The organism is Peribacillus loiseleuriae, from assembly GCF_001183985.1.
Classification (GTDB): domain Bacteria; phylum Bacillota; class Bacilli; order Bacillales; family DSM-1321; genus Peribacillus; species Peribacillus loiseleuriae.
In genome coordinates this window covers 3,493,759-3,955,131 of record NZ_LFZW01000001.1, presented here as the reverse complement: position 1 = coordinate 3,955,131, position 461,373 = coordinate 3,493,759, and the positions used below count along the sequence as shown (strand labels likewise).

The window sequence follows — 461,373 nt, the reverse complement described above, 5'->3', positions numbered from 1 at the left end:
AGGCGAATTGTCTTTTAAGGTAGAGATGGAAGATATCCATCTTAATCTAGAAAGTATGCTCATTGCTGAAATTGGTCCAGTAGGTGGGAAGCTGCATACAGGTCGAAGCCGAAATGACCAAGTTGCTACAGATATGCATTTGTACTTGCGCAACCAAACCGAGGATGTTTTGGGCTTAATTTCAGCTTTGCAGACAGCTTTACTCGAACAGGCGGAGAGTCATGTTGAAACATTAATTCCTGGATATACCCATTTACAACGTGCACAGCCGATTTCATTTGCCCACCATGTTATGGCTTATTTTTGGATGTTGCAGCGTGACAAAGAGCGATTTACGGAAAGTTTGAAAAGAATTAACGTGTCCCCGCTTGGTGCAGGTGCATTAGCTGGGACAACCTTTCCAATCGATCGTGCATACAGTGCTGAGTTACTTGGATTTGACGCAATCTATGAAAATAGCTTGGACGCCGTGAGTGACCGGGATTTTGTGCTTGAATTTCTTAGTAACAGTAGCACATTAATGATGCATCTTTCTCGTTTTAGTGAAGAAATCATTCTTTGGTCAAGCCAGGAGTTTCAATTTATTGAGTTAGATGATGCTTTTTCAACGGGAAGCAGCATTATGCCTCAGAAAAAGAATCCAGATATGGCCGAGCTGATTCGCGGGAAAACAGGGCGTGTTTATGGCAATCTTACAGGTCTTTTAACCGTTTTGAAAGGACTGCCGCTTGCTTATAACAAAGATATGCAAGAAGATAAAGAAGGCATTTTTGATACGGTGAAAACGGTCATCGGCTCTTTGAAAATTTTCGAAGGTATGATCTCCACGATGAAAGTTAATGCCGATGTCATGGAGAAGGCAACGAAAAACGACTTTTCAAATGCAACGGAATTAGCAGACTACCTGGCTGCGAAAGGAATGCCTTTCAGAGAAGCGCATGAAGTGGTCGGTAAACTGGTGCTATCATGTGTGAATCAAGGTTGCTATCTTGCAGATTTGTCTTTGACGCAGTTCAAAGAAGCATCAGATTTGTTTAATGAAGATATCTATCAAGCTCTTAACCCGTATGAAGCAGTAAAGCGCCGTAACAGTGCAGGTGGAACAGGATTTGAGCAGGTTAAATTAGCGATTCAAAAAGGAAAAGAACTAGTGAAGTAAAAAAACAAAGGGTCAGCCCTCACGCTCTATACACCGTTTATTGTCTCATTTACGAGTTATATAAACGATATATAGTTGGTGTGTGGGTCTGACCCTTTAATTATTCTTCTTTATCCGTACGAACGATCAGTACATCACAATTAGCATTGCGGACGATGTTTTCAGAAACACTACCTATTAGGAAGCGTTCTACTGCATTCAGCCCAGTTGCCCCGCAGACGATGAGGTCGATATGATGTTTTATAGCAAGATCTTTAGGGATGACGACTTTGGGAGAGCCGTATCCAATGATCGTTGCCGCTTCTTTGACATCGGCTTTTTCTGCCATTTCTTTATAGCCACTTAATAGTTCAGATGCGTAGTCTTCAGAGTTGTCTCCGATCGTACTGTTAAAGGCTTCAGTTGCAGGGAAATTCCTTGCATCCACGATATGGGCAAGCAATAGTGATGCATCGTTACGAAGTGCGATTTCAATGCCTTTTTGCAAAGCCCATTCTGCTTCTTTCGATCCATCTACCGCAACTAGAATTTTTTTATACGTCATTGTCATATTAATCTCCTCCTTCATCAAATTGCCTAACGAACTTCACGATCAAACGATCACAAAAAAATCGACTGGAAAAGAAACTTTACTTGATGATTTGCAGCGTTTTCGGATATTTGGTTAACACTTCTGCCCCGGTTTCAGTTACATATATATCGTCTTCAATTCGAACACCAGCAACATTTGGCACGTAAATGCCAGGTTCAATTGTATAGACCATACCTGGTTTCAAAAGAAGCGGGTTTGTTTCAGTTAAGGAAGGAAATTCGTGTACACTGATTCCTAAGCCATGACCAAGGCGATGAGGGAAATATTCTCCATACCCTTTGTCACGAATGATGTTGCGAGCCGTTAAATCGATTTCGGCGCATGAAACACCAGGTTTACTTGCTGCAATCGCTGCTTCCTCTGCTTTTAGAACTGTTTCATAAATTTCCCGTTGCTTGTCTGAAATGTCTCCATATGCAACTGTTCGGGTAATGTCGGAGCAATAGCCTTCGTAGACAACACCTAAGTCAAACAGAACAAAATCACCGCGCTTAACTTTCGTAGATCCAGGTGTTCCATGTGGAGACGCTGCATTGGCACCCGTTAGTACCATGGTTGAAAATGACATATCCTGTACGCCTGCTTTTTTCATTTCATATTCAATCGCAGCAAGAATTTCCATTTCCGTTTTGCCTTCTTTAATCTCTGATACCCCAATTTCGATCGCGTAATCAGCAAGACGGCACGCTTCACGAATTTTTGCCATTTCATCTTCTGTTTTAACCATGCGAAGTTCCCGCAGCTTCTCCTCAGCCGCTACTAGTTCAGGAACGGAGAAAATCATTTGGACTTTTTCTAGTCGTTCCACATTTAAATGTTCTTTTTCAATGGCAAGCCTTTTTACATTTACCGAACGACGGTCTACTGCTTGTTTAATTTCTTCCCAAGGATCTTCAATATCCGTGTAGCCGATAATTTCCCCTGTCCAACCTGAACGCTTCGCATCTTCCGTTTCCATTTTAGGGCAAACAAGGATTGGTTCAGCTTTTGGGAAAACAGCCAATGCAAGCAGTCTTTCGTGTGGGTCGCTCAAGAAGCCGCTCAAATAAAACACATTATCTGGAGCTGTAATCAAAGCAGCATCCAGTCCACTTGTTTGTATCCATTGGGTTAATACAGTTAATTTTGTATTCATCTTTTATTGCCTCCAGTAGTAAAATCGTCAGTATCTGTATCAACCTTATCAATAATAAAAAGCAAAGTAAACTATTTTGGAATAGGAATAGTCGTTTGGAAAATAAGGTTTACGATCTTGAAAGAAGGGCAACTAATAAAGAAAAGTGATTAATAAAAGGAGAATGGGAACGAAGAGCGAATGTAGTTTAGTTGAGAAATATTGTTTGAAGGGAGCTCTTATTTTGAAAATATCTTTTCACGGACATTCCGTAGTGATGATTAATACGAAGGGGACGACGGTTTTGTTTGATCCATTCATTAATGGAAACGGACAGACCGATTTAAAAGTAGAGGATGTTCATCCTGATGTCATTATTTTAACACATGGGCATGGGGACCATCTTGGTGATACAGTGGAGCTAGCGAGAAAACACGATGCACTTGTGATTGGTTCCGCTGAGATGGCCCATTACCTTAGCACGCAAGGCGTCAAACGGACACATGGCATGAATATTGGCGGGGCATATGAGTTTGAATTTGGCAAAGTTAAGTTGACAACTGCCTTTCATAGCAATAGCTTTATCACAAATGAAGGACAGATTATATATCTGGGTATGCCTAGTGGCGTCTTGTTTACAGCAGAAGGAAAAACGGTCTATCATGCTGGAGATACTGCTTTATTTTCCGACATGAAATTGATTGGCGAACGCCATCCAATTGATCTTGCCTTTTTACCTATTGGGGATAATTTTACAATGGGGCCTGAAGATGCAGCACTGGCGGCCGAATACTTACAGGCGAAACAGGTTGTTCCGATTCATTATAATACGTTTCCGCCAATCAAGCAGGACCCGCAGAAATTTCTCGCTTTACTGAAAGCAGGGAATGGAAAAGTGCTTGAACGAGGAGATTTTATTGAGCTTTAATTCTTTCAAACAAAGTTTCACTTTATAATCTTTTGGACGAGATATTTGATTTAGGGGCTTCCCTTACGTCTTTTTCCAGTTTACTTTGCATACAATGTAGGCAAGGAACAGTGGGGGAGGGGATTGTCATGAAACAAAGATTATTACTTTGTTTGCTTCTATGCGGTGTTATGCTGTACTATGCGGTACCAAGACTTTCGCTGGCAACTGGCGGATTGGAGTCACTATTTTCTGTTACTTGGTTGTTATTTGCTTTGTTTGCAATCGCCGGGAATTTAACAGGCATTTTATATTCCCCGAAAAAAGGAAAAAAGCACAAGCAATCTATGAAAATAAAGAAAAGAATTCATTATTATCAATAGTTGCGTTTGAATAGCACGTACATTCACCTTATAATGAAAGTAGGAAGATTGGGAAAAGGGTGAAGAGCTTGGCAACGAAGCATGAGCAAATTTTAAAACATATAGATGGACTACCGGTCGGTAAAAAGATATCCGTACGTCAAATTGCGAAGGCTTTAAGTGTAAGTGAAGGAACAGCATACCGGGCCATTAAGGAAGCAGAGAACCAAGGATATGTCAGCTCAATCGAACGGGTTGGCACGATTCGGATTGAGAGAAAGAAGAAAGAGAATATTGAAAAGCTGACCTTTGCTGAAGTTGTCAATATTGTGGACGGACAAGTATTGGGCGGACGCGAAGGTCTTCATAAAACATTGAACAAATTCGTGATTGGTGCGATGAAGCTTGAGGCGATGATGCGATATACAGGACCAGGAGATTTGTTAATTGTCGGGAACCGGACTCAGGCACATGACCAAGCATTACGGGCAGGGGCAGCTGTATTGATCACCGGAGGATTTGATGCGGAAGATGATACGAAGAAGCTCGCCGACCAGCTACAGCGGCCGATTATCTCTACAAGCTATGATACATTTACAGTGGCTACGATGATTAACCGGGCCATTTATGACCAATTAATAAAAAAAGAAATCCTGCTTGTTGAAGATATCTTAATGCCCGTTCATGAAACGACTTTCTTAAAAATAGGCGACAAAATTAGCGATTGGCTCAAGCTTAATCGAGATACGAGGCACAGTAGATTTCCTGTTGTGGACACCAATATGAAGGTGCAAGGGATGATTACATCAAAGGATGTTCTGGCTCAGGAAGAAGAAGTGTCCATTGATAAAGTCATGACGAAGAATCCAATGACGGTCGGCATGAAAACAAGTGTTGCTTCATCCGCTCACATGATGGTTTGGGAAGGTATCGAACAACTCCCTGTCGTAAATGATTATCATGTGCTCCAAGGAATTGTCACTCGTCAAGACGTTCTGAAAGCATTGCAAATGAGCCAGAGACAGCCACAGGTCGGAGAAACGATTGATGATACGATTACAAGTCAGCTTGTGATGAATGGTAGCGGGGGCAAAGGTGAAGAAACCTATCAGTATGAAGTGACCCCGCAAATGACCAATTATTTAGGAACAATTTCAGCAGGCGTTTTTACGACACTTGTGACAGATTCCGCGAATCGAGCACTCAGAAGCTATAAACGGGGCGATTTGGTGGTAGAAAATATGACGATATACTTCATCAAACCGGTTCAAATGGATAGCGTGCTAGATATTCATCCGCGCGTTCTTGAAGTGGGTCGCAAATTCGGTAAAGTGGATGTAGAAGTATTCAACGAAGGGAAATTGGTCGGTAAAGCGATAATGACGTGCCAATTACTTGACAGATCATAAATGATAGGAAAAGTGTAGGCTACTTGCGCTAGTGATCAAAATCCATTGAAAAAAACGTATACTTTATCTAGATAAGAAGAAAATGTCCTAAAAAAGGGTCTGACCCCGCATTCTATACACAGTTCATAGTGGTATTTACGCTTCGTTTGAACTGTATATTATGAATGCGAGGTCTGACCTTTTCTTGATGGAACATCTTCTTATCTACCTTCAAGCGCTTGTGCTATTTTTATTGCTCTGCTTCTTCAATCGCTAACGGCAAAAAATGCTTGTATACTTTAAATCCACCCCAAATGCTTACTCCACCAATAACGATAAAGATTGCGCCAATAATAAAGGTCGTAGTCGTGTGAAACAGAATGAGCTGATTGATTCCGTAAGTGGCAACAAATGCTCCCAATGCTATGGACGATTTGCCTTTCAGCCATTTCTTCTCCATTGGCAAACGAGTTCGAAATGCTTTTATTTTATAAAACACATAAAAAGCAAGAGAAACCAAAATAATCGCTACAAGTGGTATCATAAGTCTTAATCCTCCATTTTCAAGCTTCTTCATAAAAGGTATTCATGCTAATAAAGTTTCCTTTATTGTAACGGTTTCAGTGATAGATATCCACCTTAATTTCCCTGTACTATATAATGAATGAAGGGATTTTGACTTGGTGGAGAGAATAAATTATAGAGTAGAATAACCATATAAGACAAGTAATAAAGGAGAATCTAATGACTGCAGAAATTTTAGAAGTAATAAGAGCATATGAGACTATTATTATCCACCGCCACGTTCGGCCAGATCCAGATGCATACGGATCACAAGGAGGACTAGCAGAAATCCTAAAAACTTCCTTTCCCGAGAAAAATATTTACACAGTCGGACAGGAAGAAGCATCGCTGAATTACTTAAGAAGATTAGATACGATAAATGATGATACATATAAAGGTGCGCTTGTCATTGTATGTGATACGGCCAATGTGGAACGAATTTGTGATGAACGTTATCGCCTAGGCGATAAAATGATCAAAATCGACCACCATCCGAATGATGACAGGTATGGAGATTTCCGTTGGGTGGATACGCATGCAAGTTCGACAAGTGAAATGATTTATGAGTTTTATTTGTTTGGAAAGGATAAAGGGTTGAAAATGAATGATGAAGCTGCCCGACTGCTGTTTGCAGGAATGGTAGGAGATACGGGGCGCTTTTTATATCCAAGCACGTCTGAAAAAACCTTCCTCTACGCCGGTGAGCTTATTCATTATGCCTTTAGTAGACCTGAGCTGTTTACAGCAATGTACGATGTGGAAGAAAAGATTGTGCGCCTGAACGGCTATGTGCTACAGCATTTTGAAATTCTCACAAGCGGCGTTGGGAAAATGGCGATCACGAAGGAAATTCTAAATCAATTTAAGGCAACACCTGCGGATGCTTCATTGCTCGTTAGTGCGCTAGGATCGGTTAAAGGGCTTAAAGCATGGGTGTTTTTCATTGAGGAAGAAAAAGAAATCCGGGTTCGACTGCGCTCTAAAGGTCCCGTCATTAATGGAGTTGCGAAGCGTTACAATGGTGGTGGACATCCAATGGCGGCTGGAGCTTCGATTTATTCCTGGAATGAAGCAGAAGATGTCATTCGCGACTTAGAAGAGGTGGTCCATTTGGGTCACTAAAATTGTGCATAATGGGAAAAGGGTCGATTAGAAGAGTCAGACCCTTTCCGTTCATTATTGTCGGTGCAGCTTCACTTCAATATTCATCGTCGTATAGAAGAAAATTTCAACGACTTCAAGGCGGTAGCGTTTCTTGTTTATTTCAATGGTTTTGTTTTCGATCGACTTTTTCAAAAGGGTTTTGCTTTTATAAACTGTTTCAACCTCTTTTGCTATCAAAGAGGTTAAATCGTCTTCAATGACTTCTTCCGCCTCAGCTACACTCAGTAAATCAAGATGATATTGTTTGCCGTTTAAAACCACTACTTTCACATCTTCAATCAGAAGCTTTTTTTCGGCTTCTTTATTCAATCGATTATAATCTTTTTCCCATATTTCCATTTTTTTCGACATATCATGGATGAGCAAACTTTGCTTATGAATTTTATTGATTTGTTTTTCTTGAAGCACTCCATGCATGTACAGAAAAACAAACCAGCTGATCAGCGATCCAATCACAACACCGACAAAAAAACGCTGCCATGTAGCCTTTTGATAAAGAGGAGGAATTCTCATGATGGTAGATCACCTTGAGTGAACCACATGATTAGTAATGATCCAGTCTTGGCACCACCCATTGCCGAAAGAATCAGGAGAAATTGCTTGAAAACATCTTTGGTTGCTCCATCCAGCATGCCACGCTCAAATGAATAAACTGTATCGAAGGTTCCACCAATGGCCGCGATAATCGCCCAAATCCGTAATGAATCCGCAAGATTTCTAATTATAGTCAAAGGTGCTTGTCCAGTGAAAAATGCTGCCAGCCCACCAATCAATGCTCCCCCAAGTAATACGCCGAGAGAAATAAAATAACTGTTAATAAATGCAGGGAAAAAAGCTTCCTTCATTTCCATCACCCTTATACGTTTAATTCTTCATTCTTATTTATATGGACAGAGTAAACCTGATATGATAAAGAAAAATTGAATTGAACAAACTCTATAGGTAGAATCGCATTGTACCGACAACTAATGTGTGGCAACGTAGCCTAATAGAAGTCGCTTCACTCATACATTGCGGGAATATTGGCGAAAATGCGTCAAATTTAGAATTTATGCGTCATCTGCACAAAATGAATACCTTTAAACGTAAAAAATGGGAACGTATTTTCCTTTTTGGAAGTTTCGCACTATACTATAAAGAAAAGATGCTAGATAAAGGTGGGAGAGAAACGTGTGTATTCACCTTCATATACAAAGTGCTTATAGCTTGCTAACTAGCACGGTTAAATTAAATGAGCTTGTGTCAAAAGCGAAGGCGAATGGATTTACGAGCCTAACATTGACTGATAGAAATGTTATGTACGGTGCACCTTATTTCTATAAAGAATGTAGAAAACAAGGGATTAAGCCCATCATAGGCTTGATTGCGGATATATTAGATGAACATGAAGCCTCCTATCCGCTCCTTTTACTTGCCAAAGATAACCAAGGTTATTCCAATCTGCTCAAAATAAGCTCAGCGATTAAAACAAAGTCACAGACAGGCTTGCCGATAAAATGGCTAAAGGCGTATTCAGCTGGCTTGCTTGCCATTTCCCCTGGCAATGAAGGAAAGATTGAATCTATGCTCGCGGAAGGAAGAATAGAGGAAGCAAAAGCAACAGTCGCCATGTATCAACGGTTATTTGGGATCGACTCTTTTTATCTGTCTTTACAACGCCTTTTGACAACAGGACAAGATGAAGAGAATAGCCGGATTCTCACGTTTGCTAAAGAAGTAAATATTGCCGTTGTCGCAACGAATCCAGTCTTTTACTTAGAAAAAAACGATGCGTTAGCCCAAGAAGTGCTGCTTGGAATAAAAAATGGCAATAAGCTTTCGGATGAAAATAGAATGACGCTGCCTTCACAGGAATACTATTTAAAAAGTGTCGAGCAAATGACAGAACTTTTTAGTGATGTACCAGATGTACTCGAAAATACATGGAAAATCGCAGAGAGATGCCAGGTAGAAATCCCGTTCAATCGTTCGTTATTGCCTAAATTCCCAGTGCCGAACGATGTAACGGCTGATGATATGCTGGAGCAAGTTTGCTTAGAAGGGCTGAAACAGAAAAGACCAGATATGCCTAGTGAATATATGGAACGTCTTCATTATGAGCTTCATGTCATTAAAACGATGAAGTTTAGTGATTATTTTCTCATCGTATGGGATTTTATGAAGTTTGCGAAAAAGCAAGGAATCCTGACAGGACCTGGAAGGGGATCGTCTGCAGGTTCAATGGTTGCGTATGTTTTATCGATAACCAATGTCGATCCGTTAGAGCACCAGCTACTGTTCGAACGTTTTTTAAATCCAGAGCGGGTAACAATGCCAGATATTGATATTGATTTTCCAGATAATCGCCGTGATGAAGTGATTGCCTATGTTGCAAAGAAATATGGAGAATTTCATGTTGCCCAAATTATTACCTTTGGGACACTTGCTGCAAAAGCTGCTCTCCGCGATACGGGAAGGGTATTTGGATTGAATTCGAAAGAGCAAGAAACATTGTCTAGGACGATACCTGTGAAACTTGGCATAACGTTAAAGCAGGCATATGCAGAGTCAAAAGGTTTTCGCGACTTTGTCGATTCGAGTGAGCTTAATCGAAGCTTGTATGATACGGCGATTAAGCTTGAAGGACTCCCGCGACATACATCCACTCATGCGGCCGGTGTTGTGATAAGTGATCAGCCACTAACAGAAAACATCGCGATCCAAGCAGGACATGATGGCATCCATCTGACTCAGTTTCCAATGGATGTGCTCGAGGAAATCGGTCTGTTGAAAATGGATTTTCTCGGACTGCGCAATTTAACGCTTATTGACAATATCACCAGTTCAATCAAGAAAGGGACAGGGCGCAAAATCGATATGGCTACCATTCCTCTTCAGGATGAGAAGACGTTTGCCCTTCTAAGTAAAGGTGAAACAACCGGAATTTTTCAGTTTGAATCAGAAGGAATTACGAAAGTACTGGTACGTTTGCAGCCGTCTCGATTTGAAGATATTGTTGCCGTAAATGCTTTGTATCGCCCGGGTCCTATGGATAATATTCCGCTTTTCATTGAACGAAAGCATGGTTTGGCACCTATTGACTATGCGCACGATGATTTACAAGAAATTTTGCAAGATACATATGGCGTTATCGTCTATCAAGAACAAATCATGCAAATTGCGTCTAAGCTTGCTGGGTTTTCGTTAGGCGAGGCAGACCTTTTACGCAGAGCTGTTTCAAAAAAGAAAAAGGAAATTCTGGATCAAGAGCGAAATCATTTTGTAAGCGGATCTGTAAAGCAAGGATACCGGGCAGAGATTGCACATGATATTTACGATATGATCGTCCGCTTTGCAAACTATGGCTTTCCAAGAAGCCATGCGGTTGCCTATAGTTTCATTGCCTACCAGCTTGCTTATTTGAAAGCCCATTTCCCGACGTACTTTATGTCCGCTTTGTTAACATCGGCTATTGGCAATGATGATAAAGTCGCTCAATATATCAGGGAAGCGAAGAAGAAAGAAATGGTAATCCTTCCTCCCTCTATCAATAAAAGTTTTTATTCATTTACATCGGAGGCGGATGGAATCCGCTATAGCCTTGCTGCAATCAAAAGCGTCGGTGGTGTGATACTAAAGGAAATTTTTGCAGCAAGGAAAGAAAAACCCTTTCAGGATATCTTTGATTTTTGCTTGCGTGTTTCCACGAGCGTTGTTAATCGTAAAGTCATTGAAATGCTGATACATGCTGGGGCATTTGACGAATTTGAGGTGGACCGGGCAACATTATTTGCAAGCCTTGATGTAGCCATTGATCATTCTGAGTTAGTCAATCCAAACGATGGTGATTTTGACTTATTCCTTAATAGTGAGTTCTCTCTCAAACCGAAATATGTTCAAGTTGATCCTATTCGATTAGAAGATAAACTTATTTTTGAGAAAAGGGCTCTTGGCTTGTACTTGTCCGATCATCCAGTCATAGGATATAAAGTTCTATTTCAATACTTTGGGGCTGTATCCATTGACGAAGCCGTTGTTAAAAAAGAGAATAAAGTGCTAATCGGGGTTTATATCTCTTCTGTGAAAACGATTCGCACGAAAAAAGGGGAAGTGATGGCGTTTTTAGGACTTAATGATGAGGCCGGTGAATTAGAAGCTATTGTGTTTCCAAATGTGTATAAAACGTGTGCAGTGAATCTAAAGAATGAGGGCATCATCATGGTCCAAGGCCGCATCGAAGTACGTGATGGAAAAACGCAAATGATCATGGATGAAGTGTACTCACTAGATGCCTTGCAAGAAATGAAAGCAGAATCGACCGCGCGTTTATTTATTAAAGTCCCGAAAGAAAAACAAACAAATGATACACTTAGGAAAATTAAGAAGGTGTTGGTTAAGCACAAAGGAATGACAAAAGTCATGCTGTATTATGAAAGCGAAAACCGTTATGTTCAACTTTCTTTATGGGATTGGATCGCTCCAAACGGGGCAATAATGATGCAACTAGAGGAAATAATCGGAAAAGAAAACGTCATTCTAAAACAAGAATAAATGTTTACATCAGTAATAGATATGTTATATTGTAAGAAGCCTAATGTGGTCAGACCACTTAATAAATAGAATGAAAAAATTGCCTAATTCTATCCGAACTAGTTCAAGGAGTGAATACATTGACATTAAGAGAAGAAGCGCTGCATATGCACCGGGTCCATAAGGGAAAGCTTGAAACGGTATCAAAGGTCCCAGTCCGAAATGCGGAAGATTTAAGTTTAGCTTATTCACCAGGTGTTGCTGAGCCATGCAAAGAAATCTATGATAAACCAGAAACTGTATATGATTATACAATGAAGGGAAACATGGTAGCTGTTGTTTCTGATGGGACAGCTGTGCTGGGTTTAGGAAATATTGGACCTGAAGCAGCTTTGCCGGTTATGGAAGGCAAGGCACTTCTTTTCAAGAGCTTTGCCGGTGTCGATGCATTCCCCATTTGTTTAAAAACTACGGATGTTGAAAAAATCATAGAAACAGTAAAACTTCTTGAACCTACGTTTGGCGGAGTAAATCTAGAGGATATTGCAGCTCCCAATTGTTTCGTTATTGAAGAAAGACTGAAGAAAGAAACGAATATTCCAGTTTTTCATGATGATCAACATGGAACAGCAATTGTAACAGTGGCGGGTCTTGTTAATGCTCTAAGAATCGTAGGTAAGTCTATGACAGAAATTAAAGTCGTGGCAAGTGGTGCTGGAGCTGCTGGAATTGCTATTATTAAACTTTTATATAATTATGGAGTTCGTGACATTATTATGTGTGATACTAAGGGCGCTATTTTTGAAGGACGCAAATATGGCATGAATGACGTGAAGGATCAAGTTGCACAAGTGACAAACCGCTTTAAAATAGAAGGGTCACTTAAAGATGTAATCAAAGGTGCCGATGTATTTATTGGCGTGTCGGTTGCAGGTGCGCTTAACTCAGACATGGTCGCTTCAATGAACACGGATCCGATCATTTTTGCGATGGCAAACCCTGATCCAGAAATCATGCCGGCACTTGCTAAAGCAGCTGGGGCAAAAGTCGTTGGAACAGGGCGCTCTGATTTTCCGAACCAAGTCAATAATGTCCTTGCATTTCCTGGAATATTCCGCGGTGCATTAGATGTCCGTGCGACACATATCAATGAAAAAATGAAAGTGGCAGCAGTTGAGGCAATCGCTGGTTTAATTAAGGAAGAGGAGCTTCATCCTGATTATGTGATTCCTGCTGCATTTGATGAAAGGGTAGCACCAGAAGTGGCAGCTGCTGTTGCGAAGGCTGCGATGGAAACAGGTGTTGCGAGAAGAAAAGTAGATCCAGAAGACGTAAAGAAGAAAACGAGAAGGCTTGCCATTATTGGAAAGAGTGAAAAATGAATGATTTGAAAAAATCAACACCTTCAACAAAGCTTTATCTAGAGATTGTGGAAAAGCTTAGGCAAATGATTGAATCAGATGGTCTAGTTTCTGGGGATAAGATCCCTTCTGAACGTGAATTATCAGAACGCCTCCATGTGGGTCGTTCTTCCATTCGTGAGGCTTTAAGGGCTTTGGAACTTCTCGGGTTAATTGAAACTCGCAGGGGAGAAGGCACATTCATTAGAGATTATCAGGATCACAATCTCATTCAGCTATTAGGTACCTTTTTTCTGCAAGATCCAAAGGTGAAACAGGATTTGGCTGAAACGAAGGAGTATTTGGAGACCAATTGTATCCAAATTGTAATTTCGTCTGCAACTGAACAAGAATTGCAGCATTTTCTAAACTGGGCGACTGAACAAGCATTTAGTGACGATGACTTTTTTACTAAATTGGTCGCATTAAATAGCAACTATTTAATGGCAAGAATATGGACAATCGTGAATAGCTATGCAAGAGCTGCGAATCAGGTAAACGAAGCAATTGAATATGATTCATACATTCGTTTTGTCCATTTAATGATAGAACGGAATACAAATCAAGCTATTTCTCATTATTTGAAGAATATCAGAAAAATATCAAATGATGAATGACAAGGTTTTACAAGATTTTCATTCATCCCCTGCTAAAGTGAGTGTTTAAAAAGGAGGATAAAAAGAGCCGAGAAGTTCGAGGAGCGATTGTCTCTAGACCTGCGCGTATACAGTAATACGTGAGGAACGGACTTGCACAGGATGTGCTGACTTCTGTGTTGCGCACAGGACGTGCGCGATCTTAACAGAAGGTCATTAATGAGCGCCGAAGAAATTCGTAAGCTTTTTTACCGGGCTTTTTGAACAACCATTTAAAGTAGAGGACATGCATAAGGGGCAGAGATTTGCCGGTAAGGGAGGATTCATCTTGCTTAAAGATCTTTTTACGAAAACTAAAAAGAAGAAATATGCCACGATTCCGTCTGATCGTGATCAACAAGATGTACCGGAAGGTTTAATGACTAAATGTTCCGGATGTAAAAAAATTATGTACACGAAAGAGCTTCAAAAAAATGATAAAGTCTGTATTCATTGCGGATATCATCACCAAATGACCGCATATGAACGAATCGACAGTTTATTTGAACCTGGCAGCTTTACTGAATTAGACCGCGGTATGCTGTCAGTTAACCCGCTTGATTTTCCAGATTATCTGGAGAAATTAGAAAAAGATAAACGAAAAGCAAATATCAATGAAGCAGTTGTCACAGGTACTGGGGAAATAGAAGGCTATGAAGTGGCAGTTGCCGTAATGGATTCACATTTCCGAATGGGCAGCATGGGCTCAGTTGTTGGAGAGAAAATAACAAGGGCGATTGAAAAAGCAGGAGAATTACACATTCCCTTCATTATTTTTACGGCATCAGGAGGCGCACGTATGCAAGAAGGCATCTTAAGTCTTATGCAAATGGCGAAAACAAGTGCTGCATTAAAAATGTTCAGTGAGGATGGCGGCCTAATTGTATCCATTATGACGCATCCGACAACTGGAGGAGTTTCTGCAAGCTTTGCCTCATTAGGTGACATAAATCTGGCAGAACCTGGAGCCTTGATTGGCTTTGCCGGACGACGGATTATTGAACAAACGATCCATGAAGAGCTACCGGAGGATTTTCAAACATCGGAGTTTCTGATGAAGCATGGTCAATTAGATGCCGTTATTTCTCGGACTGAAATGAAAGAAAAACTAGTGAATATATTGAAAATCCATGTTCCAGGTGGTGAATGGGTATGATAGGTGATTTAGAATTTGAGCGTCCAATAACGGATCTTCGGAAAAAAATTGATGAGCTAAAAGAGCTGACAAAAACGGCAGATGTTGACTTAACAGCTGAAATTCAAAAACTGGAGAAACGGTTGGAAAACCTACAAGACGACATTTACAAAAATATGAAGCCTTGGGACCGAGTTCAAGTAGCTAGACATCCCGGCCGTCCAACTACATTGGATTATATTCCGCGGCTTTTCAGCGACTTTCTGGAGCTGCATGGTGATCGTTATTATGGTGATGATGAAGCGATCGTTGGGGGTATAGCTACATTCGAAGGGATTCCAGTAACGGTTATTGGGCATCAACGCGGTAAGGATACGAAAGAGAATATCAGAAGGAATTTTGGTATGCCTCATCCTGAAGGCTATCGTAAGGCATTAAGGCTAATGAAACAGGCTGAGAAGTTTCGCCGTCCTGTCATTTGTTTTATTGACACAAAAGGCGCCTTTCCCGGAAAAGCAGCGGAAGAACGTGGGCAGAGCGAAGCGATTGCGAAAAATATTTTCGAAATGTCTGGCTTGAAAGTGCCAATTATTTGTATTGTTATAGGAGAAGGTGGAAGCGGCGGTGCGCTTGCACTTGGTGTAGGAGACAGACTTCTTATGCTTGAGAATTCAACGTATTCAGTCATCTCACCTGAAGGAGCAGCAGCTTTATTATGGAAAGATGCTTCACAGGCAAAGCGGGCGGCTGAAACGATGAAAATAACTGCACCGGATTTATTAAGCCTTGGGATTGTAGATGAGATTATCCCTGAAGCTAAGGGCGGTGCTCATAAAAATGATTTAAGCGTCCAAGCAGAAGCCATTAAGGTTAGCTTGAAACGATCATTAAATGAATTATTGCCGCTTTCAACAGGTGAAATCGTTGACCAAAGATACACGAAATATAAAAAAATTGGGAAATACGAAATAGAAGAAGAACGAAATCTTGATCAGATTAAGTCTAGATAAAGTGAAACTTCCATCAGTGGTTTTTTTCACTGATGGTTAGTTGAACCAATCGGGGATTTACAGGCCGTTTATCCCTATATAATTTATTGATTTTCTCACAAAAAATTGAGTTGGGGATATTACAGCCTGTTAAACCGGGATAAAGTGAAACTTCCATCAGTGGGATGCCTGTGGTTTTTTGCTCTAAACCGGGAGAAGTTCATAATTTTCTTGTATTCCTTTTTTCGATTGATGATGGATCGATTGAAAACTCGCCGAATAAAGTAGGCGAGTTTTCTTTTGCTGATTTCATAGAATATTTCCCTAGTAGTTCTTTGAAGTTAATGTAGAATATTATGAAGATTTTGTTCTTATTAATGTAATAGATGATGAAAATGCTTATTATTTTTAATTAATTAGGAAATAATGAAGAATGGTACAAAAATAGTTTACGAACGACGGTAACTATTCTAAAATGGATTGTTGAGGTATCTTTTACTTCAATTCATAAGCGAAATCATGTAGTCTTGAATTATTGAGCTACTATTAATGAATAGGTAACAAATCCTATTCAAATTAGTAAATGAGACATGTTAAAGAGGTGATAGAAATTGAAGAAAATTGGTGTACTTACGAGTGGTGGAGACGCTCCGGGAATGAATGCTGCAATTCGTGCAGTTGTCCGGAAAGCGATATATCATAATATTGAAGTGTATGGGATTTCTCGAGGCTATCAAGGGCTAATAGAAGGAGATATTCGCAAGATGGAAATTGGCTCCGTAGGCGATATCATCCATCGAGGAGGAACAATGCTTCGTACAGCCCGTTGTCTGGAATTTAAGACAGAAGAGGGTCAGTTAAAAGGGATTGAACAATTGAATAAGCATGGTATAGAAGGTCTTGTTGTCATTGGTGGAGATGGTTCGTACCAAGGCGCACAGGCTTTGACAAGACGAGGCTATCCTTGTGTTGGGGTTCCAGGAACCATTGATAATGATATTCCTGGCACAGACTTCACTATTGGTTTTGATACAGCGCTGAATACAGTCATTGATGCGATTGATAAAATTCGTGATACGGCAACATCCCATGAAAGAACGTATGTAGTTGAAGTAATGGGTAGAAACTGTGGAGATATTGCCCTATGGGCAGGTCTTGCAGGTGGTGCTGAAACCATTCTATGTCCAGAGAACGAGCATGAAATAAAAGACTTAACTGCAAAATTAAAGCGCGGACAAGAACGCGGTAAAAAACATAGTATCATCGTTGTCGCTGAAGGTGTAGGAAGTGCTGTTGATATTGGACGAGAAATTGAAGAGATGACGAAATTTGATACTCGGGTCACCGTATTAGGCCATGTTCAACGTGGAGGTTCACCAACAGCGAGTGACCGTGTGTTAGCCAGTAGATTAGGAGCGCTTGCTGTGGAACTTTTGATGGATGGTAAAGGCGGTCGAGCAGTAGGTATCGTTGCGAATCAATTGGTCGATTATGATATCAATGAAACACTAGTTAATAATCATACAATTGATCAAAAAATGTATAAACTTTCAGAAGAATTATCGATTTAATTTTTAGTTAAAAACAGGAGGGGTAGAATCAACATGCGTAAAACAAAAATAGTATGTACGATCGGTCCAGCAAGTGAAAGTGTAGAGAAATTAACCCAGTTGGTTGAGGCTGGAATGAATGTGGCTCGACTGAATTTTTCCCATGGAGATCACGAAGAACACGGTGCTCGTATTAAAAACATTCGTGAAGTTGTTGAAAAAACAGGGAAACCTGTAGCAATTTTATTAGATACAAAAGGTCCGGAAATTCGTACTCATAGTATGGAAAACGGCGCGCTTGAATTAAAAGCTGGTTCAAACATAATCGTATCCATGACCGAAGTTTTAGGTACGGAAGAAAAGTTCTCCATTTCATATGAAGGCTTAATTAACGATGTTGAGGTCGGTTCCAAAATTTTGTTAGATGATGGTTTAATTGGTCTTGAAGTAACAGAAATTGATCATTCTAATAATGAATTACATACAAAAATTTTGAATACAGGAACGCTGAAAAATAAAAAAGGCGTAAATGTACCAGGTGTATCCGTAAACCTTCCAGGAATGACTGCGAAAGATGAAAATGACATTCTTTTCGGAATTGAACAAGATGTTGATTTTATTGCGGCTTCATTTGTTCGCCGTGCATCAGATGTACTGGGAATTCGTGAATTGCTTCAAAAAAATAAAGACTGTTCGATTCAAATCATCCCGAAAATTGAAAACCAAGAGGGCGTCGATAATATTGATGAAATATTAGAGGTTTCCGATGGTTTAATGGTAGCAAGGGGAGACCTAGGCGTTGAAATCCCTGCTGAAGAAGTGCCACTTGTTCAAAAGCAATTGATAAAAAAATGTAATATGGTTGGAAAACCAGTTATTACAGCAACGCAAATGCTTGATTCTATGCAGCGCAATCCTCGTCCGACACGTGCAGAAGCAAGTGACGTAGCCAATGCGATTTTTGATGGCACAGATGCTATTATGCTTTCTGGTGAAACGGCAGCAGGTAATTATCCGGTTGAAGCGGTTCAAACAATGCATAACATTGCTTCACGTGCTGAATCTGCTCTTCACTATCAAGATATTTTATCGAAAAGAAGTAAAGACAGTAAGCGCACAGTTACAGATGCTATCAGTCAATCAGTAGCCCATACTGCACTAAATATGGATGCTGGAGCAATTATCGCACCAACAGAAAGCGGTCATACAGCACGAATGATTGCTAAATATCGTCCAAAAGCGCCGATTATTGCTGTTACATTTGATGAGCGTGTATCCCGTAAATTAGCACTTGTTTGGGGGGTTTCTCCACAACTTGGAAAGCAATGTGAAACAACGGATGATATGCTTGAAAATGCTATTGATACAAGCTTACATTCTGGACTTGTTCAACATGGTGATCTTGTTGTGATTACTGCTGGTGCAGTAGGCGAAAAAGGGACTACGAATTTGATGAAGGTTCATGTTTTGGGCGAAGTTCTTCTTAAAGCTCAAGGGATTGGCCGCAAAACTTCAAATGGGAACGTAGTAGTTGCAAAAACGGCTGCTGAAGCACTTGAAAAAGTGACTGAAGGCTCTATTCTTGTAACAATTGGATCTGACCGTGATATGATGCCGGCTATTGAAAAATGTTCAGCTCTTATTACAGAAGAAGGTGGATTGACTAGTCACGCAGCAGTAGTTGGTGTGAACCTAGGAATTCCTGTGATTGTTGGAGCGGATAAAGCAACATCAATCTTCAAGGATGGTCAACATATAACAGTTGATGCTAGCCGCGGCGTTGTTTATAAAGGTCACGCAAGCGTACTTTAATTCGTACTAAAGAAAAACATTAAAAGGGTCAGACCTCACACTCTACATACAGTAGCTGTGGGGGTCTGACCCTTTAGTTTTTCGCTTCTTTGAATGCTGAAACTGCTTGTAGACAAATTCCTTAATTTTGCCTACTGATGAACGTCTTCATGGTGATAAATGTGGTACTCAATTTTTAAAAAAGGGATGGAAAAAATCCACATGATATGATTGGCGACAAGGATGCCGTCTGTGGTTTCTTTAACATGAAATTGTTCTTCTATCGGCAGCTTTACTAGCCAGTGTTTGAAGGCTAAATAGATGCCAGAATCAGCATTTGGTGTATGAACTTTTTTACTTGATAACTGCAATTCGTTGCCTATTTGGTTCAGTTCAAGAATGCCAATCATAGATGACCATGGCAGGGGAAGGGAAATATTCATATAGGTTCTCCTGTCCTTTTCATGTGTGGAGTAAAGAGCAACGAAGACGACTTCTCCTTTGATTTTCCTTACCCAGGCTCTAGTATTAGCGCGTCCATCCTTGTCGTCATTAATCGCGAAGATTTCACCTGTCATTTCGATTTGCCGACTTGAGAGAGGCAAATCGATTTGCTTTACAAAACGACTTATAAGTCGATAGATGATGGCAACCGGCTTAAACCATGCTTGCCATTTAACTTTAGTAAAGAGCCTGTATTCATTCGTGTTTTCATAAAAATCAACGATTCTAGGTGCTAATGTTTGCCGGTCAATGTCTGGTTCATACAGACTCATATGATCAATCAATCCCTGATAATGATTATTTCCCCCAATTTCAACAAGGATGTTTTCCCCAATTACATGTTTTCCTGTAATCTTACTAATGGGAAACGTCCATTTTGCGGTTGTTGGCGGAATGGAAATAGACCAGCCAATGATACCTGTTAAAGCAAATCCAATTGCATTAACAATGCCGTGAAAACGGAGCATGAAGTCGATGCTAATAGAATGAGAGCCGAATAGATTCCCTGAAGCATACAATAAGGAAAATAATATCGTTATACCTAAAGCCGCAAATGACAAACAGACGAGCCACTTCTGTAATGTTCTTAAAAATGCTGCTTGGCAGGATAAATGAATCACTCCATAAATCCCAATCATATAGGCGATAACGGATAGAAGTTCAATCACTGTTGAAAAAGTAATGCCAACAGCAACAATCATAGGAGCAAGGAGAATGATACTTGTAATCAGGCTATATGACTGCGGTTTATAGACTCTCCCTAAAAAACCGACAAAAAACGGCAGTAAAAAGGCGGAATAATGAAAGTGAATCGCTGTTAGCCATGTTAGCATCGGCGTAAATCCAGTGTCGATGTTGGCTGTATAAGCAAAATACCAAATACCGCCCATTGCTAAATACATCATCGCCATATTAATCGAAAATTCCTCTATATGCGTAAAGCCAATCATTAAGAAACGATCTAAACCATATAAAGCAACAACAAAGGTAAATAATAAGTAAATTGCTGCAAACAGAACGTCCCATTCTGTATTTGTTGTGAGTTGGATTAGGGTAATGGAAAGATAAGCAGGGATTGAAATATAGGGATAAAATTTTGAAAACCAATCTCCTTTCGTCATTATTAGCTTTAAAGTAAGCGGTACATAGACAATTTGTGCTGCTGTTAATAATAATACATGCCATGGACCTTTACCGAAAAAAACGACAAGCAAGAATAGAGTAATCGGTAGTGAGGTTTTAAGGGCGTTCATTTGGTATAAATTCTCCTTCATATGCGAAAAGCAGGCCGATTAGCGGATTACGCACTTCCACTTTTATCGAAAAGACTTTCCGTTCTTCTATATATGTCTCTGTTACGGTTGCTAGCCCTTGTAGAAATTTAGGTACAGGGATTTCAATCGGTCCTAAAACGAGACGTTGATCTTTTGATTCGATTCGCACTTCACCATTTTGTGAAACATGAAACGAAAGGTCAGAGTAAAACAAGCTAGGTTCTCCTAAATAATCCTTAATAACAAGTCGTTCATGATCCAAACTCATGAGAGCATTGAAAAATCGCTTCTTCTCTTCAAAATAAAAAATGCGTTCCCAATGAATTTGTTCTTCACCATTTTTGCTAATTTGAGCCGTATTCACAATTGAAAAAGGAATACTTTGACCGTGCTCTGGGAATAATAGTTTCCATTTTACTCCCAGTAAGAAGAAAGGGTAAAGCCATTTTGGTCCACCTTTTATCGTTTTCATCACACCATATGCTTGAAACGGTTTTTTTGCAGAAATATCATACCTCTTTTGGAGCATAGGATGGAGTGCCTCAAATTCGTTTTTGAGTACTTTTTTATAAATTGACATGCTAATCACCTAATTTCTTACTCTCTGTCGCTTACAACTAGTAGCGGTAGGTATATCTTTGCTTAATAGAATTCCAATAATGGAAAGAGTGAATAAACTTAAATTAAAGGTGAGTGGATTAAAAGGGTGAATTAAATAATCTGGCTCAGCCAATATTGCTCCGAAAGTAAGCAGTGGAAAAATGATGATTTGTAGTCCAAAAAGCTGTCGTTTGTTTTGATAAAACAGCCAAATGAAACCAAAGAGTACTTCGGCAATTCCAATGAAGATGACTGACCATTCTGCTTGATCTGTAATGAACGGAAGTCCGTTTTTGATCATTGATAATTCCTCTGGATGTTTGAAGAGTAATTTCGGAATGAAGCCGTGATACGTCCAGACGATGAAGAAAAGAAAGGAGATCATCCAATTTGTAAAAAAACGAATATATTGAGTCGCAGGTGTTTCACCTTTTTCCAGCCATCTTTTCAGCACATCAAAGCTAAGCGCAGTCGCCCAGCCAATCAGTGGACGAAACAGTAAACAATCGAGGATATGACCGATACGACCAAAATTCACGTTATATGTATATTGAGTTAAGAAGGTAATGGAATCGTTTTTTTGCTTATATTGCCAATAGCCTTTGCCTTCTTTAATAATAGAAATGGAATCATCTGTTTCAAAGTGTAATGATGATGTTCTTGATCCATCCTTTCCAGAATGTGATCCTACAGTCGCGCCCCAGCCTTCGATACTCCATCCAGGCATGATCTTTGTTTGATAGGAAAACTTCTGAGGCTCGTTTTCTTCGCTAGGTAAATAGGTAATGGAAGAAAAACGAAGATCCCATTGCTCATGAAGGCTTGGTGTTTGTGTTGCTTCCCATAGCTTGTCCATCTCTGAATCGATATTAATTTCAACATAGATTGGCTTAGCATTCATTGATCTCACCTCTAATTACAGCTTACCATAAATGGGAAATTGGGGAACATAATAAACGAGTTTATTAGATAAATTGAAAAAGTCCTTTATTTGTAAATGAATCCTAATTAGTTGCAAATATATGATCGAAAAGTCTGGTAATTGGTTTTCTGAATAGTACTATTATAGTAGAAGTGAAAAGTATTATATGGGTGGAATCCATTGCATTTTCTTGTTTCTTCGTTATACTTGGCAAGCTCTCGAACAATTACTAAATCTATAACCAAATATAGGAGGAATCATGAATGGGGAAAATGTCCACGCCCGAAAGAAGCTGGGCCATGTATGATTGGGCAAATTCGGCTTATTCCATTGTCGTCGTCACAGCTATCTTACCCTTATATTTTTAGGCATCCGCAGAAGATGCAGGAATTACAAGCAGTGGCGTTTTCAGTCTGATTATCTTATTTGTAATTGGAGGCACTCTGTTGCTACAACAACGATTTCTAGTTAAATTATGAGCGAGACTGGCCTCTCGACTTGGCCAGTCTTATTTGTTTAATCTAACTAAATTTAAAAAATGAGTTTCAAGACAGAATGATAAACTTTGTGCCTTGTATAAAAAAGTGGGGATCAAAATAGGATGAACGAATCATTTTATATCAAATTCTAAATCAACAACAAGTTAGAAATTGTAAAAGCAAGATATGAAAGAGGCCTATACTATTTTACCGAATCATTTTGTGGAAAAAATTAGTAGATTTTTAACTTGGATGATTTATATGCAAAGATACAGAAAGTTTGCTAATATTTGAATATAGCTATTTTAGATTATAATACAGAATGGGTGATTACGATTCTTAGCATCCGGTCACGATTGAAAAAAATGAATACATTACGTAATCAGATATTAGCCGTTTTTTTGTTTGTAATGATGATAGTTCTATCGATTGTTTCGGGCATGGTGTACAACCAGCTAGGAGATTTGATGCAGGATAATGCGGAAAAACAGATCAAACAAACGGCAATTGAAGCAAACGGAAGAATGGAAGCGCTTTATAAACAAATTGATACGTTGTCAAATCAGTTGGTGACAAATGATACCGTACAACAGTTACTTCTTGGTTTAGTTAATGGAGAGAGCATGAATTTTGATAAATGGCAAACTTTAACCAAAATAGTTAATAACATCCATGCCTATTCAGATGGTATATCTTCCTTTGAACTATACACAACAGAAGGAAAAAGAATTTATCCTTTTGATGATAAAAGTATTTCAAATGTCATTAATGAAAGATGGGTCACCATGGCGGATAAGGAAAAAGGGAGATTAGTTTGGGTAGGAAAGGACCTAAACAATGAAAATTATTCATATGCAATAAGAAGAGTTAGTCTAATGGACCGTTCGTTTTCACACGGGGGCTATTTAGTGATACGGATATCTAATAGCTATTTTCAAGTAAAAGAAATTGTGGGGGGAAATGGGGATGAGGACTATATGATGCTACTAGATCGTGACTTAACCCCTATTACCCGTGATTATGGAATCGATATTCAGAATGTCCTATTAGAAAGATATAAAACCGTTACGATTAGTAAGAAAGAATACATGATTGTGAAAGAATCATCCAAATTGACAGGATGGACGATCGTTATCTTAAAGCCAATGAGTTTTTTCATGGAAAGCATCTCTACAGTGCGAACGGTTATCCTTTATTCAGGAACAATCGGCTTTGTCATATTTTTTATATCTGCTGTGTTGTTAGCAACGATGATTACCCGACCGATAAAAAAACTGACAAAAACAATGAAACACGCAAAAATGGATGAATTGAAGCTTAATCCAGAAAATTCATCTTCACTGGAAATTATTGAACTGAATAGGACCTACAACCAAATGGTAGAAAACACGAATCATTTGATACAAGTAGTATATGAAAAGGAGCTGCTTCGAAGTAGAACTGAGTTGAAGGCGTTGCAAGCCCAGATCAATCCGCATTTTATTTATAATACATTGAATGCGCTTTACTGGTCGTTGGAGGAAAGAGAAGAAGAAGATTTGGCAGGAATCGTTATCGCGATGTCAGAGCTTTTTCGCTATACGATAGGGAATTCGAAAAGTGATGAGTGGGTAACAATCCAAGATGAGTTGGAGCATATTGATCGTTATTTAAAGGTGATGAAAATGAGGTTGGGCGACCGTTTATTATGGAATATATCAGCGCCGGAAGAATATCTTAATGTGAAAATCCCGAAGCTGATGATCCAGCCATTGGTTGAGAATGCTATTTTACATGGAATAGAAAAAAAGAGAAAACAAGGGTATGTATTGATTAAAATAGAAAAAGTGGACAACTCTTCAAACCTTGAGATCACAGTAGAGGATAATGGTCTGGGAATTGAAAGCGAAACACTAAAAAATATTAACCAAGAAATTGAAAATAATGGTGTATCGTCCTTTAAGGGAATGGGGATGGCGCTTACGAATGTGAATAAAAGGTTACGACTTTATTATGACGGATGTAACCTAACAGAACTACACTTGATTAGTGAACATGGTAAAGGAACGAAAGTAGCATTTGAAATTCCAAGCATTGGGGGCATATGATGATGGGTACGAAGACAATATTAATTGTCGATGATGAGCAAACAACCAGACAAGGATTGAAAAAAACACTTGAAATATGGTCTGCTGGCAAATACGAAATTATGAGTGCAGCTGACGGGCCTGAAGCTTATGAATTATTCAGTAAAACCAAAATTCACTTGTTAATTACAGACATATGCATGCCTGAAATGGATGGTCTAAAGCTTTTACAAAATCTAAAGATTAAGGGATACAAGCCGGTTGTTATAATCGTTTCTGGACATCCTAATTTTGATTATGCTCAGGAAGCAATCCGTCTTGGAGTTATTAATTATTTGCTGAAGCCTATTAGTAAGCAGAAGATGATTGAAGCAGTAGAGCAGGCACTGGAGACTGAAGTGAGTATTGAAAGGGTAGACTTTATGGAAAAGGTAGTCGATCAAAAACTTATGAAAATTGATAGAAGGAATGATCATTCAAAATTCGCCATCAAAGAGGCTCTTACTTATGTTAATAATAATTTAAACAGACAGATCACCTTAAAGGAAGTAGCAGATTCTGTTTATTTAAACGCAAGTTACTTTAGTGTTTTGTTTAAAGAGCAGACAAGTTTGACCTTTAGTGAGTATATAACCAGAAAAAGGTTACAAATTGCGAAAACTTTATTGTTGACTACAGATTCGCAAATCGAAGAAATCGCGCTCGAGGTAGGCTATCAAACAAGTAAATATTTTATTAAGTTATTCAAGGATTACGAAGGAATCACACCAAGTAAGTACCGGAAGATGGTCAACGCTGAAGAAATACAAATCTAAAAATAGTGGAATTTCCCCCAATCGTGGTTACCTTACCACGATTTTTCATTGATGCTAGAATTTAAGTGTAAGAGAAACTAATTAATAGGGGGTTTTGATATGTTAAAGAAAACGCATACATTTTTTCTGGTACTTGTTTTACTTCTAATAGCTGCACTTACTGGTTGCAATGGATCAGATAAGGCAAGTAATGAAAGCGGTTCCCAAAAGACGATCAAATTTATGCATCTATGGCCTGCAGGTAGCTCAAAGCAGCAAAGCTTGATTGTTTCGGATATTATCAAGCAATTCGAAGCTGAAAATAAGGATGTAAAGATTGAGTTAGAAGTTCTTGAAAATGAACAATACAAGAACAAAATAAAAGTCCTCTCCTCTTCTAATGAGCTTCCAGATGTAGGATTTACTTGGGCTGCAGGATATATGACGCCATTTGTAGAGGGGAACCTTTATGCAGATCTTGATGACGTATTGAATGAAGGCTTGAAGGATTCTTTCGTTAGTGGAACAACCGAAGCTTATGCTTTAGACGGCAAAACGTATGGACTTCCACTAGAATTGAACATCGCACCCATTTATTACAATAAAGAAATATTCGAAAAATATAATCTTGAAGTTCCTAAAACATATAGTGAATTCCAAACTATCGTGAAAACGCTTTCTGATAAAGGTATTGCGCCAATCGCACTTGGAAACAAGGATCGCTGGACAGGTTCATTATGGTACATGTACATGGCTGACCGTATCGGTGGTTCAGATGTACTAAACAAAGCGATTGACCGTACTGGATCATTTGAAGATCCTGCTCTTGTATCAGCTGCTGATGAAATTCAAAAGCTTGTGAATGAAAACGCTTTTAATAAAGGGTTTAATGGTTTGTCCAATGACGAAGGAAAGTCAGAATTTCTAAATGGAAAGGCAGCTATGTACCTAATGGGTACTTGGGAGCTACCTAACTTCACAACCAATGAAGAGCTTCCAAAAGAGTTCCGTGACAATGTTGGATTCTTTAAGTTTCCTACAGTTGAAGGTGGGAAAGGCGATATCGATAGCTGGGTAGGTGGGCCTGGTGTTGGATTGTTCGTATCCGAAAATTCAAAGGTTAAAGCTGAATCGAAGGAATTTGTTAAGTTCTTTGTTGAAAAATGGGGAGAACAAGCTGTAGAAAAAGCAGGTGTTATTCCAGCAACAAAAGTAGATACGGCAAAAATAGAATTACCACAGCTTTATATTGATGTATTAAACGAATTAAGTAAAGCTAGTAACCTTACACTATTTGCTGACGTTCAAATGAGCGCATCTGTGGCTGAAACACACTTGAATCTTATTCAATCACTATTTGGTAATGAAGTAAAACCGAATGACTTTGCTAAGAAACACGAAGAAGCACTTAAGGCTGAAGAAAGAAAATAATGTGCGTAACTAAAGAAAAGGACATATCTCTTTAGCTGGTGTGTCCTTTTAATGGAGGGAGTTGAATCGAAATGAATAAAGTCATGTCCAATAAAAAAGTAATTGCTATGTACATAGCGCCGGCTCTTTTTCTTGTCCTTGCTTTGATTTACGTTCCAATTGTACAAACGGGGTATTTTGGCTTAATGAAATGGAATGGAATTGGGGATATGGAATTCATCGGTTTAAAGAATTATTCCCATCTTATAAATGATCCTCTATTTTGGAAAAGCGCCCTCCACTCCTTTTTACTAGCAGTATTTTCAGCACTTAGCTTGATTGGCTATTTATTTATCTCCATCATTCTTGCCGGTAAAATCAGGGGTGCTAATCTGCTTAGAAAAATTTATCTAATTCCAATGCTACTTGCTTCCGTTGCAATCGCACAGCTCTGGCTAAAAATTTACCACCCAACCAATGGGATTTTAAATACTGTCCTGATTTCACTAGGGGTAGATAATCCGCCAGCTTGGCTTGCAGAATCTAATCTAGCATTGTATGCAATTATCGTACCGATTATCTGGCAATATGCAGGCTTCTATATTCTGATTTATTATGCAGCACTAAAAAATATCCCAGAATCGCTCATTGAAGCTGCCAGAATTGATGGTGCGACACCCTTGCAAATTGCGCTTAAAATTAAGCTTCCATTAATTATGAATGTAATCAAGGTAACGATTGTTCTTGCGGTTGTTGGTTCGCTGAAATACTTTGATTTGATTTATGTTATGACGGATGGTGGTCCGAATGGTTCAAGTGAGGTTATGGCTTCTTATATGTACCACAAAGCGTTTAAAGGGTTTGACTTTGGATATGGAAGTGCAATTGGTTTCTTCCTATTAGTTATTTGTTTAGTCGTTACCTTTATCATTAGTAAGCTTACTAAAACAAAAAATGATACGTATTAAATGAGAGGGGGATTAAGGTGAATACGGTGAAAACGACTGGGTCTCAAGCAATTGTAAATGAAAAGAAAACGAACCTGGGCACAAATTCACTTTTTAGTCGAGCTGCCTATGGAATCATGTATTTATTCCTCATCATCGTAGCGATATTCCAAATATTTCCGATAATCTGGTTATTCCTTTTTTCATTGAAGAATAACCAAGAAGTTTTCAATATGTCTCCCTTTGCCTTACCAGAAAGTCCAAAATGGGAAAATTACTCGAAGGTATGGACAGAAGGAAACATTAGCCTGTACTTCTTCAATAGTGTGACCTATACCGTTGTTGCTGTGATATTGACGGTTGTATTGGCCAGCATGGTGACCTTTGCAATCACAAGAATGAATTGGAAAGGCAGCAAAATAGTCTTGGGATTATTCATGATTGGATTAATGATTCCTGTTCATTCAACGCTCATACCATTATTCAGTACCTTTACAAAATTAAACATGATTGATAATCCTTTATCGGTTATTTTGGCTTATACCGCCTTTAACCTGCCGATTACGATTATGATCCTGCTCGGATTTTATGAGGCATTGCCTCGAGAGGTCGAAGAAGCGGCAGTTATGGATGGAGCCTCCATCAATTATATTTTTTTCAAGATTACCTTACCGATGACATCACCGGTCATTGCAACAGCTGCGATCATTAATATGATTTACAACTGGAATGAATTTGTTTTTGTTAATACATTCATTAGTTCAGAAAAATTTAAAACACTGACTGTCGGTATCCAGAACTTTATTGGACAGTATACAACAGATTGGGGAGCAATTGGCGCGACGCTCGTTATTAGCATTCTGCCTATTCTATTAGCATTCTTTTTACTAAGTAATCGAATTGTCGAAGGGATCGCTTCAGGTTCAGTTAAAGGGTGATCCTTCTATACAATCGATAAAAATAGGATGGGTACCATCGAAGAAGATTCGTAAAAAGAGGGGAAAGATCATGCAAAAAACAATGGGAAAACTGTTCACGGTTTGTGAGTGGATCATGAGGCTTGCCTTCGTCAATCTATTATGGATTCTCTTTTCCATAGCTGGGTTGCTCGTTTTCGGAATCATGCCAGCTTCTGTAGCGCTATTTACGATCGTACGAAAATGGCAGATGAAAGAAACTGATATACCCGTTTTGAAGACATTTCTTACCGTCTATCGCCAGGAATTCAAAAGATCTAATGGATTAGGCTTCGGTCTCTCATTGGGTGGAGCCTTCCTTATTTTCGATTTCCTGTACTTGAGAACTGTACACGGAGCTCTTCAATTAGCTTTGTTAGTACCATTAATGATTATTGCTGCTTTTTATATCACCACTGCCTTGTATATCTTACCGGTTTATGTCCATTACGATTTGAAAATGATAACGAATCTAAAAAATGCTTTTTTCTTGGGTATTCTTAATTTTCATATGACGTTACTGATGCTTGTAACTCTAGCCGCAATCATTATCTTGATTTTGTACCAGCCAGGTCTAGTCCCGTTCTTTAGTGTTGTATCTATTGCTTGGATCCTGATGTTTGGTGGCATATACAGCTTTAATCGAATTGAAGCACGACAAAGCAAGGTAAGCGGTGGATGAGACTTACAGTGTAGCTTTTACCTTGAAGGGAGGTGCAACGATGAAAACATATGTGGAGAAAATCACTTTTTTACAAGAACCGGCGATAAAAGTAGGGAATGAACAGTTGGAGTTTATTATCGTTCCAGGCTGGGGATCAAACTTGATTTCATTAGTTGAGAAGGAATCAAATACCGAACTGTTAAGAGTCCCGACTTCTGTAGCTGAATTTTGGGACAAACCAGTTCTTTACGGTACCCCTATCTTGTTTCCGCCAAATCGAATTGATCAGGGGGCATTTACGTTTGGCAACCGAACCTATCAATTCGACGTGAATGAAGAGGATAAACAAAACCATATCCACGGTTTTGTTCATACAAGAAAGTGGGACATCACCAAAGCCGAAGCAAAAGAAAATAGTGTAACGGTTGTGACCGAGTTTGATTCTAGCAAACATGAAGACGTGATAAGTCAGTTTCCACACCATTTCAACATTCGTATGAGTTATAGTCTTAACGGAAATCTCTTAACAAAGCAAGCAGAAGTCATGAATAAAAGTGCAGAAACTTTGCCTTTGGGTTTTGGCTATCATACTAGCTTTTTATATCCAGAAGAGAGATCAGAGTTTGCTCTCTCTGCAGAAAAACGATGGAAGTTGAATGAAAGAAATTTACCGACAGGCGAGCTTGAAGACATAACGTACCGGGAAGAGTTGAATAATGGAATACGTGTAGTTGGTTTGGAGTTAGATGATGTTTTTCTTTCTTTTGCGGATTCCAGGGGACTGCACACAGCTCGACTTGTGAATGATTTAACTGGAATAGAAATTAGCTATACTGTTGACGAAAATTTCAAGCACTGGGTCGCATATAACAAGGATGGAAAAAGCGGCTTTCTCTGCCTTGAGCCGTATACTTGGGTAACTAATGCACCGAATCTGGACGTCCCGACTTCGTTATCTGGATTGCAAGGAATTGATCCTGGGGATTGTAAGAGTTTAAGTACTTGGATGGCTATATCTAATAAAAGTGGACAATGAAATGAATCGATACACTAAAAAATTTTATCTATTAGGAGGAAATTCGTATGACTTATTTTACTAATATCAACAAGATCAAATTTGAAGGTCCAAAATCAAAGAATGCCCTTTCTTTTAAATATTATGATCCACAAAGAATCGTAAATGGGCAAAAAATGGAGGATTTGCTTCGTTTTTCAGTTGCTTACTGGCATACATTTACAGCAGATGGTTCAGATCCATTTGGAGCAAGTACAATGGTACGTCCTTGGAATCACCTTCAAGGCATGGATCTTGCGAAAGCACGCGTTGAAGCAGCATTTGAATTATTCGAAAAATTAGATGTTCCATTCTTCTGCTTCCATGATGTAGACGTTGCACCAGAGGGAAGTACATTGAGAGAAACGTATCAAAATATCGACACCATTGTATCAATGATTAAGGATTACATGAAAACTAGCAAAACAAAATTACTATGGAACACTGCGAATATGTTTACTAATCCCCGTTATGTTCATGGTGCAGCTACTTCAAACAATGCTGATGTGTTTGCTTATTCTGCAGCAAAAGTAAAAAAAGGCTTAGATGTAGCAAAAGAACTTGGTGCAGAAAACTATGTATTCTGGGGTGGACGTGAAGGATACGAAACACTTCTAAATACTGATATGAAGCTTGAACAAGACAATTTGGCACTTTTCTTCCATATGGCTGTGGACTATGCAAAAGAGATAGGATTCAATGGACAATTCTTAATTGAACCAAAGCCGAAAGAGCCAACAAAACATCAATATGACTTTGACGTAGCAACGGGACTCGCGTTCCTTCAAAAATATCATTTGGAAAAATATTTTAAATTTAATATTGAAGCGAACCACGCAACCCTTGCAGGTCATACTTTTGAACACGAGCTTCGTGTTGCTCGGATTAATGGCATGCTAGGATCTGTCGATGCGAACCAAGGCGACAAATTAATTGGCTGGGATACAGATGAATTCCCTACAGATCTTTACTCTACTACTTTAGCCATGTATGAAATCTTGAAGAATGGTGGTTTAGGTAAAGGTGGTCTAAACTTTGATGCGAAAGTAAGAAGAGCAAGCTTTGATGTGGAAGACTTGTTCCATGCACATATTGCTGGAATGGATAGCTTTGCGATTGGATTAATGGTTGCTGATAAGCTGATTGAAGATAGGGTGTTTGATAACTTTATCGATGATCGCTATAAGAGCTATACATCAGGTATCGGTAAGGATATTATCGAAGGCAAGGCTAATTTCCATAGTCTAGAAGCGTATGCATTAACACTGGGAGAAATTCAAAACAAGTCTGGCCGTGAAGAACGCTTAAAGGGCTTGTTAAATCAATATTTATTGGAAACGATTTCTGAATTAGCAACTGTTTAAACACTCGTCATGGATTTTCCCTTATTAAAAAGTGCTGGAAAAGCGTATGTTTCCAGCATATTTTTCACATATCGACGAGCATTAAATACGTCATAAAGGATGATATAGATGAAATATGTAATCGGGGTCGACTTAGGTACGAGTGCGGTGAAAATTTTATTGGTGAATAAGACTGGAGAAGTCTGTCATGAGGTAACACATGCATACCCATTAATTCATGAAAAGTCAGGATACAGTGAGCAAAATCCAGAAGAATGGGTAGAAAAAACAATTGCTGGAATTGCGGAGCTTGTGAGTGTATTCCAAGGCGATGTTCATGATATTGAAGGAATTTCTTTTTCTGGACAAATGCATGGACTGGTCTTACTAGATAAAGAGAATAAGGTCCAAAGAAACGCGATTTTATGGAATGATACTAGAACTACTGCGCAATGTAAGGAAATCTATGCAAAAGTAGGAAATGGGCTTTTGCTTGAAATTACGAAAAATCCTGCTCTTGAAGGCTTTACCTTGCCAAAGTTATTGTGGGTAAAGGAAAACGAACCAGAAATTTTTAGCAATTCAGCAGTGTTCATGCTCCCAAAGGACTATCTTCGTTATCGATTTTCGGGAGAAATAAATAGTGAATATTCCGATGCGGCAGGTACCCTACTTCTAGATGTTAAAGAAAAGAAGTGGAGTGAGGAAATCTGTAGTAGGCTCGGCATTCCATATAACTTATGCCCACCCTTATTGGAATCATATGAATGTGTTGGCATGATTACAGAAGAAGTCTCGCAAAAGACAGGGCTAGGATTGAAAGTTAAAGTATTTGCTGGTGGTGCCGACAATGCTTGTGGTGCAATCGGCTCCGGGATTTTAGCAGAAGGAAAAACCTTATGTAGTATCGGAACTTCAGGAGTTGTACTTTCATTCGAAAAACAAGGTGATCAAGATTTTAATGGGAAGGTTCACTATTTTAATCATGGAAAAAAAGATGCTTTTTATTCTATGGGAGTTACGTTGTCAGCGGGGTATTCATTAAGCTGGTTCAAGGATACATTTGCGGAAAATGAGGATTTCGAACAACTATTAAAGGGTGTGGATTCCGTTCCAATTGGCTCTAACGGCTTGTTGTTCACTCCTTACTTAGCAGGTGAAAGAACACCACATGCGGATTCTTCAATTCGGGGAAGCTTTATTGGAATAGATGCGGCTCATAAACGGAATGAATTTGCTCGTGCGGTGATGGAAGGAATCACATTTTCATTGAATGAGTCAATCGAAATTTTCAGAAACAATAGGAAGAAGATTGATTCGATTATTTCCATTGGTGGAGGCTCGAAAAATCCAGTATGGCTTCAGATGCAGGCGGATATTTTCAATGCAACGATACTCAAGCTATCTAGTGAACAGGGTCCCGGAATGGGAGCTGCGATGCTAGCTGCATATGGATGTGGCTGGTTTTCATCATTAGAGGAATGTGCAACCGAATTTATCAAGCCTATCCAAGCCTATAACCCTATTAAAGAAAATGTAGAAAAGTATCAGACCCTATTTAGTATATATAAACAAGTCTATCAACAAACAAGAGACATAAATGTTCAGTTAATGGAATTTAGAAAATAGGTGATCCAAACACTTCCTGATTATACCGATTGGACACAAGAGAGGAGATTTCCGATTGAATTATCGAGAACTGGGAAACACCGGAATAATGGTAAGTGAAGTTAGCTTTGGAACATGGGCAATTGGGGGTGCGTGGGGGAAAACAAATGATAGTGAATCATTAAAGGCACTCGAGTTTGCCATCGATCAGGGCGTAAACTTTTTTGATACGGCTGATGTGTATGGGGACGGTCACAGTGAAGAATTATTGGCAAAAGCAACCAAAGGATTAGAGGATAAAGTTCATATTGGGACGAAATTTTGCCGAAAGGGAGATATTTTCGCTCCAGATAATTATTCGTATGAATCGGTTAGGTCCTATTGTGAAGATAGTCTCCGTCGACTGAACCGAGAAGTAATCGACTTGTATCAGGTCCATTGTCCGGCTACAGAGATAATTAGAGATGGGCAAGTGTTTGATGTTCTTGAACGCTTAAAACAAGAAGGAAAAATCCGTCATTATGGGATCAGCGTTGAAACGGTAGAAGAAGGACTCATTTGCTTAGAGAACACAAATGTAAAAAGCTTGCAGGTCATTTTTAATGTTTTTCGTCAAAAGCCATTAGAGATTCTTCTACCTGAAGCACACAGAAGAGGAGTAGGCATTATCGTCAGACTACCGCTCGCAAGCGGGCTCCTAACGGGAAAATATACTAATGATCATGTTTTTGAAGCAGATGATCATCGAAACTTTAATGAACATGGAGCGGCGTTTAACGTCGGAGAAACATTTGCAGGCCTTGGGTTCGAAAAAGGGTTGGAATTAGCCAATCAGCTAAAATGGATTGCTGAAGGAAGAAAATCTATGGCAAGTGCATCACTACGCTGGATTTTGGATCAAAAGGAAATCACCTGCGTTATTCCAGGCGTAAAGAACCAAAAGCAAGCAGCGGTTAATCTTGAAGCAATCCATACAAAACCGTTTTCCAAGGTGGAACAGGAGCAACTGCAAAACTTCTATCAAGCAAAAGTAAGCCATCAAATCAGAGGACCATATTAGCAAAAAAGGGTGGAAGAAATTGCTGTGAATGGTGAAATCAATAAGTAAGTACATGAATGAATAGGAGTGTAAAAATGGCAACGATTCATAATCCAATATTAACGGGATTCAATCCCGATCCGAGTATTTGTCGAGTGGGCGAAGATTATTACATTGCCGTATCCACATTTGAATGGTTTCCTGGGGTGGGTATTTATCATTCTAAAGATCTGAAAAACTGGCGTTTGGCAGCAAGACCACTTAACCGTTTAAGTCAGTTGAACATGATGGGGAATCCAGATTCAGGAGGAATTTGGGCTCCTGCACTTTCGTATAGTGATGGGCAGTTTTGGTTAATCTATACGGATGTAAAAGTTGTTGAGGGTCAATGGAAGGATTGCCACAATTACCTTGTTACTTGTGAAACGATTGATGGAGAGTGGTCAGAGGCGATTTATTTAAATAGTTCAGGCTTTGATCCATCTTTATTCCATGATGAGGATGGAAAAAAATATTTGGTCAATATGTTATGGGACCAGCGTGTTGCCAATCACAGTTTTGGTGGCATCGTGATTCAGGAATACAATGATGAAGAACAAAAGCTGGTTGGAAAAGCGGAAGTCATCTTTAAAGGAACAGATATTAAACTAACAGAAGCTCCTCACTTATATAAAATCGATGACTACTACTATCTATTAACAGCTGAAGGTGGCACGAAATATGATCACCAGGCTACCATTGCACGTTCTAAACAACTGAGGGGACCATATGAAATACATCCAGAAAACCCTTTGATCACTTCATCCCTAAATCCTAGAAATCCGCTCCAAAAAGCGGGTCATGCATCCATTGTACACACGCATACGGATGAGTGGTTTCTGGTTCATTTGACTGGTCGTCCTTTACCAAGAGAGGATCAGCCTTTATTAGATCCGCGAGGTTTTTGTCCACTTGGAAGGGAAACGGCTATCCAGAGATTGGAGTGGAAAAACGGATGGCCATATGTCGTTGGTGGCAACCAACCATCTCTTGAGATAGAAGGTCCAAGAATGGCGGAAGTGCAGTGGGAAAGGGAGTTTCCTGAGAAAGACGATTTTAATGCAGAATCTCTAAACCCCCATTTTCAGAATTTACGTATCCCATTAGGTGAGCATATTGTTTCACTAAAAGATAACCCTGGCCATTTACGACTGTACGGGAAAGAGTCACTAACGTCAAAATTCACTCAAGCTTTTATAGCAAGGCGCTGGCAACACTTTACTTTTACCGCGGAGACCAAGGTTTCATTTAATCCAAATAATTTCCAACAATCAGCAGGTTTGGTGAATTACTATAACACACAAAACTGGACATCATGTCAGATCACTTGGAATGAAAACAAGGGCAGGATCCTTGAACTCATAACGTGTGACAATTTTTACTTTGCCCAACCTCTTCAAGGTGGGGAAATAGTGATTCCAGATCACATCGAATATGTGTATCTTCGTGTTGAAGTGAAAACGGATGTGTATCAATATTCTTACTCATTTGACGGAGGGCACTGGACGGCTATTCCTGTTACGTTCCAATCTTATAAGTTGTCGGATGATTATATTCATGGCGGAGGCTTTTTTACAGGTGCGTTTGTTGGCATGCAATGTCAGGATACGTCAGGTCAAAATCAATTTGCTGATTTTGATTACTTTATCTATAGGGAGGAGCCTGAGAAGGTGGGAAAAGAATAAGCTTTGAAAACTTAACCAGTAATTTTGTGGTAATAAATAGTTAAGTTACTTTTTTCTAGTTAAATAACAAATGAGGCAGGCATTTAGTGTCTGTCTCATTTGTTTTAGGTAGTTATATTTAATATTTCATCTCATATGCAGTATAATAAACCTACAGACACCAAATTGGACTGTGCTGGAGGAATGTTGAATGAAGTATTTGATATCTAGTCTACTTGCACTTACCGTTATTGAAATAGTCGTCCTTTTATTGGTTGGAAAAATCATGGGTGTTGGCGGAACGTTGTTATTAGTGATCGGCACTGGAATTCTCGGTGTTTTCTTGCTGAAAAGACAAGGAATTAAAACATGGAAAAAGGCTCAGGAACAAATGAAATATGGTGAAGTTCCCGGTTCAGAAATTGTAGACAGAATATGTATTTTACTTGGTGGAATATTATTACTGTTTCCTGGTTTTGTTTCTGACTTGATCGGTCTTTTGTTAGTACTGCCATTTACACGTTCTCTTATCAAACCAGCTATTTTTAGATATATTAGAAACCGAATGCACCGAATGAATCGAGGAAAAGTGACGATTATCAGATAAAATCCTTAATATATGAAATAGTCGTATCTTTACATGGCCATAAGAATGGAAATCCATAGAGAATGAAGAGGCTGAGTCGGTATCAGCCTCTTTTTGTCGATTTCACCGAATTCTCGGTCCTTCTCTCCCAACGACGAAATTCCAAATCTCTTTAAATACATTGGCGCGATGGAGTGTGTTGATAATAACAAGAACAACAGGACCTGCAATCAATCCGAGAAAGCCAATTAATTTATAACCTACGAATAAAGCTAGGAGTGTGGCAATCGGATCAATGCCAATACTGGATGACAGAACTTTCGGCTCAACTAATTGACGTTGAACAACTACGATGACATACACGACGATAAGCCCGATTGCTAAGTGATAGTTTCCGATGATCACTTCATATGCAATCCATGGAATAAAGACGGTTCCTGTTCCCAAGTATGGAATGATATCAATTAAGCCGGAAACTAATGCAATCGTGATGCTATATTCCACTCTCAAAATAAGCAAACCAATTAATACGGTGACAGTCGTTAATGAAATAAGTGTGAACTGAGCTTTAATAAAACCCAATAATGCCCCTTTCAAATCTTTAATTACCTTGCCAGTCCCAAGTAAAATTCTAGGTGGAAGTACTTTGTTGCTGAAATTGGATAATTTTCTCCAGTCTTTACTGATAAAAAAGGTTGCCAAAAAAGAGAAAACTAAGACAGTGGCTGCATTGGGAAACCAGGCAATGAAAGCAGGGATGTTTAAGAGGAATTTTTGAATGAAACTACCTACTGATGTGGCTAGATTATCACCAAGGTTGCGAATGTTGGAAAGAATCGTATCTTGTTGTTGCCCATCGAGATTATTAAATAAGGTAGCGCTTTGATTGTATAAGGGAAGAAGCTGACCGGCGATAAATTCCTCGATAAATCGGATAACGGTTTCTAAATGGGCAGGTACCACTTTTGCCAGATAGTTTGCCCCTGAAACGATTTCAGCAATTAATAACGTAATTAAACCTGCAAAGCCGGAAAGAATGAGCAACAGGGAGAGAAAAACCGCGATACCTCTTGGTAATCTTGTCTTTAGTTCAAAGAAGTTTACAAGGGGATTCATAAAGAAGGCAAAAATCATCGCGATAATAAATGGGTATGTATATTTTGATAAATAGAACAGAACCAAACAGCCAATCATTGCCGCTCCTATTACAATACAGAAGCGGATAAACCGCTGTAGGTAAACTGGATTCAAAAGCCTCACCTTCCGTCAAAATGCTATTATTTCGGGTGAATGAGAAATGCAAATTTACTGCTGAAAGTGTTATATACTATAATTGTACATTTTGAAAGATAGAAAAGAAAGATAATTTTTATCAATTCAGAAAAATAAAAAATCTATTGATTTAAAAGGGAATCATCTTGTTTTTCGTTATGCTGAGATAATAAACGAGGAAACTTAAGGAGGACGAACATGAATGGACCTATCATATTTTTACTACTTTTATTAGGAATTGGCCTGCTTGCCAAAAACTCATCACTGATGATGGCGGCAGGTTTTTTACTGATATTGAAAATAACTGGATTGGATGCTAAGATATTTCCCTACCTTTCTGCAAAGGGGATAAACCTTGGCGTTACCGTAATTACGATTGCTGTATTAGTTCCGATTGCAAATGGCTCAATTGGGTTTAAGGAGTTACTGGATGCAATGAAATCTCCTTATGCATGGATTGCCCTTGCGTCAGGAATTGCGGTCGCTCTCATTGCTAAGAACGGTGTCGTTCTATTGGCAAATGATCCTCATATTACCGTTGCCCTTGTTTTCGGAACCATATTAGCAGTTGCTTTATTCAAAGGTGTAGCAGTAGGACCTCTGATTGGAGCGGGGATTGCCTACTTGTGCATGCAGCTTGTCCAATTTATTAAATAAGTAGGAAGAGACGTCACTCTTAATCGTATTTAGTCACTACTGCGTCTCTGCCCTTTCTTTGGGGCATCTTTTATGCATGTAGGATACGACTTTGGCAAAACTTGTATTTTTCTAATAAAATAATATTTTTTTCACAATTTTAGTGCTTTTCATTCCCAAAAATCTGAAAATTGTTTATAATGATAGTATAATTGCTCTCTGATATTCTAACTACAGTTTATGTTTGCAATTATTTGAGCTAGCGCTTAATTGGGGGCTTTGTCGTATTATTTTAGGGAATATTGAAAGTATTCAATCCATTGCTTTTTTAATCATGTCGTTATATGATGATATCTTTCACTTAATGGAAATTACTCTCTAAAATACATATTGGCTTGGATAAGCTGAACTTTTATTGGAAGCGCTATATTTTTATGCGATAAAAGGGGCACAGGGGATATTTAAGAAAAGGAGAGGTTTTGTATGACAGCAACAAAAGGTCTAGAGGGTATCGTAGCAACCACTTCAAAGATAAGCTCGATTATTGACGATACGTTAACGTATGCAGGATACGATATCGATGATCTAGCTAAAAATGCGACATTTGAGGAAGTTATTTACTTGCTTTGGCACGGTAGTCTTCCTACAACAAGCCAATTAGCAGAGCTTACAAAACAACTGGCAGATAACGCGGCTATCCCAGTTGAAGTTCTAAATCACTTTAAAACATATCCAATCGATAAAGTTCACCCTATGGGAGCGCTTCGTACTGCCATTTCTTTATTAGGTCTATATGATGATGAATCTGACGTGATGAGTGATGAAGCGAACTACCGTAAAGCTATCCGTATTCAAGCACAAATTCCAACTGTTGTAACTGCATTTTCTCGTGTACGCAAAGGCCTAGAACCAGTTGCACCACGTACCGATTTAAGCTTCGCTGCCAACTTCTTATACATGCTAAACGGAAAAGAACCTTCCTCAATTGAAGTGGAAGCATTCAATAAAGCACTTGTCCTTCATGCAGATCATGAATTGAACGCTTCTACCTTCACTGCCCGTGTATGCGTAGCTACTTTGTCTGACATATATTCTGGCGTAACTGCTGCAATCGGTGCACTTAAAGGACCACTTCATGGCGGAGCAAACGAGCAAGTTATGAAAATGCTGAGTGAAATCGGTTCTGTTGATCAAGCAGTGTCATATATCACAGCTAAATTAGATAATAAAGAGAAAATCATGGGCTTTGGCCACCGCGTATACCGTAAAGGTGATCCTCGTGCTAAGCATTTGCGCGAGATGTCTAAGAAATTAACAGAGATTACTGGACAGCCTGAGTATTATGAAATATCCATTAAAATTGAAGAACTCGTTACAACTCAAAAAAATCTTCCGCCAAACGTAGATTTCTACTCAGCATCTGTATATCATAGTCTGGGCATTGATCATGATTTATTTACACCAATTTTTGCAGTTAGCCGTACATCTGGTTGGATCGCTCATATACTTGAGCAATACTCTAACAACCGTCTAATCCGCCCTCGTGCAGAATATACCGGACCTGGCTTGCAAAAATATGTACCAATTGAAAAAAGATAAGATAGTATTTTTTTATAATTATGTGAATGTGTAGTAAATTAGTAGATGACAGGAATAAAGGTTAGGGGCTTTCAGTATGTACCTTTCTAACTTTTGATAATGAATCGGAGGTAATTAAACATGACACAAGGTGAAAAAATCGCAGTAACAAATGGAGTACTAAACGTACCAAACAACCCAATTGTACCGTTCATTGAAGGGGATGGAATTGGTCCTGATATTTGGGCAGCAGCATCTCGTGTTTTAGACGCAGCTGTAGAAAAAGCTTACAATGGTGAGAAGAAAATTGTTTGGAAAGAAGTATTAGCTGGACAGAAAGCATTTGACCAAACGGGAGAATGGCTTCCAGAAGAAACGCTTAATATCATTCGCGAGTATTTGATTGCGATTAAAGGACCGCTTACTACCCCAATTGGCGGTGGAATACGTTCATTAAACGTTGCATTGCGTCAAGAGCTTGATCTTTTCGTATGTCTTCGTCCAGTACGTTATTTCGAAGGTGTTCCTTCACCTGTAAAACGTCCAGAAGATACTGACATGGTCATTTTCCGTGAGAACACAGAAGACATCTATGCAGGTATCGAGTATGCAAAAGGATCCGATGAAGTAAAAAAACTTATTGACTTCCTTCAAAATGAAATGGGTGTAAACAAAATCCGTTTCCCTGAAACGTCAGGTATCGGTATTAAACCAGTTTCTGAAGAGGGAACGCAACGTCTTGTACGTGCGGCTCTAAACTACGCAATTAAAGAAGGCCGTTCTTCATTAACGTTAGTACATAAAGGGAATATTATGAAGTTCACAGAAGGCGCATTTAAAAACTGGGGCTATGAAATTGCTGAACAAGAATTTGGTGATAAAGTATTCACTTGGAATCAATATGATCGCATTAAAGAAGCTGAAGGAACAGATGCGGCAAACAAAGCGCAAGCTGCGGCTGAAGCGGAAGGTAAGATCATCGTAAAAGATTCGATCGCTGATATCTTCTTACAACAAATTCTAACTCGTCCGAAAGAATTTGATGTAGTGGCTACAATGAACCTTAACGGAGACTACATTTCTGATGCGCTTGCGGCTCAAGTTGGCGGAATCGGGATTGCTCCTGGAGCGAACATTAACTATGAAACTGGACATGCAATTTTTGAAGCGACTCATGGTACTGCTCCGAAATATGCAGGACTTGATAAAGTGAATCCTTCTTCTGTTCTTCTTTCAGGTGTGCTATTACTTGAACATCTTGGATGGACGGAAGCCGCGGCAAGCATTACGGCTTCAGTAGAAAAAACCATTGCTTCTAAAGTTGTAACATATGACTTTGCTCGCCTAATGGACGGCGCTACAGAAGTGAAATGTTCAGAGTTTGCTGACGAACTAATCAAAAACCTATAATTTTCATACAATGCTTCTTTGAGCAGGAGCCGGAATGTACCGGCTTCTTTTCGAAGAGGTTTATACGTGTAACAGGACTTAGAGGGGAAAAGGGACGAAAAGATAACTTTTATATGGGAAGGGGAAATTTTCATGCCAACACGTAAAAAAATCTCGGTAATCGGTGGCGGTTTTACAGGAGCAACAACGGCATTTTTTGCTGCACAAAAAGAATTGGGTGATGTTGTATTAGTGGATATCCCGCAAATGGAAAATCCGACTAAAGGGAAAGCGTTAGATATGCTAGAAGCAAGCCCTGTGTTTGGATTTGATGCAAACATTACAGGTACTTCTGATTACGCAGATACTGCAAATTCTGATATTGTCATCATTACTGCTGGTATTGCTCGTAAACCAGGTATGAGCCGTGATGATTTAGTACAGACTAACCAAAAAGTTATGATAGCTGTTACGAAAGAAATCGTAAAGTATTCTCCAAATTCAACATTAATTGTTCTAACAAACCCGGTAGATGCAATGACTTATACGGTATACAAAGAATCTGGTTTCCCGAAAGAACGCGTTATCGGTCAATCAGGCGTTCTTGATACTGCTCGTTTCCGTACATTCGTTGCCCAAGAGTTGAACTTGTCTGTTAAAGATGTGACTGGCTTCGTTCTAGGTGGGCATGGTGACGATATGGTTCCTCTTGTTCGCTACTCATATGCAGGCGGAATTCCGTTAGAAACGCTTATTCCACAAGATCGTCTAGATGCAATCGTTGCTCGTACACGTACAGGCGGCGGAGAAATCGTAAACCTTCTTGGAAACGGCAGTGCGTACTATGCACCTGCAGCATCTCTTGTAGAAATGGCAGAAGCTATTTTGAAAGATCAACGTCGTGTTCTTCCATCAATTGCATATCTTGAAGGAGAATATGGATTTGAAGGAATTTACCTTGGTGTTCCTACTGTCCTAGGTGCTGGCGGGATCGAGCAGATTATTGAACTTGAATTAACAGAAGATGAAAAAGCAGCACTTTCTAAATCTGTTGATTCTGTACGCAATGTTATGGCGATTCTCCAATAATCGCCAAATGTAAAAATTTATGTTATAAAAGCTGTCTAAGGAAGAGAAAAAGGTACGTCAATCGTCCTGCTCTCTTCTTGGACAGTTTTTTTCAAATCTGACGGAGGTCAAAATTATGTTGCTTAAGAATCGCAAGCTTGGAAGAAAAATTGAAGAAATCAAAGAAGGCGAAACGCTAACGCTCACTGAGAAAATGGAAGACAAAGATTTATTGTTGTATTTAGGATTAACGAATGATGCAAACCCCTTATATGTCCAGCATGATTATGCCTCACAAACTACTTATAAAAAACCGCTTGTTCCGAGTATCATGCTCATTGGTATGGTCACATCAGCTGTCTCCAAATATCTGCCAGGTCCAGGTAGCTATATTTTGTCCCATCATATTGAATTTCCGAATCCGGTCCATCACTATGAAACGATTAAGTTTCGATTTGAAGTAAAAGAAGTGAAGATAAAAGAAAATGAAGTGGTAATTGAAATTGTTGGAGAAAATGAAGATGGATCCCGTGTATTGAACGGTAGAATTAAAGTTTGCCCTCCTAGCCAAATTAAAGGAATGGGCGGCACTGTCTTAGAAAACTTTTAAAATAGATGATGAATAGGATGATGTCTCAGGAAGGTCAGCCTTAAGCTACTAACATATTGTATATCGTGTTAGTAGTGATCTGGTCAGAACCGTTGCCTATGGACATCTTTTTATATTACTCTTACTCTTTTCCTTAATATAAATTATAATGTAGATGGATGAGTCGGCTCATAGTGAGTCGCGGGGTAATATATTTTCGGGAGGAAGCTATGTCTAATAAAATTCTCGTAGTGGATGATGAAAAATCAATTGTTACATTACTACAATATAATTTAGAGCAATCGGGTTATTCCGTGATTACCGCTTTAGATGGAGAAGAAGGGTTAAACCGGGCAATTGCCGAAAAACCACAGTTAATTATCCTTGATTTAATGCTTCCAAAACTAGATGGAATCGAAGTTTGTAAGCAACTGCGCCAGCAAAAAATAATGGTGCCAATCTTAATGTTAACAGCGAAAGATGATGAGTTTGACAAAGTGTTAGGATTGGAACTTGGTGCCGATGATTATATGACAAAGCCGTTTAGTCCAAGAGAAGTGGTCGCAAGAATTAAAGCGATTCTTAGAAGATCACAAATCAGTCAGGAAGCTGGAGAATCAAATGGCGAACGAGAAGACGTACTGAAACTTAATGAATTAGAAATTTACCATGATCGTTATGAAGCTTTTTTTAAGGGAAGATTACTTGAGTTGACTCCAAAGGAATTTGAATTATTGCTGTATCTTGCACAGCACAAGGGAAGAGTTTTAACGAGAGACCAGCTTTTAAGTGCAGTCTGGAATTACGATTTTGCGGGAGATACTAGGATTGTTGATGTACATATTAGTCATCTTCGAGAAAAAATAGAAGAAGATACAAGAAAGCCAATTTATATTAAAACAATACGTGGGTTAGGGTATAAGCTTGAGGAGCCAAAAGCAGAATGACCAAATTCAAGACAAAGCTGCTAGCGGCGATTATCAGCTTGATTATTATAGTTCTTCTGGCAGAGGGGTTACTGCTTGGACAAGTTTTCAAAAACTACTATGTCAATACATTCAATGAAAAGATTGAAAGAGAAACCCTTTTTATCGCCAAATATATTCAGGAAAACGGGGGAATTTCTGAATTTATTCATCAAGGAAAAACAGAGGATTTGGCCAATCTATTTGATGCCAATTTCGCAATCATCAGGAATGATGGAACAATCCTTTATGACGATAATGTAAATCGTAATAACTATCCTAACCGTCACAAAGATATGTTGAAAAGTATTACTAATCGATTGGAAACGGATCATCAGAGTGGAGTTGTGGAAGGGCCTAAGAGTCTTCACTATTATTATCACACGATACAAAAAAACGGCAAAATTGAAGGTGCTGCCGTATTAAGTAATGAAATAGAAGCCATCAATCAGGTGAACGGTCAAATGTGGTGGATTTTGACGATAAGCCTTATCGCGTCGCTTTGTATTATTACCATGTTTGCTAGCAGAATCGCCTCTAGATATTCTCGACCAATTGAGGCAGCGGCGACAACCGCAATTGAGCTTGCGGATGGAAATTATCGTGCAAGAACTTACGAGCGGAGTTCTGATGAAATAGGTATGCTTAATAAAGCGTTGAATATATTGGCAAGAAATCTTCAAGAAATGCAAATTGCCAGAGATTTGCATCAGGATCGTCTGGAAACGCTTATTGAAAATATTGGTAGCGGTGTGTTGCAGATTGATCACAAGGGATATATTACGATGACGAATCTGGCGTATAAACAACAGTTTAATATGGAAGATACTGATTTATTGTACAAATTTTATTATGAAGTGATTCCATATGAAGAGATTATTGCGATTATTGAAGAAATTTTCATGACGGAAAAAAGCATCAAACGTCAAGTGTTAATTCCTCTTTCTATTGAAAGAAAGCATTTTGAAGTGTACGGAGCGCCGATCATAGTTAAAAATGATGAATGGAAGGGAATTATTATTGTTTTCCATGACATTACTGAATTAAAAAAGTTAGAACAAATGCGGAAAGATTTTGTTGCGAATGTGTCTCATGAGTTGAAAACGCCCATCACTTCTATCAAAGGGTTTTCGGAGACCTTACTGGACGGCGCATTAAAGGACGAACAAGCTCTATATGATTTTCTAAAGATCATTTTAAGTGAAAGTGATCGACTTCAAGAGCTTATTCAAGAATTGCTAGATTTATCAAAAATTGAGCAACAGGATTTTGTATTGCAAGTTGATTCCGTGAATGTAAGTACCATTCTTGAAGAATCCATCTCGATGCTTTGTGGCAAAGCAGAAGAAAAGAATATAACTTTGATCCTTGAAAGTGAGAGCCCTTCATTATGGGTTGAGGGAGAAGCGAACCGTATTAAACAAATTTTTATCAATCTTATTACAAATGCCTTAAACTATACAACTAGAGAAGGCGAAGTAAAGATTGAAGCTTCAGAAGATAGTGACAATGTTTGTGTAGCTGTCAAAGATAATGGCATAGGAATAGAAAGTAAAGAACTGCCTCGGATATTTGAGCGCTTTTACAGGGTGGATAAGGCAAGAAGTAGGGATTCCGGGGGAACGGGGCTTGGCTTAGCGATTGTAAAGCATATTCTCGAAGTTCATAAAGGGAAAATAACTGTTGAAAGTTGCCCTGGGAAAGGAACGACGTTTACAGTTCTCTTAAAGAAACATATTCGATGAAGGGTGAATAAGAATTTACATGATTTTAACAATTCTATTACATTCCTTTTATATAAGGGGTTTACAATGAACTAGAAAACCCCATCATCCAGGGAGCAGATGAGACGAGGACAACCCCATGTCCTCGTCTTTTTTTATATAAAAAGGCGTGTGAAACCACGGTTTCACACGAATGAGCCAAAACTTTTTTTAACAACAATATTATTTAACAGAGCCTATAAAATAATAGACAATCATGTAATTAGTAATAAAATTATCAAAACAATGAATCCTTTTCCTATATGTATCGTACATAAGAAGAGAGAGAATAAAGGAGGGGTTCCGTTGGTCAGTTTAAAAAAGATTTACATAACGACTGGATTGACGCTATTGATTATCGTTTTAGGAATTGTAGCGCTTACTACCTGGTATACCGTTGATGAATCCGATCAGGCCGTGATTTTAACATTCGGAAAAGTGGATGAAACGATTACTGAACCAGGATTACATGTGAAAATGCCTTGGCCGATTCAATCCGTTGAGAAAGTATCAAAGGAAACATTCAGCCTACAATTCGGATATTCCGATAAAGATGGTGTGGTGGAAGATTATCCGAAAGATACGAAAATGATTACGGGTGATGAAAACATTGTGCTTGCGGATTTAGTGGTGCAATGGAAAATAACCGATCCACAGAAATATTTATATAACGCAGATAACCCAAACGAACTACTATATGACTCAACATCGGCAGCACTTCGCAGTATTATCGGGAACTCGAGGATCGACGATGCATTAACGTCTGGAAAAGCTGAAATTGAAGCGAATGTTCGTGAACTACTTTCTCATCTGATTGAAAAATATGATATCGGGATTTCTGTCCTTGCTGTTAAGCTACAGGATGTTGAGCTTCCGAATGCAGAAGTTAGAAAAGCCTTCACAGCTGTTACCGATGCTCGTGAAACGATGAATACAAAAAACAATGAAGCAAAGAAGTATGAAAATCAGAGAATGAATGAAGCAGAAGGGGAAATTGCGGCGATTAATTCTGCGGCGGAAGGAGAAAAAGCGGCTAGAACAGAGCGTGCTCGTGGAGATGTAGCCGTTTTTGATAAGTTATATGCGGAATATAAAAACAATCCAGATATTACAAGAGAACGTTTAGTGATTGAAACGCTTGAGCAAGTCCTTCCACATGCAGAAATATATATTATGAATGATGATGGGAATACGATGAAATACTTCCCTATTCGCGGGCTTGAAAAAGAACAGCCAAAAGCACCAGCTGAAAGTGAGGGAGAGCAATGAGTGATAAAGTCATCGAAATGAGTAGTCGCAAAGATCTTGGACCGTGGAGAGGGTATGCGAAAGTCGGTATTTTCTTCGTGATATTACTTATAGTACTTTTTATCTTACTCAGCAATGTGTTTATTGTGAAGGAAGGGGAATATCGAGTAGTTCGTCAATTCGGAGAGGTTGTTCGGATTGAAAAGACTCCTGGTTTAAAGGTGAAGATCCCTTTTATTCAAAGTGTTACAACACTGCCGAAGTATCAAATGGGCTACGATGTCTCAGAAGCAGAGATTAATACAAGAGATAAAAAACGAATCATGATCGACAATTATGCGGTATGGCGAATTGAAGATCCAAAGAAAATGATTACCAATGCAAGAACAATCGAAAGTGCTGAAGCTAGAATGGAAGAATTCATTTATTCCGTAGTCCGTACCGAACTCGGTCAATTGAATTACGATGAAATCATCAATGACGAAAAGTCTACAAGAGGAAGCCTGAATGATCGAATGACGGACAAAGTAAACGAGCTTCTAGAAGACTCGAATTACGGAATTGTAGTTACAGATGTTCGAATAAAACGGACTGATTTGCCAGCGGAGAACGAAGCGTCTGTGTTCAAACGGATGATTTCAGAACGTGAATCAACCGCACAGCAATATCTTTCAAAAGGGGACGCAGATAAGAACCGAATCAAGGCAGATACAGACAGAAAAGTTACCGAGCTTATTGCAACGGCAAAGGCAGAAGCTGAAATCATTCGCGCTCTCGGTGAAGCCGAAGCAGCTAAAGTATATAATGCTTCTTTCTCCAAGGATGCCGAATTTTACCGTTTATACCGAACACTTGAATCGTATAAAAAAACGATTGGAGACGATACGGTTATTATCCTGCCAGTTAATTCTCCATATGCAAGTCTGTTGATGGGAAATACTAAATAATCGACTCCCCAATGTAACCCGTTCATTTCTCTTTCTATATCTACTCGTGGTAGAATATAGAGATGGGATGGACGGTTTTTTTAATAAAAAAACAAGATAATTTACTATAAAAGTGGTTTGTAAATCCAGTATGTTTATAAAAGGAGGATTCGAGTTTGAGTAATAAATTAGTACTTATTGATGGAAACAGCATTGCATATCGTGCTTTTTTTGCATTGCCGCTGTTGAATAATGATAAAGGAGTCCATACGAATGCAATCTATGGATTCACGATGATGTTAAATAAGATTTTGGAGGAAGAAAAGCCAACGCATGTTCTCGTGGCATTTGATGCCGGGAAAACGACTTTCCGCCACGAGTCTTATAAAGAATATAAAGGTGGACGCCAAAAAACGCCGCCAGAGCTGTCTGAGCAATTTCCGTTTATCCGGGAGCTTCTAGACGCTTACGGAATTTCTCGTTATGAGCTTGCGAATTACGAAGCGGACGATATTATCGGTACTTTATCACTTCATGCTGAAAAAGAAGACTTTGAAATTAAAATTATCTCTGGAGATAAAGATTTAACACAATTATCTTCGTCAAAAACAACGGTCGGCATCACGAAAAAGGGTATTACGGACATTGAAGAATACACCCCTTTGCATATTCAAGAAAAATACGGCATCACACCCGTTCAAATTATTGATATGAAGGGACTAATGGGAGATGCTTCTGATAATATTCCTGGAATTCCTGGTGTAGGAGAAAAAACGGCGCTTAAATTGCTTCATCAGTTTCAAACAGTGGAAAACCTGCTACAATCCATCGATCAAGTTAGTGGAAACAAACTGAAAGAAAAAATTGATGAACATAAAGAACTTGCCGTTTTAAGTAAGCAACTAGCTACCATTACGCGCGAAGCTCCGATTGAAATCCAACTAAATGATACAGTATACAATGGAATGGACCAAGAAAAAATCGCTCCTTTATATAAAGAACTCGGATTTAACACATTGCTTGAGAAATTAAATGTTGCTGATACTGCTGAAGATATTGTTCAAGAAGAGCTGAATGTAGAGTTGGTCACAGAGATTACTGAAGAAATGTTGACAGAGGAAACGGCTCTTTATATCGAAATTCTCGATGATAATTATCACCGTGGAGACATTATTGGGATTAGTTTTTCAAATGAAAATGGGGATTTTTGTATACGTGGTGATGCTGTCATCCACTCAGAGATTTTTAAAAGCTGGGCAGAAAATGAATCGTATAAGAAATTCGTCTATGATGCAAAACGCTCGATTGTTTCGTTAAGTAGAAGAGGGATTGAATTAAAAGGAATTGAATTTGATTTATATTTAGCGGGCTATTTACTTAATCCTGCAGAATCGGTTGTGGATGTTGCAGCCATTGCGAAAGCTCAAAAGCGTCCAATGCTTCAACCTGATGAAATTTTTTATGGGAAAGGTGCGAAGCGTTCGATTCCTGATCAAGATGCACTTTGTGATTTCTTAGGGAGAAAAGCAAGGGCTATTTTAACATTAAAAGATGAAATGATTGCAGAGCTTGAAGCAAACGAGCAGTATGCATTATTGACTGATTTAGAATTGCCGCTGTCGATCATTCTTGCCAATATGGAATTACAAGGCATAAAGGTTGATGTCCAGCGTCTAAAGGATATGGGACAAGAGCTGTCACAGCGTTTACAAGCTATTGAAGGAAAAATCTTTAGCTTGGCTGGTGAGGCTTTCAATATTAATTCGCCTAAACAACTAGGTGTTATCTTGTTTGAAAAGCTACAGCTACCGGTAATGAAGAAAACAAAAACGGGTTATTCAACTTCAGCGGATGTTTTGGAAAAATTGGAAAGTAAGCATGAAATTGTTCGTGAAATTTTACACTACCGTCAGCTTGCTAAGCTTCAATCTACCTACATTGAAGGCCTGTTGAAAGTAGTTAGTTTTTCGGAGATAGATAAGGTTCATACAAGATTTAATCAAGCATTAACTCAAACTGGGCGCTTAAGCTCAACAGATCCAAATTTGCAAAATATCCCGATCCGTTTAGAAGAGGGAAGGAAAATTAGACAGGCCTTCATTCCTTCAGAAAAAGACTGGCTTATTTTTGCCGCTGATTATTCGCAAATTGAATTGCGAGTACTTGCGCATATTGCCAATGATGAAGCCATGATTGAAGCGTTCCGCTCTAATATGGATATTCATACGAAAACAGCGATGGACGTGTTTCATGTTGAAAAAGACGAAGTGACTTCTAATATGCGACGTCAAGCAAAGGCGGTTAATTTTGGAATCGTCTATGGAATCAGTGACTATGGTTTATCTCAAAGTCTTGGTATATCCCGGAAAGAAGCGGGAGAATTTATTGAGAAATACTTAAAGAGCTTTCCAGGGGTGCAGGAATATATGCGTGAAAGCATATTTGAAGCGAATCAAAAAGGGTATGTTAATACGCTTTTAAACCGCCGTCGCTACATTCCAGAAATTACGAGTAAAAACTTCAACATACGAAGCTTTGCAGAACGGACAGCAATGAATACACCAATCCAAGGCAGTGCGGCTGATATCATTAAGCTTGCGATGATTAATATGACGGAGCGAATTCAACGGGAGAATTTAAAAACAAAAATGCTTCTTCAAGTACATGATGAACTAATCTTCGAAGCCCCGCCAGAAGAAATTGACATCCTAATGAAGATTGTACCTGAAGAAATGGAACGAGCGATTGAGCTAAATGTTCCGTTAAAAGTAGACTATTCCTATGGTCCGACATGGTTTGATGCGAAGTAATAAGAAAAGCGGAGGCGACTTGGTCAAGGATGAATCGGTTATATTTTTCATATTTTGTAATGGTCATTGATGTTAACCAAATAAGGAATTAAAAAAGGGGGAAAAGTGAATGCCAGAACTTCCTGAGGTTGAAACGGTTAGGCGCACATTAGAGGAACTTGTAATTGGCAAAAAAATCCATGATGTGTCAGTGTTTTGGCCGAAAATCATTAAAGCTCCAGAACAAGTTGAACAATTTAAAGATGCCTTGCAAGGACAAACGATTCATGAAATCCAGCGTCGTGGGAAATTTCTTATTTTCCAGCTTGACGATTATGCGATGGTGTCTCATTTAAGAATGGAAGGGAAATATGGCGTGTATGCTTCAGTGGAGTCATATGATAAACATACCCATGTTATTTTTTCCTTCACGGATGGCACTGAACTGCGATATCGGGATGTTCGGAAATTCGGCACGATGCATTTATTTGCAAAAGGCGAGGAAATGCATCAACTTCCACTTGCGCATTTAGGTCCAGAACCGTTATCTCGTGAATTCACGATTGACGATCTCACTGCAAAGCTAAGGAAAACAAATCGTAAAATTAAAATGGTTTTACTGGATCAAACAGTTGTAGTTGGAATCGGGAATATATACGTGGATGAGTCTCTATTCCGTGCAGGAATTCATCCGGAACGAATAGCCTCATCCTTGTCAGCAGAAGAAATAGCTCGCCTGCATCGTGAAATCATTGCTACTTTATCAGAAGCTGTTAACAAAGGTGGTAGTACGATTCGTTCGTACATCAATTCACAAGGCCAAATCGGCATGTTCCAACTTGATTTATTCGTGTATGACCGAAAAGGGGAAGCGTGCAAACGATGCAATGCAACTCTTGAGAAACTTAAAGTAGGTGGCAGAGGAACTCATATTTGTCCTACATGTCAGCCACTTCATTCAAATTAAATTTATATGGGTAAACACACATTGGATATGCCCCCTCCATATACTATCCTAGCAACTTGAATGGAAGGGGCATACGTTTCGATGTGGCTACAATTAATATTTCTTGCATTTGCGGTAAGTATGGATGGTTTTGGTGTTGGTATGACCTTTGGTATGAGAAAAATGAGAATTCCATTTAAATCAATTGCCGTTATCGCGTGTTGTTCGGCATTAAGCGTAGGTATGGCAATGGTAATTGGTGATTTTATCACGAGGTTTGTCTCTGTAGAAGCAGCAGCAAAAACGGGTGGTATCATCTTAATCCTACTTGGGAGCTGGATTTTATTTCAATATTATCGTTCGAAAAAGCGCGTTGGGGAAGAGCAAACGCATGATACTGAGAAAATTCTCTTTAATTTTGAAATCAAATCATTAGGCGTGGCGATTAATATTTTACAAAAACCGATGAATGCTGATTTTGATAAATCAGGTACAATTACCGGTGTAGAAGCAATTGTCTTAGGTTTTGCATTATCCCTTGATGCATTTGGGGCAGGTATTGGGGCAGCGATGCTTGGTATATCTCCGTTCATTCTCTCAATTAGTATCGCTTTAATGAGCTCATTGTTTTTGTGGAGCGGTTTGCAAAGTGGTAAATTACTTTCTTCAAATAAAATTGTACAGCATTTGTCCTACTTACCAGGTGTTTTATTAATCATTATTGGTCTTTGTAAATTATAATTATTGAAATAGGGGTTGGGTATGAGTCAGGTAATCGGAATTACAGGCGGTATTGCAAGTGGTAAAAGCAGTGTCAGCCAATTTATTCGAGAAGAACTTGGTTTTACGATCATTGATGCAGACATCGCTGCAAGAGAAGTGGTCGAACCTGGGCAAGAAGCCTATCAAGAAATCGTCGAGGTATTTGGCACAGATGTACTTCTAACGGATACTTCAATTGATCGCGCTAAACTTGGTGGCATTATTTTTTATGATGAAAAGAAAAGGCGCAAGCTTAACGGGATTGTTCATCCAGCTGTGAGGAAAAGAATGCTTCAGCAAAAAGAAACGGCTTTTGAGTTAGGGGAAAAGGTTCTATTCATGGATATCCCACTTTTGTTTGAAAGTAAATTAACGCATATGGTTGATAAAACGATCCTAATCTATGTGGATGAGCGGATTCAACTCGAACGTCTCATGAAACGTAATGGTTTAAGTGAGGTAGAGGCTAAAGCTAGAATCGATTCTCAAATGCCATTAGTTGAAAAGAAAGAATTAGCTGATGCAGTCATAAATAATAATGGATCACTTCTAGAATCACAGAAACAAGTAAAGCAAGTTTTGGCTGAGTGGGAAGTTATATAAGAAACGGAAAAAAGAGGCTTAAACATGGCTTCTTTTTTTTGATTATATATGTTGAATGAATAATCTGCGTCTTTATTTTCGTGTCGGATCGTATCGATAAAACCATTCCGCTCGCAAAACTGGATTCTGGGACGAAAAGAGTTTATTCCGGTGCGTAAAACTTGATTCCGGATTGTCTTCTTGATCTGCCGTATCGGGTGCTCACACTTTTTGTTGAGAAGGAGGTTCGTAATCTAAACTCCAAATGATACGTCAAAACAAGTTATTTTGATTAGTGGTGAAAACGAGAAAACTTATATGGTATAGCCTTTTGTGTGGAAATCATGATTTGTGATGACAAAAAAGCGAATGGTATAAAAATAGCATTTTATACAGAAATTATTAACACGTATACTTAAAATATGTTATACTAATTTTAATATTTCGATAAAAAGTATAACATTAATTAGAGGGGGTTCTGAATTATGAGCACGAAAATCGCGATTAACGGTTTTGGAAGAATTGGGAGAATGGTTTTTCGTCAGGCTATTTTAGATAATGATCTCATTGTAACTGCAATTAATGCAAACTATCCAGCTGAAACGTTAGCACATTTAATTAAATATGATACAATTCATGGGAAATTCGAAGGGGATGTATCAACGGAACAGGATGCCATTATTGTAAATGGTCACCGTGTTCAATTACTCAATAATCGCGATCCAAAGCAGCTCCCATGGAAAGAATTAAATGTTGATATCGTCATTGAAGCGACTGGGAAATTTAATGATCATGAGAAAGCAGCCCTTCATATCGAAGCGGGTGCAAAAAAAGTTGTCTTAACAGCTCCAGGAAAAAATGAAGATGTTACGATTGTTATGGGTGTTAATGAAGATGTACTTGATGTTAATCGTCATGTTATTATTTCGAATGCTTCATGTACAACCAATTGTCTTGCCCCAGTTGCAAAAATTCTGGATGAACAGTTCGGTATTGAAAATGGGTTGATGACAACTGTACACGCTTACACAAATGATCAAAAAAATCTCGATAATCCACATAAGGATTTAAGACGTGCTCGCGCTTGCGGACAAAGTATTATCCCAACAAGCACAGGTGCTGCAAAGGCACTGTCACTTGTGTTGCCGCAATTAACAGGGAAGATACATGGCATGGCGCTCCGTGTACCAACGCCTAATGTGTCACTCGTGGACCTTGTTGTAGACGTACTGTGTGATGTGACTGTGGAAGAAGTAAACGAGGCCTTCCGTAAAGCATCAGAAGGTAAACTTAAAGGAATTCTCGAAATTTCGATGGAACCGCTCGTGTCTATAGATTTTAATACAAGTCCACAGTCGGCAACGATTGACGGCCTATCGACGATGGTCATGGATAATAGAAAAATTAAAGTATTAGCCTGGTATGACAATGAGTGGGGGTATTCGAATCGTGTCGTGGACCTTGTGAAATTAGTAGGGACAAAAATGAAAAGCCTTTCAAAAGTGATGGTCGGTATGTAAGCTTGTTTATTTTGTACATAGCTAAAAAAGTGCCGAGTTATTGAAGGCGCTTTTTTACTGTTCTATTAGTTATGCCAAGAGTATCCCTTCTTCAAATTTTCATTAGAAAATTAAGTGGGGAACATACATGAAGTAATAGGTTGTTAGAAAGCATCGCGCTCAAGCTTACACAGAATTTAAAATTATGAATAAAATAAAAAAAACGCTGTTGCAAATTTTTTTAAAACGAAGTATACTAACAATCGTGAACTTCTTGAATAAGAGTCCATAATGGCTACTTAAAGGGTTAGGACCTCTTTGGACTAACTTTCCCCCGTGGTAGTTATTGGTAGAATCATATTCTACAGAATTCTTAATCATGTAAAAGGGGGAAAAGTAGATGGAAACAATGGGTAGACATGTAATTTCTGAGCTTTGGGGCTGTGACTTTGAAAAACTAAATGATATCGATTATATTGAAAGAGTATTTGTGGATGCTGCGTTGAAATCAGGTGCTGAAGTACGTGAAGTAGCATTTCATAAATTCGCACCGCAGGGAGTTAGCGGAGTCGTCATTATTTCTGAGTCACACTTAACTATTCATAGTTTTCCGGAACACGGTTATGCTAGCATTGATGTGTATACATGCGGCGATTTAAATCCGAATGTTGCTGCTAATTATATAGCAGACGCATTGAATGCAGAAATTCGCGAAAACATGGAGCTTCCGCGAGGTATGGGTCCTGTTTCAGTGAAAAAAAGCGAAGTAAGTGCTATATAATTTTGGCGAGTACAAGAGGTGCAAATGATGCATCTCTTTTTTGATTTTATAAGAGGTTTTTCAAAAAGTCCGGTTCTCACATATCACTGTATACACACAGGTCTAGAGACGATCGTTTCTCGAACTTCTCGGCTCTTTTTATCCTCCTTTATGAACACGCACTATAAGAGGTTCGTGTAATTCATTTGTTGTAGCGATGATGTTTGTGCTTTTCATATGATAAGGTACTAGTTTTTCCATGAGTTTTATTAGTGTATCGTGTATAATAAAAGGTAAAAAGAGATATGAGGATGATTTAGAGTATGGGTTGGTTGAAAACGTTTACGAATCGATATAGTCAGCAATGTGAATCAAATGAACATCATCATGATACAGAACTGAAAACTCGCTATTATAAAAGTAATTTTGAACAAACGATACGTGGTGTTGAAGAAGTATTTGGTAATAAACAACATTATGAGATTAAGTCAGTTTCTAAAGAGCATGGGGAGATTTTTGTCCATTCTAAACAGTCACCGGCTCTAGACATCATCATTACAATTATCACGGTCAGACCACTAGAAACGGCCGTTGACTTTACTGTATCAACAGAAAAATGGTCACCGATGGGAATTAATAAGGCACTTAAAAAACAAATCCTTGCGGCGTATGATGCTCTCGACCAAAAGCTTCCGTCCCTCCGTACCAAATAGTGGGGCAAGAGTTTGAACGAATACCCTTGTGCTGGTAGGAAGTTTTATATAAGATGGATATATCTAAAGTGAGAAACATCTAGTAGTGGGTGTCTTGCTGCCCATTAATGTGGGATAAAACGTAATTTTCTGAAATGACAGCTTTATCGGGAATACTACATAATACGGAGATGATTAACTGTGAAATGTCCGTCATGCCAATATAATGGAACTAGAGTGCTTGACTCACGACCAGTCGATGAAAGCCGTTCAATTCGTCGCAGGCGAGAATGTGAGAAATGTAGCTACCGTTTTACAACATTTGAAAAAGTGGAAGAAACTCCGCTCATCGTTGTAAAAAAAGATGGTACACGTGAAGAATTCAGTTCTGACAAAATTCTTCGTGGCTTAATTAGGGCTTGTGAGAAACGCCCCGTTCCTCTCAAAGAATTAGAAGATATTACGAGCTCTATTGAAAAGGAACTAAGAAACGAAAGCGCATCTGAAGTGAAGAGTGATTTAGTTGGCGAAATGGTCATGAATAAGCTTGCAACAGTTGATGAAGTCGCGTATGTCCGCTTTGCTTCTGTATATCGCCAATTCAAGGATATCAATGTATTTATTGATGAGTTAAAGGACTTAATAGATAAAGAGCGAAATCAGAGCTAAAGGGCTATTAACTTTGGCTCTTTTTTCACTACTGATTGAAGTTTCACTTTATAAGAAAGGGTCTGAAGGAAGATGTCTAACACTTGGCAGGAATTACTTCCTGTTGATCGATATACCGTTTCATCGACAGGGTTGCTTCACGATTATGATCGTAAAGTAATGACGTTGCTGTATCAACCGCTTATTGGTCCAATTTGTACTAGTTTATACATGACATTGTGGAGTGAGTTGGAAGAGAATCGACTTTGGTCCCAATCTTCCTTGCATTACAATTTAATGAACACAATGGACTTGAACTTAAATGAAATCTATAATGCAAGGAATAAATTAGAAGGAATCGGTCTTTTGAATGTGTACCGAAAAAAAACGGAAGAAGGAAAACGATTCATCTATGAGTTGAATCCACCATCAACACCAAAGCAATTTTTCAATGATGGGATGTTGAATATCTATTTGTTTAAAAAAATTGGCAAGGTTCATTTCAATCGTTTAAAGAATTTTTTTAGTGATGAAGAGATGCCAACCAATGAATATGAACAAGTAACGAAGAGTTTTACTGAGATTTTTGCATCTGATCAACAGACATCTTTATATGTGTCAGATGAAGGCGAAGAAGAATTAAATCTTGAACAAGAGAAACGTTTTATAGGTCGACAGGATGGTAAAGAACTTGAAGGGTTTAAGGAAGACTTTAATTTCGATTTATTGTATTCTGGGGTAAAACCATCTCAAATCAACCGTAAAGCTTTCACACCGAATGTCCAAGATACGATTGCTAAGCTTTCGTTTTTATATGGGATTAATGTACTGGAGATGCAAAAACTCGTAATAAGTGCTGCTGATATCAACGATGAAATTGATATCGAATCATTGCGGAAAGCTGCGCGAGATTGGTACCAAATTGAATCGCAAAATCAATTGCCGACTTTAATGGACCGCGTGCAACCGCAGCGTGATCGAACTCAGTCGAGTGAGCCAAAAACACAGGAAGAAGAATACATCAGACATCTTGAAACCATTTCACCGAGAGAACGACTCAAACAGCTTTCTGGGGGGGCTGAACCGACAAAGGCTGATTTGCAAATCATTGAGGGAATTCTTTTTAATCAAAAATTAAACCCTGGTGTTGTAAATGTGTTAATTGAATATGTAATGCTGAAGACCGATATGAAGCTAACGAAAGCCTATATGGAAAAAATCGCCTCCCATTGGACAAGAAAAAAAGTAATAACTGTTAAGGCGGCGATGGAGCTAGCCAAAAATGAGCATCGTCAATATCAAGAATGGGCCAAAGCGAAAAAAGAAGGAAAAACGACGACAGGAAAAGCGACTCGAACGGAAGTCGTTCCTGAGTGGTTGAATAAAGAGAAAGCTATCGAAAAAGAAGAGAAAACAGAAACAAAACTGAATGAGCAATCGGCGGAACGGCTACGCAAGATTGAAGAATCATTAGGAATTTTGAAAGACCGGGGGTGAGGTAGGCATGGAACGAATCAATAATGCCTTTAACAAGGTGACCAATACAAATAAATTTCGAATGCAATATGAAGACTTGAAAAAAGAAGTGCTTAGTGATGAGCAAATTCGTCTTTTTCTGAATGAAAACAGCTCGCAAATTTCAGAAGAAATGCTAGATAAGAGCTTGATGAAGCTGTATGAATTTACCTCCCAAAGTAAGCAGTGTCAAAATTGCCCTAGCTTAGGCGGGTGTGTGAATCTATTGCAAGGTTTTCACCCGAAGCTTGTTATTCGGAGAAATATGATTGATCTAAATTATGAGGATTGTCCACGTAAGGTCATGGATGATAAAAAACGAAAACTAGAGAAGTTGATTCAAAGTCTCTATGTTCCCAAAGACATTCTTTCAGCAACGATGGAAGATTTTTATCGCAGTGATGCATCTGAGAACAGAATTGATGCGGTGGAGAAAGTGGTGGCTTTTATTTCGAATTATAAGCCGGGAGAAAAGCGGAAAAGCTTGTATTTGTACGGGGAATTTGGAGTTGGAAAAACGTATCTTCTTGGCGCGATTGCAAATGAACTTGCCAAGAAGGAGATTTCTTCATTACTCGTTTATGTTCCAGATTTTTTAAGAGAATTGAAAGGATCATTTACGGACAATACGTTTAATGACAAAATTGATATGGCCAAAAAAGCGCCAGTCCTTATGTTTGATGATATTGGCTCAGAGTCCATGACAAGCTGGGGGAGAGATGAGGTAATCGGGCCTATTTTGCAATTCAGAATGCTTGAGAACTTGCCGACCTTTTTTACGTCAAATTTTAGCTTTACGGAAATGCAGACACATCTTACGTTCTCACAGCGAGGTGAGAAGGAGGAAGTCAAAGCAGCTAGAGTCATGGAACGAATTAAATATTTAGCAGAACCATTTTTATTAAAAGGAAAAAACAGAAGACATTGATTCTGTATGAAGAGGCTGTCCCATAACGAAAAAGTCAGACCTAATCTCCAATATATCGTTTATTTGACATGTAAATGACGCAATAAACGGGTATAGAGTTTTTAGGTCACTTTTTGGGGCAACCTCTTTTTTGTGTGAGGACATGGGAACGGGGCTTCGCGATTTACTAATCTAGACAATCTATTTGGCAGATATACGAACTTTATTAAGAAAGTACTTCCGCACCGCCACCATTGTGATTAGGTGAGTGTAGCGTGCTACAGGATTAATCTTTCATGGTAAATGGTGGCGTTTTAACGCCATTCGGGTTTTGTATGCAAAATCACTTGATTTTCCGTTAAGGTTCACTTCTAAAAATGGGCTTATCCCATATACATAGAAACAAAGCGTTTCGTATAGGGGGGGTATCGTTGGTACATATTTATTTTCCAGATGATATAGAGGCACGTAAATGGCTCCAATTCGTATCTGTCCACCCTTTAGGGGCAGAACTGCATTCATATATACAATTTGTTTCGGAAGAAGGAATCTTCATTACGGTAGAAGAGCGGCATTTGAACGATGTTCACCGGTTATTAAGTGATGTGTTTTACACGTTTTTAGTAGAAGAAAAGTTAAGGGATGGCCTTGAGCAAGCGATTCGTGAGAAATTTTTATTTGAGGAACAGGAAGAAGTGGAGGCAATTCTCGACATTGCCGCTTCCATTGTTGAAGGTGAGATGAAGTTGGGTTCAAGTAATGGGTTTGAGGAAGCGGAAGCCGCGATTGCCGAATCTATTCAGGTTGTACTAACTGAAGAGAAATCCTTTTCGTTTGAATCGATTGCGACGTTTCGCTTAAAGGGCTTTTTTGAATCTTTGGAGCATTATGCAGGCCTTGCGATTGATGAGTATAAACTTGAACAAGATTATCAAAATTTTATTGCTACATTACGTGACTTCCTTAATAAGCGCCAGACTCAATTACGAACGATCCATTTAGTGCATCAAGAAAGCTTTTCTTTTTTTGATGAATCTTTTCAGAAATTGGAAAAGGAAGACCTCACGAGAATGATGGATCGAAGACTATTGGGAGGGTATCCGATTTATATTGATTCAACAGCACTCGCACCGCTTATTTCGATTGCGCCAGAGCGATTATATGTATATACCGATGATGCGGAAGATGGACTTATTCAAACGATTCGTCGTGTATTTGAAGAGCGGACTATTATTCGGCCAATCCAGTCTTTCTCAAGAACGCTTATTTAAATTTAAGAAACTTCATGATTAATTTTTTGCAGTCCTTGATTTTCTTTGAATAACCCGATATAATTTCCTACATACTAACATTTATTATAATGAAAAGTAATGACGAGGACATGGGTATTCTTATATTTCGGTTATCAGAGAGGGAACGCAAAGCTGAGAGCTTCCCAGCACGAACAGAACACTTACCACCTCTAAACTTCAGTTAGGAACGCGTATAAACGCAACTATTAGCTGACGGGAAGCTGCCGTTACCAAGCAACGAGTGTCATTTTGCCGGAATAAGCAAAGTGAAACGAGGGTGGAACCGCGGGTTAAATAATAATTATTAAGCTCGTCCCTGTTTTATACAGGGGCGGGCTTTTTTGTGTTTTCCGCAAAATATCACACAATTAGAAGGAGTGAACGAGCATGTCAGAAGTAGTGAAAATAACTTTCCCAGACGGAGCCGTGAAGGAGTTTGCCAAAGGTACAACAACAGATGATATCGCAGCATCCATCAGTCCAGGGTTAAGAAAAAAGGCAATCGCAGGCAAATATAATGGTGAAATGTATGACTTAAAACGTCCAATTGAAGCAGATGGTTCGATTGCGATTATTACCCAAGACAGTGAGGAAGCGTTAGAAGTTCTTCGTCACAGTACAGCTCACTTAATGGCGCAGGCGATTAAACGTCTATACAAAAACGCTAAATTCGGTGTTGGTCCAGTTATCGAAGGTGGATTCTACTATGATGTTGATCTTGAAGAATCCTTAACACCAGAAGACCTGCCGTTAATTGAAAAAGAAATGAAGAAAATTGTCAATGAAAATCTTGAAGTCACTCGTGTTGAAGTGAGCCGTGATGAAGCTATTTCACGTTTTAAAGGAATTGGTGATGAGTATAAATTGGAGTTGATTGATGCTATTCCAGTTGATCAACAAGTAACCATTTATGAGCAAGGTGATTTCTTCGATCTATGCCGTGGAATTCATGTACCGTCAACAGGGAAGATTAAAGAATTCAAATTATTAAGTATTGCAGGCGCTTATTGGCGAGGAAACAGCGACAACAAAATGCTCCAACGTATTTACGGAACCGCCTTCTTCAAAAAAGAAGACTTGGCTGAACATCTACGTTTACTTGAAGAAGCAAAAGAACGTGACCACCGTAAGATAGGAAAAGAATTAAGCCTCTTCACAAGTAACCAATTGGTCGGACAGGGACTGCCGTTATGGCTTCCAAAAGGTGCTACGATTCGTCGAGTGATCGAACGATATATTGTCGATAAAGAACAACGTCTTGGCTATGATCATGTGTATACTCCAGTCATGGGAAGTGTCGATCTTTACAAAACGTCCGGACACTGGGAACACTACCAAGATGACATGTTCCCTGTCATGGATATGGATAATGAACAGCTTGTCTTACGTCCGATGAACTGTCCGCACCATATGATGATTTATAAAAATAGCATCCATAGCTATCGTGAACTTCCGATCCGAATTGCTGAGCTTGGTACACAGCACCGTTATGAAATGTCTGGAGCTCTATCAGGTCTACAGCGTGTTCGAGGAATGACATTAAATGATGCGCATATTTTCGTTCGTCCTGATCAAATTAAAGAAGAATTTAAACGTGTAGTCAACTTAATTCTTGAAGTGTACAAAGATTTTAATCTGAACGATTATTCCTTCCGTCTTTCATATCGTGATCCACAAGATACAGAGAAGTACTTTGATGACGATGCAATGTGGGAAAAAGCACAAAGTATGCTGAAGGAAGCGATGGATGATCTTGGTCTTGATTATTATGAAGCAGAAGGCGAAGCAGCATTCTACGGTCCTAAGCTTGATGTTCAAGTACGTACTGCGCTAGGTAAAGATGAAACATTGTCAACTGTTCAATTAGACTTCTTGTTACCTGAACGCTTTGATTTAAACTATGTTGGTGAAGATGGGAAACAACATCGCCCAGTTGTTATTCACCGTGGTGTAGTATCCACAATGGAACGCTTTGTTGCATTCTTAATTGAAGAATATAAAGGGGCTTTCCCAACATGGCTGTCGCCGGTTCAAGCACAGGTGATCCCAGTTTCTCCTGACGTACATCTTGATTATGCAAAAGAAATTCAGGATAAGCTAAAAGCAGAAGGAATCCGTGTCAACCTCGATACACGTGATGAGAAAATTGGCTACAAAATCCGTGAAGCACAAATGCAAAAAATTCCATATATGCTCGTGGTTGGTGATAATGAAGTTAAAGAAAACAGCGTAAATGTTCGTAAATATGGCGAACAAAAATCCGAAACGATATCATTCGAAGACTTCGTGAAAGCCATTAAAGCCGAAGTGAATCGCTAATTAAACCGGGATTAAGCAACTAGGTCAGATTTCGTCCTCATGAAAGAGGTACGGGTCTGACCTGTTTATGTTTCTTTTTTTTGATGCAAATTATTTGTGTAGCCGCCACTTATGGACTACTATGTAGGTTACGATAAGGTGTACAAGGAGTTGTTTGTGTGAATCAAAAGAAGAAATTCATCACTCTCTTTGGACCTGCATTCCTTGCAACGATTATTTTGTTACTGCTTCCGGATTATAGGCAGTGGGCCATTATTCCAGTTATGTTGTTTTGGGTTGTCTTTTTTGTGTGGGAATCGATAGATAAGAAAAAAGCCAAGAACATAAATGAATAAAATTAGCAGGAAATCCTTGGAATAGGTCCGCCAGTGGGGTTTGACCCTTTGTTTTAAGTGGCAACAATCTTTCAGTCTTAAAAAAAAATCAAAGAAATGTATTGCAAAATTATTGGGAATTTGATAAGATAATTTTTGTTGTTACAAAAACAATTTAAGCATTTGACAAATCATCAGTGTTTATGTTATATTTTCTAAGGTAATTTGAATACGTGTTTGAGTAAAAGAAGAAGCACCCGCTTCTCACCTGATTGACGCAGTATGCTGTCGATAGGTCATGATTTGATTATTTGGATTTATTCTACTTAGTCTATCAGTGTGGGTGTTATTGCATCCGCACTTTTTTGTTTGTTCAATAAAGCAAATACAAATCATGGGGTGAAAGGATCACCTAAAACGTGTGTATTCTTTCTTTTAGCCCAAACGATTGTATTCGCTAAATATCCTTGGAGGTGGCTAACTATTAGTAAAGACGCGATGGTAAACGAGGGCATCCGCGCCCGTGAAGTTCGACTTATCGACCAAAACGGAGAGCAGCTTGGAATTAAAACAAAATTCGAAGCGATGGAAATTGCCGCTCGTGTAAATCTTGATTTAGTTTTAGTTGCTGCGAATGCAAAGCCTCCTGTAGCCCGAATTATGGACTACGGAAAACACCGCTTCGAGCAACAAAAGAAAGAAAAAGAAGCTCGTAAAAATCAAAAGGTCATTAGCTTGAAAGAGGTTCGTCTGAGCCCAACAATTGATGAACATGATTTTAACACAAAGCTTCGAAATGCAATTAAATTCCTTGAAAAAGGCGATAAAGTAAAAGCCTCTATCCGTTTTAAAGGACGCGCAATTACCCATAAGGAAATTGGACAACGTGTATTGGATCGTTTCTCTGCAGCTTGCAAAGAAGTTGCTACCATTGAATCGCATCCAAAAATGGACGGACGAAGCATGTTCTTAGTTTTAGCACCAAAAATCGAAAAGTAACTGTAATGAGGAGGAATACCTTATGCCTAAAATGAAAACTCACCGCGGATCTGCAAAGCGTTTCAAGAAAACTGGATCCGGCAAGCTTAAGCGTTCACACGCTTACACAAGCCATTTATTTGCTAACAAATCTACTAAAGCTAAACGTAAACTACGTAAAGCTGGCCTTGTAAGTAAAGGTGACTTCAAACGTATTCGTCATATGCTAGACAATATTAAATAAGTTCGATTTATCGAGTTAAATAGGAGGGAAATAACATGCCACGTGTAAAAGGCGGTACTGTTACTCGCAAACGTCGTAAAAAGGTAATAAAATTAGCTAAAGGTTACTATGGCGCAAAACATATTTTGTTCAAAGTAGCTAATCAACAAGTTATGAAGTCAGGAAACTATGCTTTCCGTGACCGTCGTAACAAAAAACGTGATTTCCGTAGATTATGGATTACACGTATCAACGCTGCTGCTCGCATCAACGGTCTTTCTTACAGCCGTTTAATGCATGGTCTAAAGCTTGCTGGTATCGAAGTGAACCGCAAAATGCTTGCTGACTTAGCAGTTGCTGACGACAAAGCATTTGCTCAATTTGCAGACGCTGCAAAACAACATTTAAACAAATAAGATCAATTTGATCTAAAACAGCCATTCTCGGACTTCGAGAGTGGCTTTTGTTTTAGGTAGGGAGGAGACTGAAATGGGGATAACACTACTTACCATTTATTTGGTGGCAATCAATGTGGCAGCATATAATATAATGGGGAGTGACAAGAAAAAAGCTCGAAACCATGAGTATCGTATCAGCGAACGAACGTTGTGGTTGTTCGCTTTTTTTGGAGGCGCAACAGGTGGTTACATAGGGATGAAACATTTCCATCATAAAACGAAGCATGTTTCTTTTAAAAGGGGTTTTCCGACTTTAATGATTATTCAAGTGGCGATTCTAGCTTACTGGATTTTCAGATAAAATCTAATAGTGCGTGTTCAAAAAAGAGGATAAAAAGAGTCGAGAAGTTCGAGGAGCGATCGTCTCAGACCTTTAGTGTATACAGTAATACGTGAGGGCCGGACTTGTACAGGGCGTGCGCGATTTTAACAGAAGGTCATTCATGAGCTTTGATGCAATTCGCAAGCTTTTTACGGGACTTTTTGAACATCCCCTAATAAGAGGGCAATATGAATTGTCATATGTTGAGAAGGAAACGTATATGCTTGTAAGAGCAGGACGAAGCAGCAGAGAGGGGATTCCCATTATGAATCAAGAACTCGTTATGCTCGTGAGCATTATTCAGTCAGGGACGGTATTTGCGCCAGTGACCTTTATTCTATTTCATGTAGCAAGGCAGGTCTTATTTATTCCCGTTGCGGTCGTTTGTATGACGGGCGGGTTATTATTCGGTCCGCTTGCCGGGACGATTTATTCAATCATTGGTCTCACGTTATCTAGTCTTGTTTTTTACGGAATAAGCCGCAAAGTTCCGAAGTTGACGGAACGCTTGTTTAAAATGAAAAATAAACTGTTTGGTCACCGAAAACTCAATGTCAAACAAATCACTGTGCTTCGTCTTATCCCTTTTGTCCATTATCATATGCTTTCTCTTTGCTTAATGGAAGTGAAGAAAGGATGGAGAGCGTATGCATCTGCCTCCTTTACAACCAATATCCCACTCGCCTTTTTCTATACAGTGTTCGGTCATTATATACGTGCATTCAGTCCGACACTCATTGTCCTTATCCTATGTTCATTCACGTTATTGGTCTATTTAATGAGAGAAAAACAAACAGTGATTAAGTGGCATGAGTTTTTTCAAGTAGAAAACTAAAAATGCCAAGGCAAATTCTAATGGATATACTTATGGGATGAAAAACACTCGTTTCAGCAGAGATTAAATGGGGGAATAGTAATAATCGAAAATCGCAACAAAGAATGAGATTGGGGAAATCTCCACAGTGTTATATGTAAAATGATACCCTCTATTATAGAGGGTATCATTTTACATAAAAACACTATATTTTTCCACAAACGGGCCATTTAATGAAATAAAACTCTTGAACAAAAAATAGATAATTATGTTAATATTAGTGTGAAAATGTGAAGAAATGTACTTAAACTAAAGGAGCAGGTGTGCGGCCGAGCCTAGGTCGTATCATATAACGGGTGGGATTCCCGTCGAGTAAGAATTAGCCATTCGCTCGTAGCGAGTCTTGGAGGGCTAAAGGTAACTTTAGTCCTTAAGCGTAGACAGTTAGGTGGCGGGCCGAAAGCCAAAAGGTTGAAGGGATTGAGCTCCATAATGTTAGTGAATCGAGAGGGCTGATGCCTTACCTGCAGCAGAAAGCTACATTTTATCCTTTGTTAAAAGGCAAGAAGGATAAAACCTCTCTGGAGTCAGAGACCTTGGCACGTTACACATTGATATGATACGGCAACTCGGGAGACCCTACCGGTCTTTTCTTCCTTTTAGAAGAGTATGGTGTACAAGCGATAATAAGCAAGGAAACCAAATGCCGATGTAGGGAGTCGGATAGCAGCGTAGTACCAATGAAGTTGGGTAATGCCGATGGAGGAAAGGCTAGCTACCAGTTATCACCCTTATTAGGGACACATTTACTACACACAGAGGTAGGTATAATAAATGGAAACAAAACTACTAAGGATAGCAGAATTAGCAAAATCTGATCCTAAAATGAAATTTACATCTCTTGCACATCTTTTAAATAAGGAAGCATTAGTTCAATGTCATCATGAACTTCCCAATAAGAGGGCAACTGGGATCAACGGTACAACTAAAGAGCAATACGGTGAAAGTTTAGAAGAAAACATAGAGGATTTAATAAGTAGGCTTAAAAGCAAAAGTTACCGTCCTGTTCCAGTAAGGAGAATGTACATTCCAAAGCTCAATTCAAACAAGAAAAGACCATTGGGAATACCTGAACATGAAGATAAAATTGTTCAAAAAGGCATTACAAAGATACTTAATACCATTTATGAAAATGACTTTCTAGATTGTTCATTTGGATTCCGTTCAAATAGGAGTTGCCATGATGCTTTGAAAATACTGAACCACTATATTGAAAAGAGGTCAGTAAATTATGTAGTAGATGTAGATATTAAAGGATTCTTCGACAACGTTGACCACATATGGATAATGGAGTTCTTAAAACTGCGAATCTCTGACCCTAACTTACTAAGAATGATTGGTAGGTTTCTTAAAGGTGGATATATGGAGGAAGGTAAGAAACACAGAACAGATAATGGTACACCGCAAGGTGGAGTGATATCTCCGGTATTAGCCAATGTGTATCTTCATTATGTCCTCGACCTTTGGTTTGAGAAAAGGGTAAGAAAACAGTGCAAAGGACAAGCATACATAGTGAGATATGCAGATGATTTTGTCTGTTGTTTTCAATATAAGAGCGAAGCTCAGGAATTCTTCCAATCATTAAAACTTAGATTAAAGAAGTTTAAACTAGAGATAGCTGAGGATAAAACTAAAATTATTCCCTTCGGGAGGTTTGCGGAGAAAGATGCGAAACAAAAGGGAAATAGAAAACCAGCAACCTTTGATTTCCTAGGTTTTACACACTATTGTGGGAAGAGTAAACAGGGAAATTTTCGAGTGAAAAGGAAATCAAGCAGGAAGAAAGTCCAAGGCAAACTTAAGGAATCAAAAGAATGGTTGAAGAATAATAGAAATAAAGATATTCATATGATTATGGATAGATTTAAACGCTCACTAATAGGTTATTACAACTATTACTGCATCACAGATAACATCCAAAGTGTAAACAAATTCAAAGACAAAATCGGATACATACTGTATAAATGGCTCAACAGAAGAAGTCAAAGGAAATCCTTTACATGGGATAAATTCAGACTATTTCTTGATAAATATCCACTACCTTCACCAAGAGTTAAGGTCAATATATATGACTTAAGAAAAGAGATTAGCTACATTTTGTGAATGATAACTAGGAGGAGCCGTGTGCGTGAATAGCGCAAGCACGGTTCTGTGAGGGGGGAGGAACACAATCTACCGAAAGGTAGAAAGGTTCCCTTCTACTCGACTAGTTGAAGAGTGTTGTTTAACTTGTGTTCAACAATCGGGCCAAATAAGTTAAGAAGGTTGACTCATTATAATTAAAGGGGATATGCACTAATGAAAAATATTTTTAATCATATGCATACAGCAGAAGTTTTAAAGCGTATTGACAAATTGAGTCCAAATTCACAACCGAAATGGGGAAAAATGGATGTCGCTCAAATGCTAGCGCATTGTTCATCTTTCCAAGACATTGCAATGGGAAATTCTTTTCCACCAAGGAGTTGGTTAGGAATAATAGTAGGGAGGTTTGCAAAACAAATCATTTACAATGACAAGACGTTGCCCCATAATATGTCTACTATTCCAACCATTTTGATTGCAGATGATAGAGAATTTGACACAGAAAAAGAAAAGCTTAAACAAAAAATTATCACATTCCAAAATAACGGACCAGAGAAGTGCACAACTCATCCACATCCTTTTTTTGGGAAACTCACTTCTGAGCAATGGGGTAAAGGAATATACAAGCACCTTGACCATCATTTTAAACAGTTTGAAGTTTAAATATTGAAAAACAAAATGAAACGATGTGCATCGTTAGTTGAAGAAAGTATCTACCATGAAAATAAACTTCTGTAACTTAGGGGAAAAGGGCACACTAAAGAAGAAGCAGCTTATTCATTTTAAAAAAAGAGGAGAGCGCCTAAATAATTGGTTTTATTGAAGATAAACGGACTGGATTAAGATGCTTCAGGTTCTTTTAATGTAACTGTGTATCCTAAACTTTCAAGTCTTCGTAGGGAATGCCGAATAATTGATTGCTCTTTCTGCTTATCAAAGTAGTCTTCGCCTAAATCTACATACATTTCTTTCCGAGCTAAGAGATAATAGGAGATGCGTAAGATGGCATGAGCGACGACAATACCTGCTCGTTTCTTACCTTTTCGTGATGCTGTACGGTCTATACAGTGCCCCGAGATAGTTTTTAGATTCTCTTACAGAATGAGCTGCTTCTGTTAATGCGGATCTCAAATACTTGTTTCCTTTTTTTGTTTTAGCTGATTTCCTTTTTCCCGCACTTTCGTTATGCCCAGGAACTAGTCCTGCCCAAGAACACATATGAGCTGCACTTGGGAATTGTTTCTTAATATCAGTCCCGATTTCAGATGAGATTTGTTCAGCCATTCTTGTAGCTATGCCAGAAATAGAATCTAGTCGTTCGATATCTTCTTGATATTTACTCACTCTTTTTTCCACTTCTTCATCTAGCATCTCCATTTGTTCAGTCAAAAAATCAATGTGCTTTAAAATGGTTTTCAACATTAAACGTTGATGTGGATTGATAGATCCTTTTAGAGCTAGCGCAAGTTCATCTTTCTTTTTTTTCATTGTACGTCGAGCGAAGTTTGCTAGTTTTTCAGGATCTTCTTCACCTTCGGCAATAGCGTCAAGCATATTCCGAGCTGAAACGCCCATAATATCTGAAACAGCAGAGCCCAACTTAATATTCGCTCCTTCTAACACCTTTTGGATCCGAGTATGTTGTCTGGCACGCTCTTCAATGATACTTCGACGATAGCGAACAAGTTCACGTAATTCCCGTTGATTTCGGTCTGGAATGAAACTAGCTTTGAGTAGCCCATGACGAAGAAGTTTAGCAATCCATTCTGCATCCTTAACATCTGTTTTACGTCCTGGGACTGCCTTCATATGTTGGGCATTCACAACTAGGAACTCAATAACTTCAGTCTCTAGTAAATTTACAATAGGTTTCCAGTAAACACTCGTGCTCTCCATGGCAACGTGGGTACATCTATGTTGTTTAATCCAGTCAACCAACTGTATTAGAAAAACAGTTTCAGTTGAAAACGTTTGAATCACCTTTCCTTCTGGTGTCATAATACATGCAGTAATATTGTCCTTATGAACATCCATACCACATGCTCTTTCAATGACTACATCCATTGAAAACATCCTCTCCTCGGCTCTCATTATTATTGGAGGCTGGTGCAGCAATCAGAATAGAATTAATCTACCATGTGTGCTTCCCGTGAGGGAGCGACAGTCAGTGGTGCACCGTGATCGTTGGAGTCAGACTAACGGATGGGTTCTAACGCACCAAGGTTCATCGATCTTCCTCTCCAGCCGTAGAATCAGTATTGACGGTTTTCCACCATTTTCATTCTCTGTGGTGTAGCGCTGATTTTTGCGCTACATGGATGGCTAACGAGGGCTTTTCTTGAAGATCATTGAGTTGCATATGTAGCTCTTTTTTATTTATTGAACTAACCAAGCAGATTAGTTGAATAAGAATAAGTTGCGGTATGCATGAAGAAAATAATTTCTGTAACACCAATACTATAAATGAAAATAATTCTATATTTGTCATAGAAATAATTAGTGGTTTTCTTTTTAACGAACAACTTGACACAATATTATATTAAAGGATATTATAGATAGGTAAAGTCTATGAAGGAAGTGCTATTATGAAATTTACAAAAGCTACGAATTATGCTCTGCATACTATGCTCACACTTGTCACTGCTTCTCCAGCAAAACCTATTGGCGTTCAGCAATTAGCAGAATCCCAAGGTGTTTCTCCGACCTATCTTTCTAAAATTTTAACTAAGCTAGTGAAGGCTGAGATGATTGAATCAATTTCAGGAGCCCATGGAGGGTATCGTCTATCACAAAAAAAAGATGATATTACATTTTTAGATATTATTCATGCTATTGAAGGCACCGCCTCATTATTTGAATGTAATTTTGTCCACGGGGATGAATGTTCGATTCAAGCTGTTATGACGGAAGCGGAAGGGAAAATGCAGAGTCATCTTAGAAATACTAAATTGGCGGATTTGGTCCAAAAGCAACCATAAGATCTAATTAAGCCAATTAATGATGAAAGGAGGGGTTTGGACCGTTACATAGATAGTTTTTTTGCATTAATAATAGATATAAAGAGTCTTTAATATCTGTTAAGGAGATATGTACTTATTCAAGGTGTAATAAAGAGTACGGGAGAAAAAAGAAGGCAACTGATAAAATAGGTTTGTCTTAAACTCACGTTTTAGGAGAATTATTTTGTATTCAAAGGACGAATTTTACTACGTATAGGAGAATTTTTTTAGCCATATTAAAGATATTGAAAGTCTTTAATATCTACTTTAAAGGAGATGAGTGTCATGATTTACGATTGCGCTATTATTGGTGGGGGTCCCGCTGGATTGAATGCAGCACTTGTGCTTGGAAGGGCAAAAAGAAGTGTGGCTTTAATTGACAACAATCAGCCTAGAAATGCAGTTACGCATGCGTCTCATGGTTTTATTACAAGAGATGGTGTAACACCAGCCGAGTTCCGCCGTATTGCTTATGAAGAAGTATTAGGTTATCCATCTGTCGATCATCTGCAAATAAAGGCCGTTTCGATAAACAAAATTGATTCTGGTTTTGAAGTGTTTGATTCATTAGGACTGTGTGTTCAAGCACGAAAAGTAATCTTAGCGACAGGCGTAAAGGAGATATTCCCTGATATCGAAGGGTTTTATCCTCTATACGGTAAAAGTTTGTTTAATTGTCCTTATTGCGACGGGTGGGAGCTTAGGAATAAACCACTTGTTGTCGTTTCCGAATTACCTTCCGTTTTCCATGTCGCCAAACTGTTGCAAAATTGGAGTAAGGATTTGATAGTCTGTACAAACGGACAAAAGCCCCTTTCGGATGAACAAAAAAAACGTCTTCAATTGAATGGAATTATGGTGATAGAGAAACCTATTGCTGCTTTTATAGGACAAAATGGGAATCTTGAGTATGTTCGCTTTAAGGATGGTACTCAAATCGTAAGGTCAGGTGGCTTCGTAACTCCTAGATTTATCCAAAGTACACCATTTGGAGATAATTTAGGTTTCGAAAGGACGGAATTGGGCGGAATCAAGACGGATGCATCAGGGAGAACTTCAATACCTGGTCTTTATTCTTCTGGGGATGCTTCATACATTAATCCATCGCAAGTGGTCTTTGCTGCAGCTGACGGTAGTCGAACTGCTATGGGGGTAAATATGGATTTGACTGACGAAGATTTTAAATGATGTACTATTATACTTTTATTTGGCTGTATGACGGTTTATTGCCAACCAATTAAGTAAAAGGAGATGAGGTAATGAATCGAAATGCAATTTATTTATTAGCTTTAGGTGCTTTTGGTGTAGGGACAGCTGAATTTATTGTTTCGGGCATTTTGGAAGTGATTTCTAATGATTTGAATGTTCCGGTTTCATTGGCTGGACAATTAGTAACTGTATATGCCTTATCGCATGCATTTGGTGCACTGGTACTCGTTATGCTAACTACAAAGTTTGAAAGAAAAAGAGTTTTGTTATCTTCAATGCTGATTTTTATAGTCGGAAATATCGTCGCATTCTTTAGTTATAATTTTGGTATGCTAATGTTTTCACGTATTGTACTAGCAATGAGTGGTGGGCTATATTTCGTTATTGCAACCATTTACGCGGCTCAACTTGCTGAGCCTGCCAAACGAGGTAGCGCAATTGCAACTGTCATTACTGGATTTACAGTTTCTTTAGTATTGGGTGTACCAATTGGAACTTTCATTGCTTCATTTATGGATTGGCGTTATGTTTTCTTATTTATTGCATCCATTACACTGATTGATTTGATAGTACTAAATAAATATATTCCAAAATTAAAGGGAAATAAATCAATTTCTTTGAAGCAACAATTGTTAGTAATTCGAGATAAGCAAATAATCAGTGGTTTATTCACCACTTTATTTTGGATTCTTGGCTACACAATGGTCTTTACGTATATTGCTCCGCTTTTAAACAAGTTAGCTGATTTCTCTATAGAAAAAATTAGTACAGCACTATTAGTCTTAGGCGTCTTTGCCTTTATAGGCTCTCGTCTTGGCGGGTATGCAGCTGATAAATGGGGACCTGTTCGAACGGTTTATATTAGTTTAATCGTTCACTCAGTAGCATTGTTCTTTTTAACGGCAACATCAATTTCAACTATTGGTGTCTTCATAATTATTATGGTTTGGGGAACTGCCGCATGGACAACTACTCCTGCAAATCAATTTTATCTAATTTCCTTAAAACCACAATCATCAGAAATTGTTTTGAGTTTCAATACGGCAATTATGAATATTGGTATGACGTTAGGCGCAGGTATAGGGGGATTGGTGATTGAGTACGCATCTGTTTTGAATCTAGGTTGGATTGGTGGGATAACAGTATTAATGGCGCTAGTTACTGCATCTTTTTCGTTTACGATAAATAAAAGGAAAAAAGAAAGTGACTTTGGTTTAAGTAGATGAACAGAGGTTCATTATATTGAATAAAAGGAATCAAAAAAAGAGTGAGGAATAGATAGTGAATTACTGAAATCTAATAGGAGAATTTGAGTGTGAGGAGCTAAACGATTCAAATTTATCTATTGTTGTTTCTATAAAAATCATCTCACCTCTATAGATTTCTTAAAGGTTAGATGATTTTTATATCGGTTATTTATGTTTATATCACTATAAAGATTGTGAAGAAATGTACTTAAACTAACGGGGTGCTTGTGCGGCCGAGCCTAGGTAGTATCATATAGCGGGTGGGATTCCCGTCGAGTAGGAACTAGCCATTCGCTCGTAGCGAGTCTTGGAGGGCTAAAGGTAACTTTAGTCTTTAAGCGTAGACAGTTAGGTGTTTCTTGGCAACTTAATCTGCCAAGCTAAAATGTGAGAGAGAAGCATATATCTTTTTTAGTTGTACAGGTATTTATTGTTTTCTCGAGAATTTGCGTTCGTTACAAATAAGTTGTCAATCCCGCATTAACGGGCAGTACCCCCCACATCAAGGCTTTGAGGGATCGAAGAAGTATACCAATCGGGTTCGTCCTGTCAATCTTAGCGATAGTAGAACGGGACTAACAATCAGTGGGGATGAAGTAACCCCCACTGATGGAGGTTTCACTTTATTTTGATTTGTCCTCGAACGAACATCTCTTCTATTCCAAAAATTCCTTTATCGGGCTTTTCCAATCAATGATTGCCTGTGGATACCTTTTTTTTACCTCTGACTCAATAAACTGAAAATCTTTGCGCTCCATTCCGTGTAACGAGCTCGTATTTCTGGGCCAGATGAAAATTGAAATGACTTCAAAGGCTTGTGCAGTTGTCCCAAGATATTTTTCACCTTCAAATAGAACGCCTTTATATGTCACAACAAAGTTTTTTTGGATGTTGTTCGGATCATCGAGGAAGAAAAACTTACTATGTTCTTGCGCGAGTTCCAATTTCCGCTTTGGACTGACGATATATTTAATCACGGTATAGATGAGAAAAATAATCAAAGCGAACAAAAGCAGGCGAATGAACAATACCATGGAGATTCCTCCTCATACATTTTCCTATATTTACGTATGGACAAGAAAAAAGTTTCATTAATTTCGATAAAAGTTTTCTCGTTATATAAAGAGTGGACAGGGTATGAAAAGGATAGGAGAGCAACTAAATTGTTTGTGATTGAAAAATCTGTATGTTAGACTAGAAATGTACCGAGTGGTAGGTACATAATAACTGTGCATAAATAGAGAGGATGTTGAATATGAACTTTTATCAAACAGAAAGTTTGAAAAATTTGAATCATGTAAAAGAATTGGCACCTGAACAAATGCAAGCTTTTTCAGAATTCAACAAGACGGTTTTCCAAGAAGGGGCCCTTTCTAAGAAAGAAAAAGAAATGATCGCAGTGGCAATCGCACATGTAACAGAATGCCCGTATTGTATCGATAGTCATACTAAAAAAGCCAAAGCCGTTGGTGCAACTCTTGAAGAACTAGTTGAAGCTGTATTTGTAGTATCTGGTCTAGAAGCTGGAGGAGCAGTGACACATAGCACACATATGGAAAATGCTTTAGATTCAGAGGCTGCCGATTCATTATATAACAGGTCTAACCTTAAAAAACTCGGTCAATTGCAAAAGGGAGCTCCTGAAGGTTTTAAAGCGTACTCCAATTTTAGTGCAACTGCAATGAAAGAAGGCAAGCTAAGTGCCAAATTTAAAGAAATCATTGCTGTAGCTGTTGCACATGCGACACAATGTCCATATTGTATTGATGTTCATTCTAAAAACGCGGTAAAACTTGGTGCAACTAAAGAAGAATTATCAGAAGCAGTGCTCGTTACATCGGCTTTACTTGCAGGTGGAGCGTATGCACATATCGCTAATTTAATTCAAAGTTATGGGGAATAATCATTGAATTAAATAGTGAGCACAATCATCTAAGATTAAACAACGAAAAAGGTGTGAATATATGTCTAAAAAGCAAGAAATTATTACAATCACTAGAGGGATTATTCATTCTAAGGGATACCAAGCAACTTCAATTTCTGATATTCTCAAAGCAGCTTCTATTGGCAAAGGGCAATTTTATCATTATTTTTCATCGAAATATGATCTTGGATTAGCTGTTGTGGAAAACTTAGTTCAAGATTTAGATCAACAGTTGATAGACGAGATCTTCCATTCGAAGGAAGAAGCTAAGACAAGATTAAACAAAATGCTTGATTGGAATCTTGCCTCTTATATGGAAACGAAAAGTAAACTTGGCTGTGCTATTGGGAATTTAGCGATTGAGATGAGCGAGCACGACGAAACATTTCGAGTGAAAATTAAAGAATTTTTTGACAAGTGGATTTCTGAGGTAACAGATGCATTGACGGAAATGGTAAAACAAAATCAATTAGATCCGACAACAGATTGTAAAAAAAATGCCCAAGCTATCGTTGCCATGATTGAAGGCGGGATACTATTAATGAAGAATCAGCAAGATATTGAGATTTTGGTCCATGTGATGGATATCATTCGAAAACAATATGATCTCAGGTTAAACATATAAAAAAGACTTGTAAATGATAGTATTGATTCGTTTTTAGTGAACTATGGACGTTTTTGATACCTGATTTTACAGGTCTTACTTAAATAACCAATGTATTTGCGAGTCCTGTAAAATGCAGTTTTGGAAAGTGAAGAAGTCCTAATTCATTGCAAAATTAGGACTAAATATTCATGTAACGATCAATGAAGTTTTGCTCCTGCTTTTAGCAAAATTTGCTCAATTTCTTTGAAGCCTTTCTCTCGTGCATGTTGCAAAGGTGTCACATGATTATGATCAGGTATATTTACATCGGCCCCATAATCTATCAGTAATTGCACAGTTTGTTGCTGTGTTTCGCCGCCATCATTTAGAATAATCGCTTCTAATAATGCTGTCCAACCGAGGTTATTTATGTGATTAACATCAATATTAGTATGAGTAAGTAGTTCTTTGATTACATTCACGTATCCATGTTCGGAAGCAGGGATTAAAGCTGTTCCACCATACCTGTTGGTAATGGCGGGGTCCGCACCTGCATGGATCGTAAGTTTTAAGATATCAAGATATCCTTCCGCACCTGCATACAGAAATGGATTGTTTTTCATGTCATCTTGAATGTTGACATCTGCACCCGCATCGATTAAGACTTTTGCCGCCTCGACATCATTGCGATACGTTGCGATCATAGTAGCTGTTCGACTATTTGAGTCCTGTGCATTGATATTAGCCTCTTCCTTAATCAGCTTTCTTATAGTACCCGACTCTCCACGTTCTGTTGCAATTAGTAGTTGTTCATTCATTACTATCCCCTCCTTTTTCATTTTATCTTGTTCCTCCTTGTCATCTAAGGCACATCCTTGAAGTAAGTACGTGCAACCAAGATTACTGCTAGATACCTCCACATAAAATACACATCACGATCTTGTTTTTGCCATCACTTATTACTCATAATGGCATTTAACTGTTCATTTCTTTCCAAAGAGTAAAAGGATTCTTATTTTGGAGATTTTTATCCAATTTTTTTAACATAATACCTCGTTTGTCCTTTGGAAGTGTTATTTGATGATAAATGTAGTCTGTTCCTAAGCCAATTTCTTCTTCCTCTTCTGCAGTGTAGGCATAATACACCTCCTTTAATTTCGCCCAATAAATGGCGCTTAAACACATCGGGCAAGGTTCACCGCTTGTGTAAAGTTCACAGTCCGAAAGGTCAGATGTGCCAAGGATGCGGCAAGCTTTACGAATCGATTGAAGTTCAGCATGCGCAGTTGGGTCAGGTGTTTCAAGAACATCGTTTACTCCTTTTGCAATTATCCTGCCGTTTTTGACGATAAGGGCACCAAATGGCTTCCCTTTTTTGATTTTTGTATTTTCGTAGGCTAACTCGATCGCTCTCTTATAATTTCGTTGATTTCCAAAGTTGTTCTAGCACGATTACAATCATAGTACTGACAAGCAGGCCATTACTAAAGATATATTGTAAAATGGAAGGAAGACCCTGAAATATATTAGCAGGAAGAAACATTAACCCGATGCCGATTAACAATGTGATTCCTAATATGGTCAACCGGCGTTGGTCTAGTTCTTCTTTCAGAATAGACTGAAAGGCGATCCCTATCATTTGGACAAATGATGCTAACAGGGCAGCACTGGCAATAGGGCCTGGAAGTAGCGCTAAAAAATTAACGATCGCTGGAATGAGAGCTATCCCAGATAAAGCTAAACTTGCTATAAGGAATGGTCTTATCCTTTTTTGCTCGGTTAATCGAATAAAACCCGCAGATACTGGCAGTGGAACGATTCCAATTGTGGAAAAAAGAGCAGAAAGAAAATGTGAAATACCACCTGCCCAACTACCACGTTTAATCGTTTGTTTTTCGTATTTCTCGGATTTAGAAATTACTTCTTTGGCAGCAGAAACAGCTGCAATCGTATTTAAGACTAAAATAAACGTAAACAGAATAGATGTAATAACCATTCCAGCATTAAGTTTAGGGGCACCCCATACGAAAATTTCTGGTAATTGAACTAAGGGAACCGATCCGGAAAAAGTATTGGCAGTTTTGCCTACTGCCGCAAATAATACCCACCCTGACAAAATTCCGATCAATACGGCATAATTTTTAATCCAGCCTTTCCCTTTAATCGATAGCATAATGACAAGTAAAAATACACCGAATGAAATCGCTGTTGTTCCATAATCTGGGCGGAGTGGTTCTCCTTGTAATGCCATCATTCCTTTTAAAAAAACACCACTAAGTTGAAGTGCTAAAATCAAAAGAAAGGAACCAGTTACTAAAGGAGTGAATAAAAACAGGAGACGATTAACTAAACCGGTTATACCAAGAATGAAAAGCAAAAGTCCTGCAACGATTAATCCTCCTTCTAAGAGTTGTAAGGTTTCATATGTGTTTTGCCCCTCCTGAGTAGCCACACCCGCTAAAATAACAAACACACTAACCCATGAACCTGCTGGTCCGTCAGCAATGGGGTATCGATGTCCCAGCCAACCCTGTATAAAAGAACTAATTCCCACCACAAAAAATGTTCTCTGCATTAAGTCGGAAATTTCCTCGAGCGATAAGTGAAATACGCTACCGATTACGATAGGCAAGGCAATAGAATTGGCTAGTAGGAAAATAAACCATTGAAATGTGCTTAAACTGCCGTAAAAACGTTGGTTGACCATAATGTTTCACCTATATCTGTTTAGTATTTGGAGTAGATCTAGAAGAATTGATGTACCGTCATCTCGCCATTCTTAAAGTTATAGGAAAGGAGAATGGCTTCTATTTGATTTGTCCTAAACCTTTAAAAGGAGGAACATAAATTGAATGCCTTTTTTCCATCTATAGGATTATGATATCCTAGAGAGTAGTATATGGAAAATATAAAAAAAATTAGTTTTACTTAAGTTTTTCGTATACATAAAGGAGTGTTCTGCTCATGGATATAAGACAACTACGTTATTTTGTTGCAATTGTTGAAGAAAGAAAAATCTCTGCTGCTGCTTATAGACTACATATCTCACAACCTCCACTTAGCCAACAATTGAAAGCGATGGAACAGGAATTAGGAGCAAAATTAGTTGAGAGAACCGGGAAATATTTAGAAGTAACAGAAGCAGGTCAAACTTTATATAAATATGCGCAGAAAATGATCCATTTACTTGAAGAGGCTAAAATGGATGTAAAAGAAGTTGAAGATGGGGTAAAAGGAAGACTCACCATTGGCGTCAACACTTTATCGGTAGTCGGACTACCTGAATTGCTAAATCAATTTCATGAAAAATATCCTAGAGTCACATATAAAATTCAACAAAATGAATCGGCCCAGCTCCGTCAATTAGTGAAAGATCGGGTAATAGAACTAGCCATTATTCGATTGCCACTCAAGTTAGATGACTTTTCTGTAATTCATCTTAATACAGAACCCTTTTATTTTATTACTTCAAAAAAAAAGCAAATAGGTCATCATGAGATTACCTTTGCGGAAATTCAAAACTATCCAATAATCATACCGAGTACGGAAGGCTTAGGCGTATACCAAATGATTCTAGATGCATTTTCCGAATGCAAATTATCCCCAAACGTTATATCGGAGTGTTCGGACGTTTCCGTTTTATTAGATTTAGTCGCATCTGACTTTGGAACGTCCATTGTTCCAGAAACCGTACTTAAACGATATAAAAACGATCAAATCCAAGCTTTCAAGATTACGAAAACAAATCTCTCAGCTTCTACAAGTTTAATTTGGTTGAAAAACCATTATCTATCAACTACAGCTCAAAACTTTGTTGAACTATTAACAAATCACAATAATAAATTTTAAGTAGGATTATTTCGAAAAGTGGGAGTTTAAGTAAGTGGAGATTTACTATTATTGAAGTAGAATCCAAGCAATTTCCTGATATCTGTAATGGCACATATCTTCATTACAGCTTTATCCGGCATTAATGGGCAGTACCCCCCCCCACCTCAAGGCTTAGAAGAATCGAAGAACATAGGTGGGGGGAGGAGGGGGAAGAAAGCCCCACTGATTGAAGTTTCACTTTATTAGTTGTTTTATCTAATTCAAATGAGGCATGGATTCTTGATCAGAATGCACCTGTGGATCTTTCTTGTATTGATCTCAGGGTCAAGATCACAAAGGGAATATTACTCCCTTTTAATTGTAACATCTGAACCGTGTTACAGCGAAAGAGTCATCAATAACGAGATTTGAAAGTGGATCTTCCAAATGTTGTTTTCGTATATCGATTATATAGTCAATACTAAAAAAAGTGGATCCTATGTTTCAGCATAGGATCCACTTTTTTTAATAACCATATAGAACGCCACTCGTCCGTTCATAAAAAAATGGGTTTTAATTCAACAGCCGTAATAATTCAGATGTATCACCTTAATTATTACTTGTGTCTTTTGCAGAGCCCGTTTTATTGACACCTTTGCTACTATAAGGTTTGGCACTTTTGGCTTTGTTGGCACCAGCTTTCCAACGATTCCAGCCTTTCTTGTCTGTGCCTCTACCTGTTCCACCTTTACCTTTAGCTTTACTCATATAATCACTCCATATTGTTGTAGCCTTTAGTTAACGGTTATTGGCTAGTTTTGCCCATTTTGTTAGTAATCAAGCATTAACTATACAACACAATGACAGATAGATATACCCTTTTTTCCGCACGTTTAGAAAGTTCTTGAATGGAAAAGAATGCATCTTAAAAAAACAGGCGTACACAGAAGGCAAAAAACTTCATAGTTCATCCCTCTTCGCATATCTTTATATTGGTTTCATAATAATAAAAAGTATCTCATGAAGACTCGATCTTGTTCTTTTTAGGAAGAAGCATACGAAGAAACTAGTTATAATATACGACTACCTTTCCCATCAATCCCTATTGTTCGTGGAATATGCTATAGTAATCATAGACAAACCGCTTATGAAAGTAGGAACAAATCATGAATATCGCCAAACTATTTGACATGCAAAAATCACTTGATCAGCATATACAAGAAAAGCATCAACTACATGAAGAAGATCTGATTGAGAAAAAAATCCTCGCCTTATTCGTTGAGCTTGGTGAACTGGCCAATGAAACAAGATGCTTTAAATTTTGGAGCTTAAAGGGTCCATCGACAAGACAAACCATTTTAGCTGAGTATGTGGATGGCATTCACTTTATACTTTCGCTTGGAATCGGCTGTAAGTTGCAGGTAACGAGTGTTGATGAGAAAGTAGGGCAATCTAGTAAAGTACATGATGTAACGACTCAATTTCTGAGAATATACGCTTCGATTCAATCATTTAGCATGGAGCAATCTCAAAAAAACTATGAGAACATGTTTGCAGATTATCTCCTTCTCGGGAATATGCTTGGTTTTTCTGGAGAAGATGTGGAACAAGCTTATGTCGAGAAAAATCAAATCAATTATGAGCGGCAGCAACAAGGGTATTAATGCGTGAAAATGAATGGCAATGTACTATAATAAGAAAAGTATCCATACATAAGGAGGAAAAAGAATGCCCCATTTAGATGAAACATTAACGATGCTTAAAGGTTTAACGGATGCAAGAGGAATTGCTGGTAATGAAGGGGAAGTCCGTCAAATCATGAAAGAGTACATAACCCCTTTTGCCGATGAAGTGACTACAGATAATCTTGGTAGCTTAATCGCGAAGAAAACAGGTCAAGAAGGCGGTCCAGAAATTATTGTAACGGGTCACTTAGATGAAGTTGGCTTTATGATAACCCAAATTGATGCAAAAGGTTTCTTGCGTTTTCAAACAGTTGGCGGCTGGTGGTCACAGGTTATGCTCGCTCAGCGTGTAACAATCGTGACAAGAAAAGGCGATGTTACTGGAGTGATAGGTTCAAAGCCACCACATATTTTAAGTCCAGAAGCAAGAAAAAAACCTGTTGATATTAAAGATATGTTCATTGATATTGGAGCATCAAGCAAGGAAGAAGCGGAGGAATGGGGAGTAAGACCTGGAGATATGGTCGTTCCGTATTTCGAATTTACTGTGATGAATAATGAGAAAATGCTTCTTGCAAAAGCTTGGGATAACCGAATTGGCTGCGCGATTGCTATTGATGTTTTAAAGCAATTAAAAGACAGTGAACATCCAAACATTGTGTACGGGATTGGAGCGGTTCAAGAAGAAGTCGGACTGCGTGGTGCCAAAACATCGACGTTTAAAATTCAACCAGACATCGGGTTTGCGGTTGATGTCGGGATTGCTGGGGACACGCCAGGAGTTACTGCGAAAGAAGCACTAAGTAAAATGGGTGAAGGTCCGCAAATCGTCCTTTATGATGCAAGTATGGTCTCTCATAAAGGACTTCGTGATCTTGTAACAGATACCGCCGATGAAATGAAAATTCCTTATCAATACGAATCGATGCCTGGAGGCGGTACAGATGCGGGCTCCATCCATGTGACGGCAAATGGTGTTCCAGCGCTTGCGATTACCATTGCAACTCGCTATATTCATTCACATGCTGCGATGCTTCACCGTGATGATTATGAAAACGCGGTTAAATTGATTGTCGAAGTGATTAAAAAACTGGATCGTAAAACGGTTGATGCCATTACGTTTGGCTAAAATAATGACCTTCGAGTAAGTCGTTCTTACAGCATAAAACCATGTACAAAGCACTGCATTTCGGATAAGAAACTGCAGTGCTTTTTGCAATGGTAAAAGGGCCTGTGACCTAGCGCCCTAAATCAGCAGGTGGTGTTTCAAACATCTTATACTGAATAAGTTGGTGCGGGGTCTGACCCTTCAGAAGAGATGTGTAGTGTACAAGAATATTGAAATAGTTCGTTCATTATTATACATTATGTTTAGCAATAGAAATTTCTATGGAACTATTGCTATTCGGTCAATGCCTATTGGGATTTTTACTTTTTAATTAGTTAAAGGAGGAAATGATTTTGATTAAAGCGGTTATTTTCGACTTTGATGGTTTAATTTTAGACACAGAGACGGTTTGGTATGATGCTTACAGAGAAACGTTAGATTTATATAAGGTTAAGTTGCCGCTTGAACAATTTGTTACATGCATTGGTACAGATGATACTGAACTTTTTAGATATTGCCAAGAACAACTGGGGGAGAATTGTAATATTGAAGAGATTGAGGAAAAAGCAAAAAGTATACATAAGGATAAGATGAAAACACCCCTGGCGCGTGAAGGCGTAAAGGAGTATTTAGAGGAAGCAAGCAAGTTAAAATACAAAATCGCCCTCGCTTCTAGCTCTACTAAAGAATGGGTAACAAACTATTTAGACGAGCTTGGGCTGTTACACTATTTTGATTTCATTATCTCACGGGATGATGTCGAAAAAGTAAAACCAGCACCTGACTTGTACTTAAAAGCAATCGAAGTCTTAAAGATTGATCCAAAAGAAGCCGTAGCATTTGAAGATTCGTTAAATGGGCTTCAATCGGCTTTAACTGCTGGATTAAAATGTGTAATCGTACCAAACCCCGTGACTGAAGCTTTAGCTTTTGAAAACCATCATTTACGACTTCAATCTATGTCGGAAAAGAGCTTGATTGATGTTATAAAACTTATTGAGCGGTAGGGAGTTCCTAAAATAAGTCCGTCTTTTTGTTTATATTCTTTTTTCTGTTATTATTTCCTGGCCTATGCGTATTAGCTAGCTTTTGGCTCATGACTTATGTTTAAAGGATCACGTTCCGGGAATAGCTAAACTTAAGACGTGTACACGAAGGAGTGAAAATAATGGACAAGAAGAGAAGAGAAAAGGTGGTTGATTCAACGAATCGAGTGGAGGAAGAAAAGGAAAACATCCAATTGGATGAGGATGATAATCCAATAATAAATGATGAATATTTTCAGAATCGGATTAATACCGACCATTTATAAGCGAAAGAAAAGCAATAGCCAAATAACGGCTATTGCTTTTTTAAACCAGTTTCTAATGATTGTAACATTTCGGTTTTTTCTTGCTCTGATGCATGTTGCCAAATAATTTCAAACAACACACCGAGTCCAGGCAACATTTTTTCTTCGCCATTTTGAATGGCGTCGACAATCGTATCCTCTAACTGATCCTGTGTATTCCCTGATACGTTGTGAATAATTGCATTTCTTAAATTCAAGTTCATATTGAATCCTCCCATCACCATAATTGTCCACTTTTTTAGTATGGAACAAAATGAATTAAAATATGTAGCAAAATATAAGCCATACAAGACATAGGTGAAATACGTTATAATAAGAACTAGTGAAAAAATGAAGGAGCGTTTACCTTGAAATATATTGAGTCCGTCAAAAATCAAAAAGTAAAGCAATGGAAGAAATTATTAACGAAAAAAGAGCGTGAACTAACAGGTACATACCTGATTGAAGGGTTTCATCTTGTAGAAGAAGCACTAAAAGAAGGAGATATTGTCCGCGAAGTGATTGTCAGCATTGAAGCTGTCATTCCTGCAAAGTTTAAATTAGAAGGAACAGAAGTTACATATGTGACAAATGAAGTGATGAATGCAATTTCTGATACGGAAACACCACAAGGAATTGCTGCAATCTGTGATCAAAAAAAGATCCGTTTTGAAGATCTTTCATCAAAAAAGGTGTTGCTGATAGACGCAGTTCAAGATCCAGGTAATATCGGCACGATGATTCGAACGGCTGACGCGGCAGGAATGGATGCGGTTATTCTTGGAGAAGGTTGTGCAGATGCTTATAACCCTAAAGTGATTCGCTCTACTCAAGGAAGTATCTTTCATATGCCTGTCTTAAAAGGAAACTTAACAGAAATCATCGGTGCATTGAAGGTACAGAACATTCCGGTGTATGGCACCGCTTTAGAAAAAGCGGTTTCCTATGATCAAGTAGAAAAATCAGAAACATTTGCTCTGCTTGTAGGTAATGAGGGTCAAGGTGTTGACAAAAAACTGTTAGCACAAACGACGCAAAATCTCTACATTCCGATTTTCGGGAAAAGCGAATCGCTGAACGTGGGAATTGCAGCAGGGATTTTGATGTACCACTTACGGAAATAGGGCTCCGGCGCGACCCGAGGTGAAACCGGCGCGAATCAAGGTGGAATCGGTCGCGATCAGAGGCAAATCCCGCGCGCAAATTCGGATTCCGGCTCGAAAGCTGTAGAATAAATTTGAATTTGAATCTCGGGTTGTTTTATATTATAATTAAAGCTAAATTTCATAATGAAAAAGACTATGACAGAGAAGAGTAGCATCGTATCATTCATTCAGGAAGAAAATGCCTTAGACTGCAAGCATTTTTATGATTATGTTGATGTGAATTCACCTCTTGAGTCGGCATCGGGATACAGATAAACCTGTTGAAAGCTGCATCGGCAAAAAGCCGTTATCTGCAATGAAGTGAGTGCTTATTTTTATTGGCGCTAATAAGGGTGGTACCGCGATACATAAACCTCGTCCCTTTCTAGGGATGGGTTTTTTTTGTGTTTATTTATAAACAATAAAGGAGGATATATGATGCAGGAACGTTTACAAGAACTGCAAGCTGAAGCGTTGCAGAAGGTTGCCGAAGCTTCTGAATTAAAGGAATTGAATGACATTCGTGTCGCATATTTAGGGAAAAAAGGACCAATCACGGAAGTGTTACGCGGAATGGGCAAGCTTTCCGCTGAGGAACGCCCAAAAATGGGAGCGTTGGTGAATGTTGTCCGTGAAGAGATTGCCTCAAAAATCGAAGAAAAACAGCAGGTGCTTGAAGAGACAGCTGTCCATGCCAAACTAGCTGTTGAAAAAATTGATGTGACATTACCAGGACGTCCGGTTAATAAAGGGAATCATCATCCGTTGACGCGTGTCATTGAAGAAGTGGAAGACTTATTTATCGGAATGGGCTACACGGTTGCGGAAGGTCCGGAAGTTGAAACAGACTTCTACAACTTTGAAGCGTTGAATTTGCCAAAGAGCCATCCAGCACGTGATATGCAAGATTCCTTCTATATTACAGAAGAAACATTGATGCGAACTCATACGTCTCCAGTGCAAGCAAGAACGATGGAGAAGCATAAAGGGCAAGGGCCGGTTAAAATTATCTGTCCGGGTAAAGTATATCGTCGTGATAATGATGATGCGACTCACTCGCATCAATTCATGCAAATTGAAGGACTAGTGATTGACGAAAACATCTCAATGAGTGATTTAAAAGGAACGCTTGAAGTGTTTGCGAAGCAAGTATTCGGCAAAGAACGGGAAATTCGTCTGCGTCCAAGCTTCTTCCCATTTACAGAGCCATCGGTTGAAATCGATATTTCTTGTAAAATTTGCGGCGGAAAAGGTTGCAGCGTTTGTAAAGGGACAGGCTGGATCGAAGTACTCGGTGGTGGAATCGTTCATCCTAATGTTTTGGAAATGGCTGGATTTGATTCTAAGAAATACTCAGGTTTTGCGTTCGGAATCGGTGTAGAGCGTATTGCGATGTTGAAATACGGCGTAGACGATATTCGTCATTTCTACACAAATGATGTCCGTTTCCTAACTCAATTTAATCGCCACGAATCTTAATAATTTTTTTAAAGGAGGAGCAATCCATGTTTGTTTCATATAAATGGCTGCAGGATTATGTCGATCTTTCTGGCATGACAGCAACAACGCTTTCAGATAAGATTACCAAAAGCGGCATCGAGGTTGAAGGAGTAGAAAAGAAAAGTGAAGGTCTTAAAGGGGTAGTCATTGGCCACGTACTAGAACGTGAACAGCACCCAAATGCCGATAAACTAAATAAATGTTTAGTCGATGTTGGTGGTGAAAGCCCGGTTCAGATCATCTGCGGTGCGCCGAATGTTGATAAAGGACAAAAAGTGGCAGTCGCAACGGTTGGGGCTGTGCTTCCAGGCAATTTCAAAATTAAGAAAGCGAAATTACGCGGTGAAGAATCGAATGGCATGATTTGTTCACTTCAAGAGCTTGGCATTGAATCAAGATTGATTGCAAAAGATTATGCCACAGGAATTTTCGTCTTCCCGAATGATGTAGAAGTCGGCCAAGATGCGCTTAGTGTTTTAGGGCTTGACGATGAAGTACTTGAATTAGGCTTGACACCGAATCGTTCGGACTGTTTGAGCATGCTTGGTGTTGCTTATGAAGTAGGTGCGATTCTAGGTCGTGAAGTAAAATGGCCGGAAATCACCAAAGAAGAAAGCGCTGAAAAAGCAACAGATCTCATTCAAGTAAACGTTGAAGCATCTGAAGATAATCCATTATACGTTGCGAAAGTCATTAAGGATGTGAAAATTGCACCATCACCACTTTGGATGCAAACACGCTTGATGGCAGCGGGCATTCGTCCACATAACAATGTCGTCGATATCACGAATTATATTCTACTTGAATACGGACAACCACTCCATGCATTTGATTATGATCGTCTAGGTTCAAAAGAATTAGTCATTCGTAAAGCGCATGCTGCTGAAAAAATTACGACATTAGATGATGTAGAACGTGAACTTGCAAGCGATCATCTTGTCATTACAAACGGAACAGAGCCAGTTGCGATTGCTGGTGTAATGGGTGGAGCGAATTCTGAGGTGCAGGACGATACAACAACCGTCATCATTGAAGCGGCTTATTTTGCTGGAACCGTTGTCCGTAAAGCATCAAAAGACCATGCGTTACGCAGTGAATCAAGTGCTCGTTTCGAAAAAGGCGTCGACCCGAATCGCGTTCGAGAAGCGGGAGAACGTGCTGCACAGTTGATCAGCCAATATGCTGGTGGCACTGTGTTAGAAGGGTCTGTTGAAGTCGATACACTGACAATCGAACCAGCTGTCATTTCAATTACTCTTGAAAAAATTAATAAATTGCTCGGAACAAGCATGAGTGTTTCCGAAGTGGAATCAATTTTCACTCGTTTGCAATTCGGAGTTTCAGTAGACAATGAAACATTTACTGTAACCGTACCGACACGTCGCGGCGATATTACGATTGAAGCCGATTTAGTTGAGGAAGCAGCTCGTATGTACGGCTATGATAATATCCCAACAACACTACCTACTGGAACGGTAACACCTGGTCATTTGACAGATTATCAGCAGAAACGTCGCAAAGCACGCCGTACGCTTGAAGGTGCTGGTCTTTATCAAGCGATCACCTATTCATTAACTAGTAAGAACAAAGCGGTACAGTATGCATTAGATGCTCGTGAGTCTGTTGCATTGGCGATGCCGATGAGTGAGGAGCGTAGCCAGCTTCGCCTAAGCATCGTCCCTCAACTATTAGAAGTTGTGAAATACAACAATGCTCGTCAGCTTGATTCACTAGCTCTTTATGAAATAGGCTCTGTATTCTTGAAACAAGATGGTGAACAACTTCCTGAAGAGCGTGAGCATGTAGCTGGAGCGATGACAGGTCTATGGGAATCAAACCCATGGCAAGGAGAGAAAAAGCCGGTTGATTTTTACGTAGCAAAAGGCGTGCTTGAAGCATTATTCGATACACTAGGATTGATAGGGAAAATCGAATATCGTCAGTCTGAAAAAGAAGGCATGCACCCAGGACGTACTGCAGAAGTGTTGTTGAATGGTGATGTAATTGGCTTTGTCGGCCAAGTTCATCCAACTGTCCAAAAAGAACTAGATTTGAAAGAAACGTACGTTTTTGAACTATCTTTCAAAGCGATGGCAGAAGCGGCTGTTGCACCGATCCAATACAACGCGATTCCGCGTTTCCCATCGATTACACGTGATATTGCCCTTGTGGTAGATGCAACTACAGTTGCGGGCGATATCCAAAAAATTATCGCCGAAGCAGGCGGAAAACTTCTTAAAGAAGTAAGTGTCTTTGATTTATATGAAGGCGAACGCATGGAACCAGGTAAGAAATCTCTAGCGTACTCGTTGAAATATTTCGATCCAGAGCGCACGCTAACCGACGAAGATGTAACGAAAGCGCATGAAAAAGTACTAGCAGCGGTGAAAGAAAAAGCTGGCGCTGAATTACGAGGATAATTGTAAACAAAGCAGCCTTCCGAGTTTGGGAGGTTGCTTTGCTGTTTTAGGGGAAGCGGTTGTGCGTAATTAATTAACCAAAGTTGGTTAGTAAAAGTGGCGAGTAAAAGTAAAAAGTTGAATAGTAAAGAGTATGAATTGGTTAGTATTTCAAGTGTTGGTGAGTATGTCTAAAGTGTTGATCGTTAATCTCTTCATGATGGTGAGTAAAGTTATGAAAACAGGAGTGGCTATCGGTTGATGGGTGGAAAAGTCGAAAAAATGATTGGTTTAATTTCCTAATTTAAAGGCAAATCTCAAAAATAAAAGGGCCGACCCAAAAAAATCCTGGGGCAACCCTAATATCAACGACAAACCCTCTATTAATATTTCTTCCGATACAATGTTTTTGCTTTTTCCGTATTGGCAAAATGAACCTTCGTAAACTCATTCAAGGCGTCGATCCCTTTTTCGTGAATAAGGCGTGCCGCTGCCTCATCTACTGCGTGGCCTGCGCCTTTTGGAATTTTGAACCCAGCTTTTTCACTCAATTTGTCAAAATGCTTTACGAATGCATAGCGCGCTAAAATGGAAGCAGCCGCAACACTAAGGTGAATGCCTTCTGCTTTCGTGCTTAAATAAGTATGTTCCGCTTGAAACAGTTCTTGTCCCTTTAAATAGTTAAAAAACACATCGGGTTGAGCAAATTGGTCAATGAAAACCGCTTCTGCCTGTTCGGGTGAAATCTTATCAATGACATGCTTAATCGCTTGGTTGTGTAGCAGAGCTTTCATTTTACCTTGTGACATGCCACGAGCTTGAAGTGCATTGTACTTCGGATTGTCGCAGATGAGCAGGGAAAATGGAACAACATTTTTAATCTGCTTCGCAATGTCAATGATTTGCGGATCTTTTAGATTTTTAGAATCTTGCACGCCTAAATCTTTTAAAAGGGCTAGTTGCTCTTTTTTTGCATAAACAGCGACGACCGTCATTGGCCCGAAGTAATCGCCTGTCCCAACTTCATCAGAGCCGATGACAGACATGGAACCGATATGAGCAGGTGGTGAATAACGATGTTGGGTGACAGAAGTCTTTTTTTTAGTAGCAGGAGTCGCAGCTTTTGCTTCACTAGACCATTTTTTTGCTTCAACTTCTGCGGATGCACCTTGGAATAGGACTTTCCCCGACTTATAGGCAGTCACGGTACACTGTACCAGTTTAGCCATAAAAATACTTCCCGGTGGTGTTTTACCAGATAGGGAAGTTTGGTAATGTTCCTTCATTTTGTTCATTTGAGCTGTGGAAAGTGTTAATACAACATTTGACATAAGTAAAGACTCCAATTCTTTCTTTTTTTGGTAGCTCATTTTTTCCTAGTGATGTATAGCCCACGAGTTTCCTTTAGGTAACATATGTAAGTCAGGATAGTCCAAGCTACACTTGCTTTTCTATTTGTTCAGCTACAGCATCTAGCCCCTCAAGGTCATTAGCCAATCAAATTGTTGAGGAGAGGGCACTCTCCAGACGATTTACTCGTCTATTGCTTGTCGCCGATAATCGGGCACCTTCCGCCTTTCTTGCTTTCATGACAGAAAACTTCATGATATGATAGAAATTAGGATTTTTCAGATTGGAGGCATCGGCTTGTCAGATGAAAAGAAAAATAGGATAACAGTTGATATATATGGACAGCAATATACAATCGTGGGTGAGGAGAGCTCAGGCCATATTCGATTAGTTGCATCGATGGTGGATGATAAGATGCGTGAGATCAACTCCAAGAATCCTTATTTGGATACAGGCAAGCTTGCTGTATTGACAGCTGTGAATGCTATGAATGATTATATAAAAATAAAAGACGAAATAAACCAGTTAGAACTGGAATTAAAGAAAGTAAAGGACTGAGTACATGTTAGACTTGGCGATTTTGGCCATTCTCTTAATTGGATTTTTAGTTGGGTTGAGACGGGGGTTCATTTTACAGCTCATACATTTGACGGGCTTTTTTGTTGCTTTTGCCGCGGCTTATGCGTACTATGATAAACTCGCTCCGAAGCTAACCCTATGGATTCCGTTTCCTTCCCTAGGCGGTAATTCAGAAACAATGAATATGTTTATCGGCCAAACAGGTCTTGAAGAAGCTTATTACCGTGCGATTGCATTTGCCATCATTTTCTTCGCTGCTAAGTTAGTTTGGCAGCTATTTGGCTCGATGTTGGATTTTATTTCGAACCTACCAATCTTAAAGCAGTTGAATCGATGGGCTGGCGCGATTTTAGGCTTCGCTGAAGTATATCTTATCATGTTTATACTATTATACATAGCTGCTTTACTGCCAATGGCTAATGTTCAGGATGCGATGAATGGCTCGTTTATGGCAGATCTCATCGTGAAAAATACTCCCTATCTTTCGGAGAAAGTAACAGAGCTGTGGTTTCAATATGTAGCTGCATAAAGTGAAGCTTCCATCAGTGGGGTGAGTTCCCTGCTGATGGTTAGTTAAACCGGGATAATGGCTACAGGTTCTTTAGATGGCCTTGTGTCATCTTTTTTTAAGAATTCGCGTTGGAAAGGTGAGGAACCATGTCAATCAATAAAAAAGACATCATTAAATTATTAGAAAAAATAGCAATCTATATGGAGCTAAAGGGTGAAAATCCATTTAAGGTTTCAGCGTTTAGAAAAGCGGCAGCTGCACTTGAAACAGACAATCGAAGTTTATCATCCATGGGTGATTTCACGGAATTGAGCGGAATTGGCAAGGGAACTGCTGCTGTTATCGAGGAATATATTAATGAAGGGAAATCTACCGTATTAGAAGAACTGCAGGAGCAGGTACCTAAAGGATTGGTGCCACTGTTGCAGCTACCTGGACTTGGTGGTAAGAAAATTGCCAAGCTGCATAAAGAACTGCAAATTCGGGATATACAAGAGCTAAAGGCAGTATGCGAAGAAGGAAAAGTACGCGGACTTGCTGGGTTTGGCGCGAAGACAGAAGAAAAGATTCTTACTTCAATTGCTGAAGTGGGTTCACGACCTGACCGGCTCCCACTCGCTTTCATGATGCCAATTGCAACGGATATTGAAACGTCGCTTGAAAACATGACAGATATCATTCGCTTTTCAAGAGCAGGCAGCATCCGTCGCATGAGAGAGACGATTAAAGACCTTGATTTCATTATTTCATCGAACAACCCTGGGATGGTGAAGGATCAACTACTTTCCTTGTCTGCAATCAAACATGTCATTGCGGCGGGTGATACGAAAGTGTCCGTTACCCTTGATTACCAATATGATGTTTCGGTTGATTTTCGGATTGTAACGGATGCTGAATTTATTACGACGCTTCACCACTTTACCGGATCGAAAGACCATAACGTGAGAATGCGACAGCTGGCCAAAGACCGCGGCGAGAAAATTAGTGAGTATGGCGTTGAAAATACGGAGACAGGTGAGATTCTGACCTTTGATTCCGAAGAAGCCTTCTATGCTCATTTCGGTCTGCCGTTCATTCCACCTGAAATTCGTGAAGATGGAACAGAAGTGGAAGGGTACACGGATAAGGAACCACTTGTTTCACTTGAAGATATTAAAGGGGATCTCCATATGCATACAACTTGGAGTGATGGGGCCTATTCCATTGAAGAGATGGTTGAAGTGTGCCGGGCTAAAGGCTATACATATATGGCCATCACCGATCATTCTCAGTATTTAAAGGTTGCCAACGGATTAACAGCAGAACGATTACGAGAACAAAAAGAAATCATTCATGCTTTAAACGATAAATATGATGATTTTACCATTCTATCAGGAATCGAAATGGATATTTTACCTGATGGATCACTGGATTATGACGATGAACTGCTTGCCGAAATGGATCTCGTAATAGCGTCCATTCATTCTAGTTTTTCACAACCAAAAGAGAAAATTATGGAGCGTTTGAGAACCGCGATGGAAAATCCTCATGTGGATATTATTGCCCATCCAACAGGCCGCTTGATTGGCAAACGTTCTGGGTATGAAGTCGATATGGACCAATTAATCGAACTTGCAGCTAAAACAAACACCGCTTTAGAGCTGAATGCTAATCCGAATCGATTAGATCTTGCTCCGCCTTATTTAAGAAAAGCACAAGAAGCGGGCGTAATGATTGTGATTAATACGGACGCACATAATTTTGATATGCTTGAACATATGGCAGTAGGCGTCTCCTCAGCGAAAAAAGGCTGGGTGAAACTTTCTTCCGTCTTAAACGTAAAAGAACCAGACGAACTGCTTGCCTTTTTAAATAGAAATGACTAATTGACGCATAGAAAAAGGGAGGACTATAACTCCATGCATTCGAAAGTTTTGAAAACATTGGAATTTGATAAAATTAAAGAACAACTATTGAAATATGCTTCCTCTGCAATCGGTAAAGAAAAGGCGGCGGAGCTTGCCCCTTCTACAGACCTTACCGAAGTGGCAAACTGGCAGGAAGAAACAGATGAAGCAGCAAATGTACTTCGCCGGAAGGGAAATATCCCACTCGGTGGAATCTTTGATATTCGACCACATGCAAAACGGGCACAAATCGGCGGGATGCTCAGTCCTCATGAATTAATGGAAATCGCAAGTACGATTCGCGCAGGCAGAATCCTTGCCCGTTTTTTTGAAGAATTGCTTGAAAATGAATTTAGTTTGCCAAACTTAAATGGTCATATGGAATCATTGCTTCCTATGCCTGAATTGCAACAGCAAATTTCCTTTTGCATCGGGGAAAATGGTGAAGTGCTAGATTCAGCTAGTGATAAATTAAGAACAATACGAAATCAACTGCGGACAAACGAAAGCAGAGTACGTGAAAAATTAGAAAGCATGATCCGCTCGTCTAATGCTCAGAAAATGCTTTCTGATGCGATTATCACCATTCGAAATGACCGATTTGTTATTCCAGTGAAACAAGAATACCGCAGTAATTACGGCGGTATCATTCATGACCAGTCCTCTTCAGGTCAGACCTTATTCATAGAACCGCAAGTGGTTGTTGAGCTGAACAATGTACTTCAAGAAGCAAGATTGAAAGAACAGTTGGAAATTGAGCGCATCCTTGTGGAATTATCACAAGCGGTTGGCGAGCATACGCATGACTTACTCGTCAATGTAAAGGTACTCGCGCAAATCGATTTCATTTTTGCAAAAGCCCGTTATGCGAAGGCAATCAAAGGTTCAAAGCCTGCTTTGAATGATCGCGGCAGAGTCAAGCTCTTAAAAGCAAAACATCCGCTTATTCCTGCAGATGAAGTGGTAGCAAATGATATTTACTTAGGTGATGAATTTACAACGATTGTGATTACCGGACCGAATACCGGAGGAAAAACGGTAACGATTAAAACAATTGGTCTTTGTACATTAATGGCTCAAGCTGGCTTGCAAATCCCTGCTATGGATGGATCGGAAGTCGCTGTTTTCAAACATGTGTTTGCGGATATTGGTGATGAACAGTCCATCGAGCAAAGTTTAAGTACATTTTCTTCTCACATGGTCAATATTGTCGATATTTTAAAGTATGTCGATTATGAGAGTCTTGTCTTATTTGATGAACTTGGTTCTGGAACAGATCCACAGGAAGGTGCGGCGCTTGCCATCTCCATTCTTGATGAAGTCTACAAGCGAGGGGCAAGAGTCATTGCGACTTCCCATTATCCGGAATTAAAAGCATATGGTTATGATCATGAAGGGGTCATCAATGCAAGCGTTGAGTTTGATGTGGAATCACTAAGACCAACCTATAAGTTATTGATCGGCGTACCCGGACGCAGTAATGCATTCGAAATTTCAAAGCGGCTCGGATTGGATGATGCAGTGATTAATCATGCGCGCAGTCATATTGGCGCTGATACGAATAAAGTGGAGAGTATGATTGCCTCACTAGAAGAAAGCAGAAGACAAGCTGAAGAGGATGCAAGGGAAGCAGCAGATTATCTAAAGCAAACCGAAAAACTGCATAATGAGCTGCAAAAAGAAACGCTGGAGTATCATCAAGAAAAAGATTCGCTGATGGAGAAAGCGGCAGAAAAAGCAGCCGATTTAATTGAACAAGCGAAAAAAGAAGCGGAAGCAATTATTGCAGATTTACGAAAGATGCGACTTGAGAAAAGTGCCGATATTAAGGAACACGAATTGATTGAAGCGCGAAAACGTTTGGAGGAAGCAACACCAGTTATCAAGAAAACATCTAAACCACTCGTGAAAAAAGCGCCTAGAACGATTCAACCAGGTGATGAAGTAAAAGTGATCTCTTTTGGGCAAAAAGGGCACGTAATCGAGAAAGTTTCCGATACAGAATGGCAAGTACAAATTGGCATCATGAAAATGAAAGTAGACGAAGCAGATATTCAGCTGATTGGTGCGCCAAAGCCTGAGAAAATGGCGAAGCCACTATCAACTGTAAGAGGCAAGGATTATCATGTAAGTCTAGAACTCGATCTTCGCGGTGAACGCTACGAAAATGCCTTATCAAGGGTTGAAAAATATATTGATGATGCCCTGCTTGCCGGCTACCCTCGTGTATCCATCATTCATGGAAAAGGAACAGGTGCGCTAAGACAAGGGGTTCAAGAATATTTGAAAAACCATCGCTCGGTTAAACGGAGTCGCTTTGGTGAAGCAGGTGAAGGTGGAACGGGAGTTACAGTCGTCGAATTTAAATAAGGGCGAATCAGGAGAAGTTGAATGGAGAAAATCTGGGAAAACGAATACGTGTATACGACGGCTTATTATAGCGTTGTTATTTTATGTATTGTCTTATTTTTAGCCGTATTTGAGTTGGTAACCAAGTATAAAAACTGGGAAGAAATTAAAAATGGCAACATTTCTGTCGCGATGGCCACAGGCGGAAAAATATTTGGAATAGCTAACGTTTTTCGCCACTCCATTATGCACAACAATTCTTTATTGACGATGATTGGTTGGGGTGTTTACGGATTTGTTCTGCTTTTACTTGGCTATTTCATTTTCGAGTTTTTAACTCCAGGCTTTAAAATCGATGAAGAAATTGAAAATGACAATCGCGCAGTCGGGTTACTGGCGATGATTATTTCCATCGGCTTGTCCTTTGTCATTGGAGCAGGTATTTCATAAGCCTTAGGCAGAAGGGAAGAAGTTGAAATGTTGGAAAGACTTGCAAAAATCTTATTTATTTGTTGCGGAACCTTTCTTGTCATTGGAATTATTTATATGGTAGTGAGTGCAGGTTAACTTACATAAAGAAAGGGTCAGACCCCACATCTACTTTATACCGTTTAGAGAAGCGTAAATGACGTAATAAACGGTGTGAAGAGTGTGAGGTATGCCCCTTTTTTTTATAAATTTAATTTTACATTAATTTTGATATAAACATGGTGGCAATACCAAAGTAAATCAGTAACGATAGTATATCATTTAGTGTTGTAATTAATGGACCAGAAGCCACTGCAGGATCAATGTTAAATTTAAATAAGATGAGCGGAATAATGGTCCCAGCTAAAGTCCCAATAATAAGCGTCATCACCAATGAACTTCCAACCACTAATCCCAGAACTGGATTCCCTTGCCAAATAAAGGCGATAATCGAAATGAGTACTCCGCATGTAATGCCTATGATTAAACCAACGATCAGCTCTCTAAAAATAAGTTTGAAAACAACGCCTTTATCCGTATCAGTAGTAGCTAGACCTCTTACAACAACAGCTAAAGACTGGGTACCCGTATTTCCAGTCATGCCTGCAATCATCGGCATGAAGAAGGCTAGTGCAACTACTTTGGACAATGTTTCTTCAAAACTACTAATAATCGTTCCGGACACTAAACCGATAAATAAAAGCAAAATAAGCCAAGGGAGCCGGCGATACGCAGCAACATGTGCCTTCGTGTCAAAATCAATGGCTTTACCAGATGCCGAAAGTTTTTCAATATCTTCGTTTGCTTCCTTAATGACAACGTCAATAATATCATCGACGGTTACAATTCCTAATAACTCATGATTATTTTCTACAACAGGGATCGCTAAAAAATCGTAACGCTCTATAACACGAGCTACTTCTTCTTGATCAGCATCAGCTGAAACAGAGATCACTCGGCTGTACATAATATCTTGAATCTTTTCATATTCATCACTTATGATTAAATCTCGATAGGAGACAACCCCAACTAATTTTTTATCATGATCAATGACGTACAGATAATTAATTGTTTCCGAGAACTCTGCAAATATTTTAAGTTTATCAACTGATTCACGAACCGTATAGTGTTGCGGAATCCACACAAACCGGTTTGTCATGATTCGTCCCGCCGTTTCAGGAGGATAGTTCATGATATTTTGAACGATTTTCGATTCTTCTTGTTTCATACCGGAGAGAAGTTCTTCAATTTTATCAGGAGATAGGTTCTCTAACAATGAAGCTAAATCATCATTTTCCATTAAATCCATTACTTGACCTGATTTTTCAATGCCTAATTTAGTAAGAATTTTTAATTGATGTACTTTTTCAAGTTCTTGAATGAGTTCAGCGATTTGTTCCTTCGTTAGAAACAATAAGAATCGTGTATGATGTTTTTCTGGAAGACCCTCAAAAAATCGTGCAATATCATAAGGATGAAGTTCTTCTATTATTTCTTGAAATTCCCTCCTTTTTCCTTCTTTTAATACTTTTATGAATTGAAGCGTTAGTTGGTCTTCTGTCATGTCTTTTATCATCTTCGCCACTCCTTTTTTGAGGAGAAAAAATAGTCCCCCTAAAGCGTATAACAAAGGTAAGAAAAATGTTTTGAAATTCTTCTCTCATAATCTTTGTCTTTATTTGTTTTTTATGCTTTGAGTAAGGGTCTGAATCGCTATCCATTACTCCTCACCTCCCAATTAGCAAAGTGTAAGCACCTTGATCAGCAACGTTTGAGCTAGATACAACAACTTCGCTTAAGAAGTTTTGCTAATCCATAAATTAAAAACACCTTCATTACAAATGAAGGTGTTATACATGGCATATATGCGTAGATTGGCTGCATAATAAATACACTACAGACAATCTGTTCCTCCATTCGTAGAGCTTTAGCACTGTGTGGCATAGGGCAAAAGCCCAGCTACATTAAAAACCACCTTATGTCGATGGTTTCTGTTGACCCATTGGCGTCTTTCGACATTTTTGGGCAGTAGCATATCTCCAACACAGGAGCCTCACCTAACGAGGATATTTAGTTTGCAAATTCACTCTAAAGGAATATTTTTTAGAAGTCAATGTTTATATGAATAATACAATATATTACACCTAGTATCACGTCCTTATTTTTAGTCCTTATGAATAAAGATGTGGTTTAGCTTGTGAATGGAGTGGTGTACCTTTTATGTTGAATTGCCTGTTTTCTTCTTGATTATGAAAAACATCCACGCAATTTTCTAATCTACCTCATACGATGTACATTAGAAGAGTACTAGTATGTCCACCTTCTTTCGTATCATTATTTTATATTAGAAGGAATGGTCACCCATTGTCGGGTATATTATAATAAAAGACAATAATTTGAATTTTCTGTTTTTAGATAAAGGAGGAATTGGATGAATAATAAGCCTTGGCAAGATATGTATCCAGCTACTATTCCTACGTCGCTTGAATATACAGAAAAGCCACTGCACTCATTTTTACAGCAATCCGCAGAAGAATACTCCCATCAAACAGCGATTTCTTTTGAAGGAAAAGAGCTGACGTATAAGGAACTTTACGAATCGGCTCTTAAATTTGCCACTTATCTACGAGAGATTGGGCTCGAAAAGGGGGACCGGGTGGCCATTATGCTACCAAATAGCCCACAAGTTGTTATTGGTTTCTTTGGAACACTTATGGCTGGTGGAGTCGTTGTTCAAACGAACCCGCTTTATACGGAACGAGAGCTTGCCTATCAGCTGAACGATTCTGGAGCGACATTTATTTTAACACTAGACATTCTCTTTCCACGAGTTTCGAGCATTGCCCCAAAAACGGATCTTAAACACATCGTTGTAACCACCATCAAAGATTATTTGCCCTTCCCGAAAAATCTTATCTATCCATTTATTCAGAAAAAACAATACGGACTTGTTGTTAAAGTCGAGCATAGCGGCAACCATCATTTATTAAAAGAAATTATGAAAACAACGGTCCCAAAAGAATCGACCGTAGACATTGATTTTGACAATGACTTGGCACTTTTGCAATATACAGGAGGCACAACCGGTTTACCAAAGGGAGTCATGTTGACGCATAAAAATCTGCTTGCAAACACGGAAATGTGTAAAGCATGGATGTACAAAGGAAGACGAGGGAAAGAAAAGGTTCTCGGTATTATTCCTTTTTTTCATGTGTATGGGCTGACGACAGTCATGCTTTTGTCTGTTGTACAAGGCTATCAAATGATATTAATGCCCAATTTTAATGCTGAAAAAGCGCTTAAAACAATTCACAAAGAAAAGCCGACGGTGTTTCCAGGAGCACCAACCATTTATATCGGCTTATTGAACCATCCTGATATCGGAAAGTATGATTTATCTTCGATTGATGCATGTATTAGTGGATCAGCTGGTTTGCCAGTAGAAATCCAAGAGCAGTTCGAAAGGATTACAGGTGGAAAATTAGTAGAAGGCTATGGCTTATCAGAAACTTCTCCTGTCACACATGCCAATTTAATCTGGGATGAACCACGCGTTAAAGGTAGCATTGGACTGCCGTGGCCAGATACAGATGCTGCCATTCTTTCGTTGGAAACAGGAGAGCCTGTGCCAACAGGAGAAATCGGTGAAATTTCCATTAAAGGCCCTCAAGTGATGAAAGGCTATTGGAACCGTCCGGAAGAAACAGAAGCAACATTCAGAAATGGTTGGCTTCTTACAGGCGACCTTGGATATATGGATGAAAAGGGCTATTTTTATGTAGTCGACCGGAAAAAAGATGTCATCATTGCTGGTGGCTTTAATATTTATCCCCGGGAAATCGAAGAAGTATTATATGAGCATGAAGATATCCAAGAGCTTGTTGTGGCGGGTGTCCCTGATCCGTATCGTGGAGAAACCGTGAAGGCTTATATCGTCTTGAAAGAAGGAGCTTCAGTTACTGATGAGGAATTAGATGAATTCGCAAGAAAATATCTCGCGGCATACAAAGTGCCTCGCATATATGAAATCCGCAAAGAATTACCAAAAACAGCAGTAGGAAAAATTTTGCGCCGAGCCCTTATTGAGGAAGAAAAAAAGAAATGGAGTGAAGATGAACACAAGGAAGCCTAACGATTTGCTTCGGTTTAGCCAATGACACGTGTGCAAATATGAATGAAAAATCTAAGGGTCTAACCTCGCACTCAATAATCAGTGTCTCATGCGCTTATCTTGTTTGCGGGGTCTGACCTTTTCTGTGACTAAAATAAAAGCATGAGGCAGTGTTCAAATGAACATTTTTCCTTGACAGGTAGGGGCATTCACTCTAATATGAATGGTGATTCATTCATATGTTGAAAGGTAAGGAGAAGTTCAGTGAACCGAAATAGACCAAAGTACAAACAAATCATAGATGCTGCTGTTGTTGTAATTGCACAGAATGGCTATCATCAAGCACAAGTCTCAAAAATTGCTAAACAAGCGGGTGTAGCTGATGGTACAATCTACCTTTATTTTAAAAACAAAGAAGACATTTTAATTTCATTATTCTATGAAAAAATGGGCTATTTTGTGGAACAAATTGAAGACGAAATAAAGGAAACGATGAGTGCAGCGGAGAAGTTACTTGTAATGATTAGAAAACATTTTCAAATTCTTGCAAGTGATGCGAACTTGGCCATTGTCACCCAACTTGAATTACGGCAGTCCAATCTTGAACTCAGGGAGCGGATCAATGATGTGCTACGAGACTATTTAAAGATTGTTGACACAATCATCCTTGAAGGAAAAGAGAGTGGTGAGTTTCTTTCTAATTTGGATGTCAGACTAACAAGGCAGATGATTTTTGGAACGATTGATGAAACGGCAACAACTTGGATAATGAACAATCAAAAATATTCATTGCCAGAACTTGCGGAATCGGTCCATCAGCTGTTACTTGGCGGTTGTGGCTCTAAAATCTAGACGTTGGATAAGAGGAACGCGTATGAGACGTTTTAAAGAGTCCTCTTCTATATGTTTTTTACATAGTTAGTTATAATTTTTAAGGAGGGTGCGCTAATGGCGTTTTTAAACCATTCGATCGAAAATCATGTGGCACTTGTTACCATTCAAAGAGCTCCTGCTAACGCATTATCATCAAGTCTCATTAAGGAAATTTCTCAGCTGTTAGATGAGCTGGAAACGAATGAAGCAGTTCGTGTGGTGCTTCTACACGGAGAAGGAAGATTTTTCTCTGCGGGTGCTGATATAAAAGAGTTTACAACCGTAAGTAGCGGTGAAGCCTTCACGGAACTTTCCAGAAATGGCCAAGAAGTATTTGAGAAGATTGAACGATATCCCAAACCGGTTATTGCTGCCATTCACGGTGCAGCACTGGGTGGGGGGCTGGAGCTGGCGATGGCTTGCCATATTCGCTTAGTGACCGAAAATGCCAAGCTTGGCTTGCCAGAGCTACAGCTTGGACTCGTACCTGGCTTTGGTGGCACACAGCGTTTAACCCGTTATGTGGGAGTTGCAAAGGCTGCTGAAATGCTGTTCACTAGTGAAGCGATTACTGGTATAGAGGCTGTTCAATGCGGGTTGGCCAATCATGCTTATTCAGATGAAGAGCTTTTGTCTAAAGCAAAGGAATTGGCAGAGAAAGTTGCTGCGAAAAGCCCACTCGCCTTGAAAGCGGCGATTGATCTTTTAAACGATGCCAAGCCAGAGAGTTTTTATAAAGGCATTGAAAATGAAGCGAAAAGCTTTGGTACGATTTTTGTTTCTGAAGATGCTCAAGAAGGAATCAGCGCTTTTATTGAAAAAAGAGCGGCTGTTTTTAAAGGTAAGTAATGAATGTTTTCTAGTTACGTTTGTTCAAAAAGGCGGATAAAAGAGTCGCCGACTTTTTGAACAATGTCTAAAATAGTCTTAATTTTTAAAAAATAAAACTAGGAGGGATTCCCTTGAATATTTACGTATTACTGAAAAGAACGTTTGATACAGAAGAAAAAATTACATTAGTTAACGGAAAAATCAATGAAGACGGTGTTGAATTCATTATTAACCCGTATGATGAGTATGCGGTAGAAGAAGCAATCCAAGTACGTGATGCACAAGGTGGAGAAGTAACCGTTGTTACTGTTGCGAATGAATTCGCTGAAAAGCAGTTGCGTACAGCACTTGCCATGGGCGCTGATAAAGCGGTTTTAATCAATATTGAAGAGGATGTAGCATATGGCGATCCATTCACGACAGCAAAAATCATTAGTGAATATTTAAAAGATAAAGATGCGGATTTAATTATCGCTGGTAACGTAGCAATTGACGGCGGTTCAGGTCAAGTTGGACCGCGAGTTGCTGAGCTACTGAATATTCCTTATATTACAACCATTACTCAGCTTAAAATCGATGGTATAAATGTAAGCGTTACCCGTGATGTGGAAGGTGACGCAGAAATCATCGAAACGTCCTTACCATTATTAGTTACGGCTCAGCAAGGCTTGAATGAGCCGCGTTACCCATCTCTTCCTGGCATTATGAAAGCAAGGAAGAAACCGTTTGAAGAATTAGAATTGGATGATTTAGATATAGAAGAAGCCGATGTAGCAGCAAAAACCAAAACGATTGAAATCTTCCTTCCCTCTAAAAAAGAAGCAGGAAAAGTACTGAGCGGTGACATGAGTGAGCAAGTAAAAGAACTCGTACAACTACTACGCGCAGAAGCTAAAGTCATTTAGTTTTTTTAACAGCAATATCAAAATGTCCATCCCAATTCAAACAATCAATGGTTTACAGGAGGTTGATCATAATGGCTAGAAAGGTCCTTGTATTAGGTGAAGTGCGTGATGGTTTTTTAAGAAACGTATCATTCGAAGCAATCGGCGCAGCTATTTTGGCAGCAGATGGCGGTGAGGTAGTAGGCGTTATAGTAGGCGAAAGTATCCAATCATTCGGGGATGAATTGATTCAATATGGTGCGGACCGAGTTGTTACGGTCGAGGATGCAAAACTAGGTCAATATACATCTGATGGCTATGCACAAGCAATTCTTGCGGTTATTGATGCGGAAAAACCAGAAGGCATCATTTTTGGACATACAGCTCTTGGAAAAGACCTTGCGCCCAGAATTGCTGGGAAATTGAATTCCGGACTAATTTCTGATGTCACTTCTATTGAAGAAGCTGGCGGAAATCTAGTCTTCACTCGTCCAATCTATTCAGGCAAAGCGTTCGAGAAGAAAATTGTAACGGATGGAGTCATCTTTGCAACAATCCGTCCAAATAACATTGAACCGCTCAGAAAGGATGAAAGTCGTACTGGAGCTGTGTCATCGCTTCGTGTGGAGATTAAAGACCTTCGTGCCATTATTAAAGATGTGATAAGAAAGGCAACAGATGGCGTGGATCTTTCGGAAGCGAAAGTGGTCATTGCTGGTGGACGTGGAGTGAAAAGTGAAGAGGGCTTTAAGCCATTAAAGGAGCTTGCTCAGGTTCTTGGCGGGGCTGTTGGTGCTTCCCGAGGAGCATGTGATGCAAATTATTGCGAGTATTCCCTCCAAATTGGGCAAACAGGGAAAGTGGTCACACCTGACCTTTATATCGCATGCGGTATTTCAGGGGCGATCCAGCATTTAGCCGGAATGTCCAACTCTAAAGTGATTGTCGCGATCAACAAAGACCCTGAAGCAAACATCTTCAAGATTGCAGATTACGGCATTGTCGGCGATCTATTTGAAGTTGTGCCATTACTTATTGAAGAATGTAAGAAACTTAAAATAAACGCTTAAAGGGTCTGCTCCCCCTTATATTCAGTGTAAAAGCCCTTTACGAGTAATATAAACGATACATGATAGATGAGGGGTCTGCCCCCCACTCTTCGTTATAGACAGACATTTGCAATTGAAGCAGATGTCTTGATTTTTGCGATTAGATGATGCTATTTTAAGTATTAATACGAATCATATTGCGAAAAGATACGTAAGCTAAGGGTATCTTAGCAGTAAAGCAAAATAATAGTATGCACGCCATGATCAATGGTATACTGTTTTTTAGAAATATAGTATTTATTAGGAGGTATATATTATGGCAATTGTACACGCAACAGACCAAACATTTACGACTGATACAAACGAAGGCTTAGTTCTTGCAGATTTCTGGGCTCCATGGTGCGGACCTTGTAAAATGATCGCTCCTGTTCTAGAAGAGCTTGACGGCGAAATCGGTGACAAAGTGAAAATCGTAAAAGTGGACGTAGACGAAAACCAAGAGACGGCTGGTAAATTCGGCGTAATGAGCATCCCGACTTTAATCGTGTTAAAAGATGGAGAAGTCGTTGATAAAGTGGTTGGATTCCAACCGAAAGAAGCATTATCAGAACTTCTTGCAAAACACGTGTAATTCTTTTATATGTAAGAAACTTCAAGTCTTTGGCTTGGAGTTTTTTCTTTTAGTGCGTGTTCAAAAAGTAGGATAAATAGAGCCAAGAAGCGGACAGACAGAGCTTTCATGCCATTCGCAGGCTTTCTTACTGGACTTTTTGAACAACTTCTTTAATACATTATAAAATTTTTTTGACCCGGTTTGATGGGTTGGGAGGTTTGACATGCATCAGCGAATTAAGAACAAGCTTGCCCTTCTTCCTGATCAGCCCGGCTGTTACTTGATGAAGGACCGGCAAGGTACGATTATTTATGTTGGCAAAGCTAAGGTGCTGAAAAATCGGGTCCGTTCGTATTTTACCGGTACCCATGATGGAAAAACGCTTAGACTCGTCAATGAAATTGAAGACTTTGAATATATCGTTACATCATCAAATATTGAAGCACTCATCTTAGAATTAAACTTAATCAAGAAACATGATCCGAAATATAATATTATGCTGAAGGACGATAAAACGTATCCGTTCATCAAGCTGACGAATGAGCGTCATCCGCGCTTAATCATCACCAGAAAAGTGAAAAAAGATAATGGTAAGTATTTCGGTCCTTATCCGAATGTCATCGCGGCTAATGAAACGAAAAAGCTCCTTGACCGCATTTATCCGCTTAGAAAGTGTAATACATTGCCCGATCGCGTGTGCTTATACTATCATCTTGGTCAATGTCTCGCACCATGTGTGAAAGAAGTGCCACAGGAAAAATACAAAACGATGATGGGTGAAATTACGCGATTTTTAAATGGTGGCTATCAAGAAATTAAAAATGAGTTGTCTGATAAAATGCATGAGGCAGCTGAAGAACTTGATTTTGAACGGGCTAAGGAATATCGAGATCAAATCGCCCATATTGTCGTTACGATGGAAAAGCAAAAAATGATGTCCAATGATTATACAGATCGTGACGTATTTGGTTTTGCGTATGATAAAGGCTGGATGTGTGTACAAGTATTCTTTGTTCGTCAAGGTAAATTGATTGAACGTGACGTCTCGTTGTTTCCGATATACGATGAACCTGATCAAGAATTGCTAACATATCTGGGGCAATTTTATTCGAAGGTAAATCATTTCAAGCCAAAAGAAATTTTTCTACCTGAATCAGTAGATACACAATTAGCGGAGCAATTATTACAGGTTAAAATTCTTACTCCGAAAATTGGACAAAAGAAAGAATTACTCAATCTTGCTAGTAAAAATGCTAGCATTGCGCTGGGAGAAAAATTTGCTTTAATTGACCGGGATGAGGATCGCACGATTAAAGCAGTGGAGAGGCTTGGAGAACAGCTCGGCATTTATACACCGCACAGAATTGAAGCTTTCGATAATTCAAATATTCAAGGAACGAATCCTGTTTCTGCGCTCGTTGTCTTTATCGACGGAAAACCTGAAAAACGGGAATATCGTAAATACAAGATTAAAACGGTTAAAGGACCAGACGATTATGAGTCAATGCGTGAGGTGGTCCGTCGCCGCTACTCAAGAGTGTTGAAAGAAGGACTTCCGCTGCCAGATTTAATTATTATTGATGGTGGAAAAGGGCATGTTGAAGCAGTTCGAGATATTTTGGAAAATGAACTTGGTCTAGAAGTTCCACTCTCAGGCCTTGTAAAAGATGAAAAGCATCGTACATCTGAACTGATGATTGGCAATCCGCTTGAGATTATCCCACTTAACCGTAGTAGTCAGGAATTTTATCTGCTACAGCGGATTCAAGATGAGGTGCATCGTTTTGCCATTAGTTTTCACCGCCAGCTTCGAGGTAAAAATGCTTTTCAATCTTTGCTTGATGAGATTGAAGGCATCGGTGAGAAACGAAAAAAACAACTTCTGAAGCATTTTGGCTCAGTAAAGAAAATGCGTGAAGCAACGATAGAGGAAGTTCAGGCAGCGGGTATTCCACGACCAGTCGCCCAAGAGCTTGTAAAGAAATTGCAAGAATAATCTTGCTGTTCGAAATTGGGTGTGCTATACTACAACTAATTTTATACGACCTTTAACTTTTTAAAGTGTTGATAGAGGTGCGAGTTTCATTAGTAAAGACTTGGAGAAGGATGAGCTTCTGTGAAAAGTCTTGAAAGGGGAAGTCGCCGAAGCAATCAAGTCTCATAGCTTGATTTTGCTGGTCTGACATTGAATAAATGGCAGATTGTCAGAACAATTTTGTTCTGGAGGGCTATCTCACTGTGATTTTCGTATGTGTAGGATACGTTACCACAGCAATGAGATAATTCTCATTGCTTTTTTTGTTTTGAAAAAACAGCTGGAAAGGGTGTCACATAGTGGGATTAATTGTGCAGAAATTTGGCGGTACATCAGTAGGAAACATTGAAAAAATAAAACATATAGCAACTCGAGTAATAGAAGAAGCAGCTCAGGGGAATGAGGTTGTTGTCGTTGTGTCGGCAATGGGCAAAACGACTGATGAGCTCGTTAGGATGGCGAATGAAATCAGTAACACGCCAAGCAAACGGGAAATGGATATGCTTTTATCAACTGGAGAACAAGTAACCATTTCAATTCTTACGATGGCTTTACTTGAAAAAGGGTATGAAGCCGTTTCTTTTACAGGCTGGCAAGCTGGGATTCAAGCTGAATCGATTCATGGGAATGCAAGAATATTGGATATTGATACGAATCGGGTTTGTGAACAGCTTTCGGCAGGGAAAATTGTTGTTGTAGCGGGCTTCCAAGGAGTTGATACGAGCGGTGAAATTATGACATTAGGTCGCGGTGGTTCAGATACGACGGCTGTTGCATTAGCAGCTGCTTTAAAAGCAAAACGCTGTGATATCTATACAGATGTTACAGGTGTGTACACGACGGATCCTCGTTTTGTAAAGTCAGCAAGGAAATTACAATCGATTTCTTATGATGAAATGCTTGAATTAGCGAATCTTGGGGCAGGCGTCCTTCACCCACGAGCCGTAGAATTCGCGAAGAATTATGGAATACCGCTAGTCGTTCGATCAAGCATAGAACAGGAACAAGGAACAATCATTGAGGAGGAAGTCACGATGGAAGAGAATTTAATTGTTAGAGGGATTGCATTTGAAGATAGTATTACAAGAGTAAGCATTTTTGGACTGACTGGAAGGTTAACTTCATTATCTACCATTTTCACAACACTTGCTAGGCAGCACTTAAATGTAGACATCATTATCCAAAGCATAACAGATACTGGTACGACGAATTTAACATTCTCCATTAAAACGAAAGACGTAAGGGAAGTGTTAAATGTTTTAGAAAGCAATAAAAAAGAATTACAGTTTGAAAGAATTGAAACAGAAAGTGAATTAGCGAAAGTGAGCATCGTCGGTTCGGGAATGGTTTCTAATCCAGGAGTTGCGGCAGAAATGTTTGCGATTCTTGCAGATGCAGGCATCCAAGTGAAAATGGTCAGTACATCTGAAATCAAAGTTTCTACAGTTATCCCAGACAAAGATATGGTACAGGCTGTTGAAACCTTGCATGTGCAATTTCAGCTTGATGAAAGAATGGTAGTCAAAGCGTAAAAAATGAGTAGAGGATCGTTAAACCTATGCAAAGCATGGCCAAACGATCCTCTTTCTTATCCCGCATTAACGGAAAGTCAAGCCCCCTGATGGAAGTTTTACTTTATCTACTCAATCGGGTCTTTTAAATCTAATTTTACGAATAACATAACTCTACCAGCACGGCGTTTCGGTTCTTCGGCGCCTTCTGCTGCGAATTTTTTTTGCAAGCTGATTTGTTCAGCAAGAAATCCAGTCTCAAGTTGAAAGTGGCACTCTGTGTTCAAGTCAAACCGTCTTTCAACCATTATACCGGTTAATGCCATTTCAACTTCGTCTTTGGATTGCTTGACCAATGATAAGTTCCCCCAGCCGGCACTAGAGAAAAAGTTAATGATTTCATCTATGTTGTGAAGCGGAAATTTTCTTGCCAACTGTTTTCCAGCCCAGTATAGAACATGGGGAGAATCTTTGCCTAAAATATCATTTAAAAGTATTTCTCTAATTAACTCGTAGCCAAAAATCGGGATATGCATTTCGGTGTTGTCAGATAATTCTTGCAGAGCCTGAGCTTCTTTTTCCATTGTATTCCCCACTTTCTATACAACTATTATATACGTTTTGTGAGTTGAAGCATTAATTTTATAGGAAATTCTTAAATTAAATTGTTGGATAAATGACGATTTATGGGATTTTGCTTAGGTAAATAAGGAAAAAAAATTATTGAATGAGGAAATGTATTCCCTTTAAACTAGTACACTATTTCTATTTTAAAAAAGAAATCTTGTATCCGTTTTCTTGACGCAATTATTAGTCAGGGGTAAAATGGACATGTCAGATAATTGTTAATTTCTATACTAAATTTAGAAAATGCAGGGATAAGGGGGAAATGATTTTATCTTTGCGAGAGTTTTCACAAATTAAGGGGGGCACTTTGTGGCGCAAAATCGTGAGTTTGGGAATCGTAGGCTTCATTCACTTCTTGGGGTAGTTCCAATTGGACTGTTTTTAATCTTCCATTTAACAGTCAACTTTATGGCAACAAAAGGAGCAGAGACCTTCAATGCAGCGGTACATTTAATTGAATTTACGCCAATCAAGATTGTCGTTGAATTCGTGGTCATTTATTTACCGTTGATCTTCCATGCTGTTTATGGGATTTATATCGCTTTTACAGCAAAAAACAATCTAGGGAGATTTAGTTTTTTCCGTAATTGGATGTTCTTTTTACAAAGGATATCAGGAATTATAACGTTAATCTTTCTTATTTGGCATGTGTATACGACAAGAATTCAAGCGGCACTTGGCGCTGAGGTTAACTTTGACATGATGGCAACGATTTTTTCAAGCCCATTCATGATCGCTTTTTATATTGTAGGGCTTATTTCAACCGTTTTCCATTTCGCTAATGGACTTTGGTCATTTTCAGTAAGCTGGGGTTTGACTGTTTCACCTAAATCGCAAAAAATCATGACTTACATAACGTTAGTCGTATTCCTAGTCCTTAGCTATATTGGGGTACGTGCAATTTTTGCTTTCGTATAAGTGGTTAGAATAAATCAGAGCAAGCAAGCTTTGAACGGATATGAGGGAGTGAGCAATAATGGGTAAAGGTAAAATTATTGTCGTCGGTGGGGGTCTAGCAGGATTAATGGCTACGATTAAAGCGGCAGAGCATGGACAACAGGTAGATTTATTCTCTTTAGTTCCTGTTAAACGCTCTCACTCTGTTTGTGCTCAAGGTGGCATAAATGGAGCGGTAAATACAAAAGGTGAAGGGGACTCCCCATTGATTCACTTTGATGATACGGTTTATGGTGGAGATTTCTTAGCGAACCAGCCGCCGGTTAAAGCAATGTGTGAAGCGGCACCATCGATTATTCATATGTTCGACAGGATGGGTGTAATGTTCAACCGTACACCTGAAGGTTTACTAGATTTCCGTCGTTTCGGCGGAACACAGCATCACCGTACGGCATTTGCTGGGGCGACAACTGGCCAACAATTGCTTTACGCATTGGACGAACAAGTTCGTCGCTATGAGGTAGAAGGACTTGTTACGAAATATGAAGGCTGGGAATTCCTTGGGGCCGTCATTGATGAAGAACAAGTGGCGCGCGGGATTGTTGGGCAAGACTTAAAAACAATGGAAATCAAAGCGTTCCCAGGCGATGCAGTCATCATGGCAAGCGGTGGACCAGGTATCATCTTTGGTAAATCGACGAATTCGATGATTAATACGGGTTCAGCCGCCTCTATTGTTTATCAACAAGGCGCGATTTATTCAAATGGAGAATTCATTCAAATCCATCCAACTGCACTTCCTGGAGATGATAAACTTCGATTAATGTCAGAATCAGCTCGTGGAGAAGGCGGACGTGTATGGACGTATAAAGACGGGAAACCTTGGTATTTCTTAGAAGAGAAATATCCGGCATACGGAAATCTTGTTCCTCGTGATATTGCAACACGTGAGATTTTCGATGTGTGCGTAAATATGAAGCTCGGTATAAATGGCGAAAACATGGTTTACCTGGATCTTTCTCATAAAGATCCGAAAGAATTGGATATTAAACTTGGTGGCATCATTGAAATCTATGAAAAATTCATGGGTGAAGATCCACGTAAAGTTCCAATGAAAATCTTCCCTGCCGTTCACTATTCAATGGGCGGACTATGGGTAGATTATGATCAAATGACTAATATTAAAGGATTGTTTGCTGCCGGTGAGTGTGATTATTCACAGCATGGTGGTAACCGTCTAGGTGCGAACTCCCTTCTTTCTGCGATTTACGGTGGAATGGTAGCTGGACCTAATGCCGTTAAATATATTTCCGGTCTTGAGAAAACAAGTGAAACTCTACCATCTTCCTTGTTCGATGGCTACGTGAAGCAAGAGCAAGAAAAATGGGATGGCATTATGTCACTTGATGGAACAGAGAATGCATATGTTATCCACAAAGAACTTGGAGAATGGATGACGAACAACGTAACGGTTGTACGTCATAACGATCGATTACAAGCAACAGATGAGAAGATTGTCGAGTTAATGGAACGGTATAAAAACATCAATATCCTAGATACAGCAAAATGGAGCAACCAAGGGGCTTCTTTCACGAGACAACTACAAAACATGCTCCAGTTAGCTCGTGTTATTACGATAGGTGCTCTTAATCGTAACGAAAGCCGCGGCGCCCATTATAAACCGGACTTCCCGGAACGGAATGACGAAGAATTCATGAAAACGACAATGGCTAAGTTTACTGGCCCAGACTCAGCTCCTGAGTTCTATTACGAAGATATTGATGTTTCATTAATTGCGCCTCGTAAACGCGACTATACGACTACTCACTAAAAAGAGGGGGAGAAAAGCATGGCTGAGACAAAGACAAAAACAGTACGTTTTGAAATATCTAGACAAGATACTCCAGATTCAGCTCCATATACAGAGACCTTTGAATTAGACTATCGTCCAAATATGAACGTCATTTCTGCACTTATGGAAATCCGTCGTAACCCGGTAACTGTTGACGGAAAAACAACAACACCGATTGCTTGGGACATGAACTGTTTAGAAGAAGTTTGTGGCGCTTGTTCAATGGTGATCAATGGCAAGCCAAGACAGTCTTGTACAGCACTTATCGACCAATTAGAACAACCGATTCGCTTAAGCCCTATGCGCACATTCCCTGTAGTTCGCGACCTACAAGTGGATCGCAGCCGTATGTTTGATTCATTGAAAAAAGTAAAAGCATGGATCCCAATCGATGGAACGTACAATCTTGGACCAGGACCTCGTATGCCAGAAAAGAAACGTCAATGGGCATACGAACTTTCTAAATGTATGACTTGCGGTGTGTGTCTTGAAGCTTGCCCGAACGTAAACAGCTCTTCAAGCTTCATTGGGCCATCAGCACTTTCACAAGTACGTCTATTCAATGCGCATCCAACTGGCGAAATGAATCGTTCAGATCGTTTGAATGCGATTATGGGAGACGGGGGCCTTGCAAACTGTGGGAACTCACAAAACTGTGTACAATCTTGTCCGAAAGGTATCCCACTCACGACTTCAATCGCTGCCTTGAACCGTGACACAACTCTACAATCGTTCCGTAACTTCTTCGGAAGCGATCAAGTGTAATGAAGATTAGGCAAAAAGAACCCAATTTCGGGTTCTTTTTGCATTATAGTGAATGGAAAATGGCGAAGTCTGCCTTGAACCTTCATTTATGCGTCAAGCTTAGAAAATATGAATAAGGGTAAGTGGGAAATTTGGAATAATTTTAAATAAATATTAAAGCACCTAGCTCTTTTCAATAATATAGGTCAAATTCATTCCAAAGGGTTCTTTTTAAATAAAATGAATAAACATTCATAAAAAGGAGTGAGCGCAATGAGTAGAATACCTTATATTGATAATATGGAGGAGTGGGTTTCATCCTTTCATTTTAAACATCCTGTTAAAGTCCGTTTTTCGGAAACAGATATGTTTGGGCATTTAAACAATACCATTCCGTTTACGTATTTTGAAGAAGCAAGGATTGAATATTTTAAGAAGATTGGTTTTATGCAGATTTGGTTGCATGATGGAAGAGTTGAAATCCCTGTTGTCGCCGATCTACAATGTGATTTTCTCGAGCAATTGTTTTTTGATGATGAAATCGATGTTCACGTCAAGGTAGCACGAATCGGCAATTCATCCATAGATCTTCATTACATGGGGACGAAGGAAGGAGAGGTGTGCTTTACAGGTCGTGGCACGATCGTTCAAATTTCAAAGAAGACAGGTAAGTCAGTGGCATGGACGGAGGAAATGGAACAGAAGATGAGCGCGTTTTAGCAAGGGGCTTCAAGTCTAAATCATTTCTAACGAAAGGGTCAGACCCAGCATTCGCAATTTACAGTTCAAATTAAACATAAGTACTTCTACATACTATGTATAGAGTGCTAGGTAAGACCCTTATTTTTTTACATCAATCCGAATATTATCTAGATACATTTAAATTATGAATTGTTTTTCTGCCCTTTTTTGTTATGGGCATAAGAAACTTACTAAACTTTGTTTATACAGTTATTCATTAATTGGAGAAAGCACGATAGATTTTTCCATAAAGTAATTTGGAAAGACTTAAGAGATCCGTTTTAGGAAGCAATATCTTGTTTTGAGTATCTCGTTAATTTGTCGATAAAAGTTTTATTAAGCTAACTTTCTTTTCGCAGATTCTTTTTTCATCCATGGAATTACTTCACGATTGAACCAGTAAATGTCTCTAAGGTTCATTCCTCTTGGTGCTTGGGCAGATGCAGGATTAGTAAAGGTAGAAGTGGTGATAAATTCACTGAATACGCAACCATAATTACGTTTTGAACCATCTAATTCTCTAATTAAACTAACACTGATTTCCTTTTGTGAACGTATATAATGTTTAATCTGTACGGCTGTCTTTCCATCTTGAGGATGATAGTAGATCAAATCAATTCCTCCGTCTGCTCCCTGTTTTGTTAATTCAGGTTTATACCCTTTACTCTTATAATAAAGAAAACATAACCTTTCAACTTCACGCCATGACATTTCGTCAAGGCCCATTTTTAATATTTCATGATCCGTTCTTAATCGGTTGTGAGCGGCTTTTTTGTCTATTCTTTGGTTTTTTCTTGGTTGTTTCTGTTTTTTCTTTTTTATTGATACTGGTAATAATTGATCCATAATGATAGACGAAATCGTAGGGAGGATGAAAATAAGTATGTAATAATAAATGTCTGCTCTATTCAATAAAAGAATAGTTAAAGTAATAAATCCAACTATTAATCTAACGAGTTGAAGGATGCTGTTTCTCTGCTTCTTATTCATGAATTTCTCTCCTGTTCTAATTATCATTTCACAATAAACCATATGACTTTAGATATCTAGCTCTTCATCATTTAACTACACTCCGCTTCCTAAGATTAACTAATTTGAGAGAATGTGTTCGTGAAATTAAAGATTTTAAAGCAACTTTCAATTTTAGTCAATATAGGTAAACACAACCAAAAAAGCAAGTCCAGTATCATTACTCGTAATTTGCATTTGCAGACACCGATTCACTTCATAAAGAATAAGATACTTTGATTTCTTGAAACAACTATGAAGAATGAAGTTTTGGTGCCAACTGATTCAAAAGAGCCCAATATATCTGTTTTATTAGCCTCAGTAACGAAAGAGGTTTGTGGGTTCTAAAGTACAGATTTGGATCAACAAAAGACCCATGGTCAAGTCCATTTTAGACAGATTAAAAATCAATAATTAGGTCAAATAAAAAATACAAAAGAAAATCACTATTCATGCCTTGAAACAGTCACTCTCTTCCCTTTCTTGTCATACTATAACTTGACTAAATAGACACCCACCCCGGGTTTTTATGCTGGTGAAGGCAAGGAGGGTTACAACACTTGAAGGAGAACGAATTCACTCATAAGCCATTACTCACCAAAAGAGAAAAAGAAGTATTCGAATTATTAGTTCAAGATAAGACAACGAAAGAAATCGCAGGTGAATTGTTTATTAGCGAAAAAACAGTTCGAAACCACATCTCAAATGCGATGCAAAAGCTTGGAGTCAAAGGGCGTTCCCAAGCAGTCATTGAACTCCTTCGTATGGGAGAGTTGAAGCTCTAACACATTCTCGATTTCATACGGAGTTGATTGATAGAAGCTTAAAGATCACCATTTTTCAAATTGTTAGCAGCGATATTTCTAGCACAATAATGAATGATTACATTCAAGAAGGTGCTCGTTATTGCTGTTAATTTTTTGTGTGAAGGACATGGGGACGGGGCTTCGCAACTTACTAAAATAGACAATCTACTTTACAAAAATATTTACTTTATAAAAAAAGTATTTCAAAACCGGCTCCGCACCGCCACCATTGTGATTAGGCGAGTGTAGTGTGCTTAATAATAGGTTTTTACTGGTAAATGGTGGCGTTTTAACGCCATATTTGTTTTGTATGTAAAGAATGGTTCTTGAAATTTCCCGATATTTCATAGACAATAAAGATAATAATGTTTTTTATAAGTGGTTGGGAGTTGTGAGAAATGGATGAAGTAACGCATGTGGAGCATGTGGCGAAAATTGAAAAAGAGCTGCGTTATATTTCGGGTCTGATTAAGCAAAAGGGCCGGGAAATGTTACATAATTATAAAATTACGCCTCCACAATTTATTGCTCTTCAATGGCTGTCAGAAGAAGGCGATATGACAATAGGAGAGCTCTCTTCTAAGATGTATTTGGCTTTCAGCACAACGACAGATTTGATTGACCGCATGGAAAGAAACAAGCTTGTCCAACGTGTGAAGGATGAGAAAGATCGTCGAGTGGTAAGAATTCACCTATTAGAAGAAGGAAAAAGGATAATAGATGAGGTAATTAAGAAGCGTCAAGTGTATCTTCAAGACGTATTAGTGAATTTTTCAAGTGAAGAAATCATCACACTGAAAGAAAATTTAATAAAATTACATCAAGAAATGCGATAAGAATGAGGCGAGAGGTTTGAAACGACCAATAGGTATAATGGATTCAGGAGTCGGCGGCTTAACGGTAGCAAAAGAGGTTATGCGTCAGCTGCCTAATGAGAATATAGTATACATCGGGGATACGGCGAGATGCCCGTATGGTCCGCGCCCAATGGAAGATGTGAAAACCTTCACTTGGCAGATGACGCGTTATCTTTTGAAATACGATATGAAAATGCTGATTATTGCATGTAATACGGCTACAGCAGCTGCTCTTGAAGAAATTAGTTCAGAGCTACCGATTCCGGTACTCGGTGTTATCTACCCGGGTGCCCGTGCAGCATTAAAGGTTTCCTTGAATTTACATATCGGTATCATTGGGACAAATGGTACTGTTACGAGTAAGGCGTATGATCAAGCGCTTGCGATGATTAATAATCGAGTGAAAGTTGACAGCCTTGCTTGTCCGAAGTTCGTTCCAATCGTGGAGAGCGGAGCGTTTCATGGTCCAATTGTTAGAAAAGTAATTGCTGAAACGCTACAGCCCTTAAAAAAAACGAATATAGATACGCTCGTTCTAGGCTGTACCCATTATCCATTACTGGGGCCGGAAATTAGTCGGTTCATGGGAAGGAATATTAAAGTCATTTCATCTGGTGAAGAGACGGCGCGTGAAGCAAGCGTCATTCTACAACATGATAATCTATTGAATATAAGCAAAGAAGCACCCAAACACCAATTTTTCGTGACTGGCTCTAAGGAAATATTCCAAAGCATTGCCTATAATTGGATTGGTGAAAAGATAGGGACTGTTCAAACGGTGAAAATTGATTAATCGATGGCCCGAAAACGAAGGGTTACTTGGTAATGACAATGGTTCAGTTTTAAATATGATTGATTTTTAGGAGGTAGACTGTTAAGTAGTCGCCTTCTATTTTTTTTGAAAAAAATGGTCTATAAATTCCCATGGCTCGTATAAATAGTAGTACAAACTGTCCTGGGAGGGATGTCCATGTCTAACGTAACAAAAATATCAGTTGTCGCAACAGTTCTGGCTTCGTCGCTTTTTTTAGGTGGTTGCGGCCTGTTTGGTGAAAAAGAAAAAGTAAGTATTGATCCGCCAGAAGGAGTGACACTAGTAGATGATGAAGCGGGGTTAAAAGAAGTGAATGGTAAGGAAGCAACGAAAACTGACAGTAAAAAAGAAGCAACAAAAACAATCAAAACTGAATTGTATTTGATTGATAAAAGCGGGTTTGTCGTACCGCAAACGTTGGAACTTCCTTCTAATACAGCAGTTGCTCAGCAAGCGCTGACATATTTAGTCGCAAACGGACCAGTGTCTGAGATACTTCCAAACGGCTTCAGGGCGGTAATACCTGCAGATACACATGTAAGTGTTGATATTAAAGAAGGTGTAGCAACCGCTGATTTTTCCAAGGAATTTGCTACATATCAAAAAGAGGATGAACTAAAAATTCTCCAAGCCATCACTTACACATTAACCCAATTCGATACGGTTGATAAAGTAGTATTAAAATTGAATGGCACGGAAATGAAAGAAATGCCGGTTAACAAAACACCGATTGCAGACGGATTGAATCGTTCAGTAGGTATTAACTTCGATTTATCTAATGTTACGGATGTTTCTAATACGACGCCGCTTACTGTGTATTATATTGGCGGTGATGAGGGTAGCTACTATTATGTTCCTGTGACGAAAAGGGTCAATGAATCGAATACCGACACGATTACGGCAGCTGTCAATGAGCTTGTAAAAGGACCGGGATTTGCATCAAGCCTGCTTTCAGGTTTCATGAATGATGTTGCCTTAATTGATAAACCGAAAAACGAAGATGGAAAAGTTACCTTGAATTTCAATGAAAATATTCTAGGCAGTTTCAAAGAAAGAAAGATTTCGAAAGAGGCTCTTGATGCACTCGTTCTTTCATTAACAGAACAAAACGATATTAAAAGTGTGGAAGTGCTTGTACAAGGAAAAGGCGGCTTGATGGATGAAGAGGGTAAAGCAATAACTGAACCTGTAAGCCGTCCTGCAAAAGTAAACACGGGTAGTTTTTAATAGAAAGATATACAATGAAGGGCTGCTTATGGCAGACCTTTTTTTCATTTGTGATAAAATTTGTATCGCGATAGTCCATTAAATATTAGGGTTTTTGCGATAGTGGAAATTGTGTTAGACTTTAGTTAATAGCGAAAAAGAGGATTACTAAAGCCACGCTAGATGCAAAAGCCAACCGCGTTTTAAAAAATCTTACATGGACTCAGGAGTGATATAGTATGAAAACGGTCATTATTGCAACGAAAAATAAAGGAAAAGCAAAAGAATTTGAAAGTTTGTTTCATTCAAGAGGGTTTCAAGTTCAGACTCTGCTCGATTTCGAAGATGCACTAGATGTCGAGGAAACAGGGACAACCTTTGAAGAAAATGCTATTTTAAAAGCAGAAGCCATTAGTAAAATGCTTGGGAAGTTTGTGATAGGTGACGATTCCGGCCTCATCGTAGATGCACTTGATGGCAGGCCCGGCGTGTATTCAGCGCGCTACGCTGGTGAGGCAAAGAGCGATTCGGCTAATACAGAGAAGGTTCTTCAAGAATTAAAGGATGTTCCAGAAGAAAAGAGAACAGCAAGATTTTATTGTGCACTCGCACTTGCATCTCCGAATCAAGAAACAATCACAGTGTCTGGTTCTGTGGAAGGACGAATCACAAATGAACCAAAGGGTACGAATGGTTTTGGCTATGATCCTGTTTTTTATGTGGGGGAAAAAGGGAAAACAATGGCTGAGCTCAAAAGTAACGAGAAAAATGAAATCAGTCACCGCGCCAATGCCCTTCATGCACTAGAAGAAAAATTAGATGCTTTTCTTGAAAGGGAAGCGACTCAATTATGAAAGTAGGGATTATGAGCGATAGCCATGGTCTAACGTCAGAGGTTGAAAAAATAAAAGAACGTCACCAAGCAGAAGTCGATGTATTCATCCATTGTGGTGATTCTGAGTTAGAGAAAGCGGATTCAATTATGGAAGGGTTATTAGCGGTTAGAGGGAACTGTGATTATGACGCTGACTACCCAGATTATGTTGTAGAAACAATCGGTGACTCGCGCTTTTTGGTCACCCATGGTCATTTGTATAATGTGAAAATGACAGTCATGAATCTTTCCTATAAAGCAGAGGAAGAGCAAGCGGACATCATTTGCTTCGGTCACTCACACATCGCCGGTTCTGAAATGATTGACGGAAGACTATATATTAACCCAGGAAGCATACGTCTTCCAAGAAACCGTAAAGAAAAAACGTATGCCATCCTAGAGCTTCATCAAAAAGAAGCAACAATCCAATTCTATGATGACTGTGGGAATTTAGTAAAAAACTTAAGGAATACTTACACATTTAACTGAGACCAAGAATAATGAAGCTGTCTCAAAAGGGTCTGATCTTAACTCTATATACCGGATACTGTGTCATGTACATGTAATATAAACGTTATTTAGTAGTTGTTGGTCTAATCTTTTCGCTATGAGACAGCTTCATTCATATTGTGGTTGAAATAAATCAATAACAAGTGTTGACTATCTGACGCATACATACTATAATAAATCTTGTCATTACATATCATGTCCCAGTAGCTCAGCTGGATAGAGCAACGCCCTTCTAAGGCGTCGGTCGGGAGTTCGAATCTCTCCTGGGACGTTAATTGAAAAAAGGCTGTTATATTGAGGTTTTTAAGATTAGAAATAATCTTAAGTGACCGATGTATAGCAGTCTTTTTCTGTTTTACTTTTTGACATTTAAAAAAAGGGTATTGGCGAATAAATGGGTCTGTCAATTATAAGCTCTTCTATATTATTTTCAGAAGAAAAACACCTCAACCTTAGGGATGGTGAGAGTGTTGTTGAAGAAATCGACATGACCCATTAGAAGAAGTTTCTATATTTGATTCATTTGATAGACTGCGAAAACCCTATAGGGTCCGCTTCTTATTTCTTGTCATTTCAAAGATGTAACGGCAAACTCATCATTAGTATGATCGAAATAGAGTCAAGCTTACTTAGCGTTCAAGACCTATTAACCTAGAGTAGTTCCAGTCGTAGAACCGGGAATTATTTGGTTTCCAGTAACTTGGATTTGTTGAACTTGTAATACTTTTAATGTGAGGTCCATGACAATTTTTTCACGCAAAGTGCTAAACGCTTGTTCAGGTTCTACCATAGTTGGCGAGAAATCAAGTTCAAAGAAGTTGGCACGTACTAACTCGCCATAAGGTTGTTCATTATAGTTCACAAGGTTCTGGAAGAAATATTTATCCAAACGTGGAGCTACTTGATTTGCTTCATTTAGGAACATAGCTGAGTTAGCTGAAGAACCAGCAAGAATTGGGAATAAGATAAAGTCCGCTGCTGTAAGATCTGCGAACCCGGAAAACGGAACATCTGCAATTCGATCAAATAAGTTTCCGTTACATTCGGTTGAAGCATATTCAATATTTTTACGAATGAATCCAGAAACAAATAATTTAGCTCTTGTTACGTTGAAGAAGTTAGTACCGGCAATTGGAGCAAATTCAACAGGCACAAGTTTGACTTGACTTAGAAATGCATTCTTATGAACTCTTTTAATTTCCGTTGCTGCTGGCGAAAGTGAAATATCCGCCTCTACAACAATTTGTAATGTTCTTTCTGCTACTACAACCGGAATTTTAATAGTTGGAGTACTTGCTACACTAACGAGTGGTGTTGCTTGATCGCTTAATGGAATTTGTTCTGTCGAAGTTACTGGACAAGGTGGGTTAACTTGTTGTAAAGGTTGATTATTGAGGTTATCGCTCATAAAGTAATCTCTCCCTAATATTTGCTAATTTTTACTACCATACGAAATTACTATATTCAGCATTTTATTTTTAGCATGGGTAATGTGAGTAGGGACTTGGCCTTTTTTATTTGATGGCTTTGATTTTTTACAATGGGTAAAGATGTTCAGGCTTTAAATGCCGTTGGGCTTGGGTGAATATCTCCTTTTCGGGAGCTAACCATACGGCTATACGTTTCTTATAGGTAAGTAACTTTTTTTCCTTTATGTGTTATCGCATCTAACTCGAACACGTTGTTCTTGTAGCAAATGTACGAATGTAACTAATACTGTTTTCTGGGTTAATTGCTTTTCATTCGTTTCATTTTTTTCGTGTATGGAATTTACTTGAACAGACTCAATAGGAGTATTGTCGTAATTTTCATTAACCTTGTCTGATAAACTTGTATGTTCATGAATTTCAGAAAAAATTAAACGACAATATGGCTCCTCTGGATAATAAGTTACAGTGTTGAATAGTTTAGTGTTAATTTGAGGGACTTCTTTATTGTCTGGGTCAAAAAAGTCAAAGGTTTTTTGAGTAATCGCTCCAAACATCGGTGGATGGAGAAAATCATCAATTTCGACAATTGTGGAGAATGGTCTTTTTTTTGTCATTGAATAAACTTTTCCATCCTTATAAAATGGTTCTGTTTCAAGATCCTGGTTAGCGGCAGTATATTCAATGTTTTGGGAGATATATCCTTCTATAAATAAGTTTCCTTTTAAAGCTTTAGACATCCCGTTATCTAATGGTCCGGAAAAACGAGTGGGTACAAATTTACTATTTGATAGGACAACTTTATTGGAAATTGTGTTAATCTGCATAAATTTTTCTTTAAACAATACCGCTTCTTCTAAACAAATATCTACTTTGTATTCCCCAACTACAACCGGAACTCTAATATTTACAAAATCAAAAGAAGTGCTAGTTTGATTATCTTTCCCCTCCGTTTTATTAATGGGTGAATCATGTACGGGAACGACATGCGAATCCTCCTCGTACATATCTTCATCGATGCTCTTGCGGTTAAAAACTTTATATTTTTCACCTGCTTCGTTGGACTCAGAAGGATCGTTCGTATCCAAAGCAGAATCCATTGGAGAATAATTGCTACCATCGGTTTGGAAATTCTGCTGATCATTAGTGGGTTCGGTTATGTTCATAGCGCAATTCACTTCAGCTTCTGGTTCCATTTCAGAAGGCTGCTCAATACCTATACACGCAGGTGATTCGCATGGATTCTCGTTTATTTCTGTAAGAGATTTTCCGTTAACATCATCAGCTTCGTCTGAGATACAACGGCTAGAAATCAGATTGGATAGTCGACAATCAATTCTGATTTCTGTGAAATCTTTGTTTTTACTGCAGTAGGGGGAAGTAGAATTTATTTGAACTCTAGAAGAATTAACAATGTTTATTTGTTTGGATATAATTTCCTGCATCTTTGTCGAATTCACCCATGGAGTCTTCACTATACTCAACTCCTAAATGAAATTTTTTTCCCTGTTATTTATGTATGCTGTTTCTCCGCTATTGTTCCTATGTATCTGTATATATTCTGGCACCCACTGAAAGCAGTATGTTGAGGGAAAAGAACGCATATATGTGGGGAGTAGAAGATTTGATGCCATTCGACAGTTCAAGAGTCTTCATTCTAGAACAAGTCGTGTATGAAGAATTTAAGAAGAATGATAAAACGAATGGAAGGAAAGGGGTAAGGAAGTATAGCAAAACGAGACGAGTCTACCTTCAAAAACTGAAAGTAGACTCGTTTTTTTATGAAAAAATTTAATAGCTCATCAAAAGGCCTAAGTGTTTCAGCGGTCTTGATAAAAGGGAGTAATCTTTAAACAAATCAGAATGGGAAGGATTGGTTGGAAGCACCTTCTCTTATTGGAATTTTACTGTTCCGATATTTGATGGCATTAGGGCAAGTGAATAAAAAAGAATGCCCGATTGTCCAAACGCCTCAAATGCAATCCGAATAAATTGAAATAAAAGGAGTGAAAAGATGGGATATACTTATATTCACAAAAGTTATGGAAAACGTGAGTGGAATCGATCTAATTGTAAATGTGACCATAGGAATCGGTGTCGGTATTGTTGTGTTAAGAATGTACCTGGCCCACAAGGAATCCCCGGCCCACCAGGCCCACCAGGCACAGGAGGCGTCACTCCAAGTGTTGAAAGATACTTTCATATTGTAACCTTAGATATTGAGACTACTGAAACGATTTCTTCGAATCAATTTACAAACGATAATGGGGAACTAGCAACTGGATTTCTGACGGGACAAAATAGTTATGTGAATTTATTTCTTAATGGAATACTACAACCGGGTAATTCATACCTTATAAATGAAAAAGCTTTAACTATCATTCCTAATGGCGGCACTATTTACGAAGGCTCTTCAATTATTCTTGAAATAGTGATGTTTTATAATCAAGAAGACGGAAGATAAATGTGTGACTATATTAGGTTAATAGCTCTTCCCTTTTTCAATTATGCACATTAACTAGAGTATGAAAGAAAAGGGGAGGTGTATAGAAATGGCGATAGTCAAACCTTTTATAGCTGGTAGAAAATTTACGGCTACTGCTGGTTCAGGGACTGGTACAGGAGCTACATTTTTAATTGACGCAACTGAATTTACTAATGACGCTGGTGTTGCTGCTACAGCATTTCCGGCTTCATTTGCGTATTACACTCTTTATATAAACGCGATGATTCAGACTTCAGATACTTCATCTGTTACCACTGCAGCTATCACGATTCCTGGTGGCGATGTATTAGATCCAGATACTCCAATTGTTGTTGAGTTTATCGTAACGTAATCAATCTACAGGGATTTAAAATCGGACAAGATTATTAAAAAAGAAAATATTTAGCGGAAAATAGAAACGGGAAACTTTAAACATTTAAGGTTTCCCGTTTCGTAATTTTCATTTGACCTTTAAGATTAAAAGTAGATATTTTTGCAAAAAAATCATATAAAAATTCACGCAAAATAAAACTAATTTTTACATGGAATCGTCTAAGGTATAGAAAGAAAGGGTGAGATACGTGAAGGAGTTAGTTGCAGAAGCTCTCCGAAATGGCGAGGAGGACGCGCTGCTTGATGAAATTATGACGGTGTATGGACAAGATATCTTGCAGCTTGTTTATTCGTATGTGAAGAACCTTCCATTGGCAGAAGATTTAACTCAGGAAATCTTCGTGAAATGCTATCAAGCACTGCCGAGGTACAGGGGACAGGCGAAAATACGTACTTGGCTATGGCGGATCGCGATCAATCATTGTAAAGATTACTTGAAGAGCTGGTATTATCACCAAGTCGAATTAGACGCTGAAAATCATGCTGCTTTTCAAGCAGTAGATCATGTTGAACAAGATATCATTCAAAAGGATGAGGATCAGGTATTAGCAGATGCTGTCATGAATCTTCCGGTGAAGTACAGAGAAGTGATTTATTTGTATTATTTTCAAGAGCTTACGATTAAAGAATTGGCAGAAATGACAAGGAACAGTCAGAGCACGATTAAAACAAGAATGCGCAGGGCGAAACAAATATTAAAGAACAGTTTGGAGGGAACAGGATGGAAAATCGATTAAAACAGTTGAAAAAAGCGATGAAGACTACTGTTTTTTCAGGCGTGAATTTTTCAGAAAAACATCAGAAAAACATTCGTCAGGCCGTTGTAAATGAAGGAGCCGGTGAAGAGGAAGTCATTCTTGCGATTTTTAGAATGTTGAAAAGTGAAAAAAGCGGCTTTGAAATTATGGACGTTCTGACGAGTAAAGGGAATATAAAGTTCGCTGATCATGAAGGTTTGTTGTATGCATTACTACATGATTTAGAACAAAAAGAGTACATACAAGCATATTGGGGAACTTCCGAGCAAAAATTATACAAATTGAATGATAAAGGGCGGAAGCTGTTGAGCAAAGCGGAGACAAAAAAAGAATCGGCCTCATTTGTTCTTCAAACCGTAATGGGTGGATAATTCTATGAATAAAGAAAAGTTTTTGTCCGAAGTATCGCGTAGTATTCGTTCCACGGAAGCTAGGAAACTCGTTGAAGTAGAACTGAATAATCATTTGAAACAATCAATAGAAGCGCTAAAGAAACAAGGGTTAAATGATGAAGAAGCTGAACAAAAGGCCGTTTTAAGAATGGGGAGTCCAATCCTCCTTGGGCAAAAAATGGATCGTTTGCACCGCCCGAAAGTGGATTGGAAAATGATTGGCTTGTTTTTGTTTATCGTTGTTCTTGGAATGGTGCCAATATTTGTGTTCGAATCTGAACATACGGCGATGGCCTTTCTTCAGAAGTTCATTGTAACGTTTATTGGAATTGCTTTCGCCGCAGTTCTCATGTTTTTTGATTATCAAAAATTGCAAAAACTAGGTATTGGCTGGTTCATAATTGGTTGGGGAATAATTTCTTTTGCACTCATTTCAGGAAATATGGTACACGGAAGTGTTACTCTCGTGTTAGGACCATTTTCAACGGATATATCGATCACACTGCCACTCTTTTTATTAGGATGGGCAAGGATTTTTCGAAATGAAAAAATGAAAATGTATATGGTCGTGATTTTATATCTAGTTACAAGCTATTTAATTATATTAACCCCCAATCTTTTCGTTTTTGGCATGTTCACGATTATCACAGGTGTAATGTTGTGGGGAAGTCATTTTGAGAAAAGGAAAGTTATTTGGTCTTATATAATTTCATTGGTGATTGGTGCGTCGATACCGCTATATGTTTGGTTTACCTCTGGAATTAAGGAATATCAACTAACACGTTTACTGGCGTATCTACATTCTGAAAAATATGCAGATTCATCTGGATATCACTATGTAAAAATCAAAGAACTCCGAGATGGAACCGGATGGTTTTGGCAGTCGTTACCTGAATCAGGATTGATGTTACCAGAGAGTACAACGGATTTTGTTTTCATTTCTTTATCTTATACCCTAGGATGGACATTTGCGGTTGTGTTGGGAGGCACATTGTTGTTGCTAATCTGTCGCATGCTTATTGTTGTTAAAACGGTCCGTGATGGATACGGAAAGTTACTTGTAATCGGCGCCTTAAGTCTTTTCGCCTTTCAGGTGGTGTTTAATCTTGGGATGTCATTGGGGCTATTTCCGATCATGAGTGTATCACTCCCATTTATAAGTTACGGAAATATGCAGGTCCTGTTGAATGCGGGGCTCATCGGTCTTGTATTAAGTGTGTATCGAAAAAAAGATTTGATTCGATCTAAGACTCTATAAGTGAAAACGAGAATTTTCTTTAAAAAAGAAATTCTCGTTTTTTATGTTTCTTGAATTTTTTTAAAAGGTCAAAAGTTCTATTAATATAGAAAATAAGTCACAGCAATGATGTAAGCGGATTCAATTGAATCGATAAAATAGAATAGTCAAATAATTAGGAAAAAGGTATTGACGTGCTTTAAATATCAGCGTAATATTAGTTTCAAATACAACAGCTTTTACATTCTTCTAAAAATTATAAGAATTTAAATAGCTGACTACTACGCAAATTTTAGCGAGTAATATAATAATAAAATTCAACATGTTAAAGCATTGATGAGGATAAGTAATCTTTTGAGCAGACATTTACAGAGAGCCGGGTAGCTGGAAGCCGGTAATGTCCAAAAGGTGAACTCACCTCTGAGTTTCAGCCCGAAAGTGTACGAGTAAGGCTGAACGGGTGCCAACCAGCACCCGTTATCAAAATACAGTACAGAGTGAAATCTGTTTAGAGTGCGCACGTATTTTGTGCGAATTAGGGTGGTACCGTGGATAGGATATATAGCCTCTTCACCCCTTTAAGTAATGCAACAGCATGCTTAATGAGGTGAGGGGCTTTTTATATGTTTTTCGCCTTTATTGAGTAAAAGCATTACCACAATCAAACAAAAAATAAGCGAAGGAGGTCTTTTCAAATGACAGAAAAAGCAGTGGTAACAGCCAGAAAAGCGGAACATCAACTAAAAAGCGGGGCCGCTTTTCTGATTGATGCCCTGAAAAAGGAACAAGTTGAAGTCATTTTTGGATATCCGGGTGGAGCTGTTCTACCGATTTACGATGAAATTTACCGATCAGGCATGGTACACATCCTACCGCGTCATGAACAAGGTTCCATTCATGCGGCAGAAGGGTACGCCCGAATTACTGGAAAACCTGGGGTAGTTATTGCTACATCTGGCCCAGGGGCAACGAATATTGTGACTGGCCTTGCAGATGCGATGATTGATTCAATTCCTTTAGTTGTCTTCACTGGACAGGTTGCTACGTCCGTCATTGGCTCAGATGCCTTCCAGGAAGCAGATGTTATCGGAATTACAACGCCAATCACGAAGTATAACTATCAAGTAAGAAAACCGGAAGACCTCCCGCGCATAATCAAAGAAGCGTTCTATATTGCTTCAAGCGGTCGACCGGGACCTGTACTCATTGATATACCTAAAGATGTAGCAACGATAGACGGTAAGGTTGGCGAGGAACCGCAAATCGATTTACCAGGCTATCAGCCAACTACACAGCCGAATTATTTGCAAATCAGGAAAATGGTAGAAGCTGTGAGCAGTTCAAAAAAACCAGTCATTTTAGCTGGAGCTGGTATCCTGCATGCAAAAGCATCCGAAAAACTTTTGCAATACGCACAGCAACAAGGTATTCCTGTTGTGCATACACTTTTAGGACTCGGTGGATTCCCGGCTGACCATCCACTATTCATCGGAATGGGCGGAATGCATGGAATCTATGCAGCCAATATGGCGCTCTCAACATGTGATTTGCTCATTAATATCGGGGCGCGCTTCGATGACCGATTAACTGGAAATTTAGCGGAATTTGCGCCAAACGCCAAGGTTGCACATATTGATATTGATCCTGCTGAAATTGGGAAAAACGTACCGACGAAGATCCCGATTGTAGGGTGTGCCAAAGAAGCACTAGAGCAATTAGTTGCACAAGACGGCAAGAAGCCTGAGCTGACAGAGTGGATAAAAACGATCAAAGACTGGAAAGAAGAATTCCCATTTGTATACGACAAAGAGTCAGATACATTGAAGCCGCAAAAAGTGATTGAACTTTTACATGAAAAAACGGCTGGTGATGCGATTGTCGTAACAGATGTTGGTCAACATCAAATGTGGGCCGCTCAATATTTTACGTTTAATAAACCGAATGCTTGGGTAACTTCAGGTGGACTTGGAACGATGGGATTTTGTATACCAGCAGCAGTTGGTGCGCAAATTGCCGAACCTGACGCGACAGTATTTGCTGTAGTAGGTGATGGCGGATTCCAGATGACGAGTCAGGAATTAGCCGTAATGGCTGAATTAAATCTTCCTGTCAAAATTATCATCGTGAACAATCATGCGCTAGGGATGGTTAGACAATGGCAGTCAGAGTTTTATGAGGGACGCTTCTCTCATAGTAAATTTGATTATCAACCAGACTTTGTTAAATTAGCTAATGCGTACGGAATTCCGGCTTTTAAAGTCGATAATGAGACAGATGCTAGTGCCAAAATTGAAGAAGCACTTGCGATCAAAGGACCTGTACTCATTGACTTTGAAGTAGAAGCGGAAGAAAATGTCTATCCGATGGTGGCGCCGGGTAAAGGGCTGCATGAAATGGTAGGTGTGAAGCTATGAAGAAAGGCATTCTAACCCTAACTGTAAACAATCGCCCTGGCGTGTTAAACCGAATTACCAATTTGTTTACGAAACGAAATTATAATATTGAAAGCATATCTGTTGGACAGTCTGAACAAGAAAACATCTCAAGAATAACTGTAGTTGTTCATGTTGAAGATGAGAATGTCATTGAACAGATGACGAAACAGCTAAATAAACAAATTGATGTATTAAAAGTAACAGATATTAGCGATCAATCCATTGTAGCGAGAGAGTTAGCTCTTGTAAAAGTGCTTGCTTCAAGCCAAACCCGTACGGAGATTTATTCATTAATTGAACCATTCCGCGGCTCGGTCATTGATGTCAGCAAAGATAGCCTCACGATACAAATTACTGGAGAGTCCGATAAGGTAGAAGCGTTCATTGAATTGCTTAAGCCCTATGGAATAAAAGAACTTGCGCGAACCGGCACAGCTGCCTTTCCGCGCGGTACACAAAAACAGTCGGTTGTAAAAAGCTTTACGATTGTCTAATAAAGTGAAGCTTCCATCAGTGATGGATTTTCTAACTAATAGTTAATAGAACTATGCAAGGATTTACAGGCTGTTTATACTTGCATATTAAGGCGGTATTACAGCTTGATTAATCAGAAAAAAATGACTAATGAGAAAAAGGGAGATGTATTAAAATGACAAAAGTATATTATAACGGTGACGCAAACGAAACGTATTTAGCAAATAAAAAAGTAGCAGTAATCGGGTATGGTTCTCAAGGACACGCTCATTCACAAAACCTTCGCGATAGTGGTGTTGATGTAGTAATCGGTCTTAGAAAAGGAAATTCATGGGATAAAGCAGAAGAAGATGGTTTCCAAGTTTATTCTGTAAAAGAAGCAGCAGATCAAGCAGACGTAATCATGATCCTTCTTCCAGATGAAATGCAAACAAAAGTATATCAAGAAGAAATCCAACCCGTACTAAGAGCTGGTCAAGCATTGCTTTTCGCACACGGATTCAATATTCATTTTAATCAAATCGTTCCTCCAGCAGATGTAGATGTTCTATTAGTTGCTCCCAAAGGTCCTGGACATCTTGTAAGACGTACGTACGAACAAGGCGCAGGTGTACCAGCATTATTTGCTATCTATCAAAATGTGACTGGCGAAGCACAAGAATTAGCTCTTGCTTACGCTCAAGGAATCGGTTCATTACGTGCTGGTGGTTTGGAAACAACATTTAAGGAAGAAACAGAAACAGATTTATTTGGAGAACAAGCTGTACTTTGCGGCGGATTAACGTCATTGGTAAAAGCTGGATTCGAAACATTAACAGAAGCAGGCTATCAACCAGAAGTTGCATACTTTGAATGTTTACATGAATTGAAACTAATCATCGACTTAATGTACGAAGGCGGACTAGAAAACATGCGTTATAGCATTTCGGATACAGCTCAGTGGGGAGATTTCGTTTCAGGACCACGCGTTGTGACTGAAAACGTAAAAGCAGAAATGAAAAAAGTGTTGAAAGATATTCAAGATGGTGAATTTGCTAAAGGTTGGATTCTAGAAAACCAAGCAAATCGTCCAGTATTCACAGCAATCAATAACCGTGAAAATGAACACCAAATTGAAGTAGTTGGCCGTAAGCTTCGCGCAATGATGCCTTTTGTACAACAGCAACAAAAAGCTAAGAAAGAGGTGGTGACTGTTGCGAAAAATTAATATTTTCGATACTACACTTAGAGATGGTGAACAATCAGCAGGTGTGAACTTGAACTTCTCTGAGAAAGTAGAAATTGCTCTACAATTAGAACGATTGGGAGTAGATATTATCGAAGCAGGATTCCCTGCGGCATCAAAAGGCGATTTCGCATCTGTTCAAGAAATTGCTAAAAAAATTCGCACAAGCTCGGTTACCGGGCTTGCGCGAGCAGTGCAAAGTGATATCGATGCAGCATGGGAAGCATTAAAAGATGGTGCAGAGCCAAGATTGCATACGTTTATTGCCACTTCACCGATTCACCGTGAATATAAATTGAAGCTCTCAAAAGAACAAGTAGTGGAACGTGCGGTACAGACAGTAGCTTATGCTGCCAGCCGCTTTCCACTTGTTCAATGGTCGGCAGAGGACGCAAGTCGGACTGAGCTTGATTATTTAGCTGAAATCGTAGAAGCGGTAATTGGTGCTGGGGCGAGGATTATTAATATTCCAGATACGGTTGGCTATACAACACCAAAGGAATATGCAGAGATTTTTACGTATCTACGCGAACATGTTCCTTCTATTAATAAGGTGCAATTATCAACACACTGTCATGATGATATTGGAATGGCTACAGCTAACTCACTGGCTGCTATCGAAGCAGGCGCCACTCAGGTGGAAGGTACCATTAATGGGATCGGTGAACGAGCTGGGAATGCTGCACTGGAAGAAGTCGCAGTAGCGCTACATATCCGCAGTGACCATTATCAAGCAAATACAAGGCTGACTCTTAATGAAATTAAACGTACAAGCGATATGATCAGTAAATTGACCGGTATGATCATTCCGCCAAACAAAGCGATTATTGGTAGAAATGCATATGCACATGAATCTGGCATTCATCAGGATGGCTATTTAAAAGAAAAATCTACTTATGAAATTATCTCTCCTGAACTAGTCGGTGTGTCTACAGATGTGCTAGTGCTAGGAAAACATTCCGGACGACATGCTTTCAAAAACAGGCTGGATGAATTGAAATTGTACGTAACGGATGAAGAAATGAACCGTCTGTTTGTTCAATTCAAAGCATTAGCGGATAAGAAAAAAGAAATGACAGATGAGGATCTTGTAGCACTTGTTCTTGAAGAGAAAATTTCGAAGGATGATCGCTTCTTTGAATTAGATTCCTTACAGGTTACGTATGGAACGAACCAAATCCCGACGGCGACTGTTACATTGAAAAATGGAAATACAGACCTAATACAAGAAGCAGCTACAGGTGCTGGTAGCATCGAAGCCCTTTACAATACGCTAGAACGATGTCTGGACAATAAAGTGAATCTGCTTGATTACCGCATCCAATCCGTTGGAGCCGGCCGTGACGCCTTGGCTCAGGTGTTTGTGAAAATCCGTTATCGTGGGATGGAAACAAGTGGTCGAGGCCTACATCAGGATGTATTGGAAGCATCTGCAAGAGCGTATCTAAATGCAGTAAATCGCATCATCTATTTGAGTGAAAAAGATACCGTTCTACAATAACAGCGAGAAGTTATGTTCAAAAAAGAGGATAAAAACACACTTTATCTAATTTTTTGAACATCCTCTAAAAAGGAGAGAGAAAGATGAAAAGGAAAATTGCAGTGTTGCCTGGAGATGGTATCGGAAAAGAAGTGGCGGGAGGTGCAGTTGAAATACTCGAAGCCGTCGCAGAACGATTCGAGCATGAATTCACCTTTGAATATGGCCAAATCGGTGGGGCAGCCATTGATGCAACAGGACAACCACTTCCTGATGAAACCATTGAATTGTGTAAATCAAGTGATGCAATTCTTCTTGGTGCAGTTGGTGGGCCAAAGTGGGATAGTCAGCCCACTCATTTACGCCCGGAACGCGGGTTACTGAAAATCCGGAAAGATTTAAATCTTTATGCCAATCTGAGGCCAATTAGCTATTTTTCTAGTTTGTCGGAAGCCTCTCCGCTGAAACAAGAAATTATTGAAGACGTGGATTTTATCATTGTACGAGAATTAACTGGTGGCCTTTATTTCGGAAAACCAAGTGAACGTACGATTTTTGAAGGTAAGGAAGCTGTCGTTGATACGTTATTTTACCAAAAAGAAGAAATGAGACGAATCATTGAACTTTCTTTTGAAATCGCAAGCCAAAGACAGAAAAAAGTAACGTCTGTCGATAAAGCGAATGTGCTTGAATCAAGTAGACTATGGCGTGAAACGGCAGAGGAAGTGGCAAAGAATTATCCTGATGTAACATTAGAGCATATGCTTGTGGATAATGCCGCGATGCAATTGATTCGCAATCCTAGACAATTCGATGTTGTGGTCACAGAAAATATGTTTGGGGATATTTTAAGTGATGAAGCATCGGTGCTAACAGGATCACTTGGAATGCTTTCTTCTGCATCAATTTCAGTAGACGGACCTAGTTTATTCGAACCAATCCATGGTTCAGCGCCAGATATTGCTGGCAAAAACGTAGCGAATCCGCTTGCAACGATTCTTTCAGCAGCATATATGCTTAGATTGTCGTTTGGAATGGAGAAAGAAGCAGAAGCTGTTGAAAAGGCAGTTCACTCTGTACTCGATTCAGGATTCAGAACAATTGATATCGCTGGGAATAATACAGAGAGCTTGTCAACTGAAGAAATGATTGCTGAAGTCAAAGCTGCTCTTTTAAATGAAGTAGCAATCTAAAGCAAGATGGGTGTTAATGAGTAAATGTGATTCACAAAGAAGACGGCTCAAATAAGCCTTCTTTCAGCCATTATTGGTGAAGGAAGAGTCTTTTTTGAGCTATTTTAAAAAAGTCACATAAATGGTGCAATAATGGCATCGTTTTATGAAGGAAGAATGTATAAAAGTCATAAAACCAGCTCCAATTAAGTGATGGAGTGATTGTCACATTTTTAGGTTTTTACACATTGTCTAGCTTAACTTTAAAAGGTCATGTTAGTTAGCTGTTTAAGTTAAGCGCTGGTCCATCCTTATTCTTCATAAATTATAACAGCTAAACATTAAAAATTTTGTGAGGTGAGCAAGCGTGGGGAAATCAATTATTGAAAAAATTTGGGAGCAACATATCGTTCATCAAGAGGAAAATAAACCGGACTTATTATATATTGATCTGCATTATATTCATGAAGTCACTTCACCGCAAGCATTTGAGGGTTTAAGGCTAAAAGGTAGGAAAGTAAGACGACCTGACCGGACGTTTGCGACGATGGATCATAACGTTCCAACAATCAATCGTTATTTTATTGAAGATGAGATTGCTTTGAAACAGTTGACGGCTCTTGAAACGAATTGTCGTGATTTCGGAATTGAGCTTGCAGATTTGAACAGTCCAGATCAAGGGATTGTCCATGTCATCGGACCTGAAATGGGATTAACACAGCCGGGAATGACTATTGTTTGCGGAGATAGCCACACATCAACTCATGGCGCGTTTGGTTCGATTGCTTTTGGGATTGGAACAAGTGAAGTGGAGCATGTTTTTGCAACACAGACACTATGGCAAACAAAACCGAAGACGCTAAAACTTGAAGTGAACGGGAAATTAAGGTTTGGTGTAACGGCAAAAGACGTTATTTTATACGTAATTGCCAAGTATGGCGTGAATTTTGGGAATGGCTATATTGTTGAATATTGCGGAGAAGTCTTCCGAAATATGTCGATGGAAGAACGCATGACCGTTTGTAATATGTCGATTGAAGGCGGTGCGCGTGCTGGGTTAGTTAGCCCGGATGAAACAACATTCTCATATATAAAGGGCAGAAAGTTTGTGCCGACAGGCGAAGAGTTTGAACAAAGTGTGAATCAATGGAAACTTCTGGCTAGTGATGAGGATGCAGTCTATGACAGGGAAATCACAATTGATGCAGAGCAAATTTCGCCGATGGTTAGCTGGGGAACAAATCCTGGCATGGCAAGTGCTGTGGATGAGAACATCCCTGTTGGGTCAAGTGATACGATTGATGAAAAAGAATTGCAACGTGCTCTCGAATATATGGGGTTAACGGAAGGGATGCAGATTACCGATATTCCGGTTCAGCATGTATTCATTGGGTCTTGTACGAATTCACGTATTGAAGATTTGCGAAAAGCAGCCGATGTTATATCGGGGAAACAAGTGCATAAAGGAGTCCGGGCAATGGTTGTCCCTGGTTCGCAAAAGGTAAAGAAACAAGCCGAGGAAGAAGGGCTTGATGAAGTATTTAAGTCAGCGGGTTTTGAATGGCGGGACTCTGGCTGTAGCATGTGTTTAGGCATGAATCCAGATGCAGTTCCAGCAGGAGAGCACTGTGCCTCAACGTCCAATCGGAACTTCGAAGGTCGTCAAGGTGCAGGTGCACGAACGCATTTAGTCAGCCCGGAAATGGCGGCTGCGGCTGCGCTTTATGGGAAATTTATTGATATCAGAAATTTAGAAAACTCATCAGAAATGCATCAATTACATTAATTTAGGAGGTGCAATATGGAACCAATTACGGTATACCGAGGAAAACCGGCAGTTTTAGACCGGAACAATGTGGACACAGATCAGATTATTCCGAAGCAATTTTTAAAACGAATTGAACGGACAGGTTTTGGTGAGTTTTTATTCTACAACTGGCGATATAATGAAAATGGTGAGCTTCGCGAAGACTTTGAGTTAAACCAGCCTGAGGCCGCTGGTGCTTCCATTCTAGTGGCAGGTGAGAACTTCGGCTGCGGATCTTCAAGGGAGCATGCACCGTGGTCGTTGCAGGACTTTGGTTTTCAAATCGTCATTGCGCCTTCATTTGCCGATATTTTTAAGAATAACTGCCTGAAAAATGGGATTCTGCCAATTGCTCTTTCTGCAGATGAAGTTTCCTATTTAATGAAGGAAGCCAAAAATCCTGATGTTGAATTCACAGTCGATTTACCTAATCAAAAGGTTTACGGACCAGCTGATTTTGTTACGGAGTTTGACATTCACCCATATTGGAAAGAAATGCTAGTGAATGGGTGGGATGAGATCTCAATCACTCTGCAATATGATGATCAAATTGCTAAATATGAACAAACAATAGATGTTGTGTCTACGAAATAATTGCGTAGCATTTGTCCAAAAGGGTCAGACCTCACACTACTACCCAGATTAGAGTGTTACAAACACTTAATTTGAATGGGATATAGTTGTTGTGAAGCCTGATCCTTTTTGTATGAAGGACATGGGGACGAGGCTTCGAAAAATCAGCTCCGCACCGCCACCTTCATAAGGCGATGCAGTTTTTAGAACCTGAACCTTTTTCATCGTTTTAGTTTTAGAGCAGACGCTCATGGATGTTTCTTATGAGTCACCCTCTTTTGCTATTGAATTTTTAGTTAATTTTTGTATTGTGAAGAAAACAATGCTAAACTATTTGCTAGAAAATATATCGACAGGCGGAGTTATAAAATGGGCGGAAAAAAGAAACAAAAACCAGAAGGAAATGTTATTCCGTTTCCTAATTTGGGTAGTCGGCTTGTGGAAAAGGGCATGGAACATATTGAAAAAAGAGAGTTCAAACATGCGGTGGAATTGTATAGCCAAGCAAGAGAGCTTGATCCTGAGAATCCCGATGTAAATGTCGGTTTAATCGTTTCTTTTGTCGAGGTAGGTCGCTATATAGAAGCGCGGGATTTGTGTAAAGAGGTGCTTCATAAAGGAATTGGCGACTATTTTCAGATCGTAAGTATCTATTTAATGGTCTTACTCCAGCTTAATGAGCATGAAGAAATGGTTATGACAATCAAAGCGCTATTGGATGATAATCAAGTACCTCATGATAAAATCGACCACTTTGAAAAAATGCTTGCCTTTAGTACTAGAGTTTTAGAAGAGAATGAAGATATGTTTGTAGAAATCGAAGAAGAGAAACGAACGGAAGTAGGTTTTGATGCTGACGAATGGTTTGCTGGGAAATCCGACGAAGAAATATTTAGGAATATCAGTCGATTTTCAGATGCGAATATTCGAGCTTTTATACCATCTGTTCAGAAATTTCTGCTTGACGAAGCAGCTCATCCTTTTTTGAAGACGCTATTAATCCACATCCTTCAAGAACAGGAATACGATAAAAATGTACGGCTAACAAAGCTCTCACAAGAGATGGACATCATTCCAACAGAAATACTACCTATGAAGGATACGGATTTTTTCAAAACCGTTACAATCCTCGTAGAAAGACAATTAGAACAAGAAAATCCATCCTTATTAGCTATGGCCACATCTCTCATAGAAAGGCAGCAATTTGTGATGTATCCAATTGCACCTGAGGAGAGCACTTTTCCAGTTTGGGCTTGCGCCTATCATACTGTGGCAGAGAAGTATCAAACCGGTGATAATACTGCCAATAAAAGAGCCGCTCAATATGGAGTAAGTTCGGATTCCGTGCACGAAGTGATCCTCCAAATTAATATAATTGAAGAATTTTCTTATGGGAATATTTAATGTATTGCTGTTGAAACGAAGGGAACCTGTGTTATAATGTAGGGGTTGTAATGTCTCGTTTTATTATGAAACGAACAGAGCCCTAGATTAATTAGGGTATGGTGATGCTTGTTAGGAATAGCATAGCAGATTCATCCATTGCTTATTCATTTTAGTATATAGATTTTTGGAGGGAAACACATGTCTGTAAAATGGGAAAAACAAGAAGGTAATCAAGGCGTACTAACGATTGAAGTAGAAGCTGCTACTGTTAATGAAGGTCTAGACGCTGCGTTCAAAAAAGTTGTAAAACAAGTAAACGTACCAGGCTTCCGTAAAGGGAAAATGCCTCGTCAAATGTTTGAAAAAAGATTCGGCGTAGAATCTCTTTATCAAGATGCACTTGATATTATTCTTCCAGATGCGTATGCAAATGCTGTTGAAGAAGCAGGAATCAACCCAGTTGATCGTCCTGAAATTGACATTGAACAAATGGAAAAAGGCCAAAACCTTATTTTCAAAGCGAATGTAACAGTCGCTCCAGAAGTTAAATTAGGTGAATACAAAGGTCTTGAAGTAGAAGCATTCAACGCTGAAGTAACAGACGAAGATGTTGATAATGAAATCAAAACTCTTCAAGAACGTCAAGCTGAGCTAGTAGTAAAAGAAGAAGGACAAGCAGCTAATGGCGACACAGTTGTTATCGACTTCGAAGGATCTGTTGATGGCGAATTATTTGAAGGTGGAGCATCTGAAAACTACACATTAGAACTTGGTTCTAATAGCTTCATCCCTGGTTTCGAAGAACAATTAGTTGGTCTTGAAACAGGAGCTGAAAAAGATATCGAAGTTTCTTTCCCTGAAGAATACCATGCTGCTGAGCTTGCAGGTAAACCTGCTGTATTCAAAGTGAAATTACACGAAATCAAAACAAAAGAACTACCTCAATTAGATGACGAATTCGCAAAAGATGTCGACGATGAAGTTGAAACATTTGCTGAATTAAAAGAAAAAACTAAGAAAAACCTTGAGCATGACAAAAAACACCAAGCAGAAAACGCAATTCGTGATGCAGTTATCGAACAAGCGTCTGCAAATGTGGAAGTTGACATTCCAGAAATTATGGTAACGAACGAAGTAGATCGTATGATGAAAGACTTCGAACAACGTCTTCAATCTCAAGGCTTGAATATGGAGTTATACTTCCAATTCTCAGGACAAGATGAAGAAGCTCTTAAAGGCCAAATGGTAGAAGAAGCGAAAAACCAAGTTCGTGTAAGCCTAACTCTTGATGCAATCGTTAAAGCTGAAAACATCGAAGTAACAGAAGAAGATGTGAATGCTGAGATTGAAAAAATGGCTGAAATGTACAAAATGGATGTAGAAAACATCAAAAAAGCACTTGGTAGCCTAGAAGGTCTTAAAGGTGATCTTAAAATCAACAAAGCAATCGACTTCCTTGTTGCAAACAGCAAAACAGTCGCTGCTGCTGAATAATAAAGGCCAACGTACCTTAGGCTAAGTATTAAAATTTAGCCAAACAACATATTTTGTATTATAATTAGAGACATGCAAGGCACGAGCATTCGTGCCTTGTTTTATACATAATGCAATGGGCTAATATCGTATCGTTATATAACGTAATCGTACATAAAAAATGGAAACAGTGAAAAACGCTTGCTGTTACGACAATATGCCTACATAACCACTATGACTTTAGAAAGCTCAAATCATCATTTAAAAAAAATAATTATTTTGTTGGGAATTTCAGCATTGATTTTTTTGTGAATTCAGTGTAGATTAATTTTAATACCGCATATACATAGTTATACTTACACAATATCCCTACCTTGCTAGTAAGTGTCAAAAAAGAGGAAGGAAAGAGCCGAGAAATTGTGAAAATTTATTCCTATCCATGTTCAGTAAGTAAGAGACATTATTGTACCGGTTCCATGAAATCGCTTTGCGCAAAGAATTGAACAAACGATACAAACTTGCTTCCCCGTGAAGTTATAAAATGTTTTATTCAAATGGTTAGTAAGCGTTTTCAAAATTGGTCATATGATATACTCACTTTGCCGTTTGCTAATTCGGTGGAAGTGGTCTGGGGCATTGGACTCTATTGACACTTAACGTTTTTCAGGTTTGGGAAAGCCTATTACGGGCAACATACATATTATCGTTTAGAATAGTTAGTACTTATTGGACAACTTTTAGTTTTGAGCATTTTTATTACAAAAATACTTGAGACATGGTACAATGCGGTCTACATCAAAATTTTAATACCCAGTTTATGCGTTTATTTACGTCCAAAAATAATGCGCATGACTATGTATATAGGAAAATTTAATAAAGGAGTGAGTCCATGTTTAAATTTAATGATGAAAAAGGACAATTAAAATGTTCTTTTTGCGGAAAAACTCAAGAGCAAGTTCGTAAACTGGTAGCAGGACCAGGTGTATATATTTGTGATGAATGTATTGAGCTTTGCACAGAAATCGTAGAAGAAGAATTAGGTACGGAAGAAGAAATCGAATTTAAAGATGTTCCAAAACCAATGGAAATTCGTGAAATTCTAGATGAATATGTAATTGGGCAAGAGCAGGCTAAGAAATCTCTTGCAGTTGCGGTTTACAATCATTACAAGCGAATCAATTCAAACAGTAAAGTGGATGATGTAGAACTTGCAAAGAGTAATATCGCACTCATCGGTCCGACAGGTAGTGGGAAAACTTTACTTGCACAGACATTGGCACGACTTTTGAATGTACCGTTTGCGATTGCTGACGCTACATCATTAACTGAGGCTGGATATGTTGGGGAAGATGTTGAAAACATTTTGCTTAAATTAATCCAAGCTGCAGATTATGATGTTGAAAAGGCAGAAAAAGGGATCATTTATATTGATGAAATCGATAAAGTAGCACGTAAATCGGAAAACCCATCCATTACGCGTGATGTGTCTGGTGAGGGTGTTCAACAAGCATTGTTGAAAATACTTGAAGGTACTGTTGCGAGTGTTCCACCTCAAGGTGGCCGTAAACATCCACACCAAGAGTTTATTCAAATTGATACAACAAATATTCTCTTTATTTGTGGTGGTGCATTTGATGGAATCGAACCAATTATTAAACGCCGTCTAGGCCAAAAAGTAATTGGTTTTGGATCAGATGTGAAGAAAGATGATGTGGCAGAAAAAGAATTACTGTCTAAAGTGCTTCCAGAAGATTTATTGCGCTTCGGTTTAATTCCGGAATTCATTGGTCGTATTCCAGTAATTGCTACATTGGAGCAATTAGATGAAGCGGCATTGATTGATATTCTAACGAAGCCGAAAAATGCTCTAGTGAAGCAATTTGAAAAAATGCTGGAGCTTGACAATGTCATTCTCGAATTCGAGGAAGATGCTCTACTTGAAATTGCGAAGAAAGCAATTGAAAGAAAAACAGGTGCTCGTGGACTGCGTTCTATTATTGAGGGCATTATGCTTGAAGTAATGTTTGAATTGCCTTCACGTGATGACATTGACAAATGTATTATTACAGGGGCAGCAATAACAGAAAATGAGTCACCTAAACTAGTTCTTAAAGATGGAACAACGATTAACGTAGCTGATAAAACATCTGCATAATCTTAAACGGGTCTGATTTCGTACTCTACACACAGTAATGCGTGTTATTTTCACGTATTACTGCATGTCGTAGCGGCGAGGTCAGTCCTTTTTTTATGGAAATTAGGATAGGATTTCCTGTATGGGGCTATCGTATAGGATGAAGTGGGAGAGGAGATTGGATGAATTTTGTCGTGACTGTTCAGCGAGGGATGCTTTTTTTATCGAATGTGGTTCCGGCGCGCAAATCGGAAATCCTGCTCAAAAAGTGGAGGAACTGGCGTGCAAATTTGAAATCTCGCTCGTAAGACATGAAATCGACGAAAGTGCCCGCCTGAATATCGGTGTATCGGCTAGTCAACGCTCGCCCCGCATCATTAAGCGACGGGGTTTTATAAAAGCGTAATAATGGGGTTTGTTTTTATTACTGTTTCCCATCCTATAGCGAAAAAAAGTGGCTCCAGCGCGCAACTTCGAAATGCGGCTCCGCTATCTATGCCAGGAAAGGGAAGTGGAACCATGCACCAAAAGGCCGGGGGCGTTTCAGTATGCCTGCCTGCTAGCGTGGCGTTTTCCTTCATACACGTACCATCCAATCCTCATTCATGGTCCTTTTAAGGCAATTCTTCAAAAAGCATCCATGAGTGTTCCCTCCAAAACCAATGATGAAAAAGGTTCGGGTACTCAAATAGTATAAATTTATGCAGGTGGCGGTGCGGAGCTGATTTTGCGAAGCCCCGCCCCTTTTCCGAAGAAAATGAAGGATCTATGTTCTCCTTATCCGTAAAAAAAGATGGATGATTCATTAGGGCAAAGGAGATACTATCATTTACATACTTGGTGAATGCAGGAGGGAAAGGCAATGAATTGGACAGGAATCGCGTTATTAATTCAGCTGTTTTTTGGTATTGTGATTGGTATGTATTTTTTTAATTTACTTAAGGGACAAAGGACACAAAAGGTATCGATTGATCGTGACTCTAGAAAAGAAATGGATCAGCTTCGAAAAATGCGGTCTATTTCACTAACAGAACCACTATCAGAACGTGTAAGGCCGATTACATTTGCTGATATTGTTGGACAGGAAGATGGAATTAAGACGTTAAAGGCTGCGCTTTGCGGTCCAAATCCACAGCATGTTATCGTATATGGCCCACCAGGTGTCGGAAAAACAGCTGCCGCAAGGCTTGTTTTAGAGGAAGCAAAGGGCAATAAGAAATCGCCGTTTCAAAAATCGGCCGTATTTGTAGAATTGGATGCAACAACAGCCAGATTTGATGAACGAGGCATTGCAGATCCACTAATTGGCTCTGTTCATGATCCAATCTATCAAGGAGCTGGTGCCATGGGACAAGCGGGGATTCCGCAGCCAAAGCAAGGGGCAGTAAGTAACGCACATGGTGGCGTCCTGTTCATAGATGAAATTGGTGAGCTTCATCCTATTCAAATGAATAAACTGCTTAAAGTGCTAGAAGATCGTAAGGTATTTTTAGAAAGTGCGTATTATTCAGAGGAAAATACGAATATTCCAACTCATATCCATGATATTTTTAAAAATGGATTGCCAGCGGATTTTCGCTTGATTGGTGCAACAACAAGAACCCCGAATGAAATTCCTCCTGCTATCCGTTCGCGCTGTATTGAAGTTTTTTTTAGAGAACTTGATCCTGGAGAAATTATTTCGATTGCCAAAAAAGCGTCTGACAAGGTAGAGATGACAATCAGCGATAAAGGTCTTGAAACAATCGCCGAATATGCCCGAAATGGCAGGGAAGCTGTAAATATGGTTCAAACGCTAGCGGGTATTTCCATTACAGAAGATCGCGATTACATTAAGGAAGAAGATATAGCTTGGATGGCTCACAATAGTCAACTGACGCCAAGAATGGACCGGAAAATCGATGACAAGCCGAAAATTGGCCGGATTAATGGACTTGCTGTTTACGGTCCAAATAGCGGAGCACTACTTGAAATTGAAGTAACCGTCATGCCTGCGCTTGACAAAGGAAGCATTAATATTACCGGAATCGTGGAAGAAGAAAGCATTGGCGGAAACGGGAAATCTATCCGTAGAAAAAGTATGGCAAAAGGCTCAATCGAAAATGTTATTACTGTTCTTCGTTCAATGGGGGTTCCTGCTGACCAATTTGATATTCATGTCAACTTCCCAGGAGGTAGCCCTGTGGACGGACCATCTGCCGGAATTGCGATGGCGAGCGGAATCTACTCTGCTATATACAAAATTCCTGCAGAAAATACAGTGGCGATGACAGGAGAAATCAGTATCCATGGTCATGTTAAACCGATTGGTGGGGTTATTCCGAAAATTAAAGCAGCTAAGCTTGCGGGAGCAAAAAAGGTGATTATTCCTTACGAAAATATGCAGCCGTTACTGAATGAAATAGACGGAATTGAAATCATCCCAGTGAAAACAGTGAAAGAAGTCTTCGAAATAGCATTAAGGAAAGATATTATTCCTGAACAAATCCTGCCACAGCTCGATTTAACCAAAAGGGAAAGTGTATAAAGAGTCTTAAAAGGGTCTGATCTCGTACTCTATTCAAAGGATATAGTGTTAAGCGCACTGGATTCGTACTGAATAAAGGAATTGCGAGGTTTGCCCCTTTTTTTTAGTATACGTTTTTTCCGGTGGCTTTTGATGTCTAGCACAAGCAAGCCGATTGCTTTTGATTATCTACTGTTTGCGTGTCACCTAGGCAATTTTAGACGTGTAAAAATAACTAGTATTCTACAGGTGATAATTGGTAACGTTTTTTCTGCTAATAAACATCAAATATTTGGTTTCACGTGCGTATTGTTTTATTTTTGGAGATAATAAAAGAGGAATAAGCTTGCCAGATAGACACGTTCTTATAAATACGTTAGAATTGTTACACTGGTCAATCTAAAAAACTAGACGATATGATAAATTATTGGAGGTGTCAGGCATGGCTGATAAAGAAATCATCGTCCCCCTCCTGCCGCTAAGAGGCTTACTTGTATATCCTACAATGGTGCTACATTTAGATGTTGGGCGTGACAAATCGGTACAGGCTTTGGAAAAAGCAATGGTGGGGGACCATCTAATCTTTTTAACAACACAAAAAGATGTTTCCCTAGAAGAACCAGGTGAAGAAGATATCTATCAGATGGGAACCTTAACAAAAGTGAAGCAAATGCTTAAGCTCCCAAACGGTACAATCCGTGTATTGGTAGAGGGGCTGAACAGGGCGCAAATTATTGAATTCTATGATAATGAGACACAATTTTCAGCGAAAGTCGAAGTGTATGAAGACAGCGATGAGAAGGAAATTGAGCATCAGGCATTGATGCGCACACTGTTGGAATACTTTGAACAGTACATAAAGATGTCAAAGAAAATTACGCCTGAAACATTTGCCGTAACGGCAGACATTGAAGAACCTGGCAGGCTTGCGGATGTAGTAGCTTCCCATTTACCGTTAAAGCCAAAAGAAAAACAGGAAATCTTAGAAACCATTGATGTAAAAGAACGATTAAGCAAAATAATCGAAATCATCAATAATGAAAAAGAGGTATTAAACCTCGAGAAGAAAATTGGCCAGCGCGTGAAACGTTCAATGGAAAGAACGCAAAAAGAGTATTATTTGCGAGAACAAATGAAGGCAATTCAAAAAGAACTTGGCGATAAAGAAGGAAAAACTGGAGAAATAGCCGTCCTAACTGAGAAAATTAATGAAGTTGGGATGCCAGAGCACATTAAGGAAACGGCTATGAAGGAATTGGATCGATATGAGAAAGTCCCTTCATCCTCTGCAGAAAGCTCCGTCATCCGTAATTATATTGAATGGCTCATCACGCTTCCGTGGTCCAAGGCGACGAAGGATGACCTCAATATTCAAAAGGCTGAAAAAGTGCTGAATCGTGATCATCACGGTCTTGAAAAAGTGAAAGAACGTGTGCTTGAATATTTGGCTGTCCAGCAATTAACACAGTCGCTTAAAGGACCGATTCTTTGCCTTGTCGGGCCGCCTGGAGTAGGGAAAACCTCCCTCGCACGTTCGATTGCGACGTCGATGAATCGCAATTTCGTTCGGATTTCGCTTGGTGGAGTGCGTGACGAATCAGAAATTCGCGGGCACAGAAGAACGTATGTTGGTGCGATGCCAGGACGAATCATTCAAGGAATGAAAAAAGCAGGAACGATTAATCCGGTGTTTTTATTAGATGAAATCGATAAAATGTCCAATGATTTTAGAGGTGATCCTTCCGCTGCGATGCTTGAGGTGTTGGACCCGGAACAAAACAATCATTTCAGTGATCATTATATTGAAGAAACCTATGATCTCTCAAAAGTGATGTTCATTGCGACAGCTAATAACTTGGCGACGATACCAGGACCGTTACGGGATCGGATGGAGATCATCTCCATTGCAGGGTATACGGAGATTGAGAAACTTCATATCGCAAAAGATCATTTACTTATTCGTCAAATGGAGAATCACGGTTTGCAAAAGACCCAGCTTCAAGTTCGTGAAGATGCACTAATCAATATTATTCGCTATTACACAAGAGAAGCGGGTGTCAGAAGCCTGGAACGTCAATTAGCTAGTATTTGCCGTAAAACCGCGAAAATTATCGTATCCGGTGAGAAAAAGCGAGTAGTAATTAGTGAGAAAAACGTAGAAGACTTCCTAGGAAAAACCATTTTCCATTACGGTCAAGCAGAAACTGAGGATCAAGTAGGTGTTGCAACCGGTCTTGCTTATACAACAGTAGGCGGAGATACGCTACAAATCGAAGTGTCTCTTTCACCAGGAAAAGGGAAGCTTGTTTTGACAGGACAATTAGGCGATGTTATGAAGGAATCTGCCCAGGCAGCCTTTAGTTTTGTTCGTACGAAAACGGAGCAACTCGGAATTGACGCAAATTTCCACGAAAAGCAAGATATTCATATCCACGTACCAGAAGGAGCCGTTCCAAAAGATGGACCTTCAGCAGGGATTACTCTTGCAACAGCGTTAATATCTGCTTTAACAGGTCGACCGATTCATCGAGAAGTAGGGATGACAGGCGAAATTACTTTGCGTGGACGCGTGCTTCCGATAGGCGGTTTAAAAGAGAAATCATTAGCTGCGCACCGGGCAGGTTTGACGAAAATCATTATCCCGAAAAATAATGAAAAAGACATTGACGACATACCGGAAAGTGTCCGAAAAGAATTAGAATTTGTTCTCGTTTCTCATGTTGATGAAGTGTTGGAACATGCATTGGTAGGTGAAACAGAATGAAAGTAACAAGTGCCGATATCGTCATCAGTGCGGTGAAGCCGGAACAGTACCCGAATGAACCGTTTCCGGAGTTCGCCCTTGCAGGAAGATCAAACGTCGGCAAATCCAGCTTTATCAATAAGATGATTAATCGCAAAAATCTTGCACGGACATCTTCAAAGCCAGGAAAGACGCAAACGTTAAATTTTTACATCATTAACGACATGCTGCACTTTGTTGACGTACCTGGATACGGCTACGCAAAAGTTTCTAAAACGGAGCGGGCAGCATGGGGGAAAATGATTGAAACGTATTTTACCAATCGTGACCAGCTTAAGGCAGCATTGTTAATCGTTGACCTGCGCCATCCACCGACGAAAGATGATATTATGATGTATGGCTTCTTTAAGCATTATGATTTACCTGTCATTGTCGTTGCGACGAAAGCGGACAAAATCCCAAAAGGGAAATGGCAAAAGCATTTGAAAGTGACACGTGAGACATTGGGTATGGAAAAAGAAGACGAAACCATCGTTTTCTCTGGTGAAACGGGCCAAGGGAAAGACGAAGCTTGGGGATTGTTGAAGAAGTATATGTAAGAATAGGGTCAGACCTCACACTACACATTGTTTATCGTGACATGTACACGCCACGTAAACGGATATGAGAGATGTGGGGTCTGACCCTTTCGTTATAAGAGGACGCTCAAAAAGTCCGGTAAAAAAAGCTTGCGAATTGTGTCATCACTCATTAATGATCTTCTGTTAAAATCACAAACGTCTTGTCCTCACGTATTACTGTAGACGCGAAAGATTACTTTTTTTTAATAAAAAGAATATAGATGCCAAGCCCCATAACAAGGAACGGCCAATAGGAAGCTGAGTTTGCGAGTGTTGTTTCGCTCAGTCCGAATAGGCTGATTAACTGGTCATAATAGACAGTTATGATGGCAATAATAAGGAGCAGGACTCCTTGAGATAGGCTTGATTTCGTTTTACTTGCCTGCAAAAGAAACCCAATGGCAACAATGAGTAGGAGAACACCAATGTGATTGGGCCAAAAAGCAAGACTGCCCACTAGATGAAAGTGCAGGCCGGTTCCAAAAAGGATAACACCTGGAAGGATGGCGTGAGCCTGTTTTCCACCATAAGCTTCTCCTAAAAAAGCAGCTCCGATGATACAAAGAACAGTTGGCCAATTGAAAAAGCCTTCAAATAGAATGAGATGATACTGTTGAAGCAAGAAATAAAGACCGAAGCCGAGTAAAATAATTCCGGGAAACATACGCTGAGTTTTCATTAGGACCTCCTAGTTTGATTACTTGAAGTTCGTTTCGATTTTTGTTATGGTTCTTTTATATAGATTAATTGTCGAATCCACTTATGTAAAATGAAGATTAGGTAACAATTCTATGTTAGCATATCGTTTTCATGAACTGTTCATAATTTTGACGTTTTAAGTAAAATATAAATGATATAATATAGTTTGTTGAGTATTGAATTTACTGGGGGGTGCAAACGAAAAGATGCATATAGTAGCGGTAGGCTTGAATTACAAATCTGCCCCTGTCGAAATTCGAGAGAAATTATCATTCAATGAAGCGGAACTTGCTTTAGCAATGAAAGCGTTAAAAAATAAAAAAAGTATTCTCGAAAATGTGATTATTTCGACATGTAACCGTACCGAAATTTATGCGGTAGCAGATCAATTACACACAAGTAGATATTATATAAAAGAGTTTCTTTCTGAATGGTTCAATATTGAGAGGGAAGCGTTTTCTTCCTATCTGACAATCTATGAAGGCGAGGGTGCGATTGAGCATCTATTTAAAGTGGCCTGTGGATTAGATTCGATGGTTCTTGGTGAAACGCAAATACTTGGACAAGTACGTTCAAGCTATATGGAAGCCCAAAAAGAATCAACAATCGGCACCGTGTTCAATCATCTTTTTAAGCAATCATTAACTTTAGCAAAAAAAGCTCATTCCGAAACAGAAATCAATACAAATGCAGTATCTGTTAGTTATGCAGCAGTTGAGTTAGCTAAGAAGATATTTGGCGGATTAACGGGAAAGAATACCTTGATTCTAGGTGCAGGTAAAATGGGTGAACTCGCCATTCAAAATCTCCACAGCAATGGAGCAGATGATATCACAGTCATTAACCGCACACATGAGAAAGCCATTGCTTTAGCTGACCGCTTTTCTGGGAAAGCGAAGCAGTTGCAAGAGTTGCAATGTGCGCTTGTGGAAGCAGATATTCTCATTAGTTCAACTGGTGCGAAGGATTTCGTCATTAATAAAGAAATGATGACCTTTGTGAATAAGATGCGTAAAGGCCGCCCCATCCTGATGGTTGATATTGCTGTTCCACGTGACTTAGATCCTGCGATAGCGGAACATGAAAATATTTTCTTATATGACATTGATGATCTTGAAGGAATCGTAGAAGCGAACATGCAGGAACGAAAAAAAGCAGCCGAGAGTATTTACATGATGATTGAATCCGAGATTGTTGAATTTAATCAGTGGGTAAGCGTCTTAGGTGTTGTGCCAGTGATTTCAGCACTTAGGGAGAAGGCTTTATCGATCCAATCCGAAACAATGGTAAGTCTTGAGCGTAAGCTTCCCCATTTAAGTGAACGTGATCGAAAGCTAATCAGTAAGCATACGAAGAGCATCATTAACCAAATGCTGAAAGACCCAATTCTCTATGCGAAAGAAATAGCGGTCGAACCAAATGCAAAAGAAGCTTTGGATCGTTTTGTGAAGATTTTTCATTTGGAAGATTTAGTTGAAGATTCCAGCATGCCTGTACAACAAGAAAAAAGAAAAGTGGCACAGGTTAAACCAGTCCCTGTTCAAGTGTAATTGGAGTACGATATGGAATTGATTATGACAAGATTGCATGAAGTGACCGTATTAATTTATGCAGCAAGTGTGCTCTTATATTTTATTGATTTTCTTCATAATAACCAGAAGGCAAACAAAGGAGCTTTCTGGTTACTTGCTATTGTTTGGGTTCTGCAAACGATCTTTCTACTTTTATACGTACTGCAAACGGGACGATTTCCCGTGCTGACCATTTTTGAAGGACTTTATTTTTACGCTTGGGTGCTGATCACGTTATCCTTGATCATGAATAAATTGCTTCCTGTTGATTTTACCGTGTTTTTTACGAATGTATTAGGGTTCATCGTGATGGCAATTCACACGTTTGCACCGGTTCATATTGAGTCAAAGGTACTTGCACAACAGCTCGTTTCAGAACTTTTGCTCATACATATCACACTGGCAATCCTATCATACGGGGCTCTATCGCTTTCCTTTGTATTTTCGTTATTGTATTTAATTCAATACGATTTATTAAAAAGGAAAAAATGGGGCAAGCGTCTGTTACGGCTTGGTGATTTAACCAAGCTTGAGCATATGTCTTATGTGCTCGCGGTAATTGGCGTTCCGATGTTAATCCTATCACTTATTCTAGGGTTGCAGTGGGCCTATATCAAAGTGCCAGATGTCGTATGGTTTGATCCAAAAATCCTTGGATCATTTTTAGTGCTCATTGTATACAGTGTCTATTTATATTTAAAGGTCCGAAAGCAAATGTATGGAAAAACATTAGCCTATCTCAATTTGGCTTCATTTTTGACGGTCCTGATTAACTTTTTCCTTTTCGGAAGTCTTTCCACATTTCATTTATGGACTACATAGGAGGATATCATGAGAAAAATAATTGTCGGTTCAAGACGAAGCAGGCTTGCTATTACACAGACTAACTGGGTGATTAATCAATTAAAGGAGCTTGGTGTTCCTTATGAATTTGAAGTAAAAGAAATTGTGACAAAAGGAGATCAAATCCTTGATGTGACCTTATCTAAAGTTGGCGGAAAAGGCCTATTTGTTAAAGAAATCGAGCAAGCACTTTTAAATAAGGACATTGATATGGCTGTTCATAGTATGAAAGATATGCCTGCTGTACTGCCGGACGGCTTAACAATTGGCTGCATTCCACCAAGAGAGGATCACCGCGATGCCTTGATTTCTAAGGACCATATTAAACTTGCTGATTTAAAGCCTGGTGCAATCGTTGGAACGAGCAGTTTGCGTCGCAGTGCACAATTGTTGGCTGAACGTCCTGACCTTGAAATTAAATGGATTCGAGGCAATATCGATACTCGTCTTGAAAAACTAAAGAACGAAGATTATGACGCTATCATCCTTGCAGCTGCGGGACTCGCGAGAATGGGCTGGAAATCAGATGTCGTAACAGAATTCCTTGAACCTGAGCTTTGCCTGCCTGCTGTTGGGCAAGGGGCACTTGCTATCGAATGTAGGGAATCAGATGCTGAACTGTTAGAACAATTGGAAAAACTGACGTCTAACGAAACGAAGGCAACAGTTGAAGCAGAGCGGGCATTTCTTGATAAAATGGAGGGCGGCTGCCAAGTTCCAATTGCAGGATTCGCTATTGCAAAAGATGCGGGAAGTATTGAATTAACGGCGCTCGTGGCATCTCCTGATGGGAAAACGATTTTCAAAGAAGTGGTTACAGGGGAAAATCCTCAAGAAATCGGCATTGAAGCGGCCCGGATCTTAACGGAAAAAGGCGCGAAGGAATTAATTGATTCTGTAAAAGAGGAGCTCAATCAGTAATGAATGAGTCCGGCCCTCTAAAAGGTTCTCATGTTCTCATTACGAGAGGGAAAAGTCAGGCAGCGAGCTTAGTAGAAAAAGTGGAGAGTTATGGCGGCGACGCTGTCGTCGTGCCACTCATTGATTTTATCCTGCCTGATAACGTCGAACAGCTCAACCATTATATTCGTCATATTCATGAATATGACTGGTTAATTCTTACGAGCCAAAACGGAGTCGACTACTTTTTCCGTCTCCTAGAAGAACAGGCACCAGTAAAATTGCCACGGATTGCTGTAATCGGCAGTAAAACAGAAGAGTACCTTATGAGTCGCGGCTATAGCCCGGATTTTGTCCCCTTACATTTTGTAGCGGAAGCCTTTGTAGAGGAATTTAATCCTATGTTAAAGCGTGGCTCGCGTGTCCTCATTGCGAAAGGAAATTTGGCTCGTACGGTTATTGCCGAAAAAATTCGTGAGGCAGGGGCACAATGCCAGGAAATGATTATTTATCAAACGGTATTGCCTGAAGAAAGCGAGCAACAGCTTTTAGACTTGCTTTCTTTAGAACGATTGAATATTGTTACGTTCACCAGTTCGTCAACGGTCCATCACTTTATGAAAATCGTAAAAAAACACAATTTGCAAGCGAATTTAGATAAACTTATTTTTGCCTGTATCGGTCCAATCGCTTTGAAAACAGCCGAATCATATGGCTTATCCGTAGCTGTTTGTCCAGAAGTATACACAGCAGAAGCTATGATTGATTGCTTGGTGGAATACATAACAAGAAAACATACAAAATAAGTAAGGCGTTTCTAACGCCACCATATGCTATGAAGGACAAATCGTGAATCACGCTAAACGCACCTCATCCTAAAGATGGTGGTGTGAAGCTGCTTTGAGTACACTTGTTTTAGTATGAAGAAATTTGATATCTTAGTAGATTGCCGATATTTTAAAATCGCGAAAGACGTCCCCTTGTCCTTCGTGCAAACCATTCTTAGGGAGGAATTCATATGAAAGACATTCAATTTACAAGACACCGTCGTCTTCGTGCAAGTGCTGGAATGCGCTCACTTGTTCGAGAAACACATTTACATAAGGAAGATTTTATTTACCCGATCTTCGTCATTGATGGTGAGAATATAAAAAATGAAATCGCTTCTATGCCAGGGGTTTTTCAGCTTTCCATGGATAACCTCTTGACTGAAGTAGATGAAGTGACAAGTCTTGGCATTAAATCGGTCATCTTATTCGGTGTACCATATGAGCATGATAAAGATGAAGAAGGTACGGGCGCATTTAGCCATAACGGACTTGTACAAGTAGCTACACGCTTGATTAAGGAAAAATATCCTGAACTGATCGTTGTTGCTGATACTTGTCTTTGTGAGTATACAAGCCATGGTCATTGCGGCGTTGTAGAAGGCGGGAAAATTTTAAATGATGCTTCCCTCAACTTACTTGCCAAAACTGCAATTAGTCAAGCAGAAGCTGGAGCCGATATTATCGCTCCTTCCAATATGATGGATGGTTTCGTTGCAGCGATACGCGCTGGGCTTGATGAAGCAGGTTTTGAAGACGTGCCAATCATGTCGTATGCGGTTAAATATGCTTCATCCTATTACGGTCCTTTCCGCGATGCAGCAAATGGCGCTCCACAGTTTGGAGACAGAAAGACCTACCAAATGGACCCTGCTAACCGGATGGAAGCGTTCCGTGAAGCGGAATCGGATATAGATGAAGGGGCAGATTTCCTTATCGTCAAGCCAGCACTTTCTTATCAAGATATTATTCGCGACGTGAAAAATTATACGACTCTGCCAGTTGTTGCTTATAATGTAAGTGGTGAATACTCAATGGTAAAAGCAGCTGCAGTAAACGGCTGGGTAGATGAAAAGTCGATTGTCTTAGAAATGCTAACAGGAATGAAACGTGCCGGAGCGGATTTAATCATTACATACTTTGCGAAAGACGCTGCACGCTATCTTGATGATATAAAGTAAGAAACTATTTCTAAAATAAACGATGAAATGGGGAGTATCATGCGTTCATATGAAAAATCAAAACAAGCTTTTGTTGAAGCTCAGAACTTAATGCCTGGCGGTGTCAATAGTCCGGTTCGCGCATTCAAATCGGTGGATATGGATCCTATTTTTATGGAACGGGGAAAAGGCTCGAAAATTTATGATATCGATGGTAATGAATATATCGATTATGTGTTATCATGGGGTCCGCTTATTTTAGGACATACGAATGAGCGCGTCGTGGAGGCTTTAAAAAAAGTAGCAGAAACAGGTACAAGCTTTGGAGCATCTACACTCATTGAAAATGAATTGGCGAAGCTAGTCATCGAAAGAGTCCCTTCGATTGAAATGATCCGAATGGTTTCATCTGGAACAGAAGCGACATTGAGTGCTTTACGACTTGCTCGCGGATATACAGGTCGCGATAAAATTTTGAAATTTGAAGGCTGCTACCATGGCCATAGCGATTCATTATTAATTAAAGCAGGTTCCGGTGTCGCGACACTTGGATTGCCGGACAGCCCTGGTGTTCCTGAGGGCATCGCTAAAAATACGATTACAGTTCCGTACAATGATTTGGCAAGTGTGAAGTACGCATTTGAACAATTTGGTGAAGACATTGCGGCCATTATTGTTGAACCAGTTGCCGGCAATATGGGAGTTGTCCCACCTCAACCAGGATTTCTTGAAGGCTTACGAGCTATTACGGAGGAATACGGTTCACTATTAATTTTTGATGAAGTGATGACAGGATTCCGTGTCGGCTACAACTGTGCCCAAGGATATTATGGCGTAACACCTGATATTACATGTCTTGGGAAAGTAATCGGCGGCGGTTTACCAGTCGGCGCATTCGGTGGTAAACGAGAGATACTTGAACGCGTTGCCCCAAGCGGAACGATTTATCAGGCAGGTACGCTCTCAGGTAATCCGCTCGCGATGACAGCTGGACTGGAAACATTGAGTCAATTAACACCTGAAGTGTATCAAGAATTTACCCGTAAAGGGGATATGTTGGAGAGTGGCATTGGTCAAGTTGCCAAGATATATGACATCCCACATACGTTTAATCGTGCGGGTTCTATGATTGGCTTATTCTTTACAAACGAAGATGTCATCAATTACGAAACAGCTAAACAATCTGACTTAAATTTCTTTGGTACCTATTTCCGTGAAATGGCTGAACAAGGCGTATACTTACCGCCATCACAATTCGAAGGGATATTCCTATCAACCGCCCATAGTGATGAAGACATCGAAAAAACAATCGCAGCTGCTGAACAAGCATTTGCTAAGTTGAAAAAATAAAAGTAAAAAGCAGATTTACCTTTTGGGAATCTGCTTTTTTTACTGTAATGAAAATATACGTCAAATCCCAAAAGAAGCGGCAAAATGTAATACTGCAAATTTTCCATCTGTCTTCTTCACAAGTGACAACCCACCTCGAAATAAAGTAACTTACTTCGGTCCCCCCTCATTTTCACGTCATATTATCTCAGCACTATTCATAGATTGTTAATGGCATCGTTATTTGTTTTCTGAGTTTGGAAGGAGGAGTTTGTTTGTCAACCGAAAATCAATCGTTTTTACGATTTTCCTTAGAGGAATCAGTCTGGTTTCAGAAAGGACAGGAGATAGAAGAGCTTTATTCACTATCGCTTGAACCAAACGTGACCATTCAAGAGAGTGATCAATATGTAGTGATTAGGGGTTCATTGGATTTGAGTGGTGAGTATAAGGAAGCTGGAGAAGAAGAGGGGGCTTCAGATCTTGGATATTCACAGCCTTATTATCCAAAGACGATTCATAGTGTGGATCAAAGAGAAGACGGATTGAGCGAATTTATTCACCGAATACCTGTTGATATTACAATTCCAAACAATCGCATACAGTCCCTAGATCATATTGATGTGAATATCCATGCTTTTGATTATTTTATGCCTGAAAAAAATTGCTTGAAGCTTGAGGCGGAGCTTTTAATTAGTGGAATTGAAGATTCGCGACAGGAAAGTAAATCTGAAGAACGAGCAGCGCATTCAAAATCAGATGAATATGAAATGGTAGAAGATGCGCGGGATGAAGCAGATTCAACATGGGAAGAAACGGTGGAAGTAGAAATCGAGGATGAGAGTTATTCATCGTCTGAGAATGTGGAAATCGAACCAGAACCGGTCTCCCTATACCGTGAACTAGAAGAAGTGGCCAATGAAGCTGAAGAAATCGATGATTCATCAGAGGAAATCGAAACAGAGCCAATCTCTTTATACCGTGAACTAGAAGAAGCGACCAAAGAAGCTGAAGAAATCGATCCAGAGCCAGTCTCCCTATATCGTGGACTAGAAGAAGTGGCCAATGAGGCTGAAGGAATTGATTATTTATCAGAGAAAATAGAAACAGAGCTAGTCCCTTTATCCCGAGAAATAAAAGTGGAAAACGAAGAGGAGGACGAGTTATTCACTCCATTTGTTGTAGAGGCTAGGAAATTGCCAGACATTGAAGATGCAGAAGAATCACGGCCAATCTATGCAAATAAAACGAAAAAAACACAAGAGATACATGCTGTTGAACCTCCTAAAATGGAGCAGATCTTAGAAGTACCCCGAGCTTTAGAAATTGTCACAGAGGATGTTTCCGAGAATGCACAGTTAGAAAAAGAATACGGTCCATTACTCGATTTTGTCCGCCGGAAAGAAGAAAAATCAATTAAGAAAGAACCAACTGAACGTGAAAAAACTCCTGAACGAGAAGGGGCAGAAAAAGAGGCCACAAGGGAAGATCATCTCTCGTTAACGTCTTTTTTAGGTAGAAAGAAAGAGGAAGAGTTAATTGGTATTAAAGTATGTATTGTTCAGCAAGGAGAAACATTAGATAGCTTGGCTGAACGCTATGAAGTCAGTGTACAGTCACTCCTCAATAGTAATGAACTAGAACCAAGCCAAGATATTTATGAAGGTCAAGTATTATACGTTCCTAAGGTGAGAGTTACTAAAAATTAAAAGCGGAGGCAGAATGGGCTAGACCCTCGTTCTGCCTCCTTATAGAGGATGTTCAAAAAAGCTTGCGAATCCGCATCCAAGCTCATGAATGACCTTCTGTTAAAACCGCGCACGTCCTGACGAGCAACACAGAAGTTAGCACATCCTGTGCAAGTCCGGTCCCAAACGTTCTGCATACGCGAAAGGTTCTTGAGATGCGCTCTCAGAACTTCTTGGCTCTTTTTCTTCTTCTTTTTGAACACGCACTTATACAGAAATTAATTGCTGGAAGTGAATTCCATGACGGATAATGAAAGCAGTAAGATGGAAACCGAAGCGGTTCTTCGTAACTATTCGTTAAAAACGTACTATATTGAATATATGGGTAAAATCACAAAGCTATATAGTGATAAAGGAGTTTTTGCCCTCAAATCGATTGATCCTCATATTGGGATTGATTTTATTCGAAATATTCAGCGATTATATCAGCGTGGGTATAATCGAATTGTTCCCATCTATCAAACGATGGACGGCCGTTATGCGGTACTTCACAATAGTCGATTGTATTATTTGATGCCTTGGCTTTCTGATCAGGAAGATGGAGAACGCTCTGAACGGAATAAGCAAATGTTTCGTGAGCTTGCCCGTATGCATGCTTTGTCTGTAAGAGAAATTACCGTTAATGAAGAGGAACGTGAAGAACATTATCAAGCGACCATTGAAGAGTGGAAGAAACAGCTGGAATTTCTCCGTGAATTTGCTGAAAGCTGTGAAAAGAAATGGTATATGTCCCCATTTGAGCTGATGTATTGTACGTACTATACCGACCTTTCACAGGCGCTAGAATATTCAACGAAAAAACTAGAAGACTGGTATGAGAAAACAAAAGATCATGAAAAGATACGGACAGTTGTGACACATGGCAAGGTTTCATTGAAGCACTATGTATACGATGATCGCGGCTATGGCTACTTTATTAACTTTGAAAATTCAAGAACAGCACCGCCACATTTTGATTTACTCCCGTACTTAGTGGAGGCTGCAAGAACCTATCCGTTTCCGTGCGATGACTGTGTCGATCTTCTCTACAACTATATGCGCTATTTCCCTCTGAAGCCAGAGGAAGTGCTGTTATTTCAAAGCTATCTCGCTTACCCAGAGTCATCGATTGCTGTGGTAAAAGGATATTTTGAAAAAAAAGGAAGTCGGAGTGAACTGCAATACGTCAGTTATTTTCAACGGCAATATTGGTTATTGAAAAATATTGAGTATATGGTGATGAAAATCGAAGAAAACGAAAGAGCAAAGAAAGCAGCTGTAGAAGCACAGCAACAACAAGAGCAAGAACAGAATGCAGAATAATCCGAAGTGAATGCTAAAAGGTGACATATCGCTTCGGATTATTTTTTGCTTCTTTATAACCAATTTTGCCGAAAAGAAACCAATAGTACGACCATAATCGAAAGCAGTAAGATGTCTAAAAATGTCGGAAATAAAAGAGTACGAAATGCCTGGAAAATACATATCGGTAACATAAACTGACTGCAAACATTACGAATACCTTTCAGCCAAGGTGGCAGCGTATAGGGAGTATAACGTTGTCTCAAATTGCCCAACTCCTCACTTTTAAGTGATACGATATTATATGGTTAAAAGTGGAATCACGTGAATAGATGATCACATTTCCGGAAATGCTGAATATTATAGTAAAAAAACAGAGAAGATGATTGACGTTAGGTACATTTCTTTTGTAAAATGAATCTTAATGAATAATTACATATAAACCGCTATGATTGGAAGTAGTATGATGAAAGATCGCTTCAAGAGAGGGAGCCGTTTGCTGAAAGGTTTCTAAGTGTGTCCCATCAGAAGTCGTCCATGAGCAGTTTCCGTGAACAATAAAAGTAGCGGAAACCGGCGAAAAGCCGTTATCTAATCTTTAAGAGCCGAGAAAAGGATTGAACTCTTTTTTCGGAAAAAAGGTGGCACCGCGAACAACTTTCTTCGTCCTTTTGTGATGAAGAAAGTTTTTTTGTTGTCTAGCAACATGTTCACTGCTTTTCTAAGTTGTCTTTAAAACATTTTTAAGGGGGAAATGAAGATGGAAGAATTAACGATGCCGACAAAGTATGATCCGCAGTCCATTGAAAAGGGCCGCTATAAATGGTGGTTAGATGGACAGTATTTCAAAGCAGAAAGTGACGAAAAGAAAGAGCCGTACACGATTGTAATCCCACCACCAAACGTAACGGGTAAATTGCATCTAGGCCATGCATGGGATACGACGCTTCAAGATATTATTACGAGAATGAAACGGATGCAGGGCTATGATGTTTTATGGCTTCCGGGGATGGATCATGCTGGAATCGCAACACAGGCAAAGGTTGAGCAAAAGCTTCGTGCTGACGGAATTAGCCGTTATGACCTTGGACGTGAGAAATTTGTTGAAGAGACTTGGAGCTGGAAGGAAGAATATGCAGGCCATATCCGCGATCAATGGGCAAAGCTTGGTTTAGGTCTTGATTATAGTAGAGAGCGGTTTACTTTAGATGAAGGGCTTTCTAAAGCAGTGCGCGAAGTGTTCGTCAAACTATATAATAAAGGTTTGATTTATCGCGGGGAATACATTATTAACTGGGACCCTTCGACTAAAACGGCGCTTTCTGATATTGAGGTCATTCATCAGGATATTCAAGGTGCATTTTATCATATGAACTATCCATTAGCGGATGGATCAGGGTCTATTGAAGTAGCGACAACTCGTCCTGAGACGATGCTAGGCGATACGGCAGTGGCTGTTCACCCTGAAGATGACCGCTACAAGCATTTAATTGGCAAGCATGTTATTTTGCCGATTATTGGCCGCGAAATTCTAATTGTTGCGGATGATTATGTCGATAAAGATTTCGGTTCAGGTGCGGTGAAGATTACGCCAGCTCATGATCCAAACGATTTTGAACTTGGCAACCGCCACAATCTAGAGCGCATTCTTGTCATGAACGAAGATGGCTCAATGAATGACAAGGCCGGTATTTACAAAGGAATGGACCGTTTCGAATGCCGTAAACAAATTGTAAAAGACTTACAAGAACAAGGCGTTCTTTTCAAAATTGAAGAACATATGCATTCTGTCGGTCACTCTGAGCGAAGTGGCGCTGTCGTTGAACCGTATTTGTCTACGCAATGGTTCGTCAAAATGCAGCCATTAGCAGATGAAGCGATTAAACTTCAACAAGGATCAGATGAAGAAAAAGTTCACTTCGTACCGGATCGTTTTGAGAAAACATATTTACGCTGGATGGAGAATATCCGTGATTGGTGTATTTCTCGTCAGCTTTGGTGGGGCCACCGTATCCCGGCTTGGTATCATAAAGAAACAGGAGAAATATATGTCGGTCAAGAAGAACCTGCTGACAGTGAAAATTGGGAACAGGATACGGATGTTCTTGACACATGGTTCAGTTCAGCACTATGGCCGTTTTCAACAATGGGCTGGCCGGATCGTGAAAGCGCCGATTTCAAACGCTACTACCCAACTGGTTCACTTGTTACAGGCTATGACATTATCTTCTTCTGGGTGTCTCGAATGATTTTCCAAGCGATTGAATTCACTGGCGAGCGTCCATTTAAAGATGTACTCATTCATGGGCTCGTACGTGATGAACAAGGTCGCAAAATGAGTAAATCCCTTGGTAATGGAGTAGATCCAATGGACGTCATCGATCAATATGGTGCGGATTCATTACGTTACTTCTTATCAACAGGAAGCTCACCAGGCCAAGATCTTCGCTACAGCACAGAAAAGGTTGAAGCAGTATGGAATTTCGCCAATAAAATTTGGAATGCATCCCGTTTTGCCTTGATGAATATGGATGGAATGAAATATGAAGAAATTGATTTGACAGGTGAAAAATCCGTTGCAGACAAATGGATCTTAACTCGTCTGAACGAAACGATTGAAACAGTTACGCGTCTTGCTGATAAATATGAATTCGGTGAAGTAGGCCGCGCTCTTTATAACTTCATTTGGGATGACTTCTGTGACTGGTATATTGAAATGGCGAAGCTACCATTATACGGTGAAGATGAAGTAGCGAAGAAAACGACTCGTTCCATTCTCGCCTATGTTCTTGATAACACGATGCGTTTATTGCACCCATTCATGCCGTTTATTACCGAGGAAATATGGCAGAACTTGCCGCATAATGGCGAATCTATCACAGTTACTGCATGGCCGGAAGTACGTACTGATCTTTCTGACAGTATCGCCGCTGAGGAAATGAAGCTGCTTGTTGAAATTATCCGTTCTGTACGTAATATTCGCAGTGAAGTAAATACACCGCTTAGCAAAAAAATCAAGCTGATTCTGAAAGCGAAAGATGAAAACATTGTCACAACCCTGCAAAATAACCGTGCCTATATTGAACGATTCTGTAATCCAGAGGAATTGACAATTGGTACAAAAGTAGATGAGCCAGGCCAAGCAATGACAGCTGTCGTTACAGGAGTGGAGCTGATTCTACCTCTTCAAGGCTTAATCAATATCGAAGACGAAATCAAACGCCTCGATAAAGAACTTGAGAAACTAAACAAAGAAGTGGAACGTGTGCAAAAGAAACTAGGCAATGAAGGCTTCGTGAAAAAAGCTCCTGCACAAGTAATTGAGGAAGAAAAAGCGAAAGAAAAAGACTATGTTGAAAAACGTGACGCTGTTAATCAACGTATTATTGAATTGAAACAGCTGTAAACAAAAAGCAACCTTGAGCGTCTGCTCTTAACCCTACGAGGAAAAAGGTTCAGGATCTTAAAACTGTATCACCTAATGAAGGTGGCGGAACCCCGCCCCTTATCCACGAAAAAAGGATGACTCAAACAGGTACCAGATGACTCTATGGGTCATCCTTTTTTATTAGTTGCCGGCTGAAGCAAAAGTTGGTTAGAAAACTTCCGTACTTTGTGAGGAAATCTTCATGTGGTTGGTAAACTCCAATACATGATCAGCTGTGCATGAAAAAAATCCTTTTGTCTATTTTTTAGGAATTTGTTATGGTTAAATGTGATCCTTTATTAAATCGAGAAATAGAACAGTTTTAGGGAGTGGTCGGTTTGTTTCAGTCAATGGAAGAAGTCATGGATTATTTATATAGTAGAGAATCGAAGCTTGGGATGGATTTCGGGCTTGCGCGGATGGAGAATCTTTTAAAGGAGCTTAGGAATCCAGAAAAGAGCTTTCAATCGATCCATATTGCTGGATCAAATGGCAAAGGCTCGACTTTGAATGCTTTGAAGGAAATCTTAATGGCCCAAGGACTTAAAGTGGGTAGTTTTACTTCACCGCATTTGGAAAAAGTGAACGAAAGAATGATGATTAATGAAACGATGATCTCAGATGAAGAAATGATCGAACATATGAATACCATTTATCCTTTTTTAGAAGAAGGGAAGGTGGGGTATCGAGCGACTTTTTTTGAAATTATTACGGTTATTTCTTTTCTCTATTTCCAAAAAAACGAGATGGACATTGCGATCGTCGAAACAGGTTTAGGAGGAAGGTTGGACTGCACAAATGTCATAACGCCTTTACTTTCTATAATCACATCGATTTCTTTAGAGCATACGAATATACTTGGCAATACACTGGCTGAAATCGCATCTGAAAAGGCTGGAATTATTAAACGCGGTGTGCCTGTTATTAGCGGCGTAACGGAAGAGGAACCTGCTACGGCTATAATGGAATATGCCAAAGTACAGGGCGCAAACCATTATTGCCTAAATAAAGAAATCCTCGTGAGTGAGCCTAGTCAAGTTCAAGACGGTCAATGTTTTTCTTTTAAAATGAGAAATACAACGCTTGAACAAATCGATCTTAAAATGCTCGGCCGTCACCAAGTGAATAATGCGGCTTTAGCGATTGCTGCAGTAAAGCTGTTAGTTGAAGAGTATCAGCTAGAAATCTCTGAAAAAAGTATTCGGGCTGGTTTGGCAAAGGCACATTGGGCTGGAAGATTTGAAGTGTTACCTGGTCAGATCATTTTAGACGGCGCTCATAACCCTGCTGGCATGACCGTTTTACTTGAAACATTACAAACTAGATATCCAGATGTCCATTATCATTTTGTTTTTACAGCCTTAAAAGATAAAGATTATCGACAAGTGTTAAGAATGGTAGATGAACATGCGACATCGATTACCTTTACGGAAATTGACTTTAAGCGAGCAGCATCTGCTCAGGAATTGTTAGAAACGAGTAAGTTGGAGCGGAAAAAGGCGATGATCAATTGGCAGGAAGCAATCGATTATGCACGAAATTTACAGAATCCCAATGATTTAGTCATTGTCACAGGATCGCTCTATTTTCTGGCATTGGCCCGCCCTTATATTAGAAAAACAAGCTGAACGAAATGGGAATATTCGCGCCGGAATGAACGCCTTTACGAATTTCGGGCGTAAAATGGCCTCCGGCGCGCCAATCGTGAATCTCGCTCGTAAAGATTGAAGAGGGGATTGTGGCTTTGAAATAAAGTCACGATGTTTGTAAAAAAGATGCGATGTTTAAAATAGAGCCGCGACGTTTATAAAAATGTTGCGGTGCTTTTTTTCCTTAACTTGTCTTAGGGTATTTTTGGCACCATATTTTAGAACATAAAAAGATTGATAAAACCCTGTATGAATATAGGGGGGCTTTTGACCCTTAAACTCCAGCTGTATTGTTCAATTATGGTTTGTTGATGAGGAACTGAAAGTAAAAGGGGTAGCAGAAGCTACCCCTTGAAATAAAAAAATATAAGGGTGCCAGGCACCGTCCACCTATCTTTGTTATAGTACTGAGCGGTTCCTGACGCTCTAGATTGAACTTACTTATTATTTAAAAGGTAAACCACTTTTGCTGCTTGAGCACGTGTTGCATTATCGGCAGGCTTGAACTCTTTTCCATATCCTTGGATTAATTCAAGCTCAAATGCTTTTTGAATGGCAGCTTTTGTTTCCGTGGTTAAAGTTTCAATATCTGTGAATTGCGTTTGTTTTCCATTCGTTACTTTACCATTTTTCACTTCATATGCTCGGATTAGCATTGTTACCATTTGTGAGCGTGAAATCGGTTTATTAGGGTCGAATGTAGTTGAAGTAGTGCCTGATGTTATGCCCGCTTCAAATGCTGCTGCAACTTCTTTTGCTAGTTCACCAGAAACATCTTTGAACGGTGCACCCGCTTTAGCTGTTAAGCCTAAAGTGCGAACGAGTAGACTCGCGAATTGTCCACGAGTGACGTTGCCATTTGGGTCAAATGTTGTTGGCGTTTTGCCTTTTATGATTCCTTGTTTTGCAAGACTATTGATGTATTCGCCAGCCCAATGGTTTACTTGTACATCAATGAATGATCCTGATGCTGTCGGTTTACTAAGATCCACTTTGAAGATACCAAAGCCTTTTTCATCTGTTTTGCCTGTATAGGTGATATTTTCCGTTGATTTGGCTAGTTCATCAGCTTTTGGATTTGATAGGAATGTAACAACTGCATTAACTGGAGTAAATGTCCAATTGTTATTTACTGCAGCATCGATTTTTTTATTTTCCACTACATAGTCCATCATTGCTTGACGATTTGAATCTGGAGCTTTTAGGATTGTGTTTACTCCGCCCGGATTCATTAGTTTGCTTCCTGAGGCACGATAATCATTTGTTGCGACAATGAATTCCATATCAGCAGTTACTGGTTTACCATTGAATGTCAGATTTTTAATCCGATTGGCATTAGCGTTAATTACATTTTGCCCTTTGTCATACTTCGGCAAAGATGTTACATCAATCTCATAGGTTACACCATCAATAACATCAAAGTTATATGTTGGGAAATCATTATTAATTAGCATTTGATCTTCCGTTTTTGATGGGTCAATTGTATTATATTGTCCAGCAGACCACTCTAACCATTCTTTAAGAGTCGAACCCGTTACTTTGACAGCATTCACTACATTACTGTCAAATTGGTATAAATCAGCAATATTCTTCAAAACAATCGTTCCAGATTCTACATTAGTGAAATCCTCCACACCACCTCGACCTGCTTTAAAAGGTGCAGCTGCAGAGATGACTGGTATATTCTCATATTGGGTACCTTTTAAGGCTTTTTCAACATACCAAGCTTGAGCTCTATTTAATATTTCCATTGCAGCGTTATCTTTCACCAAAGCGAAATAGGTATTCAAATCGCCTACCAATTCTCCAACGGGGCTTTCCATATACTTGATGGTTGCTTCGTGTTCCGTTTTAACGGCATCGACAATGGCCTGATCCGGCTTAACGGTTTGCTCTCCAGCTGTAATAGGCTTTAATTTAGCTTGTCCAGCTGTAACATCCCATTTACCGTCAACCTTTTCAATGGTTAAATCGATTAATCCGATGTTATTCCCCCACGACCCAGGCATTAACATAGGAACTCCATTAATTGTTCCTTTCGTGTTATCAATTCCATTTTCATCTTTGAAGGAAGGTTTAGCTGCATTTGGGAACATTAAATGCTGGTGTCCCGTTAAAATGGCATCAATGCTTTCTACTTTACTCAAATAATAAGAAGCATTTTCCATGCCATCTTCATAATCTTTCATTTTGCCATTTTGATCATATTCAGCAATGCCAGAGTGAGACAAAACAACCACGATATCTGCGCCTGCTGCTTTCATTTCAGGAACTACCTTTTTAGCTGATTTTACAATGTCCTCGACGACAAGCTTGCCAGAAACATGTTTTGCATCCCAGTTCAAGATTCCTTGTGGGACAAAGCCAGTCACACCTATTTTTAGCTTGTGTGTTTCTCCATCCGTATCTTTAACTTCACGTTCTAGTATTTCAAATGGAGTAAAATAGTTATTCCCTTTAGTGTCGTAAACGTTTGCATTCACGTACGGAAAATCAGCACCCTTTAGTGCAGTATCTAAATAAGTTAAACCATAGTTAAATTCATGGTTACCGACTGTTGCAGCATCATAACCTAATTGATTCATAGCTTTATAGACCGGATGAACGTAGCCATTCTTCATTAGATCATTATTATGTACATAGTCTCCTAGTGGGCTACCTTGAATTAAATCTCCATTATCAAACAATAAGCTATTATCTGCTTCTGCACGTACTTGCTTGATTAAATTAGCTGCTTTTGTTAACCCATATTCATTTGTAGAAGACCCTTGATAGTAATCATAATTCATAACGTTGGAATGAATATCTGTCGTCTCGACAATTCGTAGATTTACGATATCATGATTCATAACTTCAGCATATGTAAGTGTCGGTCCAACTTGTGGAATAATTAATCCTAATGCTAATGCCGCACTAGCAATTGTTTTTTTACCAATCATTTTCTTCATCATTATTGCCCCCTATAATTGCGTTTCCAAACAATTGAATTCTAGCATTTTATTGCTATTAAATCTAGGGAGTTTATTAAATATACGAAAAATAAATATTGTTAAAATTTGTAAGTTAATAAAAAAAGAAGGCTATGAATTTAGTATTTTTCCTTTTATAAAAATATATTTTGATACATTCATCTAGGGTATGCATCATCCTAGATGAATGTGTATTGACAATAATGTGTTAGGTTTCTGGATTTAAATAAGTTGAGACTTATAAAAATAACTTTGTTATTATTGGCAGTATACTGTTTGGTGCTGGTTTACTATCGGCTATATTTACTTACTATAAATATGTGCTTTCCGTAAAGTGGAAAACAAAAATATAGCCTAATTGTTCTTCAATAAAAGGGCGTGATTGTGGAGCAATACAGGTAGGAGATGATCAAACTTTATTTCAAAGCAACAGGGATATCTTCAGGTACTAAGTTCAGAGTTTCCAGCGATATTCTCTAGGAACGTATCATAAAGCTACGGGACTTATGTTCTGAATTTGAGATTTACGCACCAAAACCTGAGTCATACATGCCAAAATTAGTTTTCATACTCTTTTTTTTATTTTTTAATATTCATAGGTTTATGATATGTTTAATATGAGGTGAAGCATTTTGATGGTCCTATATACAACTATGATTGCAGTCATTCTGCTAGCATTCCTTCTATACACGCTTCCTCTACGAATATCGCGATCCAAAAGAACAGCTATTTTTATAGCTAGTGTTTGTATCGCATCAGTACAGATCATTGCGAATGATCGTTTTTCCATTTGGGAACTATTTGGCCTGCAGTTTCTATTAGCCATTCTCGTGACGTATTTCATAATGAATTGGCTACAATCGAATGAAAATGAAACGAAAGCAGCTGTTTTAACCGAAATGAATCCTTTGTTTTCTTTTGCTGAGTTACAAAAACGAGCGAAGATGAGTGAAACAGTCGATGAGTATTATCGTTCTTCGGTAGAGCGTGTTTCTTTAGAATCTGGCCAATTGTTTGAGACTGATCCAATGGTCATTCAAGAGGATGTAAGCTTAGAAGCCGCATCTTTACTTGACAGAACAGCAGACTCGGTTCATCATACGTTCGATTTTGAAGTGGATTCATCGGAGTTTATTGACTTTACCAATCGGAAAATATTCGACTTACATGAGACTTCGTCTAAATTAGGGGCAGTCCGTATAAGTGATGAGGAGCAGGTCTTAGAAGCGAGGAAGAAGATCTTTGAAAATCTTGAATCTCAAGTTGCAGCTACCGTCGAGCCTAAGCAAGATGATAATAAAGAAGTGGACGTGGCACTAAACGAACGTCTGAGTCATGCATTTGATGATTTGGAAGAGATATACTTGAAAAAAAAGCAAGAGGGGGAACAGTAAATGGAGAAACGTTCTCCTTCCTATCTACGGATTTTAACCATTGTGATTCTTTCAACGGCTTTTATCATGTCTTGTTCACAATTAGGCGCTTTTGCGTACGGAAAAATCTCGCAGACCGATCAGCCATTTGCTGCAAATACTTCTATTGGCACTGTATTGGTTAGTGGTGAATCGAAAAAACAAGCAACCGAAAATCTTCTTCATTCTATCAATGAACGGCAAACAAAAAGCGGCCTTTCATTAACATTTGCGGATCGGAAAATGACACTTCCTGTTCATGCTATTCAATTCTCTCTAGAAGAATCTGTTCGAGATGCAAAAAATGGGATCGACAATCCATTAGTTGCAACGATAACGGAAAGTAATGTAAGACAACTGTTAAAGGAAATAGCCGATGAAAAGCTTATTGAAACGGTTAAAGTTTCTGAATTACGAGCAGAAATTCAGAAACAAGCTGGTTTACTCGATATGAATGAGCAAGTGATAAGTCTAACGGATTTCTTTGACGATTCGGTGTCTGTAAGTGTGATTGCTCATGCTAAAAAGGAAAACATAGATGTCAAATCATTATCATCATGGGTTGAAAGCACGCCTCCAATTAAGATTCCAGCTTTCGGCGAGTTTTCTTTTATGAACGATTTGAGTGTGAATGCTGGCAATTGGTCGGATGAATTCTTAACACAAGCAGCCTCCCTAGTGTATGAAGCAGGCCTATCAACAAATCTCCAAATTCTTGAAAGAAATACAAGCAAAGAGCTACCTGAAGGAGTTAAGCTGGGCTTTGAAGCAAAAGTAAATCGCAACGGAATGGACTTGAAATTAGCCAATCCCAATGACTTCGAAATGACGATTGCATTCAAGGTTACTCAACCAGATGTGCTCATCGTTGAAATTAGTGGATATCCGACAGGACGACAATATAACGTCGTAGTAAAAGATTCAAAGACCATTCCATACCGGAAAATCGTCCAATACACAGCTTTATTGCCGAACGGAAAAGATATTAAAGTAAAAGGAAAACCAGGATATTCCGTATCTGTTTACCGGGAAACGCAAGATCCATTGAAGAAAAAATTGGAATCCGTTCAAATGTCGAATGACTTTTACTTGCCTGTGAATGAAGTGGTTTTGAGAGAAATGCCTGTGGAGTCTGAAACTGAAATAGAGGAAGGTGCTCGATTAGACGGAGAAGTGAACGAGCAACAAGCGGTTGAAAAAGATGAAATAATACTACGACCGGAGATTAGTGGAGAAAAAGATAACTCTCTAGAATAAATTTGAGAAATGGGTCTGACCCTTTTGTTATGGGACAGCCCCATTCTAGTTATTTTACTAATCATATATTCCTTCATTTTTAGTGAATGATAAACCCAACCTTCTTTTGTTCAATCATTTGTATTTGTTAATCAACCTTACTTAGTGTCTGAAGTGGAAAATCTTTAGGATCCCTTATATACTGTTCAATACCCTTGAATGTAACAGTAGTTCCCCCACTCGTCACATAAAAACCATCTCTAGCCATTACTACACCTTCAAATGATTCACCACTAAAAGTTACCTTGCCATTTGGGGCAAATAACACTCCTGTCATTTTTAAGCCCCCGCTAGTTATATTAATATCTCCCTGACTAACAATGATTGCGTTAGTAAAAGTATTTACATATTTTCCTAAACCACTATCATAATAGCTTTGAACATTTATGCTATTCCCATATAATTTCATATTATCAGGTTTTATCGTTTGGGTATATCCGTGATCCTTGTACCACTGAGAATCTTTTAATGGTGGAATATCCGTATAACTCTTAGTTAACTTTGGAACATCAGCTTTAAGAATCACTTTGTCCAGAATAGATTGATGATAATTATTAGGATATTTTAAAGTACCTTTATAATAAATTCTTGCATTTCCTTCTATCGTAGGTGTCCAATCCAATTCAACATTCCCTTGAACGTAAACATTTCCATGAATGATAGCATCTTTGAGCTTAAGATTTCCATTAACATATACATCTCCATATATATGACGTGTTCCACCCCACAAGGTTACATCTCCATTCACATATATCGTTCCTGGAGATGTACGTGAACCCAAACCTGCACTACCTCCATCTATATTTACGGACCCATTTATATTAATATTAGAAACATTACTAAATGAACCACCGTTTAATTGACTGCCAAGCAAATTTCCTCTAACAATAATTGCGGCATTAGGTCCGTTTACTTGATTACCTTGAAATTCAAACTGTGAACCATACACAAAAACATCATTCTTTACTAGATACGTATAAAAATCTTCCACTGTACTAGGAGTAGAAGGCTTCATGATCTCACCTGCAATGGGCTGATTCATTGTCCCCGGTAATACCGTTTCCAAGTTGTATTCGTTTTGATAGTGATCTATCATAGTAAAAGCTACTTTGAAAGTTGATGTAGACAACAGCTGTATGCTTTGCTCTGAAACGACTTTAGTCCCATTGATTAGTACCTCTGCAAAAAGATAATTTGTTTCTGTTGCTAATGGATTTTTCTTTTCTTTATCTGTGTATAACATGCCAGAGCTATACCAAATGCTATCTCCATTCTCATGCATCGATCGCAACTGGGTCATGACAATATTTGCTTCTTGCCTCAATTCGTTATGCGACTGTGTCTTCTCCTTAACGTGTAGTGTTTGAAAAAACACAGCATACACAACAATCCCGATAATCCCTGTAATTGCTACAGCGGCTAGCACTTCTATTAAAGTGATGCCAGATTCCTTGTTTACCTGTTTCATGAAATTCACCACTTTTTAATAAAATTGATCCATTCCCTATTATAGTTTGTTATATAATGAATAAAAAGACATTAGGTGGTAGCAAGTCGTGAATAATCTAAAAAATAATCAAGCCTTCACTCTTATCGAAGTTCTAACTTCCATCACAATTCTAGGTATTGTGTTAACGATATTTTTATCCTTCTTCTACAATGCAATCACATTTTCTACAAAAACAGAAGATAAATTAACAGCAATTAATCTAGCTGAACAAGAACTTTATGAGGTAACAAATAGCTTGGAAACATATTGCAAAACAAACGATTGCCAAACTATCCCGGTAGATAAGTATATTCGCCCGTCCATTCCATTAAATCACAAAAACTATCTTTCAACCGTGACACCTTTATCACAAAGTCGACAAGAAAGCTCACTGGGCTTACTTCCTATCTCTATAAGAATAGATTCCGAAGACCATAAAGAACTAACCATTGCATATGGATATGTTGATGTAAACCTCAACAATTAGGAGAATAAAAGATGAAACAAAAAAATGAAGCAGGCTATACATTAGTGCTTGTATTATTAACGATTACATTAATTCTTATTTTTTCGGTAACTTTAATTGGTAATGTTTTAAACGGTGCTTTGCAGAATCAAAAATCAGAGAAAAATATACAGTTAGATCAATCATCACGAATGGGCGTAATGTATGTTGAGAAGGAGATAAACTCAGCAAATGAAGAAGCAAAAAAAGCAGTCATACAATGGCTCAATGATTTCCTTACTACTGACTTTATTCCTACAAATGCTGAAATTGCTGCTAAATATGAAGAGAAATTTAGGACTAAATTAGTAGATCAAGAAATTATATCATCTGATAATACATATCGATTTAAAATAGATTATATTAGTATAACAAGAGCAGATAATACTCTTACGGTCACGTATACCGTTATTCCTTCATTGAATAACGTGTATGCTCAAGCAGATCTGGAACGAGAAAAAACCATTAATATCAAGATCCAAGAACAAAATCGCTAAAGCCATCTTTCTCCCGTCTCAAGTGTAGATTTCCTCACTTGGGATCCTTTCTCGCTTGTCGCATCGTTCCATGACAAAAAGGGCAGACTGCTTCAACTTCATCTCCCTTTCTCAAATTATAACTAAATTCGTATACAACAATGTTAGGTACCTCATCTGTTTTCCCTTAATTCATGCAAACAGAAGGGGCAAGTTCTTCTTTTTCTTCTAAATCAAATGGAAAAATATTTCTATATCGTTATTCATATAGTACTACTAAAATTGGGTAATTCGCTCTATAATTTAAGCAGATTTCATGTTATTTTGAATGATAGCAGACGATGATTAAAGGATGCCAGATAGGGGTGATAGAATGAAAAGTGAAAGAAAGCGGTTAGGTGATTTACTTGTTGAAGCAGGTATGATCACGAAAGAGAATCTCCAGGATACATTAAAGAACAAAAAAGCAGGGCAAAAGATGGGCGATGCGTTGTTAGAACGACGGTTGATCAATGAACAACAGTTAATTGAGGTACTTGAGTTTCAACTAGGTATTCCTCATACTAACTTGTATCAATGTCCAATTGATACGAGCGTACTCAGCCTCATTTCTAAAGATTTCGCCTTTCGAAATTTGCTTATTCCGATCCAACGAGAAGGAAATCAACTCACTGTTGCGATGCATGACCCGATGGATTATATCGCATTAGATGATATGGGACTATCGACTGGTTTGGTGATTGCACCTGTCATAGCGAAAAAGGAAGAAATCATTGCGTCGCTCTATAAATATTATAGTCGAAGAGAGACATTTGAAGAGTTAGACATGAACAGGATCGCGACGGAAAATCTAGCTGGTGAAGATGCACCAGCTGTTAAGCTTGTCAATCAACTTCTTGAAGCAGGCCTACAGATGAAGGCAAGTGATATCCATATTGATCCACAGGAATCAACCATCCTTATTCGCTATCGCGTCGATGGGATTTTACGTACAGAACGTATCCTTTCGAAAAATATTTATAGTCTGTTAATTGCTAGAATTAAAATTTTGGCTAATTTGAACATTACGGAAACGAGGCTGCCACAGGATGGAAGAATAAAACTGGATGTGAATGCTACGCCTGTTGATTTGCGAATTTCCTTACTGCCAACTGTATTTGGTGAAAAAATTGTTATTCGTATTTTAGATTTATCCAATGTGATGATTCAGCTTTCACAGTTAGGTTTTAATAAAGTGAATGGACAAGCGTTTGGAGCGATGATTGAACGGCCGTCTGGGATGATTCTAATTACGGGTCCAACGGGTTCTGGGAAAACATCTACTTTATACGCGGCTTTGAATCAATTGAATACAGAACAGGTTAATATTATTACCGTGGAAGATCCTGTGGAATATCAAATGAAGGGCATTAATCAAGTGCAGGTCAATCCATCGATAGGTCTAACATTTGCTAGTGGTTTGCGCTCCATTTTAAGACAAGATCCAAACATTGTCATGATTGGCGAAATTCGTGATCGAGAGACAGCAGAAATAGCCGTCCGGGCATCTTTGACGGGGCATCTTGTGTTGAGTACTTTGCATACAAATAGTGCGCTTTCAACGATTCCGAGACTATTAGATATGGATGTCGAACCGTATTTGGTCGTTTCCTCCTTAATTGGCGTCATTGCTCAGAGATTGATTCGCAAAGTTTGTCCGGATTGTAAAGTAGCATATACACCGTCTGAAATGGAAAGAAACTTGTTTCAAAAACGCGGCATACCTGTGCAAGCATTACATCGTGGTAAAGGATGTCCCAGCTGTCAAAACAGCGGTTATCATGGCAGGATTGCCATTCACGAAGTATTGAATATCGATGATGAGATTCAATCGATGATGATGAACAACAAGCCGCTTAGTGAAATCAAACAATATACGGTTCGGAACGGGATGATTTTCCTCATTGACGACGGATTACTGAAAGCTAAACAAGGATTGACGACTGTGGAGGAAGTCCTACGAGTAGCGCTACAGGATTAGGGGGCTAAATGATGAAAGAGAAATTGGATTATATTTTAAAAGCCGCTTTTGATTTAGGGACGTCTGATATTCATTTAACTGTAGGTGTACCGCCGATTATGAGACTTCATGGAGACTTGAAACAGTATGGGAAAGACATCCTTAAGCCAGCGGATACTGAATTGATGGCGAAAGTGATGATTCCTGAATCGATGTGGCAGAAGTTTAAGGAAACAGGTGAGCTGGATCTTTCGTACGGAATTCCAGGGGTTTCACGATTCCGGGTCAATGCTTATCATCAACGTTCTTGTATCAGCCTTGCGATTCGGGTCGTTCCAACCGAAGTGCCAACATTAGAACAATTGAATCTGCCATCTGTATTAAAAGCAATCTCCGAAAAAACGCAAGGGCTCGTTTTAGTGACCGGACCGACCGGAAGCGGGAAGTCAACGACGCTTGCTGCGATGATTGATTACATCAATAAAACGATGAAGAAACATATTATTACACTTGAAGATCCAATCGAGTATCTACATAAACATCATTTGAGTATTATTGATCAACGGGAAGTCGGTTTTGATACGCAAAATTTCTCAAACGGACTACGCGCTTGCCTGCGACAGGATCCTGATATTATTTTAGTAGGAGAAATGCGAGATTTAGAAACGATTTCCACGGCCGTTACGGCAGCGGAAACAGGCCACTTAGTGCTTGGCACCTTACATACAACGGATGCACCCGCAACAATTGACCGAATCATTGATGTGTTCCCGCCCAATCAGCAACCACAAGTCCGTGTTCAGCTTGCATCTGTTTTATCTGCGATTATCTCTCAGCGATTATTTCCGTCAAAAGGTCGGAAGGGGAGGGTGGCGGCTGTCGAGATTCTGGTGAATAATTCAGCTGTGAAAAATTTAATTCGTAATGAAAAAATCCATCAAATTGATAGTGTCATGCAGACGAGTAAATCGGCTGGCATGCAAACGATTGAAATGTCGATTAAACAATTAGTTGAAGAAGGCAAAATTGATAGTTTCGCAGTCCTCCCTTATTTAGAAGAAGGAATCATGTAATGCCAGTCTTTCACTATAAGGGTAGAGATCGGACAGGAAGAAAGAAACAAGGGAAAATGACGGCGGACACACGAAAAGAAGCAGTAGCCAGATTAAGAGAAACAGGAATAGCGGTGACGAGTATTGATGAACTAAAGGGAATTTTATATAAAGAAATCTCCTTTGGTAGAAATAAAGTGAAAAATCGCGATTTTATTATGTATCTACACCAGTTTTCAACGTTGATTAAAGCGGGCATCAGTGTTGTGGAAGCGACAAAGATTTTGGCGGAACAAACATCAAGTAAAGTGTTAAGAAAAACGCTAGAAAATATCGTCCAAAGTTTAGAAGAAGGAAACCCTTATTCGGAAGGGGCAGAAAAACAACGAAATGTGTTCCCGCCTCTCTTCACCAATATGATGCGAGCGGGTGAAGCTGGAGGGAATCTAGAAGAGGTTCTGGAACGAATGGCAGTTTATTTTGAGAAGCAGTACCAAACAAGGCAAAAGGTGCAAACGGCGCTAATGTATCCGGCGACTGTTGGGGGGGTAAGCGTAGTGATTATTATTTTTATGCTAACGACCATCGTCCCTACTTTTGCAAATATGTTTGCTTCATTTGGTAGTGAACTCCCTTTTTTTACTAAGCTGGTCCTCAATCTTGGCGGTTTTTTTGAAAGGTTTTGGTGGGTATTTCTCTTATTAGCGGTTGGCTTATATGCTCTTATTCGCTATCTAAGATCCAATAGCGAGACGAAATACTATCTGGATTATTGGCTGTTACGAATGCCAATCTTCGGGCAACTGATTCAAAAGGCGGAAATTGCCAGAATGACGAGAACGCTAAGCTCGCTTTTCAAAAGTACTGTGCCCATTTTACAATCTTTAACAATGGTTGAAAAGATTTTAGGAAATCAAGTGTTGACCAAAGTTATTAAACAATCAAGAAATTCAATTGAAAAAGGGGAGTCCATGGCGATGCCGATGGAAAAACACTGGGCATTTCCACCTATGGTCACGCAGATGATTACGGTTGGAGAAAAATCGGGTACATTGGATGTCATGCTAGAGCATGTGGCTGATTTTTACGAAATGGAAGTAGATAACGCTACGAATCAAATGAAAGCACTCATTGAACCCTTTCTCATTATCTTTCTAGCTGTCGTCGTCGGAGGTATCGTAGCAGCCATTGCCATCCCGATGTTCACTATATTTAACAAGATTCAATAAATATGTTCAATATAGTAGAAATAGTAGTTGTCAACTAGTCCCTTCGTCTTATACACTAGTAATATATGAATAGATTGGAAACTGTGATTGATCATTTTTATTTGGGCACTTAAATGATCAGGAGTGAGTAGTGCAACCCGCCAATTTATATTTAATTCAAAATTATTTTTGAACTAAATATAAACGTGGCGGTTTTTTGTATGAAGGACATGGGAACGGGGCTTCGCGACTTATTCATATAGCTAATCTACTTAGCGAGTTTACTTATATGATCGAGAAAGCATCCGAAAATCCGGCTCCGCACCGCCACTATTGTGATTAGGCGAGTGTAGCGTGCTTCATGATCTATCCACTATAGTAACTGGTGGCGTGTTAACGCCCTTCAGGTTTTGTATGAAGTTTCAAGCTGTTTTATTACACCGTGTCAGACTACATAAAAAATGAAATGAGGAGTGAATGTACATGATTAAACGAGTAAAAGGATTGATTAATAACCAAAAAGGGTTAACGCTAGTGGAACTGTTGGCTGTCATCGTAATCTTAGGGATCATTGCGGCGATTGCGGTGCCGAGTATTGGGAAGATTATTGATAATAGTAAGAAGGATGCGCATTTAGCGAATGCGCAGCAAATGATATCGGCCGCTAAATTGGCCGTGGCGGCGAATGAGGAAGATGCAAAAACTCCACTTGGGGAAACTAAGAACATATCATTAGAAAAATTACAGCTGGCTGGTTACCTCGATGAGTTTACTGATCCTGATTCATCGGCACCTTATTCAAAAGATAAAAGTTTTGTTGAAATTACAAATAATAATGGTAAGTATACGTATACAGTTACGTTAGTAGGTTCAAAAAGAACTATCAATAATAAAAAAGCATCCGAATTAAATAGAGATAGTATTGGAAATACTTCTTCTACATCGCCAACAGCTGTTACACCATAAAAATAAAATTTATTATTTCCCACTCCTTCCCAAAAGGAGTGTTTTTTTATCCAATAATAATCATCCTGCTTGATCAATCTATGAAATCTTCATCAAATAATCATATTCAATTAAATCCACCTTCCTGTATAATAAAAGAAACAACATGACGTTAAAACTCCACATCCAGTATGAGGGAAGGCTTATTGAAAACAGGGAAACCAAAACTCCAATAAAAAGGGAGAAATCCATGACAGTATTCATTTACAGCTACTTATGTATATTAGGTCTAGTTCTCGGATCATTTTACAATGTCGTCGGTCTTCGGATTCCAGAAAAACAATCAATTGTAAGACCAAGATCACATTGCCCATCTTGCAAACGAACCTTAACGACAACTGATTTAATCCCTGTGTTCTCCTACTTGTTCTTAAAAGGAAAATGCCGGAACTGTCATTCAAAAATATCACCGCTTTATCCCTTTATGGAGCTATCAACGGGTTTATTGTTTATGCTTGCATTCTATGAATTTGGATGGACAGGTGAACTAGTAATAGCTCTCACCTTTATCTCGTTGTTAGTGATTATCTTTGTTTCTGACATTGTGTATATGATTATTCCGAATAAAGTGCTGGTATTTTTTGCGCCCCTTCTCTTAGTTGAACGTTTCATCGTTCCATTAGATCCGTGGTGGGATATGTTTGTCGGGGCGGTTGTTGGCTTTGGTCTGCTCTTTTTCATTGCTGTCATTAGTAAAGGCGGCATGGGCGGGGGAGATATTAAACTATTTTTCGTGTTGGGTTTGGCACTCGGACTCAAGCTGACCCTCCTTACGTTTGCCTTGGCAAGCTTCTTTGGTGCATTATATGGGGTAGCTGGTATGATACGCGGGAATTACAAGAAACGCCAGCCGATTCCTTTTGGTCCATTTATTGCAATAGGTGCATTGCTTTCCTATTTTTATGGAGCTGAAATTTTAAACTATTACTTTACTATGTTTTATTAAAGCGGGTGATGAAGAGAGTGAGTTTACTTAACAGGCAACATCGAGTTCATCTATCCATTAAAGATCGCTATATTCGATTTGTGGAATCTGGAAAAAAGCGAAAACTACTAGCCTATGGGCAAAAGAGCCTTCCAGATGGTGTGGTGGTCGAAGGTCAAATTAAAGATCGTGAAACGCTTGAACTGATTATGGAAGAAATGGTCGGACAATGGAAGCTGAAAGGGAAAAAAGTTTCTTTCTGTGTACCTGATTCGACAGTCGTTGTTAGGAAAATTCAGGTTACGAATGAAATTCCCGATCATGAATTGAAAGGGTATTTATATATGGAATTGGGTCAAAGTATCCATCTGCCTTTTGAAGACCCTATTTTGGAAGCAATACCTTTAGGAGAGGCAACTGGAAATCGAGAAGTGCTGTTATTTGCTTCGAGAGAGACGGTGCTGAATGAATTTACAGAATTGTTAAAGGGTGCATCTCTTAAACCTGATATAGCAGATCTATCAGTGCTATCGCTATATAGAATGTATTATCATCTAGGTCTTGCCAAGCAGGATGAGCATGTTTTATTGGTGCAAATCGGCTTAGATGCGCTATTATTATCTGTTTTTAACGAACATAAACCCGTTTTTTCACGTCACTATCCGTTGGAATTTCATCAAGAGCACTTCGAACTTTCTAAAAGCCGCAGTGGCTCTGATTTTTATTCTTGGATGGGTGCACAGAACGAATTAAAAAGTCAATCTCAGGATATTACTATGGAAATCGAACGTTTTCTATCCTATTACCATTTCAATCTCACAAAAGGAAATCATAGTATATCAAAGCTCGTTTTGTCAGGAGACCATCCTTGTATGGAAACTTTTTATACGGACATACATACTGCGATTGAAGTATCGGTTCAGCCGTTGCTTGAACCGCTATTTCAAACGAAAAAAGGAAGGAACATCCCTCCTGTATATGCTGAATGTATTGGACTAGCGTTAAAGTAGGTGTCAACATGTTTGTAGATATTAACTTATTACCTAAAAAAGAAAAAAAACGACGTACCGTTATCCTATTGATCTTGTTGGTGGGGCTCGTTTTATCGGTCACTGGATTCTTCTTCATGACTAACTATCAAGCTCAGAAGGTCCGATTGGTACAACTAGAGCAAGAGTTAACGTTGACTAAAGAATTAAAAGTCGCGAAGGAAAAAGAGCGAACTCAGAGTGTTGAGTCCAAATCTGTTCGTGAATTGACAACGGCTGTTCAATGGGTTGAAGAACATCAAAGTTCAACATTTTTCATCATGAGAACTGTATCTTCATTATTACCTGAACGAGGGTTTATCGTAGATTTTTCCTATAAAGAAGAAGGGACTGTGCAGCTGACTGTTCAATTCGATTCTTCCCGGGAAGCAGCTTATTACCTAAAAAGTATTTCAAGTTCATCGATTATTTCGGCAGCTAAGCTACTGACACTTTCAACAGAGAAGCTTAAGGACGGTGTTACAGCGGAGCCTATCCTTCCTCGTTATAACGCACAATATGAATTAATGGTGGACAAGGCAGTCATTCAAGCATCTGTAAAAGGGGAGGTGGGACCATAATGCTTTCCCGAAAAGTAGTGTCCTTGATTCTCACACTTTTGTTACTTTTTTTTATCATAGGTGTGGGTGGAGTGTATTTTTTTGAATATAAGCCATTACAAGACAAAGTTGCTAGTCTTAAACGTTCGATTACGAAAGAACAAGATGAACTAGAAAAATTAGATCATAAAGAGCAGAAAAGTATCTCCGTTAATACGACGGCTCTACAACGGAAGCTTCCAGTAAGTGAACTTGTTGATCAATTTGTTTTATTGCTTGAAGAAGTGGAAGTGGCATCTGGTAGTCTTATTACGAATCTAGCATTTACAGATTATCAACAAGCAGGAGATTCAGTAGAGGAAAACATAGCTGGAAAACTAGATACAACAGAAGAAGCGTTAAATACAAATTCGCTCCCTGAAGGGGTAAAGAAATTAACAGCGGTCATTACGGTTGAATCACCAACATATCTTGAACTGGAATCATTTGTGAAAGGGCTCGAGAAATTGGAGCGCCTTACAAAAGTAGAGAGCCTTCAATATACCGGACTCAAAGAAAGTAGTCGTTTAATGAACACGGCAGATAGTCTTACATTCAGTTTGACAGTTGCTACTTATTATTATCCTAAACTAGAAGAACTTAAAAATCAGCTTCCAAAATATCAGGAACCGAAACCAGCCAATAAAATAAATCCATTATTTGAGGCGAAACTTCCTAATCTAGTGGAGAAAAAGTCGAGTGAACCAGCTGAGAAAAATAACGGTACTGACGGGAAAATAGTTAAACGGAATCAAATCACATACAAAGTGTACACATATAAAGTGCAACCAGGAGATACTTTTTTTCAGCTTGCAGTTTTGTATTATAATAGCCGAAACGGTGAAAAGATAATTAAGGATTGGAATCATCTGAAACAACTTGAAGCGAATACGACGATTGAAATTCCTGTTCCTACCGATGGCGAAAATTGACGAAAGCTATTGATAACAAGACGACAAAAGTCTTGTTATTTTTTTTTGTTCCTATGATAGGATGGAAAAAAATGTGCGTAGGGGGCGAATAAAATGGACAACCCAGAAAATAAAAAAGGAATCACCATAAAAATTAATGGCGAGGAAAAGCCCTTGGTTGAAGATAATGGTCGCGATAGCGTTAAAGTAGCTAAAAATCAAACTTCTGCAGCAATCGAACCAGAGGATGAAAGCTTTGAATGGGTATTTCCTAAGGATGAGGATGTATTCTACCAACCACCCGCTTCTATGAAAAAGAAAAATCCAACAATCCTTGCATTTGGCGGTAAACGGAAAAATCCAGAAAATAAATCGGGAACCTCTCTTAAATTTCCGTTTTTTGCTATTTTATTTGCGGTGATTATAGGTTCAAGCCTAGGTGTAATCGTGTTAAAAACGATTACGGCTGATAAAGAGGTAGCAGCAGTCCCTGTTGAACCTGTGATACCTAGTGAGCGTGTGAAAGGTGACAAGAAAACAGCGGCTGCATCCACTATCCAACCATTAACGGTTTACCTTGTTCAAGGTGGAATGTTCAGTAATGAAGAGGCTGCCAAACAAATTCAGGAACAAGTTACGGCTAAAGGTGTGCCTACCAAGATCTTGAAACAAGGTGAAAGTTATTATTTGTTTTTAGGTTCAGCTACAAGTCTTGATGAAAGTAAGCAACTTGCTATGTTTTTAAAAAGCTATGATGTAGAAGTGTTTTGGAAAGAGCTTACCCTTAAGCCTGGAAGTGTGGCAAGCGGTAACGAAGCAATTATGAATAAAATGATTACAGTCTATCAGAACCTAACAAAGGCATCGTCAGAACAGCTATTAAATCCGACAGCAACGACCGATCTGAAACCATTCCAGACAGAACTTGAAGAACTTAAAGCCAATGTAAAAGACGATGCACCAGCAGGGCTAAAAGCCGCTTATTCTGACTTGAGCGTTGCCGCCGATTTAATCAAGCAATATCAAAGTACTAAAGAAACCTCTCAGTTGCTAAAAGCCCAACAAAAACTACTACAGTTCTTGAATTCCTATCAAATCTGACATAATACGACTATTTCTCGGGAAATAATGAAGGACTAGACCTACTTTCATGCTTTACTGCGTGAAACGGGGTCTGCCCCCGGTTTGCACGTTACTGTAATAAAGTATAAATTTTTCCATGAAAGTGGATTGTTAGTTGAGTGATTATTTGGTACGATTAAGTGGGTCTCCCGGCCTGAAATGATATTTTTTATAGTAAGGATTGTGATTTAGTATGCATCCATTGATTTTAGCTTCTTCGTCACCTCGCCGTAAGGAATTGCTGCAAGTGCTTCAAATTCCTTTTCAATCTGTAGACGCGAATGTTGACGAAAGCATCGAACCGAATACGGAGCCATCTGTTGCCGTAAAAGAGCTGGCCCATAGAAAAGCAAATGCAGTTGCTGTGAATCATCCTAACTCTTGTGTGATTGGCTCTGATACGGTTGTTGCTTTAGACGGTAAGATATTAGGCAAGCCGGTTGACCGTGCAGACGCAAGAAGAATGCTGCAACTGTTAGCTGGAAACACGCACTTTGTTTATACAGGTGTCGCGCTTGTTCGAGGAAAGAAGAGCCAAGTATTTTTCGAAGAAACAGAAGTGACGTTTTGGGATCTGTCAGATACAGAGATTGAAGGGTATCTTGATAGTGGAGAACCGTTTGACAAAGCAGGAAGCTATGGAATCCAAGGCTATGGTTCGCTTTTTGTCAAAAAAATTCATGGTGATTATTTTTCTGTAGTGGGTCTCCCGGTTTCAAGATTGTCTCGTGAACTTCTGGCGTTTCAAGCGGAAAACGAGTAATCCGTTTAAGCTCTCTGATAGGAATCCATCTAAATGAAATGAAGAAAGGATGGTTATTTTGTCAGAAAAAATGTTAATTCGCGATGTTCCGAAAGATGAGAGGCCGCGCGAAAGATTTATCCAAAACGGCCCTCAAAGTCTCTCCAATCAAGAATTGCTCGCAATATTACTCAGAACTGGAACGAAAGACGAATCTGTTCTTCAGCTAGCCAATCGTTTAATCGGTACGTTTGAGGGGCTACGCATGTTAAAAGATGCGTCCATCGATGAAATTACCGCCATTAAAGGCATTGGTGAAGCAAAGGCGATTCAAATTCTAGCCTCAGTTGAACTGGGCAAAAGAATCACCCAGTTGAACTATCAAGACCGCTACGTAATCCGCTCCCCCGAAGATGGCGCGAACTACTGCATGGAAGAAATGCGCTTTCTCTCACAAGAACATTTCATTACCCTCTATTTAAACACCAAAAACCAAGTTCTCCACAAACAAACGATTTTTATCGGAAGCTTAAATGCCTCGATCGTGCACCCACGCGAGGTGTACAAAGAAGCTTTCAGAAGGTCTGCCGCCTCGATTATTTGTCTACATAATCATCCCTCCGGAGACCCCTCACCAAGTAGAGAAGATATCGAAGTCACGAAGAGATTAGTCGAATGTGGTAAAATAATTGGTATAGAACTTTTGGATCATATTATTATTGGTGAACATAAATTTGTGAGTTTGAAGGAAAAAGGGTATTTGTGACACTATCAAAATTCTTGATGATGCGGTATAATAATGTTTATGATTTTTTAAGGGGAACATTATAAAACTTTGCATTATTGAATATTGACCATTTAAAATCTTACTATAAAAAGTATTTTGTGTATGAAAGGGAGAAACCAATATGTTTGGAATTGGCACAAAAGATTTGGGAATCGATTTAGGAACGGCAAACACGCTTGTTTATGTTAAAGGAAAAGGGATTGTCGTCCGTGAGCCGTCTGTCGTTGCGTTGCAAACAGATACGAAACAAATTGTCGCAGTCGGAAATGATGCGAAAAATATGATTGGGCGTACGCCAGGTAATGTAGTGGCATTAAGGCCTATGAAAGATGGCGTAATTGCCGATTATGAAACAACAGCTACTATGATGAAATATTATATGAAGGAAGCACAGAAAAAAGGTGTTTTCGGGAGTAAGCCATATGTGATGATTTGTGTACCATCTGGAATTACGGCGGTTGAGCAACGTGCCGTTATTGACGCGACTAGACAAGCAGGTGCACGTGATGCGTATCCAATTGAAGAACCTTTTGCGGCAGCAATCGGTGCGAATCTTCCTGTTTGGGAACCGACAGGAAGCATGATTGTTGATATCGGTGGCGGTACGACAGAGGTTGCAATCATTTCACTTGGCGGAATTGTAACAAGTAAGTCGATTCGAATTGCTGGCGATGAAATGGATGATGCGATTGTCAGCTATATCCGTAAAAATTATAACTTAATGATTGGGGAACGTACCTCAGAAAGCATTAAGATGGAAATCGGTTCAGCAGGGGATACAGAAGGCATTGAAAATATGGATATTCGCGGCCGTGATCTATTGACGGGCTTGCCGAAAACGATTGAAATATCTGCTAAGGAAATTTCAGTTGCACTTCGCGATACAGTCGACGCAATTGTCGATTCTGTGAAGAATACGTTAGAGAAAACACCTCCTGAGCTTGCGGCAGATATTATGGATCGCGGAATTGTCCTAACTGGAGGCGGGGCTTTACTGCGCAATCTCGACAAAGTAATTAGTGAAGAAACGAAAATGCCAGTTCTTATTGCTGAAAATCCACTTGATTGTGTAGCGATTGGAACAGGTAAAGCATTGGATCATATCGATAATTTTAAAAATAAGACAAAAGATTTACGATAAAAGCTTGAAGCAAGCCTCATTAAAAACTTCTTGTAATAATAGGAACTCACTTCGGGTGAAGTAAAGTGAAACTTCAATTAGTGGGGGGCTTTATCCCTCACTGATTATTAGTCCCGTTCTACTGTCGCTAAGATCGAAGCACACTACGAACCCGATGGGATCAACTTATACCTTTTGAAAACCACAAAGGTAAGTTTCGCTGTATCTCACCAATCGGGCTTTTACGGGTAGTTTATCCCCCACCTACGCTTTTTTGATTCCTCTAAGCCTTGATGTGGGGGGCTTATTGCCCGTTAATGCGGGATAAATACGGAGTGCATTCAATTTACGGTATAAACTTCTTTCATCTTGGCTAAAAACTGCCTATAATGGGGATTGAACACATTGGGCCACTTGTAGTAAAGCCCAAGTGGACAATCCCTGTTTGTTTGAAAAAATATCGAGGCTGAGCAGTCGTCCGATATTTGAAGTAAATTCCTGATTGGTGAGATACAGTATAACTTACCGAAAGTTAAGCAGAGGTAATGTTTGAGGCCCAAAGGATGTAGGCCACACAGACGAAAGACTAAAGGACGCCGCGCACTTAGTCTGTGTACGTTGAACTTTAGTTCCTAATGTCGCTGTGTCTAAGGGAGGCTTGCGATTTAGCGACACTAGAATGGGACTAACGAGCAGTGGGGGATGAAAAGAATCCTTGCTGATGGAAGTTTCACTTTATGTAATCGTACGTTATAAATGAATTTTAGTGTTCAGCGCCAGGTGCCATTGGATTGATAAGCAAAAGTAGTGTTTCCTAGGCCGCGCCGCTCATGCTTGTAGTTGATATGCGGGTGCCTGTCGCTATTCCAGATAGAGGTGTAGATAAATCATGCCACAGTTTTTTAACAAAAAATTAATCTTGTTATTAGCAGGAATTATTGTTCTTGTGGCGTTAATCGGGTTTTCAATGAGAGAACGCGAAACATTGTCATGGCCGGAACAATTTTTAAAAGATACAACAGGTTGGTTTGCGAATGCCTTTGATAAACCAGTTACAGCTGTTACCGGGCTTTTTGAAAATCTGAGCGACTTGCAAAACACATATGATGAAAATGCCAAGCTTAAAGCTCGTCTAGGTGAATATGTGCAGATAAAAACAGAAGTCCAAGCATTGAAAGAGGAAAATGTAGAGTTACGGAAAATTCTTGATAAAAAAGATGACTTGAGTAAGTATTCGCCGATTCAAGCGACTGTAATTGGCCGGAATCCAGATCGTTGGAATGAGCTAATTACGATTAATAAAGGCGAGATGAATGGGATAGAAACAAATATGGCAGTCATTACAGCTGATGGGTTAATTGGAAAGGTAAAGAGTACGACTCCTACCACTGCAACTGTACAGCTGGTCAGTTCCGCAGACCCGAACAATAAAATTTCAGCCTCTATTGTACAACAAGATGCAGCCAACGGAATTATTGAAGGGTATGATGATAAGCAAGGCTATTTGTTAATGAAGCGAATTCCATTTGATAAAGAAATAAAGATTGGTTCGATTGTAGAGACATCAGGACTTGGCGGCATTTTTCCATCACGTTTAATTGTTGGGAAAGTTGTCGAAGTTAAAATTGATCAAAATGGCTTGAATCAGACGGCGTATCTCAAACCAGCATCAGATTTTTATGACATAAAAAATGTCATGGTCGTCAAACGTGAAGTTGTAGGTGAAGAAGAAGCGAGGGGTGAGGGTCAAGAATGAAGCGGTTAATACTTCCCCTCACTGCATTTCTCTTTTTTATCATAGAAGGTTCATTCGCAAACTTACTTGCTGGCAATATATTTGGCGGTGACAAAATTATTGTCCCGCGATTCATTATGATTTTAGTAGCGTTCATTACAATATATGGAACGCGAAGAAACGGCATGGTATACGGTTTCGTACTGGGTATAATGTATGATGTCGTGTATACAGAAATTTTGGGCATTTACATGTTCATGCTTCCATTTTTTGCTTACCTTATTGCAAAAATCATGAGAATCCTTCAGTCCAACTTGATAGTGACCATTCTGACTTCGCTCTTATTTATTACGCTTTTAGAAATGATTGTCTATCAAATTAATATCCTGATTGGGTTTGCTCATATAGAGTTTAATACGTTTCTGACAATTAGGCTTGTGCCAACTCTCTTGTTAAACCTTGCTTTCCTCGTTGTTTTTTCTTATCCGCTAAAGCGTATGATTGAGAAACAGGAACTTGAATCAGACGGAGAGTAGAAAGAACTTAGTTTCTTACTATACAGGTAAAAAGCGGTTTCTTGATGCTTAGGAAGCTCTCCAAAATGATTTAAGTGGATCACTTAATGATCTGTCCGCAACAAGCGAAAAGCAGCTACCTTAAAGGTCCAAGCTAATCATTCAGGTGGGGCAATCCACTTTTTATAGAGCTTGTTCGACATTCATGTCGAATTGACCTTGTCTAACCTTACACCAGCCATGCGTGACTTTCCTTGGCTTTAAGTGAATAGCCAAGAAGCGGTGACGGTTTTTCTACTTTCATGCGCGTAGAAAAAGGAAATATCTCTAGTCATGTCGAATTATACTTTCATTGAGGTGAAACATGCGTCATGAATAAAAGAATTCAGCAAAATGTTATGATAAAAGGCACGAAGGATGGACTCACGCTTCATCTTGATGATTCATGTTCTTTTTCTGAGCTTTTGAAAGAACTTGAATCAAAGCTCTCTGCAAATTATCAATTCCAAGAAAATGATTCGGGCATTGCCGTTAAAGTACATACAGGAAATCGTTATCTGCTTGAAAATCAGAAAAACGGTATCCGAGAATTGATTAGTCAGAAAAAAAAACTGGTCGTTGATGAAATCATCTCCAATGTGGTGACGAAGGAAGAAGCAAAGCAATGGAAGGATGAACATCAAATGACGACCATTGCTAAAGTTATTAGATCAGGTCAAATTTTAGAAGTTGTTGGCGATTTACTGTTGATTGGTGATGTGAACCCTGGTGGGACAATTATAGCTAGTGGAAATATTTTCGTGATGGGTGCACTTAGAGGAATTGCGCAAGCAGGGTATAACGGCAACCGCGAAAGCTTTATTAGTGCTTCCGTCATGAAACCATCACATATCAGAATCGCTGATGAGATCATGAAAGGACCTGACAAATATATAGAGGATGGCCATGCGATGGAGTGTGCTTTCATCGATGAAAATGGCCAAATCGTTGTAGAGAAGACTCAAGCTTTTAAGAACCATAGACCGAATTTTAATAGATTAGAAGGGGGACTCTAATCGTGGGAGAGGCAATAGTTATTACATCTGGAAAGGGTGGGGTGGGAAAGACCACAACATCCGCTAATTTAGGTACATCGTTAGCTCTTCTTGGCAAAAAAGTATGTTTGATTGATACAGATATTGGTCTTAGAAATTTAGATGTCGTCATGGGATTAGAAAATCGGATTATTTATGATTTAGTTGATGTTGTAGAAGGACGCTGTAAAATACATCAAGCTTTAGTGAAAGATAAGCGCTTTGAAGACAGGCTTTATCTTCTTCCAGCTGCTCAAACGACGGACAAAACATCAATTGTTCCTGAACAAATGCATAAACTGGTTCACGAATTAAAACAAGATTACGATTATATCATTATTGACTGTCCGGCTGGAATTGAGCAAGGATTTAAAAATGCGATAGCTGGTGCAGATAAAGCAATTGTCGTAACCACACCAGAAAAATCTGCAGTTCGTGATGCGGATCGGATTATTGGATTGCTTGAAAAAGAAGAAAATATTGAACCGCCAAAACTCATCATTAATCGAATACGTAGCCATATGTTGAAGAATGGGGAAATGATGGATATTGATGAAGTCACGACACATCTCTCTATTGATTTAATCGGTATCGTTCTCGATGATGAACAGGTGATTAAAGCATCTAACCTAGGTGAGCCAATTGCCCTGGATCCTAATAATCGCGCATCCATTGCCTATCGCAATATTGCGAGAAGAATTTTAGGTGAATCGGTTCCGCTTTCATCAATAGAAGACGAACGAAAAGGCTTAATGGCAAGAATAAAAAAAATACTTGCAGGTTCTTAACCAAAAGAAGTTGTTTAAAGAAAGGGTCAGACCTCACACTCTATACACCGTTTATTGTGTCATTTACACGACTTTAAACGATATATAGTAGGTGTGAGATCTGACCCTTTTGGTATGGGACAAGAGAGAGTTTATGCGTCAAATTTAAGATTAATGCGTCGAAATCAGAAAGTATGCGTAAAATTTGGCTCCGGCTCGCAAATTGCAAATCCCGCTCGCAAAGTACAAGTTCCGGTGCGCAAATTTGATTTCTGGCTCGTAATGTTTGAAAAGAAAAGTTGATACCACGCGCTAAGCCTGATCTCGCCTTTGCCCCCTCCTTGTATCAGTCATAGTTCGGACAAGTACATCATACACTTGTACAAAGTAATTAGATGGGGAGGACCAAAGTATGGATGATCGAAGAAAGAGAATTCAGGATCGGATTGCGAAGCGGAGAAGGCAGGCTGAACAAAACCAACAAGGGGCATGGGCGAATTTGATTCAGGATGAATCGGATGGGTATCGTCCCGATTTGTCGTATGAAAGCTCATCGCCTGGAAATGATTATCCCCTATTTAAAAAAGAGTGGTTTCTATTTAAAATTCTTGCAGCGGCTTGTTTGTTTTTACTAGTGGCCATTGCCTTTAAACATCCGTCCACACAGCTTGATAAAGTGCGAGTTGTAGTGAAAGATACGATGAATCAAGAGTTCCAGTTTGCGACAGTAGCATCGTGGTATGAAGATACATTCGGAAAGCCGATTGCGTTTTATCCTGATAAAAAGAAAACCGAATTGGGAACAGTTGCAGAAAATCCGGATCAACAATCTGCTCTTCCAGTGAGTGGCAAGATTACGGAAAGCTTCGAGGTGAATGGTGAAGGTGTGTTGATCGAGACATCCCAACCTAAAAAGGTAGAGGCACTTGATAAAGGTATGGTCAAGTTTGCTGGAGTAAAGGATGGTCTCGGAAAAACGGTTGTAATTCAGCATGCCGACAAAAGTGAAACATGGTATGGAAAGCTTGAGTCAATTGACGTAAATCTTTATGATCCTGTTACAAAGGGTACTGAACTAGGCAAGGTATCAGCAAGCGAAAACGGTTCAAAAGGGACATTTTATTTGGCGATTAAAAAAAGTGGTCAGTTTATTGATCCGACACAGGTGATTTCCTTTGAATGAATTATTAAAACTACTGTGGAAAATCAAAATTCATCCTACGTTATGGCTCGTGATTGGGATATCTGTACTGACTTCACATTTCACGCAAATACTCATGTTTTTTGTCATTATTTTTGTTCATGAAATGGGTCATGCTGTTGCCGCCCACTTCTTTAAATGGCGGATTAAATCGATTCAGCTGCTTCCATTTGGTGGCGCATTGGAAACGGACGAGTATGGAAACAAATCACTTAAGGAAGATTTGATTGTGATTTTAGCAGGACCTATTCAGCATGTGTGGCTTGTTGGACTTGCTTATTTGTTCTACTCGTTTTCTATTATGCCATATGAAATGTATCAGCAATTCTTTTACAGCAATGCAGCTGTGATGCTGTTCAACTTGCTTCCTGTTTGGCCTTTGGATGGCGGCAAACTATTGTTTCTTGGTTTATCAAAACACAAATCCTATCTGGATGCGCACTCGTTCACTCTCCTTATCTCATCTTTTCTGGCAGCAGCAGGTTTCGGTCTATCGGTCCTACTGATTTCTTTTAATTTAAACGTATGGATTATTGCCTGCTTCATCGGGATTTCGCTTGCAATGGAATGGCGTCAGCGCTATTATGCATTCATTCGTTTTCTGCTTGATCGCCATTATGGCAGAAGCGAAGATCTAACAAGACTTGAACCGATTCAAGTCGATGAGAATGAGATGATTTACAAAGTACTGGAAAAATTCCAGCGTGGTTGTAAACACCCAGTAATTGTTATGAAAAATGGTCAGGAAAGCGGTTCGTTAGATGAAAATGAGCTTCTTCACGCCTATTTCACAAATAAAATGACCAATGGGAAAATTGGTGAATTGTTATATGCGTATTAAATGTGATATTCTTGCTTCACATATTGTTTGAAGGGATTTTAAAATGAAGAAGCTAATTGCCAATCTATCTACACGAGAAAAAAGATACGCATGTTTAGAAAATGGGCGTATCAGTAAATTAGAAGTTGTGCCGCCAAATCATGCCAGTAGCGTCGGTAACATTTACCTTGGTAAAGTGACGAAGGTTCTGCCAGGCATGGAGGCGGCGTTTGTTGATTATGGGGAAAAAAAGAGTGGATTTCTATATCGTGATGAGCTCCCATCTTATCAAGAAGCGAAACGATCAGGCGCACGGAAAAGCTCGGTCAATCAGTACATACGTGAAGGGGAAAAACTGCTTGTTCAGGTGACCCGTGATGAAACGGGTACAAAAGGAGCGAAATTGACAGGATTGATTGAGCTTTCGAGCAATCATGTTGTTTATATACACGGAATTGATTATATCGGGGTATCGAAAAAATTCAAAAGCCATCAAAGTCAGAATCAATGGCGAAATATCGCTCATACGCATAAAAAGGAAGATGAAGGGCTCATTATCCGAACAGCTATGGAAGAGAAAAGTGAGGCTATATTTCTTAAACAGCTACATGCCCAGAGAGGGAAATTTGCTCAACTGCTCAAAATGGCTGCCTCATTAAAAGCGCCTAGTCTTTTGTGGCAACGAGATTCTTTCCTTGAAAGTATTTTGACAGAAATGTCCGAAGTTCCAGATGGGGAGCTTCATGTTGATGATTTCACTTATTTTCAGGAATTGAAAAAATGGCAGGAAGCTCATGAAAGTGACTGGGCGATTTTTTATGAAGCAGGACCAGTAAATATTTTCTCTCACCTAGGCATCGAAAGTGATGCAGAGCAGGCATTGAAGAAGATTGTTTGGTTAAAAAACGGCAGCTACCTTATTTTTGAAGAAACGGAAGCCTTCACAGTTGTTGATGTGAATACGGGGAAATTTACCGGCAAGGCTCAAAAGGAACAGACGCTATTTGAAACGAATATGCAAGCGGCAAAAGAGATTGCTCATCAACTAAGACTCCGAAATATCGGTGGCATTATCTTGATTGATTTCATCAATATGGAACAAGTTCAGCATCGCCACGCGATTTTTGATACGCTGAAAACAGAAACGAAACAGGATGAAATGCGTGTTCAATTGATTGGTTTTACAGAGCTTGGGATTTTCCAATTGACGAGAAAACGGACATCCGCTTCACTTAGCGAAAAATTAACGACAGCGTGCCCTACGTGTCACGGCACGGGCAAGGTGGATAGCGCAGAAACGGTTGCCTTCAGGCTCGAGCGTGAACTGATGGAACATCGTAAGCTTGAAGAGGAAGCCGTTTTGATTGAGGCGGACGAGGCAGTCGCAGCTATCTTATTTGGAGAAAATAATTCTTACAAGCCGGTTCTTGAAGAGATGCTTCGTAAAGAAATTCTTGTCACAATTTTGAAAGGGAATGATCATCGATATGAAATCAAACGATTTGGAACAAAGAACGAACTGATGAAAGTGCGTGAAAATCTATTGACATAATTCATGAATATATGATAATATTTTACTGTTATGTTTGTAGCACCCGTGCTACAACCGCTCATAGTAGGTTCACAAGCTTTTGCTTTTTGCAAAACGCCTATGATTGGCGAGTCTGAGACATTTAAGGAGGTGCAGGTATGTACGCAATTATTGAAACTGGCGGTAAACAAATTAAAGTAGCAGCTGGCGAAGCAGTTTACATTGAAAAATTAAATGTAGAAGCAGGCGAAACTGTTACATTTGACAAAGTTTTATTCGTAGGTGGCGAAAACGTGAAAGTTGGTGCTCCACTAGTTGACGGCGCTACTGTAACAGGTAAAGTCGAAAAACAAGGGAAACAAAAGAAAATCACGGTTTTCAAATACAAATCGAAGAAGAACTACCACAAAAAACAAGGTCATCGTCAACCTTACACTAAAGTTGTTATCGAAGCAATCAACGCGTAAGGCTGATTATTATGATCACAGTAACATTTGATGCTCCACAAAATGTAATCAAATCGTTTACAATGAGTGGACATGCTGATTTTGCTAATAAAGGTTCTGATATCGTCTGTGCAGGTGCATCAGCGGTTTCCTTCGGGGCGGTTAATGCGATTATGTCTTTAACGGATGTAAAGCCTGAGATTGAGCAAGGGCAAGACGGTGGATATCTTCGCTGTATCATTCCGGATTCCATTTCGGATGACTCACAGGAGAAGGTGCAATTGCTCTTAAACAGTATGCTTATATCGCTTCAGACGATCGAACGTGATTACGGAAAATACATGAAAATTATCCTCAAGTAATAGGAGGTGGAACATATGTTAAGATTAGACTTACAGTTCTTTGCTTCCAAAAAGGGAGTAGGTTCTACAAGAAACGGTCGTGACTCACAATCAAAGCGTTTAGGCGCTAAACGTGCGGATGGTCAATTCGTATCTGGTGGTTCTATTTTATATCGCCAACGCGGAACGAAAATCTACCCGGGTGAAAACGTTGGACGTGGCGGAGATGATACTCTATTCGCGAAAGTGGACGGAGTTGTTAAATTCGAACGTTTCGGACGTGACCGTAAAAAAGTAAGTGTGTATCCAGCTGCACAAGAAGCATAAACCTTGCATCTTTGAATAAGAAGGCTTTGCTTTAAAGGGTCTGATTCCTTCTATAAACACAATATATCGCGACATTTGCATGAATGGTTTGCTGTATATCGTGAAGAAGGGGTCTGACCCTTTTTTATAATTGAAAAATGGTTGAACATGCTCTGCCATCGTCCAAAGAACTTATATGTATGTGTTCAAAAAAGCAGGCTGACTTTTTGAGCAACCTTAATATGCAAAAAGAGTTTTTTGGAAGATGGTTCATGTAAGGATAATAATCAATCTCCTACTATCCGCACTTCACGAATATTTGATATAATGAAAAGAAAACTTCGAACCGATGGCGGCTGAAGCTAGCGATTCATCAAATTACGTAAGAAGTGAAGCTATTATCCATTTAGAAATACATGACAGAGCCTAAGACGAAATAGTAGGAGTAATCATTTATGGAAAAAGAATGGACAACCGTTGAAATTTTACGCCATTCACGACATGACTGGCTGAATAAAATTCAATTAATAAAAGGCAACTTGGAACTAAGCAAACCCGACCGTGTGAAGGCAATTATTGAAGACATCATTATAGTGGCACAACATGAGGCAAGAATATCTAGTATAGCCATGCCTAAATTTAGCGAACTATTACTGACGGCTAATTGGACATATAGTGTGTTTCAGAGTGAATTCGAAGTGATTGATCTGGTACAAGGTACGAGCGTGTTGGACCAAATGATGTATGATTGGACAAAGAGCTTTTTTCAGATTCTTGAAGAACAGCTAGATACTTATAGCGAAAATAGATTATCAATCAGCATTGATAAAAATGAAAGTACCGAGTTAATCCGATTTTCCTTTGATTTACAGGGAAAGATAAAAGATGTATCATCAGTTGCTGAGTTTTTGCAGAATTCATCAGTAGATACTCAGACGATAGATCTTGAAGAAGTAACGGAGCAAATTGTCTATTTTACGATGGATATTAATATGAAACAGAAGACATCTTAGGATTACATACAGAGATAAGGAAGTGATAGCATGTTTATCGATCAAACCAAAGTATTTGTAAAAGGTGGAGACGGTGGGAACGGAATCGTTGCTTACCGAAGAGAAAAATATGTACCAATGGGCGGACCAGCTGGAGGAGATGGCGGGCACGGTGCGAATGTTGTGTTTGAAGTAGAAGAAGGATTACGGACACTGATGGATTTCCGCTATCAGCGTCATTTCAAAGCACCACGTGGCGAGCACGGCATGTCAAAAAATATGCACGGCAAAAACGCGAGCGACATGATCGTTAAAGTTCCACCTGGTACAGTTGTTATGGACGAAGATACGAAAGAGGTCATTGCCGATCTAGTCGAACACGGTCAGCGCGCCATCATTGCCAAAGGAGGACGCGGTGGTCGTGGGAACTCCCGCTTTGCAAGTCCATCTAACCCGGCTCCGGAAATTGCGGAAAATGGCGAACCGGGGCAAGAACGGAATATTATTCTTGAGCTTAAATTACTTGCTGATGTAGGGTTAGTTGGATTCCCAAGTGTTGGTAAATCAACCTTGCTTTCGGTTGTTTCTGCTGCACGTCCAAAAATTGCTGAATATCATTTCACTACGATTGTACCGAATCTTGGTATGGTTGAAACAGAAGATAGCCGTAGCTTTGTTATGGCGGATTTGCCTGGATTAATTGAAGGAGCTTCTGAGGGTGTTGGACTCGGACATCAATTTTTACGTCATATCGAAAGAACGCGCGTAATCATACATGTTATCGATATGTCTGGACTTGAAGGCCGAGACCCATACGAAGATTATCTAACAATTAATAAAGAACTTCAGGAATACAATCTGCGTCTCACTGAGCGTCCGCAAGTCATTGTGGCAAGCAAGATGGATATGCCTGATTCAGAAGAAAATCTGCAAAATTTCAAAGATAAATTGACGGATGACTATCCGATCTTCCCGATTTCAGCTGTTACACGTGAAGGAATTCGCGAACTTCTATATGCTGTTGCAGATAAAATTGAAGAAACGCCAGAGTTCCCGCTTGAGCATGAAGAGGAAGAGACAGGCGTTCATCGTGTTATGTACAAGCATGAATCCGCACAAGATGAGTTTGAAATTACACGTGATTCAGATGGAAGCTTCAATGTTTCCGGCTTCAAAATTGAACGCTTATTCAAAATGACAGATTTCACTCGCGAAGAATCGATTCGCCGTTTTGCAAGACAGCTACGTACTTTCGGTGTAGATGAAGCATTACGCTCACGTGGAGCAACTAATGGAGTGACCGTTCGAATTCTGGAATATGAATTTGAGTTTGTGGAATAAGAAAAAATGTAGACAGTTTGTAACAATCAAGTTGATTGAATGCTAAAGAAAAGGATTTCCTAAAATATGGAGTCATAGAGTTGGGGGTGCGAGCATGGCGAACAAAGTCGATAAACGATTCTTCTTGGTTAGAGAAGATGTATTGCCGGAAGCGATGAAGAAAACGCTGGATGCGAAGGAAATGATTGAAAGAGGCAAAGCTGAATCAGTCTGGGAAGCTGTCCAACGGGTAGATTTGAGTAGAAGTGCTTATTATAAATACCGCGATACCGTTTTTCCATTTCATACGATTGTTAAGGAAAAATTGATTACGCTATTCTTTTATTTAGAAGATCGCTCCGGAACTTTATCAGAGTTGTTGCGTGTCGTCGCATCATCCGGCTGTAATGTGTTAACCATTCACCAAACGATCCCTCTTCAAGGCAGAGCCAATGTGACGTTATCACTCGACGCAAGCGCGATGAAGGTTGGAGTGGATGAAATGATGACAAATTTCAGGAAAATGGAGTTTGTCGAAAAGGTAGAAGTACTAGGCTCTGGCACGTGATTGCCTGCCCCCATGCATTTTATGTGCGTGGGGGTTTTTCTATAGATTGACGCAAATTTTATGAACCCGGCGCGTAAATCTCAGATCGGATGCAAAATTCAGTTCCGGCGCGTAAATCGGAAATCTCGCTCGAAAAGTAAAGGAACTGGCGCGATTGCCTCCCCATTTGGCGCGTAAATTTGAAGTTTGGCTCGTAAGACATGAAATCGATGGAAGGCCGGCCCGAATATCGGTGTTTCCGCTAGTCGATGCTGATCCCGGCTCATTAAGCGACGGGGTTTTTATAAAAAGCGTAATAGATGTTTTGGTTTTTATTACAGTTTCCCATCGAAAGACGGGAAACATCGCTCCGGCGCGCAAATCTCAATTTTGGGGATTCGACGCATATTTTCATTTTCATGCAATCAATCTTTCATTTTTTCACCTTTTGTTGCAAAACTATTGTAAAATATCAGAATATAGCATAATATAGACATTATTTTCGTGAAAAAGGAGTTCGTTTACATGACATATGAAATTGCTTTCTTGGGCCCAAAGGCAACGTTTACGGATTTAGCGGTTTCTCGCCTATTTCCTGATGCAAAGAAAATACCGATGCCGACGATTCTCGACTGTCTAGATGCAGTTGAAAAAGGAGAGGTGAAACTCGCTCTCGTTCCAATTGAAAATGCGTTGGAAGGTTCGGTCAACATCACGATTGATTATTTAACCCATGAAGCACAGTTGCCGATACGAGGAGAAATTATAATCCCGATTCAGCAGCATTATATGGTTCATCCTAATCATAATGACCCTGAATTTAAACCGGATATCGTCTATTCCCATTCTCATGCGATTGCGCAATGCCATAAATTTTTGCATCGCGAGCTGAAAGGGATTCCTTATGAATATACAACATCAACGGCAGCGGCAGCAAAAATGGTAAAAGAGAATCCAGAGCGGAAAATTGCGGCGATTGCTAATGAGATAGCAGCAGAGGAATATGGACTAGTCATCACGAATCGTAATATTCATGATTATTCCCATAATCATACGAAGTTCGTTGTTATTTCTCATGAAGAAGTGGAGTATCATGGTCATTTGGCGGCGGAAGGTGGAAGGAAAACGACGCTTATGGTCATGCTGCCAGCGGATTATACCGGAGCGCTACATCAGGTGTTGTCTGCATTTGCTTGGAGGAAGTTGAATCTTTCTAAAATCGAGTCTCGGCCAATGAAAACGGGTCTTGGCGATTATCTCTTTATTATTGATGTGGAAATGGCGATGGACGAAGTGTTGATACCAGGAACAATTGCAGAGCTAGAGGCTTTGGGCTGTAAAGTGTCTGTTCTGGGCTCCTATCCTAGCTTCTCCGTTAAAAATAGCGTCATGCAGGGGTGAATGGTAAAAGAAAGAAAAAGGGTGCGACAACTAAAAACACGATACACAGATAAAACCATTCTATCTCAAAGGGTCTGACCTTGCACTCTATATCAGTATGTAGTGTCTCATACATGTATCTTATACTGTATTTAGTTATACGGTGTCTGTCCCTTTGCTTTTGGTGTCAACCCCTTATGAGACATCCTTTAATCAATAAGGATGTCTGCTTGCTTTAATGCTGCCTCTGCTTCATTGAGGAGTTCCTCAGACGAGGCGGCGATCGTATGTAAATGAATGCCGTTCGTCAATTCGGATAGGAAGGCTGCTTTTGTTTGCGAAACTTTCTCTAAGAATTGCTGAACTTCCTTGCGGTTGGTCACCATAATGGAAGCCGTCAAATCGCCGTACACAGGATGTTCGACTTTCACATCCTTTACCAAAATACCGAGGTCAACAAGCAAATTTAATTCTGTTTCGGCAAGAGATGGGTCATGATTGCATGCGACAGTCCGTTCATGCAAGATTGGCTTTTTTGTTTGCAAATATATATAGCCTTGACTCGTGGCAACGATGGGTTCATTCCTAGCTTTGAGCAAGGTAATATCGCCCACAATGACTTGCCGGCTTACCTTCGTCATTTTCGAGAGTGCGCTTCCTGTAATCGGCTGATCGGATGTTTGTAATAAACTCAGCAGTTTTTCCCGTCTTTCTTCCCCTAACAATTTCTTTCTATCTGTCATTGTACCGCTCCTTAACGAAATTATTGATATCCTCAGTTTATCATAAGAGACTGTAAACCGTAATCTTGTTATGAAACCGTAATAATGTCAATGATACAACGACACAGTTTTTTAACATCTTCCTCCGTTGTCCTTTTACCAAATGAAATCCGAATGAGCTGATGCGCTTCTTCTTCTGATTTTCCGCGGGCAATCATCGTTCTTGAAGGGTCTTGTTTGCCGATTTGACAAGCACTTCCTGTTGATATCGCAAATCCCATTCGATTTAATTCCAGCATGATATATTGGCCTTGGAATCCTCTACAAGTAAGCGCAAGAATGTATGGGGATTGAAAGGACGATTCAATAGCTTGGACATCCATGTCATGTTCGGATAGCTGGTTCAAGCAAAGATCGCGTAATGCTTTCATTCGAATGAACTCTTGACTTTGCTGGTCTACGAGAGCATTCGCTGCCGTAATAAAGGCGGCAATGCCAGGAACATTGACCGTGCCTGCGCGAAAACCCCCTTCATGCGTCATGTTTGGAATGGGTGGGGTAAGCTCGCTGATTTTAGGGAAAATCACAGCACCAACTCCCTTTGGCCCATACACTTTGTGGCTTGAAACACTTACGCTATCGCAAAGGGCACATATCGATTGAAGCGAAAATTTAGCAAAGGATTGAACACAATCGACATGTAAAAAAGCGCCACACTCTTGAGCCAATTGTCCAATTTCGGCTATCGGCTGAATGACGCCTGTTTCAGAGTTGACATGCTGAACAATGACCATGCATGTCCGTTCATGCAAACTTTCACATAGATGCTCAACATCAATTCTTCCATCTTCCAAATGCCGTAAATATGTAACTTCATAGCCTGATGCTGCAAGTTTTTTCACGTAGTTTGCAAGAGATGCGTGTTCTGTCTGACTGATCATGATATGATTTCGCGTCGGGTTTCGCGATGTTAAAAATGTCTCCAAGGCAAGGATATTGCTTTCGGTCCCTCCGCTTGTAAAAACAACACTCTCTTTTTTTACCCCAAGAATTTGGGCAAGTTGTTGCCGTGACACATCGAGTAGTCTAGAAGCATCCGTTCCGGTGTCGTGAAGGCTGCTACTATTGCCAAAGTAACATTGTGAAGCCTCGATCCAAATCTTCATTGCATCCGGATCCATTGGGGTTGTTGCTGCATAGTCAAAATATTTCAATATGTCCACATCCATTTATTTAGTTGAATAGACGGCTAGAAAAAAACTCTTGTAAATCATTTAATAGTATGTAAAGATATGTGTCAAGACATCTGTTTTTACAGGAGGCGGAAAAATGGACCCGGTGGATGTACTGATTATTGGTAGTGGTATTGCCGCTATGCAAACAGCGCTTACAGCTAGCAAGACTAAACATGTGATACTCATCACAAAATCAGAGCTAAGAGAAAGTAATTCTTACTTAGCTCAAGGTGGCATTGCTTGTGCGATCGCCAATGATGATAAACCTGAGCTACATAAAATAGATACAGTTTGTGCGGGTCGCCATTACAATAATCGACTTGCCGTTGACAAGCTTGTGAACGAAGGTCCTGTCGTAATGCAAGAACTCATGCATACAGGGATGGAGTTTGATTGTAACGAACATGGCGTGCCATTGTTAGGACTGGAAGGAGCGCATAGTCAAAGAAGGATTCTCCATCGTCAAGGTGATGCAACAGGAAAGCATCTGATGGAACATTATCTAAAGCGCTTAGCAAAATCCTCCGTACACGTGATGGAGCATACAGCAGCTATTGAATTAATTCTCGGAGAAGACGACTCATGTATGGGCGCCAAAACGATGAGCAAACAAGGGAAAATAAGCTCCATTTATGCAAATGCGGTTGTATTGGCAACAGGGGGCTGTGGATCGCTGTTTCGTTTCACTTCCAATTCACCGACTGTGAGCGGTGATGGCATTGCATTAGCCTTTAAAGCGGGAGCGAGAATTCGAGATATGGAATTCATTCAATTTCATCCGACCTTGCTTTATATTAAGGGCAAAACAGTAGGACTAGTGTCAGAAGCTGTTCGGGGGGAAGGGGCAGAGCTGGTTACCGAGTCAGGGAAGCGAATTATGAATGATGTGCATCGGCAAAAGGAGCTTGCTCCCCGTCATATAGTCGCGCAAACGATTTATTCTTATTTGAAAAATGGTGAACAAGTGTATCTAGATATCTCGATGATCTCTGATTTCAAAAAAAAGTTTCCGACCATTGCTGCGCTTTGTGAAAACAATGGGCTGGATTTAACAAAGGCGAGAATTCCGATTGCTCCGGGAAATCATTTTTTAATGGGTGGCATTGAAGTAGATGAATGGGGGAAAACGTCCGTTCAAGGTCTATATGCAGTAGGAGAAGTCGCTTGTACGGGTGTTCATGGTGCCAACCGCCTTGCGAGCAATTCACTTCTTGAAGGACTCGTTTTTGGCAAGTCGTTAGGCAAGCATCTTATAGAAGCACCTAAACGTGTTTGGCCTGCTGAAAAAAAGCAAACAAAACGAGTGGTGACACAACTAGCTTTACCTAATCTAACAGAGCTACAAGCAAATATAATGAATGATGCAGGAATCGTCCGTAATCAAGCGAATCTTTCCAGGTTGCTATCATGGCTGGAATCATTTGATCTGGAAGCACTATTGGATGTAGATGTGACAAAGCTTTCTTTACGTGAACTTGATAAAATCCACGCGATAATCGTGTCGTGGTTAATTGCCTATTCTGCATTAGAGAGAACTGAAAGTAGAGGTGGTCATTTTCGGACAGACTATCCGCTTGAAAATAATGAGAATTGGCGTGAAGAATCTGTTGTACTTGACCATCATTTAGCCATCCATCAATTGAAAGGTCGGGAACTGTATGAACCTATTGAAGCTTAAGCAATTATTGGAAGTGTTTTTCATCGAAGACATCGGTGAACGAGATGTGACGAGTGATACATTGTTTGTTGAAGATGAGCGTGGCACATTAACTTTTTTAGCGAAGGAAAAAGGTATTTTTTCAGGAAGTGATGTGGTTAAGACTGGCTTTTCATTACTTGATGAGGATGTATTTATCGAGTTCTTCGTGGAAGATGGTGAAGAATTTGAGGCAGGCTGTACACTTGTCTCCATCACTGGCAACATGGCGGCACTGTTGAAGGGTGAGCGAGTCGTTCTTAATTTAGTGCAGAGAATGTCTAGTATTGCAACGGCATCTAGGCAAGCTTGTACCATATTGGAAGGAACGAAGACGAAAGCTTGTGATACACGAAAAACAACGCCAGGCTTAAGAATGCTAGAAAAATATGCCGTTCGGTCTGGCGGGGCATTTAACCATCGCTACGGGTTATATGATGCTGTCATGATTAAGGATAATCATATTTCTTTCGCTGGTTCGATTACGAAAGCGGTTGAAATCGCTAAATCCAAGCTTGGTCATACCGTTAAGATCGAAGTGGAAACAGAATCAGCAGAACAAGTGAGAGAAGCGGTTGCAGCCGGCGCTGATATCATTATGTTTGATAATAGAACGCCAGAAGAAATTGCTGAGCTTGTCAAACTCGTGCCTGCTCCTATTGTAACGGAAGCTTCAGGGGGGATCACGCTAAATACTTTGGCCTTGTATCGCGAGACAAATGTTAATTTTATTTCGCTAGGCTGTCTGACACACAGCGTTCGGGCATTGGATATTAGCGCAAAAGTAATGGAATGTGAGGAGGTTACAACAGCTTAAAAAACCTATGAAAACCTATCAAATTATATATAGAAAAATTTAAAGAACATCACAGTTGGAAACTGTGGAATGTGGTGCATAAAACCGTAAGGATCAAAAACCAGGAATTACAACTGAAGGAGGTGTAATCCTGGTGCTAAAATCTTGGCGATAAGAATGGTTTGTCGCCACCCCGCTGGCTCTAACAGAGCACCGCAGGTCGTTTTGAACAATAGGTTCATGACAAGGGTGAGATTCCCTTCCTGATGGAATGACGTGAGAATCGTCACAGTATGTCCCTTTTTCTTGGTTCAGGGGGCGAAATGTAGTTTTTGATAGATTTTAGTAACCAGGTTCTGCAATGAGTATTTTGGATATGGTTAAAGCTACAACAAGTGTTTTACCTGAAACGTATAAAACGATGTCAAACGAACAAATGGAAGCCCGTGTTTGGGAAATTAAAAAAGAACTTGGCGGACGTTTGTTTATTCCGGGTCATCATTATCAGCGTGAGGAAGTGATTCAGTTTGCCGATGTAACGGGCGATTCCTTACAATTGGCACAGCTTTCCGCACAAAACCGTGAGGCGGAATCGATTGTGTTTTGCGGCGTTCACTTTATGGCGGAGACGGCTGATATTTTGACAACACGTGAGCAAACAGTCATTTTGCCAGATATGAGAGCAGGCTGTTCGATGGCGGATATGGCCGATATTGAGCAAACGGAACGAGCGTGGTCAAAGCTTTCGGCGATGTACGGTGACACGATTTTGCCACTTACGTATGTAAATTCAACAGCTGCCATTAAAGCTTTTGTCGGCAAAAATGGTGGAGCGACTGTCACCTCATCGAACGCCAAAGAAATGGTATCGTGGGCGTTTTCCGAAAAGCAACGAATTTTATTTTTACCTGATCAGCATTTAGGGAGAAATACCGCTTATGATCTGGGTATCCCTTTAGATAAAATGGCTGTCTGGGATCCGTATAAGGATGAACTAATTTATGATGGAAACGTCGAGGATGTTCTCGTGTTATTGTGGAAGGGACATTGTTCTGTTCATGAAAATTTCACAATAAAGAATATTGAAGCATTACGAGTGGAGCGTCCTGAGATGAATATCATTGTTCACCCAGAATGTCGCAGAGAAGTTGTCGAGAAGTCCGACTATGCCGGTTCGACTTCATATATTATCGATAAAATTGAAAATGCAAGTCCTGGAAGTGAGTGGGCAATCGGCACAGAAATGAATCTAGTCAAACGGTTGATCAACAAGTACCCAGATAAAAATATCATTTCCTTGAATCCCAATATGTGTCCGTGCTTGACGATGAACCGTATCGATTTACCTCATTTACTGTGGTCCTTGGAATCGATTGTAAAGGGCATTCGGTTTAATCCAATCGAAGTGCCACAAGAAATAGCAAGTGATGCCATTCTTGCCTTAAATCGCATGCTTGAACGGGCATAAGCAACAACATGGTGTTTAGTCGCCATGACTCGTTACTGCTTCTTAACTTAGCCACAGCTCACTTTAGAATGTCTTAATGGCATTCTTTTTTTATGTTCTAAAAGAGCTTTTTCCTAAGCGGTAAGCAGGGTTGCGCTCATAAAAACGTCATCTCCCGCATAAGTTTTCATGATAATGATAGCAATTTGCCTAACGCTTCATAGTATATATGGACTTATGCATAGGAGGGGTTTGCAGCGTGAAAATTCATATAGTCCAAAAAGGTGATACCCTTTGGAAACTTTCCAAGAAATATGGGGTAAGTTTTGAAGAGCTTAAAAAAGTTAATACACAGCTTAGCAATCCAGATATGATGATGCCAGGTATGAAAATAAAGATTCCTGGAGCAAGTGGGCATGTTGCGAAAGAAGGGCACCATCATGCGAAAATCAATTATGGTACGAAGGCTGGGGCTGTGGAGCAACACCCCATCATGAAAGAACAACATGTTGTGAAGGAATATCCGATCGTGAAAGAGCATCATGTAGTAAAGGAACATCCCATTGCGAAAGAGCAACATGTAGTAAAAGAACACCCGGTTGTGAAAGAGCATAAAGAACACAAAGAGCACAAAAAAGAGCATCACAAAGTAAAAGAACACCCGATCGTGAAAGAAAAAATAATCGTGAAGGAACAACCGATAATAAAGGAAGTGCCAATTCCTCAACCGGTTATTCCAGAAATTGATATTAATAACTATTATATGGTGAATATGGCAAATATGAATGTGCAAAAGCCTGTTGTACAGCCACAAATGCCTGTGATACCTGAACAGCCAAAACATGTGCTACCAAGTTATGAAGTAGAAGAAAGTGTTGAATCCATGGAAGTTGAATGTGTGCAGGAGGAAATTCTCGTAGAGGAGTGTATGCCTATTACACCTATAATGCCAGGTACTGGTTTTTGTTATCCGCCACCGCCTAATCCTTGGGCCTATGCACAAATGCCTGGTATGGTAGCGGGCGCACAAAGCATGCCGAGTCCAATCGGTTACGGATATCCTGATCAGCCGGTTTACGGTACAGGATATCCGATGCCACAGGTTGCATCTCATCAGCATCATATGGATGAATCTTCATCGTCTTCTGATGAAGTGCATCACCACCATCATCAATATGGAAATGAAAATATACATGGAGTCATGAATCAACAGCCTTATCAGCAATATCCGGATTATCAAGTTCCATATGTTCAACAGGAGTCCTCCGTTGAGTCTGGTGAAGTAATGGGTTCTCAATACAATCCGTATGCACAGCCACAATACGCACCATCAAGTGTTCCACCTTTAGCAAATCAAGAACAAGATTGTGGCTGTGGACCTAAACATGTAGCACAACCATATAATCCGTATCAGCCGGGCTATGCAATGGGCTCTGGGCATCATCATCAAGCTATGAATCCACAAGTAAATCCCAATATGGAAGGGTACCACCATACAGAATCATCCGATGATTCAGATCACCACATTCCGGTTGCACATTCAGGTTACGGAGGCCAGCCGGGCTATGCAATGAACCCTGGACATCACGAACAAGCTATGAATCCACAAGTAAATCCTAATATGGAAGGGTACCACCATACAGAATCATCCGATGATCCAGATCACCACATTCCGGTTGCACAACCAGGCTACGGAGGTCAACCAGGCTACGGAGGTCAACCAGGCTACGGAGGTCAACCAGGTTACGGAGGTCAACCAGGCTACGGAGGTCAACCAGGTTACGGAGGTCAACCAGGCTACGGAGGTCAACCGGGTTACGGAGGTCAACCGGGTTACGGAGGTCAACCAGGTTACGGGGGTCAACCAGGTTACGGAGGTCAGCCAGGCTACGGAAGTCAGCCGAGTTACGGAGGTCAACCAGGGTTCGGAGGTCAACCAGGTTTTGGTGGTCAACCCGGACCGGGTGGCCAGCCAGGGTTCGGAGGTCAACCAGGTTTTGGTGGTCAACCCGGATCAGGTGGCCAGCCAGGGTTCGGAGGTCAACCAGGTTTTGGTGGTCAACCCGGACCGGGTGGCCAGCCAGGGTTCGGAGGTCAACCAGGTTTTGGTGGTCAACCCGGACCAGGTGGCCAGCCAGGGTTCGGAGGTCAACCAGGTTTTGGTGGTCAATCCGGACCGGGTGGCCAGCCAGGGTTCGGAAGTCAACCAGGTTTTGGTGGTCAACCCGGACCGGGTGGCCAGCCAGGGTTCGGAGGTCAACCAGGTTTTGGTGGTCAACCCGGACCGGGTGGCCAACTAGGATTTGGAGGTTATCCAGGCTACGGAGGCCAACCAGATATTATGCCAGGAAGGGTGAATGCACCACAAACGTTTGGACGACCAACATTTGCTGACGAAAGTGATGGATATTAAGGCAATGGGAGACAGTGTATTTTACACCTGTCTCCTCTCTCATTTGCAGAACCATATGATACATCCATCGAAAATAGAACATTTACGTAGCTCTGTTTATCTCATCCATTGTAACAACCGACTTTTTATCATAAAAGGGTTTGATTCGAATCAAACATTGAACAATCAAAAAGAATTGACTCAACGATTAAAAAAGAACGGGTTTATCCATACGTATTCATTTATAGAAGATCTACCTACGTTTGAATATGACGGTCAAGTATTTGGAGCAATCGAGTACATTCAACCATCATCGGACCGTTTTCATTTCGGTAGTGAAAAAAATCGTATCGAAGGATTGACTGTACTTCATACATTTCATAACAGCACCGGCTTAAATTTAACGAATAACCTCTCTCATTTTAATCAAATTGTTAAATGGGAAGAACGATTGAGGATATTTTGTAAATATCAGCCGATAATCGGTGAGTATGTTGCTGAATCGATTTTATCAAGTTGGATAAATTGGGCCAAGTGGGCATTGGTAGGCATGAAACAGCATGAAACAGAGCTGATGGCTGAGAAGAAAGTAATCATTCACGGCGATTGCGCTCACCACAATTTTTTAAGAAAGCAGGATGGAGAACTTGCCTTACTTGATTTTGACTTAATTGCTTACGCACCGCCGTTTATCGACTATTTGCAGTATTGCAGTCGAATCTTGCCCTATTTAGTTGACCCGGCAAAAGAGCTATGGTTCTATCCAGAAATAGCAACATATAAAGAGAATAAAGCGTTCTTATATGCACTTACGTATCCAACCGATATATTGCGCGAGTGGAATCGTCTGTGCAAAAATCATCTTTCCCATCATTCAGCACAGCTGCATAGAATATGGAAGATGACCATCGAACAATTTGCGAAACGGATGAAATTCAATGAAGAGATTGCGGGTATGATCGAATCGCTCTGACAAGAATCCTCTCGCCTGGACGCAACTGACAGTGTAAAAACCTCAACTGAAATGGAAACTAATGTAGAGCATAAGCTCATTCCATTTTAGGAGGTTTTTTTAATTGGTGCAGAAAAAAATACACGTTCTCCTATGTGTCGTTTTGCTTGCCGGGCTCATTGGTTGCTCGGCTAATAATCAGGCTGGGGGAAAGAATCAAGAGGATGTCCTAAATACGGGCGGTCATTATACGAATGAAAAGGATAGCTTGGTCCGGCAAATAACGTATCAAGCACCAATTGGACAAGTAGTGCACGATTATAGCGAAGCCAATCGGATTCAAGAAAATCTACAGAAAAATGGCGAAAACCCTACCATACCGAGATCAGAATACGGCAATGGATTACTATTTCAAGAACGAATTTCCAGCCCAAAAGATCGTAATTACCATGGCCACATCACCCAACTAAGGACGAAATCGTCTTATTACAATGCGTATGAAGGAACGCTTGTCGACGCCATCATGAAACAGGCAAACAAAGTCGACCATGTGAAAGAATCATGCGCGATTGTCAGAGATAAAGAGCTCATTGTTACATTATTGCTTGATGATTATTCGAGGGACGCAGCAATTGCTGCCAAACAAGAGGTAACAAGTAGGGTCCAACCAATGGCTGGCAATCGTACCTTGTACGTCCTGACTGATCAAGGAGTTTATTATCGCACAACAGTGCTTGACAATAAGCTTCGTGGTGGCGGACCAAAAGAGCAAGTCATCTTGAACGTGGAAAATATGATGGAAACTTTAGGGGTACATGAGCACCATTTGGAATAAATTTCAGAGGGTCTGACCTCACACTCTATACACCGTTTATGATGTTTTTGATACGTCATATAAACGGTATATAAACGATGTGGGGTCTGATCTTTTTTTATGAGTAAAATCGCTCTTACTGGCCAAACTATGAAATAAAGTGAAACTTTCATCAGTGTTTTTTTATCCTCACTGATGGTTAGTTAACTCAGGATACATGATTCCACTTCGGCAGAAGAGGTGATAGTAGTGAAATTGAAATTAGTCTTTCTTTCTATTCTTTTAACAGGAATAGCTTGGATTGGCTCTGTTTCATCGGCATCAGAGCAAACATCTGTGATTCCGGCAGTTCCGGAAAGAAAGGTCGTATTACAGCGGGTGTATTTGGACGGCGAGATGAGTGAAGAGACGCGTACAGAGTCTATTTTAGCGATGAAGGATTTCTGGGCGGAATATGCAGGCTGGCAGCTCGTTGACCAAAATAATGAAAAAATCACTTTGAAGAAAAACGAGTCTGATATTTCTCCATTACTAAAATCAAATGGCTTTTTCGGAGTAAGTGAAGATGGAACATTCTCTATTTTCAACGGCAAACCTGAGGAACAAAGAATCATTCAATCCTTTTTTCATATTGATATTGAGCAGTTAGAAGTGAAAAAACAAGAAGAGCTCGTCCAAGGAATTCCCATTCTGAATAAGAATCAGTATGAAAAGGTGCTGGAAGCGTACAAGTCATATTCTCTTCCAAATGATGAAAAGTGAATGAATCCATTCAATAAAAAATAGGCATGTTTCGTTTAAGGAAAGGTGACGAACATGTCTGTTTGTGTTGTTTTTTTAAAAAACACATATTGCCATCTTGATAGCAATCATTTCTCTGTCTTGTCCGTGTTTTTATGGTAAAATGAGAGGTAAAGCAAATTCAGGGAGCGAAGAGATTTGTATAATTATATAAAAGGAACCATTGATTATATTGGACCGGAATACATAGTGGTGGAAAATGGGGAGATTGGCTATCAGATTATGACGCCCAATCCTTTTGTTTTTTCTTCAAAGGTGAATGAAAAGGTGCAGATCTTTGTCTACCACCATGTACGCGAGGATAGCGCCGCGTTTTATGGCTTTGAAACGCGTGAGCAAAAAGCATTGTTCACAAAATTGTTGAATGTAACCGGAATTGGTCCAAAGGGAGCGCTTGCGATTTTGGCTTCCGGCCAAGTTGAGCAAGTAGTGCAGGCAATCGAGAATGAAGATGAAAGCTTCCTTGTGAAATTTCCGGGCGTCGGCAAAAAAACGGCCCGTCAAATTGTTCTTGATTTAAAAGGGAAGCTTGAGAATATCATTCCAGATGCTTTTCCGAATCTTTTCAATGATGGCCACGCTAAAGCTGTGAGAGCTGCTGGATACAGTGAAGCGTTGGAAGAGGCGACACTTGCGTTAAAAGCACTTGGGTATTCCGAGAAAGAAGTTCAGCGGGTAGCGAAGAAGCTTTTGGATGAGGAAATGACGACAGAACAATATATTAAAAAAGCATTGCAAATGATGTTAAGATAAGGGGTGGCGAACATGGAGGAGAGACTGCTCAACCAGGAAGCGGAATTGAACGAACAATCCTTTGAACAAAGCCTACGACCTCAATATTTAAAACAATATATTGGCCAAGAAAAAGTAAAGGCGAATTTAAGTGTTTATATAGAAGCTGCGAAAATGCGTGAAGAAACATTGGATCATGTTCTTTTATATGGACCACCTGGGCTTGGGAAAACAACCCTTGCCGTGATTATTGCGAATGAAATGGGTGTGAATGTCCGGACAACATCAGGTCCTGCGATTGAAAGGCCTGGTGATTTAGCGGCGATTCTTAGTGCGCTTGAGCCAGGTGATGTTCTGTTTATCGATGAAATCCACCGTCTGCCGCGCACTGTTGAAGAAGTACTATATCCAGCAATGGAAGATTTCTGTTTAGATATCGTCATTGGAAAAGGACCGACTGCCCGTTCTGTAAGAATTGACTTGCCGCCCTTTACGCTTGTCGGAGCAACGACTCGGGCCGGTTCCTTGTCTGCGCCATTGCGGGATCGTTTTGGCGTATTAAGCAGGCTTGAATATTACACGGAACCACAGCTTGCCGATATTATCGTTCGGACTGCTGTGATTATGGAAACAGAAATGGATCAACACGCAGCAGGGGAATTAGCGCGACGCTCTCGAGGCACGCCTCGGATTGCCAATCGATTGCTACGAAGAGTTCGTGATTTTGCCCAAGTACGTGGAGATGGTACAATTACACGGGACATGGCGGATTATGCGCTTGAATTAATGCAAGTAGACCGTTTAGGCTTAGATCATATTGACCATAAATTACTTAAAGGTATTATTGAAAAATTCCGTGGTGGCCCTGTTGGTTTAGAAACGATTGCAGCGACAATCGGCGAAGAATCCCATACGATTGAGGATGTCTACGAACCATATCTTCTGCAAATCGGTTTTATCCAGCGAACGCCAAGAGGTCGGATTGTGACAGAGCTTGTCTACAGGCATTTTCAGATTGACCCTCTAAATGAATAAAGTGTAACTTCCAAAAGTAGGTTTTTTTATCCCCCACTGATGGTTAGTTGAACCGGGATAATTACGTAGTCGAAAAACTCATTGGACGACCCGGTATATGTTTTGGCATCAAGAGAATGATTTAATGATTTAGGAAGTGAAAAAGTTGAAGGTAGATTTATTTGATTTTCATTTACCAGAAGAATTGATTGCACAAGTTCCGCTTTTAGACCGTGAATCAAGCCGATTAATGGTGTTGAATAAAGAGACTGGTGAGATAGCGCATGAAACATTTAAGCAAATAACGAACTATCTGAAGCCGGGGGATTGCCTCGTATTGAATGATACGAAGGTTCTTCCGGCAAGATTATTCGGTAATAAAGATGGTACAGGGGCGAAGATAGAAGTTCTTCTTTTGAAGCAGCAAGAAACGGATTCGTGGGAAACGCTCGTCAAACCAGCAAAACGGATTAAAGAAGGGTCTGTCATTGTATTCGGAGATGGCAAGCTTAAAGCCGTCTGTACGGGAGTGCTTGAGCATGGCGGCAGAATCCTTGACTTTAGCTATGAAGGGATTTTTTACGAAGTGCTGGACGAGCTAGGTACGATGCCGCTGCCACCTTATATTAAAGAACAACTGGATGATCAGGATCGCTATCAAACTGTTTTTGCCAGAGAGCGGGGATCAGCAGCAGCTCCAACAGCGGGGTTGCATTTTACCGACCAACTTTTGGAGAAAATAAAAGAGATGGGCGTTCATATCGCCTTTATCACATTGCATGTTGGCCTAGGCACCTTCCGTCCTGTGAGTGTCGATGATATCGACAACCATGATATGCATTCGGAATTTTATCAAATGACGGCAGATACAGCACAGATTTTGAATCAAGTTCGTTCAGCTGGTGGAAGGATTATTACAGTCGGCACGACGTCAACACGAACACTGGAAACAATCGCAACGCGTCATGATGGTGTTTTTCAAGAAGAAAGTGGCTGGACGAGTATCTTCATTCATCCTGGTTATGAGTTTAAGGGGATCGATGGCATGATTACCAATTTCCATTTGCCAAAATCCACCTTGATCATGTTAGTCAGTGCTCTGTCTAACAGAGAACATGTGCTACATGCTTATGAAACAGCCGTTTTAGAAAAATACCGCTTTTTCAGTTTCGGCGATGCGATGCTGATTATCTAAAAAAATTTAAAAAATAAAGGAGTTACTACTTTTGACTGCAATACGTTACGAACATATTAAAACTTGTAAACAAAGTGGTGCGAGACTAGGAATTGTTCATACACCACACGGTTCTTATGAAACGCCGGCATTTATGCCAGTAGGAACGATGGCAACTGTAAAAACAATGTCACCAGAGGATCTAAAACAAATGGGTGCCAATATTATTTTAAGTAATACGTATCATCTATGGCTTCGTCCGGGTCATGATATTATTAAGGAAGCCGGCGGTCTGCATAAGTTTATGAACTGGGACCGTGCTATTTTAACCGACTCTGGCGGCTTCCAAGTATTTAGCTTAAGTGATTTCCGGAAAATTGAAGAAGAAGGCGTTCATTTCCGAAATCATTTGAATGGGGACAAGCTTTTCTTAAGTCCAGAAAAAGCGATGGAAATTCAAAATGCACTCGGCTCTGATATTATGATGGCGTTTGATGAATGCCCGCCATTCCCAGCAACTGAAGAGTATATGAGAAAATCGGTTGAACGTACGTCGCGTTGGGCTGAACGTTGTTTAAACGCTCACGAGCGTCCACAAGATCAAGGGTTATTCGGGATTGTCCAAGGTGGCGAATTCGAACATTTACGTAAACAAAGTGCCAAAGATCTTGTTTCACTAGATTTCCCTGGTTATGCAATTGGTGGTTTATCTGTTGGTGAACCGAAAGACATTATGAACCGCGTGCTCGAATTTACAACGCCACTATTGCCAAGTGATAAGCCGCGTTACTTAATGGGGGTAGGCTCACCGGATTCCTTAATTGATGGTGCGATTCGCGGGGTAGATATGTTTGATTGTGTCCTGCCAACAAGGATTGCCCGTAATGGAACATTAATGACAAGCAACGGTCGATTAGTTGTGAAAAATGCGAAGTATGCGCGTGATTTCGGACCAATCGATGAAAACTGTGATTGCCATGTTTGTAAAAATTACAGTCGTGCGTATATTCGACACTTAATTAAATGTGAAGAAACGTTCGGAATTCGATTAACTACTTACCATAACCTTCATTTTCTGTTAAACTTAATGGAACAAGTCAGACAAGCGATACGTGAAGATCGTCTGTTAGACTTTAGAGAAGAATTTTTTGAGCAATACGGTTTTAATAAGCCAAATGCTAGGAATTTCTAACTCAAAAAAATAGATATTATTCAGAAAGGAGAGATATTATGCCACAAGGACTAGGTGGAATTCTACCATTAGTATTAATGTTTGTTCTGTTTTACTTTTTATTGATTCGTCCAAATCAAAAGCGACAAAAAGCGGTTAATTTGATGCAATCAAGCTTAAAAAGAGGGGACAAAGTCGTGACAATCGGCGGCCTCCACGGGACGATTGACAGTATTGAAGATGCAACAGCTATCATTAAAGCGACAGACGGAAGTAAACTGAAATTCGAGCGTTCTGCAATCCGCGAAGTAAAGGAAAGTGCTCCGGAAAAAGAACTCGTATAATCAGAATGAAAAAGATATCACAAAAGGGTCTGATCTCGCACTCTAAATCAGTATGTAGTGTTTCGTACACGTATCTTATACTGTATTTAGTTGCTGCGGGGTCTGACCCTTTGCTTTTTTTGTTACGTTTGTGATGAGCTCATATTCACCCCAAGAACGCCGCCCATCATCGCGGTCACGATGAAGCAGCCTTGATGAATCCATTGCTTCAGTGAGAATAGTGAGTCGTGACCAAGATATTGGAACATCAGGATAATCAGTACATAAAGCACCCCTGTACCACTTCCTAACAGCAACCCTTGTTTTTTTCCCTTGCCACCTGAAACAAAACCCCCAATAAACAATGTCATAAAAGAAAGCGCCATAATAATATAAGTGAGTGAATGTTCCGTAACACTCGTAAATCGCAGAATCATTGAAAAAATAAAGCTGAAAAGAATGATTAATATAAAAATGACGCCCACTCCATACAAAACTGCAGTCCCCATTTTTCTCGTTTCGATTGTATTCCTCCCCCTTCAAAATGACTCAAGTCTTAAAATGGCCTAGATGTCTTTGTACAAGCATATTCTATAGACCTGGGTTTTAGACCAGATGATGGGAATGAAAAATGTAACAACCCATTCTACTCAATCGACATAAATAATTTTTAGACTTCAGGCTATCCTAAAAGAGATTGCAATGATTGGGGGTCTAGTTCATGAACGATTATTTAACGGTAGGTTTACGAACCGTTATCATTTATTTGCTCATTCTTTTGGTTTTTAGATTAATGGGGAAACGAGAAGTAGGAGAATTGAGTGTGTTGGATTTAGTGATTTTTATCATGATTGGTGAAATGGCGGCTCTGGCGATTGAGAATTTTGATAAACCGATTATGCATACCGTTTTGCCGATGTTGATTCTAATGGTTATCCAAATTATTTTAGCTCTTGCATCATTAAAAAGCACAAAGGTCAGAAAAATCATTGATGGCTCACCGACAGTCATTGTGAATAAAGGGAAAATAGATGAAGCAGCCATGAAGAGTCAGCGCTATAATTTCGATGATTTGCTTATGCAGCTGCGAGCACAAAATATTCTGAGTGTTAGTGATGTTGAATATGCGATATTAGAAACGTCTGGTGAGCTTTCTGTAATCGAAAAAAAGCAAGTGAGAAAGTCGGATAAAACAGGTCCTTTTCCGCTCATTCTTGATGGGGAATTACTAACATCCAATTTAAAATACATTAACAAATCTCCCGAATGGTTGATGAAGCAGATCGAGCAAAAAGGCTATACGGATATCAATCTCATCTCGTTTTGTAGCTATATTGACGGTCAATTGTTTATTGATGAAAAATAAAGCCTCGCGCATTTTTTCAGCGCCAGGCAAATCTTGCAAGCATATGGCCAATAACCGGAATCCGCTGGAGTTCGGTTTTCTTTATTTCCCCAAGGAGCAGTAGAAGAATGCCGAATGTGAAGACCATATTTATGCATGAAATCAATAGTCGGGGTAATAAAGGTTGAGAAGCGAACAAGGTAAAATAAGAATAATGTCCACAAAATCCTGAGAGCAGTGTAATCAATACGGTCGATGCATATAAACGAAGATGGACCGTAACCGGGATGATTTTTAAAAGAGTCGTGAAATGTAGGAACGTGACTAATACAGTGCCCACGGCAATTCCAATTGCGGCACCCATGATGCCGAAGCTCTCTTTAGAAGCGAGAAACCAAATGGCGGCAATTTTGATAATCGAACCAATTAAGCTGTTTACCATCGCAGCCTTTGCTAAATTCAGTGCCTGAAGCATCGACTGCAACGGCGTTTGAAAATAAAATAAAATGAAAAACGGCGCTAAAAATTTGATGAAAACGGCTGCATTGTCAGAGCCATACATGATTTGTAAGATTGGTTCTGCTAGGACGAATAAAACGACAACCGCTAAGGCACCCGTAATCAACGTAATTCGGATTGATTGTTGAAGGCGTCGCTCAATTAATTTTGTATCACCAACCGATTGGGCTTCGCTAATGGAAGGGATGAGTGATGTTGCGAGCGACGCGGTCACGAAAGATGGCAGCATTAATAAAGGCAGGGCATATCCTGTTAGTTCCCCATATTGCTTTGTCGCAACGGATGCGGTTAATCCGGCAATAGCAAGGCTTTGGGCAACGACAATTGGCTCAAGAAACCAAGCAACATTGCCAATGAAACGGCTACCAGTATTCGGTAAGGCAATCCCCATTAATTCCTTAAACGTACTTTTTCCAGATGAAAAAACGGAAAAGAAATTTTTACGCATTTTAAAATGCTTTTTAATTTTAAACATCGTAAGTAAATAAACGAGTGAAACAAGTTCACCGATAATGGAAGCAAACATCGCACCAGCTGCTGCGTATTCAATCCCATACGGTAGAAACGCTTTCGTCAAAACGGCAATAAAGGTAATCCTGGCCATTTGTTCAATGACTTGCGAAAACGCAAATGGCTTCATATTTTGCTTGCCTTGGAAATAGCCGCGAATCACCGATGAAATGGCGATAATCGGCACAATTGGCGCAATCGCCATTAACGGCCACACTGTGCGCTCATCTGTGAAAAGATGCTGAGACAGCCAAGGGGCTAGCAAAATCATAGCTGGTGTGAAAATCAGTGATAACGTGAGTGTGCAGGTAATCGAAACAACAAGGATTTTCTTTACTTTTCGTTCATCACCCTTAGCATTCGCTTCTGCGACATACTTCGAAATTGCAACGGGTAAGCCAAGTTGTGTAATATTGACAACAAGGAACAGGGTGGGAAGCGCCATCATGTATAGACCAACGCCCTCTTCACCGATGAAACGGGCAATGACGATTCGATTAATAAAGCCTAGAATCCTCGTAATTAAGCTCGCAGCAAGCAAAATGAGGGTTCCTTTTAAAAATTTCGACATGCGATTCATCCCTGCCTTCTCAAAAAAGCTAATATCATTTACAATTATCTATATGAAAATGTGGACAAAGCATGACCTAGACTTCTAAAAAATGCTTAGGAAATTAGAAAAAGCACTGTGCTAGACAGTTAAATTCGTGAAAATAAAATCAAGTCTAAGTAGCAAAAATGATCCCCATGGAGGTGTCTTTAATGGAAAAACAACATCCTTATCAGCGCTATTTTATAAAAGTGAAGCCTGTATTACGAAACAAAGTGGAAGAATTACGGCTGCTCGGTCTTGGTGACGTGAACGAAAATGAAGTATGGGAATGCTTGGTGACGAAAAAGTGGAAGAAGCCGGATGTGGATATACATATTCATGAAATCGTCCAAGACATATTGACTCTTTCCAATAGTCAATACATGACATATAAAACGATAGAAGCTTATAAAGCGCCCAATTTATTCAAGGAATTATCAAGTGAAGATCTAAATCAACTACTCAAAGATTAATGTTTTGTAAAAGGGATAAACTTAAATTGACAGTAGTTTGTAATTGTTTCATAATAATGATGTTGCAATTATATAGAAATTTCATTGGGGAAATATGGCTATAAGCCTATTTCTGATTAGGTATGTTATACGCTTTTCATCAAATACGAACAGGGTGAAACTTGTTCGATAGAACCCGTTTCTTTTGTGAGGATGCCGATAATACCGATCACTGAAACTTTTGGGTAAGGCGTGTAAAAGAAAGGGGTCCACAAATCAATGGTAAAAAGAAGTAGAATCGTTGCGTTTTTTCTCATCTTACTATTCATTATCGCGACGATGGGCACAACTTCAAAAGGAATCTTAAGCAATATTAAGCTCGGTCTTGACCTGCAAGGTGGCTTCGAGGTTCTGTATGAAGTAATACCAGGTGAAAATCAAAAAGTTACTTCAGATGTACTAAACAGTACTGTAGAGTCGTTGAACAGACGAGTGAACGTCCTCGGCGTTAGTGAACCAGTTATTTCGATTGAAGGGAATAACAGGATTCGTGTGCAAATACCTGGTGTTGAAGACCAGAGTAAAGCTCGAGAAATTCTATCGACTCAAGCGAAATTATCATTCCGCGATTACAATGATAAATTGATGCTAACTGGTTCTGATTTAAAAGAGGGCGGAGCAAAGCCTACTTTTGATGAAAATAATACACCAGCAGTATCTGTCACGTTAAAAGATAAAAATAAATTCAAAGAAGTAACCCAAAAAATCTCAGCCATGCCTCAAGGTACGAATCTTTTAGCAATCTGGCTTGATTTTGAAGAAGGAAAAGATTCACTCAAAGGAAATCAGGAGAATATGATCTCCGCACCTGCTGTTTCCCAAGTATTTAATACAGATACGGTTCAGATTACCGGGAACTTCACAGTAAAAGAAGCAAAAGAACTAGCTGATTTGCTAAATGCAGGTTCATTGCCAGTCGAATTAAAAGAAGTGTATTCGACATCTGTTGGCGCACAGTTCGGTGAGCAGGCATTAAATGAAACCATTTTTGCTGGAATCATCGGGATTCTCCTTATTTTCGTATTTATGTTAGGCTATTACCGTTTCCCAGGCTTCATTGCGGTCGTTACGCTTGGCGTTTATATTTTCTTAACTTTACTTGTGTTCGATTGGATGAACGCTGTCTTGACATTGCCGGGTATCGCTGCCTTGATTCTCGGGGTCGGCATGGCTGTGGATGCGAATATCATTACCTATGAACGAATCAAGGATGAAATCAAGCTTGGCCGCTCGGTGAAAGCAGCTGTAGCAGAAGGTACGAAAAACTCACTTAGCACGATTTTCGATGCGAACTTAACGACGCTAATTGCTGCGGGCGTATTGTTCTTTTACGGGACAAGCTCTGTTAAAGGATTCGCAACAACGCTGATCATCAGTATTTTAATGAGCTTTATCACAGCGGTTTATGGAACACGTTTCTTCATGAACCTGTGGGTGAACAGTAATCTCTTTAACAAACGCCCAGGCTGGTTTGGTGTGAACAAGAAAAACATTCATGATCTGTCTGAAAAAATTGAGCTCTATCACTTGCCTACCCGTTTTGATAAACTTGATTTTGTCAAAACAAGAAAAATATTTTACGGGCTTTCAATTGGTGTAACAATTATAGGAATCATCTTCCTGTTTGTTTTCGGCTTGAACCTTGGCATTGACTTTAGCAGTGGTACGCGTATTGAAGTGACTTCACCACAACCGCTAACAAAAGAAGAGATCAAAGGTGAATTTGATTCTCTCAAACTGAAGACAGAAGACATTGTCCTTGCTGGTGCAAAGAATCAAACAGGTGTTGTCCGATTAAAAGGGGTTCTCAACAAACAAGAAATTGCTGACTTAAAGAGCCATTTCGTTAAGAAATACAAAGCTGAGCCGAATGTGAGCACCGTTTCGCCAACAGTCGGTAAAGAACTTGCGAAAAACGCTATGAAAGCGATCCTGATTGCATCGCTTGGTATCATCTTGTATGTTTCTGTCCGTTTTGAATGGAGAATGGGTGTACCAACGGTTATCGCGCTCCTTCATGATGCATTTTTCATCATAACCATATTCAGCTTACTGCAAATTGAAGTCGATCTAACCTTTATCGCAGCGGTACTGACCATCATCGGCTACTCGATCAATGATACAATCGTGACCTTTGACCGGATTCGGGAAAACCTGCGTCATAAAAAGAAAATTAAGACAGTGGAAGAACTTGAAGAGATTACAAACATCAGTATCCGCCAAACATTAACACGCTCCATCAACACCGTATTAACCGTACTTGTTGCTGTTATCGCATTGTTAATCTTCGGTAGTGATGCTATACGAAACTTCGCACTTGCACTCCTAATCGGTATGCTTTGCGGCGTATATTCTTCACTCTTCATCGCTTCACAATTCTGGCTTGACCTAAAAGCAAAAGAATTGAAGAAAAAAGGAACACTCAACACAGAAAAATCAAAAAAAGAAAACTTAGAAGGACAAGTATAAAAAACAGGGATTAGCACAAGAATCGTGCTGGTCCCTGTTTTTTGTGTACTCCCAATTGGCGACCTGGTGCACGCACTGGGTGCAGTATTTTCACCCATGAATGGCGGTTCCGGCGTGAAAAGGGGAAAAACTGGCGCGTAAAACATGAAATCGATGGAAGGTGTGCCCCGCCCGAATATCGGTGTTCCGCTAGTTAATGCCGGCTCCGGCTCATTAAGCGACGGGGTTTTTATAAAAGTTGTAATAAAGGGATTTAACGAATGAATAGGGAGAGGGATCTGGATGTATTTTGTCGTGAATGTTCATCAGGGGGGGAGGCTTTATTCATCAAATGCGGCTTCGGCGCGCAAATCGGAAATCTCGCTCGAAAAGTGAAGGAACTGGCTCGATTGTCTCTCCTTTTGGCGCGTAAGGCATGCAAAGGAAGAGTGATGTCTGTTTTCTATCGCAGCGTGACCGGATGGAAACGAAATAAGTTTGAAACCCCTCGTCCTCTTTTGTATACTTATAGGATTGAGGGGTGAATGTATTGTTAAAGCCAAGAACTCGTTGGAACTTACAATCTGCCGATGAGCAGATTACGGATGTGCTAGCAAAGGAACTTCATATAACACCTCTAGTTGCATCATTATTGGTCAACCGGGGCTTCCAAACAGTTGAAGAAGCTCGGTCTTTTCTTTTTATAAAAAAACAAGCCTTCCACGATCCATTTTTATTAAAAGATATGGATCTTGCTGTTGAACGTATAAAAGCTGCCATAAATCATGGGGAAAAAATTCGCATTTTCGGAGATTATGATGCAGACGGGGTTAGTTCGACGACCGTAATGATGGATACGTTGAATAAGCTTGGTGCGAATGCTGATTTTTACATTCCTAATCGTTTTACTGAAGGGTATGGACCGAATGAAATGGCTTTCCGATTAGCTGCACAAGAAGGCGTAAAGCTATTAATTACAGTAGATACGGGGATTTCAGCTATTAACGAGGCGAAGATCGCGAAAGAATTAGGCATCGATTACATTGTCACCGATCACCATGAACCAGGAGCGGAATTGCCGGAAGCGCTAGCAATTATCCATCCTAAAATTGACGGAAGTACTTATCCATTCAAGGACTTGGCTGGTGTTGGCGTTGCTTTCAAGCTTGCACATGCGCTAATTGGAGAAGTGCCAGAGGATTTGCTTGAGATTGCAGCGATTGGAACGATTGCCGATCTTGTCCCGCTTCATGGGGAAAATCGTTTACTTGCGGCGAAGGGAATTGAACAGCTTCGTCAGACAAGACGTCCAGGCCTCCTTGCACTTATGAAAAAAGCAAGCATTCAGCAGGACGCATTGAATGAAGAATCGATTGGGTTCGGTATGGCACCGCGGATTAATGCCGCTGGTCGACTTGGAGCCGCTGATCCTGCCGTTGATTTACTCATGGCCGAAGATATGGAAACAGCCACTGATCTTGCCGAAGAAATTGATGCGCTGAATAAAGAGCGGCAAGCGATCGTGGCTGAAATTGTTGAAGAAGCGATTCGTGAGGTGGAGGAAAACTACCCACTAGCCGATAATGGTGTCCTTATTATTGGCAAAGAAGGTTGGAATTCTGGCATCGTCGGCATTGTTGCGTCTAAGCTAGTTGAGAAATTTTACCGACCAACCATCGTGTTAAGTTATAACACCGAAACAGGACTTGCGAAAGGTTCAGCGCGAAGTATTGAAGGCTTTGATTTGTTTAAAAATCTGACACAATGCAGCGATATTCTGCCTCATTTCGGTGGCCATCCAATGGCTGCAGGCATGACGTTGAAGCTCGATGATGTAACAGATTTAAGAAACAGGCTGAACAAGCTAGCTGCTGACCAACTAACAGAAGAGGATTTCACACCCATAACAAAGCTTGATGCAAGAACGGTTCTGTCAGAGGTCAGCATTCAAACGATTGAAGAAATGAGCCTGCTTGCACCGTTTGGGATGAGTAATCCGAAACCTCGTGTTTTAATAGAAGGTGTCGGTGTGACTGGCATTCGGAAAATAGGGTCAAACCAAAATCATCTTAAACTGCAACTTGATAATGGAACGGTCAAACTAGATGGAATCGGGTTTGGGATCGGCCATCTCGCCGATCATATTTCATCAAATGCGAAAATCTCGGTAATAGGGGAACTAGGGATTAATGAATGGAATAATATGAAGAAACCGCAAGTTTTTCTTCAAGATATTTCCGTTGCAAATTGGCAGCTTTTCGATTACCGCGGACTAAATAAGGTGGAAAAATGGTTCGAAGATGTGCCAAAGCAAAATCGTAAAATCATTATTTTCTCAGAAACGACGCTTAGTCGTTACCCATTTTTACAACAGGAACAAGGTTTTTTGCATATTCATAATGAAGAAGAGGCAGCGCAAATTGATGTGAATGATTGTTCATTAATCTTAATGGATATGCCGCCATTCAAGTCTATTTTGGAAAAATTAATCGAAAACAAAGAACCTGCTCGGATTTATGTTCATCTGTATCATCAGCAAGAGAATTTTTTCAGCACGATGCCAACGCGCGAACATTTCAAATGGTTTTATGCTTTTTTAGCAAAAAAAGGCCCGCTTGATTTGAAACGACATGGTGATGATTTAGCGAAATATCGCGGTTGGTCACGAGATACCATTGATTTTATCTCACAGGTGTTTTTTGAACTAGATTTTGTTACAATAGAGAACGGGTTAATTATGCTCACAAACAATGCGAATAAACGCGACTTGAGCGAATCGGAATCATATGCACGTAAGAAAGAGCAATTTGAGCTTGAAAGAGAGCTTGTTTATTCTTCCTATCAGCAGTTATTCGATTGGTTCAATCATTTAGTTCATAAGGCGACACGCCTTGAGGAGGAAACAAAGCAATGGATTTAAAGCAGTTTATCACGATTGTACCTGACTGGCCGAGACCAGGTATCTCATTTAAAGATATCTCAAGTCTTATGGAAAACGGCGAAGCGTATCGATACGCAACAGATCAAATCGTTGAATATGCGCAAGATAAACAAATCGACATCGTTGTAGGTCCAGAAGCACGCGGCTTCATTATCGGCTGCCCGGTTGCCTACTCACTTGGAGTCGGTTTTGCACCTGTTCGTAAAGAAGGGAAGCTTCCACGCGAAACGATTAAAGTCGAATACGGCTTAGAGTATGGCAAAGACGTATTAACGATGCATAAAGATGTTATCAAACCAGGGCAGCGTGTGCTGATTACAGACGACTTGCTTGCAACGGGTGGAACGATTGAAGCGACGATCAAGCTTGTTGAAGAGCTTGGCGGCGTTGTTGCAGGGATTGCGTTTTTAATCGATTTAACTTACTTAGAAGGAAGAAGTAAATTAGAAGGCTATGATGTTCTAACTTTAATGACCTACTAAAACTAGATAGCTTCCAAAGAGTCAGACCTCACTGAAAATGTGAAGTCTGACCCTTTTTATTATGTATAAATTGTAAAGAAACGGTGAATATTGTCGTTACCAATTAAAAACACCTCGAATTATGCAGAAAATACTGTCTTAGCTCTTTACATATGGCTTCTTTTTCTTGATAATAGATACAATACTAATTTTCTGTTTTTTGGACAAGAGGTGTCAAAGGGAAAGACCTTATGCGACATTCTCGAATAGCGGAAGAACTTGTCTTCCAATTGCAATACATGTCACTTTTTGCTGAATACCTGTACCTTCCATTTTGTCTTGTAGAAAGATGAAGCATCAGCGGCAGCACTAAATGTGGCTATTTTTTATTAACCTTATTCGGAAAACCTTTTGATAGGCGAATCTGCTGGGTAAAGTGGGGTAAAGGTGATACGATGGCAAATGATCAAATTTTAACAGCTGAGCAGGTTGTTGAACGGGCAAGTAACTATCTTCAACAGGATGAGACAGACTTTATTTATCGTGCCTATAAATTTGCGGAGCACGCTCACAGAGAGCAGTTTCGTAAATCTGGCGAGCCATATATTATTCATCCCATTCAAGTTGCAGGCATTTTAACAGACCTTGAGATGGATCCATCGACAATTGCAGGCGGATTTTTGCACGATGTCGTTGAGGATACCGAAGTGACGTTACATGATATCGAAACGCAATTTGGTGAAGAAGTGGCGATGCTTGTTGATGGTGTGACCAAGCTTGGTAAAATTAAATATAAATCACAAGAAGAGCAGCAAGCCGAGAATCACAGAAAGATGTTCGTGGCAATGGCCCAGGATATTCGTGTAATTCTGATTAAACTAGCTGACCGTCTTCATAATATGAGAACGTTAAAGCATCTTCCTCAAGAAAAACAACGTCGAATTTCGAATGAGACACTGGAAATATTTGCACCACTCGCTCACCGTCTTGGCATCAGTACGATTAAATGGGAGCTTGAGGATACCGCTCTTCGTTATCTGAATCCTCAGCAATATTACCGAATCGTGAATTTAATGAAGAAAAAGCGTGCCGAGCGTGAAGAGTATTTGGACGAAGTCATCAAGGAAGTTCGCAAAGAAGTAAATGAAGTGAACATCAAGGCCGATATTTCTGGCCGACCTAAACATATTTACAGCATTTACCGAAAGATGGCGATGCAAAACAAGCAATTCAGCGAAATTTATGATTTGCTTGCGGTGCGGATTGTTGTGAACAGTATCAAGGATTGCTATGCAGTACTTGGTATTATCCATACTTGTTGGAAACCGATGCCAGGCCGTTTCAAGGATTATATTGCGATGCCGAAACAGAATATGTATCAATCGTTGCATACGACGGTGATCGGTCCAAAAGGCGACCCGCTTGAAGTGCAAATACGTACGACTGAAATGCATCGAATTGCAGAATACGGGATTGCCGCACACTGGGCTTATAAAGAAGGCAAAGAAATTGATGAGCAATCTTCTTTGGAAGAGAAACTTACCTTTTTTCGAGAAATTCTTGAATTCCAGGATGACGCAACAAATGCTGAAGAATTTATCGAATCGTTGAAGATTGATTTATTCTCAGATATGGTGTTTATATTTACCCCAAAAGGCGATGTAATTGAGCTGCCGTCTGGTTCGAATCCAATTGACTTTGCCTACCGAATTCATTCTGAAATTGGGAACAAGACCATTGGTTCGAAGGTAAACGGTAAGATGGTGCCGCTTGATTACAAACTGAAAACAGGCGACATCATTGAAATCCTAACGTCTAAGCATTCGTACGGACCTAGCCAAGATTGGCTGAAGCTAACGCAAACCTCTCAGGCGAAAAATAAGATTCGACAATTTTTCAAAAAACAACGTCGTGAGGAAAATATCGATAAAGGCCGCGAGATGGTGGAAAAAGAAATTAAAGCACTCGATTTTGAGTTAAAAGAAATTCTGACTCAAGAAAATATCAAACGCGTTGCTGAAAAGTTTAATTTCTCTAATGAAGAAGATATGTATGCTGCAGTTGGCTATAATGGCATTACGGCCGCGCAGATTTCCACCCGCCTTACCGAGAAATTACGGAAACAAAAAGAATTAGAACAAGGACCGACGATTACAGAAGCTGTAACGGAGCTTAAATCGATTCATAAATCGAAAAAACGGGAATCTGGTGTCCGGGTTTCTGGTATTGATAATTTATTAATTCGTTTATCAAAATGCTGTAGTCCGGTTCCAGGTGATGAAATTGTCGGTTTCATTACGAAAGGCCGTGGCGTCTCTGTCCATCGTAGAGATTGTACAAATCTAAATACTTGTGAAGCTGAAAATCGACTAATTCCGGTTGAGTGGGAAGGGAATCTAAATGATCTTAAAGAATACAATGTCGATATTGAAATCAGCGGCTTTGACCGTCGCGGTTTATTGAACGAGGTGCTTCAAACCGTCTATGAAACGAAAACGGACATTACGGCTGTATCTGGCAAGTCGGACCGTAACAAAGTAGCGACGATTAATATGTCGATTGCCATTCAAAATATTAGTCATCTGCAAAAGGTGGTCGACCGGGTTAAACAAATTCCGGATATTTATTCAGTAAGAAGAATCATGAACTAAGGAGTTATCACCATGCGTGTTGTTGTGCAACGTTCTAAAGTAGCAAGAGTACTTGTGAATCATGAAACAATTGGCTCAATCGACCACGGTCTCGTTTTATTGGTCGGTGTTACACATGGAGACACAGCGGAAGACGCCGCTTACCTCGCTGAAAAAATTGCAAACCTGCGTATTTTTGAAGATGAAAACGAGAAAATGAATCATTCCCTACTCGACGTAGGTGGTTCCGTTCTCTCGATTTCACAATTTACCCTTTACGGAGATTGCAAGAAAGGCCGCCGTCCGAACTTCATGGATGCCGCCCGTCCTGATGAAGCGAACGCCATATACGAACTTTTCAACGAAGAATTCCGCAAAAGAAACATTCATCTCGAAACCGGCCAGTTCGGAGCTAATATGCAAGTCGAACTCACCAATGACGGCCCTGTCACATTGATTGTCGAGAGTAAATAGGAAAGTAGACCTTTAGATGGTTTGCTTTCTTTTTTTGTGGGAAAAATGGACCGGTTCCGACGATTATTATCGGAACCTCCTGCCTTATTGCGTGAAAAAAACCTCTTTCGAGCGGGAATTCAAATTATCGAGCTAGAATCGTCTACTTTCGCGCTGAAAATCAAATCTACGAGCCGGAGTCCAATATACTAGCTCCGTTACACCAAACAACGTGCCCGGAGTAGGCACGTTTAGCTTTCATCTTATTTAAAAAACGTCATCAACCCATCATAGATAGCAGTTGTAACCATTTCTTGATATTCATTTGAAGTAATTTTGAGTTCTTCAGCGGGATTACTTAAATAGCCGAGTTCAAGCAGGGTGGCGCTTTGATTATTTTCTCGTAAAACGTGATAGTCACCGAACCGATAGCCGCGATTATTGATTTGCAGGGCTGTGCTTAGAGCGTCGTCAAGAACTTTGGCAAGTTGTTGTTGATATGTATGGTAGTAGTACGTCGTAATGCCATTGATTCTTGTATCTTCGGTCGCGTCGTAATGGATGCTGATGTAGGCATCCGCGATGTTCAGTTGTGAAATCCCGACCCGAGCTGGCAGAGTGATGTACGAATCAAGATTGCGAGTTAATAGGACGTCTGCTCCTACTTTTTCTAGCTTTGCCTGAAGCAAACGAGCTGTTCGTAACGTTAAATCTTTTTCCATCGTTCCGCCTACGCCGAGTGTACCTGGATCGTGACCGCCGTGACCTGGGTCAAGGACAATTACTTTACCGTTAAGATTATTTTCAATGCCTGATTGTTTACTTTGCGTTGCTTGTCCATCAGTTGAAACGAGCCACCCTGCCACATAAGCCGTCTGTTCTGCGAGCTGGATTTTGTACCAGTCATTTTCCACACCGAGAACTGTAAACGTCTCACCCTTATTAGCACGAGCGAGTAATGTAGTATTTGTATCTGAACCGCTTCGCAAACTAGTACCATCACGTAGGATGACGATCGTGGAACTAGTAGGCTTGTCTGCTACTGTAGGCTCGGTTTGAACCAATTTGGACGGCTGTTGCAAATAGCGAGTCGCAACCCAGCCAGTTTTTTCGCTTTCATATTGGATTTTTGCCATATTATTTCTTTCTTGTAAAATGGTGAAGGAATCCCCTTTATGAACAGTCGCAAGAATTTCGCCATCGGTCGTAGCTGATTTACGGACAACTAATTCAGACGCAGTGACAGTGGCTTTTTCTTCACCATCGATTGCGATGAATGATGTGTTAACCCAACCACTTTCGCCATGAAAGGTAATTTTCCCCCATTCCCCTTGAATGTCTTCAAATGAGAGAGTCGCATCTTTTTTTAGCTTGCCAATCACTCTCCCATCCTTAGAAGCAGATGCACGGACATTGAGATTGTTCGTTAATGCCATTCCTGTTGCTTTGACGGTTTGTACGTTGGTCTCATTATTTTCTACTACGCCAGTTTGGATAAAATCAGCGGATATCCATCCAGAAAGCGTATCGTTTTGAAAATGGATCCAATTATTTTCTCGATCGAGGATGCTAATTTCAGTACCGTTATTTATATAACCTGTTTCTTCAAAAGACGTGCCAGGTCCTTTGCGGATACGCACATGATCAGACGTTACGGTTGCTTTTTCCGCACTCTTTGCACGTTCCATATCACCGGCAACAAGATAGCCTGCAATCCAGCCTGATTTGTTTTCACCAAGTTTAATTTCTATCCAATCATTTTCCTCTGAAACGACATGATAGGTATTTCCGCGATACACTTTTTCTACAATAGGGAAGCTTAAGGCTGGACCTTCCCGAACGTTGATTACTTCCGTGTTGACAGTGATGTCTGATTTAGTTTGACCATATACATGTTGTACCGAAAATCCAGTTGACGTAAGAAGAGCTGCTGTCAGAATCCCGGCGAAATATGTTTTAGTTTTCATGTCTTCCTCCTCGTTGAAAAATCGTCTAGCAACTAGTAATTCTCCCTTGTCATAAAATTTCCTGTTTATTTATGAAGAAAACTTCGAGAATTGGGTAAAACTAAGGAAAAAGCAGGAGGGATGAATGATGAAATTTAGTGAAAAAGGGCAATTAAGCCTAGACCCGGCCAATCAACTTTCCGGTGTCGATTTCCGAGATCATTTACAAAAAGAACAAGATTCAACAATGTTTGAACTTGCATCAGAATTTGGCCTAAATCAGCGAGAGGTACAAAAGTTGAAAAAAAAGCTTAGTGGGCGCTGATATTTCGCGCTTTTCTGCTAGAAACTGACATGGTGGTATTGACAAGACTAGGTGGAGTCCTTATTATTAATGAAGTATATAAGTAAAATTATTAGATTTTTTATACATAGAAACAACCAATGATGAAGAAAAGTAATTAAGAATCACATGTAAAGAGAAGAAATGCCTTAGGCTGAAAGCATTTCTACATGATGCCTTAATGAAAGAACACTTCTGAGGCTTCGCTCTGAAAAAAATTTTAGTAAGAGATGAACGTAGGCAGGCGTTAACTGCTTGTAAAGTGGAAGCATATGCATATATGCTTCAATTAGGGTGGCACCACGGGAATTCCAACTCTCGTCCCTTGTAACAGCAATGTTACGAGGGATGGGAGTTTTTTGTTTTTACAAACATAAAATTAATGTTTTTTTCAATAAAGGAGGAAGCTTTATGAGCATTCAAATTCCAAGAGGTACGCAGGATTTGCTTCCGGGTACAACGGAGATTTGGCAATATATCGAGAAGACAGCGCGTGATTTATGTAGTCGTTATCAATATAAAGAAATACGAACACCGATTTTTGAGCACACCGAATTGTTTTTACGTGGTGTCGGTGATACGACTGATATCGTTCAGAAGGAAATGTATACATTTAAAGACCGCGGTGATCGTGACTTGACGTTACGTCCAGAAGGAACGGCTGCTGTTGTTCGTTCGTATATCGAAAATAAAATGTTCGGTCTTCCGAATCAGCCGGTGAAATTGTATTATATCGGGCCGATGTTCCGTTATGAGCGTCCACAGGCTGGTCGTTTCCGTCAATTCGTGCAATTTGGCATTGAAGCGTTAGGAAGTAAGGACCCGGCGATTGATGCAGAAGTTCTGGCACTTGCTATGGGGTTGTATAAAGAGCTCGGTTTGAAAAAATTGAAGCTTGTGATTAATAGTCTAGGTGACAAAGAAAGTCGAACCGCGCACCGAAATGCTTTGGTCGACCACTTTAAACCTCGGATTGGCGAGTTTTGTAGTGATTGCCAAAATCGTCTAGAGAAAAATCCATTGCGTATTCTGGATTGTAAAAAAGACCGTGATCATGAATTGATGAAAACGGCACCGTCGATTCTCGAATATTTAAATGAAGAATCACGCACGTATTTTGAAAAAGTGCAAAAATATTTGACGGATATTGGGATTGAATTTGTCGTCGATCCTACACTAGTTCGCGGTTTGGATTATTACAATCATACGGCGTTTGAAATTATGAGTGAAGCGGAAGGATTCGGTGCGATCACAACGCTTTGTGGCGGTGGACGTTACAATGGTCTAGCTGAAGAAATTGGCGGTCCTGAAACGCCTGGAATCGGCTTCGCACTAAGCATTGAGCGATTAATTGCGGCACTTCAAGCGGAAAATGTGGAACTGCCAATCGAGCAAGGCATCGATTGCTACCTTGTTTCACTGGGCGATGCTGCAAAAGATTATTCGGTGAAACTTGCGTATGATTTACGCAATGCAGGCTTTACGGTTGAAAAAGATTATAACGATCGTAAAGTGAAGGCGCAATTTAAATCAGCCGATCGACTAGAAGCAAAATTCGTGGCTGTTCTTGGTGATGATGAGCTTGCGAATGGAAAAATTAATGTGAAAAATATGGCATCTGGTGAACAAGTTGAATATGAACTAACTTCATTTGTTGCTGAATTTAAGAAGCTCTACGCTTAAGGAGGAAAAAGCATGTTTGGGAGAAGTTATTTTTGTGGTGAAGTAACAGAAACAGCAGTTGGCGAACAAGTTACATTAAAAGGGTGGGTCCAAAAACGACGCGATCTAGGCGGTTTAATTTTTATTGACCTTAGAGATAGAACGGGGATTGTCCAAGTTGTCTTTAATCCTGACGTATCAAAAGAAGCATTAGCAATTGCCGATAAAATTCGTACAGAATATGTTGTCGATATTCAAGGTAAAGTGGTCATCCGTGACGAAAGCAATGTAAACAATAATATTGCAACAGGGAAAATTGAAATTTTGGCAGACTCTGTAACGATTATTAATGAAGCAAAAACAACACCGTTTGCGATTGCTGATAAAACGGAAGTGTCTGAAGACCTTCGTTTGAAATACCGTTACTTGGATTTGCGTCGTCCGGTTATGTTTGAAACATTGAAAATGCGTCACCAAACGACGAAATCCGTTCGTGAGTACTTAGACGGTGCTGGTTTCCTTGATATTGAAACACCGATTTTAACAAAAAGCACGCCAGAAGGAGCTCGAGACTATTTAGTTCCAAGTCGTGTTCATGACGGAGAATTCTATGCATTGCCACAATCGCCTCAGCTTTTCAAACAAATGCTGATGGTATCTGGTGTTGAGCGTTATTATCAAATCGCTCGTTGTTTCCGTGATGAAGATCTTCGTGCAGACAGACAGCCTGAATTTACACAAATCGATATTGAAACAAGCTTTATGAGCCAAGAAGACATTATGAACATGGCAGAAGAAATGATGACTAAAGTCATGAAAGATGTGAAAGGAATCGACATCACATTACCACTGCCACGCATGAAATATGAAGAAGCGATGAGCCGTTACGGATCAGACAAACCAGATACTCGTTTTACCATGGAATTAATTGACGTATCTGAGCTTGTGAAAGATAGCGGATTTAAAGTATTTGCTGGAGCCATTGCAAATGGTGGACAAGTGAAAGCCTTGAATGTGAAAGCTGGTGCTGCTGACTATTCTCGTAAAGACATTGATGCGCTTGGCGAATTTGCTGCTGTATACGGAGCGAAAGGACTTGCTTGGCTGAAAGTGGAAGCGGATGGCTTAAAAGGCCCAATTGCAAAATTCTTCACAGAAGAAGACCAGAAGCAATTGAGCTCAGTCGTTGAAGCAGAAACAGGCGATCTTCTCCTATTCGTTGCCGATAAGAAAAGTGTTGTCGCGGATGCGCTTGGAGCACTACGGATTAAGCTCGGAAAAGAAAGAGGCTTAATCGACAATAGCCAATTCAATTTCCTTTGGGTGACAGACTGGCCATTACTTGAGTATGATGAAGAAGCGGGTCGTTATTTCGCAGCACACCATCCATTCACAATGCCTTTCCGTGAAGACCTAGAATTGCTTGAATCAGACCCAGCAAGTGTTCGTGCCCAAGCGTATGACCTTGTGTTAAACGGCTATGAACTTGGCGGTGGTTCCCTGCGTATTTTCGAACGCAATGTTCAAGAAAAAATGTTCAAAGTTCTCGGCTTTAGTGAAGAGGAAGCAAACGAACAATTCGGCTTCTTAATGGAAGCATTTGAATATGGTACACCTCCACATGGTGGAATCGCATTAGGGTTAGACCGTCTTGTGATGCTATTGGCAGGCCGTACAAACTTACGTGACACCATTGCCTTCCCGAAAACGGCAAGTGCGTCAGACATGCTTACACAAGCTCCTGGCGTAGTAAGCAAGGCGCAATTAGACGAATTACATTTGTCACTAGTTGGGAAAAAACAAGAATAATTTTCTATAAAAATGTTCTTGTAAGTGAATATTCAGTATGTTATGATGATTCCAATAAGTAGGAGTCCTGAAGTGTACGTTCTTTAACCTATAAGTTTTGACCGAACACTTATAGTTTCGGGAGCACAGGTTTCTGCTCTACGCAAATGCCTCCTTGAAGAGGACTTGCAAACGACCAGAACAGCGCACCCACCTGCTGCGAGCGGGTTCAAAACAAAGGCGTAAACGGCACAAACGGGGCTCTTACCTAATAATTAATGATAAACCCTACTCTTAGGAGTGGGGTTTTTTGTGTGAAATCGGTGATGGGACTACCCGTATTGGATCGACAAACTGGACTCCGGCGCGTAAATCGGAAATCTCGCTCGAAAAGTGGAGGAACTGGCGCGGTTGTTTCTTATTTTGGCGCGCAAAATTGAAATCTGGCTCGTAAGACATGAAATCGCTGGAAGGGCTCGCCCGAATATCGGTGTATAGGCTAGTCGATGCTGGCCCCGTCACATTAAGCGCCAGGGTTTTCCCCATCGATCCGGCGCGTAATGGTGGAAAGGAGGGGTGAAGTACGCACCTAATTACAGGGGTTGGGATTTTAGATGTAAAACAAACAAATCCGCGAAAAATGGGACGACATATCTAGACAATTTCCTTGCGCAATCATATATATATAGAAAGGAACATTCCGAATATTGAATGAAATATGAAATATTAGATTGACGAAGTGTAAATAGTCGATTAAAATTATGTCAATTTGGTAAACAAAGCGTGCCAGGTTTAATCTAGGAGGGATTTGCGCAAGGTTTTGAATGTATTACGCTTCTCGTTATGAATGATGAGAGATCGTTAAGCGTATGATGAAGACAGGACCTTTTGTAGCGGATGTTCCAATTTAAATAGAACAACTTTTTCTTGCATATGAGTATAGCAGGACAAGAGTTACAAACAAAGGGATGACTTTGAAATGAAATTGATGAGTTGCGGTTTAGACGAAAAACAGGAGGAAATGCTTCAGTTTATTGAACAATTGGTGAATATAGATAGTGGTTCCTATGTAAAAGACGGGATCGATACGATTGGGTTAATTTTGAAAGAACATTATGAAAAATTGGGATTTTTGGTGGAAACAATACCGCAAGAGAAGAACGGAAATCATTTGGTCATACAGCACCAAGATGCGGTCGATCCAAAGATTATTATCGTTGCCCATATGGATACCGTTTTTCCGAAAGGCACTGTGGAAAAGCGTCCGTTCCGAATTGAAGGAGACCGTGCCTATGGTCCGGGCGTCGTAGACATGAAATCAAGCTTAGTCGAGCTATTGTATGCGATTAAGTATATGAAAGAAGAGAGTTTCGAAGGCTACAAAAATGTGCAAATCATCTTGAATAGTGATGAAGAAATCGGCTCACCGACGTCTCGCTCGCTCATCATGGAAAAAGCGCAAGGGAAAGAATTTGCGTTGATTATGGAGCCGGCAAGGAAGGACGGATCTCTCGTTTCGGCAAGAAGAGGCGGTGGCCACTACACCTTGATTGTAAAAGGAAAAGCGGCACATGCAGGCATTGAGCCGGAAAAAGGGAGAAGCGCGATTGAGGAACTTGCCCATAAAGTAATTCAGCTCCATCACTTAACCGATCACCAAAAAGGCATTAGCGTCAATGTCGGGATGATTGAAGGCGGGTCTGCCTATAACACGGTTTCCTCAAAAGCCGTGGCCCATATTGATATTCGCATCGCTCAAATGGATCAAGCTCAAACTTTGCTTGAGAAAATGAAAGAAATTTGTTCATTTACATCTGTTCCAGGCACAAAAATCAAGTTGACCGGTGAAATTGGCCGGCCGCCGATGGAAAAAACGGAACAGACGAAGAGCCTTCTGAAAATCATCCGCAAAGTGGGAGAAGAAATCGGTATTAAAGTGTCTGACACGTCAACGGGTGGCGGATCAGACGCATCATTCACAGCGGCAACCGGTGTTGCAACCGTAGACGGACTGGGTCCCGTCGGTGGAAACGCGCATAGTGATGAAGAATATCTCGAAATCCCGACCTTAACGGAACGAACCCTACTATTGGCAAAAACGATTCAAAAACTATCTGAATAAATGTGGGTTAGACCTCACACGCTATACACCGTTTATTCCATATAAACGATCTATAGTAGTGTGGGGTCTGTTCTTTTCGAAATGCCAATAATTATCCCAATCGACCTACTTATCCTTTATCCCGTAAAAGCCCGATTGGTGAGATACAGTGAAACGTACCGATGCGCTCTTCAGAGGTATTAGCGACACTAGAACGGGACTAACCATCAGCGGAAAAAACCCCACTGATGGAAGTTTCACTTTATAAAAGTTTATGTTATAGTCTGTTTTGGGAATTGTATTTATTAAGATTGTAAAGATGGAGTTGAAACATATGTTACATCAGTTTTCACGTAATGAGTTGGCGTTTGGCCAAGAGGGTTTAGATTTGCTAAAAAATTCAACGGTTGCCGTGCTTGGGGTTGGCGGAGTTGGGTCTTTCGCGTCTGAAGCATTAGCACGTTCAGGTGTAGGTCGTTTGATTCTTGTAGATAAGGACGATGTCGATATTACGAATGTGAATAGACAGTTACATGCGCTGCTTTCGACGGTTGGTCAGCAGAAAGTTGAGTTAATGCGTGACCGGATTCGAGATATTAATCCGAATTGCGAAGTGATAGCGATGAAAATGTTCTATACTGAAGAAACGTACGAAGACTTTTTCAGTCATGGCATTGATTATGTCATTGATGCTTCCGATACGATTATCTATAAAATCCATCTTATGAAAGAGTGTCTGAAGCGAGATATTAAGATCATTTCGTGCATGGGCGCAGCTAATAAAATGGATCCAACGAGATTCAAAATTGTCGACATTTCCAAAACACACACAGATCCATTAGCAAAAGTGATCCGTACGCGTTTACGTAAAGAAGGCATCTACAAAGGAATTCCGGTTGTATTTTCCGATGAAACGCCAATTGTCACAAGGGAAGAGGTCAATAAAGTAGTCGGTAAACCAGACGCGACAATTCGCAAAGCGAAAATGCCGCCATCATCGAATGCGTTCTGCCCATCCGTTGCAGGGTTGATTTGCGCAAGCTGGGTCGTAGGTGAAATTACGAAAGACGTGAAAGTATATCGTGTTGGCGACGTAATGAAATAAGATCGGGGGGAAATGCTGATTTCGATCGGCATTTTTTTATGTCGGTTTAACAAGCTGTACTACCTCAACATCAATTTTTATATGAATAGGTGGAGGTAACAGCTTGTAAATCCCCGATTAGTGAGATACAGTGAAACGTACCGAGAGTTAAGCAGAGGGAAAGTTTGAGGCCCGCCAAAATACTTTTCGCTAAATTTTTTGCAAGGGAAAATATCGTGAAATAAAAATAATGTCCTAGCACACGATGTTTTTTGAAAAAACACCTATATTACAATAAAATTATGCAATGGCTCCCCATACATAGACCTATTACTAAATCACTCTCTCCTATAAAACCATCTAGACGAATGAATCAGAATCAGTTACACTGTTGTCAAAATATTTATTTAATTTTGAATATTTTATTTTCGTGTAAAGTTTTGATTTCCAAATGTTTTAACATTATGAAAATCAGGGGGTACAAGCATGAAAAAGAAAAAGCTAGCGGGAATTCTCATGACGCTATCACTAGTAGCGGGTGTATTAGCCGGCTGTAATTCAGACAGTGCTGGGAGCAAAGCAAGCGAAGAAGTATTGATTGGGGCGAACTTAGAATTGACCGGCGGAGTTGCTTCATACGGTCAATCGATTTATGAAGGGGCAAACCTGGCGCTTAAAGAAATTAACAAAAAAGGAATCAACGGTAAACAACTGAAGTTAGTTAAATATGATAACAAGTCTGAAGCACAAGAAGCGATGAACGGGGCTTTGAAACTGATCAACCAAGACAAGGTTGTTGCCATCATTGGCTCGGCAACAAGCACGAACACACTTGCTCAAGTAGAGCTGGCGAATAAATACAAAACACCGATTATTACAGCAACAGGAACAAGTCCAGAAGTGACGGTGACGAATGGGAAATTGAATGACTATGTATTCCGAACATGCTTTATCGACCCATTCCAAGGAACCGTTGCCGCAAACTTTTCTACGAAAAATCTAGGTGCCAAAACGGCAGCGATTTATATTGACAATTCAAGCGATTATTCAAAAGGGCTTGCGGCTTCTTTTAAAGAATCATTCGAAAAAAATGGCGGGTCCGTTGTAGCCCGAGAAGCCTATTTACAAAAAGATACCGATTTTCGTGCCACTTTGACACGCATTAAATCGGCAAAACCTGATTTCATTTACATTCCTGGCTATTACGAAGAAGTTGGCTTGATTGTCAAACAAGCACGTGAATCAGGAATTGATGTGCCAATTATGGGTGCTGATGGCTGGGATTCTCCGAAACTATTAGAAATCGCAGGGAAGGATGCTCTAGCAAACACATTCATTACCAATCACTATTCATCGGGTGATCCTGACGTGAAAATCCAAAGCTTTGTCGAAGCCTTCCGAAAAGAATATAAAGGCAAAAAACCAGATGCTTTCAGTGCGCTAGGATATGACACGGCATACTTCCTGGCAGAAGCGATTAAAAACGCTGGCGAAGAAGTAACGGGCGAGAATATTCAAAAAGCGCTTGCGGAAACGAAAAATCTGCAATTAGTATCAGGCACATTTACAATCGATGAAAACCATAACCCAATCAAATCGGCGACCATTTTACGATACGAAAAGGGTGAGCAAGTTTTCGAAACAAAAGTGAATCCTTAAAAACATGAGACTGTCCGATAATGAAAGGGTCAAACCTCACAACTCCTATCTATTGTTTATAGACGTGTCAATCACACAATAAACGGTGTCTAGAGTGTGAGGTCAGACCCTTTTTTGAGATACTCTTATTTCCGGCTCCCAATCTTCCCATCAGTAACTTGGGGGCTATTTATAAAAAAATTTCGTGTCTAGCGAAAGCAGCCCAGCCCGTCTGAGGTCAAATGCTTCTCCATCCAAAAAGTCAAAGAGCGACTTTCCGGTTGAAGGAGCATTTGCTTGTCGGAGACCCACGCGATGTGGGTCAGAGCGGCGAAAATATAAGGATGTGGCGAACTTAGCCGTTCTTGCTTAATGGGCGCTTACGCTTTTCTGATAAGGGGAGTCGAGCAATGGAAATCATCCAGCAACTAGTAAATGGAATTTCTCTTGGTAGTATTTATGCACTGATTGCTCTCGGCTATACGATGGTTTATGGCATTGTCAAACTAATCAATTTCGCCCATGGAGACGTATTTATGGTTGGTTCGTTTGTTGGCTTTTATTCGATCACCTTTTTACACTTATCTTTCTTTCCTACTTTAATTTTATCAATGGTCGCATGTGCATTGTTCGGTGTTCTGATTGAACGGATTGCCTACAAGCCATTGCGGAATGCGACGAGAATTGCTGCGTTAATTACTGCGATTGGTGTGTCATTACTCATTGAAAACGGCATGATCTTTTTTAGAGGCGCTCAACTTGAAGCGTATCCCAATGATATCTTACCTACGAATAAAATCGATGTACTTGGCGTTACAGTGGAAAGTAAATCACTGCTCATCCTCTGTGTTTCTGTTGCCCTCATGATTATTTTACAATTTGTTGTTCATAAAACAAAAATCGGCAAAGCAATGCGGGCAGTTTCCCATGACGCAGAAGCCGCAAAATTAATGGGCATTAACGTTGATAACACGATTTCGGCCACATTTGCCATTGGTTCATCGCTAGCTGGGGCGGCGGGTGTTATTTTCGGAACATATTATTATAAAATCGAGCCACTGATGGGGGTAATCCCCGGCTTAAAGGCGTTCGTTGCCGCTGTGCTTGGTGGAATCGGCATTATTCCGGGTGCGATGGTCGGCGGATTGTTGCTCGGTGTGATTGAATCCTTGGTGAGTGCAGCCGGAGGATCGCTTTGGCGGGATGGAGTCGCCTTTATTATCTTAATTCTCATCTTGATTTTTATGCCTCAAGGAATTTTTGGAAAAAACAAACGAGAAAAAGTGTAAGGGAGACAAAGCGATGATCAAACTGAAACAGACAAAAGGTTTTTGGTTCTCCATTCTATTCGCGTTCGTCTTGTTTACGATCGTCCAAATCGTCATCGCAAATGCCGTGATTAATTTTTATTTCGTCAACATGATTCTGACGATGGGCATCTATATTATTCTTGCAGTAAGCTTGCATCTGATTATTGGCATTACCGGTCAATTTTCCATTGGCCATGCGGGCTTCCTTGCAGTCGGTGCTTATACGTCCGCCGTATTTACGATGAAACTCGGTCAGCCATTATGGATTGGCCTGATAGCTGGCGGACTTGCTGCGGCAATAGCTGGGATGCTGATCGGGATTCCGAGTCTTCGATTAAAAGGAGATTATCTGGCCATAGCAACACTTGGTTTTGGTGAAATTGTTCGGATTACCTTTTTTAATATTGACTATATCGGCGGACCGAGTGGCATGATGGTGTCACAATTAACAACGTGGCCATGGGTATTTGGCTGCATGTTACTCACCATTTTAGTCATTCGGAATTTCACGAATTCTACTCACGGTCGGGCTTGTATTTCGGTTCGGGAAGATGAAATCGCCGCGGACGCCATGGGCATCAACACGACCTATTATAAAGTAGTCGCTTTTTTAATCGGCTCTTTCTTTGCTGGGGTCGGTGGCGCGCTTTGGGCTCATAATTTTTACATTATTCAACCGAGCCAATTCGGATTTTTAAAGTCCTTTGATATATTAATTTTTGTTGTTCTCGGCGGACTAGGTAGTATGAGCGGTGCTGTGATTGCCGCGATTTTACTCACACTCGTTTCCATGCTGTTAACGGAATACCCGGAAACGAGGATGATTATTTATAGCCTGATCTTGATCTTCACGATGCTGTATCGTCCTCGGGGATTGCTTGGCACGAAGGAAGTCACATCTTTGTTTACGAACCGAAGAAATAAAAAAGGAGGTCCTAAAGATGGAAACACACACACCGTTGCTTAAAGTCGAACAAGTAGGAATCCGCTTTGGGGGCTTAAAGGCAGTGGCAAACGTGAATATGAAATTATATCCTGGAGAACTCGTCGGCTTAATTGGTCCGAATGGTGCCGGCAAGACAACGTTTTTCAACATGCTGACAGGTGTATACGTGCCGACCGATGGGAGCATCTTTTTTAAAGGGGAAAACTTACGAAAACAACCTCCTTATAAAATAACGAAAAAAGGAATCAGCCGTACGTTTCAAAATATCCGTTTATTCGAAGAGTTATCTGTCATTGATAATGTAAAAGTTGCCTATCATTCGCTCGCCAAACATACGATTCTAAGCAGTATTTTACGGTTACCGAATTATTTTTCCGGTGAAAAAGAAATGGATGAAAGGGCGTTGGAATTTCTAAAACTATTTAACTTAGATCAATATCGGGACGATAAAGCGAAAAACTTGCCATACGGACAACAGCGGCGGCTTGAAATTGCCCGGGCGCTTGCTACAAATCCAGAATTGTTGTTGCTTGATGAACCGGCAGCTGGAATGAACCCGAAGGAAACGGAACAGCTGATGGATCTAATTGCCTTCATTCGTGAGAAATTCAATTTGACCGTCCTGTTAATTGAGCATGATATGTCGCTCGTCATGGGTGTTTGTGAACGAATCTATGTGCTCGATCACGGACAGCTCATTGCCCATGGAACCCCTGAAGAAATCCGCAATCATCCGAAAGTCATCGAGGCGTATCTCGGCGAGGAGGTTTCCTAATGCTAAAGGTTGAAGATATCCATGTGTATTATGGCAATATCCATGCTTTGAAAGGTGTTTCGCTCGAAATCAACGAAGGAGAAATTGTCACACTAATTGGAGCAAATGGAGCAGGAAAAAGTACGTTGCTTAAAACGATTTCCGGCTTGCTGAAACCAAAGCAAGGACAAATCGTCTTTGAAGGGAAAGCCATTAGCGCTAAAGCAGCCCAAACAATCGTGAAGCAAGGAATCTCTCATGTTCCGGAAGGTCGCCGCGTCTTCGCCAATATGACAGTAGGAGAAAACCTTGAACTCGGGGCCTTTTTACGAAAAGACAAAAAGGGCATCAAACAAGATATGGAGATGGTGTACGATTTATTTCCGAGGCTATTGGAACGATTGAAACAACAAGCAGGTACTTTATCGGGTGGTGAACAACAAATGCTTGCTATGGGCAGGGCCTTAATGGCAAAACCGCGCTTGCTTTTGCTTGACGAACCATCGATGGGCTTAGCACCATTACTCGTAAAAACCATCTTTCGCATTATTGAAGAAATTAACGTAACTGGCACAACAGTCTTACTAGTCGAACAAAATGCGAATCTAGCACTCTCAATCGCCGACCGTGCCTATGTCATGGAAACCGGCCGTATCGTTCTCTCAGGCAATGCCGAAGAACTCACCTCCAGCGAGAAAGTAAAAATGGCCTATCTTGGAGGTAGCTAAAGGGAAGGGATGTCCATAAAGAAGGGTCAGACCCCACATTTTATATATGGTTTATATAATGTGTAGAAGTAGAAGACACACTAAACCGTATATAGAGTGTGAGGTCTGAAGGACATGGGGAGGGGCTTCGCAACTTTATAATAGAGCCAATCTACTTAGCAAGTATACTTATTTTATAGAGAGTGCATATAAAATTCCGGCTTCGCACCGCCGCCATTGTGATTAGGTGAGTGTAGCGTGATACTTGATTGATCCTTCATACTAAGTGGTGGAGTTTTAACGCTATTTTAGTTTTGGATAATAACGAAAGAAAAAGCATTGGCTCCACCTACGCCAATACCACGATAGCCACGCATGCTATCCACCTGTGTTTTAGTATAGGGATATATTGTTAATTCCATATAATGCTTGTTTAAAGAAATGTAAAAAGGTGGTGATGATTATTACGAATAATTAATGAATGAAAATTTCATGCCTGGACAATCTAGGGTTGAACTACCCCTTCTTAACGTCCTTACGGTTGTTTGAAGAAGGGGATTCCTAAGAACACCAACCTACCGGTCAGTTATGGATTAGGCGATCTCCGTAGTCCCTACGGTTAGAAGTCTTATCGCTTCATTTTTAAGATTGATTCCTGCGTTAATATCCCTATGGTGATGCGTTCTACAGGATGGGCAATCCCATTCACGTAAACCGAGATATTTAACGTCTTTATTTTTATAGCCACAACACGAACACAATTGACTACTGGCAAAGTTTTTGGCAACCGTGACCACTTGTTTTCCGTACCGTTTTGCTTTGTATGCCATCATATTTTTGAATGTTGACCAAGATACTTCATGAATGGCTTTGGCTACATTGTGATCTTGCACCAAATTTTTCACCGACAAGTCTTCCATCCCAATTATGTCGTGGTTTTTGACAATTTTGGTTGAAATCTTATCGAGATAATCTTTTCGTGCATGTGTAATTTGTTCATGGATTCGAGCCACTTTAATACGCTGTTTATTCCAATTTGAGCCACCTATCGTCCGTCTAGTAAGAATACGTTGTGCCTTTGCTAACTTCTCTTCTAATGTGCGAAAAAATTTGGGATTGGAATAGACCGTTCCATCCGAGAAAATTGCGAAGTCTTTGATCCCGACATCGATTCCTATGGCCGACCCCGTTTTCGGTATGTCTAACACGTCCGTTTCAGTTGCTAGAGAGACAAAATATTTTCCAGACGGAGTACGTCTAATCGTTGCACTTAAAATCCGCCCTTCCACTTCACGACTTTTTGCATAACGAACAAGACCGAGTTTAGGCAATTTCATATGCTTATCTAATACAGCAATATTTCCGTTCGTTCGTTTTGTCGTGTAGGACTGTAGCGGGTTCTTTTTTGTCTTAAAACGAGGTTGCTTGTTCTGTTTTATATAATAACGATCATAAGCATCACTAAGATTTTCAACAGATTTTTGCAGAGCGATGCTGTCTACTTCTTTTAAGAAAGGGTAATGTTTCTTTAATTCAGGAAGTGATTTAACGGTTTCGTATTTATTTAAACGGTTACCTTTCCAGTTATTGGCCGGGAGCTGACCGTTCTGCCTCATTTCTTCTGTGATAGACCAATACGCATCTTTTTCTCTTTGTTTGGCAAGGAAAAAATTGAATACGAAACGCGAACAACCGATTGTTTGATGAATGAGATTAATCTGTTTCTGGTTGGGGTAGATACGGAATTTATAAGATTTATTCACTAGCATACGATTCCAACTCCTCTTTTACCTATCTGAATTTTACCATTAATCATCCATGAATACAAACGTTTGTTCTACTTAACGAAACTGTCTATGGATTATTTTTGCGCAGAGATAGAAAAAGAGAGCTAGAACTCGTTTGATGATTATTTTTAAATGACGGAAGAAGCACTCGAACAGTCGGACAATCAAGATGGCAAGTAAGCCATCCCTTGTCCGAAGGCGATTCATTCCCTCCCTCCTCATTGGGTTTCACCCTTCGCATTCCTTGAGGAAGGGGTATTCTCGCCTAATTTCAATAAAGGAGTGTCGAAATGAAAAAACCAAACCATACTGGGGAACCGACAATCGCTGAAGGAATCAACACAGAAGATCAATTAGAAAAAAACGCATCTTCAGAAGAAATCGCAAAAGGCGAATACACGAAAGTCGTCACATTATCATTAGACGAAAACGACCCAAGCTAGCAAAATCACCGTTTAGAGACGGTGATTTTGGTTTTTTAACTTAATTATGAAATTTACGATCCGGAATCGAGATTTAAGTGCGGAATCCAAATTTTAGGATACGAGATTAGAAACAGACTGCACCATAACCACGATTTCACTAAAATTCATTGAGAAGCCTACCAAATTCCCTCGATCCAACCCCATAATGACAAGTTTTATAAAAACCCCGAAGCTAAATGATACGTGGTTGGTGAGTATTGGGGAAAATGCGGGTTTTAAAGCGTGAATCAACCGACCTTATCAAGCAATTCGATCCGGAAATTAAATTTTCGTGCCGGATTGTTCTTGTTACGCGCCAGAACTTGCACATTTCGAGCGAGATTTGCGATTTGTGAGCCGGATCCAAATATTGGGATGTATCGTGGTCAAAGGGGGGCTTCGCAAAATCAGCTCCGCACCAAATTGCCCTCTTCATCAATTTGACATCAGAACGATGAATTTACGTCTGTTTTTAATAGATTAGGCTCTCATTGATTTCCATTTCCTCTTTTGATATTCCTAAAATAATGGCATCCTGCATAATCTCTAGCCACTCAGCATCCAGAGTTTTATTGTTAACTTGTTCATCCAGTAAGGAATCTACAGTTACACTAAGAACCGTTGCGATTTTTTCAAGAACCCAAATAGTAGGGTTTGTCTGAAGATTTCTTTCCAGTGAGCTTATATATGATTTTGCTATATTAGCCCTTTCTGCCAGTTGGCTAATCGACATTTTATTTTCTTCCCTAACCTTTTTAACACGATTGCCTATCATTCTGACCGCAGCCAACAATTAATATGTATTTTTGATATAATATGTAATTTAGTCTAGAATCCTTTCTAATCGTTCATTCTAAAGGAACGGTTCCAACTTGCACAGTGTATCATATGAACGGTTTTCTGAGAATGAAACCCTTTACATAAATATGATAAATCAGTAGCAAAGTAAAGAGAAACCTGTTAGTTGAATGCATGTTGGAACACTATACATTTTTCAATGTATTGGCTAACCTAATGGCTTTTTTCCACGAACCAAAACGTCTAAAAATAGTCATATAGTGAGGATGGTTGGATAACTTTGTATATTCTGCTATAGTTATGTAGTCCGTTTTGTTTAAGTCTATGCAACGTTTTAATTCTTCTAATAACTCTTGATTAGTGAAATTTACATAAGTAGGTTTAATTCCTGCTATTCTCAAAGCATTCATCCAACTCCCAAAACGTCTTTGGATGGATAGGGGTTTAGGCTGTATACCATCTTTTATATAATCAAGGGACGTGAATCTTCCCTTCCTTTTTGCATAGTCTTTGAGAATTCTAATCATTTCTTCATCCGAATACATACCACTGTTTACCCTCAAACCTGCTTTTCTAATCGCTTCATTCCATGAGCCAAAACAAGCAACAAACGTTTCAAGGGCTGGTTGTTTCCCTTGTTTTTTGTATTCTTCGACAGTTAAGGCTTGACCATTATTTACGATGGATTGAAGGATACAAATTAAATCTTCTTCTGTATACCACCTCTTCACATCGCGGTTGGTCTTCACACCAGCTTCCATTAAAGCATGATTCCAAGAACCGAATTTTTTTCTTATCGTAGTTTCGCTAGGTTTATATTTTTTTTCAACATACAATGTTAACGTTAATGTGCCTTCATTTTCTTTAGCATACTTCTGTAGTGCCAGGATGATCTCTTCCTTGGAATATCGCTTGGAGGGCTGTTCATATGTTTTCAAACCAGCAGCTTCAAGAGCTTTTGTCCAGGAACCAAAATAGTTGGCAATTGTTTGAGGGGAAGGGGTGTATTTCAAATCACGAAATGCTTTAAAACTAATCTTTCCGCCATTTTCCTCTGCGGCACTATGTAGGATACTTATATATTTTTTTCTAGACATACATTCCTCCAGTTTTTCAGTACATGTTCATATTTTCCAAATAGTTCATTTTAATGATTTTTTTGTTCTTTTTAACGAATTGTATCAACAAAATGAAAAAAAGTTTATGAATTCTTATCAATTAAATATGACAAATTTCGACTACCAGCACCCTGCATATTCGTTTTAACCATTGTCTTACATGAATGGTTTAGGGGATTCATTTCCTTATCGAATAACCCATAATCTATTAAAAATGAAAGCGGCATTTCCTTTTTTCCTGTCATTCAAAACAATTGAAACTTTCTTCTCTCCAAAAATACAAAAGCAGCCGCCTGAAATTCAGGCGGCTAGTTCCTTCATGGTAGAAATCGGTTTACCCTTAGAATGGATGAATGAAGCGTAATGATCGACATAATAAGTGGCACCGGGGATTACTCGCCTAAATTGAGTAAGATAAAAGTCTTAGGCCTGTTTAAGACTGTAAATGTGAGATGAAAACCATGGACGGTTAACAAATAGCCAGTTAGTAAATAAAATCTATTGCTATATAGATGAAGTGTCTACATAAGGAAGGGAATCAATCGGCAAGGAGTGTGATGCAAGTGGAATAAGAACTTTGTCATAAAGTGTCGAAAAAATTGCATTCAAGTGGAGAACTTGCCTATCAAACCTAGCACCAAGTAAAATCAACCCTAGGACAATTACGGAGTTTATAGCAAGTTGTACTTCCGGAGCCATAAGAAAAGCGACTGGAATACATGAACTTACGGGAATCTATTTGTGCGCCACAGTTGTTGGGAGGGTGACGGAAAAAATCATCAGGAACGATTTAGCTAATCCATACAAGATGAGTTAAGCCCTATATACTCTGCTCTTTACATGAATGGCATGAATAAGGACTCAGCCATGGACATGAATCTCTCAATTCACCGACTTTAGCAAGTTGCCTGCTGTTTTCTATAAGAAAGACATCGGACTAATGACAAACTACAAAAAAATCCACCTTGTTTTCATGAAAAATAAGAATCACAGTAAAATTACGTGCGAATGATAATCAAAAAATAAAATTACTCGCCTTTAGAATCAGACAGCAAAAAAAAGAAGGCCAAATGCCTTCATAATTTGTTTAGCTATGAGATTTTTTTACGGCTCCTGTTGCCGAATTTCACGTATGTATGACCGTCTTCTGATTTGAAAAATTTAATTCGAAAGAGCTTTAAGGGTGTCCAGACTTCTCTCATTTTGTATAAGGCCATCTAATCATCATCCTTTTAGCGGTAGCACAGCCGTCCTAGCATCATGGCCTTAGACCTGTAACTTTGCGTCCTTATTTTTCAATAAGTTTGCCTTTCACAAAATTATCCATCTTCTTAGAAAAAGTATACCAATAAAAAGGATAAAAGGTTAATACTTCTTATCAGGGAAATTCGACATTACTCTCGTATAGCGATTCATTCACTTATGGGACAGCCAAGAATCCCGAATAAGCTCGCTTTATTCTCTCTTCATTATACACAAGTTTAGACACACATGTCCCCCCCCTTAAAAATAGAAGCACCCATTATAAGAATATAGGCTACCCCATAATGAAAGGGTCAGATACTACATCTCCGGTCTATTGTTTAGAGACGCGCAAATGACACACTAGACAGTAGATAGAGTGTGAGGTCTGACCCATTTGTTTCTTATGGCTTGGCAATTAAATAATCGATTACATAGCTACTCCATATATGATATCCCGCTTCGTTCGGTGCACTCAGCTCCTCAATTAAATAAACCTTCAATTGTTTAGAATGATCATCTGGCCAAGCTTGCCAATGATTCAAATAAGGCAATTTCTTATCCTCGGCGTATGTCTGCAAGGCATCGATTTGACGAGGATAGAACTTCGCGTTAAATAATGGATAAGGCGGCTGCAAGATAAATGTTGTTGACGGTTTACTTGCACAAACATGGGTGACGATCGTTGTAATGTTGACTAATGAATTCTCTGTGCTCACTTCGCCGTTATCGTTCAGTGTGAATGGCTCGAGAATGATCATGTCAGCATTCGCTGCAAGTAAGTCCTGTTGTTTCTCTTGTTGAACAAAGATTGTTGAAGTGAGAGCATAATGAAGAACAGCAACCTGAATCATCTCTCCATAGGTTTCTTTCAACGATGAAATGACCGCTTCTGTCCAATCCTCCCCGGTTTTGCTTTCCGCTCCGACGAGGAGAATCCGATAAGGCTCACCAGCTTGTTCTTTTCTTTTAAATTCAGCGACGCTTTCCTTTGGCCAATTTTTTGTAAAAGAAAGGAAGCTGAAGCGGATGTCACAGAATTGTCATCCTTTTCAGCACTCGTTAGGTGTACTTGTTGATTATGCTTCGAAATTTGCTCATTCCAATGCTTGTTGCTGAAAATGAGCACGGCTGCTACACAAATTAGTAAGAATAAGGTCAAAAAAACTTGCATATGAACCCCAAAAGATGATTTTTCATATTGCAACTATATTATTCAAGTAAATTCTACCAGATTTGAAATTACTCTACCAAATTCATAAAAAAAGGTATAGTATTACAAATGGGGCATCGGAACTACCAAATTTGACATTTTCCCTTACCTTATGACAATTATTCCTTTTTTACAACAAAATGTATGCTATAATACTTACTAATTTTAAGCAACCATCTAGGAGGAACACATGGAAGAGACAATTAGTTTAAAAGAACTATTTTTAACATTGAAAAAACGATTGGGATTAATCAGCATCATCACAGCATTAGCTGTCTTAGTGAGCGGAATCATCAGTTATTTTTTCTTAACCCCTATTTATCAAGCTTCGACGCAAATACTGGTCAATCAAGCGAAAAATGACCAATCTGCCTATAACGTTGGTGAAGTCCAAACGAATCTACAGTTGATCAATACATATAACGTGATTATTAAGAGCCCGGCGATCCTAGACATTGTCAATGATGAATTGGAACTAGGAATGAGTGCCCATGACTTGAACCAGAAAATTACCGTTCAAAGCGAACAGAACTCACAAGTTGTCAATATCCTTGTACAAGATGAGAATCCTGCACAAGCCGTATTAATTGCCAATAAAATCGCCGCAGTCTTTCAAAAGGAAATTGTCGATATTATGAGTGTGGACAATGTAAAAATCCTTGCCAAAGCAAACGTGGCGGAAAACCCAGCCCCGATTAAACCGCAGCCGCTTTTAAACATTGCGATTGCGCTGGTTGTAGGACTTATGGCAGGTGTTGGTCTGGCCTTTCTTCTAGAATACTTAGATAACACGATTAAGACAGAACAAGATATTGAAAAGCAATTAGGACTGACCGTTCTCGGAACGATTACAACGATTGACGATCAAGTGAATAGCCAAAGAAGAAGTGAACGTACTAGCAGAGGAGGAGTGAGAGCAAATGGCCTTGAAAAATAAAAAGAAACCAGTAAGTGATAGCAAAAGAAAACTGATTGCGAAATTCAATCCGAAGTCTGCCATTTCTGAACAATACCGGACAATCCGGACAAATATCCAATTTTCCTCGGTCGATAAAGACATTCGCTCCATCGTTGTCACTTCTTCATCACCAAGTGAAGGAAAATCAACAACGGTAGCCAACTTAGCGGTCGTCTTTGCCCAACAAGGAAAAAACGTCCTATTAATTGATGGAGATATGAGAAAGCCAACTGTCCATTACACATTCAATGATGCCAATACAATTGGCTTAACCAATGTATTAACGAAACAAAAAGAATTAGTGGACGCGATTATTACAACCGATGAAAAAAATCTCTTTGTCTTAACAAGCGGTCCTGTGCCACCTAACCCTGCTGAACTACTAGCATCAAATGCGATGAAGGACTTAATGGAAACAGCGAAAGAACAATTTGATATTGTGCTATTCGACAGCCCACCTGTACTTGCCGTAACAGATGCGCAAATTCTCGCAAATTTCTGTGATGGAACGATACTAGTGGTTTCAAGCGGAAAAACAGAATCAGAAGCAGCTCTGAAATCGAAGGAATTATTACTCGCAGCCAATGCGAATCTATTAGGAGCCGTCTTAAACAATAAGAAGAGCAATGCGGGAGATTACTATTATTACTATGGGTCTAAAGACTGATGAATTGACAAGTCTATTAGACTGGTTTAAAGTAAAAAACTGTTAAGTGATTTGCGGAATATTGGATGAAATGGAAATCAATTAACAAAGTGTATCCCGGATTAACAGGCTGTAATATCCTTCATACATAATTTCGAAAGTAAAATAAATGGGTAGTAGGGATAAACAGCCAGAAAACCCCGATTGGTTCAACTAACCATCAGTGGGGAATTACACCCCACTGATGGAAGTTTCACTTTATCCAAGGAGATGTTTTTTATGATAGATATTCATTGTCACATATTGCCTGGAATCGATGATGGAGCAAAGCATGTCCCGGATAGCCTTGCCATGGCAAAACAAGCTGTGTCACAAGGGATCCACTCCATCATCGCCACACCTCATCACAAAAATGGAAAATATGAAAATACGAAACAAGAAATCCTTAATAGAGTAGCAGAGTTGAATGAAGTATTAGTAGAAGAGCAAATCCCACTTAAGATTTTCCCAGGTCAGGAAAATCGCATCTATGGCGAGCTCGTAGAGGACTATCAATCAGGAGAAATTTTAACAGTCAATGATGCTGGTACATATGTCTTGATCGAACTACCATCCGGACATGTTCCACGATACACAGAACAGCTCCTTTATGATATGCAAATGCAAGGCGTAACACCCATCATTGTCCATCCAGAACGAAACCAAGAACTGATCACGAACCCAAACATGCTCTATCAATTCGTCAAAAAAGGCGCCTTGACTCAAACGACAGCAGCAAGTGTTGCAGGAGGATTCGGCAAGAAAATCAAGAAATTCTCGCTACAACTGATCGAAGCGAACTTAACTCATTTTATTGCCTCTGATGCTCATAATATAACAAGTCGGGGCTTCATGATGAACGAAGCATATGACTTGATTGAAGATAAGTATGGGGTCGATATGGTGTATTTGTTTATGGATAATGCTGAACTTTTATTGCAAGGACAAACGGTATTTAAAGAAGTTCCGCAAAAAATTACACAGAAGAAATTCTTGGGGATTTTTTAAACGAAAACGACTATTTTCACTATATAAAAGGTGATGCCTCCTTCCCGTTATCGATGGAGGTACTCGGTCATGCTGTGGGATGAATATCCTTAGACGCATTATGTCGTCAATAGTGTGATGTGAGGGTGGGTTAGATGCCTGTTTATTTTTTTGCTTATATTTCAATTTATTTGTAAATATACCATAAAAACCTTCTATTTAAATGTATCGGCTGGGTAGCAAGAAGGTTTACTACCTTTTTTAAATAGTTAATAAGAGGGCATGTACCAAACGTGACTTATCATTAGCTATTTAATTGTAAGACTACATACCTATATAAAATAGTAATCAAATAAAATTAGAGGAGGAATTCAGTGTGAAAAAAGTGCGTAAGGCGATTATCCCAGCTGCAGGACTAGGAACACGTTTCTTACCAGCTACAAAAGCGATGCCGAAAGAAATGCTCCCAATCGTTGATAAACCAACCATTCAATACATAGTAGAAGAAGCACTTGAATCCGGCATTGAAGATATCATCATTGTCACTGGTAAAGGCAAGCGGGCAATCGAAGATCATTTTGATAATGCCTTTGAACTGGAAACCAAATTAATGGAAAAACAAAAATTTGAATTACTTGAAAAAGTCTAAGCTCCGTCGAAAGTAGATATCCATTATATTCGTCAAAAAGAACCTAAAGGACTAGGACATGCGGTTTGGTGTGCACGTAAATTTATTGGCAATGAACCATTTGCCGTTCTACTAGGAGACGATATTGTCCAAGCGGAAACCCCTTGTTTAAAACAATTCATTCATTAATTAATTAATTAATTAATTAATGAATATGACCAAACATTATCGTCTGTCATTGGTGTACAAACGGTGCCTGAAAATGAAACCAATCGCTATGGGATCATTGACCCAACGGAACAAAACGGCCGACGATATCAAGTTAGTCAATTCGTAGAAAAACCAGTACTCGGAACCACACCATCCAACCTAGCCATTATGGGCCGTTATATCCTAACACCGGAAATCTTCATGTTCCTAGAACAGCAAGAAAAAGGGGAAGGCGGCGAAATTCAGTTGACGGATGCGATCCAAAAGTTGAATGAGATTCAACGTGTCTTTGCTTATAATTTTGAAGGGAAACGGTATGATGTTGGCGAGAAGTTTGGCTTTGTCAAGACAACGGTGGAGTTCGCCTTGCAAAATAAAGAAATCAAAGATGAATTATTAGCGTTCTTAGAGCAAATCGTTCAAGATGCTTCTTCTAAAAAAATTAAAGCGTAACAACGAAGATCCATGATCAACAGTGAAACAGAAATGTTTAATAAAAGGGGGGGGGTTGCTAGTGAGTTATAAAAAACGGGTTCCGTTATTAGTTCTAATGGATTCTTTTATTGTTTTATCGGCCATATTTCTTGGCTATTTTATTTTGCATCCCTCTTTGCATGTTTACACAATACTTGTGCTTTGGATTAGTGCGATTACATTATTAATAAGTCATCATTTATTTGCTTCTATTTATCGCCTCTACCAAAAAGCATGGGAATATGCAAGTGTTGGAGAGTTAATTGCGATTGTCAAGGCTGTTACTTTTTCTATCGCAGTGACAGCAATGATCCAATTTATCTTGACTCAGGATGTATATTTTCGGGTTTTAGGCATCACGTGGATGATACATATGCTTTTAATTGGCGGTTCCCGATTTTCATGGCGGGTTCTACGAGACCGATTTATTTCACCAAATCCTAATAAGAAACGTACGTTAATTGTTGGCGCTGGTTCAGCTGGAACGATGGTTGCCAGGCAGCTTTTGAAAAACTCAGATACCGATCTCTATCCGATTACCTTTGTCGATGATGATCCTAATAAGTATAAACTGCAAATCTATGGAATTGAAGTGCGAGGGAATATTCAAGATATCCCTCAATTGGTAGAAGAATTAAACATTGAAAACATCGTCATTGCGATTCCTTCCTTACAAAAACAAGAGATTAAAAGAATCTATGAAGAATGTGCAAAAACGAAAGCGAAGACAAAGATTATGCCATTGATCGAAGACCTTGTGACCGGCAGAGTATCCGTGAATCAAATTCGCGATGTGCAAGTAGAAGACTTACTTGGCCGTGATCCTGTTGAATTAGATATGAGTACGATTTCGGAAAAACTAACCGGAAAAACGGTCCTTGTCACAGGTGCTGGTGGATCGATTGGGTCGGAAATATGTCGACAAATTGCCCAATTCCAGCCGCAAACATTGCTGCTTTTAGGTCATGGTGAAAATAGCATTTATTTGATCGATATGGAATTAAGGAAAAAGTATACTGAAGAATTTGAAATTATTCCTATTATTGCAGATGTTCAAGATCGGACCCGGATCTTTGATATTATGTTTGAATACAAACCGGATGTTGTGTATCATGCTGCGGCCCATAAGCATGTTCCGTTAATGGAATATAATCCAATGGAAGCTGTGAAAAATAATATCTTTGGTACTCGAAACGTGGCTGAAGCGGCTGATGCCTTTGGGGTTAGAAACTTCGTTCTTGTATCTACTGATAAAGCTGTGAATCCTCCTAATGTGATGGGTGCGACGAAACGGTTTGCAGAAATGATTATCCAAAACTTAGCAAAAGAGAGTAAAACAAAATTCGTTGCTGTTCGTTTTGGAAATGTGCTTGGAAGTCGTGGTAGTGTCATTCCATTATTTAAAAAGCAAATACTAGCTGGTGGTCCAGTCACAGTTACCGATCCCGAAATGACACGCTACTTTATGACCATCCCTGAAGCTTCACGACTCGTTATCCAAGCTGGTGCTTTGGCACGTGGCGGCGAAGTATTTGTTCTTGATATGGGTGAACCTGTTAAAATTGTCGACCTTGCGAAAAACCTCATCACTCTTTCAGGCTATACAATAGAAGAAATCGGCATCCAATTCTCAGGCATCAGACCTGGGGAGAAGTTGTTTGAAGAGTTATTGAATGAGAATGAAGTTCAAACAAAGCAGGTGTTTCCGAAGATTCATATTGGCAAGGCGGAGCCGATGGAGAAGGAAGAGCTTTATTCTACGATTGTTAACTTGTTAGATCAAGACCCAGTGGAGTTAAAAGAGACTTTGGTTGGGATTGCGAATACGAAATTTAGTGAGAAAACTTTGGTAGTGACGAATATGTGATTTGAAAGAGAGTTGATTAAGTCGTTAGTAGGTTAAGATCTTATTCCTAATCGCCTATGACCTAATCAACTTTCCAATTTTAAAGATTGAAGTGAGACTGAGACATAGGTGTATGTGGGTTAGTAGTTGGTTGGATAAAAAAGGTTAAAACTCCAATGAAGCACTAAGCAACTAAAAAATTTACATATAAACAGACTTATTCGAGAAAGGAAGTTTTAGACAATGGGAGATAGAATATTTCTTTCATCACCACATATGAGTGATGAAGGTTATGAAATCCAATACATAAAAGAAGCTTTTGATACGAATTGGATTGCACCTTTAGGTGAAAACGTGAATGAATTTGAAAATGAACTAGCAGCTAAAGTCGGTTCCAAAGCTGCAGCAGCACTTTCATCTGGAACAGCTGCCATTCATTTGGCTCTTAGGGCAGCAGGAGTAGGCGAAGGGGATATTGTTTTTTGTCCAACACTCACATTCTCAGCTACAGCTAATCCGATCATTTATCAAAACGCGATTCCTGTTTTTATAGATAGTGATTATGAAACGTGGAATATGTGCCCTAAAGCATTGGAAGAAGCTTTTGAAAAGTATCCAGAAGTGAAAGCTGTTATCGTTGTCCATCTTTACGGTCTTTCTGCGAATATGGATAAGATCATGGAAATTTGCAAGAAACATAATGTTGCGGTTATAGAAGATGCTGCTGAGAGCTTAGGTACTTATTATAAAGGACAGCATACAGGAACATTTGGCGATTACGGCATTTTTTCATTTAATGGAAACAAGATTATTACTACTTCAGGTGGTGGCATGCTCGTTTCTAATAATGAAGAGAAAATTGCAAAGGCGAGATTTTGGGCTACTCAATCTCGTGACCAAGCGAGACATTATCAGCATAGCGAACTAGGATTTAATTACCGCATGAGCAATGTCGTAGCTGGAATCGGTAGAGGGCAGCTGAAGGTGTTAGATAAGAGAGTGGAGAAGAAGAACTATATTCTTGAGTTTTATAAGCGAGAACTTGGTGAACTTGAAGGTGTGGAGTTCATGCCTAGCAATGAATGGGATGAGCCGAACTATTGGTTAAGCAGTATGACATTAAGTGGAAAGGTTAGACCAATTGATGTTATGGAAGCTTTAGAGAAAGAGAACATTGAATCAAGACCCGTTTGGAAGCCGATGCATATGCAGCCGTTCTTTGAGAAGTATGATTTTGTTGGGACTAATGTATCTGAGAAGTTGTTTGAAAATGGGGTTTGTTTGCCTTCTGATACGAAGATGACGGATGCGGATTTAGAAAGAGTTGTAAAGATTGTTAAAGGGTTGTGGTTGAAGTAATGAATAATTCCAAAGGTGGAATTTATAGAGAATTTATAAAAAGGCCGATGGATTTTATCCTGTCTTTGCTCGCTATTATTGTTCTTAGTCCTGTATTTTTAGTTGTTGCTATCCTTGTAAGAACGAAACTAGGTAGTCCTGTATTGTTTAAACAAAAAAGACCAGGGATGAATGAGAAGATTTTTATGATGTATAAATTTAGGACGATGACGGATGAACGAGATGAGAATGGGGAGTTGCTTCCCGATAGTGTTAGGTTGACGAAGTTTGGAAAATTATTACGTTCTACTTCTCTTGATGAACTACCGGAACTTTTTAATATTTTGAAGGGAGATATGTCCATTATTGGGCCTAGGCCACTATTGGTACAGTATTTACGATTGTATAATAATCATCAAAAACGACGTCATGAAGTAAGACCAGGACTATCTGGCTTGGCGCAGATTAGTGGTAGAAATGCAATCAGTTGGGAAGATAAATTTAATCTAGATGTTCAATATGTGGACAGTGTAAGTTTCATCGGAGATTGGAAAATAATTTTGTTAACAATAAAAAAGGTTTTCGTTAGAGAAGGTATCAATTCAGAAACTGCAGCTACGATAGAGCCTTTTAAGGGAGCAAAAAAGGAAAGAATTGAGCTATGAAAAACAAACTTCTTATTATAGGTGCTAGTGGCCATGGCAAAGTTGTTGCTGATATTGCATTGAGAATGAATAAATGGGAAAGTATTGCTTTTTTAGATGATGACGAAAGCATTAAGTTATCGATGGGTATAGAAGTCATTGGGACTTCAAGTGATGTTTTTACACATATAGATGAGTACGAAATATTTGTGGGTATTGGTAATAATAGTACGAGACAAAGGATTCATGAAATGCTGGAAACAGTAGGTGCTAGCATTCCCGTGCTAATTCACCCGAATGCAGTAATTGGGAATCAAGTGGATGTAGGGTGTGGAACAGCTGTAATGGCAGGATCCATTGTTAACTGCTGTACTAAAATAGGGAAGAGCTGCATTATTAATACCGGCTCTTCAATAGACCATGATAATTGTATTGAAGATTTTGTTCATATATCACCAGGAGCTCATCTAGCAGGTACAGTCAAAGTTGGACAAGGGTCTTGGTTAGGCATTGGAAGTGTAGTTAGTAATGATATAAACATCGCTAGCGGATGCAAAGTAGGTGCTGGTTCTGTTGTGGTTAAGGATATAAAAGAGACTGGAACTTATTTAGGTGTTCCGGCTAGGAGAGTATAAGGTATGAAGAAGAATATTTGGATATGGAATCATTATGCTACAAACATGTATAAAGACCAAGCAGGTAGACATTTTTGGTTTGCAGAAAATCTAATTAAACAAGGATATAACCCTACTATTTTTTGCGCTTCTACAGTGCACAATTCAAATGAAAATATAAATACTAGAAATCAAAAGTTTATTTTAAATCAAACAAATTGTATACCTTTTGTCTTTGTAAAAACACCTGAATACAACGGGAACGGACAACAGCGGATTAAAAATATGTTTGCTTTCTATAAAAATCTCTTTCCTGTAGCGAAAGAATATTCAGAACAATATGGTAAACCGGATGTGATTATTGCTTCAAGTGTTCATCCTCTTACTTTAGTTGCAGGAATAAAGATAGCGAAAAAATTCGGGATACCTTGCATTTGTGAAGTGAGAGATCTATGGCCTGAAAGTATTGTGGCGTACGGTGCATTAAAAAGAAACAGTGTTATTGCAAAAGTGTTATATCAAGGAGAAAAATGGATATACAAAAAAGCCCACTCTATCATTATGACATGGGAGGGCGGCAGGGAATATATTATGGATCAAAAATGGGATAATCAAATTGATTTAGAAAAAGTCAAGCATATTAGTAATGGTGTAGTTATCGATACATTTGATAAAAACAGTGATGAATACAAGATAATTGACTCAGATTTAGATAATAAAGATTATAAAAATATTGTGTATGCTGGTTCTATTAGGAAAGTGAATAACCTCGGAATGTTGTTGGATGCTGCAAAAATAATTCAAAATCAAGGAAAGGTAGACATTAGATTTTTGATATATGGTTCTGGTGATGAAAGTGAGATGCTTAAAAAGCGATGTGAAGAGGAAAAAATTCATAATGTAATATTTAAAGGACGTGTTGAAAAGAAGTATGTGCCTTCTATACTTAAAAAGTCTTATATAAATATACTTCACAATTCAAGTACTTCACTTGATAAGTATGGTCAAAGCCAGAATAAGTTTTTTGAATATTTAGCAGCTGGAAAATGTATCGTTCAAACATATTCTACTGGTTATAGTATTTTTGAAAGAGCTAATTGTGGAATTAGTGCTCCTGTACAAATTGCAGAAGAGATTGCTAAAGCCGTAATTACGGCGTGTAGTGATGAGAAGAGAAATCGTTTAATGGGGCAAAATGCTCGTGAAGCTGCCTATGAATTTGATTTTAGTAGATTAACGGAGAAATTGATTAATATTATTGAAGGTGTAAATGAAAGAGAGGAAGCATCAAATGAGTTTATACGAAAAAGTAGTTAATAAAGAAGAAAAAATTTCGGTAGTTGGATTGGGTTATGTAGGTATGCCTATAGCAGTTGCTTTTGCTAAGAAGGTTGATGTTATTGGTTTCGATTTAAATACTCATAAAATTGAGCAATACAAGAATGGAATCGATCCTACAAACGAAGTTGGCGATGAAGCTATTAAACAAACCATGGTGGAGTTTACTTCAGACGAAACTAAGCTACAAGAGGCAAAGTTTCACATCGTTGCAGTTCCGACACCAGTAAATGCGGATAAGACACCTGACTTAAGTCCTATAGAAGGAGTAAGTGTAACTATTGGAAGAAATCTCACTAAAGGATCAATTGTAGTGTATGAGTCCACGGTTTATCCTGGAGTTACTGAGGATATCTGTATTCCTATTCTTGAAAAGGAGTCAGGTCTAAAATGTGGAGTGGATTTTAAAGTAGGATACTCTCCAGAACGTATTAACCCTGGTGATAAAGTACATCGATTAGAGAATATTACAAAGATTGTTTCAGGTATGGATAAAGAATCGTTAGAAGAAATTGCTAAAGTTTATGAACTTGTTGTTGAAGTTGGAGTTCATCGTGCTAGTTCTATTAAAGTAGCTGAAGCTGCTAAGGTGGTTGAGAACAGCCAACGTGATATTAACATTGCATTTATGAATGAGCTTGCTATGGTTTTTGATCGTATGGGTATTGATACACAAGAAGTTGTTGAAGCTATGAATACCAAGTGGAATGCACTTAAGTTTTATCCTGGATTGGTTGGAGGTCACTGTATTGGTGTTGATCCATACTACTTTATATATGAAGCAGAGAAACTTGGTTATCATTCACAAATCATTTTGTCAGGAAGAAAAATTAATGATGGAATGGGTGCATTTGTTGCAGATGCGGTTATTAAGAAATTGATCCATGCTAACAAGGTGATTAAGAAGGCGAAGGTTGTCATTTTAGGAATAACATTCAAGGAGAATTGTCCTGACACACGTAATTCAAAAGTAGAAGATATTATTAAACGTCTTAATGAATATGAAATAGAGCCGGTTGTAGTTGACCCCTACGCAGGTGCAATGGATGCAAAACATGAGTATGGTGTTGATTTGGTTCCTCTTGATATGATAAATGATGCAGATTGTCTTATATTTGCTGTTGCCCATGATTTATTTAAGGATATGACGATGGAGAAGATAGACGGACTATTTGGAGAATTTTCAAACCAAGAAAAAGTAATAGTTGATGTAAAGGGTATCTTTGACAAAGATGTGATTGCGAAATATGGATTTAGTTACTGGCGATTGTAAAAAAAAATATAAAACATTGTCAAGATGAATAATAATATATGCTTATAAACTTAGATTTAGGAAAGGATTCAGTAATAATCAGAACTTCTTTAGCTTTTGATTTGGTGGAAATATAAATACCAGTGAATTCGTGTGACTATTAAGAAATCAGGTAATTATTTGATATTGTTGAATTGAAAGATAAGTTGTTACGAATCACTTCTAGTTTTATATATTTTCTTAAGATACTTTATTCACAGGTTATTTCAAGTGACTAAAGAGGAGTATTATTTTGGGTGTTACAAGGGATGTTAATAGTTACTGCTAAAATAAATTTAAAGTGAGGATAATATATGCTTGATAAGCAGAATTTTGATTTTATTTTTGTAGTACTAACTTACAGAAATACTACTGACTTAAAAAATCTGTTAAATAGTATCAAAGATAAGGTTAAAGATACTTATAAAATAGTTGTTGTAAATAGTTATTATAATGAAACAAGCTACAATGAATTATATAAAATAGCTACAGAAAATAATTGTGACTTCTTAAATGTAGAAAATAAGGGATATGGGTACGGGAATAATCGAGGCATAGAGTATGTAAAGAGTAAATATCAATTTAAATATTTAATAGTTAGTAATCCTGATATAGAAATAACATATTTATCTTTGAAAGAATTAAAGGGTTTAGAAGAATATATAATTGCACCAACAATAAAAACATTATCAGGAAAGAATCAAAATCCGTATTATTATTCAAAAATAGATTTAGTGGAGTGGTTGATGTATCGGTCTATGCTATCTGAAAAACCTGCCTATTTTTATATGGGAGTAGTTATAAATAAGCTATATAGAGAGATTTCTTTGTTTATTGATAAATGTTTATCAATAAACAAAAGGAAAATTTATGCTGCTCATGGTAGTTTTATAATATTTGGTTTCAATGCACTTAGTAGATTAGATACATTGTATGATGAAAAAATGTTTCTGTTTTGTGAAGAAAACCATCTTGCTCAGCTTGCTCTTGAAAAATCTATTAAAACATATATGGTTCCTGAAATTAAGGTACTGCATAAAGAAGATGGTAGCGTAAGCTATGAGAATAAAAATATATTAAAATATAGGAAAGAATCATTTATTGTTTATTACGAAAATTGGAATAAGAAGTAAAGGATATATCTGTTGTGAGAATCTATATTTATAGAACTTAACCTTTTCTCTATTCTCTTAAAATAGAATAGAAGTTGATAAACTCTTGTGTTTCTCATATAGTAGTCTCCAAATTTGTTACTGTTGGAACTAAATGAGAAAGGTTCAATGAAACACTGATCCTTAATCAATTTTCACTAAAGTCAATTTTGTAAATGATTCTCTCATACTATAAAATTTTTCTTGAAAAAATACTACAAAGAATATAAGTGGTTAAGGTGCTGAAAAAATAAATAAGATTTAGTATTTTAATTGTAGTCAATGCTTAATTTAGAACTAAAATAATCTTAACCAATTAAATGTGCAAATATTTTCATTAATAATGAGCTACCCCAAATAAAAAAACGTTATAAAAGTCATTATCTGTCTTATTGATATTGTATATTATGTAAATAAGTTGTGTTTTATTATCTTAAAGCTTTATCAATGTTTTTACTAACTAAGAGATATATTGAATTAATATAGATTACTGTGAAATTGTAATAAATATAATAGTACTATGGAGCGATAAAATGAAATTAGTAAAAGATGAAAAGTTATACGTTGAACATAAGCCAGAAAAATCCAATATATGTGCAGTAATAGTTACGTTTAATCCAGATTTAAACATACCAGACCGAGTGAATGCAATAAAAGAACAAGTTATGGAAGTAGTTATTGTTGATAATGGATCTGAAAATCTGGAATGGATAGAGGAAATTACAAAGGATAGCAGTGTGAAGGTTATTTGTAATAAACAGAATCTTGGAATTGCAACTGCTTTAAATCAAGGTGCCTATTACGCAAATGAAAATAGATATAAATGGTTACTTACTCTGGATCAAGACACTTTTGTTAATTCATATTTAGTTGAAAACCATATACAGACATTTATTAAACATACTACTCAAAAGGATTTGGCTTTATTAGGAACTAACTATCAGGATAAAAATATTAATAAGCAATCAATTTATCAAATAGATAGTAAATTAAATTGGATAGAGATTGATGAAGTAATTTGCTCAGGCAGTTTAATGTATATCCCTATATTTTTAAATCTTGGTTGTTTTAGAGAAGAACTTTTTATTGATCAAGTTGATAACGAATACTGCATTAGATTAAAAAGTAAAGGTTATAAAATAGCTATGTCAAGTTATATTGGAATGGTGCATAGCATGGGAGAAATTACGTCTCGAAATTTCTTTAACAAAACTATTTACGTTTATAACCAATCATCTCTTAGGAGTTATTATCGGACTAGAAACTGTTTGATCTTATTTCGAGAAAATATTCTAAAAAATCCTAAATGGGCACTAAAAAAATTGATATCAGTAATTAAGGATTATACAAAGGTTATTTTATTTGAAGATAATAAATTTTCGAAAGTAAAATTTATGATTTTAGGGTTTTATCATGCATTAACTAAAACAACGGGGAAATTATGAAAAAATAAAGGAAGAAATTTATGATATTATTAATTACTTTATGTGTAGTTATTATTCTTTTTGTTATTTTTTTGAAAATAACAATTAGTATTTCCAAAAAAATTTATGGTGTGAGTTTAAATCCATTATCAATTTTTACATTCATCTGGTTGTTTATAGTAGGAATATATATTTTACCATTAAACATATTTTACCCGTTAACAGGATACGGATTGACTGCTATTGGATTAGGATACCTATCATTTTTTGGTGGCTGTCTTCAAGTAGGACTTTTGAAAACAAAGGTAACTAAATCAAGTGGTAGTACAGATTATTTATTTCCACAATATATGAATGAGCCTATACTAAGGAAGTTTTTATATTTTGCATTATTGTGTAGAATAGGTCAAATTGTAATTAGTTTAAATACTATGTTGAAAATTGCGGGATCCTTTTCAGTATTAATTAATAATTCCACATATGTAAGAAATATATATTTATCAAGAAGCGATATACCTGATTTTTCTTTAATCGGCAGGGTATTTCCGGTTCTATTGAATTTAGTTGCAGGTGTCGGTATTATTGTAGCTGCTATTTACTTATTTGTGAAAGGCCGTAAAATACTATTACCAATAATGCTTTTGCTATCTAGTCCATTACTAAGTTTAATATTGATGTCAAAACAAGCGGCTATTATAGATGGACTACTTTTCTTTTGGACATTTGTTATTTGCTTTGTAGCTTATAAATATAAAATTAGTAAAGTAAAGGAAAGTATAAAATTAAATATAAATATAAATGTAACAAAAAGAAAAAGTATCTTTAAATTAATTCTAGGTTTATTAATTTTACTAGTATTATTACTTAATCTGATTGCATTGCAGAGAGGGTATTCAGAACAAGAATCACCAATACCTATGTTACCAAAAACTGTAGCTCAGGCAATAATTTATGGATTAGGACCATTGGAAGGCCTTAACGTATTAGTTTCTAATTATGAAAATGAAATGTCACATGGTGCTAGGACTTTTAGACCGCTAGTAAAATGGCTGATTTCTTTTAATATTCTAGATGCATCAATCCTTCCTCCCTTTTTTGATTCTATGATTCAGGGAAAGATTGGATCAATAAATGTATATACATGGTTAGGGATGTTCTATAAAGATTTTGGATATGCCGGAATTATTATACTTCCTTATTTCATGGGATTGTTTTCATCTTTTGCATTTAAAAAAGCATTATTTAAACCTACAATATTTTGGATTGGTTCAGCTGCACTATTAGGTACAATTATCTTATTCTCATTTTACAATTGGTTGGCTCAGGAAACATATTATTTGATTCTACCTTTTATTCTTCTCCTGTTAGAAATTTTCCTAATGCAAATAATGAAAGGTTCTAAAAGTAAGTCATTGAAATAAAGATACTGTTTTGATTCTTTTAAAGATGGGATTATTTAAACCGGATTTTTAGAACTTAAAATTGATTTATTGGCGACAGGAGAGACCAGACTAAATGCAATTCAAGAAAGATTTATTAAAGGTATTTAACTCGAATTTAATTAACTTATTAGTTGGAATTATTACTGGTTTTATAGTACCTGCGTTTTTATCATTAGATGAGTATGCTTCATTAAAAACTTTTACTTTATATTTAAGTTATATTGGAATATTACATTTTGGGTTTATAGATGGAATATACATTAAATATGGGGGGAAGCTTGAAACAGAAATAGACAAAAATAGATTAAAAGGAGAGCACAAGTTTTTGCTCTTATTTCAAATAATTGTGACTCTCCTTTCTCTAGTAATAGGAATAATTTTGCAAGATGGAATTCTAGTTGCTTTTTCAATTGCAATATTACCAATTAATATACAAACTCTATTTAAATTTTTATATCAAGCTTTGGGGAAATTTGATATTTATTCTAAAATAATGATTCTTACACCAAACTTATTATTATTATTAAATTTATTAATAATTTTTGTATTGAAAATCAATAATTTTTGGCCCTTTATTCTTGTAAATATAATAACTTATTACATTGTATACATAGGTCTTGAAATATATTTTTTGATTAAATACAAAAATGTTACAGCATTAATAGACTTTAAAGATATATGGAATCATTTTAAAATAGGTAGTTTTATTATGATTGGAAATTTGGCATCAATGTTTTTCTATGCCTCCGATAGATGGTTTGTGAAATTTTTCTTAACTAACAAAGATTTTGCATTTTATTCCTTTGCTATTTCAATGATGGTAGTTATTAATACTTTAATTAGTTCTGTTACTATGACCTTCTATCCATATTTAGCAAGGGGAAAAGATGAAGAAAAAATAAATCTTATTAAAAAATATTTACTAATAATTGGAGCGTTATCAAGTGGTGGATACTTTGCTTTTGAATTTATTGTTAATATGTATTTGAAAAAGTATATTCCCTCATTAGAAATAATAGTGATTTTATTTGCTGGATTTCCAGCGATTATAATAATAAATGCTTTATATATAAATTTATATAAGGTTAAAAAACAAGAAAAGAAATATGTTTGTATGGTATTAAAAATGTGTTTAGTTTCTGTTGTTATAAATATTCTGGCAATATTAATCTATAATAGTACATTTTCAATAGCACTATCTACCACGATATCTTTTTATATATGGTATTTCTATTCTGCTAAAGACTTTTCAAATTTAAAACCAAATATTAAGGAATTAGTATATTTAGTATTGTTTTTCTTTACTTACTTCACTTGTACTTTGTATTTGAACTGGTTATTTAGTTTTCTTATTTATTTTCTTGTGATTTTTTTCTTTACTTACATATTTTTTGAAAAAGAGTCTATTATTCTTATCAGAAATATCGTAAAGAAAAAAATTACTAATTAATAATGTCTACTTGAGTACCAAGTTTTTTATAAATTTTATCACTGAATATTTGAGGAATTATTGTCAAGGTAGATATAAATTTGATTGTTATAGATACATGTTTAGTTTAGTTATATTTCGCAGCAACATACAGATATAAAACTCTATATTTATTAGAATTTTTTGAAAACTAAGTAGTGAATATTTTCGGAGGTGCATCCAATGAAAGGGATTATTTTAGCAGGCGGAAGCGGTACAAGACTTTACCCTATTACAAAATCAATATCAAAACAGTTGATTCCAGTTTATGACAAACCGATGATTTACTATCCTTTATCTGTATTAATGCTTAGTGGTATTCGTGAGATTTTAATTATTTCAACACCAGAGGATACACCAAGGTTTGAGCAACTTCTTGGTGATGGAAAGGATCTAGGTATAAAGTTAAGATATGCTGTACAACCTTCACCAGATGGATTAGCTCAAGCTTTCCTTATCGGAGAAGAATTCATCGGAGAAGATTCAGTAGCGCTTGTTTTAGGAGATAATATTTTCTATGGTCATGGATTTACGAAAATTTTAGAACGTGCGGCAAGCCTTTCAGAAGGTGCGACAGTTTTTGGATATAACGTGAAAGACCCAGAACGTTTTGGTGTAGTGGAATTTGATGAAAGTGGAACAGCTATTTCTATTGAAGAAAAGCCACAAAAACCTAAATCAACTTATGCCGTTACAGGTTTATACTTTTATGATAATGATGTAGTTGAAATCGCTAAATCAATAAAACCTTCTAATCGTGGTGAATTAGAGATCACTGCAGTAAATGAGGAGTATTTAAAACGAGGTAAACTCCAGGTTGAATTGTTAGGACGTGGATTTGCTTGGTTAGATACAGGAACCCATGAATCCTTATTAGAAGCTTCAACTTTTATTGAGACAGTTGAGAGACGCCAAAGTTTAAAAGTTGCTTGTTTAGAAGAAATTGCTTATCGGAAGGGATATATTTCTAAAGGGCAACTAATTGAACTTGCTGAGCCGTTAAAGAAAAATGAATATGGTCAATATTTATTACGTTTAGCTAAACAAGTGTTAGTAGACGATAAAATAGTAGGTGAAAAATAATGATTATTACAAAAACGAAATTAAAAGAAGTCGTAATTGTAGAACCGAAAGTATTCGGAGACCACCGGGGCTGGTTTAGTGAAACATATAGTAAATCTATTTTTGCTGATCATGATATTAATATAGAATTTGTTCAAGACAATCAATCGTTTTCTGCAACAAAAGGTACTTTACGAGGATTGCACTATCAATTAGATCCGAAAGCACAAACTAAACTTGTTAGATGTACTAAAGGTTCTATTTTTGATGTAGCTGTGGATATTCGTAAAGGGAGTCCAACTTATGGAGAATGGTTTGGAATTGAATTAAGTGCCGAAAACAAAAAGCAATTGCTAGTACCAAAGGGCTTTGCTCACGGGTTTATGACTTTAACGAATGACGTTGAAGTTCAGTATAAAGTAGATGAAGTGTACTCCCCAGAACATGATCGAGGTATTTTATGGAATGATCCAGCTATCGGGGTAGAGTGGCCCATGGATGTTAAACCTGTATTGTCTGCTAAGGATGAGAGTGCTCCACTGTTAAAGGATGCCGATAATAATTTTGTGAGTGGTGAATAATCGAATGAAAGTATTAGTAACAGGTTATGGAGGTCAACTTGGCTATGATGTAGTCAGGGAAGGTACCATGCGTGGACTAGAAATGATTGGGACCACCTCTCATGATTTAAATATCACAGATAAAAGAGAAATTTCTGGATATATCAATAAATTAAATCCGGATGCCATTATTCACTGTGCTGCTTATACAGCAGTGGATAAAGCTGAAGATGACCAAGAAAACTGCTATGATGTGAATGTAAATGGAACTAAGTATTTAGTAGAAGCAGCTAAAGCAACTAACGCAAAATTTGTTTACATTAGTACGGATTATGTTTTTGATGGAGAAGGGGAAATTCCTTTTTCAGAGAATTCTACTCCGAATCCAATTGGATACTACGGTGAAACCAAGTATCAAGGTGAGCAAATTGTTCAATCATTGCTAGATGAATGGTTTATCGTACGTATTTCATGGGTGTTCGGAATAAATGGAAATAACTTCATAAAAACTATGCTCAGACTATCTGAAACGAGAGATGAATTAAGCGTAGTTGGTGACCAATACGGTTCTCCTACGTATACATATGATTTGTCACGCTTATTAATTGATATGGTGCAAACGAATCGCTACGGAGTTTATAACGCTTCGAATGAAGGTTTTTGTACATGGGCCGAGTTTGCTGAAGAAATATTTAAGTTGTCTAATCGAGAAGTAAAGGTTCAGGCAATTTCTACTGAAGAGTATCCAACGCGAGCTGTTAGACCGAGAAATTCTCGAATGTATAAAGATAAATTAGTTTCAAATGGGTTTATGCTGTTACCAGAGTGGCGAGATGCCCTATCACGTTATTTGTCTGAGTTAAGTCAAGGGGTGAAATAAGATGAAAAAGAAAATTTTAGTTACAGGTGGAGCAGGTTTCATAGGTGGAAACTTTGTTCGATTTATGGTGAATAAACATTCAGATTATGAAATATATAATTTAGATTTATTAACATATGCGGGAGACTTGACGAAACATCGCGATATTGAAAGCGAATCTAATTATCATTTTGTAAAAGCAGATATTTCCGATAGGGAGAGTATTTCAGCTCTTTTTGAGAAGGAACAGTTTGATTATGTTGTTCACTTTGCAGCGGAAAGTCATGTTGATCGTTCTATTACAAATCCTGAAATTTTTGTTGTAACTAATGTTCTTGGAACACAAGTATTACTCGATGCAGCAAAAACGAATAATATTACGAAATTTGTTCATGTTTCTACAGATGAGGTATATGGTGAATTAGACTTCGATCCTAGCACTTTCTTTACAGAAGAAACACCATTACAACCGAACAGTCCTTATAGCGCTAGCAAAGCATCTTCTGATTTATTAGTTCGTGCCTATGCTGAAACGTTCAATTTACCGGTAAATATCACCAGATGTTCCAATAACTATGGTCCGTATCATTTTCCAGAGAAATTAATACCTCTTACTATTTCTAGAGTAGTGAATGATCAAAAGGTACCAGTATATGGTGACGGTGAGAATATTAGAGATTGGTTACATGTGTTAGATCATTGTGCTGCCATTGATTTAGTGTTGCACGAAGGAATTAACGGGGAAGTTTATAATGTAGGTGGGCACAATGAACGAACTAATTTAGAAGTGGTTAAGACAATCATTAATACTCTAGACAAATCAGAGAATTTAATTGAATTTGTTGAAGATCGTCTTGGACATGATAAAAGGTATGCAATTGACCCAACTAAGCTAGAACAGTTAGGTTGGAAACCTATTTACACTTTTGAAACGGGCATTGCCCAAACGATTCAATGGTATTTGGATAATAAAGAATGGTGGGAACGAATTATCAGTGGTGAGTATCAAGAGTACTTTGAAAAATAATATATTACTAAGTAATTATTTTTAGCCTGACCTGATAAAGGGCAGGCTTATTACGTGCGAGGACCAGCCGCGCCTAGCGTTACCTCACACTAGATGAGCTATTAAGGGTAGGGGACAATAGAATTTGTATAAACGGCTTCCGTCTGAAGGAGATGCAGATTGTATTTGAGATCCTTGGCGGGATATGTAGACCCAAATTCAAGAATAGTTAAAAATAAGTATAATTTCACCATAATAAATATTGAAAAAGGAGAACATGGTTTCAATAGATACAATTCCCTTTTTTTTTTACATTTATACTTATCTGTGTAACTTTTTCCGTTTTTCTTTTTTAACCATGGTGACTGTTCCAAACGACGGCTCTGCTTTCGATTTCTTCTTTCTTTTAAACGTAATTCTTTCTTAAAGGAACTAACGGATTGATTGAGATACGTTTGTAAAACCTGAAAGAATTGCAGGGTGTCTTTTGTGACTTGGTTATAGTTTAACAAGAAATTCCTGGTGTCTGCCCCCCACACCTTTAAAGCGAGAAAGTAATTGGTAGAAACTTTGCGTGCACTGTCGCCGCTCGAAATTTATCGAAAGATTCATAGATTTGAGGAAAGGAGAGTGTAACATGGTAGCTAACTCTCCTTTCTTATTGTTTTCTAAAAAGCTGGAATATATGCCATTTAACTCACATTTCGCACTTCGTAATCGAACACACCGAATTTTAAGAAGAGGATTTTATGATAACGGTCTATTTGTGGAGTTCCTCCTATAAATACTGCCCCCAGCCCCTTTAGTAGTGTATGAAAAAGAAGGTAAATAATAAATTAGAGGTGATTAATAGATGGAATGGGCGCTTCTTATTACTTCAGTAATATCGATTTTAGGTATTTCAGTATTATATTTTCAAATTTTGTTATTAAAAAAGGATACACCACAGAAAATAATGAATGATATCATACAAATCCAAGAAATAAATACAAAAAAAATAAAGGAACTTATAAATGGAAATAATCAGTTTTTTGAAGAAGAAATATCAAAATTTAGTGAAGAACTTGAACAACATACAAAACAACTGTTTACTGATAATATTATTTCGCAGAAGAGTAGTTTTAATGATCTATTAGTAAAATATCAAAGTGAATTTAAATCAATTGAAAGAAATATTATGCAGAATATAGTTGAAAGGTTAGATGAAACTCAAGAAGAAATAACATCAAAATTAGATTTTTACATAAATGAAGAATTAAACGAGATTGATAAATGGATTCATGCTATAAAAAAATATAAAAATAGTCCAGCGAAATGTGTTGCAATGCTCGAATCTGCTTTAAATAAATATCCAAGTAGCAAACACTTAATGAATCTCTATAAAGAAAATATTCTTTTCTTAATAGATTCAAAAAGTCCGGTCATTAAAAGACAAGCAATTGAACGGTATAATCGCACAACTAGGGTGTACTTAGATAATTGTAGAGTGGAGGACTGGGAGTTCGCAGAGGAAATTAAAAATCACTCTCTCAAACTCGGTAATCAATATATGAATGATATAGAAAGTAAACGCTTATCCAAAATTAAAGAAACGATTGAAGAACTTCAAATAAAAGTAAGTAAATTAACTTATAGAAAAAACTTAACAGATGAGGAAATTAATGAGATAGAACAACTGGATAATCAGGTAGATAAAGCATTTATTGCAAATTATCCTGATTTAAATGACAGATATAATGAAGTATCCAAGATGTTAATTCAATATTTCTCTACTGTTGAGAATGATGAGAGTAGAATAAAAGAGTACAATTTAAATGCTATTGATTCTATTCAAATTGCATATAATGATTTTCAGAATAATGATAAATCTTACAAGAAAGGCGAAAATATACATAAGCTTGTTTCGAAGTTAGGTGGATGGGATTCGAAATATTTATATTCTTCGACACAAATCTACTTCCAGTCAGCTTACTCCGAAATTTTCTCTAAACTAGATCTGAATGTAAAACCAACCTTCACAGAAAAGATGGTAAATGAACAAATAAAGGGGATTGGTTGATGTGAGCATTAAGACACGTAAACTGCCTAATAATGATTGTTTTCATTCTTCTAAACGGTATGGGGAAGGAATCGCATTAAGTTATATTTCAACTAGTTGGATGGTTGATGAATTTATTTCTGAACCAAGGGAGTTAGAATTTTTAGAGTATAAGGAAAATGCTACTGCACAATTTCAAGCTTTAAAAGAAAGCTTTGCCAATAATAGTATCACAAGTATTCATACAGCTAGGAGTTTAGGCGTTCAACGAGAGTGGGCAGAATATAAGTTTTTTGCCCATGATGAAATTAATGCACCTGAAAATGTATTAGTCTATGTTAATGACAAGGGGGAAGTTGTTCCTTTCTCAGAAGAGGAAAGGAACCTGATTTTAGAATGGCAATCGGGTGAAAAATATCCAATTTCGGGTATTCAAGGCCATCATATGAAACTTGTCAAAAATAATCCCGATAATATCGATCTAGCTGCAAATCCTGATAATATACTGTTTGCGACAGAGGAAGGTCATAGAGAATTTTTACATGGTGGGAATACACAAAATGCTACAGATCCGGAATATTTTAAATATTCATTGACAATGGATGAGAAGTTCGAATTAACCGTTAATTATAATGAAGATTTGATTACATTGGGATTGATAAAAAAAGGTGCACTTTCAGTGGGGAGTTCAATGGCTTTATATTCTTCTATTAGAATGTTAATCGAATGGTATCGGTTAAAAAATGATCCGAGACCGTGGCACAGAAAGAGAGAAGAATTGGTTAAAACAGGAATTGCAACGGCTTTATTCGGAGGTGGCTTATCAGCAGTTGGTTATCTGACACGAATATCTATGGATGGATTTTTTGCTGATTTTACACCAAGTATGCTAGATCACTTCTTTACAGAAATGGTGGCTATTAACGGGTCCTTTTTTATAATCACAGTAACTGGGAGTTTATTACGATATATATGGGAAGTTAGAAAAGGGAAGTCTCAAGAAGAGGCAAAGAAAGATTTACAAACAATGCTGATGGTAGCTACCGCAGAGTTACTCGCGTTTTCAGCGCTAGGGTTAGGTTTAGATATATTGGTCGATTTTGCAACGGATACTATAATGGATGCTTTAATTCCAGATCCAACCGGAATATTAATTGCTGCAAGGGTTGGTTACGGGATCGCTAAACTTGGGAAAAAGGTTTGGGATGGTAAGCAAAATAAAGAAGCATTAATTCAGTGTATTGCTATAAGAATGAATTATTTTTATGAATTAGCCCGAAATAAGTTTAGACCAGATGATTTTGATTTTAGATTAACCTGAAAATTATTTAGGAAATAGTACCATGTTATATCCAAGCCTTTTCTTAATTGGAGTGCTTGTTAGAAGCAAGGGGACGGTTCTTATAGGGGACAATCGGAAGTTGTGCCTTAGTTCTGATTCTGCCAGAAACTATACCGCAAAATTTTTGATTGCCAGAGAAGAATGAAGTCGCGGACTTGGCCTATGGGGGTTCAATTAATTTTGGGTGCCTGTCACCACCCGAATTTTCTTGTTTCACAACAACGCTTCACAGAGTGTTTTCCTGTGTTTGCCAACAAATCTTATGGGAATATTTGTAATTAGAATTGTGCTGTGCAGCAACAAATGAGTTCTTACTAAATTTTGATCCTAATTGGTCGTTGTCTTATTTTATTATCTGTATATTGATGAAAATCTTTATAACTTTTAAAAAGAATTACTTTTTCAGCAGCCACTGATTAGGTCGATTGTCTTTTGTGTTTGAAAATCCAGTGCCTGTACCGCGCCCTTTAAAGCGCGAAAGTGATTAATGATGAAATAGTCTTGCAGTGAATTTTTTCTGCAAGATTTTTGTTATTTATTGTGAGAAGAACATTTTTTTCGTGCCATCACAGGGTATATGTTGAAGTTTGTCAAAATTGCTTCCTATTTAAAGCTATGAATGCTTTTTGGAGGGCTTAAGACAAATTTTTATCATATTTTATAGGGAACAGTTTAGTTGCCCAAATCGGGATATTTCGAAATCTACATAAAGAGGCAGTTCCATCTGTAGGAGGAGATTATTATTTGAACATTTTTAATAAATTACTAAAGTCGATAAAGAAAACGGTGAGATATATTAAGCAAAATGTGCATTCTATTGATAAATCAGAGGAAATACAGAAAGTTCTTAATGCACATATAAATAAGAGCAAACAATTATTGCAAGAACAAAACAAGGGATAAAGTAAATCGCTCTTTCTTTATAATCTACAACATTGAGTAAACGCACTACTTGTAGTTGGAATATTTCGATATTTAACAGAAAAAAGCTGTTTGGTTTCCCAAACAACTCTTCATGTTTAATTTAGTTTTGATCTTAGAATCATTGCTTTTTGCTCATGATGGTTTGCTATGGATTTTAACTTTGATTTCAGACTGCTACTAAGTGCATCATCCACAAGAGCTTCATTATACTTTTGTAAGAATACATGAATATAGTATTTCATTTTTAAATAATTTTTCACCATAGTATTTCCTCCTCTTTTCTTCATAAACCGTAGGAGGTCCGTATTCGGAAGCTGGCTGACATAGTTATTATCTATAACTTTAGTCCCTAAAGCTTTGCGTCATCATTTTTCAATGATTTTGCCGTTTCGTACGATTTATGCTGTCCATTAACTAAGATAGCGGAAATGAGAGAATTGATTAAGGGTCTAAATACCTATATTGATGAAAATAATGATAATTTTAGGGGGAAATGTAACGTTGATGAAAATTCTAATTGTGATTATGGTCCTAGATTGTTTTTATAGGTCAAAACAGCTCTTAGAATAATAATTGGATAAGGATTTTCATCCAGCCGAAGAATGATAACCATAAAGGAATACTGAATGCTATTGCCCACATTACCCCTTTAAGGAAATTTCCGGTTTCATCATAGTTTATTTATAACACCTCCACCTTTATTTTATAGGCTCTGTTACGAAATTATTTCCTTATTTCTTGTGTAATAGACATGAATCATGAACATCTTTACTTTCTTCGTAAATTCAACAGTAGAGTGGATGGATACATCATATGGTGAAATAGTAGGGGGAGTGTCAGGATGTAATATAAGAACAAACAAGCCATTTGCGATAGGTTTTTTATATCATTTTAGTATGTATGGAATGAATGAGTGTATCTGGCGATTAATTGATGTATGTTTCGGCAATATGTTTAGTAATCATTTTGAATCATTACTCAGTGAGGAATTGTATACACACAAATATTTATACATATTTGTAAAGCTGTACTTATTGCACGAACGGGCAGGATCGTTGTGCGAAATGTTTTTCTAGCTTAAGAATGGATATATTACTCTGATAAAGGCTAGACAGTTCTTATAGGAACTGAAAAATTATATCGAAGAATGAAGGGAATTCATAAACCTTTACTGAATTTGTATAACAGTAATATATTTACTTAAAAAAAGGAGTTATCAAAAGATGAAAAAAGTGTTCTTAGGAATTTTCCTTGCATTGATTCTAATCATTACATCGTCACCTACTTATGCAGCAGCTATTCAAATAAAAATTGACGGTGTTGCTATTGCATCCGATGTGAATCCCGAAATTAAGAATAATCGTACAATGGTTCCTTTGCGTGTTATCAGTGAAAATTTGGGAGCTAAGGTCAATTGGTCGGATTCCCAAGTTACTATTACTAAAAGCAATATGCAGGTAATATTAAAACTAAATAGCAATACAGTAGTAAAAAACGGTCAAACTGCGCTTTTTGATGTAAGACCATATATAAAGAATAATCGTACGTTTGTTCCGATTCGTTTTCTTGCAGAAACATTTGGCTGTAATGTCAATTACAAAAACTCCACAGTAACGGTTGATACAAAGCCATTAGTTATAGATGGTGTACAAGTAAAAGCATTGCAATCCGAATATCATATGACTATGGGCGGTGTAGTACAGCAAATCAAAGGAAATGGTTATAACGAAGCTATTTATAATATTTTTGTAGAAAACAAAGGTAGTAAGGTCAAAACTCCTGCTAATTACTCGTGGCAGATTCACTACGTTTCACCAGGGGACTATTATAAAAATGGACAATATGATTTTTTAGACCAAGAAGGGAACAGTATAAAACGCTTTGATATCTATTCTTTAGTTCAATCTTATTCAGTCGAAACTTTGCCTGGACACCCCGAGGTTTTAATTTATGACGCCACTGAAGATCAATGGTATTTGTTTAGTGATACCGCAAGCCAATCCATTTATCAATTAATTGATACCGCCTCGAAGAACGGTTTTCTGACGGTTATCAGTAATACAGTTCCATAAGGTAGACAAAAGTGTTTTTCTTATTGTGTTAACGGGTAGATTTAACACAATAAGGAATAAAATTAAAGAGCCTAAAATATGCAAGGTTTTATGCGCTTCTTGTATATTTAGGCTCTTTTTCCATTCATAAAACATACTGCCATAAACAGCATTTTTTGAATGCCGAATACAATTAGTAGTTATAAGACGATGAAATGACATTATTTAATAGAGGAGTTTATACTTATGAAACCAATGAATCTAACAAATGAAGATTTTTTTTAACTACTAACAGATGCGTTTGAAAAAGGGGAGAAAGAATCCAATCTAACTGCAGATGAACTTGTTAAAGAACTGTCCGCTCAATTCATGCACATCATGCAAGAATCATAGGGTATATGAACATAGTTGATAACTTCCAAGAATAATTGGCGAATACCCCGACATTTAGAGGTGGGGATTAGTGTTTATGGCATTTGAGGGATTAAGGAGATGTTGGCAGTGGCCGAGATTAATTATATTAGACATATAAAGAGTAAGGAGCGTTTTTCTTGCTTCTAAATTTGGTGCTTGCCCCCCGGCCGTTTGAACCGATCTGTGCATCAATATCCATCAATAATTTCACTGGCTGTGTCGTCACTCGGAATTTTCGAAAAATTAGTAGTGACATAGAGTCACTGAATTGGTTCCCTGTCTTTTTGCGCAGCTACAATGTGGCCAGCCAGAGATATACTATTGCAGCATAAACAAAAAAGGTTCAGTCCAACGGAAGAACTATTTAAGGGGAATCAATGATGTTTGGTATTCGGAAATTATCACCTTTATTTTCCTTGGTATAGGTGAAGTAAAAGAGCACTCATATAAAATAAAAAAACGAAATAAGGATGAATGTCATGAAAAAAGTGATCGGTTTATTCCTATGTATGGTGTTCGTTATTATTGTTTTTTACCAACAGAATCATGCTGTTACTGACCAAAAAGAGAAGATATACGTGGAAGATTTTAAAGGGGCCAATGATTCTGTTAAGATTCAAGCTGCTATCGATAAATCGAGGGCCAATAAAATAAAAACCGTTATGCTGGATGATAAAAAGTACAGAGTTACATCACCAATCATTGTTAGGCAAGGTGTTAAGTTACTATCCGGATATGGAACAGAGTTTATTGTTGAGGGAAACTTCAGGGTATTTGAACTTGAGAAAAATGCTTCAATTGAAGGCGCTTATATAGCCATTAATGATGCAGATTTTAATTCAGAAGTTATTTACTTAGATGGTAAGTATAAATATTATAACACCTGGTATAAAACACATGTAAAAGATATAAATATCGTTAATTGGTCTGAAAGTAACCAGGGGACAGGAATCTCCTTATACGCTGGCGGAAAAAAACACGAGATTTCTTTCGTTAACTTCGAAAACGTGAAGGTTTCTGGAATGGAGACGGGTGTAAAGTTAATAGCTGAAAAACCAGCTTCTGGATATGCCTGGATCAACGCTAATCGGTTTATGAATGTATCCTTAGAGGATTGTGTAAACATGATATACATGGATAGTCATTCAACTATACCGAATGAGACTAGTGGTAATCAATTTACAAACTTACAGATCCAACCATCAAGCAAAACTAAGAGTATTTTGAAGGTAAGCGGGGAGTACAATGAGTTTGATGGGATGGCTTGGGATTTGGACAAAATCACTCATCAAAACGCTGTTATTGAATTTACAGAACATAGCAAGGATACGACCATTGACATTCCTTCTATACCTATGAACAGAATTTCCGACAACGGACAAGCAAATAAAGTGAATCAGTAAATTGCAACAGCCCTTCTCAATGGATGAGAGGGGCTTCATTCATTTATAATGATAAACCGAAGGATGGTAAGTGTGACTCTTTTACATATTTATCATAGAGGCTTTTTCATAGATAGCAAAATGAGACTAGTGAACACACTGTTTTTATTGGATTAAGAAAAATTAGTATGTGAATATCCTTTTCTTTTTAATCGGTATTGAAGAAAACTTTTCTGAATTAAATCAGAGTTTTACTAACTTCATAGTTTTGTCGTAATAATTTGTCCTTGATCATTAATACTTACTCTCCATCTTCCTCCATTAGGAGAAACGAGCGTAACAGCTTTGCCTGTTTGTAATTCTAAATCGCCATATAATGTCCCACCTGTAGTTGGCAACCAAGAGGCTCCTTGCTGTAAGGAAGATCGTGCAAAGATCCGATTAATCCGAAAACGTTTGTGCTCTTGTGTATATCCACTTAACGTAAGTCTAACTTTATATAATGTTGCTGCTCGTACTTCTGAAATAATCGTGTTTCCGACATTATATGGTACATTTTTAGCTACTGTCCAAGGTCCATTTAAACTTTGTTGGTATTCAATCAAAACCCGACCTGGGGTTTCATTCCAACCAAAATAGATACCAAGGCAATTCAGCATTTGAATGGGTTGCTTAGAAAAATCTAACTCGATGATAACCGGCTGAGAACTAGGCACATCCAGATAATTTACACTTTGCTCATCCAATAAGTTAAAACAATTACTAAGGGTTCCTCCATAGGGTGCTTTTCCAGAAAGTTGACGTACGGCGTACCTGATATGTGCATTAACTAAGATATCATCTTGATTGCCAACCAGATGTGATTTTCCTAGTGCAAGGGGGGAGGATACTGGAAGGGATTCTTCATGAGGTGATGTACAACGGTTGTATAGGCCAAGATCAAGAATTGATGTAGATAATTGGTTCGAAAACAGGTAGTTGTGATGAGAAATGGAAGAGAATTCGATGACGAGTGGAGGGGCAGTCATACGGTAGATGTCCCAAATCACTCCTTCAAACATATTATAAGCACCCGAACATCGGATTACCTTTTTAGTTTGTGCCCTGCATTGAACTTGGATTCCAGTAAACGTATTTCCAGAAATTTCATAAGGTAGATCACTATTGCCGACTATTTCAATTCCATACTGACAACCATCTATGAAAATAGAATCAAAGGAGTTTGCATTAATCCAGCATGGGGTGCTAATATCCTGAAGCTGTTCAGTTTTTAAATAGATAGCTGTTTGAAAGTTTGTAATTTGGATGGCGTGGATTTTAAGGAAACTTATGAAATCCCATGCTTTTTTACAAGCTAAATGAATGGCGATCCCTTGGTAGGTATTTGTACGATTCATAATATTAATATTAGATATAGAGGTATGATTATGAATTTCAATTTGTTGGGCGCCGGAGAGAAAAATTACGGATGAATTAAAACTATTATCCACAATCTCAATCGTACCCCCTGTGATTGAAGCATCCTTTTGAAGCTCGAATACTTGGAAGTTTCCTTTGACTATTAATGTTACGGTGGAATCTATTTCAAGATGTACATTAGACTTAATGACAATGGGAGAGGCTAATGTATATTGCTTCTTCCCAGTTATGACAACTTTAGAGTGATGATTAGCTACACAATAATCAATGGCTTCTTGAATCGCCGGCGAATTATTTAGTAAATCTGGACTAGCGCCAAAACAATCAATATTTACAATATCTCTATTCTGGCAATCTTCAGAAAAATTAAGGGCATCTGTCAATGTATAACACTCCTTATCTAGTGGTGTGTTATAGAATATGCATGTCCAAAAAGAATGCATAGGTAAAAAAATAAAAAACAAACGATGAACGTTTGTTTTTTAACTTTGATACGTCTCAAGTGTAGAATGAATCATACTTGCGAGGGAAAAGGATTTTTCTACTTTTTGTCTTCCTGTGACTCTCAAGTGTTGTCTTAAATTTTCGTTATCGTGGAGTAATTTAATTTTCTTGGCAAATTCTTTTTCAGAATGGTGGGAAATAAGAATCCCTGTTTCATGATCTACAACCGCTTCTTTAATGCCGCCTACATCTACAGAAACCATTGGTGTTCCAGTAGATAATGCTTCAAGGACAACCATAGGGAACACTTCTCTTAAGGATGTTAGAAGTAATATGTCCATATTGCAAATAAATTCATATGGATTGGTTGTATTACCTAGAAGCTTTACCTTATGATTTAAATGTAAATCACTAATGATTCTTTCAACAGAATCCCGCTCTGGCCCTTCTCCAGCCATAAAAAACATGACTTTAGGTTCATCTTTTAATTCATTAACAATTTTTAAAAAAAGTTCATGATTTTTCTCTTTGGATAACCGCGCTAAAATCCCGACATTGAATGTTTCTTTAGGTTTTTGTTGGTGAAAAGAAAAATGATCTATATCGACTCCATTATAAATAGTTCGAGTGATTTCATTCTTTACACCCAACTGAAGTAGGTTTTCTTTTTCGAAATTACTCACCGCAATAATTTGATCAACATGCTGATTTAACACTTTTTTAAATAATGAGGGCATCTTTTTTTCTAGTATCGTCACGTTATGTTTGGTATACACTAGCTTCATTTGTCTTCTTGTGATCTTCTTTATTGTGATGGAATAGAGTAACATTCTTAAACTATTTGCATGTATGACCGTAATGTTTTTTTGGGTAACCTCTTTACTTAATGTATAAAGATTAGCCATATGATTTTTTAAGCTTAAGGGAATAAAGTGATGCTTATTTTGAATTTGATTGTACAACTCACCAGTGGCAGCAGCTGAATAAAAGGCCATTTTTTCATCCTTGAGATGATTTTCTAATTTGCAAAAATACATCTCAGCTCCCCCAGTTATGAGTTTATCTGTTAGTAGCAGAACATTGTTCATTTTCCTTGTTTACCTTCACTTGGTATAGAGGTAGGCCGCTTCCCTCTGTTTTTATTGTATGCATGATAGGCATATTTACTAAAATAAAAGTTGGTTTTAATAAGATTTAACTTTTCCTGGCTTCGTAAAAGTTTCCAATATCGGTAGGCAGCTTTTAATTTATTTCTTGAAGTAGAGTTCCTCACAATCCGATACTTGGATAAAACCTTTTGTAAGCCATAGGCTTGATACCCTTGCCTTAACAACAACAACCATAAGGCGGTATCCTCCGGCTGAATAACCGGCATTTCAATTTGCTTAATTTGCCGTCTATCTAACATTACCGTTAAACAGCCAATCGTTGTATTTCCAATCAGATACTGATAATCTACGGTTTCTGGTGCGGTTACTTCAATATCCATAGGATTTCCTTTTTCGTCCATTAAAGAATAGGAAGTAAAAGAAAAAGCAAGATTTCCTTTTTGCATAAACGTGACTTGGTCTTCTAATTTAGTAGGGAACCATAAATCATCACTATCAAGAAACGCGATATACTCTCCTTTTGCCTCATTAATAGCCACATTTCTTGCTCTAGCAGCACCACCATTTTGGGTTAAAGGAATCAGTTTAATCCGTGGTTCGGTTTTTATATATTCATGAATAATATGGACCGAGTCATCCTTGGACTTATCGTCAACGATGATCATTTCCCAATGGGGATATGATTGAGCCTGAACGGATTCAATGGTCTCTTTTATAAATGCTGAGCTATTATACGATGGGGTAATAATAGAGACCAATGGTCCGCTATCCTTTATGGTGTATATCATAAAAATCAGCCTCTTTTCGTTCATATATAGAAATATATTTGAAAGCAAGTGCTAAAAAGAAGAAAAATGCTTCATTAATCATGAGAGAAAGGGATACCATCTGTAATAGAAACGCGAAAAGTGTAAGAACCATATATGGTTTTTCTTTATGCAACTTTGTCTTGATGAAGGTGATAATGAGCATTAATAAAAAAGAAAAGTAAAGAAGGAAACCTATAATTCCTGACTCTACTAATACCTCAAGAAACGTATTATGAACAAATAGTTTTTCATTATATTCAAATTCGTAGTAATCGGAAAAGTTAAAGGCACCAATTCCTAAAAGGGGACGTGACATAAAATAGTGAATGGCCTGAGCCCATAACTCAAATCGGCCACTTCCTCCATCAGTAGAAAAGTCGGTAATTCGGCTGAGAATGATCTGATTAAAATCGACTTGCATGAAAGAGCCCGCAGCCAAAAGCACAACTAGGCATAATAGGAAAACAGTCATCATCTTTATTTTTTTTGAAACACTTGCTAAAATTGCGTATAAAAGCACTACCAGTAATAGGGCAACAATCCCACCTCTTGAAAAAGTAAGGAGGGAGGTAATCACACATAAGATGAATCCAATCGAATGCTTCCATCCCTTTAAATACGTTAAATAATAGGAAAAAAACAATGTATTATAGAAAATGAAGATGTTTGGATCGTCTAGTAATCCAATTAATCTTGGATAATCTCTATCTAATAATAATCCAAACGAGGTAATCTCAACGCCTTCTGGTGATCCATCTGTCAATCGTAAACCGATTACATATAATAGCAGACTAATGCTATTGAAAATAATCCCAACATTTGCAATAGAAGTTTCAATGGCGCGAATCGATGCTTGTTCCACGACATATCTCATGATAAAAAAACAGCCAAGGGTGAGAATTACGCCTAGAATGACTCGAATGCTTGCTTCAGGATACTGTGAAAAAGCGCCACTTAGGCAATAGATAAAATAAAAGAAAAGCAATAAAATTTCATAATGATAAAGTGGACGGAAGTAAAAATCTTGAAAATAGGTAAAGAATAAAATGGCAAGAAAAATCATGTAAATTTTCAATGAAAAACCAATCGACAAATGATATTTACTAAGTGTAATAAAAAGCAACAAGTAGAAGACAGGCCACATAGAGGTATTCTTGTTAATTTGCAATATTTCCATCCTCTTTTTGTCTCCCATCTGTTAATTGTTTGGTATCTGGTTGTTTTTTCTTTTTAATAAAATTTACGATGAAGGCCTGGATTGTCTTATCAAATAGGAAAATCATCGCAGACACGAAGATGATTGTCGATAATATGGCTATAAACGGGTACTTAAATAATAAATAGTGTACTAGGATAAAACTTATAGAAAAGTAGGACCCATACGGAATGATGACAGTGGTTAATACCGTTTTTCTTTTTGGGTGGGCCAAGATATATCCGATGAATGATACGATTTCCATAATTAGAACGGCAAAAGCTGCACCCTCCACTCCATAGGTAATGCTCAGATAATAGAAGGACACTAAACCAATAGAAATGGTAATAAACTGAGTAATCGTACGTCGGTTCTGTAATCCTCTTGTCGTAAGGCCGTCAGCGATGGCAATGTTAAAACCTTGTAAGACAATAATTGCGGCCAATATTTTTAAAGGTTGGACTGCAGAATGCCATTCATCCCCGAATAAAATCGCGACTAAGTATCCAGCCAAATAGAATAACGATATGGTCATACACATCCCAATAAAGGACATCATCTTCATTTGCAGGATATTTAATCGCGTATGTACCTCCAACTCCCCGCGGTTGTAGTGCTTAAATAGCAGAGGGAAAAATGCACCCGCAATCACCCCTGGTACTTGGTATAGAGCAGAAGGGATCCGGTAAGCTACTGCAAAGAGACCAACAAGCGTTAATGGCAGTGTTCTTTCTAACACTAATGGACCTAATTGGGGCGTTAACATAATAAATAAACCACTGATTAAGAACGGACTAAGATTCGTTAATAACTGTTTTTGAAAAGAAGACTTCCATTTTACTTCCGCTTTTTTGTAAAGTAAATACAAGCTATATATACCGCCCCCTACATAAGAGAAACCGTATAAAAAGGCCGCCAAATGGACTTCCACTTTGAAAATCATGCACAAAGTGGTTGAAATGATTAAGACAATCGCTGAGAATATTTTAATGGATGCGATAAACTGCATCCTTTCAATTAATTGAAAATAGGTGATTCCAATACTTTGCATGGTCAGGCCGATAACCATGGGGATCAGTAAGCTATACATCATAAAAAGGATCTGTAGTTCTTGATAAAAGACATGAATGCCAATAGAAAATACAATAAATGCTAAAAGCAAACAGACAACCCGGATCTTTATGTAAGAAGATAAAGTAGTGCTTAAATCTTCCTTCTTCGATCCTTCGCGAAGAAATGTGTTACTTACTCCAAGGTCTGTAAAAAAGTGCATGATCATGGCAAGCGCAAGAGCCACACTAAAGATTCCATAGTTCTCTGAGTTAAAATAATTAGCCAATAGGATGAGCGTAGTTGCATTTAAGGCATTGGCTAGAATCGCACTGTAAAATAAATGAAGTATATTTTTAATAATTGAACTCTTCTTTTTATTCACTGGTTTTTCTCCCAATTTATAACGGTAAATTTGTAGGATTGAGTATGGTTTCAACTGTAGTTGAATTAATCTGATTTTTCCTAAAATAATATTCATATGTTTTCGAAAGACCCTTTGTCAGCGAATATTCGGGCAGCCACCCTAACTTTTGGATACTCTGTTTATTACAGAGCAAACTTTCTTTGATATCTCCATTTTTAGCTGATTTATAAATAGGAGAGAGCTCATGTTGACTAAATGATTGAATAATAGGGTATAGTTCATTAATACTTGTACTAGTTGTTGATGAAATATTAAAGATGCCACTTCCATCGAATTTTAAGGCTTGAAGATTGGCACTCGCAACATCTGCTACATAGATAAAGTCCCTCGTTTGTAAACCATCACCATAAATAACCGGCTGCTCTTTGTTGATCACTTGATTCGTGAAGATCGAAATGACACCACCTTCACCATTTGCTGTTTGCCTTGGTCCATACACATTACTATAACGGAGGATTGCATAGTCTAAATCGTATAATTCTTGTGCTAATAGTAAATACTCCTCAGCTGTTTTTTTCGAAGCACCATAAGGAGATAATGGTTGAGTAGGTTGTGTAACTGAAATAGGCATCACATTAGAATGTCCATATACAGCCGCAGAAGAGGAGAAAACGACCTTTTTTACTGCAAACTTATGAGAAAGTTTAATAATATTTATTGTTCCCATAATATTAATCAGTGCATCATTCGTAATATCGGAAATAGAGTTTTGTACACTAACTTGCGCAGCTTCGTGAACCACATAGTCAGGCCGGAACGTCTCCATCGCCCTTTCTAGTGATCCCTCATCTTCTATACTTCCTATGAAAACCATGACTTTCGAATGGATGTTACTTATAGATCCAGTGGATAGATTATCATACAAGGCCACTTTATAATTATTACGAATCAATGTATCTACAATATGGGATCCAATAAATCCAAAGCCACCTGTTACTAGTACTCTCTCCATATCCTAATCTCCCCATCCATAAATTATCTAGCTCCATTTCCAGTAAAGATAATGACCAATGTTAGTAGCAAAATCTTGAAATCCAAAGCAAGTGATCGATGTTGAATATAGTATAAGTCAAGAGTCAACTTTTCTTCAGGGGTTACATCATACCCCCCATTCACTTGTGCCCACCCAGTTAATCCTGGTTTTACAAGTAAGCGGCTTTTAAAATGAGGAAGAAACTTTTCAAACTCATCATAGAAATATTCCCTTTCTGGTCTTGGACCAATGAGTGACATATCTCCTTTTAAAACATTAAAAAGCTGAGGAATTTCATCAATGCGGGTTCTTCGTATGAAAGAACCTACTTTTGTAACTCTAGGGTCTTTTTTACTTGCCCATTGCGGTCCATTTTTTTCAGCGTTTACAATCATGGAACGTAATTTTATTACGTTAAATTTTTTTCCATTTAGGCCCAGACGTGGTTGACAAAAGAAAGGGGACCCAATTGAATTTATTGGAATAATTATACAAAATAAAAGTAAAATGGGTGATAAAATAAGTAACAAAGTAAACGAAATGGTAAAATCTATTGATCGCTTAAAAGTGAAATTTGTGGAAGTCCATTGTGGTTTTATTAGAATTTCTTCCTGCCTTTCAACTTTAGCTTTTGAAACCAATGATTCCCCCCCTTTATTTATGAAATAATCATGGTACCGGTTATTTCATGTTTTGCACGTTCAAATTGTTCTTTTACATTCACAATCTTTTCTAACTTGTCCTGTCCTTCCTTTATCGTTAAAACAATACCATCACAATATTTTGCCACGATTTGTGCATCAGGCTTGTTTAGACTATTGGATGTGTGAAATAGAATGATATCAAAATGCTGTTTCCATACCTCAATTTGGTTAGGAAAGGTTTTTAATGTTAGCAATGTTGCTGGTTCAAAGTGGATTTCTCCTGTAGGTAAACAGAATAGATAATCGGTTATCTGGATCGGATCCCTTTGTTTGTGTTGCTCTCCTAAGAGTAAGGTTGATAGACCAAATGAGTGATCCATATTATACAAAGTATGGAGTGAAGGTTCGCGGAAATTAGCATCTACAATCAACACTCGTTTATGTTGTTCCGAAAAAGTAAGGGCTAAATAAGCTGTAGCATTGACAATATCTTGTGTTTGATCTAGTGAAGTGACCATTAACAATATTGAATCCTCCTTTGTAAGCCGAGATTCAATATTGTTAGATATCGTATAAAATTGTTCTTTAATTTTGATATCATATGGATTAAAGGGATGATTTTTTTTAAACTTTATAGTCAAAGTCTTCACCTCGTTTCGCTGAGGATAAGGTTTTATAATCTGTTTTTTGTTTTTTCTTTTTACGTTTCGTGTTTAAGTTCACTCGTCCTAACAATGGAAGACCAAGACGGTCAAGTTCACAATCGCTGTAGGTTGCATCATCAAGATGTTCTCGCATAAGCGCCAAAGCTATTCCAGAAAAGAAACCTATCACGATTGAAATGGCAATAACGAATTTAGGTTTTGGAAAAAGCAGTTCTGCATCATCAAGTACATTGGAATCATTCAGAATATTAATCTGGTTTACGTTTGCAAAATTTTTAAATCTATTTATGGACTGCTTTGCGACAGACTGTGCAATGGCATTAGCTAACTCTGGATTAGAATCTTTGACGGAAATCGTTATAATTTGTGAATTATCTCGATTGGTAACGGAAACTTGCTTGAGTAACTCATAATTTGAACGAGTTAGATGTAATTCTTCTTTTACGGCTATCATGATAGTAGGACTTTTAATGGTGTCCATATACGAAAGGGCGAGCTGTCTGTTTTCTTGTACTTTATTTATTGAAGTATCCTTTGAATCCATACTTAAAGATCCTGCCAGAATTTGAGTCGAGTATTGATAAGTAGGTTTCATTATGTACATGGACGAAATAAAAATTACTCCAATAATACAAAGTGTAGTAAGGATAATAATTAAGAATCGTTTTTTTAAGATTTGGATCAAATCTTTAATTTTTACTTTTTCGTTCATCTTATTCACCACTTTTCTATGATAATCAACTATTCGATTGAATATTCCGAATATTTAGCGCGTATTTAATTCTTATTTACCTTTCATTTAGCAAAAAAAGTGAAAGTTTATTACATGGGGATACGATCTATCTAATTTTTCCTTTTTGTATGGGATACTCGATTGTATCTGTTACATTTACAATGATTTTTCCATATCTAGTTAGATACCGTCCAAGATTTATACATGGTTTCTCCACAAAAAGATAAGCCAAAAAGGATAGTAAGAAAGAAAAGAAAAAAGAAAGAATTAGAATGAAGATGGTAGGTAATTTATCATAAAATAGATACATGAATGAGAATAAAGAAATAAGATGATACAAATAAAGACTAAAAGAAATTTTCCCAAGGAATGTAAGTGCTTTCGATCTTAAAAATGTAGAAAGTGTTAAGGATGCTAGGCTCAGAATCATTAAGATACAAACCCCACCGGAGACGACATAGTCTCTAAATATATAATTGTTTAAAAAGTCTATTTCACCAACGATTCCTTCGTACATAAAACAAGTAATTGCTATCGCTAGCAATAGGATTTTTATTGTTTTTTTCATTTTAAGAGTACAGTTAATTAATACATGGCGATATTTCGCTAATAAAGAACCCATTAAAAAAATAGTTATGTAGTGGAAACTTAAAAGATTGCTAGTTATTTTCACACTAGAACCAAATAAATATAATAAAATAGTCGAACAAACACTTAAGATAATAAAACATACTAAGGAATATCTGAACTTTTTCCGTATAAAGAGAAAAATCAGTAATGGAAATAGGATTGATATTCTCATTTCGTGCACTAAAGACCAGATAACATTGTTATAGGAGTCTGTATTATACTGCCCGATAAAAAAAAGATGTTGTAATAATAAGGTTGGAGTTTCTGAAGTGGTCCAGGATTTACTAAACCAGTTACTAATAAACGGCATGTTATTATGACTTAAAAGCACTTTAGCTAAAATAGAAATGATGATGGCTACAAGATAAGGGATATAAATTCTGCAAATTCGTTTTATAATATATGTAGAATAATGGAACTTAGTATTATTAATAGATAGATACAAAACGAAACCACTCAATAGAAAAAAAAGAATAACAGATTCATTGCCGCTACTGAGGAACAGACGAAGAGGGGTTTCCTTAATCATATATACTATGAAAGGACTATTTAATTCATAGTTGTAACTTTCATAAGCAGGAAATACCATCATATAATGCCCAATTAATACAATAAGAGCTGCTAATCCTCTTAATGAGTCGAATTCCTCATATCTTTTAGTCATATTTTCCCTCCATAAGAGCTGCTTGTGTAGATAATATAGCATTAATTCATTATAAAGTACATTTAGTTCTTTAAAACAGACAAAAATATACAGAAAACGAATCATAATACCCGTAAACTGTAGCTGAATGATTGGTGGGAATTGTGCTATCTATGGTATGGTAAGTTGAAAACTTCCCCATGATGACAAATCACCCCTTCCATTAGAACCCAATATTTCTTTATGTTTAGACTTGCCTATTGGCAGTGTTTATAACAATATTTTAAGTCCCTAAGCATTGAATGAAGAAGTAGAGGTAAGTCAGAATCAAGCGTAACTGTAAATGAATGAGTAGAAGAACTGTCGGCTAAATTAATGGATATTATGCAAAAGTCATAGACTATGTAAGACCGAAGTTGTTAAGCAAACAATTATAATGTGGGCTCTGGTATTTTCTTTATTTCCTTACCGTTATACAGTGAGTCAGATGTAACATTGTATTTAACCGTTTACTTAACGCTAAAGCCATTGTAATAGGGTTAAGATTCTTCCTGATAATCGGCTTACTTATGCAGGCAGTGGGATAAGCATGACCAATCTAGTTTTGTGTGCCTGTCAGAGTGACGGAGCCTAGGTTGCTATAGTGGGCGGAATTCCCACCGAGAAGGAACTAGCTATTCACTCGTAGCGAGTCTTGAAGGGCAAGGGAAACTTATGTCTTTAAGCATAGACAGTTTGAAGAAATATTAACGTTAAAAGATTAGTTGTTATATGTAAGACCTTGATTGGCTAAATACCTTTCAAGGTCTTTTAGTAGGAGCGAGTGCTGAATAAACATCTCTTTATGTATAACAACATCACCCATTCACATACACTCTATCTCAGTTTTTTTAAATTTTCTATCAAACGGGCATCCAAGAACGGTTTCTTGTTAACATCTTTCAGCTAATTCATTAAAGTATAAAGCGATTAGGTGAATTCTAGTATGCCGCTTCATTGTGCAAATTTTGAATCGCTTTTTTTATGGCGATACTTTTTTGGAAAGCCATACCTGTTGCGAAAAAGTCTTTAAAAGGTGGTTCCTCTCGGCATATGGTTGCTATTACTTTAAAGTAACGATCGCTTATCGGGAAAATACGTTGTCTAGTGTGAATAGAAAGTGAGTATTCGAAAATTTCAAGTTCTATCTCATCACCATATGTATTTACCCATTGTTTCACTTCGCGGGAGATATAGTTTTCCATTCGTTTTTTGTCCTCCTTTGTCCGTTGTTGTATCTAATATTTTATGCGATATGGACTTGTAAGCATACTTCAAGTTTTGTAAAAATAGGAGACTGTGTTTTGCGTGCCAGTCTTCACCCGAATAATCGTGATTTTACAACTATCATAAATTCATAATTTTTCGGATAGTACATAAACTAAAATGGTCTAGCGAAAAATCATTCATTGTAAGGGTAGGATATAGTTTCTGCACTGTTTACTGTAGAAAACCTTCGCGGAAAAGATTGATCTCTTTTCCTAATTCACAGAGGTACTGCCTACTAGCAGTAACCTCTCTTTGTCTCGCTTAAAAGGCGATGGGCTGAGTAGTTACAAATAAATCTTTATATCCATTTATAACATTGTAGTAATACTCTCCTTCAAATATACGCATAGCAGTGGGACCATTATTAATAGTTCATTCCCAATGATGCGTTTGGAATGGTTTATTACTTTTCACCTCATAAAAATAGCCCAGTCCTCGTAAGGAACATAGGCCTGATCACTAAAATCAATATATTTTATGCAATAATGGCTGTCAATATACCTAACATTAAACCAATTTCTAAAATCCAACTATATCTTAGTACTTTACCAAGATAAGTGAGTTTCCTCCATTTACCAGAGTTAATGGTTCAAGTGAGAAATAATTCCTGATGTTTTTGTTCTGAGGCAATCTACCTAGCTCGTATAACGGAGTAAGGAGGTTGATTGTATGGACATCTTAGAATTAGCAACTATACCAATAAAGGATATTCATCTAGTTACTAAGAATGAAGTGCATTTACCTTCAAAAAATTCCTTAAGGGAACTGAAGTACCTAGTTTCTGTTCCTCCATTACTCTTAACATTATTTCTGTGGGACGAAGAGCTATATTATGTAAATAATTTTTTATGAGATTGCATTGCAAAAATCACAATGTGGAGGGATATGTGTCAAGGCTCAAATCATAGACGTAAATTCAAAGGATGAAATTGTGCATCTAACATTACGAAATTCTTTCACAAACAAGGTCGGTATTCAAAAACTGAATCAATTTCGATTTGAATTGATTCTCCAACTAACTGAATCTAATATAGAGGAGATAATAAATAGAGCGGGTCTCACTAAAAAGCAGATTTATGGATCTTCCTTTCATGAAGAGATGTCACGAAAAGGTAAACGGTATGCGGAGAAAGAGCGAGATCTTGCAATGATGAATAAGATTTGGAGTTCACACATCATTTGTTTAAAATGCCCATATATACGCCAATATCTCGAAACAATGAGAATGGATGGTAAATGAACTTCGAGTCAATACCATTTCATAGAAAAATACGTACGGTCAGTATCCATTCAACCTTTTAACAAAAAGAAAAAAGTTTATGGATCCCAAATATATATGCTTTTGTCTGAAAAAGAACCCCGTGAGCAAATTTTATTTAAAGAGGTGAAAACGAAAGGGGTTTCTGGAAAATCTTCATTTACAACATGATTTCAGTCACAGTGGTGCCCTGAAAGTTGTTGCAGATTGATAGATGTATTTGATAATTTAAAATTGAGCCACTTTTAAGCGGTTCGATTAAAAAATGGGCGACATGATTTCCACTTTAATTAACTACTCTTATGATTGAAAGTGACGAAACGATCAATTAGAAGAGAGGAGAAATGATAATCAATATGACTCAATTTTATATTGGTAAAAAAAACGTATTAGTTGTAAAATTACATTTGTAATTACAACATATTACTTCTGTAATTTCTATTGTTGGATTAATGAATTTTGTTGAGAATTTTTGAGGGTATAATCTTACATAAATTTACTTTTGTGAATAATCCTGGTATTATTAGTTAAGCATTAGTGCACAGTCGGTCGAAACTGTACAGCAACATAAAAAAGCCGAGATCTATCTTAAAAATAGTGCCCGTCACTTCCAGAATAACCCTCTAGCTCAATTAGTGTTCATATGAGATAAGGAAGTACATTCAGCTTGTCTCTCAAACTAGGAGCTAGAGTTAATTCTAAAAATTTTATTGACAATGTTCCGAAAATATATTTTAATAAGAATAACTTACTTAAACGTTTAAGTAAAGGAGGTATGATGAAATGTTTCTAGGTATTGATATTGGATCAGGTGGCACAAAAGTCATCTTACTTAATAAAGAAGGAAAAATGATAGAGTCTTGTGAAGTTTCCTATTCATTTGATGTTCCGAAAGAAGGTTGGACGGAGCATGATCCTGAAGAATGGTGGCTTGCGGTAAAAAAGGCTTTAAAGACTTTATTTATACATAATGACCCCTCATTTGTAGAGGCAATTGGCGTCACTGGTCAAATGCATAGCAGTGTTTTATTAGATGCTAATGGCCAGGTCATACGAAAGGCCATTCTTTGGAATGATCAAAGAACCGAAAAAGAATGTAAAGAAGTTTTAGAGACAATTGGTGAAGAGAGGTTTCGCTCTTTAACCATGAATACTCTTTTCCCTGGTTTTACTCTTCCTAAAATGATTTGGTTAAAAAGAAATGAGCCAGAAGCTTACAAACGAATCGCTACGATTATGATGCCTAAAGATTTTATCAATTATAAATTGACAGGTGTTAAGGCAACAGACGTTACAGATGCGAGTGGTACAGGAATTTTTAATGTTTATAACAGAAAGTGGAATAAGGATCTTATCCATGAACTTGAACTTAATCCTGAGTGGTTTCCACCGGTCTATGAAAGCATAGACGTGATTGGAAAGCTTGGTAGTACGGCCGCAAGAGCCATCGGGTTAAAGGAAGGGACTCCTGTTGTAGCTGGGGCTGCGGATAATGCTGCGGCGGCAATTGGAAACGGTGTCTTTAATGAAAATAAAGGGCTTATTAGTGTAGGTACTTCGGGAGTTGTATTGGTGCCAATTAATAAAAGGCCTGATAAAGAGTTGCTGACAAAAACAAATTCTTCGTTGCACATATTTTGCCATGCTTTACCGAATACATGGTATGCAATGGGAGTTACGTTAACTGCGGGAGAGTCGTTAAAGTGGTTTAGGAAAGCTTTTGAATTGGCGGAAGACTATGAAGACTTAATAGTAAAAGCAAGAGATGTAAAAGCGGGTGCAAACGGACTAATTTTCACGCCATATTTATCAGGTGAACGGACACCACATAATGATTCGACGGCCAGAGGCGGTTTTAACGGAATGAATTTGACTCATCGTAAAGGTGATTTTGTACGAGCTGTGTTGGAAGGGGTTTCATATAGTTTGAAAGACTGTCATGAACTGATAAAAAATATAGCTTCCCCTGAATCATTTGTGATTACGGGTGGTGCAATAAAAAGTGAGATTTGGAGTCAAATATTATCAGATGTCATAGGTGTTAAGCTAAAAAAATCCGCGCGATTTGAAGGACCGGCTATTGGTGCTGCAATCTTAGCTGGAATGGGAATTGGTCATTGGAGAGAACCTGATGAAGTAACGAATGGAGCAGATGATGTTATAATAACCCCTAACACAGATCATTATTTTCTATATAAAGAGAGCTTTCATAAGTATCAGAACTTATATAAGCAGTTATCCAGTAAATAATGTAATCGGATAGTAGAGGGAGATAGTATATGGTACAAAAAAAGCGGCCTACGCTATATGATGTAGCAAAACAGGCGAATGTTTCAATAGCAACGGTCTCGAATGTATTAAACAATAAGGATGAAGCAAGCGAAGAAACAATCAAAAGGGTCAATGAGGTGATCAAACAAATCGGCTATTCGAGAAATGAATCAGCGAGAAGCTTAAAGAGAGGCGAAAGTAAGCTAATTGGATTAATTGTACCTGATAACAACCCTTTCTTTACCGAAATATTAGACGGGATTCAACAAGAATGTGAATATTATGACTGGCAGGTTGTAGTCGCTAATTCCGAGGAAAGTGAAAAAAGGCAAAATCAGTTAATTGAATTGCTTTCAGCACAACAAGTAAGTGGGATTATACTTGCTCCTGTATCGGAAACATTAAGCACTACTAAAATAAAAGAAAATGCACCGATTGTTTTAATTGACCGTGAAGTAGAAAATGTTAAATTGCCTGTCATAAAGGCAGATAATATTGACGGATGTTACAAGGCTACAAAGAAGTTGCTGAAAAATGGCCATAAAAGAATTGGGTTAATCTTGGCTTCACCAGGTATTAGTACGACGGTCCAAAGAAAACAAGGATATGTCGAAGCTTTAAGTAGTCAAAACATACAAATTGATGAAGAGTTAATTCAATTTGGGGGAAACTATACAGGGACGAAGGCACAAATTAATGGGGGCTATCAGGCTGTCATGAGAATGATGAACTTGCCTTCACCACCAACAGCTATTTTTGCGACGAATCACCTGCTCATGATAGGGGCACTTAAAGCCATAAAAGAACAAAATCTTAGTATTCCAAAAGATATTAGTTTTATTGGTTTTGACGATCATCCGTGGCAAGAAATAAGTTCTCCCAAGTTGACGATTGTCTCGCAACCCGCTTTTGAAATGGGAAGGCAGGCAATTCATGCCTTGCATAAATTGAAAACTAAAGATGAGGTTATCACGGCCTCATTGCCATTGAAGTTAATTATTCGTGAATCATGTGGAACAGTTTAATGTTCCACTACAATTTCCCTTTAACTTAAACGTTTAAGAAGGAGGCTCCCAATGTACGATCAACAGTTATTAGTAGAAATGAAAGGGATTTCAAAAGTGTTTAATGGTGTTAAGGCCCTTCGCAATGTGAGTCTAAAGATTCGTAAAGGAACCGTTCATGCACTCATGGGTGAAAATGGAGCAGGGAAATCAACAGCAATGAAGATTTTATCTGGTATCCATAAACCAACCGAAGGGTCCATTTTAGTAGAAGGAAACGAAATTTTTCTAGATAATCCTAAAATGGCTTTAGACAATGGGATTGCGATGATTCATCAAGAATTAAGCCCCATTTTTGAAATGACTGTCGCTGAAAATATTTTTTTAGGAAGAGAGCCCGTTTATCCTAAAATTCATTTAGTGAACTATCCGAAAATGTATAAAGATACGAAAAAGATGTTTGAAAGCCTTGGTTTATCGATTGATCCTAAACAGAGAATGAAAGAATTAAGTGTTTCTGAGATTCAAATGGTCGAGATTGTAAAAGCTGTTTCATATGATTCGAAAGTAATCATTATGGATGAACCTACTTCTTCTCTTGCAGATAAAGAAGTAGAACAACTGTTTAGTATTATTAATCGATTAAAAAACGAAGGAAAAGGCATTATTTATATTTCACATAAGATGGATGAAATTTTCCAAATTGCGGATGATATTACGATATTTCGTGATGGAGAATATATTTCTACGAACTTAGCAAAAACGCTTGATCATGATTCATTAATTAAGCAAATGGTAGGGAGAGAGCTAACGGATATTTTTCCTGAAAGAAGTAAGTCAGTAAAAGATCAAATCGCTCTTAGTGTAGAAGGGATTTCTGCTAAAGGATACTTTCAAAATGTTAGTTTTCAATTAAAAGAAGGCGAAATTTTGGGGTTGACTGGATTGATGGGAGCGGGCCGAACAGAAATTGCCAAAGCAATCTTTGGTATGATCCCTATCGAGAGTGGAATCATCAAACTAAAAAATAAAGAAGTAAAAATAAAAGGACCAAAAGATGCGATTAAACATGGAATTGCTTTTGTAACAGAAGATAGGAAAGAAGAAGGGCTCGTCTTGCCTATGTCTGTGAAGCAAAATATAACGATCTCATCACTCCATAAATTCACGTCAGGACCCATGATGAAACGGGATTTAGAAACCCAAGTAGTCGATGACATGATTAAGAAACTTAAAATTAAAACATATAGTCGAAATCAACTTGTAGAAACACTAAGTGGTGGGAACCAGCAGAAAATTGTCTTAGCAAAATGGCTGTTAACCGATCCGAAGGTTTTAATATTAGATGAACCGACTAGGGGAATTGATATCGGAGCTAAAACAGAGATTTATAAGTTAATGGATCAACTTACGAAAGAAGGATACTCCATTATTATGATTTCATCGGAAATGCCTGAAGTTTTAGGAATGAGTGATCGAATCATTGTACTGAGTGAAGGGAAAGTAACAGGAACACTTCGTCCAAAAGAGGCGACTCAAGAGAAAATATTAAGTTTGGCTACAGCCAATAAAATGGGGGTTTAAAATGAATAGCCATGTGTCTACAAACAACACACAACCAATCAAAAAGAGAAGTCCAAAGTTTGGCCACTTATTATCAGAATATGGCATATTACTTGCTCTAAGTGCTTTGGTGATTGTCATCACGATATTAAGTCCCAACTTTTTAACTACTTCTAATATGTTGAATCTTTTTAAGCAGGTATCGATTAATGCCATTCTAGCTATTGGCATGACCTTTGTTGTTTTAACAAAAGGAATTGATTTATCTGTAGGTTCCATCTTAGCTTTTTCAGGGATTGTTACCGCTTCATTAGTTACCGGAAGTGATACCAATTTATTTCTTGGAATAGCTGCTGGTTTAGGGACTGGACTGATTCTTGGCCTCGTTAATGGACTTGTTGTTTCAAAATGGAAAGTAGCGCCTTTTATTGTCACACTTGGTGTCATGTCCATTGCAAGAGGACTTACGTATATTTATAGTAATGGTCGGCCGATTTCTGGTTTGTCAAATTCGTTTTTGGTTATTGGAACAGGTGGATTTTTAGGGATACCCATTTCCGTTTGGATCGTATTAATTGTTTTTGTTTTTTGTAGTGTATTACTCTATCGTACTAAATTAGGCCGACATATTTATGCTGTTGGGGGAAATGAAAACGCTGCAAAAACATCTGGACTGAATGTTGATAGAACATTAATGTCTGTCTATTGTATTAGTGGATTACTTGCAGGCCTTGCTGGTGTCTTGCTTACGTCTCGTGTTTCTTCAGGTTTACCACAAGCTGGAATGTCTTATGAATTGGATGCGATCGCGGCAGTTGTTATTGGTGGAACGAGCTTAGCTGGTGGACGAGGCCGTTTATGGGGGACGTTAGTAGGAGCACTGATTATTGGCGTTTTGAATAATGGATTAGATTTATTAGCTGTTTCTTCTTATTGGCAGCAAGTGATTAAAGGAATCATTATTATTATTGCTGTTTTAGTAGATCGTAAGAGAGTGTAAATAGGGTAAGAGAAGGGATCACCTTTTTTTAATAAAATTTAAATGACAAAGGGGAATTTTTGATGAAAAAAATTAAAGGGTCACTATTACTGCTCGTTCTATTAATCATGACCACAATGGTCGCTGCTTGTAGTTCCAATCTTGAAACAAGTTCAGGTAGTGGAGATAGTAAACAAAAGAAAGATTCTGATTCTATTAAAATTGGATTTCAGGTTTATGGCCTTCGAGGAGAATTTGCAACGAATCTAACTGAAGCAATGAAAGCGCATGCGAAAGAAATAGGAGTAGACCTTATAGTAATGGATGGAAACTATGATGTTAGCACAGCTATTTCACAATTAAAAAACTTAGAAAGTCAAAAAGTAGATGCCATTATTGTGAACCCCATTGATGAAGAAGCGTTAAATGCAACTGTGGATGAAATTATTAATGCAGGCACACCGGTATTAGGTGTTAATGCGTTCTTGACATCTGAAAAATTGAACTCTTATATTGGTTCTCCAGATGTTGTTGCGGGTGAAACAGAAACACAACAAATTGTAGATTCATTAGGTGGAAAAGGGAATGTTGTTCTATTAGAAGGTCCAATTGGACAAACTGGCCAAACAAAAAGACGTGAAGGAATAGACAATATTTTGGAAAAGAATAAAGACATTAAATTAATCGCAGAGCAAACAGCGAACTGGTCAAGAGCTGAGGCTATGAGCATTATGGAAAACTGGATTCAAACACACGGTGATAAAATTAATGCCGTTATTGCTCAAAATGATGAAATGGCAATTGGAGCAATCAATGCGCTACGTGCCAAAGGCATGACGGATGTACCTGTTGTAGGTGTTGATGGGGTCCATGATGCCCTTCAAGCAGTCAAAAAAGGGGAAATGATTGCAACAGTATACCAAAATGCACTAGAACAAGGCAAAACGGTAGTTGATATGGCAGTGAAAGCAGCCAAAGGGGAAACCATTGAGAAACGATATGAAATTCCTTTTGAGCTAGTAACAGATGAAAATGTTGATGAATATCTAAAATAATTTTGATAGAGGAGTGGTCTACGTGATAATTGAAAAGATGGAATTAGATGATTCTAAACATATAAAAAGTACGATGGATGCAGCAGTCCTAACCGAAGTAAAAAATATTGAAATACAGAAACGGGAAATTCCAACACCAGAAGCTGACGAGGTTTTAATTCGAATCAAAACGGTAGGGTTATGTGGATCAGATGTTCATTATTATGAGCATGGGAAAATTGGTGATTATATTGTAGAAAATCCCATTATTCTAGGACATGAGGCATCAGGAGAGATTGTCAAAGTGGGTGAAAAGGTTACGGAACTTAAGGTGGGGCAGCGTGTATCCATCGAACCTGGAGCGACTTGTGGAAAATGTGATCATTGTAAAGAGGGACGCTATAATCTATGCCCACATGTAGAGTTTCTTGCTACACCACCCTATGATGGGGCTTTCTGTGAATACATTGCCATGAGAGCTGATCTAGTTTTCCCTATTCCAGACAGCATGAGCTATGAAACGGCAGCACTAATTGAACCATTTTCAGTAGGGATCCATGCTATTAGCCGAGGAAAACTTCAATCTGGAGAAACGGTTGTGATTATGGGAATGGGACCTATTGGCTTAGTAACTGCAGCAGCGGCAAAAATGGCTGGAGCAAAAACGATCATCGGGGTCGATTTGGAGCAAAGTCGTTTGGATGTAGCGAAAGAAATGGGAGCAACTCATACAATCAATTTACGTGAAGACAATCTTGATGACAAAGTCATGGAATATACGAATGGTGTTGGAGTCGACCTTGCCATTGAAACAGCCGGTAATCCGAAAGCTGTACAAGGAACGATTACATCGGTCAGAAGAGGCGGAAGAGTCGTCATAGTTGGAATGTCCCCACAAGATGAAGTACCTGTCAGTATTAGCAAGATTGTTGATAAAGAAATTGATCTAATGGGCGTCTTTCGTTACCATCATACCTACCCGAAAGCCATTGAAATGCTTGCTAGTAAAGAAATTGATATCGAGAAAATGATTACAAATCAATATCAACTCTCTGACGCGAAAGAAGCGTTTGAAAAGGCTATCCATGATAAAACGAATACATTGAAAATGATGATTTACCCTTAATCTAGGGTACCTGTTTTTTGTACCTGTCACTCCCCGAATCATCTTGTTCAATAGGAAAATAGAAAAGGAGAGCGATTACCTTTTGGGTAATCCGCTCTCCTTTTTTGCTAGATTATTCTTTGTAAATATCTCCATGAGTGTCTATTACAATCATGATCAACATCATTATGTATTTTCTCGAAGCAGATTCTTGGGAGGCAATATCTTATAATACTGAAGATGGATTACCTTTTTTATACAATATAAAGTAACGCCCCCAATCCGGCGCGTAAATCGGAAATCTCGCTCGAAAAGTGGCGGAACTGGCGCGATTACCCCTCTTTTTGGCGCGAAAAGAGGCGAAATTCGCTCGCAAAGGTTGAAAAGTAGGGTTTGAGCACGAGTCCATTTAGCTTTCCTATGGATGAAAAGACACGAGACTATCAGATTGGTTAAAATATAATATGAATGAACCATTATTAAGCACCACTCTTATGAAAGGTGAGCCATTTCGAGAGGCATATTCAGGTAGTGGTGGCTATAGTTCTCAAGATGGGGAAGGGTATGTAAACTTTATGAAACGCATAATGTACAGTTAGTTCCCACTTGGACATTATCTAGTAAATGGTAAAGGAGTTTTGGGGAATTGCCAAGCTATTTTATTAAGCTAATTGTACCGTTAATTAGCATTCGACTTCCCTACCTTTGAAAGATATTTATATGATTGTAATGTGTTTTGTGAAAAAATGTAATTTTAAAGAGCGGTGCTAGTCACTACACATATTAATTTTTCATGCCTGTCGCCGCCTAAATAAAGTAACCTCGTATTCTATCCGTTTCTTGCAGTAAAACGTAAAGTAAAGAATATTGAGGAATACTAACTGACAGGGGGGAAATAGATGAGTAAAGTTGCTATAAAAATAGAAACAAAAAGAGGTCTGAATAAATATGTAGTTCTTATAAGGAAGTAAACAGAATAATCGAAAATCGGAAAATGAAAACAGTATTTCCTCGATGTAATATAATGATGTAAAATAAGGAAAGTTTATAAAGTTCCGACACTACTGTTGTATGATTTGAATATTTATCATATGTGTAAGTGAGCAAAATAAAGGGAGGGGAGAACAATTTGTCAGATTTAGAATCATATATTCCAATGATAAAATTTTTCGCGCGATTTCTAGGGACTGATGCGGAAGTGATCGTGTATGATACGAATAAAGAAGAGGTAGTGTTGATTGAAAATCCATTCAACCCTGAGATGGGGGTAGGAAGCGAAATTCCAGATTTAGAAAAAAAGTTTTTGAAACAAGAATTATATAAAGAGGAAGAATCCATTGTGAACTACCGTGCTTTTTCATCAGAAAGGAAAAAATTAAGATCTGCCACTCATTTTATCAAAAATGCAAATAGAGAATTAATCGGTATGTTAACAATCAACTATAAAGTCGATGAGTTAATCGAGCTAAGGAGTGTGTTGAATCGGATAATAAGTGGTTCAGAGCCGATTCAATACAAAGGGGAAAATTTTTATGAAAGTTTTAATCTATCATTTGAAGATTTAATGAACAATACGATTCAAGAGGCTTTGACAAATTTTCATGTGCCTCCAGAACGATTAAGCCATGATGAGAAAATGGAGCTCATTCGAATGTTAGATGAAAAAGGTACATTTTTGCTAAAGGGATCTATAGCCGAGTTAGCAAAAATCCTACATACATCAGAAACATCTATTTATCGATATATTAGTAAACTTTAGGCTGACTTAAGAACCAAAGAGGTGTCTCAAAAGGGTTAGACCTCACACTCTATCCATCGTTTATACGACATATAACGATGGATAGTAGATGTGGGATCTGGCCTTTTCGTTGTGGGACAACCTTTTTTGCTGTATCCTCAACTATTTTCCAATAAATTAAAATTAATTTTCAGAATGTTGTTGTAAATATAAATATTTGTTGTTAAAATATTTACAAGGTGATAAAAAAATCACATTCCAGAAAGGATGATCTGTATATGCGTTTTATGACAGCTGAACCATTTCGAATCAAAATGGTAGAAAGACTGAAGAAAACCACAAAAGAAGAACGTCAAAAATGGCTGAAAGATGCTGGTTATAATGCTTTTAAAATCAAAGCGGAGAACGTGTATATCGATTGCATAACGGATAGTGGCACATCTGCAATGAGTAGCGAACAATGGTCTGCTTTAATGCTAGGTGATGAATCATATGCTGGTTCAAAAAGCTTTTATAAGTTGGAAGAATCTGTCCAAGATATTTTCGGCATGCCTTATGTCCAACCAACACATCAAGGTCGAGCAGCTGATTTTATCATGGCAAAATTATACGCAAAAGAAGGAAAATACGCGATTGGAAACATGCACTTTGATACATTTCGAGGAAATGCTGAAGTATTGGGAGCATTAGCTGTTGATTATGTGGTCGATAACGGAAAAGACACAGCAAGTCCATCTCACCCATTTAAAGGGAATATTGATCTAAGCAAAATGGAGAAGTTAATAGAAGAAAACGGATCAGATCAAATTTCAGTTGTGATTATTACAGTAACCTGTAATAACAATGGCGGGCAGCCAGTTTCCATGCAAAACATAAGAGAAGTGAGCAATTTAGCTAAATCGTATAACATACCAGTTGTAATTGATGCGGCTCGACTATCTGAAAACGCTTACTTTATTCAACAAAGGGAAGATGGATATCACAATAAATCCATTAAAGAAATTACCAGAGAAATGTTTTCTTATTGTGAAACAGCTACAATGAGTTCAAAAAAAGACGGATTGGTTAATATCGGCGGTCTGTTTGTCACAAGGAATGAAGATATTTTAAAACAAGCGCAGCAATTAGCCATTGTGCATGAAGGTTTTATCACATATGGTGGTTTAGCTGGACGTGATTTGGAAGCGCTTGCGGTGGGGTTGCAAGAAGGGGTTGACGAACAATACTTGGAGTATCGGATCAACCAGGCTAAATATTTAGGTGACCGATTGCTGGAACAGGGAATTCCTATTATTGAACCAACAGGAGGTCACGGTGTATATGTGGATGGAAGGAGATTTTTCCCTCATATTCCGCAGAATGAGTTCCCGTCTCAAAGACTTGTTGTTGCCCTGTATGAAGAAGCGGGAGTACGTGCAGTAGAAATCGGTGCTTGTGCATTTGGTTCTAAAGACCCGATTACAGGTGAAGACATTTTGCCAGACGTCGAAACGATGAGAATCGCACTTTCGAGAAGAGTATATACAAATAGTCATATGGATGTGATTGCGAATGCTCTTGGTGAAATATACAAAAATCGTAATCTATATAAAGGGATGAAGCTTGTCTATGAGGGACCCATTATTTCATTGCGACACTTCACAGCTGGATTTGAGCTTTTATAAAATAAGAGAAAACTGCTAGATACACAATTAGGAGGAATAATTATTATGAAAAAGTATATTAAAATTGCTGCTGGTTTAGCACATGTGGACTATGGGCATATCGCTGATATTGTGAAGGAAGCGTCCGATGCTGGTGCGGACTACATACACTCAGACGCCGCTGATATGTATGATTTAAGAAACATGCAACTAATGGGAGGACATCAGATCATTGAAGGGATTCGTCCGGTCACTGACAAGCCAATCGAATGCCATATCTACACACGTGAATGCGACCGTCTGTTTATTGAAAAAATAGCTGCAGCGGGTGCCAATATGTTAATCATCCCGGCAGAGCAATTCCTTGGTGCGCCACTCGCTTATATTATCAACTATTGCCGGGAATTTGGCATGAAAGTCGGATTAACGATTGGTTGTTACACGCCATTATCATTTGTTGAGGAAGCGGTTTATGACATTGATCGCCTGCATATTGTCGTTCATGGTGTTGATGAGACCGATGGAAAAGATAATTGGGGATGGAGAAGATCATCCATTGATTTGGTAAAACGAGCAAGAGCACTTATTAATGAGAAAAATCCTTCATGTGAATTAGCCGTTGATGGCGGCTTAAGAGCAGACAATTTATCAGAGATGATCGCTGCAGAACCGGATGTTGTTATCTTATCCTCGGGAATCTTTAAGTATCCAGAAGGTATTACTGCTGGAGTGAAGGCTTGTCGTGAAGCAATCGATTCTGCGAGTATCCAATACTTTGGTGAATAAATATAAGGGGGAGAGGGAATGAATTTTTCATTTTATTCACCTGCAAGGATTCATTTCGGTTGCGGTGTAAGGAAAGAAATTGGAGAGCGATCTAAATTTTTAGGAGAGAAGTGTTTGATCGTTCGAACACCTGTTAAGAATAACGATCGTGAGAAATATTTTCAAGATGTAATTGCTAGTTTAACGGATAATGGAATTCAGTATGTGATTTTTGATGGAGTAAAACCAAATCCAACAATAGATATTGTAGATCATGGGAAAATGGTAGCAATAAATGAACGAGTAGATTTTATTCTCGCATATGGTGGAGGTTCCGCCATGGACACCGCTAAAGCGATTGCTTTAATGGCTTTTAACAATGATTTCACCTGGGAATCTAGCTTTAGGGAATTCTCTGATCCCTTCCATGATCATGACCAATCGGTAAAAGCATTACCAATCGTAACGATCACAACAACATCGGGAACTGGATCTCAAGTCACACAGGCGGCTGTTGTAACGGATACTGAAAGGAAAGAAAAATTAACACTTTTTCATTCATGTCTTTTCCCGAGAGTGTCTATCGTTGACCCAGAATTAATGATAACCGTTCCGGAAAAATCAACGGCAACAACTGGGTTTGATGCCATGTGTCATGCGATCGAAAGCTATTTTAACCCGAGAGCAACAAAACTCACAGAAACGCTTTCGTTACAAGCGATTTCTATTATTGTAGAAGCTTTGCCCCTTGTAATGAAAGATTTAGAAAATGTGAGTTTAAGAGAAAAACTTGCATATGCCGACACATTGGCAGGCATTTGCTTATCGAATGCAGGAGCTGAAGCACCACACCCGATTGCAGAGACGATTAATGGCTACTTCCCAGATTTAGCACATGGGGAAACGTTATCTTTTGTGTATCCTAATTACTTGAAACATGTTAGTACAATCATACCCGAAAAGGTTGAAACATTACTTTCTATTTTAAAGGACTATAATCCATCTACAAAACAAAGCACATTAGCAGAAAAAGCATCTCTGACAATGGTGAATTTCTTACAAATGATTGGTCTTTCTGAGCGTTTTCCATACCAAGAAGATAAGGAAGCGCTCATTCGTGAAATGAAAGCAAAACTTTTTTTCAATCTGCCATTAACCAATTCGAAACTGATGCAAGAAATTCTTGAGGAAAGCTTATAAGTATAATGTAGAAATCAGGAATCCAAAGTATACGTAAAGAAGAAATTGACCGGGTTGCCTTTGAAGCGATCCGGTCAGACATGGAATCAATAGATGCAACCTTCTATTTGGTGTCATAGTAGGAGAGCTAGATGGGCCACTTGCATTTCGTGAAAGCACATCCAGTTATGAAGGCAATCGAAAATCTCTTCTTATTTGTAAGATCTTGGTTGTATAATTAACTGAAAATTCTGTGTTTAAAATAAGTAAGATAGTAAAAATAATGAGAGCGGGAGGTAAAGTAAATGAAATACCTCTTTGATTCAGCTAATTAGCATGAAATCGACCATTCACTAAAGTGGGGTATAGAAAATGTAACGACTAATCCATCACTCTATATAAAGGAAAATATAGATTCTTATGAATTGTTAAGACGAAATAGTGACAAAAATATTTTGTTACTAGCAGAAGTCACCTGTGAAGATTACGGTGATATGACTCGCCAAAGGGAAAAAATATTAGAGCTTAGATTCATAGAAGAAAGCTTTCATTATTTGTTAACACCCTTCAGGTACAAATCAATTTGAGGTTGATATGAAGCAGGTCAGGGATGTTAGGGAGGTGGTAAAGTCTTGAACAATCTCATCAAATTTTATTATGAAAAACTTCAATTATATGAAGAACAGCTAATGGAAGATTTAGCAGAATTAGTGTCAATCCGTTCTGTACGTGATGAAAAAACGATCACCGATCATGCGCCATTTGGAAGAACTATTCGTGATGCATTTGATCAAATGAAAAATTTTGCAGAGCGAGATTTGTTTTTACATGAGGATTTCGACGGATATGCCTGTCACATTGAGCATGGCAATGGTGAAGAAATTATCGGAATATTGGCTCATTTAGACATTGTTCCAGAGGGAGATAAAGAGGAGTGGACATTTGATCCTTTTACATTAACAGAATATGATGGCTATTTGTATGGAAGAGGTGTAAATGATGATAAGGCTCCTCTTTTAGCAGCCTATTATGCGATGAAAATTTTAAGAGACTTAAAAGTTCCGTTTAAAAGAAAAGTCCGTCTAATTGTAGGAGGAGCCGAAGAAACAACTTGGGAATGTATGGAGCATTATTTCCAGTATAATCGACAGCCTGTGATGGCTTTTTCCCCAGACGGAGATTTTCCAATTGTCAATGGCGAAAAAGGCGTCATCCAAGGTTCTTTCACCTTGAATAATGAACTTCCTTCGATAAATAATTCTCCTCACAAGTTACTCGAAATTCAGAGTGAGAAACAGAGAGGGTTTATTTGTGAAAAATGTATCGTGATATTTGAGAGTTCCGACCCTGAGTCTTTAAAGAATCTGCTTCTTGAAGCGGATAAAGTAATTATGTCTAATCAAAAAATCTGCGCATTTTATCAAGGAGAAAAAACGTTATCTCGCAATCCTCATAAAGGAAAGAGTGCATTCTTTAAATTCGCCAAAGATCTGGTCGGGATTAAGGAGGGGATTAGAAATGCGGAAGAATTTACTCGATTACTAGATTCCTATTTTAAAGAAGATGTCTACGGTGAAAAAATAGGATTATTCCATGAAGATCAAGAAATGGGCATTTCAACGATGGGAATCCCTTATGTTGTCTATGATGGCAGTCATTTTGAAATTGCCTTTGATTACCGGTTTCCAAAAGGACAGACATTAGATATGACAATTGAAACATTACAGGCGTTTAGCGATCAAAATCATTTAGACTTACTCATTCATAAAACATATGACTTACTTTATGTAGAACCGGATGCCAAGTTAATCAGGACATTGCAACAGGCATATACAACGGTCATCGGAGAAAACGCAGAATGCCTTACCAAAGGCGGAATATCGTATGCAAGGGCACTGGAAAATGGTGTTGCATTCGGGCCAACATTTACTGGTGATGATCCAAATACACACAAACCAAATGAACGCATTCGTATTGATACATTGTACAAAGCGATCATCATTTATTGCGAAACACTTCGATTATTGGCCTCTTAGATAAGAACAACATGAACCTTTTTTAGTCAAAGTTGATGTAGAAACGATCCTTAACAAGGGGTGTGGGATGAATGAAAGGTAAAATTCAAGTGTTTGCTGGGTCAATGATGATACCGGTAATCCTTCTAGTTGTTGCTGGGATATTTATTGGGGTTGGAGCTGCTTTTGCTAACCTAGATAATGTAAATGCCCTTCATTTAGGGTGGCTTATTCAAGAGGGGAATTTCGCTCATAGTTTCTTTAAAGTTATTAACGATTTAGGTTTTATGGTAATGAGATTTTTACCAGTATTTTTTGCAGTAGGTATTGCTTTTGGTTTGGCAAAGAAAGAAAAAGGATGGTCAGCATTAGGAGGAGTGGTTCTTTTTCTTGGGCTTAATACAGTGATTAATACTATGTTAACCATCAATAATTTAACACCTGACACAACTTCAATCGAAGCTTTAGTTGGAGCAGGTTACTCTGAACTTGATGCGAAAAATTACAATTCTCTATTTGGATATAATCTTAGTATTTTCAGCTACAATATGGGGATTTTTTCAGGGCTGATTGCCGGTGTTGTTGCAAGTATCATTCATAATCGTTATTGCGAGAAAGAATTACCCAATGCTCTTTCGTTCTTTTCAGGTCCTAGATTTGCCCAGATCCTCAATTTTATCGTAGTCATACCTATCGGGATCTTGCTTTATTATGTGTGGCCATATATCGGGCTCGGTCTTGCTGGACTTAGTAACTTTATTACAGCAAGTGGTCTCATTGGTACATTTGTATTTGGTGCACTAGATCGTGCATTACTACCAATCGGGATACACCATTTGATTGCTTTCCCTATTGAGTATACATCAGTAGGTGGGACGATGGCAGTCGATGGGACATTATTTGAAGGTGTTCGTAATATTATGCTTGCGCAGATGGGGTCATCAACTGAAACCGAATACATTGTCAGAAACTTTACAACAGGACGAATCTTATTTCACTTCGGTGGCTTACCTGGTGCTGCTCTTGCGATTTATTTAACAGCTAAGAAAGAAAACCGTAAAAAAGTAGCGAGCTTATTAATTCCAGCAGTTTCAACAGCTGTTTTGATTGGGGTTACAGAACCAATTGAATATACGTTCTTATTTGTTCAACCATTACTTTATTTCTTGATTCATGTGCCACTGTCTGGATTATCGTATGTGTTTACAGAGATGCTTCATGTATCCATTGTAGGTACTGCCGTTCGTGATGTGTTCCCGAACCTTTTGCAACCGGATAAAGTTCATGCACTTTCTTTACTATTTTTAATCCCAGCATATTTTGCTGCCTATTACTTCAGCTTCCGCTGGGCAATTTTGAAATTCAACATTAAAACTCCAGGTCGTGACGACGGTATGAGTGGTATCAAACTTTACTCGAAAAATGATTATCAATCACAGAAAGAATCCGCAGTCTCTGAGGAATTTGCTTTAGACAATACGTCGGCAAAGTCTGATCAAATTTCTGGTATCATTAAGGCGTTAGGTGGAAAAGACAACGTTGTCCACATTACCAATTGTGCAACAAGACTACGTGTTGAAGTCAAAGACGAAACAAAAGTTGATACAGATGAAAAATGGGTCAATGAACTTGATGCAAAAGGGGTCATAAGAAGCGGTAAATCCCTACAAATCATTTACGGAGCGCATGTGATTATCTTGGCGTCTCATGTGAAAGATGAGTTAGACATGGAGTGAATGTACTACCCATAATAAAATACCTTCGATAAATGTTCCCTTAGCACAAGTACATTTATCGGAGGTGTTTTTTTCGTTGGGAAATATGAATTTTCGGTACTTGTTACCACTTGGATTTTGTCGAAAGATTAATAGTGACAGCGAGTCATTGAGTGGCGGTTGTTCAATGAATGTAAGTGTAATGATTGAATATGGTTCAGTCCGATTTATGTTTTGAATCGTAAAGTTCGTTTCAGCGCGCAAATTTACTTTCTGGTTCCGATTGTCCCCTATAAGAACCGCCCCCTTGCTTCGAATAAAAATTAGAAAATTCAAATAATAATATTGACTTATATCAACTATACCAACTATATCAATTAAATTAAATGTATACCAAGTTTACTTAAACCAAGGAGAGCGAAGGTGATGGGGATTTGATTATTCCGGAATGCTTATCGTAAGAAGTGAATGTAGGGAGAGGAACTTTAATTCTTTTATAAATTGAAAGCGTTCGCTGGGATGGTTTTATTATATTAGAGATTGGGAGAGGTTTTCATGAAAATAAAGAAGTATAAAAAGATTGCTGCCTTTTCAGTTATTGTGACCAGTATTTTGTTTAGTTCCGCTTGTTCAAGTGAAAATGCTTCCTCAGATAGTACGAAGGAAGGGGAAAAAGAAGAAATTAGCATCACTTACCGTTCTGGTGGAGGAAGTAATAAAGGATTGACGGATTGGCTAAAGAAGGATGTCATTCCTGAATTTTAAAAAAATCATCCGGATGCGCAGATCAAGCTCTCCCCTCTTAATGTGTCAGAAGGGGACTATTTTGCAAAGGTTGCTTTGATGCTCAAATCCAAAAATACCGCTCCGGATCTTGTGACCGAGGATACGTTTATGGTTAATTCTGATGCAAGTGCAGGTTATTTAGAGCCATTGGACGAACAGGTAGAGAACTGGGATGACTGGGCTAATTTCACAGAGAATGTGAAAAAAGGTGTTAGTGCAGAGGATGGCAAGGTGTATGGGGTACCATATAATACGGACTCACGCGGGATATGGTATAACAAGGATTTATTTGCTAAAGCAGGTCTTCCTGTTCCATGGGAACCAAGAACTTGGGATGATATTTTGCATGCTGCCAGAACCATTAAAGAAAAATCTCCAGCTGGCGTGATTCCCCTTTGGATGAATTCCGGAAAAGCCACAGGGGTAGCAACGTCGATGCAAACATTTGAAATGCTGCTATATGGTACAAAAACGCCTCTATATGATATTGGGGAAAAAAGTGGATTGTCAAAAGAGAGGGTCTTGTTAATAGCTTCAAGTTTATTGATTCGGTGTATAATGAAGAAGTAGATTTTAGTCAGTGAAATGACATGGATGAATAGAGGCGTTTGTTCATTTGAAATCAACGAAAATATCAAACGAGGATTTTTTTCAACTTCTAAGAATTGCGTTTGAAAAGGACGAGAAGGACTCAAGCGTACCTGTAAATGAGAACTGTCGGCTAAGTTAGTGGACATAATGCAAAAGTCATAAAGTAAGATCAGAGTTGCTATGGCAATTATACTATGTGCTCTGCATTTTCTTGATTTCCGAACCGCCATACAGTAAGCCAGATGTAATTTCGTATTGAGCGGTCTTCTTAACGGTTTCATTGTAATCGGGAAAGGCAGCGTACTATTGCTTTTTTTGTCTTTCGTTTTTTGTTACTCCAGAGGGTTTACCAATTGAACTGTATGAAGCGTAAGGATATATATTTGAAAGTTGTTTCGTTCAAGACTATCATTAAAGCCAAAGGTATCTATTATATACGGTGGCCTAACACCTCTTTTTAGGAGGATTCATTTTAATGAATAAAAAACGCATCTTATTCGTCATTCTTCTACTTTGGGCTTCTATTATATTTTACTTCTCATCCCAACCATATGAAGAACAGAATCTCAAACCGGTTTTAGGGAAGTATCTAGAAGGTCATACGAATTTGGAGAATATGTTCTCTTGGATTGTCTTTAGTTATGCTGGGCATGAGGTAAGTGTTCAAAGTCAGGGACTTGCTGGGTTTCTTGAATTTTTCATTCGTAAAGCGGCTCATTTATCTGTATTTTTCGTATTTGGATTTTTGACTGTCGCTGTACTGCGGTATTTCTCTAAGCATCGTGTTTTTTCTTTTGGTGTACCACTAGCGTGTGTGTTTCTCTATGCATGCTTTGATGAGATCCATCAACATTTCACCGGAGGCCGGACTCCTTTATGGCAGGATGTCGTCATCGATACAGTTGGTGGTTTACTCGGGATATTAGTTTTTAAATGGATAGTGTGGAAAAAACGAAAGGCAAGGTAACACGATTGAAGCAAGGGGACAGTTCTCCTGCTTTTTTCCGTTCACGTACTTAGTGTTGCATGCCTGTCCAGAGTGGTTTTTGTGTGTTGAAATACAAAAGCTCTTGTTAAAGAGAATTAGAAAGTATTGAACTTTTCGGAAATTTTGATCCTGACTTTTTCGATATGAAAGAGGTAAATCGTAAATTAGCCAAATTGAGATGATGAATTTGGATTCCTTCCCCACTTGGAAGGGTAGTTTTTTTGCCTAAGATAAAACTAAGGCACAACTAGCTAATTTTCGCTAGCTGTGCCTTTTTGCGCGCAAAACTTCCGCCTGGCAAGTGCGCCCCGTATTTAGGAAGAATGGTATTCCTTGTATACTCATCCACTTGATAAAGTGTATCGACTATATTCAGCACGTCCAAAGCCTCAACAATTTGATTGATTTTGAAAAAAGACCTTAAAAAGGATACGGCTCTGCCTATCATTGGTTAAGGTCTTTTTTGTTACATCATTTATCCTATTTCAAATTATTCATTTCACTTTTATGATTTTTCTATAAACTGGCACCTAGGTTTTACGCTAAATTGACACTTTTAAACATATCAATCCTTTGCTAAGGTTATCAGTAAATAAACGGATTTAAGGGGATGGATGCTATCATTGGTAGCCGCTTGTACAAGTTTGGACTGAGCTTGCCGATCATGTCCTAATGCTCGATAGCGGTATCTATGGTGAAGGTATATATACTTAGAATATTTCGTCCTGATTTATAGAAGGAACCCGTTGTAGTAGTTGCTTATCATAAAGGTGCCCCTGTTGAAGACGTACGTGATTTAGATTTCAAAGGAAACGGCAACCTTAAGCTACTAATCCTTGATTCCGATAAAGAAAAGATAAGGAAGGTTTATGACTATGCAAAAAACAACAAGTTATTCAAACTCACGCACTTTCGATTTAATTCTAACATCCATGTTAATTGCACTGGTATTCGTTGCCACGGTTTTGTTAAATATCAAACTACCAATCACGGCAAATGGAGGTTTAGTTCATCTTGGAACAGCGATGCTCTTTATCGCATCCATCTTATTTGGACCTAAAAAAGGCGCCATCGCTGGTGCCGTTGGGATGGGGGTATTTGACTTAATCTCTGGGTGGACAATGTGGGCACCGTTCACCATTTTAACTCGCGGCTTGCAAGGATATATAGTTGGGAAAATCGCCTGGTCGAAAGGCCGCAATGGAAGTAGTTTTGGTTTCAATCTATTCGCTACTATCATCTCGGTTCCTTTTATGTTAGCTGGTTATTACCTTTGTGAAAGGGTTCTATTCAGTAGTTGGATTGTACCGGCGGCCTCTATTCCCGGAAACATCCTTCAAAATGTTGTAGGGATCTGTGTAGCCATTCCAGTTTGTGCTGTACTGAAAAAAATTCCACTTTTTAAATAATTATTAAAAAGATGCGCAATAACATAAATAGTTTCTGATAAACAATATTTTATATTACATGAAGAAGGGAGAACGTCTTGTATATCAAGCATTCACCTTCTTTTGTTTTTCATTAAACTTCAGATTTAATTTTGATACGGTTCACCCTAACGCATCTAAAAGCATGTTCATTCAAGTAAAAATATACAATAAAGAAATGATAGTGTTACAATCAAATAGTCTAAAATTTTCTAACAAGAGAGGAACTAAGGGGTATGGAACGTAATAAAGATTGTATGTATTGCATGGAGGATGAAGGTCGTGACAACTTAATGATTGAAATTTGTCAGTTGGATGTTTCTACTGTCTTTCTATTTAAAGAGCAGACGTATACTGGCAGATGTAATGTCGTGTATAAAGATCATGTAAAAGAACTTTTTCAACTTGATCAAGATGCATTGGCGGCATATATGAATGATGTAAAAAAAGTAGGAGAGGCTTTAGACAAGGCTTTCCAACCAAATAAGCTTAATTATGGGGCTTACGGTGATAAAATGCATCATCTGCATATGCATCTCGTCCCTAAATATGAAGATAAAGAAGAGTGGGGTTCCACCTTTGAAATGAACCCAGGTAAAACATACTTAAAAGAAGAAGAATATAAGGAAATGATCGCAAGTATTAAAAAATATCTCTAACAACAAATGTTGAAAAGAAATTTGTAAAACAAGAGGTGCACCAAATGGTGGTACCTCTTGTTTTTTTATTTACGTACAACTATCACCTGTTGTCCTCCGTTGCTATTGTAAAAATCACTGCAATGAACCCAGGTAAAACCTAGCAACCAAATATTTTACGAATGAAATTAGGATAGAATTCCAAGGAAAGTATGGTGTTTCAGTTGTTTAACTTATAAAAGCGTGGTCTACCTCCACCGTCTCTAGATGATATATGCTTTTAGCCTTGCTTTTGGTGTTCATACTTGTGATGAAGTGAAATGTATGGACGGTTGTAAAAAGAGTAGTCATGCAATCTATGACATAGAGTACTATTGTTATTTGGGTAACAAAATATCGAAATAAAATGTTGAAGGGAGCCATAGTGATACGAGTTAGGGAATTAGTAAGGTAAGGATGTGAAGCAAGAGGGATTACGATTCTGCAAGGAAGGGTTGGAAAAGAGCATATTCACTTGCTTCTTTCATGTCATCCTAGTTTGACACCGAGTAAAATTATGCAATATCTAAAGGGAAGGTCATCTAGCTCACTACAAGAAGACTTTCCTGAATTAAAGAAAAGATATTGGGGACAGCACTTATGAGCTAGAGAATATTTCTGTTGATTTAACGGCTGCTAAGGAAAGATTTATAGAATATTAATGAAAGAAAAAATAATGAACAATATCTAGATGATAGAGTGAAGAAAAGAAGATTAACAGATGAAGAGGCAAGGACAGAAGTCAAGAAGTTGCTTGGTGCTATTGAGATTGCACAAGAAAAGAGTTTGCCTAAGTTAAAAAGAAATCAAGCGATACGAAAAGTAAAAGTAATCGAAGGGCTGTTATAACGCCAAGCTTTTGGGGACACCATCCTTGTTAATGGCAAAGTATGGCCCTATTTAAAAGTGGACCCACGAAAATACCGATTCCGGCTGTTAAATGGATCTAATACCCGTTTTTATAAGATCAAGCTTAATTCAGGACAACTCATTTATCAAATCGGGACGGATAGCGGATTAATGGAATATCCAATAGGGATTAAAGAAATCATATTTGCTTCAGCAGAAAGAGCAGATATCATCATTGATTTTACCAAACTTGCGGGAAAGAACATTATCGTGACAAATGACGCCCCTGCTCCTTTTCCAGATGGGGATCCCGCAAATGCGGTAGGTATAGTGATGGAATTTAGAATCTCTCTTCCTCTTACAAGTATTGATACGAGTGTTATTCCGGCTTATATGGTGCCTCTTCCAAGAATAAATGAACAATTAGCTTCAAAGATACGATCCTTTACATTAAATAATAAGATGGATAAGTACGGTCGTGAATTCATGTTATTGGATAATAAACAGTAGGATGCCCCCATAACAGAAAATCCAAAATTGGTATCAACCGAAATATGGTATCTAATTGACTTAACTATCGATACACACTCCATTCACGTTCTCTTAATTGATTTCCAGGTGATAGACCGAAGACCTTTTGATGTCGATCAATATAATAAGGAAGGGGTCATCTATTATACTGACCCGGCAATTCCCCCCGAACCACAAGAACGAGGAGGAAAAGATACAGTAAGAGCTAATCCGAAACAGGTAACGCGAATCATCATGAATTTTGGTCCTTATACAGGCAGGTATGTATGGAATTATCATATCTTGGAACATGAGGATTATGAAATGATGAGGCCGTATATAGTCCGTGACATTTAGATCCATGCGCGTATATCATGTGAGGTCACTAAACTTTTTTTGTAGTACAAACAAAAAGGCACCCATCGTCAAGCGACGATGGGTTTTATCCTTTCATATTCCACCAATTGACCCACAACGATCTTCAATACTTGAACGATATATATTAATTCTCTTAACAAGTTTTTTCAAAGATTTTGCATCATGCTGGTCAGCACCGACATGGATATGAATGCTGCAAGATTCATTTACACCCGCGCCAGCTTCACGCAACGTCCGAATAATTTCTTGTTAAGAAACTTAGATATAGCAAGTTTGCCCCCTTAGAAAATTCCCAAAAACAAGACTCTCTATAATAATAAATTATTTCTATACAGACCGGACCCTTGTCCATTCATTATTTTCATATCAACATATTTTATAGTATGTGAGTGAAAAGGAGGGAATTTGAATGTGGGATAGAGGACGTTTTGATCGTTGTGATCGATTTGAACGATTCGATTGTTGTGATCGATTTGAACGATGCGATCGTTGTAATCGATTTGAGCGATGCGATCGTTGTGAGCGTAGAAGAAGATGTTTTTGGTGGTTTTAATTATGGTGCCTGACCCCTCTCCTTTAAAGCGTGAAAGTAATAAATAATGAAATGGCCATGCAGAGAGTTTTTGCTGCACGGTTTTTGTTATTTGTTATGTACTGCCATCCCTGACCCCCGATATTTGTTAGAAATAAATGATGCTATAGTCGCATAATCGTCAATTGATAAAAGAAGTAACGCCATCATCTTGTTTTGCGTAAATCTCATTTGAGGATCATTTTTGTGTAAGTTGGAACTACTAAAATCATCACACACACTTGATCGGACTTACTGATTCAACGAAAGAGGGGAAGACGCAATCCTATGAACGTTTTCCCCTTCCAACTTTTCGCTATTTTATTTATCAAACCCCTTTTTTCTTCACCTGCTTAATCTTAGCAATCTCCTGTAACATGTCCGCAAACCTAGCATTCTGTACTTCTTCCGATTCCGGTCCACAAATCGGACAACAGGAAATCATGATGGATGAAACGCTAATCGCACTGATAATGTGTGTACCATTACAAATTTGACACATGTTTTGCACCCGCCAAACTATAATTTATTTGCCTACGATCTCCTGTAATGACGACTGTAAAGTCCTGTCACATTTGATAAATTCTCGTACTGAGAGCATCGTCCACGATTTCATCTACGGGTAACTCGGGTGGAACGAGGAGTGGCTTTCGGTTCTTCTTTCGATAAGAAAAAGCACTTCATTTCTTTTATAAGCCCATTTACACAAAAAGTAGCATGCCAATAAAAATTTTTTTCAAGGACTCATATATGGAATAGAATTCTACTTTATGGCTACGATACTCTTTTTTTAATATCAAAAAATGGACAAGTCGATTCACAAGTTTAGGAGGGGGAATATGGGTTTCTTAAACGGACTATTAGGGAACGCATCGATAGTTCCATAAAGAAGAACACAGTTATTAGTGCCGAATGAAGAAAATGGCTGAGTATGATTGTAAAACAAGGAGTAACAGAAAAAAATCGAGTATCATATGATTCCAAACAAATTGATTTCTCATTTTAGCGTTGAAACAGTAGGCCGATGTGTATGTAAATGGATGAAGTGAGGGGGCTGACCGTTCGCTGAATTAGCTAACATTATTAGGGAGTGTAATTGTAGGTTTGGAGTTGGGTATGATTACGAGGAGAATCCAGACATTCAAGTTGACTCATACTACCTCCCAATCAGTCTTTCTCAAGGAGAGATTGTTGAGTATTTAGGGGAACCAAATGATGAAGGCATCAATGAAGTTGATTCTGGGTATTATCTCTATTATGACTTAGGAGAGTACGAGTTTTTTGTAGAGAGAACCGCTGATGAAGCTTCTGCTCCTTTTGATTCCATTTGACAGCTTATCAATTCGACATAGAGGATGCATGGAGAAGTGTTCGTAGCACTTTTCATCTTACTATATTCTCATGGTACATAAAATAATCTTTAGAATAAGGATTTTCTAGAAAGCAGGACCAGTCTACATCTTATTTCTCTTGTAAAATTTGTGTGATTTTTCTGTTGAAATAGAGGAAGTTGAGTCTCCTATACGAAATATATATAGTATGAATATTTTAACAAGGTGGTTTGTTTACTATGGGAAGTCAAACGTATGTCCAAAGTGGGGAAAAAGAGTTCGTTAATGGGGTAACTAGAGCTATAATGGAATGTGATGTATCTAACAATCATTACCTTTTGAATAATGCTGGAGTCCTTATGTATATTGTTTCCTCTAGAAACCAAAGGGTTGGACTTCAAGTTAATAGTAAAACAAAAGTTCTTTGTGTGTTCTCAAAAGGCCTTATTGAAGACTTTCATGATAAAGCAAGAGGTACTGATGATCTGGCTAAACAGTGGATTAAACGAGCAATTAGAGATGTAATTGATCATGGTAAAGATGTACCTAGAATCGTTTACCGTGTATTTTAGAGCAACCGAGATAGTTTGTTACATAGATTTGACGTGAAATGTCGCCACTCACAAAGGATCAGATCCCGCAAAACTAAATACAGGATGAGATAACATACTGATTTAGAGTGCGAGGTCTGATCCTTATGATTTAATCGATTGAATGCGCTTACATAACTATTTGTTAAATAAGGTCTTTACTCCTTGATATATTAAAGCCAATGAAAACACGATAACTGCTAAAACGCCGATGATTGTAGTGAATGGTTCCAAACTTGATAAAAATGTTCCGGCTAAGGACACTTTTATCAGTGAAAACCCAGCTAAAAGACTTGCTAAAAACACTAGGATCATTCTATCCATCATTTTAACCCCCTTTATTTAATAATATATGTGTATTTTGGGGGAATGAGTGGTTGTTTACCTATGTTGTACATAAAATGAATTTTATTTTTAAATGAGTAGCTTCTGTAATCTGAAAATGAGAATTTTAACGGGATCTTATAAAAAAATCCGACGAATAGCCTGAATGCATATATGTAATTCCTACTAATGTCATATATGACCAAATTTTACCTATCGATATAATAAAAGTATAAAATATACGACAGGTGGAGGATGTCCTTTATAATGAAAGTATTAGAAGTAGGTTCGCTGCATTCTGGCATTGATGAGATCCTTGATAAAATAGGTACCCAAAAAGAGCAGATGAACCAAATCAAGGAGGCTGTTACAAATCTCATTGCACTTGAGAATTCGCTTAAAGGAGCAGGCGGGAATGCCATCCGTGGATTAAACGAGGAATGTTATAAGCCGTTTTTATTGTTTTATGAAAACTTTCTTGTCGAATACGAACAAACCTTGAATACAATCAAAAGTTCATTAACGGGACTCAAACCATCGAACAATGGGTTCATTCGTCAGAGCTTTTTGGAACATGAGCTTAACAATGGTTTGAATCAGACGAAAAGCGTTACGATGGAACTGACCGATGAAGCAAATCGTGTGATGGAAAGTGTGTCAGATATCGTCAGTCTACCGCATCTACAGGACCAGTCCTTTCTGGAATCAGCAGAAGAAGCCAAAAAGGAAAAAGGCCGAACGATCGAACGGCTCCTAGAATTTGACCTTCAGCAAACGAAAAACCTGGATACAGTAGAGCAGGATATCGAATCGATGAACCAGTATATTACACATATCGCAAGTCTATTCCAAAGCGGAGACTTGCAGGTAGGAGAGTACAAAACCGGACAGCTTGTAGAAAACTTAGGCTGCTTTAATACAACTGGAATATTTAATATAGAATTGAAAGAAGAATCATAAGGGGCGATTCAATGAAGAAAATGATAGTGTTAGTTGTATCAGTTCTATTTATTGTCGTTTTCGTATTTAACAACAAACTTTTCTTTCCTCCACTTCCAATTGAAAATGTTAGCAAAAAAGAAGCGATTGAAAAGCTAAATGATTCAAATGAAGCAATCGTTAAATTATCAAGAGAAAATGGATATGAGTGGTATATCACATATAGTGATCAAAGCATAGCTGACGACAATATCAAGGAAATGCTAAGTCAAAATAGCTGGATGTTCAAGCAAAAGGACGGTAGCGGACTTTTCTTTGAAAAACAAGGAGAACATTTGATTGCCACGACGCAGATGTGGACTGGAGATTATGTCTTGGTTAAAATTCCTGTCACTCTTAATGATTAGTAAAACAAATAAAATAGACTTGTTCGCAAGTGTAGAGCTAAATTCACATAAAATTTACTATTGAAGATTTAGTATAGCCCACTAAACAGTATACTAAAGAAAAGGAGAGATTCTAACGATGTACGAACTAAAAACAAAAGAAACTGACAGTAATGTTATTGAGTTTATTGAAAATGTCGAAAGTCCTAAAAAACGTGAAGACGCATTTAAATTATTAGATATTTTTACAGAAACGACAGGTTATCAAGCGAAGATGTGGGGACCGAGTATTATTGGATTTGGTTCATATCATTATACATATGCATCCGGTCACGAAGGCGATGCACCACTAGTCGGCTTTTCACCTCGAAAAGCTAAAATCAGTTTGTATTTTGCAACGGGTGACACGAAACGAGAGGAATTGTTAAAGGACTTTGGTAAACATACTACAGGGAAAGCGTGTGTGTACATAAATAAAGTAGCAGATATTGATGCTGATGTATTAAAAGCGTTAATTAATCAATCTGTACGGTTTTTGAAAGAAACCTATCCAAATCAGTAAAGCGTCTAAAGAAAGCTCATGACTTAAATTTTTAATTAGTTTGAATCTAACTATTGTTAGAAGACACCAGGCCTACATTACGAAGCAGGATGTTGTCCATTTAATAGAATTTCTAGAAAACTAAAAGATCAATCAATAACTGTTTTTGTTATTAACTAAACGAGTTACGTTGATGGAGAGAGATGGCTAACGGCTTTGAATCGTTAGTCTATTTCAAGTTATTGTTTGAAATATCAGAATAATCACGATGCAATTAATGCATTAAATCACATATAAGATTCAATATCACACTTATGATTTGTAGGGGGTGCACATATGTCCGTTAAATCTGCAGAGCGGGTTCTTCGCGTATTTGAATTATTAAGCCGAAAGCCACATGGTTTAACGATTAAAGAAATAAGTGAAACATTATTTATGGTATGCTAAAATTTGTAATTTTTAAATAGTAAAAGTAGTATGTCCAATTAACTGAGGTCATATGGGGAAATCACTTTAATAAAAGTTCTATAAAAAATATTCTTATTTTATAGAAAACAGCTATTAAATAAGAGGAGGAGATTCATAATGATAAGAAAGCCATTTATTACTCTACTAATTCTAGTGTTTATTGCACTAGCAACTGCTCCAATGGTGCGAGCTCAATCCGTAAACCATTCCGATGTGGCGAAGATGTATTTAGTGAAACATGAATTGAAAATGAAGAAAAATGCTTCAACAGCAGTGTTTGACGGGAAAACAATTTCAGTTGATCCTTACCTGCTTCGAAATGAGCGAACCTATGTACCGATCAAATTAGTTCGCGACTTACAGATAGGTTCCGTTCAATGGGATGGGAAAACGCAATCTGCCGATATACAGTTAAAAGAAGAATATCTTAATAGAAAGATTGGTTTCAAAGTTGGCAAGCCTTATTTGTATGCCCCCGATGGTTCGTTTAATTCTGATATTAAAATACCAGCACCTTTTATTCATAAAGGTAGAGTGTATTTACCTGTAAGCGCCATGCCTAACTTAGGAATCAATGTTGGCTATGAAAAAGGCATCCTAAAGTGGCAATGGAGTGAGAAAATGATTGAGATTCTAAAGCCGCAAATACATACTGAAAATCCAGAGGTAACATTCACTTTGCTTTATCAAAAGGATCTCTATACGCCTCAATACTTGTTAAGTAGCGGGTTTGGTGGCTGGCTTGGATATACTGGAAAAATCGTTGACAAAGATTTAAAAATTGATAATCGAATCTATCATCGGATTGAATTTAGAGCAACCGTTAAGCCTGGCATGAATCCAATCATGCTTACAGCTGTTTCAATGGGGAACAAACCATTTGAAGTGATTTGGAAACCAGAAGGGAATGTACCTGTAAACATTGAAAATGACCGCTATCTTCAAATCGATAAACCGGCTAACGGTTTTTTGCAAATAGAAAAAGGAAAAGCATTTACATTAGCAGGTGCGATAAAAGAAAATTCACCACAGTTTACCGGATTTTCTGTTCATATTGGTAAATATAGCAATCACAATTTTGAACTTGTCAAAACTGAACAGATACCTATGAAAAACTTACAATTTTCAAACGAAATTAAACTAGATGAACCCGGATATTATTATATCCAAGTAAGAATTGAAGAAGATCCAAAACTGAATTTTCACCTAAGAATTAACACTTGGGCGGACTTTATCGTAGAAGTGAAATAGGGTAAACGTAAAAAACTCTCCACTGCACTTAACAGCAGCGGGGAGTTTTTTTGTGTAGAAATAGTGGCTTTGGCGCGCAAATCTCAAATCTCGCTTAAAGTATCGATTCCGGTGCGCAAATTTGAAATGCGGCTCGTAAAGTATGAAATGGCAGATTTATCTGATACGTCTGGGTATAGAAATTTTCAAATTTCCCTAAAAATTGCACTTCGTTTTGGGGTGGTTGGCTCATTTCGTAAAAATACGATCAGTAAAAGAAACTTTTACATCAAAAAAATAACGAAATTACTCTTTACGCTTTCGCTTTTGTAACTTATAATAAAAAACACTAAATAAACTAATAATTCTAAAAATTAAGAAAGTGTGAGATGATGTGATTACTAGCAAAAGGCATGAGTTGTTACTCCAGTTTATTGAAAAAAATAAGATGGTTAGTATTCATGATATTGTTGATCTCTTTACCATTTCATCTGTCACAGCAAGAAGGGATGTGGAGTTTTTAGAAAAAAACACAGGAAATGTAAAAAAAATAAGAGCGGGTGCAGTGTGGCAGGACTCAACATCCTCTAATGAAGGAAGAGAGAATGCCTCTACGAAATACTTAAACAACCGTTTTATCGAACAAAGCGGGAAACAGTCACATGAGAAAGGAATGATTGCTAAAAAGGCAGCCACTCTTATACAGAATAATGAAAGTATCATGATGGATGCTGGGTCGACCATATTTCAGTTAGCAAAATGTCTATCGCCACAACTATCTGCGACTGTTTTTATTACGGCGATGAATATTGCAGAGGAACTTGAACATTATGAAAAAATCACAAAAATTGTTTTAGGTGGCGTTTTTCGATCAAAGGCAACAACGATGGTAAGTTCGATGATGGAACAGCTAATTTCAAGCGTGTATGTTGATAAACTCTTTATCGCTTCAACTGGACTTTCCTTTTCACATGGATTTACTTGTAATGATATTTTGGAAGCAGATGTGAAGAAACAGCTGCTTAAGTCAGCAAAAGAGGTGTTCTGGTTAGTTGATTCTTCGAAAATTGGCTCGATTAGTTCATTTCAAATTTCTGATTTTGACCCAACACATACGATTGTTATCGATGACCGAATTCACCATGAGGATTTAGAAAAATTGAAATCGAGGATGAAAGTTATCATTGCGAAAGAACAAGAATAGGCAGGTGGCAAATGAATATTCTCGTTGCACAATCAGGTGGGCCAACCCCAGTCATTAACGCGTCATTATACGGTGTAGTAGTACAAGCATTATCCGAAAAGAAGATTACAAAAGTACTTGCCTCTGTTAATGGAATGGAAGGACTCTTACATAATCGGATCATCGAATTAACAGATAAAGTAGCACTTATTAAAAGAGCAAAAGAACAGCCTGGTGCGATCATCGGTTCTTCACGCTATGCGTTGACGGAATTTGATTATGAAAGAATCGTTGATCAATTAATCGAACTTTCGATTGAAATCTTTTGTTATATCGGTGGGAACGGCTCAGCTGTTTCGCTTCATCAGATTCACGAAGTTTGTAAAGCGCGAAAGCTAGATATTAAGTGTATTTTCATTCCTAAAACAATTGATAATGATGTATGCGGAACGGATCATACGCCGGGTTATCTCAGTGCTGTTCATTTTTTAACAAAAACGATCCGCTATTTAGAAGCGGATATGAGATCGATTTCCTCTCAGCCGCAAATCGAAATCATGGAAGTTATGGGTGGAAATGTTGGTTGGCTTATGGCAGCAAGTACTTGTAGAAAATCGGCAAGAAACGACTTCCCGCAATTAGCTTATTTACCAGAGCAAGAAGTATCGATCAGTGAACTATTAGGAGATATTGAGCGATCGTTAAAAGGCAGTTCAAATATTCTTTTAATGGTGTCAGACCATATGAAAATAAATGAGCTAAACTCTGATATCACGATTCACAATCCGCGGAAAAACTATAATGGTGGCATCAGTTATCGATTAGCACAGGAAATTCAAATCCAGATGAACATAAAAACCAGGATTACTATCCCAAACAGTTTATATAGAAGTTCCATGGAATTTGTGTCAAAACAAGATGTACTTGAAGCAGAAGCAACAGGAAGGGAGGCGATTAAGGCTGGTTTAAGGGGAGAAACTGGGAAAATGATTGGCATTGAAAGGACAGAGAATTACCCCTATATGTACCAATTCGTTTGTGTTGATTTATCTGAAATTTCAGGAAAGGAGAGGAGTCTACCCGCTAACTTTTGGGATGGGAAACAGCATAAGGCAACCCAATCATTCCATGACTATTTATTGCCATTAATCAATTTGGAAGCGTTACCAAATGTCGTGACGTTAGAAAATTTATTGTAGAAAAGGGGAATAAACATGAGGAATTGTAAGATGATCGCATTAATAAGTGTACTCATTCTTTTGCTGACAGCTTGTGGTCCACCATCCACTGGGAATAAGGTAAATAATGACGTAAATCAAAACAACACACCAGGAAAGAACGGAAAAGTACAAATTCATTGGTTACAACATTGGGTCAATGAACAAGGACCAGATAAAATTAATAAAGTGAAAGCAGCATTCGAAGCGGAAAATCCAGATATTGAATTGATTATCGATGATCTACCATTTGCTCAAGAACATGATAAAATTTTATCTTTAGATTTAGCAGGCACTCCCCCAGATATCATTACAACATCAGGAGCTTGGTTAACGGAATTTGCCGAAGCAGGCATTATTGATCCGATTGATGACTATGTAGCTCAACTTCCAGAAGACTATCAAAACGCGATTGAAGGCCCGATGATGCAGCCTTATAAAGGGCATTTGTATGGCATGCCGATTACGAACGGGAATATGGCGTTGTTTTACAATAAAAAACTGCTAAAAGATGCCGGTGTAGATGTACCTGAAACATGGGATGAGTTTTTAGAGGCATCGATTAAACTAACGGATAAGAGTAAAAACCAATATGCACTAACTGGGAATCTTGCTGCAGAACCACCAACTGTTATTAGTTATGAAGTATTTCCGTTTATTTTGCAAGCTGGAGGCAAAATTCTTGAGAATAATAGAGCGGTATTCAATTCACCAGAAGGTGTAAAAGCGTTAAATTACTTAAAAGATTTAATCAAAACAGAAAAAGTCACAACGCCTGGCGAACTTAGTGCAGGTGAAAAAGAGAAACGAGCTAATTTCTCAGCTGGAAATGTAGCCTTTATGTTTGAAGGTCCTTGGGGAGTAGCAATCCAAAAGAAATTGAATCCAGATTTGGATTTTGGCGTCGCTCCATTACCGAAAGGCGAACAAACTGGAACGATTGCCCAAGGTTCGGTATTATCCCTTAGTGCGAAAGGAAAAAATAAAGAAGCATCTTGGGAATTTATTGAATTTATGGGCAGCGAAGAAGGGCAATTACTATGGGATCAAGCGACCAACTTCTTCCCATATAACAAAGAAACGATGAATAATGATTTCTTCAAGAAAGATCCGTATTTAAGCGTGTTTGTAAACGAATTTGAAACATTTGATCGTGTGGAAGTTATTGATCATTACTTACCAAACGCTGTTGATTTAAGAAAACGCTTTACGGTTGAAATTCAAAACTTTATCAATGGTAAAAAATCGGCACAAGAGGCACTAGATGACGCAGCAAATTATTGGAATAAAGCATTTGAAGAAAACGAATAAGAGATGAATAAATTGATACAAAGAGGTTGTTAGAAAAGGTCAGACCCCACATTCTACATACAGTTTACCATGTCATGATGGGCAGTAAGTGAGGTCTGACCCTTCCTCTTTGTTAAGCCTGGGGGAGGAACATGGATAATAAAAATGTTGCGAATCAATTAACCGAATACTTTAAGAAGATTTCCTTTATTTTACCAGCACTAATTTTACTACTTCTACTAACTGCCTATCCTTTATATCAAGTAATTCTCATGAGTTTTTATGATTATACAGACAAGTCGAATCCCGTATTTTCAGGTCTGACGAATTATATGGACTTTATTGTCGATCCACTATTTTGGAATGCGCTAAAAAACACATTGATATTTACCATTGTTAGTGTCGTGATGGGGTTAGTGATAGGGCTAACCTTTGCATTATTACTGAACCAACCGATTAATACGAAGTTTAGAGCGGTGTTTCGGGCGTTGTTGATGTTTCCGTGGTTAACGTCTACGACGGTCATTGCCGCTATCTTTATGTTAATGCTCAATCCATTCGGTCTCGTCAATAAAATTTTAGGCGGACTCGGATTTATGGAACTATCTCAAATGGCATGGTTAGGAAATGAAAAAACCGCCTTGATGGGTGTCATCATCGCAAATATTTGGCGTGGTTTTCCTTTTATGATGTTAATGCTACTAGCCGGTTTACAAACCATTTCCCATGATTTGTATGAAGCAGCCGAAATTGACGGAGCTGGTTTTTTCACAAAATTAGTTTATATTACGATTCCACAATTAAAAAATATTATCATGACATTAGTCGTCTTAGAGTTCATTTGGAATTTCAGAGCCTTTGATTTGGTCTTCCTCATGACGGGTGGGGGACCGATGGATAGTACCGAAATTTTATCCACCTATATTTATCAAAGTGCGTTTAGAACGTTAGATTTTGGCTATGCATCAGCTACGTCATTATTCATGCTATTTGTTATGTTGATCATTTCGTTATTTTATATTAAATCATCGATTAGTAAGGAGGGGGAATAAAACATGAATAAGAAACATAAATATACGGTTTATTTATCCTTGCTCGTTCTTGGGAGTATCGTGATGATTCCAATTTTTTGGATGATTAGTATAGCATTCCGAACGAATCCAACTGTATTCTCAAACCCGCTGAAGCTATTACCTCCTACCTTTACGCTGGATGCATTTAGTACGGTGTTTAAAAACAAAGATTTAATCCAATTGTTTGTCAATAGTTATATTATTGCTTTGTCCGTTACTTTCATTTGTATAATCGCTGCAGCCATGGCTGGGTATGGGTTTTCACGGTTTCAATTTAAAGGAAAAAAAACCGCTTTAATCTACATTTTAATCACGCAGATGTTTCCCATGGTGCTTCTCGTCATTCCTTACTTTTTATTTATTACGAATGTAGGGCTGTATAACACCTACTATGCTTTAATTCTAGCCTATACGTCTTTTGCCTTACCTTTTTCAATTATGATGATGAGGGATTTTATTAGTACGATTCCCAAAGAATTAGATGAAGCGGCCAAAATCGATGGATGTGGTCCGCTGAAAACTTTTTTCTATATTATTTTACCACCAAGTTTACCAGGGTTAATTGCGACAGGCGTTTATACATTTATTCTCGCCTGGAATGAATTTTTGTTTGCGGTCGTACTAACCAACTCGATTTCCGTCAGACCGCTTACGATCGGAATCGGGATGCTCATTGGAGAATTTACTACGGAATGGAATGCTCTAATGGCGTTATCCTTTATGGCCAGTGCACCATTAATCATCGTGTTCTTATTTGTTCAGAAGTATTTTCTGCAAGGGCTTACTGCGGGGAGTGTCAAATAAGTAGTTGGAAGGTTAGGGGATGATTGTTTTTCCTATCCTTTTTTTGTGGGTTGAAGTCTCCACAGCTACACGAGACGTGATTAACCTATAACTGTCTACCTAAATATTAATGAACAAAATATCAAATTCATTAAAAATGGGAAAATTTAAATAAGTAAGAAAAATTTGTTGAAAAATAAAAATGATGAGCTATAATTAGGGAAAGCGCTTACTTAAAAACTTTACTTACAATAAATAGAAAGCTAAAGGTGGGAGTTTATGACTAAGATACATTGGGGAGTCATGAGTGCGGCAAATATAGCCTATGATGAAGTAGTTCCAGCTTTACGTCGTTCAGATCGTACAGTAGTTGCTGCAGTTGCATCGAGGAGCAAGAGGAAAGCTGAACGCTTTCATACACCTGTCATTTATGAAAGTTATGAAGAGTTATTAGACGACTCAGCTATTGATGCCGTTTACATTCCGCTTCCAAACTCGCTTCATGCCAAATGGGCAGTAAAGGCCATGGAAAAAGGGAAACATGTACTTCTTGAAAAGCCGGCTGCGTTAACAGCACAAGAAATGGAAGCTATAAAAAAAGCAGCGGATGATAATCATGTAGTCTTTATGGAAGCATTTATGTATCAATTTCATTGTCAACATAAACGCGTGAAGGAACTGCTTGAATCGGGGATAATTGGCGAATACCGACATGTGAAAGCCCACTTTTCCTGGATGCTTGATGAGGTAGGGGATATCCGTTTAAATCGAGAATTAGGTGGAGGTGCCATGCGTGATGTCGGGTGTTATGGTTTGCATGCGGTAACACAAATTATTGGCTTTATCCCTACCCGTGTTTCAATGAGCGGGAAAATGAGTCCAGATCATGGAGTTGATACAACGTCTACTTGCGTATTAGTTGATAATCAAAACCGAATAGCTGAGGTATCGGCCTCAATGGAACTTCCGTTTATAAATCGGTATGAAATTATTGGTCCTAAGGGTTCAATTATTGTTGATTCCGCTTTTCGGCCAGATGTATCAGATGATCAACATGGGAAAATCACTGTAAAGGATGACAATGACAATGTGATTTTATTTGAGAAGTTTAAAGATGATCAATATTTAAATCAGGTTGAGCATTTTCATGATTGTATTCTAGAAGGAAAACAGCCTGATTACAACACGAACCATTCGCTTCAGATGGCCGGTTATCTTGAGAAAAGTTACCAGTCATTGCATAACCATTCTGTAATGATGGATATGAGTGAAAAAGGAGAACAAAAATAATGACAACAAAAATTCGCACGGCTGTATTTGGACTTGGAAGACTTGGATATTGGCATGCAGTAAATGTAGCAACAAGAATTCGCAACGCAGAGCTGGTGGCGGTATGCGATATGAACATTGAGACGGCCGAGCGGGTCGCAAAAGAATTAGAAGTGCCGACTTATACGACTAATCCCGATGAGATTTTTCAAGATGATACGATTCAGGCAGTAATTATTGCTTCACCAACAAGCACTCATTTTGATTTATTGAAAAAAGCGTCAGAATCAGGTAAAGCCATTTTTGTTGAAAAGCCACTGACGATTGATTTAAATGAAGCCAATGAAATTAAAGGGATAATCGAAAAGAATCATACAATCTGTCAGGTTGGTTTTATGCGTCGATTTGACCCTGCGTACGATGCAGCGAAAAAACGAATAGAAGCTGGTGATATCGGTGATCCGATATACTTCCGCGGTATTTCTCGTGATCCTCATGCACCACACGAAGCGTTTATCGAGCATAGTGGCGGGATGTTTGTTGATGTGTCCATCCATGATTTTGATATTGCCCGTTACTTAATGGAGTCTGAAGTAACCTCAGTTAGCGCTCATGGCCGTGTTTTAAAGTATCCGTTCATGGAAAAATACGGGGATGTAGATCAATCTCTTACGTATATAGAATTTGCTTCAGGTGCAGCTGGAGACGCCGAGGCCAGTCGTAACGCTTATTATGGCTATGATATTCGGGCAGAGGTCATTGGTACAGAAGGCTCCATTTTTATTGGAAATCTAAGAGAGCATGATATTCAGATTTTAACGAAAGCGGGAAGCACACATGATATAGTACCAGATTTCCCAACCCGTTTTACAGATGCTTACAATTTGGAACTCTCAGACTTTTTCCGAGTGGTGTCTGAGAAAGGAACACCACGTGTTACAGTAGATGACGGTGTAAAAGCTCTAAAAATCGCTCTTGCAGCACGGGAATCCTATCAAACTGGACAAAGAGTTAGCTTATCTCCATTACCAGTGCGTTAATTCGAGAGAATCATGTTTTTAAAAACTATCATATGTTTGAAAAATAAAAATAGAGTCTTTTTATACTAGTTTAGGAAAGCGCTTACTCAGAAATAAGGAATAATAGAAAGGGGTCTGTACATGGTTACTCATGCAGGAAGCCTCCTAGAAATGAAAGGAATTAAAAAAAGCTTTGGTCAAAACCATGTTTTAAAAGGGATTGATCTAGATGTAAAAGCTGGAGAAGTTCATGTTTTGCTTGGTGAAAATGGTGCAGGAAAGTCCACTCTTATTAAAATTTTAACAGGTGCCTACGAAAAAGATGCTGGTGAGATTTATTGGGAAGGTCAAAAAATTCAACTTAATACGCCAGTTGAGGCTATGAGTCTTGGCATTGCGACCATTTATCAAGAACTGAATGTCATTCCAGAATTAAAGGTCTATGAAAATATTTTTCTTGGAAGAGAATTAAAGCGCCGAGGAAAGCTGTCCCTTCTTAACCAAAAAGAAATGCGCAAGGAGGCTGAACGCTGTTTGATGATGCTCGGCCAGAGCCCGGCGCTTGCAGATAAGCAACTTGGAGAGTTGGGAATTGGGCAGCAGCAACTTGTCGAAATTGCGAAGGCGCTCGCCCTCGATGCGAAATTGATTATTATGGATGAGCCGACATCTAGTCTTAGTGGAACAGAAGTAGAACAGTTATATAGCTGTGTTGAACAATTAACGGAAAAAGGCATTGCAATTGTCTTCATTTCCCACCGGCTTGAAGAAATTAGACGGATGGGCGATCGGATCACTATTCTTCGCGACGGATTTAAAATAGATACGTTGCCAGTTCAGACAACTGAAACGGATTACTGGATTGAATTGATGGTTGGCAGGACGCTGGATGAAAAGTACCCGAAGCAATCGTTTACGCTTGGAGAAGAAGGATTTAGAGTTGAGAACATAGAGGTATCGGGAACGAAAGAACCCGTTGGATTTTCGGTTCGATACGGTGAAATTGTTGGCATTTCTGGGCTCGTTGGTGCAGGACGAACAGAATTAGCAAGAGCCATTTTCAGTGCAGATGTACGTGGCGGTGGAAAAGTCTTTATAGATGGAAAGGAAATCCGCATTAAATCACCTCGAGATGCAATTGATTCAGGCATTGCTTTTATTACGGAGGATAGGAAAAGTGAAGGTCTTCTACTTGATCAACCGCTCGACTTCAACATTGCCATGGCAAATATGCGGAAATTCACAAAGAAATCTAGATTGGTTGATTTAAAAGGTATCAGGGAAGAAGCAATCAATTATATAAAAGAATTGAAGGTGCGACCTAATAACATTGATCTTCACGCACGACACCTAAGTGGAGGGAATCAACAAAAGGTAGTTATCGCCAAATGGTTATGCACACAAGCAAAGGTATATATCTTTGATGAACCAACAAGAGGTATTGACGTTGGTGCAAAAGTTGAAGTGTACCGATTAATGAATCAGTTAATTGAAAGTGGTGCCATCGTGTTGATGATTTCTTCAGACCTGCCTGAAATTCTTGGTATGTGTGATCGGGTCCTAGTAATGAGTGAAGGGAAAATAACCGCTGACCTTGAGATAGAAGAAGCTACTCAAGAGAGAATCATGAAAGCGGCAACAGGAGGATGAAATGATGAGTGAAGTAGTCATTCAAAAACCAAAGAACGAAGAAACTAAACCAAAGAAAACAGTAAAGAGTTATGTAAGTAAGTTTGCACCACTAATCGGTCTCGTACTCTTAACTACAATCCTTACATTTTTATCGGACAAGTTTTTAACTATGAATAATGTCATGAACATTGCCCGTCAGTCTTCTATTAATGCCATACTGGCCATTGGAATGCTTCTTCCAATATTAACAGCTGGTATTGACTTGTCTGTAGGTTCAATACTTGCTGTCTCCATTATGGTGATGGGAATTGTTTCTATTAATATGGGCTTGAGTCCCATTCTAGGTATTCTTGTTTGTCTTGCCGTCGGTGCTGCATTTGGTTTAATAAACGGTTTGTTATTAACAAAATTACGTTTACCACATCCGTTTATTTCTACACTTGGTACGATGAACATTGCCCGTGGTATTGCGCTGATTATTACTGCAGCAGCTCCGATTGCTGGATTCCCATATTTGATCCAATTTCTAGGACGTGAATTTGTAGGTCCGATCCCAGTTAGTTTCCTACTAGTTATAGCCGTCTATATCATTTTCCATATTTTCTTAACGAGAACACAGACGGGTCGATATATTTACGCAATTGGTGGGAATAAGGAAGCAGCTCGATTATCAGGAATTAATGTGGATCGTGTGTTAATTATTGTGTATGTAATTAGTGGTTTAATGGCAGGACTGGCGGGTCTTGTGATGGTTGGCCGTGTGAATTCTGCTTTCCCTCTAGCTGGTCTTTCCTATGAGCTGGATGCAATTGCAGCCGTTATTATTGGTGGTGCTAGCTTCATGGGCGGCGTTGGTACGGTTTGGGGTACTTTAATCGGTGCGATGATTATAGCCGTTCTTCGTAATGGTCTAAACCTATTAAACGTTCCTGCAGATTTCCAAATGGCGGTCATTGGTTTCGTTATTATCGCTGCTGTATATGTTGACGTCCTTCGTCAACGAAAAGGTAAAAAAGGATAATGAGTTTTAAAAGCACGTATAGGACATAGAAAAATGGGGGTAATGAGATGAATAGGAAGTTTAAATGGATCACAGCTATAGTAGCAGTAAGTTGTATCGCGTTAGTTGCAGGATGCAGTAGCGCAGATAAAAAAGCAAGCGGTGGCGGAAAAGAAAGTGTTGCGGTTGTTTTAAAAACTTTATCTAGTCCTTATTGGAAATATGTTGAGGCAGGAGCAAAAGCTGCAGGAAAAGAATTCGGTGTAGATGTAGTCGTGGTTGGACCATCTGCCGAGTCAGAAGTGATCCAACAAGTAAATATGCTTGAAGATCAAATCAGTCAATCGCCAGATGCGATCGTTGTCGCTCCCACTCAACCGGAGACAGTTGTTCCCGTTTTAGAAACAGCAGCTCAATCTGATTTGCCAATTCTCCTGATTGATTCAGATGTCGATTTTGCTGGGAAAACAAGCTTTATCGGTACAGAGAATCACACAGCAGGTATGGAAGGTGGCAATTTACTTGCTTCTATGCTGCAAAAGGGAGATAAAGTGGTATTAATTTCAGGAGCACTTGGCAATCCAGCTACAGATGAACGAATTAAAGGGGCAAAAGAAGCACTTAAAAAAGCAGGTCTAGAAGTTGTCGCGGAACAACCTGGAGATAGTGATAAAACAAAAGCGATGACTGTTATGGAAAATATCCTGCAGAAAAATGGGGAGGTAAAAGGAGTTTTCGCAGCCAATGACGATATGGCACTAGGTGTAGTGCGTGCTGTTGAATCAAAAGGACTTGATATAAAAGTAATCGGTACAGATGGCACAAAAGAAGCGGTTGAATCTATTTTAGATGGCAAGCTTTCAGGTACTATTGCTCAAAGTCCTTATAATATGGGCTATCAAGGCGTCGAAAATGCATTAAAAGCAATAAAAGGGGAAAAGATCGATAAGCGAATAAACAGTGGAATTGACATCATCACAAAAGAAAATGCCCAAGAAAAATTAGAATTCTTAAAGAGTATTGCAAAATAGGACGATCGATCTCACTAGCAAATTTCCTTCATGCTAAAATAAGGTAAAGAACAATTTGAGGGAGTTTTGAAAACAGATGAAGCCGACCATTTATGATGTAGCAGAAAAGGCGGGGGTCTCCATCGCCACTGTGTCGAAGGTAATCAATAATACAGGGCGCATTAGCGAAAAAACAAAAAATAGAGTAGTGGATATTATGCAAGAACTCGAATACCAACCAAGCAGTGTAGCGACAGCGCTCACAGGGAAGAAGACATTTACAATTGGAGTGCTCGTTCCTGATATTGCCAATCCATTTTTTGCTGAAGTTGCCCGGGCGTTGGAAAATAATGCTCGGGAAACCGGCTATGCCATCATCATTTGCAGTACAGATTATCAGCGAGAACGTGAGCAGGACTATCTGGAACTTCTTTTAAAAAAGCAAGTGGATGGCATTATTATCGCAACAGATCCAAAAGATTGGAAGGTTTTCAAGAAACTTCAGAGCAGGAATATCCCACTGTTAATGTTTTCAGTGGATCATCCATCCTTTACGTCTCACGTTGTAACGACAGATGACGTACGTGGTGGATATCTTGCTGGACGCTACTTATTGGATAAAGGACATCGACATGTGGCTGTCATTGCTGAATTAAATCGTGCCAGTGGAAGCCTGCGTGTAGAAGGTTTGAAACAGTCATTTGCTGATGAGGGAATTAAGTTTAATGACAACTTGGTTATTTACTCTAAGTCCAAAATTGGAGAAGCGAGAGAAGCTGCCAAGGAAATTTTGAAATTAGAGAATAAACCCACTGCGGTATTTGCGGCAACGGATTTAATCGCTGCTATTTTTATGAATGAAGCACGGAAGGAACATGTAGTTATTCCTAATGACATATCGGTGATTGGCTTTGATAATACCATACATGCCGAGATAGCGGACCCAGGCTTAACGACAATCGCGCAACCTATTGAGGAATTGGCGCGTTTAGCCATTCATCAGCTTTTGCAGTCGATTGAAAAACCTACTATGTCTGGACACAGAATTATGCTTACACCAGAGCTTATAGAACGAAACTCAGTAAGAGATTTAATGAATCATACAAATAAAGAGTAAAGAGTCAGCCGGTATATTCGGATAGTTTCTAATTCAAAGATTAAGCGCTGAATTAAACGTAAAAAATCTAAAAAATAGGCAAGACGACCTTGCGAATAATAGTGAATATCATAATGCGAACACTTGAAACATTAACAATACTTTTATTGGGGGATTGGCCATGACATTGACTGTTGGAATTATAGGAGCGGGACGTATTGGAAAATTACATGTGGATAATTTGAGAGTAATTCCACAAATCCGAATTAAGAGTGTTTCGGATGTTGCGACGGATCATCTAGAACCATGGGCAAAAGAGAAACAAATTGACGTATTAACAACGGATTACCATGAATTACTTAATGATCCGGAAATCCAAGCCGTCTTTATATGCTCACCGACAAATACACACGCAACGATAATTAAGGAAGCAGCACAAGCTGGGAAACATATTTTCTGTGAAAAACCAGTTAGCTTCTCTGTGGCTGAAACAGAAGAAGCACTTACTGTCGTTGAAAATGCTGGTGTAAAGCTTCAAGTCGGTTTTAATCGTCGCTTTGATCCAAATTTCCGAAAAATCCGCACGCTCGTAAAAGAAGGTGAAATCGGAACACCTCATATTTTACGAATCACTTCACGGGATCCACAACCACCAAGTCTTGCTTATATTAAATCATCAGGCGGGTTGTTCATGGATATGACCATTCACGACTTTGATATGGCACGCTACGTTATGGGCAGTGAAGTTGTGGAGGTTTCCGCATATGGGGCAGTTCTAGTGGATCCAGCAATAGGCGAGGCTGGTGATATTGATACGGCAATCATCACGTTGAAATTTGCAAACGGTGCACTTGGTGTCATCGATAATAGCAGAAGTGCAGCCTACGGATATGATCAACGACTTGAAATATTTGGTGATAAAGGAGCTGCGCAAGTCGATAACAACCGAGCTACAACTGTTGAAGTATCAACGAATGACCATGTGAAAAAAGAGAAACCTCTTTACTTTTTCCTTGAAAGATACACCCAAGCCTATATCGAAGAAGTAACAGAGTTTGCATCTGCATGCCTTGGAAACCAAGAAGTGAGTTGTAGTGGCTTTGATGGTTTACAAGCTGAACGTATTGCAAAAGCAGCGCAACAATCTCTCGAAACAGGGGCCCCAGTTCAGTTGACGCAGGCTGCCGCTACGGTTGTAAATTAAATAGAGGGAAAGAAAGAGAATATATGCCCGTGTCGTATTTTTCCAGCAATAAAGATTCATTCTATGGCTCTACTTGAAAATGGCACAGCTGGCGTTGAACGTTAGATACTTGTTACGTGAAAAGGGAGTGGTAGGACAGAGATGGTCTGTGCCTCTTCCCTTTTTTCATTTTGAATGGAACGAGGGGGAACGAATTGAAATTTTCGATATGCAGTTGGATTTTTGGCAGTCTACCAATAGAAAAGGTTATGCAATTTGTGTCTCAAACAGGTTATGATGCAATCGAAATTCGAGCAGCTGTGAATGACTATAACTGGAAAGATATTTTACAGCTTTCGAAGGCGTTGTCTTTGGAAATTGGCGGTTTGACAGGAGATACAGGATGGCCAAATGAAGAACAAGACTTAGCGAATGCCAGCCCAACAAACCGTCAAAAAGCGATCGAGTATTTTAACAGACAAATAGAGGCTGTTAAAGAAGTAGAAGGAACGTACCTCGTTGTTTGTCCTTCGGCAGTTGGAAAGACCGCGCCGATGGGACAAAATGGAGAGGATTGGAAATGGGCCGTGGATTCTGTGCAAAAGCTAACAGAAAAAGCCAGTGAATTAGATATTACACTTGTGATTGAACCTTTAAATCGGTATGAGAGTTGTATTGTCAACAGCGGTCAAGATGGTGTACGATTTGTTCGAGAAGTAGGACATCCGAAGGTAAGAATGCTGCTGGATTCATACCATATGAATATGGAAGACGAAGATATGGAAACCCCATTTCTACTGGCTAAAGATCATTTAGAAATCCTACATGTAGCAGACAGTAATCGACGTGCACTTGGCAGAGGACATATTGATTTTGGACAATTTGTATCGGGGATGAAGAAATCTGATTTTACTGGTTATATTGTCGTGGAGTGTATGGCACCTGGTGTCAATCCTTTTCAACCTGATAAAGGACAGCCGGAAATGGATTTGATATATACGTACGCGGAAGAATCTTTGGGATATTTAAGGAAACTAAACACTTTAATGTGAAAATGTATTACATACACTAGCGACAAAGAAAGGGGAAAACGATTTGACAAGAAAATATACGATAGGAATCGATTTTGGAACGGAATCAGGAAGGGTACTATTGGTTGACGTGGACACTGGTGAGGAAATCGCCACGCATGTAACCGCTTATAAAAATGGCGTATTAGATGAGATGCTGCCGAATGGACAATCACTTCAACCAGATTGGGCTCTACAACATCCTGGAGATTATTTAGATGTGCTTTTTCACTCCGTTCCTGAAGTGATGCGTTTGGCTCAAATCGATAAGAAAGATGTAATTGGGGTAGGGATCGACTTTACATCTTCCACTATTTTACCTTTAGATCAACAAGGAAATCCATTATGTTTGGATCTGAAATGGGAAAACCATCCACATAGTTGGGTGAAATTATGGAAACATCATGCAGCACATAAAGAAGCAGATGAAATAACAAGACTTGCCAAAGAAAGAAATGAGGAATTTTTACATCGTTATGGTGGCAAAATCTCTTCGGAATGGATGTTTCCCAAGATCCTACAAATTATCAAAGAGGCACCGGAGGTTTTTGAAGAAGCAGACTTATTCATCGAAGCTTGTGACTGGGTAACGTATCGATTAACCAACAATCTGATTCGCAGTAGTAATACATGTGGTTATAAAGCATTTTGGAATAAAGAAGCTGGGTATCCAGAGGCTTCATTTTTTCAAGCACTTCATCCACGACTGGAAAATATATTAGAAACAAAAATGCGTGGTGAGGTTCGGTCGATTGGCGAGAAGGCAGGAGAACTGACAGAAGAGATGGCTCACAAATTAGGGCTCTTACCGGGGATTGCTGTTGCTGTTGGAATTATTGATGCTCATGCTGGAGTACCAGCTGTTGGAGCGGTACACCCAGGACAGTTCGTATTGGCGATGGGGACGTCTACATGTCACATGCTGATATCGGATAAAGAAGAAGCGATCGAAGGGATTTGTGGAATTGTAGAAGATGGAATTATTCCTGGTTACTACAGTTATGAGACTGGTCAAGTTGCGGTAGGAGATTCCTTTGCTTGGTATGTAGAGCAAGCAGTACCAAGCTATGTCGTACAAGAAGCAGAAGAAGCAGGAAAAAGTGTGCATCAAGTATTGGAGGAAAAGGCATCCACGTATAAACCTGGACAATCTGGCCTTATCACTTTGGATTGGTGGAATGGCAATCGCTCTGTTTTAGTTGATGCCAATTTATCTGGGACGATTATCGGGCTGACATTAGCTACGAAACCGGAAGAAATCTATCGTTCTTTATTAGAATCGACAGCATTTGGGACTAGAAAAATTATTGAAAATTTTACAGAAGCAGGGGTAGAGGTTCGCGAACTTTTTGCATGTGGTGGTCTTCCACAACGAAATAAATTGCTTATGCAAATATACGCTGATATTACCAATCGTGAAATAAAAATACCTGCTTCGAATCAAACAACGGCTTTAGGTGCTGCTATGTATGCTTCTGTTGCTGCAGGGGGATATAATGGTGGCTACGACACGATTTTTGAAGCAGCTGAGAAGATGGCTAAAGTTAAAGAGGAAGTCTTCGTTCCAATCGTAGAAAATGTGAAAATTTATGATGAACTTTATAAATATTATCTAGATCTTCATGATTATTTTGGTCGGGAGAAGTATGAAATCATGCACGGTTTGAAAAAAATGAGAATGATAGACGATGTAGAACCAGGACAGAATGACAGGAAATTAGAAGTGCAAATGTAACAGAAAGTGCCCATTGTGTGCAATAAACCACCAATGGACACTTTGTTTTACTAGGCAGTGGAGTTGGATGAATTCATGTCAACTACTACTCCGGATATTTGAACTGTTTTTAAAATACTTCGAAGGAGGAGCTTTTTCAAATCCCTGCTCCTGAAATGGCTCCGGCGCGTAAATAGGCAAATCCGGCTTGTAATTGGATTTCCGGCTCGTAATGTTGGAAAAGGAGGAGGATACATCAAACAGAGCTAGATTGAGCACTTTAATGTAAAAATGTAAGCGTTATTATATTTTTTAGTATTTTAGAATCTCGTAAACTTTTTAGTAAGATCTATAGGCTTTCCAGCAATTCATTTAAATTGAGGGATTAATTATGAAAAGGTTGCCTTCCTTACACTAAAAGTTAATTTCATTTTATTCGATATTTACAAAAGTTATATAAATAATAATGATAATTTCAACTAACCTCATTAAATTAATATTTTCTACTGACAAACAAAAAAAACTTTATTGTAAAAAGTTAGTAAATATGTAAATATTACAAATAAAGAATTTATTTGTAATGTCAGAATATTATTGAAAATGGGGTTATTACTTGATAAAGAGAATAGGAATTATTACGCTGCTCCTTTCATTTGTTTTAGGTTCTACGATTTATGCCCATTCTGGAAGGACGGATAGCAGTGGGGGACATAATTGTAGCGCAAAATCTCAAGCAAAAGGATTATGCTCTGGCTACCATTATCATAACGGGGGAACAGCGGAATCTTCGCATAAGAGTAATTCCACTTTTACAACTCCCACTCAATCAAGCGATAAGGATTGTTCCGATTTTTCTAGTTATGAGGAAGTAGTAGAATACTGGAATTCAAAAGGGTATACAAAAGAGAATGATCCAGAAAGACTGGATGGTTGGGGAAACACGGTCGATGATGGTATACCATGTGAAGCGCCAAGTGGTTATGACACTAGTAAAATAAATCATAGCCCAGCCCAAATTGCCAAGATAACTGCAGAAAATGATAAAGCAACTGGTGAAAAAGAAGGATATTCTGTAGGGTATACAGCTGGTTATTCCGATACAACAAAGAATACTAGTGCAAATGGATCTGATGACTATATTCAAGGGTATCAGTCGGGATATGAAAAGGGTTATTTAGAAGGAAACAATAAATTACATGCTGATAAAGAAAAGGCTAAGCAGACAGGCTATGAATTTGGAGCTAAACAGGATCAACTTGTGATTCCTGATACATTTAAGGCAAATACCAGTTTACAAGAATCGTTTACTATAGGGTTTAATGAAGCGGTAAGTGAAAGAGATGAAAAGAAGAAAGCGGAGTATGCTGCTCTTGGTTATCAAGATGGAAAAGATGAAAACGATGGAAGACCTCCTAAAAATATTAAAGATTTATACATAGCTTCATACAATGAGGGTTTTGAAAAAGGGCAAAGTGAATTGAAAGTAGAGTACAAAAAACAAGGGTATGAAGCAGCTTTCACCATGCTGATTTATAAGAAGCCGCAACTTGAGACCGATAAATATGTAGGTTGGTATAAAGAAGGATTTGAGTCTAATAAAGAAATAAAAGAGATTCAAGATGACGCATATAATCTGGGTTTGCAGGGAGAAGCTTTTCAAATTCCTGATAAATATCAAAAAGCTAAAGTTATATTTGATGAATATTATCATCTCGGTAAGAAAGAACATGCTACCAAGCAAGAAGAAAAGCGTACTACAGCAACTGCTTCAACGGTAGCTGGAATGGGCATTATAGGTTGGTTCGCTCGCCGCTTTTATGTAGCACGTAAAATGGCAAGTTAAAGGAGGAGAATAGATGGGATTATATAGATCCATTTGCTATAGTGTAGAGGATGCTTTCGTTAAAATGATGACCAGAAAAAAAGACCCTTCAATGGTGAGGGAAAAGGTTATGACATATCGAAGTGAAAAAGAAAATAAGAAGTATGTGAAGAAATCTAAAAATAAGATAGGATCATAGTTTGTATCCCACTGTCACCACTCCGAATTTATTCGAAAATTTAAAAAGACAAAGAGCCCATGATTGATCAATTTGGCTCTCTGTCTTTTTTTTACCCATAAAATCATAGCGTTTTCAGTCATTCAGTAGTATCTGCCGCAAAGGTTTCGGGAGCTTTGTCTCCTCTTAAAGGTGTGAAAATTCTGTAGAATAATGTAGAGTTTTGCGGTATACTACATAAAAACAACAAACATTCTAAAAATATTATTATATCAAAAGAATACAAATAAGTGGATTAGAAGTACTTTTAGTTCTAGTTTATTGATTTTTTTGATAAATTTGAGATTTTTCATGTATACAATTATAGGAATGCGTTGTATGAAAATACAAATTCTAGAATGTTAATTCAAATGAGATGCCGGGAGATGTTATGGGAAGGAGCTTTCATATGAAAGGTGAGTCTGTTTTAGAAGTGAAAAATCTGCGTACTTCCTTTTTTACGGATGATGGAGAAGTGGCGGCAGTAGATGATATCGATTTTTATATTAACAAAGGAGAAATACTTGGGGTTGTTGGGGAATCGGGCTGTGGGAAATCGGTGACTTCGTTATCGATTATGGGCTTAGTTCCCAGTCCTCCCGGTAAGATTGTTGGCGGAGAAATTTTGTATAAAGGCGAGGATTTGACGAAGGCATCGGAAAAACGGATGCGACAAATTCGAGGCAATGATATTACGATGATCTTCCAAGAACCGATGACGTCTTTAAATCCGTTGTTTACGATTGGGAATCAGATTATGGAAACGATTCGCTTACACAACAAGTGGAATAAGCAGCAAGTGAAGGAACGAGCGATTGAAATTTTGCAAATGGTTGGCTTACCTCGCGCGGAAGAATTGCTAAATGAATACCCTCACCAGTTATCTGGCGGCATGCGTCAACGAGTGATGATTGCGATGGCTATGGTCTGTAATCCACAATTGTTAATCGCTGATGAACCGACAACTGCTCTAGATGTCACCATCCAAGCACAGATTCTAAAGCTTATGAAAAAGTTAAACCAAGATTATCAAACGGCGATAATGATGATTACCCATGACCTTGGCGTTGTTGCGGAAGTTTGTCAGCGCATTGTTGTGATGTATGCGGGAAAGGTCGTCGAAGAAGGCGATATTGCGACGATTTACAGAAATCCAAAGCATCCTTATACCATTGGGTTAATTAAATCTGTTCCTGATATGCGAAAAAAGGTCGATCGGCTTTATTCAATTCCAGGAAATGTTCCGAAGCCAGGAAGTATTAAAGATGGCTGTCGTTTTGCCGCACGCTGTGAGCATGCCTTCGACCGATGCTTTAGGGAAACGCCTGAACTGTATCAAACAGGAGAAGGGCAAAAAGTAAGATGCTTTCTGCATGAACAACAAGGGGGTGTTTCTGAATGACGAAGCCGATCTTACAGGTGGAACATGTCAAAAAATACTTCCCGATTACGGGCGGGATTCTAGGGAAGAAAATCGGCGATATGAAGGCTGTGGATGGTGTTTCTTTCCATGTCAATGAAGGCGAAACATTAGGGATTGTTGGCGAAAGTGGCTGTGGTAAGTCGACAACAGGCAGGATGCTGCTTCGGTTAATTGAACCGACAGAAGGAACCATTCTATTCGATAATCAAGATCTTCGGGCTTTACCGAAAAAAGAAATGAGAAAAGTACGGCGTAATATTCAGATGATCTTTCAAGATCCATATGCATCGCTTAATCCGAGACATACAGTGGAGAAGATATTAGAGGAACCGCTGATTGTCCATGGAATTGGCAATGCAGCTGAACGAAAGAAAAAGGTAAGCGACATGTTAGAGGTAGTAGGGCTAACTAGTTATCACGCGAGACGCTATCCCCATCAATTTAGTGGTGGACAGCGGCAACGTATTGGCATTGCCCGGGCGTTAATGACCCATCCAAAACTGATCATTGCTGATGAACCTGTTTCGGCGTTGGATGTGTCAATTCAATCACAGGTTCTTAATCTATTGAAAGACTTGCAAAAGGAATTTCAATTAACCTATATCTTTATCGCCCACGATCTTGGCGTTGTCCGTCATATTAGTGATCGAGTTGGGGTTATGTATAAAGGCCGGATGGTGGAGTTAGCTGCCGCTGAGAAAATTTATCAGAATCCGCTTCATCCATATACCCAACAATTGTTAGCGGCAGTTCCGATACCTGATCCGGAATATTACCAAGAGGGTGCAGAAGCTGCGATCCAATTTGGCACACTGCCAAGTCCGTATGTCATCGATGATTCTTGGATGAATATTGACTCAGAACGTGATGATTTAGTGGAAGTGGAGCCAGGCCATTTTGTGGCTTGTCGTCTGAAATAAATTTCGAAAAAACATTGTAAAATGAAAGGGGAGGGGTTCTTGTGTTAACGTACACAATTCGCCGTCTATTGATGCTTATACCCGTCCTGTTTGGTATGACAATTGTTGTGTTTTTCATCATTCGAGCCATCCCAGGTGATCCGGCCCAAGTGATCTTAGGACAGCAAGCAACAAAGGAAGCGATGGCGCAATTAACCGAAAAACTTGGCTTAAACGATCCATGGTATGTGCAATTTTTTCACTATGTAAAAGGGCTCCTGTCAGGAGATTTAGGGGAATCATTACGCAGCTCAGCGCCGATTAAGGATGAAATTTGGCCATATCTTGCAGCGACGCTGGAATTATCCTTGGTTGCAATGCTCATTGCGATTTTCATTGGCGTAAATGCAGGGATTATCAGTGCCTGGTTTCAAAATTCATGGTTTGATTATACCGCGATGATCCTGGCGTTAATTGGGATTTCGATTCCGGTTTTCTGGCTCGGTTTAATGGAGCAATGGGCTTTTTCTTTAGAATTAGGTTGGCTACCTTCAACAGGGCGAGAAAATGTTCGTGATCCAGTTGAAGTGGTAACGAATCTCTATTTAATCGATACATTGATCGCTGGTAGATTTGATCAATTCGGTGAAGTCATCCGCCATCTAATCTTGCCAAGTTTAGCACTTGCAACGATACCAATGGCGATTATTGCCCGCATTACTCGTTCTAGTATGTTAGAAGTCATGCGTTCCGATTATATTAGAACGGCACGTGCAAAAGGGATGAGAATGTTCTTTGTTGTGTACAAGCATTCGTTAAAAAATGCGGTCATCCCGGTGTTAACTGTAATCGGACTTCAAGTGGGACTATTACTTGGTGGAGCGATCTTAACGGAAACGATTTTCGGCTGGCCTGGAATTGGCCGTTATATTTATGAAGCGATTGGGTTTCGTGATTATCCAGTGATTCAGTCTGGTATTCTCATCATTGCCACCATCTTCATACTGATTAATCTAGTTGTGGACCTTCTGTATGTTGCTATCGATCCACGCATTAAATACAACTAAAGAGAAGGGGGATTTTTGTGCCGGTTTTAGCAAAACGTGAAAATGAGATAGACCAGCTTCAACAGGAAGAAGCGAGTTCCCCATGGCGGGAAGGATGGAAAAGCTTTAAGAAAAATAAAGTCGCATTGATTGGTGCTGGTATTGTGCTATTTTTTGTGATCATTGCGATCTTTGCACCGCTACTGGCTCCATATGGCGTCAATGACCAAGAACTTTCCATCCGAAATACCCCACCTTCTTTTGAGCATTGGTTTGGAACCGATGACTTTGGTCGGGATATTTTTTCCCGGGTACTATACGGAGCTCGAATTTCATTATGGGTCGGCCTCGTATCGGTAGCGGGATCTGTTATCCTTGGCTGCTTCCTTGGCATTATCGCCGGATATTACGGAAGATGGATTGATACACTGATTTCGAGAATTTTTGATATTATGCTCGCTTTTCCTAGTATTCTATTAGCAATTGCGGTCGTAGCCGTGTTAGGGCCATCCTTACAAAATGCCTTAATTGCGATTGCGATTATCAATATTCCGAATTTCGGCAGACTCATTCGTTCGAAAGTACTTAGTGTGAAACAGGAAGAATATATTATGGCGGCTCGAGCAGTGGGGATGAGTGATGGTCGTATTTTATTCCATCATGTGTTGCCAAATAGTTCAGCACCGATTATTGTACAAGCGACATTGGCGATTGCAACAGCGATCATCGAAGCAGCAGCGCTCGGCTTCTTAGGGATGGGAGCCCAACCTCCGCAAGCGGAATGGGGGAAAATGCTTGCTGATTCAAGGCAATATATTATTCAGGCACCATGGACCGTTTTATTCCCAGGGTTAGCCATCATGTTGACGGTCCTTGGCTTTAACTTAATGGGTGATGGACTCAGAGATGCCTTAGATCCAAAAATGAAAAACTAAGAATTGGTAGATTGCGGGACGAACACTTCGTACCGCTTTCCATATAGAAAATAGGGGGAACGATGATGAAACGGAAAACTTCATTTTTTGTCAGTCTTTTAATTGTACTAACAGTAGTACTTGCGGCTTGTTCTGGTGGCAACAAAGAAAAAGCCGGAGACAAGAGCGAAACAACAGAGCCGAAAGCCGGTGGTACATTAATCTATGGCCGTGGCGCTGATTCGATTGGCTTAGACCCAATCAATATTACCGATGGTGAGTCGATTCGTGTGACGCATAATATTTTTGAAACATTGTTTGTCTATGATGATAAGCTCAAATTGCAACCAAAACTAGCGGAATCTTCTCAAGTTTCTGAAGATGGCTTAACATGGACACTTACGCTTAAAAAAGGTGTGAAATTCCAAGATGGCACCGATTTTAACGCAGATGCTGTTGTATTCAACTTTGAACGTTGGATGGATCCAGCAAATCCATACCATAAGGGAGATTTCCCATACTATCCATTCTTATATGGTGGATTTAAAGGCGATCCAAATCACAAAATTGCCTCTGTAAAAGCAGTGGATGAATCAACTGTAGAAATTACATTAACTGAAAGAACGGCGCCATTTCTTAGCTATCTAGCGATTCCGATGTTCGGAATTGCCAGTCCTGATGCGATTAAAAAATATGGAGACAAGTTCTATGAAAACCCAGTTGGTACTGGACCATTCAAGTTTGAGAGCTGGAGTCGTAATGATAAAGTGGTCTTAAAGAAAAATGAAAATTATTATGTCAATGGACAACCATACTTAGATGAAATGATATTCCGCGTGATTCCGGATAATTCATCCCGTCTAACAGCTCTTCAAAGTGGTGAAGTAGATATCATTGATGGACTAAATCCAGATGATGCCGATACAATTAAAGCAAATTCACAATTAAGCCTGATTAAGCGTCCAAGTTTTAACACAGGATTTATGGTTTTCAATACCCAAATGGCACCATTTGACAATGTAAAAGTTCGTCAAGCCATTAATATGGCGATTAACAAAAAAGAGTTAATTGATGCATTCTATAATGGCTATGCAGAAGTAGCGAAAAACCCATTCCCATCTTCACTTTGGGGCTATAATGATAAGATTGAAGATTACCAATACGATGTAGAAGCAGCGAAGAAGTTACTTGCAGAAGCAGGTTTCCCGAATGGCTTCAAAACGGAATTATGGACGATGAGTAATCCAAGACCATATTTACCACAACCATTAAAGATAGCAGAAGCGATGCAAGCGAACTTGAAAGCGATTGGCATTGACGCAGAAATCAAAACGTATGAGTGGGCAACCTATTTACAAAAGACGGGTGAAGGGGAACATCCAATGGCCTTATACGGTTGGACGGGCGTTATGGCAGATCCAGATAATTTCTTATTCCCGAACTTAAGCAATACGAATATCGAAAAACCAGCCAGCAACCGTGCTTTTTATAATAATGAAGAGTTTACCATGCTATTACAACAAGCTCGTACAACATTTGATCAAGACGAGCGCATCAAGTTGTACCAACAAGCACAGGAAATTTTCCATCAAGATGCACCATGGGTAACAATTGGTCACACAACGCCACCTATGGGACTTGCGGGCTATGTAAAAGGATTTAAAGCACATCCAATGGAAAATGACAATTTTGCTGAAGTGTACTTGACGAATTAAGGAAAAACTCACACGCAAGAAAACTTATAGCGTCATTTATGCGAAAGGGTCTGACCTCACACACCATATACCGTTTAAAAAGTCATTTACGACCTATAAAAACGAGATAATGTTGTGGGGTCTGACCCTAATTTTATACAAGGAGGAACAACAATGTTTGAACTCTTAAAAAGCCTAAGCAATATCGTTGGACCAAGCGGTTTCGAACAAGATGTGCAACGGTTTATTTTACATGAAGTGAAAGACTATGTAGACGAATATCATGTCGACGCAGTTGGCAATTTACTAGTAAAAATAAATGGGAATGATGAAAAATTCCCATCCTTAGTAATTGCGGCGCATACGGATGAAATCGGCTTTATTGTTAAAAAAATTGAGGAAAACGGCCTGATTCGATTTGAAAAATTAGGTGGGTTTGATGACCGAATCTTGCTTTCTTTACCTGTCCTTATTAAGTCGGATCGTGGCGTTGTACATGGGGTAATCAGTACTCTATCGGTTCACTATGTAAAATGGGATGACCCAAATCGAGTGGCTAACCATCGCGAGCTTTACATAGATGTCGGTGCTCGCTCAAAAGAAGAAGTCTCAGAAATGGGGATTCGCGTCGGGCAACCGATATCTTATGGAACGGAGTGTAAGAAAATTGGCAACAATCGTGTCGTCGGCAAAGCATTCGACGACCGAGTGGGATGTGCGCTACTGATCCGCTTCCTGCAAAACATTCGTGAAACAGGTGCTAAACATGGCGATATTTACGGGGCATTTACTGTTCAAGAGGAAGTAGGATTAAGAGGGGCATCCGTTGTATCAGCAGCTGTTGAACCAGATTATGCTTTAATCCTAGATACCACGCCATCAAGTGATACACATGACGCCTTGATGACAGGCACACGGGTCTTAGGGGCTGGCCCTTGTATTAAAATTGTCGACAAATCATTGATCGCCCACCCACTTGTTACACAACATTTAAAGAAGATAGCACAAGACAGTCATATCCCTTACCAGCTTGAAGTATTTATGGGCATTGGCACAGACGCAGGGGCCATTCATATGACACATAAAGGCGTATCAACCGGCGTTATTTCCATCCCATCGCGCTATACCCACACACCGATTGAGGTAGTAGACTTAGAAGATATGGAAAACTCGTATAAACTTCTCTATGAATTTGTTGTTACGTTGAATGAATTAAAGGGGAAGACGTTTTTGGATACGTGAGAATGAATGTGAAAAAAGGCAGTGATATTGACAAATCACTGCCTTTTTTGCTAGAAATCTATTTTATTTAAGTGCTTTTCAAGTTTATATGCATAATTAAATTCTTTTCTCCCTTTTTAAAAGTGGTATCCTAAATGATTTCATGAAACTTTAGATATTTCAAAGAGTATTGAATGCTTTTTGCAGTACTATTATCAATCATTGGAAGTCTGTTGCTTGCATCAATTTGGTTTAAATTTGTTATAAAGTCAATGTCATATAATTCTCATTTTTCATTTTGGAAGCATTTTTCTGCATACTGAATGATATCTTTCCTTCGAACTTGATACATTCGTTTTCCATATTTTTTGCGGCCAAATAGTCCTTCTTTTTCTCCATTTAGTAATTTATAATAATGGGATTTATCATTTTGGTTTACGATTCCTAACATACGTAAAACAATTTTATTGGCATCAGGCACTGTTTCATAACCTGAGTCTAGATGATATTTTTTGTCATGACAAACCTTCAGTTTTTATTATTCACTTATTATGTTTTATGATTTTTAAAAATTTATATGCCTATAGGTATAGGGATTTATACATGTACAAACTAATCGGTTATGCCTTAGCATGCTCATAGTTACGGTTGTTGAAAGTTGAAAAAGCAAGTGATATAACAGATGAACAGATTGAGCAAATGTCTGACATAGCCATTCACCAAGTTCCTTACTCATAGCACTATCATCAAAAATTGTTATCCATTTTTTGATTTTAACTATTATAATATAGTTAAAAACATCTCATATCGAATATTCTCTAAAGGCAGTTAAATAAAAAGCTATCTAAAAATCTTATACTAATTATTTTCTGAATTATTAAATTTAAGAGGAGGATGTATATGGCACCCCTTTTACGAATAGTGCCCGTACTATGTATTCTAGGGTTATCTGCCTGCAATCAAGCTACCCAGACAAACATTCAACAAGAAAAAGTCAGCCTTGAATTTTTTACACCGAAGGATGAAACGGAGACTATTTTTGAGGAACTGATTAATGAGTTCGAAGCACAAAATCCTGAAGTCGAAATTAACCAAGTCATTGTGCCGAATGGAATGAACGTGTTAAAAACACGAATTGCAAGGGGAGATACTCCAGATTTATTTGTAACATATCCTATTGAGCAGGATTATGTAATAAGAGCGAAAAATGGATATTTATTGGACTTATCTGATGAGAAATTTATTCGAAATATTGAACCAAGCATACAGGACCGTTATCTTGTAAATGGTCGAATGTTTGGAATCGCTTTAACTCAAAATGCCGTTGGGGTGCTTTATAATAAAAATCATTTTAAAGAATTAAATTTGACTGTTCCAGAAACATGGGATTCATTTATTGAAACGATGGAAAAATTAAAAGCGGCAGGAAAAACACCGATGCTCATGCCGAATAGTGAGGCCGATCAAACCAGTATATTTAACTTAAATCTAGTTGCCAATCAATTTGATAATAATTACTGGGAGCAAGGAGAGATTACTATAAAAGATAGTCGGGAATGGAAAGATATTTCAAAAAAAATATTGACTGTCCTTTCCTATGTTCAACCTAACTCCTTTAGCGATGATTTTTTTGAGGCGAATCAGAAGTTTGCACAAGAAGAAGGTACGATGTACATTATGGGGACTTGGGCTCTTCCAGAGATTGAAAAAATTAATCCCGATTTAAACTATGGAATTTTTCCTTTTCCAGCAACGAATCAAGCAGACGATAATATTGTTTTAGGCGGGGTAGATATAGGATTAGCTATATCTTCAGATACTCCATATCCAGAGGAAGCAAAAAAGTTTTTAGAGTTTTTAACGCAGGCGGTAAATGCTCAAAGACTCTCAGACTATGAAGGGTCTATCAGTACAGTCAGAGGCGTAGAAAACAAACGTGAGGAGGTCAGTAAGTTATTTGAAAAAATAAAAGAAGGGAAATCGAAAAATTGGCCTAACCACTATTGGCGAGGAGGTACAGCTTCAGAATCTGATTTTCGAAAATATTCCTTGCAATTCTTTTATGATAAGAATGTCAGTGAGTATCTTGGAAATCTTGATAAAATGTTTCAGCAGTATAATTCCCATCCGTAAAATGAAATAGGTGCAGATATGATGACTTTTCAAAAAAAAATAATTGTAGCGTTTCTGCTATTCGTTATCTTACCCATTGTTATCTTGGGCTTTTTTTCTTATAGAATTTCTTCTCAAACTTTACAGCAAAAAATTAGCAATCAAACGGTTCAAACACTGAAAGCTTTAGATCGTAATTTACTGACTTCTATTTCAGAGATGAACACTTTTTCTGATTATGTTATCTCATCAGGTGAAATACAATCTTTTCTGAAGTCTAAAAAAACCACTTCGATCTTTGAATTTTACAATAAACGACAAGCTATTGCTGGAATCATGCATGGAAATACTCAATTGAATGATTTTATTCTTTATCAAGATAATGGAGATGTTGTCCATATGAAGAATACATCGATCCCCACCTTTGAAACATTCAATTCGAGTTCTTTTTATCAGCTCATGATGCAGGAGAGAGGAAGACCCGTTTGGTTATTGCCATCTGAGAACGCTTCACTCTTTCAAGGGGACGGATTATGGTTAACGCAAGGTCGAGTTGTAAAAGAGATTAATAGCTTAAATAACATAGGGTACTTGATTTTACAGATCAAGATAGATTTGTTTGATGAAATTTTTGACGATATTCATGAAGGACAGTCCGATGAAATGCTCCTAAACGAAGAAGGGGAAATTCTCTATTCATTAAATCGTGATCTTATTGGAAGTAAATTGAGTGTTAAGCAATTATCAGACATTCAAACCTTGGATAAAGGGTATCTAATTGATGAATGGAACAATGAAAAAAGCTTACTGACATTCATGCCATCAAGTTTTAAAACGGGATCAGGCTCAAATTTGCTGTTGATTTCCGTCACACCTTGGGAAATAATCGCAAATGATATTGTACATATCCGAAACACGACATTGTTGATTGTATGCATGACGGTCATCATTGCCATTCTCTTTAACCTATTGTATTTAAAACGGATTTCTCTATTTATACAAGCGCTATTGATACATATGAAGCAAGTAGAACAAGGTCAATTAAGTAATCGAATGGGCAAGTTTAAACAAAAAGAATTTGGGCAGATTTCGAACGCTTTTAATAGCATGATTAAACGAATTCAACAGTTACTCATTGAAGTGAAGAACGAGCAGGAACAAAAACGACAAGCGGAGTTCCGAGTTTTGCAGCAACAAATAAATCCTCATTTTTTATATAACACTCTTGAGTCGATCAATGCACTTGCTTCTTTAAACGGGCAAAAGCAAATTAGTAAAATGACGATTAATCTAGGGAAATTATTACGAATTAGTATAAACGGTGATTTTGAGGTGAAGGTGAAGGAAGAATTGCAACATGTGATCAGTTACTTAGAAATACAGAAAATACGATATGATCATCGATTTTCATATGAAGTGGAAATTGAGGAGGAATTGAAACATCATCTCGTTTTAAAGCTTATTCTTCAGCCGCTAGTAGAAAACATTTTAAATCATGCCTTTTCTCAGAACCACGCAGGGATTATTAAAATAAGAGGTTCGTTTACGAACGGGCAAGGGAATCTTTGGATTGAAGATAATGGATCAGGAATTGAAGAGACAGTGTTATGGAAATTAAATGGCTGGGCAACGGAAGACAACGATAAGAAACGTTTAGGGCATGGAATTCGTAATGTGCAAGAGAGGTTACGTCTTTATTATGGTGAAGAGTATGGACTGATGATTTGTTCGAAAGAAGGCAAAGGTACAATGATGAAAATTACATTTCCAATTAAAGGTGATAAAAGTGACCTATAAAGTATTAATAGCAGATGATGAACCGCTGATTGTAAAAAATCTTTCATATATCATTGATTGGGATCTTCTAGGTTGTGAAGTCGTTGGGACTGCACAAAATGGACATGAGGCAATCGAGTTTTTAGAAAAAGAACGAATTGATATTTTATTGACGGATATTTCAATGCCAGGCATGACTGGCATTGAGTTACTTAAACGGGTACATAAGATGTCAAATAAACCAATTATTATTTTAATAAGCGGATACGATGAATTTGAATATGCTAGAGAGGGACTGAAATATGATGCATTAGATTATATACTAAAACCGATTGATTATGATGAATTACATGAATGTATTTTAAGAGCCATAGAGAAATTAAGTAAGCAAGTAATCGGTGATTATGAGCGAAGAAAGCACGTAATTTATGAGTTGATGACGTTCGGGCCTCATGAATCTAATGTAGCGAATTCTTTCAACCCTTATGTTGCTTTGATCATCAAATCAAAAGAAAAAGACATTGATCATATGATCAAGAAATCGAATGATCTTTTTCTGAAGATGACTGATGCGTTATATTTATACAAAATATCAGAGCAGGAAGCAATAGCCATAATAGAATTTGCCAGTCAAATGTCCGATCAGACCGCAAGGAATGCGGAACTTTTTGCTCGACAAATACAAGAGGTTTCTAAACAAAGTGTAGTAGCAATTGGCAGAACCGTTGATTACCTATTTGATATAAAAACTTCGTTGGATCATGCAAGGGAGTTGATAAAAATTGATTCACTTGTAAATGAGAACATAATCACATCACAGCTTTTAAATGGGGAATACAAATCCAGACAATCATCACAAGCCATGATACACGAGGCAATCACCTATATAAAAGATTACTTCCAAAATGATCTAGGCATTGAAAATGTAGCTGAACATGTTGGATTAAGTGTGAGTTACTTTAGTCTATTATTTAAGCAAGTAACAGAAGTTACCTTTCTAGAATTTTTAACGAATGTAAGAGTAGAATACGCTTGTTTATTATTGCAAAAAACAGATATGAAAACCTATGAAATCTCAGAAAAAGTTGGTTATAGCGATCAGCGATACTTTAGCCAAGTATTTAAAAAGAAAATGAAGAAAACGCCAAGTACCTATCGAAAAGAGTGTAATGAAAAGAAGAAATAAGATAAATTTAAACATTTATAAGAAGATCACCTCGTTTTGAAAGCGTTTTTATTACTCTATTATAAGAGTATGAAAACGCTTTTTATTTTACTGTAAACGAGGAGGAAAGCCGATGAAAAAGGCACTAACATTGGGTATGGCTTTTGTATTATTAATTGGAATTTTGAGTGCTTGTAGTAATGATAAGAGTGCTTCTGGAGATGGAGATGGGCCAGTTAAATTAACGTTATGGCATCCTGAAGGAGATACGACAGAAGCGTATAAAGAGATCATTAAAGAGTTCAACAAAGAAAATAAAGGGAAAATAGAAGCTGAAATTACCTTTATTCCAAGAGGAAATAAATATGCTTATGAAGATAAAATCTCAGCAGCTGCAACAAGTAACACGTTGCCTGATTTATTGTCACTCGACGGACCAAATGTTGCAAACTATGCAGATGCTGGAATTATCCAACCAATTGACGGTCTCATTAAAGACCAGGATGATTTCGTACCTTCCATTATTACGCAAGGTACATATGATAAAAAATTGTATACGGTGGGGGCCACAGAATCGACAGTTGCTTTATTTTATAATGTGAAAATGTTAGAAGATGCCGGAATTAAACCACCAACAACATTAGAAGAGGCGTGGACATGGGATGAATTTTATCAAGCTGCGAAAAAATTAACAGACAAAGAAAAAGGGGTATATGGAGTAAACTGGACCCTAGATTATGGAGAGTGGATCATCTACTTTACTGGACCTACTGTCTGGAGTAATGGTGGTCGTTTCATAAGTGAAGACGGTGAAAAAACGGAAGGGTATGTAAACGGACCAAAAACTATTGAAGCACTTGAATACCTTCAGAAATTTACAAAAGAAGGGTTAGTGAATTTACAGCCAACTCCTACTGAATTCGAGGATGGAAAAGCTGCAATGATGTTAATGGGATCATGGGAATGGACGAAATTGCAGGACTATAAAGATACACAGTGGGGCATTACATATTACCCTCGGAGTCCAGAGGGAGAGCAAGTATCACCATCTGGTGACTGGAACTGGGGTATGTCAACAAGTACGAAGCATAAAGAAGAAACAGCTACATTACTTAATTATTTAATGACGAAAGATCATGTTGTGAAATTAGCGGAAGTTTCCAATAAACCTGCAGCACGACTGTCATCTTTTGAGGAAATGAAAGAGTGGAATGAAGCTCCATTAAACGTTTTAAAAAATCAAGTTTTGAAAACTGCTCATCCTAGACCGTCTACAACCTCTTATCCTGTTTTATCAACCAAATATGGGCAAGCCGTTCAAAATATTTTTCTTGGTGGAGATGTTAAAAAGGAATTAGATAAAGTGGCTAAAGAAACTGATACAGATATTGCTCGGAAAAAATAACAATAGGAGAGGCTGTCCCAGAACGAAAAGGTCAGACCCACATTTTCTATAAATTGTTTATTTTACTTTGTAAATGACACAATAAACCGGAGTTTAGAATGTGGATACTGGCCCTTTTGGGACTACCTTTTTCCTTAAAAGGTGGTGGACGTTGTGGAAACTTCTTTAGTAAAAGGGAAAAGCCAAATAAAAGGACAAAGCCAAATGACCTATCAACGTCAAAGAAAATGGCTTGGTGCGATCTTTTCTTTACCAGCATTAGCTCTTTTATTTACGTTTTTGGTTTTGCCTGTTATCTTAGCTTTTATTTATAGTTTTATGAATTACAATATGCTAAATCCCGATGGTAAAACATTTACGGGCCTAGAAAACTATAAAAGGCTATTTCAGGATGAGGTGTTTTTTACAGCACTAAAAAACACCTTATATTTTACAGTACTTGTTGTACCGCTTCAATGCAGTGTTGCTTTATTGCTGGCAATACTCGTAAATAAAAAGGTTAAAGTAGCTTCGTTAGGGCGTGTGTTTTTCTTTAGCCCTGTCGTAACGTCAATGGTAGTTGTAGCGATACTCTGGACATTCTTATATAACGTAGATAATGGGATTATCAACAATACATTGAATTTTCTTGGCATAAACAGCCAACCCTTTTTGCTAAGTCCAAATCAGGCCATGAATTCGATCATTTTTATGTCAATATGGCAAGCGGCTGGCTTTCAAATGATGATTTTTCTAGCGGGTTTAAAAGAAGTGCCTGACACGTTATATGAGGCAGCAGAAATTGATGGAGCAAATGCATTTCAGAAATTTTTGCATGTAACCTTGCCATCTATTCAGCATGTGACAGGTTTTGTCCTTATCATTACAACGATTCAAGCATTCCGGCTTTTTATTCAGCCATATGTGATGACAAATGGGGGGCCAAGTGATTCAACGAAAACATTAGTTTTTATGCTATATGAAAATGGCTTTCAATTTCGTGATGTAGGTTATTCATCTGCCATTGCTGTCGTCTTTTTTTTAGTAGTCATACTTGTATCTTTAATTCTCAAGAAAGTGTTAAAACAATAAAGGGGTGGATAAACTATGACACACCGTACAAAAAAAAGAATAGGTAAAATTGGTGTAACCATCGCCATTCTTGTGCTAGGATTTTTGTTTATTTCCCCGCTTTTATGGATGATTATAGCATCACTTAAACCTGAAACATTAATTTTTAAAGATATGGGATTAGCAGCATTTATCCCAAAAGAAATGACATTTAGTAACTATTCAAAAATCCTATTTGCAGAAAACATTAACTTTTTCCATTATATGTGGAATAGCTTATTTTCAGTAGGGATGATCGTTCTATTTGGAACCATTGTAAATTCTCTTTGTGCATATGCACTTGTTAGGTTGAAATTTCCTGGCAGTGATTTTATCTTAGTGGTTATCATTGCTTTGTATGTTGTACCATTTGAAAGTGTGTTAATTCCGCTTTACATTGTTGTGAATAAATTTGGTTGGATTAATGAATTTCCTGCTTTGGTTGTGCCGTTTGTTGCCTCGGCTTTTAACATTTTTTTATTTAGACAATTCTTTATGGGCATTCCAAGAGAATTGGAAGAAGCGGCTCAAATTGATGGAGCATCCCCACTGCAGGTGTTTTGGAAAATCATTGTACCAAATTCGAAGCCAGTGTTTGCTACAGCTGCTATCTTAACATTTGTCACTCATTGGAGTGATTTTATGTGGCCACTCATAGTTGCGACGGATGATTCCATTCGAACAGTTCAAGTTGGCATTCAGTATCTATTTACGGATAATAACATTCAATATGGTCAAATCATGGCCGCATTAACATTAACCACGATTCCGGTTATCTTGATTTTCTTATTTTTCCAAAGATACTATGTCCAAGGAATCACATCAAGCGGGGTAAAGGGATAAAAAGGAGAAATATGCTATGTATGATGTTGTTTCATTAGGAGAACTATTAATAGATTTGATCCCGAATGAAGATTATACACCGAATCATTTTTGCTATGAGGCTAAAATAGGTGGTGCCCCTGTTAATGTTTTATCAGGATTGGCCAAATGGGGGCATTCTACAGCCTATATGGCAAAAGTGGGCAACGATTCTTTCGGGCGCTATATTAAGCAAAAGCTAGAAAATGGAAAGATTCATAGTGAAAATGTAGTCATTGATAGGACAGCACCGACTACGATCGCTGTTGTTTCCTTGGATCAAAATAGAGAAAGAACCTTTGATTTTATTAGAAATCCTGGTGCTGATCAACTGTTAACAAATAAAGAAGTAAATTATGAATTAATCAAACAAGCCAAAATTTTTCACTTTGGTTCTCTTTCATTGACTCACAATCCTTCTAGAGAAGCGACGCTCGAAGCATTGAAATTTTCAAAAAAGCATAACAAAATCATTAGTTTTGATCCAAATTATCGCCCGCTTTTATGGTCAAGTAAAGAAGAAGCTTACGAGCTGATGGCTGAAGCATTAAAATGGGCTGATATAGTGAAGATTGCAGCTGAAGAGTTACAGTTTATGACGAATGAGAGCAATCTATTAAAAGCTGTAGACAGATTGATAGATACATATGATATTCCGTTAGTATTTGTGACGAAAGGAAAAGACGGAGCATTTGTAAAATGCAAGGAGTATCTGCTAGAAGAGCAAGGATATAAGGTGAACGCGATAGATACTACTGGTGCTGGAGATGCATTTATGGCTTCTATTCTTCATCAGTACTTACTGAGGGGAAAATCAATACACCAGTTAAATAGAGAAGATCTACTTGACATGTTAACGTTTGCGAATGATATGGCTTCGAAGTCAACGACTCAAAAGGGTGGGTTCGGAATTGTGCCTGCTTTAGTTTAGAAAAATACTGAAGAACAGAGGTGGAAAGATGTACGATGAGCAATTTCGGCCGCAGCTACATTTTAGTCCAAAGGAGAAGTGGATGAATGACCCAAACGGAATGGTGTATTATAAGGGTGAATATCATCTGTTTTATCAATATTATCCACATGATACTGTTTGGGGGCCTATGCATTGGGGACATGCAATAAGTAAAGACCTGATCCATTGGGAGGAGCTTCCGGTGGCACTTTATCCGGATGAATTAGGGCAAATTTTCTCAGGAAGTGCTGTCATTGATCAGCAAAACACAAGTGGCTTAAAAACAACAGATGAAGATGTAATGGTTGCGATTTTTACGCATCATGGAGAAGATCATGAAAAACAAAGTATTGCTTATTCAAATGATAAAGGAAGGACATGGACTAAATACAAAGGCAATCCAGTCATTGATAATCCTGGATTAAAAGATTTTCGTGATCCTAAAGTTTTTTGGCATGAAGATTCACAAAAATGGATAATGTCATTGGCATGTGGGGATCATATCCAGTTCTATGCATCACCAAATCTACTTGAATGGGATTATTTATCAGAATTTGGTCGTGATTATGGAAATCATGGAGGAGTTTGGGAATGTCCAGATTTAATCCAATTAGCTGTAGAAGGCACAAATGAAACAAAGTGGGTATTAATTGTAAGTGTTAATCCGGGTGGACCTAACGGAGGTTCGGCGGTACAATATTTTGTCGGTGATTTTAATGGCACAACTTTTACATGTCTCGACGATATGAATCGAGTTAAATGGGCAGATTATGGTCGTGACTTTTATGCGGCAGTTTCTTGGAGTCATTCAACGGAACCGATTTGGATTGGCTGGATGAATAATTGGCAATATGCAAATACTGTTCCAACTCATCCGGGCAGGGGGGCCATGTCAATCCCTAGAAAATTATATTTACGTAAAAAAAATGAGAATTTAGTTCTCGTACAAGTACCGATAGATTTAAAATCTTTACAAAAAAATACACACCTAGCTACAGCAACTTTGCCTATTAAACCTGACCAACCATTTCAGATGCAACTTCATGATTCTCAGGTAATGATTGAGGCTAAATTAGAAAAAATAGCTGGTTCTTCTTTCGCATTTACTCTTAAAGGTGAACATGAACGCATCGAGATGGTATTTGACCGAGAAAAAAGGGAGTTTTCGATTGATCGAACTAATAGTGGTCAGCTATCATTTTCAGAACACTTTTCTACTGTGGATATAATGCCTATCGAAACTGTAGAAGATTTTATGATTATATTGGATAGAACCTCGATCGAAGTCTTTTTCAATCAGGGTGAGCATGTTATGACAGAATTAATCTTTCCAACAGAACGAGCTTTCACTTTAGAGTTAGAGGCAATAAATGGCGAAGTTCATTTATCTGATATGTTAATATGCAGTCTTGAATCAATTTGGAAATAAGAAGGGATTATTTAAATGAATCTTTGGGAAGGAAAAACTGCAGCGTTTTTAAAAACGGGTAGCAATATCATTTTATTGAATCTTCTTTGGTTGACTTGTTCAATCCCGATTATCACGATAGGGCCTTCGACTGTAGCTTTGACGGGAGTCATAAGAAGATGGCATTTGAACAAAGAGGAAAGTGTGGTCCGTTGCTTTTTTTATGAATATCAAAAATATCTGAAACAAGGGTTTTTGGTTGGGACGACATGGATTTTTTTAGGGGTTATTTTGCTAATAGATGTAATCTTTTTTTTACAAATCCAAAGTGAATCTAAAGTGATCTTCATTGCAATAACAGCAATCGTCATTATTCTTTATTTGATGATCAGTACACTCTTATTTCCTATTCTCGTTCATTATGAATCAAAAGGGTTAGCATCTATTAAACAAGCATTTATTTTTTCCTTATGGGATGTGAAAACAGCCATTGCAATTATCCTTATGTGGATTGCAGCGGGACTTATAATCTTTTATGCCCCAATCGGAATATTAGTCATATTTGTTCCACTAACGATGGTAACATTCAGGTTTGCCACACATGTTTTTCTAAAAGTAGAATCGATAATAGAGTATAAATCTGCTTCTTGTTGATAGATTAATAAAAGTTAGTTAAGTAAAATGTTAACAATCGTTATTCGCAAATAATAAAAAAGTAACTTTCCATTAGACTTAAGCTATGGGAAAGTTACTTTTTTGTATTTGCTGATAATCAAAACGGGTTTGCTACTCACACTAGGGGAGCGGCTTAATTAGATGTGCAATCTCTGGGTTACCACCCGAAAATTTAGAGACAGATATAGGCTATTTGTATTTTTGTGTTTCTATTCGCTTGGATGTGCAAATCTGAAAATTTTCCCATAATTCTGGATGGTGCCTGGTGTCTTGAGTTATTTATATAGGGGAAATTGCACGGAAAAGGAATTTAACGGAATACTCACAATATAATTAAGTCAAGGAAGGGAATATCTAAGAAAGTAGGTGTCGTGTTGGATAGTAAACAAACAAAGGCGATTGTTATTGCAGGTTTATTTGGTATTTTCTTAATAATAGCTATTCTTTGTGTTTATCTATCTTCACCAAAAGAAAAAGAAAAGCCTGTTGCACATGTTGACGTACTTGAAAAAGTTCATACAGGTGGAACAACGATGCCGGCGTCTGAGGATTTATTGACAGAGGAACAGGTAGAAAATGTCGAGGCTTATATTTCTGAGGTTGTGGCAACGAAAAAAGAATAGGAATAAGAAGACTGATCAGAGGTGTAGTTACTGGTCAGTTCTTTTTTTGAATATGGGATGGAAGTAACGGCTTGGGTTATATAGAAGAAATCATAAGGCTCTTTTGCATCGTAATATTCTGGATGGATAAAATTTGTTTTGGTCGTAATGTTCCGGTTCTCGTTCGTATATCTCGATTCCGGCTCCAATCTTGATCAGAGCGGTACCAATGGCTCGAACTTTATCTAATTTTGTTCTGATATTTTTTCCATATTATTCATGGTTATGATGGGGGCTGTAGGGGTACATGACTATTAAAGTAGAGGTTTCTTGTTATATCACCCGAATCTTGTCGAAAAATTTTAAAGTGAGTGCTTAGGCAATTATGATAAAATGGTAAAATAACTGAATCATAGGATTTGATTGTTAATTGTTTTCTTCTAGTTTTTGGAACGAGTATTATATGTAGGGAATTGGGCTGGCGAACGTGTAAGAACAATATTCCAGTTTCTTATGAAATGAGAAGAGGGCGCCCCAAACGACTATATACCTGTTTATATTAAGTGAAAGTAAACGGTGTATCGAGAGTCAGATCCTTCTGGGACATCTTTTTCGTACATATACGAGGGAGAATAAATCATGAATGCAAGTATAGCAAAGGAAGATTTTTATCACATTCTCAAAGAAGCTTTTGAAAAAGGAGAATCGGAGGGGAATCTAACAGTCAGTGAGTTAATAGAAGAGTTGTCTTTAAAACTCCAGGAAATTATTATAGAGGTGTAAGGGAAATCTATATTTTCACCACTAGCAGATGAATCATGGAGAACGAGTCAGCTTGATGTAGGAATAGGCACAATTGAGGGATATAACTACTTGAAAAGGGGTTAGATTATGTTTTTTTGTAATTTGACCTCTTTATTGGAAGTGATTCAATCCTTTTACGAAGCTAGAGCGGTTGGGCTATTTTGTAAGGTCGGTGGATTTTTTGGGATAAAAAATTAACTAGGCCTTACGTTAGCTAGCTACAGTCGTTTTAAGTGTGCTAGTCAGAAATGGAATTATTTGCAAGTTTATCTAAAGCGGATTTGTCATTCACCCGAAAAGTTAACTTGTTCAAGCGAAAAAATTCAAAATGGTGTAAAATAGTAATAAGAACTAGAAAGGGAGGTTGTCATATGCGATTAGAAGGAAAGAAAGTTATTAGTTTGGTTCATCATGAATGTGAAGATTTAGAGCTTTGGTATCCGATTCTTAGACTTCGAGAAGAGGGAGCGATTGTCCATCTGGCTGGTGAAGTGGCGAATGAGACATATATTGGAAAATACGGTGTGCCAGCAGAATCTGATTTGGCATATGGTGACGTCAATCCAGAAGATTATGATGCCATTCTTGTACCAGGAGGCTGGGCACCAGATAAAATCAGAAGGTTCCCTGAAGTGATTTCATTAATCCAAGAAATGGATGCCAATGAAAAACCGATTGGCCAAATCTGTCATGCAGGCTGGGTATTGATCTCTGCTAAAATTTTGCAAGGCAAAAATGTAACAAGTACACCGGGTATTAAAGACGATATGGAAAATGCGGGTGCCAATTGGTATGACGAACCGGTTATTACAGACGGACATCTCATCTCAAGTCGCCGTCCACCAGATCTGCCGGATTATTTACGAGAGTTTATTAACGTATTGGAAGGAAAGTAAAATCCGATCATTGCTTTTATATGATGTTTATTCAAAAAAACCTATGCACACAGCTGCATAGGTTTTTTCTTGTATTTCCTCGATATCCGCTCAGAACGTTAATCAACTACCCAAAGTTTGCTCTTCACAAAACAAGGTGCAATTTGGCGAACGTGATATAGAAAGATGCTCAAATTTATTTGTGGGTGAACGAGAGAGTTAGAATAAATTCCATTTTCACATTCGTCAAATTCTTTCAGATGGCCGTAGGAAGGATGGTTATTCTTTGATGAATAGCAGTCATACGGTATAAGCCAAGTCCTTTGCATTCTATCTTTATTAAATCATAAATTGAAAATTTTCTGGGAATATGAAATACCTTTCATTCCTTAGATATTCACTTAACACCGTCCTATTACTTGTGATCCGATGGTTCTGATGAAGCGAAGTATAGTCCAAATTTATTGGACTTTAGGAGTTTCCAATTTGCATCATTGCATTGTATTTGTATTAAAAGTGAATTTTACACTATCACCTAACCATATTGTTTCTGAATATTCTAATGGATTTTGATCAATTAAGTAGGAAATACTCTTTAGAAAAGTTGCAGGGACAGTGTATTGAACATTTAATAGCTTCATGTCTGCTGCATTTGGAATGATGGACTGTATAGAATTTTCAATATTTACAGGTGTTAGATTATAGTTTATTGAAAGAGTTGTACTTAGGTGGTTACCTATTAACGGTTTATCTAGTATTTTAGGAACCATTGAGTCAGCTAACCACGATCTATTAAGTCCAATAGGTTTGTTATTGAATACAAATAGGCGTTTAATATAAATTAAATTTTCCTCTTCAGATATTTTTAAACATTCATTCACATGAGGAATAGGTCCACACATAGAAGATGTTAATAGTACTGGAATAATATTATTCCCACTCTGTTCTAGCTTAGCATTTAATGCAGTTGGTAAACTGAAATCATGAACGAAAGGTTTCGGGTTATATTTAACAAAAACGCCTTTACCTTGAATTTTATTAATAATTCCTTCTCTTTTCAATTCCTCTAAAGCCTGTCTTAATGTAACACGACTAATGTCATATTCCTCTGTTAGTTTTGCTTCTGAAGGTATCTTTTCATATTCTTTCCATTCATTCTTCATAATACGTTCTCTTATATTAGTTGCAACCTGATGATAAATTGGTACAGGCGAATCTTTGTCGATAGATATTCGATTAGTGTACACCACATAATCCCCTTTTTCATATAGTTGTATGGTTATATATACAATTGATTGTAAATGATTATGAAATAAATTCAAAGTTTACTGATCAATTTGAAAAAATAAAATATTTGGATTGATAATTATTGTATGGTTGTGTTAATGTTAATACAAGTTAAAAATATGTGAATGGAGGGTGACTTATGCGAGATTATGATAATGCAATGAGAAACCAAGTGTTTAGTTTACCTAAATTATTAAAAGAACAATATGAGGATTTAGAGCCTAAAACAAGAAAGCTATTAACCACTCCTGAAATCTTTGCCATTCAAAAGATTGTGATTACAGGATGTGGAGATTCTTTCGCGGCAGGATTAGCGACAAAACACATCTTTGAACTATTAACAGGTATCCCAACTGAAGTCGTAACATCCATTGATTTAAGTAGATTGTATGCGGAAAATCAATTAGGAAATTCCCCAAATAACCCATTTATTTTTGCAGTCAGCCATTCTGGTACAGTAGCAAGAGTAGGTGAATCAGTAGAACGTGCGAATAAATATGGTGCCTATACAATTGGAATAACATCTAATAAAGACTCTTATCTTGGAAAAACTGCGAAAAAGACATTAGATTTAGATATTCCAAAATTCGAATCAAGCCCGGGGGTCCGCAGTTATTTAGTGTCAGTCCTATCACTGCTTTTAATAGCCATTAGAATTGGTGAGGTTAGAGGGAAATACACGATGGATGTTGCTATGGATTATAGAAAAGACATTTTAACACAAGCGGATCTACTAGAAGAATCACTTACTTCCATGGATAGTAAAACATTAGCACTCGCTTTGGAATGGTCCGAAATGGAAGCGTTTGATTTTGTAGGTTCAGGTTTTGATTATGCCACAGCATGGTATGGACACGCAAAGATATTTGAAGCTGTAGGGAAGTATGCGATGCACATTAACACGGAAGAGTGGTTACATCTGAATTTCTTTATGAGAAACTTTTCGAAAATTGGAACAGTAATGATAGCCAATTCTACAAATCCCAGTTTGTCTCGAGCAATAGAAACCATCAACTATTCGCTTGAACTCGGCCGTCCAACATTAGTTATTTCAGATCTAAAGGAAAAAGCATTTGCAGAAGGTTGCACGGTAATAGGAACACCGATATCAAAGTACCCTATTTCGATTCCTTTAACACAATTCGTTCCATTAGCCTTGCTGAGTGGCTATATTGCGAACATGATCGGTGAAGAAGATGGTAGGGGATGTAAAGATAATTGGTCATTTGCTCAACATGGAAATGCCGTTAAAAATAGTGAAATCATTGTAAAATAAGAAATGAAAAGAGGATTTACTAATGCTGAAAAATTTTACGTTGCGAACTAAAGAACATGATGTAATCAAACTAAACGATGAGATTGTTGAATTTGTTAAAAATAGTGGTGTAGAAAGTGGGACATGCGTCATTTATACGCCACATACAACGGCGGGCTTAACCATTACTTCATATTGGGACCCAAGGGGATTAGAAGATTTACAAGATGAAATACGAAGAATCGTTCCAACGAGAATTGACTTTAAGCATCAACATGATACTCCACAAGATGCAGCGGGTCATGTTAAATCTTCATTAATAGGTGTTTCAATGAGCTTAATCATAGCGAATAGTGACTTATTACTTGGACATTCTCAAGGAATCTATTTTCTAGAATTCGATGGACCTAGAAATAGAGAATATTTCGTGAAGGTTCAATCAGACAGATAAAATGGAGGTAGACCAATGAAAAAGAAATTAGTTGGCTTAGTTACAATATTCTTGGTGATGGTAATATTCGCTGGGTGTTCAAACGATAGTAAAACAACAGCAGATGGAAAAGAAATCATAACTATGTGGTTCTGGGGAGCGCCTCCTGAACATCAAGAAACCCTAAAGAAAGTATTAATTGATAAATACAATAAATCGCAAAATGAATATGAATTAAAGATTGAATATAGAAATTCAGTTGATAAAGATATTTCAGTAGCCCTTTCTTCAGGTAAGGGTCCAGATATTGTATACGGTTCAGGTCCATCATTTGTCATTCCGTTAGCAGAGGCTGGGAGAATTGAAAATTTAGACAAGTATGCTGAAAAATATGGTTGGAAAGATAGAATCTTAGATCCTATCTATGAATCTGGTACTGTGAATGGTAGTCTTTATAGCTTAGGAAATTCTTTGAACACGGTTGGTATTTTTTATAATAAAAAGGTTTTAAAAGATAATAATTGGCCTGAACCAAAAACTGTCGAAGAATTAGAAAGAATTATGGATGAGGCAATCGAAAAAGGGATGTATGCCTCTGTAACAGGAAACAAGGGATGGAAGCCAGTTAACGAAAATTATTCATCACTGTTTCTTACCCATTTTGCTGGTGGTGAAAAAGTTTATGAAGCCTTGACTGGAACGACTAAATGGACAGACCCTGCAATTATTGCCGCGTTAGATACTTCAGCGAAATGGTATAAAAAAGGCTATTTAGCAGGAAAAGATTATACAAACCTTACATTTAATGAATCAACCCAGTTATTAGCTGATGAAAAGGCTCCATTTTTCTTTGGCCCCTCTTTAGTATACCAATTTGCCGCTCAATCCTTTTCAGGAGACAAGGCGAAAGATTTAGGATTTATGGCTTTTCCAACTAAAGATCATCAAACAAATGATCCTTATTATACATTAGGTGTCACAGCAACGTTATCCATTAATGCACAATCAAAACACAAAGATGAAGCAGCAAAGATTCTAGATACTATGATGACTAATGAGTTTATGAATGAAATGACGAAAACATGGCCTGGTTATTGGGGGATTCCTTTAAAAGATCTGCAAATTGATACTAGCGACATGCCAGAATTGTCAAAAGCATACGCTGAAACAATAAAAAATATGGTGGATGGTGTAAATAAAGGTCACTTTGGTTATTATACAGGTGTATTCTTACCACCAGCAACACAACAAATTTTCCTAGATATTGAATCGATTTGGAATGAACAAATGACTAGTACAGAGTTAATGAAGAAAGTGCAAGTAGAGTTTGATAAAGAAAAAGAAAAAGGCTTAGTACCACCGATACCAAAACCTTCTGAGTAACAATAGAAAATGGGACACTCGAATTTATTTGAAATCGTCCCATTTTTATCCTAATGGAAGTAGAGAGGGGTCATTGCTGATGAGAAATACAGTCAATTATTTTCTAATATCCCCAGCATTACTAATTAGTATATTAATAGTATTTATCCCTGGATTATTAACGGTAATCGTTGCTTTTACCGACTGGAATGGAGTTTCAACAACGCCAAATTTTGTCGGTATTCAAAATTTTAATGAATTATTTGTAGATGGCATATTTTGGAAGGCGTTGTTAAATAATGCAAAGTGGACATTAATGTTCGTAACAGTTCCGATTGTAATAGGACTACTAACGGCAATGATGTTACTAAAAAGAAAAAAAAGTAAGAGTGCCTATCAATTAATCTTCCTCTTTCCTTATATATTAGCACCAACTACAAATGCAATTTTATGGCTGAATATTATCTTCAATCCGGTTTCAGGAGTAATTGGATACCTAAAAGAAATTGGAATTCCAATTGAATCTCCGTTATCATCGGTCAATACAGCGTTATATGCAGTAGCGTCAGTGGACATTTGGCATTATTGGGGTTTCCTAACGGTCATTTATTTAGCTGCACTTCGGCAAACTCCTGCTGAACAAATTGAAGCCGCTTACTTAGAAGGTTGCAATGGTTGGCAAATTTTTAGATATGTGTATTTTCCTAGTATTAGGCCTACGTTCAATATAATGTTTGTGATGATTATTATCTTCTCTTTCCTTACCTTTGATTATGTTTACTTATTAACTGGTGGAGGTCCATCACATTCTACTGAAATGTTAAGTACCTATGCCTATACATTTGCTTTTTCGGCATTTCAAGTAGGAAAAGCCGCTGCCATTGCTTTATTTATGAGTTTCTTTGGATTGTTAGCTTCATGTCTATATATTTGGATGAGTAGAAATGATTTGAAAAATTAAGAGGCTGGAGGAAATATTATGAAAAGTAGTTCATTGGCAAAGAAGAAACGAACGTCTGTCTTATCACATGTGATCCTACTATTATTTTCCATTTCCGCTTTAGCTCCATTGTCACTTGTGTTATTAAATAGTTTTAAAAACCAAACTGAAATTATCAGAAATCCTCTGTCTTGGCCAAAAGCATTAAATATTTCAAATTATGTTGATGCTTGGCATGCAGCGAATTTTAGTACAGGATTTATCAACAGTATTTTGCTTACTGGAACGACAATCGTGATTGTATTAATTGCGTCAGGTCTTGCTGGGTATGTATTAGCAGGAAAAAAGATAAAAGCAACTCAAGCAGTCACGATCTATTTCATGGTCGCAATGACGATTCCGATTCAGTTATTTCTCTTTCCTTTATATTTTGTATTAGCAAAATTTAATTTAATAGGAAATATCTATGCTGTTAGTTTTATTTTAGCTGCTGTAAATATGCCGCTTGCCACTTTCTTAATGCGGACATTTTTTATGAATATACCAACAGAATTAGAGGAATCAGCAAGAATAGATGGCGCTTCAACATTTAATTTGATTACAAAAATAATGTTTCCTTTGGTGAGACCAGGATTGATTACAGTTAGTATTATTGTTGGAATTTCTGTATGGAATGAATTTTTGATTACATCTACATTTCTACAGGGGCAAGAAAACTTCACAGCAACTTTAGGATTTTTATCATTGAATAATACGTACAATACAAATCAAGGATTAATGATGGCTGCTTCTGTCTTAATGATTGCCCCCTTAATTGTTTTCTTCTTAGTCGTTCAAAAGTACTTCATTGAGGGATTAGTAAGCGGGTCTGTTAAAGGATAAAAAAGAAAAGGGTGATAGTGAAAATGAGTATCTCCAAATATGAATCTCAGATTTATTCGGGAGTTTTAGGGAAAATTATAGGTGTATATTTAGGGAGACCTATTGAAGGCTGGACATATGAATCTATCTTTGAATCGTTTAAAGACGTTAATCATTTCGTGCATCGACAAGTAGGAGTCCCATTGATTGTACCAGATGATGATATCTCAGGAACATTCGTATTCTTTAGAGCATTGGAAGATTATCAATTTAATAAAGATTTGTCTGCGGCACAAATCGGTGATACTTGGCTCAATTATATTATTGAAAATCAAACGGTATTGTGGTGGGGGGGATTATCAAGATCAACAGAACATACCGCTTTTCTAAGACTGAAAAATGGAATAAACGCCCCCATAAGTGGTTCAAGTGAGTTGAATGGAAAAAGTATGTCGGAACAAATTGGTGCTCAAATATTTATCGATAGTTGGGCAATGGCATGTCCGAATAACCCTGAATTAGCAGTCGATTTTGCTAGAAAAGCTGCAAGTGTGAGTCATGATGGGATAGCTGTTGATGCAGCGTGTCTATTGGCGCATATGGAAGCTAGTGCGTTTGAAGAAAAAAATGTTGATAGATTACTAACGAATGCCCTGTCTGTTGTGAACAATGTTGAACTTACTACAGTCGTTACAGATTTAGTTCAAGAATGTCGAAATGCTACGGATTGGCGAGAAGTTAGGGAATGGATTTCAATGAACCATGGCTATGATAAATATCCTGGAAGTTGTCCGATGGTGACTAATCATTTGGTGGTTATTATGGCTTTATTCATGGCTGGAGACGACTTTCAAAAATCAATTATGATTGCAGCATCAGCAGGTTGGGATACTGATTGTAATGCAGGTAATGTAGGGTGTCTTAATGGCATACGTTTAGGGCTTGAGGGACTAAGTAAAGGACCAGACTATCGAAAATCTGTTTCTGATCGAATGTATGTTGTCTCAGCAGATGGTGGTAGCTGTGTGACGGATGCTGTCATTGAAACAAGAAAAATAGTGAAAGCAGCTTATGCACTTAATGGGGAAGAGATACCTCCCAAAATGAAACGTTACTCTTTTGAATACCCTGGTTCAACACAAGGATTTACACAATATGAAGACTTCCTTGAAGAATTGGCAACTACGAAAATATATAATTACAATACAATTTCAAAAGAAAATGGATTGGTTATTGAGTACGATCATTTAGCAAAAGGAAACCATTCTACTGTTTCATTGGATACTTTTGTTGAATTGGAATCAAGAGGAAAAGAAGGAACTAGCTACTTTGAAGTATTAGCTTCCCCTAGCTTGTATTCTACACAGGAAATAGAAGTGGAAGTTCTATCAATGAATGAACTACAACCAATATTAACATTTTTTATTGATATATATGATCAAGAAGATGAAATTCAAACTTTATATAGTGATTCCTATATTCTGGAGAAGGGAAACAATCGATTGCAATGGTCTCTTCCCCATACACAAGGACATGCTATTTATAGATTAGGCATCCGATTAACAAGTAATGAAAGAATCGATGGCCGTGTAGTCATAAAATCGATAGATTGGAACGAGGCACCCAAGTCTTTTGAATTAAAAAAAGCGATAGAGTTAACGCCAAGTTTAACACCTTGGACGACAAATACAACATGGATTAAATCATTTATGAGCTCTGCGGATCATTTTAATCCTGATTATGCTGAAACTTTTTCTATTTCTCATTCAACGAATAACGGAGTTGTAACAATAGGGTCAAAGGAATGGAAAGATTATTGCGTGTCATCAGAAATTATTTTTACAAATCAAGAATCAGCTGGACTTGTAGCAAGATCTAGCGGTCATAGAAGGTACTATTCTGTGCTTTTTTACAAAGATAAAATGGTGATCGGAAAACAAAAGGATCACGAGTATGTAAATTTAGCTCAAAAAGAATTCGATATGAAGCTGGATGCGCGTTACAATGTATCGTTTTCTGTAAGAGGCAATGTGTTAGAAGTAATGGTAGACGGTGAAAAAAGACTTCATGCAATAGATGATGAGTACTGTAACGGCAGCGCAGGTTTCGTAGTGAACTCAGGTGCAATCTTAGCTAATGGATTTAAAGTGGTGTCTAGCTAAATTTGGAGGTGTTCTTTATGGAAAATCATAATTATGCTGAATTAACATACGCAGGAGTATTAGGGAAGCTAATCGGTGTTTATCTTGGAAGGCCAGTGGAAGGATGGGCATATGAGAAAATCCAAAGCGAATTTAATGAAATAAATTACTATGTTCATGAAGAGTGTAAAGTACCATTAATTGTTGCCGATGATGATATATCAGGTACATTTGGATTTTTTAAAGCATTAAAAGATTACAATTATCAAGACTTAACGGCCGAAAAATTTGGAGATACGTGGTTAAACTATATTATTGAAGATAAAACCGTTCTTTGGTGGGGGGGGTTGGGACGTTCAACCGAGCATACGGCATTTTTACGATTAAAAAATGGTGTAAAAGCGCCGATGAGTGGATCGATTGAGATGAATGGTCAGACATTAGCCGAACAAATTGGCGCACAAATATTTATTGACGCTATTGCAATGAGCTGTCCGAACAATCCTGATCGAGCAGTGGAATTGATAAAGGCTTCAGCAAGTGTAAGTCATGATGGTATGGCAGTTGAGGCAGCATGTTTTCTAGGTGCTATGCAAGCCATGGCATTTGAAGAGAAAGAGATTAACACTTTATTAGATCGGGGGCTTAAGTATATAAGTAATCCCTTCTTAAAACAGGCGATTCAAGAAACGAGAGAAGTTTGTAAAGAAGAAAAAGATTGGAGAAAAGTACGAGCGTTTTTAGACAGTAAATATGGTTACAAACAGTTTCCTGGATGTTGTCATATTATTCCTAATCATTTAATGGTTTTAGTAGCATTTATTTTAGGGGAAGACGATTTCCAAAAGTCCATCATGATTGCAGCATCAGCAGGTTGGGATACGGATTGTAATGCAGGGAATGTAGGTTGTTTAAATGGCATACGTTTAGGGTTAGACGGAATAGGGAGTGGGCCCGATTTTAGAAATCCAGTGAGAGATATGATGTATGTAGTTTCATCGGATGGTGGTTCAGTAGTCACGGACGCTGTAAAAGAAACACATAAAATTGTCGAAGCTAGTAAGAGATTAATAGGCGAAAATTATGAGAGAGAAGAAAAAGCTTATACATTTGATTTTAAAGGATCTACACAAGGATTTGATTTATGTCCATATTCAACAAATCACACGAGCCATTCAAAAATCTACAATGCCAATGAGGTATCTGATGAAAATGGTTTGCTTATTGAGTGTAATGGAGTAGCAAAAGGGCTGAGTGTTCATGTATCAACACCAGTATTTATTGATTTTGATCAATTAGCAGTAAACTTTTCGACTACGGCGTCCCCGACGTTATACGCGTCTCAAAAAGTAACGTCAACCATTCATTATCATGATTCTAAAGAAGTGCAGATTAAGCATTATGTACTGTATTATGACATCAATAATGAAGTTCGGCGGTTTGAAAGTGAGCCTACTTCATTACAACAAGGTGAAAATAAAGTTGAATGGGTTGTCCCTGATACAGAAGGTATGGCTATTTTTAGAATGGGATATGAAATTCTTTGCGAAGAGAGATTTGACGGTAGTTTAGTAATAAAGGACATCGATTGGAATGAAGCACCAAGTCACTTTTATCAAAAAGGGATGATGATGACATCCATTTGGAGTACTACTCCATTTTGGTTGTATTCTTGGTCAAGTTCAGCCAAACATTTTGCTGCGGATTTTAAATACACATATTGTATTTCACATCATGAGAAGAATGGCGTCGTAACGATAGGGACACAGGACTGGAAAAACTATTCAGTAGAGTCTGCACTAGAATTCAGTTTACATGAGTCAGCTGGATTAATAGTAAGAAGTAATGGTCATCGTAGATATTATGCAGCTAAGTTTGTAAATGGCAAACAAATCGTTATTGTTTGTAGGAAAGATAATGAAGAACGAATCCTTGGTTCAGTAGATTTTGAATATGAACATGACAAATTGTACAAGATAGAATTTTCAGCAAATGAGAACATGTTATCTGTATCAGTTAATGGCCAAAAGTTAATCGAATTAATTGATAGAATCAATACGTATGATCGTGGTGCAGCAGGCTTTATCATCGATAATGGATCGATGGTTGCAGATGGATTCTCTGTTAAAAATATAATGTAGTGTAAGTATATGAGGTGATGATGGGTGTCTAAATATTTAATCGTATCCACAGCTGTGACAGATGAAACGCATAAAAAAAATAGTTCAGAGGTTAAATATGCTCTCGGTGGAGCAGGCATTTATGCGTTGGCTGGTGCGAAAATTTGGTCTGACGACATATCGATTCTGACAGGTGTAGGAGAAGACTTTCCAAATCTTCATTTTGAGTGGTTCCAAAATAACGAACTACCTACACAGAATTTGATAATTAAGGATGCGAATACACCAAGAACCATCATTCAATATGAAGATGAAGAGAATCGAACAGAAACACCTTTTTACGGAGCTAAGCATTATCAAAAAATGAATGCTTCAGTGAGAGAAATTGAGGAAGCTGTTTCATGTGATACGGAAGGTATTTATATATTTAAAGGTCACGACGAACAATTTTGGAAAGAATTTTTCATCCTAAATGAGCAAAAAAAATTCAAAATTTTGTGGGAGCTTAATGCAGATTCTGCACACTTTGATTTTAATGAACAAGTTAAAAGGATTGTTGAGAAAATTGATGTATTTTCGTTAAATGAAAAGGAAGCAAAATCCTTATTTGCTGAAAGTGATTTAGATGTTGTTATTGAAAGATTGAGAGAATGGAACATTAACACTATATTCTTAAGAGTCGGATCAAAGGGAGCTTATATGCTAACGAAGAATGATTTGGTCAAAATAAACAGCGTAAAGAACATACATGTTGTTGATGTAACTGGTGGTGGAAATAGTTCGTCTGCAGGGGTATTAATTGGATTCTGCGAAAATCGTTCTTTAGAAGAGATGGGATTAATGGGGAGTATAAGTGCAGCTATTTGTATTGCACAAGAAGGTGTGCCGAGCAAGATTGATAAGAAAACAAAAGAAACAGCAAAAGAAATCTTACAAAAAATGATGGCCAAGAAAGGTGAATGAACATGACAGAATTGAAAAAAGTATTAATTGATTGTGATCCAGGAATGGATGATTCTTTAGCCATAATCGTAGCATGTAAATCGGAGGCTCTTGATGTAAAAGCCATTACGACTGTTTCAGGAAATTATCATGTTGATGTAACACAGGTAAATGCGAGAAAAACACTTGAATTATTGAATAGGACAGACATACCAGTAGCTAGGGGGATGGCTAAACCAATTGTACGAGATTTAGCAAGTGATCCTTTTACACATGGTGAAGACGGTCAAGCTGATGCAAACCTTCCAGATCCTACAATGGAACTTGCGGATCAACATGCTGTAGACTTAATTATAGATACAGTAAAAAAATATCCAAATGAGTTATATATAGCAGCACTAGCGCCATTAACAAATATAGCGATGGCCTTCTTAAAGAGTCCGGAAATCATTCCAATGATTAAAGGTATATATGCTATTGCAGGAGCATTTGGATTGAATAAATATTCTTCAGCAAATGCAACTGGTGACAATCCTCAAAGTGAATGGAATGTGTATGTTGACCCGGAAGCAGCTGACATCGTATTTAAATCAGGGGTTCCTTTGACTGCGATTGGATTAGATGTAGCAACACATTTTGATGTTAATTTTTCAGAGCAGCATCTACTTACATTAGAGTCAGCAAAAACAAAAGAGGCAGATTTCTTATTAAACATGATTAATTTTGTTAACAATAGAGGGTTTGAATCGTATTGTGTGCTCATTGATTCTATGGCAATCGGAGCAATTATCGATGAATCTATTATTAAAACATTGAAAGGGAAGGTAGGCATTGAGACTAAAGGTGAAATTACACTGGGGATGACAGTTTTAGACACGAGACATCACCATACATGGAACGATCTACCCGAAGTTAATATCGCATATGAAGCTAATTATGAGAAATTCCTGGGAATTGTAATAGATGCTGTTTTAAAATAAACAAGCTGGTGGTGAATAAATGATTACTGTGGTTGGCAGTATAAATATGGACTTAGTTGTAGAGAGTGATAAAAAGCCGATTCAAGGAGAAACAAGATTAGGTAATTCTTTTTCAACTTTTCCTGGTGGTAAAGGTTCCAATCAAGCCGTTGCTGCTGCAAGATTAGGTGGTAAAGTGAATTTTGTAGGGAATGTGGGTAGAGATATTTTTGGGAAAGAACTTCAAGAGAATCTATCGAATGAAGGAATTAACATTGATTTTATCAGTATAGACAAAAATAAACGAACGGGTGTAGCTACTATCATTGTATCTGAAGGGGATAATAGTATTATTGTCGTCCCAGGTGCCAATTACAATTTAACTCCTTCAAATGTCCAACATGTCAAAGCACTTTTAGCGAGCAGTGATATTGTCATTGTTCAATTGGAAATTTTATCAGAGACGGTAGAAGAAGTACTTAACATTTGTCATGAACAAAACGTCCCAGTTCTATTAAATCCAGCACCAGCGTCTTCGTGTACAAAGAAAATGATTGATATGGCAACCTATATAACACCTAATGAGACGGAATGTATTGAATTATTTGGAGAATATTCGGAGGAGATTTTGAAGGAATTTCCCAATAAATTAATTGTTACACAAGGGGAAGCGGGAGCAACCTATTACAATGGTTCAGAGGTTGTTCAAGTTGATGGATATAAGACAACAGTTACCGATACAACGGGTGCTGGTGATACTTTTAATGGTTCATTTGGTTTTGCAATAAGTAAAGGCTTCGCATTTAAAGAGGCCATCCAATTTGCAAATGCTTCAGCATCACTTTCTGTGGAGAGACTAGGAGCTCAGCGAGGAATGCCATCATTACATGAAGTTAAAAAGCGATTAGAAGGCTTGGAAAATGATTAATATTGAAAAGTTATTGATACGCTCACCTTATCTATCGGTTTTTGAAATAACTTCATAACTAACTAGTGTCATTTTTAGTCTTGACTTCCTAAATTTAGATTAATGATTTAATGAATTACCACGCCTAAAGTTAATATTAAGCGCCAGTCATGAAAACATTGCCTCAGCTTCATGTCGGTCCCGACCTAACAATAAGCCTATGCACACATCACGCATGCATAGGCTTATTCATGTATTTATTCCGCTCCGTAACTAATCAAGTTTGTCAAAATCCGATATCCGCCTGGCACTTGGCTTTGGATTTGGCGGTAGAGGACAAGATTGGTGTAGAGATAGGTCCCTTTGCCGTATTGTGCCATCAGGATGCCACTATCAAATGGTTCTTCATTTGGATCGGCCATGGAAATGAATGTTTCAAAGTGTGGATCCCACTTCATTGGGAAGTATAATCCTCTTTCTTGCACCCAATTGTCCCAATCTTTTGTTGTGATTTTGTTCGGGTAGTTGAAAAGCGCTGATTCTGGTTTTAGGACGTTGACTGCAGCCTTTTCATCGGTCACTCTCCATTTAATCGATGGATTGCCAATTGTAAGTGGATAGGGAGCCGTCGTTTTTTCATCCCATCCATCTCCAGGTTTGTGATATTGCACAACAAGATGTCCGCCATTTTCTACATATTGCAGTAAGCGAGCATTATTTGCTTTTAAATCTTCGCGTGACAAGTAAGCGCGAATGCCGGTCACAATCGTATCGTATTGACTTAAGTCACCGGATGCTAAATCTGTTGCTGTCAGTTTCGTAATAGTAAGACCTGCGTTACTTAAGTAATCGGCTACTTTGTCGAATCCGCTTTCAATATAGCCAACTTTTAATGAGGCTGGCTTTAATAGCTCAAATGCAACGGTGTTGATTGCAGCTGGATATTGATAATAGAACGTTCCGATGTGGTCATAGGAAATTTCTTGAATTGTCGAATTGAATGTTTTTCCATTGACCGTAGCTTGAGCTGTTAGCGTATACTTCCCATCTTGAATCGTTTTCGGTGGTGTAACAGTGAACTTCACTTGCTTTTCTTCTGATTTTTTCGTAAATGAAACGGTTGATTTGCTAGGAGAAACTTTCCAATCCTTTGGTGTGTGTAAAGCAATGTTAGCGGATGTTTTTCCATCTCGATAATTTTTCACCGTGACGGTCACTGGTATTTCTTTTTGCCTGTCTGCGGTGTTGACGACGATGTCTTCAGGAGAAAGGGTGAGACTGACATCTGGTAGAACAGCGACGGTGCCTTCTAATTCCTCGATTACTGTTGTTTTAGTATTCCCGAATTCATAAGAAATGATTGTTGTAAGTGCTGGTTCATGATAGGCGTGATAATAGTCTGCATCTTTTGGCACGTCAATCTCGTAGGTAATGGTCGTTGATTGATTGGGCGCTAGATTGATTGCTTTCGATTTTGTTTTTGCTTTCCAGCCTTTTGGCGTATCCAATGAAGCTGTGACTTTTTTCAACGTTTGCTCACCTGTATTCTTCACGGTAACGGTTGCGCTTGTTTTTTGCTCTTTTGTAAGGATGGTAGAAGCTGCTTTTGCTTGAACGTCTAAGCCTGAAGAGACATAACTGACAGTTTGTAACTGTTCTTCTTTTAAGGAAAGCTTGTGGAGTAAATCATTTTCCAACTCATTGCCAAGCCTTGCCTTCTTTATTTGTGCTGTAAGTGACCTTACATCAGACAGTGCGGTTTGTGATGTTGTGAAGACATGATGTTCATTTGGATAGGCGGCAACAACCGCGTTCAAATTTCGCTGCACATTTATGAATTCAGTCCTTAATTTTGACGCTGAGCTTGGCAGTTTAGCAGACCACTCGGTAAAATTATAAGGAACTCCGGCAAATAGGTCTGACTTGCCTTTTGTGTCAACAGCAGTTTGTTTCAATTCTAAATGAACTTGGCGAGGTGCTGCTGGGATATCAGAGCCCATTCCTTGGCTTTTGTGCATATAACGTGATTGTTCGCCTAGTTGTGGATAGGTCATGCCATATATGGGGTCAAAGGCACCAATTTCGATAGATGTAGTCGCTTGCTCTTTAGTGGAAACAGGTAGGTATAACTTTTTCACTTGCCATACCGATAGTCCTTGTTTCAATTGTTGTGGGAAAATTTTTGGATCTGCTGCATCTTTAAAAGCTCGTTCACTTAAAATCGTCATGGTACGATGATGGCCATGCTGGGTATCATCATCTTGAAAGGATGGCATCAAAATATCGGGCTGATATGTACGGATAAAGCGAATCACCCGTTCATACGTTAAATCTTCGCCCCATTTTGCTAATGTTTCTGCAGATGTTTTCGAAAAGCCGAAATCATAAATCGGATCAGAGGTTGTTTCACTAAGATGATAAGCTTTTACTCCGGTAATTTTGGCTGCTTCAATCATTTCTCTAGAGCGGATAATTCCGAGAGCATTATCCAGTTCATTGCCGATTTCATTTTGTCCGCCTTCCCCGCGGTTGGCGATCAGACTTGATGTTTTTACACCTAATCCCCTCGATAAAAAGGCGAGAAAATCGCTGCGTTCATCATCAGGATGAGCGCCACTGTTTAAGAATGTAACGGTCGTTTCAAGCGGTTTGACTGCATTCCACAACGCCACATCTGGTTTGTTCGGTTCGTTTGCACTACCTGTGATCGGTACGAGTGAAAATACGATCACGAGAGAAAGCCAAGTGATTAAAACCTTTTTCATACTTGTAACCCCTTTCGATTTTAGTTAAGCTTCTTTGAAGTCTATGCCTAGTAGGTTAGTAATATTACCTAACGAACTGGATAAAAAAAGCTTATCTAAATAAATAGCACGCTTGGTTATAATTGTAAATGATACTTAATAACTATTAAAAACCGAATATTTAAAATAATTAAAAAATAACTTGTTCATATTATCCTAATAAGGTATATTTTAGTTAATTAGGTAGATTGACTAACTAAACAGGTAAGGCCGTGATGTGATGAGTTTTAAACGAACACCCAGTCATCTAAAATTCGTTAATAAAAAAAGAATTATTCAATGTATAAAAGATTGTTCGCCGATCTCAAGAGCTGAGATAGCGGTTAAGCTTGGTCTCAGCAAACCGACTGTTTCTCAACTTGTAGATGAACTCATCTATGAAAAATGGGTCGTCGAGAAAGGAAGCGGTGAATCCTCTTCCCAAGGTGGGAGGCGACCGATTCAGCTATTCTTTAATGAACGAAAAGCTTTTATCATCGGAGCAGATATTGGTGGGACGAATGTAAAAATCGTGCTATGTGACTTAAATGGCAACATTCTTGCTGAAACGAGTTTTTCAACAACTACGTATTTGCAATCCGGCCTCCTTAAGCAAATGGCGCTTGAAACGGATCGATTGATTACCAAGAATCAGATTGCGAAAGAGCGGATTTTAGGAATGGGCGTAGGTATTCCCGGGATCACTCAAACGAAAAGCGGCTTAGTGATTGAGGCTCCGAGCTTAGGATGGATTCAATATCCGTTTATAGCAGAAGCAAGACGCTACTTTGATTTTCCGATTTATGTCGACAATGATGTGAATGCGGCTGCACTTGGTGAACAGTGGTTGGGGAACGCAAAGAATAAACGAAATGTGCTGTTTATTGCGGTTGGCACAGGAATTGGCAGCGGTATCATCTTGAATAACCAATTATATAGAGGGGCATCAAGTGCAGCTGGAGAAATTGGCTATATGGTGACGAACAAAGACGAGATGAAACGTGAATTTAAGCCGATTTTCCACAGATATGGCTATTTGGAAAGTGTCGCTGGAGGGAAGTCGATTGGCGCACATTTTACCAGAGCTGTCCAAAATGACCCTGAGCATGCATTATATGAACAGGCGAAGTCCTCTGAATTAGTAGGCGAAGAAGCTTTTTGGTTTGCAAAAAAAGGAGACATTCTAGCGACTGCGGTTATTGATGAAGCGCTTGAACATTTGGCGTACGCAATTGTCAATGCTACAAGTTTACTAAATCCAGAGATTGTTATTTTAGGAGGTGGTGTATTACATTCAGCTGCATACATTTTACCTAGAATTCAAGAGATTGTAGAACCTTATCTGCCAAGTCTAGTAGAAATAACAACTTCAAGGCTTGGAGAAAACGCAGGCGTCTTAGGAGCGGTATCACTATTTTTGAGAGAACATGAGAGCATTTTGAATGTTCATGATGAGGGGGATTTTTTATGAAAAATAAGAAAAAGTCAATTGTTTCCGTGTTGACATTATCTGCAGCGTTATTGATTTCTGGATGTAGTAATACAAATACGAAGACAAATTCGAATGCAGACGGTGCAAAGGAAGAAAAAAATGCGTTGGAAGATAAGATTGTCGTGTATTCACCACATGGAAAAGACATATTATCCAAGTTTGAGAAGCAATTTGAAGAAAAATATAACATTGATGTAGAGTGGCTGGATATGGGCTCTCAGGAAATTCTTGACCGTGTGCGATCAGAGAAGAATAATCCACAGGCCGATGTTTGGTGGGGAGCCCCTTCCACGAACTTTAACCAAGCAAAGGACGATGGTCTGTTAGCTGCCTATCAACCTACTTATTCTACTAGTCTTGATGAAGGATTCCGTGATCCAGATTGGTATTGGACAGGTACGAGCCAGACGCCTGAAGTCATCATGTATAACAGCAAAAAGCTTTCAAAAGACGAAGTTCCGAAAGATTGGGATGAGTTGCTTGATCCGAAGTGGAAAGATGAAATTATCATCCGCTATCCGCTTGCATCAGGAACGATGAGAACGATTTTTTCTTCGATGATTTATCGTACGTATAAAGACACGAATGATCCAAAAGCAGGCTATGATTGGTTGACGAAGCTCGACCAAAACACGAAAGAATATTCAGCTAACCCAGAAATGATGTATAACAAAGTGGCCAAAGGAGAAGGTTCACTGTCTGTTTGGGCGATGCCAGATGTCGTGATGTTGAAGGAAAATAAAAATTATCCGTTTGAGTTTGTCATCCCTGAAAGTGGGACACCGGTGTTGACTGAAGGAATTGCGATTGTTGAAGGAGCCAAGCATCCAAAAGCAGCAGAGGCCTTTTATGAGTTTGTCAATACACCAGAAGCTGCGAAAATCTTAGCAGAGGAATTTTATCGAATTCCGACAAGAAGTGATGTGACGGACTTACCTGACTGGATCACGAATACAGAAATTAAAGCGATGGATATTGACTGGAACGTTTTCCAAGAAAAAGGCGATGAATGGATGAAATATTGGGATGAAAATATTAAAAGCGGAAATAAAGAAATTAAAGAATAAGGAAGTGCGTTTTGATGGCGTCGATACAAATAGAGAATGTCCAAAAAGCCTTCGGCAAAACGATAGCTGTCAATCACTTGAATCTAGATATTAAAGACGGCGAGTTCTTCACCTTTTTAGGACCAAGTGGTTGTGGGAAAACGACAACCCTTCGAATGATCGCTGGGTTTTATTATCCAACAAAAGGTGTCGTCCGCTTTGGCGAAAGAGATATGACGCGAGTACCTCCTGAGAAACGGAATACGGGCATGGTTTTTCAAAACTATGCTCTTTTTCCTCACATGACGGTGTTTGAAAATGTAGCATTTGGCTTGCGTGTGCGAAAGGTTTCAGCTGCTGATGTAAAAGGCAAGGTACTGGAAGTGCTACGTAAAGTGAGACTAGAGAATTATTCGAATCGACAAGTGAGCCAGTTGAGTGGCGGACAACAGCAGCGGGTAGCTTTGGCCAGAGCACTCGTTATCGAACCGGAAATCCTCTTGTTGGATGAGCCGTTAAGTAATTTAGATGCTAAGCTTCGCGATGAAATGAGAGCAGAGATTTTACGGCTGCAGCGGGATTATAAGATTACGACCATTTATGTGACACATGATCAGGCAGAGGCGTTATCGATGAGTGATCGGATAGCTGTTTTCAATTATGGGGTATGTCATCAAGTTGGGACACCTGCAGAAATTTATAACCAGCCTGCCAATGATTTCGTAGCAAGTTTTATCGGAGAAATTAATCTATTGCCTGTTCAAGTCAATCGTGTCGAACAAGAGAATATAGCGGTTACGTTAAAAAATGATGGCGAACCAGTAAAACTTATTGTCCATAATCACGCGAATGAAGGCGAGTTAAATAAAGGGGATTTGGCTGTTTCCATTCGTCCTGAAGCCATTCGAATTCTCGATACTGCTGAAGATCAAACGAATGTTTTAAAGGGGAAAATAGAAGCTGTGCAATTTTTTGGATCGATTGTTAATGTGCTGGTACAAGTTGGACATGTAACATTACGGGTGGATGTGTTGAATACCCATGAATTCGGCTATTTTTATCAAGGGAAGGACGTGTATGTAGAACTTCCTGAAAAACAACTCCGCCTGATTCCTGTCATAAGTGGTGATGCCAATGATTAAAAACCGTGATACGAGATTAACGATTTGGCTTCTAATCCCAGTCGTATTCGTGCTCGTCGCCTATGTTCTTTATCCGTCTTTACGAACCTTTTTTGAAAGCTTACAAAAAGACGGGGCGATTTCATTCGGAAATTATCAGGACTTTTTCGTGCAGGAATCGAAAACCAACTTAGAAGCTTTATGGAACTCGGTGTATATTTCGATTTTGAGTGTATTCGTTAGTGCCTTAATCGGGATTCCACTGGCGATTATTTTTAACCGTTACGATTTTCCGGGTCGAAGTTTCTTTTCAACGGCCGCAATTTTGCCAATCGTTCTACCATCACTAGTCGGTGTAATGGCATTTATGTTTTTGTATGGGGAATCTGGAATGATTCCGAACGCGATGAAAGATTTGTTTGGTCTGGAAAAAGTCCCTTTTAAAATTGGCGGCGTTTCCGGAATTTTGATTGTGCATGCCTATACGATGTATGTGTATTTCTATATGACGGTATCAGCCGCGATTAATAAAATCGACCCTTCTTTAGAAGAGGCGGCTTACAATTTAGGGGCAAATAAGTTCAAAGTGTTTTGGAAGGTGACATTGCCATTATTAACACCTGCCATCGTTGCTGCGTCATTGCTTGTATTTATGATCTCAATGGCTTCATTCAGTGCTCCGTTTCTATTAGCGGGTGGATATCGGGTTTTGAGTCTACAAATTTATTTCTCGAAAATTAATGGCGATATGGAAATTGCTGCGACACAATCGGTCATACTCTCGATTGTTTCAATTTCCTTTCTATTATTTATGCGTTGGTATCAAAATCGGAAAGATTATCGAATGGCTACAAAAGGAATTGGTGCACACAGGAGTGAAGTGAAAAATCCACTGCTGAAGTGGGTGATGGTTGGCTTTGGTATGATTGGCGTATTGGTTTTACTTTTGCCGCATTTTACGATCTTGTTGCTTTCACTTGTACCAGATGGGACATGGACGTGGCAAACGTACCCGTCGGTATTTAATGTTGAGAATTATCGGCTTTTGTTTGCGGACCCAAATATATTCAAGCCGTTAAAAAACAGCTTAATCATGGCTGTAATTGCTACGGTAGGAAACTTGGTTTTTGGTGTAATCGCTTCTTATGTGTTGGTAAAACGAAAATTTGTTGGCAAAAGCTTCGTTGATATTCTCGTCATGATTCCGTGGGCATTGCCGGCGACTGTTATTGGGATGAATTTAGTTTTCGCTTTTAATGAGCCGAGCGTTTTTTCTTTCGGTCAAATATTAGTTGGCACATATTGGATTTTGCCGCTTGCCTATTTCATCCGGCATATTCCGCTCGTTGTCCGCTCGACGAACGCAGTGTTAGAACAGTTGGATGATTCCATTGAGGAGGCAGCGAGAAATTTAGGAGCCAAGTGGTTTTATACGTTTAGAAAAGTGATTTTGCCAATTATTATGCCTGGTGTTTTATCAGGGACATTATTAGCGTTTATTGAATCGGTTGGCGAATTTCCAACGTCTGTCTTATTGTATACGATTTCAAACCGACCCATATCGATTGAAATTATGAACCAGCTTCGCATGTTCAATATGGGGCAGGCTGCTGCTTACGGGATGATTCAGATTACGTTGATTGTGATAGTCCTCTTTATTTCGAACAAATTTTTTGGAATTAAAGCTGAAAAAGCCTTATAAATGGTGGTGTAAAAATGAGCAAGTTGGATGAATTTATCAAAAATGAAGGCCGTGTATTTCCGGGGAAAACCTATGTTGAAGAGTTGTTAAAGCCGGTTTTTAATGATCAACGAGATTACTTATTTCATGTCATGTTTGATATTCATCGGGCCCATGTGATTATGCTTTGTGAACAGAAAATCATTAAAGTGGAGGAAGCCAATACGATGTTGGCTGGCATTCGGAAGGTGGCACAAACAGATCTGACTTTAGTATCCTACCAGCCGCAATTTGAAGATTTATTTTTCATGATGGAAGCAAAGATTGGTGAAGAAATTGGAGATGAGTTGGCAGGCAAGATTCATATCGGTCGTAGCCGGAATGATATGGGCGTTGCGATGTATCGGCTCGTTTTGCGGGGCCATCTTCTGCAATTCATCGGCTATGCCAATCAATTGAGCGAATCATTATTGGTGCAGGCAGAAAAGCATACTGAAACGTATATCACTGGGTATACGCATACACAACCAGCACAGCCGACAACATTAGGTCATTATTTTCTAGCGATTTATGATGTGTTGCAAAGAGATGTCGGCCGGTTCTGGGCTGCCTATAAAACGGTGAACCAATCTCCGCTAGGAGCGGCTGCTTTGACGACAACGGGTTTTCCCATTAGTCGCAATCGTACCGCTGAACTGCTCGGTTTTGATGAGATTGTTGAAAACTCTTATGATTCGATTGCCGGAGCGGATTATTTAATCGAAACAGCAACAGCACTGATGACGTGCATGGTGAATACCGGCAGATGGATACAAGATTTCTTGCAACATGTGACAAGAGAGTTTGGCACCTTTTATGTGGCCGATCCGTATGTACAAGTGAGCAGCATCATGCCGCAAAAAAGAAATCCTGTTTCGATTGAACATTCCCGCTCAATTGCCAGTAGTAGTTATGGGGACGCGCTTAGTGCGATTCAGATGATTCATAATACGCCATTTGGCGACATCGTCGATACAGAAGATGACCTACAGCCACATTTATATCGCGCCTTTACAAACGCAAGTCGCGTGATGAAACTAATGTATGCCGTCATTGCTACGTTAAAAGTAAATGAAGAGCATGCAAAGAAAATGGCTGCCAAATCAAGTATCACAGTAACAGAATTAGCCGATACGCTTTCTCGTGATTATGGAATCCCGTTTAGAAAAGCTCATTCCATAGCTAGTCACATCGCCAAACAATCGATTTGTGAACGGAAGGAGTTATATGACTGGGACACACAAGACATCAACAAGATCATTGCTGAATTTGTTTCGGTGCAAATTACCGAAGCAGAATGGCAGAAAATCATCTCACCTGAATATTTTGTGGGAATTAGAAAGATTCAAGGTGGCCCGAATCCGAAAGAAGTAATGCGGATGATTGGGAATAGAAAGAATCAGCTGAAGCAACAGTTAGCGGAATATGAGAAAATCGTTAGAGAATTGAACGAAAAGAGGCAGGCTTTATTGGCCTATTAATATGACGTCTAACAATGATGGGAAGAAAGCTATTGATGGAGCTTTCTTTTTTTCGTTGGCTGTAATAAACAAGTTTGTTGTCAAAAAAACACTATGAAATGCATGGAATCTCCATAGTGGAATAGAATCAGCTGCTTTAGAAAGAATAAAAGAACGGAGTGGCCATCTACAAGAATGATGGGCTAAATAAAGGAAATGGTGATAATGAAAGCTGGAAAAGAAAAATTATGGACGAGGCAATACATAACAATTGTCCTATCGACACTGATTCTATTTATCGGCTTTTATATGCTGACAGCCGGGTTTTCGATACATATTACAGAGATTAGTAAAAATCCAGCTTTAGCTGGGTCGATGACGACGGCTTTTATGATAGCGTCTCTTGTCACCCGCTTTGCGTCAGGAATTCTTATTCAAAAACTGAATATGAAAGTGCTGTTGCTAATTTCGCTTGTGTACTTCATGGGAACGATCGGTTTAAGCTTTCTAAATGATTCTATCGGATATTTGCTTTTCATTCGTGTCCTTCAAGGGGTTGGCTTTTCGATTACCACGGTGTTACTTTTTACATTATCGAGCAGTCTTGTACCAAGTTCACGTTTAGGGGAAGGGCTTGTATTTTTTGCCATGGCAACGAGCATTGGCTTGACAGTGGGAAACATGCTGGCGATATTCCTTCTCGGTCGTTTTTCCTTTAACATGTTGCTACTTGTTATATTTACTCTTGTACTTCTTTCATTTGTTGGTAGCTTATTTATCAAAAAAATCAAAAAAGAGAAGCCTGTTAAAAAGAAAACGTCTAGTGAGCCATTCTACAAATATATGTTTGATCGTCGCGTATTTCTTCCAAGTATCATTGTCTCCTTAAACTATATGGCGATCGCAGGAACCGTGAACTTTATGGGAGCACTAGGGAAGGAGACTCATATTGGCGGCAGTATTTCTCAGTTTTTCACTGTACAAGCGATTACGATGATTATCGTCAGAATCTTTTCAGGGAAAATCTTCGACCGGTTCGGTCATAAAATTTTAATGATACCAGCGACTATATCGGGTGCGATTGGCTTAATCTTGTTAGGGATATCCCATCATATTGGCTTGGTTTTGGTTAGTGGTTTCTTTTTTGGAGTCGCTTATGCAGTCATTCAGCCAACCATTCAAGCTTTGGCCTTAAGCCTCGTCCCACAGGAAAAAAATGCGACAGCTAATTCCATGCTGTTAATTTTTATGGATCTTGGAATGGCAGTTGGCTCTATTGGGCTAGGAAGCATCGTTGGCTTTGTCGGCTACGGGATGACTTTCAGTTACTCTGCCATTTTCATGATTCTCATTTTGATCATCTATCTTATTGGCAATCGAAAATGGGGGGCGTCAAACATTAAATGATCGGCAAAGAGGCCCGAGGCTATCCTAATGAAGGAACAGCTTCGGGCCTCTTTTGATTAATGTACTGCATATTCATCTATATGACGTTCAACAACTCTTGCCCCTTTCGCATTAATGAATGATCCAGACGCTGTTGTGAAAACATTACTCGCGATCATTTCATCCATAGCCGTTTTCACTTTTCCCACATCCACCGGTTCAATAGGGTCGGTAATGGAAAGAGTCGCTGATTTACCGCCTTCGGTTAGAAACAATAATTCTAATGTTTTGGCCATTATCTTCACCCCTTTCTTCATTTAAAAAATTAATGGGATAGAACGGTTGTCTCAATTTGAGCGACTTTTGATAGGGGATACAATTGTAACCCTGCGATCGTCGCTGACGCTTGCAAAATTTCATCTGACGTAGCATCCGTTTTTACATTGGAAAATGATTTACGCTTCACGATCGGCATGCCTTTTTCATCCAAGCCTGTTTCAAACTCTAAGCGAATCGTTACAGCTTCAAGAATTTCGTTTGCCAAGTTACTCACCTCCTTTCACTCTCTTTATAATCGCTAAAATGGAAAAAGTAGTATGGGAAGAAAAGTTTTTAAAAAGGCATTGAAACTGAATGACGGAATTCTCGTTTTTTCTAAGATTTTAAAGCTTACTAAATGAAAAATGGGAGCAACATGTAGAGGAATCGAAAGCAAATAGCAAATTCCGAACCTGCCTGGTGCTAAAAGTAAGCCTAATAAACGCAAATCGAGCGAGATTCAGAATTACGCGCCGGATTGAGTAGTTTACGAGCCAGATTTTGAATTTACGAGCCCAATTGGGCACTTTACCAGCGAGAGCCGTGATTTTCGAGCCGTATTTCGAATTTACGCGCCGGAACCCATACTTTTCGAGCGAGATTGGCAATTTTGGCGCCAGTCTCGAGCAGTTGGTTAGACGAGTGTCATGCCCACGTAATCAATTTATTTGAAATTACAAAATATTTACAATCTCTTAACGCTAGAACAAGAAAAGAATGGACTTTCTTTAATAAAATAAAGAAGAATAAACTTTATTTACGAGGGGGGATTGGATGAATATTACCATTGCTGGAACTGGTTATGTCGGGCTGGTTACGGGTGTTTGTTTAGCTGAATTGGGTCATCAGGTGATATGCTCAGACATTCAAGAAGAGAAGATTGCCATGTTACAATCCGGCCGTTCGCCGATTTATGAACCGGGGGTAGAAGATCTACTTGAAAAAAATGTGGCGTGTGGCAGATTGCATTTTACAACCAACTCACAATATGCCTATGGAAATGCTGAGATTATTTTTATTGCGGTAGGGACGCCAGAGCAACAAGATGGCACGGCGAATTTAGCATACGTGCGTGAGGTCGCCCATTCGATTGCCCAGTTCATGAAGAATGATGTCATTGTTTGTACAAAGAGCACCGTACCTGTTGGAACAAACGATCAAATAAGCGAGATTATTCATCGTCATAAACCTGCAAATCTCCATGCAGAAGTGGTCGCCAATCCTGAGTTTCTTAGAGAAGGATCTGCAGTGGTCGATTTTTTTTACGGAGATCGTATTGTAATTGGTACGGATTGTTCAAAAGCAGCAGCTATTATTGAACAAATCTATCTTCCGCTAGACATTCCGATAATAAAAACAGATCTAAAAAGTGCAGAAATGATTAAATATGCCGCCAATGCTTTTCTGGCAACAAAAATTAGTTTTATCAATGAAATTGCCATGATTTGTGAGAAGGTTGGTGCAAATATAGAAGAAGTAACAAATGGGATTGGCAAAGATCAACGAATTGGTCCTTATTTTCTTCAAGCGGGCATTGGCTATGGAGGGTCTTGTTTTCCAAAAGATACGAAAGCACTTGTTCAGCTCGCTGGAAATAATCAACACTCATTTGATCTTTTAAAGGCTGTTATTGAAGTGAACAATCGTCAAGCATCACTCCCAGTTTCAAAGGCAAAGGAAGTAATCGGATCACTAAAGAGCAAGAAGGTAACGCTGCTCGGCCTGTCGTTTAAGCCGAATACAGATGATGTTCGGCAAGCAGCTTCTTTGAGCATTATCAAGGAATTATTGAAAGAGGGGGCAATCATTACAGCATTTGACCCGATTGCGATGTCAAATGCGCTACAAGTTTTAGGAAACACAATCGAGTATACCCAGGACATTCGGCATGCGCTACTCCATGCGGACGTAGCCATCATTGCGACAGAGTGGGAAGAAATTAAGCAAATTCCATTAGATTTTTTCGAGTTATATATGAAGAAACCAATTGTCATCGATGGGCGAAATTGTTATTCTCTCAAAGAAATTCGCAAACACCGAATTACCTATATTTCGATAGGTAGACCGATTGTTACAAATGATTATAAGAAAAGCGAGACCTATTAATGGAGGCAGACCATGGAAAGAATGTTACTTACCTTTTATGACTTCGAATGTCGATTATTACAGAAAGTAAATCGCCACTTTAACAACAAACATTTAAATTTATTTTTCAGAAATATTACACATTTAGGCGGAGCTACATGTACAATCGCGACTGTGCTGATTCTGATCATCATCCAGACAGGTCCGTCGAGAATGACGGCTATTTCCAGCGCACTAGCTTTAGCAGTAAGTCATATACCGGTTCATATTGTCAAGAAGATTTTCCCAAGAAAAAGACCGTATTTAATCATAGAAAAAACAAATTTTCATGCGAATCCGTTACAAGACCATTCGTTTCCTTCCGGTCATACAACGTCGATTTTTTCAGTTATTATTCCTAATGTCCTTTTTATACCAGTAATTGCATTCATCTTACTTCCTTTAGGCATGCTTGTAGGCTTATCACGGATCTACTTAGGCCTTCATTATCCTTCAGATGTTTTGGCTGGTGTCGTACTTGGGTCATGCATTGGAAGTCTTTGCTATTACTTACTAAGTGTGTAATGCGGTGCCGAGAGGGAAGAAACATACGTAATTATCCTTGTCTTGAATCGGTTCTTATGCTTTTCTAATGAGGAGGAATCTCATGAAGATTGCCATTTTCACAGATACCTTTGATCCAGATATAAATGGCGTGGCCCGTACGCTGAAACGATTTACGGATTATTTAGGGAAACAGAATATTTCTTTTAAAATCTTTGCGCCTAAATCACAATCGGATGAGTATGTAACTAGTCATATACACCGTTTTAAAAGTCTGTCTTTTTTCTTATATCCTGAATGTCGTTTGGCTTTTCCCAATCTAAGTCAAGTCAAATCAGAATTACAGGATTTCTCTCCAGATTTGATTCATGTCGCAACTCCATTTAATATTGGGCTTTGTGGTGCATATTATGCAAAAAAATTAAACATTCCATTAGTCGGCTCCTATCATACCGATTTTGATCATTACTTACAATTTTATAACATGGAATTTCTCTCTAAACTGCTTTGGCGATATATGAATTGGTTTCATCGACCGTTTAAAAAAATCTTTGTGCCATCAAATGATACGCTAGAACACTTAAAACGTCATGGGTTCAAGAATTTGGAGCTTTGGGGTAGAGGTGTCGATTGCAATCTTTATCACCCTTATTATGAAAAAAAAGCGGTACGCAAGCAATATGGCATTCAAAAAAAATACTTGCTTACGTATGTAGGCAGATTAGCTCCTGAGAAAGATGTAAAAACCCTCCTTGCCATCGCAAAATCAATTCCAGCTTACATAAATGAGTACATTCAATGGGTAATCATAGGAGATGGTCCGATGCGTGAAGAGCTTGAAAATGAAGCTCCCGAAAACATGATGTTTACTGGCTATTTAAGAGATGAAAAATTAGCGGAGATTTATGCTGCATCAGATGTATTTGTTTTTCCTTCTTCAACCGAAACATTTGGCAATGTGGTTCTTGAAGCTCTTGCAAGCGGCACTCCCGTCATTTGCGCGAATGCAGGCGGGGTAAAACATATTATTCAAGAAGGGATAACTGGATATTTATGCCAGTCAGGGAATGCGCAGGCATTTACCGATTCGATTTTGCACCTTATTCATCATGTTCAAGTACGGGATCAGATGGGGATAGAAGGAAGAAAGTATGCGGTCTCGCAAAAATGGGATACGATATTTGAACAATTACTTTGGCAATATATGAATGTAATCGAAGAACCGAAGCAACAAAAATTCGCTTAAGTGAGGAAGCAGCTACTTCTAAGAAGGAATCAAGATGTAAAAAGAGAACTATAAGTTTAAGAAAGAGAGGAGCGTAGGTTATGCAATTTCTTACAAAAAGAAAGGGATTAACAATAATATTTGGTGGCCTTTTGTTAATAATACTTTCCATCCCCTTTGTTATCAGATATCTCCTTAATAATGGTAACCCTTATGACAAATATCTCGTCAATAAGTATATCCCACTTTACTTAGAAAAATGGGTTATTCAGAAGATGATATTATGAAACAATCGTATATACAGCCCAAACATAGCATCAATTATGATGTCTATCAAGGTCACATAAGGTGTTTTTAAAGACGAACCTCAGTTTGAATATCTTTATGGTGTAACAAAAAGAGGGAAGGAAGTTATCCAATTTTGTGAAAAAGAATCCTTAATTGCAGAGAACCATTATGGAGATATGATTACGACGAAAACGAATCATAGTGAAATCGGGTATTTGGACAATAGAGATTAATCGCAAATGTCTAAGTTCCAGCTGCGACACAGAAGTTCTATTGGCTTTTCGGCATGAAAAATTAAATGAATTTTAGTAGAGCATCTATATTCAGCTAACTTGGGCGATCTTCAATAAAGAAGGTCGCCCTTTATTTATTGCGATAACGACCAAAGAAATAAATATGAACTGTTTAAGGAGTAAAGGATAAGTGATTAGTAAAACTTTATCGGAAGATTACTCCGATTTTCATTTAGTTGAAAGGAATTTCAGTGAATTTTACTAAAGTTAAATGAGTGCCTTTCGAATGAAGTTATATTAATACGGAAAAAATGTCCATTTTTCATAAAAAATAGATAGAATTTTCTAAAAAAAGTATTGAAAGCGTTTTAAATTATTGGTATTATTTACGTAACAAGTAAATATTCAGTAAAAGATAGTGATAATATTAGTTTGATGTTTACTGAATGAAGTGAAGGAGTCTGAAATGGCAACAATCAAAGATATTGCAGTTCGTGCAAATGTGTCAAGTGCAACTGTATCTAGAGTTTTAAATAATGACCCTACACTTTTAGTCACTGATGAAACGAGAAACCGGATCGTAGAAGTTTCAAAGGAACTGGACTATACGACTGTGAGAAAGCGGAGAAATGTAAAAAGGCTTGAGAGTGTAAGAAGTCCTAGGGTTGGCATCATTTTAACATGTTCATTGGAAGAGGAAGAAGATGGTGTGGATGACCCTTACTTTACTTCTATTAGGCAAGGTGTAGAGAGTGAGTGTTTAAATCAGGGGATTTACACGAACAAGATTATTCGGTCTTCTGATTCAAGTCAAGAGCAAATCATGGAAGATATAGATGGTTTGATTGTGATCGGCGGGATGAACCTTAATCTATTAAATCGAGTAAAAGCTACTATAGATCATATCGTATTTATTAATTACTCACCAGATGAGGATCATTATGATTCGGTCGTTGTAGATTTTAGAAAAGCAACAACGAGTGCCATGGAACACTTATTGAATCAAGGGTTTAAGGAGATTGGTTATATCGGCGGAAGAGAGAGAGCGAAATCTTTAGATAACAATTTAGTAATTGGGGATATGCGCTTAACAGTATTTGAAGAAATTATGAAAGCAAAAGGGATGTATCGGGGCGATCAAGTGTTTATTGGCGAATATTCAATGACGCAAGGATATATGTTGATGAAAGAAGCAATTCTTAAGGGGAATCTACCTGAAGCCTTTTTTATCGCGAGTGATTCGATGGCGATAGGGGCTCTGCGCGCAATTCAAGAGGCACATTTAAAGGTGCCAGAAGATGTGGCCATTGTTAGCTTCAATGATATCCAAGTGGCGAAATTTGCAAGTGTACCATTAACGTCAGTCAAGGTTTATACAGAGCAATTGGGAAGAGAAGGTGTGAAGTTGTTGTTAGACAGAATTAATGGGAGGGAAATTCCTCTGAAAGTGACTGTCCCTACTAAATTAGTGATTCGTGAAAGCTGCGGAGGAAAAATAAACTAGATTCGAAAAGGTTTCATTGTTTCAGACCTAATATGCTTTTATTAAATGCTTCACTATTAAGGAGGTGAGGAACTGGCAGTTTGTGAGTATAAAAAAAGAGATGAAAAGCCATAGAAAGAGATAAACATCCATTTGGCAGAATAGATGTTTATCAACGATCTTTCAGTTAACTTTTCCATCTCTACTATTCTCAATAAGAGAAAAGAACTAGATCTCTATTATATGTTAACTTCATCCGTTTTAGCAAAAAATAATGTGTTACTAGTTACCGAAAGAACCATTTATTTTACTAAGAAAATAGGGGAGAAATACGATGAAAAAGTATCTGAATATGTTCTTGCTTATAGTAGCTTTCAGTTTAATTGTTTCGGGATGCTCAAGAAGTTCATCAAATAAGACTGGTGGAGCGGACGGTACAATCACATTATCTCTTTTCTCATCGATGAATAATGAAGGGGAAAAAAAGGCATTTGCAAGTGTTGTTGCCAAGTTCGAAGAGGCAAATCCTAAAATAAAGATTGAAGTGAATTCGCCTGGAGATTATGAAGATATGCTTCGTGTCAAGATGGCTGCGAATGATATGCCAGATTTATTTGATACACATGGCTGGTCACAGCTTCGATATGGTGAATATGTCACCGATTTAAAGGATATGGATTGGGTCGCGAATCTTGATCCAGCGCTAAATCAAATTATTAAGGATGAACAAGGAAAAGTGTATGCGTTTCCATTAAATCAAGCAAAAGATGGGATTAGCTATAATGTTGATGTGTTAGACGAGTATGGCATTGAACCACCGGCAACGTTAGATGAGTTTATGGAAGCTTTAGAAACAGTTAAAGAAAAAAGCGATGGAGAAGTTACACCATTATGGATTCCTGGTAGTGACAAATCTAATATTGCTCAAATTTTTGACGAGTTTGCGACACCATTACTGATTACCGATCAGAAGAATAGCTATGGCGATCAATTAGTAGATGGAACATTTGACTGGAATAATTACACGCTGCTCGCTGAAAAAATGAAAGAAATGCAAGACAAAGGGTTGTTAAATGAAGATGTTTTAACAGCTCAATTGCAACAAGCAACGGAGTTAATTGCCCAAAATAAGATTGCTTTCACGTTTGTTGCAGGCTCACTTGGTCCTGATGCAACCGAATTAAACCCAGATGTAAAAATAGGGACGATGCCAATACCTGCGATTCATGAAGGAGATCAGCCAAGTTGGATTGGCGGTGAGCGTCATACTTTAGCGATATTTAAAAACACAAAGCATGCGGATGAGGCAAGACGTTTTCTTGATTTTATCGCTCAACCAGAAAATATTAAAACGATTGCTGAAGGTACATCAGCACCAGATGCTTTAACGACTGTTGATGCGGAAAACTATTTCTCTAAATACTATAAAGAATTTGAGGATATTGATGTACAACCTTACTTTGATCGTGTGTATTTACCAAGTGGCATGTGGGATGTTATGGGGACGACGGGTCAAGAATTGCTTTCAGGTAGCTTAACGCCTGAAAAGTTATCGAAAAAAATGGGCGAAGAATATAATCGTTTAAGAAAACAGTAGCTACGTGTATGAATAAGGGAGTTATTGAAGGATGGCGACTCCCTTATCCACCATAACGCTTTAGCGCGTCTAAATAAGGAGTTGATATGATGAGCGAACTAGTAGCGAGAAGAAAGGTAGCCGTTGCCAAGAAAGCACCGAAGCGAAAAGAGAAAAAGCCATCTTCTCTTTGGTGGATGTACACACCAAGCTTGGTCATCGTTTTTCTGTTTATTTTATATCCATTTTTAAATGGGATTCAGTTATCGTTTACGAATTGGAACGGTTTTTCGCAAAGTTATGATTGGGTAGGTTTTGACCAATACAAACGAATGTTTACAGATCCTACAACGTGGCTCGTTGTCAAAAATACCTTACTTTACGGAATGGGTAGTACCATTTTGCAAAATATTATTGGCTTATTATATGCGTTATTGCTAAATCAAAGCATTCGAATGAAAGCCATTACCCGAACGGTGATTTATCTTCCGGTTATTATTAGTCCGTTAATCATGGGATATATTTGGTACTTTTTCTTTGCTTATCAAGGTGGAGCACTGAATGACGTCTTGCTTTTCTTAGGCTTAGAAAAAATCAATGCATTAGCAAATCCGGAGTGGAATACGTGGATCATCGTATTTGTCAATACATATCAATATGTGGGCGTTGCTATGATTATTTATTTAGCGGGGTTACAAAGCATCTCAAAAGATTATTATGAAGCAGCGCAAATTGATGGTGCCTCTGCCCTTCAGCAATTTAAAAATATTACCCTCCCTTTGTTAATGCCATCCATCACGATTAATATGGTGCTCAATATTATCGGTGGTTTGAAATTATTTGATGTAATTATTGCCTTAACGGGTGGAGGACCAGGAAATGCCTCGCAATCGATGTCAACGTTTATGTATGATCTGTATTTTAAAAGACAGGATGCTGGTTATGCAGCCACGCAAGGTGTTTTTATGGCTGTGATCATCCTTATTTTAAGCTTAGCTGCTCTCGTTTACTTTAGACGAAAAGAGGTCGAAGCATAATGACATACACAGACAAGAAAAAGAAACGATTGTTTGCTGGGTTAGCCATTTTCATTACGCTCGTTCATATCATTCCTTTCTATATTTTAATTACGACTTCTTTAAAAGCGAAAGGTGATTTTAGTTCAAAATGGGCTTTTCCTGAGCAAATAAGTTTCGAAAACTTTTCCGAGGCGTGGGAACTTACCAACTTAGGGAATTCGTTTATCAATTCGGCCATTATCACACTGTTTTCGGCCGTATTATTGATCGTGTTAGGATCAATGGCCGCCTATCCACTGGCACGTCGGCAAACAAAATTAAATAAGTTTTTTTACTTCTTATTTATCGCCATTATGATTATCCCACCATTGACTGCGTTAGTACCTTTGTACAATTTGGTTGTCGATTTTGGCATGATGAATACGTATGAAGTGGCGATTTTCAATAATGTTGCCGCGTTTATGCCATTAACGATCTTTTTATATGCAGGCTTCATTCGGTCAACGATACCAAAGGAATTAGAAGAAGCTGCAAAGATTGATGGGGCTAGTACGTTAGGGATTTTCTTTAGAATCGTGTTTCCGTTGTTAAAACCAATAACCGCATCGATTCTGATTATATCTTGTGTATACATTTGGAATGATTACCAGTTTGCGATCTTCTTCTTACAAGATAGTGCTATGCATACATTAACCGTTTCTTTAGCTAATTTCTTTGGTTCCAATCAAAATAAACTAAACTTAGTAGCAGCAGCAGCCTTAATGTCGATGTTACCAATGACCATTTTATTTTTATTCTTACAAAAATACTTCATTAAAGGGTTAGCAGCGGGTTCAGTAAAAGGTTAATCATAAAAACAGGGATAAGGAAGGAAGATGAAATATGTCTAAAATTACATTTATTGGAGCAGGAAGTACCATTTTTGCTAAAAACGTTCTAGGAGATTGTTTGTTTGTACCAGCATTAGCTGGGTTTGAGTTTGCCCTTTTCGATATCGATGAGCAACGTCTAAAAGACTCTGAAAATATGTTGAATAATTTAAAGCAAAACTACAATAGCAATGTAACGATTCAATCATACTCTGATCGAAAAGAAGCGCTAAATGGAGCGAAATATGTGATAAATGCGATCCAGGTTGGTGGCTACAAACCTAGTACTGTAATCGACTTTGAAATACCTAAAAAATACGGTTTACAGCAAACGATTGCTGATACGACGGGGATTGGCGGGATTTTCCGAGCACTACGAACCATTCCAGTGATGTTGGATTTTGCAAAGGATATTGAAGAGGTTTGTCCGGATGCCCTTTTCTTAAATTACACAAATCCGATGGCAAGTTTAACCGGTGCGATGCTGCGCTACACAAACGTGAAAACGATTGGATTATGCCATAGTGTTCAAGTTTGTACTGAGCATTTGTTCAGAGACTTGGAAATGGACCATGAAGGAATTGAAGAACGGATCGCTGGTATTAACCATATGGCATGGCTATTAGAGGTCAAACGAGATGGCAAGGATTTATATCCAGAAATCAAACGTCGGGCGAAGGAAAAACAAAAACACAAGCATGATGATATGGTTCGCTACGAATTAATGGATAAGTTTGGCTACTATATTACGGAATCTTCTGAGCATAATGCAGAGTATCACCCATATTTTATCAAGAGTAACTATCCTGAGCTGATTGAAAGATTCAATATTCCGCTTGATGAATATCCGCGTCGTTGTGTTTCTCAACTTGAGAGCTGGGAATCGATGCGCGAAGATATGGTGAACAACAGTCAGCTAACACATACTCGTTCACAGGAGTATGGCTCAAGAATTATTGAGGCAATGGAGACAAATGTTCCGTTCAAATTTGGTGGAAATGTATTAAATACAGGTCGTTTGATTAGTAATCTTCCGGAAAATGCAGTTGTTGAGGTACCGTGTGTTGTCGATCGCAATGGCATTATGCCGACCTACATCGGTGATCTACCCGAGCAACTAGCTGCACTTAACAGGACAAATATTAATACACAACTCCTCACTATCGAGGCAGCGATTACTGGAAAACGAGAGCATGTGTACCAAGCGGCTATGCTTGATCCACACACAAGCTCAGAACTATCAATGGACGACATTATCTCCATGTGTGATGAAATGATTGAAGCACATGGTGATTGGTTGCCACAGTTTACGAAAAAAGAATCTAAGGCTTATATGAAATAAGAATTTTCGAGTGGTTTAGAGGTTGTCTTAAAAAGGGTCAGACCACGCACTACATATACCGTTCATAGTGATACTTATGCTTAAGTTGAACGGTATAAATAGTTGCGGGGTCTGACCCTTTCGCTCTAAATACTAAAATCTTAAATAGAAGTTCTCTAGGTAAACCATCCATTTCACAAAGTCTTTACAATTCAAAGCCCATTTTCATTAATATTTTTCTAGACGGAAGATTATTAGGGGCAATTATTGCTGTTATTCTTTTCAAATTAATAACCTTGGTTCTTTCTAGCAAAATTTTTGCGATGTTACTGTCAAATCCTTTTCCAACATGTTTTGGCAGTAACGTATAACCTAATTCAGCCCCGTCTTTATTTTCTTCATTCATAGTTAAATTACCTGAATCTAAAAATCATTTATTTCATTGTCATAAACTTTTTAAATTTTAAAGAAATCAATGTTTTTTATGTGTAGCCCTACTTTAAAGAGGAAGTTTTCTTAGACATAAAGCAGTGAAAGAAATTACAAGTTTGTTTCTTTTGTTAAGAACAGATAACAATTCGATTACAAATAGAAAATATTGAATGAATCGACAAAATTTTAAAAATAGCTTGTTTATAATGGCTTTAGTTTTAAAAGAAGGGAGTTGAAAATCCCCGTAATTAAATATTTGTGATGATAACTTTGAATGAGGAGCAAAATGGTATTTAAAGCATATTGGAAACTATCAGCTCTTGCCCTTTGCGTGATGCTTACCGCCGCCTGTAGCAAGATATGAAAGAAGATAAGAATCCCTAAGAAGAGCCTGCAAATGTTGAGAGGAATCCAGAAGAACCTACTAACTAATGATTTTGGCTTCATGTAATAGGATCCAGTTAAAAACGAATCGTGTAATAAAAACTAGTTGGGATTATATTTTACCCACTATTTGAATAAACTAGTTGGCTTTAGAAAATAGCTTGATTCTAGCTGACTATCAGAAAAAGGAAACTTTCATCTTTTTACCAATCATTTACCGACGATTATGTTGATTATTCAGTTCTTTTAGTAGCGAGCAAGCCAAGTTTCTAGGTCATCAAGTGTCAATATATCGTGTACAAAATGTTGATAGAATTCCCTAGCTCACAACAACTCGATCTCTTGCGTTACGATTCGTCACGGCAAGAAAAGGAGAACAAGGTAAGCTAAGAAGGAGTCGCGATGGAAATTTTACTCTATTTAAGTATATATCTTTCGGGTGCACTTTCTGTTCTATGGCTAATCACTATCGTTTTTGACTTATTTCTGGAGTAATAGGCTAAGAATAAGAGAAACATCCGTTTTTTTGTGGAAAAGGGTAGGGCTTCGCAAAATCAGCACCGCAACGCCACCTTCATAAGGTCATACAATTTAAGAGCCTGAACCTTTTTCATCGCTTTAGTTTTAGAGCAGACGTTCATGGATGATATGTTCCATTTATTAAGAACTTACTAGATTAGTTTGAAACGGTTGATTGGAAGGAGAACAGGAAATGCGTAATGATACTAAGCTTCTAGAAGAAAAGGAAAGAAAATTAGCCCGATTTATGGAAACGCAATCAACGGAAGAAGTGTTTAAAGAAGTTCAGGAATACGTGCCATCCCTTCGTTCTAGCTCAGATGTTCTTCGTAAGCTGAGTGAAATGAAGCTGCCACCCCCTGTCATAAAAACTCTCATTTATTACGTACTTGCTACTGACAAACAAAAGTTCGTGACTGATAAACTACTAGCGTTAGCTAATCTATGCAGAAAATTGAACATACAGGATGCCCAGGAAGCTATTACCTTTTTTAAACAATACTATTCATTTCACACTCAAATCAGTCAAGAAGGTATCTCATAAGAATTCGACCCTTTGCTTAGAAATTCTTTAAAACAAAAAAAGAAGGAAACGGTATGTGAATTCGTTTCCTTCTTTTGTGGAAAAAGCGGTGGGGCTTCGCAAAATCAACACCGCACTGTCCCCTTCATAAGGAGATACAAATCTTAGAACCTGAACCTTTTTCATTGTCTTAGTTGGGATTAGATGCTCATGGATATTTTTTTAAAGTTTTAAGTTCGAGAAGATTTATTAGATCTGTTTCTTTTGCCAAAAATCGAGTCATAGGTAAAAATAATCCAGTTTATCATTCCAGGCAAGAAAATTCCCACTTCAATTTTGTGAAGCGCAATGCCCAAAAGTAAGTGGTGGGTAGTTCAAAAGTGAGTCGAATAATCTTGATAATTTCACAATCGTATAAGAAACGACAACTGTGACCATTAAACTGCCTACTACGTCAAACGGATAATGAAGTCCCGCCCAGATGCGAGAAAAACCGGCTAATAGAGCTAAAATAAATATGGGGATCCCGATGCTTTTATAATGTGAAACCACCCATTTGATGGTCCTTTCAATATACTTAAAAATCAAATTTTCAATCAACTCAACGTTTACTTTGGAGATTCATTATTAGTTAATTCTTTTGTATTTGTCAATTTTATATCTCTTTGCTTTCGTTTATAAACGAACTTAGATAGAAAAACGCTTATTTCATAGATAAGAATTAATGGGATAGCTACCGAAATATGAGAAATAAATTCAGGTGGAGAGATCATAGAAGCAATAACCACCAAAATAAAATAGGCATATTTTCTTAATTTAGCGATCGTATAAGGATTTACAATTCCAAGTGTCGTTAAAAACATCATGATGAGTGGTAGTTCAAATGCGATACCAAATGGTAAAGTAATATTGATTAAAAAGCTGAAGTATTTATCTGCCGTGAAAGATGTTGTCATTAAGTCGCTACTTAAATTGAGAAGAAAACGTAAGATGTTTGGAAATATGAAGTAGTAGCCAAATGCTAATCCGCAAATAAATAGAATAAATAGCCCCGGTATATAGGCTAAAACTGCTTTTCTTTCATGTGGCTTTAAAGCAGGACGTACAAACAACCAAATTTGCCAGGCTGCAACTGGAATCGTTCCTGCAATAGCTACAATGGACGCAATGTGAAAATAAATCCACATAATATCACTAGGTCCCAAGATCAGCAATTTGTAATCAAGATTTCCCATGAAAAAGAAGTAAATCTTTTTTACAAATATAAAACCAATTATTAGAAATACGAAGAAAGCTAAAGCAGAAATGATCAGTCTTTTACGTAACTCATCTAGATGCTCGATTACATCAAAATTTTTTTCAGTCAAAGTAATCCGCCATGCCTTTCTGTTAAAAATTAATTGACTTATCCTTCTTGAATAATAGCCTACTTATTTTGTTCCTTCAATTCTTATTTTATCGTAATCTATTGCTTCCCATGTTGTTTTTATACGATAAGAGGGACTATGCTGTCGTAGATTACAAGTATTTTGTCCTATTTGCACGCTTTTTGCACAATTTTGTAATGAAAATGTAAACAAAGGTATATATGTCTGTCACGTTATGATGATAAAATCAAAGAAAAAGAGATTTTATCGGAGGAAATATAGTACATGAAAAAGATTATTGCATCATTTGCATTGACTGGCTTATTGCTTTCAAATCCAATCGTTAGTCATGCTGCATTGGGTGATCAAACATTAAAAAGTGGAATGACTCATATAGAAGTTCAACAATTACAAGAGGTTTTAAAGTCGAAAGGCTACTTCACCAATCAAAAAACGACAACATACTTTGGTACAGCTACTGAAAGTGCAGTAAAAAAGTTTCAAGCAAGCAAGGGATTGAAAGCGGATGGTGTTGTCGGTGCAAATACATATAAATTATTGGGAGTAACAAAAGCAGCTCAAGTGAATAATAGTTCGTCGAATCAATCGAGCGAATTGGTTAAAGTAGCGAAGAAACAATTAAATGTCCGGTATGTATGGGGAGGAACTACGCCTAAAGGTTTTGATTGCAGCGGCTTCCTTTCGTATGTGTATAAAGAAAGTGAAAATGTCAGTTTACCAAGAACGGTCTCTGGTATTTATAAAAAGGGCGTAAAAGTATCCAAGCCACAAGTCGGCGATGTAGTCTTTTTTGAAACATATCAGTCTGGTGCTTCACATGCAGGGATTTATATCGGGGGTAATCAATTCATACATAGCTCCTCATCAAATGGCGTGAGCATTAGTTCTTTGAATAACAGTTATTGGTCTGCAAGATATATAGGAGCAAAACGAATATAATGATAGACATGGAAGCCAGTCTTTTTAAAGACTGGCTCTGTTTTTAATATGGTGCCTGCCCCCCGATACGCTAAAGCTTTAGCATATCGGGGGGCAGGCACCTCTTTACATATTGGACAAACAGGATAGTTTACCTAAAATTCTAAATATTCCGCTTTACAAACTGACCCAGGTCATGTAAAGTGTGTGTTGTATCTTAGCGATATAATTTATAATGCGAGGGATTTATATGACCGTTCTTACAAAACAAACTTCAAAGGTCAAGCTATGGAGTCGTTCTTTTATTTTTGTTATGTTGGCTAATGCATTATTATTTGGGGCTTTTGAGATGTTGCTTCCGACCTTACCTCTATTTGTTTCAGATATTGGAGGAGATGCTACACAGATTGGATTAGTGACAGGAATATTTGTATTTTCAGCTATTCTCATTCGACCATTTGCAGGTGTTCTTGCTACAAAAATGGATAAGAAATATTTATTAATAATCGGTATTGCTATATGTGCCCTTTCTACAGGCGCATACTACCTATCGTCAGGTATATCGATCATGCTTCTTGTAAGAGTCATTCATGGTTTTGGTTTTGGCTTGGCCACAACCTATTTTACAACCATCGCAGCTGAAAGCATTCCAGAGGAACGCCGTGGAGAAGGAATTGGGTATTTCGGTGTTGGAGAGACGATAGCCATGTCTGTTGGGCCACTTATAGGGGTTAGTATCTTACAAACCTATCATTTCCAGAGTTTATTTATGAGCTGTATGGCTATCACATTATTAGCCTTATTAATCGCCGTATTCATTTCTAGAAAGCCTAAGTCAGCAAATAACTTAGGAAACGAAAATACTCCAACCACTATTTTCAAATTAATAGAAAAACGAGTTTTATTTCCGGCCATTCTCATTTTTCTGGCGGGAATAAGCGCAGGTGGAATCATATCCTTTTCTGCTTTATACGCAATCGATAAAGGTTTTGAAAATGTTGCATGGTTTTTCTTCATGGTAGCTGCTGCTGGTTTTCTAGTGAGGTTGGTTTCTGGAAAAATGTTTGACAACCTAGGACCTGCATCCGTTTTAATACCTGCTGGAATGATTACCATTGCTGGTTTTATTGTACTAATAGTTGCTCAAAATGAGTTTCAGTTTCTCATTGCAGGGTTCCTGTATGGATTTGGGTTTGGAGCTATTTTCCCTGCCCTTCAAACAGTATGTTTGAATCTAGTTGAAGAACAAGATCACGAAAATGCGATAGGTACATTTTTCAATTTCTTTGATTTAGGGATTGGTGGAGGCTCTCTTCTACTTGGAGTTGTTGCAGAGTCCTTTTCCTATCAGGCTATATTTTATGTTTCAATCGGGTCTTATGTATTGTATCTACTTGTATATGTAACTTATACTTCTTTCAACATACAAATTAGAAAGAAGAGAAAAATAGTATAGAGAAAGAGGCTCCAATTTTATTTTTACTAAGGGAGGTCAAGATGAGTAAAGAAAAGATAAAAAAAATAGCAATTAAACATTTTAATCAATATGGATACGAGGGAACGAAAATGGCCCAGATTGCGGAAGATGCAGGAATGAGAAAGCAGTCTCTTTCTTATCACTATTCGACCAAAAAGGATTTATTTTTTGAATTATACAAAGAAGTCATAGAAGAAGAGCAAGCGTTTATCAATCATTATTTTGAGGTTCATGTAGAGGAACTTTTAGAAGTACAGCTGTATAATTTATTAACGGAGCATAAAAATCGTTTTCTAACAAACCCTAACGTAACGTTTCTGTATATGTTTTCCTTTTTTTCTCCACTAGAAGCTTATGAATTTATATCCTCTCAATACGGTATTTATCTTGGAACGCTGAAAGAAGCTATTAACGCTTGTTTTGCTAAACATACATTTCGACGAAGCTCTGAAGAATGTACCATTGCCTTTGTAACTCTATTAGATGGGCTTGATATTCAGTTAGTTTATGTACCTAATCACATGTATGAAAAAGTACAACAGATTACTTGGGATATTTTTTGGAATGGCATTCAGATGAAATAAGTTTATTTATCTTCGTATTTGTACTATAAAGAATGAATAGAACTGCCTATAGTAAAATGACAATAAAGTTATTTAATCTTAAAAACTTAAACAAGCATAACCCCGTTCTAAATTTAGGACGGGGTTAAAAATATAGTTGTTTAACTTTTGATGTAAGATACTTCACTATACTAAAAAATATAACAATAAGTCGTTTAAAAATCTAAGTTTTATTAAACAATTGCGCCCGATTGTTAAAGATCCTTGCAAAACTTTATTCAAGATAAGCACCATTTGTTGAATAAGAAGGAATATCCTATAAAATCCTAATTAGCTCACGAATACTACCTATACCACTACCTATACCACTACCTAGAGCACTGCCAATAAAGTAGTATGAGTCATATACAATATTGCAAAATTCTGCAAGTATTGATTAACACTATAAAAAGATGATTTCTGTTTGGAGTCATTTTTTTTATTTGCAGCTGTTCGGGCTTCGACATTCACGGATTGAAAAGTTGATTTCTTTCAAAAATGTTCCATAATTGTTGTGCCATAAATTGAGGAGAATGTGGCATATCATTTTTAATCCACCACTCAACTGTTCCGACAAAAGCAGATGCCATAAATTGAATGTCAACATCTTTGTTATATTCTTGATTAATCTTTCCCGTATTAATTAGCTCGTTAATTCCATTTATGCTCATTCGTATCATCTTATCATGAAAACAAGATATACCTTTATTAGATAGCATAGAGGAGTAAAGTAAATAATTTTCTTCAAAATATTTAAACATAGGCAGTAGGGAATGAAAGATATTTAATCTTTCTTCCCCTGTTTTTGTTGAAGTACAGAAATTTAACATATTACCTAAATGTTCATCGATGCATTTGTCTAACAAATCAAATTTGTCCGTATAGTGAAGATAAATTGTTCCTCGATTAATATTGGCTCTCTCCGAGATATCATTGATAGTAATTTTGTTGAAATCCCGTTCAGACATCAATTGAATAAAGGCATTATTGATTGCCTCCTTGGTCTTCATTATTCTTCTATCCACTTTCGGCATTCCGTATGACCACCTTCTTTATGATAATTAACAAATTCACAACTTTTGTTTATTAATGAACAAAAATTAAAATTTTAACGATTGAGTTTTTTCTTGTGCTCTTTATAATATTAACCAACAGCTGTTAATTATTCAACAACTGTTGATTAAAGTGAGTGATTAGTAAATTGAGCTTCAAAAACATGGGAAACATAAATTTTCTGGGAAAACACAAAATAGAGAGAAAATTTAGGTGAGGAGAATAGGATTTTTAAGCAAGTTATTTAGAAATAAAAATCAAAATACAACTACAGAGGAGAATAGAACAATGTCAAAAGTATTATTTATCCAAGTCAATGATCGACCTGCAGAACAAGCAGTAAGCACTAAAATGTATGAAACATTTTTAAAGACATACAAAGAAGCAAATCGTACAGATGAAATTATTGAGTTAGATTTATTTAAGGAAGAGTTGCCTTACTATGGTAATACTGCAATGACTGGAGTTTATAAACGTAACCAAGGGTTGGAGCTTACAACTGAAGAAGAAAAAGCAGCTAATTTAGTTGATAAATATTTAGATCAATTCCTTTCAGTGGATAAAGTGGTGTTTGCTTTTCCTTTATGGAATTCAACTGTACCTGCACCACTTATCACGTACCTTTCTTATCTGGCACAGGCTGGTAAAATGTTTAATTACACAGCTGAAGGTCCAATTGGGTATGCTGGTGATAAAAAAGTAATGTTATTAAACGCTCGTGGTTCAGACTTTGCTTTAGAAGGAATGGCTGCAGCTGAAATGGCTATAAACTTAGTGAAAAATATTATAAGTTTATGGGGTATTACAAATCCTGAAACAGTGGTAATTGAAGGTCATAACCAGTATCCTGACCGGTCACAAGAAATTATTGCAGACGGTTTAGAAAATGTTGAAAAAGCTGCTGTAAAATTCTAATTTGAAACGGTTAAATAAAATACCAGCATGGTAATTCATTCTAGTTTCTAGACTATCTCAAAAAGTTACCTTTATAGTTTCAAAGAATCTTTCCTTCAGGAAATTGGCAATCGTTCTTCTGCTCATCTAAGCGCCTTGGGGAAAGTGATATTGGCTATTTAAATCCAAATGAACAAAAAGATCTTTTTTCCCGTCTTTCTTTTACGCAAGCGACTGATCATACATTTGTAGATCAAGAGTTTTTTTCTATAATTTAGATATCGCTAAAAAACAAGAGTTTGCGATAGATGATAAAAAGAGATTTTTATGGGTTCGTTGTATAGCAGCTCCTGTGTTTCGTGACAATCAAATCATAGCAGCAGTCGCAATCGCTGGTCCTAGTGAAAAAATAAAGAGGAGCCATATGCGAAGCTTAACGAGGAAAGTAATCGAAGGCAGTAAAGAAATCACAAATGAAATAGATAGGTTTTTGATTTGAAAGGCTCTTAGGAATACACGGTTCAACCCGTTTTCAAAATAAAGAATGAAAAGAGGAATGAAAGATGAAGAAGCAAACACAATTAGGAAAAACAGGTATATACGTTAACCCGATTGGGCTTGGGACGAATGCTGTTGGAGGACACAATATTTATCCTAATTTAGATGATAAAGCAGGAAAAGAGTTAGTGCGAAAAGCCATTAATCACGGTGTCAATTTTATAGATACAGCTTTTATTTATGGACCAGGCCGTTCTGAAGAATTAGTCGGGGAAGTGATTAAAGAAACAGGAAAGCGTAGTGATATTATTCTTGCAACAAAAGGAGCGCATAAATTTGTTGGACAAGATGTTGTGATCGATAATTCTCCGCACTTTTTAAAACAAACCGTTGAGGAGAGCTTAAATCGTCTGCAAACGGACTACATCGATTTATTTTACATTCATGAACCAGATGAAAATACACCAAAGTATGAAGCGGTTGGTACTTTAAAACAATTAAAAGATGAGGGGAAAATTAGAGCAATCGGGGTATCTAATTTCTCTATTGAGCAGTTGAAAGAAGCCAATAAAGACGGTTATGTCGATGTGTATCAAGGTGAATATAACCTATTACAACGATCTGCTGAAAAAGAATTATTCCCATATACAACAAAAAACAATATTTCATTTATTCCTTACTTCCCACTTGCAGCTGGTATATTAGCAGGTAAATACAATAAAGACATGGTATTTAACGATTTTCGTTCCAATATGCCGTATTTACAAGGAGAAGCATTCGCACAAAACTTAGAAAATGTAGAAAAGATTCGTGAGATTGCTCATGCGAAACAAACAGATGTAGCTCATGTTGTCTTAGCTTGGTATTTAACACGTGATTCCATTGATGTTGTGATTCCAGGTGCAAAGAGAGCAGAACAAGTACTCGATAACTTAAAAACATTAGATGTTGTATTAACAGCAGAAGAAATTCAAGAAATCGATCGCACATTCCAATAATAACAAACTTAGGAAAGTAAGAATCCTACCATTATTCAAATGAAATATTTAAACTGCAAATAATTGATTCTAAAATTGATTATTTGCAGTTTTTTATGTAAAAAATTATATGTGCAATAAAAGAATGTTAGATATATTTGATTTGAAAGGATTGAATGGCCAAAAAGGTGTAGCTTTATATGTATAGCCTATATTAAAGAATACGTTTTTCTTAGAGCATCGCCAAATATCTAATGAAAACAAAGTAGAAGGATTTATTGTTAAATACGTAGTTTCAGCTAAATTAAAAACACCTCTTATTAAGGTGTTTTTTCTGTGACTTATTTAACCTAAATATCCAATTTATTTTTTGAGTGTTATTCAAGAATATGGACCGATTGTTGAATAGAATGACTCACATTTTTTTAAACAACTTTATTATTTTTTAAACGACTTTATTGTAAATTAAACAACTTTTTTATCACTTAACATCTATAGTATTGCTGTTTTATGATTACCGTTATTTCGTAATATCAATCTATAGAGGTTCTTTGCTTATTCAAGAATTGGGAGCTTTTATGAAGATTCCATAAGGGCAGGTTTTTCCTCAGAAAATGCACGTTCAATTAAAAGAAAAATGATTATTTTTAATATTTTCAGAAAATTACCTTTGACAAACTATTGTTTATGATGGTATTGTTATTGTTATATTCAAAACATTATAAAAAAATAAAAACTCTTATGAAGAGAGGCGGAGGGACTGGCCCTATGAAGCCCGGCAACCATTCAACAGCTTTGTTGAAAAGGTGCTAAATCCTGCAAAGCGTAATGCTTTGACAAATAAGAGGGGATTCCATAAATGATGAAAGCCTCTCTACTATAAAATAGGGGGGCTTTTTGTCTTCAGGAAAGCGTAGGTTAAGAGATTCTTTGTTATTAAAAAATTTCATATAAAATGCATCAGGTGCTGGGTAAATGAATTCCCAGCTCAAAAGGGAAGTCCGGTGAAATTCCGGCGCGGTCCCGCCACTGTGATGGGGAGCGACTTATCAAATTGCCACTATTTCATATCGAAATGGGAAGGGATAAGAAGCGATGAACCTAAGTCAGGAGACCTGCCTGTTGTATTCGCTTGTACTCTACGGGTGTATAGGGAGGAGTGAGGAATACGTGTTGGGAAAATTAGAATGTCTCAACTCTAGTTAAGTGTGCGTATGAATCTCTCTTTTCCATTTGAAAAGGGGGATTTTTTAGAAAAGAACGTATACCTTTTTGAACAAAGTGTTGGGGTCTAGTCAGTTAAGAATGGACGGAGGAGAAGAACACCTTCTATTCTTGAGCATCTTATTGCCCAAGGTTGAATATGGCGCCCTGTGCTTTTGTTAGTTGAGGATAAAAATTCAAACATACAAGGAGTGTAAAAAACAATGAGTAAAGTTAAAAGCTCGAATTTAGGTTATCCAAGAATTGGCGAAAAACGTGAATGGAAAAAAGCACTTGAACAGTTTTGGACAGGTAAACTAGAAAAAGCGGAATTTTTAGATCAAATTGAGGAGATTCGTCTAAAGCATCTTCAGAAACAAAATGATCAAGGAATTGACTTGATCCCAGTCGGCGACTTTAGTTTGTATGACCATGTACTTGATACAGCGGTAATGTTCGGTATTGTACCGAAGCGTTTTGAATACGCTGGTGGTAAAGTATCGCTTGAAACATATTTTGATATTGCACGGGGCACTACAGGTGCGGTTGCATCTGAAATGACGAAATGGTTTAACACAAACTATCACTATATTGTTCCAGAGTTGGACGGAGCAGTACCGACTCTTGTCGAAAACCGTCCACTTCAATTTTATAAAGAGGCAAAACAAAAACTTGGTATTAATGGAAAGCCTGTTATCTTAGGGCCTGTAACATTTGTAAAGCTGTCAAAAGGCTATAAAGAAAATGATTTCAAAGCAGTTGTTGATCAATTTGTACCGCTTTATGCCAACATTTTACGTGAATTGCAAGAAGAAGGCGTAGAGTGGGTACAAATCGATGAACCGATTTTATCTACAACTCTATTAAAAGAAGAGATTTCATTATTTAATGATGTTTACCAAACATTAAATGAAGCAGCACCAAACGTAAAAGTAATTTTACAAACTTATTTTGACAGCATTGAACATTACGAAGATGTCATCTCACTTCCTGTACAAGGTATTGGACTAGACTTTGCACATGATCGCGGTCAGAACCTTGCTGCATTGAAAAAACATGGTTTCCCAGAAGATAAGGTGCTTGCTGCTGGAGTCATTGACGGACGTAACATCTGGCGTGCGAATCTTGATGAAAAGTATGCAATTCTTGCAGAGATTTCGGAGATTGTTTCCAAAAATCAACTTATTGTCCAGCCTTCATCAAGCTTATTGCATGTACCTGTAACAGTAAAAAGCGAAGAAACACTCGATGGGGTTCTGAAGGGTGCATTATCATTTGCTGATGAAAAATTACATGAACTTGTTATACTTACAAAAGGCTTGCAAGATGGGAAAGAAGCGATCGAGAAAGAAATTGAAGTAAGTACAAATGCGATTCAAACATTAAATGAATCTTCAATTCGAAACAATACGCAAGTTCAGGAAGCCATTCAAAACTTGCATACGTATAAAGCAGAACGTGAAGCTATATTTAACGTTCGACAAGGGATTCAAGAGGAGGCTTTCCAATTGCCACTTCTTCCAACGACAACAATTGGAAGCTTCCCACAAACCCAAGAAGTACGAAAACAGCGTTTAAAATGGCGTAAAGGCGAGATAACTGATGCAGCATATGAAGAATATATAAAAGCGGAAATTAAAAAGTGGATTGAAATTCAAGAAGAAATCGGCCTTGATGTGTTTGTACATGGAGAATTTGAACGTACAGACATGGTTGAATTTTTTGGTGAAAAATTAGCAGGCTTTCAATTTACGAAATTTGGTTGGGTACAATCATATGGTTCCCGATGCGTGAAGCCACCGCTTATTTATGGGGACGTATCATATAAAAAATCGATGACAGTTGAAGAAACCGTATATGCCCAATCGTTAACAGACAAACCTGTAAAGGGAATGCTTACAGGCCCAATTACCATTTTAAATTGGTCGTTTGTACGTGATGACATTTCACGCAATGATGTAACAAATCAAATTGCTCTTGCGCTTAGAAAAGAAGTTGAGGCGCTTGAGGAAAATGGAATTCGTATGATTCAAGTGGACGAGCCGGCCATTCGTGAAGGGCTACCGTTAAAGCATGAAAACCGGGAAAGCTATCTGAATGCTGCGGTTTACGCGTTTAAACTTGCAACAACGTCCGTGCAAAACGATACACAAATTCATACCCATATGTGTTATTCAGACTTTAAGAATATTATCGATGCTATTAAAGCGCTCGATGCTGATGTTATTTCAATTGAAACATCAAGAAGTCATGGTGAATTAATTTACGCATTTGAAGAAAATACGTATGATCAAGGCATCGGTCTTGGAGTATACGACATCCATAGTCCACGTGTACCAAAAATTGAAGAACTGACAAGAAACATTGATCGTGCCCTTCAAGTGCTTGATCCAAAACTGTTCTGGATCAATCCAGACTGCGGATTAAAAACACGTGGCATTAATGAAACAGTAGCAGCACTTAAAGTCATGATTGAAGCGGCAGAACAAACGAGAGAAAAACTTAATGCAGAGCAGACGGTAAATATATAAGAAAAGTAAAGCAGTAACGTGAACTGTAACAAGTTCCGTTGCTGCTTTGTGTGTTCTTGGGATTAGGCCAGAGCGTTTTAGACTTTACGCAACTATCTGATTTCATTCATGAATTATCAGAACGTTTAGATCAAAAAAATGCAAAGATTGAAGTAAGTTTCCCTTGGTTTTACGAACAGAAAGCACCTGCTTCTTCTCTTACAGGTTTGAACCATGCGGATGCAAGAATTTTGTTATCTGATGATTATGATGATTCTGTCCGACTGGAAAGTTGTACTTTTACATGCTGCCCAATCAAATGCCAGTGCCATGATACATCCAATACTAAAACGCCCAAATGAAAAAATAAAGAAGGACGGCCATGATGGCCGCCCTATTTGTTACGTTTTAGCAGAAGCCTCCACCGAATCCACAACCACCATCAACAAAACCTGACATTTACAAACAACTCCTTTTTTAAAGGAGGCACTTACATAGGCTAAGATATAGTGTGTTTAAAATCATGAAGTGACACACCTATACGCATATTTATCTGACGATAGGCACAGTCATCTAGACCAAATCATACACTACGATAAAGGTTTTTTTCTGTTTGATCCCATAAAAGAGGTGCTTTTTGATGGAAAACCGAATTAGTAAACAAGTGGACAGAAATGTGCCACAGCCAATTAGAAGTGATGGTGCTGGAGGAATTGATTCTGGACCACGTAATATAATGCGGGATCTTCAAAATCCGAATATGCTTGTCCCACCTATTACAGATGCAGGCTTGGTTCCTAATTTGAAATTCTCATTCTCAGACACTTCTATGACATTGAATCACGGAGGATGGTCCCGGGAGATCACCGCCAGGGAACTACCTATTGCGACCACGCTTGCTGGAGTAAATATGAGCTTAACTGCCGGTGGGGTACGTGAACTCCATTGGCATAAACAAGCAGAATGGTCTTATATGCTGTTAGGACGGGCACGTATAACGGTGGTTGACCAGCAAGGTCGAAATTTCATTGCCGACGTTGGCCCAGGAGATCTTTGGTACTTCCCACCAGGTATCCCACATTCGATTCAAGGGTTGGAACATTGCGAATTTCTGCTCGTCTTCGATGACGGAAATTTTTCCGATCTTTCCACCTTATCCATCTCTGATTGGTTTGCACATACCCCAAAAGATGTTCTGTCGGCCAATTTCGGAGTACCAGAGAGTACTTTTAATACCATACCTTCTAAACAGGTATATATCTATCAGGGCGAGGTACCCGGTTCACTGGAAAGTCAAGAAGTCCAATCACCCTATGGAGAAGTTCCTTTAACCTTCAAGCACGAGCTGGTGAAACAAACACCAATTAAAACGCCCGGTGGTAGTGTACGAATTGTGGACTCTTCTAACTTTCCAATTTCAAAAACAATCGCAGCAGCACTCGTTGAGATTGAACCGGGTGCAATGAGGGAACTTCATTGGCATCCCAATAACGACGAGTGGCAGTATTACCTCACCGGACAAGGGCGAATGACTGTATTTACTGGAAACGGCGCAGCTCGTACATTTGATTATAGAGCAGGGGATGTTGGATATGTACCCTTTGCTACTGGACACTATATTCAAAATACCGGTACCGAAACGTTATGGTTTTTAGAGATGTTCAAAAGCAACCGCTTTGAAGACGTATCGCTGAATCAATGGATGGCACTGACTCCCAAAGAATTAGTTCAAAGCAACTTACATGTTGGATCAGAATTGCTCGATTTGCTACGCAAAGAGAAATGGCCTGTTGTGAGATATCCCGGGTTTTCTGACTATCCAAAAAACAAATAGATATATGGTAATGATGCCTGACCCCCGATATGTTAAAGCTTTAACACATCGGGGTCAGGCACCACTTTAATCGATTCTCACTCCCACATCATAAACATATGGATTTTTTGGTTTAGGAATTTTTTTTACTTGTTTGATTTTGATGATTGGAATGGAAGCGCTGTTGTATATCGTTTGCTCGATTGTGCCTGTTACTTGTACCCACTCGTCGTTAGGTAAACTTGCGACATTGCCTTGTGCCATGATGCCGTATACGGAGGCATCGGCAACACAGCAAGTGATTCCAAATCTGGCGACGATGATTTGATCTTGCATGGATTTTTTTTCCCGATACACAAACCCTTTCGTCGTAATCGATTTACCAATCATACTAGATTGGTGATCTTGGATAATATTCATCATAGGTACGTAAAGATCATCATCGATAATCATTTTTTTTTCCAGGAGTAATTTCTTTTCTAAGGCGGAATATTCCGTTTCTGAAATGGGGTCTGGTTTTTCAGCAGACAGATCGGCATTAGGGTCATTACTACTAGGATTAGAAGAAGTCGCATTTGATTGTGATAATGCATTCGTATTTTTTGAAAAGGAGTCTTGTGAATAGGCGCCGAGTTTGATCGTTCGGTTCATGACTACAGAGCTACCAAGTACATGATCGGAAAATAAGAATCCTGTTGCAATAGGGATGATAAACAATGAATAAAGAAATAAGCTTTTAAAGAATGTTTGGGGATAGGAATGGTGATCGGCGCACTCACAGTCATACCTATATTTCTCATTAGACGTTCCTTTTAAAACTAATACAACCCCTAAAATAAGTAAAATAAAAAGGGTGAAGTAAATAAAATGGACCATCTTCGGCGCAATCAAGAGGGAGATGTTGTTGGTCAGGATTAATTTAAAGAGTAGGAGCATAAAACCAATTAAGATAATTCCTCTTATCAGATGATGGGATTTTTGATCTTGATTACGATTCATAACACACCTCTTCTTTAAAAATTGGTTATGTCTGATGGCGAATTTGTTTAGTAAAGCTTAAAAGTGAAAGATCAGATGAAAAAGATAGACGGTCAAATAGACACATATAAAAGTAACGATCGCTAGCAAACAGACAAATCTTTTTCTAAAATAAGCGAATAGCATTAAGGTGTTCTTGATGTCAATCATTGGACCGAAAACGAGAAAAGCAAGTAATGCCCCTTTTGAAAAGGTCGATCCAAATGATGCAGCAACAAAAGCATCGGCATTCGAGCAGACGGACAATATATACGCAAAACCCATCATGACACCTGGTGCTAGTGTTGAGCTTGTCCCGATTGATAATAAAAGATTACGGTCCAAAAACGTCTGAAAAAGACTCGCGCAAAAAGCGCCGATGAATAAATATTTACCTGTATCGAATAATTCATCACTAGCATGATATAACGTGTCTGCAAGTTTATTTCCTCGTGTATGGTGGTGGTGATGTCTTTCTTTTCTTTCTTTTAAGATCGTGTCCCACTTAAATAATTGGTACATCACCAAGCCAATGACCATGGCACTAATAAAACTAACAACCATTCTGGCGTTCGCCATATAGGGTGTACTTTGAAAGGCGAAATAAGTAGACGCATAGACGACAGGATTAATGATCGGGGCGCTGAGCATAAAAACAACACCAACATGTGCGGGCAGTCCTTTCTTGATAAGCCTCCGAACGACTGGAATAATGGCGCATTCACAAATGGGAAAAATAAGACCTAGCAAAGCTGCAGGTATAACGGCTAGATAAACATTACGTGGCAATAATCTATGTATCATATTTTCTGATACAAACGTTTGAATAAGGGCGGATACAAAAACGCCTAATAAAATAAAAGGGATGGCTTCTAAAATAATACTAAGGAAGATCGTATTCACGTTAAAAAAAGAGCTAGGAATATGATCAAAAATTGTATTGGTATTAACCATTTCTGCAAATAGAAAAAGAAAGACAAATGAACAAAATAGTAGGAAGCTTACACTGTCTTTTAGTCGCTTCGATAAATTGGTCACAACAAAATGTACCTCCTTATATCTAGTAGTCCTATCAAAAAGATATGCAAGTCTAGCGAGTTGAGTACTAAAAAGAGAGTGATGGAAGGAAATATTATAAGATATAATTCGTAATTGTTACGTTTTATAAAATCTGATAATACGTATAGTTATGCTATATGTATCTTACTAATTCCAATATGTAAAAAATTTAATGAAGGGAAGCTAGATTTTTTTTGCATATAGAGCAAAAAAAGTTTCGAAAATACAATTGTATTTTTCAGATTTACAGTTAATATTTGATATGGTAGTATAGTATATCAATATATATTCGGAATTATCAAATTAAAGATTTTTTTGTGAATATTCTTTTTGATTATAATACTTTGTATATTCTTTTTTTAGGGGATGAATGATCATGAGTATCAAAAAATTTTCAAATTCATTAAAATCAGCTGAAATAGTAGAGCAAACAGTTGGAATCTATGAAGAAGCCGTGAGATTAAGAAGAAAGATCCATGAAAATCCTGAGCTTGGATTTGAAGAGCATAAAACGGCTGAAATGATCGCAAATCATTTACAAGATCTCGGAATTGAAGTGATTACGGGAGTAGCGAAGACAGGTGTTATTGGTATTCTTCGTGGAGAGAAAGAAGGGCCTGTGCTGGCTTTACGAGCTGATATAGATGCTTTACCGATTCAGGAGAAAACAGATGTAAGCTACAAATCTAAAAATCCAGGAATTATGCATGCCTGTGGACATGATATGCATACCGCAATGTTACTATCTGCCGCTAATATTTTATCTCAAAATAAGCAACATATTTCGGGTACGATAAAATTTATTTTTCAACCTGCTGAAGAGATGAAGGGCGGAGGAATCATGATGGTTGATGAAGGTGTATTAAGTAATCCTACCGTTGACCATGCTTTTGCATTTCATGTTTGGCCTGAGTTACCGACCGGAGTATATGGTTTTAGAAACGGTCCGATGATGGCGAGCATGGATACTTTTGATATTGTTTTAAAAGGTAAACAAGGTCATGGGGCAGCGCCTCATCAAGGAGTAGATGCAATTGTGGGTGCTGCTCATGTTGTAACAGCTCTACAAACCATTGTTAGTAGAGAAACGGATCCAGTAGATTCTGTCGTTATAACAATCGGAACCATTGAAGCGGGGGATGGCTATAATATCATTCCTGAAAAAGCTAGTTTCAAAGGAACTGTACGAACACTTAATGAGAACACTCGTAAGGAAGTAGCGGAAAGTATTCGACGAATTATCGAAGGAGTAGCTTCTGCTCTTAAATTAGAAGTTGAAATAAACTATAACTTTACAGTAGGGTATCCTGTTGCAATGAATGATCCAACATTTAATGAACATGCTTGTGCGATTGCTACTGATTTATTTGGAGAAGGTTCAGTGCAGTGGTTAAGTAGACCAAGTATGGCAAGTGAAGATTTTGCTTTCTATTTAGAGAAAGTCCCTGGCACATTTGTCTTCTTAGGAGTAGGAGAAAATCCAGAGAATCCTATGAAGCTACATAGTGACGTATTTTTACCAGATGAAAAGGCGATGATCCAAGGGATTTCCCTTATCGTTGGACTAGCCATAAATACTACTGAAAAAATTCAATAAGTTAAAAAATATCCATGAGTATCTGATCCCCAAAAGGTTCAGGTTCTCAAATTGCATCACCTTATGAAGGTGGCGGTGCGAAGCCGGATTTTCGGATGCTTTCTCGATCATATAAGTATACCTGCTAAGTAGATTAACTATATGAGTAAGTCGCGAAGCCTCGCCCCCATGTCCTTCATACAAAATAATAATCGTTCTGTTTTTCTTTTTTAGAATCAGCACAATTTATAGAAAAGGAGTGCAAATAAATGCAAGAAAATTCTTTGCGTAATTGGAAAATTCATTTATTCGTTTTGGTATTAGTATGCATGACAGAATTTATCGGCGTAAAAACGTTTAACATAGGAATTGGAGCCATTGCATTATTTCCAATGTTGTATGCATTAATTATCGGAGCCATTATTAGTTTACCGTCTTTAAAAATTTTAAAAATGAAAGAAATGAATGTAGCAGCCAATATTTTAGGAATTTCATTCATGCTATTTGTAGCCAAATTAGGCATGTTAATGGGACCCTCATTACCGAAGATCTTTGAGGCGGGACTTTCTTTAGGATTACAAGAAGTAGGCCATTTTGCAGGGACCATCCTATTAGGTTTACCGATCGCTTTACTACTTGGGATGAAAAGAGAAGCAATTGGAGCCACTTTTTCAATTGATCGAGAACCTAACTTGGCCATTATTGCTGAAAAATACGGTTCTGATTCACCAGAAGGACGGGGAGCACTAGGCGTATATGTTTGTGGTACTTTGTTTGGGGCTTTATATCTGTCGGTGTTAGCGAGTTTTATGGCTCAAACTGGTTGGTTTCATCCCATTTCACTAGCCATGGGTGCTGGAGTAGGTTCAGGTAGTATGATGGCTGCTATGTCTGGTGCATTAGCCGTTATTTTCCCGGAATCTGCAAAGGATATCGCGGTTTTTGCTGGTGCCGCTAACTTAATTACAACCATTTTAGGAACATATATTTGTGTATTCTTTTCACTCCCATTTACAAATTATTTATACAAAAAACTTGAACCTATTTTGGGGAGAAAATCAAAACAGATCAAATGAAAAATATTAGAGCGCAGGACATAAAAGAGGAGATTTTATATGAAAGATAAAATATTGACGTTTGTAATGATTGGAATAATAGCTCTTATGGGAAATTGGATTGGCTACAATGTTTCCCCTATTGATGCATTACCAGGTATGATGATCATTGTTGCTGTTACGATATTAGGGTTCTTTTTCACTAAAATATTCCCTATTAAGCTACCAATCGTTATTTGGGTGTCTATGTTAGCATTATTGATTACAACGCCCATATTCCCTGGAAATGGATCAATCATTAAAGTAACAGAACAAGTGAATTTTATGGCCTTGGCAACACCTATTTTGGCGTATGCCGGCCTCTCTTTCGGGAAAGATTTGAAAGAGTTTAAAAAACTAGGATGGCGTATTGTTGTAATCTCACTAGTTGTATATACAGGAACATTTCTATTATCCACTCTGGTAGCAGAAATTGGTTTTCGATTAACTGGTAAATTTCATTAATTTTTTGTGATCGTGTTATTCTATTACAGAAAGTGGGTTCTTATACTGGTAGAAATCGTGATACCTGATGATTCGGGTGATGAAAAAGCGAGTGAAATAGATGACTATTTCACTCGCTTTTTGTGATGTTATGGCAAGAAAAGCTGGTTTTATCTTAGACTGCGAGAGAGTTCCGTAAAAATAATTCCTAGAGCAGTGGCTCCAGCATCCGGATAACCCAGGCTTCTTTCGCCAACCGTACCAGCGCGGCCCATTCGAGCAACGATTTCCTTTGTATATTCGGCTCCTGCGACAGCCGCCGCTGCCCCTTTTTCAAAAGCGGTCTTAAAGTCCTCACTAGCTGCTGCACTTTCTGACCAAGAATTTGCACAAGGCACAAGCGCATCCACAAGGGTTTTATCGCCTACTTCTGCTCCTCTTCCGAAAGATCGCTCACCAATGAACTGTATCCCTTTGACTGAAGCATGCAACATTTCAGCAAACTCTCCGACTGTTAATTCCATTTTTTCATGACTAGCTTTACCGGCAGCTCGGAATGCCGCGCCCCAAATTGGACCAGAAGCACCGCCACAATGTTCCATAATGATTATGGAGCATGCATCTAGAAAGGTCCCGATCGTTAAACGGTCTTGATTCAAAATCGTGCTCCATTCTCGTTTTAATTGCTTGAATCCTTTCGAGACACTCATTCCAAAATCGCCATCGCCAGCATGTGTATCCAATTCGCAGAACGGTCCTTCGTTCTTGATAATGACTTCGCTCATTTTATCGACAAGATAAATGATAGTATGTAACGTGAGTACGTCATCCTTGATAATAGCGTGTTCTTCTGCCGTTTCCGTCTCAAAGAAAACAGGCTTTGTTTCTACGTGAGCCTCAATGTCAACGTACTCAACAGGAGAAGTGGGTCCATCGACTCTAAACGCAGGTGTATGACATTCTCTAGATAGTAATGTTTTTAGCTCATCGTCTAGTTTCATCACGGTCAGGGAAATACCGGCCATATCAATGCTCGTCATGTAATTACCGACAAACGTTCGATAAATGCGTCTATTTCTGTTGTTCAACTCTCGGGTAACCGCATGGTTAAAAAGGTAGAGCTCTTGTAACGGTGTGCCACCAAAGCCATTTACTAGAAGAGCAATTTCTGCAGGGTCATCATCATCTAGTCCTAAATCAGCCAAAAGGTCTGTGGTCATACGTAGGGCCAACTGATCTGCGGTCATCACTTTTTCCCGTTTGATGCCTGGTTCACCATGAATGCCGACGCCATATTCCATCTCATCCTCACCTAGTTGGAATGTGGGTGATCCATTAGCGGGAACCGTACAGGAAGTTAGTGCTAGACCGATGGTTCGAACATTTTTCGCAGCTTTTTCCGCTACGGCCTTGACCTCCATTAATTCTCTACCATCTTCTGCTGCTGCTCCAGCTATTTTATGTACCAACACGACTCCGGCAACGCCACGGCGTCCTACTGTATAGAGACTGTCTTCTACGGCAATATCATCCTCTACCTTGATATATTCTACTTGAATACCATCCTCAGTAGCTAAATAGGCTCCATTTTTAAAGTTCATAATATCGCCACTGTAATTTTTAATAATGAGTAGAGTACCTTGTTTGTTAGCGGTTGCTTTAATTGCTTGATATACTTGTATTTGTGAAGGGGAGGCAAACACATCTCCACATACGGCGGCATCTAACATCCCTTTTCCTACCAACCCCGCATGTGCCGGTTCATGGCCACTTCCGCCACCGCTAATCAAAGTTACCTTATTTTCGTTCATTTCTTTTTTCTTTATAATCTTATACTTCTGGATGAACTCGAGTTCCGGATGCGCCATGACCATCCCGTTGCACATCTCTGCGACGAGAGTTTCTGGTTTATTCATAATTTTTTTCACTTGTACTCCTCCTTATTTTAGCTTTTGTTCAGGTTTATTTTACCTTTTCACAAATGTAGAGAGAGCTACTTTCTACTGAAGGTATACGATACTATTTCGACAAATTTTTTGGCATTCCTTCTTCATCTGACCTGTCCTGATTGTGCAATACATCTTAAAGTGCCTAGTGATTGGATGACACCCATGTCATATAGTGAATCGTCCTGTTTTTTGTGTGGAAAAGGGGTGGGGCTTCTAAAAAATCTGCTCCGTACAATTTTTTTATAAAGTTATACAATTTTAAAAAAACTAAACCTTTTTCATTGTTTTAGTTTTAGAGCAAATACTCATGGATGTTATTAATTTTAAAAAAACACTTGCAAATAGGAATTATTACGTTTTATAATGATTAAGCAAATGTAAACGCAAATGAGGTTTTCCTTAGGTCTATCAAAACGCTATTCATTTTATTGAGATATAAAACGTAATAATTTTGATTTGTGAGTTGGAATAACCTAAGGAGATTTCGCGTGAGGGAGTGAACATGTTGGGTAATCAAAAGATTCCAGTTGCCGTACTGAGCGGGTATCTTGGTTCAGGAAAAACGACTTTGCTCAATCATATTTTAGCGAACCGTGAGCAATTGAAAGTAGCTGTTATCGTCAATGATATGAGTGAAGTAAACATAGATGCTGCATTAGTTAAACAAGGTGGCTTCCAGAAAACGGACGAGAAATTGGTGGAAATGCAAAATGGTTGTATTTGCTGCACGCTCAGAGAAGATCTACTAATTGAAGTAGAGAAGTTGGCAAAGCTAGGTGACATCGATTATATCGTCATTGAATCAAGTGGGATTAGTGAACCCATTCCAGTAGCTCAAACATTTACATATGTGGATGAAAGTTTAGGAATCGACTTGTCTAAATACTGCAAGCTGGATACGATGGTGACGGTTCTCGATGCGAACCGCTTTTGGCATGATTATGCTTCTGGAGAAAGTCTGCTTGATCGTAAACAGGCCGTTGATGAAACGGATACAAGGGAAGTAGCCGATTTATTAATGGATCAAATTGAATTTGCAAACGTGATTGTGCTGAATAAAGTAGATGTAGTAGCCCATTCCAATATTCAGGAATTAAAAGCCGTTTTGCAAAAGTTTAATCCAGAAGCGCGGATTATCGAGAGTGAATATTCTAAGGTCCCACTTGATCAATTATTAAACACGGGTCTGTTTGATTTTGAAACGTCTAGTCAAGGAGCGGGTTGGCTAAAAGAATTAAACGAAGAGCATGTTCCAGAAACAGAGGAGTATGGCATATCTTCGTTCGTGTATCGTCGTCAGAAGCCGTTCCATCCTGAGAGGCTTTTGTCTTGGTTGGAAGAATGGCCCGTTGAGATCGTTCGAGCAAAGGGATTTATTTGGTTAGCGACTAGAAATGATATGTCTGGACTATTATCGCAAGCCGGACCATCTTTGGCCATTCAAGGAGCAGGCAATTGGATAGCAGCTTATCCGGAAGCGGAACGAAAACAACTATTGGCAGAAGAACCTGACCTTCTCAATCGCTGGGACGATACATATGGTGACCGTATAACAGAATTAGTCATGATCGGCATCAGTATGGATCAAAAGCAAATCGAGCAGACATTGGATGCATGCTTGCTTACAGAAGAAGAAATGGTACAGGATTGGACGAAATTTATCGATCCCCTGCCTTCATTTGTATGAAGGACATGGGGACGGGTCTTCGCGGCTACCTAATATAGCCAATCTATTTATCAGGTATACTGATTTTATCGAGAAAGCATCCAAAATCCGGCTTCGCGTAGCCGCCATTGTGATTAGGTGAGTGTAGCGTGATACAGGATGGATCCTTCATAGTAAATGATGGCGTTTTAACGCCATATTTGTTTCATATATAAAACCTAGATAAGTCCATGAGGAGGAAACATAATGAGAGTGAATATTACATTAGCATGTACAGAAACAGGAGATCGGAATTACATGACAACGAAGAATAAACGGAATAATCCCGATCGTATTGAGCTTATGAAATATTGTCCAAAATTGAAAAAACGTACTTTGCACAGAGAAACAAAATAAGTAGAACACCAATTATTAAGAGTCAGGCTTTAATTTATAAAACGTAATGATTTTGTTTTATCTCCCTTTCGTAGTGTCGCTTTATCTTTGCTATGTGGAGATAGTAGCGACACTAGAACGGGATTAACGATCAGTGGGGGGATGAAGAAAACCCCTATTGATTGAAGTTTCATTTATCTAAAGTACGTAAAGGAGAATCGGAAAATGGCGAAAAAGTCTAAAGTTGTAAAAGAGAAAAAGAGACAAGAAACGGTGATGAAATATGCAGCTATCCGTCAGGAGCTTAAAGAAAAAGGGGATTATGTGGCTCTAAGTAAACTGCCGCGAGATTCTTCACCGACGCGTTTGAAAAATAGATGTGAAGTAACCGGAAGACCAAGAGGATTTTTAAGAAAGTTCAAAATGTCTCGGATTGCTTTTAGGGACTATGCACATAAAGGACAAATTCCTGGCGTGAAGAAAGCAAGTTGGTAATAAAACAGGCTGGCTGATCTATAAAAGGGTCTGACCTCGCACTCTAATCACCATATATAGTAGTAAAATACTAAGTATGATCGATCTAAAGTAGTTGCTGAGGTCTGACCCTTTCGCTGAAGAAAGCACGATAAAGGCGATCTTCCTTGAATTTTCACTGCGAATTTCTGTCGTAAGCAGAACGAGTAGTGCAATTGAATGAAATGAATGGATTGCACAAATAGAATGAGAGAAAACATCGACCAAACGATTCACTGGTCTTTTTTTCTTTTTAAAATGACGGAGACAGAGAGCATGAGAGGGCACTGAAAAAGTCCGCTTAAAGAAAAAAGAAGCTAACGACCTACTACATATGGGTTGTTAGCTTCTTTTATTATTTGTATATTGATGGAAATTTTCGATACTTTCAAAAAGCGTTACTTTTTCAGTGGCCTCAGAACATGATATTCTCTGTCTTCTTTTGTATGTTAAATGAATTTTTTCTTTCAATTTGAAATTTAATATTAATATTTATAAAATTTATTGTAATTTTATTTCAGAGATGATATTCTTTCTTTAGAAAGCGTTAACAATAAATGAAAACGACTAATATAAGAGGATGATAGGAATGTTAGAACATTTAACAACTGAAGGTCGTAATGAGAAAACCATGCGTTTGGATGAAATGGAGACGCTTGAATTTCTGGAGGTGATGAACGCAGAGAATATCAAAGTTACCGATGCTGTGCAGAAGGAGCTACCCAAAATTGCAATGGCTGTGGAATTGATTGTTGCAGCTATGAAAAATGGAGGAAGGTTAATTTACATGGGAGCGGGAACAAGTGGTCGAATTGGTTTGTTGGACGCTGTTGAATGCCCACCAACTTTTAATACTTCTCCAAATGAGGTAGTGGGTCTGATTGCCGGGGGGGAAAATGCCTTTATCAAAGCGGTAGAAGGTGCAGAAGACAACATTGAATTAGCTCCTAAAGATTTAACCGGCATTCAATTTACAAGCAAAGATGTTCTAGTTGGAATCGCCGCCAGTGGACGTACACCGTATGTTGTTTCAGGTTTGCAATTCGCAAAGCAACTTGGTGCCAAAACGATTGCAATCAGTTGTAATCGACATTCGGAAATTGGCAAGGTTTCAGATATAGCCATTGAGGTAGTGAGTGGAGCAGAAGTATTGACAGGATCAACCCGATTAAAAGCAGGTACTGCTCAAAAGCTAGTATGTAATATGCTTTCAACTGCTTCGATGATTGGAATTGGCAAGGTATATGGTAACTTAATGGTCGATCTACAACTTACAAATGAGAAACTTGTCGAACGAGCGAAACGAATGATTATGGATGCCACAAATTGTAAGTATGAAATGGCTGAAGACTATTTAGAAAAAGCGAATAAAAAACCAAAAATTGCCATTGTTATGATTGTAGCAAACATTTCATGTGAAGAGGCTATACAAAGATTAGAGGCCGCAAATGGCTTTGTAAGGAATGCAATTTAAAGCATAATTATGAGGAGGAAATGAAATGAAAGTATTGTTTGTATGTTCTGGTGGAATGTCAAGTGCGATTGTTGTGAACGCTTTAAAAAAGGAAGGGGAGAAAAAAGGAGTAGAATTAGACGTGTTAGCTGTTGGGACACAGGAATTCGATTCGGAAGTAAGAAACGGATGGGATATAGCCATGGTAGCACCTCAAGTAAAGCACCGTTTTGATAGTTTCAAAGAATCTGCTGATACTGCGGGTGTTCCTTGTCAGATTATCCCCCCTCGAGCATACAGCCCACTTGGCGGCCCTACTTTATTAAAATTAGTAATGGAGCAAGTGAAATAGTTCAGGAGATTGAGATAACTAAAAAGGAGAAGTAGAATATGAACAAATTTGTAGATTTTCTAGAAAATAATCTTTCCACTCCTATGGCTAAATTATCAGAGCAAAAACACTTGCGAGCAATTCGTGATGGGGTAGTTTCGGCATTGCCATTTATAATTTTCGGAAGTATTTTTCTACTTATAGCCTTTCCACCAGTTAGCGCAGAATCGGCAATTGGAATATGGTCTGCTAATCACATTGCTGAAATCCTTATACCTTATCGATTGACAATGTTTATTATGACTTTGTATATAACATTTGGAATAGGATTTAGTTTGTCTCAAAGCTATAAGCTGGATCCATTATCTGGAGCGTTACTATCCACAGCCGCATTCTTATTTACAATCGGTGTTCAAGTGATGGATAATGTTGGTTTTGTCTTACCAATGGCTAATCTTGGTGGGCATGGGCTCTTTGTTGGCATGCTTGTATCGATATTCTCTGTAGAAGTATTACGTTTTTGCAAAGCAAAGAAAATAACGATTAAAATGCCAAGTTCTGTTCCTACTTCAGTAGCGCGTTCCTTTGAAGCGTTAATTCCAGTGGTTCTTGTTTTAACGATTATGACATTCATTACTATAGTGTTTGGAATTGATTTGCATTCGCTTATCGATAAAGCGGTTGCACCACTTGTTAAGGCTGGGGACACTTACATTGGCGTGATGATTCCGGTATTCTTAATTACGTTTTTCTGGTCTTTCGGGATTCATGGCGTGTCAGTGGTTGGTGCAGTCGCACGTCCTGTTTGGGAAGTGTATTTAGCAAATAACTCTGCAGCAGTTGCTGCCGGAAATGCGATGCCACATATTGCTCCAGAAACATTTTTTCAATGGTTTATTTGGATTGGCGGATCTGGGGCAACATTAGGTTTGGTTATTGCCATGTTAATATCGGCGAAATCTCAATACAGTAAAGCAATGGCAAAGACGACCATCATTCCAAGCCTTTTTAATATTAACGAGCCAGTTATTTTCGGAATGCCGATTGTATTAAATCCAATCTTAATTATCCCATTTATCATTACACCATTAATAGGTACGACCATTGCTTATATTGCAACATCGATAGGATTGGTAAATCCTACTTATATTATGGTGCCGTGGACCTTGCCAGCACCAATTGGAGCTTATCTGTCAACAGGTGGGGATTGGCGTGCAGTTGTCCTCGTATTTATCAATATTACTGTGTCAGTTTTGATGTATTTACCATTCTTTAAGATGTACGATAAAAAATTGGTCACACAAGAAGTGGAAGAAAACACGACAATACACAGTGAAAGTGTTATGAGCCGTTAATGTTTTCTAGCATGAGGTAAAAGGGAGTTTGGGACAAGATGCTCCGAGCTCCCTTCTCTATTTACTAGAGATAGGGGGAATGAAAGTGAATACATCACCTAAGCTTCACTTTTTTAGCTATAAGGGTGCCTTTTTATTTTTCAGCTTTGTTCTTATTTTTAATCTTCTCTTTACTCCTCTTTTACAAATTATTGGAGTAGATAAGTATATGGCACTATATATAGGGAATACATTTGTGATTAGTGTTGGACTAACAGCAGTTCTTGTGTTCATTGAAGGAAAGTGTAAAGGAATAAAGCAAATCCTTACCTTATTTTTTTCTTTATTGATCTTTTGTGCAATGGTTTGCTATTTGATTGTCTATAGATAATGTAAAAAGGTTGACGTTATCAACTATTAAAGGGGGACACATTGGATGACAACTCAAGAGGGAATCAAGATTGTAACCATTGGGGGAGGATCAAGCTATACACCGGAGCTAGTTGAAGGGTTTATTAACCGTTATGATGAGCTGCCAGTTAGGGAACTATGGTTAGTCGATATCGAAGCAGGTAGAGAAAAACTTGAAATCGTTGGCAATATGGCCAAAAGAATGGTGAAAAAGGCTGGAGTCCCAATGGAAATCCATCTAACACTAAATCGAAGTATGGCTTTGCAGAATGCTGACTTTGTTACAACGCAAATGCGTGTTGGCTTACTCGATGCTCGAGTTAAGGATGAACGTATCCCATTACAGCATGGCTTAATAGGCCAGGAAACAAATGGGGCAGGTGGGTTATTAAAAGGATTGCGTACGATCCCTGTTTTACTAGAAATTGCAGAAGAAATGCAAGAGCTTTGCCCAGATGCTTGGCTGATTAACTTTACTAATCCCGCGGGAATGGTGACAGAGGCACTATTGCGTTACAGTAAACATGATAAAGTAATTGGTGTGTGTAATGTCCCTTTTAATATGCATATGACGATTTCGAAACTATTACATGCTGATATGAAAAGGGTACATATCAATTTTGCTGGTCTTAACCACATGCTATACGGAACGAATGTCTACTTAGATGGGGAGGAGGTTACGGGAAGAGTGCTTGAATTATTGGGTAATCCTGATAGTCAAATGACGATGAAAAACATTGCACCCCTTCCTTGGAATCCAAGATTTTTGAAAGCACTCGGCGTAGTACCATGCCCATATCACCGCTATTTTTATAAAACAAAAGAAATCTTGGAAGAAGAACTCGAAGCATTTAAAGATGGACAGACTCGTGCCGAAATCGTAAAAGAATTAGAAGATTCATTATTTGCCTTATATAAGGATGAGACCTTAGATATCAAACCACCACAATTAGAAAAACGTGGCGGGGCCTACTATAGCGATGCAGCTTGTAATGTCATTTCGTCTATTTATAATGATAAAAAAGACATCCAAGTACTAAATGTGAAAAATAATGGATCCATTACTGGAATAGATGACGATTCTGCGGTTGAAGTAAGCTGCGTAGTTACAAAGCAAGGTCCAGTTCCACTGACAATCGGAGAATTACCCGTTCAAGTTCAAGGATTGGTTCAGCAAATTAAATCATTTGAAAGAGTAGGCGCCGAGGCAGCTGTAACGGGTTCATACGATAAAGCACTTCTTGCATTAACGATTAATCCACTTGTTTCTAGTGATGATTTGGCTGAAGTAGTCCTGCAAGAATTACTTGAAGCCCATAAAGAATATTTACCATCATTCTTTCAAAAGTCGACTATATAATGAACGATTGAGGTGGAACCATTGGCATATGTTGTAGGATTAATGTCTGGGACGTCACTAGACGGTGTAGACGCTGCATTAGTGAAAATAGAAGATTGCGGTTTGAAATCAAAGGTTGAACTGATCGACTTTATTTCGATCCCCTTTGCAAATGAAATCAAACAAGAAATCCATGATGCTCTTTCTATTGAAACTTCTTCAAGTCAACAGATTTGTTCTTTAAATTTTCAATTAGGTGAAATCTTTGCAGATGCCGTTATAGCTATTTGTCAGAAAGCTCGTTTCCCTTTGGATCAGCTAGATTATATTGGTTCACATGGACAAACCATTTACCATCAACCAATTAAAGCAGGGAAATTCATCCCATCGACGTTGCAAATTGGCGAAGCAGCCGTCATTGCTTATCGGACAAAAACGATAGTTGTTTCTAACTTCCGAACAATGGATATGGCTGCTAGCGGTCAAGGAGCACCACTTGTACCATATACCGAACTTATTCTCTATGGAAGCTGCGAAAAGTCGAGACTTCTGCAAAATATTGGCGGAATCGGCAACGTAACGGTTCTTCCAAAAGATGCTACGTTAGATGATGTACGTGCCTTTGATACCGGTCCTGGAAATATGATGATTGACCATATTTGTCAGAAGTTTTATGGAATGCCCTATGACAAGAGTGGAGCAATTGGCAAAAGCGGTCAAGTTAATGAAACACTGCTTCAGCAATGTATGCGGATGCCATATATCCTTACACCACCTCCTAAATCAACGGGAAGGGAATTGTTCGGAGCAAAACTTGTTGATCGGCTAATTACCGATTATTCACATCTCTCAAAGGAAGATTTTGTAGCCACGATGACGATGTTTACCGCAAAATCCATCGCTGAAAACTATAAGAAATTCATCTTTCCAACTACTACAATTGATGAAGTGATTGTTGGCGGCGGTGGTAGCTATAATGATACGCTCATGAATATGCTGCAAGCAGAATTGGCAGGACATTGCAGTGTTTTCAAACAAGAGGATTTTGGCTATTCGTCTGAAGCGAAGGAGGCCATCGCATTTGCAATATTAGCCAACGAAACGATGAATCACTTACCAAACAATGTACCGAGTGCCACCGGTGCAAAGCAGTCTGTGATTCTAGGTAATATTACACCAGTCCCATACTAAAAATTTAAAGGAGTGTTCAACATGAAATCTGAATCAACTAATAATGAGATTGAAATCTTTGAAATTATAGCACATGGCGGCAATGCAAGAGGACTTGCCTATGAAGCACTAACGGCTGCTGAGGACTTTGATTTTGACAAGGCGGAGGAACTTATTAAACAAGCAGCTGATGAATTAACGCTTGCTCATAATACACAAACGAAATTAATTCAAAATGAACTGAACGGTGTTCCAAATGAAAAATCACTCTTGATGATTCACGCGCAAGATCACTTAATGACAGCGATAAGTGAGCAAAAATTAATCGAACATATGATACGTATTGTAAAAAAACTTGCACCAAAACAGAATTAAATGGGAGGCACTTTTTTATGAGGAAATTAGGGATTTCGATATACCCCGAGCATTCAACCCTAGAAAAAGATAAAGCGTATATTGCATTAGCCCATAAATATGGCTTCAAGAAAGTCTTCACATGCCTGCTTTCCGTTGATGGAAATCAAGACGAAATCATGAGTACGTTTAAAGAAACGATTACTTTTGCCAATGAATTGGACATGGAGGTTATGGTCGATATAGCTCCACGGGTGTTTGGCGCATTAGGAATTTCTTATCATGATTTGTCGTTCTTCGCCAATTTAGGAGCGTATGGAATTCGCCTTGATTTGGGCTTTACAGGAAATGAAGAAGCGATCATGACCCATAATCCGTATGGTCTGAAAATCGAAATCAATATGAGTAACGCGACTCAATATTTAGATAACATCATGGCATATAAGCCAAATACAGAAAATCTAGTAGGCTCACATAATTTTTATCCTCATCGCTATGCTGGGTTAAGCTATTCCCACTTTGTTACGTGCTGTGAGCTTTTTAAACGCCATAATATTCGGACGTCTGCTTTTGTCAATTCACATGAAGCGACATTCGGACCCTGGCCTGTTACAGAAGGGTTATGTACACTAGAAATGCACAGAGAGTTGCCAATTGTCACGCAAGCGAAGCATTTACTGGCAACAGGTCTAATCGATGATATCCTCATCGCAAATGCCTATGCTTCAGAAGCCGAAATGCAGGCATTAAGTGGGCTTAATCCTCAAATGCTAACGTTTAACACCGAGCTTTTTGATACCATTACAGAGTTAGAGAAAAAAATTGTGCTTGATGAATTTCATTTTTACCGTGGTGATGTGTCTGACTATCTGATTAGATCGACGCAATCACGTGTGAAATACAAGCAAGAAGAATTTAAACCGACCTTTACGCCAAACATTCGCCGTGGTGATATCCTGATCGAAAATGAGCTTTACGGTCAATATAAGGGAGAATTGCAAATCGCGTTAAAGGGTATGGAGAATTCAGGGAAAACAAATGTGGTAGGACGGATTGCTGAAACAGAAATTTTCCTTCTCGATTTTCTAGAACCATGGGGTAAGTTTCAATTCGCGTTAAAATAGATAGCAGAGATTAATTTAATAGGTTGGGCTCCCTTGTTTTACGATTGATGATTTTCTATACTATTGGGCTTGGGGGCCGGCCTTTTTGTGATAAAATCGTTAAAGAGGGGAAATACATATGAAATATCTCATCGGTGTTGATGGTGGAGGTACGAAAACAGAAGCGGCAGCCTATGATCTGAATGGGAATCTGATAAGTACCGGTATGTCTGGATATGGGAATCTACTCATCAACGAAGACCAGGCCATTTTTCATATTATAGATGCCATTACGCAATGTCTTCTTCCATTAAAAAAAAGGGATTGCTGTTATCTCTATTTAGGATTGGCTGGCTATGGTGGGGTAACCGACACGCGTACGATCGAAGAGTCGATACGTCGTTCGTTTAACATCCCCTTCACGATTGAGAATGACGGCATCATCGCTCATGCGGCCTTGCTTAAAGGGAAAGAGGGGATCTTGACCATTGCTGGTACAGGGTCTGTTAGTATGGCTGTTCATAATCGGGTTTATAAAATGGCAGGAGGATGGGGACATCTTCTCGGTGATCAAGGCAGCGGTTACTGGATTGCTTTAGAAGCATTTAAAAGAATGACGTATGAAGAGGATAATCAACAAGCTTATAGTCCTTTAACGGGACAAATATTGACAAAGCTTGGTTATAAAAGCGTTGCGGACATAAAGAAGTTTATTTACTCATCGTCTAAGGGCGAGATTGCTTCGATTGTACCCTTAATAGTTGATCAGGCGAAAGCCGGTGATGACATAGCTCAAACAATCCTTATGGAAGCGGGCTGTCATTTAGCCAATACTACACTTGCTGTTTATCATAAACTTCCTTTTCCAGCGCAAGTAACAGTAGCCATTAAAGGTGGCATCTTGACAAATATACCTATCGTACAGGAAGCTTTTATTGATAAATTAAAGGCAATGCTTCCAGAAACTCAATTTGTACTCGATGAGGTGTCCTCTACATTGGGCTGTTACTACTTAGCGATGGAGAAAATGAAAGATTAGAAGGGGGAGAATGACTACGAATTCTGTAAATATCTTATTAAGAATCGAAAGTGTACTTGAGGAATTACCAAAATCCGAAAGGAAAATAGCTCAATATATTTTAGAACACGCAAATGAAATCGTACGAATGACGGTACATGAGCTAGCAGCCAATGCCAATGCCAGCAGTGCCGCAGTCATACGGCTTTGTCGCTCCATTGAAGTGGCTGGATTTTCAGAATTGAAAGTTTCATTGTCGTCCCAAATCTCTCGTCCGCTTAAGAGCGGCTTTTATGATATTGAGCCGAATGAAACGATCCAGTCCATTAAAGAAAAAATCGTTTCAAATTCAGTTCAAGTAATTCAAGAAACAGCTATGGAATTGAAGGAAGAGATGATTGATAAAACAGTAGAAAGTATCAGAAATGCAGAGATCATCTATATCTTTGGTCTAGGAGCATCATGGCTCGTCGCGGAAAATATGATGCAAAAATGGTCTCGATTAGGGAAAGTTGTAATTGCTTACCAAGATGCTCATATTTATGCAGCAGCACTTGCGGCATCTAACCAAAAATCTGTCTTCTTCGGAATATCGAATAGCGGTGAAACGCCAGAGCTTCTGCGTTTAGTCAATATCGCTAAAGAATCCGGCTGTCAAACAATTGGACTCTCTCGATTCGGTAGTAATTCATTATCCAACAGTGTTGATATATCCTTACATCATGTTCGGGCACCCGAAGCACAATTCCGCAGTGCAGCATCAAGCTCCTTATTCGCTCAATTTTTAACGATCGACCTCATATTCTATGCATATGTCTCAAAATACTATGACGACAGCATTCAAAAAATTGTCCGATCGCGAAATTCTGTTTTAAAATATCAGTAGTGTTGCTTAGTTATGCATGTAAATCATCACTCGGAATTTCTCAATAGAGACAAGGTGCCTTTCATTTTGTTCTTTGACTTGTAAAAATTGTTCTAACCAATCGAATAGAAATTTCGCCGTTAAGAATGAAGAAGATATAAGAGCAGCTGACTTTGGTCGGCTGTTTTGTTTTAACTAGTTAAGTCAAATGGATATTATTACGATTCGGAAGTACTTTTTACATGCACTTACCTCGTCGATTTCGTGTAGCGTAGCACCAAAAAACAGTAGAATGTTATCGATTTTTTCTTACTATGACGGTGATTTATTTAATTGTGGCCCTTGTTGCAGGACTAACCTATATCGAAGCAAATTTGAGTAACGGAACGAACTATCTTGTTTTTTCCTTAATTCAAGATTACAGGAAGTTTACAAGTAATATTTTCGCCATTCACTTTCGTTAGAGGGGTTATGCTACTCTCAGTTATTGGCTGTTCAATGTGTGTAGGTACATTTATAAGAGAGTTTACTATAATGAAGAATAATGAAAAGAAACCGATTGAATAAATAAAAGTATTTTCTTAGATTGCTCCCATGAAAATTAAAAAGCTCAAAATTTATTAAAAGCAAGAAAGTCCAACAGATTGGGAAAAACAAACATTGCTGTGGAAATAGAAGGGAAATCAATGATTGATTTTTGTTAATGATCAAATTACGCTTAAAATATGAAACGAGTGCAAGAGTTGTAACGGTAGGTTAGTTCGACCATAAATTGGGTATTAAACCGGATTTAAATAGGACTAATGATAAGATGTTAAAAAAATCTTACACAGGGAGAAAAATATGAATTTATAGAGGAGTACAAAAACGGAGTCTTGGAACGGAGGAAGTAAGAATAAATGAAAAAAGCAGTAATTAGATTGGCTATGACTATTGGATTAATCATGGTGTGCTCTTTTATCTATATCAAACTAAATTAACCATTAGTTGATGGAACTGTAGCCTTTGACAAAGAAAAATATATCGTACTAGTTGGGGGGCCGAAATAAAGGTTTTCAAGAGATAAAAATTACAAGTGTCCTTATTAATAACAATGAACAGCCCAAAAAGTTAAAGGTACAAGTAAGTAATTCATTAAAAGGTTTTGCTTTAACAGACTCATTTGAGGCTGTGGCAGGAGAATATGACATTAAAAATTTAGAATCTGTGACGATACAACCGAAAACATCGCCGCAGATGCAATATGAAAAAATGGATAAAGGGACTGCTACTGAAAAAGATGTCAGTTACGGAATAAGTATTGTATCTGATCGACCAATAGAAACGGTGATTATAAAGTATCAATATTATGGTCTTCCATTCGTAAAAAATCTAGATTCATTAAGAGATTCCATCTTCAACGAACGGGTGCTATTTTGGTATAAAATAAGATGTGCGATGTATTTGACGTACCATCCCCATTTTAAATACATATAGAATGTAAAGAAGATGCCTTTCCTGTAGAATACAGAAATCATCTTCTTTTTGTGGCCAAACCTTTTTTATGTCTTTGAAAAGGGTGCGATTTATGTGCTGGTAGGGTTTACTTAGTGCTAGTATATTCTTTTAGGACACGAATAAGTTTAAGTCCTTACAATGATTTTTGAGAGGATATGTCCGTCTTGGAACGTAAGAATACAGGTGAAAAATATCCTATTTTTGTCTTTTCATCCATTGTGTTGCAACCCACTTTTCTCCAGTAATAACGGGCGCTCCACCATGTAAAGTTAGTTCGTTTACGCTTTTATCGTTATAGAAATATTCGAAATATACCGCCATTCCTTTTTGGGGGGAGACTGAAAAATTTAGTTTAGGAAAAAAGGTTTCTCCGCCATGCTCCAGATCATTTAAGTACATGACCATTGTGCTAATTCTATTATTATTTGTTGCTTTATTTGTAGAAGTAAAAAAATCAAAATGAGCTTTATATTCTTGACCAGGAGTATATTTAAGAATTTGAATCCCTTCCCCATGTTCAATGGGTATATTCATAATCGATGCTATTCTTTTTTCAATGTTGGTAATGGTGTCATTTTCATTTTCTTGAAAAAACATACTACTGCTTGTTCTTATCTCATTGACATCGTGGGTAGCGCCAATTTTGGAACGATGCATTTTGTCTTTTGACAATCTAATTAGTTCGTCACATTCTTCGTCACTCAAAACATTTCCTAAAATTACGATGAGTGGTTCTTCTAATCTAGCAATGATATTAATCTCTCTATCTTCTGTTTTGATTTTATTGCCAATGTGATTAAAAATTGTTTGTTCTTTACTAGCGATTGTCAACTTTCATCGACTCCTCAGAATATTTAATATTCAGAACTATTAACTCATTTTGTTTATGTAAGCGATTTTGTATGATAATTATATCATGAACCACACGTTTATAACGGTTTCTTATTCAGCTACTAGAGAAAATATTTTTTTCAGGAAACTTACATACATGGTCTCAATCCGATTGGCTTCCGTATTATGGATTTCGAGGCTACCTTTCAAGCAATGCTTGAAAGGCGTGTGAAACCAGAGTTTCACACGAATGAGCCAAAAATCTTGTTTAACATAGCCTTTTATAAAAATAAATAAAAGTTGAATCGTTTTGTTGTTCCTTTTTCTCTAATAGGGGAGAAGAGAAAAGGAGGTTGCATAATTGAAAATAAAATCAAAAATAGTAAAGCGCGCCAAACAAGGCGATGCGGAAGCCTTTCAAACATTGATTCATGAAGAGAAAGAAAAATTGTACAAACTGGCCTATGTGTATATGCGAAATGAAGACGATGCGCTTGAAGTGTTTCAAGAAAGCATCTATAAAGCATTTGCATCAATCGCTACACTAAAAAACAACGATTATTTCTCTACTTGGGTGACGCGGATTTTAATAAACACGGCAATTGCAACATTGAAAAAGAAACAAAAAATCGTTTTGAACAGTCATGAAATGCTAGAAAATATGAGCGAGATGGAGCCTTTAGATCTTGAGGATCAACTCGATTTATTTCAGGCAATGGATGAAATCGAGGAGAAGTACAAAACCGTCCTACTGCTGCGTTTTTATGAAGATTATACAGTGAAGCAAATTGCCACGATTCTCAACTGCCCCGAAGGTACGGTAAAGACGAATATTCGTCGTGGGTTAGCGATGTTGAAGAAAAAAATGAAAGGGGCTTATTTCGATGACAGACAAAATTCGATCGTTTAAAGAAGAAATTGATAATATTCACGTGCCGGTTGATAAGTTGGATGCCATTATTTTGAACACGATTCGAGGAAGTGCGCCAAAAAGAAAAAATTCCTTTCGAAACAAAATGTTGTATAGCGTAGGGGTTGCTGTGGTTATGTTCGGTTTGTTACTCAGTTCGGCAATCATCTCACCTGCTATGGCTACTATCGTTTCACACATTCCGATTATAGGAACGATATTTAGTACGTCCGGAGATCGCGGTTTGGAGCAGGTCAGTAAGCAAGGTTTAACAGATAAAGTAGACATGACGAAAATGGTAGAAGGCACTTCCATTACACTTCATGAAGTTTTCTATGATGAAACGCGATTTACGATTGGATTTTCAATTGAATCAGAGCAGCCGATAGAAGAATTCTATTTGTCCTCAGGGCCAACGTTCACGGTGGATGGGAAAAGCTTTTCACACGCTGGCGACTATAAAGAAACCGAAATATCTCTGACCCATCGAACTGGCATTGCTAGTATTGATGCATTTGAAAAATTGCCTGAAGCTTTTACGCTAGGCTTAACGTTTAAAGGAAAGGATGGCAAGCTGTGGGACTTCTCGATTCCGGTTAGCACTCAAGCAAATGTTCAGTCTGTTGCGATTCATCATACTCAGAAAGCTTATGGCATAGATCTCACAGTTACGGATTTAAAAGTAAGTCCAGCCGGATTGCTCCTTACCTTTAGTGCGGAGTCAGAAAAAACAGGCTATTTATCTGGTATGCTAGACTTCAAAGTAAGTGACGTGAAAGGCCATGAACTTGTTTCTCATTCTGGTGGAAGCAAATTAGAAAACATTGCTAGAAAGCAACATTTAACTGGCACTCGTCTAATCGACCCAATCGTTGACAATGTGAAAGAGTTGATAATTACGCCTTATCTTGTTCAATCGATAAAGGGAAGCAGTGTGAGAATTGACGCGCAAGGAAATGAAACGCTAACTGAACTCAAGCCTTTCAAAGGGGCTAATATCGAATTTGAAAGTTTTACAGTGACACTACCTTAAAAAACTGCCGTATTGCGCGAGTCCAACTAGCGGTTCCTTTCGTTTCTTACTGATGTAAAGAGCTTGTTTACTGCAAGCTTTTTCTTATTCCATTAAATGATTAGTAGAAAATAAAATGGTATAATTTAGAATGTATTTGACATACGGAGGTGAGTTGATGTTTGAACTTATTTTGGTGTTCCTGTTTTTGGCGATTTTAATCATATTTCTGTTTGATTTTGCAAGATTTAGGCAGCAAAATCAAATAATCATTGAACAGAATGATAAGGTTATTTTTCTATTAGAAGAAATTAAAAATAAATAATCACTTTTATCCGGGGGAACAGGCTGTACTACCCCCACCTTAATTTTTGTGAATAAATAGGTGGGGGATGAACAAAACACGAATGGAGCTTTTACGAATTTTTCGTTATGATTCATACAATGTCTCAATAGTAGGGAGTAACTTTCTTATTTTTCCATCCTAGTAACGAAATCAATAGGACCAAACAAAGCACCATCATTAATACAAAGACTTGTTTATCATATGCAATATAATCTCTTAATAATCCAGCGATAATCGGAATAATTCCACCAATCATATAGCCAACCCCTTGCATCATGGAAGTCCAAGAACTTGCTTCACTTGACGAAGAAACAGCGTTTAATGGAAGAGCCAAGGCGAGCGGGAATAATCCTCCAAGGCCAATTCCAATCAGAATGGTTGCAAGCCAAGGATTCGCTAGATCAAAGACGATGCAAAACAAACCAAGTAAAACAAATAATGTACTTCCCATTAACCATGCCTTTTCGTTTTTATAGACATCTGCTAATGAGGGAATGGAAAAGCTAAAAATCATTTGAATAATTGTAAATAAGGTAATAATTGTCCCCGATTGCTCTCCACTAAAACCCATGGATTGTGCGATGGGGGCTAACCAGGTGCTAATACAATAAAATATACCAGCTTGTAGACCAAATATGAGAGTAAACAACCATGCTTTTTTATTTTTAAATGGGAATGGAATCTTTTTCGTTGTTGAATGCTTCACAAACTCACTTTTTTTCAGCATTGGATACCAACATAATAATCCGATCACTGCAAAGATGCTCCAACTTGCTAATGCAAGCTGCCATGAATCATTGAGTTGTTTTTGCAAGGGAATCATCAATCCAGCGCTTAATGAAGCACCAATTCCCATTCCTACAGAGTAAACACCAATCATCATCCCAATTCGATTCGGAAATTTTTTTTTAATATATCCCGAAATTAGGGGTCCTGCAATAGCTATACCTATCCCAATCAGAAAAGCTGTCAGAAGCAGTGCCAGTACTGAATTTGTAAAAGCACGAAAAGCAGTTGCTAATCCAATTAAGAGTAAACAATAAGCAATGGTTTTCTCTAATCCGAATCGAGTACTTATGCTTGTTGCGAAAAATGCAAAAAAGCCCATACAAATGACCGGAATCGATGTAAGTAAACTGACCATGCCATTAGTTAATGCTAAATCATGTTTAATGCTCTCCAATACAGGGGATACCGAAGCAATGCTCATTCGTAAATTTAAGGAAACAAGAAATAGTGCTACGATGATAAATAGGATCTGTTTTTTCATCTTTAAACTCCCTTGAACATTTTAAAACATCATATCATCAGACGTTTGATTTTGTAAAGGAGCTTATTGCTCCAGATTTTGGTTCACAGAATGAATGGCTTTTTCTTCATCTTGCGCTAAGATGGCTTGATATAAATCCTCATGAATCTCTGAGTTATCGTTATAATTGGTTACATGTACAATAAGGCTACTCAAGATTTTCCGTAGAACAGGAATGAAGGATTGATATAGATTATATAGGACCTGATTCCCGCTTGCTTTGGCAATGGCTAAATGGAAATCAATATCTGCTTCTACATATGTCGCATAATTTCCTTGCTGTAACGCTTTATAACGTTGATCCAAACAGGTTTTTATCTGCAATAAATCTTCATCTGTTCTTCGCCTTGCAGCTAATCTTGCGACTTCTTGATCTAACATCGCGCGTGCTTCATATACATCATTCTGATCAGCTTGGTTGAGCAGTTGATTAAAAGAAGTTTCATTCGTCCATTCCAAAGACAAAATGTGTGTGCCTTTTCCTTGTTTTACTTCGAGAATTCTTGCGTGAACAAGTACTTTTATGGCTTCGCGAAGGGTGGAACGACCTACCGCAAATTCTTCCATAAGCTGAGGTTCAGGAGGAAGACGATCCCCCACTTTATACTCACCTGAGAAAATTTTATTCTTTAATTGCTCAATGATTTCATCTGTTAATTTTCTACCTATTACTTTTGAAAATGAAGATGAATGATTTGTCATATCCTTTCACTCCTATCCCTTAACAATAATCCTATTATACCGTGAAAGATGATAAAGATATAAAATTCATCGCCAAGATCGTGTGAATGATGAAAATGATTGAGGATTCAATATCTTAGTATTTATTAAACTAACGAAGTATATGGTGTGGTTTCGTCCATTCCGTTATTTGTAACCTTGCTTATTGCGTCATTCGCCTAATTCCTCTCCCGCAAGGCGTCGAGATTTTCAAAGAATTAAATTAGTATACTTGATAAAAATACTCAATGAAGGGTTTTTGTGTAACGAGCATTTTAAAAAAATACATAAAATACGAGCCTGTTATGATCCGAATTTTTTCATAACGGGCTCTTTATATTTGCTATGTAACAGATTATGGGTTGCAAACTAGATACACAGTTGGAACAGAAGGTGGAGTGGTTGAAAGGGTTACCTTTTGGTCGTACCGTCTCGATCTCTATTAAGGTATGAGCGGTGAAAATGATCTTGATATCCTAGCAATGCCATTTCGTATACTCCAAGATTCTGCTCTATACGAGCGATTGTTCATTTTTCTTTAAAAAGTATAAATAAATAATCATTGAAATAAAAATAGAAAGAGCAGATGTTAAATAGATGATTCGATAGCCGAATAGGTAGCCGATTTGACCGAATGTGATGGCGCCAATTCCTACGCCAAGATCGAAGAAGGAGAAGAAGGTCGCGTTGGCCATTCCTTTTCGATTTCGTTCCGCCTTTTCAATGGACCACGCTTGGAGTGCTGGTTGGACTGTTCCGAAGCCGAGACCATAGAATATGGCTGCTGTGTAGAGCACGATGTTATTCGGCAGCCATGCGAGTAGCAGCATGGCGATGAAAATGCACATCGCTGATGGAATGTAAATGAATTTGTGTCCATTTGTATCGTATAGCCTTCCTGCATAAAGACGGGTAAATAAAAGGGCCATGGCATAAATGAGGAAATACCATTGAATGCCTGTGACTCCTTGTTTTATTGAATAAAGTGGGAGGAATGTTGCAATCCCACCAAATGTTACAGTGATGAAAAATAATAAAATCGACGGCTGTAGTGCCGTTTTTTCATAAATATCCAATTTACGGGTTGTGGTTTTTACAGCGGATTTTTCGCCTTTTTTGTAGTGGATGAATGAAGCTAGGAAAACAGCTCCTAGTCCTAATGTCCCGCATAAGAGGAATAGTGTTTGAAATGATAGTTTTCCTGCAAGTACGAGACCGAGAGAGGGGCCGATTGCCAGTGCTAGATTGCCAGACAAGCCGTAAAAGCCCATACCTTCACCACGCCGGCTTGCAGGAATGATATCTGTAGCAATGGTTCCAGAAGCAGTAGTAGAAAACCCCCAGCCTATTCCCTGGGCAACTCGTAAAGCGAACAACATAAAGATGCTGACCATGAAGCCAAATGCTCCAACTGTTACAACAAATAAAGAAAGACCGATTAAAAATACAAACTTTCTTCCTTTTGTTTCAAGAATTTGTCCTGCAAAAGGGCGCACAATCAAGGCGGAAAATGTAAAAATCCCAACGACGATGCCGATTAATTGATCATTGCCCCCTAAGTATTCAACAAAAAGCGGAATGGTTGGTAATGTCATTTGAAAACCGAGAAAAATAAAGAAGTTTGCGATACAAATTATAACAAAGTCACGGGTCCATATTTTATCCGAACCTTGAGGACGTTGTGTTACTATAGCTTTGTCCATCTATAAGTCCTCCTTCAATCCCCTTTATATGTATATATGTTACTAAAATTTGGATGATTAAGCTATTGTTTAGGATTGGGATTTTTCGTGTTACTAAGTATATTTATATTCCCCACCTATTATGACATATCTGTTTCATGGTCAGACATACATATGAAGAAGAGTATGTTTTTAGGAATGGTAGGTGGGGTTTATGCGGAAAAAAAGAAGTAGAGGGCTGCTTTTAGCGTTGGTTGTCTCGGCCATCGTCATCGGAATCATCCTTTTTATTATGTTTAAACTCCCAAGTGGCCCTGAAAAAGTGGTTCGCGACTTTTATACGTATGAAGCAGAGGGAAGTTTTGATCAGTCATGGTTATTGTTTCATCCTGATATGAAGGTTCGGTTTCCAAAAGCAAAGTATATCGAAACACGTTCACATGTTTTTATGCAGCATATGAACGTTGAGACATTTTACTTTGAAATTGGTAAAGCGAAGAAAAAGAAAGAATGGAGAATGAATAAAGCGAGTGAAGTGTTCGCTTGGGCTTATGAAGTACCAGTTGATGTTACTTTTCATTCTCAATTTGGTATTTTTACGATGCATCAAAACTGTTATGTTGTGAAGGAAAAAGGAGAGTGGCTTATACTTTGGGATTACCGATTTTAGGTGAAAAATAAAGCTGGAATATCGTGTTCTTCTCCTTTTTCATTCAAAATATGATAAGAGGTTTTACATAGATTTCTTTGCACGATTGCTAATCGCTTGAAGGATGAACATTTTATCTTGTGAGGTGAGCATAATCCAACTACCGGCTTTAATTTTCATAGCGATCGACTCCTATTATTAATTTTTTAGAAGGAAAAGTATTTTCTCCTTAATCAAAAGTATACCGCGAATTACGCCGATATAAACAAGATAAATTCCTACAAATTTTTTGCATAGGCTCGTATTTTGTCAAATAATCGTCAAGTAAAGGGTCAGACCCAGCAACAATTTCTGGGTCTGACCCATTTAGACAACATTTCTTATTTTAACTCTAAATGTACTTTTAGTTCGTCATGAATTCTTTGTTTTTCTTCGTTACTGACAATGCCATAGTAGATTCCGTCAATTTTTTTGCCAGTACTCTTAATTTCTATTTGTTCAACATTCTTCGCTGCAGCTCGATAGTTTTTCTGGATGTCATTCATTTGTGAGAATGTAAGATTTGTTTCAATATTTTTGCTTAATGTATCAAAAATAGTAGAGTAGTTTGTTAATGTTGCAAAGCTTGCCCCTTTGTTAATAATTCCTTGAATGATTTCACGCTGTCTGTATTGACGTCCGAAATCACCGCGTGGGTCTTCATATCTCATGCGAGAGAAGTTTAAAGCTTCTGCTCCATTTAATTTGATCTTTCCAATTGGAAAATGATCTCCCTCAGAACTAAAGTCTAAGTCATTGTTTACTTCTACGCCACCTATTGAATCTACGATATCCTTAAACCCTTCCATATTGATTTTGACGTAATAATCTAATGGGATATCAATGAAGTTCTCGACAGTATCCATCGACATTTTCACGCCGCCAAATGCGTAGGCATGGTTAATCTTATCTACTTTATTTTTGCCAATAATATCGGTTCTGGTGTCACGTGGGATACTTAACATTTTCACGGAATTTGTTTCTGGGTTCACGGTTAAAGCGATGATTGTATCAGACCGCCCACTATCTCCTTCGCGTTCATCAACCCCTAGTAAAAGGACGGAAAATGGTTCTTGGTTCGTATAGGCGATTTCGTTCTGTCGTTTATCAGAAATGGGACGATTTTCAATCGGCGTGTGCATCGTTTCAACTGCTTTTGTTAGAGAATGATAGATGGAGTATGCATAGGCACCACCAGCTACTAAAAAAATAAGAAGGGTAATGACGATAATCTTCAGCCAGTTCTTTTTCTTCTTCGTTTTATCTTGACGTTTCATCTAGTACTTCCTTCCGGTTTGTGAAAATGGATTTAAAAGTCATTATATAGAGATTTACTAGAATTGGATAGTATTTGTTAGTGGGCTATTGTCTAATGGTGGTGAATTTTAACAAATTTTAATGTGACTTATTAGTCATATAATGTTAAAATTTATAAGTATTTCCTTTGATATGTGATGTCTGATGAAGAGGAGAGTGTTTGATTTGGTAGTTATCTCGCTAAATAACGTCTCGAAGAAAATTGGTAGTAAGACGATTATTGATAATCTCAGTTTTGAAGTGTTTGCTGGGGAAGTATTCGGTTTTCTAGGTCCGAACGGGGCTGGGAAAACAACGACGATTCGGATGCTTGTTGGATTGATGAAGATTACGTCTGGTGATATTTTCATAGATGGGCATAGTGTGAAAAGTAATTATGAAGAAGCGATCAGTAAAGTGGGCGCCATTGTAGAGAACCCAGAAATGTATAAATTTCTGTCTGGCTATGATAATTTGAAGCATTATGCAAGAATGACAAAAGGCGTAACGATAGAGCGGATTGATGAGGTTGCAGAGCTTGTTGGGTTGCAGAATCGAATGAAAGAGAAAGTGAAGACTTATTCATTAGGGATGCGTCAGCGACTTGGTATCGCACAGGCTTTGCTTCATCGACCGAAAGTATTGATTTTGGATGAACCGACGAATGGACTCGATCCAGCCGGTATCAGGGAAATTCGTGATTACTTGAAACGATTAGCCCGTGAGGAAGATATGGCTGTGATTGTATCGAGTCACTTGCTGTCTGAAATGGAATTGATGTGTGACCGGATTGGCATTATTCAAAATGGGCGTCTGGTTGATGTACAAAATGTGACTGACATGGTGAATAGCGGGAAAGTTTCTTATGTGATTTCAGCAAAACCGATTGATCAAGCGTTCCAATTGTTACAAAATGCTTTTGACGGTATAGCGGTGAAAATGACGAAGCAACACCTCCATGTGGAAGGCGCGTCTGTTGATGTTCCTAAACTAGTAAAACGACTCGTAGAAAACAATATTGATATTTATGAAGTGAAACAAATGAATCAATCTCTTGAAGAGAAATTCCTTGAAATCACAAGTGAAAAAGGAGGGATAGCTTAATGGGATTGCTCACAAACGAATGGATCAAGATTTTTAAACGAAAATCAAGTTACATCATGATTGGTATCCTTGCGATCATAGTAGTAATTGCGGCGATTGGAATCACGTTTATAAATGATCAGGACACTGAAACTGGTGATAATGGAAACTGGAAGACGGCACTGGAGACAGAAAATAAAAACTTAAAGGAAGAGCTCAAATCAACATCAGATCCTTATAAAAAGGATATTGAAAGAATAATCGCTGAGAATGAGTACCGCATCACTCATGATATGCCAAAAGTGACGTCTTATAACGTTTGGACGTTTATGAATGGGATGATGGGAGTAGTCGATTTTGTGGCATTGTTTACTATCATTATAGCGGCGGGAATCGTAGCTAGTGAATTCAGCTCAGGAACGATCAAACTATTGCTCATTCGTCCGATAAATAGAGCGAAAATTCTGTTGAGCAAATACATAACGGTTCTGTTATATGCTCTATTTATGCTGGGCATATTATTTGTTCTAAGCTTTATTTTAGGCGCTGTATTCTTTGGGTTTGAACAGAACCAGCCACATTTAGCCTATTTAGATGGCCAAATTATAGAACGTGCGCAAATTCCCTTTTTACTGACCCAATATTTATTAAGTTCGGTCGGCTTGCTGATTTTTACGACGATGGCGTTCATGATTTCGGCTGCTTTTCGTAACAGTTCCCTTGCGATCGGACTATCCATCTTCCTATTATTAGTGGGGAGTATCGTAACATCGATTATTGCGGGATTCTTTGATTGGGCAAAATATTTACTGTTTGCCAATACGAATTTGCTTCCATACTTTGGCACAGGGTTACCGATGGTTGAAGGCATGACCTTATCCTTCTCACTTATTGTTTTACTAGTGTATTTTGTCATCTTCCATGTCGTTGCATTCTGGACTTTTGTAAAACGTGATGTAACAGCTTAATTTATGAACCCTCGGATAAATCTGATTCGGGGGTTTTTGGTGCGGGTCGCATTAGCCTTGAAATACGTTTTAGGGTATTGATGAATTTTATTGGTGTCTTAGTTTAGTGCTCAGTTCATTATCCCTCTCGCTCGCAAAGTGCAGAATCCGGCGCGCAAATTAGATATCCCCGTAAAGAGTGAAAAGTAGGAGTAGCACCAAAAAAACACCAAGCCTTTATTTCCGTGTAGGGTTAGGCTTGGAGTTTTTCTCAATTTTATCATAGATAGCAGCAAGAGCTTGTTCGAATTTACCGCTCGTTTTAGGCTGGTAATATTTTTTGCTAGCGAGTTTATTTGGCAAATATTGCTGCTTCACCCATCCGCTTTCATAGTTATGTGGATATAGATATTCAACGCCGCGTCCGAGTTCTTTTGCTCCCTGGTAGTGTGCATCTTTCACATGGTCCGGTATGTCACCAGTGTTTCCGGCACGAATGTCAGCGAGTGCTGCGTCAATCGCGATCATGGCTGTGTTTGATTTAGGTGATAAGCATAGCTCGATGACTGAATTAGCTAGCGGAATGCGCGCTTCGGGAAAGCCGAGACGTTCGGCGGCTTCGACGGCTGCTAATGCACGTGGTCCTGCTTGTGGATTAGCGAGACCGATATCTTCATAGGCAATGACGACGAGTCTGCGAGCAATGCTAACTAAATCACCTGCTTCAATTAAACGGCCTAAATAATGAAGGGCGGCGTTTGCATCACTGCCGCGAATGGATTTTTGAAAGGCGGAAATGACGTCATAATGGGCATCACCATCTTTGTCGTGAGAAAAGCTTTTTTTCTGAATGCATTCCTCTGCGATTTCCACCGTGATTGTAATCATTCCATCGTTGTCAGGCTCCGTTGAAATGACCGCGAGTTCCAGGGCGTTCAATGCGCTTCTTACGTCACCGTTTGAAGCGGTGGCCAAATGAAGGAGGGCTTGCTGGCTCACTTCTGTCGTATATTTCCCAAGCCCACGCTCATCATCATCGAGAGCACGTTTCAATGCCGTGACAATATCATCGGGTTCAAGTGCTTTTAATTCGAAAATTTGACATCGGCTCCGAATGGCTGGATTGATGGCATGATACGGGTTACTTGTTGTCGCACCAATTAATGTGATCATGCCATTTTCAAGGTACGGTAACAGGAAATCTTGTTTTGCTTTGTCGAGCCGATGAACTTCATCTAATAACAAAATGACTTTTCCTGACATTTTTGCCTCTGCGGCTACAATTTCCATATCTTTTTTATTGTTGGTCACCGCGTTCAATGTCCGAAAAGCGAATTGGGTACTACCAGCAATGGCACTAGCAATCGATGTTTTTCCAACTCCAGGCGGGCCGTATAAGATCATGGAAGAAAGTTGTTTTGCCTTGACCATTCGATAGATAATTTTTCCTTCATTAATGAGATGCTCTTGCCCCATCACTTCCTCGATCGAACGGGGGCGCATCCTAAATGCAAGCGGTTTTATGGACATCGTCATCGCTCCTATAGCTATTATGTAAGATAAAGGTATCATATTTTTCACGAAAAAGAACGTAATTAGGCTGTTATGCATTTTACCTACGAATATGCTATAATTTTTAAAGCATATTAATCCGATCATGAAAAAAAGATATAGGTTATAATTTGAAGGAAAACATAAAGGTGGGTAAACGATGAGAATCTCGACAAAAGGCCGCTATGGCTTAACGATTATGATAGAGCTGGCAAAGCAGTATGGTGAGGGGAAGAGCCCGACATCGCTTAAGTCGATTGCACAGACACATAATTTATCAGAGCATTATTTAGAGCAGCTAATCGCACCGCTTAGAAATGCTGGCTTAGTGCGCAGTATTCGTGGTGCATATGGCGGATATATTTTAACGAAAGAACCGAAAGAAATTACGTCTGGTGACATCATCCGCGTACTGGAAGGTCCGATTACCCCGGTTGAGGGCATTGAGGACGAAGAGCCAATTAAACGCCAACTATGGGTTCGGATTCGTGATGCAGTGAAGGATGTCCTAGACAGTACGACACTTGAGGATCTATCGAATTATAAAGATGATAGCGAACATGATTCGTATATGTTCTATATTTAATCCGTTTATAACGGTTAGGAATAAGAGGGTCTAACTCCCTAGACTATACTACGTAGAAGCTGTTTATGTAAAGATCTTCTAAAATTGTAGTCTTTTTGAGTTTGACTCCTTTTTTCTTTGTTTTGCATAGTACCAAATAAAATTATAGAATATGACCATGTGTGAAAATTTTAGAATAAATCGCCAAGAAAATTTATTCTCTTTTATATAACGGAGGAAATAACGTGAATAAAGTGTATTTAGATCATGCGGCCACGTCACCGATGCACCCGCGTGTGATGGACCGGATGATGACTGTCATGAAGGAAGAGTTTGGAAATCCTTCAAGTATCCACTCGTTTGGCCGCGCATCACGTCTCGTGTTGGATGAATCCCGTATGATTATGGCAAAGAGCATTGGTGCTTTGCTGAATGAAATCATTTTTACAAGTGGTGGTACGGAAAGTGATAACACGGCGTTAATTGGAATTGCGAACGCGTATCAAAATCAAGGTAAGCATATTATTACGACAGAAATTGAACATCATGCAGTCTTGCATACATGCCAGTTTTTAGAGAAATCTGGTTTTGATGTAACCTATTTGCCTGTTAATGAAGAAGGGCTTGTTTCGGTTGATGAGGTGCGATCTGCCCTTCGTGATGATACAATCCTCGTTTCCGTCATGTTTGGTAATAATGAGGTCGGAACGATACAACCGATTCAGCAAATCGGCGAACTCCTTCAACATCATCAAGCATTTTTCCATACGGATGCAGTACAAGCGTACGGCTTGGTAAAAATCGATGTGAATGAATTTTATGTTGATTTACTTTCTGTTAGTGCTCATAAAATTAATGGTCCTAAAGGTATCGGTTTTCTCTATATCCGAGACGGCATTAAGCATCAGCCGTATTTGTACGGTGGCGAGCAAGAACGGAAGCGTCGTGCTGGAACGGAAAGCGTCCCAGCGATTGCCGGCTTTGCAGAAGCTGTTCAAATTGCTCAAAGCACATTGGTGGAGAAAAGTGAGTTGTATGCAAGTTATAAAAAAGTGATTTTAGATATTTTTAACGATGCTGGTGTGGACTATATCGTGAATGGGTCTCGTGAATCATCATTGCCACATGTGTTAAATATTAGTTTTCCTGGAACAAATGTGGAGTCCATGCTTGTGAATTTGGATTTAGCGGGAATTGCTGTTTCAAGCGGATCTGCTTGTACAGCAGGGTCTATCGATCCTTCCCATGTCCTCGTTTCGATGTTTGGCAAAGGTTCAGAACGGACGAAGAATTCGATACGCTTTAGTTTTGGCTTGAACAATTCTGAGCAAGATGTGAGACAAGCGGCACAGGAAACGGTTAAGATAATCAACAGATTGCTGAAATAAAGGAAAGAGGTAAGAGGTGAAACATAATGAATAAAGCACCTAAAGACACGCGTGTCGTTGTGGGGATGTCGGGTGGCGTTGATTCATCTGTTGCTGCCCTACTATTGAAAAGACAAGGCTATGATGTAGTCGGGATTTTCATGAAGAATTGGGATGATACAGATGAAAACGGCGTTTGTACCGCGACAGATGATTATAATGATGTAATTGCAGTATGTAATCAAATTGGCATTCCTTATTATGCTGTAAACTTTGAAAAGCAATATTGGGACAAAGTGTTTACGTACTTTTTAGATGAATATCGAGCAGGTCGGACACCCAATCCGGACGTTATGTGTAATAAGGAAATTAAATTCAAAGCATTCCTTGAACATGCAGTCAGCCTAGGTGCGGATTATTTAGCAACCGGTCACTATGCACAAGTTGCTTTCCGTGATGGTGAATACAAAATGCTTCGTGGAATAGATGAGAATAAAGATCAAACGTATTTCCTGAATCAGTTGACGCAAAGCCAGTTGGAAAAGGTCATGTTCCCACTCGGTCACATTGATAAAAAAGAAGTGCGGGAAATTGCCAAAGAAGCTGGACTTGCAACAGCAACGAAGAAAGATTCAACGGGAATCTGTTTCATCGGTGAACGTAATTTTAAAGACTTCCTAAGCAACTATTTACCAGCACAGCCTGGTAATATGGAAACTCTGGATGGAAAAGTGATGGGTAAGCATGAAGGTCTCATGTATCATACAATTGGTCAACGCCACGGACTTGGTATTGGTGGCAGTGGTGAGCCTTGGTTTGCAGTCGGTAAAGACTTGAAAAGGAATACTTTGTATGTTGAACAAGGCTTTGAGAATGACGTGCTATATTCTGACTCACTTAAGGCGGTTAATATGAGCTGGGTCGCACAACATGCACCTGCTACGGAATTTAGCTGTACTGCTAAATTCCGTTACCGTCAAGCGGATAGTCAAGTGGATGTAAAAGTGCTTGGAAATGGTGATGTTGAAGTCATCTTTGCTGAGCCAGTCCGCGCGATCACACCTGGACAAGCCGTTGTTTTCTATGATGGCGATGTGTGTCTTGGTGGCGGTACGATTGATGAAGTGTTTAAAAATAATGAAAAACTGACCTATGTCGGATAAACTTGATCCCCAGCCGTTGTTCGGCTGGGATTTTTTTATTTTTTACATGTGCCAACCTACTGCGTAGAGGATGAATCCGTTCTCTGCCTTGAATCGTCCGGCACGCAAATCTTGAAAAGGGAAGTTTACGCACGCAACAGGACCCGAGTTACCCCTATATTCCCCCGAACGTATCATTGAAGCGACGAGGTTTTTATAAAATCAGTAATAAAGGGGTTGTTTCTAATGAATATGGATGATAGCGTGAAAATGGCTCCGGCACGCAAATCGCAAATCTGACTCTAAAATTGTAGGATGAAATGAATCGCGCAGATCTCACGAATCTCAAATCATCCATTCAACTTGCCGCGCAATCCTGCCACACGATTAATGATGAGCTAGCGGCTTTATGGTATACTTCAAAGGAATGAAACCTAATGGCAGCTGTACGTAAGCTACCTTTTCTATCGATTAAATGGAGAGTGAACATAATGGATAAAAACCAACAAGGAATTCAATATATGCAAGAGGGCAAGTATGAGGAAGCGGTGAAGATTTTTTCAGAGGCGATTGAGGAAAACCCGAATGAGCCTGTAGCATACATAAATTTTGGCAATGTTTTAACTGCGGTCGGAGAAACAGCGAAGGCAGAGAGTTTTTATAAAAAAGCACTTGAACTTGATGAAGAGGCTGGGGCTGCTTATTATTCACTTGGTAATCTGTATTTTGAAATGGATAAGCTGATCGAAGCAAAGGATATGTTTGAAAAGGCTCTTCGTACTGGGCTAGATACGAGTGATGCGTATTTTATGCTGGGCATGACTTTGATGCAGCTTGATCAAGGCAAGCTTGCGATGCCGTACTTGCAACGTGCAGTTGAATTGAATCCGGAAGATGTCGATGCTCGTTTTCAATATGCGCTGTGCCTAGCTAATGCAGAATTATATGATGAGCTAATTAAAGAATTGGAAATTGTGATTGAACAAAATCCAGAGCACGCGGATGCCTACTACAATCTTGGCGTGGCATTTGGCGGCTATAAAGAAGACGCAGCGAAAGCTATAGAATATTTCGATAAAGCATTGGCGGCACAGCCTGACCATATGCTTGCAGCTCATGGAAAAAAATTGATGGAAACGTTGAACGAAGAATAAAATCGTTTTGGGGGAGGGAAACCGTATGGGCCAGCAGGATGCCTTGGATCTTTTTTCAGAAGAGAAGAAATTTATGAAAGGTCGGCACTTAGTGACAATTTTTCATAATGAGTCAAATTTGTATTCTGTCGTGCGGATTCGCCTCGATGAAACGAATTTGGATTACGATGAGCAAGAAGCTGTTGTAACAGGATATTTCCCAAAGATTCATGAGCAGGAAACGTATATTTTTTATGGAACGATGAAGGATCATCCGCGATTTGGCATGCAGTTTCATGTCGAGCATTTCAGAAAGGATATGCCTCAGTCGAAAGAAGGAATCGTCGCTTATTTATCAAGTGATTTGTTCAAAGGGATTGGGAAAAGAACGGCGGAAAGCATAGTGGATAAGCTTGGTGAGAATGCCATTTCGAAAATACTCGCCAACCCCTCAATCTTGGATACAGTTCCGAAATTATCGTCTGAAAAAGCGAAAAGCTTCTACGATTCTTTGATTGAACATCAAGGTCTGGAACAAGTCATGATTGGGTTAAATCAATATGGATTTGGACCACAGCTTTCAATGAAAATTTATCAAATGTACCAACACGATACGCTATCGATATTACAAAAAAATCCTTATCAGCTCGTGGAGGATGTTGAAGGAATCGGCTTTGGGCGAGCAGATGAACTCGGGTTTCAGCTTGGTATTTCAGGGGGGCATCCTGATCGAATTAAAGCAGCCTGCTTGTATACGCTTGATGCCCAATGTCTTCAAGACGGCCATGTGTATATGGAAGCTGAAGACTTACTTGAAACAGTTAAGCGCATGCTTGAAGAAAATAAGCGGGATGCGATTGAGTTTACGGCGATTTCCTCGGAAATTGTGAAGCTTGAGGATGAGGGGAAAATCAAAGTCGAGGAGCGTCGGATTTATCCACCATCCTTATATTTCTCGGAAAAAGGGATTGTCACGAATATTAAGCGAATTTTATCGCAAACCGAATATGAAGATCAATTTCCTGAATCTGAATTTTTACTGGCACTTGGTGAATTAGAGGAGCGGCTTGGCGTTGATTATGCCCCTGCACAGAAGGAAGCGATTCAGACAGCGCTTCAGTCGCCGATGTTGATTTTGACAGGTGGGCCGGGTACGGGGAAAACGACGGTTATTAAAGGAATCGTTGAGCTTTACGCTGAACTTCACGGTGTGTCGATGGAAATTGGAGATTATAAAAAAGAGACAGAACCGTTTCCATTTGTTTTGGCAGCACCGACTGGACGTGCGGCAAAGCGAATGGCCGAATCTACGGGATTACCGGCAGTAACGATTCATCGGCTTCTCGGCTGGAACGGGAGTGAAGGCTTTTCCCATGATGAAGAGAACCCTATCGAAGGGCGGATTGTGATCATTGATGAAATGTCAATGGTAGACACATGGCTTGCCCACCAGTTGTTAAAAGCTTTACCTGAACACGTACAGCTTGTTCTCGTTGGCGATGAAGACCAGCTACCATCCGTTGGTCCAGGTCAAGTATTAAAGGATTTACTAGCATCACAATCCGTCCCGATGGTGGGTCTTGAGCAAATTTACCGCCAGGCAGATGGTTCTTCTATTATTGAACTTGCTCATGAAATTAAGCGAGGAAGATTGCCGGAGAGTTTCAGTCATCAGCAAAGTGATCGTTCCTTCATCCGCTGTGGCACAGGACAAATTGCCCAAGTTGTTGAAAAAGTGGTGGCGAATGCTCGTAAAAAAGGTTTTACATCAAGGGATATTCAAGTACTTGCCCCGATGTACCGCGGGCCTGCTGGGATTGATAATTTAAACAAAATGCTTCAAGAAGTGTTCAATGGCAATGCTGAAGAAAAAAAACGAGAGTTGAAATTCGGCGATGTTGTTTACCGAAGTGGCGACAAAGTATTGCAACTCGTCAATCAGCCTGAAGAAGGCGTCTATAACGGCGACATGGGCGAAATTGTATCTGTACTTTTTGCGAAGGAAAATACGGATAACGTTGATAAGCTTGTCATTTCATTTGATGGAATTGAAGTGATGTATAATCGCCAGGATTTGAATCAAATTACCCATGCTTATTGTTGCTCGATTCATAAATCACAAGGAAGCGAATTTCCGATCGTTATTTTACCTGTCGTCAAAAGCTATTATCGAATGCTGCGGCGAAATCTGTTATACACCGCAATTACAAGAAGTAAAAACTTTTTGATTTTGTGCGGGGAAGAAGATGCCTTTCGTCAGGGAATTGAACGCAATAATGAAATGAAGCGCAAAACGACGTTAATGCAAAAACTGCAAGCAGCCGATTTGGGAGAATCTGAATTGGAAACGGAGACTGAAGTGGCAATCGATCCTTTCGAAATCCTCATGAAGGTCGACCCAATGATCGGGATGGAACACGTTACACCATATGATTTTATGTAACCAAACATGGAAAACCTTTCAGCTCATCTTTGTTTGTCCTAGACAAATACTAAAGATGTTCGGAAAGGTTTTCTTTGCTTAGAGGGTATGTTTTATGGGAAAAATGGGCACAATCATAGCGAATGAAATGTTGAAATATCATTTCGGTCTATGAAGAGGTAGGTGTCCATTTTGGAAATTAAATGCCCGAATTGTAACAGTAAAGATGTAGGTAAAATCGGTGTCAACCAGTTCTATTGTTGGAATTGTTTTATTGAAATGAGCGTAATGAAAGGGATCATTAACACCCATCAAGTCGAGGAGGACGGAAGTTTAAGCTCGTTGGACGACTTGTTTGAAGAAGATGATCGCCGTTTGAGTATGTAAACTCAGAAAAGAGGTGCAGCAATGAGGAGACGTTCAAAAAACTTCCTTGGTAACAGTACCGGTCTGATGAAGAAATACACGAAGAAGATGCGGAAAAAATTAAAATCAATGCTTTAAAACGAAACCCCGACGTTTTTAGAATCGATTTCGTTTTAAAATCAGAAAACACACAGTCTTGACTGTGTGTTTTTTTAGGTTTAAAGGTAAATAGGCCAATTGTGGGGATAATATCAAGAGTATTATCTGAAACTTTGTAGAAACATAAAACAACCCTGAAAGGATGAAATGAATGAAAGAACTTACAGTTTCAACAGTAGAAGAGCTTGTAAATGCAGTGGGCAATCAAGCGGTTGAATTAATCCGGATACAAGGGAAAATAAAAGAGAGTCCTTCCATACATTTGTCACCAGGACAACAATTAGTCGGTGAAGCTGATTCGATTATTGAATTTAAAGGTGGTGTTGATGGGGTCGAGGTAAGTCAGGGCAATAGTATTGATAGAATAACCTGTATTGTTGAACCTAGCCGTCGGGCAATACTAAACCGTTCAGATGTAGAATCACTCGGAACTTTGGAACTTAAGAATGTAAAAACAATTGGGCAAATTCAACTTATTGCTACTGGATCTGTACGATCCGGGCATGTCGTTGCTCAGAATGTGGAAGTAATCGAAGCAGATACGAGAGGATCGGCAGGAGCGACCGAATGGGTTTGGCGTGTATGTCTTGCAGGGAGCCTTCACATTATGGAATCAACAAACTGACTCAAACGTGACCATCTCCGCTCATCTTGTAGGTTTGAAAGCTGGTAGTGACAAAAAACCGGTACAAGGAAGTGGCATATTTATTAGTGGGGCTGGTGATGTAGGTGGGAGGCTCGATGTGGATATGTTGGAAACAGGTGAGATACACTCAAATGGTGGAATTAAACAAGGTACGCCCGATCTTATTACAGGTGGTGTTTTTGTCGTATACGGTGCTCATGTGAAAAAGGTTGTGAATCGCGGTCCAGTGACGACATATGGTGTAAATGATATGGTGTTAGATAACTGGGGGATCGTGAACGAATGGGTGGCAGAAGATCGAATCACGTCCCATGGACCAAGTGGGATTGGTTTTGTAAACTTTAACGAAATCGGGACGCTGCGTATTCTGAGTAATATCGAGACGTGGGGGATTGGTGCTCGGGGATTTAATTTATATGATGGTAGTCTAAAACAGGCAGAATTTAAACGGATTGTTACCCATGCAAATGCTTCAGTAGGGATTCAAGTCAGTCGACCTTTAGGATCGCTAGTCGTGCATGAAGATATTGAAACCTTTGGTGGGGAAGGGGAATCCTTGGTAAAGGGAGTTATCACGCAACTAGCTGCCGATGGATTAAGTGTCAAAGAAGGCGGTGAAATTGATCAAGTTGAAATTGGTGGAAGAATCGTTACAAATGGGTCTAACGTTCGGAGTCTTCACGTACAAGGTGAAATAAATCAACTTACTGTCAAGGGTGGAATATTCGCAAATGGATCTGGATCGAAGGCAGTTTTGATTGAAAATGGTAGCGTTCCATTAAACGGTATAGAAATATATGAAGCAACAAAATAAAGGAGATGTATGAATAATTATGAATGTCTAACAAGTAAGCTGTTAACGCTTGGTGAGTGTGCGTCAAGCCCCAAATAAATCCTCCATACATATTTCCCCCCCGCCTCACGAAAACTAAATCTTGAGGTGAGGTGGATGGACATTCGAATGAAATGGTTTTATCGACTGGGATTTCTGTTGCTATTATTTATTGTTTTATATATTTTTATGAAGCTGAAACCGATGTGGGCGCCGATTGTAAGAGTTGGCATGAAGGTGCTCATTCCCTTTTTAATTGCGGCATTTATTAGTTATCTGTTGCATCCGGTCGTTGAGCTTTTGCATCGGAAGGGGATGAAGCGAGGGCTTTCCATTGTCATTATCTACTTATTGTTCTTTGGTGGATTTGGTTTTGCAGTGTACAAAGGGATTCCAATCATGACCGAACAAATCCGAGAGCTGTCTGAGAATGCACCAGCAGCAGCGGAGCAATATCGGAACTGGACAGACTGGATTGGGCGTAAGACGGAAGATTGGCCATTTGGTATTCATGAGCGATTAGACGCTACCATCCTAAAGATTGAAGGTAAACTGGAATCGTTGATGGATACAATCATGAACTATTCGATGAAGCTATTTGATTTTGTTTTATTAATTGCCCTGATCCCATTTATTGCGTTTTATATTGTGAAAGATTATGATGCATTGAAAAAAATGACGCGATATTTAACACCGCGAAAATGGCGCAATCAAGGGATTGCTTTTTTAAAAGATATCGACGTTTCGCTAGGTGGCTATATTCGTGGGCAAATCATCGTGTGCGCGGCAATCGGTGGTATATCTTCGCTACTGTTCTGGATTGTCGGGATGAAATATCCCTTACTGCTAGGCGCGCTTATTGGGATTACCAATATTATTCCGTACTTCGGTCCGCTTTTCGGTGCGATTCCAGCGGCGCTGATTGCGGCCTCTATTTCCGTGAAGATGATCATTATCGTTGTTGTGATTGTCTTGGTACTGCAATTTTTAGAGGGAAATATCCTTTCACCGCTTATTATTGGAAAAAGCTTGCACATGCACCCAATCTTTATTATGTTCGCGTTATTGGTTGGTGGAGAGGTTGCAGGTGTGATTGGGTTAATCATTGCCGTTCCCATTCTCGCTGTCGTTAAAGTATCTGTCATTCATGCACGGATTCATTTTAAAAATAACCCATCCATCGATTAAAAATGGCGGTATCGACAGGTATCCATTGACAAATGAAAATCTTGTGAATATAATCCAATACATATGATTTATTTTCACATGAAAACTCGTTGAAGGATCAAGTACACTGCAGCCCTTTTTACAGAGAGGCAATCCCCACGGCTGAAAGGGATGCTAGAATGAAGAACAGTGGAAAGCTAGTCCGGAGTGCAGTTAATTCCTGCCGTATGCCGCGTTAAGGCGTTGATTGAGGTGATGAGTGGGTATTTGCACTCATAATCAGGGTGGTACCGCGAGCAAACTCTCGTCCCTGTCAGGGATTAGGGTTTTTTTTGTGTCTAAAAATGGGTATGACAAGGTGTTTCCATAGTACGAAATAACTAATATTTAGGGTGTCCAACTTAAGGGTCAGACCCTGATAAGGCGCTTTTTAAAAATAAGGAGGAAATAGCTATGAAGAACTTAACTGGCGCTCAAATCCGTCAAATGTATTTAGATTTCTTTAAAGAAAAAGGCCATTCTGTTGAACCAAGTGCATCTCTTGTGCCGCATGAAGATCCAACATTACTATGGATTAATTCAGGGGTAGCCACGTTGAAAAAATATTTTGATGGTCGTGTGATTCCAGAAAATCCACGGATTACGAATGCACAAAAAGCTATTCGGACGAATGATATTGAAAATGTTGGAAAAACAGCGCGTCACCATACTTTTTTTGAAATGCTTGGGAACTTCTCAATTGGCGAATATTTCAAGGAAGAAGCTATCACATGGGCATGGGAATTTTTGACGGATGAGAAATGGATTGGTTTTAATCCGGAAAAGTTAGCTGTGACGATCCATCCTGAAGATGATGAAGCGTTTGAACTTTGGAATAAAAAAATTGGCATTCCAGCTGAACGTATTATCCGTCTTGAAGAAAACTTCTGGGATATCGGCGAGGGTCCAAGTGGCCCGAATACCGAGATTTTCTATGACCGCGGACCTAAATACGGCGACGACCCGAATGATCCTGAGCTTTATCCAGGTGGCGAAAACGAACGTCATCTTGAAGTGTGGAACTTGGTGTTCTCTCAATTCAACCATAATCCAGATGGTAGCTACACACCGCTTCCAAAGAAAAATATTGATACAGGAATGGGTCTTGAACGGATGGCTTCTGTTGTCCAAGACGTGCCAACGAACTATGATACAGACTTGTTCATGCCGATTATCCGTGCTGTTGAAGAAATTTCTGACGTGAAATATCGTACAGATGTAGAAAAAGATGTTGCATTTAAAGTCATTGCTGACCATATTCGTACTGTGGCATTTGCTGTCGGTGACGGTGCACTTCCTTCAAACGAAGGACGTGGCTATGTATTACGCCGTTTGCTGCGCCGTGCTGTACGATATGCGAAACAAATTAATATTAACCGACCATTCATGTTTGAACTAGTGCCAGTTGTCGGTGAAATTATGTATGACTTTTATCCGGAAGTGAAAGATAAAGCCGAATTCATTGCGAAAGTCGTGAAAAATGAAGAAGAACGTTTCCATGAAACATTGCATGACGGTTTATCGATTCTTGCTGATGTGATTGAAAAAGCGAAGAATTCTGGCAGCACAGTCATCCCAGGAACTGACGTATTCCGTCTTTATGATACATACGGCTTCCCGGTAGAATTAACGGAAGAATATGCAGAAGAACAAGGCATGACGGTTGACCAAGCTGGCTTTAATACAGAAATGGAAGCTCAGCGCGAACGTGCGCGCTCTGCACGTCAAGATGTCGATTCGATGCAAATCCAAGGCGGTGCTCTTGGCGACATTAAAGTAGAGAGCAAATTTGTCGGCTATGATGAGTTAGAAGCGGAAGGTCAAGTGCTTGCGATTGTTAAGGATGGCGACCTTATTACTGAAGCGCATGAAGGGGAAGAAGTACAAGTTATTTTAAGCCAAACGAGCTTCTATGCGGAAAGCGGCGGACAAATTGCTGATAAAGGGATCATTGTTAACGAAGATGTGAAATTGAATGTGTTAGGTGTTCAAAAAGCACCAAATGGGCAAAATCTACACAGAGTGACGGTTGAAGCTGGAACGTTAAAACAAGATGCAAGCGTGATTACTGTCGTTGATGCTGATAATCGCGGCCAAATTATTAAAAATCATACAGCGACCCACCTAATGCATCAAGCGTTAAAAGATGTGCTAGGAACTCATGTAAACCAAGCGGGATCCCTTGTGGAACCAGACCGTCTTCGTTTTGACTTCTCTCATTTCGGGCAAATCACAGCGGAAGAGCTTGAGAAAATTGAGGCAATCGTAAATGAAAAGATTTGGAAAAGCATTGCTGTAAACATTGACTACAAAAACATCGAAGAAGCAAAAGAGATGGGTGCAATGGCCTTGTTCGGTGAGAAGTATGGTAAAATCGTTCGTGTCGTTCAAGTGGGCGATTATAGTCTAGAACTCTGCGGCGGATGTCATGTACCGAACACAGCCGTAATAGGCTTGTTTAAAATTGTCTCAGAAAGTGGAATTGGCGCAGGAACACGTCGTATTGAAGCGGTCACTGGAGCGGGTGCCTATAAACTAATGGCTGATCAAATTGGCGTTTTAAAAGAAGCGGCAGCCAAATTAAAAACAAATCTGAAAGAAGTTCCAGCCCGAATTGAATCTGTTTTGGCAGAAGTGAAAGATCTTCAACGTGAAAATGAGAGCCTAGCTGCTAAACTTGGCAATATTGAAGCCGGAAATCTTGTTTCACAAGTGAAAGAGGTTAACGGCGTTAAAATTCTTGCTGCCAATGTGCAAGCGACAGATATGAATAATCTTCGTACAATGGCAGATGAATTGAAACAGAAGCTACAATCCGTTATTATCGTGTTAGGTTCGGCTCAAGGAGATAAGGTTAACTTGATTGCTGCTGTCACGAAGGACTATATTGATCAAGGCTACCATGCCGGTAAATTGCTGAAAGAAGTAGCAGGCATTTGCGGCGGCGGCGGCGGCGGTCGTCCCGATATGGCACAAGCTGGTGGGAAAAATCCTGAAAAATTGAATGAAGCACTAAGTTTTGTGGAAGAATGGGTAAAATCCGTTTCATTATAAATCTGACTAGTGTACAATGTATGTATCCATGGAAACCCGTTCGGAAATATGGAACGTTGAAGAGAGGTGCAGGACATGAGTTCGTTTGATAAAACCATGAAATTCAACTTTCCGGAAGAGCCCTTTGAGAGAGATGTGCAAGAGGTATTATTCCAAGTCTACGGTGCACTTCAGGAAAAAGGCTATAATCCAATTAACCAAATCGTCGGCTACCTGCTTTCTGGTGACCCAGCCTATATCCCGCGCCATCAGGATGCGAGGAATATCATACGGAAGCTTGAGCGTGACGAAATTATTGAGGAATTGGTAAAATCATATTTAAAACAACATCGTGAGGGTCGTTAATGCGTACAATGGGGCTCGATTTAGGTTCAAAAACGCTTGGCGTTGCAATTAGCGACGCGATGGGTTGGACCGCACAAGGTATAGAAACGATTAAGATTAATGAAGCCCAAAAGGACTTTGGCTTAAAACGACTTGGACAACTTATTGAAGAGTACGAAGTTTCTGCAATAGTTATCGGATTTCCGAAAAACATGAACGGAACGATAGGACCGAGAGGCGAAGCGAGTCAAGCATTCGTACAACTCCTCGAACATAAGTTCAAGCTGCCAACTCACCTTTGGGACGAACGACTGAGTACAATGGCTGCAGAACGTGTTTTGCTTGAAGCAGATGTGAGCAGAAGTAAACGGAAGCAGGTCATCGACAAAATGGCCGCAGTCATGATTCTTCAAGGCTTTTTAGACAGACAAACAAATTTATAAAGAGGTGCATACAAATGGAACATGGTGAAAATAACATTACAATTGTAGATGAAAACGGAAACGAACAGCTTTGCGAGGTATTATTCACATTTGATTCTGAGCAATTTAACAAATCATATGTCCTTTACTACCCAATCTCAGCTGAAGATGATGAAGATGAAGAAATGGAAATTCATGCTTCTTCTTTCGTACCAAGCGAAGATAATAAAGATGGCGAATTATCTCCTGTTGAAACAGAAGAAGAGTGGGATGTAATCGAAGAAATGCTTTCTACATTCCTAGATGAAGAAGGCGACGAAGACTGATCTATTTGATCACTTCTATGTAGCTAAAAGAGGCTGTCCCGTTATGGGGCAGCCTTTTTTCTTTTTTTGTATAATAATTTACAATAAAATTCTGTTTTTATTAGCGAATTTTAGTATAATAAGTCGGAGCGTAGCCTTTTACAGAGAAAGACGGCAAATACCGTTATAAGCAGTTGCTTGCTTAGAGGGGGAGCATAAATGAATCAGGAAAAACAAACAAAGAAACAGTATCTTCAGCAGAAACTGCTCGAGCAGCAAGGTGAGGCGAGAATAGTGAGGAAAATTATTATGATTGTCATGTTGGTGATTGTGGTAGTGGCAGCTTGTGTTGGCATAGGTGGTTATTTGTATGTGCAATCTGCCCTAAATCCTGCTGACCCGGATAATCAAAAGATACAAGAGGTAGAAATTCCGATTGGTTCTTCTGTTGGTAATATATCGACAATTCTTGCAGAACAAGGAATTATTAAGAACGCAAAAATATTTAAATATTATATTAAATTTAAAAACGAATCTGGTTTTCAGGCTGGAAGCTATAAACTCGCGTCTTCGATGACTTTACCGGAAATTATAAAAAGTTTGAAAACCGGTAAAGTTGTGATGGATGCCCAATTGAAAATAACGATTCCAGAAGGCAAGCAGCTTGTACAAATCGCACATATCGTTGCTGAAAAGACCAATCAGGATCCCAAAGACGTGTTCGAACAAATGAATGATAAAGCTTTTATTGATAAAATGCGAGCGAAGTATCCAGATTTGTTAACGGATGAAATTTATGGGAAAAAAGTCAGGTATCCACTTGAGGGATACTTATTCCCAGCTACTTATGATTTTTATGAAGAAAAGCCGAGTCTTGATATGATTGTCACAGAAATGTTGAAAAAGACGGACGAAGTTCTTGCTCAATACAAAGATGAGATGAATGAAAAACAATTTAGTAATCATAAACTGTTGACGCTCGCCTCTTTAATCGAGGAAGAAGCGACAGCGAGAGTGGATCGTGACATGATCTCTTCTGTTTTCTTTAACAGAATGAAAATTGATATGCCGCTTCAGACGGACCCAACTGTCCTTTATGCAAAAGGTCAGCACCAAGAAAAAGTCCTTTATAAAGATTTAGAAGTGAATTCCCCGTATAATACGTATCAAAATAAGGGCTTAACACCTGGACCAATCGCAAATGCGGGGACAGTGTCGATTGAAGCTGCTTTGAATCCGGCAGCATCCGATTATTTGTATTTCTTGGCAACAAGCACAGGAGAAGTAGTTTATGCAAAGACCTTGGATGAACATAATCAAAATAAAGCCAAATATATTACAAATAAAAAATAATAACACATCAATTGGGAGAGAGATATTCACATTCTCCCTCTTTTTGTGGTAAAATAGTCAAAGTGCAATTTTAGGCAAGTGAGATTTTGTTCATAAACGTATGAGACTTGGCAAGGGCCGGGTTTTTCATGAGAAATAAGAAGTATAAGTTTCTAGAGGTGTTTTGCTGTTTCGTTCAAATAGTTAACTCCCTCTTTTTTAGCCGATTGAGCATGGTGCTTGTGCTTTTCTATAGAGCTAAACTCTTTAATGAATGTAAGTGGTAGCGCATGACACCTTCTTTCGTAGCAAGGTGCTTGCGCTTTTCGTAGGAGGAAAAAAACATGAGCATAGATGAATATCTTCAGTCGCTGATCCCCAAGCGAACTGGTTTGATAGCGGAGATGGAAGAGTATGCAGGGTTACATAATGTGCCGATTATGGAGCCAGAAGGTATGGAAGCATTGCTACAAATCTTAAGGCTTGAAAACCCGCAGGCGATTTTGGAAGTAGGTGCAGCCATAGGATATTCGGCGCTTCGAATGGTTGAAGCATTACCGGATGTGAAAATTGTCACAATTGAACGTGATGAGGAACGAATTGGTGTGGCTAAGGGAAATATTAGAAAAGCTTGTGCACAAAATCGGGTGACTTTAGTCGAAGGTGATGCACTTGAAGTGACAGAATCGATTAAAGAGTATGGTACTTTCGATGCGATTTTTATTGATGCGGCGAAAGGCCAATACAGAAAATTCTTTGAGCTATATGAGCCTTTCTTGAATGATGGCGGCATTATTGTGACAGATAATGTGCTGTTTAAAGGCTTAGTGGCAGTAAAGGAAGAAGAAATTGAACTGAGGCGCATTCGGAGTCTAGTACGGAAGATCAAAGAGTATAACGTTTGGCTCCACAATCACCCCGATTACCATACAGTCATTCTGCCAATTGGTGATGGTGTTGCTATTAGTAAGCATAAGGGGAAACGAAAATAAAGAAATCAGAACTTCTTGTCACACTGACAAAAGTGGAACATATTCAATCTTAGTTTGGATAAATGACTCTTTAACAGTCAATAAGAATGGCTCGGTGAACTCGGGATAATATACGGACCTTAATACGGAAAATAGGAAGTATTCAAAACGTATAAGTAGCGATTGTTCGGGAAACATAGCGAAAAGACGAGCTTCCTTTAGTTCGCCGGGTTAGTTCTCAGGTGATAAAGCATATACAGGAATGGAAACGATGGGCAGCCTTATTCTTTTGAACTGGGAGACTAAGGCGAATTTCTTAGTTCAGAAATCTTAGATTTTCCCACAACCGTGTGAGACGGAAAAGAAATGAACTTGGGTGCTAGCAATCATCATCTAAAAAATTATCCGAAGAAATAAGGATAAACCTGATTTGCCAACAACATGATGCGAGAGGGGAACTAACGGACATGGAAAAGAAACCAGTTGTAATCGGAGTAGCCGGCGGTTCAGGTTCAGGAAAAACGAGCGTAACACGCGCGATTTATGAAAGCTTCAAAGGACATTCCATCTTAATGCTAGAACAAGATTATTATTATAAGGATCAAACGAATCTCCCTTTTGAAGAACGGTTAAAAACGAATTATGATCATCCGTTTGCATTTGATAATGATTTGCTAATTGAGCATATACACAAGCTTTTGGATTATGAATCGATCGAGAAACCAGTGTATGATTACAGTATTCATACTCGCTCTGAAGAAATCATCCAGGTTGAGCCGAAAGATGTGATTATTTTGGAAGGCATTCTGATTCTTGAAGATGAGCGTTTACGAAATTTAATGGATATGAAGCTATTTGTGGATACAGATGCTGATTTACGAATTCTTCGTAGAATGTCCCGCGACATCGAAGAGCGAGGCCGTTCATTGAATTCAGTAATCGATCAATACATTAATGTGGTCCGTCCGATGCACAACCAATTCATTGAGCCAACGAAGCGATATGCGGATATTATCATTCCTGAAGGTGGCCATAATTATGTAGCAATCGATTTAATGGTAACAAAAATACAAACAATCCTTGAACAAAAGTCATTTTTGTAATAACATGGCATAGATAAAGATAAGAAGCAATTATTTCTTACATGGTTTAGACTTACGTTAAAAAGGGACTAAACAAAGTCTAAACTTTTATACAACTGGCGAAATTGGACGAAAAATAAAATACGTACAAAGCGGCTGTCCCATAAAAGGGTCAGACCCCACATCAATTATATATTGTTTAAGACGATAGCATATTAAACGATGTATAGAGTGTGAGGTCAGACCCTTTTGGGGCAGCCCCGCTTATATATTGTTGCTTGTTTTTATTTTATTTTCGCCAGATGAGCGTTACAGCTAGAAAAGTGTAGATCGCTAGATACTACATAAACGGTCACTATGCTTTTCGCATCGTGAAGAATTTTGAAGGAGTGAAGGTTTTGGCAGTTGAAAAAGTATTTCCCATGACAAAAGAAGGTAAAGAGAAATTAGAGCAAGAACTTGAATATTTGAAAGCGGTAAAGCGTAAAGAAGTGGTCGAAAGAATTAAAATCGCCCGTAGCTTCGGTGACCTTTCTGAGAACTCTGAGTACGATTCTGCGAAAGAAGAACAAGCATTTGTTGAAGGGAAAATTACCACGCTTGAAAATATGATTCGCAATGCGAAAATCATCGTTGAAGATAGTACAAATTCAGATACCGTTGGTTTAGGTAAAACAGTAACATTCGTTGAGCTTCCAGATGGTGATGAAGAAACGTATTCGATCGTAGGAAGTGCCGAAGCAGATCCGTTTGAAGGTAAAATCTCAAATGATTCGCCGATCGCCAAAAGCTTAATTGGTAAAAAATTTGGTGAAACCGTAACCGTTAACACACCAGGCGGCGACATATCTGTGAAAATCATTAGCGTTAAATAATTGCATAACCGCTTTAAAAAGGGTCAGGCCTCGTACACTATACAGTAGCGGGGTTTGACCCTTTTTGCTTGGAATTTGGGAATCGGATCCGTTAACTACGAGTGGATATATGCGTCACTCCCTGGATATATCCGCCAATTTAAAATCCCCCAGTCCAATATATGGCCTGGGGGAATACAGAAGGAGAAGGATATAAAACTAAGATTCTAAGATCCATTGCAATAGGTGGTGATTGGTTAAGGGTAAAGATGGAATGGGGAATAGGTCATTGGTTTAGCCATTTTCCACGTGACATATGCCACCACAAATTAAGAGTCTCCTTCTGCACCTTGAAGCGGAGTCTCACCACTTCAAGGCTTAAAAATATTTATCGCTATCAAAATCAAGTTCTATTTGATAGTTTTTCGCATTGATTAGATTCGAAAGTCGGTTTGCTTGTCTTTCTGTTTCAATACCCTTTATACGGTAAACTTCCGGATCAAATGTTGCAACCCTGACTAAAGTGATGGCTTCGCTATAGGAATGAATCATCTCTTCTTTAGCAGAGATGCCGTATTGTTTATATTTACGTGCACGTGCACGTAGCTGGGTGGCGAGCTCTATCGCTTCTACAATCGCTAAAGATTGCTCTTCAAAGGAAACTTCATTTTCATAGTTCGCTTTGTACATTAACTTATCAAGTAAGCGAAAATCACTGCGAACCTCTTCAAGCTCTTTTTCCACTGCAGCGAGATTACGTACCTGATTTGGTATCTCTGACCCTTTTTCGATTTCGACAAACGCAAGTAGGTCCATTTCTGCTTCTAATTCCTGAATGCGCTTTGATAGGACACTTTTCAGCTTAACCGCATCGGCCAATATCAATTTTCTCATCCATTTGCCCCCTGGGAAATTTTCTACTCCTACTGTATCATAAACACCAGAATTAAAGCATGTATAATTGTTTGAAAAATGGAGACCTCGTCCAAAATAGGGATGAGGTGTTAAATGATGAAAATACGACGAATAAAATGGCTAGGTGCGTTTATTATGGTGCTGTTAATCGTTTTGATAGGGAGATTAGTCGACATTCAGTTATGGAACACCGAGTCGTTTTCGAAACGTAATATAAACTTAATCGAAGCGAGTGTGAAGCAGAGATCACAAGTATTAACTGTTGACGATGGGCGCGGCAAGTTTTATGACCGGGATGGTGAGCCTTTAACCCATGAAGAGAAACAAGTGCTTGTCTTATTTCCATTTTTAAAAAAGATGGAGTGGCCTGCAGACCAAGTTGCATCAATTCTTGGGATTCGAGAAGATCAGTTACGAGCGGAAATTCTGAATGAAAAGAAACCATTTGCTTTTGGCGGTAATCAGCCGCTTGAATTAAGCGGGTATCAGTCGAAATCAATTAATAACTTAAAAATACCAGGTGTATTTGCTGTGAAGCAGAAATTCAATTCTGTAAGCATGCAAGCTAGCCAGTTGCTTGGTTTGACGGTGAAATACTCTTCATTACCGAAAGAAAGATACCCTGAGCTTGAGCTTGCGCCTGACACAAGAGTGGGGGATAAAGGGTTACAGCGTACTTTTGATGAGTTTCTCGTATCAAGTGGTGAGTCTAAACTTGTGTTTCATGTTGATGCGAATGGAGGGCCAATGTTTGGGGTTGATGTGAAATATGTGGAACCTGCCAATCCGCTTTACCCTGTAAAAGTTATTACAACACTAGATAAAGAAATTCAAGAAACCGCAGAAAAAATCGTAGATAAATTTCAAATTAAAAAGGGGGGACTTATTTTACTCGATATTGAGAAAAGTGAAATCTTAGCAAGCGTTTCTCGCCCTGTCTTAGATAAGCAACATCCGAATGGAGAAGGAGCAATCAACAATATGCTCACCCAACATGTGCCGGGTTCAGTTTTTAAGACGGTTGTAGCTGCAGCAGCGATTGATTATGAAACAGCGCCACCGACTCGAATGTTTGACTGTAATAAAACGATTGATGGTAAGGAAGAAAAACAAAGACCGCTCGGGATGTTAAACTTTCAAAGCAGCTTTGCGCAAAGCTGTAACCGGGCATTTGCAGAAGTGTCCCAGGAAATAGCTAAAAAAGATGCTAATTTCTTTGAAACTTATGCTGATAAACTCGCGATCACTAAGTATTCTGGTTGGCAAGGTGATTTATATCATTCAGCTTTTAAACAACTGTATGGCGAGCAAGCAGGAACCATCTGGAAGAATCAGAATGAATTGAAGAACGATCCGAAGATGGTCGCCAAAACAGCGATTGGTCAATTAAATGTTCAGGTGACTCCGCTTGCTGTCGCCAATATGATGGCGACGATTGCCCGTGGCGGCGAAAAACAAATGGTGAAGGCGGTACAAAAGGTCGAGTTTAGCAATGGGACATCTGCGATTGATTTTCCAAAAAAAGAAATGGATCAAAATAAAATCTCTCCATATACAGCAATGAAGCTTCAAGAATTATTAAGAGGTGTGGTGAATGAGCCAAAGGGTACCGGCGCTTTATTGAAGGAGTTGCCTTATACTGTGGCAGGAAAATCAGGGACAGCCCAGACTAAAATCCAGGAAGGAAAGCTGAACAAATGGTTCGCTGGCTACTTTCCCTATGAAAATCCGAAATATGCGTTAGTAGCTGTTAACTTAGATACAACGGAGAATACGAGTGGGATGGCAGCTGTTTTTGCAGAAATGGTCAAAGCGATTTATGCGGTTAATCATGAAAATAGTTTGAAAGAAGGATAAAAGTTTGGGATAGTATTCTCTTCAAACTGATACGTGAACGTGTTAAAATAGACCTTGTATTGAATAATGAGGGGGAAGTACATTGAAAAAAAATTCTGGACCTTTTCATACGGGTGCACGTTCATCAACCAAAGACAAACAGAGAAAAACAAATCGTATATATAATATTTCCATAACTGTTGTGATCGTGTTAATTCTGATTGTCGGCGGATCGATTTTATTTAGTAAAGACGAAACGAAACAAGCGTCAACGACTCCAGCAAAGGAAGCTTCTACTCAGCCAACGGATAAAGGAGATACAGGGACGAGCAAAGCTGAGGATAAAGATTCATCTTCGGCAAATGATGATTCTAATACCGAAGAAAATGGCGAAAAAAATGCTGATTCGGGAATTGAAGAGACTGGTCAAGATGATTCAACGGTCAATTTGGAATCTGAAGACGAAAATGACGTGAATACCAATACAAGTGACTCAGCAGATTCGGTGGGAACTACGCAATCTTCCAATGCCGAAGTAACAAATTTCGATAAAGGATCCAATAACTGGACAGAAATGGAAAATGCCGTTGCGCAAGGAGCTGGTATCTCTACAGATAATATGACAGTCTTGTGGCTGGGAAATGGCGGAGCGCCTGGTAAAGCTGTTGGAACCGTTTCGGCGAAGGATACAAAGCAAGTTTACAGCGTCAACATCGAGTGGGTGGAAGGCTCGGGCTGGAAACCAGTGAAAGTGGAAAAAAAGTGATTTAACAAAAAGCAAAGAGGATGCCTAAAAGTGGATCTGACCTCGTACACTACAGTAGTAATGTGTTATAAACACTTATTTTACTTGTAGTTGCGAGGGCAGACCTTTTTTTATAAATTAAAATTTATTATTTTTCATCTTAAAATGCACGACAGCACTGTAAAATCGATGTCCTTCTTCCACATGCATTTGGTGAGAAACGGACTGTACTTCAAGGAGAATGGCTTTGTTTATCTCGATTTGTGTTTGTATTTGCTTTTCGAGATTTCTAATGGTGTCTGCTTCAAAGAATTCCACTTTGTCTTGGATTAAATCTAGCTGAAAATTCATGGTCATGCCTCCATATACTTAGGTTATAGAGCTATTTTATCACGTTTAAAGCCTAATTCGCAGGGAAAACTAATAGTTGAAGGAAAGGAGAAGATATGGTAGATTAAGAACAGATTTAAAACAAAAACATACTATGCTCATAGGAATAATTAAATATAAAAAGGTGATAAAAATGGGAAGAGAATTTATCGAGCTTTTTGAAGAATGGTCGAAATCTTATGATGATACTGTAGATGGTCATAATTTAGAGTACCGTGAAGTGTTTCTGAACTATGAGCGGATTTTAGATAGTGTAGTAAGCAGAGTACATGGTCACGCGATTGAATTCGGAATCGGAACGGGTAATTTGACAGAAAAATTGTTGAATGCTGGTTTAACGGTAACAGCTGTGGAGCCTTCACCTGCAATGAGAGAGAAGGCATTTGAAAAATTACAACATCGAACCGACATTGTCGATGGTGATTTTTTTGAGTTTCCTAAGCTTGAGAATGTGGATTCAATTATTAGCACCTATGCGTTCCACCATTTAAATGATGTCGAGAAGACGAAAGCTATTGCAATCTATAGCCAATTATTAAAAACTGGTGGTAAAATAGTGTTTGCGGATACGATGTATCTTACAAAGGAACATCATAAACAGGCCATACTTGATGCAAAATCGTCTGGGTATCATAATTTAGCAAACGATCTATCCACTGAATACTATACAACAATCCCGTTTTTAGAAGATATATTAAAAGAAAATGGCTTTACTGTATCATTCGATAAGTGCAACTCGTTTGTCTGGATTATGGAGGCTGAAAAATTATAGAAAGAGGTACAGGAATGAAAGTAGCAATTATCGGAGCAATGGAAGAAGAAGTAGCGATTCTAAGAGATAAAATAGAGAACCTTGAACAAATGACGATTGCCGGTTGTGAATTTAATACGGGCACATTAAACGGCGTTGAGGTCATTTTACTGAAATCAGGAATCGGCAAAGTAAATGCAGCCATGTCTACTGCGATTCTATTAGAAAAATTCAAGCCGGATGCGGTTATTAATACAGGTTCTGCAGGTGGTTATGAGCCATCATTAAATGTCGGGGACGTTGTGATTTCTACTGAAGTACGCCATCATGACGTGGATGTAACGATTTTCGGCTATGAATATGGTCAGGTTCCACAGTTGCCAGCAGCGTTCATCCCGAATGAAAAATTGTTTGCCATTGCAGAAATGGCTGCGAAAGAAATTACCGATATCCAAGTTGGCAAAGGATTAATCGTAACGGGCGACTCGTTCATGAACGACCCTGTTCGGGTTGACTTTGTTCGCGGCAAGTTCACGAACCTATATGCAGTTGAAATGGAAGCAGCCGCGATCGCTCAGGTCGCTCATCAATTCGGCACACCATTTGTGATTATCCGTTCCCTTTCTGATATCGCCGGAAAAGAATCGAATCTTTCATTCGAACAATACCTAGAAACGGCAGCACTACATTCATCACAGCTGATTATCAAAATGATTGATCGCTTGAAAGAGAGTTAAGTAAAAAAGCCTAAGTTAGATACGTGGAGATTCGTTGGACGAAAGAATGGTTTCGTTCAACGCACTCTCACATTCTGAAATAC

Annotated in this window: 411 protein-coding genes, 1 tRNA gene, 1 other RNA gene, 5 pseudogenes, 7 riboswitches and 6 other annotated features (1 of these 431 only partly in view); of the genes and pseudogenes, 347 read left to right on the top strand and 71 right to left on the bottom strand. The window is 38.5% G+C overall.

Annotation, left to right across the window (positions count from 1 at the left end; all coding sequences use genetic code 11):
* On the top strand, window positions 1-1,159 hold the 3' portion of the coding sequence (gene argH / locus AC625_RS18280; RefSeq protein WP_049682597.1) for an argininosuccinate lyase. It extends 215 nt beyond the left edge of the window; only the last 1,159 of its 1,374 coding nucleotides appear in the window; the start codon falls outside the window, past its left edge; the stop codon is at window positions 1,157-1,159.
* Between the two features lie 100 nt (window positions 1,160-1,259).
* On the opposite strand, the gene AC625_RS18275 is transcribed toward argH (AC625_RS18280), so the two are convergent.
* Window positions 1,260-1,709: a universal stress protein gene (locus AC625_RS18275; protein ID WP_049682596.1), complete on the bottom strand. Its 450-nt coding sequence runs from the start codon at window positions 1,707-1,709 to the stop codon at window positions 1,260-1,262.
* Window positions 1,710-1,788: 79 nt separating this feature from the next.
* Complete coding sequence (locus AC625_RS18270) at window positions 1,789-2,886, bottom strand: M24 family metallopeptidase (RefSeq protein ID WP_049682595.1); 1,098 nt, start codon at window positions 2,884-2,886, stop codon at window positions 1,789-1,791.
* A gap of 223 nt (window positions 2,887-3,109) precedes the next feature.
* On the opposite strand from AC625_RS18270, the gene AC625_RS18265 reads away from it, so the two are divergent.
* The 3 genes from AC625_RS18265 to AC625_RS18255 all read left to right on the top strand — a co-directional run bounded on the left by AC625_RS18265 (window position 3,110) and on the right by AC625_RS18255 (window position 5,543).
* Window positions 3,110-3,793 (top strand): metal-dependent hydrolase, encoded by a 684-nt coding sequence (locus tag AC625_RS18265; protein ID WP_049683806.1) that lies wholly within the window; start codon window positions 3,110-3,112, stop codon window positions 3,791-3,793.
* 128 nt (window positions 3,794-3,921) lie between these two features.
* On the top strand, window positions 3,922-4,155 hold the full coding sequence (locus tag AC625_RS18260) for a hypothetical protein (protein ID WP_049682594.1): 234 nt from the start codon (window positions 3,922-3,924) through the stop codon (window positions 4,153-4,155).
* Between the two features lie 68 nt (window positions 4,156-4,223).
* The gene (locus AC625_RS18255) at window positions 4,224-5,543 is read left to right on the top strand and encodes a CBS domain-containing protein (protein WP_049682593.1); all 1,320 of its coding nucleotides are present in this window, start codon (window positions 4,224-4,226) and stop codon (window positions 5,541-5,543) included.
* 229 nt (window positions 5,544-5,772) lie between these two features.
* Here the strand turns inward: AC625_RS18255 and AC625_RS18250 are convergent, their stop codons facing one another.
* Window positions 5,773-6,066, bottom strand: coding sequence for a YtpI family protein (locus AC625_RS18250; RefSeq protein ID WP_049682592.1), 294 nt, complete (start codon window positions 6,064-6,066; stop codon window positions 5,773-5,775).
* A gap of 200 nt (window positions 6,067-6,266) precedes the next feature.
* On the opposite strand from AC625_RS18250, the gene AC625_RS18245 reads away from it, so the two are divergent.
* A complete protein-coding gene (locus tag AC625_RS18245; protein WP_049682591.1) occupies window positions 6,267-7,208 on the top strand; it encodes a DHH family phosphoesterase in 942 nt (313 codons plus the stop codon).
* A 54-nt stretch (window positions 7,209-7,262) separates the two neighbouring features.
* Here the strand turns inward: AC625_RS18245 and ytrI are convergent, their stop codons facing one another.
* Together ytrI and ytrH are read right to left on the bottom strand one after the other, a co-directional pair.
* Entirely contained in the window at window positions 7,263-7,763 is a 501-nt protein-coding gene (ytrI, locus tag AC625_RS18240; RefSeq protein WP_049682590.1) for a sporulation membrane protein YtrI, read from the bottom strand.
* The gene (gene ytrH / locus AC625_RS18235) at window positions 7,760-8,101 is read right to left on the bottom strand and encodes a sporulation membrane protein YtrH (protein ID WP_049682589.1); all 342 of its coding nucleotides are present in this window, start codon (window positions 8,099-8,101) and stop codon (window positions 7,760-7,762) included. Before ytrH ends, ytrI begins: the two co-directional genes overlap by 4 nt.
* Before the next feature lie 319 nt (window positions 8,102-8,420).
* Between ytrH and dnaE the strand changes: the two genes are divergently transcribed.
* From dnaE to pyk, 7 genes are all read left to right on the top strand, one after another.
* Entirely contained in the window at window positions 8,421-11,780 is a 3,360-nt protein-coding gene (gene dnaE, locus AC625_RS18230) for a DNA polymerase III subunit alpha (RefSeq protein WP_049682588.1), read from the top strand.
* Between the two features lie 119 nt (window positions 11,781-11,899).
* A complete protein-coding gene (gene ystJ, locus AC625_RS18225; RefSeq protein ID WP_049682587.1) occupies window positions 11,900-13,141 on the top strand; it encodes an NADP-dependent malic enzyme in 1,242 nt (413 codons plus the stop codon).
* Window positions 13,138-13,776: a FadR/GntR family transcriptional regulator gene (locus AC625_RS18220; protein WP_082191162.1), complete on the top strand. Its 639-nt coding sequence runs from the start codon at window positions 13,138-13,140 to the stop codon at window positions 13,774-13,776. Before ystJ ends, AC625_RS18220 begins: the two co-directional genes overlap by 4 nt.
* Window positions 13,777-14,083: 307 nt before the next feature.
* Complete coding sequence (gene accD, locus AC625_RS18215) at window positions 14,084-14,950, top strand: acetyl-CoA carboxylase, carboxyltransferase subunit beta (protein WP_049682586.1); 867 nt, start codon at window positions 14,084-14,086, stop codon at window positions 14,948-14,950.
* Window positions 14,947-15,939 (top strand): acetyl-CoA carboxylase carboxyl transferase subunit alpha, encoded by a 993-nt coding sequence (accA, locus tag AC625_RS18210; protein WP_049682585.1) that lies wholly within the window; start codon window positions 14,947-14,949, stop codon window positions 15,937-15,939. The genes accD and accA overlap by 4 nt, the downstream gene beginning before the upstream one ends.
* Window positions 15,940-16,529: 590 nt before the next feature.
* On the top strand, window positions 16,530-17,489 hold the full coding sequence (gene pfkA, locus AC625_RS18205) for a 6-phosphofructokinase (RefSeq protein WP_049682584.1): 960 nt from the start codon (window positions 16,530-16,532) through the stop codon (window positions 17,487-17,489).
* Window positions 17,490-17,522: 33 nt separating this feature from the next.
* Window positions 17,523-19,280 (top strand): pyruvate kinase, encoded by a 1,758-nt coding sequence (gene pyk, locus AC625_RS18200; protein WP_049682583.1) that lies wholly within the window; start codon window positions 17,523-17,525, stop codon window positions 19,278-19,280.
* A gap of 131 nt (window positions 19,281-19,411) precedes the next feature.
* Here pyk and AC625_RS18195 read toward each other — a convergent pair whose 3' ends face one another.
* Genes AC625_RS18195 through AC625_RS18185 form a run of 3 tightly spaced genes read right to left on the bottom strand, consistent with a single transcriptional unit; the run spans window position 19,412 to window position 22,538 of the window.
* Window positions 19,412-21,016, bottom strand: coding sequence for a YndJ family protein (locus tag AC625_RS18195; protein ID WP_049682582.1), 1,605 nt, complete (start codon window positions 21,014-21,016; stop codon window positions 19,412-19,414).
* Complete coding sequence (locus tag AC625_RS18190) at window positions 21,003-21,617, bottom strand: DUF4166 domain-containing protein (RefSeq protein ID WP_245645033.1); 615 nt, start codon at window positions 21,615-21,617, stop codon at window positions 21,003-21,005. Before AC625_RS18190 ends, AC625_RS18195 begins: the two co-directional genes overlap by 14 nt.
* Before the next feature lie 9 nt (window positions 21,618-21,626).
* Window positions 21,627-22,538 (bottom strand): DoxX-like family protein, encoded by a 912-nt coding sequence (locus tag AC625_RS18185; RefSeq protein WP_049682581.1) that lies wholly within the window; start codon window positions 22,536-22,538, stop codon window positions 21,627-21,629.
* Between the two features lie 865 nt (window positions 22,539-23,403).
* On the opposite strand from AC625_RS18185, the gene AC625_RS18180 reads away from it, so the two are divergent.
* From AC625_RS18180 to AC625_RS18125, 12 genes are all read left to right on the top strand, one after another.
* The gene (locus tag AC625_RS18180; protein ID WP_245645032.1) at window positions 23,404-25,125 is read left to right on the top strand and encodes a sensor histidine kinase; all 1,722 of its coding nucleotides are present in this window, start codon (window positions 23,404-23,406) and stop codon (window positions 25,123-25,125) included.
* A 2-nt stretch (window positions 25,126-25,127) separates the two neighbouring features.
* Window positions 25,128-25,919, top strand: coding sequence for a response regulator transcription factor (locus tag AC625_RS18175; protein ID WP_049682580.1), 792 nt, complete (start codon window positions 25,128-25,130; stop codon window positions 25,917-25,919).
* Window positions 25,920-26,018: 99 nt separating this feature from the next.
* Window positions 26,019-27,329 (top strand): extracellular solute-binding protein, encoded by a 1,311-nt coding sequence (locus AC625_RS18170; RefSeq protein WP_049682579.1) that lies wholly within the window; start codon window positions 26,019-26,021, stop codon window positions 27,327-27,329.
* Window positions 27,330-27,400: 71 nt separating this feature from the next.
* Window positions 27,401-28,276: a carbohydrate ABC transporter permease gene (locus AC625_RS18165; protein ID WP_049682578.1), complete on the top strand. Its 876-nt coding sequence runs from the start codon at window positions 27,401-27,403 to the stop codon at window positions 28,274-28,276.
* A gap of 74 nt (window positions 28,277-28,350) precedes the next feature.
* Window positions 28,351-29,193, top strand: coding sequence for a carbohydrate ABC transporter permease (locus AC625_RS18160; protein WP_245645112.1), 843 nt, complete (start codon window positions 28,351-28,353; stop codon window positions 29,191-29,193).
* Window positions 29,194-29,263: 70 nt separating this feature from the next.
* Entirely contained in the window at window positions 29,264-29,893 is a 630-nt protein-coding gene (locus tag AC625_RS18155) for a YesL family protein (protein ID WP_049682576.1), read from the top strand.
* Between the two features lie 40 nt (window positions 29,894-29,933).
* Entirely contained in the window at window positions 29,934-30,911 is a 978-nt protein-coding gene (locus AC625_RS18150; protein ID WP_049682575.1) for an aldose 1-epimerase, read from the top strand.
* Between the two features lie 47 nt (window positions 30,912-30,958).
* Window positions 30,959-32,293, top strand: coding sequence for a xylose isomerase (gene xylA, locus AC625_RS18145; protein ID WP_049682574.1), 1,335 nt, complete (start codon window positions 30,959-30,961; stop codon window positions 32,291-32,293).
* A gap of 108 nt (window positions 32,294-32,401) precedes the next feature.
* On the top strand, window positions 32,402-33,901 hold the full coding sequence (xylB, locus tag AC625_RS18140) for a xylulokinase (RefSeq protein WP_049682573.1): 1,500 nt from the start codon (window positions 32,402-32,404) through the stop codon (window positions 33,899-33,901).
* Window positions 33,902-33,956: 55 nt separating this feature from the next.
* Window positions 33,957-34,940 carry an aldo/keto reductase gene (locus AC625_RS18135; RefSeq protein WP_049682572.1) on the top strand — a complete coding sequence of 328 codons (984 nt, stop codon included), beginning with the start codon at window positions 33,957-33,959 and terminating at the stop codon, window positions 34,938-34,940.
* Between the two features lie 74 nt (window positions 34,941-35,014).
* A complete protein-coding gene (locus AC625_RS18130; protein ID WP_049682571.1) occupies window positions 35,015-36,643 on the top strand; it encodes a glycoside hydrolase family 43 protein in 1,629 nt (542 codons plus the stop codon).
* Window positions 36,644-36,833: 190 nt separating this feature from the next.
* Entirely contained in the window at window positions 36,834-37,229 is a 396-nt protein-coding gene (locus tag AC625_RS18125; protein ID WP_049682570.1) for an FxsA family protein, read from the top strand.
* Between the two features lie 102 nt (window positions 37,230-37,331).
* On the opposite strand, the gene ytvI is transcribed toward AC625_RS18125, so the two are convergent.
* A complete protein-coding gene (gene ytvI, locus AC625_RS18120) occupies window positions 37,332-38,459 on the bottom strand; it encodes a sporulation integral membrane protein YtvI (protein ID WP_049682569.1) in 1,128 nt (375 codons plus the stop codon).
* 219 nt (window positions 38,460-38,678) lie between these two features.
* Between ytvI and AC625_RS18115 the strand changes: the two genes are divergently transcribed.
* From AC625_RS18115 to AC625_RS17980, 29 genes are all read left to right on the top strand, one after another.
* Window positions 38,679-39,137, top strand: a complete 459-nt coding sequence (locus tag AC625_RS18115) for a DUF441 domain-containing protein (RefSeq protein WP_049682568.1) — start codon at window positions 38,679-38,681, stop codon at window positions 39,135-39,137.
* Window positions 39,138-39,599: 462 nt separating this feature from the next.
* On the top strand, window positions 39,600-40,715 hold the full coding sequence (gene citZ / locus AC625_RS18110; protein ID WP_049682567.1) for a citrate synthase: 1,116 nt from the start codon (window positions 39,600-39,602) through the stop codon (window positions 40,713-40,715).
* A 120-nt stretch (window positions 40,716-40,835) separates the two neighbouring features.
* Window positions 40,836-42,104: an NADP-dependent isocitrate dehydrogenase gene (gene icd, locus AC625_RS18105; protein ID WP_049682566.1), complete on the top strand. Its 1,269-nt coding sequence runs from the start codon at window positions 40,836-40,838 to the stop codon at window positions 42,102-42,104.
* Window positions 42,105-42,236: 132 nt separating this feature from the next.
* Window positions 42,237-43,172, top strand: a complete 936-nt coding sequence (gene mdh, locus AC625_RS18100; protein ID WP_049682565.1) for a malate dehydrogenase — start codon at window positions 42,237-42,239, stop codon at window positions 43,170-43,172.
* Window positions 43,173-43,284: 112 nt separating this feature from the next.
* Complete coding sequence (locus AC625_RS18095) at window positions 43,285-43,761, top strand: MaoC family dehydratase (RefSeq protein ID WP_049682564.1); 477 nt, start codon at window positions 43,285-43,287, stop codon at window positions 43,759-43,761.
* Window positions 43,762-43,970: 209 nt separating this feature from the next.
* The gene (locus tag AC625_RS18090; protein ID WP_049682563.1) at window positions 43,971-44,687 is read left to right on the top strand and encodes a response regulator transcription factor; all 717 of its coding nucleotides are present in this window, start codon (window positions 43,971-43,973) and stop codon (window positions 44,685-44,687) included.
* The gene (pnpS, locus tag AC625_RS18085; RefSeq protein ID WP_049682562.1) at window positions 44,684-46,450 is read left to right on the top strand and encodes a two-component system histidine kinase PnpS; all 1,767 of its coding nucleotides are present in this window, start codon (window positions 44,684-44,686) and stop codon (window positions 46,448-46,450) included. The genes AC625_RS18090 and pnpS overlap by 4 nt, the downstream gene beginning before the upstream one ends.
* Before the next feature lie 324 nt (window positions 46,451-46,774).
* Window positions 46,775-47,737 (top strand): FtsH protease activity modulator HflK, encoded by a 963-nt coding sequence (hflK, locus tag AC625_RS18080; RefSeq protein WP_049682561.1) that lies wholly within the window; start codon window positions 46,775-46,777, stop codon window positions 47,735-47,737.
* Window positions 47,734-48,663 carry a protease modulator HflC gene (hflC, locus tag AC625_RS18075; RefSeq protein WP_049682560.1) on the top strand — a complete coding sequence of 310 codons (930 nt, stop codon included), beginning with the start codon at window positions 47,734-47,736 and terminating at the stop codon, window positions 48,661-48,663. The genes hflK and hflC overlap by 4 nt, the downstream gene beginning before the upstream one ends.
* Window positions 48,664-48,818: 155 nt before the next feature.
* Complete coding sequence (polA, locus tag AC625_RS18070; protein ID WP_049682559.1) at window positions 48,819-51,452, top strand: DNA polymerase I; 2,634 nt, start codon at window positions 48,819-48,821, stop codon at window positions 51,450-51,452.
* 109 nt (window positions 51,453-51,561) lie between these two features.
* Entirely contained in the window at window positions 51,562-52,398 is an 837-nt protein-coding gene (gene mutM / locus AC625_RS18065) for a DNA-formamidopyrimidine glycosylase (RefSeq protein WP_049682558.1), read from the top strand.
* Window positions 52,399-52,479: 81 nt separating this feature from the next.
* The gene (gene ytaF, locus AC625_RS18060; protein ID WP_049682557.1) at window positions 52,480-53,118 is read left to right on the top strand and encodes a sporulation membrane protein YtaF; all 639 of its coding nucleotides are present in this window, start codon (window positions 52,480-52,482) and stop codon (window positions 53,116-53,118) included.
* 21 nt (window positions 53,119-53,139) lie between these two features.
* Window positions 53,140-53,742 (top strand): dephospho-CoA kinase, encoded by a 603-nt coding sequence (gene coaE, locus AC625_RS18055; RefSeq protein ID WP_049682556.1) that lies wholly within the window; start codon window positions 53,140-53,142, stop codon window positions 53,740-53,742.
* A gap of 464 nt (window positions 53,743-54,206) precedes the next feature.
* Window positions 54,207-55,241 carry a glyceraldehyde-3-phosphate dehydrogenase gene (locus AC625_RS18050; RefSeq protein WP_049682555.1) on the top strand — a complete coding sequence of 345 codons (1,035 nt, stop codon included), beginning with the start codon at window positions 54,207-54,209 and terminating at the stop codon, window positions 55,239-55,241.
* Between the two features lie 379 nt (window positions 55,242-55,620).
* Entirely contained in the window at window positions 55,621-56,001 is a 381-nt protein-coding gene (gene speD / locus AC625_RS18045) for an adenosylmethionine decarboxylase (RefSeq protein WP_049682554.1), read from the top strand.
* Window positions 56,002-56,303: 302 nt separating this feature from the next.
* Window positions 56,304-56,693, top strand: coding sequence for a hypothetical protein (locus AC625_RS18040; RefSeq protein WP_049682553.1), 390 nt, complete (start codon window positions 56,304-56,306; stop codon window positions 56,691-56,693).
* 180 nt (window positions 56,694-56,873) lie between these two features.
* Window positions 56,874-57,341 (top strand): transcriptional regulator NrdR, encoded by a 468-nt coding sequence (gene nrdR / locus AC625_RS18035; RefSeq protein WP_049682552.1) that lies wholly within the window; start codon window positions 56,874-56,876, stop codon window positions 57,339-57,341.
* Between the two features lie 72 nt (window positions 57,342-57,413).
* Window positions 57,414-58,817 carry a replication initiation and membrane attachment family protein gene (locus tag AC625_RS18030; protein ID WP_049682551.1) on the top strand — a complete coding sequence of 468 codons (1,404 nt, stop codon included), beginning with the start codon at window positions 57,414-57,416 and terminating at the stop codon, window positions 58,815-58,817.
* Window positions 58,818-58,824: 7 nt separating this feature from the next.
* Window positions 58,825-59,763, top strand: a complete 939-nt coding sequence (gene dnaI, locus AC625_RS18025; protein ID WP_049682550.1) for a primosomal protein DnaI — start codon at window positions 58,825-58,827, stop codon at window positions 59,761-59,763.
* Between the two features lie 410 nt (window positions 59,764-60,173).
* Window positions 60,174-61,013, top strand: coding sequence for a sporulation protein YtxC (gene ytxC / locus AC625_RS18020; protein ID WP_049682549.1), 840 nt, complete (start codon window positions 60,174-60,176; stop codon window positions 61,011-61,013).
* A 408-nt stretch (window positions 61,014-61,421) separates the two neighbouring features.
* Window positions 61,422-63,353: a threonine--tRNA ligase gene (gene thrS, locus AC625_RS18015; protein WP_049682548.1), complete on the top strand. Its 1,932-nt coding sequence runs from the start codon at window positions 61,422-61,424 to the stop codon at window positions 63,351-63,353.
* Window positions 63,354-63,511: 158 nt separating this feature from the next.
* Window positions 63,512-63,688 (top strand): hypothetical protein, encoded by a 177-nt coding sequence (locus AC625_RS26945; protein WP_156187581.1) that lies wholly within the window; start codon window positions 63,512-63,514, stop codon window positions 63,686-63,688.
* Window positions 63,689-63,906: 218 nt separating this feature from the next.
* Window positions 63,907-64,040 (top strand) — a sequence feature (ribosomal protein L20 leader region).
* A gap of 125 nt (window positions 64,041-64,165) precedes the next feature.
* Window positions 64,166-64,666: a translation initiation factor IF-3 gene (gene infC / locus AC625_RS18010; RefSeq protein WP_049682547.1), complete on the top strand. Its 501-nt coding sequence runs from the start codon at window positions 64,166-64,168 to the stop codon at window positions 64,664-64,666.
* A gap of 22 nt (window positions 64,667-64,688) precedes the next feature.
* On the top strand, window positions 64,689-64,889 hold the full coding sequence (gene rpmI / locus AC625_RS18005; protein WP_049682546.1) for a 50S ribosomal protein L35: 201 nt from the start codon (window positions 64,689-64,691) through the stop codon (window positions 64,887-64,889).
* A gap of 35 nt (window positions 64,890-64,924) precedes the next feature.
* Entirely contained in the window at window positions 64,925-65,284 is a 360-nt protein-coding gene (gene rplT / locus AC625_RS18000) for a 50S ribosomal protein L20 (protein ID WP_049682545.1), read from the top strand.
* Window positions 65,285-65,357: 73 nt separating this feature from the next.
* Window positions 65,358-65,627, top strand: a complete 270-nt coding sequence (locus AC625_RS17995; protein WP_049682544.1) for a DUF1294 domain-containing protein — start codon at window positions 65,358-65,360, stop codon at window positions 65,625-65,627.
* Window positions 65,628-65,769: 142 nt separating this feature from the next.
* Complete coding sequence (locus tag AC625_RS17990; protein WP_342671001.1) at window positions 65,770-66,483, top strand: TVP38/TMEM64 family protein; 714 nt, start codon at window positions 65,770-65,772, stop codon at window positions 66,481-66,483.
* Between the two features lie 813 nt (window positions 66,484-67,296).
* On the top strand, window positions 67,297-68,625 hold the full coding sequence (gene ltrA, locus AC625_RS17985; protein ID WP_049681440.1) for a group II intron reverse transcriptase/maturase: 1,329 nt from the start codon (window positions 67,297-67,299) through the stop codon (window positions 68,623-68,625).
* A gap of 195 nt (window positions 68,626-68,820) precedes the next feature.
* Window positions 68,821-69,270, top strand: a complete 450-nt coding sequence (locus AC625_RS17980) for a DUF1569 domain-containing protein (protein WP_049682543.1) — start codon at window positions 68,821-68,823, stop codon at window positions 69,268-69,270.
* Between the two features lie 176 nt (window positions 69,271-69,446).
* Here the strand turns inward: AC625_RS17980 and AC625_RS17975 are convergent.
* A pseudogene (locus tag AC625_RS17975) lies at window positions 69,447-70,671 on the bottom strand (IS110 family RNA-guided transposase).
* Window positions 70,672-71,192: 521 nt separating this feature from the next.
* Between AC625_RS17975 and AC625_RS17970 the strand changes: the two are divergent.
* The 3 genes from AC625_RS17970 to AC625_RS17960 all read left to right on the top strand — a co-directional run bounded on the left by AC625_RS17970 (window position 71,193) and on the right by AC625_RS17960 (window position 74,041).
* Complete coding sequence (locus tag AC625_RS17970; RefSeq protein ID WP_049682542.1) at window positions 71,193-71,585, top strand: Rrf2 family transcriptional regulator; 393 nt, start codon at window positions 71,193-71,195, stop codon at window positions 71,583-71,585.
* Between the two features lie 306 nt (window positions 71,586-71,891).
* The gene (locus tag AC625_RS17965) at window positions 71,892-72,794 is read left to right on the top strand and encodes an NAD(P)/FAD-dependent oxidoreductase (protein WP_049682541.1); all 903 of its coding nucleotides are present in this window, start codon (window positions 71,892-71,894) and stop codon (window positions 72,792-72,794) included.
* 71 nt (window positions 72,795-72,865) lie between these two features.
* Entirely contained in the window at window positions 72,866-74,041 is a 1,176-nt protein-coding gene (locus AC625_RS17960) for an MFS transporter (protein WP_049682540.1), read from the top strand.
* Window positions 74,042-74,718: 677 nt separating this feature from the next.
* Here the strand turns inward: AC625_RS17960 and AC625_RS17955 are convergent.
* Window positions 74,719-75,096, bottom strand: coding sequence for a hypothetical protein (locus tag AC625_RS17955; protein WP_049682539.1), 378 nt, complete (start codon window positions 75,094-75,096; stop codon window positions 74,719-74,721).
* A gap of 221 nt (window positions 75,097-75,317) precedes the next feature.
* Between AC625_RS17955 and AC625_RS17950 the strand changes: the two genes are divergently transcribed.
* A complete protein-coding gene (locus tag AC625_RS17950; RefSeq protein ID WP_049682538.1) occupies window positions 75,318-75,965 on the top strand; it encodes a carboxymuconolactone decarboxylase family protein in 648 nt (215 codons plus the stop codon).
* Between the two features lie 61 nt (window positions 75,966-76,026).
* The gene (locus AC625_RS17945) at window positions 76,027-76,611 is read left to right on the top strand and encodes a TetR/AcrR family transcriptional regulator (RefSeq protein ID WP_049682537.1); all 585 of its coding nucleotides are present in this window, start codon (window positions 76,027-76,029) and stop codon (window positions 76,609-76,611) included.
* Between the two features lie 179 nt (window positions 76,612-76,790).
* Here the strand turns inward: AC625_RS17945 and AC625_RS17940 are convergent, their stop codons facing one another.
* From AC625_RS17940 to AC625_RS17930, 3 genes are read right to left on the bottom strand one after another with little or no spacing between them, the layout of a single operon-like run.
* The gene (locus tag AC625_RS17940) at window positions 76,791-77,492 is read right to left on the bottom strand and encodes an ankyrin repeat domain-containing protein (protein ID WP_342671000.1); all 702 of its coding nucleotides are present in this window, start codon (window positions 77,490-77,492) and stop codon (window positions 76,791-76,793) included.
* Between the two features lie 55 nt (window positions 77,493-77,547).
* A complete protein-coding gene (locus AC625_RS17935; RefSeq protein ID WP_049682535.1) occupies window positions 77,548-77,979 on the bottom strand; it encodes a nucleoside deaminase in 432 nt (143 codons plus the stop codon).
* Between the two features lie 7 nt (window positions 77,980-77,986).
* Window positions 77,987-79,279 (bottom strand): purine/pyrimidine permease, encoded by a 1,293-nt coding sequence (locus AC625_RS17930; RefSeq protein ID WP_049682534.1) that lies wholly within the window; start codon window positions 79,277-79,279, stop codon window positions 77,987-77,989.
* A 257-nt stretch (window positions 79,280-79,536) separates the two neighbouring features.
* Between AC625_RS17930 and AC625_RS17925 the strand changes: the two genes are divergently transcribed.
* Window positions 79,537-80,421, top strand: coding sequence for a LysR family transcriptional regulator (locus AC625_RS17925; RefSeq protein ID WP_049682533.1), 885 nt, complete (start codon window positions 79,537-79,539; stop codon window positions 80,419-80,421).
* Window positions 80,422-80,991: 570 nt separating this feature from the next.
* On the opposite strand, the gene AC625_RS26055 is transcribed toward AC625_RS17925, so the two are convergent.
* Window positions 80,992-81,150, bottom strand: a complete 159-nt coding sequence (locus AC625_RS26055; protein ID WP_082191159.1) for a DUF3934 family protein — start codon at window positions 81,148-81,150, stop codon at window positions 80,992-80,994.
* Between the two features lie 398 nt (window positions 81,151-81,548).
* On the opposite strand from AC625_RS26055, the gene AC625_RS17920 reads away from it, so the two are divergent.
* From AC625_RS17920 to AC625_RS26940, 4 genes are all read left to right on the top strand, one after another.
* On the top strand, window positions 81,549-82,046 hold the full coding sequence (locus tag AC625_RS17920) for a dUTP diphosphatase (RefSeq protein ID WP_049682532.1): 498 nt from the start codon (window positions 81,549-81,551) through the stop codon (window positions 82,044-82,046).
* Window positions 82,047-82,110: 64 nt separating this feature from the next.
* On the top strand, window positions 82,111-83,196 hold the full coding sequence (locus tag AC625_RS17915; protein WP_049682531.1) for a M42 family metallopeptidase: 1,086 nt from the start codon (window positions 82,111-82,113) through the stop codon (window positions 83,194-83,196).
* 326 nt (window positions 83,197-83,522) lie between these two features.
* Window positions 83,523-84,182: an HAD family hydrolase gene (locus tag AC625_RS17910; RefSeq protein WP_049682530.1), complete on the top strand. Its 660-nt coding sequence runs from the start codon at window positions 83,523-83,525 to the stop codon at window positions 84,180-84,182.
* A gap of 161 nt (window positions 84,183-84,343) precedes the next feature.
* A complete protein-coding gene (locus AC625_RS26940) occupies window positions 84,344-84,487 on the top strand; it encodes a hypothetical protein (RefSeq protein WP_156187580.1) in 144 nt (47 codons plus the stop codon).
* A gap of 29 nt (window positions 84,488-84,516) precedes the next feature.
* Here AC625_RS26940 and sspI read toward each other — a convergent pair whose 3' ends face one another.
* Window positions 84,517-84,729, bottom strand: coding sequence for a small acid-soluble spore protein SspI (gene sspI / locus AC625_RS17905; protein ID WP_049682529.1), 213 nt, complete (start codon window positions 84,727-84,729; stop codon window positions 84,517-84,519).
* 144 nt (window positions 84,730-84,873) lie between these two features.
* On the opposite strand from sspI, the gene AC625_RS17900 reads away from it, so the two are divergent.
* The 3 genes from AC625_RS17900 to pheT all read left to right on the top strand — a co-directional run bounded on the left by AC625_RS17900 (window position 84,874) and on the right by pheT (window position 89,570).
* On the top strand, window positions 84,874-85,629 hold the full coding sequence (locus AC625_RS17900; RefSeq protein ID WP_049682528.1) for a TrmH family RNA methyltransferase: 756 nt from the start codon (window positions 84,874-84,876) through the stop codon (window positions 85,627-85,629).
* Between the two features lie 168 nt (window positions 85,630-85,797).
* Window positions 85,798-86,036, top strand: a binding site (T-box leader).
* Between the two features lie 52 nt (window positions 86,037-86,088).
* A complete protein-coding gene (gene pheS / locus AC625_RS17895; RefSeq protein WP_049682527.1) occupies window positions 86,089-87,129 on the top strand; it encodes a phenylalanine--tRNA ligase subunit alpha in 1,041 nt (346 codons plus the stop codon).
* Between the two features lie 26 nt (window positions 87,130-87,155).
* Complete coding sequence (gene pheT / locus AC625_RS17890; protein ID WP_049682526.1) at window positions 87,156-89,570, top strand: phenylalanine--tRNA ligase subunit beta; 2,415 nt, start codon at window positions 87,156-87,158, stop codon at window positions 89,568-89,570.
* Window positions 89,571-89,932: 362 nt separating this feature from the next.
* Here pheT and rnhC read toward each other — a convergent pair whose 3' ends face one another.
* Window positions 89,933-90,880 carry a ribonuclease HIII gene (gene rnhC / locus AC625_RS17885; RefSeq protein ID WP_049682525.1) on the bottom strand — a complete coding sequence of 316 codons (948 nt, stop codon included), beginning with the start codon at window positions 90,878-90,880 and terminating at the stop codon, window positions 89,933-89,935.
* Window positions 90,881-91,196: 316 nt separating this feature from the next.
* On the opposite strand from rnhC, the gene zapA reads away from it, so the two are divergent.
* The 5 genes from zapA (at window position 91,197) to AC625_RS17860 (ending at window position 96,674) form a co-directional block, all read left to right on the top strand.
* Window positions 91,197-91,457: a cell division protein ZapA gene (zapA, locus tag AC625_RS17880; protein ID WP_049682524.1), complete on the top strand. Its 261-nt coding sequence runs from the start codon at window positions 91,197-91,199 to the stop codon at window positions 91,455-91,457.
* 4 nt (window positions 91,458-91,461) lie between these two features.
* A complete protein-coding gene (locus tag AC625_RS17875; RefSeq protein ID WP_049682523.1) occupies window positions 91,462-92,007 on the top strand; it encodes a CvpA family protein in 546 nt (181 codons plus the stop codon).
* Between the two features lie 128 nt (window positions 92,008-92,135).
* Complete coding sequence (gene polX / locus AC625_RS17870; protein ID WP_049682522.1) at window positions 92,136-93,854, top strand: DNA polymerase/3'-5' exonuclease PolX; 1,719 nt, start codon at window positions 92,136-92,138, stop codon at window positions 93,852-93,854.
* Window positions 93,855-93,887: 33 nt separating this feature from the next.
* A complete protein-coding gene (locus tag AC625_RS17865) occupies window positions 93,888-96,245 on the top strand; it encodes an endonuclease MutS2 (RefSeq protein ID WP_049682521.1) in 2,358 nt (785 codons plus the stop codon).
* Window positions 96,246-96,266: 21 nt separating this feature from the next.
* Window positions 96,267-96,674 (top strand): DUF350 domain-containing protein, encoded by a 408-nt coding sequence (locus tag AC625_RS17860; protein ID WP_049682520.1) that lies wholly within the window; start codon window positions 96,267-96,269, stop codon window positions 96,672-96,674.
* A 235-nt stretch (window positions 96,675-96,909) separates the two neighbouring features.
* Here AC625_RS17860 and mgtE read toward each other — a convergent pair whose 3' ends face one another.
* A complete protein-coding gene (gene mgtE, locus AC625_RS17855) occupies window positions 96,910-98,268 on the bottom strand; it encodes a magnesium transporter (protein ID WP_049682519.1) in 1,359 nt (452 codons plus the stop codon).
* Between the two features lie 328 nt (window positions 98,269-98,596).
* Window positions 98,597-98,764, bottom strand: a riboswitch (M-box (ykoK) riboswitch).
* A 359-nt stretch (window positions 98,765-99,123) separates the two neighbouring features.
* Between mgtE and AC625_RS17850 the strand changes: the two genes are divergently transcribed.
* The 8 genes from AC625_RS17850 to AC625_RS17815 all read left to right on the top strand — a co-directional run bounded on the left by AC625_RS17850 (window position 99,124) and on the right by AC625_RS17815 (window position 108,620).
* The gene (locus AC625_RS17850; protein ID WP_049682518.1) at window positions 99,124-100,824 is read left to right on the top strand and encodes a long-chain-fatty-acid--CoA ligase; all 1,701 of its coding nucleotides are present in this window, start codon (window positions 99,124-99,126) and stop codon (window positions 100,822-100,824) included.
* 243 nt (window positions 100,825-101,067) lie between these two features.
* Window positions 101,068-101,655, top strand: coding sequence for a fatty acid metabolism transcriptional regulator FadR (locus AC625_RS17845; protein ID WP_049682517.1), 588 nt, complete (start codon window positions 101,068-101,070; stop codon window positions 101,653-101,655).
* Window positions 101,656-101,751: 96 nt separating this feature from the next.
* Window positions 101,752-102,525 carry an enoyl-CoA hydratase gene (locus tag AC625_RS17840; protein ID WP_049682516.1) on the top strand — a complete coding sequence of 258 codons (774 nt, stop codon included), beginning with the start codon at window positions 101,752-101,754 and terminating at the stop codon, window positions 102,523-102,525.
* A 113-nt stretch (window positions 102,526-102,638) separates the two neighbouring features.
* Window positions 102,639-103,412, top strand: coding sequence for an electron transfer flavoprotein subunit beta/FixA family protein (locus AC625_RS17835; RefSeq protein ID WP_049682515.1), 774 nt, complete (start codon window positions 102,639-102,641; stop codon window positions 103,410-103,412).
* A 71-nt stretch (window positions 103,413-103,483) separates the two neighbouring features.
* Window positions 103,484-104,461, top strand: coding sequence for an electron transfer flavoprotein subunit alpha/FixB family protein (locus tag AC625_RS17830; protein ID WP_049682514.1), 978 nt, complete (start codon window positions 103,484-103,486; stop codon window positions 104,459-104,461).
* Between the two features lie 295 nt (window positions 104,462-104,756).
* Window positions 104,757-105,071: a thioredoxin gene (trxA, locus tag AC625_RS17825; protein ID WP_049682513.1), complete on the top strand. Its 315-nt coding sequence runs from the start codon at window positions 104,757-104,759 to the stop codon at window positions 105,069-105,071.
* A gap of 205 nt (window positions 105,072-105,276) precedes the next feature.
* Window positions 105,277-107,049, top strand: a complete 1,773-nt coding sequence (gene uvrC, locus AC625_RS17820) for an excinuclease ABC subunit UvrC (RefSeq protein ID WP_049682512.1) — start codon at window positions 105,277-105,279, stop codon at window positions 107,047-107,049.
* A 64-nt stretch (window positions 107,050-107,113) separates the two neighbouring features.
* Window positions 107,114-107,292, top strand: a riboswitch (Lysine riboswitch).
* A gap of 95 nt (window positions 107,293-107,387) precedes the next feature.
* Window positions 107,388-108,620, top strand: coding sequence for an aspartate kinase (locus AC625_RS17815; RefSeq protein ID WP_049682511.1), 1,233 nt, complete (start codon window positions 107,388-107,390; stop codon window positions 108,618-108,620).
* Window positions 108,621-108,727: 107 nt separating this feature from the next.
* On the opposite strand, the gene AC625_RS17810 is transcribed toward AC625_RS17815, so the two are convergent.
* Window positions 108,728-109,183: a YslB family protein gene (locus tag AC625_RS17810; RefSeq protein ID WP_049682510.1), complete on the bottom strand. Its 456-nt coding sequence runs from the start codon at window positions 109,181-109,183 to the stop codon at window positions 108,728-108,730.
* 352 nt (window positions 109,184-109,535) lie between these two features.
* On the opposite strand from AC625_RS17810, the gene AC625_RS17805 reads away from it, so the two are divergent.
* From AC625_RS17805 to AC625_RS17790, 4 genes are all read left to right on the top strand, one after another.
* A complete protein-coding gene (locus AC625_RS17805; protein WP_049682509.1) occupies window positions 109,536-110,144 on the top strand; it encodes a succinate dehydrogenase cytochrome b558 subunit in 609 nt (202 codons plus the stop codon).
* 58 nt (window positions 110,145-110,202) lie between these two features.
* Window positions 110,203-111,954 carry a succinate dehydrogenase flavoprotein subunit gene (gene sdhA, locus AC625_RS17800; RefSeq protein WP_049682508.1) on the top strand — a complete coding sequence of 584 codons (1,752 nt, stop codon included), beginning with the start codon at window positions 110,203-110,205 and terminating at the stop codon, window positions 111,952-111,954.
* Window positions 111,955-111,972: 18 nt separating this feature from the next.
* The gene (gene sdhB / locus AC625_RS17795; protein ID WP_049682507.1) at window positions 111,973-112,740 is read left to right on the top strand and encodes a succinate dehydrogenase iron-sulfur subunit; all 768 of its coding nucleotides are present in this window, start codon (window positions 111,973-111,975) and stop codon (window positions 112,738-112,740) included.
* 252 nt (window positions 112,741-112,992) lie between these two features.
* Window positions 112,993-113,439 (top strand): acyl-CoA thioesterase, encoded by a 447-nt coding sequence (locus AC625_RS17790; protein WP_049682506.1) that lies wholly within the window; start codon window positions 112,993-112,995, stop codon window positions 113,437-113,439.
* Window positions 113,440-113,796: 357 nt separating this feature from the next.
* On the opposite strand, the gene AC625_RS17785 is transcribed toward AC625_RS17790, so the two are convergent.
* A complete protein-coding gene (locus AC625_RS17785; protein WP_053178138.1) occupies window positions 113,797-114,450 on the bottom strand; it encodes a restriction endonuclease in 654 nt (217 codons plus the stop codon).
* A gap of 578 nt (window positions 114,451-115,028) precedes the next feature.
* Here AC625_RS17785 and AC625_RS17780 point away from each other — a divergent pair.
* The 7 genes from AC625_RS17780 (at window position 115,029) to AC625_RS17750 (ending at window position 119,806) form a co-directional block, all read left to right on the top strand.
* A complete protein-coding gene (locus AC625_RS17780; protein WP_028392149.1) occupies window positions 115,029-115,253 on the top strand; it encodes a helix-turn-helix domain-containing protein in 225 nt (74 codons plus the stop codon).
* Between the two features lie 419 nt (window positions 115,254-115,672).
* Window positions 115,673-116,110, top strand: a complete 438-nt coding sequence (locus AC625_RS17775) for a MarR family winged helix-turn-helix transcriptional regulator (RefSeq protein ID WP_049682505.1) — start codon at window positions 115,673-115,675, stop codon at window positions 116,108-116,110.
* A 16-nt stretch (window positions 116,111-116,126) separates the two neighbouring features.
* On the top strand, window positions 116,127-116,924 hold the full coding sequence (gene racE / locus AC625_RS17770) for a glutamate racemase (RefSeq protein ID WP_049682504.1): 798 nt from the start codon (window positions 116,127-116,129) through the stop codon (window positions 116,922-116,924).
* A gap of 177 nt (window positions 116,925-117,101) precedes the next feature.
* Complete coding sequence (locus AC625_RS17765; protein ID WP_049682503.1) at window positions 117,102-118,172, top strand: GerMN domain-containing protein; 1,071 nt, start codon at window positions 117,102-117,104, stop codon at window positions 118,170-118,172.
* A 218-nt stretch (window positions 118,173-118,390) separates the two neighbouring features.
* Window positions 118,391-119,005, top strand: a complete 615-nt coding sequence (locus AC625_RS17760) for an XTP/dITP diphosphatase (protein WP_049682502.1) — start codon at window positions 118,391-118,393, stop codon at window positions 119,003-119,005.
* Entirely contained in the window at window positions 119,002-119,514 is a 513-nt protein-coding gene (locus AC625_RS17755) for a metallophosphoesterase (protein ID WP_049682501.1), read from the top strand. The genes AC625_RS17760 and AC625_RS17755 overlap by 4 nt, the downstream gene beginning before the upstream one ends.
* A gap of 218 nt (window positions 119,515-119,732) precedes the next feature.
* Window positions 119,733-119,806: transfer RNA gene (locus tag AC625_RS17750), tRNA-Arg, on the top strand.
* A 375-nt stretch (window positions 119,807-120,181) separates the two neighbouring features.
* Here AC625_RS17750 and AC625_RS17745 read toward each other — a convergent pair.
* Both AC625_RS17745 and AC625_RS17740 read right to left on the bottom strand, forming a co-directional pair.
* Entirely contained in the window at window positions 120,182-120,943 is a 762-nt protein-coding gene (locus AC625_RS17745) for a CsxC family protein (protein WP_049682500.1), read from the bottom strand.
* A gap of 243 nt (window positions 120,944-121,186) precedes the next feature.
* Window positions 121,187-122,437 carry a DUF7852 domain-containing protein gene (locus AC625_RS17740; protein ID WP_049682499.1) on the bottom strand — a complete coding sequence of 417 codons (1,251 nt, stop codon included), beginning with the start codon at window positions 122,435-122,437 and terminating at the stop codon, window positions 121,187-121,189.
* A 149-nt stretch (window positions 122,438-122,586) separates the two neighbouring features.
* On the opposite strand from AC625_RS17740, the gene AC625_RS26935 reads away from it, so the two are divergent.
* From AC625_RS26935 to yihA, 20 genes are all read left to right on the top strand, one after another.
* Window positions 122,587-122,757 (top strand): hypothetical protein, encoded by a 171-nt coding sequence (locus AC625_RS26935; RefSeq protein ID WP_180320119.1) that lies wholly within the window; start codon window positions 122,587-122,589, stop codon window positions 122,755-122,757.
* A gap of 219 nt (window positions 122,758-122,976) precedes the next feature.
* Complete coding sequence (locus tag AC625_RS17735; RefSeq protein ID WP_049682498.1) at window positions 122,977-123,426, top strand: DUF4183 domain-containing protein; 450 nt, start codon at window positions 122,977-122,979, stop codon at window positions 123,424-123,426.
* 88 nt (window positions 123,427-123,514) lie between these two features.
* The gene (locus AC625_RS17730; RefSeq protein ID WP_049682497.1) at window positions 123,515-123,799 is read left to right on the top strand and encodes a DUF4183 domain-containing protein; all 285 of its coding nucleotides are present in this window, start codon (window positions 123,515-123,517) and stop codon (window positions 123,797-123,799) included.
* Window positions 123,800-124,028: 229 nt separating this feature from the next.
* Entirely contained in the window at window positions 124,029-124,577 is a 549-nt protein-coding gene (locus AC625_RS17725; protein ID WP_049682496.1) for a sigma-70 family RNA polymerase sigma factor, read from the top strand.
* Window positions 124,562-124,969, top strand: coding sequence for a PadR family transcriptional regulator (locus tag AC625_RS17720; protein ID WP_049682495.1), 408 nt, complete (start codon window positions 124,562-124,564; stop codon window positions 124,967-124,969). The genes AC625_RS17725 and AC625_RS17720 overlap by 16 nt, the downstream gene beginning before the upstream one ends.
* 4 nt (window positions 124,970-124,973) lie before the next feature.
* The gene (locus AC625_RS17715) at window positions 124,974-126,248 is read left to right on the top strand and encodes an FtsW/RodA/SpoVE family cell cycle protein (protein WP_049682494.1); all 1,275 of its coding nucleotides are present in this window, start codon (window positions 124,974-124,976) and stop codon (window positions 126,246-126,248) included.
* Between the two features lie 303 nt (window positions 126,249-126,551).
* Window positions 126,552-126,808, top strand: a binding site (T-box leader).
* Between the two features lie 114 nt (window positions 126,809-126,922).
* Window positions 126,923-128,641: an acetolactate synthase large subunit gene (gene ilvB, locus AC625_RS17710; RefSeq protein WP_049682493.1), complete on the top strand. Its 1,719-nt coding sequence runs from the start codon at window positions 126,923-126,925 to the stop codon at window positions 128,639-128,641.
* Complete coding sequence (ilvN, locus tag AC625_RS17705) at window positions 128,638-129,156, top strand: acetolactate synthase small subunit (protein WP_049682492.1); 519 nt, start codon at window positions 128,638-128,640, stop codon at window positions 129,154-129,156. The genes ilvB and ilvN overlap by 4 nt, the downstream gene beginning before the upstream one ends.
* A 155-nt stretch (window positions 129,157-129,311) precedes the next feature.
* The gene (ilvC, locus tag AC625_RS17700; RefSeq protein ID WP_049682491.1) at window positions 129,312-130,343 is read left to right on the top strand and encodes a ketol-acid reductoisomerase; all 1,032 of its coding nucleotides are present in this window, start codon (window positions 129,312-129,314) and stop codon (window positions 130,341-130,343) included.
* Window positions 130,330-131,862 (top strand): 2-isopropylmalate synthase, encoded by a 1,533-nt coding sequence (locus AC625_RS17695; protein WP_049682490.1) that lies wholly within the window; start codon window positions 130,330-130,332, stop codon window positions 131,860-131,862. The genes ilvC and AC625_RS17695 overlap by 14 nt, the downstream gene beginning before the upstream one ends.
* A gap of 83 nt (window positions 131,863-131,945) precedes the next feature.
* Window positions 131,946-133,034, top strand: a complete 1,089-nt coding sequence (gene leuB, locus AC625_RS17690; protein WP_049682489.1) for a 3-isopropylmalate dehydrogenase — start codon at window positions 131,946-131,948, stop codon at window positions 133,032-133,034.
* Between the two features lie 346 nt (window positions 133,035-133,380).
* A complete protein-coding gene (gene leuC, locus AC625_RS17685) occupies window positions 133,381-134,799 on the top strand; it encodes a 3-isopropylmalate dehydratase large subunit (RefSeq protein ID WP_049682488.1) in 1,419 nt (472 codons plus the stop codon).
* A 15-nt stretch (window positions 134,800-134,814) separates the two neighbouring features.
* On the top strand, window positions 134,815-135,414 hold the full coding sequence (leuD, locus tag AC625_RS17680) for a 3-isopropylmalate dehydratase small subunit (RefSeq protein ID WP_049682487.1): 600 nt from the start codon (window positions 134,815-134,817) through the stop codon (window positions 135,412-135,414).
* A 348-nt stretch (window positions 135,415-135,762) separates the two neighbouring features.
* The gene (locus tag AC625_RS17675) at window positions 135,763-136,797 is read left to right on the top strand and encodes a tetratricopeptide repeat protein (protein WP_049682486.1); all 1,035 of its coding nucleotides are present in this window, start codon (window positions 135,763-135,765) and stop codon (window positions 136,795-136,797) included.
* Between the two features lie 180 nt (window positions 136,798-136,977).
* Complete coding sequence (gene tig, locus AC625_RS17670; protein ID WP_049682485.1) at window positions 136,978-138,273, top strand: trigger factor; 1,296 nt, start codon at window positions 136,978-136,980, stop codon at window positions 138,271-138,273.
* A gap of 868 nt (window positions 138,274-139,141) precedes the next feature.
* Window positions 139,142-140,407: an ATP-dependent protease ATP-binding subunit ClpX gene (clpX, locus tag AC625_RS17665; protein WP_049682484.1), complete on the top strand. Its 1,266-nt coding sequence runs from the start codon at window positions 139,142-139,144 to the stop codon at window positions 140,405-140,407.
* A 157-nt stretch (window positions 140,408-140,564) separates the two neighbouring features.
* On the top strand, window positions 140,565-140,792 hold the full coding sequence (locus AC625_RS17660; protein WP_156187578.1) for a hypothetical protein: 228 nt from the start codon (window positions 140,565-140,567) through the stop codon (window positions 140,790-140,792).
* Window positions 140,793-141,248: 456 nt separating this feature from the next.
* Window positions 141,249-142,913 carry an ATP-dependent protease LonB gene (lonB, locus tag AC625_RS17650; protein ID WP_049682481.1) on the top strand — a complete coding sequence of 555 codons (1,665 nt, stop codon included), beginning with the start codon at window positions 141,249-141,251 and terminating at the stop codon, window positions 142,911-142,913.
* Window positions 142,914-143,334: 421 nt separating this feature from the next.
* A complete protein-coding gene (lon, locus tag AC625_RS17645; RefSeq protein WP_049682480.1) occupies window positions 143,335-145,656 on the top strand; it encodes an endopeptidase La in 2,322 nt (773 codons plus the stop codon).
* Window positions 145,653-146,234, top strand: a complete 582-nt coding sequence (gene yihA / locus AC625_RS17640; protein WP_049682479.1) for a ribosome biogenesis GTP-binding protein YihA/YsxC — start codon at window positions 145,653-145,655, stop codon at window positions 146,232-146,234. Before lon ends, yihA begins: the two co-directional genes overlap by 4 nt.
* Window positions 146,235-146,448: 214 nt before the next feature.
* Here yihA and AC625_RS17635 read toward each other — a convergent pair whose 3' ends face one another.
* Complete coding sequence (locus tag AC625_RS17635; RefSeq protein WP_049682478.1) at window positions 146,449-146,934, bottom strand: LiaI-LiaF-like domain-containing protein; 486 nt, start codon at window positions 146,932-146,934, stop codon at window positions 146,449-146,451.
* Window positions 146,935-147,160: 226 nt separating this feature from the next.
* Between AC625_RS17635 and hemA the strand changes: the two genes are divergently transcribed.
* From hemA to AC625_RS17585, 10 genes are all read left to right on the top strand, one after another.
* A complete protein-coding gene (gene hemA / locus AC625_RS17630) occupies window positions 147,161-148,504 on the top strand; it encodes a glutamyl-tRNA reductase (RefSeq protein ID WP_049682477.1) in 1,344 nt (447 codons plus the stop codon).
* A 12-nt stretch (window positions 148,505-148,516) separates the two neighbouring features.
* Complete coding sequence (locus AC625_RS17625) at window positions 148,517-149,347, top strand: cytochrome C assembly family protein (protein ID WP_049682476.1); 831 nt, start codon at window positions 148,517-148,519, stop codon at window positions 149,345-149,347.
* Window positions 149,348-149,356: 9 nt separating this feature from the next.
* A complete protein-coding gene (gene hemC, locus AC625_RS17620) occupies window positions 149,357-150,289 on the top strand; it encodes a hydroxymethylbilane synthase (protein ID WP_049682475.1) in 933 nt (310 codons plus the stop codon).
* A complete protein-coding gene (locus tag AC625_RS17615) occupies window positions 150,289-151,074 on the top strand; it encodes a uroporphyrinogen-III synthase (protein ID WP_049682474.1) in 786 nt (261 codons plus the stop codon). The genes hemC and AC625_RS17615 overlap by 1 nt, the downstream gene beginning before the upstream one ends.
* A gap of 212 nt (window positions 151,075-151,286) precedes the next feature.
* Window positions 151,287-152,276, top strand: coding sequence for a porphobilinogen synthase (hemB, locus tag AC625_RS17610; protein ID WP_049682473.1), 990 nt, complete (start codon window positions 151,287-151,289; stop codon window positions 152,274-152,276).
* Between the two features lie 39 nt (window positions 152,277-152,315).
* Window positions 152,316-153,605, top strand: coding sequence for a glutamate-1-semialdehyde 2,1-aminomutase (hemL, locus tag AC625_RS17605; protein ID WP_049682472.1), 1,290 nt, complete (start codon window positions 152,316-152,318; stop codon window positions 153,603-153,605).
* A 254-nt stretch (window positions 153,606-153,859) separates the two neighbouring features.
* Window positions 153,860-155,293: a LysM peptidoglycan-binding domain-containing protein gene (locus AC625_RS17600; RefSeq protein ID WP_049682471.1), complete on the top strand. Its 1,434-nt coding sequence runs from the start codon at window positions 153,860-153,862 to the stop codon at window positions 155,291-155,293.
* Window positions 155,294-155,572: 279 nt separating this feature from the next.
* The gene (gene ysxE, locus AC625_RS17595) at window positions 155,573-156,634 is read left to right on the top strand and encodes a spore coat protein YsxE (protein ID WP_049682470.1); all 1,062 of its coding nucleotides are present in this window, start codon (window positions 155,573-155,575) and stop codon (window positions 156,632-156,634) included.
* 418 nt (window positions 156,635-157,052) lie between these two features.
* Window positions 157,053-157,287, top strand: a binding site (T-box leader).
* Window positions 157,288-157,367: 80 nt separating this feature from the next.
* The gene (locus tag AC625_RS17590) at window positions 157,368-160,019 is read left to right on the top strand and encodes a valine--tRNA ligase (RefSeq protein ID WP_049682469.1); all 2,652 of its coding nucleotides are present in this window, start codon (window positions 157,368-157,370) and stop codon (window positions 160,017-160,019) included.
* A gap of 359 nt (window positions 160,020-160,378) precedes the next feature.
* Entirely contained in the window at window positions 160,379-161,668 is a 1,290-nt protein-coding gene (locus AC625_RS17585) for a bifunctional folylpolyglutamate synthase/dihydrofolate synthase (protein ID WP_049682468.1), read from the top strand.
* A gap of 458 nt (window positions 161,669-162,126) precedes the next feature.
* On the opposite strand, the gene AC625_RS17580 is transcribed toward AC625_RS17585, so the two are convergent.
* Window positions 162,127-164,637: a bifunctional 2',3'-cyclic-nucleotide 2'-phosphodiesterase/3'-nucleotidase gene (locus AC625_RS17580; protein ID WP_053178135.1), complete on the bottom strand. Its 2,511-nt coding sequence runs from the start codon at window positions 164,635-164,637 to the stop codon at window positions 162,127-162,129.
* A 656-nt stretch (window positions 164,638-165,293) separates the two neighbouring features.
* On the opposite strand from AC625_RS17580, the gene AC625_RS17575 reads away from it, so the two are divergent.
* Both AC625_RS17575 and AC625_RS17570 read left to right on the top strand, forming a co-directional pair.
* A complete protein-coding gene (locus tag AC625_RS17575; RefSeq protein ID WP_049682467.1) occupies window positions 165,294-166,052 on the top strand; it encodes a hypothetical protein in 759 nt (252 codons plus the stop codon).
* Complete coding sequence (locus tag AC625_RS17570; protein WP_049682466.1) at window positions 166,053-167,327, top strand: VanW family protein; 1,275 nt, start codon at window positions 166,053-166,055, stop codon at window positions 167,325-167,327. It abuts the gene before it with no gap.
* A 127-nt stretch (window positions 167,328-167,454) separates the two neighbouring features.
* Here the strand turns inward: AC625_RS17570 and AC625_RS17565 are convergent, their stop codons facing one another.
* Window positions 167,455-168,834 carry a prepilin-type N-terminal cleavage/methylation domain-containing protein gene (locus tag AC625_RS17565; RefSeq protein ID WP_049682465.1) on the bottom strand — a complete coding sequence of 460 codons (1,380 nt, stop codon included), beginning with the start codon at window positions 168,832-168,834 and terminating at the stop codon, window positions 167,455-167,457.
* Window positions 168,835-168,922: 88 nt separating this feature from the next.
* Here AC625_RS17565 and AC625_RS17560 point away from each other — a divergent pair, with 88 nt between their 5' ends.
* The 28 genes from AC625_RS17560 to pheA all read left to right on the top strand — a co-directional run bounded on the left by AC625_RS17560 (window position 168,923) and on the right by pheA (window position 195,329).
* On the top strand, window positions 168,923-169,342 hold the full coding sequence (locus AC625_RS17560) for a type IV pilus modification PilV family protein (RefSeq protein ID WP_049682464.1): 420 nt from the start codon (window positions 168,923-168,925) through the stop codon (window positions 169,340-169,342).
* Window positions 169,343-169,353: 11 nt separating this feature from the next.
* Entirely contained in the window at window positions 169,354-169,857 is a 504-nt protein-coding gene (locus AC625_RS17555; RefSeq protein WP_049682463.1) for a hypothetical protein, read from the top strand.
* A gap of 352 nt (window positions 169,858-170,209) precedes the next feature.
* Window positions 170,210-171,856 (top strand): GspE/PulE family protein, encoded by a 1,647-nt coding sequence (locus AC625_RS17550; protein ID WP_049682462.1) that lies wholly within the window; start codon window positions 170,210-170,212, stop codon window positions 171,854-171,856.
* Window positions 171,857-171,867: 11 nt separating this feature from the next.
* A complete protein-coding gene (locus tag AC625_RS17545) occupies window positions 171,868-172,908 on the top strand; it encodes a type IV pilus twitching motility protein PilT (protein WP_049682461.1) in 1,041 nt (346 codons plus the stop codon).
* Window positions 172,908-174,116 (top strand): type II secretion system F family protein, encoded by a 1,209-nt coding sequence (locus AC625_RS17540; protein WP_049682460.1) that lies wholly within the window; start codon window positions 172,908-172,910, stop codon window positions 174,114-174,116. The genes AC625_RS17545 and AC625_RS17540 overlap by 1 nt, the downstream gene beginning before the upstream one ends.
* Before the next feature lie 67 nt (window positions 174,117-174,183).
* A riboswitch (cyclic di-GMP riboswitch) is annotated at window positions 174,184-174,267 on the top strand.
* A gap of 311 nt (window positions 174,268-174,578) precedes the next feature.
* Window positions 174,579-175,061 carry a type II secretion system protein gene (locus AC625_RS17535; protein ID WP_049682459.1) on the top strand — a complete coding sequence of 161 codons (483 nt, stop codon included), beginning with the start codon at window positions 174,579-174,581 and terminating at the stop codon, window positions 175,059-175,061.
* A 229-nt stretch (window positions 175,062-175,290) separates the two neighbouring features.
* On the top strand, window positions 175,291-176,046 hold the full coding sequence (locus AC625_RS17530; protein ID WP_049682458.1) for a prepilin peptidase: 756 nt from the start codon (window positions 175,291-175,293) through the stop codon (window positions 176,044-176,046).
* Between the two features lie 17 nt (window positions 176,047-176,063).
* Entirely contained in the window at window positions 176,064-177,035 is a 972-nt protein-coding gene (gene pilM, locus AC625_RS17525; RefSeq protein WP_049682457.1) for a type IV pilus biogenesis protein PilM, read from the top strand.
* Between the two features lie 8 nt (window positions 177,036-177,043).
* A complete protein-coding gene (locus tag AC625_RS17520) occupies window positions 177,044-177,634 on the top strand; it encodes a hypothetical protein (RefSeq protein WP_049682456.1) in 591 nt (196 codons plus the stop codon).
* Window positions 177,634-178,584, top strand: coding sequence for a LysM peptidoglycan-binding domain-containing protein (locus tag AC625_RS17515; RefSeq protein ID WP_049682455.1), 951 nt, complete (start codon window positions 177,634-177,636; stop codon window positions 178,582-178,584). The genes AC625_RS17520 and AC625_RS17515 overlap by 1 nt, the downstream gene beginning before the upstream one ends.
* A gap of 93 nt (window positions 178,585-178,677) precedes the next feature.
* The gene (locus tag AC625_RS17510) at window positions 178,678-179,664 is read left to right on the top strand and encodes an SPOR domain-containing protein (RefSeq protein WP_049682454.1); all 987 of its coding nucleotides are present in this window, start codon (window positions 178,678-178,680) and stop codon (window positions 179,662-179,664) included.
* Between the two features lie 214 nt (window positions 179,665-179,878).
* The gene (locus tag AC625_RS17505) at window positions 179,879-180,448 is read left to right on the top strand and encodes a Maf family protein (protein WP_049682453.1); all 570 of its coding nucleotides are present in this window, start codon (window positions 179,879-179,881) and stop codon (window positions 180,446-180,448) included.
* A gap of 70 nt (window positions 180,449-180,518) precedes the next feature.
* Window positions 180,519-181,193, top strand: a complete 675-nt coding sequence (radC, locus tag AC625_RS17500) for a RadC family protein (protein ID WP_180320152.1) — start codon at window positions 180,519-180,521, stop codon at window positions 181,191-181,193.
* A 142-nt stretch (window positions 181,194-181,335) separates the two neighbouring features.
* Entirely contained in the window at window positions 181,336-182,355 is a 1,020-nt protein-coding gene (locus AC625_RS17495; protein WP_028392088.1) for a rod shape-determining protein, read from the top strand.
* A gap of 868 nt (window positions 182,356-183,223) precedes the next feature.
* Window positions 183,224-184,090 (top strand): rod shape-determining protein MreC, encoded by an 867-nt coding sequence (gene mreC / locus AC625_RS17490; RefSeq protein WP_049682452.1) that lies wholly within the window; start codon window positions 183,224-183,226, stop codon window positions 184,088-184,090.
* A complete protein-coding gene (gene mreD / locus AC625_RS17485) occupies window positions 184,087-184,605 on the top strand; it encodes a rod shape-determining protein MreD (protein ID WP_049682451.1) in 519 nt (172 codons plus the stop codon). The genes mreC and mreD overlap by 4 nt, the downstream gene beginning before the upstream one ends.
* 350 nt (window positions 184,606-184,955) lie before the next feature.
* Window positions 184,956-185,639, top strand: coding sequence for a septum site-determining protein MinC (gene minC / locus AC625_RS17480; protein WP_049682450.1), 684 nt, complete (start codon window positions 184,956-184,958; stop codon window positions 185,637-185,639).
* 2 nt (window positions 185,640-185,641) lie between these two features.
* Entirely contained in the window at window positions 185,642-186,445 is an 804-nt protein-coding gene (minD, locus tag AC625_RS17475; RefSeq protein WP_049682449.1) for a septum site-determining protein MinD, read from the top strand.
* 391 nt (window positions 186,446-186,836) lie between these two features.
* On the top strand, window positions 186,837-187,607 hold the full coding sequence (locus AC625_RS17470) for a M23 family metallopeptidase (protein ID WP_049682448.1): 771 nt from the start codon (window positions 186,837-186,839) through the stop codon (window positions 187,605-187,607).
* A complete protein-coding gene (locus AC625_RS17465) occupies window positions 187,600-188,466 on the top strand; it encodes a M50 family metallopeptidase (RefSeq protein WP_049682447.1) in 867 nt (288 codons plus the stop codon). The genes AC625_RS17470 and AC625_RS17465 overlap by 8 nt, the downstream gene beginning before the upstream one ends.
* A 43-nt stretch (window positions 188,467-188,509) precedes the next feature.
* On the top strand, window positions 188,510-189,997 hold the full coding sequence (locus AC625_RS17460) for an Rne/Rng family ribonuclease (RefSeq protein ID WP_049682446.1): 1,488 nt from the start codon (window positions 188,510-188,512) through the stop codon (window positions 189,995-189,997).
* Window positions 189,998-190,039: 42 nt separating this feature from the next.
* Window positions 190,040-190,121: a sequence feature (ribosomal protein L21 leader region), on the top strand.
* A gap of 13 nt (window positions 190,122-190,134) precedes the next feature.
* Window positions 190,135-190,443 (top strand): 50S ribosomal protein L21, encoded by a 309-nt coding sequence (gene rplU, locus AC625_RS17455; protein WP_028392079.1) that lies wholly within the window; start codon window positions 190,135-190,137, stop codon window positions 190,441-190,443.
* 11 nt (window positions 190,444-190,454) lie between these two features.
* The gene (locus tag AC625_RS17450; RefSeq protein WP_049682445.1) at window positions 190,455-190,784 is read left to right on the top strand and encodes a ribosomal-processing cysteine protease Prp; all 330 of its coding nucleotides are present in this window, start codon (window positions 190,455-190,457) and stop codon (window positions 190,782-190,784) included.
* A 15-nt stretch (window positions 190,785-190,799) separates the two neighbouring features.
* Window positions 190,800-191,090, top strand: a complete 291-nt coding sequence (rpmA, locus tag AC625_RS17445) for a 50S ribosomal protein L27 (RefSeq protein ID WP_049682444.1) — start codon at window positions 190,800-190,802, stop codon at window positions 191,088-191,090.
* A 434-nt stretch (window positions 191,091-191,524) separates the two neighbouring features.
* Window positions 191,525-192,082, top strand: coding sequence for a Spo0B C-terminal domain-containing protein (locus AC625_RS17440; RefSeq protein WP_053178133.1), 558 nt, complete (start codon window positions 191,525-191,527; stop codon window positions 192,080-192,082).
* A 30-nt stretch (window positions 192,083-192,112) separates the two neighbouring features.
* The gene (gene obgE, locus AC625_RS17435) at window positions 192,113-193,402 is read left to right on the top strand and encodes a GTPase ObgE (protein ID WP_049682443.1); all 1,290 of its coding nucleotides are present in this window, start codon (window positions 192,113-192,115) and stop codon (window positions 193,400-193,402) included.
* 94 nt (window positions 193,403-193,496) lie between these two features.
* Entirely contained in the window at window positions 193,497-193,949 is a 453-nt protein-coding gene (locus AC625_RS17430; protein WP_049682442.1) for an ACT domain-containing protein, read from the top strand.
* 504 nt (window positions 193,950-194,453) lie between these two features.
* Window positions 194,454-195,329 carry a prephenate dehydratase gene (gene pheA / locus AC625_RS17420; RefSeq protein WP_049682440.1) on the top strand — a complete coding sequence of 292 codons (876 nt, stop codon included), beginning with the start codon at window positions 194,454-194,456 and terminating at the stop codon, window positions 195,327-195,329.
* Window positions 195,330-195,517: 188 nt separating this feature from the next.
* Here the strand turns inward: pheA and AC625_RS17415 are convergent, their stop codons facing one another.
* The 3 genes from AC625_RS17415 to AC625_RS28650 all read right to left on the bottom strand — a co-directional run bounded on the left by AC625_RS17415 (window position 195,518) and on the right by AC625_RS28650 (window position 197,440).
* Complete coding sequence (locus tag AC625_RS17415) at window positions 195,518-196,051, bottom strand: transcription repressor NadR (RefSeq protein WP_049682439.1); 534 nt, start codon at window positions 196,049-196,051, stop codon at window positions 195,518-195,520.
* 68 nt (window positions 196,052-196,119) lie between these two features.
* The gene (locus AC625_RS17410) at window positions 196,120-197,244 is read right to left on the bottom strand and encodes an IscS subfamily cysteine desulfurase (RefSeq protein ID WP_180320118.1); all 1,125 of its coding nucleotides are present in this window, start codon (window positions 197,242-197,244) and stop codon (window positions 196,120-196,122) included.
* A gap of 19 nt (window positions 197,245-197,263) precedes the next feature.
* Window positions 197,264-197,440 (bottom strand): hypothetical protein, encoded by a 177-nt coding sequence (locus tag AC625_RS28650; protein ID WP_425415458.1) that lies wholly within the window; start codon window positions 197,438-197,440, stop codon window positions 197,264-197,266.
* On the opposite strand from AC625_RS28650, the gene nadB reads away from it, so the two are divergent.
* The 12 genes and pseudogenes from nadB (at window position 197,360) to yajC (ending at window position 210,598) form a co-directional block, all read left to right on the top strand.
* Window positions 197,360-198,943 (top strand): L-aspartate oxidase, encoded by a 1,584-nt coding sequence (gene nadB, locus AC625_RS17405; protein ID WP_049682438.1) that lies wholly within the window; start codon window positions 197,360-197,362, stop codon window positions 198,941-198,943. The two genes, AC625_RS28650 and nadB, sit on opposite strands and share 81 nt — an antisense overlap.
* Window positions 198,924-199,778: a carboxylating nicotinate-nucleotide diphosphorylase gene (nadC, locus tag AC625_RS17400; RefSeq protein ID WP_049682437.1), complete on the top strand. Its 855-nt coding sequence runs from the start codon at window positions 198,924-198,926 to the stop codon at window positions 199,776-199,778. Before nadB ends, nadC begins: the two co-directional genes overlap by 20 nt.
* 340 nt (window positions 199,779-200,118) lie before the next feature.
* Window positions 200,119-201,225, top strand: a complete 1,107-nt coding sequence (gene nadA, locus AC625_RS17395) for a quinolinate synthase NadA (RefSeq protein ID WP_049682436.1) — start codon at window positions 200,119-200,121, stop codon at window positions 201,223-201,225.
* Between the two features lie 208 nt (window positions 201,226-201,433).
* Window positions 201,434-201,608 (top strand): annotated as a pseudogene (safA, locus tag AC625_RS28645) (SafA/ExsA family spore coat assembly protein); the annotation flags it as partial.
* Between the two features lie 1,953 nt (window positions 201,609-203,561).
* Window positions 203,562-204,569 carry a phosphotransferase gene (locus tag AC625_RS17385; protein ID WP_049682434.1) on the top strand — a complete coding sequence of 336 codons (1,008 nt, stop codon included), beginning with the start codon at window positions 203,562-203,564 and terminating at the stop codon, window positions 204,567-204,569.
* A gap of 106 nt (window positions 204,570-204,675) precedes the next feature.
* Complete coding sequence (locus AC625_RS17380) at window positions 204,676-205,383, top strand: YhcN/YlaJ family sporulation lipoprotein (RefSeq protein ID WP_245645110.1); 708 nt, start codon at window positions 204,676-204,678, stop codon at window positions 205,381-205,383.
* A gap of 228 nt (window positions 205,384-205,611) precedes the next feature.
* Window positions 205,612-206,124 carry an intercompartmental signaling factor BofC gene (locus AC625_RS17375; protein WP_053178131.1) on the top strand — a complete coding sequence of 171 codons (513 nt, stop codon included), beginning with the start codon at window positions 205,612-205,614 and terminating at the stop codon, window positions 206,122-206,124.
* Window positions 206,125-206,301: 177 nt separating this feature from the next.
* The gene (gene ruvA, locus AC625_RS17370) at window positions 206,302-206,916 is read left to right on the top strand and encodes a Holliday junction branch migration protein RuvA (protein ID WP_049682432.1); all 615 of its coding nucleotides are present in this window, start codon (window positions 206,302-206,304) and stop codon (window positions 206,914-206,916) included.
* 12 nt (window positions 206,917-206,928) lie between these two features.
* Complete coding sequence (ruvB, locus tag AC625_RS17365; protein WP_049682431.1) at window positions 206,929-207,930, top strand: Holliday junction branch migration DNA helicase RuvB; 1,002 nt, start codon at window positions 206,929-206,931, stop codon at window positions 207,928-207,930.
* 145 nt (window positions 207,931-208,075) lie between these two features.
* Window positions 208,076-209,104, top strand: a complete 1,029-nt coding sequence (gene queA / locus AC625_RS17360; protein ID WP_049682430.1) for a tRNA preQ1(34) S-adenosylmethionine ribosyltransferase-isomerase QueA — start codon at window positions 208,076-208,078, stop codon at window positions 209,102-209,104.
* A 31-nt stretch (window positions 209,105-209,135) separates the two neighbouring features.
* Window positions 209,136-210,275, top strand: coding sequence for a tRNA guanosine(34) transglycosylase Tgt (tgt, locus tag AC625_RS17355; protein ID WP_049682429.1), 1,140 nt, complete (start codon window positions 209,136-209,138; stop codon window positions 210,273-210,275).
* Window positions 210,276-210,313: 38 nt separating this feature from the next.
* Window positions 210,314-210,598: a preprotein translocase subunit YajC gene (gene yajC, locus AC625_RS17350; protein ID WP_049682428.1), complete on the top strand. Its 285-nt coding sequence runs from the start codon at window positions 210,314-210,316 to the stop codon at window positions 210,596-210,598.
* Window positions 210,599-210,720: 122 nt separating this feature from the next.
* Here yajC and AC625_RS17345 read toward each other — a convergent pair whose 3' ends face one another.
* Window positions 210,721-211,071 (bottom strand): TIGR04086 family membrane protein, encoded by a 351-nt coding sequence (locus AC625_RS17345; RefSeq protein WP_342670999.1) that lies wholly within the window; start codon window positions 211,069-211,071, stop codon window positions 210,721-210,723.
* A gap of 227 nt (window positions 211,072-211,298) precedes the next feature.
* Between AC625_RS17345 and AC625_RS17340 the strand changes: the two genes are divergently transcribed.
* Window positions 211,299-211,943, top strand: a complete 645-nt coding sequence (locus AC625_RS17340; protein WP_049682426.1) for a DUF421 domain-containing protein — start codon at window positions 211,299-211,301, stop codon at window positions 211,941-211,943.
* Window positions 211,944-211,959: 16 nt separating this feature from the next.
* On the opposite strand, the gene spoVB is transcribed toward AC625_RS17340, so the two are convergent.
* Window positions 211,960-213,522 (bottom strand): stage V sporulation protein B, encoded by a 1,563-nt coding sequence (gene spoVB, locus AC625_RS17335; RefSeq protein WP_049683796.1) that lies wholly within the window; start codon window positions 213,520-213,522, stop codon window positions 211,960-211,962.
* 191 nt (window positions 213,523-213,713) lie between these two features.
* Here spoVB and AC625_RS17330 point away from each other — a divergent pair, with 191 nt between their 5' ends.
* The 6 genes from AC625_RS17330 to dtd all read left to right on the top strand — a co-directional run bounded on the left by AC625_RS17330 (window position 213,714) and on the right by dtd (window position 223,009).
* Window positions 213,714-214,016: a post-transcriptional regulator gene (locus AC625_RS17330; RefSeq protein ID WP_049682425.1), complete on the top strand. Its 303-nt coding sequence runs from the start codon at window positions 213,714-213,716 to the stop codon at window positions 214,014-214,016.
* 258 nt (window positions 214,017-214,274) lie between these two features.
* Entirely contained in the window at window positions 214,275-216,524 is a 2,250-nt protein-coding gene (gene secDF / locus AC625_RS17325) for a protein translocase subunit SecDF (protein ID WP_049682424.1), read from the top strand.
* Window positions 216,525-217,053: 529 nt separating this feature from the next.
* The gene (gene recJ, locus AC625_RS17315) at window positions 217,054-219,423 is read left to right on the top strand and encodes a single-stranded-DNA-specific exonuclease RecJ (protein WP_049682422.1); all 2,370 of its coding nucleotides are present in this window, start codon (window positions 217,054-217,056) and stop codon (window positions 219,421-219,423) included.
* Window positions 219,414-219,926: an adenine phosphoribosyltransferase gene (locus AC625_RS17310; RefSeq protein WP_049682421.1), complete on the top strand. Its 513-nt coding sequence runs from the start codon at window positions 219,414-219,416 to the stop codon at window positions 219,924-219,926. Before recJ ends, AC625_RS17310 begins: the two co-directional genes overlap by 10 nt.
* A gap of 434 nt (window positions 219,927-220,360) precedes the next feature.
* Window positions 220,361-222,556, top strand: coding sequence for a RelA/SpoT family protein (locus tag AC625_RS17305; RefSeq protein ID WP_049682420.1), 2,196 nt, complete (start codon window positions 220,361-220,363; stop codon window positions 222,554-222,556).
* Between the two features lie 12 nt (window positions 222,557-222,568).
* Window positions 222,569-223,009, top strand: a complete 441-nt coding sequence (gene dtd / locus AC625_RS17300; protein ID WP_049682419.1) for a D-aminoacyl-tRNA deacylase — start codon at window positions 222,569-222,571, stop codon at window positions 223,007-223,009.
* 242 nt (window positions 223,010-223,251) lie between these two features.
* Here the strand turns inward: dtd and AC625_RS17295 are convergent, their stop codons facing one another.
* Window positions 223,252-224,955, bottom strand: a complete 1,704-nt coding sequence (locus AC625_RS17295; protein WP_049682418.1) for an N-acetylmuramoyl-L-alanine amidase family protein — start codon at window positions 224,953-224,955, stop codon at window positions 223,252-223,254.
* A 124-nt stretch (window positions 224,956-225,079) separates the two neighbouring features.
* Here AC625_RS17295 and AC625_RS27325 point away from each other — a divergent pair, with 124 nt between their 5' ends.
* The 12 genes from AC625_RS27325 to AC625_RS17245 all read left to right on the top strand — a co-directional run bounded on the left by AC625_RS27325 (window position 225,080) and on the right by AC625_RS17245 (window position 237,288).
* A complete protein-coding gene (locus AC625_RS27325) occupies window positions 225,080-225,259 on the top strand; it encodes a hypothetical protein (RefSeq protein WP_180320045.1) in 180 nt (59 codons plus the stop codon).
* 110 nt (window positions 225,260-225,369) lie between these two features.
* Window positions 225,370-225,606 (top strand) — a binding site (T-box leader).
* 82 nt (window positions 225,607-225,688) lie between these two features.
* Complete coding sequence (gene hisS, locus AC625_RS17285; RefSeq protein ID WP_049682416.1) at window positions 225,689-226,960, top strand: histidine--tRNA ligase; 1,272 nt, start codon at window positions 225,689-225,691, stop codon at window positions 226,958-226,960.
* A 12-nt stretch (window positions 226,961-226,972) separates the two neighbouring features.
* Complete coding sequence (gene aspS / locus AC625_RS17280; protein WP_049682415.1) at window positions 226,973-228,748, top strand: aspartate--tRNA ligase; 1,776 nt, start codon at window positions 226,973-226,975, stop codon at window positions 228,746-228,748.
* Window positions 228,749-228,809: 61 nt separating this feature from the next.
* Window positions 228,810-228,993: non-coding RNA, 6S RNA (gene ssrS / locus AC625_RS26045), on the top strand.
* Between the two features lie 48 nt (window positions 228,994-229,041).
* A complete protein-coding gene (locus AC625_RS28245) occupies window positions 229,042-229,167 on the top strand; it encodes a hypothetical protein (RefSeq protein ID WP_281177254.1) in 126 nt (41 codons plus the stop codon).
* 548 nt (window positions 229,168-229,715) lie between these two features.
* Window positions 229,716-230,849: a M20 family metallopeptidase gene (locus tag AC625_RS17275; RefSeq protein ID WP_049683795.1), complete on the top strand. Its 1,134-nt coding sequence runs from the start codon at window positions 229,716-229,718 to the stop codon at window positions 230,847-230,849.
* 313 nt (window positions 230,850-231,162) lie between these two features.
* The gene (locus tag AC625_RS17270) at window positions 231,163-231,933 is read left to right on the top strand and encodes a tRNA threonylcarbamoyladenosine dehydratase (RefSeq protein WP_049682414.1); all 771 of its coding nucleotides are present in this window, start codon (window positions 231,163-231,165) and stop codon (window positions 231,931-231,933) included.
* Window positions 231,934-232,398: 465 nt separating this feature from the next.
* On the top strand, window positions 232,399-233,571 hold the full coding sequence (locus AC625_RS17265; protein ID WP_049682413.1) for an ABC transporter substrate-binding protein: 1,173 nt from the start codon (window positions 232,399-232,401) through the stop codon (window positions 233,569-233,571).
* A gap of 389 nt (window positions 233,572-233,960) precedes the next feature.
* Window positions 233,961-234,839 carry a branched-chain amino acid ABC transporter permease gene (locus AC625_RS17260; protein ID WP_049682412.1) on the top strand — a complete coding sequence of 293 codons (879 nt, stop codon included), beginning with the start codon at window positions 233,961-233,963 and terminating at the stop codon, window positions 234,837-234,839.
* A gap of 13 nt (window positions 234,840-234,852) precedes the next feature.
* On the top strand, window positions 234,853-235,827 hold the full coding sequence (locus AC625_RS17255) for a branched-chain amino acid ABC transporter permease (protein WP_049682411.1): 975 nt from the start codon (window positions 234,853-234,855) through the stop codon (window positions 235,825-235,827).
* Window positions 235,802-236,581 (top strand): ABC transporter ATP-binding protein, encoded by a 780-nt coding sequence (locus tag AC625_RS17250; protein WP_049682410.1) that lies wholly within the window; start codon window positions 235,802-235,804, stop codon window positions 236,579-236,581. The genes AC625_RS17255 and AC625_RS17250 overlap by 26 nt, the downstream gene beginning before the upstream one ends.
* The gene (locus AC625_RS17245; RefSeq protein ID WP_049682409.1) at window positions 236,581-237,288 is read left to right on the top strand and encodes an ABC transporter ATP-binding protein; all 708 of its coding nucleotides are present in this window, start codon (window positions 236,581-236,583) and stop codon (window positions 237,286-237,288) included. The genes AC625_RS17250 and AC625_RS17245 overlap by 1 nt, the downstream gene beginning before the upstream one ends.
* A 572-nt stretch (window positions 237,289-237,860) precedes the next feature.
* Here the strand turns inward: AC625_RS17245 and tnpB are convergent.
* Window positions 237,861-239,036 carry an IS200/IS605 family element RNA-guided endonuclease TnpB gene (gene tnpB, locus AC625_RS17240; protein ID WP_049682408.1) on the bottom strand — a complete coding sequence of 392 codons (1,176 nt, stop codon included), beginning with the start codon at window positions 239,034-239,036 and terminating at the stop codon, window positions 237,861-237,863.
* A 308-nt stretch (window positions 239,037-239,344) separates the two neighbouring features.
* Here tnpB and AC625_RS27320 point away from each other — a divergent pair, with 308 nt between their 5' ends.
* On the top strand, window positions 239,345-239,497 hold the full coding sequence (locus tag AC625_RS27320) for a hypothetical protein (RefSeq protein ID WP_180320117.1): 153 nt from the start codon (window positions 239,345-239,347) through the stop codon (window positions 239,495-239,497).
* Between the two features lie 493 nt (window positions 239,498-239,990).
* On the opposite strand, the gene AC625_RS17235 is transcribed toward AC625_RS27320, so the two are convergent.
* The 4 genes from AC625_RS17235 to AC625_RS17220 form a co-directional block, all read right to left on the bottom strand.
* Window positions 239,991-240,293: a helix-turn-helix domain-containing protein gene (locus AC625_RS17235; RefSeq protein ID WP_049682407.1), complete on the bottom strand. Its 303-nt coding sequence runs from the start codon at window positions 240,291-240,293 to the stop codon at window positions 239,991-239,993.
* Window positions 240,294-240,501: 208 nt separating this feature from the next.
* Window positions 240,502-241,413 (bottom strand): homing endonuclease associated repeat-containing protein, encoded by a 912-nt coding sequence (locus AC625_RS17230; RefSeq protein ID WP_049682406.1) that lies wholly within the window; start codon window positions 241,411-241,413, stop codon window positions 240,502-240,504.
* A 1,255-nt stretch (window positions 241,414-242,668) separates the two neighbouring features.
* Window positions 242,669-242,753, bottom strand: a riboswitch (cyclic di-GMP riboswitch).
* A gap of 327 nt (window positions 242,754-243,080) precedes the next feature.
* The gene (locus tag AC625_RS17225; protein ID WP_049682405.1) at window positions 243,081-243,551 is read right to left on the bottom strand and encodes an SGNH/GDSL hydrolase family protein; all 471 of its coding nucleotides are present in this window, start codon (window positions 243,549-243,551) and stop codon (window positions 243,081-243,083) included.
* Window positions 243,548-243,850 carry a hypothetical protein gene (locus AC625_RS17220; protein WP_049682404.1) on the bottom strand — a complete coding sequence of 101 codons (303 nt, stop codon included), beginning with the start codon at window positions 243,848-243,850 and terminating at the stop codon, window positions 243,548-243,550. The genes AC625_RS17225 and AC625_RS17220 overlap by 4 nt, the downstream gene beginning before the upstream one ends.
* A gap of 229 nt (window positions 243,851-244,079) precedes the next feature.
* On the opposite strand from AC625_RS17220, the gene AC625_RS17215 reads away from it, so the two are divergent.
* The 20 genes and pseudogenes from AC625_RS17215 (at window position 244,080) to AC625_RS17115 (ending at window position 267,233) form a co-directional block, all read left to right on the top strand.
* Entirely contained in the window at window positions 244,080-244,826 is a 747-nt protein-coding gene (locus AC625_RS17215; protein ID WP_049682403.1) for a YveK family protein, read from the top strand.
* Window positions 244,810-245,514 (top strand): CpsD/CapB family tyrosine-protein kinase, encoded by a 705-nt coding sequence (locus tag AC625_RS17210; RefSeq protein ID WP_049682402.1) that lies wholly within the window; start codon window positions 244,810-244,812, stop codon window positions 245,512-245,514. Before AC625_RS17215 ends, AC625_RS17210 begins: the two co-directional genes overlap by 17 nt.
* A 258-nt stretch (window positions 245,515-245,772) precedes the next feature.
* Window positions 245,773-246,540, top strand: a complete 768-nt coding sequence (locus AC625_RS17205; RefSeq protein ID WP_049682401.1) for a tyrosine-protein phosphatase — start codon at window positions 245,773-245,775, stop codon at window positions 246,538-246,540.
* A 355-nt stretch (window positions 246,541-246,895) separates the two neighbouring features.
* Window positions 246,896-247,810 (top strand): annotated as a pseudogene (gene galU / locus AC625_RS17200) (UTP--glucose-1-phosphate uridylyltransferase GalU).
* A 61-nt stretch (window positions 247,811-247,871) separates the two neighbouring features.
* On the top strand, window positions 247,872-249,698 hold the full coding sequence (locus tag AC625_RS17195) for a nucleoside-diphosphate sugar epimerase/dehydratase (protein ID WP_049682400.1): 1,827 nt from the start codon (window positions 247,872-247,874) through the stop codon (window positions 249,696-249,698).
* Window positions 249,699-249,920: 222 nt separating this feature from the next.
* Window positions 249,921-251,036, top strand: a complete 1,116-nt coding sequence (locus AC625_RS17190; RefSeq protein ID WP_049682399.1) for a DegT/DnrJ/EryC1/StrS family aminotransferase — start codon at window positions 249,921-249,923, stop codon at window positions 251,034-251,036.
* Window positions 251,036-251,680, top strand: a complete 645-nt coding sequence (locus AC625_RS17185) for a sugar transferase (protein ID WP_049682398.1) — start codon at window positions 251,036-251,038, stop codon at window positions 251,678-251,680. The genes AC625_RS17190 and AC625_RS17185 overlap by 1 nt, the downstream gene beginning before the upstream one ends.
* Window positions 251,677-252,294 carry an acetyltransferase gene (locus tag AC625_RS17180; protein ID WP_049682397.1) on the top strand — a complete coding sequence of 206 codons (618 nt, stop codon included), beginning with the start codon at window positions 251,677-251,679 and terminating at the stop codon, window positions 252,292-252,294. Before AC625_RS17185 ends, AC625_RS17180 begins: the two co-directional genes overlap by 4 nt.
* A gap of 3 nt (window positions 252,295-252,297) precedes the next feature.
* Window positions 252,298-253,590, top strand: coding sequence for a glycosyltransferase family 4 protein (locus AC625_RS17175; protein WP_049682396.1), 1,293 nt, complete (start codon window positions 252,298-252,300; stop codon window positions 253,588-253,590).
* A complete protein-coding gene (locus AC625_RS17170; RefSeq protein WP_049682395.1) occupies window positions 253,565-254,884 on the top strand; it encodes a nucleotide sugar dehydrogenase in 1,320 nt (439 codons plus the stop codon). Before AC625_RS17175 ends, AC625_RS17170 begins: the two co-directional genes overlap by 26 nt.
* 332 nt (window positions 254,885-255,216) lie before the next feature.
* Window positions 255,217-256,035, top strand: coding sequence for a glycosyltransferase family 2 protein (locus tag AC625_RS17165; RefSeq protein WP_049682394.1), 819 nt, complete (start codon window positions 255,217-255,219; stop codon window positions 256,033-256,035).
* Window positions 256,036-256,586: 551 nt separating this feature from the next.
* On the top strand, window positions 256,587-257,498 hold the full coding sequence (locus tag AC625_RS17160) for a glycosyltransferase (protein WP_049682393.1): 912 nt from the start codon (window positions 256,587-256,589) through the stop codon (window positions 257,496-257,498).
* A 20-nt stretch (window positions 257,499-257,518) separates the two neighbouring features.
* Complete coding sequence (locus AC625_RS17155) at window positions 257,519-258,898, top strand: O-antigen polymerase (protein ID WP_049682392.1); 1,380 nt, start codon at window positions 257,519-257,521, stop codon at window positions 258,896-258,898.
* A gap of 94 nt (window positions 258,899-258,992) precedes the next feature.
* The gene (locus AC625_RS17150; protein WP_049682391.1) at window positions 258,993-260,369 is read left to right on the top strand and encodes an MATE family efflux transporter; all 1,377 of its coding nucleotides are present in this window, start codon (window positions 258,993-258,995) and stop codon (window positions 260,367-260,369) included.
* A 201-nt stretch (window positions 260,370-260,570) separates the two neighbouring features.
* A complete protein-coding gene (rfbA, locus tag AC625_RS17145; protein ID WP_049682390.1) occupies window positions 260,571-261,470 on the top strand; it encodes a glucose-1-phosphate thymidylyltransferase RfbA in 900 nt (299 codons plus the stop codon).
* On the top strand, window positions 261,470-262,030 hold the full coding sequence (rfbC, locus tag AC625_RS17140) for a dTDP-4-dehydrorhamnose 3,5-epimerase (RefSeq protein WP_049682389.1): 561 nt from the start codon (window positions 261,470-261,472) through the stop codon (window positions 262,028-262,030). Before rfbA ends, rfbC begins: the two co-directional genes overlap by 1 nt.
* A 4-nt stretch (window positions 262,031-262,034) precedes the next feature.
* The gene (gene rfbD / locus AC625_RS17135) at window positions 262,035-262,889 is read left to right on the top strand and encodes a dTDP-4-dehydrorhamnose reductase (RefSeq protein ID WP_049682388.1); all 855 of its coding nucleotides are present in this window, start codon (window positions 262,035-262,037) and stop codon (window positions 262,887-262,889) included.
* 1 nt (window position 262,890) lies between these two features.
* On the top strand, window positions 262,891-263,895 hold the full coding sequence (gene rfbB, locus AC625_RS17130) for a dTDP-glucose 4,6-dehydratase (RefSeq protein WP_049682387.1): 1,005 nt from the start codon (window positions 262,891-262,893) through the stop codon (window positions 263,893-263,895).
* A gap of 832 nt (window positions 263,896-264,727) precedes the next feature.
* On the top strand, window positions 264,728-265,933 hold the full coding sequence (locus AC625_RS17120; protein WP_049682385.1) for a hypothetical protein: 1,206 nt from the start codon (window positions 264,728-264,730) through the stop codon (window positions 265,931-265,933).
* Window position 265,934: 1 nt separating this feature from the next.
* The gene (locus tag AC625_RS17115; protein WP_049682384.1) at window positions 265,935-267,233 is read left to right on the top strand and encodes a hypothetical protein; all 1,299 of its coding nucleotides are present in this window, start codon (window positions 265,935-265,937) and stop codon (window positions 267,231-267,233) included.
* A 1,040-nt stretch (window positions 267,234-268,273) separates the two neighbouring features.
* Here AC625_RS17115 and AC625_RS26925 read toward each other — a convergent pair.
* Complete coding sequence (locus tag AC625_RS26925) at window positions 268,274-268,441, bottom strand: hypothetical protein (protein WP_156187575.1); 168 nt, start codon at window positions 268,439-268,441, stop codon at window positions 268,274-268,276.
* Window positions 268,442-268,484: 43 nt separating this feature from the next.
* Window positions 268,485-268,574: riboswitch (cyclic di-GMP riboswitch) on the bottom strand.
* Window positions 268,575-269,401: 827 nt separating this feature from the next.
* Between AC625_RS26925 and AC625_RS17110 the strand changes: the two genes are divergently transcribed.
* From AC625_RS17110 to AC625_RS17105, 3 genes and pseudogenes are all read left to right on the top strand, one after another.
* Window positions 269,402-270,250 carry a copper amine oxidase N-terminal domain-containing protein gene (locus tag AC625_RS17110; protein WP_049682383.1) on the top strand — a complete coding sequence of 283 codons (849 nt, stop codon included), beginning with the start codon at window positions 269,402-269,404 and terminating at the stop codon, window positions 270,248-270,250.
* Window positions 270,251-270,526: 276 nt separating this feature from the next.
* Window positions 270,527-270,622, top strand: a pseudogene (locus tag AC625_RS28755) (YwzD family small protein); the annotation flags it as partial.
* 500 nt (window positions 270,623-271,122) lie between these two features.
* Complete coding sequence (locus AC625_RS17105) at window positions 271,123-272,046, top strand: hypothetical protein (protein ID WP_049682382.1); 924 nt, start codon at window positions 271,123-271,125, stop codon at window positions 272,044-272,046.
* 239 nt (window positions 272,047-272,285) lie between these two features.
* Here AC625_RS17105 and AC625_RS17100 read toward each other — a convergent pair whose 3' ends face one another.
* The 11 genes from AC625_RS17100 to AC625_RS17050 all read right to left on the bottom strand — a co-directional run bounded on the left by AC625_RS17100 (window position 272,286) and on the right by AC625_RS17050 (window position 284,010).
* On the bottom strand, window positions 272,286-273,827 hold the full coding sequence (locus AC625_RS17100; RefSeq protein ID WP_049682381.1) for a glycoside hydrolase family protein: 1,542 nt from the start codon (window positions 273,825-273,827) through the stop codon (window positions 272,286-272,288).
* A gap of 99 nt (window positions 273,828-273,926) precedes the next feature.
* The gene (locus AC625_RS17095) at window positions 273,927-274,976 is read right to left on the bottom strand and encodes a glycosyltransferase family 4 protein (RefSeq protein WP_049682380.1); all 1,050 of its coding nucleotides are present in this window, start codon (window positions 274,974-274,976) and stop codon (window positions 273,927-273,929) included.
* Window positions 274,973-275,785 carry a glycosyltransferase family 2 protein gene (locus AC625_RS17090; RefSeq protein WP_049682379.1) on the bottom strand — a complete coding sequence of 271 codons (813 nt, stop codon included), beginning with the start codon at window positions 275,783-275,785 and terminating at the stop codon, window positions 274,973-274,975. Before AC625_RS17090 ends, AC625_RS17095 begins: the two co-directional genes overlap by 4 nt.
* Window positions 275,763-276,974, bottom strand: coding sequence for an O-antigen ligase family protein (locus AC625_RS17085; protein ID WP_049683794.1), 1,212 nt, complete (start codon window positions 276,972-276,974; stop codon window positions 275,763-275,765). The genes AC625_RS17090 and AC625_RS17085 overlap by 23 nt, the downstream gene beginning before the upstream one ends.
* Entirely contained in the window at window positions 276,964-278,436 is a 1,473-nt protein-coding gene (locus tag AC625_RS17080) for an oligosaccharide flippase family protein (protein WP_049683793.1), read from the bottom strand. The genes AC625_RS17085 and AC625_RS17080 overlap by 11 nt, the downstream gene beginning before the upstream one ends.
* A gap of 16 nt (window positions 278,437-278,452) precedes the next feature.
* On the bottom strand, window positions 278,453-279,430 hold the full coding sequence (locus tag AC625_RS17075) for an NAD-dependent epimerase/dehydratase family protein (RefSeq protein ID WP_082191151.1): 978 nt from the start codon (window positions 279,428-279,430) through the stop codon (window positions 278,453-278,455).
* Window positions 279,431-279,453: 23 nt separating this feature from the next.
* A complete protein-coding gene (locus tag AC625_RS17070; protein WP_425415490.1) occupies window positions 279,454-280,056 on the bottom strand; it encodes a sugar transferase in 603 nt (200 codons plus the stop codon).
* 53 nt (window positions 280,057-280,109) lie between these two features.
* Window positions 280,110-280,613: a CpsD/CapB family tyrosine-protein kinase gene (locus AC625_RS17065; RefSeq protein WP_245645108.1), complete on the bottom strand. Its 504-nt coding sequence runs from the start codon at window positions 280,611-280,613 to the stop codon at window positions 280,110-280,112.
* A gap of 106 nt (window positions 280,614-280,719) precedes the next feature.
* Window positions 280,720-281,472, bottom strand: coding sequence for a YveK family protein (locus AC625_RS17060; RefSeq protein ID WP_049682376.1), 753 nt, complete (start codon window positions 281,470-281,472; stop codon window positions 280,720-280,722).
* A 127-nt stretch (window positions 281,473-281,599) separates the two neighbouring features.
* Window positions 281,600-282,787, bottom strand: coding sequence for an acyltransferase family protein (locus tag AC625_RS17055; RefSeq protein WP_049682375.1), 1,188 nt, complete (start codon window positions 282,785-282,787; stop codon window positions 281,600-281,602).
* A 959-nt stretch (window positions 282,788-283,746) separates the two neighbouring features.
* Window positions 283,747-284,010, bottom strand: a complete 264-nt coding sequence (locus AC625_RS17050; protein WP_049682374.1) for a hypothetical protein — start codon at window positions 284,008-284,010, stop codon at window positions 283,747-283,749.
* 733 nt (window positions 284,011-284,743) lie between these two features.
* On the opposite strand from AC625_RS17050, the gene AC625_RS17045 reads away from it, so the two are divergent.
* The 23 genes and pseudogenes from AC625_RS17045 to AC625_RS27870 all read left to right on the top strand — a co-directional run bounded on the left by AC625_RS17045 (window position 284,744) and on the right by AC625_RS27870 (window position 308,528).
* On the top strand, window positions 284,744-284,926 hold the full coding sequence (locus tag AC625_RS17045; protein WP_049682373.1) for a hypothetical protein: 183 nt from the start codon (window positions 284,744-284,746) through the stop codon (window positions 284,924-284,926).
* A gap of 79 nt (window positions 284,927-285,005) precedes the next feature.
* On the top strand, window positions 285,006-285,314 hold the full coding sequence (locus tag AC625_RS17040) for a hypothetical protein (protein WP_156187574.1): 309 nt from the start codon (window positions 285,006-285,008) through the stop codon (window positions 285,312-285,314).
* Between the two features lie 801 nt (window positions 285,315-286,115).
* On the top strand, window positions 286,116-287,582 hold the full coding sequence (gene xylB, locus AC625_RS17035) for a xylulokinase (RefSeq protein WP_049682371.1): 1,467 nt from the start codon (window positions 286,116-286,118) through the stop codon (window positions 287,580-287,582).
* Between the two features lie 29 nt (window positions 287,583-287,611).
* Window positions 287,612-288,628, top strand: a complete 1,017-nt coding sequence (locus AC625_RS17030) for a LacI family DNA-binding transcriptional regulator (protein WP_049682370.1) — start codon at window positions 287,612-287,614, stop codon at window positions 288,626-288,628.
* Window positions 288,629-288,679: 51 nt separating this feature from the next.
* Window positions 288,680-290,191: a sugar ABC transporter ATP-binding protein gene (locus AC625_RS17025; RefSeq protein WP_049682369.1), complete on the top strand. Its 1,512-nt coding sequence runs from the start codon at window positions 288,680-288,682 to the stop codon at window positions 290,189-290,191.
* A 1-nt stretch (window position 290,192) separates the two neighbouring features.
* Entirely contained in the window at window positions 290,193-291,170 is a 978-nt protein-coding gene (locus AC625_RS17020; protein ID WP_053178129.1) for an ABC transporter permease, read from the top strand.
* Between the two features lie 62 nt (window positions 291,171-291,232).
* Window positions 291,233-292,204: a substrate-binding domain-containing protein gene (locus AC625_RS17015; RefSeq protein ID WP_049682368.1), complete on the top strand. Its 972-nt coding sequence runs from the start codon at window positions 291,233-291,235 to the stop codon at window positions 292,202-292,204.
* A gap of 37 nt (window positions 292,205-292,241) precedes the next feature.
* The gene (locus AC625_RS17010) at window positions 292,242-293,309 is read left to right on the top strand and encodes an NAD(P)-dependent alcohol dehydrogenase (protein ID WP_049683790.1); all 1,068 of its coding nucleotides are present in this window, start codon (window positions 292,242-292,244) and stop codon (window positions 293,307-293,309) included.
* A gap of 1,108 nt (window positions 293,310-294,417) precedes the next feature.
* Window positions 294,418-295,047: a helix-turn-helix transcriptional regulator gene (locus AC625_RS17005; RefSeq protein ID WP_049682367.1), complete on the top strand. Its 630-nt coding sequence runs from the start codon at window positions 294,418-294,420 to the stop codon at window positions 295,045-295,047.
* Between the two features lie 257 nt (window positions 295,048-295,304).
* Complete coding sequence (locus tag AC625_RS17000) at window positions 295,305-296,690, top strand: tryptophanase (protein ID WP_082191149.1); 1,386 nt, start codon at window positions 295,305-295,307, stop codon at window positions 296,688-296,690.
* A gap of 45 nt (window positions 296,691-296,735) precedes the next feature.
* Window positions 296,736-297,455, top strand: coding sequence for a ribulose-phosphate 3-epimerase (locus AC625_RS16995; RefSeq protein WP_049682366.1), 720 nt, complete (start codon window positions 296,736-296,738; stop codon window positions 297,453-297,455).
* A gap of 18 nt (window positions 297,456-297,473) precedes the next feature.
* Complete coding sequence (locus tag AC625_RS16990) at window positions 297,474-298,634, top strand: iron-containing alcohol dehydrogenase (protein WP_049682365.1); 1,161 nt, start codon at window positions 297,474-297,476, stop codon at window positions 298,632-298,634.
* 611 nt (window positions 298,635-299,245) lie between these two features.
* A complete protein-coding gene (locus tag AC625_RS16985; protein WP_049682364.1) occupies window positions 299,246-300,649 on the top strand; it encodes a Sapep family Mn(2+)-dependent dipeptidase in 1,404 nt (467 codons plus the stop codon).
* 71 nt (window positions 300,650-300,720) lie between these two features.
* Complete coding sequence (locus tag AC625_RS16980; protein ID WP_049682363.1) at window positions 300,721-302,364, top strand: PTS transporter subunit EIIC; 1,644 nt, start codon at window positions 300,721-300,723, stop codon at window positions 302,362-302,364.
* 534 nt (window positions 302,365-302,898) lie between these two features.
* Window positions 302,899-303,108, top strand: a complete 210-nt coding sequence (locus AC625_RS27880) for a hypothetical protein (RefSeq protein WP_053178127.1) — start codon at window positions 302,899-302,901, stop codon at window positions 303,106-303,108.
* Window positions 303,109-303,120: 12 nt separating this feature from the next.
* Window positions 303,121-303,699: pseudogene (locus tag AC625_RS26040) on the top strand (extracellular solute-binding protein); the annotation flags it as partial.
* Window positions 303,700-304,195: 496 nt separating this feature from the next.
* Window positions 304,196-304,687 (top strand): VanZ family protein, encoded by a 492-nt coding sequence (locus AC625_RS16970; protein WP_049682362.1) that lies wholly within the window; start codon window positions 304,196-304,198, stop codon window positions 304,685-304,687.
* Between the two features lie 896 nt (window positions 304,688-305,583).
* Complete coding sequence (locus AC625_RS16960; RefSeq protein WP_180320115.1) at window positions 305,584-306,117, top strand: ECF transporter S component; 534 nt, start codon at window positions 305,584-305,586, stop codon at window positions 306,115-306,117.
* 254 nt (window positions 306,118-306,371) lie between these two features.
* Complete coding sequence (locus tag AC625_RS16955) at window positions 306,372-306,794, top strand: HIT family protein (RefSeq protein ID WP_049682359.1); 423 nt, start codon at window positions 306,372-306,374, stop codon at window positions 306,792-306,794.
* 493 nt (window positions 306,795-307,287) lie between these two features.
* Complete coding sequence (locus AC625_RS28640) at window positions 307,288-307,416, top strand: transposase (protein WP_425415457.1); 129 nt, start codon at window positions 307,288-307,290, stop codon at window positions 307,414-307,416.
* 95 nt (window positions 307,417-307,511) lie between these two features.
* Entirely contained in the window at window positions 307,512-307,661 is a 150-nt protein-coding gene (locus AC625_RS26920; protein WP_156187573.1) for a hypothetical protein, read from the top strand.
* A gap of 171 nt (window positions 307,662-307,832) precedes the next feature.
* Window positions 307,833-308,171: a cupredoxin domain-containing protein gene (locus tag AC625_RS27875; protein WP_245645028.1), complete on the top strand. Its 339-nt coding sequence runs from the start codon at window positions 307,833-307,835 to the stop codon at window positions 308,169-308,171.
* A gap of 27 nt (window positions 308,172-308,198) precedes the next feature.
* On the top strand, window positions 308,199-308,528 hold the full coding sequence (locus tag AC625_RS27870) for a multicopper oxidase domain-containing protein (protein ID WP_245645027.1): 330 nt from the start codon (window positions 308,199-308,201) through the stop codon (window positions 308,526-308,528).
* A gap of 93 nt (window positions 308,529-308,621) precedes the next feature.
* Here the strand turns inward: AC625_RS27870 and AC625_RS28395 are convergent, their stop codons facing one another.
* On the bottom strand, window positions 308,622-308,789 hold the full coding sequence (locus tag AC625_RS28395; RefSeq protein WP_342671015.1) for an amidoligase family protein: 168 nt from the start codon (window positions 308,787-308,789) through the stop codon (window positions 308,622-308,624).
* Window positions 308,790-308,977: 188 nt separating this feature from the next.
* On the opposite strand from AC625_RS28395, the gene AC625_RS26915 reads away from it, so the two are divergent.
* Window positions 308,978-309,115 carry a hypothetical protein gene (locus tag AC625_RS26915; RefSeq protein ID WP_156187572.1) on the top strand — a complete coding sequence of 46 codons (138 nt, stop codon included), beginning with the start codon at window positions 308,978-308,980 and terminating at the stop codon, window positions 309,113-309,115.
* A 333-nt stretch (window positions 309,116-309,448) separates the two neighbouring features.
* Here the strand turns inward: AC625_RS26915 and AC625_RS26910 are convergent, their stop codons facing one another.
* The gene (locus AC625_RS26910) at window positions 309,449-309,622 is read right to left on the bottom strand and encodes a hypothetical protein (RefSeq protein WP_156187571.1); all 174 of its coding nucleotides are present in this window, start codon (window positions 309,620-309,622) and stop codon (window positions 309,449-309,451) included.
* A 1,068-nt stretch (window positions 309,623-310,690) separates the two neighbouring features.
* On the opposite strand from AC625_RS26910, the gene AC625_RS16945 reads away from it, so the two are divergent.
* Entirely contained in the window at window positions 310,691-311,023 is a 333-nt protein-coding gene (locus AC625_RS16945; protein WP_049682358.1) for a hypothetical protein, read from the top strand.
* A 156-nt stretch (window positions 311,024-311,179) separates the two neighbouring features.
* Here the strand turns inward: AC625_RS16945 and AC625_RS16940 are convergent, their stop codons facing one another.
* Window positions 311,180-311,365, bottom strand: coding sequence for a hypothetical protein (locus AC625_RS16940; protein WP_049682357.1), 186 nt, complete (start codon window positions 311,363-311,365; stop codon window positions 311,180-311,182).
* Window positions 311,366-311,632: 267 nt separating this feature from the next.
* Between AC625_RS16940 and AC625_RS16935 the strand changes: the two genes are divergently transcribed.
* The 27 genes from AC625_RS16935 (at window position 311,633) to AC625_RS16810 (ending at window position 340,725) form a co-directional block, all read left to right on the top strand.
* On the top strand, window positions 311,633-312,325 hold the full coding sequence (locus AC625_RS16935; protein ID WP_049682356.1) for an LXG domain-containing protein: 693 nt from the start codon (window positions 311,633-311,635) through the stop codon (window positions 312,323-312,325).
* A gap of 11 nt (window positions 312,326-312,336) precedes the next feature.
* Entirely contained in the window at window positions 312,337-312,711 is a 375-nt protein-coding gene (locus AC625_RS16930; protein ID WP_049682355.1) for a hypothetical protein, read from the top strand.
* 118 nt (window positions 312,712-312,829) lie between these two features.
* Window positions 312,830-313,252 (top strand): DUF1801 domain-containing protein, encoded by a 423-nt coding sequence (locus AC625_RS16925; RefSeq protein WP_049682354.1) that lies wholly within the window; start codon window positions 312,830-312,832, stop codon window positions 313,250-313,252.
* A 315-nt stretch (window positions 313,253-313,567) separates the two neighbouring features.
* Window positions 313,568-313,678 carry a helix-turn-helix domain-containing protein gene (locus AC625_RS26905; protein WP_425415456.1) on the top strand — a complete coding sequence of 37 codons (111 nt, stop codon included), beginning with the start codon at window positions 313,568-313,570 and terminating at the stop codon, window positions 313,676-313,678.
* A 138-nt stretch (window positions 313,679-313,816) separates the two neighbouring features.
* A complete protein-coding gene (locus AC625_RS16920; protein WP_049682353.1) occupies window positions 313,817-314,950 on the top strand; it encodes a stalk domain-containing protein in 1,134 nt (377 codons plus the stop codon).
* Between the two features lie 373 nt (window positions 314,951-315,323).
* Window positions 315,324-316,133, top strand: a complete 810-nt coding sequence (locus AC625_RS16910) for a DeoR/GlpR family DNA-binding transcription regulator (protein WP_180320114.1) — start codon at window positions 315,324-315,326, stop codon at window positions 316,131-316,133.
* A gap of 11 nt (window positions 316,134-316,144) precedes the next feature.
* On the top strand, window positions 316,145-317,311 hold the full coding sequence (locus tag AC625_RS16905; RefSeq protein ID WP_049682350.1) for a diphosphate--fructose-6-phosphate 1-phosphotransferase: 1,167 nt from the start codon (window positions 316,145-316,147) through the stop codon (window positions 317,309-317,311).
* 15 nt (window positions 317,312-317,326) lie between these two features.
* Entirely contained in the window at window positions 317,327-318,640 is a 1,314-nt protein-coding gene (locus AC625_RS16900; protein ID WP_082191146.1) for an ABC transporter substrate-binding protein, read from the top strand.
* A gap of 131 nt (window positions 318,641-318,771) precedes the next feature.
* On the top strand, window positions 318,772-319,671 hold the full coding sequence (locus tag AC625_RS16895; protein WP_049682348.1) for a carbohydrate ABC transporter permease: 900 nt from the start codon (window positions 318,772-318,774) through the stop codon (window positions 319,669-319,671).
* A 3-nt stretch (window positions 319,672-319,674) separates the two neighbouring features.
* Window positions 319,675-320,496, top strand: coding sequence for a carbohydrate ABC transporter permease (locus tag AC625_RS16890; RefSeq protein ID WP_049682347.1), 822 nt, complete (start codon window positions 319,675-319,677; stop codon window positions 320,494-320,496).
* Window positions 320,497-320,754: 258 nt separating this feature from the next.
* Window positions 320,755-321,765: a Gfo/Idh/MocA family protein gene (locus AC625_RS16885; protein ID WP_049682346.1), complete on the top strand. Its 1,011-nt coding sequence runs from the start codon at window positions 320,755-320,757 to the stop codon at window positions 321,763-321,765.
* Window positions 321,765-322,784, top strand: coding sequence for an inositol 2-dehydrogenase (gene iolG / locus AC625_RS16880; RefSeq protein WP_049682345.1), 1,020 nt, complete (start codon window positions 321,765-321,767; stop codon window positions 322,782-322,784). The genes AC625_RS16885 and iolG (AC625_RS16880) overlap by 1 nt, the downstream gene beginning before the upstream one ends.
* 120 nt (window positions 322,785-322,904) lie before the next feature.
* Window positions 322,905-324,413, top strand: coding sequence for a sugar ABC transporter ATP-binding protein (locus AC625_RS16875; protein ID WP_049682344.1), 1,509 nt, complete (start codon window positions 322,905-322,907; stop codon window positions 324,411-324,413).
* A gap of 4 nt (window positions 324,414-324,417) precedes the next feature.
* Complete coding sequence (locus AC625_RS16870; RefSeq protein ID WP_049683788.1) at window positions 324,418-325,416, top strand: ABC transporter permease; 999 nt, start codon at window positions 324,418-324,420, stop codon at window positions 325,414-325,416.
* Window positions 325,417-325,463: 47 nt separating this feature from the next.
* On the top strand, window positions 325,464-326,426 hold the full coding sequence (locus AC625_RS16865) for a sugar ABC transporter substrate-binding protein (protein ID WP_049682343.1): 963 nt from the start codon (window positions 325,464-325,466) through the stop codon (window positions 326,424-326,426).
* A gap of 76 nt (window positions 326,427-326,502) precedes the next feature.
* Window positions 326,503-327,522, top strand: coding sequence for a LacI family DNA-binding transcriptional regulator (locus AC625_RS16860; RefSeq protein WP_049682342.1), 1,020 nt, complete (start codon window positions 326,503-326,505; stop codon window positions 327,520-327,522).
* A gap of 160 nt (window positions 327,523-327,682) precedes the next feature.
* Entirely contained in the window at window positions 327,683-328,705 is a 1,023-nt protein-coding gene (iolG, locus tag AC625_RS16855; protein WP_049682341.1) for an inositol 2-dehydrogenase, read from the top strand.
* A 194-nt stretch (window positions 328,706-328,899) separates the two neighbouring features.
* Window positions 328,900-329,736 (top strand): sugar phosphate isomerase/epimerase family protein, encoded by an 837-nt coding sequence (locus tag AC625_RS16850; RefSeq protein WP_049682340.1) that lies wholly within the window; start codon window positions 328,900-328,902, stop codon window positions 329,734-329,736.
* A 43-nt stretch (window positions 329,737-329,779) separates the two neighbouring features.
* Complete coding sequence (locus tag AC625_RS16845; RefSeq protein ID WP_049682339.1) at window positions 329,780-331,489, top strand: ribulokinase; 1,710 nt, start codon at window positions 329,780-329,782, stop codon at window positions 331,487-331,489.
* A 592-nt stretch (window positions 331,490-332,081) separates the two neighbouring features.
* Window positions 332,082-333,311: a YHYH domain-containing protein gene (locus AC625_RS16840; protein ID WP_049682338.1), complete on the top strand. Its 1,230-nt coding sequence runs from the start codon at window positions 332,082-332,084 to the stop codon at window positions 333,309-333,311.
* 13 nt (window positions 333,312-333,324) lie between these two features.
* Entirely contained in the window at window positions 333,325-333,489 is a 165-nt protein-coding gene (locus AC625_RS26900) for a hypothetical protein (RefSeq protein ID WP_156187569.1), read from the top strand.
* 427 nt (window positions 333,490-333,916) lie between these two features.
* A complete protein-coding gene (locus AC625_RS16835) occupies window positions 333,917-334,909 on the top strand; it encodes an ABC transporter ATP-binding protein (protein ID WP_049682337.1) in 993 nt (330 codons plus the stop codon).
* Entirely contained in the window at window positions 334,906-335,850 is a 945-nt protein-coding gene (locus tag AC625_RS16830) for an ABC transporter ATP-binding protein (protein ID WP_049682336.1), read from the top strand. The genes AC625_RS16835 and AC625_RS16830 overlap by 4 nt, the downstream gene beginning before the upstream one ends.
* A gap of 41 nt (window positions 335,851-335,891) precedes the next feature.
* Entirely contained in the window at window positions 335,892-336,896 is a 1,005-nt protein-coding gene (locus AC625_RS16825; protein WP_049682335.1) for an ABC transporter permease, read from the top strand.
* Between the two features lie 17 nt (window positions 336,897-336,913).
* Window positions 336,914-337,810: an ABC transporter permease gene (locus AC625_RS16820; RefSeq protein ID WP_049682334.1), complete on the top strand. Its 897-nt coding sequence runs from the start codon at window positions 336,914-336,916 to the stop codon at window positions 337,808-337,810.
* 62 nt (window positions 337,811-337,872) lie between these two features.
* Entirely contained in the window at window positions 337,873-339,504 is a 1,632-nt protein-coding gene (locus AC625_RS16815; RefSeq protein WP_425415455.1) for an ABC transporter substrate-binding protein, read from the top strand.
* Between the two features lie 153 nt (window positions 339,505-339,657).
* Window positions 339,658-340,725: a M42 family metallopeptidase gene (locus AC625_RS16810; protein WP_049682332.1), complete on the top strand. Its 1,068-nt coding sequence runs from the start codon at window positions 339,658-339,660 to the stop codon at window positions 340,723-340,725.
* Between the two features lie 265 nt (window positions 340,726-340,990).
* On the opposite strand, the gene AC625_RS16805 is transcribed toward AC625_RS16810, so the two are convergent.
* Entirely contained in the window at window positions 340,991-341,185 is a 195-nt protein-coding gene (locus AC625_RS16805) for a hypothetical protein (protein ID WP_049682331.1), read from the bottom strand.
* 419 nt (window positions 341,186-341,604) lie between these two features.
* Between AC625_RS16805 and AC625_RS16800 the strand changes: the two genes are divergently transcribed.
* From AC625_RS16800 to AC625_RS16750, 12 genes are all read left to right on the top strand, one after another.
* Window positions 341,605-342,837: an ABC transporter substrate-binding protein gene (locus tag AC625_RS16800; protein WP_049682330.1), complete on the top strand. Its 1,233-nt coding sequence runs from the start codon at window positions 341,605-341,607 to the stop codon at window positions 342,835-342,837.
* Window positions 342,838-342,858: 21 nt separating this feature from the next.
* Window positions 342,859-344,613: a cache domain-containing sensor histidine kinase gene (locus AC625_RS16795; protein WP_049682329.1), complete on the top strand. Its 1,755-nt coding sequence runs from the start codon at window positions 342,859-342,861 to the stop codon at window positions 344,611-344,613.
* Window positions 344,603-345,778: a response regulator transcription factor gene (locus AC625_RS16790; protein WP_049682328.1), complete on the top strand. Its 1,176-nt coding sequence runs from the start codon at window positions 344,603-344,605 to the stop codon at window positions 345,776-345,778. The genes AC625_RS16795 and AC625_RS16790 overlap by 11 nt, the downstream gene beginning before the upstream one ends.
* 112 nt (window positions 345,779-345,890) lie before the next feature.
* On the top strand, window positions 345,891-347,162 hold the full coding sequence (locus AC625_RS16785; protein WP_049682327.1) for an ABC transporter substrate-binding protein: 1,272 nt from the start codon (window positions 345,891-345,893) through the stop codon (window positions 347,160-347,162).
* Window positions 347,163-347,315: 153 nt separating this feature from the next.
* Window positions 347,316-348,233 (top strand): carbohydrate ABC transporter permease, encoded by a 918-nt coding sequence (locus AC625_RS16780; RefSeq protein ID WP_245645026.1) that lies wholly within the window; start codon window positions 347,316-347,318, stop codon window positions 348,231-348,233.
* A 15-nt stretch (window positions 348,234-348,248) separates the two neighbouring features.
* The gene (locus tag AC625_RS16775; protein WP_049682326.1) at window positions 348,249-349,094 is read left to right on the top strand and encodes a carbohydrate ABC transporter permease; all 846 of its coding nucleotides are present in this window, start codon (window positions 348,249-348,251) and stop codon (window positions 349,092-349,094) included.
* A 16-nt stretch (window positions 349,095-349,110) separates the two neighbouring features.
* Window positions 349,111-350,043, top strand: coding sequence for a carbohydrate kinase family protein (locus AC625_RS16770; RefSeq protein WP_049682325.1), 933 nt, complete (start codon window positions 349,111-349,113; stop codon window positions 350,041-350,043).
* 28 nt (window positions 350,044-350,071) lie between these two features.
* Window positions 350,072-351,493, top strand: a complete 1,422-nt coding sequence (locus AC625_RS16765) for a glycoside hydrolase family 32 protein (protein ID WP_053178123.1) — start codon at window positions 350,072-350,074, stop codon at window positions 351,491-351,493.
* A 15-nt stretch (window positions 351,494-351,508) separates the two neighbouring features.
* The gene (locus tag AC625_RS16760) at window positions 351,509-352,126 is read left to right on the top strand and encodes a YesL family protein (protein ID WP_049682323.1); all 618 of its coding nucleotides are present in this window, start codon (window positions 351,509-351,511) and stop codon (window positions 352,124-352,126) included.
* 395 nt (window positions 352,127-352,521) lie between these two features.
* Complete coding sequence (locus AC625_RS16755) at window positions 352,522-352,770, top strand: cytochrome c family protein (RefSeq protein WP_049682322.1); 249 nt, start codon at window positions 352,522-352,524, stop codon at window positions 352,768-352,770.
* A 618-nt stretch (window positions 352,771-353,388) separates the two neighbouring features.
* On the top strand, window positions 353,389-353,532 hold the full coding sequence (locus tag AC625_RS26895; protein WP_156187566.1) for a YwzD family small protein: 144 nt from the start codon (window positions 353,389-353,391) through the stop codon (window positions 353,530-353,532).
* Window positions 353,533-353,924: 392 nt separating this feature from the next.
* Complete coding sequence (locus AC625_RS16750) at window positions 353,925-354,449, top strand: type 1 glutamine amidotransferase domain-containing protein (RefSeq protein WP_049682321.1); 525 nt, start codon at window positions 353,925-353,927, stop codon at window positions 354,447-354,449.
* Between the two features lie 470 nt (window positions 354,450-354,919).
* Here AC625_RS16750 and AC625_RS16745 read toward each other — a convergent pair whose 3' ends face one another.
* Window positions 354,920-355,675 carry a GntR family transcriptional regulator gene (locus AC625_RS16745; RefSeq protein WP_156187565.1) on the bottom strand — a complete coding sequence of 252 codons (756 nt, stop codon included), beginning with the start codon at window positions 355,673-355,675 and terminating at the stop codon, window positions 354,920-354,922.
* Window positions 355,676-355,854: 179 nt separating this feature from the next.
* Here AC625_RS16745 and AC625_RS16740 point away from each other — a divergent pair, with 179 nt between their 5' ends.
* The 10 genes from AC625_RS16740 to rbsK all read left to right on the top strand — a co-directional run bounded on the left by AC625_RS16740 (window position 355,855) and on the right by rbsK (window position 367,653).
* Entirely contained in the window at window positions 355,855-356,991 is a 1,137-nt protein-coding gene (locus AC625_RS16740; RefSeq protein ID WP_049682319.1) for an SIS domain-containing protein, read from the top strand.
* 22 nt (window positions 356,992-357,013) lie between these two features.
* Window positions 357,014-357,421, top strand: a complete 408-nt coding sequence (locus AC625_RS16735; protein ID WP_049682318.1) for a secondary thiamine-phosphate synthase enzyme YjbQ — start codon at window positions 357,014-357,016, stop codon at window positions 357,419-357,421.
* A gap of 15 nt (window positions 357,422-357,436) precedes the next feature.
* The gene (locus AC625_RS16730; protein ID WP_049682317.1) at window positions 357,437-358,783 is read left to right on the top strand and encodes an ABC transporter substrate-binding protein; all 1,347 of its coding nucleotides are present in this window, start codon (window positions 357,437-357,439) and stop codon (window positions 358,781-358,783) included.
* A gap of 79 nt (window positions 358,784-358,862) precedes the next feature.
* Window positions 358,863-359,723, top strand: a complete 861-nt coding sequence (locus AC625_RS16725; protein ID WP_049682316.1) for a carbohydrate ABC transporter permease — start codon at window positions 358,863-358,865, stop codon at window positions 359,721-359,723.
* A gap of 18 nt (window positions 359,724-359,741) precedes the next feature.
* The gene (locus tag AC625_RS16720; RefSeq protein WP_049682315.1) at window positions 359,742-360,584 is read left to right on the top strand and encodes a carbohydrate ABC transporter permease; all 843 of its coding nucleotides are present in this window, start codon (window positions 359,742-359,744) and stop codon (window positions 360,582-360,584) included.
* A gap of 23 nt (window positions 360,585-360,607) precedes the next feature.
* Window positions 360,608-362,725: an ADP-ribosylglycohydrolase family protein gene (locus AC625_RS16715; protein ID WP_049682314.1), complete on the top strand. Its 2,118-nt coding sequence runs from the start codon at window positions 360,608-360,610 to the stop codon at window positions 362,723-362,725.
* A gap of 17 nt (window positions 362,726-362,742) precedes the next feature.
* Window positions 362,743-364,845 carry an ADP-ribosylglycohydrolase family protein gene (locus tag AC625_RS16710; protein WP_049682313.1) on the top strand — a complete coding sequence of 701 codons (2,103 nt, stop codon included), beginning with the start codon at window positions 362,743-362,745 and terminating at the stop codon, window positions 364,843-364,845.
* Between the two features lie 24 nt (window positions 364,846-364,869).
* Window positions 364,870-365,787 (top strand): carbohydrate kinase family protein, encoded by a 918-nt coding sequence (locus AC625_RS16705; RefSeq protein WP_049682312.1) that lies wholly within the window; start codon window positions 364,870-364,872, stop codon window positions 365,785-365,787.
* Between the two features lie 2 nt (window positions 365,788-365,789).
* Window positions 365,790-366,746: a nucleoside hydrolase gene (locus AC625_RS16700; RefSeq protein WP_049682311.1), complete on the top strand. Its 957-nt coding sequence runs from the start codon at window positions 365,790-365,792 to the stop codon at window positions 366,744-366,746.
* 19 nt (window positions 366,747-366,765) lie between these two features.
* Entirely contained in the window at window positions 366,766-367,653 is an 888-nt protein-coding gene (gene rbsK / locus AC625_RS16695) for a ribokinase (RefSeq protein WP_049682310.1), read from the top strand.
* 236 nt (window positions 367,654-367,889) lie between these two features.
* Here the strand turns inward: rbsK and AC625_RS16690 are convergent, their stop codons facing one another.
* Complete coding sequence (locus tag AC625_RS16690; protein ID WP_049682309.1) at window positions 367,890-370,397, bottom strand: NEW3 domain-containing protein; 2,508 nt, start codon at window positions 370,395-370,397, stop codon at window positions 367,890-367,892.
* Between the two features lie 259 nt (window positions 370,398-370,656).
* Here AC625_RS16690 and AC625_RS16685 point away from each other — a divergent pair, with 259 nt between their 5' ends.
* From AC625_RS16685 to AC625_RS16660, 6 genes are all read left to right on the top strand, one after another.
* Window positions 370,657-371,886 (top strand): ROK family transcriptional regulator, encoded by a 1,230-nt coding sequence (locus AC625_RS16685; protein WP_049682308.1) that lies wholly within the window; start codon window positions 370,657-370,659, stop codon window positions 371,884-371,886.
* Window positions 371,883-372,974 carry an extracellular solute-binding protein gene (locus AC625_RS16680; protein WP_049682307.1) on the top strand — a complete coding sequence of 364 codons (1,092 nt, stop codon included), beginning with the start codon at window positions 371,883-371,885 and terminating at the stop codon, window positions 372,972-372,974. Before AC625_RS16685 ends, AC625_RS16680 begins: the two co-directional genes overlap by 4 nt.
* 14 nt (window positions 372,975-372,988) lie before the next feature.
* Complete coding sequence (locus AC625_RS16675) at window positions 372,989-374,095, top strand: ABC transporter ATP-binding protein (RefSeq protein ID WP_049682306.1); 1,107 nt, start codon at window positions 372,989-372,991, stop codon at window positions 374,093-374,095.
* Window positions 374,088-375,776, top strand: coding sequence for an ABC transporter permease (locus tag AC625_RS16670; protein ID WP_049682305.1), 1,689 nt, complete (start codon window positions 374,088-374,090; stop codon window positions 375,774-375,776). The genes AC625_RS16675 and AC625_RS16670 overlap by 8 nt, the downstream gene beginning before the upstream one ends.
* 14 nt (window positions 375,777-375,790) lie before the next feature.
* Complete coding sequence (gene argH, locus AC625_RS16665; protein WP_049682304.1) at window positions 375,791-377,275, top strand: argininosuccinate lyase; 1,485 nt, start codon at window positions 375,791-375,793, stop codon at window positions 377,273-377,275.
* 204 nt (window positions 377,276-377,479) lie between these two features.
* A complete protein-coding gene (locus AC625_RS16660) occupies window positions 377,480-378,661 on the top strand; it encodes an MFS transporter (protein WP_049682303.1) in 1,182 nt (393 codons plus the stop codon).
* Window positions 378,662-378,717: 56 nt separating this feature from the next.
* Here AC625_RS16660 and AC625_RS16655 read toward each other — a convergent pair whose 3' ends face one another.
* Window positions 378,718-378,936 (bottom strand): DUF2922 domain-containing protein, encoded by a 219-nt coding sequence (locus tag AC625_RS16655; protein ID WP_049682302.1) that lies wholly within the window; start codon window positions 378,934-378,936, stop codon window positions 378,718-378,720.
* Between the two features lie 29 nt (window positions 378,937-378,965).
* The gene (locus tag AC625_RS16650) at window positions 378,966-379,184 is read right to left on the bottom strand and encodes a DUF1659 domain-containing protein (RefSeq protein WP_049682301.1); all 219 of its coding nucleotides are present in this window, start codon (window positions 379,182-379,184) and stop codon (window positions 378,966-378,968) included.
* A gap of 548 nt (window positions 379,185-379,732) precedes the next feature.
* Here AC625_RS16650 and AC625_RS16645 point away from each other — a divergent pair.
* The 8 genes from AC625_RS16645 to melA all read left to right on the top strand — a co-directional run bounded on the left by AC625_RS16645 (window position 379,733) and on the right by melA (window position 389,621).
* The gene (locus AC625_RS16645) at window positions 379,733-381,064 is read left to right on the top strand and encodes a UDP-glucose dehydrogenase family protein (RefSeq protein ID WP_049682300.1); all 1,332 of its coding nucleotides are present in this window, start codon (window positions 379,733-379,735) and stop codon (window positions 381,062-381,064) included.
* A gap of 12 nt (window positions 381,065-381,076) precedes the next feature.
* On the top strand, window positions 381,077-381,607 hold the full coding sequence (locus AC625_RS16640; protein WP_049682299.1) for a phosphatase PAP2 family protein: 531 nt from the start codon (window positions 381,077-381,079) through the stop codon (window positions 381,605-381,607).
* A gap of 82 nt (window positions 381,608-381,689) precedes the next feature.
* Window positions 381,690-382,832, top strand: coding sequence for a glycosyltransferase family 4 protein (locus AC625_RS16635; RefSeq protein WP_049682298.1), 1,143 nt, complete (start codon window positions 381,690-381,692; stop codon window positions 382,830-382,832).
* 966 nt (window positions 382,833-383,798) lie between these two features.
* Window positions 383,799-384,836, top strand: a complete 1,038-nt coding sequence (locus tag AC625_RS16625; RefSeq protein ID WP_049682297.1) for a LacI family DNA-binding transcriptional regulator — start codon at window positions 383,799-383,801, stop codon at window positions 384,834-384,836.
* A 313-nt stretch (window positions 384,837-385,149) separates the two neighbouring features.
* The gene (locus tag AC625_RS16620; protein ID WP_049682296.1) at window positions 385,150-386,412 is read left to right on the top strand and encodes an ABC transporter substrate-binding protein; all 1,263 of its coding nucleotides are present in this window, start codon (window positions 385,150-385,152) and stop codon (window positions 386,410-386,412) included.
* Window positions 386,413-386,501: 89 nt separating this feature from the next.
* Window positions 386,502-387,428 (top strand): carbohydrate ABC transporter permease, encoded by a 927-nt coding sequence (locus AC625_RS16615; RefSeq protein WP_049682295.1) that lies wholly within the window; start codon window positions 386,502-386,504, stop codon window positions 387,426-387,428.
* On the top strand, window positions 387,428-388,258 hold the full coding sequence (locus tag AC625_RS16610; RefSeq protein WP_049682294.1) for a carbohydrate ABC transporter permease: 831 nt from the start codon (window positions 387,428-387,430) through the stop codon (window positions 388,256-388,258). The genes AC625_RS16615 and AC625_RS16610 overlap by 1 nt, the downstream gene beginning before the upstream one ends.
* A 34-nt stretch (window positions 388,259-388,292) precedes the next feature.
* On the top strand, window positions 388,293-389,621 hold the full coding sequence (melA, locus tag AC625_RS16605; RefSeq protein ID WP_049682293.1) for an alpha-glucosidase/alpha-galactosidase: 1,329 nt from the start codon (window positions 388,293-388,295) through the stop codon (window positions 389,619-389,621).
* Window positions 389,622-389,805: 184 nt separating this feature from the next.
* Here melA and AC625_RS16600 read toward each other — a convergent pair whose 3' ends face one another.
* Complete coding sequence (locus tag AC625_RS16600; protein ID WP_053178121.1) at window positions 389,806-390,006, bottom strand: GNAT family N-acetyltransferase; 201 nt, start codon at window positions 390,004-390,006, stop codon at window positions 389,806-389,808.
* A gap of 1,122 nt (window positions 390,007-391,128) precedes the next feature.
* Between AC625_RS16600 and AC625_RS16595 the strand changes: the two genes are divergently transcribed.
* The gene (locus AC625_RS16595) at window positions 391,129-391,479 is read left to right on the top strand and encodes a hypothetical protein (RefSeq protein WP_049682292.1); all 351 of its coding nucleotides are present in this window, start codon (window positions 391,129-391,131) and stop codon (window positions 391,477-391,479) included.
* Window positions 391,480-391,788: 309 nt separating this feature from the next.
* On the opposite strand, the gene AC625_RS26890 is transcribed toward AC625_RS16595, so the two are convergent.
* Entirely contained in the window at window positions 391,789-392,010 is a 222-nt protein-coding gene (locus AC625_RS26890) for a phosphatase PAP2 family protein (RefSeq protein WP_245645025.1), read from the bottom strand.
* Window positions 392,011-392,066: 56 nt separating this feature from the next.
* Window positions 392,067-392,825: a twin-arginine translocase subunit TatC gene (gene tatC / locus AC625_RS16590; protein ID WP_049682291.1), complete on the bottom strand. Its 759-nt coding sequence runs from the start codon at window positions 392,823-392,825 to the stop codon at window positions 392,067-392,069.
* 285 nt (window positions 392,826-393,110) lie between these two features.
* Here tatC and AC625_RS16585 point away from each other — a divergent pair, with 285 nt between their 5' ends.
* The 3 genes from AC625_RS16585 (at window position 393,111) to AC625_RS16575 (ending at window position 395,825) form a co-directional block, all read left to right on the top strand.
* A complete protein-coding gene (locus AC625_RS16585) occupies window positions 393,111-393,785 on the top strand; it encodes a C40 family peptidase (RefSeq protein WP_049682290.1) in 675 nt (224 codons plus the stop codon).
* A 229-nt stretch (window positions 393,786-394,014) separates the two neighbouring features.
* The gene (locus AC625_RS16580; RefSeq protein ID WP_049682289.1) at window positions 394,015-395,220 is read left to right on the top strand and encodes an MFS transporter; all 1,206 of its coding nucleotides are present in this window, start codon (window positions 394,015-394,017) and stop codon (window positions 395,218-395,220) included.
* 41 nt (window positions 395,221-395,261) lie between these two features.
* Window positions 395,262-395,825: a TetR/AcrR family transcriptional regulator gene (locus tag AC625_RS16575; RefSeq protein ID WP_049682288.1), complete on the top strand. Its 564-nt coding sequence runs from the start codon at window positions 395,262-395,264 to the stop codon at window positions 395,823-395,825.
* 485 nt (window positions 395,826-396,310) lie between these two features.
* Here AC625_RS16575 and AC625_RS16570 read toward each other — a convergent pair whose 3' ends face one another.
* Window positions 396,311-396,877 carry a TetR/AcrR family transcriptional regulator gene (locus AC625_RS16570; protein WP_049682287.1) on the bottom strand — a complete coding sequence of 189 codons (567 nt, stop codon included), beginning with the start codon at window positions 396,875-396,877 and terminating at the stop codon, window positions 396,311-396,313.
* Between the two features lie 241 nt (window positions 396,878-397,118).
* On the opposite strand from AC625_RS16570, the gene AC625_RS16565 reads away from it, so the two are divergent.
* From AC625_RS16565 to AC625_RS16545, 6 genes are all read left to right on the top strand, one after another.
* Window positions 397,119-397,811: an FMN-dependent NADH-azoreductase gene (locus tag AC625_RS16565; RefSeq protein ID WP_049683785.1), complete on the top strand. Its 693-nt coding sequence runs from the start codon at window positions 397,119-397,121 to the stop codon at window positions 397,809-397,811.
* Between the two features lie 223 nt (window positions 397,812-398,034).
* The gene (locus AC625_RS28635; RefSeq protein WP_082191142.1) at window positions 398,035-398,289 is read left to right on the top strand and encodes an IclR family transcriptional regulator domain-containing protein; all 255 of its coding nucleotides are present in this window, start codon (window positions 398,035-398,037) and stop codon (window positions 398,287-398,289) included.
* 64 nt (window positions 398,290-398,353) lie between these two features.
* Entirely contained in the window at window positions 398,354-399,286 is a 933-nt protein-coding gene (locus AC625_RS16560; RefSeq protein ID WP_049682286.1) for an aldo/keto reductase, read from the top strand.
* A gap of 715 nt (window positions 399,287-400,001) precedes the next feature.
* Window positions 400,002-400,112, top strand: a riboswitch (SAM riboswitch).
* 98 nt (window positions 400,113-400,210) lie between these two features.
* A riboswitch (cobalamin riboswitch) is annotated at window positions 400,211-400,402 on the top strand.
* A gap of 290 nt (window positions 400,403-400,692) precedes the next feature.
* Window positions 400,693-402,999 (top strand): 5-methyltetrahydropteroyltriglutamate--homocysteine S-methyltransferase, encoded by a 2,307-nt coding sequence (gene metE, locus AC625_RS16555; protein ID WP_049682285.1) that lies wholly within the window; start codon window positions 400,693-400,695, stop codon window positions 402,997-402,999.
* 50 nt (window positions 403,000-403,049) lie between these two features.
* Window positions 403,050-403,340 carry a GTP cyclohydrolase, FolE2/MptA family gene (locus AC625_RS26020; protein ID WP_245645024.1) on the top strand — a complete coding sequence of 97 codons (291 nt, stop codon included), beginning with the start codon at window positions 403,050-403,052 and terminating at the stop codon, window positions 403,338-403,340.
* Between the two features lie 278 nt (window positions 403,341-403,618).
* Window positions 403,619-404,812, top strand: coding sequence for an oxalate decarboxylase family bicupin (locus AC625_RS16545; RefSeq protein WP_049682283.1), 1,194 nt, complete (start codon window positions 403,619-403,621; stop codon window positions 404,810-404,812).
* Window positions 404,813-404,878: 66 nt separating this feature from the next.
* Here AC625_RS16545 and AC625_RS16540 read toward each other — a convergent pair whose 3' ends face one another.
* Both AC625_RS16540 and AC625_RS16535 read right to left on the bottom strand, forming a co-directional pair.
* Window positions 404,879-405,790: a TIGR03943 family putative permease subunit gene (locus AC625_RS16540; protein ID WP_049682282.1), complete on the bottom strand. Its 912-nt coding sequence runs from the start codon at window positions 405,788-405,790 to the stop codon at window positions 404,879-404,881.
* A gap of 57 nt (window positions 405,791-405,847) precedes the next feature.
* Window positions 405,848-406,846: a permease gene (locus AC625_RS16535; protein ID WP_049682281.1), complete on the bottom strand. Its 999-nt coding sequence runs from the start codon at window positions 406,844-406,846 to the stop codon at window positions 405,848-405,850.
* Between the two features lie 397 nt (window positions 406,847-407,243).
* Between AC625_RS16535 and AC625_RS16530 the strand changes: the two genes are divergently transcribed.
* From AC625_RS16530 to AC625_RS16520, 3 genes are all read left to right on the top strand, one after another.
* Window positions 407,244-408,464, top strand: a complete 1,221-nt coding sequence (locus tag AC625_RS16530) for a M20 metallopeptidase family protein (RefSeq protein WP_049682280.1) — start codon at window positions 407,244-407,246, stop codon at window positions 408,462-408,464.
* Between the two features lie 248 nt (window positions 408,465-408,712).
* Window positions 408,713-409,519 carry a DUF3100 domain-containing protein gene (locus AC625_RS16525; RefSeq protein WP_049682279.1) on the top strand — a complete coding sequence of 269 codons (807 nt, stop codon included), beginning with the start codon at window positions 408,713-408,715 and terminating at the stop codon, window positions 409,517-409,519.
* Window positions 409,520-409,558: 39 nt separating this feature from the next.
* Window positions 409,559-410,002 carry a hypothetical protein gene (locus tag AC625_RS16520; protein WP_049682278.1) on the top strand — a complete coding sequence of 148 codons (444 nt, stop codon included), beginning with the start codon at window positions 409,559-409,561 and terminating at the stop codon, window positions 410,000-410,002.
* Between the two features lie 149 nt (window positions 410,003-410,151).
* Here the strand turns inward: AC625_RS16520 and dhaK are convergent, their stop codons facing one another.
* Window positions 410,152-411,909, bottom strand: coding sequence for a dihydroxyacetone kinase subunit DhaK (gene dhaK / locus AC625_RS26015; protein ID WP_082191141.1), 1,758 nt, complete (start codon window positions 411,907-411,909; stop codon window positions 410,152-410,154).
* A 526-nt stretch (window positions 411,910-412,435) separates the two neighbouring features.
* Between dhaK and AC625_RS16510 the strand changes: the two genes are divergently transcribed.
* The 14 genes from AC625_RS16510 (at window position 412,436) to AC625_RS16445 (ending at window position 425,338) form a co-directional block, all read left to right on the top strand.
* Window positions 412,436-413,617, top strand: coding sequence for a GTP-binding protein (locus AC625_RS16510; RefSeq protein WP_245645023.1), 1,182 nt, complete (start codon window positions 412,436-412,438; stop codon window positions 413,615-413,617).
* A 225-nt stretch (window positions 413,618-413,842) separates the two neighbouring features.
* Entirely contained in the window at window positions 413,843-413,992 is a 150-nt protein-coding gene (gene rpmG / locus AC625_RS16505) for a 50S ribosomal protein L33 (RefSeq protein ID WP_049682276.1), read from the top strand.
* 204 nt (window positions 413,993-414,196) lie between these two features.
* Window positions 414,197-414,466: a 30S ribosomal protein S14 gene (gene rpsN, locus AC625_RS16500; protein ID WP_049682275.1), complete on the top strand. Its 270-nt coding sequence runs from the start codon at window positions 414,197-414,199 to the stop codon at window positions 414,464-414,466.
* A 607-nt stretch (window positions 414,467-415,073) separates the two neighbouring features.
* Window positions 415,074-415,958 (top strand): N-acetylmuramic acid 6-phosphate etherase, encoded by an 885-nt coding sequence (gene murQ / locus AC625_RS16495; protein ID WP_049682274.1) that lies wholly within the window; start codon window positions 415,074-415,076, stop codon window positions 415,956-415,958.
* 25 nt (window positions 415,959-415,983) lie between these two features.
* Window positions 415,984-416,289 (top strand): PTS sugar transporter subunit IIB, encoded by a 306-nt coding sequence (locus AC625_RS16490; protein ID WP_049682273.1) that lies wholly within the window; start codon window positions 415,984-415,986, stop codon window positions 416,287-416,289.
* Window positions 416,290-416,327: 38 nt separating this feature from the next.
* On the top strand, window positions 416,328-417,623 hold the full coding sequence (locus AC625_RS16485; protein WP_049682272.1) for a PTS sugar transporter subunit IIC: 1,296 nt from the start codon (window positions 416,328-416,330) through the stop codon (window positions 417,621-417,623).
* A gap of 85 nt (window positions 417,624-417,708) precedes the next feature.
* On the top strand, window positions 417,709-417,993 hold the full coding sequence (locus AC625_RS16480) for a hypothetical protein (protein WP_049682271.1): 285 nt from the start codon (window positions 417,709-417,711) through the stop codon (window positions 417,991-417,993).
* A 45-nt stretch (window positions 417,994-418,038) separates the two neighbouring features.
* Window positions 418,039-419,373: a 6-phospho-beta-glucosidase gene (locus AC625_RS16475; protein WP_049682270.1), complete on the top strand. Its 1,335-nt coding sequence runs from the start codon at window positions 418,039-418,041 to the stop codon at window positions 419,371-419,373.
* Between the two features lie 21 nt (window positions 419,374-419,394).
* Entirely contained in the window at window positions 419,395-420,543 is a 1,149-nt protein-coding gene (anmK, locus tag AC625_RS16470) for an anhydro-N-acetylmuramic acid kinase AnmK (protein WP_082191140.1), read from the top strand.
* Window positions 420,544-420,564: 21 nt separating this feature from the next.
* Window positions 420,565-420,897 (top strand): PTS lactose/cellobiose transporter subunit IIA, encoded by a 333-nt coding sequence (locus tag AC625_RS16465; RefSeq protein WP_049682269.1) that lies wholly within the window; start codon window positions 420,565-420,567, stop codon window positions 420,895-420,897.
* 17 nt (window positions 420,898-420,914) lie between these two features.
* Entirely contained in the window at window positions 420,915-422,000 is a 1,086-nt protein-coding gene (locus tag AC625_RS16460; protein WP_049682268.1) for a DUF871 domain-containing protein, read from the top strand.
* A gap of 118 nt (window positions 422,001-422,118) precedes the next feature.
* Entirely contained in the window at window positions 422,119-423,018 is a 900-nt protein-coding gene (locus AC625_RS16455; RefSeq protein WP_049682267.1) for an N-acetylglucosamine kinase, read from the top strand.
* Between the two features lie 10 nt (window positions 423,019-423,028).
* Entirely contained in the window at window positions 423,029-423,883 is an 855-nt protein-coding gene (locus tag AC625_RS16450; protein WP_049682266.1) for a MurR/RpiR family transcriptional regulator, read from the top strand.
* A gap of 1,011 nt (window positions 423,884-424,894) precedes the next feature.
* Window positions 424,895-425,338, top strand: coding sequence for a hypothetical protein (locus AC625_RS16445; RefSeq protein ID WP_049682265.1), 444 nt, complete (start codon window positions 424,895-424,897; stop codon window positions 425,336-425,338).
* Between the two features lie 216 nt (window positions 425,339-425,554).
* Here the strand turns inward: AC625_RS16445 and AC625_RS16440 are convergent, their stop codons facing one another.
* A complete protein-coding gene (locus AC625_RS16440) occupies window positions 425,555-426,190 on the bottom strand; it encodes a 2OG-Fe(II) oxygenase (protein WP_049682264.1) in 636 nt (211 codons plus the stop codon).
* A 361-nt stretch (window positions 426,191-426,551) separates the two neighbouring features.
* Here AC625_RS16440 and AC625_RS16435 point away from each other — a divergent pair, with 361 nt between their 5' ends.
* From AC625_RS16435 to AC625_RS26885, 3 genes are all read left to right on the top strand, one after another.
* Entirely contained in the window at window positions 426,552-427,100 is a 549-nt protein-coding gene (locus AC625_RS16435) for a sigma-70 family RNA polymerase sigma factor (protein WP_049682263.1), read from the top strand.
* Entirely contained in the window at window positions 427,075-428,133 is a 1,059-nt protein-coding gene (locus tag AC625_RS16430) for a DUF4179 domain-containing protein (RefSeq protein WP_049682262.1), read from the top strand. The genes AC625_RS16435 and AC625_RS16430 overlap by 26 nt, the downstream gene beginning before the upstream one ends.
* Window positions 428,134-428,290: 157 nt before the next feature.
* Window positions 428,291-428,437 (top strand): hypothetical protein, encoded by a 147-nt coding sequence (locus tag AC625_RS26885; protein WP_156187563.1) that lies wholly within the window; start codon window positions 428,291-428,293, stop codon window positions 428,435-428,437.
* A 124-nt stretch (window positions 428,438-428,561) separates the two neighbouring features.
* Here the strand turns inward: AC625_RS26885 and AC625_RS16425 are convergent, their stop codons facing one another.
* The 3 genes from AC625_RS16425 to AC625_RS16415 form a co-directional block, all read right to left on the bottom strand.
* Complete coding sequence (locus AC625_RS16425; RefSeq protein WP_049682261.1) at window positions 428,562-429,728, bottom strand: MFS transporter; 1,167 nt, start codon at window positions 429,726-429,728, stop codon at window positions 428,562-428,564.
* Between the two features lie 63 nt (window positions 429,729-429,791).
* On the bottom strand, window positions 429,792-430,469 hold the full coding sequence (locus AC625_RS16420; RefSeq protein ID WP_049682260.1) for a FadR/GntR family transcriptional regulator: 678 nt from the start codon (window positions 430,467-430,469) through the stop codon (window positions 429,792-429,794).
* Window positions 430,470-430,999: 530 nt separating this feature from the next.
* The gene (locus tag AC625_RS16415; protein WP_049682259.1) at window positions 431,000-432,190 is read right to left on the bottom strand and encodes an MFS transporter; all 1,191 of its coding nucleotides are present in this window, start codon (window positions 432,188-432,190) and stop codon (window positions 431,000-431,002) included.
* Window positions 432,191-432,383: 193 nt separating this feature from the next.
* Between AC625_RS16415 and AC625_RS16410 the strand changes: the two genes are divergently transcribed.
* Window positions 432,384-432,839 carry a hypothetical protein gene (locus tag AC625_RS16410; protein ID WP_049682258.1) on the top strand — a complete coding sequence of 152 codons (456 nt, stop codon included), beginning with the start codon at window positions 432,384-432,386 and terminating at the stop codon, window positions 432,837-432,839.
* 359 nt (window positions 432,840-433,198) lie between these two features.
* Here AC625_RS16410 and tagU read toward each other — a convergent pair whose 3' ends face one another.
* Complete coding sequence (tagU, locus tag AC625_RS16405) at window positions 433,199-434,134, bottom strand: polyisoprenyl-teichoic acid--peptidoglycan teichoic acid transferase TagU (protein ID WP_049682257.1); 936 nt, start codon at window positions 434,132-434,134, stop codon at window positions 433,199-433,201.
* A gap of 205 nt (window positions 434,135-434,339) precedes the next feature.
* On the opposite strand from tagU, the gene AC625_RS16400 reads away from it, so the two are divergent.
* Together AC625_RS16400 and AC625_RS16395 are read left to right on the top strand one after the other, a co-directional pair.
* Window positions 434,340-435,257, top strand: a complete 918-nt coding sequence (locus tag AC625_RS16400; protein ID WP_245645022.1) for an ABC transporter ATP-binding protein — start codon at window positions 434,340-434,342, stop codon at window positions 435,255-435,257.
* Complete coding sequence (locus AC625_RS16395) at window positions 435,257-436,204, top strand: ABC transporter permease (protein ID WP_049682255.1); 948 nt, start codon at window positions 435,257-435,259, stop codon at window positions 436,202-436,204. Before AC625_RS16400 ends, AC625_RS16395 begins: the two co-directional genes overlap by 1 nt.
* Before the next feature lie 216 nt (window positions 436,205-436,420).
* Here AC625_RS16395 and AC625_RS16390 read toward each other — a convergent pair whose 3' ends face one another.
* A complete protein-coding gene (locus AC625_RS16390) occupies window positions 436,421-437,713 on the bottom strand; it encodes a replication-associated recombination protein A (RefSeq protein ID WP_049682254.1) in 1,293 nt (430 codons plus the stop codon).
* A gap of 181 nt (window positions 437,714-437,894) precedes the next feature.
* Between AC625_RS16390 and cymR the strand changes: the two genes are divergently transcribed.
* From cymR to greA, 17 genes are all read left to right on the top strand, one after another.
* Window positions 437,895-438,320, top strand: coding sequence for a cysteine metabolism transcriptional regulator CymR (cymR, locus tag AC625_RS16385; RefSeq protein ID WP_049682253.1), 426 nt, complete (start codon window positions 437,895-437,897; stop codon window positions 438,318-438,320).
* A gap of 224 nt (window positions 438,321-438,544) precedes the next feature.
* The gene (locus AC625_RS16380) at window positions 438,545-439,687 is read left to right on the top strand and encodes a cysteine desulfurase family protein (RefSeq protein ID WP_049682252.1); all 1,143 of its coding nucleotides are present in this window, start codon (window positions 438,545-438,547) and stop codon (window positions 439,685-439,687) included.
* Window positions 439,688-439,713: 26 nt separating this feature from the next.
* Window positions 439,714-440,829, top strand: coding sequence for a tRNA 2-thiouridine(34) synthase MnmA (gene mnmA, locus AC625_RS16375; protein ID WP_049682251.1), 1,116 nt, complete (start codon window positions 439,714-439,716; stop codon window positions 440,827-440,829).
* A 470-nt stretch (window positions 440,830-441,299) separates the two neighbouring features.
* A complete protein-coding gene (locus AC625_RS16370) occupies window positions 441,300-441,962 on the top strand; it encodes a tetratricopeptide repeat protein (protein ID WP_049682250.1) in 663 nt (220 codons plus the stop codon).
* A gap of 25 nt (window positions 441,963-441,987) precedes the next feature.
* Window positions 441,988-444,384: an SF1B family DNA helicase RecD2 gene (gene recD2, locus AC625_RS16365; protein ID WP_049682249.1), complete on the top strand. Its 2,397-nt coding sequence runs from the start codon at window positions 441,988-441,990 to the stop codon at window positions 444,382-444,384.
* 177 nt (window positions 444,385-444,561) lie between these two features.
* On the top strand, window positions 444,562-444,750 hold the full coding sequence (locus tag AC625_RS16360) for a hypothetical protein (protein ID WP_028391909.1): 189 nt from the start codon (window positions 444,562-444,564) through the stop codon (window positions 444,748-444,750).
* Window positions 444,751-445,039: 289 nt separating this feature from the next.
* Window positions 445,040-445,513 carry a hypothetical protein gene (locus tag AC625_RS27440; protein ID WP_218971223.1) on the top strand — a complete coding sequence of 158 codons (474 nt, stop codon included), beginning with the start codon at window positions 445,040-445,042 and terminating at the stop codon, window positions 445,511-445,513.
* Window positions 445,476-446,348, top strand: a complete 873-nt coding sequence (locus AC625_RS16355; RefSeq protein ID WP_218971222.1) for a hypothetical protein — start codon at window positions 445,476-445,478, stop codon at window positions 446,346-446,348. Before AC625_RS27440 ends, AC625_RS16355 begins: the two co-directional genes overlap by 38 nt.
* Before the next feature lie 135 nt (window positions 446,349-446,483).
* Window positions 446,484-447,554 carry an AI-2E family transporter gene (locus AC625_RS16350; RefSeq protein WP_049682248.1) on the top strand — a complete coding sequence of 357 codons (1,071 nt, stop codon included), beginning with the start codon at window positions 446,484-446,486 and terminating at the stop codon, window positions 447,552-447,554.
* A 432-nt stretch (window positions 447,555-447,986) separates the two neighbouring features.
* Window positions 447,987-450,626 (top strand): alanine--tRNA ligase, encoded by a 2,640-nt coding sequence (gene alaS / locus AC625_RS16345; RefSeq protein WP_049682247.1) that lies wholly within the window; start codon window positions 447,987-447,989, stop codon window positions 450,624-450,626.
* 75 nt (window positions 450,627-450,701) lie between these two features.
* Window positions 450,702-450,971 carry an IreB family regulatory phosphoprotein gene (locus tag AC625_RS16340; protein WP_028391906.1) on the top strand — a complete coding sequence of 90 codons (270 nt, stop codon included), beginning with the start codon at window positions 450,702-450,704 and terminating at the stop codon, window positions 450,969-450,971.
* Window positions 450,971-451,393 (top strand): Holliday junction resolvase RuvX, encoded by a 423-nt coding sequence (ruvX, locus tag AC625_RS16335; RefSeq protein ID WP_049682246.1) that lies wholly within the window; start codon window positions 450,971-450,973, stop codon window positions 451,391-451,393. The genes AC625_RS16340 and ruvX overlap by 1 nt, the downstream gene beginning before the upstream one ends.
* 14 nt (window positions 451,394-451,407) lie before the next feature.
* Window positions 451,408-451,698, top strand: coding sequence for a DUF1292 domain-containing protein (locus AC625_RS16330; protein WP_049682245.1), 291 nt, complete (start codon window positions 451,408-451,410; stop codon window positions 451,696-451,698).
* A 198-nt stretch (window positions 451,699-451,896) separates the two neighbouring features.
* On the top strand, window positions 451,897-453,030 hold the full coding sequence (gene mltG, locus AC625_RS16325; protein WP_049682244.1) for an endolytic transglycosylase MltG: 1,134 nt from the start codon (window positions 451,897-451,899) through the stop codon (window positions 453,028-453,030).
* Between the two features lie 323 nt (window positions 453,031-453,353).
* Complete coding sequence (locus AC625_RS16320; protein ID WP_049682243.1) at window positions 453,354-454,001, top strand: O-methyltransferase; 648 nt, start codon at window positions 453,354-453,356, stop codon at window positions 453,999-454,001.
* Between the two features lie 446 nt (window positions 454,002-454,447).
* On the top strand, window positions 454,448-455,083 hold the full coding sequence (udk, locus tag AC625_RS16315) for a uridine kinase (protein ID WP_049682242.1): 636 nt from the start codon (window positions 454,448-454,450) through the stop codon (window positions 455,081-455,083).
* Window positions 455,084-455,460: 377 nt separating this feature from the next.
* Window positions 455,461-455,937, top strand: a complete 477-nt coding sequence (greA, locus tag AC625_RS16310; protein WP_049682241.1) for a transcription elongation factor GreA — start codon at window positions 455,461-455,463, stop codon at window positions 455,935-455,937.
* Between the two features lie 357 nt (window positions 455,938-456,294).
* On the opposite strand, the gene AC625_RS16305 is transcribed toward greA, so the two are convergent.
* Window positions 456,295-456,810, bottom strand: coding sequence for a hypothetical protein (locus AC625_RS16305; protein ID WP_049682240.1), 516 nt, complete (start codon window positions 456,808-456,810; stop codon window positions 456,295-456,297).
* A 114-nt stretch (window positions 456,811-456,924) separates the two neighbouring features.
* Between AC625_RS16305 and AC625_RS16300 the strand changes: the two genes are divergently transcribed.
* Window positions 456,925-458,688 (top strand): peptidoglycan D,D-transpeptidase FtsI family protein, encoded by a 1,764-nt coding sequence (locus AC625_RS16300; protein ID WP_049682239.1) that lies wholly within the window; start codon window positions 456,925-456,927, stop codon window positions 458,686-458,688.
* A gap of 82 nt (window positions 458,689-458,770) precedes the next feature.
* Window positions 458,771-459,433, top strand: coding sequence for a YrrS family protein (locus AC625_RS16295; RefSeq protein ID WP_049682238.1), 663 nt, complete (start codon window positions 458,771-458,773; stop codon window positions 459,431-459,433).
* Between the two features lie 117 nt (window positions 459,434-459,550).
* On the opposite strand, the gene AC625_RS16290 is transcribed toward AC625_RS16295, so the two are convergent.
* Window positions 459,551-459,763, bottom strand: a complete 213-nt coding sequence (locus AC625_RS16290; protein ID WP_049682237.1) for a DUF2536 family protein — start codon at window positions 459,761-459,763, stop codon at window positions 459,551-459,553.
* Window positions 459,764-459,935: 172 nt separating this feature from the next.
* On the opposite strand from AC625_RS16290, the gene AC625_RS16285 reads away from it, so the two are divergent.
* Window positions 459,936-460,574 carry a class I SAM-dependent DNA methyltransferase gene (locus AC625_RS16285; protein ID WP_049682236.1) on the top strand — a complete coding sequence of 213 codons (639 nt, stop codon included), beginning with the start codon at window positions 459,936-459,938 and terminating at the stop codon, window positions 460,572-460,574.
* A gap of 14 nt (window positions 460,575-460,588) precedes the next feature.
* The gene (mtnN, locus tag AC625_RS16280) at window positions 460,589-461,290 is read left to right on the top strand and encodes a 5'-methylthioadenosine/S-adenosylhomocysteine nucleosidase (protein ID WP_049682235.1); all 702 of its coding nucleotides are present in this window, start codon (window positions 460,589-460,591) and stop codon (window positions 461,288-461,290) included.
* The last annotated feature ends 83 nt before the right edge of the window (window positions 461,291-461,373 follow it).

What these genes read in the sequence shown, in the direction of transcription:
- AC625_RS16715 (WP_049682314.1), top strand. Translation starts at nt 360,608, where the DNA reads ATGAGTATCTCCAAATATGAATCTCAGATTTATTCGGGAGTTTTAGGG.
- AC625_RS17015 (WP_049682368.1), top strand. Translation starts at nt 291,233, where the DNA reads ATGAAAAAAATTAAAGGGTCACTATTACTGCTCGTTCTATTAATCATG.
- AC625_RS17180 (WP_049682397.1), top strand. Translation starts at nt 251,677, where the DNA reads ATGAAAAACAAACTTCTTATTATAGGTGCTAGTGGCCATGGCAAAGTT.
- AC625_RS17110 (WP_049682383.1), top strand. Translation starts at nt 269,402, where the DNA reads ATGAAAAAAGTGTTCTTAGGAATTTTCCTTGCATTGATTCTAATCATT.
- AC625_RS17260 (WP_049682412.1), top strand. Translation starts at nt 233,961, where the DNA reads ATGGAAATCATCCAGCAACTAGTAAATGGAATTTCTCTTGGTAGTATT.
- AC625_RS16305 (WP_049682240.1), bottom strand. Translation starts at nt 456,810, where the DNA reads ATGAGAAAATTGATATTGGCCGATGCGGTTAAGCTGAAAAGTGTCCTA.
- AC625_RS17910 (WP_049682530.1), top strand. Translation starts at nt 83,523, where the DNA reads ATGATTTTGATTAAAGCGGTTATTTTCGACTTTGATGGTTTAATTTTA.
- AC625_RS17765 (WP_049682503.1), top strand. Translation starts at nt 117,102, where the DNA reads ATGTCTAACGTAACAAAAATATCAGTTGTCGCAACAGTTCTGGCTTCG.
- AC625_RS16995 (WP_049682366.1), top strand. Translation starts at nt 296,736, where the DNA reads ATGAAAAAGTATATTAAAATTGCTGCTGGTTTAGCACATGTGGACTAT.
- AC625_RS17920 (WP_049682532.1), top strand. Translation starts at nt 81,549, where the DNA reads ATGAATATCGCCAAACTATTTGACATGCAAAAATCACTTGATCAGCAT.
- AC625_RS16290 (WP_049682237.1), bottom strand. Translation starts at nt 459,763, where the DNA reads ATGAATTTTCAGCTAGATTTAATCCAAGACAAAGTGGAATTCTTTGAA.
- melA (WP_049682293.1), top strand. Translation starts at nt 388,293, where the DNA reads ATGTCTAAAATTACATTTATTGGAGCAGGAAGTACCATTTTTGCTAAA.
- AC625_RS26925 (WP_156187575.1), bottom strand. Translation starts at nt 268,441, where the DNA reads ATGGTGAAAAATTATTTAAAAATGAAATACTATATTCATGTATTCTTA.
- AC625_RS17045 (WP_049682373.1), top strand. Translation starts at nt 284,744, where the DNA reads ATGGACATCTTAGAATTAGCAACTATACCAATAAAGGATATTCATCTA.
- AC625_RS17440 (WP_053178133.1), top strand. Translation starts at nt 191,525, where the DNA reads ATGGAAAAAGAATGGACAACCGTTGAAATTTTACGCCATTCACGACAT.
- AC625_RS16735 (WP_049682318.1), top strand. Translation starts at nt 357,014, where the DNA reads ATGCTGAAAAATTTTACGTTGCGAACTAAAGAACATGATGTAATCAAA.
- AC625_RS17270 (WP_049682414.1), top strand. Translation starts at nt 231,163, where the DNA reads ATGTTACATCAGTTTTCACGTAATGAGTTGGCGTTTGGCCAAGAGGGT.
- hemL (WP_049682472.1), top strand. Translation starts at nt 152,316, where the DNA reads ATGCGTTCATATGAAAAATCAAAACAAGCTTTTGTTGAAGCTCAGAAC.
- AC625_RS16815 (WP_425415455.1), top strand. Translation starts at nt 337,873, where the DNA reads ATGATGAAACGGAAAACTTCATTTTTTGTCAGTCTTTTAATTGTACTA.
- AC625_RS17760 (WP_049682502.1), top strand. Translation starts at nt 118,391, where the DNA reads ATGAAAACGGTCATTATTGCAACGAAAAATAAAGGAAAAGCAAAAGAA.
- AC625_RS17165 (WP_049682394.1), top strand. Translation starts at nt 255,217, where the DNA reads ATGCTTGATAAGCAGAATTTTGATTTTATTTTTGTAGTACTAACTTAC.
- AC625_RS16450 (WP_049682266.1), top strand. Translation starts at nt 423,029, where the DNA reads ATGACTACGAATTCTGTAAATATCTTATTAAGAATCGAAAGTGTACTT.
- AC625_RS17175 (WP_049682396.1), top strand. Translation starts at nt 252,298, where the DNA reads ATGAAGAAGAATATTTGGATATGGAATCATTATGCTACAAACATGTAT.
- AC625_RS17470 (WP_049682448.1), top strand. Translation starts at nt 186,837, where the DNA reads ATGGATGATCGAAGAAAGAGAATTCAGGATCGGATTGCGAAGCGGAGA.
- AC625_RS27325 (WP_180320045.1), top strand. Translation starts at nt 225,080, where the DNA reads ATGATGAAATTTAGTGAAAAAGGGCAATTAAGCCTAGACCCGGCCAAT.
- AC625_RS16800 (WP_049682330.1), top strand. Translation starts at nt 341,605, where the DNA reads ATGGCACCCCTTTTACGAATAGTGCCCGTACTATGTATTCTAGGGTTA.
- ruvX (WP_049682246.1), top strand. Translation starts at nt 450,971, where the DNA reads ATGCGTACAATGGGGCTCGATTTAGGTTCAAAAACGCTTGGCGTTGCA.
- AC625_RS18275 (WP_049682596.1), bottom strand. Translation starts at nt 1,709, where the DNA reads ATGACAATGACGTATAAAAAAATTCTAGTTGCGGTAGATGGATCGAAA.
- mdh (WP_049682565.1), top strand. Translation starts at nt 42,237, where the DNA reads ATGCCAACACGTAAAAAAATCTCGGTAATCGGTGGCGGTTTTACAGGA.
- rplT (WP_049682545.1), top strand. Translation starts at nt 64,925, where the DNA reads ATGCCACGTGTAAAAGGCGGTACTGTTACTCGCAAACGTCGTAAAAAG.
- AC625_RS16920 (WP_049682353.1), top strand. Translation starts at nt 313,817, where the DNA reads ATGATAAGAAAGCCATTTATTACTCTACTAATTCTAGTGTTTATTGCA.
- ilvB (WP_049682493.1), top strand. Translation starts at nt 126,923, where the DNA reads ATGACAGAAAAAGCAGTGGTAACAGCCAGAAAAGCGGAACATCAACTA.
- AC625_RS17075 (WP_082191151.1), bottom strand. Translation starts at nt 279,430, where the DNA reads ATGGAGAGAGTACTAGTAACAGGTGGCTTTGGATTTATTGGATCCCAT.
- AC625_RS18130 (WP_049682571.1), top strand. Translation starts at nt 35,015, where the DNA reads ATGGCAACGATTCATAATCCAATATTAACGGGATTCAATCCCGATCCG.
- AC625_RS16615 (WP_049682295.1), top strand. Translation starts at nt 386,502, where the DNA reads ATGAGCGAACTAGTAGCGAGAAGAAAGGTAGCCGTTGCCAAGAAAGCA.
- AC625_RS16660 (WP_049682303.1), top strand. Translation starts at nt 377,480, where the DNA reads ATGAAAGCTGGAAAAGAAAAATTATGGACGAGGCAATACATAACAATT.
- AC625_RS16320 (WP_049682243.1), top strand. Translation starts at nt 453,354, where the DNA reads ATGAGCATAGATGAATATCTTCAGTCGCTGATCCCCAAGCGAACTGGT.
- AC625_RS18245 (WP_049682591.1), top strand. Translation starts at nt 6,267, where the DNA reads ATGACTGCAGAAATTTTAGAAGTAATAAGAGCATATGAGACTATTATT.
- AC625_RS18090 (WP_049682563.1), top strand. Translation starts at nt 43,971, where the DNA reads ATGTCTAATAAAATTCTCGTAGTGGATGATGAAAAATCAATTGTTACA.
- AC625_RS16885 (WP_049682346.1), top strand. Translation starts at nt 320,755, where the DNA reads ATGACTAAGATACATTGGGGAGTCATGAGTGCGGCAAATATAGCCTAT.
- yihA (WP_049682479.1), top strand. Translation starts at nt 145,653, where the DNA reads ATGAAAGTAACAAGTGCCGATATCGTCATCAGTGCGGTGAAGCCGGAA.
- sdhB (WP_049682507.1), top strand. Translation starts at nt 111,973, where the DNA reads ATGGCTGAGACAAAGACAAAAACAGTACGTTTTGAAATATCTAGACAA.
- AC625_RS16955 (WP_049682359.1), top strand. Translation starts at nt 306,372, where the DNA reads ATGGAACGTAATAAAGATTGTATGTATTGCATGGAGGATGAAGGTCGT.
- AC625_RS17010 (WP_049683790.1), top strand. Translation starts at nt 292,242, where the DNA reads ATGGAATTAGATGATTCTAAACATATAAAAAGTACGATGGATGCAGCA.
- AC625_RS16595 (WP_049682292.1), top strand. Translation starts at nt 391,129, where the DNA reads ATGCGTAATGATACTAAGCTTCTAGAAGAAAAGGAAAGAAAATTAGCC.
- AC625_RS16770 (WP_049682325.1), top strand. Translation starts at nt 349,111, where the DNA reads ATGTATGATGTTGTTTCATTAGGAGAACTATTAATAGATTTGATCCCG.
- secDF (WP_049682424.1), top strand. Translation starts at nt 214,275, where the DNA reads ATGGTAAAAAGAAGTAGAATCGTTGCGTTTTTTCTCATCTTACTATTC.
- icd (WP_049682566.1), top strand. Translation starts at nt 40,836, where the DNA reads ATGACACAAGGTGAAAAAATCGCAGTAACAAATGGAGTACTAAACGTA.
- AC625_RS16425 (WP_049682261.1), bottom strand. Translation starts at nt 429,728, where the DNA reads ATGAAAAAACAGATCCTATTTATCATCGTAGCACTATTTCTTGTTTCC.
- AC625_RS17305 (WP_049682420.1), top strand. Translation starts at nt 220,361, where the DNA reads ATGGCAAATGATCAAATTTTAACAGCTGAGCAGGTTGTTGAACGGGCA.
- AC625_RS16940 (WP_049682357.1), bottom strand. Translation starts at nt 311,365, where the DNA reads ATGGATAGAATGATCCTAGTGTTTTTAGCAAGTCTTTTAGCTGGGTTT.
- AC625_RS17580 (WP_053178135.1), bottom strand. Translation starts at nt 164,637, where the DNA reads ATGAAGAAAATGATTGGTAAAAAAACAATTGCTAGTGCGGCATTAGCA.
- trxA (WP_049682513.1), top strand. Translation starts at nt 104,757, where the DNA reads ATGGCAATTGTACACGCAACAGACCAAACATTTACGACTGATACAAAC.
- AC625_RS16830 (WP_049682336.1), top strand. Translation starts at nt 334,906, where the DNA reads ATGACGAAGCCGATCTTACAGGTGGAACATGTCAAAAAATACTTCCCG.
- AC625_RS26055 (WP_082191159.1), bottom strand. Translation starts at nt 81,150, where the DNA reads ATGAGTAAAGCTAAAGGTAAAGGTGGAACAGGTAGAGGCACAGACAAG.
- AC625_RS17030 (WP_049682370.1), top strand. Translation starts at nt 287,612, where the DNA reads ATGGTACAAAAAAAGCGGCCTACGCTATATGATGTAGCAAAACAGGCG.
- AC625_RS16635 (WP_049682298.1), top strand. Translation starts at nt 381,690, where the DNA reads ATGAAGATTGCCATTTTCACAGATACCTTTGATCCAGATATAAATGGC.
- AC625_RS26895 (WP_156187566.1), top strand. Translation starts at nt 353,389, where the DNA reads ATGAATGCAAGTATAGCAAAGGAAGATTTTTATCACATTCTCAAAGAA.
- AC625_RS16420 (WP_049682260.1), bottom strand. Translation starts at nt 430,469, where the DNA reads ATGACAAATCATTCATCTTCATTTTCAAAAGTAATAGGTAGAAAATTA.
- AC625_RS16460 (WP_049682268.1), top strand. Translation starts at nt 420,915, where the DNA reads ATGAGGAAATTAGGGATTTCGATATACCCCGAGCATTCAACCCTAGAA.
- hemB (WP_049682473.1), top strand. Translation starts at nt 151,287, where the DNA reads ATGAAAGACATTCAATTTACAAGACACCGTCGTCTTCGTGCAAGTGCT.
- AC625_RS17170 (WP_049682395.1), top strand. Translation starts at nt 253,565, where the DNA reads ATGAGTTTATACGAAAAAGTAGTTAATAAAGAAGAAAAAATTTCGGTA.
- AC625_RS27320 (WP_180320117.1), top strand. Translation starts at nt 239,345, where the DNA reads ATGAAAAAACCAAACCATACTGGGGAACCGACAATCGCTGAAGGAATC.
- rpmI (WP_049682546.1), top strand. Translation starts at nt 64,689, where the DNA reads ATGCCTAAAATGAAAACTCACCGCGGATCTGCAAAGCGTTTCAAGAAA.
- ilvC (WP_049682491.1), top strand. Translation starts at nt 129,312, where the DNA reads ATGACAAAAGTATATTATAACGGTGACGCAAACGAAACGTATTTAGCA.
- argH (WP_049682304.1), top strand. Translation starts at nt 375,791, where the DNA reads ATGAGCAAGTTGGATGAATTTATCAAAAATGAAGGCCGTGTATTTCCG.
- AC625_RS18040 (WP_049682553.1), top strand. Translation starts at nt 56,304, where the DNA reads ATGGGTTGGTTGAAAACGTTTACGAATCGATATAGTCAGCAATGTGAA.
- AC625_RS17055 (WP_049682375.1), bottom strand. Translation starts at nt 282,787, where the DNA reads ATGACTAAAAGATATGAGGAATTCGACTCATTAAGAGGATTAGCAGCT.
- alaS (WP_049682247.1), top strand. Translation starts at nt 447,987, where the DNA reads ATGAAGAACTTAACTGGCGCTCAAATCCGTCAAATGTATTTAGATTTC.
- AC625_RS17185 (WP_049682398.1), top strand. Translation starts at nt 251,036, where the DNA reads ATGAATAATTCCAAAGGTGGAATTTATAGAGAATTTATAAAAAGGCCG.
- AC625_RS16530 (WP_049682280.1), top strand. Translation starts at nt 407,244, where the DNA reads ATGAGTATCAAAAAATTTTCAAATTCATTAAAATCAGCTGAAATAGTA.
- AC625_RS17000 (WP_082191149.1), top strand. Translation starts at nt 295,305, where the DNA reads ATGCGTTTTATGACAGCTGAACCATTTCGAATCAAAATGGTAGAAAGA.
- AC625_RS17735 (WP_049682498.1), top strand. Translation starts at nt 122,977, where the DNA reads ATGGGATATACTTATATTCACAAAAGTTATGGAAAACGTGAGTGGAAT.
- AC625_RS18150 (WP_049682575.1), top strand. Translation starts at nt 29,934, where the DNA reads ATGAAAACATATGTGGAGAAAATCACTTTTTTACAAGAACCGGCGATA.
- AC625_RS17840 (WP_049682516.1), top strand. Translation starts at nt 101,752, where the DNA reads ATGGCGTTTTTAAACCATTCGATCGAAAATCATGTGGCACTTGTTACC.
- AC625_RS17230 (WP_049682406.1), bottom strand. Translation starts at nt 241,413, where the DNA reads ATGTCTAGAAAAAAATATATAAGTATCCTACATAGTGCCGCAGAGGAA.
- AC625_RS16710 (WP_049682313.1), top strand. Translation starts at nt 362,743, where the DNA reads ATGGAAAATCATAATTATGCTGAATTAACATACGCAGGAGTATTAGGG.
- hisS (WP_049682416.1), top strand. Translation starts at nt 225,689, where the DNA reads ATGAGCATTCAAATTCCAAGAGGTACGCAGGATTTGCTTCCGGGTACA.
- AC625_RS18195 (WP_049682582.1), bottom strand. Translation starts at nt 21,016, where the DNA reads ATGAACGCCCTTAAAACCTCACTACCGATTACTCTATTCTTGCTTGTC.
- AC625_RS16580 (WP_049682289.1), top strand. Translation starts at nt 394,015, where the DNA reads ATGACCGTTCTTACAAAACAAACTTCAAAGGTCAAGCTATGGAGTCGT.
- AC625_RS16970 (WP_049682362.1), top strand. Translation starts at nt 304,196, where the DNA reads ATGAATAAAAAACGCATCTTATTCGTCATTCTTCTACTTTGGGCTTCT.
- AC625_RS17850 (WP_049682518.1), top strand. Translation starts at nt 99,124, where the DNA reads ATGAATAATAAGCCTTGGCAAGATATGTATCCAGCTACTATTCCTACG.
- AC625_RS17190 (WP_049682399.1), top strand. Translation starts at nt 249,921, where the DNA reads ATGGGAGATAGAATATTTCTTTCATCACCACATATGAGTGATGAAGGT.
- AC625_RS17060 (WP_049682376.1), bottom strand. Translation starts at nt 281,472, where the DNA reads ATGAACGAAAAAGTAAAAATTAAAGATTTGATCCAAATCTTAAAAAAA.
- AC625_RS17625 (WP_049682476.1), top strand. Translation starts at nt 148,517, where the DNA reads ATGGAATTGATTATGACAAGATTGCATGAAGTGACCGTATTAATTTAT.
- AC625_RS17450 (WP_049682445.1), top strand. Translation starts at nt 190,455, where the DNA reads ATGATCACAGTAACATTTGATGCTCCACAAAATGTAATCAAATCGTTT.
- udk (WP_049682242.1), top strand. Translation starts at nt 454,448, where the DNA reads ATGGAAAAGAAACCAGTTGTAATCGGAGTAGCCGGCGGTTCAGGTTCA.
- AC625_RS17775 (WP_049682505.1), top strand. Translation starts at nt 115,673, where the DNA reads ATGGATGAAGTAACGCATGTGGAGCATGTGGCGAAAATTGAAAAAGAG.
- recD2 (WP_049682249.1), top strand. Translation starts at nt 441,988, where the DNA reads ATGGGCCAGCAGGATGCCTTGGATCTTTTTTCAGAAGAGAAGAAATTT.
- AC625_RS17415 (WP_049682439.1), bottom strand. Translation starts at nt 196,051, where the DNA reads ATGACAGATAGAAAGAAATTGTTAGGGGAAGAAAGACGGGAAAAACTG.
- AC625_RS16390 (WP_049682254.1), bottom strand. Translation starts at nt 437,713, where the DNA reads ATGTCCATAAAACCGCTTGCATTTAGGATGCGCCCCCGTTCGATCGAG.
- AC625_RS17545 (WP_049682461.1), top strand. Translation starts at nt 171,868, where the DNA reads ATGAAAGAGAAATTGGATTATATTTTAAAAGCCGCTTTTGATTTAGGG.
- AC625_RS17310 (WP_049682421.1), top strand. Translation starts at nt 219,414, where the DNA reads ATGGATTTAAAGCAGTTTATCACGATTGTACCTGACTGGCCGAGACCA.
- AC625_RS17730 (WP_049682497.1), top strand. Translation starts at nt 123,515, where the DNA reads ATGGCGATAGTCAAACCTTTTATAGCTGGTAGAAAATTTACGGCTACT.
- AC625_RS16785 (WP_049682327.1), top strand. Translation starts at nt 345,891, where the DNA reads ATGAAAAAGGCACTAACATTGGGTATGGCTTTTGTATTATTAATTGGA.
- AC625_RS16465 (WP_049682269.1), top strand. Translation starts at nt 420,565, where the DNA reads ATGAAATCTGAATCAACTAATAATGAGATTGAAATCTTTGAAATTATA.
- sspI (WP_049682529.1), bottom strand. Translation starts at nt 84,729, where the DNA reads ATGAACTTGAATTTAAGAAATGCAATTATTCACAACGTATCAGGGAAT.
- AC625_RS17120 (WP_049682385.1), top strand. Translation starts at nt 264,728, where the DNA reads ATGGAATGGGCGCTTCTTATTACTTCAGTAATATCGATTTTAGGTATT.
- AC625_RS17245 (WP_049682409.1), top strand. Translation starts at nt 236,581, where the DNA reads ATGCTAAAGGTTGAAGATATCCATGTGTATTATGGCAATATCCATGCT.
- AC625_RS16935 (WP_049682356.1), top strand. Translation starts at nt 311,633, where the DNA reads ATGAAAGTATTAGAAGTAGGTTCGCTGCATTCTGGCATTGATGAGATC.
- AC625_RS16350 (WP_049682248.1), top strand. Translation starts at nt 446,484, where the DNA reads ATGGACATTCGAATGAAATGGTTTTATCGACTGGGATTTCTGTTGCTA.
- AC625_RS26940 (WP_156187580.1), top strand. Translation starts at nt 84,344, where the DNA reads ATGGACAAGAAGAGAAGAGAAAAGGTGGTTGATTCAACGAATCGAGTG.
- hemC (WP_049682475.1), top strand. Translation starts at nt 149,357, where the DNA reads ATGAGAAAAATAATTGTCGGTTCAAGACGAAGCAGGCTTGCTATTACA.
- AC625_RS18260 (WP_049682594.1), top strand. Translation starts at nt 3,922, where the DNA reads ATGAAACAAAGATTATTACTTTGTTTGCTTCTATGCGGTGTTATGCTG.
- AC625_RS17025 (WP_049682369.1), top strand. Translation starts at nt 288,680, where the DNA reads ATGTACGATCAACAGTTATTAGTAGAAATGAAAGGGATTTCAAAAGTG.
- accA (WP_049682585.1), top strand. Translation starts at nt 14,947, where the DNA reads ATGATAGGTGATTTAGAATTTGAGCGTCCAATAACGGATCTTCGGAAA.
- dnaI (WP_049682550.1), top strand. Translation starts at nt 58,825, where the DNA reads ATGGAACGAATCAATAATGCCTTTAACAAGGTGACCAATACAAATAAA.
- AC625_RS17160 (WP_049682393.1), top strand. Translation starts at nt 256,587, where the DNA reads ATGAAATTAGTAAAAGATGAAAAGTTATACGTTGAACATAAGCCAGAA.
- AC625_RS26885 (WP_156187563.1), top strand. Translation starts at nt 428,291, where the DNA reads ATGTTTGAACTTATTTTGGTGTTCCTGTTTTTGGCGATTTTAATCATA.
- AC625_RS16415 (WP_049682259.1), bottom strand. Translation starts at nt 432,190, where the DNA reads ATGGACAAAGCTATAGTAACACAACGTCCTCAAGGTTCGGATAAAATA.
- AC625_RS16640 (WP_049682299.1), top strand. Translation starts at nt 381,077, where the DNA reads ATGGAAAGAATGTTACTTACCTTTTATGACTTCGAATGTCGATTATTA.
- thrS (WP_049682548.1), top strand. Translation starts at nt 61,422, where the DNA reads ATGTCAGAAGTAGTGAAAATAACTTTCCCAGACGGAGCCGTGAAGGAG.
- AC625_RS18115 (WP_049682568.1), top strand. Translation starts at nt 38,679, where the DNA reads ATGAATGGACCTATCATATTTTTACTACTTTTATTAGGAATTGGCCTG.
- AC625_RS17715 (WP_049682494.1), top strand. Translation starts at nt 124,974, where the DNA reads ATGAATAAAGAAAAGTTTTTGTCCGAAGTATCGCGTAGTATTCGTTCC.
- AC625_RS16795 (WP_049682329.1), top strand. Translation starts at nt 342,859, where the DNA reads ATGACTTTTCAAAAAAAAATAATTGTAGCGTTTCTGCTATTCGTTATC.
- AC625_RS16980 (WP_049682363.1), top strand. Translation starts at nt 300,721, where the DNA reads ATGAAAGGTAAAATTCAAGTGTTTGCTGGGTCAATGATGATACCGGTA.
- AC625_RS16610 (WP_049682294.1), top strand. Translation starts at nt 387,428, where the DNA reads ATGACATACACAGACAAGAAAAAGAAACGATTGTTTGCTGGGTTAGCC.
- AC625_RS16575 (WP_049682288.1), top strand. Translation starts at nt 395,262, where the DNA reads ATGAGTAAAGAAAAGATAAAAAAAATAGCAATTAAACATTTTAATCAA.
- mnmA (WP_049682251.1), top strand. Translation starts at nt 439,714, where the DNA reads ATGAATAAAGCACCTAAAGACACGCGTGTCGTTGTGGGGATGTCGGGT.
- AC625_RS17050 (WP_049682374.1), bottom strand. Translation starts at nt 284,010, where the DNA reads ATGGAAAACTATATCTCCCGCGAAGTGAAACAATGGGTAAATACATAT.
- rplU (WP_028392079.1), top strand. Translation starts at nt 190,135, where the DNA reads ATGTACGCAATTATTGAAACTGGCGGTAAACAAATTAAAGTAGCAGCT.
- AC625_RS17915 (WP_049682531.1), top strand. Translation starts at nt 82,111, where the DNA reads ATGCCCCATTTAGATGAAACATTAACGATGCTTAAAGGTTTAACGGAT.
- rfbC (WP_049682389.1), top strand. Translation starts at nt 261,470, where the DNA reads ATGATTATTACAAAAACGAAATTAAAAGAAGTCGTAATTGTAGAACCG.
- sdhA (WP_049682508.1), top strand. Translation starts at nt 110,203, where the DNA reads ATGGGTAAAGGTAAAATTATTGTCGTCGGTGGGGGTCTAGCAGGATTA.
- AC625_RS16930 (WP_049682355.1), top strand. Translation starts at nt 312,337, where the DNA reads ATGAAGAAAATGATAGTGTTAGTTGTATCAGTTCTATTTATTGTCGTT.
- cymR (WP_049682253.1), top strand. Translation starts at nt 437,895, where the DNA reads ATGAGAATCTCGACAAAAGGCCGCTATGGCTTAACGATTATGATAGAG.
- AC625_RS17540 (WP_049682460.1), top strand. Translation starts at nt 172,908, where the DNA reads ATGCCAGTCTTTCACTATAAGGGTAGAGATCGGACAGGAAGAAAGAAA.
- AC625_RS17065 (WP_245645108.1), bottom strand. Translation starts at nt 280,613, where the DNA reads ATGGTCACTTCACTAGATCAAACACAAGATATTGTCAATGCTACAGCT.
- AC625_RS16520 (WP_049682278.1), top strand. Translation starts at nt 409,559, where the DNA reads ATGAAAGATAAAATATTGACGTTTGTAATGATTGGAATAATAGCTCTT.
- pheT (WP_049682526.1), top strand. Translation starts at nt 87,156, where the DNA reads ATGTTTGTTTCATATAAATGGCTGCAGGATTATGTCGATCTTTCTGGC.
- AC625_RS17520 (WP_049682456.1), top strand. Translation starts at nt 177,044, where the DNA reads ATGTTTGTAGATATTAACTTATTACCTAAAAAAGAAAAAAAACGACGT.
- AC625_RS17745 (WP_049682500.1), bottom strand. Translation starts at nt 120,943, where the DNA reads ATGAGCGATAACCTCAATAATCAACCTTTACAACAAGTTAACCCACCT.
- AC625_RS17945 (WP_049682537.1), top strand. Translation starts at nt 76,027, where the DNA reads ATGTCTAAAAAGCAAGAAATTATTACAATCACTAGAGGGATTATTCAT.
- AC625_RS16475 (WP_049682270.1), top strand. Translation starts at nt 418,039, where the DNA reads ATGACAACTCAAGAGGGAATCAAGATTGTAACCATTGGGGGAGGATCA.
- AC625_RS18125 (WP_049682570.1), top strand. Translation starts at nt 36,834, where the DNA reads ATGAAGTATTTGATATCTAGTCTACTTGCACTTACCGTTATTGAAATA.
- iolG (WP_049682341.1), top strand. Translation starts at nt 327,683, where the DNA reads ATGACATTGACTGTTGGAATTATAGGAGCGGGACGTATTGGAAAATTA.
- mgtE (WP_049682519.1), bottom strand. Translation starts at nt 98,268, where the DNA reads ATGATAAAAGACATGACAGAAGACCAACTAACGCTTCAATTCATAAAA.
- AC625_RS16370 (WP_049682250.1), top strand. Translation starts at nt 441,300, where the DNA reads ATGGATAAAAACCAACAAGGAATTCAATATATGCAAGAGGGCAAGTAT.
- AC625_RS17860 (WP_049682520.1), top strand. Translation starts at nt 96,267, where the DNA reads ATGGAGAAAATCTGGGAAAACGAATACGTGTATACGACGGCTTATTAT.
- AC625_RS18050 (WP_049682555.1), top strand. Translation starts at nt 54,207, where the DNA reads ATGAGCACGAAAATCGCGATTAACGGTTTTGGAAGAATTGGGAGAATG.
- AC625_RS26910 (WP_156187571.1), bottom strand. Translation starts at nt 309,622, where the DNA reads ATGTGTCAAATTTGTAATGGTACACACATTATCAGTGCGATTAGCGTT.
- nadC (WP_049682437.1), top strand. Translation starts at nt 198,924, where the DNA reads ATGAACCTATTGAAGCTTAAGCAATTATTGGAAGTGTTTTTCATCGAA.
- aspS (WP_049682415.1), top strand. Translation starts at nt 226,973, where the DNA reads ATGTTTGGGAGAAGTTATTTTTGTGGTGAAGTAACAGAAACAGCAGTT.
- AC625_RS18155 (WP_049682576.1), top strand. Translation starts at nt 29,264, where the DNA reads ATGCAAAAAACAATGGGAAAACTGTTCACGGTTTGTGAGTGGATCATG.
- AC625_RS17570 (WP_049682466.1), top strand. Translation starts at nt 166,053, where the DNA reads ATGGAGAAACGTTCTCCTTCCTATCTACGGATTTTAACCATTGTGATT.
- AC625_RS17555 (WP_049682463.1), top strand. Translation starts at nt 169,354, where the DNA reads ATGAAACAAAAAAATGAAGCAGGCTATACATTAGTGCTTGTATTATTA.
- AC625_RS16285 (WP_049682236.1), top strand. Translation starts at nt 459,936, where the DNA reads ATGGGAAGAGAATTTATCGAGCTTTTTGAAGAATGGTCGAAATCTTAT.
- speD (WP_049682554.1), top strand. Translation starts at nt 55,621, where the DNA reads ATGGAAACAATGGGTAGACATGTAATTTCTGAGCTTTGGGGCTGTGAC.
- mutM (WP_049682558.1), top strand. Translation starts at nt 51,562, where the DNA reads ATGCCAGAACTTCCTGAGGTTGAAACGGTTAGGCGCACATTAGAGGAA.
- hemA (WP_049682477.1), top strand. Translation starts at nt 147,161, where the DNA reads ATGCATATAGTAGCGGTAGGCTTGAATTACAAATCTGCCCCTGTCGAA.
- AC625_RS17330 (WP_049682425.1), top strand. Translation starts at nt 213,714, where the DNA reads ATGGAAAAACAACATCCTTATCAGCGCTATTTTATAAAAGTGAAGCCT.
- AC625_RS17810 (WP_049682510.1), bottom strand. Translation starts at nt 109,183, where the DNA reads ATGGAAAAAGAAGCTCAGGCTCTGCAAGAATTATCTGACAACACCGAA.
- AC625_RS16620 (WP_049682296.1), top strand. Translation starts at nt 385,150, where the DNA reads ATGAAAAAGTATCTGAATATGTTCTTGCTTATAGTAGCTTTCAGTTTA.
- AC625_RS18165 (WP_049682578.1), top strand. Translation starts at nt 27,401, where the DNA reads ATGAATAAAGTCATGTCCAATAAAAAAGTAATTGCTATGTACATAGCG.
- AC625_RS16895 (WP_049682348.1), top strand. Translation starts at nt 318,772, where the DNA reads ATGGATAATAAAAATGTTGCGAATCAATTAACCGAATACTTTAAGAAG.
- AC625_RS16670 (WP_049682305.1), top strand. Translation starts at nt 374,088, where the DNA reads ATGATTAAAAACCGTGATACGAGATTAACGATTTGGCTTCTAATCCCA.
- AC625_RS16740 (WP_049682319.1), top strand. Translation starts at nt 355,855, where the DNA reads ATGCGAGATTATGATAATGCAATGAGAAACCAAGTGTTTAGTTTACCT.
- AC625_RS16725 (WP_049682316.1), top strand. Translation starts at nt 358,863, where the DNA reads ATGAGAAATACAGTCAATTATTTTCTAATATCCCCAGCATTACTAATT.
- AC625_RS16585 (WP_049682290.1), top strand. Translation starts at nt 393,111, where the DNA reads ATGAAAAAGATTATTGCATCATTTGCATTGACTGGCTTATTGCTTTCA.
- AC625_RS17790 (WP_049682506.1), top strand. Translation starts at nt 112,993, where the DNA reads ATGAGTAGAATACCTTATATTGATAATATGGAGGAGTGGGTTTCATCC.
- AC625_RS27880 (WP_053178127.1), top strand. Translation starts at nt 302,899, where the DNA reads ATGAAAATAAAGAAGTATAAAAAGATTGCTGCCTTTTCAGTTATTGTG.
- AC625_RS17550 (WP_049682462.1), top strand. Translation starts at nt 170,210, where the DNA reads ATGAAAAGTGAAAGAAAGCGGTTAGGTGATTTACTTGTTGAAGCAGGT.
- AC625_RS16900 (WP_082191146.1), top strand. Translation starts at nt 317,327, where the DNA reads ATGAGGAATTGTAAGATGATCGCATTAATAAGTGTACTCATTCTTTTG.
- AC625_RS17215 (WP_049682403.1), top strand. Translation starts at nt 244,080, where the DNA reads ATGGAAGAGACAATTAGTTTAAAAGAACTATTTTTAACATTGAAAAAA.
- AC625_RS16720 (WP_049682315.1), top strand. Translation starts at nt 359,742, where the DNA reads ATGAAAAGTAGTTCATTGGCAAAGAAGAAACGAACGTCTGTCTTATCA.
- AC625_RS18270 (WP_049682595.1), bottom strand. Translation starts at nt 2,886, where the DNA reads ATGAATACAAAATTAACTGTATTAACCCAATGGATACAAACAAGTGGA.
- xylB (WP_049682573.1), top strand. Translation starts at nt 32,402, where the DNA reads ATGAAATATGTAATCGGGGTCGACTTAGGTACGAGTGCGGTGAAAATT.
- AC625_RS16645 (WP_049682300.1), top strand. Translation starts at nt 379,733, where the DNA reads ATGAATATTACCATTGCTGGAACTGGTTATGTCGGGCTGGTTACGGGT.
- radC (WP_180320152.1), top strand. Translation starts at nt 180,519, where the DNA reads ATGTTAATTCGCGATGTTCCGAAAGATGAGAGGCCGCGCGAAAGATTT.
- yajC (WP_049682428.1), top strand. Translation starts at nt 210,314, where the DNA reads ATGCCACAAGGACTAGGTGGAATTCTACCATTAGTATTAATGTTTGTT.
- ltrA (WP_049681440.1), top strand. Translation starts at nt 67,297, where the DNA reads ATGGAAACAAAACTACTAAGGATAGCAGAATTAGCAAAATCTGATCCT.
- coaE (WP_049682556.1), top strand. Translation starts at nt 53,140, where the DNA reads ATGAGTCAGGTAATCGGAATTACAGGCGGTATTGCAAGTGGTAAAAGC.
- AC625_RS17205 (WP_049682401.1), top strand. Translation starts at nt 245,773, where the DNA reads ATGATAGATATTCATTGTCACATATTGCCTGGAATCGATGATGGAGCA.
- AC625_RS16890 (WP_049682347.1), top strand. Translation starts at nt 319,675, where the DNA reads ATGAATAAGAAACATAAATATACGGTTTATTTATCCTTGCTCGTTCTT.
- AC625_RS17155 (WP_049682392.1), top strand. Translation starts at nt 257,519, where the DNA reads ATGATATTATTAATTACTTTATGTGTAGTTATTATTCTTTTTGTTATT.
- ruvB (WP_049682431.1), top strand. Translation starts at nt 206,929, where the DNA reads ATGGAGGAGAGACTGCTCAACCAGGAAGCGGAATTGAACGAACAATCC.
- AC625_RS17990 (WP_342671001.1), top strand. Translation starts at nt 65,770, where the DNA reads ATGAGCTTTGATGCAATTCGCAAGCTTTTTACGGGACTTTTTGAACAT.
- AC625_RS17980 (WP_049682543.1), top strand. Translation starts at nt 68,821, where the DNA reads ATGAAAAATATTTTTAATCATATGCATACAGCAGAAGTTTTAAAGCGT.
- murQ (WP_049682274.1), top strand. Translation starts at nt 415,074, where the DNA reads ATGTTAGAACATTTAACAACTGAAGGTCGTAATGAGAAAACCATGCGT.
- AC625_RS17090 (WP_049682379.1), bottom strand. Translation starts at nt 275,785, where the DNA reads ATGATATACACCATAAAGGATAGCGGACCATTGGTCTCTATTATTACC.
- AC625_RS16560 (WP_049682286.1), top strand. Translation starts at nt 398,354, where the DNA reads ATGAAGAAGCAAACACAATTAGGAAAAACAGGTATATACGTTAACCCG.
- AC625_RS16960 (WP_180320115.1), top strand. Translation starts at nt 305,584, where the DNA reads ATGCAAAAAACAACAAGTTATTCAAACTCACGCACTTTCGATTTAATT.
- AC625_RS17460 (WP_049682446.1), top strand. Translation starts at nt 188,510, where the DNA reads ATGAAGAAGCTAATTGCCAATCTATCTACACGAGAAAAAAGATACGCA.
- lonB (WP_049682481.1), top strand. Translation starts at nt 141,249, where the DNA reads ATGAATTGGACAGGAATCGCGTTATTAATTCAGCTGTTTTTTGGTATT.
- leuB (WP_049682489.1), top strand. Translation starts at nt 131,946, where the DNA reads ATGAAAAGGAAAATTGCAGTGTTGCCTGGAGATGGTATCGGAAAAGAA.
- AC625_RS18030 (WP_049682551.1), top strand. Translation starts at nt 57,414, where the DNA reads ATGTCTAACACTTGGCAGGAATTACTTCCTGTTGATCGATATACCGTT.
- tnpB (WP_049682408.1), bottom strand. Translation starts at nt 239,036, where the DNA reads ATGCTAGTGAATAAATCTTATAAATTCCGTATCTACCCCAACCAGAAA.
- AC625_RS17950 (WP_049682538.1), top strand. Translation starts at nt 75,318, where the DNA reads ATGAACTTTTATCAAACAGAAAGTTTGAAAAATTTGAATCATGTAAAA.
- AC625_RS27440 (WP_218971223.1), top strand. Translation starts at nt 445,040, where the DNA reads ATGAAAGAACTTACAGTTTCAACAGTAGAAGAGCTTGTAAATGCAGTG.
- AC625_RS16775 (WP_049682326.1), top strand. Translation starts at nt 348,249, where the DNA reads ATGACACACCGTACAAAAAAAAGAATAGGTAAAATTGGTGTAACCATC.
- AC625_RS16875 (WP_049682344.1), top strand. Translation starts at nt 322,905, where the DNA reads ATGGTTACTCATGCAGGAAGCCTCCTAGAAATGAAAGGAATTAAAAAA.
- AC625_RS16730 (WP_049682317.1), top strand. Translation starts at nt 357,437, where the DNA reads ATGAAAAAGAAATTAGTTGGCTTAGTTACAATATTCTTGGTGATGGTA.
- AC625_RS17615 (WP_049682474.1), top strand. Translation starts at nt 150,289, where the DNA reads ATGAATGAGTCCGGCCCTCTAAAAGGTTCTCATGTTCTCATTACGAGA.
- AC625_RS16945 (WP_049682358.1), top strand. Translation starts at nt 310,691, where the DNA reads ATGGGAAGTCAAACGTATGTCCAAAGTGGGGAAAAAGAGTTCGTTAAT.
- lon (WP_049682480.1), top strand. Translation starts at nt 143,335, where the DNA reads ATGGCTGATAAAGAAATCATCGTCCCCCTCCTGCCGCTAAGAGGCTTA.
- mreC (WP_049682452.1), top strand. Translation starts at nt 183,224, where the DNA reads ATGCCACAGTTTTTTAACAAAAAATTAATCTTGTTATTAGCAGGAATT.
- AC625_RS17675 (WP_049682486.1), top strand. Translation starts at nt 135,763, where the DNA reads ATGGGCGGAAAAAAGAAACAAAAACCAGAAGGAAATGTTATTCCGTTT.
- AC625_RS17515 (WP_049682455.1), top strand. Translation starts at nt 177,634, where the DNA reads ATGCTTTCCCGAAAAGTAGTGTCCTTGATTCTCACACTTTTGTTACTT.
- AC625_RS16765 (WP_053178123.1), top strand. Translation starts at nt 350,072, where the DNA reads ATGTACGATGAGCAATTTCGGCCGCAGCTACATTTTAGTCCAAAGGAG.
- AC625_RS17385 (WP_049682434.1), top strand. Translation starts at nt 203,562, where the DNA reads ATGCACCACAAACGTTTGGACGACCAACATTTGCTGACGAAAGTGATG.
- AC625_RS16430 (WP_049682262.1), top strand. Translation starts at nt 427,075, where the DNA reads ATGACAGACAAAATTCGATCGTTTAAAGAAGAAATTGATAATATTCAC.
- AC625_RS16690 (WP_049682309.1), bottom strand. Translation starts at nt 370,397, where the DNA reads ATGAAAAAGGTTTTAATCACTTGGCTTTCTCTCGTGATCGTATTTTCA.
- AC625_RS18170 (WP_049682579.1), top strand. Translation starts at nt 26,019, where the DNA reads ATGTTAAAGAAAACGCATACATTTTTTCTGGTACTTGTTTTACTTCTA.
- AC625_RS17275 (WP_049683795.1), top strand. Translation starts at nt 229,716, where the DNA reads ATGAGTTGCGGTTTAGACGAAAAACAGGAGGAAATGCTTCAGTTTATT.
- AC625_RS17635 (WP_049682478.1), bottom strand. Translation starts at nt 146,934, where the DNA reads ATGAAAACTCAGCGTATGTTTCCCGGAATTATTTTACTCGGCTTCGGT.
- AC625_RS16490 (WP_049682273.1), top strand. Translation starts at nt 415,984, where the DNA reads ATGAAAGTATTGTTTGTATGTTCTGGTGGAATGTCAAGTGCGATTGTT.
- xylA (WP_049682574.1), top strand. Translation starts at nt 30,959, where the DNA reads ATGACTTATTTTACTAATATCAACAAGATCAAATTTGAAGGTCCAAAA.
- AC625_RS16750 (WP_049682321.1), top strand. Translation starts at nt 353,925, where the DNA reads ATGCGATTAGAAGGAAAGAAAGTTATTAGTTTGGTTCATCATGAATGT.
- AC625_RS17505 (WP_049682453.1), top strand. Translation starts at nt 179,879, where the DNA reads ATGCATCCATTGATTTTAGCTTCTTCGTCACCTCGCCGTAAGGAATTG.
- AC625_RS16990 (WP_049682365.1), top strand. Translation starts at nt 297,474, where the DNA reads ATGAATTTTTCATTTTATTCACCTGCAAGGATTCATTTCGGTTGCGGT.
- mtnN (WP_049682235.1), top strand. Translation starts at nt 460,589, where the DNA reads ATGAAAGTAGCAATTATCGGAGCAATGGAAGAAGAAGTAGCGATTCTA.
- AC625_RS17970 (WP_049682542.1), top strand. Translation starts at nt 71,193, where the DNA reads ATGAAATTTACAAAAGCTACGAATTATGCTCTGCATACTATGCTCACA.
- AC625_RS17955 (WP_049682539.1), bottom strand. Translation starts at nt 75,096, where the DNA reads ATGGTATTGTTCATTCGCCTGCTTTTGTTCGCTTTGATTATTTTTCTC.
- ytrH (WP_049682589.1), bottom strand. Translation starts at nt 8,101, where the DNA reads ATGGAAATGAAGGAAGCTTTTTTCCCTGCATTTATTAACAGTTATTTT.
- polX (WP_049682522.1), top strand. Translation starts at nt 92,136, where the DNA reads ATGTCAATCAATAAAAAAGACATCATTAAATTATTAGAAAAAATAGCA.
- AC625_RS17430 (WP_049682442.1), top strand. Translation starts at nt 193,497, where the DNA reads ATGGCGAACAAAGTCGATAAACGATTCTTCTTGGTTAGAGAAGATGTA.
- AC625_RS16700 (WP_049682311.1), top strand. Translation starts at nt 365,790, where the DNA reads ATGACAGAATTGAAAAAAGTATTAATTGATTGTGATCCAGGAATGGAT.
- AC625_RS17265 (WP_049682413.1), top strand. Translation starts at nt 232,399, where the DNA reads ATGAAAAAGAAAAAGCTAGCGGGAATTCTCATGACGCTATCACTAGTA.
- AC625_RS18190 (WP_245645033.1), bottom strand. Translation starts at nt 21,617, where the DNA reads ATGTCAATTTATAAAAAAGTACTCAAAAACGAATTTGAGGCACTCCAT.
- AC625_RS17865 (WP_049682521.1), top strand. Translation starts at nt 93,888, where the DNA reads ATGCATTCGAAAGTTTTGAAAACATTGGAATTTGATAAAATTAAAGAA.
- AC625_RS17535 (WP_049682459.1), top strand. Translation starts at nt 174,579, where the DNA reads ATGATTAAACGAGTAAAAGGATTGATTAATAACCAAAAAGGGTTAACG.
- ilvN (WP_049682492.1), top strand. Translation starts at nt 128,638, where the DNA reads ATGAAGAAAGGCATTCTAACCCTAACTGTAAACAATCGCCCTGGCGTG.
- obgE (WP_049682443.1), top strand. Translation starts at nt 192,113, where the DNA reads ATGTTTATCGATCAAACCAAAGTATTTGTAAAAGGTGGAGACGGTGGG.
- leuD (WP_049682487.1), top strand. Translation starts at nt 134,815, where the DNA reads ATGGAACCAATTACGGTATACCGAGGAAAACCGGCAGTTTTAGACCGG.
- AC625_RS16810 (WP_049682332.1), top strand. Translation starts at nt 339,658, where the DNA reads ATGTTTGAACTCTTAAAAAGCCTAAGCAATATCGTTGGACCAAGCGGT.
- AC625_RS17095 (WP_049682380.1), bottom strand. Translation starts at nt 274,976, where the DNA reads ATGAACAATGTTCTGCTACTAACAGATAAACTCATAACTGGGGGAGCT.
- tagU (WP_049682257.1), bottom strand. Translation starts at nt 434,134, where the DNA reads ATGAAACGTCAAGATAAAACGAAGAAGAAAAAGAACTGGCTGAAGATT.
- AC625_RS17340 (WP_049682426.1), top strand. Translation starts at nt 211,299, where the DNA reads ATGAACGATTATTTAACGGTAGGTTTACGAACCGTTATCATTTATTTG.
- AC625_RS17930 (WP_049682534.1), bottom strand. Translation starts at nt 79,279, where the DNA reads ATGGTCAACCAACGTTTTTACGGCAGTTTAAGCACATTTCAATGGTTT.
- AC625_RS17495 (WP_028392088.1), top strand. Translation starts at nt 181,336, where the DNA reads ATGTTTGGAATTGGCACAAAAGATTTGGGAATCGATTTAGGAACGGCA.
- AC625_RS17295 (WP_049682418.1), bottom strand. Translation starts at nt 224,955, where the DNA reads ATGAAAACTAAAACATATTTCGCCGGGATTCTGACAGCAGCTCTTCTT.
- AC625_RS17995 (WP_049682544.1), top strand. Translation starts at nt 65,358, where the DNA reads ATGGGGATAACACTACTTACCATTTATTTGGTGGCAATCAATGTGGCA.
- AC625_RS27875 (WP_245645028.1), top strand. Translation starts at nt 307,833, where the DNA reads ATGGAATATCCAATAGGGATTAAAGAAATCATATTTGCTTCAGCAGAA.
- AC625_RS16340 (WP_028391906.1), top strand. Translation starts at nt 450,702, where the DNA reads ATGAGTTCGTTTGATAAAACCATGAAATTCAACTTTCCGGAAGAGCCC.
- AC625_RS16395 (WP_049682255.1), top strand. Translation starts at nt 435,257, where the DNA reads ATGGGATTGCTCACAAACGAATGGATCAAGATTTTTAAACGAAAATCA.
- AC625_RS16540 (WP_049682282.1), bottom strand. Translation starts at nt 405,790, where the DNA reads ATGAATCGTAATCAAGATCAAAAATCCCATCATCTGATAAGAGGAATT.
- uvrC (WP_049682512.1), top strand. Translation starts at nt 105,277, where the DNA reads ATGCATCAGCGAATTAAGAACAAGCTTGCCCTTCTTCCTGATCAGCCC.
- AC625_RS16410 (WP_049682258.1), top strand. Translation starts at nt 432,384, where the DNA reads ATGCGGAAAAAAAGAAGTAGAGGGCTGCTTTTAGCGTTGGTTGTCTCG.
- AC625_RS16525 (WP_049682279.1), top strand. Translation starts at nt 408,713, where the DNA reads ATGCAAGAAAATTCTTTGCGTAATTGGAAAATTCATTTATTCGTTTTG.
- citZ (WP_049682567.1), top strand. Translation starts at nt 39,600, where the DNA reads ATGACAGCAACAAAAGGTCTAGAGGGTATCGTAGCAACCACTTCAAAG.
- rbsK (WP_049682310.1), top strand. Translation starts at nt 366,766, where the DNA reads ATGATTACTGTGGTTGGCAGTATAAATATGGACTTAGTTGTAGAGAGT.
- AC625_RS16685 (WP_049682308.1), top strand. Translation starts at nt 370,657, where the DNA reads ATGAGTTTTAAACGAACACCCAGTCATCTAAAATTCGTTAATAAAAAA.
- hflC (WP_049682560.1), top strand. Translation starts at nt 47,734, where the DNA reads ATGAGTGATAAAGTCATCGAAATGAGTAGTCGCAAAGATCTTGGACCG.
- AC625_RS17150 (WP_049682391.1), top strand. Translation starts at nt 258,993, where the DNA reads ATGCAATTCAAGAAAGATTTATTAAAGGTATTTAACTCGAATTTAATT.
- AC625_RS17530 (WP_049682458.1), top strand. Translation starts at nt 175,291, where the DNA reads ATGACAGTATTCATTTACAGCTACTTATGTATATTAGGTCTAGTTCTC.
- rfbA (WP_049682390.1), top strand. Translation starts at nt 260,571, where the DNA reads ATGAAAGGGATTATTTTAGCAGGCGGAAGCGGTACAAGACTTTACCCT.
- AC625_RS17875 (WP_049682523.1), top strand. Translation starts at nt 91,462, where the DNA reads ATGTTAGACTTGGCGATTTTGGCCATTCTCTTAATTGGATTTTTAGTT.
- AC625_RS16600 (WP_053178121.1), bottom strand. Translation starts at nt 390,006, where the DNA reads ATGAATGAAGAAAATAAAGACGGGGCTGAATTAGGTTATACGTTACTG.
- AC625_RS16675 (WP_049682306.1), top strand. Translation starts at nt 372,989, where the DNA reads ATGGCGTCGATACAAATAGAGAATGTCCAAAAAGCCTTCGGCAAAACG.
- AC625_RS17965 (WP_049682541.1), top strand. Translation starts at nt 71,892, where the DNA reads ATGATTTACGATTGCGCTATTATTGGTGGGGGTCCCGCTGGATTGAAT.
- AC625_RS16870 (WP_049683788.1), top strand. Translation starts at nt 324,418, where the DNA reads ATGAGTGAAGTAGTCATTCAAAAACCAAAGAACGAAGAAACTAAACCA.
- AC625_RS16570 (WP_049682287.1), bottom strand. Translation starts at nt 396,877, where the DNA reads ATGCCGAAAGTGGATAGAAGAATAATGAAGACCAAGGAGGCAATCAAT.
- AC625_RS16680 (WP_049682307.1), top strand. Translation starts at nt 371,883, where the DNA reads ATGAAAAATAAGAAAAAGTCAATTGTTTCCGTGTTGACATTATCTGCA.
- AC625_RS18180 (WP_245645032.1), top strand. Translation starts at nt 23,404, where the DNA reads ATGAATACATTACGTAATCAGATATTAGCCGTTTTTTTGTTTGTAATG.
- AC625_RS17960 (WP_049682540.1), top strand. Translation starts at nt 72,866, where the DNA reads ATGAATCGAAATGCAATTTATTTATTAGCTTTAGGTGCTTTTGGTGTA.
- AC625_RS16655 (WP_049682302.1), bottom strand. Translation starts at nt 378,936, where the DNA reads ATGGCCAAAACATTAGAATTATTGTTTCTAACCGAAGGCGGTAAATCA.
- pnpS (WP_049682562.1), top strand. Translation starts at nt 44,684, where the DNA reads ATGACCAAATTCAAGACAAAGCTGCTAGCGGCGATTATCAGCTTGATT.
- AC625_RS17250 (WP_049682410.1), top strand. Translation starts at nt 235,802, where the DNA reads ATGGAAACACACACACCGTTGCTTAAAGTCGAACAAGTAGGAATCCGC.
- AC625_RS16835 (WP_049682337.1), top strand. Translation starts at nt 333,917, where the DNA reads ATGAAAGGTGAGTCTGTTTTAGAAGTGAAAAATCTGCGTACTTCCTTT.
- AC625_RS18220 (WP_082191162.1), top strand. Translation starts at nt 13,138, where the DNA reads ATGAATGATTTGAAAAAATCAACACCTTCAACAAAGCTTTATCTAGAG.
- nadA (WP_049682436.1), top strand. Translation starts at nt 200,119, where the DNA reads ATGAGTATTTTGGATATGGTTAAAGCTACAACAAGTGTTTTACCTGAA.
- minC (WP_049682450.1), top strand. Translation starts at nt 184,956, where the DNA reads ATGAATAAAAGAATTCAGCAAAATGTTATGATAAAAGGCACGAAGGAT.
- rpsN (WP_049682275.1), top strand. Translation starts at nt 414,197, where the DNA reads ATGGCGAAAAAGTCTAAAGTTGTAAAAGAGAAAAAGAGACAAGAAACG.
- pheA (WP_049682440.1), top strand. Translation starts at nt 194,454, where the DNA reads ATGACATATGAAATTGCTTTCTTGGGCCCAAAGGCAACGTTTACGGAT.
- AC625_RS28650 (WP_425415458.1), bottom strand. Translation starts at nt 197,440, where the DNA reads ATGTTTAGTCTTGCTAGCTGTAAGCGCTGTTTGCATAGCGGCAATACC.
- AC625_RS16545 (WP_049682283.1), top strand. Translation starts at nt 403,619, where the DNA reads ATGGAAAACCGAATTAGTAAACAAGTGGACAGAAATGTGCCACAGCCA.
- AC625_RS16455 (WP_049682267.1), top strand. Translation starts at nt 422,119, where the DNA reads ATGAAATATCTCATCGGTGTTGATGGTGGAGGTACGAAAACAGAAGCG.
- AC625_RS17830 (WP_049682514.1), top strand. Translation starts at nt 103,484, where the DNA reads ATGGCTAGAAAGGTCCTTGTATTAGGTGAAGTGCGTGATGGTTTTTTA.
- AC625_RS17220 (WP_049682404.1), bottom strand. Translation starts at nt 243,850, where the DNA reads ATGCAAGTTTTTTTGACCTTATTCTTACTAATTTGTGTAGCAGCCGTG.
- AC625_RS16300 (WP_049682239.1), top strand. Translation starts at nt 456,925, where the DNA reads ATGATGAAAATACGACGAATAAAATGGCTAGGTGCGTTTATTATGGTG.
- AC625_RS16865 (WP_049682343.1), top strand. Translation starts at nt 325,464, where the DNA reads ATGAATAGGAAGTTTAAATGGATCACAGCTATAGTAGCAGTAAGTTGT.
- AC625_RS16625 (WP_049682297.1), top strand. Translation starts at nt 383,799, where the DNA reads ATGGCAACAATCAAAGATATTGCAGTTCGTGCAAATGTGTCAAGTGCA.
- rfbD (WP_049682388.1), top strand. Translation starts at nt 262,035, where the DNA reads ATGAAAGTATTAGTAACAGGTTATGGAGGTCAACTTGGCTATGATGTA.
- AC625_RS18175 (WP_049682580.1), top strand. Translation starts at nt 25,128, where the DNA reads ATGGGTACGAAGACAATATTAATTGTCGATGATGAGCAAACAACCAGA.
- metE (WP_049682285.1), top strand. Translation starts at nt 400,693, where the DNA reads ATGAGTAAAGTTAAAAGCTCGAATTTAGGTTATCCAAGAATTGGCGAA.
- AC625_RS18185 (WP_049682581.1), bottom strand. Translation starts at nt 22,538, where the DNA reads ATGAATGCTAAGCCAATCTATGTTGAAATTAATATCGATTCAGAGATG.
- AC625_RS16925 (WP_049682354.1), top strand. Translation starts at nt 312,830, where the DNA reads ATGTACGAACTAAAAACAAAAGAAACTGACAGTAATGTTATTGAGTTT.
- AC625_RS17925 (WP_049682533.1), top strand. Translation starts at nt 79,537, where the DNA reads ATGGATATAAGACAACTACGTTATTTTGTTGCAATTGTTGAAGAAAGA.
- tig (WP_049682485.1), top strand. Translation starts at nt 136,978, where the DNA reads ATGTCTGTAAAATGGGAAAAACAAGAAGGTAATCAAGGCGTACTAACG.
- ytrI (WP_049682590.1), bottom strand. Translation starts at nt 7,763, where the DNA reads ATGAGAATTCCTCCTCTTTATCAAAAGGCTACATGGCAGCGTTTTTTT.
- rpmA (WP_049682444.1), top strand. Translation starts at nt 190,800, where the DNA reads ATGTTAAGATTAGACTTACAGTTCTTTGCTTCCAAAAAGGGAGTAGGT.
- AC625_RS16485 (WP_049682272.1), top strand. Translation starts at nt 416,328, where the DNA reads ATGAACAAATTTGTAGATTTTCTAGAAAATAATCTTTCCACTCCTATG.
- AC625_RS17565 (WP_049682465.1), bottom strand. Translation starts at nt 168,834, where the DNA reads ATGAAACAGGTAAACAAGGAATCTGGCATCACTTTAATAGAAGTGCTA.
- AC625_RS17590 (WP_049682469.1), top strand. Translation starts at nt 157,368, where the DNA reads ATGAAGATGGAAGAATTAACGATGCCGACAAAGTATGATCCGCAGTCC.
- pyk (WP_049682583.1), top strand. Translation starts at nt 17,523, where the DNA reads ATGCGTAAAACAAAAATAGTATGTACGATCGGTCCAGCAAGTGAAAGT.
- pheS (WP_049682527.1), top strand. Translation starts at nt 86,089, where the DNA reads ATGCAGGAACGTTTACAAGAACTGCAAGCTGAAGCGTTGCAGAAGGTT.
- AC625_RS16330 (WP_049682245.1), top strand. Translation starts at nt 451,408, where the DNA reads ATGGAACATGGTGAAAATAACATTACAATTGTAGATGAAAACGGAAAC.
- AC625_RS16860 (WP_049682342.1), top strand. Translation starts at nt 326,503, where the DNA reads ATGAAGCCGACCATTTATGATGTAGCAGAAAAGGCGGGGGTCTCCATC.
- AC625_RS17210 (WP_049682402.1), top strand. Translation starts at nt 244,810, where the DNA reads ATGGCCTTGAAAAATAAAAAGAAACCAGTAAGTGATAGCAAAAGAAAA.
- AC625_RS17105 (WP_049682382.1), top strand. Translation starts at nt 271,123, where the DNA reads ATGAAAAAAGTGATCGGTTTATTCCTATGTATGGTGTTCGTTATTATT.
- ytaF (WP_049682557.1), top strand. Translation starts at nt 52,480, where the DNA reads ATGTGGCTACAATTAATATTTCTTGCATTTGCGGTAAGTATGGATGGT.
- AC625_RS17755 (WP_049682501.1), top strand. Translation starts at nt 119,002, where the DNA reads ATGAAAGTAGGGATTATGAGCGATAGCCATGGTCTAACGTCAGAGGTT.
- AC625_RS17575 (WP_049682467.1), top strand. Translation starts at nt 165,294, where the DNA reads ATGGTCCTATATACAACTATGATTGCAGTCATTCTGCTAGCATTCCTT.
- nadB (WP_049682438.1), top strand. Translation starts at nt 197,360, where the DNA reads ATGGACCCGGTGGATGTACTGATTATTGGTAGTGGTATTGCCGCTATG.
- AC625_RS17785 (WP_053178138.1), bottom strand. Translation starts at nt 114,450, where the DNA reads ATGAATAAGAAGCAGAGAAACAGCATCCTTCAACTCGTTAGATTAATA.
- AC625_RS16905 (WP_049682350.1), top strand. Translation starts at nt 316,145, where the DNA reads ATGAATATTCTCGTTGCACAATCAGGTGGGCCAACCCCAGTCATTAAC.
- mltG (WP_049682244.1), top strand. Translation starts at nt 451,897, where the DNA reads ATGAATCAGGAAAAACAAACAAAGAAACAGTATCTTCAGCAGAAACTG.
- rfbB (WP_049682387.1), top strand. Translation starts at nt 262,891, where the DNA reads ATGAAAAAGAAAATTTTAGTTACAGGTGGAGCAGGTTTCATAGGTGGA.
- AC625_RS17510 (WP_049682454.1), top strand. Translation starts at nt 178,678, where the DNA reads ATGGACAACCCAGAAAATAAAAAAGGAATCACCATAAAAATTAATGGC.
- AC625_RS17255 (WP_049682411.1), top strand. Translation starts at nt 234,853, where the DNA reads ATGATCAAACTGAAACAGACAAAAGGTTTTTGGTTCTCCATTCTATTC.
- dtd (WP_049682419.1), top strand. Translation starts at nt 222,569, where the DNA reads ATGCGTGTTGTTGTGCAACGTTCTAAAGTAGCAAGAGTACTTGTGAAT.
- AC625_RS26905 (WP_425415456.1), top strand. Translation starts at nt 313,568, where the DNA reads ATGTCCGTTAAATCTGCAGAGCGGGTTCTTCGCGTATTTGAATTATTA.
- mreD (WP_049682451.1), top strand. Translation starts at nt 184,087, where the DNA reads ATGAAGCGGTTAATACTTCCCCTCACTGCATTTCTCTTTTTTATCATA.
- xylB (WP_049682371.1), top strand. Translation starts at nt 286,116, where the DNA reads ATGTTTCTAGGTATTGATATTGGATCAGGTGGCACAAAAGTCATCTTA.
- AC625_RS17020 (WP_053178129.1), top strand. Translation starts at nt 290,193, where the DNA reads ATGAATAGCCATGTGTCTACAAACAACACACAACCAATCAAAAAGAGA.
- ysxE (WP_049682470.1), top strand. Translation starts at nt 155,573, where the DNA reads ATGACGGATAATGAAAGCAGTAAGATGGAAACCGAAGCGGTTCTTCGT.
- rnhC (WP_049682525.1), bottom strand. Translation starts at nt 90,880, where the DNA reads ATGTCAAATGTTGTATTAACACTTTCCACAGCTCAAATGAACAAAATG.
- AC625_RS16760 (WP_049682323.1), top strand. Translation starts at nt 351,509, where the DNA reads ATGAATCTTTGGGAAGGAAAAACTGCAGCGTTTTTAAAAACGGGTAGC.
- spoVB (WP_049683796.1), bottom strand. Translation starts at nt 213,522, where the DNA reads ATGTCGAAATTTTTAAAAGGAACCCTCATTTTGCTTGCTGCGAGCTTA.
- AC625_RS26900 (WP_156187569.1), top strand. Translation starts at nt 333,325, where the DNA reads ATGGGATTATATAGATCCATTTGCTATAGTGTAGAGGATGCTTTCGTT.
- AC625_RS18250 (WP_049682592.1), bottom strand. Translation starts at nt 6,066, where the DNA reads ATGATACCACTTGTAGCGATTATTTTGGTTTCTCTTGCTTTTTATGTG.
- AC625_RS17720 (WP_049682495.1), top strand. Translation starts at nt 124,562, where the DNA reads ATGGAAAATCGATTAAAACAGTTGAAAAAAGCGATGAAGACTACTGTT.
- rpmG (WP_049682276.1), top strand. Translation starts at nt 413,843, where the DNA reads ATGAGAGTGAATATTACATTAGCATGTACAGAAACAGGAGATCGGAAT.
- infC (WP_049682547.1), top strand. Translation starts at nt 64,166, where the DNA reads ATGGTAAACGAGGGCATCCGCGCCCGTGAAGTTCGACTTATCGACCAA.
- clpX (WP_049682484.1), top strand. Translation starts at nt 139,142, where the DNA reads ATGTTTAAATTTAATGATGAAAAAGGACAATTAAAATGTTCTTTTTGC.
- AC625_RS17235 (WP_049682407.1), bottom strand. Translation starts at nt 240,293, where the DNA reads ATGATAGGCAATCGTGTTAAAAAGGTTAGGGAAGAAAATAAAATGTCG.
- iolG (WP_049682345.1), top strand. Translation starts at nt 321,765, where the DNA reads ATGACAACAAAAATTCGCACGGCTGTATTTGGACTTGGAAGACTTGGA.